The sequence below is a fragment of the Corallococcus sp. AB011P genome (genome assembly GCF_003611605.1).
Taxonomy (GTDB): Bacteria; Myxococcota; Myxococcia; order Myxococcales; family Myxococcaceae; genus Corallococcus; species Corallococcus coralloides.
The window spans coordinates 398,129-859,501 of sequence record NZ_RAVX01000003.1 but is presented as its reverse complement, the minus strand read 5'-3'; the positions used below and the strand labels follow the sequence as shown (position 1 = coordinate 859,501).

The following is a 461,373-nucleotide window of genomic DNA, read 5'->3' as shown; positions in this document are numbered from 1 at the left end:
CAGAGCGAGGAGGAGATCACGAAGGACCGCGCGGACCTGGAGCGGTTCCTCCAGTGGGTGGAGTCGCGCACGCAGGACACCGTGTCCGTGTTCTTCACGCCGTGGGGCGAGGCGCTCATCTGGCCCTGGTATCAGCAGGCACTCGCGCGGCTGACGCACCTGGCCCACGTGGAGCGCGCGGCGGTGCAGACGAACCTGTCTTGCCGGCTGGATTGGCTCACGGACTGCCGCACGGAGAAGCTGGGCATCTGGGCCACGTACCATCCGGAGTGGATGAAGCGTTCGCGCTTCCTCGCGCAGTGCGAGCGGCTGTCGGAGCAAGGCGTGCGGCACAGCGCGGGCATGGTGGGCTTCCGGCGCTTCGCGGACGAGGCGGAGGCCCTGCGCCGCGAGCTGCCCGAGGACACGTACCTGTGGATCAACGCGGTGAAGGATGGCCTGGATGCGTACACGCCCGAGGACGTGGAGCGCTTCACCCGCATCGACCCGCTCTTCCCGGTGAACAACACGCGCCATCCCAGCCGGGGCCGGGCCTGCCGTGGCGGCGAGTCCGTACTGTCGGTGGATGGTGACGGCACCGCGTACCGGTGCCACTTCATCAAGGAGCCGTTGGGCAACCTCTATGCGCCGGACTTCGATGCGGCGTTGAAGCCGCGTCCATGCTCGAAGGACACGTGCGGGTGTCACATCGGCTACGTGCACCTGGAGTACCTGGAGCTGGATCGCGTGTTCGGCTCCGGGCTGCTGGAGCGCGTGCCGGCGACGCGGCTGTGGACGGGCGGGCTTCAGCGCAGCGCTTCGCGGATCTCCCAGTCGTAGACGAACAGCCCGTCGCGCGTGAGGCCGGGGAGCAGGTCCCCGAAGGCGTTCGCCTCCAGCACGCGGTGCCCATGAAAGAAGTCCTCGAACATCAGGTCGATGCCCACGTGGAGGCAGTCGTGCGCGCGGGCCACGGCGCGGCAGCTCTCCATCGCGGCTTCCAGTTCGTGGGGTGGCACCGCCGCGTGGAAGGCGTCCAGGTCCCCCCGGTAGCCGCCCAGATGCAGGTTGGTGATGGGCAGCCGGCTCTGGCGCACGACGGTGAAGACGGGCTCGCCGCGCACCGTAAGGATGCGACAGTCGAACATGTCCCCGCCCAGCCGCGCCTTGGGCCGGGATTCCTCCACCTGTGAGCCCTCGCGCAGGAGGAAGGCCAGCACCGCGTCCACCTCCCGCGCGTCCGTCACCCGGCGCACCTTGAGGGAGTTGAACCAGCCGGTGGCGCCCCGGTGCAGGCTGGTGAGCAACGAGCCTTGTGCCAGGCCAGGCCGGTACACGGCGAGGCACGACGCGGACGAACCGCAGGACAGCTTCACGAACGCCTCGCGGAAGCCCGCCTCGCGAAGGGTATGGCGCAGGGCCTCCGGTGTCGTGCCCGGAGCCACGTCCAGGAACGGCGGAACCGGGATGCCCAGGCCCGCGTACCGGCGCGACGTGGTCCGCTTATCGAACAGGTCCGCGATGGCTCCCGGCGAGGACAGCACGCGCCAGTGGGGACGCTGGGCGAACCGCGTGGCCAGGTCATCCAGCACGCGCAGGAAGCCCAGGTGGTGCTGCCGGGGGCACAGCACGCGGCCGTGTTCATCTGGCAGTGCTTCCAGTTGCTCGGGCGTCACGGTGTCGCAGCCCGCGCCGAGCGCATCCGCGTAGCCGCGCTGGAGGAAGGCGCGCTCCACGGCCGCGTCCTCCCCCGCCGCGTCGATGCGGACGATGCGCTCCGTGTCGGGCAGCTCCAGGAGGACGTCGGGAGCGCGGGCCACCGTCTCCCACGCCACCACGTGCGCGGGAGGGAGCCCGGCGCGAACCAGGGCCTCCTGGAAGAGCGTGACGCGCCGGTTCCCGGGGTTGCCGATGATCAGGAACGGCGGCATGGAGACGGGCTACTCGCCCACGGCGGCGTAGCGCGACTCCTCGTCGTAGGGCTCGCGCTGGTTGCCACTCGCCACGGACTTCGCGACGTTGGCCACGGTCTTCTGCCCCGCCTTCGTCAGGAAGTTCTGGGTGACGTCCAACGTCTTGAGGTGCGCGAAGGCCTTGGCGTTCTGGGCCAGCGTGTCCGCGCCCGCGTCGCTCATGGTGCCCATGGACAGATCCAGCGCTTCAATCTGGGCCAGGATCTTCGACTTGGACAGCGCCGCGCACAGCTCGTCCGTGAACTCCGCGTTGCGCAGCCCCAGCTTGCGCAGGGCCGGCACGCCCTCCGCGTCGAGCAGCGGCTTGAGGTCCTTCACCCCGCCGCTCGCGCCGTAGTTCTCCTGGCCGAACCAGATCTCCAGCGACTCCAGCTTCGGCCACTTCGCCTTCACGATGTCCTTCACCGAGCCCTGGCCGAGTCCTCCAGTCTCCACGGTGAACGAGCGCAGCTCCGGCAGGTCGATCTTCCCGAACCCGATCTCACCGCCGCGCACGCGCAGCTCCTGGAGCCGGGGATAGACCTTGTAGAGCGGCTTGAGGTCGCCCACCTGCGTCCAGGAGATCTCCGTCTCGTCCGGGAACTCGAAGTCGCCAATGAACAGCGAGCGCAGCGGCGGCGCTGGCTTCGCCTTCGCGAGCACCGTCAGCGCTTCGTCGTAGTCGTTCTCGCCGTCGAAGCTGGCCATGCCCAGGGTCAGACGGCTCAGGAACCGAGCGGAGGGATGGGCCAGCAGCTCGGCCAACAGGTCCGCGATGTCCGTCGTGGAGTCGTAGTCCACCTGGCCCAGGCGGGCCTCGCGGATGTAGCCCAGGTGCCACTCGAGCTTGAGGGACTCGTCGGAGATGGCCTCCGTCAGCGATTCGCCCAGGAGCTCGTTGGCGTGGTCCTCGATGAGCTTCGCCACCTTCTTGCGCGTGGCCGCGGGCGCGTTCAGCGCGGAGTGCTGGAGGAGGATCAGCTCAGCGCGCGGGTCTCCCTCACCCTTGAGCCATTCGGCGTAGGCGAGATAGCCCTTCTCGTCGTCGGGGTTCGCGAGGATGGCGGCCTCCAGGTCCGGGTTGACGGCGGACTCGGCGGTGGCCTCTCCGCCGTCGCTGTCCTCGCCTTTGGCGAGCGTGTAGCCCTTGCCTTCCTTTTCGCGGACCTGCGAGTCGTAGGCCTTCTTCGCCTCCGCCTTGGAGTCGAACTCCTCGACCTTCTCCTGGCCGTCGGTGCCGATGCGGCCCCAGCGCTTGGTCAGCGTGGTGCCCTCCAGGGTGATCTCCCAGAACTTGCTGGAGCTGCCTTCCGTGAACTCGTAGCGAGGCATCGCGCGTCCCTTTGGCGAAGAACGCCCGGGACGCTAGAGGAGCCCTCCAGCAACCTCAAGGCTCAGGGGCGCAGCAGCACCAGCTCCACGCGGCGGTTCAGCTCACGTCCGCGAGGAATCAGGTTGGGGGCCTTGGGGCTGCGGTCGCCCAGGCCCACGGCCTCCACGCGGGACGGGGCCACGCCGGCGCGGATCAGCATGTCGGCCACGGCGCGAGCGCGGGCGTCGGAGAGACTCTGGCGCGCGGGCTCGGGGACCTCGCGCGAGTCGGTGTGGCCCTCGATGCGCAGGCGGGCCTTCGGGTCGCGCACGAGCAGGTCCACCGCCAGGTCCAGGCCCGTGAGCGAGGCCTTGGCGGGCACGGGCTTCTTCTCGTCGAAGCTCAGGGGATCGGGCAGCTCGATGCGGCCCTCCTGCACCTTGGCGGCCTTGGCGGCCTTGGGCGCGGGCACCAGCGCGAAGGCGAGCGACGTGTCCGCCCCGGCGGCCAGCTCCACCTGGCGCGTCTGCGCGAGGAAGCCGTCGGCGATGAGGTCCACGGTGTACGCGCCCGCGGACAGGGGCACGTCCTGCGGCTTCTTGCCGGGCACGGTGAGCTTCAGGGGCTCGCCCATGCCACGCACGAAGGCGGTGGCGTTGGTGGGCTTCTTCGACGTCACCTGGAGGCGCAGGCGGCTGGCGGCCACCGGCGGGCGCTCCACGGGCGGCGTCACGGAGACGACGGTCGTCGTGGGCTTCACGCCCGCGTCCAGCGGCGGCGTGGGCTGGGCGACCTTCACCGGGGCGCCGGCATCCACGGGCGCGGGCTTCACGGGCGGCGGCGCGGTGACGACGGCGGGCTCGTCCTTCAGCGGCTGGATCATCTCCGCGGTGACGGCGTGGGTGAGCTTGAGCTTGAGGCGCGGATCCGGCGCGTTGGGCACGACGCTGGGGGACGCCTTCACCACGACGCGCAGGCCGCGCTGGGTCTGGAAGCCGACGGAGGCGGTGATCTTCCAGAGGAAGCCGTTGGTCTCGCTGAACAGGCTCCAGGAGCCGTTGGTGTACGTGACGCGCGAGACGAGGGTGTGCTCGCCGGGTTCGACCTTCAGGTTCGCGAGCCGGTGGACACCGGGCGCGTTGAGCTCCTCCAGCCCCGGGACGGCGAGCGGTTCGCCATCCAGGAGGAAGTCGGTCTCCACGAGCCGGTAGCCGTCCTCGGGCTTGAAGCCCGCGAAGAGCACCTGCACTTCAGAGGGGGATTCGGGGACCATGTCGCGCAGCTGGCGTTCCAGCTCCGCGCGCACCTGTTCCTCGCGCGTCGGCTCCGCCGCGAACGCGCCCGGGGCGAGGAGTCCGGCGAGGACCAGGGACCCGAATTTGAGGAAGGAGGAATCCACGAGGCGCCATGCAGCATGGCACAAGGTGCCCCGGGACGATGCAGGGATACATCCCTGTAGGGCGAGCAGGCGTGCGCGTCCGTCAAGTTTCGGGGATCTGGTTGAAGGCCTGGCGGTGAATCCCGCGTTCCAACCAGTCCTGGCGCAGGGAGGCCGGGATGGATCATCCTGTTCCGTGCATGGATCCGCGGACCGAATCCCCTCCGACGCCTGTCCCCTCCTCTCCCAAGTCGGCGTCCCGCTTTTCACGGCGGGCGTGGGCCTGGAGCGCGGTGGGCGCGGTGGTGACGCTGGGGGTGCTCGCGGGGATGGTGCGGGTGGAGCGCTCCGCGCGAGGCCCGGTGCTCGTCCAGGTGGGAGAGTGGGTGGATGTCCCGGCCCCGGTGGCGGGGCAGGTGATGTCGGTGCACGTGGGGCTGAGCCAGAAGGTCCAGGCAGGTCAGGTGGTGGCTCGGCTGGAGACGGCGTCTGGGGCGGCGGAAGTGGTGGCGCCCCTGGCGGCGATGGTGGGCCGGGTGTCGGTGACGAAGGGGGCGCGGGTGGAGGCGGGGCAGCCGGTGGCGAGCCTGTTGAACCGGGACGCGGTGCTGCCGTCGCTCTACGTGCTGTTCTCGGAGGACTACCGGCCGGAGTTGGCCCCGGGAATGACGTTGGAATTCCAGACGCCGGGCATGCCCCACCCGCTCGAAACGGTCATCGAGCAGGTGGAAGGCCCGGAGGAGTCGCTCCAGTTCACGAAGGCGCAGCAGCGAGACGCGGCGTACCCGGAAGGCGCGGTGCTGGTCCGGGCGCACGTGCCGTCACGCAACTACGAGCGTGACGGCAAGAAGCGCGTCTACCAGGACGGCGAGTCGGGCCGGGCCCAGGTGAAGCTGGGCACGCAGCGGTTGCTCGTCGCATGGTTCCCGGGCTTGCGTGATGCGCTGCCGTGAGGCGGCCGTGTTGTTGTTTCTGGGGCTCGCCGCCGCTGGGTGTGCACGAGGGTTCGTGGCGGGCGCTGCCCCGGTGGAGGATGACCGGTCGATTGTCTTCCCGCAGTTCTTCGAACAGGCACCGATCCAGGCCGGCGCATCCGATCAGCCCGTCGTGCTGGATGGAGCCGTGCTCTGCGCCCTGACCCTGGCGGCGGATGACTATCTGCCTCCGGACCGGGCTGAAATGCCGTGCACCGAACGGCGCACGTCTCATGTCTTCAGGGGCATCCAGAGTGAAGACATCGTCTTCGTGCGTATCGATCTGGACCCGTCTGCATGCGGAGGAATCCAGCCGGGACTCGACGCTGGAGGCCGGTACGCCATCAGCCGTGATGGTCGCATCCTTCGCCGGATCCTGGATGGGATGGAGCCGTACATCCCTTTCGCGGACGGCGGTGTCATGGAGAAGGCCGCCCCCGGTGTTTCGCCGTCCTTCGACCCTGCGCATCCGCGTCCCCTGCCCTTCCTGAACTCCTCCCGCGATGCCGGATCCCTGCTCGACGCAGGCGCGGCCGAGGCGCAGGTGCCCTGACGCGACGACACTCGGCGGAAACCTCCTCCCCCGCAGGAGGTATTGCGTGGAGCGTTCTGGGCGCCGCAGCATGGCCGCGTCGATTCCACCCGAAAGGCTCCCCATGCCGCTGCCGCTCATTCCTGTCGCGATTGGACTCGCAGGCCTCCTCGGATATGGGGCGAAGAAGGGCTACGACGGCGTCGACGCCATGCGCGAGGCCGAGGCCATTGGAGAGGCCGCGGAGGCGAAGCACCGGAAGTGGATTGGCTTGTTCGATGATGCTCGGAGCGGGCTTCAGGGGCGCGTCGACTCCCTGGAGGCGCAGCGATCCCAGGTTGTCGCCACCACCTTCCGACGCCTCTTCGACTTTCTTGAGCAGATGGAGCAGCAGGCCCGCCTCGCGGCCCTGGAAAGTCTGGGCTCGCTGGGGGTGAATCGCGAGGAACTGCGCCAGTTCACCATGCAGTACGTCGAGGCAGGCGGCGCTGTCTCCGGTGTCGTCGCGGCGGCGATGACCGGAGCAGGAGCGAGCGCCGTGACGACGGGGCTCGTCACCAGCTTCGCCACCGCCGGGACCGGCGTGGCCGTGTCAGGGCTTTCGGGGGCCGCGGCGAACAGCGCGCTCCTGGCCTGGCTGGGGGGCGGCTCTCTCGCGGCGGGAGGTTTCGGCATGGCGGGAGGCGCGGTGGTCCTCGGGGGCATCGCGGTGGCGCCCGCCGTGGCGGTCGCGGGCTTCGTCATCGCGAGGGAGGGAGAGAAGGCGAAGACGAAGGCGGAGGCATATTCCAGGAAGGTGCGGCGAAAGGTGGCCCGGATCAAGGCAGCCATCGCCCTGCTTGGCCGCGCGGAGCGTCGCATCGACGAATTGGGCACCGTCCTTGGGCATCTCGATGAGCGAGCGAAGGTGGCCGTCGAGGCACTCTGGGCACTCGCGGGTCGATTCGATACAGGCAACGATGAGCACCTGGCCCGTTTCGCCATCGCCATGCAGCTGGCCAAAGCGGAAAGCGAGCTGATGCGGGTGCCCCTGTTCACCGAAGGCGGCGAGCTCAATACGCAAGTCGAGACGTTGCTTGAGCAGGCACGTCGGCTGGCGCTCCCGGAGGCGGCATGACCTCGATGAAGTTGGCGGCTGCGAGCAATGGGTCGGCAGCGGGTATCGGCGACGTCCTGCAGGGCATCCGCACCATCGCCGAATGCGTGAGGGACATCGCGAAGGAGCGCACCGAACAGACCCGGCTGCGCGAGAGCGCTCGGATGGAGGTGGAGCAAATCCACGCCATGCGTGACGTGCTCTTGCACCACCTCGACCGCAGCTTCGACGAGCGCAAGGAGAACTTCCGGCAGCTCTTCGAACGGCTCGACGGCGCCATTCAGGGCAACAACGTGCAGCTGGCTTCGGCGGTGCTGGAGTCCGTGGTGAAGCTCGCGGACTCCTCGCCCTTCAAGGCCCTGCAGGACGTGGCGGCGACACGCGCGGCCCTGGGGCAGAAGGGTCAGGAGTGGCAGTTCTAGTCAGGCCCCCTGACGCGACAGCCGGCGCTCCAGACGCTCCAGGCGGAGCTGGTGGTCCTCGGGCAGCTCCACGGGGGCGGCGAGCCTGGCGTGGTACAGGGCCCGGGGCAGGTCCTTGAGGGAGTGCTCGTAGAGCTTCGTCAGGGACAGGTGCAGCACCGCGCCCTGCCCGGGCTTCGCGAATGTGAGCGCCCGTTGCAGGTGCGCCACCGCCGTCTCGCAGTCTCCCGAGCGGCGGCAGAGGCGCGAGGCCAGCACCAGCGCTTCGATTCCCACCGGGCCTCCGCTCTCCGCCGCGGCCTTCGCGAACGTCAGCGCCCGCGCCGCGTCCCCTGCCCTCTCCGCCACCTGCGCGAAGCCCAGCAGATCCCGGGGGTCCTGCTGCTCCGTGCCTTCCGACTGGAAGCGGCGCACCAGATCGCCCATCAGCGCCGCCAGCAGCAGCAGGTCCTTCTGGTTGTGCTCCAGCACCGGCACCAGCTCCGAACCGTCCGTGCCGCGCAGGAAGCGGAAGTACAGCTCCGGGATCAGTGAACCGTCCACGTCCCCGACCCGGTGATGCCCCAGCACCTTCGACTCCAGGTGCACCAGCCGCGCGCCCTCGCCGCGGTGCTTGAACACGCGCCGCGCGCAGTGCAGCAGGTCCAGGTGCGGCAGCTCCTTTGGCACCGGCACCCGGTTGAGCACGAAGCGCGTGCGGAGCAGCGGCCAGTCGAAGCTCTTGCCGTTGTACGTGACGAGACAGGACGACGACGCCATGCGCTCGGCCAGCAGGCGAAGCATGGGCGCCTCTTCTCCCATGCGCCGCAGGAAGAGCTGCTGCACGCGCATCGAGCGGCCCTCGAACCAGCCCAGGCCCACCAGGAACGGCACCGTGCCCGTACCGCCCGCGAGCCCCGTCGTCTCCGTGTCCAGCATCAGCATCCGCGTGAAGTCCACCGACTCCAGCTCCGGATGCAGCGCCAGCCCCGCCACCAGCCGCGCCTCCACGTCGAGCGCCGCCGCCACCGGCGCCGTGCCGTGACGGTGGTCCGGCGCATACACCTGATCGGCTACGTGCACCGTGCCATGCGGCGTCGACCGGGCCTCCACAGGCAGCGCCCGAGGCTCGGGGACCGGCGCCACCGCCTTCCGAGCGGACGCCGTGCCCTGACGCTCCGCCCAGAACGACAACATCTGGCGCAGCTCTTCCACCCGTGGATCCGAAGCGCCATCCGCCGCGCCGCCGCGCTTCGCAGCGAACCGCCGCCGCGCCTCCTCGCGCAGGTCCACGAGGCCGTCCGCCCGTGTGGCCTCCTGGGAGGGAACGTCCTGAGGAGGAGGCACATCGAGGGCAGGTTCCCCCTCCCCGTCCATGGACATGCGCTTGCGCAGCGCCTGGACCAGCACCTCCGCGATGGTGGTCGTCCCCGCCTCTTCCACCGGCGGAATCCGCGCCACCTCCGCGTCCTGCGCGCGCGCCTCCACCGCCGGTGTCTCCACCACGGCGTTCACGGGCGCCCGGGCCTGACTGCCGGGGCCCGCGTTGGTGAGTCGGGACAGCTTGCGCTTCAGGTCCATGCCGCGCCCGTGCTCCTCACTGCACCCCGGCGACGCCGAGCGCCGCCAGCAGGTCCAACGCCAGCCGCTTGCGCGGATGCGACCCCGACTGCGCGCTCCCCGGCTGCCCACCCGCCGCGGGCCCGATGCACGCCGGACACCCGTCCTCGCATGGGCATGACTCCAGCAGCTTGCGCCCTCGCAGGAGCAGCTCCTCGCGCTGATCGTACAGCCGCGCCGCCAGCCCCACGCCACCGGGCACGTTGTCGTAGAGGAACAGCGTCGGATCGAAGCCCACGCCCCCCTCCTTGCGCGGCGGACCGTCCGGCTCGTCCTTGCTGCCCAGCGTGCGGCCCAGGTCGCGCGGGTCGCTCATCAACCCCACGCACGCCACCGTGCGCAGCGCGGAGCCCAGGCCTCGCAGCGCGTCGATGACCGCGGGCCGGGGCGCGTCCATGCTCCGCACCACCGCCTCCGGCACCGTCAGCCACAGCGCCGACGTGTGCATCTGCATCTCCGGCAGCCGCACGTCGCCGTAGCCCACGTTCTCGTGCGTGTGGAACTTGATCTTCTTGTAGCCGACCACCTTCTCGATGACGGACACCTCGCCCAGCCCCGCGTGCAGCGCGGGCCCCAGCGGCGCGCCCTGGTCCTCCTGGATGACGCTGACGCGCACGTTCGTCATCGCGTCCGTGAAGTAGTCCGGCGCCACCTTGCGCACGAACGCCTTGTGGTTCTCCAGGTCCAGCATCTCCACCTGATACTGCTCGGAGTCGTGCTGGTAGATGGCCTGCTCGTGCAGCTGCGTGTGCGCCGAGCGGAAGTCCATCTCCGCCAGCGTCTTGTCCGTGCCGCGCTCGATGACCACCACGTTGTCCCAGCCCACGCTGCGCAATGACACGTGGTGCGCCGGATATGCGTCCGACGACCAGTGGAACATCCGCCGCCCGCCCTCCGGCGCCTGCGACGGGTGCACCACCTGGTGCTGCGTGAGGAAGTCCAGCGCCTCCGTGGTGTTCTCCACCGGCACGTCGCCGAACGCGTCCCCTTCCTCGAAGGGCAGCTCGAACGCCGCGCACTTCAGGTGCTGGACCAATATCTCCACGTTGTCCGGATCAATCCGCGCATGCTCCACCGGTGCTCCCGTGAGCGCGCGTGGATCCGCCGCGAAGTACTGATCCAACGGCGCGCTGGACGTCACCAGCAGCGCCAGACTCCCCATGCCGCGCCGGCCCGCTCGGCCGAAGCGCTGCGCCAGCGCCGCCACGGAGCCCGGGTAGCCCGCGCAAACCACCGCGTCCAGCGACCCGATGTCGATGCCCAACTCCAGCGCGTTGGTGGCCACCACGCAGCGCACCTCGCCCGCGCGCATCGCGGCCTCCGTCGCGCGGCGGGTGCCCGGCAGGTAGCCGCCCCGGTAGCCCTGGATGAGCGACGGATCCAGCTTCTCCTCCACGAACCGGTCGCGCAGGTACTTGAGCATCACCTCCACGTTGTTGCGCGACTGGCCGAACAGCAGCGTGGACACGCCCGCGCGCACCAGGTCCGAGGTGAGCCGCACCGCGCTCTTGAGATAGCTGGCGCGGATGCCCAGTTCCGCGTTCACCACCGGCGGGTTGTAGACCAGCACCCGGCGCTCGCCGGACGGCGCCCCGCTCTCCGACACGAGCGCCACCTCGCGCCCCAGCATCCGCTCCGCGTGCGCCTTCGGGTTGCCGATGGTCGCCGACGCCAGGATGAACGTGGGCGATGCCCCATGGAACCGCGCCACCCGCTGCAACCGCCGCAGCACGTTCGCCAGGTGCGAACCGAAGACGCCCCGGTACGTGTGCAGCTCGTCGATGACGACGTAGCGCAGGTTCGAGAACAGCCGCGCCCAGTTCGCGTGGTGCGGAAGGATGCCCGTGTGCAGCATGTCCGGGTTGGTGAGCACCACACCCGCGCGCTCCCGGGCCGCCCGGCGCGCGTCCCCCGGCGTGTCACCGTCGAAGGTGATGGCGCCGTGGCCCAGGCCCGCCTCGCGCATGAACGCGCGCAGCGATTCCTCCTGGTCGCGAGACAGGGCCTTGGTGGGGAACAGGTAGAGCGCCCGCGCTTCCGGCTCGCGCGCGAAGCGATCCAACAGCGGCAGGTTGTAACAAAGGCTCTTTCCGGACGCGGTGGGCGTGGCGATGACCAGGCTCTCCCCGTCGCGGGCCCGCTCGAAGGCCTCCGCCTGATGGGAGAAGAGCTGCTCCACACCCCGGCGCTTGAGCGCGTCCCGGACCTGGGGGGACAGCCCCTCCGGCAGCGGCGCGAACACGCCAGCGCGGGCCGGCGTCACGGCGTCGTGGACGATGTTCGGCCAGACCTGCCGGTCCGTCCGCCATCCCTGGAGGACTGCATCCAGCCCGCGAGCCCCCGACCACGGCGTGCGGCGCGGGCCGGAGAAGGCCTCGGTTTCCTTCTCGGGCTTCATAGGGCCGGCCACTGTACAGACGTGTACCCGGAAGGACAACGCGCGTCAGGACCCACCACGGCGGTCTTTTGGGGGCCCATCACCCACATTCCCACCCGACAGTAGCCGGCCCGATTCCCTGCTGGACAGGCGGCTCCGGCGGACCTCGACGGGCCTCCGGCGCGGACCCTAGTGTCCCGCGCCCGTGGCGCTCGCGATCTTCCTCTTCACTTACATCTTCATCGCCGGGGCGAGGCTGCCCTTCATCAAGCTGGACCGTCCCGGAGGTGCCCTGCTGGGCGCCACGCTGATGGTCGTCGCCGGGGCCGTCACGCCCGCGGAGGTCTTCGGTCACAGCGCGGACCGGGGCCAGCAGGCCATCGACATGGACACGCTCGTCCTCTTGCTGGGGATGATGCTGCTGGCCGTGTACCTGGCGCAGGCGAACTTCTTCCGCGCCGCCGGGGCCAAGGCCCTCAAGGTCGCGCACACGCCGCGGCTGCTCCTGGTGGCCGTGACGTTCGTGAGCGCGTTCCTGTCCGCGTTCCTCGTCAACGACACCGTGTGTCTGTTCCTCACGCCGCTGGTGCTGGTGGTGGTGGAGGACGCGCGCCTGCCGCCCGTGCCGTACCTGCTCGCGGTGTGCATGGGCAGCAACAGCGGCTCCGTGGCCACCTTCACCGGCAACCCGCAGAACATGCTGATCCAGGGCGCGTCCGGCCTGGGCTACGCGCGGTTCGCCGCGTACATGGCCCTGCCCGCGGTGCTCTCCACGCTCATCGTCGCCGTGGCGCTGCTCTACCTCTTCCGCAAGGAGCTGCCGTCCGCGCGCTTCGAAACGCACCCGCCCCCGCTGGAGGTGGATCGCCGGCTGCTCGTGCTGGGGCTGGGAGGCCTGCTGGGCGTGGTGGTGGCGTTCTTCGCCGGGCTGCCCATGAGCTGGAGCGCGCTCGCGGGCGGCGTGCTGGTGATGACCCTGTCCGGGCACGAGCCGCGCGAGGCCCTGGAGCGCGTGGACTGGGTGCTGCTGCTCTTCTTCGCCAGCCTCTTCGTCGTCGTGCACGGGGTGCACAAGGCGGGCTGGGCGGAGGAGATCCGCCACATGTTCTCCCCGCTGATGGCCGGGCCTCCGTGGCGCGAGACGCTGGGCTTCGCGGGCCTGACGCTGGTGGCGTCCAACCTCTTCAGCAACGTGCCCTTCGTGATGCTGGCGCGCGCGTGGGTGCCGTCCATGCAGGAGCCGGAGCTGGCGTGGCACGTGCTCGCGCTGGGCTCCACGCTTGCGGGCAACCTCACGCTGGTGGGCAGCGTGGCGAACCTCATCGTCTTCGAGGCCGCGCGCGGCAAGGTCCGCATGGGCTTCATGGACTACCTGCGCGTGGGCGTGCCCGTGACGCTGATCAGCTTCGCCGTGGGCCTGGGTGTGCTCCTGGCGGAGCACGCCCTCTTCTAGGCGTCCGGATCCGGCAGCTCGCCCGGAGGCAGCTGGTGCTCGGGCGGAGTGGGCGCGGGGGTGACGGCGGAGGGCACGGTGTCCGGCGCGTTGCTGCCCGAGGGAGCCGCGCCCTTGCGGTTCGTGGGCGTCAGGTCCTTCACGAACATGTCCGCCACCTTGTCCAACAGGTCCGTCATGGCCAGGCGGAACAGCTCCGGATCCTTGCCGACCTTGAACGGATCCAGGTGCTGCGCGCCCTGCTCCACCGCGTCCAGGTCGAACGGCCGGCGCCACAGCTCCGAGCGCCCGTCCAGCCGGAACATGCGCCCGTAACCCTTGAGGTAGGCCCCGGCGTGCCCGTCATCGCTGCGCATGCCGTAGTCCTGGATGACGAACTCCACGATGGTGTCCGCGCCCAGCGGGGCCATCAAGTCGTAGTCCGGCGCGTTGGCGGGCACCTCCTCCACCAGGAAGCTCTCCAGCGCGGAGGCCACCCGGGCGGGGTCCACCGCGTTCGTCCAGGGGGCCTCTTCCGGCAGGCGCGACAGGGTGGTGACGCGCAGGCGCTCGGAGAGCTCGAAGCGCGTCACCGCCTGCTGCAGCTTCACGGTGAGCCGGCGGTCCGCCTCCTTGGGCTCCAGCTTCTTGAGCTTGTCGGAGTACGCGCTGTCCTCCTGGAACACCTTGCTCTTGGGCCCCGCGCCGTCCTCGATGCGGGAGATGAAGGCGGGCCGCTGGACCCGGTCCAGGTCCGCGCCGGACAGGCGCTGGGAGGCGCAACCGGAGGTGAAGGCGACGAGGACTGCCGCGAATAGGACGCTTCGGCTTCGCACCATGGGGCCCAGGCTATCCCATCCCCGCCCCCCTGGCCTGTTTGTGACCCCCCGAAGGCCTGGGGAGTGTCCGGCGCTGATATGATGCCCGGCCGTGAATCCTCCCCCTTCTGTTCCTCCCGGCCCGGGCCCCAATCGCAAGCGGCGGTTGGGCGAGATCCTGATGGACGCCGGACTGCTCACCGAAACCCAGCTGCGTACGGCGCTCGCCGAGCAGCGCAAGTGGGGCGGCCGGCTGGGCCTCACCCTGGTGCAGATGGGCGTCGTGGACGAAAGCTCCATGGTGCACGCCCTGTCGCGGCAGCTGGCCATCCCCACGGTGAACCTGGACACGCACGTCCCCGTGCCGAACGCCCTCCAGGCGCTGCGCGTGGACATCGCCGAGCGCTACACCGTCTTCCCCATCGCCTACGAGCCCGGCACCAAGATGCTCACCGTGGCCACGTCGGATCCCACCAACGTGGAGTCCCTGCAGGAGCTGGCCTTCCACTCCGGCCAGAAGCTCCAGGTGGTGGTGGCGACGGCGTCCTCCATCGAGCGCGCCATCCGGCACCACTACCACGGCGAGGTCACCTCCACGGCCGCCACGCCGCTGAGCTTCGGCATGGAGGAGGCCACGTTCGAGCTGGCCCCGCCCCAGCAGGCCGAACCCGCCGCGCCGCCGCGAACCCCCACGCCGCCGCCGGTGGTGCGCGACATGGAGCTGGCGTCGAAGGTGGAGGCGCTCACGCAGCAGGTGTCGGACCTGGAGCGCATGGTGGCGCAGCAGGCGCGCGTGATGCGCGCGATGATGGACGCGCTGGAGGCCCGGGGCGCGCTGACCCGCGAAGAGGTCCAGGCGAAGGCCCGGTGAACACGGCATGGCGCTCCCCTTCTCCGAAAAGCTGAAGCTGGAGCTGACCGTCACGGCGGGCGAGCAGGCCTTCGCCATTCCGGGCGGCCAGGTGCGGGACTTCTCGCTGCGGATGACGCCCACCGGCTTCCGCTGCGAGCTGACGTTCTGGACCGCGCTGGAGAAGGCGGACGCGGCGCTGTTCACCGCGTTCAGCAAGCCGGACCTGGTGCGGGTGCGGCTGGCGCTGTCCGGCGTCTTCGACCCGCCGCCCGCGCCGCTCGTGGTGCAGGGCATCGTCACGGAGAAGCGCGTCGGCGGCACCGCGCACGGCAAGAAGGACAGCGTGGCGGTGGCCTTCCGCCAGTACACGGTGACCTTCGAGGACCCCGCGCGCGTCCTCTGGAAGCAGCACCGCCCGGTGGAGCTGCACACGGCGAAGAAGCTGTCGGAGCTGCTGGACGCGCACAAGCCCGGCGGCCTGCTGCTCACCTACGACTGGGACGCGCTGGAGGCGAAGCAGGCCCTGGTGTGCCTGGGCATCGGGGATGATCACGCGGCCGCGAGCTTCTACGACTTCGTCCTCTGGTACGTGGACACGCGCGGCGGCGTGCTCACGTATGACAGCCCCAAGGACACGTACACCTTCTCCGCGAAGAAGCCGGCCACGGGCGCCGTCACCGGGCTCAGCCGCAAGCACGTGTCGCGCGTGGACGTGGAGATGCCGCCCGTCATCCGGCACAGCGCGCGGGTGCTCAACGCCTTCGGGGCCGGGGCGACCACGGTGGCGCTGGAGCAGTCCCAGTCGGTGGCGGGCATCCAGCACGACATGCTGGTGCGCACGCCGATCGCGACGGAGGCGGAGCAGCGTCAGTCGCTGGAGAAGGGGCGCCTGCGCGTGCGCAAGCGGCGGCTGCGGCTGACGTTCCTGGACATGCCGCCCATCGCGCTGCACCCGGGGGCGTTGATCAAGCTGGACGGCGGGCGCTGGAGCCCGGACCTCACGGGCCTGGGGGAAGACCATCGCGTCGCGGAGTTGGCCTTCGACGGCGTGGGGCTCCAGGCCGGTCCGCACGACGGGCAGCAGGAGACGATGCAGGGCTTCACGGTCTCCCTGTCCGTGCTGCTGGAGCAGAAGTCGGATCCGGTGCCGGAGCTGCCCGCGTACCGGCCGCCCCGCTACCCCATCTACGTCGAGGGTAAGATGCACAGCCCCGGCGGCGAGGCCTCGGACCGCATCTACCTGCAGGTGGATGATCAGAAGACGTCCGTGACGAACTACCGGGTGGCGATTCCCCTGTGGAACAAGACGGTGAGCGTGCCGGCCGAGCCCGGTGAGTTCCCGGGGACGTTCTACTTCCCACCGTACAAGAACGAGCGGGTGCTGGTGGCGCTGCACTTCGACCACGCGGCGCTGCACCGCTTCCTGGACTGGGGCGAAGGCGTGCGCATGCCCCAGGACAGCCAGGGCGATCAGATCCTCTTTGGCAAGAACGGCGCGAACCAGACGGCGCTCACGCACGACTTCAAGGACAACAAGCCGGTGTGGAACCTGGGGCGGGTGAACTCCAACGACACGGAGATCATCCGCATGTCGGAAGGGCACCTCCTCATCCAGACGAAGGAGAACCCCGGCGGCGCCACCACCACGCCCACGTACGACGTGACGCCGCAGGTGGAGACGGCGAAGGGCGACCTCACCGCGGGCGTGGACGGCGCGGTGAGCAACGCGACGGCGGCGTACAAGGAGTCCTCGGCGGCGGTGAACGCCAAGCTGAACGCGGCGACGGAGGAGACGGGCGCGGCCCTCTCCGCCGCGGAGGCCCAGGTGAAGGGCAAGGCCGCTGAATCCCGCGCCAAACTCACCGGCGCGCTCAACGGCGTGGATGGCCAGGCGGGTGCGCTCTCCGGCGCCGCCGCTGAAGCCAAGGCCGCGCTCGCGGGGCTGAAATGAACGAACTGCGCGCCACCGTGGCGAAGCACAAGTCGGCCGTGGAGGGCTTCGGCTCCGGCATCACGCCGCGCCTCGCCACCGCGAAGGGCGAGGTGGAGACCCTGGCCCAGGGCGTCGTGGAGCAGGTCGCCGCGCTCCGTCCCTCCATCAGCGCGTCGCTGGGGGCGCTGCTCACGCAGGTGACCGCGACGAACGTGACGCTGGCGGACCCCTCCCCTCGCTTCGACGCGCTGGCCTCGGAGGTCGAAGGCCACCAGCAGTCGCTGACCGCCTCCAGCACCACGGCGCGCACGAAGGCGGAGTCGCTGGGCCAGGAGGCGACGGCGAAGAGCCAGGGGCTGGAGGCACAGGCGAAGTCGTCCGCGGAGTCGTCGCAGGGACAGCTCACCGCGCTCCAGCAACAGGTGGCCCAGAAGTGTGACGCGGACAAGAAGTCCTTCGACGCGAAGCTGGCGAAGCGCAAGGGCTCCAAGCAGGAGACGGAGGCCCGCCGCGCGCAGGGCTACGCGCTGATTGATCAAACACGCTCGCAGCTCACGCAGGACCTCACGGGCGTGGGGTCGACCCTCACTGCGGCGCTGGCGGCGGTGCTGGTGCGGCTGACCACCTCGCGCGACGCGGCGACGGGCCGGAGCACCCAGCTCACCTCCACGCTGGACGGCGCGGTGAAGAACCCCGTGAGCGCGCTGAAGACGCTGCACCAGGAGATCGTCAGCGCGGGCACGACGGCGAAGGACACCCACCAGCAGCAACAGTCCGCGCTGGAGGGCCAGCGCAAGACGCTAGTGGATCAGCTGATGGCCGCGGCGGCGGCGTCGGCCGCCATCGTGGATCCGCTGGACACCCAGGTGGCCCCGTCTCTGACGGCGGGCAAGGCGCAGGCGGACGGGGCGCTGGACACGCTGGGCAAGACGATTGGCGGACAGGTGGCCAGCGTCACGGCGCAGCTCACGGCGGTGGAGAAGCTCATCGACCAGGTGCAGAAGCAGGTGGAGACCGCCATCACCACGGTGAGCGGCACCATCGACGGCGTGGTGCAGGGCGCGCTCACGGCGGTGGAGACCCTCAAGGCGCCGCTGAAGGCCACGCTGGAGGCGGCCTTCACCACGCTGGATACCCTGGTCGCGACCATCAGCGCCCTCAAGCAACAGGTGATGGCGCTGTTCGAAGCGCTGCCGCAGATGCTGGAGCAGCTCCAGACCCTCTTCCAGCAGATCGTCGGCTCGCTGGAGTCGCTGCTGGAGCGCGCCATGGGCCTCCTGGACGCCATCCCTGCCGCGGACCTGCCCAAGCCGCTGGTGAGCCCCGCGGTGCAGGGCATCAGCCAGGTGGTGGGGCAGATCACCACGCAGCTGGGCACCCTCTCCTCGCAGGTGGGCACGCAGCTCCAGGCGGTGCAGAAGACCATCGTCTCTCAGGTGGAGACGGTGCAGACCCAGGCCCAGACGCAGATAGACACGGCCACGACGCAGGCCGTGACGCAGATGGGCACGCTCACCCAGTCCGTCCTCCAGGGCATCGAGCAGGCCACCGCGCAGGTGGGCCAGATCGTCGCCGCGGCCGTCACGCAGATTGGCACCGTGAAGGACCAGGGCGTGCAGCAGATCGAGGCCATGAAACAGCAAGTGGCCGCCCGGGTGACGCCGCTGGACACGCAGGTGCCCCAGCGCCTGGAGGCCCTGGACGCCCAGGTGGGCTCCGGCATCGACGCGGCGGTGCAGGCCATGCAGACGGCGAGGGACTCAGCGGAGGGCCAGGTGACGTCCGCCAAGGGCCGGCTGGACTCGCAGCTGGGCGGCACGAAGACGTCCGTGGCGGCCGGGCTGGCGTCGCTGGAGCAGGCCCGCGCGAGCGCGGACACGTCGCTCGCCTCCCAGGCGGACTCGGCGCTCGCGGCCTTCAAGCAGCGCGCGGAGGGCCTGAAGACAGGGGCCCAGACGCAGGTGGACTCCGTCTCCACCCAGGCCACGGGACAGAAGCCGCAGCTCCTCTCCCCTCTCGACGCGATTGGCACCCAGCTCCAGGGGGGCGCCTTCGCGAAGCCGGTGACCGCGGCGAACGGCCGGGTGACGTCCGCGCTCAACGCGCTGGGGCCGAAGCTGGACGCGCTCGCGTCCTGAGCCCTCCGCCGCCGCTCCTACTTGGGAGAGGCCAGGGACATCTTGGGCTCGGGCACCTTGGGCGCTTCCGGGGCCTTGGGCGCTTCGGGCGCGGCCGGCGTGGACTCCTGCGCGGGCACGCCCTTCGGCAGGTCCGTGCGGATGCGGCTCTCCTGGAGCTCGATGTCCACCGTCTTGGGCACCGGCACGTCCAGCAGCGCCTGCCACGCGCCGTTGGGCGTGGTGAAGAGGAAGCTCACTGCCACCGCCTGCTCCGGAGGCAGGGGGATCTTCACCTGCTTCGTGCGGCTCGGGTAGATGACCACCGTCTGGAGCACGGAGTCGTCCGGGCTGATGACCTTGGCCGCGACGTCCGCGTAGCCCTCCGTCATCGCCGTCTTCGACACCGTGCGGATGAGCATGTACAGCGGCCGGCCCTGGTTGGTGCCCGCGGGCGCATTGACGTTCACCGTCAGGCTGGGCGCCGCGCAGCTGCCCACCACCACCGCCGTCACCAGCCCCGCCGCCAGCCTCACGCTCCTGTCCTTCATGGCACCACCCCACGGAATGGCGCCCAAGGCTCGCCGCGCAACCCGAAGCTGATCTCCAGCACCTTCTCGTTCGCCGCCAGCCCGCGGCCCGGCAGCACCCACACCACGTTGGACTGGTCCGTCAGCGTCGCGGACTCCAGCAGGCGGAAGCAGTTCCACGACGACTCGGACATCTCCATGGAGCGGTAGCGCTTCCCGTCCCGCTGCGGCGAGCGCAGCTCCACGCCGATGGACGACGGCTGCGGGCTCCACCAGCTCAGGGGGAACTCACCCCACGCCGGCCGCTGGTTGAAGCCGAACGACGCCGCCCCGCCGCACTTCAGGTACGACAGCGTCACGAAGCTGTCCGGCGTGGGCGCCGTCGGCAGCGGCAGCGGACGCACCTGCATGGGGATGGGCCGGGGCTTGCCCTCGTCGTCCCACAGGAGCTTCGACAGGCGGCCCAGCTGGCCCAGCGCGGAGAGCATGCGCGGCGGCAGCAGCAGCCGGGACTTCAGCGGATAGCGCACCGACCAGTCCGTCCCGCGCTCCTCCACCACCGGCGCCAGCACCTGCGTGACGAAGCCCCAGAAGGCCCCGTCCTTGCGGCGCAGGACCTCCAGCTCCACCGGATCCACTTCCTGCGACGCGCTGGGATTGAACGGATAGCGCTTCACCAGCGGGTCCAGCGTGCGGCGGGCCTGGTAGGTCCACTGCTCCGCGATGACGCGCTCCAGCTCCGCGCGGCCCCGGTTGCGCACGATGATGAAGGGCTGGCGGAACGGCTGCCGGAACTCGCCCACCAGGCCGTGCTGATCCAGCCACGCGTCCACCCGGCGCAGGTACGAGTCCTCCTCCTCCAGCAGCATGCTCAGCGCCACGCGCCCCACGGGCGACAGCATCTCCGCCAGCTGCGAGCCCGCCGAGGACGCCGTCGCGCCAGCGGCCCCGGGCGCCGCGGGAGTGTTGGGGGCGGCGGGCTTCGCGGCAGCGGGCTTCACGCCGGACAGCTCCTGCTGCAGCTGCGACACCAGCGTGGTGTAGGCCGCCAGCTCCACGATCGCGCCGCTCTTGTCCGGCGTCATCAGCTGCACGATCGGCTTGAAGGGCGCCACCGCGTCGCGCATGGGCGCGTAGTACTCGCTCTCCAGCGGGCCCACGCCGGCGCGGGTGGCCACGTCGCGCAGCATCGCCTCCAGCGGCGACGACGGCTGCAGCAGCACGGACAGGTCGCTGGACAGCGAGCCTCGCGGCGTGGTGCGGAAGCGGTAGCCCCGGAACGTCGCGTAGAGGTCCTGGCCGTATCGCTTCGCGAACGTCTGCACCTTGCCCTGCACGAAGGTGGCGCGCTCCACGGCCTCCTCGCGCGACAGGCTGGACTTGGCGAGCCGCTCCGTGAACTCGTCCACCAGCGGGCTCAGCTGCGCGTCGAAGGCGGCCTTGCCCAGCACCTTGCCCACCACCGGAGCCGTCCCGCTGGTGAACTCCGTGTCGTCGTCCCCCACCCCTTCGGTGGCGACCTCCGACGTCATCTCCCCCGTGCGCGGGTTGAGCGCGTTGCCGTCGAACGGCGTACGGCCCGTCTCCTTCAGCGAGCGCAGCACCTTGTCCAGGAGCTGCCGCGACACGTCCATGGGGCGGAACTCGAAGTCGCGCCGGAGGACCTCCACCTGGTAGCGCGCGTCACCATCGCTGGGGGCGAAGAGGCCGTCCGCGCGGGTGAGCAGCTCCGCGGGCGTCATGCGGGCGGCGGCGCGCAGGGCGGCGTCCGTCTCGTCCTCCATGCGCAGGATGGCCTCCAGCGTCTGGCGGTTCTGGCGCAGCCAGTCCAGCGAGTCCAACAGGCTGCCCACGCCCTTCAGCTGGCTGGCGTCCGGCTCCGCGTCCGACGCGTTGATGAGGTCCATCACCTTGCGGGCGGAGCTGTACGGCGCGCTCTCCACCAGCGAGGCGCGCAGGCGCTCACGGTCGTCCGCCAGCGCGCGCCACCGGGCCAGGTCCAGCTCCTTCGCGGCCAGCGTCTCCTGCAACTGCATGAAGTGGTCGCGCCACGGGCCCAGCAGCCCGTCCATGGTCAGCCAGCCGTAGGGCCAGCGCGTCCAGGGGACGTTCTCGTCGAAGGGCTTGTCGCTGGCGATGACGTAGTTGGCGATCATCGGCTCCGCCAGGCCCATCGCCTCCAGCCAGTTATGCTCCTGGTCGGTGCTGGCCAGGCTCAACCCGAAGGCCTCGGCCGTCCACCCCAGTTGCTTCTTGTGCGCCCCGTGCACGCTGCGCAGCACGAACTGGCCCAGGTCCTCGTTGCGCGAGGCGTAGAGCACGCCCAGCGTGTAGAGCACCTGCTCCGGACGGCACAGCGTCTCCATGTGGCAGCTGTCATCCACCGAGGGCGCCGGGACGAGCGGCGTGGCGCGCGTGCCGCGGCTGGCGAAGGCGGGCGCGGGCTGGCAGCCGGGAATCTGGCCAGAGCAGCGCCGGCACTGGTCCTGGCACTTCTCCAGCATCGGCTTCAGGTAGGACATCCGGATGCTGCGCGCGAGCCGCGCCCGCAGCTCCTCCCACTCGTCGGTGAAGCTGTGGGTCAGGGGCGGCCAGAAGCGCGTGGCGCCCCAGAGGTCCTCCATCGCCTTCACCGCGTCGCCCGTCTGGGACTCCACCACGGAGCCGGACACGCTCTGGTTGCGCTGCTCCAGCCGCTGCACCGTCACCTGGAACGCGTCCAGCTTGTCCTGCGCGCGCAACAGCAGCCGGTAGAAGTGCGCGTACGCCAGCAGCACCGGCAGGCACCCCACCGCGAGGATGGCCGCGCACCGGCGCAGGTGCGTCCAGCGGTAGTCCCGGACGAGCAGCTCCGCGGGTTGATCCGCCTGCACCGCCAGCGCGCCCGTGGGCTGGGCATCCGCCCCTCCCGAGGACAGGAACACGCGCTGGAGCTTCAGCGGGTACGCCAGCGAGCCGCCCTCCAGCAGCGTGGACACGAAGCGTCCCAGCGCCGCGAATGCCTCGCCGCCGCGCGAGTAGAAGGACGCCAGCCGCTCGAACGCGTCCGGCGACAGGGAGGTGAGCCCCAGCGACAGGTACTTCTCCATGGGCTGGAGCGCTTCGCCCAGCTCCCCTTCCCTGCCGGGCGGCGGCACCGCCAGCTCCAGCGGCACGCCGTTCTTCCGGAGCAGCTGCGCGAAGTCCGCGTAGCCGTCCAGCGTGTCCATGTGCGTGAGGACCAGCCGCGTCTCCACGGGCGCCTGGCACACCTCCGACAAGAGATTGACCTTGCCGCGCAGCAGCTGGGTGACGCGCTTCACCTCGTCCGGAGACGTCTCCAGCAGCCAGTCGACCTTCAGGACGATGACGGCCCGGCCCACGTGCCGGCGCCCGAAGGTGGCCTTCCACAGCCGGCGCAGCGCGCGCCGCGCGTGGCGCGAGTCGTCCTCCAGCACGGGCGCGGCCAGCTCCTGCACCACGACCTCCGGCCCCAGGAACACCTTGAGGAGCGGGTCGTCCGTGTAGCTGGGCATGAACTGGCGCTGCTGCCGCTCCCAGTCCACCTCCGCTTCGATGAGGTCCGACTTGCCGCTGCCCGCCGGGCCCAGCACCACCAGCGTGGGGAAGTCCCGCACGGACGCGCGGAAGCGCCACGGCAGCTTCGCCAGGAACTGCTTGCGGATGGCCAGCAGCTGCCCCGACCCGAGCGGCTTCTGCTCGCCCGCGAGCGCAGGTCCGCGCTGCTGCCGCTTGCGCCACCAGAGCGTCACGCCCGCTCCAATGGCCGCGAGCACCACCACGATGCCCAGCACGAGCACCCAGTGGGCCTTCAAGGCCGCCAGCATGGACTGAAGCGCGCCCACGTCAGCCGCCGCTCCTTCCGCCCGGCTTCACGGCCAGCTGGAGCGCTTCCAACACGTCCTCCGCCTCCTCCAGCGTGGACGTCAGCTTCGCGCGCAGCTTCTCCTGCTCCTGCGGCGACGGCAGCATCCCGTCCCCGGGCGGATCCAGCACCACCAGGCCCTCACGCACGGAGTCCAGCAGCGGCTGCACGCCCTCCTTCAGCGACCCCAGCTCCGCGCCCACCTGCTGTTCCAGCGCGTCCAGCAGCGCGAGCGTCTTGGGCGGAGCCTTGGGGGTCGGCGCGGGAGGCCGGCTGTCGTGTGTCGGGAAGGGCCTCAATTGGAGACCCACCACAGGAGGATGGGCAGCCCCAGCACGATGGCCGCCGTCACGGCGTAGTAGTGCACCGGGAAGTCGTAGACGGTGGGCACCGCCGCGGGCACCACCGGCGCGAGCGGCGCCATGGCCGCCGGCTGCGGGATGCGCTGCGAGATGCGGTCCTTGAGTTCGCGGATGCGCTCCGGCTGCCCTACGAGGCGGCCCGTGAAGCCCGCGGCCAGGCAGAAGCGGATCATCTCGAAGACGATGGAGGGCGTATCGTTGCGACGCAACTTCTCTTCCACGAACTCGTAGAAGAGGTCTCCGCCTGCATCAACCTGAAACAGGTTCTGCTGCAGGAGCGGCCAGAGATGTTGCTCCGCGTCCGACAGCCGCCGCAGCACCCACTCATCCAGGAAGAAGACGAAGGGGCGGATCAGATCCTCCACTTCATCCGGGCGCATGTCCGCGCCGAACGCGGCGCGCAGGCGCTCCAGCTCCACCATCAGCGCCTGCTCCAGGTGGCCCAGTGCCTCCGGCCCCACCCTGCCCTGCGGCCGGCGCGCACCCGGGGCGGGCTCGGCGGGCAGGGCCCGGTCGAGGAGCTGGCGCACGCGACGCTGCGTGGCCAGGAGTGCGTTCCAATGCTCCAGTTTCATGAGAGTGTTTGACTATGTTGGAAGCTGTAGCGGCCCCAAACCCGCCACCGAGGCCTTGAGATCAACAGTCGCCTCGTTGTTCCAAGCATCAAGCAGGTCCCTCAACTGCTCAAGAAAGCAGATGACGACAGGCTCGAAGCTTTGGTCGAAGGGCTCCATCACGGCTTCATACGCGTGGCGGATCCCCGAACCCTTGAGCGCGCTGTCGGGCACAACACTGAACTTCAACTCCTTGAGCCATGGAAGGACGCGGCGGAACGGGCTCTCCGCGGGGGTCCCCAGGTGACCCAGCAGGGCGACCACCTCGTCGCGGCCCAGCGTGGGCTTGGCCTTCCACGCGAGGAATTGGGTCAACGCCTCGACATCATCCCGTAGCACGCTGTCGCGGTGGGGCTGGAGGCTGCCCACCGTCTGCCATTTCAAGCCTTCGATGTGACGGCCCGGCACGGACACCTCCACCCTGCCCGCCGCCTGCGCGGAGAACTGCGGCTGGTGCCACAGCGCCTCCAACACAATCTTTCGCGGCGCGGTGAAGGCCTCCGGCATGCGCACGATGAGGCTCTGCCGCGAGGCGAGCTTCTCGTCGAAGGTCTCGTCCACCTCGTAGCTGGGGCCCTTGCCGGGCAGGAAGGCGGGCCGCAGCGGGGCCAGGCCTGCCTTGGTCATCTCGAAGACGCCCGTCACCGAGTGCAGCGTGAACTCGCGCCCCGCGCTCATGCTGATGATGGGGTGCTCCGCGCGCGTGCCGTCCGCCACCACCACCTGCGCGGGCTCCGCCTTGAGGTTCACCACCGGCACGGTGAAGAGCTGGAAGAAGTCCGGGTGCAGCGAGCGGCCGATGTTCCAGTCCTTGTCCAGGTCCAGGCAGATGCAGAACCGCATCCAGGAGCTGCCGCGCGGCGGCGGCACCTTCACGTGCACGAAGAGCTGCTGCTCCGGGAACTGGAAGAACGCGCGCAGGCGCTGGAACGGGTGCGCGTAGAGGCCGCTGTCGTCCGGCGCGGGCGGGTCGCGGTTGAAGGACACCTCGCAGGGGCTGCCCACGGAGTGCTCATCCGCCTCTTCGTCGTAGACGACGCTCACCTGCTTCACGTGCTTGCGCAGCGCATGGAACACCGCCAGCGACGAGCGGTAGTCGTCCAGGTGCCGCACGTGCAGGCTGAGCACGTCGATGGCGTCCTTGCGCGCGAAGCGGGACTCGAAGCGCAGGATGAGCCGGTGGCCGCTTCTCACCTGCGGCACCACGTCCGTGCCCTTGAGGAAGATGGGCAGCACGCGCAGGTCGCGCTGGAGCCGGAAGGAGCCGGACACCCCTTCCGCGGGCGTCAGGCGCAGCTCCGTGCCCCGGGTGAGCAGCACCGGCTCCACCATCTTCTCCGTGGGCACGGCCTGCGCCATGGCGGCGGCGGGCACGGGCTCCAGGAGGAAGTCGAAGAAGCCCGCGAACAGCCGGCGCCAGGTGGAGCGCAGGTTGTGCAGCGTGGCGTGCCGCGTCTGCACGGAGAAGAACGCCATCGCCTCGATGAGGCGGCGCACGTCCGGGTCCTCGCGATCCAACGGGGCCGCCGGGTGCCGCTCCTGGAAGCGCTGACGGAAGCGCTCCAGCCCGTCCAGCTCCGACAGGAAGTCCAGGTAGATCTTCTCTGAGAAGTCCTTCACCGCCCGCTCTCCCGCCGTACGTCTGTTGTTGCCATGTGTGAGTCAGCCGTCTTCAGCCCAGCTTCACCAGGGTGCCGCCCACGCTGGTGATGGAGCCCTTCAGGTTCGCCATGCCGGAGCTCTCCAAATCGAGCTTGCCGGTGCCGGACACCTTGGTCATCGCGCCGGACATCTCCGCCTGCGACTTGCCGGCGAGCTTCAGCGTCACGCCGTCCACCTTCGCTTCGCCGCCGGACGTGACCATCTCCGCGCCCATGTTGCCCTTCATGGCCAGCTTGGACGTGGCCTCGATGTTCACGTTCGCGCTGGAGGACAGCTTCGCGTCGCTGGTGGCCGTCTGCGTGAGCTTCGCGCTCGTCTTGAGCGTCATGTCCTTGGTGCTCTCCACCGTGAGCGTGTCCTGGCTGGTCCACTTGGAGACGCCCTTGGACTTCATCGTGATGGTGTCGGTGTCGAAGGTCAGGTCCTTCACCGTCACCACGATGCTGTCCTGCTTCTGCACGATGGTGCTCGTCTCCTGCTGGCCCTTCACCGTGATGGTGATGCTGGTGCCGTCCATCACGATGGTCTGGGTGATCTGATCATCCCCGTTGTCGACCTGGACGGTGATGCCCCCCTTCTTGTCCAGTTCGATCTTGCAGACCAGCGTCCCTGCCGCTCCCGGTCCTGAAGCTCCCATCGTCCCTCCCGCCTCAGGCGGACTCTTCCTTCACCAGGATGAGCAGGTTGCCTTCCTTGAGTTCGACCTTCTCCGTGTCGCTCTCGTTCGTGCGCTGCAGGCGCCACAGCGGCTTGTTGTCCTCGTAGAAGTGCCTCATGGACGTGCCGCTCGTCGTGGTCTTTCCGACGAGCAGGTGCACGCCCTGCCCGTCCGAGGGCAGCCGTGCGCCCGCCCGCCAGTCCAGGTTGCGCTTGAGCCACGCGCGCAGGAAGTCCAGCGCCACCAGCACCCGGGCGCCCTTGTAGGCCGGGAAGTAGAAGTGCCCCGGCTGCAGGTTCGCGTTGAAGGGCACCTGGACGATTTGATTGGCGAAGAGCGGCAGCTTCACCTTGTAGCTGTCCAGCGACGTGGCCTCGTCCGTGTACGCCTGCCAGGTCTCGTCCTTCTTCTCGCCCACCTCGCTGACGATGAGCCCCTCCACGAAGCGCGGGTACACCGGCGCGGTGAAGGGCGGCAGGTCCACGTGCGCTTCGGCCTTCTTCTCCAGCCGCGTGGTGAACGAGATGAGGAAGCGGCTCTCCGGCTTCGGCCGCCGCACGGGCTCGTCGCCTCCGGGGCCGGACGCGTCCCCGCCCGCGGGAATCTCTCCCTCCTCCACGGGCAGCGGCTCCGCGCGCAGGCTCATCCGGCGCACCCGGAAGTCCTGCGTGGCCGGCACGCCCGCCGCCGTCCACCCGGCGGTGTCCGGCAGCTTCACCAGCGCGCCCGGGGCGAAGGCCACCGCCGGGAAGCGGTTCCAGTCCAGCTCCACCTCCAGGCCGCGCACCTTGAGGCGCGCCGTCTCCAGCGTCACGCGGGCCTGCACGTCGTCCGCGATGTCCGTGCGCAACAGCACGTCCTGGCGGACGCCGGTGACGGCCTGGGCGTTGGTGATGGCCTGGTTCTTGGGGCTCTCCGCGGCGGCATTCAGGATGGCCACGTCGTGGCGCGCCACCTCCGGGAACACCACCGACACGCGGTCCACGTCCGCCGCGCGCAGGGTGATGGGCGTCCCGCTGGTGTCCTTCGCCGCGCGCAGCTGGTAGCCCTGCGCCGTGTAGTCGTACGCCAGCACGCCGTTGCGCGTGTGCACGAACCAGACGACGAAGTCGTAGAAGCTGGCGCCGGACTCCGGGGCCAGGCCCAGGAAGATGAGCGGCAGCGTCTTGTCCAGCTGCGCGGCCCAGTCATTGGCCAGGGCAATCTTGTCGCCCTTGTGCGCGTCCAGCACGTCCTGGAGCGTCTTCTGCGTGTAGAGCACGCAGGGGTAGTGCTGCGTCCACAACAGCCGCGCGGGGTCCACGAAGCGCACGGTGTAGTGCCGGTAGGTGATGCCCGCGCCCTTGGCCTGGGCGACGGCCTCCTCCGTGAGCGACTTCTCCTGCACCAGCCCCTTCACCTTCAGCGACGTGAAGGTGGGCTTCGTCGCCGTGTCGGAGTGCAGGGCCTTCAGCTCCAGCGCCACCTCCGCCAGGTCCGGCTTGAGGAAGTCCGCCAGCAGCTTGTCCTGCTTCTGTCCGCCGTGCCCCGTCTCGTCGAGCACGCGGAACTCCACCCTCCCCTCGTGCCCCCAGCCGTGCAGGTCCAGCTCGAAGGCGAGCACGTCAGACGAAGGGATGGCGTGCGCCGTCCCGCCAATGGTGAGCGTCAGGCCCAGGTCCAGGCGGTCGGCGAAGGCCATCAGGTGTCCTCCGCCTGCACGCGCACCCGGCCGGTGGTGGAGTGGAACATCAGCGACAGGTGGCAGGGCTGTCCGTTGAAGGTGCCCTTGCAGTCGAAGTAGAGCCACAGCGCGCTGTCGCGGCCCCGCAGCTTCACTTCGGGCTCCACCAGCCGCGGCTCGTGCCGCGTCACTTCCTGCTGGATTTCGGCGGTGAGCGCCTCCACCAGCTCGCGCGTGCCCAGCTTCTCCGTGTACCCGCCCAGCCCGAAGTCATGCATGAAGAAGCCGTAGCCCTTCTTCGTGTTGAGCACGGCTTCGATGTTGTGCATCACGTGCTCCAGGCTGTCGCGCGAGTCGGAGCGCTCCCTGCGGGTCGCGAACTTGTCCAGGAACGGTGCGCGCGCCATGGCGTCTAGCTCCTCCGCCAGAACAGCGAGGTCTGGGCGCCCCGGAGCGCGGGCGTCACGTAGAAGGCCAGGCCGTCCTCGCGCAGCGCGTGCTGCCACTCCTCGCCGTTGCTCAACAGGTACCAGTCGATCTCCGGCCCCAAGGCATGCGGGAACGACGGATACGGCACGTGCTTGAAGGGCACGCCCTTCAAGGCCTGGCGGCGCACCAGCGGCAGCCGGGACGGGCTGGCCAGCTTCACGCCGTCCAGCGGCGTGCGCTCCCCGGGCTGGGTGCGCTGCACCAGCAGGTAGGCCTCGCTGGCGGAGCGGATCTCCGGAGGCAGCGGCGTCATCTGGAACTGCCCTTCCTTCGCCTGGAAGGCCTTGTGCGTGGAGCGCGTGGCCTCCGGCTGGAAGCTGCGCTGGAGCAGGCGGATCCACCCGCCCAGGGACTCGTTGAGCCCCTCGTGCTGGTACACCGGCATCTGGTCGTCCGGGAGCATCTCCAGGTAGCAGCACGCCTCGAAGTACAACCGGCGAAGCGCGTCGAACAGGTGGTACGGGTGCACGTACACCTGACGGAACATGTCCCGGCGCAGCGCGATGAGCCGCTGCACTTCAAAGAGCGCCCGGCGCGCGTTGGTGAGCCGGTCCGTGCGCAGGTATGTGTCCGAGATGTTGGTGAGCAGCTGCTGGCGCACCTGATCCAACAGGTCATCCAGCGTGGAGAGCAGCTTCTCCAGGAAGGGGTTGGGCCCCACGAGCAAGAGCGGCGGCACCCAGTCCGGGGACGTGTGCCACGCGCCGTCCTCGTCCTGCGACACGGCGGCCAGCCCCAGGGAGCCAATGGTCCCGTCCAGCACCGGCTCCGTGGACAGCTGCAGCTTGTGCAGCACGCGCTGGAGCACCGGCGGATCATCCGCGTACAGGCGGATGCCCTCCGCGCTGACGGTCTCCTTCAGCACGTGCAGGTAGATGATGAACTCCGTCTTGCCCACGGCTTCCAGCGACAGGGGCGAGATGACGGAATTGCCAGGGACGTCCAGCAGGTCCCCGGACTTGGTGACGACGGTGAGCGCGGAGATGGACAGGCTGCCGCTCTGCAGGAGCGACTCGTTCCAGGCCAGGTTCGCGACGCCGTAGGAAGGCAGGCCGGACAGCGTGGAGTGGAGGCGGATCTCCGCGTCCAGCGCGTCCTCCTGCGCGACGAAATGCTCCGGAAGAAGCGTCTGGCCTACGTGCCAGCGGACCCGTGCGAGCTTGTACCGCTGCATGCGCCTTGTGTTCCTTCCACCCGCCTGACCCGGCCGGGAGCGAATCCTGCTCCCGGCCCGGTTTAGACCCGGACCGCGGCCGATGCTACTTGGCGGCCGCTTCGGTGATGCCCCACTTCTTCGCGATCTTCTTCGCGGAGGAGGTGGCCAGGTTCAGCGACTGCTCGCTCGCCTGGGGCTTGATGCCGATCTGGAACGTGAAGTTCTTGGGCGACTGCACTTCACGCGACTCGTTGTCCGCGACGGACATGTTCAGGTCGTCGCCGTTCTTCTCGAGCAGGCCCTTCATCTCCGCGTCGAGGAAGTTGGACTTGAAGTACTTCTTCCCGATGGGGTCGTACTCGTAGATGACGTACTTGAAGTTGACTTCAATGTTGCTGAAGTTGCCCAGCAGCATCTCCGCGATCTTCTGCTTGTTCGCCACCGACACCTGGCCGGAGAAGTACATGGCGTCCGTCACGCCCGTCTCCCACAGGTAGTGGTTGAGCACCGCGACGACCTTGTCCGCGATGGCCGCGTCCGGATTCTCAGGATCCTTGATGGTCTCCTGGTCCGCCGCCAGCGCCTCGCCGCCAATGGTGATGGCGGTGATGTAGCCCACGGGGCTCTGCTTGTCCTTCTTGAAGTTGAAACCCTGATACACGTCCAGGTTGCGCGAAAACTGGGGCATCGTTCACTCCAGGGTAAGCGGGGCAGGCTCTCACCTGCCCCAAGTGGGATGCGGCTTAACCGAGCCGCGACTCGAGCATCAGCTCCACGTTGAGGCCTTCGAACTGGATGTGCGGGAGCACGGCCAGCTTGCAGTCGTACCAGCCGATCTCACCGGGGCGCGGGAAGACGACCACGCTGCTCGCCTTGAACGGGAAGCGGCGCACGGTGAGGTCGTCCGGGTTGGCCACGGTCGTGACGTAGTTGGACAGCCACGAGTCCAGCTGCCGCTGGATGTAGGGCGCGTCCGCCGTGTTACCGATGTTGTCACGCATGATGCACTTCACGTAGTGCGCCAGACGCGTGATGGAGAACGTGTAGGCCAGGTTGGTGACCAGCTGCGAGTTCTCCGAGTCCTTGGGGTCCTTGAACGTCTTGGCGACCTTGGCGGACTGGGTGCTGAAGAACGTCGCGTCGCTGGAACCCTTCCGGTACACGAGCGGGATGAAGCCGGAGCGCGCGAACTCGTACTCGCGGTAGTCCGGGATGGCGATCTCCACCGGGGCCTTGATCTCCTCCTGGCCGCGCAGGGAGAAGGTGTCCACGGGCAGGCCGGAGATGAGGCCACCGCCCTTGGGGCCGCGGATGGACTGGCACCAGCCGCTGATCTCGAACGCCTTCACCATGTTGCGCGCGAGCAGGATGGCGGAGTTGCCCCAGAGGTACTTGTCGGAGTCGCCGCGCGCCGTCTCGGTGAAGTTGAGGACGTCGCAGGGGTTCTTGTCCGGGTGCCAGGGCAGGCGCAGCACGTAGCGCGGGAAGGTCAGGCCCACGTACGCGGCCTCCTCCGTGTCGCGGAACGCGTTCCAGCGGCCGAACCGCGGGTGGGCGAGCACGCCCTCCAGGTTCTTGATGGCCTCCATCTCCTCGATGGTCTCGCAGCCGAAGAACTTGTGGTTCACGGCGGAGATGAACGGCGCGTGCGCGGCGTTGGAGACCTTGGCCATGCGCTGCAGCCAGGTGAGGTCCGCGGGCGACGAGGAGAAGTCGTACAGGCCCACGATGGCGCCGAAGGGACGGCCGCCGTACTGGTCGTACTCCTGGATGTAGACCTTGTCGAACAGCGCTCCGGCGAAGATGTTGCTGGAGTTGTTCTCGAAGTCCTCCGCCAGCTCATCCTTGGCGACGTCCAGGATGTCGATGGCGATGTTGGCCTTGAAGTTGGTGTGGTCGACCAGGTCCTCCAGGCCGCGCCACGTGGACTCCAGCTTCTGGAAGGTGTCGTTGTGGAGGATCTCGTTCATCTGCGCGTCGATCATGCGATCGATGCGGCTGATGACGTCCAGCACCTGGCCCTTGTCGAAGCGGGCGGTGTTGTCCGGGCCCTCCACGGGGGCCACGTTCTGCAGCAGCGCGGCGACGCTGGAGAGGAAGCGGCTCTCCAGGGTGACCTGCTGCTCGTCGCCGGCGGGCGCGAAGTTGGTGGTGATCATCGGCGCCGATTCCTGGGGCGGATCGAGCCGGACGCTGGTGAACAGGCGCTTCAGGTAGGTGGTCTCAGCCATGGCGGAGTCCTTTTAGAAGTCGAAGGGTTGGGAAGTCGGATCAGGAAGCAGCCGGGGGCTTGGCACCCGCGGCGACGGTGGCGGCGACCGCGGCCGTGGCGGCGGCAGCCCCCCCGGCGGGCTTGCCAGCGGCTGCGGCGGCACCGGCGGCGGCGGCGGGCGCGTCCGTCTTCGCCGCGGTCTCTCCGGCGGGCAGGCGCATGGTCTCGTAGCCCTTCAGCTCGTTGAGCAGCTCCTTGAGCGCGTCCGGCTTGGAGAACAGCTCGTAGAGTTCGCGGCGCAGGTCCTTGCGGTTGTCGATGTTCGACTGCATCTCCACGAGGAGCGTCTTCAGCAGCAGCAGCGCCTTGAGCTTCGGCACGTGCTTGACGATCTCATCCGGGTGGAAGGACTTCATCCGGTCGATGGGGAGCGTGACGTTCAGCTCCTCCTCCACGTCCGGATTGATCCGGTTGGCGACCTGGAAGTTGGCGGACATCTTCATGTCCTTCATCAACTCGTCCAGGTTGCGGCCGTCCACGGAGCGCAGCTTGCGCGTCTCCAGGTCCGTCTTGCGGTCCTCGGAGGTCCCCAGCGAGTAGTCGCCCATGACCAGGAGGCGCAACGGCAGGTTCACCGTCTCCTGCTCGCCGTTGATGGTGGTGCGGTACGTGAGGGTGATGCGGGATTTGGGAAGCTGGTCCTGAATGGCCACGGTGACTCCCTGACATTCGCAGCGCGTTTGATTCCCCCCGTCCTACTGGAGCCGCCCCGGGAGTACGCCCTGCCGAGTGAACATTTACAGCCTAGGCGCGATCAGGAATTCCCGTCAACCAGCCGACATGACAGGTCTAGCGGGGTTCTGATGATCGCAGTTGAGCGGTGTCCCCCGTGAACAGGAGGACCTCCTGGGTCTGTTCCGGACCGCCTACCAGCGGTTCGTAACCCAGATGACTTCCGTCGATGAGCCGGGCGTAGCTGCTCTGATCACGCAGGCACAGGATGACGGCGAGCGCGAGCGGGGTCTCCGCGAGGCTCGGGAGGATGCGGGCGTTGAGGCGCCGGCGGGCCTCCACGGCCCAGGGGGTGCCGGTGCCGGAGTGAGGCTCGTTGAGGAACAACCGCACCTCCACGCCGCCCGTGGGAACGGTGGCGAAGCCGCCCACCGCGCTGCCGTCTCCGAGCGCGGCGGCGCCCAGGCGGATGCCCTTGGCTTCGATGCGCTGGCGGCGCGTCTCGCGGCGCACCACCACCTCCGCCTCCGGGAAGACCTTGGCGAACAGCCAGTGCAGGCTGCTGGGACACGCGAGGCGAAGCAGGCGCAGCCGGTGCGCGGTGGAGTGCTCCCAGCCGGGCAGCAGGGATTCGTCGCGGTCCGGGAACTGGCCCGCGAAGCGGGTCCGCAGCAACAGGTGGTCGAAGTAACCCAGGAAGTCAGCCATCGTGTCCTGCTCCAGGCGGTCCATGGCCTGGAAGAGGAAGGATGGCAGCGGCGTCTGGAGACTGAGCAGGCCCAGGTTGACGGTGATGACCACGCGTCTGCGCGGGTGGCGGGTGAATTCGATGGCATGCACCAGGTGGGGTTGGTGCACGGTGCTGCGGTGGCTGCGGAACTCCACCTCCGCCTCGCCGTAGCCCTCCTTGGCGAGCAGGTCCAGGAGGGCCGGCACGTCGAAGCTGCGGATGCGCTCGCTGATGCGCTCCTCGACGGTGAGCTTGCGGTTCGGCTGTTCGCGCTCCAGTGCCATGGGGGCTATTCGTCGTATTCCGAGCCGCCGCCGCGCGGCTGGCGCTGCTGGGCGACGAGGAACGCGTCCAGGTCCACGCGGTAGAGCTGATCCATGGCGCGGAAGGACAGCGTCTCCGTGTTGTGCAGCATGGGCTCAATGGCTTCCGCGTGCTGTGCCAGGCCATTGAAGAAGCCGGAGAAGAGCTGCGGCAGGTACACGCGCGGGTCGAAGCGCTCCACGGTGGCGAGCACGTCCACGGCGATGACGCTCGCCTTGGAGTAGTCCTCTCGCTCCACCAGCGCTTCAAAGGCAGACAGCTTGCGGACCAGCTGCGCGAGCGCGGGCGACATGGGCACGCTGGGGCCGGCGTCCTGTTCCTCCTGGCGGGCGGCCTTCTTGCGGCGCGCGGGGCGGACCTCCTCTTCCTCCTCCCCTTCGTCGTCCTCTTCCTCCTCGTCGTCCGGAGCGGCGGCGAGCTCCGGCTCGGGGGCCGCGGCGGGCCCGGGCTCCTCCGGCGGGGGCAGGAAGGGCACGGCCTGGGCGTGGGAGCGCAGCGCGCCGAGCAGCGTGCGCATGGCGTCCATGCACGCGCTCTTCTGCAGGATGGCGAGGGCGGCGATGAGCGGGTCGCCCAGGGCCAGGGCCTCTTCGATGGGCTCGCGGTTGCCGGGCGCGCTCCACGTCTGCCATTGCGCGTCCTTGAGGCGCGAATGGTGTTCCAGGTGCTTGCCCATCATCTTCAGCAGCCAGCGCAGGCCGGTGTCCGCGAAGACGAGCTTCTTCTCCAGCGGGCCGAAGAAGTCCCAGTTCTCCGTCAGCGTGCGCTTGAGGGAGCGGAACAGGACGGGCAGCGCCTTCATGCCCTCCGCGAAGAAGTGGCCGAAGAGGTACGGCCCCACCACGCGCACGTCGCGCACGCCCTGGCGCAAGAGCCCCGCGGCGGCGTGGGCCGCGTCCGCGTACTCGCTCTTGGCGACGAAGCCGGTGATGGCCTCCAGGCGCGGATCCGGGCCCTCGGACTCGTCGAGCGGTACGGGGGCGGTGGTGAACTCCACGTCGAGCAGCGTGAAGTCCACGGGCTCCAACGCCTGTGCGGGGCTACCCATCGATGGCCACCATCTGTCCGGGGGAGACGACCTGGATGACGCCGCCGTAGCTGCACATGCACTTGGAGTTGCTCTCCAGCGCCGGCATGTTGCCGATGAGCACCTTGGGGCACCCGGGCATCCAGGGGGCCGCGGTGGCGGGGATGCAGGGCATGGGGGTGAGGACGCCGAAGGCCGCCGCGGTCGCCGCCGCCACCATGGGGTTGGCCAAGGACTGGCACATGCCGAAGGGCAGCACGTTCAGGAACGGCTTGTTGTCCATGATGTTCGCCGCGGGTGTGGTGGCCATGATCCGGTTCACGGGCAGCACCATCAGCGACGAGGGCGCCATCCCGAAGCTGCATTGGAGCATCGCTCCCATCACGACCTGAGCACCCATGTGCCGCTCCTTTTTCAGCGCCCTGGCGACGGGTCATCTTCGCCCGAAGCGCCAGCGCTTTCCAGCAGTCGTTCCCGCAGGGCGGTGAGGGCCTGGAACATCGGGTCCTTCGCCTTCTTGTGTAGCGCCCCGGTGAAGAACTGCGAGGCGCACCACGCGTCGTCGACCGCGCCCTTCACCCGGTGGGGAAAGAGCGGGAAGAACTCGATGCGGTCGGGCAGGAAATCCCCGCCGAGCAGCATTTCGATGCGCCGGTGGATCTCCTGCTCGCCGGACGAGGGAGCAGGCGTGGCCCCCGTGAAGGCCAGGAGGATGAAGCGGGAGTGGCTGGCGAGGCCGCCGGTGGACACCGGCACCACGCTGGTGCCCACGAGGAACGGCAGGCCCTCCAGCGCGGCGGTGACCTCCTTCGCGGAGTACGTGCGGCCGTCGTGCCGGAAGCCCAGCGTGCCCGCGTAGTGGTAGCGCTGGCGGATCCGCGCGAGCAGGACGTGGCCCGGCGGGTACTCCTTGTCCGGCAGGAGCGTGAAGACGCCCACGTCCGTGGGAGCGCCCTGCCCGCTCGCGTTCGGATCCTTCAGCGTCCACGCGCGGCCCGGGACGGGGAAGACGTCCGTGTGCACGTCCGTGGTCGCCTCGCTCACGCCGCGCGACGACGCCAGCACCGCGCCGCCGGCGGACGCGTCGATGAGGACGTTGGAGGACGGCACGGCCTGGAGGCCGCACTGCTTCACCCACGCGCGCCACGCCTGGGCGTCGAAGGGCTCCTCCGGATTGCGGAACCAGTGCTGCACGTTGCGCAGGTTGGCGCGGTGGCGCAGGAGCAGGTCGCGCAGCTTCGGCGTGACGCCCAGCGCGCGCAGCGGGTGCTCCAGGAGCGGGGCCGGGTTGAGCGCCAGGTCCGCCATCTCCAGGTGCAGGTAGGTGGCGCCGCGCAGGAGCGTGGCGAAGAGGAGCGCCGGCAGGTGCTGGAGCACCGGGAAGTCCGGCGCCGCGAGGATGTCCCCTGGCGACAGGCCGAAGGTGAGCATCCCGTCGCCAATGGCGCCCTTCCACGCGTTCTCCGCGGTGAGGGGCACGGGCGTGTGCGGCGGATCCACCAGCGGCGAGAAGAGCAGCCCCACCACGTCCGACGGCTTGTACGTGTGGGACGTGAAGCCCGGCGCTCCCCTCCCCTGGCTCTTGAGCAGCAGCTGCTCGTGGCCCTTGAGGAGCGGGAGCTGGTGGGGCTCCGCGGCGATGAAGTCCGGCGTCAGGGACTCCAGCCGGGTGGCCATGGCGCGCGGGCCCATGGGCGGCAGGAGCGTGAAGCAGCAGCCCAGCTTCAGCGTGGCCAGGAGCGACACGAGCATCTCCTGCCCCACGCCGTGCACCAGGCACACCTCGGCGCCCGGCTCCACGCCCTGATCCGCCCATTCGCTGGCGCGGCGCGAGGCCAGGTCGTGCAGCGTGCGGTAGCCCAGGGCCTGCCAGCCCTGGATGCGCTGGTGCGTGCGGAACGCGGGGCGCTCCAGCGCGACGTGGCGCACGATGAGATCATGGAAGAAGTCGTACTGCTGGCCCGGGCGGCTCTTGGGCGGCGGGACGCCCCGGCCCGCGTGGGCCTCCGCGAGCGCCACGGCGAACCCTTCCGGATCCTCCCAGCTCTCCTGCCACCACTTGGGGGCCCCGGACTCCGGAGCGAAGCCGGCTTCCTGCTGCCGGAGGATGTCCTTCACGTCGAAAGGCATGGGTGTCTAGCGGGAGGGAAAGTCGAAGCCGACCTTCACCATGAAGCGGACCTTGGAGCGCACGTTGCTGTCCGGGGCGTAGTCGATGGGGGTCGCCCCTCGCTTCGCGGGCGTCTGCTGCTTCGCGCGTTCGATGGACGTGGGCTCGACGGCGCGCACCAGCGGGTGGCGGGCCAGGAGCGGCGGCACGTGCATGTCCACGTCCCGGCCGAAGAGCCACGCGCCACAGCGCCAGAGGACGTCGTGGCGCCGGGTGAGCAGCGTCCAGAAGCGGTCCCGCGTCTCCGTGGCCTCGAAGAGCAGCGGCGAGCTGTCGTCCTCGCGGGCCTCTCCCGGGGCCGCGAGCAGGGCGCGCAGCTGCTGCGCGACGCGCTCCACCTCGTTCACGTCCTCGGGGGAGACGGGGGAGCGGCCGGCGAGCTTCTCCTCGTGCCTGCGGAACAGCGCCACGAGTCCCAGGCAGTCCCCCACCACGTCGCGGTGGCCCTCACCGTGGGCGGCCGTCACGTCCGCGGCGGTGAGGAAGGAAGCCTCCGCGAGCGCCTCCGCGGTCTTGAGCAGCTTGCGGCGCAGCTGCTGGGCGCGGTCGAAGAGGGCTCCGAAGGAGCTGGCCCGCATGTCGCGCTGGACACGCAGCGCGGCCCACGCCAGGCCCTGGGCGAGCAGCGGCAGTTCGCGCAGCTCCTCCACGTTCACGCCCGGGAGCGCGGCGACCTCCGCCTCACGGGCCAGGACGCTCTCCACCCCGCGCTTCGTGTTGTGGAAGGCGAGCGCGATGTTGGAGCGGCACTCCTCCACGGAGCCTTCGAGGGCACGCGCGGGGGCCAGGAACACGTCGTAGCCGAGCTCGGAGCCAAGGGCTTCCAACTCGGCGATGTCGTCGGGCCCCAATCCCGCTGTCGCGTGCTGGCCTCCAGCCATGCCGGCCAGGATAGCGGGCGCTTCCGGGCGTCACAACCTGGCGCCCTGCCCGGCTGCGTCAGGTGACTCGCGGGGTGGGATGCGGGCCGGGGGACCCGCGAGGCCACGTCAGACGAGGATGAGGTCTTCTTCCTCGTCGTCCGGCGCGGTCCCTGCCTGGCTGTCCAGCACGTGCTGCGTGCGGCGCAGGCGTTCGTCGCTCAGGTCCGAGACGAGCATCAGGACCTGCGGGTGGCTGGAGATGAGCGAGTCGAAGTCCTCGCGCGGCAGGCGCAGCAGCGTGGTGTGGCGCGTGGCCTCCACGGTGGCGGTGGCCGGCGTCTTCTGCAGGAGGGAGATCTCTCCGAACAGGTCGCCTTCCTTCAGGGTCGTCAGCCGCTGCCCGCTCTTGTGGACCTCCACCTCGCCGGAGAGGACGACGTAGAGGCCGTCCGTGGCGTCGCCTTCGCGGATGATGACGTCACCGCGCTCCACGTCGCGGGCCCGGAAGCGCTCCACGAGGTTGCGGCGATCCTTGCGGTTGAAGGGGCGGAACAGCGCGGAGCTGTTCATCACGTTCGCGAGGAGCCGCTCGCGGCAGAACTTCTTGAGGGCCTTCGCCACGGGCGGATGGCTGAGCGAGAGCGTGGCGAGCACGGCGGCGGAGATTTCGAGCACCTGCGTGTCGTCGGACACGGACTCCACGGAGGCGGCGCGCGGGGCTCCGGACAGGAGCGCCATCTCACCGAAGAAGGCGCCGACCACCAGCGTGGCCAGGTCCTGGCGGCGGCCGTCCTCTTCACGGAAGACGCGCACGCTGCCTTCGCAGATGACGTAGAAGGCGTCGCCGTGCGTGCCCTGCGCGAGGATGCGCTCGCCGGGGCCGAAGCGCCGCAGCGGGCAGCGTTCGAAGAGCTGGATGAACGCGTCGCGCGGCAGGTCGGAGAAGAGCGGGATGGACGGCAGCGCGTCCCAGGTGCCGGGGCCGGCCTCCTCGGTCAGCTCGTAGACGGGCTCCTCCTCCAGCGCTTGTTCTGACAGTCCCCGCTGGGCCGCGAGCTCCACCGCGTGCAGCAGCGAGTCCGCTTCGATCTCCAGCTCCGTGAAGCTGGAGACACGCAGGGACGCGCGCCAGGGCTCCGGGGCTCCGGCGGTGGTGGGCACCACGGCGGCTCCGGCGGCGACCGTGGCCGTGGGCCTGGAGGGCGTGTCCACGCGGCGGGGGCGCAGTCCCGGGGGCGCGGCCTGAGAGGGAGACTTCGGCTCGGTGGGGGCCGGCGCGGTGTCGGGGCCCGTGATGGGCGGCGCGAGCGCCTGCCAGCGTCCGCTGGGCGTCCGGATCTGGGGAAGCTCGGGCATGGGAGATGGGGACGGCGGTGCGACCCGGACGGACTGGCCCGTCGGTGCGGGGACGGCGGATGGCGGCGCGGCGGCCCCGGTCGCCGTTGGCGCCTTGGGCTCGTCCTGCGTGGGCTCGAGCTCGACCTCGACGGAGAGGACCACCTCGGTGCCGTCCGCGACGGGCGCGGGCGCGCTCGACAGGGCCAGCTCGGGCGGGAGCGCATCCGACAGGTCCACCGGTGCTCCGCCGGCCTCCAGCGGCTCGGGCCTGGGGCTGGCGGCTTCGGGCGGGACCTCCCGTTGGGTGATGAGCTTCTCGGAAGTCGATGGGGGCGCTGCGTCCTTCGGCTTCGCCCTGGACGTGGCCGGCGTGCCCCTTCGCGCGTACAGGTCCGCGAGCATCTGCTGCACGCCCTGGTGGGACGGATCCAGCTCGAGGATCAGCTTGCTCGCGGCGATGGCGCGCGGGAGGAAGCCCTCCTTCGCGAAGCCCTCCGCCGCGGCCTGGTACGCGGAGACGGCGCGGTCACGCTGACCGGCCTTGGACCACGCATCCCCCATGCGCAGGCGGCTCTGGTGGTCCTTCGGCTCCGCCTGGCAGTAGTCCTCGTACAGCTCGGCGGCCTTGGCGAAGCGGCCCTTGCCGAAGGCCTCCGTCGCCTTGTCCTTGAGCGCGCGTGACTCCATTCACTGCGCCCCGCCGGCCGCCGTGCCTTCCTTCGCCAGCGAGGCGCCCGCCGCGACTCGGACCTCGCGGAAGTAGTCGGCCTTCAGCGCGTCCAGCGGCTCGGCCTCCGCGCCGGTGTTCATCTTGCGCAGCGCCGTGGCCGCCGCGGCGCGGATCTCCGGCAGGTCGTGGTACAGGTCCCGCCCCACCACCTCCGCGGACTTCGCGTCGCCCATGGCCCCCAGCGCCAGCAGCACGTCGCGGCGGGCCACGCTGTTGGAGTCGTCCAGCGCCTTGAGCAGCGTGGGCACCGCGTCCTTCGCGCCCATCCGCCCCAGGAGCTGCGCCGCGAGCGCCGCCTCCGCCCCACCCTCCTTCACCACGCCCTGCAACGCCTCCGACGCGGACGCGGGCGGCGGCCCCACGCGTGACAGCGCATCCAGGACCACCAGCTTCTCGCTGCCCATCTTCGGCAGCGACGCGATCAGCGCGAGCTGCCCGGCCTCGCCCTGCTCCGCCAGCGCCAGCGCCAGCGTCTTCTGCAGCTCGCGGTCGGGCTCCAGCAGCGCCGCGCGGGTCACCTCGAGGCCCTCGGGGCCCACGGACGCGAGCCCCACCAGCGCCGCCGCGCGCAGCACCGGGCTCACGTCGTCCGCGTAGCCCTTGAGGATCTCCAGCGCTCCGGGCGCCTTGAGCGCCCCCAGCGCGGTGAGCAGCGTGGCCAGCGGCTGCAGCTTCGCGGGCTCCACGTCGTCGCTCAGCTCCGAGGGGACTCGCGGCGGCACCACCACGCGCCCGGCCTCCTTGGCGCGGGCCGCGTTGAGCGCCTGGAGCCGCTCGAAGAGCTGCGCGTGCTTGGCGGACCGTGGGTCTTCCTTCCCCTTGGCCACTTCCGGACGCGGGGCCGACGGATCCAGATCCGCGGCGTACTTCCGCGGCAGCACCTGCGGGATCCAGTCCGCGCGCAGCGCCGTGAGCCCGGCGACCTCCTGCTCGTAGAGCTTCTGGATGACGGGCACCACGGAGGCGTCGCCCACGTGCGTCACCGCCTCCACCGCGAGCGTGCGCAGCCCGGCGTCCGGCTGGTTGAGCCACGGCGTCACCTTGGGCAGCAGCGCCTGTGCCGCCGGGCCCAGGCCCGTCACCGCCTGGAGCCCTGACGCCGCGGAGGCCGGGCGCGACAGCCGGTCCGCGATGGGGTCCGCCGGGCAGCCGCCTCGCGAACGCATGGCGCGGGCGGCGTCCACGGCCTCGTCCCGGGCGCCGTCGAGCGCGATGGCGCACAGCGCGGCGTCCGTCGTGGGCGTGCGCGGGAAGGTCAGGATGGCGTCGGTGGCCAGCGGGCTCACCGCGCTCTTCTCCACCGCCACGGCCTGGAGCTTCGTCGCGGCCGTCGGGTCCTGCAGCTTCATCAGCGCGCCGATGGCGGACTCGCGAAGCTCCGGGAAGCTCTCGTCGAGGAGCAGCGCGATGGGGGCCACAGCGCGCGTGTCGCCCGCGTCGCCCAGCCCGCGCACGGCGGCGGCGGCGAGGATGACCTGGCTGTCGCGCACCATGGGCAGCAGCCGGTTCACCGCCTCCGAGCGGCCGCTCTTGCCCAGCTCTTCGGCGGCGCCCACGCGTTCCGGGAGCGCGCCTTCGGTGAGGGCCAGGAGGTTGCGCTCCCAGAGGCCCTTGGATTCGGCGGCGACGACGGTGGCCATGGCGCCGGGGACGTTGGCGCTCTTGAGGGCCTGGACGATGACCCGGCGCGTGGCGCGGCCCCGCCGTCCGTACTGGAGCGTGAGGTACGCCTTGGCCTTGTCGTTCTTCACCTTGGCGAGCGCCAGGGCGGCCTGGCCCTGCACGGCCTCGTCGGGATCCTCCAGGAGCTCTCCGAGCAGATCCACGACGCGAGGGTCCTGGCTCTCCCCGAGCGCGCTGGCGGCCTCGCCCCGGACGAAGGCGGAGAGGTCCTTGGCGGCGCGGGTGAAGAGGACCAGGTCGTCCGCGTTGTTCTGCTCGGCCAGCTTCCTCACGGCGGCGGCGCGGACTTCGGGACGGGGGTCCTGGATCTCCGCGAGGAGCTGATCCCGGTTGCCGTTGCACCCGACGAGCAGGGTCAGGGCGAGGAAGAGGGGTCGCACGCGGATTCGCATCGTTCTCCCGGAGCGGCGGACGCTGGAGGTAGGCGGCGGTTATATCAACGCCCTCCCGGGCCGCCCACCGACGGAGCGACCCAGGAGGAGGGGTGGTTCAGCGGGAGCGGCCACCACGAGGGGGCGGACGGCCTGCCCCTCCCCGAGGCGCCTTGCTGCTCCAGCTCGGCTCGGAGGCGCGCGTCTTGCGCTCCTTGAAGTCCTGGTAGCCGCCGCCGCGCTCGCCCGAGGGGGCCTTCTTCACGCCCGCGCGGACGATGCGCTCGCCGGAGCCGCTGGACGAGGACTCACCGCCGCCGCCGCGAGACCGGCTGCCGGAGTCTTCACCCCGGGGCGTCCTCTCACGACGCTCGGGACGGCCCGCGGACTCACCGCGCGGCTTCCATTCACGGCGCTCCGGACGGTCACCACCCGCGCCCGCGGGCTTGCCGAAGCGAGCACCACCGCGAGGAGCACCGCCTTCTGCACCGAAGCGGCCGGCGGGCTTGCCGAAGCGGGCGCCGCCACGAGGGCCCCCACCCTCTCCGCCACCGAACCGACTGCCACCGCGAGGCGCACCGCCCTCGGAACGACCGGCACCGGCGGGCTTGCCGAAGCGGCCACCGCCGCGAGGCGCACTGCCCTCTTCACGACCGAAACGGCCGCCACCGGCCGGCTTGGAGAAGCGGCCGCGAGGAGCGCCGCCCTCGTCTCCGAAGGAGCGACCCCTCGGGGCACGCTCGTCACCGCCACGGCCCGCACCGGCGGGCTTGCCGAAGCTGCGACCGCGAGGCGCACCGCCCTCGTCACCGAAGCGGCCGGCGGGCTTGCCGAAGCTGCGGCCACGAGGAGCACCGCCCTCGTCACCGAAGCGGCCCGCCGGCTTGCCGAAGCTGCGACCACGAGGAGCACCGCCCTCGTCACCGAAGCGGCCCGCCGGCTTGCCGAAGCTGCGACCGCGAGGAGCACCGCCCTCGTCTCCGAAGCGACCCGCCGGCTTGCCGAAGCTGCGACCGCGAGGAGCACCGCCCTCGTCACCGAAGCGGCCCGCCGGCTTGCCGAAGCTGCGACCGCGAGGGGCACCGCCCTCGTCTCCGAAGCGACCCGCCGGCTTGCCGAAGCTGCGGCCACGAGGAGCACCGCCCTCGTCACCGCCACGACCCGCACCGGCCGGCTTGCCGAACCGACCGCCACCGCGAGGCGCGCCGCCTTCGGCACTGAAGCGACCCGCGGGCTTGCCGAAGCTGCGGCCACGAGGAGCACTGCCCTCTTCGCCGCCGAAACGGCCAGCACCACGCGAAGCACCGCCCTCGGAACGACCCGCACCGGCGGGCTTGCCGAAGCTGCGACCACGAGGGGCACCACCCTCGTCACCACCACGGCCCGCCGGCTTGCCGAAGCTGCGACCACGAGGGGCACCACCCTCGTCACCACCACGGCCCGCCGGCTTGCCGAACCGGCTACCACCGCGCGACGCACCACCCTCGGAACGACCCGCACCGGCCGGCTTGCCGAACCGCGCGGCGCCACGGGGGGCACTCTCACCCTCGGGCTTGCTGAAACGGCCCGCGCCTCGCGCGGCCTTGCCGTAGGTGGCTCCCTCGGCGGCGTCCGACTCCGTCTCGTCACCGTCGTCGTCGAACGTCGGCACGTCATCCAGAGCCGCGTCGTCGTCCGCGTCCAGCGTCGCCCCGCGCTTCGCGAACTTCGGCGGACGCGTGCCTCCGTCCTGCACGCCCTTCCACTCCTTGCGCTCCGGACGCGCCTCGCGAGTCTTCGGCCCCGTCGGAGCCTTCTTCGCCGCGCGCTCCGTCTTGCGCGGCGCCGCCGGCGCGTCATCGTCCATCGACAGCTCGATGTCGTCGTCATCCGCCCCGCCGAAGCCCGGCGCAGAACGCCCGTGACGGCGCGGCGGCAGCTTCAGGTCCGAGGACGCCGGCTGCGCACGGCCTTCCGCCACCTCCGTGAGCTGCAGCACTTCCGCGACCTTCAGCGGCCGCAGCTCGCCGGGGCGCAGCCCCTCCACGCCCACGCCCGCGTAGTTCGGACGGAACAGGCGCACCACCGGGTGCCCCACCGCCGCGCACAGGCGCTTGATGAGGTGCGGACGGCCTTCCGCCACGACGATCTTCAGCCAGGTGTTGCGCTCGGCCTTCTCGAAGACATCCACGGACACGGGCGTGGCCATGCCGTCTTCCAGCCGCACACCACCGCGCAGCTTCTCCAGCGTGGGCATGTCCGGCGAGCCCTTCACCTTCGCCAGGTACGTGCGCGGCACCTGGAAGCTCGGGTGCGTGAGCTTGTGCGCCAGCGCGCCGTCATCCGTGAAGAGCAGCGCCCCTTCGGCGTCGTAGTCCAGACGTCCCACGGGGAACAGGCGGCGGCCCGTCTCCTCCACGTAGCTGGCCACCGTGGGCCGGCCCTGCGGATCCGACAGCGTCGTCACGACGCCCACGGGCTTGTACAGCAGGTAGTAGGACGACTCTTCCGGCGGCGTGACGAGCTTCCCATCGACGGTCACCAGGTCCACTCCGGGCTCCACCCGGCTGCCCAGCTCCGTCACCGTCTCGTTGTTCACTCCGACGCGACCGGAGGTGATGAGTTCTTCCGCGTGCCGGCGCGAAGCAACTCCCGCGCGAGCCAGGTACTTCTGCAAACGTTCCGCCGCCATTCCGTGCCTTCTTCCAGTTGTTGCCGCCCATCACTCGGGCTTGGGCCCCTCGCTATCACCCTTCTCGGGCGAAGGGGGGCTTTCCAGGATGCTGGAGCTGACCTTCTGGCTCCGCTCCGCGGCCGCCATGGCCTCCTCCAGCTCCTCCAAAGCGGCCTCGCTGGCCGCCTCGTTCTTCTCCATCCGCTTCGTGAACCCCGGGTCCGACAGCGCCGCCACCGTCCCCGACGCCACGGGTACCGGTGGCGCCGCCTCCTTCTCCACGATTTCCCGGTGCTCCTGGGTCAACTCATGGAATTCCCGGAGCGTGGGCAGCGCGGAGAGGTCCTTCAGCGCGAAGAACTCCAGGAACTCGCGCGTGGTTCCATAAAGAATGGGGCGGCCGACTTCTTCCCGCTTGCCCAGGATTTTCACCAGCTTGCGGTCCATCAGCGCCTTGAGCACCGCGCCGCAGTCCACGCCGCGGATGTCCTCCAGCTCCGGCCGGGTGACGGGCTGCCGGTACGCGATGATGGCCAGCGTCTCCACCGCCGCGCGGGTGAGCCGCTGCGGCTTCACCCGGAGGTAGCGCCGGACGTACTCCGCGGAGTGGGGGTCCGTGCGGAACTGCCACCCGCCCGCCACCTCGTAGAGGACGACGCCGCTGATGCCCTCGCGGTGGATGCCGGAGAGCTGATCCATCGCCTGGAGGATGGGATCCCTGGGGATGCCGGTGGCCTGGTAGAGCTCGTCCACGGACAGGGGGCGCTCGGCGACGAAGAGCACGCTCTCCAGCACCGTGCGGATGCGGTCCGGGGAGAGGTTGCGGCTCTTGGCGACCAGCTTCTCGAAGGAGGACTGGAGGTCCGGGACGTTCTCGTTGTCGTCCGAGTCCTCTTCGATGGCGGCCGCCTCCACCCCGTCCAGCTCCGCGTCGTCCGGGCCAGGGCCGGTGACGGCGGCGATCTCCTCCTCGGAGAACTGTCCGGGGCCGCCGGGCGTGCCGGGGGCGGGCGTCTCGTCACCGTCGTCGGGACCGTTACCGGTAGTCACTCTCGTCGACCTCCGTGGGGACGAGCTTCTCCAGCGCGTCCCCGTTGGGCGTCACCTGGATGGGGCCCAGGGGCTCCTCCTGGAAGACCTTGATGAGGCGGCGCTTCACCATCTCCAGCATGGCGATGAAGGTGATGACCACCTCCTGGCGCGTGGCCGCCTCCGTGAACAGCGCCTCGAACACCACCTGCCCGTCCTTCTTCACGCGCTCCGCCAACCGGAGGATGGCCTCGGACAGGCTGACGCGCTCCAGCACCACCTCGTGCTGCACCTTGGGCGTCAGCCGCTCGAGCACCCGGTCGAGCGCCTCCACCAGCTTCAGGACGCTGATCTCCTGGAGCCCCACCTCGTCCTCGGGGATGGGGATCGCCTCCACGGGCACCTTCCGGGCGAACACGTCCCGGTCCAGGATGTCCTGCTTGGCCAGGTGCTCCGCGGCGTCCTTGTACTTCTGGTACTCCAACAGCCGGCGCACCAGCTCCGCGCGAGGGTCCTGCGCCTCCTCCACCGCCGCGAGCGCGTCCGCCCCTTCCGGCACCTGGGCCGCGTCCTGCCGGGGCAGGAGCATGCGGCTCTTCAAGTGGGCGAGCGTGGAGGCCATCACCAGGAACTCCCCGGCGATGTCCAGGTTCAGCTCCCGCATCCGCTCCAGGTATTCGAGGTACTTGCCGGTGATCAGCGCCAGCGGGATGTCGAAGATGTCAACCCGGTGCTCCTTGATGAGATGGAGCAGCAGGTCCAGGGGACCCTCGAAGTTGGGCAGCGCCACCCGGAAGGCGTCTCCGGGCGTGCGCGGCAATCCCTCCCCGTCGGGGTCCGGCGGGAGGTCGTCGGGCGGTGGGGGCTTGCGACCTTCGCTCACCGGCCGGCGTCCTTCTGGGGGGATGGGAACTTCGTCATGCGTAAGGGTCCGAAATTCCGGCCTTTACGCGCGCCGGGGGGACAGACCTCCTTAGCAATGCCTCCCAGGGGGGTCAAACATTTGAACAGGAACGGGCGTTCAGGGGATTCCCACGGCCTTGCGGACCTGCTCCATCAAGCGGGTGGCTTCGGCCCGGGCGCGGTCGGCGCCGTCCGCGAGGATGCGCTCCAACTCCCCGGGGTCGTTGAGCAGCTCCTGCCGGCGCTGGCGGGCGGGGCCGAAGGTGACGTGGAAGGCGTCCAGGAGCTTCTTCTTGAAGTCGCCGTAGCCCTTGCCGCCGGCCTTCCAGGACGCGTCCACGTCGGAGAACTCGCCGGGCGGGAGCATCAGCTTGAGCAGGTCATACAGCGGCGCGTCCACGGTGGGCTTGGGCGCGTCCACGGGCGTGGAGTCCGTCTTGATGGACATGATGCGCTTCTTGATGTCCTTCTCCTCGCCGAACAGCTCCAGCGTGTTGCCGTAGGACTTGGACATCTTCTGTCCGTCGATGCCGGGCACGGTGGCGGCGTTCTCCTGCACGAAGGCGGAGGGAAGCTTGAGGATGCCGGGCGCGTGGCCCCGCTCCTTCCCTTCCGGATCCGCCGGGTCGTAGCCGGGGACGTACGTCGTGTTGAACTTCACGGCCCAGTCGCGCGCGAACTCGATGTGCTGGATCTGATCCTTGCCCACGGGCACCTGGTCCGCGCTGAAGAGCAGGATGTCCGCGGCCATGAGGACGGGGTACGCGTAGAGGCCGAAGTCCGCGCTGATGCCCTTGGCGACCTTGTCCTTGTAGCTGGTGGCCCGCTCCAGGTGCGCCATGGGCACCACGGTGCCGAGGATCCAGTTGAGCTCCAGGACCTCCTTCACGTCGCTCTGGCGGAAGAGGACGGCCCGCTTCGGATCCAGGCCCAGCGACAGGTACGTGAGCGCCGCGTCGCGCGTCAGCTCCAGCGCGAGCTTCGGATCCCGGATGGTGGTGAGCGCGTGGTAGTTGGCGATGAAGTAGTAGGCCTCGCCCTGATCCTGGAGCTGCACGAACTGCCGCATCGCCCCGTAATAGTTGCCGATGTGCAGCTTTCCGGACGACTGGACGCCTGAGAGAATCCGCATCGCGATTCGCGCTCCCAATGACGGGTGGAGGACACGGCTCGTTCGCACACCCGCCGTCACGCTGCAACCTTCCGTTGGGACAGGTGGGCCCTTCCAATGCCTGACACTCGCGCGCCCGGCTTCCGTGGAACATTTCGCCCGGGCAGGAAAAGTCCAACAGTTTCAGGGGGTTGAGACGTCTCAAGTCTCCCAGGTACCCTGGCGGCCGGCGCAGCACATCGGACCGCCTTGGAGGGCGCCCACGGATGGAAGCGTTCACAGGAAACCTGGCCAGCTACCGGCTCCAGTTGGTGTTGCCCCCGCTGTTCGCGACGCCTGGGGTGGAGGGGACGCTGCGGGTGGAGCGGGGCGCGGTGCGCCGGGAGTTCTACCTGCGGGACGGGCACCTGGTGGGGGTGGCCTCCACGGATCCGAGGGAGCACCTGGCGCAGGTGCTGGTGAACCTGCGCATCCTGGACGCGCCCCGGGCGGCGGCGGCGTTCGAGGCGGCGGAAGGGGCGAACCTGCCCTACGGCACGTTCCTGGTGCAGCGCTGCTTCGTGGAGCTGTCGCAGCTGACGGAGGCCATGGAGCACAAGGCGCGCGAGGCGCTGTTCGACTGCTACGCCTGGGAGTCAGGCGAGGTGGAGTTCACGCCGGGGCTGCCCCTGTCCGGGCGGGCGGTGGGGTTGCGGCTGCCGTTGAGCACGCTGCACCGGGACGCGGTGGCGCGGGTGCTGGAGTGGGCGCAGTTCCGGGAGATCTTCCCGCGCCTGGACACCACGTTCCGGGTGTTCCGTGAGTTCGCGGTGGAGACGTTCTCCGAGGAGGAGGACGTGCTCCTGGACCTGGCGGCCGGAGGCGCGACGCTGGGCGAGCTGCTGGCGAGCGCGAGGGAGGCCCCGCTGTTCGCGGCGCGCTGGGTGTTGCACCTGTACCGGCGGGGAGCGCTGGCGCCGCACCGGTCGACGGGCCCCAAGGTGGGCGAGTCCACGGAGTTCACGGAGCTGCTGACGCTGGTGCGCGCGTTCCTGTCGTCGCGGAAGTACGACCTGGCGGTGGCGTTGGCGGCGCAGGTGTTGGAGCGGGGGCCGGTGCCGGAGGCGCACGCGCTGTACCGCGAGGCGGAGGTGGGGCTGACGCTGGCGTTGAGTGACGCGCTGTTCGCGTTGGACGGGAGGCTGGTGTTCGAGCCCATCCCCCGCCCTTCCCCGCCGGATCTGACGGCGGACGACCTGTATCTCTATTCGAAGCTGAGGGGCAGCCGGAGCATCCGTCAGGCGCTGCGCACGGCGGCCATGGGAGAGCTGGCCGCGTCACGTTCCGTGGAGCGACTGAGGGCCGCGGGGCTGATCCGCGTGGCCCCGTTGGCGCCCGGTGCGCCGGAGCCTGGGCCCAGGCGGACGACGACGGAGCCCTATGGTTTGAATCTGGGGGACCTGGGCGGAAACTGAGGTTGAAGGGTACAACCCACGCGACGCCGATGAGGCTCGGATGGCTGTGCTACGGTGCGCGCCCTCCTGAGGAGCCGGATGCGCATCGACAGACTCGAGCTGCAAAATTTCCGCGGGTTCGAGCGCTTCGCGATCGACCTCGACCCGAACTTCACGCTCCTGCTCGGTCGTAACGGAGCTGGCAAGACAGCAGTCCTGGAGGCCCTCGCAGTCGCCGTTGGCGAATGGTTCACGGGGCTGAAACAGGTGGCCGGCCAGACACGCTACTTGAAGGACGAAGACGTCCGGCAGGTGGGTCATATCTCCGAGGGCGTGCCCTCGATTGAAACGGTCTACCCGGTCAAGGTGACGGCGCAGGGTGAGGTCGTTGAAGGGCAGTCGGTCACGTGGACACGGCACATCCTCGCGCTGGGGAAGCGCGCGCGATCGGTTGGCGGGACCCCGGTCAGCGGGCGTGCGGAAAGCCTGGAAGAGGCTGTCGTCCTGGGGGAAGAGGTCGACCTCCCGGTCATCTGTTTCTACGGTACGGCCCGGTTGTCGCTGAAGAAGCGTGATCGTGAAGACGCTTCAGTGACGTCACGCCTGCACGGCTACTACGCGAGCCTGGATCCGGCCTCGTCGACCTGGCAATTCGAGGCGTGGATGCAATGGCGAGAGCAGGTGCGCATTGAGCGCCTTGCCACGTCGATCAAATTGGGAGTGGAGAGTCCCTCGCTTGTGGAGGAGCCTCAGCTCGAGGCGGTTCAACGTGCCGCCGCTACATGCCTGCCAGGAGCGAAGCGGCTGTACTTCAGCCTGAACACCAAGTCCGTGCTGGTCGATCTGGAGGACGGTCGCACCCTGCCCTTTAACCTTCTATCGGACGGATACCGAAACCTCGTCGCACTCGCCGCGGACCTTGCCTGGCGATGCGTACAGCTCAACCCTCACCACGGGGCTCATGCGCCTCAGCTCGCGCGAGGCATCGTGCTCATCGACGAAATCGACCTGCACCTGCACCCAAACTGGCAGCGGCGCGTCATCGGCGATCTTCGAAAGACCTTTCCAGGCGTGCAATTCGTGGCGACAACGCACTCGCCACAGGTGCTATCGACGGCCAATGACGCATGGGTCCGACTGCTTGTCCCCAGGGAGCCGGAGCCCAGGCGCGTCTCGCATGTAAAAGGGAAGGACACGAACGCACTGCTCGAGGACATTTTCGGCGAACCATCGCGTCCACCAGACATGCAGAAGGAGCTTGATCGTCTCGCCCAGTTCATCGATGAGGCGCAGTTGGGGGAGGCGCGCAAACTCCTGCTCGCGCTGCGGGAGAAGCTCGGCGCGGATGATTCAGACATCGTGCGTGCCGAGTGGGCGGTTCGCGATCTTGAGGACGACCAGCGTGCTGACGATCACGAAGGCCGCTGAGCCGGCCTGCCTCAAGGAGAGTCGGACCCAGTACGAGGCGGTTCACGGTGCGGTGAGCGACGACGCCTGGGAGTCGCCTCCCGGCTCATGCAAGCAGGCGATGCGTGAGGCGGCGTGGCTTGAGCAGGGTGGATTATGTGCGTATTGCATGTCGCCGCTCTCAGGGACGTCCCGTGCGAACTCCGCACATCCTGAGGCGGGTGGCATGAAGCTCGAGCACTTCGAGGCACAGCATGCCGCAGGCCAGCGCACGCTGGATTGGGACAACCTCCTGGGGGTGTGTCCAGGCGTTGTCGTCGGACGCTCAGCCGGCGAAAGCGGAACCAACGAGGCGGGGACTGCGCACTGCGACACGCACCGGGGACACCTTCCGCCCGAGAGGCAGTTTCTTTCATACAGCCCGGCCAAGGCACCACCGGATGTCAGCGCGCTCTACCGCTACGATAAGCTCCAGGGAGACATCCAAAGCGACGATGCCGGCGCAACACAGGACATCGAGCGATTGAACCTCAACCTCGCGCGGCTCAAGCGCAACCGGCGAGCCGTGCTCGATGCGATCCGCAGACAGCTCCAAAAGGACGCCAGCACCGCACGGCTTCTCCAGCTTCGCCAGCACTATGCAGAGAAGGACAAGGACGGCCGTTTGCGCCCCTACGCGGGCGTGGGCCTCTGGTACATCGGGCGCAAGCTTCGGCAGCGATGACTTCATCGCTGCTCGTGATGCCCGTGCCTCAGGGCAAGAGCCGAGCGCCAGTCACGTTGCAGGGGCCTGCGGTTTCCTGAACCGCAGGCCATGGGTACGCGTCATGAGAGATCCCAGCGAAGGAGCGCGGATGACCCCAGCGGCCCGTGAGCGGATCACCCTCGTGGAGGTGCTCGAACGGACAGCGCCCTTCCCTGTCGGCCGCGAGAGCCGCCGGGGTGCACGTGCCGCCCCTGGTGGCGCGAGGAACCCGGGCGCAGATGGAAGCCGCGCCCACGCGAGCGCTGACGAAGCTTCCCGCGATGCTGGGCTTGCCCCCGCTGGCCGGCACCAGGCGGAAGGGCTCGTCATCAAGGGTGAGCAGCCCGTGGCACCGGGGCAGCGCGTCGTCTTCAAGTAGAAGATCGAGGAGTTCAACGAGGCCCGCTTCGACGAGAGCACGGCCTGGGATGCCCACCAGCGGCTGTCCTTCACCGAGCTCCAGGACTGGTCCTCACTTCTGGTGAACCCCGCGCGGATTGCCAGCGCCATCTCGAAGGTCGGGCGCGATGATGCCGAGGCCGTGCTCCGGCTCGCGGTCCTCCGGCGCGCACTGGATCAGTACGGAGAGCGCTTCTTCGTGGAGCTCCAGCGCCAGGAGCCCGTTCCCCGCGCGGTCGGAACCTGATCAAGGGAACTCGAGCGTACCCTCGCGCCAGGCCTTGAGGACGTACTCCGCACGGAACCCAAGGAGTCCGGGACGCTTCGCGAGCCAGAGCAACGTCGGTTCGCCAAGCTCGGGAGCGAACTCCAGGACATGGAAAGCTGCGTGCATCCGGAGGGTTTCGTTCTCGCTCTTGAGCAGGGGGGTGAGCTGGGACGTCGCACCACGGCTCCGCAGCTCCTGATAGGCCCCTACGATCTTGTCGTGGGCGCGATTGGCGGACCGCGAGTCTGCAGCATCCAAGGACTGGCCATACACGACCGATCCTTCCGCGTACCACTGGACGAGTTCCTCAATGCTGGCCTTCTGGAACTTACGGGTACTCACGAAACGGCTCCGTAGCGCAGACTGAGCGCCGGAATGCGCGCTTACGGGAACTTGAGAGTGCCCTCGCGCCAGGCCTTGAGGGCGTAATGCGCAGCAATCCCATTGAACCCCGGTCGTTTCGCGATCCAGAGCAGTACCGGCTCACCGAGCTCGGGAGCGAACTCCAGAGCATGGGCCGCGACGTGGGTTCGGACGGTTTCGTTCTCGCTCTTGAGCAGGGGAATGAGATGGGACGTCGCACTACGGCTCCGAAGCTCCCGGTATGCCCCTGAGATCTTGTCGGCGGCGCGATTGGCGGAGCGCGAGTCAGCGGCATTCAGAGATTGTTCGTATGCGACCGAGCTCTCCGCGTACCACTGGACGAGTTCTTCGATGCTAGCCTTCTGGAACTTACGGGCACTCAAGGAATGGCTCCAAATCGCTTGAGAGTCATCATGCCGAAGTCCTTCTGGGCTTGAAATGACTGAGCGCTCAACCATTGCCGCACAGTCTGCGAGCCCGTAAGGGCGGGGGCCTTCGATGAATAGTACCTGCTGATCCGCTGGTGGATGGCTTCGTCGATCGCGATCACGTTCTCAGTGTTGTGCAGGGACTGGGGACCGAAGCGCCGCACGTTGCCGTCCGTCTGCTCGACGATGTGGTGCCACTGCTTCCCCGGCCCCGCGGGTCCTCGGGCCCGCTTGAGGGCACTGAAGGAGTTCCAGGAACGCGCCCCGCCTGGCGTGGTGCTGGCCGGAGGCTTCGCCGCCATGGCGACCGCCGTGGACGGCAATGAGAGCGTGATGACTCCGCCCGAGACGGACACCGCCCTCACCTGATCGAGGCCCGCGATGTGGATGCCCGCGCGCGAAGCCACCGCCGCGCCTCCCGGGAAGTTCGGCAGCGTCGCGAGCCGGGCCGCCAGCAACGATGCGCCTCCGGTCAGGCCATGGCTCACCGCGACGGTGGTCGCGAGGACCAGGACTCGCGCGATGGATGGACCGACCCGAGCGGCGAAGCGCTGGCCGGACGCATCCAGCTCCTTCCAGGTGGTGGCCTGGTCCGTCGCGAGCTTCAGATCCTGGCTTGCGTCAATCAGCTCCAGGAACGTCTCCGCGCCCAGGTAGATCAGGAGCAGCGCGGAGATGACCGCGGCGGCCTTGGTGAAGGCAGGTTCGGGATTCGCGGCCAGAGCCGCCCAGGTCACGAGTCCGGTCGCGATGACCGAGTAGAAGAGCTGCGGCGCCAGGGTCTCCTCCACGGCCCTGGAGATGCTCTCCTTGAGCGGGTCGAGGGACAGGGCGAGCGCCACGCCGAACTTGTCCCAGTCGCTCAGCCCCATTACGTCTTCGAGCAGCGAGATGCAGTCGCCCCGCCGGAGTCCCGGCTCGCAGAAGCCTCCAAAGGCACGGTCCGTATCACTCGTGGAATAGGAGGCGCGCACCCAGTCGCCTGGACGCGAAGCCCGGAGGCGCAGCGGTGTGACCAGAACCAGCTCCGTCAGCGCCTCCTCAAATGCACCCTCCCCCACCGTCACCGCCCGGACGGCAGATGGCGGGCTGTACTCGATGGGAGCACCGTCGCCGGTATCCAGCCGCACCCTGCCCCTTGGGGCGGCACACGCACTGAGCAACGCGAGGAGCAGGACAGCGAGCTGGACTCGAAAGGCCATGGCCCCCTCCGGGTCCACTCCCTAGCGTGTGGCTTGACCTCAAGGGAAGCCCGGTGGGTATTCGAAGAATGGAGCACAGGGATGGACCCAGCAGCCCGTGAGCGGATCACCCTCGTGGAGGTGCTCGAACGGACAGCGCCCTTCCCTGTCTTCACCGCCACCCTTCAGGCCGCGGTTCAACGCCTGGAGACCGAAGGCGTGAGCAGCCTGCTCAGCATCCAGTTCCACGCCCGGCCCGACGACACGGAGGTCGGCGCGGTCATCACGTTCGCGGACTCGCGCCAGGTCATGGAGCACATCCGGCGCATCTCCAGCTGGCCGGAGTTCAAGGCGCTCCTCGGTGTCGCGAAGCCCGTGGACGTGCGCGTCTACGGGCGGCTTGGCGAGGAGGCGCATGCCTGGCTCCGGACGATGAACGTCGTGAGCAAGGTCTTCGAAAGCCCGGTCGCGGGCTTCGTGCGCTGATGCGGCTTCAGCGCGCGTCAGGCATCTTCTTGTCGGACACCAGCACCCAGACCGATTCCGTCTTGTCGCTGTAGAACAGCGTGATGGCCACGTGGCGCGCGCCGTGCGCGAAGCGGAAGACGAAGCCGAACGTCTGGTAGAGCTTCTTCGCCCGCACACCCTCCTGGAACAGGCCGAAGAACTGCCGCACGCGGGTGCACGGCGCGACGTCGTAGAAGAAGTTCTTGCCGATCTGCTCGCGCGCCTGGATGCGCGCCAGCGAGGCCTCGGTCCGGTTGAACTTGAGGATCCGGCCCTGTCCGTCGAGCTGGATCATTCCCAACGGCAGATGATCCAGCTCCGTCTCCGACATGCCGTCGACGCGCTGGATGAGCGCGTCGATCGACTCCAGCGAGGTGGCTTGCAGGGGAAAGGGTTCGCCAGTGGGGGGAGTGTGCGGGGCCGGGCTCATGCGCGAACCGTAGAAGGCGTCCGCACCGGCACGTCCGTGCGATGCCGGTGTCCAACGTTTGATCGTTGGGTGGTGTGCTTCCGCGCCCGTGCACTCCTCCGCTATCGGACGGAAGCCCTCGCCCGCCTCAGCTCGCGGTGCGGGTCGCCACGTCCACCCTCCCGAGCCACGCGCTCAAGCGCCCGCGCCGCTCCACCTCCGCGCCCTGCCAGGGCGTGAGCGGCGTCCGCAGGCTCTGCAGCTGCGCGAACAGGGCCAGGTCCGCCACGCTCAGCGCCCCGGACAACCAGAAGCCCTGCTCCGGCGCCCGCGCATCCAGCTGGTCCAACAACGCCCCGAACCGTCGCCAGCAGGCCTCCGCGCCCGCGCGCCAGACATCCCGCGCCACCAGCCGCTCCACCTGCTTGCGCCGGATCAGCGTCGGAACCACCGCGCGCACCGGCGCCGGCATGAAGTGGAAGAACGCGGCGCGCGTCCGGGGCCAGTTGCGGTCATCCGCCCAGCGAGAGGCGACCAGGAAGCCGTTGAGGGACGTGTCCGCCAGCTCCTCCCAGAGCAGCGCCTCCGGTGACGCGTCGATGCGGCCCGGCGCCAGCTGCTGGATGCGCGCGAGGATGGCCGTGGAGTCCGGCACCGCCTCCTTCCCCACCAGCAACACCGGCACCTGGCCGGTGGGGTTGTGCGCGCGGTGCGAGGCCGGGTTGTCCTCGCAGCCCCGCGCGTAGGGCAGCCCCGCGTACTTCAGGGCACGGTGGGCCTTGAGGCAGAAGGGAGAGTAGCTCTCGATGCCCGGCAGGCCGGTGTCGGCCAGCTCCAGCAGGGTCAGGGGTGGCAAGGCGTTCGTGTTCATGACGCCACCCTGGACCCGCCTCGTGACAGCCGTCTGTCAGGATAGTGACGGCGCGGCTCAGCTGTCCCAGTGGATGTCCAGCCACTTCAACGTGGGGATCTCCACCTGGAACGGGGTGAGCATCAGCTTGCGGTAGTCCATCACCACCTGGGTCATCTTCTTCTCCAGGAACCTCCGGACCTCTGCATTCTTTTCGAAGTAGTCGTCGATCCGCTTCAGGGCGTCCTGGATGCCCCGAATCTCCGTGCCGGTGTAGCCGTTGGTGAACTCGTCCCGCGTCCGCACGAGCATGAGGAAGGTGGTGAGCTCATCCGCGACGACCGGGGGGATGAACTCGTAGTGCATGGCGATGAAGGCGGCGATCTCGTTCTTCGTTCCGCCCAGGAAGTTCGCGTTCGTCGGATCCAGCGAGGCGCCACTCAGGCTGTTGCAGTACGCCCGCATCACGTCCTTGAGCGCCGCCAACTGGCGCACGTCCGCGACGGATTGGATCTGGTAGTTCGTCAGGGGCTTCAGCTTGCTCCCGAGCTCCCCTTGCGGAGGGACGAGCATGAAGGACGCCGCGCCCAGGACGTCGATGCGGCAGCGCTCGGAGAACTTCTTGCGCAGCCCGATGGCCGCCTCCTTCAGCGCCCCCTTCCGCTTCGACAGGCTCCGGAAGAGCCAGCCTTCGTCGTAGATGGCCTCCAGCTTCGAGTCGTCGACCTTGTTGGACTTCACGTCCACGAGCTTGCTGTCGACCAGCAGCTTCGCCACCCCGGACGGGCTGTCGTTCACCTCATTCCCGATGCAGTAGACGTAGACGTGAACGTCGTCGAGGGTGGTCAGGAGCGTCTTCGACTTGTTGCTCTCCACCTTGTAGGCCTTCACCTGCAGGGTCGTGCCCCCGGTGCTTTCGACCTCCGAGTAGCTCACGTTCTTCTGGAAGGTCGACGTGACCCCCTGGTTCAGGAGGGTCCCGTTGTCGGCGAGCTTGGGGGCATGCACGAGCAGGGAGTTGGCGAGGATGTTCACCCCGGAGCGCACCAGCCAGTGCACCTTGTGGCCGTACCGGACGGTCTGCTCGACCGCGTCGATGGCCGCGTTTCCGCCCTGGATGCAGATGGTCTTGCCCGTCGCCCCGCTTGTCGCCAGGTAGCGCATGAGCTGATCCATGTCCATGATCCGCCGGTCCTGCTCCCAGTTCTCGGGGGCCTTGATGCCGTTGGCCTCCGTGGGCTTGAGGTAGCTCCCGTTGCCCGTCATCAGGAGCAGCTCGCGGGCCTTGATGGGCTCATTCACCTTCTCGAACTCCGCTGGCGCGAAGGTGATCTCGAAGTGCTTGTCGTCCTCGCCTCCGGTGTCCTTGAACTCGATCTTCGTCACGTGTCCCCAGAGCCGGGTCAGGCCCAGGTTCATGGCGCGGGCGATCACGTCCAGCCACTCGTCCTTGAAGCTCTCGCGGGTCGTGTAGCCCTGGGACTGCGCGAACAGCTCCTCCTCGCCGACCACGGGGTCGCTCGTGCTGAAGACCTTCTGCCACTCCTCCTTCACCTTGGTCCGGGTCTGGGAGTTCTGGAACGAGGAGAGCGGCCGGGTGCTGATCACCTGGCGGGTGTGATTGACGACGTAGTTGCTGCCGCGTCCCGTTTGCGTGTCGGTCTTGTTGATGTGCCACGGGTTGCTCATGCCGATGAGCACCGTGTTCGCGAACAAGGCGCGCTTGGACGTGAGGTCCAGGAGCGACTTGTCCTCCGGGGCCTTCTTCATGTCGATGTCCTTGTCACCGACGAACATCAGGTGCTCGAGCGCCTTCTTGCGCGACTCCAGGTTCTCGATTTCACCGAGCTGCTTCGTGAGCTGCTCCCGGATGCCCGACGTGAGGTCGGACCCCATGCGCGCATCGAGGTAGTACATGGCACCGCCACCAGCACCGATGATGGCCTTGTCGAAGATGGGCATGGGGTCCTCCCTGAGGTCACGGGCCTACTGGCCGTTGTACTTGAGGTCGCGCGGGTTGACGGGCTGCGTGCCGCGGAGCAGGTCGACGGCCTCGAAGGCCTTCATGCCGCTGTTGCCCTGCGTCGCCGCCTGCCACGCGGGCAGCGATTTGAAGGCGAACACCATGTCGAAGTCCATGGGCACCGTCCCGGGATCCAGCGGCACGTTGCCCGGGTTGTCCTGGAACCACTTCATCCAGGCCGCGGACCCGGGCTGCTCGAGCACCAGGGCGTCGCCCACGACCGTCGGCGGCATCGTGGTGGTGGGCAGCAGGAACGTCTTCATGGGCCATTCCGCCACGCTGTGGCAGCTCATGCACGACGAGGCCTGCACGGCCGGCACGATCTGCCCGTTGATGGAGGCCGGCGCCACCACCGCGCCGTCGTTCGGGCCGGACAGGCGGCCGCCCCACCCCAGCGTCGCCGTGGAGTACGCCGGCGCCGCGGGGTTGATGACCGTCTCCTGCAGCGGCGTGCCCGGGTTCAGCGTGGAGTTGACGTTGGGATCATCCCCCCACATCGCGCCCAGGGGGATCATCTTGTCCCACGGGCTGCCCGGCACTCGCATGTCGTAGACGAGCGTGGAGAACACCCAGCCCGTCTTGGGCGACGTCTTGCTGTCCTTGACGATGATGTCGAACTGCATGATCGACGCGTTCATCGTCACCGGCTTCGCGTTCGACGGACCGTTGGGCGGCGGCACGTAGACGGGCCACAGCGACGCGCCCTGCATCACCGGCCAGTCCTTCGCCAGCGCGCTGGTCAACGCCACCTTGATGACGATGGACCCTTCCGGGAACTGCGCGGACGTGTTGGTGAGCGTGGGCGTCATCGCCGTCTTGCCCCACACCTGCCCCAGCGCGTACGCCGCCACCTTGTCGTAGTAGGTCAGCACGTACGTCGTCATGTCGACCTTGAGGCCGGACGCGGCGAAGGTGGCCGCGGGGAACTCGGAGCCCACGTACGTGCCGTGGATGCTCTCGCGGATGGAGGCGAGCCACGGCTCGTTGTACCAACCCTCCTTCGCCGCATCCCACCGGGGATAGTTGTAGAGCAGCGTCTGCATGGACGGCGCGATGTAGGCCTTCAGCGCGTTGACGTACGCGAGCGCGTTCGCCTTGGAGATGGGCTGCCCCTTGAGCGCGGCGATCCACGGCGGATTGGCCGGCGGCGCCACGGGCGTCTGCGGATAGTCGTGGCTCAGGCTGAACATCGGGCCCTGGTACTGCCAGGACGGCGGGATGTTGCCGTTGCTGTCCGCGAAGGGGTTCGCGTTCACGGAGTTGCGCTCGTACGCCTCGCGGGCCGCGGCGAACGGCGTGCGGACCTTGCCGGGCTCGGCGGGCGCGGTGGCGGAGACCGGCACCACGTTGGCGGTGGGGGCCTTCTTGGGCGGAGACTTCGCTTCCGCCGCGTCGGCCTCCGGCACCTTGCAGCCGGAGAGGGACAGCGCCACGCAGCCGGTAAGGCCCAGGACGCCTGACTTCAGGGATTGGCGAGAACGCTTCATGGACGAGCAGACCTTCGTGGGCCACACCGCGCCCGAGTGGGGTGGAACGCGACGACCGTGAGACAGGGCGGCGGACGCCATGTCCGCCGCCGCCGTCCTGCACTGCACGCGGCGATCCACTTCCCTGGAATGCGTCGTTTCCTCTGCGAACCGGCTTCGGCGGCCCGCGCCCGCGCCCGGAGCGCGTCTTCACCGCAAGCGATTGCGTTCGCGCGCGACGCACGCCCCGCTCCCCGCCCCCCGGTCCAGGGTCCCCCTCACCCCGTGAGGGATGACGGCTCGACTCCTGGCGTCACGGCGCGGGCGGACGCTTGCGCGCGGAGGGCTTGGGCTTGAACGCGTCGCTGCGCGGGTGGAACTCGTCGTACACCTTGCGAAGGCGGGCGCCGTTGACGTGCGTGTAGATCTGCGTCGTCGCCAGGTCCGCGTGGCCCAGCATCTGCTGCACCGCGCGCAGGTCCGCGCCGCGCTCCACCAGGTGCGTGGCGAACGAGTGGCGCAGCTTGTGCGGCGACAGCGGCTTCAGGATGCCGGCCTTCAGCGCGTAGCGCTTGAGCAGCTTCCAGAAGCCCTGCCGCGTGAAGCCTCCGCCGCGCGGCGTGACAAACAGCGCGTCCGCCTGGCGCTTGCCCAGCAGCTCCGGCCGCGACTGGGACAGGTACTCCTGCACCTTCTCAATCGCCACGCGCCCCAGCGGGACGATGCGCTCCTTGGAGCCCTTGCCCTTGGTGACGAGGTAGCCGGCCGTGAGCTGCACATTGTTGAGCTCCAGCGTGCACAGCTCCGTCACGCGCAGGCCGGTGGCGTAGAGCACCTCCAGCATGGCCTTGTCGCGCAGGCCCGTGACGGTGCGCTCGTCGGGCGCGGCGAGCAGCTGCTCCACCTCCTCCAGCGTGAGGAACACGGGCAGCTTGCGGGGCGACTTGGGCGTGTCCACGTCCTCCGTGGGGTCCTTGTCCGCCATCCGCTCCGCGACGAGGAAGCGGTGGAAGACGCGCAGCGCGGCCAGGTGGCGCGCCTGGCTGCGGCGCCCCAGGCCCCGCTTGCCCAGCGTCACCAGGTGCGCGAGCACGTCCTCCTGTTTGACGCGCGCCACGTCCTCCTTGCCGCGCGAGCGCAGGTCCTCGAAGTACACGGTGAGGTCCGCCGCGTAGGCGTCCACCGTCTTGCCGGACAGGCCCCGCTCCGCGCGGATGAAGGCGATGAACGCGTCGAGCAGTCCTTCCATGGTCCCCGGAGGCTACCGGACGTGCTCCCGAGGGCAACTCCCTGACGGCCCCACCCGTCACGACGTTGCCTTCACCCCGGGAAGCGGTCCACCCTGCCGCTTCCCACACTCAAGGAGTGACGAAGATGCGTGCACAGGCATGGATGTGGATGGCGGTCCTCACGCTGGGCGGCGTGGGCACGACGTCCCTGGCGCAGACGCCCGCGCCCACGGCGACGGCGCAGAAGACCCGGACGGGCAAGGTGAAGAGCGTCAGCCCGTCCAGCATCCAGTTGGAGGGCACCACCGCGGACGCCCCGCCGCTCACCTACGTGGTGGACACGACGAAGCCCCAGCTCACGCAGACCCTCCAGGGCATCCGGGCCGGGGACTCCGTGAAGCTGACCTACGCCCCCAACGACGTGGGCGCGAAGGTCGTCACGGACGTGCAGAAGCAGTAGCGCCTGGCGGCGGCCCCAGGCACCTTCAGGCCTGGGGTTCCGCCGAGGCCTCCTGGGCGTGCGCGCGCTCCAGCGCCTCCACCACCCAGGGCCAGCCCACCAGGATGTTTCCCGGCGAGCGCAGGCACGCGTCCGCCACCGCCAGCACCTCCGCCGGCCGCGAGCGCACCGCCAGCGCCAGGTGACGGCTCAGGAACGGGTGTGGCAGGTAGCTCAGGTTGTGATGCCGCACCGGCACCCAGCGCAGCGTGGGCTTCCCCGTGAAGCGCTCCACCGCGTACGCCACCGCCTGCGCCAGCACCTCCAGCGCGTAGAACGGCAGCCGGAACGCGCACGTCAGGAAGGCCACCAGCGCGCTCGCCGCCACCGCGCCCGCGAAGGACACCGTCGAGGCGCTGCTCCACACCAGCATGGGCACCAGGCTCGTGGCGATGGCCGCCACCTGCACGTTGCGCACGGACGGCCCGCGCCCGCTGGCCAGGCCGCCAATGCTCCCCGCGGACAGGCCGGACACGATGCCCAGGCACAGGCCCACCGTCATGGCCGCTCCGCCGCCGTGCTCCGGACCGAAGGCGCCGCCCGCCGTGGCGTGCAGCCCCGCCAGCATGGACACGCTCGCCAGCGAGCCCAGCAGCACTCCCGACGCGAGCCCCGACACCAGCGCCACCACCAGCCCCACCGCGCTGCACAGCGCCGCGGAGACCAGGTACACGCCCCGCATCGGCACGCCCATCAGCCGCAGCCCCAGCCCCGCGAGCACCGTGAGGGTGGGCGACAAGACGACGAGCAGCAGCAGCATCCGCGCCACGAAGGCCCCGGCGGCGCGGCCTCCTTCGGCCTGCTCGCGCCACAGCTGCCCGATGCGGCCCGCGGGCGAGCGGATGCCCGCCTCGCGCAGCCGGTAATGCAAATCAATGGGTCGGAACACCAACAGGCCCAGCAGCGCGAGCGCGCCCGGCACCCGCTCCGGTGAGTCGACGACAGGCGTTGCTGGTAGGTCCCCCTCGGCCAAGGCTTCCCCCTCTAGAAAGGATTTCAGGACTCCAGACTACCCTTGCCTTGCCTCAGGATTTCAAGCGTATCGCCTATCAGTGAAACCACCGTGGACGGCTCGTTCAAGGTGACGCCTCCGTCAAGAATCAAATCCAGCCCGTGCCCCAGCGCCGTCTTGATATCCCGTGCGTCGGAAAGAACCGTACCGTCGGTATGGGTCGCCGACGTGGTGATGAGCGGGCGGCCGAGCGCTTTCGCCAGCTCGCGGGGCAAGGCGGCGTCCGGCACGCGCAGGCCCACCTGCTTCTGCTTCGTCATCATCACCTCCGGCACCAGGCGCGTGGCCTCCAGGATGAAGGTGAAGGCCCCCGGCGTGAGCCCCTTCATGGCGCGGTAGGCGAAGTTGCTCACGTGCGCGTAGCGGGCCACGTCCGACAGGTCCGGGCACAGCAGAGACAGGGGCTTCTTCTTGTCGCGGCCCTTGAGCTGGTACAGCCGCTCAATGGCTTTCTTGGCGTTCAAATCACAGCCGAGCCCGTAGTACGTGTCCGTGGGGTAGGCGATGAGGCCGCCCTTCTCCAGCACCTCCACCGCGCGTGCGACATGGCGGGGCGAGGGGTGATCCACGTCCACCTCGAGGATGGGAGCGGCGGCGGCGGGCATGACGGGAGGCTCCTGGGAGAGGCCACCCCCGGGGTGAGGGGGTGTGCCCCCACTATGCGCCGCCGCCCGCCTCCTCCGCACGGATTTCGCCACTGCCCAGGAGCGCACGCCGGGTGAGGACGGGCCCCACCAGTTCGTGCGCGGTGATCATCGCGACGATGAGCACCTCCACCTGCGGCCCGAAGGTGGGGAAGGTGCGCGACACGAGCGCCGCCAGGCCGAACGTCACGCCCGCCTGGGAGATGAGCCCCATCCACAGGTAGCGCTTGAGGCGAGGGTCGTCCGCGGGCGCGAACCTGCGGCACGCGCCCCAGATGGCCAGGCCGCGCAGCGCGACGAGCAGCAGCGCCGCCGGCCCCACGGTCACCAGCGCGTCCAGCTTCAGCCCCGCCCCCGCCGCGGCGAAGAAGAGCGCGAACACCGGCAGGCCTGCCTGGTTGATGGCCTGATGGATGCGCCGGCCCTCGCGCTCGTCCAGGTTCGCGATGAGCGCCCCGGCCGCCAGCGATACCAGGAGCGGCGACAGGTGCAGCCGCGCCCCGCCCTCCGCCGCCGCGAACGACAGGCCCACGAGGAACAGCGGCAGCTCCCGGTTGACGCCCCGCATGTACAGGAGCATCGCCAACGCCAGCAGGCACCCCACCGCCACGGAGCCGAACAGCTCCCACCCCACCCCGCCCACCAGCGCGGTCACGTCCAACCCATTGCCGAACGTCGCGCGGGTGATGCCCGCCGCCAGGCCGAAGGCCACCATCACGAACAGGTCCCCGATGATGACCAGCGCCATCAGGAACTCCGTGAAGGGGCCGCGCGCGGACGTCTCCTGCACGATGGCGATGGTCACCGTGGGGGAGAACGACACCACCACCGTGGACAGGAGCGCGCTCACCGCCAGCGCCTGTGGCACCGTCATGGGGGCCAGGAACGGCAGCAGGGGCTTGAGCGCGAACGTGGCGCCGAAGCACACCGCGAACGTCACCCCGCACACCGCCGCGCAGAGCAGCGCCACGCGCGCGCCCACCCGGCGGATGAGCCCCAGGTGCAGCTCCGTGCCCGCGACGAGCGCGATGAGGCTCACCGCCAGCCCCTTCACCAGCTCCAGCCCCTTCACGCCCGCGTTGGGGATGAATCCCAGCGCGTACGGCCCCACCGCCACGCCCACCAGCAGGTAGCCGGTGAGGCGCGGCAGGCCCATGCCCTTGGCCACCTTGCCCGCGAACAGGCCGCACAACAGCAGCGCGCCCGCCGCCAGCAGCACCGGCGTGCCCGCGTCCGCGCGCACCACCTGCGCCTGGGTGATGGCCGCCAGCAGCCCCATGAGCAGCAGCAACCGGAAGATGGACCCCTTCACGCCGCCACCCCCGCGTCACCGGCCGAGGGCGTGTCCCGCGAGGACGTGGCCCTGGGCTCCGCGGACAGCACGTGCCGGAAGGCCCCGTGCGCGAGCATCTCGTTGACGACCGCGCCCACCGCCACCACGTCCAGCACCCGCTGCGACAGCGAGCCGGGCACCAGCAGCACGTACTCGGCCACCAGGCACAGCGCCAGGCCGCCCTGGGAGATGAGCGCGTAGCCGAAGCGCGGCGGCAGATCCAACACGCCCGCCGTGAGCCGCTGCGCGAACCGCCCCCCCAGCACCTTGCCCAGGAAGCGCAGCCCCACGAACGCGGGCAGCAGCGCCCAGGCGGACACGTCGCGCGCGTGGATGTGGCTGCCCACCAGGAACACCAGCACCAGGTACGTGGGCCGCTCCACACGCGAAAGCGCCCGCGCCACCCGCTCCGCCGTGCGCCCGCCCATCAGCGCCAGCGTCGCGCCGCAGGCCACGCCCGCGAGCAGCGACGACAGCCGCAGGTACGCCGCCGCGCCGCCCACCAGCGCCACCATGCCCAGCGTCACGGTGGTCTGCTCCGCCAGGTCCTCCAGCGAATACGTGAGGAACGCCAGCAGCGCCCCGCACGCCACGCCCAGCAGCAGCGTCAGGCTCAGAAGGCCCAGCCCTTCCGCCGCGTTGCCGGTGACGCCCAGCACCAGGCCCAGCGCGAGCACGCACAGGCCCACCGCGTCGTCCATCATCGTGAGCAGCGCCACGCCCAGGCCCCGCGCGCGCTCCATCCGTCCGTTGCGGTAGCCCAGCACCGCGAAGTGGCCGGAGGACAGGCTCGCGGCGGCGCCCAGGAGCGCCGCCGCGCCCACCGCCACCATGGGCCTCAGGCCCATGGACAACAGCAGTGGGACGGACAGGGGCAGCGCGACGAAGAGGAACGCCGTGCCCGCGTGCGCGAGCGCCGCCGCGTACACGGGCCGGGGCAACAGCCGCAGCAGGCGCGGCTCCAGGTTGAGCCCCAGGAGCACGCCCCCCGTCCCCAGCCCCATCGCCACCAGCGGGCTCAGCGATTCCAGGTTGCGCGCGGTGAGCACGCCCAGGAGGGACGGGCCCAGCAGGGCCCCGAAGATGAGGAACAACAGGCCGCTGGCCGCCAGCTGCGCCAGCGCCGGGAAGCGGCCCGGAGCCAGGAGCGACCGGCTGGACGCGAGCAGCGACAACGCCGCGACGATGAGGAAGACGAGCAGCGCTTGCACGCAACGTGCTTACACCCGTGCGCCCCCGCGCGTCATCCACGCCGATGCGTGGGCGCCGCCAGGACAGGCAGGGCCACCAGCCGACCCATGGGAGGGTCGTCCGCGTCCATCTCCAGCTGCACGCGCTGGATGATGCGGTCCAGCTCCTCCTGCGGGAGGGCGGGCAGCACGCTCACCAGGACGATGCGGTCCTCGTCCGCGCCCAGCGCGAGGCTGCGCAGCCCGGCGAATACCGGGACCTCCGCGGACAGGGCCGCGGCGGCGCTGCGCGCCCGGATGACCAGCGGTTCCGGGATGCCAAACTCCCGGAGCCGGCGGATCGCCCGCTCGGTCGTCTCCACTTGTTCGAGGAACGTGATGAGCAGGTACACGCGGCCGTCATACCGGAAGACCGCGCTTCCTGTCCCCCGTTACTCGTTGCCGCCCGGCTGCGCGGGCTCTTCCGGCGGCTTCGCCGGAGCGGAGGTGCCCTCGGACGCGGGGGCGTTCCCGGCCTGGCCCTCCATGGCGGCGCGGGCGGCGCGCTTGCCCTCTTCAATCAGCTTCTTGACCTTCTGCCCGCCCTTGCGGCCGATCTCCTCATAGAAGTTCGGGCCGCGGGTGGCCTTGACGCGGTCGCCGCCCTTCTTGCCGATCTCCTCGTAGAACTTCGCGCCGCGCTCGGCCTTCACGGTCTCGCCGCCCTTGCGGCCGATCTCCTCGTAGAAGGAGCGTCCGCGCTCGGCCTTCACCGTCGCTCCGCCCTTGCGGCCGATGGTCTCGTAGAACTCGCGACCGCGCTCGTTGCGGACCGTCTCGCCGCCCTTACGCCCGGCCTCAGCCACCGTCATGCTGCCCTTGTTGTCCTTGTCCGACATGTCCGTGTCTCCTCTCGTGACTGCCCAACCCCGTCCGCGCCTTGGTGTCCCTTGCCTGAAACCTTGGGACGGAAGCGCCCCGATGCAAGCAAGCTCCGTACACCGCCAGCCGTTCTCTCCTGACATTGCATGCATAATCCCCAAGGATTTCGCGCGCTTGTCAGGCCTGCTGGGCATCCGGTCGGGACGGGTGATTGCCCGGCAGGACGCTCTCTTTGTTCACAACACTTCAGCCCACGTTGCCGATTCCCTGCTTGGATCCCACCTTGTGCGCAACGCCTGACACATGTGTCCGCGGGCGGTAGGGGAGGTTTCTTTGGCGAGTGTCAGGAACGGACTGAAGACCTGGTTGCGAATCCTCGCGCCCATGGTCGTCTCCATTGGCGGTCTGGTGATGCTCCGGCTGTTGGGGCCGGACTTCATCGACCAGCGCACCATCCGGGAGCTGCTGCTGCCCCTGGGCGACTACGCACCCCTGGCCTACGTGGCCTTCCTGGCCGTGCGGCCCCTGACGCTGCTGCCCGGTCAGGTGCTCACCGCGGTGGGCGGGATGATGTTCGGAACCCTCGCCGCGACCCTCTATTCACTAACAGGCAGCTTCCTGTCCGCCACCCTGCTCTACTTCGTTGCTCGCAAGCTGGGCACGCGGCCCATGCAGCGGCTGTGCGGCAGCAAGTACCCGGCCATCGCCAAGGCGGCGCGGCGGCACGACTTCCAGTTCACGTTCCTGGCGTGCCTCAACCCGTTGTGCCCCACGGACATCATGCTGATCGCCGGAGCGGCGAGCGGCGCGCGCTTCTGGCCCTCCGTGCTGGGCGTGGTGCTGGGCACCATCCCGGGCACCTTCCTCACCGCGCAGTTCGGCAGCGGACTGGCGCAGGGCCGCACGGTGATGACCGCCGTGTCCGCTGTGGGCATGGTGGTGTCGCTGGTGCTGGGCGTCATCTTCGGCCGCCGGTTCTACAAGGAGGTCAACGAGGCGTCGGTGGAAGTGCCCGCGCCCGAAGCCGAGCCCGCGCGCTCGCTGCCCGCCGCGAAGGAAGCGCTCACCACGCCGTGACGGCGCGTGTCTCCTCCACCAGGTGCTGGAGGAGCGCGCGGACGCGGGGCACGGACTGGCGCCCCGGCAGGCATAGCGCGTGGACCGGAGGCCCTTCAGCGGCGTACTCCGCCACGTCGTGAAGCGCTGAGAGCCATGACGCGGGGGGACGCAACTTCGCGGGTCAGCTGCGGATAACCTCCCCAGACCCACTGCCCCCGGTGGTTGGAGGTTCTCATGAGCACGATCGACCGCACCCGTTCCCTCGCCGTGCCGTCCTCCACTTCGAAGACGGCCGCGGAGCCGCTCGCGAAGAAGCCGGTGGCGCATCAGCCCGCGTTCCAGAAGTCCTCGTTCGAGCAGTCGCCGGCGCAGAAGAACAGTCTGTTGGGCGGCCTCATCGACGCGGCGGTGGGCGGCATCAAGGACATCCCCCGCTTCGTGGAGATGGGCGCGAACGTCTTCAATGCCACCACGGTGAAGGAGATCACCAGCCTCTTTGGCGGCGCGAAGCCGGACCGCGCGCAGGACGGCATGTTCGTGGGCGCGGGCGGCAAGGTGCTCCCGGCGACGACGAAGCTGGGCGACGTGCCGGGCATCACGCCGAAGAACAACCCGAACCCGGACAAGACCATCCTCTACGTCAACGGCATCATGACGCCGACGGCGGGTCAGGTGAACGAGATGCAGGCGCTGGCGGACAGCTCCGGCGCGAAGGTGGTGGGCATCCACAACGCGACCGAAGGCCTGGTGAAGGACCTGGGCCAGTGCGTGACGGACAAGCTGGACAAGGGCAAGAACCCCGCCGTGGACACGCTGGCGGACACGCTCTACTCGGAGCTGAAGGCCGGCCGCGACGTGCACCTCGTAGGCTACAGCCAGGGTGGGCTCATCACGGCGCGCGCGCTGAACGACGTGGCGAAGCGGCTGCGCGTGGAGGACGGGCTGTCCCCGGCGCAGGTGGAGGCGAAGCTGAGCCACCTGCAGGTGGAGACCTTCGGCGCCGCGTCCACGAAGTACCCGGACGGCCCGCAGTACGTGCACTACGTCAACAACGCGGACCCCGTGCCCACGCTCACCGGCCTGGGCGGCGACGTGGATCCGCTGGCCTTCCTGAAGGACGCGGGCAAGGGCGCGGTGGTGCACCGCTTCACCGACGGCAACCTGAACCCCCTCAGCAACCACATGCTGGACACGCTGTACCTGAAGCACCGCGTGGACTTCGACCAGGCCCGGCAGAACTCGTTCTAGTTCCAGGGCCCCAGGCGCCGGGGCGCGGCTAGGATGCCGCGCCCATGAAGCCCTTCCCTGTCGCAACCGCCCTCACCATCGCCGGCTCGGACAGCGGCGGTGGCGCGGGCATCCAGGCCGACCTCCGCACCTTCTCCTTCCACCGCGTGCACGGCACCAGCGCCGTGACGGCCATCACCGCGCAGAACACGCGAGGCGTCACGCGCGTGGACCTGCTCCCGCCCGAGTCCGTCACCGCGCAGGTGGACGCCGTCGCGTCGGACATGCGCGTGGACGCGGTCAAGGTGGGCATGCTGGCCCAGCGCCCGCTCATCGAGGCCGTGGCGGATCAACTGGCCCGCGTGTCGCTGGGCCCCATCGTGGTGGACCCCGTGATGGTGTCCCGCGCGGGCTCGCAGCTCATCGACAATGAAGCGGTGGAGGCGCTGCGCGCGCGCATGCTGCCCCTGGCGGCCATCCTCACGCCCAACCGCCATGAAGCGAAGCTGCTCGCGGGCATGGACATCCAGACGCTGGACGACATGCGCGAGGCAGCCCGGCGCATCCACGCCCTGGGCTCCCGAGTGGTGCTGGTGAAGGGCGGCGGCATGCCGGGCGCGCTGCGCGGCACGGACGTGTGGTTCGACGGGACGCGCATGGAGACGCTGTCCGTGGCGCCCGTGGACACGCCGAACACGCACGGCACCGGCTGCACGCTGTCCGCCGCGATCGCCGCGAGGCTCGCGCTGGGAGCGCCTCCGCTGGAGGCCGTGCGGCTGGCGAAGGAGTACGTCACCTCCGCCCTGCGCTACCCGCTCGCCGTGGGCCACGGGAACGGCCCGATCGGCCACTTCTTCCCGCTGACTCATGAACAAAACACAGACATTAAATGCAATTGATTGCACAAAATGACAGACACAGCAGAAATGAAACATGTATTCAATTGATACATGTTTCATCGGGTGGGTCGCGACCCACTGAAGGCATGATCATGTGGGCATGGCGATCCTGATCGGGCAGGTGAATGTAGGCCCCAGCGGGGATTGTCCGCCGACAAACGGCGCATCCCTCCCACCTGATCATTGTTTCATGTAGGCATGGCCGATCAGAACCCCAGGACTGCTCGACCGTTCAGGCCAGGGCGCACTGAAAATGGCTAAAAGTCTGTTCAGTGCCCGTTCAGGCGTACGACTGGGTCCGAGAAAAACCACGGAAAGACTGTTCAGTGCTTCGTGGCGTCGGAATCGAGCCCGCCGATGCCCGGCAGCCGCTGCGCGAGCAACCCGAGCAGCTCCTGGGTGGACAGGCGGGCCGCGGCGTCCTTGCCCTCCAGCACGCCGGCCACCAGGGCCCGCTTCTGCTCATGGAGCGAAAGCATCTGCTCCTCGATCGTCCCACGCGCCACCAGCCGGTAGACCGTGACGGGGCGCTGCTGGCCGATGCGGTGGGCGCGATCGGAGGCCTGATCCTCCACGGCGGGGTTCCACCAGGGGTCCAGGTGGATGACGCTGGTGGCGGCCGTCAGGTTGAGGCCGAAGCCGCCCGCCTTGAGTGAAATCAGGAACAGGGGTGCGTCGCCCTCCTGGAAGGCACGCACGCGGTCCGCCCGGGCGCTGGCGGGGGTCGAGCCGTCCAGGTACTCGTAGGCGATGCCCTGGGCGTCCAGCACCTCGCGGACCAGCGCCAGGTGGGACGTGAACTGGCTGAACACCAGTGCACGGTGGCCCTCCTCTCGCAGCTCCTGGATGAGCTCCAGGAAGCGCTCCAGCTTGGAGGACTCCAGCTTGGACGCCTCGTCGTACAGGCGCGGGTGTGACGCGAGCAGCCGCAGCCGCGTCAGCGCCGCCAGCACCTCGATGCGCCGCTCCTGGTCCTTCATCTTCGCCTTGCGCGTCTCCAGATCGGACAGGGCCGCCAGGCGCGCGTCCTCGTAGAGCGTCCACTCCGGCGGGGACAGGACGACGGGCACGTGCACGTCCGTGCGTGGCGGCAGCTGCGCCTCCACCTGGCCCTTGGTGCGGCGCAGGAGGAAGGGCTGGAGCACCCGGGCCAGCGCGGGCGCGGCCGTCGGGTCCACCTGCTTTTCAATCGGCGCGGCGAAGCGGTTGCGGAACGCCTCCAGGCTGCCCAAGAGCCCCGGGAAGACGACGGCGAAGAGGGCCCACAGCTCGCCCAGGTGGTTCTCCAGCGGCGTGCCGGACAGCGCGAACTTGAAGTCGCTCTGGAGCGCTCGCGCCGCCCGGAAGCGCTGCGTGGCCGCGTTCTTCAGTTGCTGGGCCTCGTCGAAGACGATGGTGGAGAAGCGCAGCGCGGCCAGCCGCTCGATGTCGCGCACGAGCAGGCCGTAGCTGAGCACCAGCACGTCACGAGGCCCCAGCCGCTCCAGCGTGCCGCCCCGGTCCTCCGCGTCGGAGAAGATCGTCACCTTCAGCGACGGCGCGAAGCGCTTGGCTTCGTCCCGCCAGTTGAAGGCCACCGACGTGGGGGCCAGCACCAGCGCGGGCCCCTGCTTCGCGCGCTCCAGCAGCACGGCCAGGGCCTGCACCGTCTTGCCCAGGCCCATGTCGTCCGCGAGCACCCCACCCGCGTTCCACGACGCCAGCCGCGTGAGCCAGCGGAAGCCTTCGAGCTGGTAGTCGCGCAGCTCCGTCTTGAGCGCCGCGGGCACCCGGGGCTTCAGCTCCTTCGCCGCGAAGATGCGCTCGACCAGCGACGTCCAGGACGCATCCGCGTCGATGAGCGCGCCCGCGGTGCCCAGCCCCGCCAGGGCCTCCGCCGCGGACGGGCCCACCTCCAGCCCGTGCTTCGACAGGTACGCGTGATCCGCCAGCTTCTCCAACTGCTCGCGCAGCGCCGCTTCGATCTCCACCCACGTGCGCGCGTCCACCTGGACGAAGCGCTCCTTGCGCCGGGCCGCGTCCAGGAGCCGCGCCAACTCCACCCGCTCGCCCTCCACGGCCAGGCCGCCCAGCACGCCGAACCACTCGCGCTTGCGCTCCAGGACGACCTTCAGGTCCCCCGCGCCCCGCTTGGGCACGAGCCGCATGGACGCGCCCACCCACTCCAGCTCCGGCCGGGGCTCCATCTCCGCGCACGCGGCCAGCACCGCCAGCCCGCCCTGCGCGCTATGGAAGAGGAAGCAGAACGGCAGCTCCTGCGGCTCCGCCGTCTGCAAGGGCAGCCGGGCCTGGAGCGCCGCGCCCGCCGTCAGCTCGCGCCCGAAGTCACGCACCGCGTGGAAGGACCGCGTGTCGCGCCGCACGTGCACGTCGCGAGGCCCCTCGCCGGGCAGGTACGCGGGGCCGTCCGGCAGCGCGCGCAGCCGCAGCTCCAGCCTCACCGCGCCCCCGGGCTGTCCTTCCAGCCGGAGCACCGGGAGCTGCCGCGGCGCGATGGATTCCCCCATCACGCTGCGGGGCATGGCCACCGGCAGGCGTACGGAGAGCTTCGACAGGTGCTCCAGCAGCGGCCCGTGGCTCTCCGGAGGAAACGCGTTGCCGTGCCGCTGGAGCACCGTGGCCATGGCGCGCACCTCCGGGCTCACGTCCAGCACCGTGAGCACGTGCGCGCCTTCGTCCCAGAGGAACACCGCGTCCTCGGGCTTCGCCTTGCGCACGCGCTCCAGCAGCGGCGCGGGCAGCACGGTGCCGTCCACGCCCGCGTTCACCAGCACGGTGCCGCCCCGGTCCTCGGCGACCAGGCCCACCTTCTCGCGCTCGATGCGCACGGGGATGTCCTGCGTGCCCTCCAGCGACAGGCGCGGATGATCAATCAGCTCGAACAGGAGCGCGCGAGACGCGGGGGCCGTGCTGTCGGAGAGCAGCGCGGTGATGCGCGAGTCCGAGGGGCTGAGCTGCGAGCCGTACTCCTGCAACAGCTTGCGCCGGCCGACCTTCGCCCCCGTCGTGCGCTGGCCCTTCTTCGTGCGCCGGTGCACGTAGGGCGCGACCTCCACTCCGTACCCTTCGATGACGTCCAGCCGCCAGGAGATCTCCACGCCCCCGCCGCCGCCCGGGCTCTCCTCCACCGCCCGCTCCAGCGCGCGCAGCGTGCGGGCCCACGCGGGCCGCACCAGCTCCTCCAGCGTCTCGCCGAAGTCCTCCGTCCAGCGCTGCCGCAGCCACAGGAGCGCCGTGTCCACCGCCGCCAGCTGGTGCACGCAGAACGTGGCGCCGCACGAACAGTCCACCGTCACGCCGGACGGACTGAACGTCAGCCGCGCCTCCGCGAGGATGAAGCCCGAGCCCGGCGGGGACACGGGCAGCTCGGAGATGCGCGTCTCCTTGAGGCGGAAGCCCGGCAGGTCCGGCTCCTCCACCAGCGCCTCCAGCGACAGCGCGCGCTCCGGACGCGGCGCGATGCTCGAAGGCACCCGAGCGCGCCACGCAAGCAGCATCCCGTGAACCGTGTGCGTGCGCTTGTCGGCCGGGGGCACGAGCCGCTCCGCGACGGAGGCCCGAGCCTCGATGGCGCCCTGCCGCTCGTCCTCCACGTAGCGCCAGGCGAGCTTCGGCAGCAGGTCCCGCATGCGCGGCGTGGGCAGCATCTCCGCCGTCCAGCGGTCGAGCGTGTCCTGGGCCAGCACCTCCACCAGCCTGCGGCGGGAGATCACCGCGCGCACCTGCGGCAGGTAAGCGGCCTCCACGCGAGGCGTGAGCAGCGCCAGGCTCAGGCGCGACAGGTGCTCCAGGCCCTCCGCCCGCAGCCACGCGCGCAGGTCCGCCTCCGTCTGGAACGGGGGCGCGTGGGGATCCTGCGCGGGCTTGGGGCTGGACGGAGGGGACTGCTCGGCCATGGGGACTGACGACGATGAACGCGTCAGTCTACCTTGGCCATGCGGCGGCGATCACCGAGGAACTCTTCCACTCCCAGCACGATGTTCTTCGCCACCTCGTCCTGGTAGCGCTCGGACGCCAGGCGCTTCTCCTCCTCCGAGTGAGACAGAAAGGACGTCTCCACCAGGATGGCGGGCATCTTCGCGCCCAGGAGCACGTAGAACAGCGCCTCCTTGTGGCCCAGGTCCTTGATGCCGTCGTACTGGCCAGACAGGCCCGTCACCAGGTTGTGCTGCACGGCGTTCGCCAGCCGGCTCGACTCCTCCGTGTTCGCCTTGGTGGCCAGGTCCGCCAGGATGAACTGGAGGTCGCTGATGCCCTTCTCGGAGGAAGCGTTCTCGCGAGCGGCCAGGCGGATGGAGTAGCGGTCCGCGGACGTGTTGAGCGTGTACGTCTCGATGCCGCGCAGCTTGTGCGTCGCCGCCGAGTTGCAGTGCACCGAGATGAACAGGTCGCCGTGCGCCTCGTTGGCCAGCTTCGCGCGGTCCTCCAGGCGGATGAAGGTGTCGTCGTCGCGGGTGAGCACGACCTCCAGGCCCTTCTCCCGCAGGCCGTCCGCGACCTTCTTGGAGATGGCCAGCGCCACGTCCTTCTCCTTCGTCCCCGCCTTGCCGATGGCGCCGGAGTCATGGCCGCCGTGGCCCGCGTCGATGACCACGCGACGCACCTTCAGCCCCAGCTGCTCCGCCAGCGTCAGCTCCGCGTGGCGCGACTGCTTCGCCACGGCCTTGAGCCGCGCCTGAGCCACCTGCGCATCCACCGGCGCCGTCACCGGGCGCGGAGGCTCCGGAGCGGGAGACACCGGCACGGTGCGAGTCGTCTTCGAGGAGGCCACGGCCTCCGGAGCGGCAGGCTTCGACGCCACCGGGGCGGTGTCCACCACCGGAGCCGGCGCCTTCGACGCCACGGCCGGAACCTCCACGCGGGCCTCCGGCTTCGAGGGCTGCGACGTCCCGTGCGAGGACGCCACCGCCTCCGGAGCCTTCGCGTCGGCGACGGTGGGCGCGTCCACGATGTTCGCCGCGGAGCCCTTCGAGGAGGTCTCGGAGCCCGAGGCCGGGACGTTCGGATCCAGGCGCGGCAGCACCGGCGACGGCTCGCGAGCGAGCTTGGAGATCGCGTCCACCAGCGGCGAGCTGGGGTTCGCGGCGGCGACGGCGGTGTCCGGCGTGGACTTCACCACCGGGGGCAGCGGCTTCACCGTGGGCTTCGCGGGCGGCGTCTTGCTGGGCGGAGGCAGCGAGGCCAGCAGCGACTTCAGCTCCTTGGCCTGGTCGCCCTTGGGGTTGGTGGCCAGCGATTCGTTGAGGATCTTCCGGGCCGCATCCGGCTTGTCCAGGCGGTTGACGTGGATGCGCGCCAGCGCCAGCGCCGCGTCATCCGCGAGCCGGTGCTTCGGGTGCGCCTCCACCAGCTTCGAGTAGTCCGAGATGGCCGACTGCAGGTCCTCGTCCACGAAGGAGATGCGGCTCAGCTCCTGGAGCAGGTCGCCCGCGGTGAAGAGGGCATCGGGGGCGCGCTCGCTCTTGGGGAAGCGCGTGGCCACGGCCTCGAAGCGGTGCACCACGTTGAGCCAGTGGTGGCGCAGCTTGCGGCGGGACGCGTCGTCCTTCAGCGCGTAGTAGGCGCGGCGGGCCTGCTGATACGCCTCCTCCGCCTCGTTGCGCTTGCCGGCTCCGACGGCGCTCGGGGCCGTGAGGAGCAGCATGGGCAGCACGAAGTGGGAGAAGCGTACGCGCATGGAAGCCTCCGGACGTTGCAGCTACAGGCGTGTGTCACACGGCCACCGGGGGCCAGCAACTTTTCAACCCCACCTGTCCGTCCGTCAGCGCACCCAGCCCAGCGTCCGCGCCAGCTCCTCGTCGATGACGCGGCACCACCCAGGCTCGGAAGGCACCACGGCGGCCAGCACCTTGCCGCCATTGCGCACCGGGGCCCGCTGGGGTCGGCAGCGAGCCCGCACGGCGTGTTTCACGTCCTGGCGGAAGAAGTGCGCGGGGAACACGGCCTCGCCCTTCCCTTCCGGCAGGTAGCCGTCGTCCGGGGTGAGCCACACCAGCGCGCCCAGGCGCAGGGGCACCACCTCCCGGCGCCACAGCCGCCGCACCTCCCACGCGAAGCCGCCCAGGGCCACCAGCGCCCCCAGGCCCAGGCCCCACGGCAGCAAGCCCACCCGGGCCGCCCGGGCCCGAGCATGAGTCGCCTCGCGAGGCCGTCCCGGCTGGGAGGGGTCCACCAGCAGCTGCACCCGGGCGCCGTGGCCCAGGCCCGCCGCGTGGTCCGCGGCGGTGCGCACGCCCGACACGGAGTGATCCTCGCCCGCGAACGTGTAGAGGACGTCCAGCGTGCCCTCCGCGTCTTCGTGCTGGCTTGGAGGGGGCGCGTGGCTCGCGCCCACCACCGCGTCCACCAGCTCCGCGCTGGACGTGAAGCGCTGCTCTTCGACGAAGTAGCGGCCGGCGTAGCTGGCACCCAGCCCCAGCACGGTGATGATCACCAGGCCCAGCACCACCCCGCGCACCAACCGCGCCACCGCCCCAGGCACCTGGGCGAGTTTGACGCTGCGGGGGGCATGGGGGATGGCGAGCTGCATGGCGGGCGCGAAGCCTACTTCACGACCGCGGCCCGCGCTTCATTCCCGCCCGGCTTCAAGTCAGTCCCGGTGCCGTTCCGCCTCCCGGAAGAACTGCGTGAGCGAATAGTCCAGCAGCGCCTCGCAAGACTGCATGTACCGGCGGGCACGGAGGAAGGGAAGCCAGACGCGCTTGCCGACGCGCACTTGCGACTCCTCCAGCTTTTGCCGTGGCACCCATGTCCCGCCCAGCCGACGTACCAGCGTACGGCCCAAGTAGGCCCCCAGGGCCGGCGCGGTGTGACTGTCGATGAGGTCTCGCAGGTACCGCGTCGGGAAGCTCTCCTTCCAGAAGTAGAAGTCGAGGTCGGTGAGCGACTCAGGCGTCTCCTCGAAGATGCTGGGCACCTTGGTGTGCAGCACCGCCACGAGTCCTTCGGACAGGTCGTCGTAGTCGCTGAGGACACGCTCCGGATTCTCGACGTCCGATGGGAGTGCGGATGGGAGCCACTCCTCCGGCTCGGGCGGCTGGAAGGCGTTGAGCTCAGCAATCTTCTGTTGCCGCTCGCTTTGGGCGAATTCGTACGGCAGCCGGGAGAGGAGCGGCGCCAGGTCGGGGTGGAATCGCGGTTCCACCAGAGCGAGCGCGGCACTGCGCTCGCGCAGGGTCCGCAGCACCGTGTCGAAGTCGAGCTCCGGCCGCAGGTGCACATGGGCACGTGCCTGGGCGACGCGCGACTCTTCACTGGCGAAGTCGGCGGGGGTGGGCCGCAGCACCAAGAGGACGGAGCCATTGGGGAGCTCCTCCACGAGGTGCGCGGGAGTCGTGAGTACCCGCTCGCGGCCTACCGTCTCCACCAGCCTGGAGCCGAAGACATTGAGCCAGGAAAGTTCATAGACCTTATCGAATCCATCCCTCCAAACAGTCTCATCGTCCCGGCCAAAGCTGGGAGAACCTGACAGTTGGTTATCGGCGGAGCTGTGAGCAAACGCGTGTGAAGGCGGGTAGCGCAACGCCCACGCGCGAAACATCTCCATAAGTCGCTCGCACGGCGCCCTCCCAGCAAACAACGGGAGTGAATCAATGTGAATCAAGGCAGAAAGCTCAGGTGAGAGCGGAGGGAGAGAAAGGCTCAATGACATGTCCAACGCAGGTTCTTGCGTTCGACAAAGTCCGAGGAACGTAACCCTCTCCACGCGCCTTTCCCTGAGGGCCTTCCAGACGGAATCCCTGGAGTACCTGCGGACACGCTTCCCGCTCACAACATCGGGCATCCACTCGCCCGCATATTCCTCCAGGCTTTCGAAGAACGGTCCCAGCTCATCCTCAACTGGAGCCGCGCTGTCAAAAGTCCCTTCAAAGGACAGCACGAGATGGTCCGCCGATTTTGACTCCCACGGGTTCAGATGCCTCATTGAAACACGATCTCCACTTCCTGAACCGCACGCCGTGTGGCACGCAAAGCCTGATTCAGGTCCAGTGCGTTCCTGGGTTTCAGTCTTCCACCCTCATAGATCAAGCGAACCTTCTGAACCCGCACATTCATCTGCATGCCAGGGCGTCGGATGTTCAGCATCTCGCCGTAGTACCTCAAGGCTGTGCTCGCGTCCTCGACCATTTGAGCCCTGAGCGCGTCAGCTATTGACTGCGAAAGGTCTCGGCTCTTGAAGCTGAAGGTCTCCACGCGAAGAGAAGAGCCGGGAGCAGGCTGTTCCTCGATGACGAGGACGTCCGCGAAGCGCAGGTCCGACTTCATCACTCCCACGTGCGTCTCGATGCGAGGTCGGTCGAAGCCCCCGAGCCATCGACGCTGGGCCCGTGGAAGGGCCGCATCCTCCTCCAGGAGGGCAACCATGGCTTTCTCGAAGGCCAGGCCCCGCGCGTAGTGGGCGAACATCTCCTGGTAGCCCGCCCATTTCAGGGGACCCTTGACGTCCGCACCGCTCTGAATCTCCTGGAGCCGCCGCTCTCGGTAGGAGACGTAGTCGCGCCAGAGGCCCGCGCCCCTCTCGACTCCCACCGGAGGTGCATCCAGTTCGGGCGCCAGTCCCTTCAGCACCTCCACGTCCTTGGGAAGGCGTGGGCCCGAGGCCTCCAGTTCGGCCTGGAGCAGCTTGGCCTTCGCCGCCTCCAGAGCGGACGCTCCTGCGTCCTGCGCCAGCAATGCGGAGCCGCGGGCACTCTTCCCGGCCACGCCCTTCGTTTCCGCAGCGCGGGCGGAATCGCGACGGGCCTCCGCCAACACCACGTGCGCCTTCGCCGGATTGCCGCGCGCCTCGTGCAGCGCCAGCAGCCCCGCCTCGCCCCACTCGGCGGCGACCCGCGCGCCCTCTCGGCTCGCCTGGATGTATCGCAGCAGATCGCGAGCGGCGTTGACGCCCAGTTGCGCCTCCAGGCGATCGAGCAGCGCCTTCATTCGCTCGAAGTCCAGCGCGGGCATCTGGAGCCGCCTCAACCCTCCGCGAGCCTCCACAAGGGCCCTGGCGCCCTTGCCTCCTGCGTACAGCGCCACCGCCAGTGCTGCCGGTGCGAGCTCCCGGCTGGCCTGCTCGTACTTGCCCTGCGCCAGCGAGTACGCCCCGTGCCCCGTCCCCGCCACCAGGTGGTAGAAGCCCAGCGGCACGCCAAACGTCAGGTGATCGAAGGCCCCAGCCGAGACGCTTCCGGCCGAGTAGTGCCGCGCCATCAAGGCCTTCTGCACTTCGTCGAGGGCGACTTGATAGGGCGATGGCATCTGCCCCCGCATCGCCATCAGGTCCGTGTACCGGGCCTCACCACTCACGGAAGAGCTGGAGAGCATGTCCCGGCCCGCTCGCCCCAGCCCGCGCAGCACATCTGGGGCCTGCTCTCCTCGTTCCGGGAAGCCCTCCAGCGCCAGCCCCCGCCGCTTCAGCTCCTCGCGGACGGCGGCCATGCTCCCCAGCGTCTCCCCCAACTGCTTGTCGCGCGCCAGCAGCCGCACCACCTCGCGTAACTCATCATCGAACGCCGAGTGGAGGACGAAGAGGGCGAGGACCTCTGCGTACGGCACGCCATGCTTCTCGGTGGCGGCGACGAGGAACGCAGCGCGCTTACGGCCGAGGATCTCCGATGCCCGCGCATCGAGAGGCCCCAGGGCGCCCAGCCGGACGGCGTCCCAGGCCTCCAGCGACTCCACCAGCGAGGCCATGTCCACTCCGCGCTGCATGGCCACGAACTCGGCTGGAGACGCACACACCAGGAAGGGCGCCAGCACTTCCTGGCTGGAGTCCAGGTGAGGCCAACCGGAAGGCACGGCCTTGCCACCGCAGGCGAACGCGATACCGCTCACCTCACCCGAGCCGCGCGCCCCCGGCCTTTCGGCGGCTTCCGTCAAGGGGCCGCGTCGAAAGCCCAGGGGCGCCACCACGTACTCCCCAGTCGGGGAACCGGGCTCCTCATGCGGGTATACACCCGCCGCCGTGCTGTTCGCCGCCTGGGCGACCGCGGACAAGGGACTGAAAGCCAGGGTCGTTGCATGGCGCGACTTCGCGGGGACCGACGCGCAGCCCGAAGCGAGGAGGGCCACCAACAGCATGATGCAGGGTCCGCCATGCAGCCGCCGCTCAGCGCACATGGTCCACCCCCAGCCCCACGGCCGCGAACGCGCCCGGCCGCAGCGTCCCCTCTGGCGTGCGAAACAGCAACGTGCCGCCCTGCCCCACCGCGTACAGCGCCCCATTCAGGATGCGCCACCGCGCCTCGCTCGACGCGAGGTAGCGGGCTCCAGGCTGACCCATTCCCATCGCCACGCCGCCTGCCGCCACGGTGAGGTTCCGATGGAACACCTGTGCCTCCAGGCGCCCATCCACGTCCACGCGGCCCCAGTTGAAGAACTCCGCCCCCACCGTCAGGCGGAAGTGGCGCTTCCCCAGCGCGCCCAGGCCCGCCGCGTCCCAGCTGAGAATCACCTCGCCGTGGGCCGAGGCCCCGTCCGGGAAGGGGGCATCCGCTTGTGGCAGGGCGGACGGTCCCGCCACCTGGAAGCGCGCCAGCTCGTAGTCCGGACCGAAGGAGCCCTGGCGGAAGCCTCCCCGCTGCAGGCGCCCTTCCAGACGCGCCCGCAGGTCCAACGTCGAGGACACGGACTCCACCCCCAGGCCCGCCACCGCGCCCCAGGCACCTCCTTCGCCGGGACGCCCACCCCAGCCCCCCATCGCCTGCAGCTCGAAGCCGCCCTCGGGGTTTCTGCGCCGCACGAGAATGGCCGTCCCATCCAGGTGGGCCAGCGTCATCGGCGCCGAAGGCCCTCCAGCCTTCCCCCAGTCATGCACCGCGGACAGCGACAGCAGGTACTGCAAGGGATTGTGCGGGCGGCCGAAGAGCAGGTGCTGCGCATCCAGGACGACTTCCGCGCCCATCAGCCGCGCACCGAGCACGTCCGAGGCGAAAGCCTCCACATATACGGGCGCCATCAGGCCCGTCACCACCGCCCCGGCGGGGTGATAGTTGGGATTGCCCCGGTTGTTGTATCGACGCACCAGGTGCCCGGACAGCAGGGTGTATGACTCCAGGGCGCCCATCCACAGCGAGTTCGGTGCATCCCCTCCCACCGTGAGGATGCGCACCACCTGGCCCCAGTCGGACAGCGTGTCCCAGTCCTCCCTCCGAACGAGGCCGGCCCCTTTCCCACCACCCCACATCCGCAGTCGCACCGGGGCGCCCAGGCCGAGGTGAAGCACTCCGGGCCTGGCCACCACCCACTTCGGCACCACCTGCAGAAATCCTTCATCCCTCCCCGCTGTACTCCGGGGAAGCAACGTCCACGTCGTGGTCTCCAAGCTCAGGAGGTTCGCCCAGCGCGAGCTCGAGTCGGGCGGGGTCGGTAGCGGAGGCTCCTCCTTGGGCTGCGCGCCTGCATCCTTGATGGAAGGCTCAAGCGGAACGACCCCATCCGGATCGGTGGTGACGGAGTCCTCCACTGCTTCGTAGGTCCGGAGGTCGGAAACCTCCTCCGCCCAGCCCGCTCCGGGTAACAGCAGCAGCACGACGGCCCAGCTCCGACGCACGAACATCGACGCCTCCCGAGAAGGCCCCAGCAGGGGCCGCAAGGACAGAGGTTCCCCGTTCGGTCCGACAGGGCGTCGGGCCACGGGCGAAGGCTCCTGGAGGTGGAAGGCGCCAAGGAGTTTCAAACCAGGGGTTGACTCCTGACCCCTAACGGCCCCTTGCGTCCCTTGTCGTCAGCCCGTTGCTGGCGCGAGCCCTCAGGGGAACGTCATGTTGCCGAGCGTGATGCTCCGAGGCCCATCTGCTTCCCAGAGCTTGAGCGAGAAGGGACCTTGGACAGCGGCGGCCGGAGCCTCGGCCTCAACCACGACGCGCCCACTGGTTCCCGGGAGTATTGGCGTCACTTGCCAGACTTGAAGAATCTTCAAGTCCTCGCCCGTCCTGCCTTTGAGCGTCGCCCCTTCGGCCCTCCACGGCAAAACTCCAGCCTTTACCGCAATCAAGACATCCACTGCCACCAGCATTCTGGAGCGGTAACCGTTGACGAAGGATGTCTCCAGTCCATTGGCCGCCGTTTTCGCGACAGCCTTGGTCAGGACCTGGCCCGCGACTCCATGAGGATCCAATCCCCCGTTGAAGAGGAGCCCCGTCAATCCCCCCGGTGTCTGATGCGCAGACGTCATTCGCGCCAGGTCTTCCTTGCAACGGAAGGCCTCCGCGCGCGCATCCCGGATCTCTTGCTGATACGTCTCGATCGTCCGCGGTTTCCGGTAGACTTCGACAGTGGCCTCCGCCTTCGCCGGATGTGCTTTCAGCAGGAACACCGCTGTCCCTGGCGCCGCACCGTCCCGAAATCGCACCACCAGCTTGAACCGTTCGCCTGGGGTGATGTTGGCCGAGGGCACAAGCCGGATGGTGGCCTGCCCCACGTCCACCAGGGAAAAGCGTTCTCGATTTTCCAGATCGAGACCCTCCCGCTGCAACTCAGAGTCAAAGAGAAGCATCGTGGAAAGGCCCGGGCTGACCACCACTTCACTGACGCTCCCAGCGCCCTCTGGGGTCAATTCGATGCGCCGTGAACCTGGGACTGTCGATGAAACATCCACCTGCGCAATCGCGGCATCCCCAGCGAGAAGCAGTCCCAGGAGAACGACAAATGATGGAGATGGCACCCGACAGTCGCTCCGTTGGAGGTGCTACTCGAACTCACTCACAGCCTTCAAATAAGCTGTCGTCCAGATCCGGGCCCGGGAGGGAGAGTCATCGCCGGCTTCTCGCGCCATGCCTCGCGGTCCCTCTTCGGCATAAGCCTCAAGGCATACAGGGAAACTGTCGCCCTGTGGCGTCGTCGCCCAGGTGAGCCGGGCATAGACGCGGTCACGCACGATGCTCCGCCCTGACAAGACGCTATTGTCTGGCAGCCCTTCCCAGTCAGTAACGAGGTGTACTTCAACGGGCCCCTCTCCGATTGAAACGATCCGAGGGCTTCCCCTGACGAAGAGCGCCGGATGTTTGTCCCCAAGGACCATTCCCCGTTTCTCCATGGCCTTCACCGCGCCCACCGGACACGGCTCTGGCGGCGGAGGCTGGCGCACCTGCGTCCCAGGGCATGCGAGCGCCGTGCAGGCCGCCGCCGTGCTCACCGCACGGGCCATGACGCCCAGCCTCTTCTTCGTGGGCTTCGAGGGGAGCTGAAGGGACTGCGTGTCTTTCGGCGGCGTCGTCACGGTGGCTGAATCCTCCTGGAGCGTCGCGGGGAGCGCGACGGCCGCGGCGGTGGCCTCCGGCCCGGTGGGAGCTGCGGCGCGGTCAGCTTGAGGCGACTCGCCGGAGGTCGCTACTTCCTGACGAATGGCGACAGGCCCCGAGCCGCGCCACGTCCTGGGTCCCCACACGGCCCCCGACAGGACGAGCACCACGGCGAGCGCCACCCAGGCGCGGAGGGCCCCGCGATTCGTGGGCGCCACCGCCACGGCCGGCTCGGGAGGCAGCGCCTCTACCGCGGCTACAGCCCCTTTCAGAGGAAGGCGAAGGCCTCGGCGAGGACGGTGCTGGGGGTGGTTCCGCCACTGCTCGAAGCTGTCGGGGCTCTCCCCCTCCGTTGTCGCGGAGTCCTCGGCATAGGCGTCGCAGAGCGGCACGTCCCACGTCGCGTCCGCGCCACGCAGCGCCTCCTCCAGGGACTCACAGAGCCTCCGGGCGCTCGGCGTACGGGCCTCGGGTGTCTTCTCCAGGAGCCGCAGGCACACGTCGCCCAGCGCCCGGGGCACGCGCACGTTCTCCTCGTGCGGCGGCGTGGGCGCGCTGGAGAGAATCGCCTCCGTCAAGCTGGCGGCATCCTCCCCATCGAAGGGGAAGCGCGCCAGCAGCAACCGGTAGGCGACGAGCCCCAGCGCCCACAAGTCGTCCGCCGGTCCCGCCGTGTACCGGGCGTCCGGCGCCTCGCGATGGGCACGCAGGAAGCGCCACGCCTCCGGCGCGCGGTAGTCCACCGTCCCGGGCGGGAGGATGTCCGCCGTCAAGTCACGCGCGCCCACGTAGTCGCCAATGCCGAAGTCCACCAGCTTGGCCACGCCATCCGAGGCGCGCACCATGACGTTGGCCTCCTTCACGTCCCGGTGCACCACCCCGTCCGCATGGGCGGCGGCGAGCGCCCGAGCCACGCCCAGCAGCACGCGCGCCGCCTGCCGCGCCGTGGGGTTCTCCGCGTCGGACCATTCGTCCAGCCTGCGCCCGTCCACGTACTCCATGACGATGACGGCGAACTGAGGCTGGGCCACCGGCCAGTAGCCGTGGCCCAGGATTCCCACCACGTTGGCGTGCCGCAGCCGGGTGAGGATGGAGACTTCGCGCTCCGCCCGCTCGCCCACGCGCGGCAGGTGCAGCAGCTTCAGGGCAAAGCGCTGGCCCTCGCAGTGCGCAAGGTACACCGTGCCAAAGCCGCCCTGCCCCAGTTGGCGCTCCACCGTGTAGCCCAGCACCTGGGCTCCCGGAGTCAGCACGGAGGGAGGTGGCCCCTGAATCATGGCTCCCCTCCCTCGGACTCCCAGCCTATTCGCATGCGGCGGCCTCCCGGCGGGGCGCGCACCCTACCCAAGGCATGAGAAGCCCAACGCGTTGGGACGCATCCCGCTGGCGACTCGTGGAGTCCACTGAAGCGCTTCCAACCTCCCGCATTCATTCCTACGCGCCCTGGGCTACGCCTGGCCACCCTCACCCAACTCCACCTCGTCGCGAAGGCCGCTGCCCTCCGCCAGCACCTGGGCCCACTCCGCCGCGGCCTCCTGCCGGCCATAGCCCGGGTGTCGCCTCGCCAGGGCGACTCGCATGGCATCCCGCATGTCCGCCGCCGTGGCAAAACGCTCGTCGGGGTTGGCGCGCAGCGCGACATGCAGCATCGCCTTCACGTCCGGGGACAGGAAGGCCACGGCCTCCTCGACATCCTCCGGGCCGAAGCGGGCCAGCAGCCCCTGCATCTGCGCCAGTGGCAGCGAGAGAATGAGCTCCGTGAAGAGATACGCCAGGTGACGGGGCGGTCGCGGCACGTCTTCCACGTCAAAGAGATGCTTGCCCGTGAAGAGCTCCACCAGCAGCACGCCCAGACTGAAGACGTCGGAGCGCTGCGAAAGCGGCGCTCGCGCCAGGTACTCCGGCGAGGCGTAGGCCACGTCTCCGCGGACGAGGTTGGCGGGGGATTCCCGGCGCCCCACCACCAGCGAGTACGCCGCGCCGAAGTTCGTCAGCTTCACCTCGCCCTGCGTCCCCACGTAGACGTGCCGGGGGTTGACGTCGCGGTGGATGACGCCCAGCGACTGGCCGCCCGCGTCCGTCAGCGTGTGCGCGTGGTGCAGCGCCTCCGCGATCTCCCCGCCGACATAGAGGGCGAGGGCTTCGGAGACGGGCCGGCCGCGCGCCACGCCCGCGCTCACCAGCGTCTCCAGTGAGGGGCCGTCCACGGACTCCATGACGACATGCAGCGCGTCCTGGTGCACCTTGCGGTGGAAGACCTGGGCGATGGCCGGGTGGCGCAACCGGAACGCCAGTTGAATCTCCTCTCCCAGGCGCGTGCGCTGACTGTACGTGGAGGGGTTCGCCAGCCGCCGTACGAAGCAGAAGCCGGGCAGCGCGGGGACCCGCCCCGAGAAGCGCCGGGCCAGCATCAGCGACTCGCCCGTCTCCATCAGCACCAATTCGCGGACAGCCTCGTAGCGGATGCCGTCGATGGTGAAGAGGTGCAGAGGCCTGTCAGGCGTCGGCGGAAGCTGCCTGCGACGCGGGGAGGCCTCCGTGCGCGCCAGGTCGTCGGTTGTCGATTCGGGCATGACTCCTCGGGAGGCGGGAGAAAGGCGCGGTGACGCCTTCCAAGGAGTTTGAGCGTGTGGACTTTTAAAGTCCACACTCAAGGACTCAAAAAGTTCAAAACCGGGGCAAGGCCATGACGAAGCCAATGCGCATCCTCCATCGTGGAGACAGCCCCCTCGCTCCCATCCTGGTTCCTTGCTCGAACGAGGACGGGAGCGATTGCGTGGGGGCGCCCTGCCCTTCAGGACAGGGCCGCGGCCTTACGGCAGGTACGTCACCTCCAACGTGGGATGCTTCGACGCGTCCGCGGACTCACGCGAGTAGTAGCTCGTGAGGTAGTGCGGGCTGGAGAGCCGGAAGGAGACGCGCCGGTCGGTGGCGTCCGAGGCGGCCTGGAGCACGGGGATGAAGTTCGTATCCTCCGTGACGCCCACCTGGTCGAAGTACGGGTTGATGGTGGGGTACCAGAGCCACCACCAACCCAGGGGGGAACCGGTGGCCGCGGGCTGGTTGTTGTACGTGATGCTGTACTCACCCCAGTTGTTGTCCGGCACCAGGTACGTGTAGACGTTGCCATCGCCACCGGGCGAAACGCCCCAGAACGCCGTGGCGGACAGCTTCACGGACTGGATGATCGCCCCCGCGGGGATGCTGGCTAGGTTGAAGCGCAGGAAGATCTTCTTGTCGAAGCCGTAGTTGATGACCAGCTCCTGCGCGCTACCGTAGTTCCAGTCGGACTCCCCCCAATAATCGTGGTTGACGTAGGCATCCGCCTCCGGCTCCAGCACCGTGGTGACGGGTCCCAGCTCATAGGTGAGCGTCAGCGCCGGACGCTGGGCCGCGTTGCTGTACTCACGCGACCGGTAACGCGTCTTGTATCCCGGCGAGTGCAGCCGGAAGCTCACCAACTTGTCGCCGGCCAGTTCGCCCTGCACGACGGGGATGAGCGCGGCATTGGAATTGACGCCCCGCTTGTCCTCCGGCGTGAAGTCGTACCAGAGGAACCACTCGCCCACCGGACTCGTGGCGGGAGTGGGCCGGTTGTTCCAGGTGATGCCCATCTCCTGCCATGAGTCATCCGCGACGAAGGACGTGTACACATTGCCGTCCCCTCCGTACGCGTAGCCGTCGTAGGCCAGCGCGCTGAGGCTGGCGGCCGTGATGACCGCGTTCGCGGGCAGGCCGCTCAGGTCGAAGCGCAGGTAGGCCTCGGCGAACCCCCGGTTCACGACGAACGTCCCGTGGTTCCCGAAGTTCGCGTCGGGCCCGTCGGGCGAGACGTAGGAGTCCGCGACGGGCGTGAGCGTCACCGTCGTGGAGGCCAGCGCCAGCGACGGGGCCGACAGCGCGGCCACCGCCAGCAGGGTTGTTACAGAGGATGAAGACGGAAGTCTGAAGCGACTCATCATGTCTGCCTTTTTCCGTGAGGAGAGCAGTCATTGCTCTCAAGCTCACGGACCGGGCAGACAGAGAGTGTATTCAGCCCAACGTCTGCTTCAGCTTCGCCAGCAGGTTGAGCGCGTCCAGCGGCGTCATCCGGTCGATGGATGCAGTCCGAAGTGACTCCAGCACCTCCGCGTGCGCGGGAGGCACGGGCGGCGCGGCCACGGCGGCCGGAGCCGCCCCCCCGAACAACCCCAGCTGCCCCGCGCTCACAGGCGCCACGCGCTTCGTGGAGCGCACCGCCACGCGGGGACGGCCCGCGTCGTCCAGCTCGCCGGACTCCAGGTTCTGGAGCAGCTCGCGGGCGCGCGACACCACCTCCGGCGGCAGGCCCGCGAGCTTCGCGACCTCGATGCCGTAGGAGCGGCTGGCTCCGCCAGGAATCAGCTTGCGCAGGAAGATGACCTTGCCGCCCTGCTCCTTCACGGCGATGCACAGGTTCTTCACCCGGGGCCGCTCGCGCGCCAGGTCCACCAGCTCGTGGTAGTGCGTGGCGAAGAGCGAGCGCGCGCCCACCTTGTCGTGGATGTGCTCCGCCACCGCCCACGCGATGGACAAGCCGTCGAACGTGGACGTGCCACGGCCAATCTCATCCAGGATGACCAGGCTCTTGTTCGTGGCGTGATGGAGGATGTGGCTGGTCTCCGTCATCTCCACCATGAACGTGGACTGCCCGCGCGCCAGGTTGTCCGCCGCGCCCACGCGCGTGAAGATGCGATCACACAGGCCGATGCGCGCCGCCTTCGCCGGCACGAACGAGCCCGCCTGCGCCATCAGCGCCGTCAGCGCCACCTGCCGCATCACCGTGCTCTTGCCCGCCATGTTCGGGCCGGTGATGACCAACAGCTGCGCGTCCTCCGGATCCAACCGCACGTCGTTGGGGACGAAGGACTCGCCCGAGCCCAGCATCCGCTCCACCACCGGGTGCCGGCCGCCGGTGATCGTCAGCCCTTCCCCTGAGTCCACCTGGGGCCGCGTGTAGCCGTACTCCGCCGCGCACCGCGCGAAGGACACCAGCGCGTCCGCCGTGGCTACCGCCTCCGCCGCGGAGCGGATGCGCGGCGCCGCGGCGATGACCTTCGTGCGCAGCTCCTCGAACAGCTGGAGCTCCAGCACCACGCGGCGCTCCTCCGCGGTGAGGACCTTCTCCTCGTACTCCTTCAGCTCCTCGGTGACGAAGCGCTCCGAGCCCACCGTGGTCTGCTTGCGGATGTAGTCCTTGGGCACCGCGTGGAGGTTCGCCTTCGTCACCTCCAGGTAGTAACCAAACACCTTGTTGTAGCGGATCTTCAGCGAGGAGATGCCCGTGCGGTCCTTCTCCCGCTGCTCCAGCTTGAGCAGGTAGTCCTTGCCGGTGGTGGACAGCGCCACCAGGTCATCCAGCTCCGCGTGGTAGCCCGGCCGGATGAAGCCGCCCTCGCGGATGATCACCGGCGGCTCGTCGGTCACCGCGCGCATCAGCAGGTCCGCCAGCTCCGGCAGCGCGCCCAGCGGCCCGGACAGCGACTTCAAGAGCGCCGCGTCACACCGCGCGAGCGCCGCGCCCAGCTTCGGCAGCTGCGTCAGCGACAGCCCCAGCGCGCGCAAATCGCGTGCGTTGCCCGCGCCCAGCGACAGCCGGCCGCACAGCCGCTCCAGGTCGCCCACCTCCTTGAGCGTGGCCACCAGCTCCTCGCGCCACACGCTCTTGCCGGACAGCTCCTCCACCGCGTCCAGCCGCGCTTCAATCTCCGGCAGCGAGCACAGCGGCGCGGACAGCCAGCGCGCCAATTTGCGTGCGCCCAGGCCCGTGGCCGTCCTGTCCAACACGCCCAGCAGCGACCCCTTGCGGCCGCCGTCGCGCAGGCTCTTGAGCACCTCCAGGTTGCCCCGCGAGGACTCGTCCATCACCAGGCAGCCCGCGCGCTCCTGGCGCGACAGCCGGTCCACGTGCGCCGCGGGCGTCTTCTGCGTGTCCTTGAGGTAGCGCAGCGCGGCCCCGGCCGCCCCGGTGGCCAGCGGCGAGCCGTCCAGTCCGAACGCGGACAGCGACTGCACGTTGAAGTGCGAGCGCAGGAACGCGGAGGCCCGGGTGTGCTCGAAGGCCGCGCCCTCGCTTTCCGCCACGGCCGGCACGCGCGACAGCCGCTGGCACACCTGCACCACCTCCGGCGCGTCCCGCATGCCCTGCGGCACCAGCAGCTCGCGCGGCTCCACGCGCGACAGGCCCTCCACCAGCTCCGACAGCCCTTGAGCCTCGAAGGTGTAGAACTCGCCGGTGGACGCCTCCAGCAGCGCCGCGCCGAAGCCCGCTTCACCCCAGCACACGGCCGCGAGGAAGTTGCTGGCCTGCGGCTCCAGCACCTCGTCGTCCAGCACCATGCCGGGCGTGATGACCCGGGTGACCTCCCGCTGCACGATGCCCGGCCCCGCGCCCGGCTCCGTCACCTGCTCGCAGATGGCGACCTTGAGCCCGTGCTCCACCAGCTTCGCGATGTACCGGCGCGAGGAGTGGTACGGCACCCCGCACATGGGGATCTTGTCCGCGCCCTTGGCCCGGGCCGTGAGGGTGATCTGGAGCAGCTCCGAGGCCTTCACCGCGTCCTCGAAGAACATCTCGTAGAAGTCACCCAGCCGGAAGAAGAGCACCGTGTCCGGATGGAGCGCCTTCACCTCCAGGTACTGGCGCATCATCGGGGTCAGGGAAGCGATCTCCCGCGCACCCGCGGGGGCCTCACCCGTTCCGACTTCCGGAGTCGTGTCCACGTCGGGCAGCACCACGTCCGCCGCCTTGCCTGTCTTCGTCTGCTGCGTCACCGCCATCCCCGACCTTCTCTCACGACCTTACCCCCGGATCAACGAACGGACGCCCCTACCTGGTGCGTATGCCTACCACCGGCGTCCGACATTTCGACGGGCCCGTTTCCGAAAACGGTTTGCTGGCCCTCCCCCCCCCGGCAGGCTGCCCGGCGACATGCCGACCCAGCCCACCCGCCAGCCCCGACCCGCCGTCCCCGCCCTGTTCCAGGTGGCGCTCGCTCCCGTGCAGGCCTTCTTCCGGTTGGAGGCCAGCAGCGGCATCCTCCTGGCCCTCTGCGCGGTGGTCGCGCTCGTCTGGGCCAACTCCCCCTGGAGCGCCACCTACGCCGCCGTGTTCGACGCGCCCCTGCGCCTGGAGATCGCCGGCCACGGCGGCCCGTTCACCTTCCGCGAGCTCATCAACGACGGCCTGATGACGCTCTTCTTCTTCCTCGTGGGGATGGAGATCAAACGCGAGCTGTCCGCGGGCGAGCTGCGCACCTTCTCCCGCGCGGTGCTGCCGCTCATCGCCGCGCTGGGCGGCATGGTGGTGCCCGCCGCGCTCTACCTCGCCTTCACCCACGGCACGCCCGCGCAAGGGGGATGGGCCATTCCCATGGCCACCGACATCGCGTTCGCCATCGGCTGTCTCACGCTGGTGAAGGCGCGCGTGGGCCACGGGCTGGTGGTGTTCCTCACCGCGCTCGCCATCTTCGACGACATCGGCGGCATCCTCGTCATCGCGCTCTTCTACGGCACGGGCCTGCACGTGGAATGGCTCGCCGTGGGCGCGGGGCTGGTCGCGGTGCTCTGGGGGCTCAACCGCTTCTATGTGCGCAACGGCCTGGCCTACGCCGTCGTGGGCGCGGCGCTCTGGTACGCCATGCACCACGGCGGCATCCACGCGACGCTGTCCGGCGTGATCCTGGGCCTCTGCATCCCCGCGCTCCCCAGCCGCCCGGGCCGCGAGGTGCTGGAGGAGCTGGCGGCATACGTCCAGGGGCTGGTGTCCCGCCCGGACGACGAGGCCGCGCGCGGCGCGCAGCTGCTCCACATCGAAGAGTCGCTGGAGGACATCGAGCCGCCGCTCAACCGCTTCGTGCACCTGTGGCACGGCTACGTGGCGTACGGAATCGTGCCCCTGTTCGCGCTGGCCAACTCCGGCGTGGACGTGTCCGGCATGTCGCCCGCGGATCTGCTCAAGCCCCTGCCGCTGGGCATCATCGTGGGCCTCTTCGTGGGCAAGCAGGTGGGCATCTTCCTGTTCACCCTCGCGGCGGTGCGGGCGGGCGTGTCCCCGCTGCCCGCGGGCAGTGGCCTCGCCCAGTTGCACGGGGTGTCGGTGGTGGCCGGCATCGGCTTCACGGTGGCCCTCTTCGTGGGCGGGCTGGCCTTCGCCAATCAGCCGTCCCTGCTGGCGGAGGCCAAGCTGGGCATCCTGACAGGCTCACTCCTCTCCGCCGTCGTAGGCTACGTCCTCTTGCGCTACGTGGCCCGTCCGCCCCAGGCTGCCCTCCAGGCCTCGCCATGAACCTCCAGGACCTCAACCGCATCCGGCAGATTGCCCTCATCGCCGCCCGCCACGGCTTCGGCGAGGTGACCGAGCGCGCGGGCGTCTGGCGCCTGCTCGGCGGCCGCAAGGAGAAGGTGGAGGTCTCCGACGAGGCCCGCCGCGAGTCCACCGCGCGCCGCTTCCGCCTCTTCCTCGCGGAGCTGGGCCCCACGTTCATCAAGCTGGGCCAGGTGCTCTCCACCCGCGCGGACCTGCTGCCCGCGGAGTTCGTGGAGGAGCTGGCCACGCTCCAGGACAACGTGGAGGCCATCCCCCTGGAGCAGGTCCACGCGCAGATCCGCGGCGCCCTGGGCAAGGACGTGCAGGAGCTGTTCGCCCAGGTGGATCCGGAGCCGCTCGCCGCCGCGTCCATCGCCCAGGTGCACCGCGCGGTGACGCTGGACGGCGAGGAGGTCGTCATCAAGGTGCAGCGCCCCGGAATCGCCCAGCGCATCGACGCGGACCTGGGCGTGCTGCGCTCGCTGGCGCGCCTGCTGGAGGCCGTGGTGGAGGAGACGGGCATCTACTCGCCCTCCGGCATCGTGGACGAGTTCGACCGGGCCATCCACGAGGAGCTGGACTTCATCAACGAGGCCACCAACATCCGCGCGTTCCTGGAGAACCACAAGGACCGCCCGTACCTCAAGATTCCGCGCGTGCACGCGGCGCTCTCCAGCCGCACCGTGCTCACCATGGAGTTCATCCGCGGGGAGAAGATCAACCCCGCCGCCCTGCCAGAGGCGGACCGCAAGCAGATCGCCCAGCACATCCTGGAGGCCAGCTTCCGCCAGCTCTTCGACGACGGCCTGTTCCACGGCGACCCGCACCCCGGCAACGTGCTGCTCATGGAGGGCAACCGGCTGGCGCTGCTGGACTTCGGCGTGGTGGGCCGGCTCACCCGCCCCATGCAGGAGACGCTGGTGATGCTGTGCCTGGCGGTGGCGCTCAAGGACAGCGACTCCGTGGCGCGCATCCTCTACCGCGTGGGCGTGCCGGACGCGCGCGCCAACCTGATGGGCTTCCGCAACGACATCGACTCCATCCTGGGCCAGCACCTGCCCACCACGCTGGGCCAGGTGGACGCGCGCACGCTCCTGCGCGACCTGTTGGACCTGGCCGTGAAGTACCGCATCCGCATCCCCAAGGAGTACGCGCTGCTGTCGCGCGCCTCCATCTCCACCGAAGGCATGCTGCGCGGGCTCTACCCGGAGCTGAACATCCTGGAGGTCGCGCTGCCGTACGCGAAGGAGCTGATGGCGGGCCGCTATGATCCCTCGCAGCTCCAGGGCGGCCTGATGCGCACGCTCCTGCGCTTCCAGTCCATGGCGCAGGACCTGCCCACGCAGCTGTCGCAGATTTTGTTGGACCTGGAGACGGGCAAGTTCAGCGTCACGGTGCGCGCGGAGCAGTTCGACAAGCTCAACGAGAACCTGCGCAGCGTGGCCGTCATCGCCTTCCTGGGCCTGTGCGCGTGCGGCTTCATCGTGGGCGCGTTCATCGCCTTCGCGCCCCGGCCGCCCATGTACGGGAACGTGCCGGTGCTGGGCATCGTCGGCATCGCGCTGGCGGCGGCCCTCTTCGGCGCGGTGCTCACCTGGTACCTGTTCGGCGGCCGGTTCGGGAAGGTCAGCGTGACCCGCTTCCTCAAGAAGCGCAGGTAGCCGGGGACCTCACCGGCGCTCGGCACGGGGCGGGTGCGACAATGGCCCACCTGGGGAGGAGCAGGCGGGCGCGGGGAGCGCGTGTCACGCGAGCGCGAACGGATCCGTTGAGGGGTGCACAGTCAGGCGTGGCCCGGGTAGTCTGCGGGGCTTGTCGTTCTCCCCTCTTGCCCCCGTGCTCGACTTGTCCGCGAACCCAACCGCCGCCCGTCGTCCGTACCGCGCCCCGCTGGCCACGCTGTTCGCGGCCGCGCTCCTCGCCACCACCGCCGGCTGTGCAGGCGGGCTCGATGACCCCGATCGCTTCACCGGGGGCACCAGCTCCTGCGCCCCCGGCACCACTGGCGCGAGCGTCATCCAGGCGCAGTGCTTGTCGTGTCACTCCACGGACTCCAACGGGTCCGCGGGTGGCGGCCTGGACCTGCAGGCGTCCGGCCTCCCCGGGCGGCTCTACACCACCAACTCGGCGTGCAATACCCAGCCGCTGGCGGACAGCGCCAACCCGTCCCAGTCCTTCTTCCTGAAGAAGCTCACGGCGTCGCCGGGCTGCGGCGCGCGGATGCCGCTGGGCTCGTCGCTGAACGCCGCGGACACCGCGTGCGTCACCGATTGGCTGGTCGCCGGAAAGCCGGGCTCCCCGTGATGACGCGCACCCGATACGCCTCCGCCGCGGCCTTCCTGGGCGCGGCCCTGCTGCTCGCCCCCGCCGCGTACGCCGCGCCGAAGAAGGCGTCCGCGAAGACGGCGCAGTCCGCGAAGAAGAAGAAGGCCCAGCCCGCGGAGGCGCGCCGCGTGGCGGTGCTCGCCTCCGGTCCGCACGCGGACGCCGCGCGCGACGCGCTGGAGGCGGAGCTGGCCCGCCGTCCGGCCCGCTACGAAATCGTCCCCGAGTCCGCGGTGCGCGCCGCCGCTTCGCGCATGGGCCGGGATCCGACGCAGCCCGCCGGCGCCGCCGCCGTGGCGAGCGAGCTGGGCCTGAGCGCGGTGCTGGTGGCGGACACGTCCACCGTGGGCAAGAAGCACCAGGTGCGCGTCACCGTGCGCAACGGCAAGGACGGCAAGGCGCTGGCCTCGCCCGCCGCCGCGAAGCCCGCCACGCCGAAGCTGGTGCCCGTGGCGGTGAAGCGCCAGTGGACGGCGCTGGAGCGCGGCCTGCAGAAGTCCAGCGCGCCGGAGGCCGCCCCGGTGGCGCCTCCGCAGCCGCCCACGCCGGTGGAGCCGGAGCCGGCGGTGAAGCCCGCGGCGCCCATCGCGGAGACGCCCGCGCCCGCGAAGACGCCCGCCGCGGAGCCCATCCGCAAGCCGGTGGCCGCGGCTCCCAAGGAGAAGAAGGCGCCGGAGACGACAGAGGACTCCGTCTCCACGGAGCAGGAGCGGGCCTCCGCGCCCATCGTGGAGGGCGCGCTGGGTGTGAAGCTGTTGGGCCGGTCGCTGCGCTACAAGGACGACGTGTTCGGCGTGTTGCGGCCGTACACGCTGGGCCCGGACGTGGGCGGCTTCGCGCTGCCGGGCGCGCCCCAGGTGGCGGGTGACGTGACGGTGTATCCGCTCGCGGCCTTCCAGAAGGGCGCGCTGGCGCGGCTGGGCATCACGGGCGCCGTTGATCAGTCCTTCGGGCTGAAGTCCACGGGCTCCACGGGCGCGGTCTCCTACCCCACCACGGCGCGTGAGTGGCAGGCGGGCCTGCGCTACGTCATTCCCTTCGGCGAGGCGCAGCGCCACGGCTTCGAGATCACCGGCACGTACGGGATGAACACGTTCCGCATCGACGCGGTGGATGGCGAGCGGCCGTTGGACCTGCCCAACGTGGAGTACAAGACGGCGGGCCTGGGGCTGGGCGTGCGGGCGGCGCTGTCGGAGAAGTTCGACTTCAACTTCCGGCTCGGCTACCAGCACCCGCTGGACTCCGGCGAGCTGTCCTCGGACGCGTGGTTCCCGCGCATGTCCGCGGGCGCCGTCACGGGCAGCGCGACGCTGGCGTACCGGCTCAACCGCATCCTGGACGTGAGGGTGAAGGCGGACCTGCGCCGCTACTTCTTCAAGTTCAACCCGGAGCCGGGCGACCCGTACGTCGCCGGTGGCGCCGTGGATCAGTACCCCGGCCTGTCGTTCCAGTTGGGCTTCCGCTACTAGCCGTCGCAAAACACCACCGGTCCGTGACCAACCCGGACCGGTGGCTCCGTATGCCTTGGTGAATGCTCAAGGCCCCCGTTCTTCCCGTCCTCCTGATGCACGCGGCCCCGGCCGCTACGGCGGAGCTCTTCTCCGTCGACCTGCGCTCCAGCGCGTGACGTGCTTCGCCCTGAACGAAGCGTCGTCCAGCCCGGGCAAGCGGTGCGTCGCGGCCCCCCCCATCCACCACCCTCAAGGCCTGTCGGCCTGACGCCAGGCTTTGTCAATCCACGCCACCTGAAACACCTCAATCCCAGAACTGGAAAGAAGATGTTCCGAACTCTCTATGCATCATTGCTGTTGGCGCTGGTCTCACTGCCATCCGTGGGAGCGGCCCAGCCGTACACGTCGTCAACCCTGGCCCAGCCGGACGCATATGCATACACAGGGATCATGGGTTCACCTGGCGCGACCATGCACGCCGGACAGCTGCATGTTTTTTACGGAATGAACGAAATCTTCCGGGATTCGTGGAGCGGCGAATACTCATCCAGAGCTCACACGTACTTCACCGTCACCGGAAGCGGGGGGACATCAACGTCCAGCATTGGGAGTTACAGGCAGTCCTGGACTGCGCTGGATGAAGGCAACGCAGTGAGCCAGTTCTTCATTCGAAACACCGGCCTCGTGGGATTCAACTATGACGTATTGTCCCGCTACCGGAAGGTGGATGGTTCGCAGAATTGGGTCCTCTCGACGATCGACGGCGGCATCGAGGGCGATGTTGTCAGTGGCGGTGCCTTGACCCACATGTCCAATGCAATCAAGGCCGTCATGTACGCCGGCCAACCCCATGTTTTCTATGTTGGGCGCTCCTGCGGGTGTATGCGCCATGCCTGGTGGGATCCCAGCGCCAATCGCTGGAACTACGAAATCCTGGATGGCGAAGGTGGAGCGGATGGCCGGATCTCCACTGAGCTTGCGACTGACTTCTCCGCCATTGATGCGGTTGTCGCTGGAAATCAAATCCATCTGGTCTACATCGACTCAACAAACAGCAAGGTAAGGCACGCCTTCTATACCGGCGCAGGGTGGCTGTTCGAAACCATTCCCAGCTCGCGTCAGTACGGCCAGTCCGTCTCCGTAACGATGTATGGCGGAGATCCCCTCATCGTCGCTGACGACACGACGCTTCACGACCTTGTATCCATCCGCCCCAATAGCATCGGAGGGTGGATCGAGACTGTCTTGGATGGGGATGGCGCGTGGCACGGGCTCTATTTGGAGAACAAGGCAACCGACAGCGCCGTGGGTCGGGCACGAGCCATGACCTATGGTGGCAAGCTCCACGTCTTCTACATCAGCGTCGGCAAGGCGAAACACATGGAGACAGACTTCAGCACCTTCCGCTATCTGGAACTCCCGTCTTCAGTCACAGGTGGGGCGTCCGCGACCTTGCCCGTGCCCTACGTGGATGCCGCGGGCAAGCTCAACTCCGTCTATGCGAACGGCCCACTCCTGTTCAATGTGCGGTTGGACTAGAGCCAGAGGCGGATGGAGGCGATGAGGGCCATCGCCAGGGAGTTGGCGGCGCGCTTCTCGTAGCGTGTCGCCACGCGCCGGCTCTGCTTCAAGCGATTGAAGAAACACTCCACGCGGCAGCGCTTGCAGTAGGCCGCGTGGCGGAAGGCGCGGAGGGTCTGAGCGAGTGGGGGCGAGGTGTCCACGAAGACGAAGGGCGCGAACACGAAGGCCCGCGCCATCGCGGACGCGGCGCCCCCCAAGCGCTGACGGCCTTCAGCCGCGCTCCGGGGCGTGGCGGCGCAGCCAGTCCCTCACCGTGGGCCAGAGCGTGGTGGAGTGGTGCTCGAGGAAGAAGCCCAGGTGGCAGATGCCCTGGCCGAGACTGTCCGCGGGGGAGAACTGCCGGCGCTCCACGGTGCAGCCGGTGAGGTGCTCGCAGACCAGGTCGATGGCTTCGGGTGGCCCCCAGGGATCGTCGTCCAGGCCGATGGCCAGCACCGGCATGCGCAGCCGGCGGAAGCGGGCCGCGGCGTCCACGCTGGGATCGTCGAAGTAGAAGCGGGGCAGCGACGCCCAGCGGCTCCACTCCAGCGACGCCTGGGCGGGTACGTCCTCCCCCAGCCCCAGCCGCGCATAGGGCATGTAGCCCAGGAACCGTGCGCACAGCGGCCCGATGAACTTGAGGTACAGCGCGACCAGCATCCGCTCCCGAATGGACGGGATGAACCGCAGGCTCCCGGCCTGGGACGCCACCATCACCGCCGCGGTGAGCTGCTGGCTGCTCGCGCTCAGTCCAATGGCGTGGCCGCCGAAGCTGTGTCCCACGGCCAGCACCGGCAGCCCCGGGTATTGCTCCGCCGCCCAGCGGGTCACCGCGTCCACGTCCTGGTCGGCCCAGGTGAGGAACCCGGCACGCGTCCGCTTCGCCACACCCGACGGGTGCACGCCCCGGTAGTTGTAGGTCACCACCGCGAAGCCGTCGTCCGTCAGCCGCGCGGCGAACGCGAAATACATGCTCGCGGGTATGGCCGTGGCGGGATGCACCAGCACCACACCCCGGACAGGACCCTCCGGGCTGTGCAGCGTGGCATGCAACTCGAAGCCATCGGCGCAGGAGATGCGATGCGGAGTCGAGCGTGCCATGGCCTCCGTGAGCGGCTTCGCAAGAGAACCTATCGGCTAGCATGTGAATCCAGGCCGGGCAAGACCGCGCCCCGCGGCCGGTGCGGAAGGGCCGCGCGGGTGACACACTGCCCTCCCCTTCCAGGAGACAGCCCATGTCCCAGCGTCGAGCGTCGTGCGTCTGCGGTCAGCTCCGCGTGGAGTTGAAGGGAGACCCCATCCGGGTCTCCATGTGTCACTGCTTCGCCTGTCAGCAGCGCACCGGCAGCGTGTACGGCGTGCAGGCCCGCTTCCGGCGCGAAGACATCACCGCCATCGAGGGCCGCTCCCAGACGTTCATCCGCAAGGGCGACGAGAGCGGCATCCCCACCACCTTCCACTTCTGTCCGGAGTGCGGCTCGACGGTCTACTACGTGAGCTCGCAGCAGCCGGAGCTCATGGCGATCGCCGTGGGAGCCTTCTCGGATCCGTCCTTCCCGGCCCCCGTCTTCTCCGTCTACGAAGAGCGGAGCCACGCCTGGGCCGTGCCTCGGGGCATCCCCATGGAGCACATGGACTGAGCGCCGTTCACTTCACCGGAGGCCGTGCCTCCAGCAGGCCCCGCACGAACGCCGCGACGGGGCCAGCCAGCTCCGAGAGCCGGTCGACGCGGTCCTCCTCCACGGCCTCCAGGATGAGCTCGTTGATGCCGCCCACGAGCGCCATGGCGATCGCCGGGGACAGCGACTCCCCGGTGCCAGCCGCGTCGAACTCCCGCCGCATCAGCTCCGCGAAGCTGCGCATCACCTGGCGGCGCAGCTCGAAGCCCTTCGGGCCGATATGTAATATCTCCACGAGGAGCGTCCGCACGAGCCCCGGCCGGCTCTGGAGGCTGGAGAGGTACACGGCCGCGCCGATGCTGGCCCGCATCTCCCCCGGAGGCGCGTGCTGGATGGCCGCCTGGATCTCCGCCAACAGCCGGGCGCTCTGCGCCGCGTAGAGCGCCAGCAGGCATGCGTCCTTGTCCTCGAAGTGCTCGTAGAACGTGCGCTTCGACACGCGCGCGTGCCGCACGATGTCCGCGATGGTCAGCCGGGCGTAGCCCACCTCGATGATGGCCTGCGCCAGGCCCGCGACGAGCCGCTCCCGGGGGGCTTCGCCTGAGGGGTCGGACGGGGACATCATGCGGCTCCCGGGGCTGGTACTTGACGGTACCAGACGTCACTGCTACCTCTGTTCAACAGACGCATAGGCTGGGTACCTTCCTGTACCACGAGGAGTCGCGTGATGCCCCTGTCCTCCGCCGAGCCGTCCTCGCACGTCGATGTGTTGATCATCGGCGCGGGCCTGTCGGGCATCGGCGCCGCGTACCACCTGCAGACGCGCTGCCCCACCCTGAGCTACGCCATCCTGGAGGGGCGCGGGGCCATGGGCGGCACGTGGGATTTGTTCCGCTACCCGGGCATCCGCTCGGACTCGGACATGTACACGCTGGGCTACCGGTTCCGGCCGTGGCTGGGGGGCAAGGCCATCGCGGATGGGCCCTCCATCAAGGCGTACATCGAAGAGACGGCGGCGGAGTACGGCATCGACCAGCGGATCCGCTACCACCACCGCGTGACGCGCGCCGAGTGGTCCTCCGTGGACGCGCGCTGGACCGTGGACGTGGAGGTGGGCCCCGACCGCGCGCCCGTCCGCATGACGTGCGGCTTCCTCTACGCCTGCACCGGCTACTACGACTACGCGAGCGGCTACACGCCCACGTGGCCCGGCACCGAGCGCTTCCAGGGCCGCGTCGTGCACCCGCAGCAGTGGCCCGATGACCTGGACTACGGCGGCAAGCGCGTGGTCGTCATCGGCAGTGGCGCGACGGCGGTGACGCTGGTCCCCGCGATGGCCGACCGCGCCGCGCACGTCACGATGTTGCAGCGCTCGCCCACGTACATCGCGGATCAACCGGCCGAGGACGGCGTCGCCCGGGCGTTGAGGTACGTCCTCCCCCGGCGCGCGGCCTACGCGGTCGCGCGCTGGAAGAACGTCCTGCGCGGCATGCTCCTCTACGGCCTCGCGCGCAGCCGGCCGGGACTGTTCAAGTGGCTCTTGCGCCTGGGCGTGCGGCGCGCGCTCGGCAAGACGTATGACGTCGATACGCACTTCGCGCCCCGCTACAACCCCTGGGACGAGCGGCTGTGCGTCGCCCCCGACGGCGACCTCTTCCACGCCATCCGCGAGGGGCGCGCCTCCATGGTGACGGACCACATCGAGTCCTTCACCGAGACGGGCCTCCAGCTGCGCTCGGGCGCGCACGTGGACGCGGACATCATCGTCACCGCCACGGGGCTGAACGTGAAGATCCTCAGCGGCCTGTCGCTGTCCGTGGACGGCGAGCCCGTCCAGCTGGCACGGACGCTCGCGTACAAGGGAATGATGTTCAGCGACGTGCCCAACCTCGTCGCGGCCTTCGGGTACACCAACGCGTCGTGGACCCTGAAGTGCGACCTGGTGGCCGAGTACACCTGCCGCCTGCTCAACCACATGAAGCAGCACGGCTACACACAATGCGTGCCCCGCGTGACGGGCCCGTCCATGACGCCGGAGCCCGTGCTCGACTTCCGCTCCGGCTACGTGCAGCGCGCGCTGGAGTCCCTGCCCCGCCAGGGCACGCGCGCCCCGTGGCGCCTGTACCAGAACTACGTCCGCGACCTGGTGATGATGCGCTACGGCCGCGTGGACGACGAAGCCATGGAGTTCAAGCGCTCCGGGAGCGCCGCCTCGGGACAGGCGCTGCTTCCGGAGGTGAGCACCCATTCCAACGCGGAGGTGGTCCGTGGCTGAGCGCATGCGGCTTCAAGGCAGGACGGCGGTCGTCACGGGCGCGGCGAGCGGCATCGGCCGCGCCATCGCGGTCTGCCTGGCGCGCAAGGGCTGCAACCTCGCGCTCGCGGACGTGAACGAGGCGGGGCTCGCGGAGACGGAAGAACTCGCGCGAGCACCGGACCTGCGCATCAGCCGCCACCGGCTGGACGTGTCCGACAAGGAGGCCGTGGAAGCCTTCCCGGCGAAGGTGACGGCGGAGCATCCCGGGGTCGACCTGCTCTTCAACAACGCGGGTGTCGCGCTCGGAGGTTCGTTCGAGCAGGTGAGCGGCGACGACTTCGAGTGGCTGTTCGGCATCAATTTCTGGGGCGTGGTGCGCCTGAGCCGCGCCTTCCTGCCCCTGCTGCGCCAGAGCGACGACGCGCGGCTGGTGAACCTCTCCAGCGTCTTTGGCCTGGTGGCCCCGCCGGGACAGGTGGCCTACGCGGCGAGCAAGTTCGCCGTCCGCGGTTTCTCCGAGGGCCTGCGCCACGAGCTGGAGGGCACCACCGTGGGCGTCACCGTGGTGCACCCGGGCGGCGTCGCGACGTCCATCGCCGCGAGCGCCCGGGTCCCCTCCGGAGCGACGGCCGAGGAGGTCACCCGCCGGCGCAAGTCGTTCCAGAAGATGCTGCGGCTGCCGGCGGAGGCCGCGGGCGACATCATCGTGCGAGGGGTCGAAGCGCGCGAGCAGCGCATCCTCGTGGGCAAGGACGCCGTGGCGCTGGCGATGCTCGCCCGCGTCTTCCCCGTGTCGTACTGGAAGCTGCTCGCCTCGCGCCTGCGGGCCTGAAACCTGTCCGACTGTCAGACAGGTCTGCGGAACAGGTCGCCCAGGTCGGCGGGCAGCTGCGACGTCACGGCGGCGACCTCTTCCTCGGGGATGCGGTCGCGCACGGCGGTGAACACCGCGGTGACGACGCGGAAGGCCTGGTCGGGCTTGATGTTCAGGTGGTCCGCCACGTCGGTGATGAGCTCATCACGGCCAATGCGCTTGGCGCGTGAAGGTCCCCGGTGCACCGAGCAGGCCCCCAGGATGGCGCCGATCCCGCCGGGCAGCGCGCGGTAGAGCTTCACGTCCTCGCCATCCGACAGCCGCCGGGCGAGCGAGCAGAACACCGCGCTCGCCGCCTCCCGGGCCTCCAGGCCCTGGCTGTGCATGACGGCGTCCCCCTGGATTTCGTCCAGGAAGGGCTGGAGATCGAGCGACTCGTCGCGCCCCTTGACGGGCACGGCGTGGGTGTCGGGAGGAACAGGCGTGGCCATGGCAGCGTCTCCGAAGGTTCAGGGCCCCCAAGGCGGGGCCGTGTTCCGAAGACGCTGCGCATGTGCCAGGGCGCGGGCATCGTCCACCAGCGCCAGGGGCGCGCGGGCAGTCAGGCCGCCGCTGAGACAGTTCCTCAGCGGGGCCGGGTGACGAGCTCCTTCCGTCCAATGGGACTGATGCCCCGCGCCAGCAGCTTCCGGGCCGCGAGCACGGACACGCAGTCATCCGTGCTGTGGATGTCGCCATAGAACGTCAGCAGCGTGGCGGGCTCCACCACGCGCATGTCGCCCACCTGGACGGACGGCACGTTCCGGACGAACACGTCCAGGATGACCTTCGCGCCCTCCAGGTACTTCGCGTACCGGTAGAAGTTCGTGGACGTCGCATCAAACCGCGTCCAGATGCGCGCGAAGCCCCGGGCGGTCAGCACCTGGATCAGCTCCGCGAAGCGCTCCGGCGCGACGAAGAGGTCCACGTCCTTGTGGTCGTGATCGATCTTCAGCTCTTCGTGCGGCGGGGCCATGAAATGCCAGGCCCAGCCGCCGGAGAGCGTGACGAGCGGGGCCAGGGCCCGCAGCTCCACCTCCGAGATGCGAAGGCGTTCCGCGTTCCAGGTCTCCTGTGCCCGCTGTGGATTGCGTGGGTCTCCCATGGCGTCCTCCCGAGTGGCGCGGAAGGACGCGATGTCTCCAGGAACCTGACCAGCACCCTACCCGTGCGGCACCGGCCGGGGCTCCTCGTGGGCGGCGGGCGAGTCGTCCCCGCCCTTCCCCTTGCTGAACCGGTTGCCCAACCGCGTCTTGATGCGGTCCGCGACGACGTAGAACGCGGGCACCACGAGCAGGCTGAGCACGGTGGACACGGACAGGCCGCCCAGCACCGCGATGGACATGGGGGCGCGCGTCTCGCTGCCCGCGCCCAGCGCCAGCGCCGCAGGCACCGCGGACATCATCGTCGCGGTGGACGTCATCAGGATGGGCCGCAGGCGCACCGGGCCCGCGCGCAGCATGGCCTGCATCGCGTCCGCGCCCAGCTCGCGCTGCTGGAGCGCGTAGTCCACCAGGATGATGGAGTTCTTCTTCACGATGCCCATCAAGAGCAGCAGGCCGATCATGCTGAAGATGTTCAGCGTGTTCCCCGTGATGAGCAGCGCGAACGACGCGCCCGCCACCGACAGGGGCAGGATCGTGAGCACCGTCACCGGGTGCAGGAACGAATTGAACTGCGCGCCCAGCACCATGTACGCGACGGCGATGCCCATGAAGAGCGCGAAGATGAGGCTGCTCATCGAGTCGCGGAACGCCACGCTCGCGCCGCCCGCCACCACGCGGATGCCGCCGGGCAGATCCTTGCCCAGGGACTCCACCGTGGCCAGCGCCTCCTCCTGATTCGACCCCGGCGCCACGTTGGCGAAGAGGCTGATGGCGCGCTCACGGTCGCGCCGGGTGATGGCCTGCAACGCGGGCAGCTCCTCCTGCGTCACCAGCGACGACAGCGGCACCAGCGCGTTGTTCGACGTCCGGACCTTCAGCAGCGACAGGTCCTCTGGCCGCGAGCGCTGGCTCGCCAACAGCCGCATGCGCACGTCGATGCGCCGCCCGCCGCTGCTGTACTTGCCCACGCGCACGCCGCCCACCAGCGCGTTCACCGTGGACGCCACCACCTGGATGGGCACGCCCAGGTCCGCCGCGCGAGCGCGGTCCGGGGTGATGCGCAGCTCCGGCTGGCCCAGCTGGTAGTCCGTGTCCAGGTCCACCACCTTGCCGGACGACTGGAGCTGCTCGCGCAGGGACTGGCTCGCCTCCACCAGCTTGTCCCAGTCCGACCCACGCACGCTGAACTCCACCGGGAAGCCGCGCTGCGCGGTGAAGCCCGCCTGGGACAGGTCCTGCACCACCGCGCGCAGGCCCGGGTAGCTGTTCAGCTCCTTGCGCAGCACCTGCGCGAACTCCGCCTGCGACATGCGCTGATCCGTCGGCACCAGCGTCAGGTTCATGTTGCCGGAGTTCACGGCGGACCCGCTGCCGCCGCCGCCCACCACCACGAACACGCGCGTCACCTCCGGACGGCTGGCGACGAACTCCTCCGCGCGTTTGAAGAGGCGGTTGGTCTCCTGCAGGCTGCTGCCCACCGCCGTCTGCAGGCGCACGGACATGCGGCCCTGGTCCTGCGACGGCACGAACTCGCCCGGCAGCGCCTTGAACGCGAACGCGCTCAGGAACAGCATGGCCACCGCCACCAGCAGCACGCGCCAGGGCCGCACCAGCCCCCAGCCCAGCGCCCGCGCGTACAGCGCCTCCAGCTTGGAGAAGGCCTTGTCCACCACCACGCCTATGCGGCTGCGGTGCTCGCGCGACGTCTTGAGCAGCTGCGCGCAGCGCGCGGGCGCCAGGGTGATGGCCTCCACGTAGGACAGGAGCACCGCCACGCACAGCGTGACGCCGAACTGGAGGAAGAACCGGCCGATGATGCCCTTCATGAAGACGACGGGCAGGAAGATGGCCACCACCGCCAGCGTCGCCGCCAGGGCCGCGAAGGTGATCTCCGCCGTGCCTTCACGCGCGGCGCGCACCCGGTCCTTCCCCTCCTCCGCGTGCCGGAAGATGTTCTCCAGCACCATGATGGCGTCATCCACCACGATGCCCACGGCCAGGGCCAATCCCAGCAACGTGAAGGTGTTGAGCGTGAAGCCCAGGAAGTAGATGACCGCCACCGTCCCCAACAGCGACATGGGAATGGCGAGCACGACGTTGAGCGTGCTGGAGAGCGACCCCAGGAACACCCAGCACACGAACGCGGTGAGGATGCACGCGAGCAACAGCTCGAATTCAATCTCGTGCACGCTCTCCTCGATGAACTGCGTCGAGTCGAAGTTGATGCTCGCGCTCATGCCCTCCGGCAGCTCCTTCTGGAGCTGCGCCAGCTGTTCGCGCACCGCCTGGGCCACCGCCACCGCGTTCGCGCCGCGCTGCTTCTTGATGCCCATGGCCTGGGCGGGCTCGCCGTTCACGCGCGCCAGGCGGCGCTCGTCCTCGAAGCCGTCCTCCACGATGGCCACGTCGTGCAGGTACACCGTGCGCCCGTTCTCCTCGCGCACCGCCACGTTCGCCAGGGTCTCCAGGTCCAGCGCCTCGCCCATGAAGCGCACGTTGACTTCGCGCCCTTGCGTCTCGATGCGGCCGGCGGGCAACTCCACGTGCTCGCGCTGGAGCGCGGCGATGACGTCCGTCACGGTGAGCGCGTGCGCGTCCAGCTTCTGCGCGTCCACCCAGATGCGCACGTTGCGCTCCAGGAGGCCGCCCAGGATGACCTCGCCCACGCCGGGCACCGTCTGCAGGCGCTCCTTCACGCGGTAGCGCGCGAAGTCGCTCACCACCTGCTGGGAGAAGGGCCCGGCCACGCCCAGCCACATGATGGGCTGGTCCTCCGGGTTGGACTTGGAGACGACGGGCGGATCGATGTCCAGCGGCAGCCGGCGCTGGGCCTGGCTCACCTTGGTCTGCACGTCCTGCAGCGCCAGGTCCACGTTGCGCGACAGGTCCAGCTCCACCGTGATGTTGGCGCTGCCCTGGCGCGCGGAGGACGTGATGCTCTTGACGCCCTCCACCTGCGTCACGGCCTCCTCGATGAACTCGACGACGTCCGACTCCACCGCCTCAGGGTTGGCGCCCTCCCACGACACGGAGATGTTGATGGTGGGGAAGTCGACGTCCGGGAACTGGCTGATACCGATGCGCTGGGCCGCCACCAGTCCGAAGATGATGGTCGCCGCCATGATCATCCAGGCGAACACCGGCTTCTTGATGCAGACGTCGGTGATGCTCATGGCCGGCCCTCAGCGCCCGCGTTCGGTTTGGTGTCGCCGCGGGCCTCTGCCGGGGGCTGCTCACCGCCCACCTTCGGCTTCGGGCGCTCCTGCTCCACGCGCACGGCCACGCCGTCGCGCAGGGCCTCCGCACCGCGCACCACCAGCGTCTCACCGGGCTTGAGGCCTTCCTTCACCTCCACCCGGCCGTCCGGCGTGCGCAGGCCCAGCTCCAGGATGCGCTCGCGCGCCTTGTTGTCCGTCACCACGAACGCCAGGAAGCCGCGCTCGCTGGGGCGGATGGCCGTCTGCGGAATCACCGGGCTGTCCCCGCGCGACTCCACCGGCACGCTCACCGTGGCGAAGGCGCCCGGGCGCAGCTTCTGCGCGGCCTCGCCCGTCACCTCCGCGGTCACCGCCACCATGCGGCTCTGCGCGTCCGCGCTCGCGGACACGTAGGTGATCTTCGCCTCGTACGCCCCGCCATCCGAGCGCACCGTGAAGCGCGCGGGCATCCCCGGGGTGATCCGCGTCACGTCCGCCGCGGGCACGTTGAAGCGCAGGAGCAGCGGCTCGCGGCGAAGCAGCGTGGCCAGCACCACGCCCGGCTGCACGTACTGGCCCGTCTGCACGGTGCGCGTCTGGAGGATGCCGTCCATGGGCGCGCGCACGTAGGCGTCGCGCTGGTTGAGCTGCGCCTGATCCAACGCCGCCTTCGCGGCCGCCACGTCCGCCTGGGCGGTGGCGGCGCGGGCCTGGTACGTCTCCAGCTGTTCTGCGGGCAGGAGGCCCGGGCTCTGCGCGTTGACCTCCGCGCGGCGCTGGGCGCCGGCCTTGGCCTCCACCAGCGCGGCCTGGGCCTTCTGCAGCGCGGCCTCCGCGGCGCGCACGGCGATGGCGTAGCGCGCGGGTTCGATCTCCGCGAGCGTGTCGCCCTTCTTCACCGTCTGGCCTTCCGCGAAGGACACCTTCTCCAGGGCGCCCGGGACGCGCGCGGTGATCTGCACGCTCTCGAAGGCCTCCACCGCGCCCACGGCGCTGACCGCGTACTCCACGTCGCGCGCCTCCACGGGCGCGACCTCCACGGGGAACTGGGTGGGGCCCCGGCCCGCGCCCTTGCCGCCTTGCGCGGGCGCGTCCTTCTTGCAGCCAGGGGCCAGGGCCAGCACGGCCAGCGACAGGGCCAGCACTCCAGTGCGTTGCATTGCCTTCACGGTTCCTTCCCCAGTGGATTCAGTCCGACAGCGGCCCGCAGGCCCAACAGCGCCACGCCCAGCCCATAGCGGTTCTGGGCGAGCGCCACCTCCGCCTCGAAGAGGCTGAGCGACGCGTCCGCCAGGGTGAGCGCGGTGGACAGGCCCTGGCGGTAGAGGATGCCTGTTTCCGCGGCGTTCTTCCGCGCCGCCTTCGCCGCCTGCTCGCTCTGCGCGAGCGCGGCCCGCGCCGTCTCCAGATTCACCCTCGCCTGCTCGATGTCCACCGGCACGCGGCGCGTCGCGGCCTGGGTGTTCAGCTCCGCGACGTTGGCGATGGCCACGCGCTCGTCGCGCTCCGCGTAGCGGGTGCCGCCGTCGAAGAGCGTCCAGGTGAGGTCCAGGGCGAGGAAGCCATCACCGACGTTGCCGTTGAGGCCCGCCTCGTTGGTGAGGCGGTACTGCGCGCTCGCGCCCAGGGACGGCAGCAGTCGCGCCAGGGGCTCCTTCGCGCTCTCCCGTAGCGAGCGCACGCGCAGGCGCGCGGAGAGGATGTCCGGCCGCCGGTCCGTGGCCCCCTGCGTGAGCAAATCCAAAGGCGGCGTGGGCCGCACTGCGTCCGCGAGCAGCGGCTCCGGCGGCGTGAGCTCCCCCTGCACGGGCTCCACGAGCAGGTAGCCCAGCTCCAGGCGGCTCGTCTCCGCGGTGCCCAGGGCGGCGGCGAGATTGGATTCAGCGGTGGCCAGCTCCAGCTCCGCGCGGGTGACGTCGTTGGTGCTGGCGAGCCCGGAGCTGGCGCGGGCCTGCGCGTCCGCCAGGCTCTGCTTCGCGTAGGCCAGGCGCTGCTCGGCGGCCTGGTACACCTGCTGGTTGGCCAGGGTGACGAGGAAGGCGTTGGCGGCGCTGAAGGCCACCTGGCGGCGCGTCTCCACGGCGTCCAGCTTGGAGGCTTCACTCTCCAGCTTCGCGGCCTTGTAGAGCGGGAAGCCGCGCGCGTCGAAGAGGGCGACCCGGCCGGAGAAGACCGCGCCCAGGGCGTTGTACTTCTGGAGCACGACGGTCTGTCCGCCGACCTCGCGCGTGGACTCACGCAGGCGCCGCGTGTAGGTGCCAGCGGCCGTAATGGTGGGCAGGAAGAAGGCGCGGGCGCGGGCGACGCGGGCCTGGGCGGCCTCGGCCGTCTGCCCCGCGGCGAGCACGGCCTCGTTCTTCTGCGAGGCGAGCTCCACGGCGCGCTCCAGCGTCAGCGGCGCGGCACCGGCGTCCGGCTTCGGCGGCTTGGGGAAGGCGCTGGCGGGAGCCTCGGTGGCGGGCGCCGGAGGCGTCTGGGCGGAGGCGTCCGGGGCCAGCGCGCAGAGGCAGGCACCCAGGGGCGCGGCGAAGAGGGCACGGCGGACGGTGGGCATAAGGCGTGCGGTGGAACGGGCCAATGTTGAAAGGTCAGCGGCCCCTATACACGGAAGCCGTCATCTGGGGGGTGATGAGCGGAGCGTGTCTGGACGATGCCTCGCGCAGCGGACTAAGGGTCGGGGAAGAAGGCTCTCGGGTTGAATTGCCGACGGGTGGCGACATCGCCCTACTCCGGGTGTGGGCGCGCCCCAGAATGCGTGCCCCATGCGTTTATTCCTGGTTGCTGTGCTCGCGAGCACCCTCGCGGGGTGCCCCAAGGGCGATGAGCTCAAGTCCGCCGCGCTGAGCGTGAAGCTTCATTACGAAGGATTTCGGCCGGGGTGCGTGACGCTGACGGTCACGGATCAGGAAGAGGTTTCCCGGCAGGTCACGACGAACGTGAACGTGTCCGCCGGTGCGCCTCCGGGCACGCTGTCCGTGGCGGTGTTCCGGCAGGCCGGCTGGAGCAACGACGTGAAGCTCCTGGCCCAGGCGCACGAGCAGTCCTGCGAGGGCGCCCGGGTGGCGACCGCGGAGGCCACCGCGAGCCTCGCGAAGGACGGCATCACGCCGGTGGAATTGTCACTGGGCGCGATGGACGCGGACGGCGACGGCTTCGTGCGCAGGGAGGACCAGGGCACGGACTGCGACGACCGCGATGCGGACCGCAAGGGCCCCACGCCCTGGTACGACGACGCGGACGGCGACAACTACGGCAACCGCCTGTTGCCCCCACGGGTGACGGCCTGCGAGGGCCCCGCGTTGACCGCGTCCCGGACCGGGGACTGCGACGATCGCGACGCGAGCGTCCACCCTGATCAGGCGGAGTTCCGCTGCGACGGCCGGGACGACAACTGCGATGACGTGAAGGACGAGTCGTTCGACGTGGGCGGGAACTGCTTCAACGACTCCCAGTGCCCCGGCGCGAACGTCTGCGGCAATGGAGGCGTCGTCTGCAACAGCACCGTCACGCCCACGGCTTACTACGTGGACGAGGACGGCGACGGAAAGGCGGGCGCGGAGGCGGGCCGGACGTGCGGACCGATTCCCGCGGGCACGAGCACGGTGTCCACCGACTGTGACGAAAGCACCGTCTATGTGGCGAACGGGCTTCCGGAGGTCTGCGACCGGCTGGACAACAACTGCGCGGGCGGCGTGGACGAGGGCGCCACCTGCGCCACGCTCACCTGGCGTGAGAACCAGCAGGTCGATGGGGATGTCCCCTGGAACGCCATCACCCTGCATGGGACCCAGGGGGCCTGGTTCGCGAGCAAGAACAAGCTTGCCTACGCCACCTCCACCACCCTGACGTCCTTCAAGTGTGGTGGGGATTGGAAGGCGGCGTGGACCAGCAGCACCGGGCGGGTGTTCCTGGCGGGCGCGAATGGAGAGCTCACCACCCGCACGCCAGCAGACCCGACCGGCACCGATTGCGTGCCCGTGGTCGCAGCCGGAAACACCAGCATGCTCAATGGGATTGTCGGGCTGGAACAGCCAGGCAGCGAGCCCGTCCTCTACGCCGTGGCGAGCAACGGAAACATCGTGCGTTGGCGCAGGCCGGATGCGCCCACGGTCGTGACCCAGGTCCCGGCCAACCTGCGAGCCATTGATGGCCTGGGGACACCTGACACGCTCATGGCCGTGGGCTTTGTCACCGTTGGAAGCCAGTCGACGATCCGGGTCTTCCGCTCCAATTCAGATGGAAGCGCCTGGCAGGAGGATTCGTTCAACCCTCCCATCGCGGGCTCTCTGCGCGGAGTGGACGTCGTGAACAGCCGCCTTGCATTCGTGGCGGGAGATGATGGGCTGGTGCTCCAGGGATATCGCGGGGCGTGGAGCCCCTTGCCCCAGGCCAGCTACCTGGGAACCCGACTCAACGCCCTGGACGTTCAGGGCCTGGCGCAGGGCAAGGTCTACGTGGCCGCCGGGCAGGGAGGCGTCTTCTTCTTCGATGGAAGCACCTGGCTCTCCGCCCACCCAGGCACGAACGCGCTCCGGTCCCTGGATTCGACATCCCCCACGAACATCGGAGTCGTGGGCGACCATGGAACCGTCATCTACTGGCGGCCCTGAAGAGGAGCCATCTCCCGCTGCCATGGACCTGCGCGCCGAAGCCCTGACCCTCCGCTATGGCACCCGGACCGTGCTGGAGCCCACGGACTGCCACGTCCCGCCCGGCACGCAGGCGCTGGTGCTGGGGCGTTCGGGCTCGGGCAAGACGACGCTCCTGAAGGCCTTCGCGGGCCTCCTGCGCCCCTCCTCCGGACGGGTGACCTGGGACGGTCAGGACGTCGCCGGGCTCTCGGCGCCGGAGCGGCGCGCACAGCAGGCGTCGTTCGGCTTCGTGTTCCAGACGGACGCGCTCTTCGACTCGCTGACGGTGCGGCAGAACGTGATGCAGCCGCTGCTGCGCCGTCGAGTGCCGGAAGCGGAGGCCCGCGAGCGGACGGACGCGGTGCTGCGCTCGGTGGGGCTGGCGGACGCGGCGGACACGCTGCCGGAGCGGCTGTCCGGCGGCATGAAGAAGCGCGCGGGGCTCGCGAGGGCCATCGCGGCGAGGCCGGCGGTGCTGCTGGCGGATGATCCGTTCGCGGGCCTGGATCCCGGCACGGCGCGTCAGGTGGCCAGGGTGCTCCTGGAGGTCGCGGGCCAGGGAACGCTGCTGGTGGCGGCGCCGGAAGCGCCGGTGGATCTTCCCCTGCCCCGCTGGTTGTACCTGCGAAGCGGCAGACTGGTGCACGATGGGGCCCCGGCGCCGCAGCTCGAAAGCGCGCCGGACGAGGCCCTCGCATGACTCCGCGGTCCCAGCACCCGTGAGCACCACCGCCCTGGCCTGGCTGGGACGCTCGGCGATGCAGGCGGTGGGCGGCGTGGGAGCGCTGGCCCTGGTCGCGGGCCGCACGGCCTGGGGCCTGCGCAGGTTGGAGCGGCGCGAACTGGCGCGAGGGCTGGTGCAGTTCGGCTACGGGTCGCTGCCCCTGGCGCTGGCGACGGCGGCGCTGGCGGGCGTCATCGTGGTGGTGCAGGCGGCGCTCTACATCCAGCGCTTCGGAGCGAGGGCCTTCCTGGGATGGGCCGCGGGCTACGGAGTGCTGTGGGAGTTCGGCCCGCTGCTGCTGGGGCTGATCATGTCGGCGCGGATCGGCGCGAGGAACGCGGCGGAGCTGGCCACGCTGAAGGTGGGCGGACAGATTGAAGGCCTGCGAGGCATTGGCCTGGATCCGTTCGCGCTGCTGGTGGCGCCCCGGGTGGTGGCGATGGAGCTGAGCATGCTCGGGCTGAGCACGTTCACGTTCCTGGTGTCCATCCTCTGCGAGGCGGTGGCGGCGAAGCTCACGCTGGACCTGCCGGTGCGGGTGTTCTTCGGGACGTTCGCGCAGATGCTGAGCCCGTCCGACCTCCTGGGGGGCGTGGTGAAGACGGGAGCGTTCGGGCTGGCCATCTCGCTGGTGTCCACGGCGGTGGGGCTCAGGGCCAAGGGAGGCGCCCGCGCCGTGGGAGAGGCCGCGGCGAGCGCGGTGGTGCTGGGCTGCGCGGCCATCTTCCTGTTGGACTTCCTGCTGACGTCGCTGCTGTCGAAGGTGCTCGCATGAAGCGCGTGCTGCTCTTCTTCGGGGCGCCGGGAGTGATGCTGGCGCGCACGGTGCGGGCGGGCGCGCGGGAGGGAATCCCGTGGCGTGAAACCCTGGCGCAGGTGCACGAACTGGGCGGGCGCAGCGTGTTGCTGGTGATGTCCGGCATGGCCTTCTTCGGCGCGGTGCTGGTGATGATCGCCAACGCGCAGGCGAAGAAGCTGATCGGCAACGTGGCGGTGCTGGGCCCGGCCTACTTCGAGATGCTGGTGCGCGAGCTGGGCCCCGCGGTGTCGGCGCTGCTGACGGCGTCGCGAGCGGGCGCGAGCCACTCCGCGGAGCTGGCCACGATGAGCGTGAACGAGCAGGTGGAGGCGCTGGAGATGTCCGCGGGGGATCCCTACGCGGACCTCGTGGCGCCCCGGGTGGTGGCGGGGTTGGTCGGTGTGCCGCTCCTGAGCGTGCTGGGGACCCTCGCGGCGACGGCGTCGGCGGTGCTGGTGGCGAGCGTGGCGTTGAACATCGACGGCCGGGCGTTCATGGACGCGAGGTACGTGGATGGGTGGGACGTGCTGGTCGGAGGGCTGAAGGTCGTGGCCTGCGGGCTGTACATCCCGCTCGCGGCGGCGGTGGCGGGGTTGAACGCCCGGGGCGGCGCGGAGGCGGTGGGCGAGGCCACGACGGAAGGCGTCGTGGCGGCCAGTCTGGGATGTCTGTTGATTGACCTGACGGTGTCGCTTGCGTTCCAGTTCGTGCGCCTGTGAATGACACCGGTCCGGACACGCTGCTCTTCGAGGACGTGGCGATCGCCTTCGAGCAGGGCCGCCGCGTCCTGGACGGCCTGAGCGCGCAGGTCTCCACGAGGGAGCTGACGTTCATCGCGGGAGCGAGCGGCTCCGGCAAGAGCGTGCTGTGCCGGCTGGCGGTGGGCCTGCTGAAGCCCCAGGCCGGCAAGGTGACGCTGTTCGGGGAGCGGGTGGACACGCAGCCGGAGAGGACGCTGGTGACGCTCCGTCGCCGGGCGCCGTATCTGGTGCAGGGCCCCGCGCTGCTGGACTGGAGGACGCTGAGGGAGAACGTGCGCCTCGCGGATCCGAGCGCCCCGGAGGAAGCCGTGGAGACGGCGCTGGAGAAGGTGGGCTTGAAGGAATGGGCGGACCGGCTGCCGCCGGAGCTGGGGCCCGGGGCGAAGAAGCGGGCGGCCATCGCGAGGGCCCTGGTGCTCAAGCCGCGCTACCTGCTGTTGGACGAGCCGACGACGGGCTTGGACCGGAGGGCGGCGATGCAGGTGGAGGCGGTGTTGGCGTCGTTGAAGGAGCAGGGCCTGGGGGCGCTGGTGGTGTCGCACGACTACCGGCAGTTGAGAGGCATCGCGGACCGGGTGCTGGTGGTGGCGAAGGGGCGCAGCGCGTACCTGGGGAGCCCGGAGGGCTTCCTGGAGTCCCCTGCCCCGGAGCTGCGGACGCTGACAGCGCCGTTCATGGAGGGCGCGACGGATGGATGAGCAACGGCTGGAGTTGAAGGTCGGAGCGCTGGTGCTCGCGACGCTGGTGGGAGTGCTGGTGTTGCTCTGGTTGATGGGAGAGCTGACGCTGGGCCGGGGCGCGAAGCTGGAAGTGGACTTCGCGCACACGGGCAACGTGGTGCAGGGAGCCCCGGTGAAGCTGGGAGGCGTCCAGGTGGGCAAGGTGGACACCATCCATCTCCTGGCGGACCGAAGGGACGCGAAGGGCCTCCCCCTCCCCGTCCGCATGGACCTGTCCGTGGAGCCCGCGGCAAGGGGCGCGCTACGCAAGGACGCCAGGGTGACGGTGGGAACGGTGGGCCTGCTGGGTGAGCCCTATCTGGAGTTGAACCCAGGCAACGCGGACGCGCCGCTGCCGGAGAAAGCAGCGCTCCGAGGCGTGGATGCGCCGCGCCTGGACCTGCTGTCGGAGCAGCTGTCCAAGTTCGTGACGCTGTTGTCGGACATGCTGGAGAAGGACCCGGAGGCCGTGACGGGCCTGGCCGCCAACGTGTCGCGATTGGCGAGGACGTTGGACGAGGTCCTGACGGAGAACAAAGGCGACGTGAAGGTCCTGGCCACGGAGCTGTCGGCGGCGTCGAAGGATCTGAGGCAGCTCGCACAACTGGCCAAGGAGTCCATGCAGCCCGGAGGCAAGGGAGCGCGCCTCCTGGACGACGCCTCCGCGGTAGCGGCCCTGATGCGAAAGGATCTCCCCGGCCTGACGAAGTCCGCCGGAACGACCCTGGATGGCCTGGCGGCGGTGACCGGCCCACTGACGCCCGAGGACGGCCAGCAGGTGAAGCTGGCCCTCCAGCGCTTCACAGCGGCGGCGGGCCAGCTGGAGCAGATCGCCACCAAGGCGGACCGGATCCTCGGACAGCTCGACTCAGGTCAGGGAACCGGTGGCGCACTGCTCAAGGACCCGGCCCTCTACGACGAGCTGAAGACCCTGGTCACGGACCTGCGCAAGCACCCGTGGAAGATCCTCTGGAAGGACTGAGCTGCCTCTACTTTGGGTCCAGCCCCCAGGTTCCCTCCGCCCAACGCTTCAAAGCCTCGGAGGCAGCGAACGCAACGAGATCCTGCCCTTGAGCAGCCTCGTTGAGAACAGTCGTGGCTTCATCCGTTCGATGGCGGAGGAGGAAGGCCGCCGCCTTGACCCGGACATCCATGCGCGGATGAATGAACAGGGCCGCGAGCGCATCCCGGCCCGCGTTCCCGTGTGCACACAGCTTGTCGAACGTCTCGTTCACTTTCTTGGCGTGCTTGTTCGCAGTCTTCGCATCCCCCTGCCGGATCGCATCATTCTGGGCCGCCGCATGCAGGGCGAACGCCTCCACGAGCTTCTCCATTTTCACTTCCAGACTCCCCAGATTCGCTTCTGGATCTTCTCGATGGCCTGCAGGCCGAAATCGCGCTGAGCCCCAAGGGACTGCGTGCTCAACCACTGTCTCACCGTCAGGCTCCGCGAGCCGGTGATTTCTTGCTGAATCGATGAATAGAATCCACTCAGCCTTTTGTGCAGTCCTTGTTCCAGCTGAATAACGTTCTCGGTGTTGTGGATGGCCTCGGCCCCGAACCGATCGACGTTACCCGGTGTTTGCTCGACGATGTGGTGCCACTGCTTTCCCTCTTCCGCCGAGCCCAGGGCTCGTTTGAGGCCGCTGAACGACCCCCAGGACCGGGGACCGCCGGGAGTGCTGTTCGATCTGGCTCCATTCCGGGCCACCATCGCAACCGCCGTCGCGGGAAGTGAGACGACGATGGTGTCGCCCGTGAGAGCCACCGCGCTCACTTGCCCTACGTTGGCCAGTTCGATTCCGACTCGGGTTGCACCCAGCACAGATGCCTCGGGGTAGCCGGGCATTCGCGCTAGCCGTGATGCCAGCGACGCCGCGCCACCGGACATCCCCTGACTCACCACGACCGTCACCGCGAGAACGAAAACACGTGCGACCTCGGGCCCGACACGATTCGCGAAGTGCTGCCCCGCCTGATCCAATTCGCCGACGGAGGTCGCCCTCTCCGTTGCCCTCTTCAGTTCCCGACTTGCCTCCAGCACCGTCAGGAAGGTCTCCACGCCCAGATAGACCAGGAAGATTGCGGAAACGATCGCGGCTGCCTTGGTGAAGACAGGCTCTGGATTGGCCGCGAGCACCGCCCAGGTAACGAGCCCTGTCGCGATGACGGTGTAGAAGAGCTGCGGCGCCAAGGTATCTTCCACTGCCTTGGCGATGCTCGACTTCAACGGGCCAAGCGAAAGACCCAACGCGACGCCCAGCCTATCCGTCCCACTCAAGGCTGAAACGTCGGTGAGGACCGAGAGACAGCCTTCGCGTTCCTGGCTCGAACGACAGATGCCTCCGAAGCTCCTGCGCATCAGACTTCGCCAGCTAGCGTCAGGCGTGCTGGCCGGATAGGCGGCCCGAACTAACCAGGGTTGCCGCTCTGAGCGAAGCGAGAGCGGGAGTTCAAGGACCAAAGCGGAGAGCGCATCTTCGAATGCGCCCGCATCCACTACCACCGGCCGCGCGGAGGCGCGCGGCACGTAATCCATGGCTCGTCCCTGCCCTAAGTCAAGGCGGAGCCCAGGTTGGCTCGCACACGCGCCGAGCAGCGCAAGGACAAGGACGGATACCACCAACCGGCTCGTCATGAATGCCCTCGCACTTCCATGGCCTCGCAGCCTTTCCAACCCCTCTCCCGCCCATGCCCGTGCATCAGTGCGCAGCGGGGCGTTCCTGGTGGGAATGCCTCCGTGATGATCTGAAGGACTTGCCCCGTGGCTTCGACCGGGTGACGAGCTGCTCCGGACCCTCTCCTGCTGCGAAGGGTCCGGAGCACCCGCCCGGCCGCGCTTGCGCGGACTCCGGCGTCCCCTACCGCCGACTCTGGTCGGAATCGAGGTAGTCCCACGGGAAGGCGTCGGACGGCGTGGCCGCCCGCAGGTAGCTCATGGGATGTGCCGGATTGTATTTGTAGGTCTTCTCCATGTCGCGCTCGAACGCGAACATCTGGTGGGCCGTGTACAGGTTGTGCTGGCGGTTCAATGCGTGGATCCGGGTGTTCTGGGGCGCGGTGACACGGGCGGGCAGCGGCAGCAGCCGGGTCCCCTCGTCAACAAAGGACGGCTTGATCCTCACCGTGACCGGCGGGTCCATATCGGCAAGCAACTGCTCCAGCTCATCGTTCACCGCTTCGTACGTCGCATGGGTGCTCGAGGCGATCTGCCGGTGGTCCTGATGGCTGACCACATCGGCGATGTAGCAGTCGCGAAGCTCCTGGAGCGTCCAGTTACCGCTCCGGGCGTGGAGAATCGTCTCGCGGTTGCTAATCCCATGCAGCGCCCACTCATGGGAGATGATCAAGAGGATGCCGCCCGGGTGCGTGGTGGCCTGTCCCCTCATCGCGATATGGACGCGGATCCGCACGTCGCGAGACAGGTCGAACCCGGCGAGGTCCCGGGTGAGCTGGTGAAGCGGAATCCAGGATCCGCCCGGCGTCGTCGTGTCGGCAGGGTCCCGCACCTCGATGATGCACTGACCATCGATGCCGCGCGTGGCGGTCGGAGTGACCTCGATGATCAACGGGACGTAGTCGGCGGCGCCTCGGTTGGCGAAGGGCTCGATGACGGACTGACGGAAGACGCTGGAGCTTTCGAGGATCTGCGTCAGCCGCGGGTAGGCCGCCGTGATCTGCGAGTAGCCCTCGATGAACGGCCACTCCGTCGGGGGCTGCTGCTCCTGCTCGTCCGGGACCGTCGGGGTGGAGGTCGCGGAGCTGGCGCTCCGGGTGCCCGAGCGGTTGCGAACCGCGACCTTGGACGGCTGCACGTCCACCTCCATGCCAGGCGAACCACGGACCGCGTCAATGGTCTCCCTCAGGTCCAGCTGATCCAGCGGCGTCGCCTTCGAGCTCGAAGCCTGGGAATCGCCGCCGAGCTGCGCGTTGAGCAACCGCTCCTTCCACTCCTGGTTCTTCGCCGGGGCTCTGGCGACAGGGAAGGCCTTGTCGATCTGCTCGTTCAGGACAGCGGAGTTGCGGCTGCTCTGGGCCGACAGCGCGAGCTTCGTGGCCATCTCTCCGAAGGCCCGCGCGGTCTCCTGGTTGGAGGTCATCGCCGCCAGGGCGTTCTGCTGGTTCTGGTCCAGGCCCGTCAGGTTGGCGAACGGGCTCACCTGGGTGAGCGCGGTCAGCAGCGAGCCCACCCCCGAGGGATCCGGCGCGGCCGGTGCGTTCTGGATGTTGACGATGGGCTGCGGGAGCGCGGTGGGCGTGGTGCTCTGCGGCGCCTGGTAGCGGCTGTCCGTGCTCACCGGGTTGATGGCGGTGGGCTCGTCCGAGGGCGACTGCTCCCATCTCCAGAAGCGCGTGTCATCGATGCGCTCGCACGCGTTGCAGGCGCCGCGCACGGCCTCCGCGAAGACTCCGGGCGTGGGCACGCTCAGGCGGAAGACCGCGCCCTGCCCTCCTTCGCGCTCTGCCTCCGTCTGGTAGTGCTCCAGCAGCGAGGCATGGGCCATGGCCCCACTGCCGCTCTGGTCCGGGGTGCCCATCTCGTAGGTGGGGTCCAGGTTGAGGCCACGGGCCACCGGGAACACGAGCGAGTTGCCCGCGACCCCCAGCAGCCGGTTCTCCACCAGTGAGGCCAGGGAGCGGCCCAGCACTCCGCGTTGCGCATAGATGGAGTTGAACTCGTCCTGCGCCAGATGGATGCGGTCCAGCATCATGTACCGGCGGTGCGGCGTGATGCCGTGGCACCAGATGGCGTGGTGGTAGTACTCCAGGTTCTCCTGGTTGAGGTGATCCCGGAGCTGCTGGGCCAGCCGCTGGTCCTCCTGCCAGGGGTTGCGCTGCTCCTCGGGCTTCATGGGCGTGGGCAGGTAGATCTGATCCGCGAAGCCGATGTCGTTGCGGATGGCCTGGTTGTTCACCAGCGTCCCGCTGAAGTGGGGCGTGCGGTAGCGCAGCGTGCCCCGGTCAACGACGGCGAAGCTGCCCGACAGGCTCAGGCTGGGAGAGTTCAGCCGCAGTCCGACAATCTGGCTGCGCTTGAGGTCCGCGGGGGTGCCGGTGAAGGGCTGCTGGGCCACCCCTGCCTTGAGCGCCTTGATGTCCGTGGTCCGCGTGGAGCGCACGGAGACGGTCAACAGCCGGCCCGGGGCGTAGTCGGTGAGCAGGGTGCAGTCCAGCCGCAGGTCCTTCACCGTCGTTCCGTCCGCGAGGATGGCCTCGAAGCGAAGCTGCTCGACGAAGTTGCGGGCGAGCGCGGGGGCGTGCTGCGTCTGGAAGGTGCGCTCGCGCTCCTCGATGGCGAGCTTGACGAACAGGTTGCTGATGCCCCGGATGTCCAGCCCCAGGAAGACATGGCTCAGGGTGGCCCAGGCGCCCGCGTCAATCGACCCATCCGCTTGATCCGCCGGCCGGCTCAGCGTCAGGCGGAGCTGGAGCTCACCGGAGAACTCCTCGATGGACTCCTCGCTGTAGGGCAGGAAGGTCACCGCGCCGGAGGGCTCCACGCGGCGGGGGAAGTCCGTGCCCTGGTAGTTCCGCGCGATGCGATCCAGCGCGTCGAAGCCCCGGCGCAGCTCCTGCCCCCGGGTCGTCTCCGGGGAGTAGAGCAGGTGCTCGGACAGGCACTCCCGCCAGCGGAGGATCTTCGCGTCCGTGAAGAGGCTCATCATCAAGGGGACGAAGAGGCACTCCTGGACGTCCACCACCTGCTGCTCGATGACGAAGTGCCGGAGGATCTCGAAGTACTGGATGGTCAACGCGTGGCAGTGGTTGTGGTTGGCCACCACCTCGGTCTGCACGGAGAGCGACTCACCCTGCTTCGCGCTGGTGACGACCGTGGAGCGCTGGCTGCGCACGGACGACGTCGCCTGCATGGTGGCGTCCCGCAGCCGGTTGTGGAGGCTGGACGTCATGTCGCGGGTGTTGTCCTGCCACGCGGAGGACGTCCCCGAGCCGCCGGAGAGGCTGAAGCCGGTGGACAGCCCCACGGCCACGCCGTTCTTGCTGCCGCTGCCAGCGCCCCCCAGGCCGAAGGAGAAGCCGCGCGTCTTGGCCGAGCTGCCCCCCCGCATGGACTCCTGGACGGTCCCACTGAGGATTTCGTCGATGTCGCGGTCTCTCGACAGGTTGTGGGTCAGCCCCTCTTCGGCCACCGTGGCCTCATCGCGCGAGGCCCCGTCCTCCCGGTTCCAGTCGTAGATGACGAGCTGCTTCTTCTGCCCGGGGGCCAGCGGCAGGGAGTAGAGCAGGTCCCCCATCGAGTAGCCGTCCGCCTTGAAGGTCTGCTTGAAGTGGAGCACGTGGCCGTGCGCCAGCGACACGGCTTGATACAGCTCATAGTCGCTGGCGTCGTCGTCCCAGCGCAGGGGGTTCTTGCTCCCCAGCGTCTGCCGCAAGGTGCGGTGGAGATGACGGGCGTAGCCGGCCGGGTCGGAGGTGTCGCCATTCCACTCCCAGGCGGGGGCTTCGCGGATGGGGACGAGCTGGCCGCGCGGGTCCGTGGTGCGGACGATGGCGTAGTGGCTGAACTCCTCCAGCGACCGGTTGGGGACCGTGAAGTTGACGCAGGAGCCGCCGATATCCTGCGAGTAGCTGGACTCGTTGGCGACGAGCTCCTCCGTGCCCGGCAGGCGCGGGGTCGGGTCATTGCAGGCGCAGTCGTCTTCACCGCTGGCGGCCTCGGTCGTGCTCCCTGTCGCGACGACCAGCAGCGTGAACGCGGGGAACGTCCCATCCGCGTTGAGCACGATGGGGAGCTCCTCGTCGGGACGGGAGGAGACCACCGCGTTGGCCCCGAGGAACGGCTCGTTGGGGACCACCACGGAGAAGTTGCCGCTGCTGTGCGTGGTGACCGCGGCGAGGGACACCTTGAGCGGGGGGCTCGTCCCGTCTCCTCGCAGTGCCTGGAAGAGGATCTGCTGCCGCGTCAGCGCCCTGCCCGTGGGGTCCACCAGGCGCCCCTTGAGGACACGGGTGGTGGGCGCGCTGGAGCCTGGCACGAGGACGTTGGGCGAGAACGGCTCCACCTGCACCTTCACCACCGCCATCTTCGCGGCCTGGCTCACGGTGAGGTGCGTTGGAGAGACGAGCCGGGTGGGCAGGCCGTTGGGGGTGCGCACCACGAAGGTGAGAGGGCTGCTGGAGATGCGGTCGGTGATGGCGAGCGTCAACTGGAAGGCGCCCGTCGGCCCGAGCAGGAAATCCTGGTGGATGGGGGTGACTTCGCTGTCTCCAGCGATGGTGTCCGGACAGGAGATCTCCAGGGTGTACCCCGAGACGGAGCCAGCGGAGCTCTCCACCGCGCCCAGGACGGAGATGAACTCCACCACCTCCACTTTCGGCGCTGTCGCGGTAGGAGTGAGGGGCGACAGAGGGGCCTTCTGCTCAAGCCGGGAAGCGGTCGCGGTCTCCATCGTCGTGACCGACGTGCGCGGGGCCACCTTCACCGCGGGAGCGAGCGCCGGCAGCTGGAGGATGACCAGCCGGTCCGCCGCGGCGGGCTTGCTCTCCGCGACCAGCACCGCGTCCAGCGCGGCCTTGTCAGCGAAGGTGTGCTCCACGACGGAAGTCCCCGAGCGGAGGACATAGAGCGAAAGGGGAAAGGGAAGCGCGGAGGAGGTGATCTTCTGGAGGAAGAACGCACCCTGCGGGCTCGTGAACTCCGCGGTGAAGAGGGGCGCGTTGGGCGACTGGCCCAGCAGCACCGTGCATGCTGCCAGGCTGCCAGGCTCCGAGGTTTCTAGCTGTCCGTAGAGTTTCATGGGTCTCGCGAATTATTTCCGGCAAGACCGCAAGAAACACGACATTTGTGCTCATAATACATTTCTCAGGATTTGAGACATGTCTCAGGGGTCGAGACATGTCTCAAGTGGGCGCGTCCTGAGGCATTCACATCCGTGCAGGTCAAAGCTCGGTCGGGACCGGCACTTCGTTCGCGGGCGCCGGCGCGGGCTCCGGAGCAGCAGCAGGCGCCGGAGCGGGGAGCTCATCCTGGGCCACGGGCGAGTTCAGGACCCACGAATAGCTGTAGCCCGCCTTGAGCAGCCGGTACGTCGCGCGCTTTCCGCAGCCCGCGACTCCCAACGTGACGGGATCCAGCTTGGATGACTGGAGTTCCGCCTTCCCGCAGCCCATGTCGAACTCCGCGCGGAGCCTCACGTCCGGGATCCAGGAGCACTGCCCCATGATGCAGCGCAGCTCATAGACGCCCTCGGTGTTGCAGCCGATCATCTGGTACTGATTCTCACCCAGGTACTGCGGCGTCAGCTCCTCGTTGCACTTGAGATCCTTGGCGGCGATCTTCTCCAGGTTCGCATAGCGCTTGGAGTTGATGGACGGCCCCATCTGGGAGAAGTCCACCTTGGAGTTGCTCCGGTGGCCCCCGCAGCCCGCCACCAGGAACGCCACGCCCACGCCAACAACCGACAGTCGAATCAGGTTCATGGGCGCCCATCTACCCCAGGGCCTCACGCGCTTTCCAGCCCTCCCCTCCCCAAACACAAGGAGCCGCCCCACCGCACAGGCAGGACGGCTCCCAGGTCAGCGACTGCGCGTCACTGCATCGACAGGGACCAGGTGTAGTTGCCGTTCGAGCCCAGCCCGACCAGCGTCGTCTTGCACGTGGCGGTGGTGCTGCCCTTGGACGTGGCGCTTCCCGCGGGCGTCCAGTACCCGGACGTCCCCAGGATCGGGTTGGGCGGGGTCCAGATGCTGCTCATGTTGAAGCGACAGATCTTGCTGCCGCTCGTGTACTCGAAGACGACGGCGGAGTTGGTGCCGCAGTCCGTCTGGTGCACCCCCGAGATCGAGTTGGCCGCCACCGAGCTCAGGGCCGGGATGACCGCGGCACAGCCGTTGAAATACGAGTTGGTGATCGCGCTGGTCGTGATCTTGTTCTGCACCGTGAACGTCAGCGTCGCCGCGTGCGCGGAACCCATGCCCAGCGCCGACACCGCGAACGCAGCCACCACCGTCAAGCTTTTCATGGACAGCCCCCAAGGAAGGGGAATCGCTTCCCCAGAATCAGTTAAACGATTCCCGGGAGCCTTGTCCAGACAGCCAGCCTTTGAAATGCATGAAACGGATTGCGAGGAAAATTCTCGCCGGACTCGCCTTCCCCCTCCTGAGTCAGGCCTGAATCGTCTGCCGCCAATCGTGGTCACGCCCGACTCACGAACCTCCACTCAATGACAGACATCCGCCATGCCGCGTCAGGGCTGGGGCGCCTCCGCGCTCCCGGGCAGCAGGTCCGACAGCAGCATCTGTTCCTCACTGGGCGACAGGTCGAAGTGGCGGGCTGCCTCCGTGATGATCTGGAACAAGGGCGTATCCGGTTCCTCGGTCCTCCGCACCGCGATCCTGCGGGCTGCGCTGCGCAGGGCCTCTCCCCTGGGACGAAGACTTTCACGCATGACGACACCTCATTGGAGAGATTCGGATGCGCTTGCGCCAATGCAAGGGCGATGACGGGAAGTGGGAGCAGGCGCTTCCCGTCAGCCCCCGCCCACGGGAAGCGGGCGGCTCGCAGGGCGGCGCGTTCCTTCCTCCGGATTCGCGAGCGCTCCAGCTTTGGGGTCGGACTCCACTCCGAGGAACGAGGAATCAGACATGGCAGCGCAAGACATCCCCGGCACCGGGCAGCAGGCAGGAAGCCCCACGCACCGCAGCACGGACATCCCGCTCGACGAGCGCCGCCGCATGCGCCACGAGTCCCGCACGTCGCAGACCTACAAGGCCTTCCTCAAGTACCTGCGCGACGTGGGGCACTTCCAGGACGAGCAGGCTGCCCAGCAAGCCGCCTTCTCCGTGCTGTGCGTGCTGGAGCAGCGCCTCTTCGGCGAGGAGGACAACGACCTGGAGGCCCAGCTGCCCCACAAGCTGCGGGAGCTCCTGGTGCGGTGCGACCGCCACGAAGCCGGGCCGCCGCCCCATAAGTTCGGCCGGGCGGAGATGCTGGCGATGGTCGCCACGGACCTGGGCGTGGACGACGAGAACGCGGAGCCCATCGTCCGCGCGGTCTTCAGCGCCATCCAGGCGCAGATCTCCGAGGGGGAGAGCGACGACATCTCGGGTGAGCTGCCGACGGACCTCCGCGACCTGTGGGCGCACCCCACCTGATGGGCACACCACGTTGACGCCAGGTCATGAATCGCTATGAGCTGGTGGCAGGACCGGGGGCGAGGTCACCTTCGCCGCCCGGAGCAGGATCGGCACCCTCCAGAACTTCAAGTACCCCGTCGCTGAGCACCTCCCCCGGAGCGAGCCCGACGTCATCCCCAAAGACCTCGAAGCTGTGACGCACCGTCATGAAACGCGGGGCGGGTCCCCTGGTGACAGGTGTCACCAGCGCTGATGATCCGCATCACCAGTTTCGAGCCACCCGGGCACCTCCAGAAACAGGCGCTTCAGAGGGAAGCCGGCCTTCGCTGACCTCGCCGGAGGACTGGCACGCGCCGTGCTCTAGGGATTGGTCATCACGGACCGGACGCAGCACTCCGGTCCCTCTTCCAAATCCCTCCGCCTCCCCTCCTTCGCCGCCCCCGAGGTCTCCCATGCGCGTCTCCAACCGCCCCGTGTCCACGCCCGCCTCGAACACCTCCGCCGCTGCCGGCCCGTCTGCGGCCACCGAGAAGAAGCCCGGCTTCCTCGACAAGAACCAGCCGGACACGAAGTTCAGCCAGCAGTGGGGCCAGGACATCTTCATGGACCCGCGCAAGGGCGATAAGGCCCAGGCCAGCGCGGACAGGAAGGACGGGCGCCGGGTCACGCAGGGCAACTCCGGCCCCGGCCAGGTGGCGGGCAACGAGAGCGGCAAGTACGTGTCGTGGCAGAAGGACGCGGCGGAGTTCAAAACCGGCACGGGCTTCACGAAGGACGGCACCGGCGCGCAGTTCGAGGCGAGCGCCGCCGAGGTCCAGGGGGATGCGTCCTACCGCGTGATGCCGTGGGAGATTGGCGGCCGCGCGGGCGCCGAGGCCAACATCGCCAGCCTTCGCGGTGACGCCGGCTTCGGCAAGGACCTGAAGGACATCGGGCTCGACAAGGTGGAGGGCAAGGTCTACGGCGGCGTGCACGGCGAGGCGCTGGTGGGCGCCAACGCGGACGCGAAGGCCAAGATCGACCTGAACCCCAAGAACGGCGACATGGGCGCCGAGGTCGGCGCGGGCGCGCTGGTGGGCGCCGAGGCGAGCGCCACGGCCCGCGGCGAGTTCGGCCCCGTGCAGGGCTCCGTGACGGGCAGCGCCATCGCTGGCGTGGGCGCCGCGGTGGACGCGAAGGTGGCCTTCGAGGACGGCAAGCTCACCATCGGCGGCAAGGCCAAGGCGGCGCTCGGCGTGGGCGTGGGTGTCGGCACCTCGTACACCATCGACTTCAACAAGCTGAAGGGCACGGTCGACAACCTCACCAACGGCAAGGCCAGCGAGGCCGTCAAGAACGTCACGGACAAGGTTGGCGACACGGCCAAGAACGTCACCGACAAGGTCGCTGACAAGGCCAAGGACGTCACGGACAAGGTCGCCGACGGCGCGAAGGACCTGGGCAAGGGCATCAAGGACCTGTTCAAGTTCTGATGCGCCTTCAGGCCGCGGAGACCACCGTGCCCTGCGCAAGGGCACACAGCGTCTCCGCGCCATCCTTCACGGCGAAGATTTCGCACTGACACACAGCCTGCCGCTTGCCGGCGGCCTTCGCATGGGCCCGCGCGATGAGCAGCGAGCCCACTGCGGGCTTCAGGTAGTTGATCTTGTACTCGGAGGTCAGCGCGTTGCCGCCCAGCGCCAGGCCTCCGGCGAACGTGATGGCATTGTCCGCCAGGTAGCTGAGCACACCCCCGTGGACGAAGCCGTGCTGCTGCTTCAGGTGGTCCACGATGGGAAGCCGCAGCTCCGCGGTCCCAGGCCCGGAGCTGGCGAGCTGCGCGCCGATGAACTGGCTGAAGGGCTGCGACGCGAACACCTGACGCGCGAAATCCTGAAGGTCTTCCACTGCGGCTCCTGTGGTTGTGTTGGCAAGTTGCGGGAGCATGCCGCGCGAGGGGACCTTCACCAAGAACCGTCAATGACACGCGGCGACTTGCCAATTCCTGCTCGCCCGGAATAGGACTGTCCTTGTCTTACAGACCAAACAGGGGAGAAGCATGCACCCGTCACGACTCAAGCGGGCAATTCCTGGCATCGCGTTGTTGATGGGCCTCGCCACGGGCACGGCCCTGGCGATGGTCCCCTCCTCCACCGCGAAGGACACGGACGCAAGCGCGGCCCCCCGGGCGAGGATCTGTTCCTTGAGCTGCAAGGATTGCAACTCGCCCGATACTGCGTGCGGCCCTGGGGAAGGAATCTGCGGGCCCTATCTCTGCCTGTAGAGGCGTGCCCCTATCCCTCCGCCGGGGCCGGTGCATTCACCGGTTCCGGCGGCTCCACCGGGGGCCTGACGATGAGCTGCTCCAGCGTGGGGCGCTTCGGCTTCTCGAACGGGGCCAGCTTCACCGGCTTCCCCGTGCGCGCCGACTCCTGCAACGCGACGATGACGCGCACGTCCGCCAGGCCTTCGATGCCATTGGGCTCCGGATCCCGGTCCTCCAGCACGCACTTCGAGAAGTAGACGAGCTCCGGCGCGAACTGGTCGCTGTTCTTGAACGTCCGCGTCTCCGTCTCCCCTCCCACCGTGAGCTCGTGCTGGATGTCCGTGCCGTAGCCGAAGCCGTGTTTCACCAGCAGGTCCCCTGCCGTGCCCACCAGCCGGTAGCTCGACACCGCGGAGGCCTCGTGGCTGATGGCGAACTGCGCCACCCTCCCGTTCGGGAACCGCATCAGCGCGAACGCCGACGCGTCCACGCCATGGAAGCGTCCGTTCCTGCCGCCGCCCGTGAACGCGAACACCTCGCGCGGCTCGTCGCGGAAGAGGTAGCGCGCGGCGTTGATGGGGTACGGCCCCTCGTCCAGCAGCGCTCCACCGCCCACGTCCACGCGCGTCCGGATGTCCCCTTCGCGCACCTGCTGCGTCAGCATCCCCGTGAACACCAGCGGATCCCCCAGCCGCCCTGAGCGCACCAGCTCGATGGCGCGGAGGTTCGCCTCCTCGAAGTGCAGCCGGTACGCGACCATCAGCTTCACGTCGTTCTCGTTCGTGGCGCGGATCATCGCCTCGCAGTCCTCCACCGACGTCGCCATCGGCTTCTCGCAGAGGACGTGCACTCCGACGCGGGCCGCACGCTCCGTGAAGGCCCGGTGCATCGTGTTGGGCAACACGATGTAGACCGCGTCCGCCTTCGAGTCGCGCAACACCTGCTCGAGGTTCTCGTAGCCCCCCACGTGCTCCACGCCGTACTTCTCCTGGAGCGCGACCCGCTTCGCCTTGTCGGAGGAGATGATGGCCACCAGCTCGGAATTCTCCTCCGCGTGCTGGAACGCCGGCAGGATGGCCACCTGCGTGAGGTTGCCCGCCCCCACCACCGCGTACCGCACCCGCCTGGATGTCCCCTGCGCCATGATGCACCTCTCCCGTGGTGTGGCTTTACGCTGGTGACGCGCCGGGCCAGCCCGCAAGCCGCGCCCGTCCCTCCGGTGCAGGGGCCGCATGATGGGCAGGCAGCCAGGCGGACAGGCTTTCGCGCGGAGCCCATCCGGCCTATGCCGTCCCCAGAGGACCCCCATGCCCTTCATGAAGATGCTCGCCCGCCTTGGCATTGGCAGCGCGCGCGTGGACACCCGCCTGGAACACGACACCGTGCGCGCGGGCGGCGACCTGCGCGGACTCGTCCATGTCCAGGGCGGCCACGCGCCCCAGCGCATCGACCGCATCGACCTGCACCTGATGGCGCAGTACCTCCAGCGCGACAACGACCGCCTCAGCGCGCTCAACGCCGTCGTGCGCACCTGGCGCGTCTCCAACCCCTTCACCCTCCAGCCCCGCGAGGAGCGCGAGCTCCCCTTCTCCCTGCGCATCCCCGCCCACGTGCCCATCACCGAACGCGGCACGCCTGTGTGGATCAAGACGGCGCTCGACATCGACAACGCCCTCAACCCCGAGGACAGCGACCGCATCCACGTCCTGCCCCACCCGTCCCTCCAGACGGTCATCGAAGCCGTGCGACAGCTGGGCTTCCAGTGGCGCAACTCCTACTGCGAGGCCGGCTCGCCCCTCGGTCGCGACGAGCCCTTCGTGCAGGAGCTGGAGTTCCACGCCGGCCCGGACTGGAGCGGCCCGCCTCGCTCGCTCGCCCTCCTGCCGTTCCCCCGGGAGGACGCGCTGGAGCTGGTCCTCGACCTGGACCGCGGCCCCCGGGGCCTCACGTCCCTCCTGGAGGGCACGTCCATGGACGGCGGCCGGCGGCGGCGGCTCGTACTGTCCTCTACGGACCTGTCCTTGGGGACAGGGGCCGTCGCCGCGCTGTTGACGCCGCACCTGCGCGGCGGGACGTGAAAAGCCGGAAGGCCCGGTCCTTCGTACAGGCCTGGACGTACCCGACGTCCCAACTCCTCCCCCCGGGCGCGGAAGTGGTACAAGCCGCCGTGTGAAAGCTCCCCCGCCTCCCGCTGCCCCTGAAACCCCCTCCTTCGACGCCCTCGGGCTCAAGCCCGACCTCGTTGAGGCGCTGACGTCGCTCGGCTACGAAGAGCCCACCCCCATCCAGGCCGCCGCGCTCCCGCCGCTGCTGGCCCAGAAGGACCTGCTGGGTATTGCCGCCACGGGCACCGGCAAGACGGCCGCGTTCTCGCTTCCGCTCCTCCAGCACCTGAAGCCCGGCGCCGCCGCGCCGCACAGCACCTCCGCACTGGTGCTCGTGCCCACGCGCGAGCTGGCCATGCAGGTGTCCGAGGCCATCCACCGCTACGGCCAGAAGCTGGGCGTCAGCGTGCTCCCGCTCTACGGCGGCCAGGAGATCGGCCGGCAGCTGCGCGTGCTCAAGCGCGGCGTGGACGTCATCGTCGCCACGCCGGGCCGCGCGCTGGATCACCTGCGCCGCAAGACGCTGAAGCTGGACCAGGTGCAGACCGTGGTCCTGGACGAAGCGGACGAGATGCTCGACATGGGCTTCGCGGACGACCTGGAGGCCATCCTCTCCGAGACGCCCGAGAAGCGGCAGACGGCGCTGTTCTCCGCCACCCTGCCCCCGCGCATCGCCAGCATCGCGGAGCGCCACCTGCACGAGCCGGTGCGCGTGCGCATCGAGAAGGAGAAGCTGGAGGCCGGGGAGATGCCGCGCGTCCGGCAGACGGCCTACATCGTGCCGCGCGCGTTCAAGATCGCCACGCTGGGCCGCGTGCTGGACCTGGAGTCCCCCACCGCCGCCATCGTGTTCTGCCGCACGCGCACGGAGGTGGATGAGCTCACCACGTCCCTCAACGGCCGGGGCTGGCGCGCGCACGCGCTGCACGGCGGCATGAGCCAGGAGCAGCGCGACCGCGTCATCAAGCAGTTCAAGTCGCAGGCGGCGGACCTGCTCATCGCCACGGACGTCGCGGCGCGCGGCCTGGACATCCCCCGGCTGACGCACGTGGTGAACTTCGACGTGCCCAACGCGCCGGAGGCCTACGTGCACCGCATCGGCCGCACGGGCCGCGCCGGCCGCGAGGGCGTGGCCATCACCCTGCTGGAGCCCCGCGAGCACCGGCTGCTGCGCAACATCGAGCGGCTCACCGGCCAGCGCATCGAGGTCACCGCGGTCCCCACCGTGTCGGACCTGCGCGCACGCCGGCTGGAGATGATCCGCTCGTCGCTGCGCGAGGCGCTCGTGGGCGGGGAGCTGGACGCGTTCCGCGGCATCGCGGAGGACCTGTCCGGCGAGTTCAGCGTCATGGACGTGGCCGCCGCCGCCATCAAGCTGCTCCAGGAGAAGGAGGACGAGGGCAAGGACTCCTCCGATCAGGACATTCCCCAGGTGTCGGCGCCGGCGGAGCGGAAGGTCCCGCGCACGGAGCGCTCCGGGCCTCCGGGCCGGTTCGCGGACCGCGACGCCGAGCGCCCGTCGCGAGGCCCCCGCACCGCCGACCGGGGCGAGCGCGCCGAGCGCGGCGAACGGTCCGAGCGGGCCCCCGCGCGTCCCCCGCGCGCGCCGGAGTGGAACGTCACGCGCCTGTTCATCGGCGCGGGCCGCACCGCGGGCATGCGGCCGGCGGACCTGGTGGGCGCCATCGCGGGCGAGGCGGGGCTCGACTCCTCGCGCATCGGCGCGATCCACATCGCGGACATGTACTCCATCGTGGAGGTGCCGGAGCCGGAGGCCGCGCGCATCATCTCCGCGCTGAAGGGCTCCACGCTGCGCGGCCGCAAGGTCACCGTGCGCCGCGACACCCGCGACTGACGTCCCTTCCGCGTCACCGGCCTCCCGTCACGGGCGGGCCGGTGACGCACGCATCAGAACGCGTCCGGGTCCAAGTCCCCCGCGCGCCCCAGCAGCAGCGGCGACGCGAGCCGGCTCTCCGGGTGCATGCGCAAGAGCGTGTGGATGACGCCGCCCAGCCCCGCCATCAGCCCGGGTGAGAAGGCGTCACGGGCAAGCCCCGCCACCGGGCCACGCGCCTCCAGGCCAGAGATCAGCTCCGCGTCCAGCGTCTCCCGGTCCGGCCCGAGCGGCTCCGAGGACAGCCGCCGCGCCGTCTCCAGCAGCTCCCACAGTCCCAGGTCGCCATGGCACAGGGTGTGGGTCCAGCCGAAGCCCTCGCGCACGGCCGCGGCCCGGGCCCGCTGGAACAGGTCCCCGTAGCGGGGCATCCCCGTGCGCGCGAAGAGGTCCGCCGCCGCCAGTCCGATGCCCGTGCTCCCGTGGCACCAGGTCGTCAGTTGATCCGTGGCGTCCGGGCGGCGCAGGTCCGTCCAGTTGCCCACGTCCCGCCGGTAGAGCCCGTCCACGAAGTCGAAGGCTCGCTCAGAGAGGCTTCGCCACCGCCGCCGGTCCGCCGCCGTCCCCGCCGCGCTCAGGCCCAGCCGCGCCAGCGCCCAGGCGATGCCCGCCGTGCCGTGCGCGAAGCCGCCGATGGGCTCCGGGAACATCGACGTGGACCACCGCGCGTCCCCCGCCACGCTCCGCGCCGTGTCCTCCAGCCGCCGCCCCGCGTGCGCCGCGAGGTCCAGCCACTTCGGTTCGCCCGTCTGGTCCACCAGGTTGAGCAGCGGGACGATGACGCCCGCCACGCCGCCGAGCACCTCCAGCAGTCCGTCGGCCTCCAGCACCTGGGGCGTCAGCACCGCCGCGCGCTCGCGGGCCCTGTCCAGCGCGCCAGGGACGGTGCCCAGGTCGTGCAGCGTGGACCAGATCCACACCTGTGACGCGAGCCCGGAGAAGCCCCCCGGCGACTTCACCGGCACGCGGTCCTCCGTGGCGCGCAGCACCGCGAGCGTGCCGTCCAGCAGCTCCGGCAGTCCCTCCACCGCGTCCGCTCGGCCGTGGTGGACCTCGCGCAGGTACTGGGCCAGCACCACCGCGACGCCGCCCTGTCCGCTGTAGTGCTCGGCGGAGAGCGGCCGCACCGCCCAGCCGTATTCGGCGAGCACCGGGCTGATCCACGTCACCGTCCCGTCCGGTCCCCGCACGGCCGCGTCGCGCACGCGGCGGACCAGCGTGGACAGCTGGGCCCGGCGCCGCGCATCCAGGCGCTCCTTGCGCGCGGACGTGACCGGCGCGGGGACGCGTGGTGGCAGGGCCTTCTCGTTGAGATAGGCGCTGATCAACGTGCTCTGGATGGTCATCTCCTCCAGCGACTCATCCACGGAACGCCACGCCTCCACCGTGGCGTCGATCACGCTCCGGGTCACGGGCAGCGTGAACACGGGGATGTCCCCCACGCACAGGTCCGCGAGCTCCTCCTCGATGACGGGCGCCGAGGACGGCGCACCGGGGGAGACCTCGGCGTTGCGGCGCATCACGTCGTGCGCCTTCGCGCGGGCCTTGGGCGCGTCGTGCAGCGACGCCGGGTGCCAGAGCATGCGCAGCAGCTCCGAATAGGTCTGCGTGGGCCGCAGGATGCGCCGGACCACCGCGCCCATGAATGGCTCCAGCTGCGGGCGCAGCGCTCCGTCCGCGTCCAGCGCCTTCATCCGCGACGTGAGCTCGCGGAAGCCGCCGACGACCTGATCCCAATGCCGCGCGAGCACGGGCTCCGGGCTGGGATGGTTCCTCGACGGCGGACGCTCCACCCACGTCATGCCCAGGCGGGCCGCGTCCGAGCCGCCGCCCACGATGGTGGGCACCTGGATGCGCGGCTGCTGGCCCGGAAGGGAACCCGCCGCGGAGATGTCCAGTCCGCCCAGGCCCGGGCCTCCGCTGCGCACGGGCAGCAGGCCGGTCCTCAGCACGGTGCCCCGGATGGCCTTCGCCGCCAGGTCCACCGCCAGCCCGCGCTCCGCCGGGGGCACGGGCGGATCCGGGGTGAAGAGGCTCTCCACGTCCACCACCACGGGCACGGGCCCGTGCGCGATGAGGTTCTCCGAGTGCAGATCCGTGCCGCCCAGCAGGCGCATCACCGCGAGCCAGTGGCCCAGGTTCCGGTAGAAGCGCGCGAGTTCGGTCTCGCCCTCGCAGAAGCGGTGCTCCACGAACTCCGCCCAGCCGTAGCCCGCGCGCACCAGCACGGACGGCACGCGGATGCGCGTGGCGGCGTCGTCCGGCGCGAGCAGCCTCGACAGCAGCCCCTCCAGCGCGCGGTCCACGCGCATGCACCGGGGCTTGTAGAGCACCTGCCCCTCCTCCAGCTCCAGCAGCGCGACCGTCTGGCCGCCCCGGTGGGCGTCGCCCTCGCCCAGCCGCAGCCGCTTCAGCGCGCCGCGAGGCTGGCCTGGCAACGCGGACAGCGCGTCCCGGTCCGCGACGAACCGCTCCGCGAGCCGCGACACCGCCTGGACCTGGAGCCGGCCCACGGTGGCCAGCCGCTCGAGGAGCGGCGGATAGCGCTCGCGCAGGTGCGCGTGGAAGCCGGAGGTGCACGCCCGGTCGAGGAACTGGTTCCACCGGCCCTCGGTGTCCGTGGCGTCCAGCCACCCTTCCAACCCCGCAGCGTGAAGCTCCAGGAGCAACACCCGGTTGAGCTTGAGCTGGGCGCTGAAGCCCACGGCCTGCCGGGCCGCCGTCTCCACGACCTCGCGCTCGCGGGCGGAGAGGTCCGCCATCCGCGCCAGCCGCTCCGACAGCGTCTCCAGCTGCGGCGCCAGCAGGACGCTCACGGGGCGCGCGAGCCACCCGGCGGGCGGGACTTCGGTGGCGGTCGACGCTTGCTCGTGCACCATGGGTGGGCTCCCTGGGGGTGGGGACCGGATGAGGGGATTCGCGCAAAGGGCCCTCCGGCACCGGGACGCGGCGCCGGAGGGGGCTTCAAACGGACGGACGGGGGCCGTCCGCCGGAATCAACAACAGTGGACGTCGATGGACGCGGTGCAGCTGCTGCAGCCCGTGTCCGCCACCAGGTTGGACTCGGTGAGCGCCTGTTCGGTGCGCTCACCTCCAACGAAGAGCGGTCCCGCCGGGTTGGTCATGCCGTGGGACTCCTCATTGCCGGCCAGCCAGCCCTCCACCACATCCTGGAACTCGGGCTTCTTCGTCATGAGTGTTCTCCCTCGCGTCCGGACGGTCATGGCGAGGGGTGCCATGTGCGCCGGACGCGGATCGAACGTGAACACAGACACGCCCCGCAATGCCAGACGCAGCAGGCCAAAGTCAGACATCGCACAATGACTTGCGCCCGCACGCCACAAGTCCAGCACGGCTCGAACGGCACGTAAGGGATTGCCACCACGAAACGGCTGGCCCCCTGCCCAAGGGGACGAGGAGACCGTGGACCAGGTGACAGGTCGGCCTCTGGGTCGCAGCGCGAGCCCGCCACGCAACACCCGCCGCCGCGAACGCCGGGGGCCTGACAGCCGGGCCCCTGTCCGCTCTTTCCAGGTCAGCAGGGACGCCTAGGATGGCGGGGAGGAGGTGAACGTGGAGCGCCCCATCGCCAGCCCGGAGGATCCGCTGGTCTTCAACGGCATCGACGGTGTCACCGGGGAGTACCTGGTGCCGCCCATCGCGTTGCCCGCGGCCGCGGAGGCGGCGGAGCCTCGGGGCGAGGCCGCGTACTTCGAGGCGTGGAGGAAGTGGCTCGAGTTCCTCCCCATGCGTCTGAGCTTCGGCCTGCCGCCCGACGCTCCGCCGGAGGACTACACGAAGGCCGGCTGGGGCGTGGTGTTCCCCGCGTCCGCAACCGAGGAGCTCCGCAAGAGCCTGGAGCCGCTCCTCGCCCACCGGCGCGGGCGCGTGGAAGAAGCGGACCGGTGCCACGTCCTCACCTACCAGCCCGGTGAGACGGCGCATCAGCTCCTGGAGCGGCACGGAGCGCCCATCGGCGACGTGGACCCGAGCATCGTTCCCTATTACCTCCTGCTCGTGGGTGGGCCGGACGCCATCCCGTTCGACGTGCAGCACTCCCTCTCCCTTTCATATGCCGTGGGCCGGCTCTCCTTCGACACGCCCGCGGAGTACGCGCGCTACGCGGACAGCGTGGTGGCGTATGAGACGGGCGCCTCCGTGCCCAATCACCGGCAGGTGAGCTGGTGGGGACCCAAGCACCCCGGGGACCGCTCCACGGAGCTCAGCGCGGACAGCCTCGTTGCGCCGCTGTCCCGCGGTGCGCCGCTGGATCAGCCTCCCCAGCTGGCGAAGACGGTCGCCGCGAAGGCCCGCTATGCCAGCCGCGACGCCATCGAGGACGACGCGACCCGCGAATGGTTGCTGGCCGCGCTCCACGGCCGGGACGTGCGCCCGGCGGTGCTCTTCACCGCGTCCCATGGCGTGGGCTTCAAGGCGAATGACCCGCTCCAGCTCACGAAACAGGGCGCCCTGTTGAGCCAGGATTGGGCCGGCTTTGGCGCGATGGCCCCGGCCCACTACGTGGCGGCGTCGGACATCCAGGACGACGCCCGGCTCCATGGACTGGTGGCGTTCTTCTTCGCCTGCTTCGGCATGGGCACGCCCGCGCACGACGAGTTCCCGCTCCATGCCTCACGCAGCGGCGACGCGCTCGCGAGCGCCCCCTTCATCGCGGCCCTGCCACGGCGGCTCCTGGCGCATCCCAACGGCGGCGCGCTGGCGGTGATCGGCCACGTGGAGCGGGCCTGGGGCTTCTCCATCAAGCCCCTGCAGATGACCCAGACGACGATTCACCCGTTCCGCAACACGCTCTGGAAGATCATGGCGGGCATGCCGGTGGGTCACGCGCTGCGCGACTTCCGCGACCGGTTCTCCGCCGCCAACAACATCCTGCTGACGCACCTGGATGCCAACACGTCCAACGGCAAGCTCCAGCCGCGCGAGCTGCTGCACCGGTGGATCGAACGCAACGACGCTCGCAACTACGTGGTGCTCGGCGATCCCGCCGTGAGCATCCGGCACAACGACCTGCAGGCGCTTCCCTGAAAGGAGCATCGACCCATGCGAACGCTCATTCTCAGCGATCTCCACCTCGGCAACGGTGGCCCCTACGACATCTTCGCGGGCGCCGCCGAGCTGCCCGCCCTCTTCGACTCCTTCACCCGCACGCCCACCCACGTCGTCCTCAACGGGGACAGCTTCGACTTCCTGCTCAACGACGACCCGCTGGCGGTGGATCCCCAGCGGACGCTGGAGCAGGCCCGCGCACTGGTGACGTCCGCGCCGACGGCGCCCGCGTTGAAGGCGCTCGGGCGGGTGCTGGCCGCGGGGGGCCGGGCGACGATGGTGGTGGGCAACCACGACCTGGAGCTGGCGCTGCCGGACGTCCAGGAGGTGATCCGCTCCGCGCTGGGCCAGCCCAGGGAGGTCGCCTCGCGGCTGGAGTTCCGGGACGGCACCGCGCCCCTGCAACTGGAGGTCGGCGGTTCGCGCGTGCTGGTGACGCACGGTGAGCACACCGACGTGGCGAACCGCATCGACTACGCCTCGCTGCTGTCTTCGGAGCGGGCGAACCGCTTCCGCTATCCGCCGGGCTCGGTGCTGGTGAAGACGCTGCTCAACCCGCTCAAGCACCAGCACCGCATGCGGTACATGGACCTGCTCAAGCCGGACTTCGAGGGCGCGGTGATGGTGGCGCTCGGCGTGAAGCCGGACGCGCTCAAGGTCCTGTTCAACGCGGGGACGCTCACGCTCATCCGGCGCCTGCTGGAGAACCGGGGCCTCGCGCCGGCCTTCGCGCTCGAGCCGATGGACGCGGTGGGCGCGTCGGACGCGGACGCGCACCTGGCGCGCAGCCTGGCGCGGGTGGACCTGAAGGACGACGAGGTGGACGCCCTGCTGTCGGTGCTCGACCCGGAGAAGCTCAACGCCTTCGACAATCCGGAGGCCCTGGGCCGTGCCCGGCTGAAGCTGGCCAAGGCGGGGTTCGCGTTCTACGCACGCCTGCACCGCGCGGTCGCCGGCAGGACCGGCACGGACTACTTCGCCCTGGAGCCCGGCAAGGACGAGCTCGCGGAGACCGCTCGGCTGGGCAAGAAGTACAACCCGCAGGCGGTGGTGATGGGCCACACGCACGCGGCCCGCTGGCACGAGGGCAATGGCCCCCTCTACGCCAACACCGGCACGTGGATCTCCCTCCTGCGGCTCCCCGCCCCGGAGGCCTCCGACGAGGAATGGGGCGAGTACCTCGCGGAGCTCCAGGGCAATCCGTCGCTGGACCCGGTGAAGCAGAGGCACGCGAGGCTGGAGCAGCGCTTCACCTTCGTGGAGGTGGAGCCGCACGCCTCGGCGCGGGGCGCGACGCTGCGGCTGTCGCAGTGGACGGATCAGGGCCCGAAGACGCTGCGCAGCGCGGACCTTCCGGCCGGGAGCTGAGGTCCGCGCTCAGCGGGAGAGCTGGGGACGGTCCGCCACGGCGGACAGCACGCCGTGGAGCAGGGCCAGCACCACCGCCACCCCAAGCATGTACGGAGCGATGAACTGAAGGCCCCATCGCTCCGCGATGATACCCGCGAGGCTGGGCAGCGCCGCCACGCCCGTCGTCGCCGCGCTGACCTGGAAGCCCACCGCGTGCGCGGAGACATCCAGCCCCACGCGGCGCGGCGTCTCCGACATCAGGGCCGGGAAGATGGGCGCCAGAGCGAGTCCCAGCAACGCGAGCCCCAGCGCGGGCGGCACGGCGGGAATCGCGAACAGTGCCGCGCCCACCACCGCCAGCACCGTGCTTCCGTGCAGCATCCGCACCGGCCGGAGGTGTTCGACGACGAAGCCTGACAGCACGCGCCCCACCAGCAGGCTGCCCCAGTAGATGCTCACGCAGGTGCCCGCCGCGGCGGTGTGCAGGCCCCGGCCTTCGGTGAGCACGGTGAAGCTCCACTGTCCCGCCGTCACCTCCACGCCCGTGTAGAAGAAGAACGTGAAGATCTGCAGCCACACGCGGGGCCGGCGCACGGCCTCCATCGCGGACGAGGTGATCACCTCCGCGCGAGGCTCCTCGCCCGGCGCTCCCACCGGCGCGTCCCACAGCCGGCGCATCAACAGGAACGTCAGCGCCAGCGTCCCCAGCACCACGGCGAGGACCGCATAGCCGGTCCTCCAACCCGCACCCCGAGCCAGCAGCGCGGTCATCAACACCGGCCCCATCGCGGCGCCCACGCTGTAGGCCGCATGCAGCCAGGCCATGTGCTTGGGGCCGAAGTTCTGGGCCGCGTAGTTGTTGAGCGCGGAGTCGATGGCGCCCGAACCGAAGCCGATGAAGCAGGCCGCGGCCAGGAACAGCACGAACAGCGGCACCGTCGCGTAGCCCGTGAGCCCCAGCGCCACCGAGCCGGTGCTCAACGCCAGCAGCAGCCCCAGGTTCAGCGCCCGCATCAGCCGGCCCGCGAGCAACCCGGAGGTGAAATAGGCGACCGCCGCCGTTCCGAGGATCGCGCCCATCGCCGCCTGCGACAGACCGAAGGTGTCGCGCAGCGACGGCCACGCGACCCCGAGCACCGCGTCCGGCAATCCCAGGCTGACGAAGGCCAGGTAGGCAAGCGTAAGAAGCGCGGGACGCGGACGGGGCACGGGCGAGGAGACACTCACGCGGAGCACCCTAGATCGCGCTCAAGCATCGAGTGGGGACATCCGGGTCACATGCGCCCTCCGAGCCTTGACCTGCTACATCCAGCCCCACCTCGCTCCTCACAATTGCCATCACAAACAGCTCCAACCCAGCCACACGCAACAACAAACAAACCCACAGAATCGTAAAAATCAACAAAACTAAAGCATAACCTCCACAAAATGACGCAACACCTGAGCGCTCACATACGCACCATATCGCTGAAACCTGTCATCCTTCTCTCCGTCAGCAAAATCAACAACAGCCTTAACGGAAAACGGAGCCGGCCTTGGCGAAATGGCCTCACTGGCAGCAGAAAACACTCCATAGGTTTCCATCTCGACCCCCAAAAGCTCTCTATGCTGAGATACCACCCCCTCAATCGTCCCCTTATCCGCCAACACAGCTGCCCCCGAAGCGAGCGGCCCGACCCGCAGGCTCAATACATGCTCAGGACGCTCTGCAGGCCACGACTCTCGAATCCGACCAAGTAGCGAATGATTATCCGCCAAACGTCGGAACTTATGTCGAAGAGAGGTATCCAAGGCAATCTGATGCGGCGCAGCCAAGAAGGAATTCTTCCCATCTCGCAACACCCACTTCCCGCTCCCATAATCCCATGATGGATCCGAAACAATCACATCCCCCGCCTTCACCCTATTGCGTACGCCCGCAGCGATACCCGCCATCGCAATGAATTTAGGGCGAAAGGAAGCAATCATTTTTGTCGAAAGCACCGCAGAAGCAGACATTCCCATTCGCGGCGCAGCGGCAGCATGAACCACAAACTCACTCTCGTCCTTCTCGAACTTACCCTGATAGTAAATCGTATCATCCCCTGGAACGCGAATTTGCTTCCATCCCCATGGGATCTTCAGAACACTCTCAAGCTCAGGCGATTCTAGTGCACACACAACTGCCAAGTGCGACAAGAACGCAGGAACCTCTGCCCCGCGACCAGCCTCAGCAGCAAGGACATGCCGAACTCGGGACTGAAGTCGCCTGATCCACTCCCCCGAGCCGCCGTCGAACTTGATCAACACCAACAAGCGCCTGGAAAAACGCTCCACCCCAGCCGCAAACAATTCCTCATGCGAAGTGAGCCCAATAATATGCTCTGGAACAAAGTACTGTTCCCGCTCCAGCAATTCCTCAAGCAGAACCAGCCCGGCATCTTGCTGAACATCCAAATCAACACGCAACGGAAGAGCAATATCAAGAATCAAAACATCAAAACGCTCCTCACGAAGCGCCACCTTGGCCGACTGCACATCAACAGCATGAACAAGATCTTTGAGCGAAAAACCATCAACCGCAACCAGAGCTGCCGATATCTGACGAAGCTTCGCAGTGTCATCTTCCACAACAAGCACCTTCATAGCACCCCCAAAGGCAGGTCAATCCTCACCCTACAACAAGAGTCTCTGCTGACACAGTTCGAATCATGGCAAGCAGCGCCTCTCTCCAACCAGTAAGTGCGACGTTATAATAGACCACTCCTTGATAAATATCAGGATGCTCCAGCCTCAATTGCGAATCCAATTCAGACAGATCAGTAACGTTCTTCCCTTCGCCAAACCTGTCAAACTGAGTCACAACAATGACCGGCGTCTTAATCCCTCTTCGATCCATCTGCTGGAGAATTTCGCGTCCTCCATATGCCTGGGGGCGCCCTCCATCATCATCAGGGCCGATATCAAACGACGGCATAGTCATATCAAGAATGACAAAATCAAATCTATCAACAACGAGAGACCGCAAGCCGCTATTCAGCGACTTGGATATGAATAATGACACATTTGGAACGACCGCCTCAATAAGCGCCGCCAACTGGCCGCGCTTATTCTCATCATCCTCAATCAATAACACGTTAACCATTGTCGCGAGCACCATGGGCCAGCATCTGAACGGGAATAGAGAAGCTCACAAAGAACACCCGGTCTTCTCGAAATCCAAAATCAAGAACCGGCGGCAATTGCAGGTCGTGAGTCAGAATCTTCCTGATCTTAAGAAGCCCCGTCCCTCCTTCTCGGCTAACTGCAGCCAAGTTGGAGGACTCCCTCATGGAAGTGCGTATGTCTTCCACTCGAGTTCTTAACGGTGCAGCCATAGCTGCCGCCCCGATGGGGCTCTCCACCAAACAATGAATCTTCTCATCACCATATGTAATCTGAATATTCGCCTCGTGAGGACTAGAGGTTGCAGAATGCTTCACGATATTGTCAAAAACAATAAAAAACAAATCAACGAACGCTGGAAGCAGTATGCCCTGCAGCAATCGCCGCCGCTCCGTCCCGTTCAGCGAAATGCGCGCATTTACAACACGAGTCGCAGTCCGCACGCTCTCCACGCTGACGCGTACAGCATCCTCTATTGAAAATGGATCCTGCGCTGTTGCAGCGGATACTCGAAACCATTCGACAACACGATCAAATGCAACCTGGACTCCAGTGCGAGCGGCACTTATTGCATTGCTAAAGTCATTAAATGCTCTTGGATCGAGTTCGCCACGTATTTGCGAAATCTCTGACTGCAACTCCGCAAGCAAGTCGTTCACCTTGGATTTTGCAATTCGCTCAATAGCTTCCCGGACAACTTTCAAGCTATGCTCTAGGCGCCTGCCAAACATTGCAAAAATCGCATTCACAAGCTCAACAAAGCCAACGTTAAGTCCAACCAACTGGGCAAGCCCGACCGCATCGGTCTCATAGAACACAAAGTTAAACAAACCCTTGTCTTCGGGGACTCGCCTAACCCTTATCCACTCATTCAACATCATTCGAACAATCTCATCAAAGTCGCGCGAGAACCTTCCAAGTCGGGCTTCAATATGTTCGCGGACTCCCTTGGTCGAACCAGAGAACTTTGCAGCCCAAGCCTCATTGGGTCGGTATTCTCCGCTTGCCTCATCCCAGGGAGTAATCAGCTTTTGTGCTTCGACTGGGCTTCTCAGGTGGCCCGACAGCGTCCCATGGCGTATCCGCACACTCAAATAACCATCGAGGCCATGGGCCGAGCTCGACACATATTCATCCCTAAGACGGGCGACAATCGAGCCCAATATATCCATAGCCTCATTGGACGGCAGAGACAGTCGCGCTTGCCCTTCAGCATCAACCAACTTAACCTTATCTTTCGACTCGGCCAAAGCAGCCGCCGTGGTGAGTCGTGCAGTTCCGACGCCATGTTTCAAAAAGGCAGCATACCTATTAAAATCCTCACGAAGCCGCGTTTCTGCAGTCCGAACAACTCCAGCCAAATCTACGTATATCTTGCGCTGTTCAACATCGCGAAGGCGGCGCCTAACCATGAGACCACCAAGGAGTTCGCGAATCTCCGCCTGTAGTTCATCGGCCTGGCTCGACTTCATGTCCAGCAAAAGTCGACAGACGGCAATTCTCTCCTCTGTGACCTCCCTAGAGCCCTTGAAGACAATGGACTTTCCCATCACAGACTCAATGCAGACATTTGCAAGGAAGTACTCAATCTGGTCGTAGTCAAACCTATCCAAAAAGCCCGACAACTCCGACGGACGGGCCACGCCATGGGCGGTCAAGAAATCCTCATACGCAAAAACAATATACTTCTTGAGATCTCGCGAAACAAACTCGTAATACATGTCATACACAATCGCAAGCGCAAGCCTCGATCGCAGCCTCTGCCTTACGCCTCCATTAATTGCCTCGGCAGCATCTCGAAGAGGAAGCATATCATACATCGTGTAATCGTATGCGAATGTCGCACCCATCAACTCTATGCATTCATCGATCCTGCCGAGCCGCAACAGCACGCCGCATTGGATTCTAAGCCTATACCTGTCATACATCCTGTCCGTACTGCTGGGCTCGCCAATACCAGCAGATGCCGCCAGCGCATCGACAAATCTCGAGGCCAACAAATGATGCTCCGCACGAAGCAGTGCGAACTGCTCCTGACAGAATCCGTCAGCCAAAGCAGCAGGTATCGTCCCTCCAGATAGCGCCTCCGCATAAATACGGAGTTCATCACCGTCAGGCCTATCGAGATACCTCTGTAGAAACGCATGACGCAGTCCAGAATCCATTCCAGGCAGAGCCGCCCCTGGCTCGCTGACCCCAAACGCCAATGCATACTGAGCGGCGTGCATCAGTCGTGCGCCTGGCTCTGGGGACCGCTCTCGCCCCACAAACTCTGCGATTGCGTTAGCCCAAGCATGCCCATGAAAGTTCAGAGACCATCTCAATAAGCTATTGGTCGCCTCCTCCACATCCTCCGTGCGCGAAAGAATCAATTTCAACTTCTCGACTATTTTCCGCCAGAGCGGTCCATCCTGCGAGTTATCCCCCTCGCCAGCGTCTTGTCCTGTAGGGCCTTCAGACGCGCTCGCCTGAGCAGCCAAAACCAATAGCGCAGGATTGCTGGGGTCATTCCGCAATCCGTCCATTGAGATGCGAAGCGACTCCACATAATTGCCACGAAGAAGAAGCCTATGGGCCTCATCCACCGCGACGTTACCTTCATCGGAGCCGGCCGAGTCACCGAATATGGCCTTCCGGATCGTCAGAAGTCGCGCGTCATCAACGCACGCCGCCAGCATTTGAATGGCGCTTTTACACGCAGGCCCCAACGCCTCGTGTCCAGAATTGACGGAGGCAGTTATCGTTGCAACAAGCGCCTCATACCCGTCAATAATAGTCCCTGATTGCTCATTTCTGAGAATATGCGCAACATCAGTCAGCTCCAGACGCCCCTCAGGAGCAATATGATACGTCAGATACACACCCAATTCCTGCGGGAAATGCTTAGCCAGCATTTTCCTCTGCCTTCTCATAAAGCCTATCGGCGTTACCGTCTCCTCGTTTCCCTGACTGACTTGGTATGCGACAAAGGAGGCCACGCCCTCGCGTGGAGATCCCTTTATGACCTGCTTCACGTATTCCTTCTGTTTTTCAAGCCCGCCCATGAGCTGAAACAAGGCCACTCTGTTCTTAATCAACCAGATGGATTGCCCAAGACTTCGCTCAATTTCACTGAGTACCCGGGCTGCCTCCGCGTATTCCCCACAAAGAACGTATTTCTGATAGACTAGCGACTTGCCCGCAAAAATAGACAAAGCCTTGGCATGGGCATGACAGTATGCCGCCATCCAAGCAATTTCGCGCGCAGGATGAAGCACATCCAGCCCGGGATGCGTCTTTAGTTCGGAGAGGGCAGTCGGAAATGGGGTGTGGAAAACCCCCTTAGACACAGTGGGATTGGCTATCAACCACGCGGCCAGTCCTCTGTATAGCTTATCGTCTACTGTCCTGCGGAGGCGATTAAAGACAAGCAAAGCATTCTTCGAGCCCCTGAGAGCATTCTTTGCGTCGGCAAGGGGATCGCCACTGGCTTCACGCTTATGGTTTTTGCTTGAAGTCATTTGTCATTAGCCTCTGCTGTTCTCGCGTGATGCCATGGCACGATGAGTTAGAAACAAATGCTGCTGGCACGTTCTGCCGATTGGCCCTCATGCATCTTAGACTACACTGTCAGTCGGCGTTGTGCTGGACGCGTCGCATTGGCTCTACACATCTTAGCCCCAGTAACTGGGCGTAGAATCTGACGGCTTGCGTTGAGTCCGTGCGGCCTCAGAAGATGGACAGGCCGGTCAGCGTCGTGAACCGGTCCAGCGCCTCCACGCCCGCCACCGAGTTGCCCCGCGCATCCAACCCGGGGCTCCACACGCACAGGCCGCAGCGGTTGGGGATGACCGCGATGATGCCGCCGCCCACGCCGCTCTTGCCCGGCAAGCCCACGCGGTAGGCGAACTCTCCCGCCGCGTCGTACGTGCCGCAGGTGAGCATCACCGCGTTGACCTGCTTGGCCTGGCTGCGCGTGAGCAACCTTGATCCATCCGCGCGCTGACCATGCCGGGCGAGGAAGCCACAGGCCCGGGCCAGGTCCGCGCAGCTCATCGCCAGCGAGCACTGCCAGAAGTAGTGCTCCAGCACCTCCGGGACGGCGCTCTCCATGTTGCCGTAGCTCGCCATGAAGTGGGCCAGCGCGCTGTTGCGGTGGCCGTGTTCCGCCTCCGACGCCGCGATGACCGGATCGAAGTCCACGGACGGATTGCCGCTCTCCGCTCGGAGGAAGTCCCGCAGCGTGCCGCGCGCATCCCCGGTGAGCCGCTGCAACCGGTCCGTGATGACCAGCGCTCCCGCGTTGATGAACGGGTTGCGCGGGATGCCCTGCTCGTACTCCAGCTGCACCAGCGAGTTGAACGGGTTGCCCGACGGCTCCTTGCCCACGCGCTTCCACAGCGCATCCCCGTCCCGCGCCAGCGCGAGCGCCAGCGTGAACACCTTGGAGATGCTCTGGATGGAGAACGGCTCGCGCCAGTCCCCCACGCCATACACGTCCCCCTCCACCGTCGCGAGCGCCATGCCGAAACGGCGCGGGTCCACCGCCGCCAGCGCCGGGATGTACGTCGCCACGCGGCCCTGCCCCACCACCGGCCGCACCGCATCCCAGACCTCCGACAACACCGCCTGGTAGTCCATGTCCCGCCATCCTCGTCCGGAAAGGACGGGGACGCTTTCAGAATTTCCGCGCCGCGGTGTCTGCTGGGCATGCGCCTGTTCTCGACCACGTTCCTGGCCCTCTCCCTCCTGGGCTCCGTCCCCACCGCGTGCTGCAGCAATCCCAGCCCGTCCACCAACGCCTGCCAGACCCCGGAGGAAACGCCGACGGACCCGGGCACGGTCCACGTGACCCAGATCGGCGCCGGGGAGTTCAGGGCCGCGGACCAGACCTGGCCCTATCAGCTGCTCAAGCTGGAGGTGCCCGGCCGCGCCGCGACCTATGCGCAGTGGTTCCCGCCCCGGAAGCCGGGCGTGTCCCCCACGGTCGTGCTCACCAAGCCCTATGACGGCATCGCCTGGACCGGTGAGGCCGTGGACGCGAAGTGGGCCGCGCGCGGCGCCGGCATCCACCCGGACGACAGTGAGCCGCACTACGGGCCGGGCTCATCACCCATCGCGTTCACGCCCACCACTCCGGAGATCATCGCGGGCGAGGCCTTCATCCACCTGCTCCATGACTTCGGCGTGCTCGCCGTCTTCGGCCGCTTCTACGCAGGCGGAGACCTCCAGAATGACCGCGACGACATGAACGCGGGCATGCGCTTCCTGGCCCAGGCCCCCAACGTGGACACCCGCCGCATCGGCATCTTCGGCGGATCCTGGGGCGGCTACGAGGCGCTCTACGCCGCGGCGGACGCCCCCTCCACCGTGGTGCCCGCCGTGGGCGTTGCCCTGTGCCCGCTGTCCGACTTCGCCGCGGAGGTGGACTACGTGAGCCGGTGGGTGCCCGCGCGCGTGAGCGACCCGGCCATGCGCTCGCGCTACCAGCAGTTCTTCGAGCCCTACTTCCGCCGCATCTACGCCACCACCGGCGGCGACCCCGTCACCCCCGGCACGGACTACACGCGCTGGACCGCCGCCCACCTGGCCAGCACCGTCCAGACGCCGTTCCTCATCCTCCACGACGACTGGGACACGCTCATCCCCGTGGAGCACACGCGCGCGCTCGTCGCCCAGGCCCCGCAGCGCTTCACGCCCATGTACTTCCAGAACCTCCCGGCCGTGGACTGGAACACCCTGCCGCCGGACCACGGGCCGTTGCTCAGCGCGCACGGCAGCGTCGTCATCACACTGAGTCTGGGGCACCTGCTCGTGACGCTGGGCGCGGCGGAGCACCCCCTCTACGTCCCTCACGCACAGGGCACCGTGCGCACGTGGCTGCAGGGCGTGCGCGCCGCCCAGGAGCAGGGCCGCGACGTGAGCGACGTGGTGCCCCGCCTGCAGGAACTCACCGACCCGCGCGTGCTGATGTTCGAGCCCACGCTGGGAGCGCTCCAGCCGGGCGCCGCCTTCATCGCCCAGGAGCTCAACGCCGTCTGGGGTACGAGATTCACCGACGCCAACGTGCGCTCGGCGATTGGTCCCGGCCTGCCCAAGCCCTGAGCCAGCGTATGGTCGTCTCCATTGGCATCGGAAAACGTCGGAACGCCCATTACATGGGCATGCTCGCGGTAGCGCTCGCATTCGTGGGTGTGGGCTGTGGTGGCGGCGCCCATGCGCGGGCGAGCGACACCCAGCCTGGTGGCACCGCGGTGTATTTGGCCCAGGCGCAGTGCGGCCCCCAGGACTCCACCGTCAGCTGCTGTGTGAAGACGCACCCAGGCAACCCTGTTCGCTGTGGGGCCACGGAGTTGGAGGCCGAGGACATCCTCCTGTTCGCCCGGGCCGCCGAGGAGCTCTCCCGAGACCTTCCGGAGTGGAAGCGCGCCTGCCTGGAGACGTACGTGCAATGCCAGGAGGACCACTGGTCAGGCTCCTGCTACGACTGCTTCCGGTACTGCGAGGGGCAACAGGGCGACTGGCCCCGCGACAAGTGCCGGAAGAGGAAGGGTGGTCGCTGAGCATGTCCGAGGACCTCGACTGGGACCCCGTGCGGGAACTGGCTTCGCGCGTGGAAGCGGGAGAAGCGCTGGTGCTCACTCCAGAGGTGCGCGACCTGCTGCTGCGCACGGCCCGGCAGGTGGCCATCCCCGAGTCCGACGCGCAGTCTGCCTTCCAGGACGTGGCCACCGCGACCGCGCTGCTGCGCGAGGCACGCGGTCGAATTCGCGAAGGCTCCATTCGGCTGAACATCACGGAGATGCGGGCGCGGGACCTTGTACGAGCGGGTGACAAGGCCGGAGCACGGAAGCTGCTGGAAGACCTGCTCGCCGTGGAGGCAGTGCCACTCTATCGCGAGCAGATAGAACTGGCCCTGGAGGACCTGGACTGAGAAGCGCACACCCGCCTGCCCCCCATGGCACCGGAAAAACACCGGCATGTCGATCCACGCCCGGGCCATTCGTCGCCAATTTGGACGGGCAAATGGACTGCCCGGAAGGGATGGATGCGACCATGGAGCTGACGGTGACGGAGTTCGTGACGCTGGATGGCGTGGTTCAGGCTCCGGGAGGCCCGGGGGAGGACACGAGCGGCGGCTTCGCCCATGGCGGCTGGGTGCAGCCTCATTCCAGCGCGGAGCTCGGCGCGCACGTTGTCGACATCTTCAGTCGAGCGGACGCGTTCCTGCTCGGGCGCGGGACGTACGAAATCTTCGCCAACTACTGGCCGCGCGTGACGACGCCGGACGCCCCCATCGCCCGGTCGCTCAACACGCTGCCCAAGTACGTGGCGTCCACCACGCTGCGCCGCGTGGAGTGGGCGAACTCGACGCTGTTGGAGGGGGACACGGTGGAGGCGGTGCGCCGCCTCAAGGCCTCGCCCGGCCGCGAGCTGCAGGTGCATGGAAGCTGCGGCCTGCTGCAGACCCTGCTGGAGCATGACCTGGTGGACATGCTGCATCTGCACGTCATCCCCGTGACGATTGGCAGCGGCCGGCGCCTCTTCGGAGCGGGAACGCAGCCCCGCACGCTGCAACTCGCCGCGTCCCAAATCACGCCCAAGGGAGTGGCGCTGCTCACCTACCGGCGCGTCGGGCCCCTGCGGGTCGGCACCATCGGACAAGCGGATTGATGCGTCAGCGCAGGCCCGCGAGCTTCGCCAGCTCGCGGGCCATGGCGCGCAGCTCCTCCGCGCCCGCCGCGTTCGGGCTCACGTCGAACACCACCTCGTAGCCCAGGCCCGCTTGGTTGATGGCCTCCGAGCGCGGGACGCGGGCCTTCAGCACTGGCACCGTCACGTCCTTCAGCGCCTCCTCCATCGCGACGTTGGTCGCTGGCGTGCGCCGGTCCCACAGGTTCACCGCGGCCACCAGCTGGCCGCCCTGCTCGCGCACGTCTCGCCACGCGGTCTCAATCTCACCCAGGCCCTGCAGCGCGAACGCCCCCGTGGGCACCGGCGCCACCACCACGTCCGCGAAGCACAGCACGGCCTCCGTGAACGCGCCGATGCTCGGCGGCGTGTCCACGATGATGACGTCCGGCGTCCACGACAGCGTCTTCAGCGCGCGCGGAATCGCCTGCAGCCGGTGGCCCCAGCCGAACAACTCGCGCTCCAGCGCCGCCATGCGCGGAGCCCCCGGCGCGATGAACAACCCCTGCCGCTTCGGCGACGCCACCACGATTTCATCCAACTTGTGCTTCGGCCGCGGCCCGAAGGCGTCCGCCACGCACGGGCCTTCCCGCGACTCCAGGCCCAGCACCAGCGACGCATGCGCCTGCGGCTCCAGATCCAACAGCAGCACCCGGTGGCCCGCGTCCGCCAGCGCCGCCGCCACGTGCGAACACAGGGTCGTCTTCCCCACGCCACCCTTGATGGTGCAGAACGCAATCGTCGGCATGACCTCGGGGTCTACCAGGAATCCCCCACGGCGCGGGGCCGCTCCGGATTGGACCGACCGCCCCATCCGGAGCGCTCCAGAATGGAGCAGCCTGCCCTGCCCTACCCATGCCACTCCAATGATTCCAGCCCCTTGGCGCTGGCACCGGACGTGCTCTGTCCCCTCCACGTCAGGGCGCCCCCAGCGGGTGTCGGAGCATCAGGAGACTCACCATGGAAATCCGCTTCTTTGGCGTTCGGGGCAGCATCGCGGTGTCGGGCTCGCGCATCGGTGGCAACACCGCGTGCGTGGAGGTGACGAGCCAGGGCGAGCGGCTGATCCTCGACGCGGGCACGGGCATCCGGGCGCTGGGCGAAGTCATGATGCGCGAGGGCGCGCCGCAGAAGGCGACGATGTTCTTCTCGCACCTGCACTGGGATCACGTGCAGGGCTTCCCCTTCTTCACGCCCGCGTACCTGCCCACCACGTCGCTGACGATGTACGGCCCCGGCGCGAACGGTGCCCAGGCGCTGGAGTCCACGCTGTCGCAGCAGATGCGCCCGCCGCAGTTCCCGGTGCCGCTGTCCACCATGCGCTCGAAGATGACCTTCGGCGCCGCGCTGCACGGCCGCACCGTGGAGGTGGGCCCCTTCAAGGTGACGCCCATCGACGTGCCGCACCCGGACGGCTGCATGGCCTACCGCGTGGAAGCGGACGGCCACTCCTTCGTGTACGCCACGGACGTGGAGCTGCCGGAGCGCCTCACGCCGGACGTGGCCCGCCACTTCGAGGGCGCGGACGCGCTGTGCCTGGACGCGCAGTACACGCCCGACGAGTACGAGGGCAAGAAGGGCATGTCCAAGAAGGGCTGGGGCCACTCGACGATGATGGACGCGGCCAAGGTGGCCAAGGACCTGCACGCCGGGCGCCTCTTCCTCTTCCACCACGACCCGTCCCACGCGGACGAGCTGCTGGAGGACATGGCCCAGGAGGCGCGCGGCCTGTTCCCCTTCACCGAGCCCGCGCGTGAAGGCCAGCGCATGCTCCTGGGCCGCGCGGCGGGCGCATGAGCGCCGCGAGCCCGGAGCCGTGCGATAGACTGTCTCCAGCGCCCTTCTCACTTCCGCCGCTGCCCGCCGCCATGCCCTCGTCCCCGCCGGATGTGTCCCAGGTCCTGCTCCCCCTTGGCGGCCTCGTCGGGCGCGAGGTGGACCTGGACGCCTTCCTCCAGACGCTCGTGGACCGCATCGCCATCACGCTCCAGGCGGACCGGGGCACGCTGTGGCTGTTGGACCCCGTGCGCCGCGAACTCTTCAGCCGCGCGGCGCACCTGCCGGAGGTCGCGCAGATCCGCGTGAAGCTGGGCCAGGGCGTGGCGGGCTACGTGGCGGAGGCCGGCGAGCCCGTGCACGTGCCGGATCCGCGCGGCGAGCGCCGCTTCTTCGCGGACATCGACCGGATGACGGGCTACCGCACCATCAGCCTGGCCGCGGTGCCGCTGCGCGACGCGGCGGGCGCCGTGTACGGCGTGCTCCAGGTGCTCAACCGCCTGGGTGGTGGCCCCTTCACGGAGGACGACACCCGGAGGCTCACCGACATCGCGGCGCAGGTGAGCACCGCGCTCCAGAGCACCAGCCTCTACCAGGAGCTCCAGCGCGCGAAGGATCAGCCGCAGGCCCCGGTGGGCTACTTCTTCAACCGCATCATCGGAGAAGCCCCGCCGCTCAAGGCCCTCTACCGACTGGTGCAGAAGGCCGCGCCCACGGACGCCACCGTGCTGCTGCGCGGGGAGAGCGGCTGCGGCAAGGAGCTCTTCGCGCGCGCCATCCACGTCAACGGCCCCCGGCGCGACAAGCCCTTCGTGAAGGTGGACTGCGCGGCCCTGCCCGCCGCCCTCATCGAGAACGAGCTCTTCGGCCACGAGAAGGGCGCCTTCACCGGCGCCGACCACCGCGTGCCCGGTAAGTTCGAGGCGGCCGACGGAGGCACCGTCTTCATCGACGAGCTGGGCGAATTGCCCCAGGCCGTGCAGGGCAAGCTCCTGCGAGTGCTGCAGGACCGCGAGTTCGAACGCGTGGGCGGCACGCAGGCCGTCAAGGTGGACGTGCGCATCGTCGCGGCCACCCACCGCGACCTGCCGCGCATGGTGGCGGAGGGCAGGTTCCGCGAGGACCTCTACTACCGCATCAAGGTCGTGGAGCTGCTCCTGCCCCCGCTGCGTGAGCGCGGCGCGGAGGACATCGAGCGGCTCGCCCGCCACTTCGTCGCCACCGCCGCGAAGCGCCACCGCCTGCCCGTGCCCCGCCTCGGCGCCACCGCGCTCGCGAGGCTCAAGCGCTACCGCTGGCCCGGCAACGTGCGCGAGCTGGAGAACTGCATCGAAAGCGCCGTGGTGCTGTCCGAGGGCGAAATCCTGGAGGAGCACCTGCCCCTGCCCTCCCTGGACCGGGCGCCCTCGCCCACCGAGCCAGGCGCGTTCACCGAGCCTGGCGCGCCGCGAGCGTCCGCCGCCGCGCCGGACGCACCGCTGCTCCTTCCACTGGCGGAGGTGGAGCGGCGCCACATCCTGCGCGTGCTGGAGGCCGTGAAGGGCAACCGCACCGCGGCGGCGCGCACGCTGGAGATCGGCCGTAACACGCTCGCCCGCAAGCTCAAGGAGTACGGCCTGGCGGACGAGGGCTGAGCGTCGAATCACACTCGGGACCCGAGCCCCGCCCCCCAGCAGGCGGCCATCGGGGCGGCTGCCTGTCCGGGGGTGCCTTTCGGCGGACACCGGGGGCACCTCTCAACGGGGCCGTGGTGCGTACCGCGAGGGCCGGACACGTGCCCGTCCCAGGGGGAAGGAGCACGTCATGGCGGATGTCCTCGATGCCCAGTCAAGCGGGCCCCCGGCGCATCGGGAGGCGCGGACCGGCAGGATCATTGGCATCTCCGTGGTGGCCGCCCTGGGCGGATTCCTCTTCGGCTTCGACACCGCCGTCATCAACGGCACGGTCGCCGCCCTGAAGGCCGAGTTCGCCGCGAGCAGCCTGGGCCTGGGGCTGGCGGTGTCCTCCGCGCTCATCGGCTCGGCGGCGGGCGCCTTCGCGGCGGGGCCCTTCGCGGACCGCTACGGCCGCCGGCGCACGATGATGCTCGCGGCGGCGCTGTTCATCATCAGCGCCATCGGATCGGGGTTCGCGTTCTCCCTCTGGGACCTGAGCTTCTGGCGGCTGGTGGGCGGCCTGGGCGTGGGCTTCGCCAGCGTCGTGGCGCCCACATACATCGCGGAGATCGCCCCGGCGTACCTGCGCGGCCGCCTGGCGTCCCTGCAACAGCTGGCCATCGTGACCGGCATCTTCGTGGCCCTGCTGGGGGACTTCGCCATCGCGCTCTACGCGGGCTCCGCCTCCAACCCCACCTGGCTGGGCTTCACCGCGTGGCGGTGGATGTTCTTCAGCGGCCTGCCACCCGCGCTCTTCTACGGCATCGGCGCCGTCTTCATCTCGGAGTCCCCGCGCTTTCTCGTGGCCATGGGGCGCGAGCAGGAGGCGCTGAGCGTGCTGCGCGACATCGAGGGGGACGCCGCGCCCTCCAAGGTCGTGGAGATCCGCCGCTCGCTGCGCACGAACTACACGCCGCACCTGGCGGACCTGAAGGGCGGCCGCTTCGGGTTCCTGCCCATCGTGTGGATCGGCATCGTGCTCGCGATGCTCCAGCAGTTCGTGGGCATCAACGTCATCTTCTACTACTCCAGCGTCCTCTGGCAGGCGGTGGGCTTCTCCGAGCACAACTCGCTGGCCATCACCGTCATCACCAGCGTCACCAACATCCTCACCACGCTGGTGGCCATCGCGTTCGTGGACCGGGTGGGAAGAAAGCCCCTGCTGATCATCGGCTCCGTGGGCATGGCGCTCACGCTGGGCCTGCTGGCGTATCTCTTCGGCACCGCGCCGTTGGACGCCGCGGGCAAGCCCGTGCTGCAGGGCGCGGCCGGCACCACCGCGCTCATCGCCGCGAACCTCTACGTCGTCTTCTTCGGCTTCTCGTGGGGCCCCGTCGTCTGGGTGCTGTTGGGCGAGATGTTCCCCAACCGCATCCGCGCGCTCGCGCTCTCCGTCGCGGCCATGGCGCAGTGGCTGGCCAACTTCCTGGTGTCCGCCACGTTCCCGTCGCTGCAGGCCGTTGGACTCGGCTGGGCGTACGGCCTGTATGCCGCGGCCGCCGTGTTCTCCCTCTTCTTCGCCGCCAGGTTCATCCGCGAGACGAAGGGTCGGGAGCTGGAACAGATGTAGCCCCGTGAGACAGGGCAATACGCGGAAGCTTGTACACCCGTACGGGCTTTCTGCATTTTTACGCACCGGCTGGGTGAGAAAACACCTGTTCCATTTGACACCTGGGGTCACCGGCTTTCAGCATCACCTTCATGCTGAAACATTCCCCCCCGTTCCCCCGACTCGCGAGCGTTCTGCTCGCTTCCCTCCTCCTCACACTGACAGCCTGTCCCGGCGACGAAGGCTCTGACAACGACGGCGGCACGAATCTCACGGACGGCGGCTCCACCGATGGTGGCGACACGCTGCCCGACGGCGGTTCGTATGACCCGGGCCCCCAGATCTGCGGCGACGGCAAGGTCCAGAAGGGCGAAGCCTGTGACGACGCCAACACCGTGAGCGGCGACGGCTGCACGTTCGACTGCAAGGAGGTGGAGGTCGGCTTCGAGTGTCCCCAGTGGGGCCGGCCCTGCGGCATCGCGACGGCGTGTGGCAACGGCATCGTGGAGGAAGGCGAGAAGTGCGACGACCGCAACAAGGAATCCAACGACGGCTGCAAGGCGGACTGCTCCGAGGTGGAGACCGGCTGGTCCTGCCCCTTCCAGGGCCAGCGCTGCCGCGCGTCCGAGTGCGGTGACAAGATCATCGCCGGCGAGGAGGAGTGCGAGGACGGCAACAGCGCCGACGGCGACGGCTGCAGCAAGACCTGCCGCCTGGAGCCGGGCTACAAGTGCGATGCCATCGACCAGCCGTGCACGAGGACGACCTGCGGCGACGGCAAGAAGGAAGGCACCGAGCAGTGCGACGACGGCAACCACGACATGGGCGACGGCTGCTCGCCGCTGTGCGTGCTGGAGCCCCGGTGCGTGAACGGCACCTGCGAGGCCCGCTGCGGCGACGGCGTCATCCTCCCCGGTGACACCACCGAGCAGTGCGACGACGGCAACACCCGCTCCAACGACGGCTGCTCGTCCGACTGCAAGCTGGAGGCGGGCTTCGCCTGCTTCAACGTCAAGGGCACCCTGCCGAACGAGGTGGAGATCCCGGTCGTCTACCGCGACTTCCGTGGCAAGGGGCAGCCCGTCGGTGGCAACTACCCCGCCACCATCCACCCGGACTTCGACGACGCGAACGGTGCGGAGCAGGGCATCGTCGGCGCGAAGTTCGCCGCCCTCGGCGCGGACGGCAAGCCCGTCTACGCGAAGGAAGGCGTGGCCTCCGGCACCACCCACGGCAAGACGGCGTTCGACCAGTGGTACCGCGACACGCCCAACATCAACGTCACCGAGGTCAGCACGCTGAAGCTCGCCAAGCAGCCGAACGACTCCTACGTGTTCGACGACCAGACCTTCTTCCCGCTCGACGACAGCGGCTGGGTGGGCCTGGGCAAGGAGAACAAGCTCAACGACAACAACGGCATCAAGCGCAACTTCAGCTTCACCAGCGAGACGCGCTACTGGTTCGAGTTCAAGGGCAACGAGGTGCTGACGTTCCTGGGTGACGACGACGTCTGGGTGTTCATCAACCGCAAGCTCGCCCTGGACCTGGGCGGCGTGCACGGCGCCACCTCCGGCACGGTGTCCCTGGCGGACGCGGCCACCGTGTCCGGCCTGGGCCTGGTGAAGGGCAAGATCTACGAGGTCGTCGTGTTCCAGGCGGAGCGCCACACGTCCCAGTCCTCGTACAGGCTGACCCTGAACAACTTCGAGACCCAGCGCACCGAGTGCAAGTCCACCTGCGGCAACGGTACGGTCGATCAGGGCGAGACGTGCGACAACGGCAACGCCAACGGCCCGGGCTACGGCAAGTGCAGCCTCACCTGCATCTGGAACGCCCGCTGCGGCGACGGCATCACCCAGTACAACTTCGGCGAGACGTGCGACGACGGCAACACCAACGACCGCGACGCCTGCCCGAACAACTGCGTGATCGATCCGGGGTAGTCGTCCCGCCGTCCCCGGCTCCGGCGCCCACCCGGGCCGGAGCCCCCCGCCCGGGCCTCACAGGGTCCGGGCGAGCATGAACACGGCGGCCAGGGACAGCGCCCCGGCCGCCGCGAAGTGCCTCCAGGCCCGGCGGGACAACACCCCGCCGGTGCCCGTGGCGCCCTCCCCCAGCACCATCAGCGCCGGACGCCCACCGCGCCCGCGCAGCTCGTAGGTGCCGTCGCGGGACCCGCGCTGAAGCTCCCCCACCACCAGGCACGCCTCCCCGGGGACGCCCACGCGCTCCCAGGACAGCGCCTGCGTGGGCGCCTCCAGCAGCTCCGCCCGGGTGAGCGCGGGCGGCGCCAGGCACCGCCGCACCTCCACCGGCGCCAACAGCGCGGACGGCGCGAAACCCACCGTCGCTCGTGTGCGCTCGCCCTTCAGGATCAGCACCGGCGAGTACGCGCGCTCCCGCGACAGGAGCGGCCCCTTGCGGCCGTGCGTCCCCACCGCGTGCACCGCCGCGTCGTAGAAGGCGCACGGCACGCCGCCCGGCGACGTCAGCGCCTCCACGGAATCCAGCTGGCCCCGGTACACGCCGAAACCCGGGGACCGCCCCGCGCGCAGGGCCTCCACCGCCTCATCAAGTGACATGGGCGCGGCGCCTCGCAGCGCATCCGCCCGCAGGCGCACCCGGGCACCCCGGGCGGACACGCCCGCGGCCAGCACCAGCAGCACGCCGCCCAGCGCCTTCACCAGCACGTCCGGCGACACGGGCACCAGCGGCGTCCCGCGAATCCACGGGACGAAGAGCACCAGCCCCAGGGCCAGCGCCCCGAAGCCCGCGAGCATCCAGCGAGGCCGCGCCCCCGTGGGCGTCCGCCCCAGGGTGAAGGTCGCCCAGAGCAGCAGGGCCAGTCCCACGCCACAGAGCGGCAGCAGGAGCACGCGCCCCAGGTCCAGGTCCACGGCCATGCCCCACCCCCGCCCGCGTGCCGGACGGCCCCGCGGTGGCGGAGCCCGGCGGGAGCAAGATGGGAACGGGCGGACGGGGCGGCAAGCCCCATCCCCTGCTGGATGCAGCGGCGACTACTCGGGGGCGACGCGGCGCACGGGGCGCTCCTGCAGCGGCCCCACGACCTTCAGGTCATCGAAGGTGCACTCGAGGTTGCGGCAGCCCAGGGCCAGCTTGCCCACGCGGCCCTCGAAGCCCGGCAGCACCTTGGAGGCGAAGAGCTTCTTGTTGAGGTAGGCGTCCACCCGCACGCCGCTCTTCTGCCGCTTGAGCTGGAGCTTCACCAGGAAGGGGCCCTGCTTGGGCACCGGCATCTCGTCCTGGACCAGGTTCTTGGTGTCCTCCGCGCTGTTGCCCACCACCTCATGCCCGTCTTCCGGGGAGAAGTAGCGCCACGACAGGCGCATGCCCGCGTCGGGGATGGCGAAGACGGACACCTGCACGTCGCGGATGCGGAACGCCAGCTCGCCGAAGTGCTGCCCGTCCTCCTCCACCGACCACTTCTTCCCCAGCGGGTTCACGTCCATCAGCACTTCGGCCGTGAAGTCGTCGCTCGTGAAGTAGCGGTGCGCCAGGTACGCGCGCGGCACCAGCTTGCCGTCCGCCTCCCTGCCGGCCTGCACGACGCGCAGCTCGCCCTGGTCCATCGTCCACGTGCCGCTATGGACGTTGATCTCCTCCTCGCCCTGCTCGAAGCCCAGCTCCAGGGTGGCGCTGGCCGAGCCGGCCGCGGGCGGCGTGAGCCTCAGGCCGGAGAACACTTCCCCTTCCGTGTTGGCCGGGAAGTGCATGACCGGAGGGACCGGATCCGAGATGACCGGAGTGCCGGTCAGGCTCCCGAAGCCCACGAAGGCGCGCACCGCGAAGCCCAGCACGGCCAGGCCGCCCACCACGGACAGGCCGGTGCGCACCCGGCCCCAGCCCGCGTGGAGCGCCTCCAGCACGGCGGCCTCGGGGGCCGTGATGGCCTTCATCGAGGCCACGTGCGAGGGCTGCGCGCGCGCCAGCGCCGACGCGGGCGCCACCACGTGCGGCGACGACGAGGCCGACACCAACCCCTCCAGCGCCTCGCACACCTCCGTGGCGGTGGCGTAGCGGGCCTCGCGGTCCGTCTCCAGCAGGCGCTCCACCACCGGATCCAGGCGGGGGTCCAGGCCGCGCACGCGCTCGGACGGCAGCTTGAAGCGGCCCACGGGCAGCTCGCCCGTGAGCGCCTCGTACATCATCACGCCCAGGGAGAAGAGGTCCGCGCGGCCATCCACGTTCTTCGCGTCCCGGCGCTGCTCCGGGGCCATGTAGTTGAGCGTGCCCATGGCCACCGCGGTCGCGGTGAGGTGCTTCTCCGAGTCCGGCTCGCGGATGCCCGCCAGGCCGAAGTCCGCCACCTTCGCGTGCAGCCGTCCATCCAACAGGATGTTCTCCGGCTTGAGGTCGCGGTGGATGATGTTCTTCGCGTGCGCGCACTCCACGGCGCGCGCCACCTGGAGCAGCACCTTCAGCGACTGCGCGGGCGAGAGCGGCTCCCTGCCGCTCAGCGCGTGGCGCAGCGACTGGCCCTCCACGTACTCCATGACGAAGTAGTAGTGCTCGCCCTCCACGCCCCGGTCGATGATCTGCACGATGTTCGGGTGGCTCAGGGCCGCGAGCGCGGTCGCCTCCTTGTCGAAGCGCGACACGAACTCCTCGTCCTTCGCCAGCCGGGGCGGAAGCACCTTCACCGCCACCGTGCGGCCCAGGGACCGCTGGCGCGCGAGCCACACCTCGCCCATGCCGCCGCGCCCCAGTATCTCCAGGAGCTCCAGGCCCGGCAGCTGGGGCTTCGCGCCCGTCAGCATCGTCTCCGCGTTCTCGATGTCGCGGAGGCCCGTGTTCAAGGGCGCGCGCGGGGCCTTCACCCCCAGCGACTCCGGGCGCACCAGCGTGGCTCCGATCAGCTCCGGAGCCGACGGGTCCGCCGCGGGCAATGCCACTCCAGCTGAAGGCGCGTCGCGGCCCTCGGCGGAGGCAGGCACCACCCCCGCGGGAACCTCGCCTTCGTCCGCCCTGCCCACGCCATCCGGTCGCGGGATGTTCATCTCGTTGCCCCCTGGGACGGAGCCGGCCCTCATCTCCTGTCCCACCGAGTCCGTCCTGCCCGCTCCAACCCCCGGAGCAGCGGAAGGTGACGTCGATTCTGGCGGATCATCCGCCGTGCGCGGCGTGAACGTCACCGCGATGCCTGCTTCGTCCTGGGCCTTGTCGGCCGGACGGATGCCCGACGGCTCGGCCGGGCGGTGGATGCCGGACACGTCCGCGCGCCGCACCTCGAACCGGATGCCGCAGCGGCACGTCACCTTCTGGCCGCTCACGTACACCCGGGTGTCGTGCACCGTGCCGCAGTTGGGGCACGACTGGGTCGTCGTCATGGACGAGGAGCGCACCGTCAGCGCACCTTGCGGGAGGTGGAAGTGGTCAGCTCCGCGCCGTGGACGCGGAAGGTCTGCACGCCCTTCTCCTTGCCCTTCACCTGCAGCACCGGCAGCTCCTCCACGTCGAAGCCCGGCCCGGACTTGCGCACCGTGGCCTCCGACGCCAGCACCTCGCCGCTCTTCGCGATGCCGCACAGCCGCGACGCGGTGTTCACGGTGTCGCCAATGGCGGTGAACTCGTGCCGCTCCGCGCTGCCCATGTAGCCCACGACCGCCTGGCCGGTGTTCACGCCGATGCCCACTTCAATGGGCTTCTTGCCGTCCAGCACGCGCTGCCGGTTGAGCTCCGTGACGGCGTCCTGCATCTCCAGCGCGGCGCGCAGGGCCCGGGCCGGATCATCCGGGTGCGACGACGGCGGACCCCACACCGCCATCACGCAGTCCCCGATGAACTTGTCCAGGTTGCCCTCGTAGCGGAACACCACGTCCGCCATGGCGGTGAAGAAGCTGTTGAGCATCGACACCACCTCCTGCGGCGAGTCGCTCTCCGCCAGGGTGGTGAAGCCACGGATGTCCGCGAACAGGCAGCTCACCTCCGCGAGCCGGCTCTGGCGCAGGTCCTCCGTGCCGCCGTTGATCACCGCGTCCGCCACCGCCTTGGACAGGAAGCGAGACAGCTCCGCGCGCGTCACCGCCTCGTTGCGGATCTGCTCCGCCAGGGCCGCGTTCTCCAGCGCGATGCCCGCCTGCGCGGCGATGCCGGAGAGGATGGTCAGGTCCTTCTCCGAGAAGGCGTTGATCTGCTGGCGGCTGTCCAGGAACAGCACCGCCATGATGTCGCCGTTGACGAGCAGCGGCACCGCCATGGCGGAGCGGATGCCCTGCGCCACGATGCTCTCCGCGGCGGAGAAGCGCTCGTCGATGATGGCGTCCGCCGTGAGCACCGCCTTGCCCGTCTCCACCACGCGCTTGAGCACGGTGTCCGACAGCATGACGTTCACCTGCTTGCCCTGCCGGTGGTGCACCGCGGCCGGGATGAACTCCCCCTGCGGGCCCACCTTCAGGATGACGCCGTGGTCGGCCGCGAGCAGCTCGAAGGCCACCTTGAGAATCTGTTCGAACAGGTCGTCCTGGGTGCCCTTGAGGCTCACCTGCCGGTGGAACTCGTGGACGATGCGCAGCTTCTCGTAGTCCCGGCGCAGCGCGGCGGTGTCCGTCACCTGGTCGGCCGGACGGAAGTTCTGCGGCACCTGGTCCATCTGCGCCAGGAAGGCCGGCATGGAGACGGCGTTGGCCACCACCGTCACGCCCGGCAGCGTGGGCGGGTTGGCTCCGCCGGGCGCGGCCTCGCCGCTGTGGAAGATGAGCCGCGAGGAGCCCAGGGCGATCTCATCCCCGTCCTTCAGGCGCATCTCGCCTGTCACCCGGCGGCCGTTGACGAAGGTGCCGTTGGACGAGTTGAGGTCGCGCAGCACGAAGTCGCGCCCCACCTTCTCGATGGTGGCGTGCTCCTTGGAGACCTCGCGGTCCACCAGCCGCAGCGTGTTGGAAGGATGGCGGCCGAGCGACGTGGTGGGGCCCAGGGGAAACTCCCCCAGCGTCCCGTCCGCGAACCGCCCCGTCAGGTGCGGCCCGCGCGGGTGCGACCCGGACCTGGGCGGGAATGGGGCGGGTGCCTGGTTCACGCGCGAATCCTCACCGGCCCGGACACTACCAGAGCCTTCCGCCCCAAAGGAACGCTCGCGAAGCGCCCCCGGTTCCAGGCCGCCAACGCCCTGCACGGCCGGTCAGTCCCGTCCCCCGCCGGGTGGCTCATAGGGACGGCGGGGCCACCGTCCCCGGGGCGGCGGGGTCCACGGAGGCGGCCGGGCGGCGCTCGGGGGCTCGGAACCCCAGGCCAATGGACGGCAGGAAGGTCATCCCACCCAGGTCCCGCTTCTGCCCGAAGACGACGGGGTTGCAGAAGACGTAGCCCCCGGTGAGCTCCGCGTAGAAGTGCACGTACTTGTAGCCCACCGCGAAGCCCACCGTGGAGCCCACGAAGTGGCTGTTCACCGTGGACGGCAGGCTCGCGTCGAAGCCCGTCACCGGCTTGCCCTGCTGGGAGAAGTCCACCAGCTGGGCGTCCAGCCGGGTGTGGCTGAAGACGTACTTGGGGGCGCCGTAGAGCTTGAACACGTCGCCGTACTCGGCGCTCAGGTACAGCGGCACCTCCACGTCGGTCCGGCTGAAGTCCCCCAATTGGACGACCTCCAGGACGTCCATCACCGCCCCGGAGAACAGGTACTTGGACACCCCCAGCCCCAGCGCCAGGTCATACGAGCGGCGCGGCCCCGGGCCGCCGTGGGCCAGGCGCACCTTGCCGTCGAAGCGCAGCGCGTTGCCGTTGTAGCGCCCGCCCACGTCGAACCCGTCCAGGAGCCCCACCCGCACCATCAGCTCCGGGTTCACCCCCGGAGGGGCCACCACCAGGGCCAGGCCCGCCGTCAGCAGGCGCTGCTGGTCCTCTTCCGTGAGGGTGTAGGGCCGGTCCTCCTCGATGGCCCGCTTCGCCGCGCGCCCCTGGTCGATGCCCACGTCCACCACCGACGCCAGCGTCCCCACCGGGACGAACACACCCATGCTGCCCGTCACCTGGACCTGCCCGGGCGAGAGCGTCTTCGCCGTCTGCATGGTGGACAACGGGGTCGCGCACCCCACGGCGAGGCCGGCGAGCCCCAAAAGGATCAGGGCGGGAAGGTTTCTCATGGGGTTGCAGGTTAAGCCCATTTCCGGCGCGAACGCTTCAATCCGCGCGCCCACGTGGTAAGGGGGCATCGTGCGAATCAAGCAAAAACCCGAGGACTTCTCCGTGAAGGAGTCCTACCGCTTCGACGAGGTCGAAAGCGGCAAGCATCGCGTCTACCTGATGGACAAGCAGAAGCTGTCCACCTTTGACGCGGTGAACCGAATCCGTGACGCGTTCGGCCTGAAGCCCGGCGCCATCAGCTACTGCGGCCTGAAGGACAAGCAGGGCCGCACCGAGCAGATCATCGCCGTGGATGGCGCGGACGTGGACATGCAGGAGCCCGACCTGCGCCTGAAGTTCCTGGGCCGGACGGACAAGCCGCTGTCCGCGAGGAACATCACCTCCAACCGCTTCTCCGTCACCGTGCGTGCCCTCACGCGCGACTCGCTGGCGCCCTTGAACCTGGCCGCCGCGGAGGTGAACCGGCTGGGCGTGGTGAACTACTTCGACAGCCAGCGCTTCGGCGCGCTCAAGCACGGCCAGGGCTTCATCGCCAAGGACCTCATCCGGGGCGACTTCGAGGCCGCGCTGCACAACTACTTCGCCCGCCCCTCGGACCTGGACCGCACCGAGGACGCCAAGGTGAAGGGCTTCTGGCGCGACAACTGGGGCAAGTGGGACGCGCGCGTGCCCTTCGAGGGCGCGAAGAAGTACCACCGCATCCTGCGCAGCCTGCGTGAGCACCCGGGCGACTGGCTCCGCGCGTTCCTGCAGATCGACTCGGACTACCGGGCGATGATCCTCTTCGAGTACCAGAGCTTCCTCTGGAACGAGGGCGTCCGGCGCTACCTCCAGCTGATGCTGCCGCGCGAAGCCATGTTCCCCATGCGCTACCAGGCCGGCACGCTCCTGCACTTCCGGGACGCGACGCCGGACGTGCTGCACACGCTGCGCGAGAAGACCTTCCCGCTCGTGGGGCCGGACTCCACCTTCCAGGATCCGAAGGTGGCGGAGGCCATGACCTGGGTGCTGGGCAAGGAGAAGCTCAAGCTCCCCGACCTGCGCATCAAGGGCGCGGAGCGGATGCTCTACTTCAAGGAGGAGCAGCGCCCGCTGGTGATGTTCCCGCACAAGCTCGTCGTGGGCCGCACGCAGAACGACGACGTGAACCGCGGAGACATCAAGGTCAACGTGGCCTTCACGCTGCCCCCGGGCGCGTACGCCACGCTGGTCATCAAGCGCCTGTTCCACTTCGAGTACACGGAGGACTCGAAGGAGGACATCCGCACCTCGCAGCGCCCGCGGCTCGTCACCACCGAGCGCGAAGAGGCCCGGGTGGAAGAGGCCCGGAGCGTCGCGCGTGCCTCGGAAGGACCTTCACGCCACCGCACCCTGGCGGACCGGGCCACCCCCCGCACCGCGCGTCCGGCCACGACCGAGCGTCCGGCCACGTCCGAGCGCCCCGCCCGCCCGGGCACCTCCCGTCGCGACGACCGGGCCGCACCGCCCGCGAAGGACGCCCGTCCCCCCAGCCGCATCGGCCGGCCGGCCCGCGCCCCCCGCGAGGAGCTGCCGGACCTGGATGAGGTCAGGGCCGCCCCCTCGCCTGCTCCCGAGCCGGAGATTCCGTTGGGCTTCCGGGCGAAGCAGAAGCAGCGCAAGCAGGTGAAGGCCGAGAGCCGGGCGGAAAAGGCCGAAAAGCAGCGCCTGGCCGCCGCCAAGTCCGCGAAAAAACAGAAGCGGAAGTGATGATCGAGGGCGGCGCAATGGCCTTTGGCCGCGCCCGTAGTCCAGGGTGTGAACGCTCTTGCCCTCGACTCGCTCCCCATGGCCATCGGAATGCTGATGGCTGAGGACGCCGCCCCGCTCCCCTGGAAGGCGGACGTGCAGGCCGCCCGCAAGGGGGACCCGTCCGCTTTCGAAGCGCTCGTTCGCAGTGTGCAGCGCCCGGTGTACGGCCTGGCGCTGCGCCTCTTGCAGAGCGACGCGGAGGCCGCCGAGGTCGCGCAGGAGGCCCTCCTTCGCGCGTACCAGAACCTCCACCGGTACGACGACTCGCGCCCGTTCGATCTCTGGGTGCTCGCCATCACGCGCAACCTCTGCCTGGACCTGCTCCGCCGCCGCACCAAGGTGCGCACGGAGGAGCTGGAGCCCATGAAGGAGATGCTCCCCAGCAACGAGGTCTCCCAGGAGGACGGGGCCATCGCGCGCGAGGAGCGGCAGTCACTGGAGGCCGCCATGGAGACGCTCTCCGTGGACGACCGTGAAGTGCTGGCCCTCTATTACGTCCAGAAGCGCACCACGAAGGAGATCGCGCAGATCATGGGCTGCGCGCCCGGGACCATCATGGCCCGCCTGTTCCGCGCCCGTGAAAAGCTTCGCAAGAAGATGACACCCGCCGAGGAGGAGACGCGATGAGCCCCACCCCCTGCCCCGATCTGGAGGTCCTCTTCGCGGAGCTGGAGGCCGGTGAGGGTCCCGCCCTGGATCACGCCGCGGAGTGCGAAGCGTGCGCGGCCCTGATGGAGGACCACCGCCTGCTGGAGAACGACTTGTTCCGGCTGGCGGATCCGCTACCGCCCCCGTCGCTGGTCGTGAACGTGATGGCCCGCGTCGCGGAGAGCCCCGTGCCCCAGCGCCGTGAGGTCTGGACGGGCCTGGCCATCCTGCTCACGTCCCTGGGCGTGGGCCTGGGCTTCCTGTTCACCAACGACAGGGCGCTCGGCCGCATGGGCACCGCGTTCGCGGCCAGCGTGCGTGACAGCCGCGCGTTCGTGGAAGGCCTGTTCAGCGGTGCGCACGCCCTGTGGAGCACCGCGGGGCTGGCGGTGGCCTGCATCGTCGCCTTCGTCGTGTTCACGTCGCTGTTCGGCCTGAAGCGCCTGGCCGGATCCCCTCCTCCGTCCCTCTCCGAAGCCTGAGCGTGACCATGAAGATCCTCCCCCGCCTGTTGCTTCCGACCCTCCTCCTCGGCGCTCCCCTGGCGCTCGCGGAAGGCGCCCCGGCCCCCGCCGCTGCCGCCACCGCTCCGGCCCGCACCATCGATGTGAGCTTCCGCGGTTCGCTGCGTGACGCGCTCAAGACCATCGCGGAGAAGGGCGGCCTGAACCTGGTCGTCACCGGCGACCTGGACACCCCCGCCGAAGTGCGGCTGCGCGGCATCAGCGCCGAGCAGGCCCTGCGCACCGTGGCCCGCGCCTATTCGCTCCACCTGGAGCAGGACGGCTCCATCTTCACGCTCCGCCCGCTCACCGCGAAGGAGAAGGAGTCCGGCGCGAGCACGGCCGCCACCCCGCCCGCGCCCGTCGCCCCGCCCGTCATCGCCGCCACTCCGCCCGCGCCGCCGGCCCCTCCCGAGCCGCCCGCCATGGACGCGAACGCGACGCCCGAGGAGCGCGCCCTGGCCCGCGAAGAGGCGGAGCGGGCGCGCGAGGAGGCCCGCGAAGAGGCGAGGCGCGCCCGCGATGAGGCCAAGCAGGCCGCGAAGGAAGAGGCCGAGGCCGCCAAGCAGCGCATCCGCGAGGAGATCCGCAGCTTCCGCGACAGCTTCAAGCACAAGAAGGGCAAGCGCGGCGCCCGGGACGTGGTGGCGCGCGGACAGAACCTGGAGGTGAAGGAGGGCGAGTCCGTGGAGAGCGCCGTCGTGTACGGCGGCAACCTCATCGTGAAGGGCACCGTGGAGGACGACGCGGTCACCTTCGGCGGCAACCTGGAGATCCAGGGGCACGTGGAGGGAGACGCGCACGCCTTCGGCGGCAACGTCATCCTGGGGCCCAACGCGCAGGTGGAGGGCGACGTGTCCGCCTTCGGTGGACAGGTGCAGAAGGCGGACGGCGCCATCGTGGAGGGCAGCCTGGAGTCCTTCGGCGGCGCGGGCCTGGGCCGCATGGTGGCGGGTGAAATCAAGCGCGGCATGCAGGACGGGCAGAACCACGACGCGTCGGTGGACCACGACGACGATGACGACCACGACCGCGGCGGGGGACTGGCGTCCTTCATCCTCCAGTTCGCGCTCCTCTTCGGCCTGGGCTTCCTGGGGCAGATGTTCTTCCCGGCGCGCATGAAGGAACTGGGCGATGAGATCCGCGCCAACCCCGCCCGCAACTTCTGGGTGGGCCTGGTCGGCATGGCGGCCCTCATCCCGCTGACCATCGTCCTGTGCATCACGCTCATCGGCATCCCGGTGGCGTTCGCCCTCCTGGTCGCCTCCATGCTGGGCACGGCGCTGAGCTACGCGGCCATCGCCAGCGAGGTGGGCACGCGGCTTCCGGTACTGCGCGGCCGCAAGACGCAGGCGGTGGTGCTCGCCCTGGGCCTGGGCCTCATCCTCCTGGTGAGCCACATCCCGGTGCTGGGTGTGTTCCTCAACCTCGTCCTCATCCCGCTGGCCTTCGGCGCGGTCATCCGCACCCGGTTCGGCTACCGCGGCCGGGGCATGCCGGAGCCCATCTTCCCCCGGAGCGAGAACCCGGTTTGACGCACCCGGCCTCACGGCCCCCGGATTGCCACACCGCATCATGAAGCCCCGCTCCCAAGCGCACCGGGAGTGGGGCTTTTTCCTTCTCCAACAAGTGCCACGCTCGCGCGCCATCACCTGCGCTGTCGTGACCGGGTGTTGACGGTGGGCGGGCGGCCGTTGACGGGCTTTGACCGGCTCCGTCGGGTGCGCCATTTTGCGCGGCACCCATGCGACGCCTCCCAGACGCAACCCCGCGCGGCAGGGCCATCACCGTGGACCTCGAGGGCGAGAGCATCCCCGCCATCGAAGGTGAGCCGGTGGCGTGCTCCCTCATCGCCGCGGGCGAGAACGTCCTCTCCCGCTCCGTGAAGTACCACCGCCCACGCGGGCCGTACTGCTTCGCCGCGGCCTGCTCGCACTGCCTCATGCGCGTGGACGGGCTGCCCAACGTCTACACCTGCCGCACCCCCGCGAAGGAGGGCATGCGGCTGGAGCGGCAGAACGCGTACCCGTCCGCGAAGGTGGACATCTTCGAGACCATCGACTGGTTCTTCCCCAAGCGCCTGGATCACCACGAGATGTTCGCGGGCGTGCCGGTGGCGGAGGACGTGATGGCGCGCGTGGCCCGGCAGCTGGCCGGCCTGGGCCTCTTGCCCCGGGAGGCGGGCCCGGCGCCCCTGCCCCCTCGCACCTTCCACACCCCCGTCGCGGTGGTGGGCGGCGGCGCGGCGGGCCTGGAGGCGGCGCGGGTGCTCGCCGGACAGGGCGTGCCCTTCCTGCTCTTCGAGCGCGACGCGAACCTGGGCGGACGGCTGGCCCACGGCGCCCCGGAGGACAACGCGCCCTTCGTGCCGGAGGCCACCGCGTTCCCGCAGGGCAGCGTGGTGAAGAACGCCACCGTCATCGGCCTGTATGACGACGAGCACGGCCGCTACCTGGCGGTGGCGTCGAGGGAGGCGGCGAACCTGCGGCTGCTCAAGGTCTACGCGAAGCGCTTCCTGCTCACGGTGGGCGGCCATCCCCCCACCCTCCCCTTCGAGAACAACGACCTGCCCGGCGTCATCGCGGGCCGCGCGGCGAGCCTGCTTTTGCGCAAGCACGACGTGGCGCCCCAGGTGGCGACGCTGGTGGGCCACGGCCCGGAGCTGCACGCGCTGGCGCAGCTGTTCACCCAGCGCGGCGTGGAGGTGGTGGCGGTGGTGGACCTGAAGGGCCCGCTGCCCGCGAACGCGCACCCGAAGGCCGTCGTCGGTGACGGGCTCAAGGCCCACGGCCTGCGCGGCGTGACGGCCCTGAGCTTCACGCCCCAGGGCGGGCGCAAGCAGAAGGTGTCGTGCGACGCGGTGGTGGTGTCCGTGCCGGTGACGCCGGGCTTCGAGCTGGCGCGCCAGGGCGGCGCGAAGGTGGAGTTCGACGCGGACGCGGGCCACTTCCGGGTCGAGGCGGACGCGGACGGGCGCACGCAGGCGGCGGACGTGTTCGTCGCGGGCGACGTGGCGAAGGTCGGCACGGCGAAGGACGCCGCGGCCATGGGCGCACGCGCGGCGCAGGCGCTGATGGGAGGGCTGTCATGAGCAAGGCGCTCGTCTGCACCTGCGAGGACGTCACCGTCACGGACGTGGAGCACGCCATCGAGCGCGGCTACCACGACGTGGAGTCGGTGAAGCGCTACACGGGCTTCGGCACCGGCATCTGCCAGGGCAAGAGCTGCCACGCCGCGGTGGCCGCGCTGCTCAAGCAGAAGGCCCCGTCGCTCAAGCCAGAGGCCGTGGTGCCCTTCACGCCGCGCCCGCCGCTGTACCCCACGGAGCTGCGCGTGCTCGCCAGCGCCCCCGTGGACGAGTCCGTCCCGCCCGTGGGCGGCGTGCCCCAGGAGCTGGAGCACTTCCCGTCCGCGCTGCGCCCGGAAGGGCCGGTGCCCCAGAAGGCGAAGGTGGTCATCATCGGCGGCGGCATCATGGGCCTGTCGCTGGCGTACAACCTGGCCCTGCGCGGGGAGACGGACGTCGTCGTGCTGGAGCGCGGCTACCTGTGCGCGGGCGCGTCCGGCCGCAACGGCGGCGGCGTGCGCATGCAGTGGGGCACCCCGGCGCTGATTGAACTGGCCAAGCGCTCCATCGACCTGATGAAGGGCTTCGCGCGCGACCTGGGCGTCAACGTGTGGCTGCGCCAGGGTGGCTATCTCTTCCTGGCCAAGCGCAAGGACACCGCGTACCGGCTGGATCGCAACGCCGCCCTGCACAACAAGTACGGCGTGCCCACGCGCATCATCACCGCGGACGAGGCGCGCCAGATCGTCCCGGACCTCACGATGAAGGACTGCGTGACGGCGGCCTACAACCCGGAGGACGGCGTCATCTTCCCCTGGGCCTTCCTGTGGGGCTACGCGCAGGGCTGCGTGAAGCGCGGCGTGAAGGTGGAGACGTACACCAACGTCACCGGCTTCGAGACGAGCAACGGCCAGGTGCGCAAGGTGAAGACGGACCGGGGCGACATCGCCTGCGACACCGTGGTGCTCGCCTCCGGCGCGTGGAGCCCCGCGGTCGCGAAGCTGGCGGACGTGAAGCTGCCCAACGAGCCGCACCGCCACGAGATCCTCAGCACCGAACCGCTCAAGCCCTTCCTGTCGCCGCTGGTGTCGGTGCTCGACACCGGCCTGTACTTCAGCCAGTCCATGCGCGGTGAAATCGTGGGCGGCATGGGCGACCCGAAGGAGCCCGCCGGCCCCAACATGGGCAGCACCCTGCGCTTCGTGGCGCGCTTCGCCCAGGCCCTCACGGAGCAGCTGCCGCACGTGGGCCAGGTGAAGGTGCTGCGCCAGTGGGGTGGCCTCTACGACGTCACCCCGGACAACAACCCCATCCTCGGACGCACCCCCGGCCTGGACAACCTGCTGCAGCTGTCCGGCTTCGTGGGCCACGGCTTCATGATGGCCCCCGCCGTCGCGGAGCGGATGGCCCAATGGATGACCTCCGGCGACTCCGACGAGCTCTTCACCCGCTTCAACCTCCGCCGCTTCGAGGAAGGCACCCTCGAGCGCGAGGACATGATCATCGGCTGAAGAATTCCGCCCTCCCCGCCCCTGTCTCCGCCTGGGACAGGGGCGCTCCCCGCATGTCCGCAAAAGCGGCACTCCCGGAAAATCACGCAAGTTGCCGGGATGGCTGGGGATTCGCCGCGGAACGTGACGTTTCTTTACAAACGCAACCGGATTGCACGGAGCATCCACGCACCACTGTCACGGGTGCGTGACGCCGGGTCCCCTCTGGCGGGCGCGCTGGCACGGGGCGTGCCTAGGCCCCCCGCGCCGCGCAATGCCGCGCGGGGGGAGATTCAGTGATGACCGCGAAGAAGCTCGTGGGTGCGATGCTGGTGATGGGCCTGACGGCGTGTGGTTCCGTGGAGCCCATGGACGTGCCGGACGCGGAGCCGCTCGCGTCGCAGGAGTCCAACGTCATCGTGGGCACGCTGAACTGGGTGAGCGCCACGTCCCTCACGGGCACGCAGCGCACGAAGTCCCTGGCGGTGGGCTACCTCTCCATCCCGGCGGTGGGCAGCCGCTGCACGGCGTGGCTGGTGTCCAACGACGTGGTCATCACCAACAACCACTGCGTGGGCAGCGCGTCGGAGGCGGTGGGCGCGCGCGTGTCGTTCAACTACGAGGACGGCGTCGCGTCCGCTTCGCGCGTCTGGTACCCGTGCGCCACGTTCATCAAGACGTGGAGCGGTGACGACATGACGGCGCTGCGCTGCTCGGCCGTCAACGGCCAGCTGCCCGGCCAGGTGTACGGCTTCCTCACCGTCGCCAGCACCAACGCGGCGACGAACGCCACCGTGTACGTCGTGAACCAGAACTGCGACTACTACACGACATCGTCCTGCACGCCGACGAAGAAGTCCTCGCCGGGCAAGGTGCTCAACGGCAACTACAGCACCACGGACATCTCCTACGACGCGGACACGCTGGGCGGCTCGTCCGGCTCGCCCGTCATCTCCACGTCCACGAACCAGGTGGTGGCGCTGCACCACATCGGCGTCGGCGGCAACTCGCAGGGCCGCGGCACGGCCAACACCGGCGTGAAGGCCACGCGCGTGAAGGCGCGTCTGGCCGAAATCGGCCTGTAGTCGCCCAGCGTCTACGTCGCGGACGAAGGCTCCCCTCTGGCCAGCAGCACCGGCTGGGGGGGCGCATCCGTTCCGGTGGGCCCGGTCGGCTTCAGGAGCAGCGTCCGCTTGAGGCCGCCCAGCGCCAGCCGCCCCAGGCCCCGCTTGAAGGAGCGCGGCAGGAAGCGCAACAGCCGCATCACCCAGCGGTGCCCCAGGCCGGGGTACACCAGCGCCTCGCCCCGCTCGAAGCCCGCCAGGGCCTCGCGGGCGCACTGGCGCAGGGACAGCTCGAAGAACGGCGTCACCTCTCCGTCCAGGTGGGGCCCCAGCGCCAGCGGGCCGGGGGCCACGAAGGTGACGGGGATGCCCGCGTCCTTCAACTCCAGGCGCAGGGACTCACTGAAGCCGTCCAGGAAGCGCTGCGTGGCGGAGAACGTCACCGCGCCCGGGAGGAACAGGCGCGCCGCGCCCGAGCCCACCGTGAGGATGCCGCCCCGCCCGCGCTCCAGCATGGGGCCCAGCAGGCGGTGGGTGATCATGGCCGGGGCCAGCACATTCGCCTGCACCAGCTCCTCGATGCGCTTCCAGCGCTCCTCCGCGTACAGGCCGCTGGAGGCGTAATCCGCGTTGTTGATGAGCACGTCCACGCGGACGTAGTGGCGCTCCAGGTGATCGAACAGGGCGTCCACGGCGCATGGATCATCCAGCCGGCACGCGCGGATCATCACCCCCAGGGTGGGATTCCGGACGAGCAGCTCCTGCCGCAGGCTCCCCAGGTCATCCACGTCGCGCGCGACGAGCACCAGGGTCCTGACCCGGGGGGAGAGCAGCCGGGCGAGCTCGCGGCCGATGCCGCCAGCTGCGCCGATGATGAGCACGGTACCGTTGTCGATGGGAGGGCGCATATGGGGGCAGGACCTCGGACACGAAGGTGCCCATGCGCGGGTGACCCTGCGTGCCCGCCCCGCTGCTCGGCTCCTCCTGCACGCCCCCTTGCCCTGGCGGCGGGCAGGCGTTAAGCGTTCATTGCTCCCGCTGGAGGAGGACACCCATGGCTGGCCCTTCACGCATCCTCGTGCCGGTGGACCTGAAGGACGGTTCCCGGTCCGTCGTGGACTACGCGCTGCAACTCGCCCGCCCCTTCGGCGCGACGGTGGACATCCTGCACGCCTGGGAGCCGCCGCAGTACGTGGCGCCGGACCTGCTGGTGGCCTCGCCCGGATGGGACGCCACGTCGCTGGAGGCGATGGCGCGCGACACCGCGGGCAAGGAGCTGGAGGCGCTCTTGCGCAAGGTGGACGGCACCGCGCCCGTGGCGCTGTCCCACCGCGTGGTGATTGGCGAGGCGGGCAACGTGGTGCTGGAGGAGGCCGAGCGCGGGAAGTACGACCTCATCGTGATGGGCACACACCAGCGCAAGGGGCTCACCCGCATGCTTCTGGGCAGCGTGGCGCAGAAGGTGGTGGGCCGCGCCGCGTGCCCGGTGCTCACCCTGCACGTCAGCCCGGAGTAGAGCGGCTACCGGCTCCGGTGTCCGAGGCTAGGGCTCCGCCCACTGGCGCAGGAGGTTGTGGTACACGCCCGTGAGCATCACCAGCGCGGGGCTCTTGGGCACCTCGCGGGTGAGCTGCATGATGGACGTGTCCATGTCGAAGAGCAGCGAGCGCTGCCCCGCGTCGCGGATCATGCTCTGGATCCAGAAGAACGACGCCAGCCGCACGCCGCGCGTCACCGGCGTGACGTGGTGCAGGCTGGTGGACGGGTAGACGATGAGGTCCCCCGCGGGCAGCTTCGCCGAGTGGTTGCCGTAGGTGTCCTCCACCACCAGCTCACCGCCGTCGTAGCTGTCCGGCTCGGAGAGGAAGAGCGTGGCGGACACGTCCGTGCGGATGCGCTGGTTCGTGCCCAGGATGGGCCGGATGGCGTTGTCCACGTGCGAGCCGAAGTCCATGCCGGACTCGTAGCGGTTGAACAGCGGCGGGAAGACGCGCTGGGGCAGCACGGCGGAGATGAACAGCGGGCTCTTCTCCAGGCCGGCCAGCACCAGGTCCCCCAGCTCCCGGGCGGCGGGGCTGCCTTCGGGCAGCTGGAGGTTCTTCTTCACCTGCATGGACTGCTTGCCGGCGGTGGTCCGGCCATCCTCCCACGCCGCCTTGTCGAAGACGGCGCGGCAGTGGGCCACCTGCTCGGGCGTGAGGACCTGCGGGATGTGCACCATCATGATGAACGTCCTCCTACGCCCGGCGGGAAATGCGCGCGACTAGAACCGCACGTGCGCGGAGAGCAGCGCGGAAACGCCGTCCGCCGGCACGGCCTGACCGCCGTAGTACGAGTCGTAGTAGAGCTTGTCGGTCAGGTTGTAGACGTTGAGCTGCAGGTCGACCTTCTTGATGGAGTACGACGCGAACGCGTCGAAGCGCCAGAAGTTGGGCACCTTGGTGAGCAGCACCGTCGCGTTGGCCGGGTTGTTCACCGTCGCCACGTCCTGGTAGGTGGCGCCGCCGCCCACGGACAGGTTGTCCAGGATGGCGTACGTGGTCCACAGCGAGAAGCTGCGCTTGGGCGTGTTCACCAGGCGCTGGTCCACCAGGAACTCATTGGTGTGCTCCTGGATGCTCGCGTCCAGGAACGTGTAGTTGGCGAACACGTTCCAGCGGCGCACCGGCGAACCCGCGACGCCGAGCGCGTAGCCCTGCACCCGCTGCTTGCCCTCCAGCACCGTGGGCGGGCCGTCCGGATCCGAGTTCGGCACGCGCGCGTTCAGCTTGTTGGTGCGGAACAGGGCGGCGTTGACGCTCAGGCGCTCCGCGATGAGGTCCGCCTTGGCGCCGATCTCGAAGGTCTCGTTCTTCTCCGGATCCAGCGTGACGGTGTCGTTGGCCAGCGTGGCCAGCTCCGCGCTCGGGTTCTGGGACGTGCCGTACATGCCGTAGACGCTGGTGTTCTCCGCCGGGTGGAGCACCAGGCCCACGCGCCAGTTGAACAGGCTGTTCTCCTGCTCGAAGGCGGCCACGTCACCGTTCGCGGCCTTGGTCTCGTAGTCGCTGTGCAGGTTGTCCAGGCGCAGGGTGCCCAGGACCTCCACGTACTTGCCGATCTGGATCTGATCCGACGCGTACGCGCCCAGGTTCCACTGGCGGCTGTAGTTGGTGGCGCCCGGGACGCGGTTCACGCCGGACAGGTCCGGGCTGTTGTCCGGATCGAACAGGTCCGCCGGCAGGTTGCCGGTCGCCGTGGTGAGGTTGATGCGGCCCAGCTCACGCTGCTCGCGGGACACGTCCAGGCCGAAGTTGGCGGTGTGCTTGAGGAAGCCCGTGTTGAACACGCCGCGCACGTCCAGCTGGTCCGCGAAGTAGGTGTTGTCCGTGGACGTCTCGAAGCGCTGGCGGCCGATGGTGGTGGGGTCCGTGGCCGGCGTCAGGCCGCGCGGCGCGGTGGGCCGGGCGAAGCGGTCCACGCCGCCGTAGCGCAGCGTGTTCGTCAGGCGGAACGTGTTGCCCAGGTCCGCCAGCAGGCGCGCCGAGCCGATGTGGACATTGACGAGCTCCGTGTCGCTGTCCTTCACGCCGTAGAAGTTCTCACGGGGCACGTCCAGGGTGACGCCCACGGGGTAGCCGTTGAAGTACGGCTGGCCGTAGTCCGGCACGCTGTCCTCGTGCTGGTAGAAGTAGTCCACTTCCAGGGCGACCTTCTCCGCCAACTGGAAGCGCGCGGACGGCGCGATGCCCACGCGGTTCTCCTTCACGACGTCACGGCCGGCGACGCCCGCCAGCTGCCCCACGGCGCTCACGCGGAACTGGACGCTGTCGGAGAGCTCCTGGTTGACGTCCGCCTCGATGCGGCCAATCGGCGCCGTACCGCCGGACAGGCGCAGGTCCGTGAAGGACCCCTTGCGCGCCTTCTTCGTCACCAGGTTGATGGCGCCGCCCGTGGAGCCGCGGCCGAACAGCACCGACGACGGGCCGAAGTAGACCTCCACGCCCTCCAGGTTGAACGTGTCGCGGGTGAACCAGCCCAGGTCGCGCACGCCGTCGCGCAGCGTGTCCGTCTGGGCGGAGAAGCCGCGCAGCGAGAAGGAGTCACCCTGGCGGCCGCCCTCGCCCGCCGTCACCGTGATGCCGGACACGTTGCGCAGGGCATCGCGCAGCGTCGTCGCCTGCTGCTCCTCCATCACGCGCTCGGGGACCACCGTGATGGTCTGCGGCGTGTCCACCAGCGGCCGCGGCAGGCGGGCCAGGCTGGGCTCGGTGACGTTGTACTTCTGCGTCTCACCTTCCACGGACACTTCCGGAAGGACGTACGCGTCGTCCTCGCCGGCCTGCGCCGCCGGCGCGCCAATGGGCGCGGACTCCGGGGTGCGCTCAGGGGCCGGAGCGTCCTGGTCCACGGGGGCGGTCTCCGCCGGCCGGGACTCCTGCACCGGCGCCGACGTCTCGCCCGTCACCGGCGTCTCCTGCGCCACCGCGCCGCCCGCCGCCAGGGCGGAGGCAAGGCCTACGGCAGCGGGCCCCCAGGGCCAGAGCGCGCCGCGCACGCCTCCAGGGTTGCCATTCGATGAGCGGATACCAGTACGACCGGGCTTGGCTGTGGACACGAATCCCCTCGGGATAGGAAGCGCTGTCTAAATGAGAATGATTCTCATATGCAGGACCCTGATTCTCGTTACAAGAAATTTCTTCCCGTCGACACTGTGAGGAGCGAAGGCAGGCGATCGTTACAGCACTGCTTTGCATCAGACGGCCGAATGCCACAGGCCACAGAGTGAAAACGATGAGGCCCGGATCCGCTCTCGCGGTCCGGGCCTCGGGACTGCATGGGTTTGCTGAGTCGCGACTTCAGGCGGCGTTCTTGTTCGACTCCGCGGGCGGTGCCACCGGGGCCTCGGATGCCACGGGCTGCGTCTTGCGGCGCGGGACGAAGCGGCGCCAGGAGAGCGCATAGCCGGTGTAGACGAGGAACACGGCGCCAAAGGACGCGAGCGCCGCGATGAGCTGGCCCACCCACCCCAGCGCCTCGCCGGTGTGCAGGAAGCGCAGCCACGTGCGCAGCTTCCGGCCGCTGTTGAAGTCCGCGTACGTCTCCGTCTTCAGAGGCTGGGCCGTGAACGGATCCAGCGACACCGTGTTGGTGGCGAAGAGCGGCCAGCGCTCCTGCTCGCGGACGGTGAAGGCGCTGGCCTGCGGGCCCTTGGGACCACCGCGGCCTTCCGCACGGCCTTCGCCGCGAGCGCCACCCTCACCGCGCGCACCACCTTCGGCCCGGGGGCCTCCTTCGCCACGCGGAGCGCCCTCACCGCGCGGGGCGCCTTCGGGACGGCCGCCGGGGGCGCCAGCGCCTTGGGGCGTGGCCAGGCGCAGGGTGATGGTCTCCCAGGCGTTGGACTGCTTCATCACCGCCGCGAACTGCGCGTCCAGCGGCTGGGGCTGCGTCCCCGGCGCGGGCGTGGGCACGGCCGCGGGCGCCGAGGCGATGGGCCCCTGCGCCGCGGGCGGCTCGTTGCCGGTGAGCGTGAAGACCAGGTTCGATGCCCACTTATAGGAGATGACCGCGCCGGACGCGGTCAGCACCACCAGCACGGGCAGCGACCAGAAGCCGATGACGTTGTGCCAGTTGAAGTCGCGCGCCTTGCCCTTGAGCCCGCGGCGGAACCACAGGACGGGCCGCATGGAGCGCAGCGTCCACTTGCGCGGCCACCACAGGAACAGGCCGGTGATGCCCAGGAAGAGGAACGCCAGGTTGGCCACGCCGGTGATGGCCTTGCCCACGGCGCGGTTGTCGCCGGACGCCGCGAGCCAGCGGTGCAGCTCCTCCATCGTGTGGAAGAACGAACGCCAGCCCTGCGCGCCCGGCTCGCGCACTTCACCGGTGTAGGGGTGGACGTAGACAGCGGCGCCGCGGCCCAGGGCCACCGTCACCATGCTGTCCGCTTCCGGGGACACCGTCACGCCGGAGGGAGGCACGGCGGGCTTCGCCTCCTTCACCTTCGCGATCATCTCCTCCAGCGTCAGGCGGGGAGTCCCCTCCGCGGGAGGCGCCGCGTGGCGGGCGTCACGGTCCGCCCAGTCGATGATCTGCGACTCGAACGCGATCGCCGCGCCCGTGAACGACATGACCCCGACCACGAGCCCCACGATGAGGCCGCAAACCAGGTGGATCCAGAAGAGAATCGAGCGGAGCTTGGGATTCATGAAGGCTTCTACGGGACTGCGAAGGAACTACCTCAGGGCGAACTTCACCGGGATCACGACCTTCACGCGCACCGGCGCGCCGCCGTGTCCCAGGGCCGGCGAGAAGCGCCAGCCCGCCACGGACTCGAGCGCGGCCTCGTCCAGGCCCGGCACCGAGCGGTGGATGCGGGGCGAGCCCGGCTCCACCGCGCCATCCGTGCCAATGATCACCATCACCATCACCACGCCGGTGATTCCGTCCTCGCGGGCGCGGCGCGGATACTCCGGCTTGCCGGACAGCAGCACCGGCAGCTTCATCACCTCGCGCGGCGTATAGATGGGCGGCGCGGTGCCCTGCCCTCCGACCTTGCCGCCCACGACTCCGCCCACCACGCCCCCGACGACGCCTCCCACCGCGCCGTCCGGCACGCCCGGCCCCGCGGGCGCCTGCGACGCGACCACCTCCGTCGCGACCGGCGTCTCCACCTGCTCCACCACCGGCGCCGTCTCCTTCACCGGCTCCGGAACCTTCGCGGGCACCACCAGCTCCCGGTGCTTGGGGCGCGGCTTCTGCACCACCGGCTTCACGGGCTCCGGGGTCGCCTGCTTCAGCGCGCCACCGCCCAGCGGCGGCGGAGGCGGCGCGTAGGCCATCAGCACCAGCTCCGGCTCCGGCTTCTTGACCTGCGGCGGCGGCGGGTTCGACACCACCAACAACCCCACCGCCACCGCGAGCACGTGCGCCGCGGTCGCGGTCAGCAGGGCCCCGCTCCAGCGACCCCATCCCGCCTCCGCCGTCGCGGTCGCGGACTGGAAGAGCCCCGCCGGACCCCGCACTGCATCCGCACGGGCGGTCACAGCTTGCGGCAGCGCAGGGGCAGCACCCAATCCGTCGTCGAAGTTGAGAATGGTTCGCATTTTCGGTTGCCGGAAGGGGATACCCCCTAGCGGGTGGCAACGTCAATCTGGAGCGATGCTGAAATCATCCCGGCGCACCATCACGTGACAGTTTCGTCGCCAAGGGCGCGATTTTCCGAGGTGCGTGAGAACCCGGCTGCGTATAAAGGCCTTCCGCTGACTCGTTTTTGTCGTCGCCCGACTGTCGCATCGGGTACGACACGCTTAACCCCCCCATCCATGACGCCGGCCCCTCCCCACACCGGGCGTGAAGCCCTCCGTGAGCTCAGGTTCGCCCTGGCGGCGGTCGTGTGCGCGGCGGTGCTGGCCGGGCTGCTGGGGATGGTGGGGCTTTCGTCAGCGCCCTCCACCGGAGCCCAATGGGGAGCCCGCCAGGAGGCCGCGGCGTCCCGGACGCATGCTGTGTCGCGCACGCCATCCACCCCGAAGCTGGGGTGGGAGGAAGCGGGGCTGCTGCATGGCTCGCACGTGGCCGCGCCTCGGACGGGCTTACGCGATCAGGTGGATGGCGGGGGTGCCGGCCTCCGTCCCCTGACGCCCTTCGCGCCCCGGCCGGACACGCTGCGCGCGATCCTCGCGCGCCATGACGCGCGGATGCTGGCGCGGGCCGAGGGCCTGCTTGCCCGGGCGCTGCCCTCCCGGCTCACGCCGCTGGCGGACCGTCCCCGGACGGTGAACTGCCCGGCACAGGGTCCGCCCCTCCCAGGCTGAGCGGTTCTTTTCCGTCCTTCTGCTTCCGTTCGAAGGCCCGCGCCCGTTTCCAACCCGGTGTGACCCCTGGGACCAGGCGGGCAGGCCCTTCCCACGACACAACCCTTCCAGCACGCGGTGCTCCCTTCACGGCCGCGCGAGACCTTCTTCCATGTCTCCATCCCCTTCCCCCGATCCCACCTCCACCCCTTCGCAGCAGGCCCAGCAGGGCGGCTCCACCCACGATCAGTGGCAGGGCGCGCGCCTGTTGTGGAGCGGACTGCTGTGCCTGGCCATCATCGTCGGGGCCATTGCCCTCGAGCGATGCAGCTGAGTCCGCCCTAACTTCCTGTCGTTCCGGCCCCGCGCAGCGCGGGCGGGGCCGGTCATCGCGAGCCCATCACCTCCAGAGGCGCCCCCATGCACGACGCCCACGCGTTCCTCCAAGCCCTCGCCACCGTCCTTTGTGTCGCGGCGGTCACCACGGTCCTCTTTCAGCGCCTGCGCCAGCCGGTGGTGCTGGGCTACATCCTCGCGGGCTTCATCATAGGACCGCACGTCCCCATCCCCCTGGTGGCGGACCCGGGCATCGTGCAGACGCTGTCGGAGATGGGCGTCATCCTGCTGATGTTCTCCCTGGGGCTGGAGTTCAGCCTGCGCCGGCTGTTCCAGGTGGGGCCCACCGCGGGGCTCACCGCCTTCATCCAGTGCAGTGTGATGGTGTGGCTGGGCTTCATCATCGGCCGTGCCTTCGGCTGGACGATGCTGGAGAGCCTGTTCACCGGCTGCTGCATCGCCATCTCCAGCACCACCATCATCGCCAAGGCCTTCGACGAGCAGAACATCCGGGGCGCGCTGCGCGGCATCGTGGTGGGCATCCTCATCGTGGAGGACCTCATCGGCATCCTGCTGATGGCCATGCTCACCGCGGTGTCCAGCGGCACCGGCCTGTCCGCCGGGGACCTGGCGTACACGGTGGGCCGGCTGGCCGCGTTCCTCGTGGGGCTGGTCGGCATTGGCCTGTTCGTCGTGCCCCGGTTGATGCGCTACATCACGAAGCTCCAGCGGCCGGAGACGACGCTCGTCACCAGCGTGGGCATCTGCTTCGCGGGCGCGCTCCTGGCGCAGACGTTCGGCTACTCGGTGGCGCTGGGCGCGTTCCTCGCGGGCTCGCTGGTGGCGGAGTCCGGCGAGGGCAAGGAGATCGAGCACCTGGTGCAGCCGGTGCGCGACCTGTTCGGCGCGGTGTTCTTCGTGTCGGTGGGCATGCTGATTGATCCGGCGCTCATCCGCGAGCACTGGCTGGCCATCGCGGTGCTCACCGGCGTGGTCATCCTGGGGAAGATCCTCAGCGTGTCGCTGGGTGCGTTCTTCACGGGCAACGGCACGCGCACGTCCGTGCAGGCGGGCCTGAGCCTGTCCCAGATTGGCGAGTTCTCCTTCATCATCGCGGGGCTGGGCCTGTCCCTGAAGGCCACGGGCACGTTCCTCTACCCGGTGGCGGTGGCCGTGTCCGCCATCACCACGCTGACCACGCCGTGGCTCATCCGCGCGTCCGACCCCATCGCCAACTGGGTGGACCGCAAGCTGCCGGCGCCGCTACAGACGTTCGCGTCGCTGTACGGCAGCTGGGTGGAGAACCTGCGCACGTCGCCGCGCCAGAAGACGGTGGGCGCGCGCGTGCGGCGCATGGGGCTGTTGATGCTGCTGGACGCGGCGTTCATCACCATCATCGTCATCGGCACGTCCGTGCTGCTGCCCCAGGTGACGGAGTTCATCGACGAGCGTATGGGCTGGGGCAAAACGATGACGCCGTGGATCGTCATCGGCCTGGCCACGGCGCTGGCCCTGCCCTTCTGCGTGGGCATCGTGCGGATGGGGCGGCGGCTGGGCGTGGTGCTGGCGGAGGGCGCGCTGCCGGCGGCCGCCAACGGCAAGGTGGACCTGGCGGCGGCGCCCCGGCGGGTGCTGGTGGTCGCGCTCCAACTGGCCAGCGTCTTCATGGTGGGCGTGCCGGTGCTGGCCATCACCCAGCCGTTCATCCCCGGCGTGCCGGGCGCGGTGCTGCTGCTGGTGTCCCTGGGTGTGATGGGCTTCGCCTTCTGGAAGAGCGCCACGAACCTGCAGGGGCATATGCGCGCGGGCGCGCAGGTCATCGTGGAGGCGCTCGCGGCCCAGTCCCACGCCAAGGGCGACGAGGACGAGCCTTCACAGGACGTGCTGCACGGCGTGCGTCAGATGCTGCCCGGCATCGGCGAACCGGAGTCGGTGGCGCTCGGCGAGTCCAGCGCGGCGGTGGGCCGGACCCTGGCGGAGCTCAACCTGCGCGGCATGACGGGGGCCACGGTGCTGGCCATCCGGCGGGGCGAAGCGGGCGTGCTGGTGCCCACCGCGCAGGAGGTGCTGCGCGCGGGTGACATCCTCGCGCTCGCGGGGACGCACGAGGCCATCGACGCGGCGAAGGGCGTGCTCGGCTGACGCGGGGCACCGGATGCAATGGGGGACGCGGCCGTCCGTAGCAAGGGCATGCCGCTCCCCTTCCGCGTTCCGGAGGTCCCCGCCATGCGCCGCCCGCTCCTTCCCACCCTGTTGCTCGCCTGTTCGCTGGCCGTGCCCGCCCTGGCGGCGGAACCGGCGAAGAAGCCGGCCAAGGCTCCCGCCAAGACCATCTGCGTCAACGTCAAGGACGGGAGCAAGGCGGTCCAGGGCACGAACCTGGTCATCGAGCCCGGGGAGAAGGTCAAGGACGCGGTCGCCGTGGATGGCGACGTCATCGTGAAGAAGGGCGCGGTCGTGGACAACGACGTGGCCGCCATCCGGGGGCGCGTCATCCTGGAGCCCGGCGCGAAGGTGAAGGGCGACGTGGTGTCCATTGGCGGCGAGGTGCGGGTGACCGCGGGCGCGCACGTCGACGGGAGCGCGACGGCGCTGGGCGGCAAGCTCGTGGTGGACAAGAAGGAGGACGTCGGCGGCGAGCAGAACTCCTTGTCCCTGGTCTTCAACGGCGACGACCTGGTGAAGGAGTTCGTCGGCAAGGCGCTCGACGAGGATGCGGGCAAGTGCCACATCCTCGATGACGACGAGGACGACGACGGCGACAAGGACGTCTGAGCCGTCCTCCTTTGTGTCAGGCGGCCCCCGTCACTTCCATTCTGGCGGGGGCTTGCGCGTGGCGCGGCGGCGCGAGCGGGGTTGCAGGTGCACCTCGTCCCCGCGGCAGACGCGCACGCGCAGGAAGCGCTGGAGCTGATCCAGGGCCAGGTCGTGGTCCTTGTCGCTCTCCGCGCAGCAGCAGTCGCTGAGCACGGTGATCTTGTACTCGTGCATGTGCGCGTCGTGGGCGCTGAAGAAGACGCACAGGTTGGTGGCGATGCCCGCGAGCAGCAGCTTCTTCGTGCCCAGGTGCTCCAGCAGGGGCACCAGCGACGTGGCGAAGAAGGCCGAGTGCTTGGGCTTGAGGATGAAGTAGTCGTCCGGCCGGGGCTTGAGCGCGCGAGCGACCCGCTGGCCCCGGCTGTCCTTCCGGGTGCAGTGCTTGTAGACGTCCGTGAAGCTGCTGCGCCACAGGTCGAAGTTGTCGTTGACGTAGATGACCGGGACGCCTGCCTTGCGCATCCGCTCCGCGAAGGGGCCCAGGCGCTCCACCATGCGCAGCGCCCAGGGCAGGACGTTCTCCCCGCCGGGGAACTCCAGGTCGTTGATGACGTCGATGATGAGCAGCGCGGTGTCATGCCGCCGCTCGTGCGGCGTGCGCGTCTGCTTCCGGACCGCCTGGCGCGGCTTCGCCACGTCCACCTCCCCGTGGCTGAACGCTAATCATCCTCCCGCCGGGGGGTGGAGTCCCCGCGAGGGAGGATGTTCGCTGGCAGCCAACGTCCCCCAGGTGCTGCGTGCGGCGGGCTACCGCCGGGCGCGGCGGGGCCTCCACACGACTCCCGCGAGCAGCCACCAGGCCAGGACGCCCGGAAGCGCGGTGGCGCCGGCACTGCACCCGCCGGATTCATCCTCCATGTGCACGAGCACCGCGCCGCCGTCCTTCGCGGGGCCCTCGGGCACTTGGGTTCCCGCGTCCAAGGCTGAACCGGCATCCACCAGGGTTCCCGCGTCCGCCACGGCCTCTGCATCCTCGAAAGCCCCTGCATCCTCCACGGCTCCCGCATCCTCGGTAGCCCCAGCGTCCACTCCAGCATCGCCTTCCACGCCGCCGTCACTGCCGGGCTCCTCAAGCACCTCGTCCTCCTCCGTACGAGCCTGGACGGTGACCACGGGGAAGTCCTGCGACGGCGTGAACGTGAAGGTCGCATGCTCGACGTCCGCATCCGCGTCCTGCGCCGCGCCCAGCGTCACGAACTGAGGCACGCTCCAGTTCTCGGTAGTGAAGCGGAGCGAGGCGCCCTCCATCACGGACAGGTCACCCTCGCCCCCCTGCGCTGCCACCTTGACCCAGACGTCCACCAGGGGTGGCATTGCCAGGGACACCATGACCGTCTGGGTTTCGCCCTCCGGAATGACGAACTCCGAGGGCGACACGACCAGGGCCTGACCTTCTGGTGTTGGGGTGACCCGCAGAATCACCCCATAACCCAGCACATACAACGCCCCGTCCGGTCCCTCACTCACGTCGACGTAGCCGGCCCCCGTCTCGTGATTGATGATCAGGTCCTCCGCGGCCACGGAGCCGTCCGCCGCGAACCGGACCCGATGAAGCATCCCGCGGTAGTCCGTGAACAGGTAATTGCCGGAGTAGCTCGAGGGGAATCGTGTCCCCCCATAGAACATGCCCCCCATGACGAAATCGCCCTCGATCCATCGCTCGAGCTGGCCGCCGCCGCTCACCGCATCCGGCACTGGCTGGTCCACGGAGAACGACTGCGGGGAGGGATGCCCCGTGACATAGAAGTTCCCGTTGAAGCTGGGATCCTCCACGTCTCGGATCATGACCCGCGTCCCCTTGTGGTACCAGGAGGAGTCAAAATAGTCGTTCAGGAGCGTGAAGGTCGCGACGCCGTTCTGCCGCACCGCACCTGTCGGCGTGAGCGGATTGACATCGTAGTAGCGCAGGTATGAATACACGGGCGCCAGGTAGCCTGCGGGCCGGTTGTAGTCATAGTCGGGCCACCCCCCATGGTCGCCCGGCCCCACACTGAAGACCTGAAGGTTTTCCGGACTCGAGGCATTGGCCCACAGGCGGCCAGTTCCTGGCTGGAAAACCAGCCCGAAGAGATTGCAGAAGCCCCGCGCCCAGATGCTGTCCACGTTCGGGCCCGCACCGTCGTAGAAGGGATTGTCCGTGGGCACGGTGCCATCCGGACGCACACGGTGGATCTTGCCCGCCGCATTCGTCAGAACGTCTGCTTCACGGTAGCCGTGGAGACTCCCCACCCCGAAGTACAGCATGCCATCCGGACCGAAGGTCATCCCGCCGCCGTCGTAGTCGAGCTCTCCTGCCGGGAGCCCATCCACGATGACGGTGCGATTCACGCCGACGCCACCGACGTCGGTATACCGGAAGATCTGCAACTGGTAGCCCGGCATCGCCGCGAAGAAATAGACGTAATGGTTGCTCGCGAAGTCCGGATCGAAGGCCATGCCCAGGAGGCCTTCCTGGGCATTACGATTGAATGATTCGGAAATGAATGGGGTCGGCTGCACGACGCCGTTCACCACGACACGGACCTTCCCAGACAACGTCGTCACGAACAGGCGGCCAGACCCGTCCGGAACCCATCCCATCCGGGAGGCGTCCTCGCTGGTCGTGCCGAAGTCCACCCAGTTCGCGATCTCAAGGTCACGAGCTGTCTCGACGGGTTGGGAATAGACGGGGAAGGCTGTCAGCAATGCCAAGGGAAGCCAAGGGGCAATGGATCGCATATCAAGCACGCTAGCGTGCCCTCCCGTCTGACCGTCAGTCTTTTCCCTCCAGTTCCGCTTCAGCTCCGCCGGGCGCGGCGGGGCCTCCACACGACTCCCGCGAGCAGCCACCACGCCAGGACGCCTGGAAGCGCGGTGGCGCCGGCACTGCACCCGCCGGATTCATCCTCCTGGGGGCCCGTCACCGTGCCGCCGTCCTTCGCGGAGCCCGCGTCCACCCCGGTCCCCGCGTCCGCACGGGTCCCTGCGTCCACCTGGGTACCGGCGTCCACTCCGGTGCCCGCGTCCGCGCGGGTCCCTGCGTCCACCTGGGTGCCGGCGTCCACCCCGGTGCCTGCGTCCGCACGGGTCCCGGCGTCCACCTGGGTGCCGGCGTCCACTCCGGTCCCGGCGTCCACACCCGCGTCGCCTGCCACGCCGCCGTCGCCGGGCCCCTGCGGCAGGTCGTCGTCCACCGTGCGGGCCTGGACGGTCACCACGGGGATGTCCTGGGTCGGCGTGAACGTGAGGGACGCGTGTTCGACCTGCGCATCCGCGTCCTGCGCCGCGCGCACCGTCACGAACTGAGGAACGCTCCAGTTCTCTCGCGTGAACCGAAGCGAGCCACCCTCCACCAAGATCAGGTCACCCTCGCCCCCTTGCAGCACCACCTTGACCCAGACGTCCACCAGCGGAGGCATCGCCAGGGACACCGTGACCGTCTGGGTTCCGTCCTCCGGGACGACGAGGTTCAAGGGAGACACGCTCAGGGCCTGGGTTCCCGGCACCGGGGTGACCCGATGGACCCCCCCGTGGTGGCTGAGGACATACAGCGCCCCGTCCGGCCCCTCGTTCACGTCAACGAAGCCGCCGCCCGTCTCATGATTCATGATGATGTGTTCCCTGGCCACGGAGCCATCCGCCGCGAACTGCATCCGGTGAAGCATCCCGCGGTAGTCCGTGAACAGGTAATTGCCGGAGTAGCTCTGGGGGAAGCGCGTCCCCTTGTAGAACATGCCTCCCATCGCGAACTCGCCCTCCGGCCATCGCTTGAGATAGCCGCCGCTACTCACCGCGTCCGGCTCCGGCTGGTCCACGGTGAACGACTGCGAGGAGGGATGACCCTTGATGTAGAACTCGCCGTTGAAGCTGGGATTCGCGACATCGAAGATCGAGACCCGCGTTCCCTTGCGATACCAGGATGAATTGTAATAGCCGCCGACCAGCGTGTAGGTCGCGACGCCGTTCTGCCGCACCGCGCCTGTCGCCGTGAACGTGGCTTCATCGTTGACACCGGGCAGGTATGAGTACACCGGCGCCAGGTATCCCGCGGGCTGGTTGTTCTCATAGTCGGGCCAACCCCCATGGTTTCCCGCGCTGACGCTGAAGATTTGATTGGCCCCCGGGCCTGAGACATTGGCCCACAAGCGCCCGGTTCCCGGCTGGAAGACCAGCCCGTAGAGGTTGTGGAAGCCCCGGGCCCAGATGCTGTCCACGTTGGGGCCCGCCCCGTCGTGGAAGGGATTGTCGGTGGGCACGGTGCCATCCGGGCGCACGCGGTGGATCTTTCCCGCCGCGTTCGTCAGGACGTCCGCGCTCCGGATGCCCTGGAGCGTCCCCACCCCGAAGTACAGCATTCCATCCGGACCGAAGGTGAGCCCTCCGCCGTCATAGTCGAGCACTCCCGCCGGGAGCCCGCCCACGATGACGGTGCGATTCACGCCGACGCCGCCGGAGTCGGTGTACCGGAAGATCTGCAACGTGAAGCCCGGCATCGCCGCGAAGAAATAGACGTAGCGGTTGCTCGCGAAGTTCGGATCGAAGGTCATGCCCAGGAGGCCTTGCTGCTCGTGCCCCTGGGTGAAGGACTCGGAGATGAAGGGGGTCGGCTGCACGACGCCGTTCTTCACGACGAGGACTTTTCCAGACATCGTCGCCACGAACAGGCGGCCAGAGCCATCCGGAACCCAGCCCATCCGGGTCGCGTCGCTGGCCGTTGCGAAGGTCACCCAGCCTTCCTGGACCTCGAGGTCACGAGCCGTCTCGACGGGTTGGGCATGGACGCGGGCGGCGGTCAGCAATGCCAGGGCAAGCCAGGGGGCGATGGGGCGCATGCCGCGCAAGCTACCATCAATTCCGGACATCCCGAGCCGCGCCAGGCCTGGGCTTCACGCCCCAGATGCCCACCTTGCCGTCATCCATGCCCCAGCACACGAAGCGCCCGTCGGGCGAGAAGTTCGCGGTGCTGCCCTGCATGTCATCCAGGTCCGAGTAGGCGAAGACGCGCTGGCCGGCATGGACGTCGATGACCACGAACGCGCTCGTGTCCGCGCTGGCGGCCAGCAGGGAGCCCTCGGGGCTGAACTCGACCTGCATCGCACCGGAGGCAGGGCCCGCGATGCTCCGAACGGTTTCCAGTCCGGGGAGGCCCAGGAACAGCAACTTGCCACCGGAGTTGGCAGCGACCAGCCCTTCTCCAGACGGAGTGAACGCCACGTTCCAGGTCAGCTGGGCATCGAGCGTGCGGGCCCCCACGACCTTGCCGGTCCTCGCATCCCAGAGGCGAACGGAAGCGCGTGTCGCGGCACCGGCCTGCTCCTCTGCGGCACCCACGGCCGCGAACCGGCCATCCGCCGACAGCGCGCAGCCATAGAGGAACGCGGGGTCCTCCAGCCGCCACACGAGCCAGCCGCGCTCCAGGTCCCAGAGCAGGACCCGGCCCTGGCCGGACGTGAGCAGCAGGCGCGTTCCGTCCGACGACAGGCACGCGCTGGCGACGGACCCGCCGGTCTCCACCGAGGACAACAGCGTGCCGTCCGTGACGGACCAGGTCTGGAGGGTGCCGCGCGCGGTCACGGACAGGATGCGCTGGGAGCCAGGGAGGAACCACGCGGCCACGCAGCGGGAAACGGAGAGCGTGAAGAGCGGAGTCGCCGCTTCCGAGTGCAGGTCCCACCAGCGCAACGGCGTCCCACCCTGCTTCTGGACGGACAGCAGGAAGCGCGACGACGCATCCCACGCCAGCCACTGCCACCGCGAGTACTGCGACAGCTCCGGCTCCCCCAGCGTCCGCAGCAGGGACAGATGCTTCGCGGTGTCAGGGGTCAGCGTCAGGGAAGGCGTGAGCATGGTGCGAATCCGAAATGGCGCATAGCCGCTCAAGAGTGAGCCTTGAAGCAGTTTCGAACGAAGAGGCCGCGATGACCCGCTCCGCACGCTGCGTCATGGTGGGCTGCGCGCTGGGGGGCTTGAGCCGGGCCGAACGGGCGGCCTAAGACGCGGCCTCCCCGTCCAGGGGACCCTTTTCGAGGAACTTCATGTTCAAGAAGATTGCCATTGGCGTTGTCGCCGTGCTCGCGCTGCTCGCCGGCTTCATCACCACCCGCCCCGATACCTACACCGTCACGCGCACCGCCACGGTGCCGGGTGCACCCGACGTCGCGTTCGGTCTGGTCAATGACTTCCACCAGTGGAACCAGTGGTCTCCCTGGGACAACCTCGACCCGAACATGAAGAAGACCTTCGGCGGCGCGGAGTCGGGCGTTGGCGCCACCTATGGGTGGGTGGGCAACAACGACGTGGGCGAGGGCCGCATGACCATCCTGGAGGCCACCGCCGACGCGTCCGTCCGCATCAAGCTGGAGTTCATCAAGCCCTTCGAAGACAGCAGCATCACCACCTTCTCGTTCAAGCCCGCCAACGACGGCACCACCGTCACCTGGACCATGGCCGGCGAGCACACCTTCGTGAGCAAGGCGATGTGCCTGTTCATGGACATGGATCAGATGATCGGCAAGGACTTCGAGAAGGGCCTCGCCAGCATGAAGACCGCCGCCCAGACCGAAGCCACCAAGCGCGCCGAGGCCGAAGCCGCTCGCAAGGTCGCCGAGGCCAAGGCCGCCGAGGAAGCCGCCGCAGCCGCGCCCGCCGTCGCCGCGCCCACCCCGTAGTCCACGGCTCCACCTCGTGGCTCCTGGCCCCTCGCGCCTTCCCGGCACGAGGGGCTTTCTCGTTCTCACAACCTCCAGGCTTGAGGCGCGGGCTCCCGAACCTGCCCCAGGCTCCTGCGGTTGACCAATCGATTGCGTGGATCCACCGCGACCTGGCGGACCGCCCAATCCACTCCCGTCACCGTGAGCCGGGCCGTCGCGGACTCCGGCTCCAGGCCGTAGGAGACGGTGACCCTCCGCCGCGCTTCCGGCGCATCGCCCTGGAGATCCAGCTCCACCTCGCAGGGGTACACCTTTCCCGTCACCGTCCGCTGCGTCACGGTCAACGTGAGCGCGTCCTCCTGGCTCCACTCCACCTGGAAGTACGGCCAGTCCGGCTCCCCTTCCCCGTCCACCCAGGTGTCGAAGTAGCGCTGGAGGCTCTTGCCCGAAGTGGCTTCGAGCGCCCGGCGTAGGTCCTCGATGCTCCGGACTCCCGGCTCCGCCAGGAACGTCTGGAGCCCCGCCAGCACCTGGGGCCGTCCCAACAGGGACTCCAATTGCACCAGGAGGATCATTGGGCCCGTGCCGTAGATGTCATTGATGAAGGACAGGAAGGGCGGCGCGGGCGTGTCTCGTGGACGCAGGTGATAGGACGCGGTCCGGGCCAGCCGGTCCCAGTACGCCAGCGTCACGGCGGCATCGTCACCTCGGTGCTCGTCTTCAAAGACATACGTGAGATACTCCGCTACCGCCTCTTTCCACGGGTAGTCCTCCGCGCTCGCCAGCGTCGTCCGGTCTCCGGCCCACTGGTGCACGACTTCATGCATCAACGTGTGCAACGTCACGTTGGCGTAGACCCCGCCAATCCCTGGCAGGTCGTCGCGCAGCACGATGTTGGCCGGGTGCTCCATGCCCAGCCAGTCCGTGCGCCCGCTGGCCACCCGCAGCTCGGGGCCATAGGGCAGCGGGCCGAAGCGCGCCGTCATCCACTCCAGGAACTCCGCCACCGCGCCCGCGTCGATCGCCGGCCCGAGCAGTCCCCCTGGCGGCTCATACAGATCCACGCGCCCCGCGTTCGTGTCCACCAGCCGCGTGCGCTCCCACGCCGGATGCGACGCGACCATGAAGGCGGAGTACGTGGGGGCCCGCGTCCCCAGCAGCTCGCAGCGAGTATGTGTTTCATCCCGCCGCGACAGGCTCCCCGGACACAGCACCACCTCACCGGACGCATGCGTGATGTCGAAGGTGAAGTGCGCCAGCCGCCCGGGCGCAGTGTCACACGGACCGAAGAGGTCGCAGGACTCCAGCCATCCCAGCAGATACGTGAAGGGACGGCCCTGCGCATCCAACCGCCGTGAGAACCCCACCTGCGTGTAAGGCACCGTGGCCTCCGGAACACGCAACCGGCTGTCGAGCCACAAGGGCCCCTCCACCGGAGCCACGCCACAGACCTCCAGCCGACCGTCCGCCATGCGGAAGCTTTCGGGAGGCACACCGCCCCACCGCGCGTCCATCACCTCCGCGCGAGCCGGAAACGACACGCAGCCCCGCGCGCCCGCCTCCACGTCCAGCCACAACCGGGACGATGCCTCCCCTGTCGTGAGGTCGAACGCGAAGTCGTAGCGCTCCACCCTGGACGCCAGCGGCGCCCCACCCGCGTCCGGCGGTTCCAAGGGCGGATCGCCGGACTCGCAGCCCATCACGCCCAGGACCAAGCACGGCAGCGCGAAGCGTCTGAGCCAGGGCAGGAGCACGACACGGATACGGACCAGGGCGCTCCCCCGGGTCGTCCTGAAAAGAAAGAGGGGCGGCCCGTAACTCAGGCCACCCCTCCCTCACCTCAAGCGCTCACCCTACTTCGTGAACGTGATGGGCCCCGAGGACAGCGTGGTGTTGTTCGCGCCATCCACCGCGCGCACGCGCCACGTGTGTGAGCCCGTGGACAGACCGTTCAGCGTCGTCTGCTCCGTGCCCACGCCGTACACCTCGAACTCCCACAGCGAGTAGCCGTACGCCGTCGCACGCTGCACGCCGCGCATGCGCACGAAGCGGCCCACGCCGGCCACCGTCCAGTCGTCGATGCCGCCGTCTCCGGTGTCCACCGTCCGCAGCGCCGTCCAGGTCGTGTTGTCCAGCGACGCCTCCAGCACGTAGCGCCGGCCGTACGCGGCCTCCCAGTTCAGCACGATGCGCTTGAGCGAGTAGATGGCCCCCAGATCGATGGTGATGGACTCCGTGTCACCCGTGGTCGCCGTGCCCACGCTGGACCAGCGCGTCGCCAGGCTTCCGTCCACCGCGTCGTTCGCGCTGCCGAACTCCACGGACGTGGCGTAGGCATTCTTGCCCCGCGCCAGGTTCGTGCCCGCCGGCACCGGCGTGCTGCGCAGGATGGAGGGCCCGCGGTCCGCGCCGTCCACGATGAGGACGTACTCCGCCACGCCCGCGCCCATGTCCGTCGTCTGCTCCCAGATGAAGCGCGTGGACGTGCCCGGCACCGACTGCCCGGCCGACGGCGACAGCGCCGCGAAGGCCGCGGGCGGCGTCGTGTCGTTCAGCGTGAAGGTGAACGTCGCGGACTGAGTGACGCCGTTCGCCCAGTTGAACGCCTTCACGAACCAGGTGTGCGTCCCGTTCGCCAGCTTCAACCCATCCAGCGCCGCCGACGGTGTCTTGGTGATGGCCACCGGCATCGCGCCGCCATCCAGGTACACCTCGTAGCGCTGGATGCCCGTCTGCGGATCGCTGCTCGCCGCCCAGGTGAACGCCGGACGCGTGCCGGTGATCACCATGTTGTTCGACGGCGTCAGCAGGTTGAACGCCACGGGCGGCGTCGCGTCCGTCAGGCCGAAGCCCTGGATGCCCGCGCCGTACTGGTACAGCGGGTTGCCGTACGTGGGCGGCACCGGCTGGCCCGTCGCGATCTTCTGGCGGATGGCCGCGCGCTCCGCGTCCGTCGCGCCCAGGTCGAACGGCAGGTCCCACTTCTCCAGCTGGTTGTTCTCCACGTCCGTGCCGATCTGGCTCATGGAGCGCGGCAGCTGCCACGGCGTCTTGCCCCGAGGCAGCACGTCACCGAACAGCACGTCCGCCACCGCGTAGCCGCCCATGTCGCCGGGGCGGTACGCCAGCATCAGCGCGTTGGACAGGGGCACCACGTTCGTCAGCACGTAGGGACGCGGGCTGATCAACACCACCGTCGTGGGGATGCCCCGCGACTTGAAGCTGTTGATGATGCCGTACTGGTCGCCCCACTTCGCGTCGTGGGCAGGGCCAATCGGGTCACCCGGCAGGTACGGCTTCTCCTTGTCCCACTCCGTGCCGTGCGTGAAGTAGCTCTCACCCACCACCACGATGGCCGCGTCCGGCGTCACGCCCGCGGGGGCGTTGTCCTTGTAGACCGTGAGCCCTGAGGCCTCCGCGCGCGCCTTCACCGCCGCGTAGATGGTCGGGTCGCCGAACTCGGTGCCGTGGAAGTCCGAACGCCAGGTCACCATGCAGGACATGTCGTCCGCGCGCGGACCCGCGATGACCAGCCTGCCGCCCGCCGGCAGGCGGATGGGCAGCGCGCCGTCGTTCTTGAGCAGCGTCATGGCCTCCTGCGCCGCGCGGCGCACCGCCGCCTTGCTGTCCGCGGTGTGCCACTGGGACGTGCCGGCCGGGCCCTGCTTGTACGGGTCCTCGAAGATGCCCAGGCGGAACTTCAGGTCCAGGATGCGGCGCACGGAGTCGTTGATGCGCGCGACCGGAACCTCGTTCTCGAAGTTGGCCATGGCCTGCGGCGTCGCGCCACCCATCACGTCCGAGCCCGCCGTGGCGGAGCGCACCCACGAACCCGACGGCAGCCAGTCCGAGCAGATGACGCCGTCGTACTTCAACTGGTTGCGCAGGTAGTTGAGGATGCCCGGGTTGTCACCCGCGCCGTAGCCCTCCGGCCCCAGCAGCCAGCTGCCCGCGTAGCCCGGCATGATGCCGCTGGTGCCCGCCTCGATGGCCGCGTGCCACGGACGCATGTGGTAGTGGATGGTGGTGCCGTCGTAGGTGATGCCCGCCTCACCGCCAGCGCCCTGCCCCGGCCAGTGCTTCGTCGTCACCCAGATGGAGCTCGAGTTCACCTCCGGACCGCCCTGGAGGCCCGCGATGAGCGCGCGGGTGATGCCCGCCGCCAGGTCCGCGTCCTCGCCGTTGCCCTCCTGGGTGCGCGGATACAGGACCTTGGTGTTCACCTCCGCCAGCGGCGACAGCGTGCCTCGGCTGCCAATGGCCAGCTGCTCGCGGCGCTGGATGTCACCCATCTCAAAGATGGTGTCCAGGTCGCGCGTGGCAGCCAGCGCCGGCTGAGTGGGCCAGCTCGTCTTGTAGCCGTGGATGGTGTCACCCGCGTCGATGTGCGGGATACCCAGGCGCGTGGCCGCGGACGCCTTCTGGAACATGGGGATGTCCGTGGGCGACAGCGGGCCCATCTGGAAGCCGGCTTCCGGGTACGTCTTGGCGTCGTAGAACATCTGCAGCGCCTTCTCGCGCAGCGTCATGCGGCCCAGCAGGTCGTTCACGCGTACGGAGACGGGGTTGTGCCAGTCCTCGTACGGCTCAATCGTCCCGTTCTTGTTCAGGTCGCGCACGCCGTTGATGAGGTTGACGCCGTCCGCCTGCGTCTCCACCACCGGCAGGTACACGCTGAAGTTGCCGATGTCCGAGCGCGACGTGGTGCCACCCGACAGCGTGGCCACGACGTACCACTTGTACGTCCAGCGGTCCGGCAGGTCCTCCGTGAAGGTGAAGGACGTGCCCGTCTGCGACGCCACCTGCGTGTACCTGTCCAGCAGGTTGCCCGCCGCCATCCAGTCGTAGTCGTTGCGGGTGAGGTTGACGTAGAGCTTGTAGTTCGTCGCGCCCGTCACGGTGGCCCACGACAGCGTGGGACGGCGGGTCGCGGTGATCATCGCGTTGTTGGCCGGCGCGGCCAGCCGGAACGCCCCGGCCACCGGCAGCGGCGCGGGCGCCACGTACGGGTCCGGGATGATGGTGGGGTCGCGAGGGTCCGTGGGGCCATTGCCCGTGGAGAAGATTTCGACGTTCCAATCCGCGCCCTGCACCGCCAGCGCCGTGACGGACTGCGCGCGCTGCTGCACGCCGTTGTAGTCCACCACCGCCAGCCGGATGTCCGTGTTGGGCTGCGTGGGAGAGAACTGGTTCTTCGACAGCGTCACCGTCGTGTTGGGCGGGAACGTGAGCTGGTAGGTGAAGGGCCCGGGCGGGTTGCGCACGGACGGCGTGGTGTTGCCCTCCTCCGGCACCGGCGTCACCGACAGCGGCGCGGGCGACACGTTGATCTTCGCGTACGCCAGCTCCGGGAAGTTCAGCTTGATGGTCTGGTTCGTGGTCTGCGTGGGCGGCGGCGTCGTGCCCCCGTTCTGGTAGACCTCGAAGGACCACAGCGAATAGCCATAGCCCGTGCCGCGCTCCGTGCCGCGCATGCGGATGTAGCGGTACGTGCCGGAGACCGGAATCTCCCGGCGGCCGATGGCGCCGTTGGTCACCGTGTTGAGCGTGGTCCAGCTGGCGTCGTTGTTGGATCCGTCAATCGTGTACGTCTTGCCGTACGCGCCCTCCCAGTCCAGCACCACCTTGCCCACCACCTGGGACGAACCCAGGTCCACGCGGATCCACTGCGGATCCACGCCCTGCGCGGAGGCCCAGCGCGTGTTGACGTCGCCGTCGAACGCGAAGCCCGGCTGGAGCCCCGCCGCATCCGCCTCCACGCTGGACGCGGTGGCCGGACGATTGCGCGCCAGGTCCGTGTTGGTGGGAGGCGGCGTGCCGCCCGTCTCATAGACAGCGAACTCCCACAGCGAATAGCCATACGCGGGCAGCGCGCGGGTGACGCCCTGCATGCGGACGTAGCGGCCCGTGGTGCCGGACGGCAGGGACAGGTCGTCCGTCGCGCCATCGCCGGTGTTCACCGTCAGCGCGTCGGTGAAGGTGGTGTTGTTGGTGGAGACCTGGATCTTGTAGACCGTGGCGTAGGCCGCCTCCCAGGTGAGCACCACGCGCGAGATGGTGCGCGTCTGGCCCAGGTCCACGGTGATCCATTCATTCGCCGTGAAGCCGCTGGCCCAGCGGGTGCCACCGTCGCCGTCCACCGCGTACTGGCCCAGGAATGGAGCCTCCGCGGACGAGGTATAGGTGGTCTTGTTCAGCGCGACGTTCGTCTGCGCCAGGGCGTCGGACGCGCCCAGGAACGACACCAGCGTGAGCACCGCCGCGAAGGCTTGTAATAACCAGACACGCGGTGCTTCGCGAAGACATGGGCTTGCGCCCCTGCTTGACAATTGCGGCAAGGATTCAGACATTGGGGGATGACTCCTTGGGTAGGAACAGCGACCGCATCCCTGCCCTGACGACACCGCACGCGGGGGCGTGACGGCGGCGTCAAGACAAGGCTCGGGCGTTCCGGCTGTCACACGGAGACAGCCGGCCCGCCCTTCCTGGCACTGCGTTCCTGCCTAGTCCGCGGTGAAGTACAGGTTGTCGAGCAGGAGTGACTGACCGGTCGTTCCACCTTCGGCCGCGAAGGTGAACGGCGACGACACGTCATTGAGCTTCAGGCCCGCCGCGACGAAGTCCGCCACGGGGATGGCCAGGTGGTGCCACTCACCGTCGTTCGCCCAGCCGTATTGGGTGACGGCGAGCGGAGCGCCCTTCTCGGCGGTGCCCGTGCCGCTGGTCATGCCGATCTTCACGTTGGCGAAGGCTGCGTCGGACGACTTCATGCTGACGTGGAGCGTCTTCCAGGCATCGAAGTTGTGCGTCTGCTTCCAGTGCACGCCGAAGCCCATCCACGGCTTGCCGTTCTGGACGATGCGGTCCGCGGACTTGCCTTCGACGTGGTCCGGGTCGGACTCCACGTAGACGGTGTTCTCGTAGAGGTAGAAGTTGGAGTCGATGTTATCGAGGATGATCTCCTGCGAGCGGCCCGTCTCGTAGAAGATGCCCACCATCAGGCGGGCCTTGCCGGCCTCGTAGGGGAACGGCCCCGGCAGCAGGTCCGCGGGCTGCGTCCCGCCGTCGGGGTTCTGGGTGCCCGGCAGCTCCTGGCCGGAGTAGTCCGCCGGGCCCGGATCCGGGCGGCAGGCGGCGAGCAGCAGCAACAGTCCCCACACTGGCTTCTTCATGGCTTCACCGCCCGGTCCGCACCACTGGAGGTCTTCACCATCACCCAGCCGCCCGCCACGGTGCCGCCCAGCTCGACGACGCCCTTGTACGCGGGCGTCACCAGGTCGTAGGCCACCGTGCCGGACGCGTCGTACGTCACCGCATCAGGGAAGTAGTCGAGCACGGACTGGTAGGCCTTCACCGCCATCTCGCGCGTCTGCGCCAGGCTGCCCTGGTCCGCCCGGCCCCGCTGGTAGATGGCCGCCAGGTTGAGGGCCACGTAGTACTGCGCTTCGCCATACGGCCCGTTCGCGAGCACCGTGGCCCAAGCGTAGTAGCCCGCCACCGGGTCCCCGCCGGACTGGATCTGCCACTTCGTCTCCGTGCCCACCCCCGCCATCGCGAAGGGGTTGTTCGGGTCATCCAGCACGGAGGTGTTCGGGTAGATGCCCATGGCCGGGTCGGTGACCGTGAAGGTCATCCCGTCCAGGGGCTTGCCGTAGATGATGGTCGGGTCGTCGTAGCAGCCGGACAGCGCGGCCACGGCGGCCAGCAGGAAACCAGTCCTCATGATGCGTGTTCCCTCAGAGAGAAAGGATGGCATACGCGCCCACCTCGTACTCGCGACCGTTCAGGCCCTCGGTGATGCCCCGATCGTTGAGGCCTTCCGAGTACTCGTTCAGCATTCGCACCAGTCCGCGCAGACCGAAGCGCGTGGTCACCGCGCCCAGCACCGGCTTCTTCAAGCCGTAGGACAGGTCCCCGCCCACCTGCACCGGGTAGGTGAGGTTGAAGACGCGGTGGTAGTCGTACGGGCCCCAGTCGTTGAAGCGCAGCTGGGCCGCGAACAGCAACGTGTCGAAGAGCGCGGAGCCGTCCAGGCCGAAGCGGTGGATCTGCCGGCTGTCCTCACCGGAGGACTGCTGGCTGCCCACGTAGGCCGTGCCGTACAGGCGCAGACGCTGCGTGGGGTTGCCCACCAGGCGCAGGGACGTCTCCCACTCATCGCGGGCCACCGGCGCGCTGCCGAAGGCGATGGTGCTGCCGTCCGCGAGGATGGCGATGCCCGCGTCGCGCGACGTCGGCTGGTGCCGGTAGACGATGTCCAGGCCCGCGGCGAACGGCGCGTCCTCGCGCATGTCGCGGTCCCACGACCAGAACCAGGTGCCCGGCGTCGGGTCGAAGGTGATGAGCAGCTCGCCGCCCAGCGTCTCGCGGTTGTCCAGCACGCTGAAGGAGTCCACCAGCACGCTGCGCGGCCGCACGCCCGAGTAGTACATGCCGGTGCCCGGGTCGTACGCGTCCGGGATGGTGGGATTCGGCCCGATGAGGGGCCGCTGGTACAGGATGTTGGGCGACACCTGGATGGAGCCGAACTGCACCGCCGCGCCCAGCTGGCCCGCGTAGTGGTTGCCGCGGCCGCTCTCGCGCAGGCTCCAGCCGGTGATGATGTTGCCCTGCTCCGGTCCACTGTCCGCGACCAGGCCGCGGAAGGAGGACTGCACCAGCCAGCGCACCGCCCCCATGTCGTAGGTGAGCCGCGCCTTGGCGCCCAGCGTGTCCAGGAACTGCACCTTGTCTTGGAGCACGTCGTAGCCGCTGTTGAGGTAGCTGGGGCCGCCTTCCGGAGCGGCGCGCGTATAGGTGAACGTCTCGCCAATGCGCTGGGGCGCGGAGAGCAGGCCGCCCACGTCCAGCACCAGCTTGCCGGTGGCGTACTGGAAGTTGAGCGCCGTCCTGCGCGCGATGCGCTCGCGCACCACGGAGGCCGTGGAGGACGACGAGCCCTGCGCCAGGTCCTCCTGGTGCACCAGCGTCACGTTCACCGGGCCCACGTTGTTGCGGTACTTCGCCACCACGGAGGGGTTGGCGCCCCAGTACAGCTCCGGCCCGACGGCGACCTTCAGCCCGTCCATGGCCTTCTTGCCGCTGAACACCACGCCGAAGGGCGCGTTGCCGTGGTAGATGTCCAGGTTCGGCCCGTAGTTCGCCTCGCGGTAGAGGTTGAAGAAGTCACCCTCCTCGCCCCAGTGGTAGTGACCGGTGCGGTAGTAGCCTTCCAGCGCGAAGTCGGAGCGGTCGAACTTGAACTCCGCCTGATACAGCGCGAAGCGATCCAACGGGGACTGCTCGCGCGCCGGAGCGCCGGGGCCCACGGGGATGTCACCCGCGGTCGGCGTGGCGGGCGTGCCGCGGTTCTCGTAGAACAGGTTGTTGAGCCGGTTCTGCGCCACGTTGCCCACGACGTTGAACGACGCGCGGCCGTAGACGCCGCTGGCCGGCTGCATCGCCAGGTCGAAGAAGATGGATTCGGTGTGGTCCGCGGAGTTCTGGTTGGGCCGCACCGTCGCGATGCTTCCGCGCGACAACGAGCTGTCCAGCAGCAGCCGCAGGTTGGACACCCGCACCGCGCTGAGCTCCTCCGTGCGCGCCAGCGCCACCGACGAGGTGTAGCCGCTGGTGAGCGCGGTCGGCCGGATGCCGGAGAAGTAGTCTCGGATGACGTCCGGGTTGGTGGTCTGCGCGTACGGGTCCAGGCGGAACACGGCCTGGAGCACGTAGTAGGCCGTGCGCGGCTGGATGCCGCTGATGCCGTTGGAGTCCGGCGGGCCCAGGGCCGCGATGCCGAACCACTCCTCGTTCATGTTGTTCTGGCCGGGGACGAAGTCGGCCGCGTAGCCGCCGTTGGGCCACGTCGCGGTGGTGTCGTGGATGGACAGGTTGGATTCCTGGCCGTGCTTCCACCAGCCGTCCACCCACTGGAACACGAAGCCGCCAATGGCCGTGCCGGACATGCCCTGGCCGTAGCCCTCCAGGTAGATCTGCTCCCACTGCGTGCGCAGGTACTCCGCCTGCGCCACGTGGTCCTCGCGGCCCGCCTTCGCGTCGTAGGCGTCCGCGCCGAACTCGCTGAAGAACACCGGCTTGTTGAGCTTGGCCTTCACCTCCGCGAACATGTCGCGCGCGGTGGGGCCGCGGTAGACGTTCGTGCCCAGCACATCCAGGTCCTGGCAGTGCTTGGCGATGAGGTCGATGTACTGGAGGTCGCCGTTGGCGATGGATACGGGGTGGTTCGTGTCCCGCTTCTTCACCGTGCGGGCCGCCTCGCCGTAGAGCGTGTAGAGCGACTCCGCGCGCGCGGCGTCCTCCTGGCCCGGCAGGGCTTCGATCTCGAACGAGGTCCAGTGCAGGCCGTAGTTGTTCTCGTTGCCCAGAAGCCACATGAGCACGCCGGGAACGTCCCGGTAGATCTCCACCTTCTCGGCCAACGCGCCGAGGATGGCCTTGCGGTGCTCCGGGTTCGAATAGTCGATGTTGACGACCATGACCCCGTTCACCGGGTGGCCATAGCGTCCCATCAGCGGGTTGAGCAGCGTGTAGATGCCGTAGTTCCGGTAGATGTACTCGACCCAGACGGGCGGGATGTCGTCGAACTGGCGGATGGCGTTGAAGCCCGCGTCGCGGAGCATCCCCATCTCTTTCGCCAGCACCTGCTTGATGAAGTCCTCCGGCTGCGTCCAGAGCGAGTACCGGTAGTTCTCACCGATGGGCGTGTAGCCCCAGTTCACGCCATGGACGGGGAAGTCCCTCCCGTCCACCTGGAGCTTGAAGCCACGCTCGTCGTGGATGACCCGCGTCACCGTCGTGCGCTTCGCGTCCGAAGGCGCGGCGGCCTGCGGTGCCGGAGCCGCGATGGGGGCGTCCGCGGGCGCGACCGGAGCCGCGGGGGCCTGCGGCTCGGGCGGCACCTGCCCCGGCACGGGCGCGGCGGCGTCCACGGGGCCAGCGGAGGGAGGCTGCGCGGCGGGCGGGGACTGGAGGGGCGAGCCCGCTCCGGACACCTGGGCCCAGGCCTGGGTGCCGCCGCACAACGCCAGACACGTCGTCAGGAAGAGCCTTTTCAAGCGGCCTGCTCCACGTCCAGGCCGTTCTGGGCCACGACGTCGCGATAGAGATGGGCGCTGTCCTTCGGGATGCGCTGCTGGGTGGCGTAGTCCACCCACACCAGGCCGAAGCGCTTGGTGTACCCGTAGGCCCACTCGAAGTTGTCCAGCAGCGACCACGCGAAGTAACCGGCCAGCTTCACGCCCTGCGCGATGGCGTCACCGCACGCCGCCAGGTGCCCGCGCAGGTACTCCACGCGCTGCACGTCGTGCACGCGGCCGTCCGCGCTGGGGGCGGTGGAGTACGCGCAGCCGTTCTCCGTGATGTAGAGGGGGCCCGGCTTGTATTCCGTTTCCAGGTGCACCAGCAGGCGCGTGAGGGAGGCCGGGCAGACCTCCCAGTCCATGTCCGTCTTGTCCGGGCGCACGAACACGGTGCGCGGCGCGTTCTGCTCTTCCGGGATGCGGTTGCTGCGCAGGACGGCGCGCGAATAGAAGTTCACGCCCAGGAAGTCGGTGGGCGCGGCGATGGTCTCCAGGTCGCCGGGCTGGATGAAGTCCAGGTGCGGGGACGCGATGCGGCCCGCCTTCACGTGGTCTTCAATCACGTCCTGCGGGTAGCCCCGGCCGTAGAGCGGATCGAGGAACCAGCGGTTGAAGCCGCCGTCGAAGTCGCGCGTCGCGTCCGCGTCCTCCGGGCTGGGCGACGCGGGCTCGCCCGGCGTGAGGTTGAGGGTGATGCCCACCTCCGCGCCCTTCACGTTGGCGCGCAGTACCTTCACCGCGTTGCCGTGCGACACGAGCAGCGTGTGCGCCGCGGCCAGCATCTTCGACCAGTCCTTGTGGCCCGGGGCGTGCTCGCCGTTGCCGTAGCCCAGGTAGCTGATGCACCAGGGCTCGTTGTGGGTGATCCACCGATTCACGCGGTCGCCCAGGGCGCGGCTGATGACGTCCGCGTACTCCACGAAGGCGTCACCGGTGGCGCGCGCGGGCCAGCCGCCCTGGTCCTCCAGCACCTGCGGCAGGTCCCAGTGGTAGAGCGTGACGAAGGGCTCGATGCCCGCGCCCAGCAGCGAGTCGACGAGGCGCGAGTAGAAGTCCACGCCCGCCGCGTTCACCCGGCCGCGGCCCTCCGGGAGGATGCGCGGCCACGCGATGGAGAAGCGGTAGGACTTCAGCCCCATCCAGCGCATCAGTTCGATGTCCTCCGGCCAGCGGCGGTAGTGCTCACAGGCCACCGAGCCGTCGGACTTGTCTTGGATCTTCCCCGGGGTGGCGGCGAAGCGGTCCCAGATGGACTCGCCCCGGCCGTCCACGCGGGTGGCGCCCTCGATCTGATACGCGGAGGTGGCCACTCCCCAGAGGAAGTCAGGAGGAAACTGACGCATCGGCGGTAACTCCTTTCGGAACTTCAAGGTGGCAGCGGACGAGGTGATTCGCGGCCGGCAGGACGTCGGGAGGCGTGAGGGTGGAGCAGCGCGGCTCGGACACCGGGCAGCGCGGAGCGAAGGGACAGCCCACGAGCGGCGGCGGCTGCGTGGTGGGGCGCACCGGCAGCGCGGCCTGGAGGAAGTCGTCTCCATCCGGCACCGCGGACAGCAGCAGCTTCGTGTACGGGTGGCGCGGCTGGCGCAGCACCTCGTCCGCCCTGCCCGCCTCCACCACCGTGCCCGCGTAGAGCACGAGGATGCGGTCGGCCAGGTGGCGCGCGCTCGCCAGGTCGTGGGTGATGAACAGGATGCCGATGCCGCGCTCCTGCGTGAGGCCGCGAAGCAGTTGGAGCACGCCCTTGCGCGTGGACACGTCCAGCATGGACGTGGGCTCGTCCGCGATGATGACCTGCGGCTCCACCGCCAGGGCGCGCGCCACCGCCACGCGCTGGCGCTGGCCGCCGGACAGCTCATGCGGGTAGCGCTTCGCGAAGGCCTCCGCGGGCGTCAGGCCCACGGACTCCAGCAGCGACAGCACCCGCGTGCGAAGGCCCGACTTCGGCACCCGGCCGTGGCGCACGAGCGGCCGCTCCAGGTGGTACGCCACCGTGTGCACGGGGTTGAGGGACGCGAACGGATCCTGGAACACCATCTGCACCCGGCCGCGGTAGTCCAGCGACGCCTGCGCGCTGCCGTCCGCCAGCACGTCGCGCCCCGCGAGCCGCAGCTGGCCCGCGTCCGGCATGTCCAGCCGGGCCAGGAGCCGCGCCAGCGTGGACTTGCCGCTGCCGGACTCGCCCACCAGCGCGACGATCTCCCCCGGCTGGAGGGAGAAGGACACGCCCTTGAGGATGGGCTTGCGCTCGCGGGAGAAGAAGCCGCCCGCCAGGTAGCTGCGGGTGAGGCCTTCCGCCTCCAGGAGGGGCGCGCTCATCGGTGACCTCCGGGGATGGCGGCGACGCGCGTGGACGGCCGGGACACGGACAGCTCCTGCGCCTGCTGGACCGGCGGCGGCGCGGCGTCCTTCGCGGACAGGTGCGGGAACGAGGACAGCAACAGCTGCGTGTACGGGTGGCGGGCCCCGGCGCGCAGGTTGGCGGACGTGTCCACCTCCACCAGCTTGCCGCCCTGGAGCACACCCACGCGATCCGACAGCGCGAGCAGCAGCGGCAGGTCATGCGTGATGAAGAGCATGGCGAAGCCCAGCCGCTGCTTGAGCTCCACCATGCGCTGGAGCAGCTCCTTCTGCACCACGACGTCCAGCGCCGTGGTGGGCTCGTCCATGATGATCAGCCGGGGCTCCAGGGCCAGCGCCAGCGCGATGCCCACGCGCTGCCGCATGCCGCCGGAGAGCTGGTGCGGCCACGCCGTCACCAGGTCCGGTGACAGGCCCACCATGCCCAACAGCTCCCGCGCGCGGGCGTAGGACGTGGCGCGTGACACGCGGCCGTGCGCCGCGAGTGTGTCGTGGAACTGCTCACCCAGCGTGAGCACCGGGTTGAGCGCGCTCATGGCGCTCTGGAACACCATGGACACCTGGCGCCAGCGGAACGCGCGCAGGGCCGGGCCCTCCAGCGCGGTGACGTCCATGCCGTTGAAGAGGATGCGCCCCTGCGCGACGCGCGCGGAGGCAGGCAGGAGGCCCAGCAGCGCGGAGCCGATGGTGGACTTGCCGCTGCCGGACTCACCCGCCAGGCCGAACACCTCGCCCGGCGCCACGTCGAACGACACCGAGTCCACCACGCGGGAAGCACCCTTCTCCGTCGCGTAGTCGATGCACAGGTCCTGAACGCGCAGGAGCACGCCCGGCACCGGCCGCTCCAGGTGCGCACGGGCGGGAGTGCTCGCGGGCAGCGCCGCCGGTTTGTGCACGCGCAGCGCGGGGTTGGTCATCTCGTCGATGGCGGAGCTGACCAGCGTGAGCGCGAAGCCCACGAGCGCGATGCACAGGCCCGTGGGGACGAAGATCCACCAGGAGCGCGTGAGCAGCGCCGCGTCGTTGCCGGCCCAGTAGAGATTGGTGCCCCACGTCACCACGCTCACGTCGCCCAGGCCCAGGAACTCCAGGCCCACCTGCGCGCCCACGGCATAGAGCGTGTTTCCAATGAAGGATGAGCCCAGCAGCGACGCCATGTTGGGCAACAGCTCCCGCGACACGATGCGCGAGTGGCTCTCCCCCGTCACCACCGCCGCTGACACGAAGTCGCGCCCGCGCAGGGCCAGCGACTCCGCGCGGAACACACGCGCGTTCCAGGCCCAGCCCGCCACGGTCAGCACCGCCACCATGCGCAGCGGGCCGGACGGCAGGTACGCGCCCAGCACGATGGCCAGCGGCATGCCGGGAATCACCAGGAACACGTTGGTGGTGAGCGACAGCACGTCATCCACGCGGCGGCCCAGGTAGCCCGAGGTGACGCCCACCAGCGCGCCCACCAGCGTGACGAGCGCGCCCACCGCGAAGCCCACCGCCAGCGTCTGGCGCGCGCCCACCACCGTCTGCGCGAGCACGTCCTGTCCCTGGCCGGTGGTGCCGAACCAGTGCGCCGCGTTGGGCGGCTGGTGCGGCCGGCCCACGAGCTCCGTGGGGTCCATCACGAAGAAGGGCCCCACCACCGCGAGCAGCAGGAAGAACAGGAGCAGGCTGCCGCCCACCGCCGCCTTCCGGTGGCGGGAGAGCCTTCGCGGGAAGTCACGCATGGGCGCGGGTCCTCGGATCCAACCAGAGGCAGATGAGGTCCACGGCGAAGTTCGCCGCGAGCACCGCCAGGGTGATGACCAGGAAGAGCCCCTGCATCAGCGGGTAGTCCTGGTTGCGCACGGCGAGGATGAGCAGGTAGCCCGTGCCCGGATAGGAGAAGACGATCTCCGTCAGCAGCGAACCGGACAGCACGAAGCCCACCGCCATGCCGAAGCTGGTGACGTTGGGCAAAAGCGCGTTGCGAGCCGCGTAGCGCAGCATCACCTGCCGGGGCGGCAGGCCGCGCGCGTGAGCCAACCGGATGGAGTCCGTGCCCAGCGTGGCCACCATCGTGTTGCGCATGCCCAGCATCCACCCGCCCAGCGTGGCCACCACGATGGAGGACGCGGGCAGCACCGCGTGGCGGGCCACGTCCGCGGCGAACGCGAACGACAGCCCGGGCTCCATGTCGTGCCCGTACGCGTGGCGCAGCGGGAACCACCCCAGCACGAAGCCAAAGAGGTACAGCGCCAGCATGGCCAGCCAGAAGTACGGAAAGGCCCCCAGGAACGCGAGCGCCGGAGCCAGCCCCGAGTCCAGCCACCCGCCCCGGTTCCACGCGGCGAGCACGCCCAGGAAGGACCCCACCACGAAGCTGATGATGACGGCCACGCCAGCCAGGGCCACCGTCCACATCAGGCCCGTGCCAATCACTTCCGTCACCCGCGCGGGGAAGTAGGCGTAGGACATGCCCAGGTCGCCCTGCACCAGGTGCTTCAGGTAGGTGAAGTACTGGGCGTAGAGCGGCGCGTCCGTGAAGCCGAAGGCGGCCCTCAGCGCGCCCATGGCCTCCGGCGCCACCTTGCCTTCGAAGCGCGCGAACATGGCCGCGGCGGGGTCGCCGGGGGCCAGGCGCGGAATCACGAAGTTGAGCGTGAGCGAGGCCCACGCGGCGATGAGGTAGAAGCCCATTCGCCGGAGGATGTAGCGGCCCATGGTCAGCGCTCCCTCGGGGACAGCTGCGTCAGCACCAGCAGGCTGTCGGGCTCCGCGTGCGGTGCGAGCCGCGCGTAGGGGTTCTGCTCGGTGGGGAAGCCCGTGAAGCGCGAGGAGTTGGACTCGCCCCAGGACGGGTTGGGGAACAGCGGGATGGCGGGCGCGGTGGCGGAGAAGCGCTGCTGCACCTGGGACATCAGCGCGTGCTGCTCCTCCGGCGTGCCGGCGCGCTCGAAGCGCACGAGCAGCTCATCCGCCTGCGCGTCGCCCATGCGGTGCCAGTTGGCGGCGGCCACCTCGCCCACCGGCCGCACCGTGCGCGGCGACAGGAGCCACTTGTAGAAGTTGTATGGCGTGGGCCCGTCCAGCGACCAGGAGATGGCCAGCTGGAACTCGCCCTTCTGCAGGCGCGTGAACCAGGTGCCGAACTCGTACGTCTTGAGCGTCACGCCGATGCCCAGCTTGCGCAGGTCGCGGCTCACCACCTGCCCCGCCCGCACCCAGTCCGACCACCCGCTCACGACCTCCAGGTCCAGCGCGAAGGGCTGCCCGTCCTTCAGGCGCCGCATGCCGTCCGCGCCGCGAGTGAGGCCCGCCTCGTCCAGGAGCTTGTTCGCCGCGGCCAGGTCGTAGTGCGTCCACGCGTCCTTGGCGACCTCCGCGTCCCTCCAGCCGGTGTACGCGTCGTTGAGGGCGGTGGCGTCCGCGGGGCGGGTGTAGCCGTACATGGCCACCTCCACCAACCGGTCGCGGTCCAGCGCCATGCTCAACGCCTTGCGCACACGCACGTCATCCAGCGGCGGGCGCGTGGTGTTGGGGTAGAGGAAGACGGTGCTGCCATAGAGCGGGAACCAGCGCGCGTGGTGCGCGGGGTCTCGCGACACGAAGGTGCGGTCCACCGCCGGAACGAAGTTGCCCGCCCAGTCCACCTCCCCCTCCACGAGCGCCATGTTGGCCTGGTCGTTGGTGGGGAACGCGAGGAAGCGCAGCGCGGACACCGCGGGCTTGCCGGGCTGCCAGTAGTGCGGGTTGCGGCCCAGCTCGTAGACCTGGTTGCGGAACAGCGTCACCTGGGTGAAGGGTCCGGTCGCCACCGGCTCCGGGTTGGTGAACGTCACCGGGTCCGCGACGTCCTTCCAGACGTGCTGGGGCACGATGATCTGATGCGCCAGGTCGCTGAAGCCCGGCAGGTACACGCGTGAGAAGGCGAAGGCGACGGTGCCCTTCCCTTCCGCCTTCACGTCCGTGAGGAAGCGCCACACGCCGCCCGCGTCCAGCGCCGGGTGCTGCTTGAGCAGGCCGAAGGTGAAGACGACGTCGTCCGCGCTGAAGGGCTTGCCGTCGGACCAGAGGACGCCATCGCGCACGTTGAAGCGCAGCGTGAGCTGATCCTCCGACCAGGCGTGGCCGGTGGCGAGCCAGGGCACCCACTTGCCCTGCGCGGAGCTGAAGATCTCCATGCACTCGTACACGCCCGCCCGGGTGGGCCAGCGCGCACCGGCGCCCGCGAACAGCGGGTTGAAGTTGCGCACCCACGCGCTCTGCTGCTCCACGGAGACGAAGAGCACTCCCGGCGGCCGGGGGCGCGGCTCGGACGAGCACGCCACCAGCAGCGCCAGCGGCAGGAGCGCGCGGGCGAACCTCACTGCGCGGCCCTTTCGTAGACGCGCACGTAGTCCACCTTCATCGTCTGCGGGAACACCGTCTTGGAGTCCGGCGGCCCCACGAACGAGCCGCCCACCGCGATGTTCAGGATGATGAAGTGCGGATGGTCGTAGACCCACTTCCGCCCGGCGGGCAGGCTCTTCGGCGTCACCTCGAAGAAGACGGTGTCGTCGACGATGAAGCGCAGCAGCTCCGGCTCCCACTCCACCGCGTAGATGTGGAAGTCATCGGCGAGCGGCGGCCCGGAGACGGCGTGCTGGCGGCCGATGTTCGAGCCACCGGAGTAGCCCGGCCCGTGCACCGCGCTGCTCACGACGGAGGGGATCTGCCCCTTGTGCTCCATGATGTCGATCTCGCCGCAGGCCGGCCAACCGACGGAGTCCACGTCCGCGCCCAGCAGCCAGAACGCAGGCCAGATGCCCCGGCCCGTGGGCAGCTTGATGCGCGCCTCGACGCGGCCGTAGGCCTTGCTGTAGCGGTTCTTCGTCGTCAGGCGCGCGGACGTGTAGTCGTTGTTGCCGTAGCGCTCACGGCGCGCGACGATCGCCAGGTGGCCCTCGCCGTCCAGCGACGCGTTCTCCGCGCGCGCGGTGTTGTATTCGTACTGGCCGTTGCCCCACCCGTCCCCGCCCACGTCCGGGACCCAGCGCTCCTTCGCGGGCAGCGAGCCCGCTGGTCCGTCGAACTCGTCCTGCCAGACGACTTCCCACCCCGTGCCCGGCTGCTCCGTGACGGGCTTGGGTTGCTCGTTTTGCTTATTATCCAGACCTGCTGCCGGATCACACGAAGCCATCCCCAGGCCCGAGAGGGCCAGGGCGAGGACAAGACGGCGCGAAGTCATGCACTTCTCCCGACGTTCTGCGTGGGAAAGAGGGTGCGGTCGCGCAGCGCCGCCTGGAGCACCAGGGTGGCCGCGCCCACGGCGATGGCCCGCTCTCCCAGCACCGACGTGACGATGCGCGTCTCCGCCATGGAGACGGACAGGGCGCGCTGCCGCACGGACGCGCGCAAGGGGTCGAGCAGCATCTCGCCCACGGAGGAGATCTCCCCGCCCAGCACGACGATGGCGGGGTTGAGCAGGTTGAGCAGGCCGCCCACGGCGATGCCCAGGTAGGCGCCCATGCCGTCGATGATCTGCTTCGCGGCGGCGTCGCCCGTGCGGGCGCCCTCCACCAGGTCGCGCACGGTGGGGCCCTTGCGGCCGCGGGTGCCCATGAGCTCGCGCGCGCGTTCGGTGAGCGCCGTGGAGCCGATGAGGGTGACGAGGCAGCCCCGGAGGCCGCAGACGCAGAGCGGCCCGTTGGAGTCCACCGGGATGTGGCCGATTTCACCGGCCGTTCCGCCGGCGCCCCGGTACACGTCGCCGTGGATGATGTGACCGGCGCCGATACCGGTGGCCAGCTTGATGTACGTGAGGTCCTCGCCGCCGGAGCCGGCGCCCCAGAAGCACTCCGACAGCGCGCCGAGGTTCGCGTCGTTGTCCACGAACACCGGCATGTCGAAGGTGGTCTCGAACCACTCCTTCACGTCCACGTGCTTCCACGCGGGGAGGATGAGGGGGGACATCTTGCCGGGGGCCGCCGGGTGCACGGGGCTGGGCACGGCCACCCCCATGCCGACCACGGAGCGGCGCGGGACGCGCTCGGCGTCCAGGCACTCCTGGATCAGCTCCTTCGCCTTCTGCAGCGACCCTTCCGGATCGCCGCGCACCGCGTGGCTCGCCTTGCTCTGCGTGCGCACGCGGCCGCGGAGGTCCGTGAGGACGACGGTGACGTGGGAGGCGCCCAGTTCGACACCCACCAGGCTGAACGCTTCGTCGCAGAAGCCGATGAGGGTGGGACGGCGGCCCCCGCGGGAGACCCCGGCGCCAATGCTGCGCACCAGGCCCGCCTGCTCCAGGTCCGCGACGATGGCGGAGACGGTCGACGGACTGAGCTCCGTGCGCCGGGCGATCTCCGCCCGGGAGATCTGACGCTCGCGCCAGATCATGTTGAGCAGCAGGCCGCTGTTCTGCGCACGCATGCCCGCCGCATCGACCGTCAACACCGCCGTTCCCGCTTTCATCGTCCGCTCACGTTCCTGTTTTGGCGCACCGGGCGCTCAGGTTGGGGGCTACTTCCACTGGATGTCGTCGATGAAGAGGACGAGCGGCTTGACGTCCAGCCCGCCCGCCGACCAACCGAAGCCCCCGCCGACCGTGCTGTAGCGGATCTTGCTGATGTCCAGCGTGTATTGCTTGGGCTCGGTGGTCAGCGTGACCTCGATCTTCTTCGTCCACCCGTCCTTGCCTTCGTAACCCGTGAAGAAGTTCACGATCTCGCCGCCGCTCTCGCTCCAAGCGTAGAAGGTCACGGCGTTCGCGCCATCCGGCACCTGGAAGCCCGGGCGCGGGTCATCCTCCCAAGCGCCCTCCGGGAACTGCCAGAAGACGCCGGCCCACGCGTCCGCCTTCTGGGTGGCCGTGAACTTGTGGCAAGCGCCCAGGCCCGCGCCCGGGCGGGGCGTATGGCAGATGGGCTCGTCCACCAGACCGCCCTGCTCGCCTCCTCCAGAACCCATGTAGCCGCTGGCCGCCCAGGTGCCGTCCACCGCCAGGGGCAGCGTCGTCTGGGTGCCCGCGTCCACGCCGGCGTCCGTCTCCGTGCCCGCGTCGGTGTTGGTGCCGGCGTCCGTCTCCGTGCCCGCGTCGGTGTTGGTGCCCGCGTCGGTGTTGGTACCGGCGTCCGTATTGGTGCCCGAGTCCGGCTTGGTGGTGCCGCCGTCGTTCTGGGTGCCAGGCTTGGGGTCGTCCTCAGGGTCACAGGCGCCAACGAGCCCCGCCGTCGCGAAAACTCCAACGGCCGCCAATGTCCACGCGAAACGCTTGGTGCGAAGCATGAATCCCCTCCGGGTTGTCTTGCTGGGATGACTTCGTTCTTACGGCGAAGAAATCAAAACCTGCTGGAATCCGTCGCCCGCATGCTGCGTCGCGTCACCAGAACGGCCACACGCCAGAGGAGAAACCGCCGTCTCCCGCCGCCGGGGCCCCTGCCACCTGGAGCCGCCCTGCGTCCCCGCCCACCGCGAACATGCGAGTTCGTTCGATTAACGAAGAAATACCAGCCCCCTTTACCCATTTGCAAGCAGCCGAGAACACGCTCCGTGCGGTCAATCTATTGACGCAGCGCACCGTGGTTTCAGGAATGTGTTGGTTTGGATGGGAGCGCGGGCAGACACGGCCCTGCCCCGGTCAGGGGCGAGCCACGCGTCACTTCCTGCGATGCCTGAAGAACTTCAGTGCGTCAGCGGCGGCGGACCGATCATGCGCCGGACCATGGCGAGCAGCTGCTCGATGTCGAAGGGCTTGGGCAGGAAGCCCGCGCACGGCAGGTGCTGCCAGAAGTCCGGCGGGCTGGCGCTCATCATCACCACCGGAACGTCACGCAGGGCCGGATCCTTCTGCATGGACTCCAGCACCCCGGGCCCGTTGAGCACCGGCATCATGTAGTCGAGCAGAATCATCGACGGGCGCTCCTGGCGCATCCGCTCCAGGGCCTCGCGGCCGTTGAGCGCGATGGCCGTGCGGTAGCCTTCGTCGGACAGGAGGTCTCGGACGGCCTCCACGATGCCGAACTCGTCGTCGACGATGAGGACGGGCCCCATGGTCAAGTGCCTCGGCGCTTGCGGACGTTGCGGCGCGGCTTCGGCGAGGTCGCCCTGGCGGAGGATTTGGTGCCCGCGCGCGGCTTGCGGCGCGGCTTCGGCAACGGGGTCGGCTCCGGAGTCCGCGTGCGCGCGAGCCCCGTCATCAACATCTGCCCTTCCGCGAAGGGCTGGCCGACCTTGAGTCCCTTGCCCGTGATCTCCAGCTCGCGCAGGGCGGGATCGTAGGCGCTGTTGCGCACCTTGAGCGCCGCGATGAAGCGGCGCAGCCCGGAGTGCAGCTCCACCATGCGCAGGAACAGGATGTTCTCCGCCACCATGGAGATGCCCTCGAGCGGGAACTTCACCTCCGGCCCGAAGGCGGAGGTGGCCTCCGCGGTGTAGAGGAGCGTCACCTCGCGCACCCGGCACTCGTTGACGAGCGCCGCCAGGAAGCGCGCCACCCGCGACTTACGGGTGGAGGCGCGGCGGAGCGCCTCGTAGCCGTCCAGGAAGATGCGGCGCACCCGGCCGCTGCGGACGATGGTCAAGAGCTCCGTGCCCAGCTTGTCGAGGATGTTCTCCGTGGGCGGCCGGAAGCTCACCTCCAGGTCCCCGCGCTCCATCAGGGGCTGCAGGTGCAGGCCCACGCCCGCCGCCTGCGCGAGCATCCGCTCCGGCGCGTCGTAGAAGGCGAAGTAGTGGCCGCGCTCCCCCTGGCGGGCGCCTTCCGCCAGGAAGCACAGGCCCAGCAGTGTCTTGCCGCTGCCCGGAGGCCCCAGGAGGATGGTGGTGGAGCCCGCGGGCACCCCGCCCTTGAGCATCGCGTCCAGGCCGGTCACGCCGAAGGCGTCGCGCTCGCGCTTCCCGGCGCCGGGCACCAGGTTGCCGTCCACCATCGACTCCAGGCGGGGGTAGACGGTGAGCCCGTCGCCGGTGATCTCGAAGCCGTGCTGCCCCAGCTTGTACGCGCTGCCCCGGAACTTGCGCACGCGCAGCTCGCGCAGGGTTCGCACGCCGAAGGTCCGCTGCTGGAGCATCAGCAGGCCATCCACCATGGTGTGCTCCGCGCGCAGGCCCTTGTCGCCTCCGGTGGTGAGCACGACCGTGGTGCAGCCGATGAGGCCCGTCACGACCTGGAGGCCGTGGATGAACTTCTTGAGCGCCTGCCGCGACGGCGCCAGCTCCTCCGCCGCCAGCAGTCCGTCCAGCACGAGCAGCGAGGCCTTGTGCGCCTTGATCTCCTTGCGCACCAGCTCCGCGAGCGCGTCCAGCCCGCCCTGCTCCAGGATGGTGAAGGCGCTCAGGTAGCTGATCTTCCCCGGCACGCAGGCCGGGTCGAAGAACGACAGCGTCTGAAGGTTGCTCACCAGCTCCGTGTGCGACTCGGCCAGGAGCGTGAGGTAGAGGACCTGGTGACCCTGGGCCGCCTGATGGAAGCAGAGCTGGTTGGCGAGGATGGTCTTGCCCGCGCCCGGCAGACCCAGGACCATGTACATGCGGCCCTTGCGCAGGCCGCCGCATAGCACGGTGTCCAGACCGGGGATGCCCGTGGACATCCGCTGTTCTTCACGTCCACCGCCCGGCGTCATCACACGCTTCCTTCCTGGGCGCCATGCGACCAGCGGGAGCGCGAGGAACGGCCCCGGGTGGTCTCCATAGTCCAGCCCCCGCGTGAAGGCTCAACAATCTGGGATGCGTACGTTCCTGGACAAAACACGCATGCCCCGGCCCGCCGGCCGCTCAGCGGGCAGCGTTGGCGTCCGCCGCCGGCACGGGGGCCGAGCCCCCCGTCAGCGGCTTGAGCGACGCGCGCAGGGCCTCAATCTGGGCGCGCGCCTGGTTCTTGAGCGACTCCACGTCGTCCATCGTCATCCCCTTGGTGGAGATGGGCGTGCCCACCGTCACCAGTCCGCGCGACGTGGCGAAGCGCCACGAGTGCTTGGGCAGCGCGAGCCGCGTGCCGCTCACCGCCAGGGGCAGCACGTCCGCCTGCATCTCGATGGCGAGCCGGAAGGCGCCGTCCTTGAAGGGCAGCAGCTCATCCGTCTTGGAGCGCGTGCCCTCCGGGAAGATCATCACCGGCATCCCCTTGAGCATCCACTCCTTGCAGCGCGCCATGGCGCCAGTGGCCGAGTCGCGGTCGCCGCGCTCCACCGGGATGTCCCCGGCGATGCCCATCATCCAGCCCACCACGGGCACCTTGAAGAGGCTCTTCTTGCCCAGCCACTTCATCTCCCACGGCAGGTGGGAGATGAGGAACGGATCCGCGTTGGACTCGTGGTTGCTCACCACCACGGTGTTGGCCGCCACGTGATCCGGCACCTGGCCGTGCATGCCGAAGCGCCAGTAGGGCGTGAGCTTCGCGGCGGTGACACCCACCAGGCGGAAGCAGCGGCCCACCACGTAGCGGCGCTTGTCGAACAGGAACGTGAGGATGAACAGGAAGAGCTGGACGAAGAAGCCCACCAGGGCGACGAGGCCCACCTCGACCCAGGTCCAGATGGAGAGCAGTGCGTTCATGAGAGGTGTCCCTTGGGGATGAGGAGGGTTCAGGTGAGGACCGCGGGGTCCAGGTCCACGCTCACCGGGCAGTGATCCGACCCGTGAACGTCCGAGTGCACGGAGGCCTTCTTCACGAAGGCGAGCGCCGCGGGGGTGGCGAGCACGTAGTCGATGCGCCAGCCGATGTTCTTCTCGCGCACGCCGGCGCGCTGGCTCCACCAGGAGTAGTGGCCGCCCGCGGCGTTGAAGTGGCGGAAGGTGTCCACCCAGCCCGCACGGATCCACCGGTCGAACTCCTCGCGCTCCTCCGGGCGGAAGCCGCTGGTCTCGCGGTTCTCGCGCGGGCGCGCCAGGTCGATGTCCTGGTGGGCGGTGTTGAAGTCCCCCATCACCAGCACGCGCTGGTTGTCGCGCAGCGGCTTCTCCAGGCGCGCGAAGAGGCGGCGGTAGAAGTCCAGCTTGAAGGGGATGCGGGAGAGGTCGCGGTCCTTCCCGTTGCCGTTGGGGAAGTAGCCGTTGACCACGGTGAGCTTGCCGAAGCGGGCGAACTGGAGGCGGCCCTCCGCGTCCATCTCCGGCGCGTCCAGGCTGGTGGTGAGGTCGTCCGGTTCGTGGCGGCTGAAGAGGCCCACGCCGCTGTAGCCGGGGCGCTCCGCGGCCACGAAGTGGGTCTTCCAACGGCGGGGGGCGCGGACCTCCGCGGGGAGCTGCTCCACGCGGGCGCGCACCTCCTGCAGCCCCACGATGTCCGCCCGGGCCTTGGACAGCCACGGGAGGAAGCCCTTGCGGTGGATGGAGCGCAGACCGTTGACGTTCCAGGAGACGACTCGCACGCCCCCGCTTATGGCGAAAGCGCGCGGGTATTTCCAGCCCCCACCGTTCCTGGACGGACGGTGGGGGCCGGTCACTGCTCAGTGCGTCAAGGCACTTCCAGGGCGCTCGACTTGTTCTGCGGGCCGCGCGTGGTGCGGATGATGAAGTTCGCGCTGTTCACGTCCGTGTCGTAGCTGTTGCCCTTCGTCGCGTCCGCGCCGGTGCCCTCCATGGTCGCGGCGGACGAGCCGGCGTTGGCCTTGCGCTCGTAGCTTCCGTTGGTCGCGACGGTCCCCGTGACAGGGCTATTGCCTTCCGCGGAGTCCGCGGTGGTGCCGTAGCCCACCGTGTCCACCGCGAGGGCGTCCACCTTCGCGGTGGAGATGCCAGCCTTGCCCAGGCGGATGTGGCCCGCCGCGGCGCCCATCGGGATGGTGGTTCCAGCGGAGGCGTCACCCGCGACGGTGCTGCCACCGGAGTAGGAGCCCCCCGTCACCAGGTAGAAGCCGTGCGCCGCGATGGTCGCCCCCGCGGGGAACGTGAAGGCGGCAGTGTTGTAGTTCGGGGCGGCCGGCCCCTTGTACTGGAGCTTCCAGCCGGCGAGGGCCACGCTCTCGTTCGTCGGGTTGTAGAGTTCGATGAACTCGTCGTTCGCGCCACCGGTGCCGGCAACGGCGAACTCGCTGATCACGACATGGTTCGTCGTGGGGGCGGCGGTGACCTTCGCCTGGGCGGACACGGACTGGCCGTTGAGCGTGGCCACGATGGTGCCCGTCGAACCGGACGCGCCCGCGGTGAAGGCGAACTTCGCGGAGATCTCGTTGGCCGGCACCGTCGCGGTGGCCGGCACGGTGCCCACGTTGCCCGTCGTGGACAGCGCCACGACCGTGGCCTCGGCGGCCGGGATGTCCAGCGTCACGGTGACGTTGGCCGTCTGACCGGAGGACAGGGACACCGTCTCCGGCGACAGGTACGCCAGCGAGGCCGCTTCCGTCGCACCCAGCACGCGCACCGTGGCGGTGCGCGAATCACCACCCAGCGTGGCCGTCAGCGTCGCCTTGGCGGAGCCCGCCGCGTCGTCCGCCGTCACGATGACCGCCGCGGACCGCGAGCCCGCGGGCACCGTCACCTGGCCGTTGTTGGCCACGACCACCGAGGGGCTGGACGAGGCGACCTGGACCACGACGTCCGTGGTGGCCTCGGCGCTCAGCGTCACCGACAGCGGCTCCGGAATCGTCTCACCCGTGGTGCCCGAGCGCGCGAAGGCCGCGGCCGGCTCCAGCGCGCTGAGCGTCGTCGTGGTGCCCGCGTCGGTGCCCGCGTCCGTCTCGGTGCCCGCGTCCGTAGCCGGGCCCGCGTCGATGGCGCCGCCGTCCGTCTCGGTGCCGGCGTCCGTCTCGGTGCCCGCGTCCGTCTCGGTGCCCGCGTCCGTCTCGGTGCCCGCGTCCGTCTCCGTGCCGGCGTCCGTCTCCGTGCCCGCGTCCGTCTCGGTGCCCGCGTCGACCGTGCCGGAGCCGCCGTCCGTCTCGGTGCCCGCGTCCGTCTCGGTGCCCGCGTCGGTGGTCGTGCCGGCGTCGGTCTCAGTGCCGGCGTCGGTCTCCGTGCCCGCGTCCGTCTCAGTGCCGGCGTCCGTCTCCGTGCCCGCATCCTGCTCAGTGCCGGCGTCGGTCTCCGTGCCGGCGTCCGTGTTGGTGCCCGCGTCGGTCGTGGGCTTAGTCACCTGACAGCTGTTGTTGCAACGGTCGCCTTCGACGCGGTTGCCGTCGTCGCACGCCTCGCCACTCTCGATGATGCCGTTGCCGCAGACAGGGTTCTTGTCGTCATCACCACCGCACGCCGACAACACCAACAGCACCGCTGACAATGGGACCAGCAGGTGCCGGGAAGACCAGGACATGGAGACTCCGTGTTGAGTACTGAGCCTCCTCACAAACCACAAAATTACAGGCCGACGCAAACCCCTCCCGGTGACTTCTGGCTCACGGCCATGGAACCCTCCGGGTCACCGGTTTCTCAAGACCTGACAGTGCGGGTGGGTCGTCCGGACCGGCCCTGCTTCAGCCAGGAGTCCCGGGGGTTTGCGGGGAGGCTGAACCCCCCAATCCATGCGCATCCAGGAAGCCCCGCACGGACTGGGCGATCTCCGTCCCAGCCTCCAGGAGGCCCGCGTGGCCGGCGTCATCCACCTGGAGCCAGTGGGCCTGGGGCAGCGCGCGGTGCAGCCGCTGCACTTCCGACAGGGGCACGAGGACGTCATCGCTCGCGGCGATGATCAGCACGGGCACCCGGATGGATGGGAGGACGTCCCAGGCGTGGCCCTCCGTGAGGCCTCGCAGCGTGCGCCAATAGGCCTGCGCGCTCATGTGGTAGAGCGCGTCCAGGAACTCGGCGATGTCCTCGCGCGGAGCCCGGGGCCGCAGCGCCCCCACGGCCCTCGCCAGCGGATCCGCCAGCGGGGTGGCGAGGAAGGCCTTCACCGCGGGCGCTACCACCGGCACCCAGGGCGTTCCGGCGGCCAGCATCCCCTTCGCGGCGGACAACACGAAGCGGGATCCCCAGCGCGGATCCGCTGAACCCGGCACGCCCGGGGTCCCCGCGATGAGCGTCATGGACGGCACCAGCTCCGGCCGGCGGCGGTACAGCTCCAGCAGGATGCGCACGCCCATGGAGAAGGCGATGTGGTGCGGGGGCCGGCCGTCGCCGCGCGCCATGGCCGCCTCGGTGACACGCTCCAGGTCGTCCACGTGCACCTTCACGCGGTAGTCGTTGTCGCGCGATTCCTCGCTCATGCCGTGGCCGCGGTAGTCCCAGTGCACCACGCGGTGGTCCTGCTCCAGGTCGGCGACGATGTGGCGCCAGAAGTTCTCCGACGTGCCGATGCCGTTGGTCAGCAGCACCGTGGGGCGGTCCGCGAGCGCGGCGTCGCGGTCCTCCTCCGGCTTGCCCGAGCTGTGGGTGTGGACCGCCACCCGGGTGCCATCCGGGGCGGAGACGAGGTGCGTGGCGCGACGGTAGGGCATCCCCGCCCACCATGCGGCCGGGCAGGCGCGGGTGCAAGGGCCGACAGCCCGTCCCCCCGAGGGCGCCCTCCCCCATCCGCACAGGCCGGGCTGGACGCGCCCGGGCCTCCAGGCAATGGTGCGCGCGATGCTCAGCGTGGAGGCGGAAGGGTTGGACGTGGCGGCCGTGCTCGCCCACTACGAGGCGCACGGCTTCGCGCGCCTGGGCCGTGTGCTGGACGACGCGGGCGTGGAGGCGCTGCGCGAGCGGGCGGACGACCTGATGCTCGGCCGCGTGGTGTATCCGGGGATGTTCTTCCAGCCGGACGCCACCACCGGCCGCTACGAGGACGCGCCCCTGGGGCTGGGCTGGCAGGGCCCGTCCCTGGACTACCGCAAGCTGGAGAAGCTGGAGAAGGATCCGCGCTTCCTCGAGTGGATGGAGAACCCGCTGTTCGAGCGGATCACCCGCGCGCGCATCCCCGGCGACATCGTCCTGTACCGCGCCATCCTCTTCCACAAGGGCCCCGCGGGAGGCAGCAACCTGCCCTTCCACCAGGACGGCGGAAAGCTGTGGGGCCTCACGCGCGAACCGGACCTCCAAATCTGGACCGCGCTGGACGACGCGCCGGAGGGAGGCGGCTGTCTGGAGGTGATCCCCGGCAGCCACCGCGCGGGCCTGGTGACGGCGCTGGGCGGCGTGATTCCCCCGGACCGCGTGGAGGCGGCGGACGCGGAAGCCCATGTCGTGCCCCTGCCGGTGCAGGCCGGGGAGGCCCTGCTCGTGCACAACCACGTCTGGCACCGCTCCGGGCGCGGCCGGCCCGGACAGCGGCGGCGCGCGTTCTCCGCCTGCTACATGAGCGCGGACACCACCTGCGTGCGCAAGAAGAAGGCCCCGCGCGTGTTCCCTCCGGTGTTCCGTCACCCGGTGCGCGGCGGCTGAAAGGCCCTATCATCCGGGGCGTGTCCGGACACCCTGGAGTCCTCGTCGCCGAGCAGCCCCACTACCTGCCGTGGGTGGACTTCTACGAGCAGGTGGCCCGCGCCGGCACGCTGGTGGTGCTGGACGACGTGCAGTGGCTGAGGCGTGGCTGGCAGCGCCGCACGCGCGTCGCCCTGCCCCACGGCGTGCCCACGCCGCCCCCGTCCGAACCGGGCTTCCAGTGGCTGTCCATCCCGCTGGAGGATCCACACCGCGACACGCGGATCCGCGACCTGGCGGTGGACTCGAGCCAGCCCTGGGCGCGCAAACACTTGCAGGCGCTGGTGACGCTCTACGGAGGCAGGCCCCACTTCCGCGCGCAGGTGTTGCCGCTCGTGGAGCCCTTCTACGACGCCGCCGCGCGCGAGTCCGGCCCGGGGTCGCTGTTGCGCGTGCTCCTGTCCAGCATGGCGCTGTTCCATGCACCGCTGGGCCTGGAGCCGAACCTGGTGCTCTCCTCCACGCTGGAGCGCCGGGGCGAGGACAAGACGCAGCGGCTGGTGGAGTACTGCCTCCAGACGGGCGCGCACACGTACTACTCGGGGACGGGCTCCACGGTGTACCTGAAGCCGGAGCGCTTCCGCGCGGTGGACGTGCGCCTCTTGTGGCAGCGCTTCCGCCACCCGGACTACGCGCAGGGGCGCGAGGGGCGCTTCGTGACGGGGCTGTCCATCGTGGACGTGCTGGCCAACGTGCCCGTGGAGACGGTGCGCACGTGGCTCCAGCCGTCGCCGTGGGGGCCGTTCGCGGGGGACGGCCCCCAGCCGCTTCAGCGGGCGGACGCGGCGGTGGGCGCGGAGTCCGCCGGCTTGTCGAAGCGCACGAAGTAGCTGCGCACGGCGGAGTCCAGCAGCGCGGGATCCAGGCGCGGCGTCTGGCCCTGGTAGTTCGCCATGTCGATGACCTGATCCAACAGGTCGCGAGGCTGGCACGCGGCGAAGGGCCGGTGATTCGGGCGGTAGTGCTCGTCGATGAGGTAGTCCACGGCGCGCGCGTCGTAGGGCACGCCGCGCTTCTTGCACATCACCTGGAAGATCTCGTGGAACTGCTCCTCGTCCGGGCGCTGCACCTCCAGCTTGTAGCGGACGCGGCGCAGGAAGGCGTCATCCACCAGGGCGCTGGGGTCCAGGTTGGTGGAGAAGGCGGCGAACACGTCGAAGGGCACCTGGATCTTCTTGCCGGTGTGGAGCGTGAGGATGTCCACGTCGCTCTCCAGCGGGACGATCCACCGGTTGAGCAGATCCTTGGGGGACACCTTCTGCCGGCCGAAGTCGTCGATGAGGAGCATCCCGTTGGACGCCTTCATCTGGAACGGGGCCTCGTAGTACTTCACCTCCGGCGTGTAGACGAGGTCGAGCATCTCCAGCGTGAGCTCACCGCCCACCACCACGAGCGGACGGCGGCAGCGCACCCAGCGGCGGTCATACGACGGCATGCCGGGTTCGTCCTCCACCGCGCGGTGGATGTTCGCGTCGAACATCTTCACGACGAAGTCGTCGATGAGCAGCGCGTGCGGGACGAAGATGTCCCCCTCGTAGCAATTGACCATGCCCTGGCAGATGGCCGTCTTGCCGTTGCCCGGGGGGCCATAGAAGAAGATGGCGCGCCCGGAGTTCATCGCCGGACCGATGCCGTCGAAGATGTAGTCGCGGATGATCAGGTCGCCGAACTTGTCCTGCATGCGATGGCGGGTGATGCGGTTGCCGCGCACGGTCTGCTGCTTCACGGCCGCGACCCATTCGTTGAACGGCACGGGCGCCGGACCGTTGTAGCGGTTGCGGTCCAATATCTGCCGCAGCACGTCCGTCACGAAGGTCGTGAGCTGGTAGATCATCGTGGAGCGGCCCACGCCGGATCCGCCACCGCCGCGGATGTCGATGTACTTCTGGCGGCGCAGTCCCTCGATGACCTCGTCCACCAGCGTGGTGGGCAGTTGCAGGCGTGTGGCCACATCCATGCCGCGCATCTCGCCCGCGAAGAAGATGGCCTTGAGGACCAGCTCCTCCACGAAGGTCGCGTTGAGGCCGGCCTCCTGGAGCGTCTTCGGCTGCGCGGGCCAGAAGCGGTTCGTCACCGGCGCATCCGACGCTTCACCGCGCCGGAAGCCGCGCCGCTCCGGCCCCACGTAGCCCTGCGGCGGCGCCGCGACGGGAGCGCGGCGTTCGGGGCCACCCGGGGCAGCGCCACGGCGGTCCGCCTCCGGGGGACCCCGGCGATCCGCCTCCGGACCGCGGCGCTCCATGCCAGGGGCCGCGCGACGTTCGGGCTCCTGCGCGAGTGGAGGCGGGCCGGGGGGCGCGGTGCGCCGCTCGGTCTGCACGTCGAGCATCTCCTCGCTGAAGGGTGGCGGCGCGCCCGGTGGGGCCACGCCCGCGGACTGCGCGGGCGGCACGCGGGGGCGCGGCATCGGATCAAAGATGACGGACGGCAGCGGCGCGGGCTGCGCAGGCCGGGAGCGGGTGGGCTCCGGACGCGGCTCTCCGCCCAGGGGCGCGCCGGCCGGGGCGGGCGCGCGCGGACGGGGCGGCGCGGACAGGACGGGATTCGCCGTCGCGGCGGGCGTCTCCAGCGGGGTGACGCTGCGATTCTCATCCTGCTCGGCGTCGAGGGAAGACGGACCTGGGCCAGGAGGGGGCCTGCGTAGGAAGTCGGTCATCACTGCTCCGGCGGGAGGGGGAGGTCACTGTACCCCACCGTCGTGTCAGCGGTGTTAACTTCAGCCCATGAGCTTCTTCCAGGCGCCCCCCGGTCTTGGCAACCAGTACGACGACGACGCGTTCCTGCAGGGCTACCTCGCCCGTACCCTTCCGGAAGACATGTTTCGCTCGCTCCAGGATGACTTCCGCGAGCTGGGGGAGCTGGGAGGCAAGTACTTCTACGAGTTCCAGCTGCGCGACCGGCTGAACGAGCCCGTGCTCACGCAGTGGAGCCCGTGGGGTCAGCGGATTGATCACATCGAGGTGTCACCGCTGTGGAAGGAGGCGGAGGCGCTGACCGCGAAGAAGGGCCTGGTCGCGGTGGCCTACGAGCAGAAGAGCGGCGCGCTCAGCCGCGTGCACCAGTTCGCGCTGAACTACCTGGTGCAGCCGTCGCTGGACGTCTACTCGTGCCCGCTGGCGATGACGGACGGCGCGGCGCGGTCGCTGCTGTCGCTGGGCAACCAGGCGCTCATCGACCACGCCCTGCCCCACCTGACGTCGCGGGATCCGGCGACGTTCTGGACGTCGGGCCAGTGGATGACGGAGCGCACGGGTGGCTCGGACGTGGGGCTGACGCTGACGGAGGCGCGGCAGTCTCCGGAGGGCTGGCGGCTGCACGGCACGAAGTGGTTCACGTCCGCGACGACGGCGCAGATGGCGCTGACGCTGGCGCGGCCCACGGGCAATGGCCCCGGCGGCAAGGGGCTGGCGCTCTTCTTCGTGGAGACGCGGGACGCGCAGGGCCGGCTCAACGGCATCCAGATCAACCGGCTGAAGGACAAGCTGGGCACGCGCAAGGTGCCCACGGCGGAGCTGACGCTGGACGGGACGCTGGCGGTGCCGGTGGCGGGGCTGACGGACGGCATCCGCAACATGGCGATGATGCTGAACGTGACGCGCACCTGGAACGCGATGGGCGCCACGTGGAGCATGCGCCGCGCGATGGCGCTGGCGCACGACTACGCGAAGCGCCGGGTGCAGTTCGGCGCGCCGCTGTCGGAGAAGCCGCTGCACATGGACACGCTGGCGGGGCTGGAGGCGGAGTTCCAGGCGGGCTTCCTGCTGGCGTTCCGCGGGGTGGAGCTGCTGGGCAAGCTGGAGACGCGTACGGCAACGGAGCAGGAGCTGCTGTTGCAGCGGCTGGTGACGCCGCTGGCGAAGCTGACGACGGGCCGGCAGGTGGTGCACATCACGTCGGAGGTGACGGAGTCCTTCGGCGGCGCGGGCTACGTGGAGGACACGGGCCTGCCGCGCATCCAGGCGGACGCGCAGGTGCTGTCCATCTGGGAGGGCACGACGAACGTGCTGTCGTTGGATTCGCTGCGCGCGCTGGCGAAGGAAGGCACGCTGGAGGCGTTCTTCCACGAGGTGGAGGGCCGTCTGTCGAAGGTGACGGACGCGGGCCTGCGGCCGTGCGTGAAGACGGCGCACGACGCGCTGGAGCACGCGCGGGCCTGGGTGTCCGGCGCGATGGCGAACCCCACCACGATGGAGGCCGGGGCGCGGCGATTCTCCCTGACGCTGGGGCGCACGCTGGAGCTGGCGCTGCTCAGCGAGCACGCGCAGTGGTGCCTGGAGCACGGGCACGGCCCGCGCAGCCGGGCGGCGGCGCGGCGGTTCCGGCAGAACGGCGTGGACCTCATCCAGGATGAAATCGACCTGGATGATTCGCGGCTGCTGAGCTGAGCATCGCGACAGGTGCATGCGGCGGGCGCGCCCATTAAGAAGCGGGCGCCATGTCCGTCCTGAGCCCCGAGCAGTGCCAGCGCTTCGCCACCGATGGGTATCTCGTCCTGCCGTCCTTCGTGGAGGGCGGGACGTGTGAGCGGATGCGGGCCGTCATCCAGGAGCAGCTGGTCTCCGGTGACGGCCCGGTGGAGTACGAGGCCGACGTGGCCTATCCGGGCTCACCGGCGAGCATCGATGCCGAGGGCGGACGGACCGTGCGGCGGTTGTTGAAGGCGCATGGGCGCTCCCCCCTGTTCGCGGCGTGGTTCGACGACGCGCGGATGCTGGATGCGCTGGGGCAGCTGCTGGACGGACCGGTGGTGCAGGCTCGGGCTCACCACAACTGCGTGATGACGAAGCAGCCGCGCTTCTCGTCGGACACGGGGTGGCACCAGGACGTGAGGTATTGGGCCTTCACGCGGCCGGAGCTCATCTCCACGTGGTTGGCATTGGGCGCGGAGACGCCGGAGAACGGCGGCCTGAAGGTGCTGCCCGGGACGCACCGGATGCAGTTCGCGCCGGAGCGCTACGACGCGAAGCTGTTCCTGCGGCCGGAGCTGTCGGAGAACGCTGCGCTCATCGAAAGCGCGCGATACGTGCGGCTGTCCCCCGGGGACGTGCTGCTCTTCCACGCGCGGCTGTTCCACGCGGCGAGCCGGAACCATACGGCGGACACGAAGTACTCCGTGGTGGCCACGTACCGGCGGACGGACAACCCTGCCATTCCGGGGTCGCGCTCGGAACTCGCGGGCTGACGTCTGGCTTTTGATAGATGTTTGAAATAAGAGGCCGGCAATGCCAACACCCTTGCCGGTTCTTTTCCTCGCCTTCCGCCAGTCCATGGGGAAGGCGTTGCTTTGCACCCTGCCCCTGGTCCTCGCGGCCGGGTGCATGTCCCAAACGGACTCCACGTCCACTGGCGGCACCGACAGCCGCGTCGTGACCGCCATGGAGGAGCCGGAGATCCCCAACGAGCCGGGCAACCCGGGCGGCACCACCAACAATCCCGATGAATTGCCGGGCGTGATGTGCGCCCGGGTCTACAACACGGTGGGGACCCTGCAGCGCTCGTTCTGCGCGACCGGGAACCAGGGGCAGACCTGCCGTGGCGCGAACGTGACCTGCCAGGATGACAACACCGGTCCCGGCTCCGTCGCGGGTCTCCGGGGCATCTGGTACCAGAAGGCCATCGACTGGGCGAAGCAGTCTGGCCACAAGCAGGTCGTGCTCGATCCGGGCGTCATCACCATCACGGAGCAGACCAAGCTCCTGGGGATGAACTACCCCGTCGGCAACGGCGGCGTGGGAATCCATGTCCCCAGTGGCATCCACCTGGAGGGCTCGCAGCTCTACACGACGGCCCCCACCGTCATCAACGTCGGGGACGCCGTGAAGCTCGAGGCCCTGGTCCTGGTGGATGACAACCCCAACCTTCCCGCGGCCCAACAGCTGGCGGACGTCAGCGTTTCGTACCTCACCCTGTCGGGCACGACGCAGGCCGGGTACAGCCGGGCCCAGGACTGCCAGCCGCGGGGCCACACCCTCAACTCCATCCTCGAGCTGGATGGGAACGAGCCCACCGCGGCGACGCTGCCCACGAACTTCCTCACGGCGCACCGGTTGGTGACCGTGGGCGTGCGCGTCCAGCCCTCCAGCAACACCACGGGCGCTCCCGTCGACCTGCACCACCTGAAGATCGCCCACGTGGGCGGGGCCATCTCGTTTGGCTTCAACACCGTCTACATCAAGGAGGACCCTCAATGTCAGACGGTGCCCGGGCTGAAGCTCACCCTGACGCCGAAGACGGCGTCCACGTGCCCCGCTGGCACCTTCGAGAAGAAGATGCTCCTCAGCCGCAACGCGGCGTACTGCCGTCCGCAGACCTGCAACGCGGACGGCACCACCCCGCCTCCCCCCACGGGCTGCCCTGCTCCGGACGTGTTCGACCCGGAGGTGGATGGCAAGCTGCCAGGCGGCAGCGCGCGGTCCGAGGACACCTATTGCGTGAGCGTGGCGCCGACGACGGAGTGGGGCACGCCGAGCTATTGCGCGGTCCATCCGTACGAGTTCCTGGGCAATCCCAACGCTCGCTCCCAGGTCCACCACAACTCCATCTGCGACGTGAAGGTGGCCGTCAACGTGGTGGGCGGTCACACGGACGTCTTCAAGAACGTCGCGGTTCGCACCCCCACCTCGGAGGAGAACTTCTTCGGGATGAGCACGGACGGACACCTGCCCTATTCGCAGTCCACGAGCTACACGGAGAACTTCGTGTCGGGCTTCAAGCTGGGCTTCCTGACGGACGGGAGCCAGTACACCCACGCGGATGACTGCACCTTCCAGCGGCTGACGGGCTACCACCCCGCGGAGATCCAGAGCTTCCAGCACGTGCTGGACCTGCGGCAGCACATGTTCGACGCGGCGCAGCCCTACTTCGCCCAGACGGAGCCGCTGCGCGGCTTCATCGACCACGTCTACGTCCGGGACAATCGCTTCTACAAGAACGAGCTGGGCATGACGCTGTACCGGGTCAACTGGGGCTTCGTGGGGTTCAACATCTTTGATTCCCAGGGTTCACCGGCTCCGGGGAACATGGGCGTGGTGACGTCCAACACCCTCAACAGCTGGATCTACGGGAACCAGCTGCGCAACTTCCGCCACGCCATCGACATCTCGGGGACGCCCGGACAGCAGTCCACGCTGGGCTCCTGCTACAACGGCATCCACACGTACTGCAGCGACTATGGCTGCCCGGTGTGGGGCTCCTACCCCAACACCTTCTCGGGGAGCGGCACGGAGACCCCCGGCGGCCCGGCCTGCAACGTCGCCTACAACCGGGGCTACTGCGCGGACCCCGCGTCCATCCCCTCCCCGACGTTCCCCACTGGGGTGGATGTGCAGTGCTTCGCGTACTGAAGCCCTGACGTCACACGACACGGGCGCTCCCGGGTTCGTCCCGGGAGCGCCCATGGTCCTTTTCAAGGCGCGTACTGATAGCGCTCGATGATCCGGCCCTCGGGCGAGACGGCGTAGAGCTCGAACCAGTCGAGCTCGAAGTTGCCACCGGGTCCGATTCCCTCACAGTGGTCGACGCGCCGATTCACCCGGACGAGGTAGACGCCCTTCCCCTTGCCGACGACGACCTCCAGGGCTCGCGCCGTGAAGATGCATTCATTCCGGCGCGCCTTGGGAAAACGGCTCACGACATCCTGAAGAGCCGCATGGGACGCCAGGACGGCAGGTCCATCCAGCGTCGCCATGGGCTCTACGTCTTCTGGCCACTCAAAGGCGGACGTCCCTGCGTCCAATGCAGCGGCGGGACGAGGCAGCGAAGGGCTCCCCGCATCCGGCTTCGCGCTCTTCTGGGACGGTGAAGGTGTTCCCGCATCCGAGAGCAGTGCGGCCACCACCACCAGCATGGAACGAAGCATCACGGGAGCGCTCCAGCTGAGGTGTAGAGCCGAGCCCGGTCCGCTACCAGATCAGGTCGGGAGTACATTTCGGCATCACTCCACTGCGACGGAGAATGTTGGAGGAGGCAGGATGGCATGTCGCCTGGAAGGTCCATCCTGTTTCGCGGCCCGTCCAGCGGAACACCGCCCCAGACTGGTTCCATTTGTAGAAACGAGGCTCACTCCGAGGCCCTGTGGCAAGCCAGCCCCAGGCAGGAATGGGCTCTCCGCGAGAGTCGCGGGCAAGGCGACCACTGGGGGTGGCTGCATACGCGACCAGCACCCAGCCTTCCTCTCCCGCCTTCAATCGAGGCCAACTCTCAAGATCCTGGCTGCTCGCCCCTGCGCCGCACGGATGGTTGTGCGCATAGCCGAAGACAGGCAGGTCATCGCCAAAGTCCGCGTCATCCACGCCACCAAACGGCGGCCAGCAGGTTTTCGATGCGCCTGAAGTACTGCGCACGGGCCAGGAGACGCGCCAGTCCCTGGGCGTTCGATAGAGCGCGACGCAGTACTCGGTGGCATCCGCCCGAGGACGACCCGTCGACGCGTCGCAGGCATCCGCTGCCCCCGGAAGCCTCATGAGCGAGGACAAGGTGCTCAGCACCAGGTCATCGGGAACGTGCGCCACGTCCTCGATGACCGACGGCACGTCTGGCCATGGCCCCGGAGCAATGGAGAGGAAGGAGTTTGTCCTCCCTCCTGCGCAGCTCCTCACTCAGGTAATAGCGTTTGGCTCCCGAGCAGGAGAACAACGTCCAGACAAAGACGCCGAGAGCGATTTGAGTCGTGCCGCGTCTGGATGAAGGAAGACGCGGCATCAGGCCGGCAGGAGCTACTTCGCGGCCTGCGCGAGGGCGTCTTCCACGTAGCGGATGCCCTTGGCGGTGATGGCCTTGCCCTTCTTGGTGTCCTGGGCGTAGCCGGCGTGCAGGCGCAGCGCCTTGGCCGCGTTCGGCGCGGCGTAGGTCACGCCCAGCCCGCTCCAGAAGCGCGACGTCGTTCCGGACGTCACCTCCACGTCCAGCGACTTCGCCAGGTAGAGCGGGATCAGCGAGCGCAGGAGTTGATCCTTCTCCTTGCCCGCGGAGACCAGGTCCTTCTGGCGCGTGTGGCCGCGCAGCGCGGTCTCCAGCACCGACACCGCGTCCTCGCTCGCGGCTCCGGACGAGGCCGCCTTCTTCGCGGCCGGGGCCTTCTTCGCCGCGCTCTTCTTCTTCGCGGGCGCCGCCTTCTTCGCGGCAGGAGCCTTCTTCGCGGCAGGAGCCTTCTTCGCCGCGCTCTTCTTGCTCGCGGCCTTCTTCGCCTTGGGCGCCGTCTTGCGGCGGGCGGCGGGCGCCAATTCCATGCGGCCCTCGAAGGGGACCCCCACCACCGTCGCGTCCACCTGGCGCTCCGGCATCGCGTTGCGCAGGGACTGAATCACCTCATGCACGGACGCGCGCGGGGCCTCGGAGTGCACCGGGCGGGAGACGCGGGTCGGCGCGGGCTCGCTCACAGGCGGCTTGCCCTGCGCGTAGTACCGCACCCAATCGCTCGCCTCCTCCACCACTTCAGACAGGCCCACGCGATCGAGCAGCGATCCCAACCACCGAAGACTGTTGCGCACTGAGTACCCTCCCGTTCTGATCCACGCTACTACACTCCAGACAGAAGCAACCTATATCGCTAGCAATACGGGTTGTTCCATGCCCCCGTGGGTCTTCTTTCCCCCTCACCCACGGATCACGGGAACAGACGTGCAGATGTAGCGCGGTGTTCCTACGTCTCACTGCCTCACGGACACCACGCTGCGCGTCTTCACGTTCGTCACCTTCCCCGAGCGCTCCAGCATCCCCTCCCCCACGAGGAACAGCGCGCCGTGGATCTCCTGCCTGCAGCGCGCATACACCTCCGAAGGCACCACCAGGTTGGCGATCCCCGTCTCGTCCTCCAGCGAGATGAAGCAGATCCCCTTCGCAGTGGGCGGCATCTGCCGGCAGATCATCATCCCTCCCACCTTCACCGGCCTCCCCGCCGACACCCGCTTCAACCCCTCCGCCGTCACCGCCCCCATCCGCTTCAACGTGGGCCGGAGCAGCTCCAGGGGGTGCTTCTCCAGCGACAGACCCACCGTGTCGTAATCCGCCACCACCCGCTCCTGGACGCCCATGGGCGGCAATTGCACCGCGGTGCCATCCATGGGCATGCCGAAGAACAGGTCGTCCGCGTCCAGCGGCCCCAGCGCCTGGATCTCCCATAGCGCCTGCCTCCGCGCCCCGCACAGCGACGCCAGCGCCCCCGACAACGCCAGCCTCGTCAATTCATGCCGGGGAATGCGCGCCCGCCGCGCCAGGTCTCCCACGCTCGTGTAGTCCCCCCGCCTCGCGGTCTCCACCGCCCGGCCCGAGGACTCGCCCAGCCCCCGTACCATCCTCAACCCCAGCCGCACCGCCCCGTCCTCCAACGTGCAGTCCCAGCTCGAACGGCGCACGTCCACCGGCCGCACCTCCACGCCATGCCGCTGCACGTCCGCCACCAGCGTGTGCGGCGCGTAGAACCCCATGGGCTGTGAGTTGAGCAGCGCCGCCGTGAAGGCCGCCGGGTAGTGGCACTTCAGCCAGCTGGATGCATAGGCAATCAACGCGAAGCTCGCGGAGTGGCTCTCCGGGAACCCGTAGTGCGCGAACCCCCGGAAGTGGTCGAACCATTCCTCCGCCTGCCTTCGTGTGTAGCCCTTCGCCTCGCAGCCCTCCACGAAGCGGCCCCGGTACGGGAGGATGCGCGCCTCCGCCTGCTTGTGGCTCAAGGCCCGCCGCAGGCCGTCCGCCTCTCCCGCGCTGAAGCCCGCCGCCACCATCGCGAGCCGCATCGCCTGCTCCTGGAAGAGCGGCACGCCCAGCGTCTTCTGGAGGATGCCGCGCACCTCGTCGCTCGGGTACGTCACCGCCTCCTGGCCGTGCCGCCGGCGCAGATACGGGTGCACCATGTTGCCCACGATGGGCCCCGGCCGGATGAGGGCGATCTGCACCACCAGGTCGTAGAACTCCCGGGGCTGGAGCCGGGGCAGCATGTTCATCTGCGCGCGGCTCTCGATCTGGAACACGCCCACCGTGTCCGCATTGCACAGCATGTCGTAGACCTTCGGGTCCTCCGGCGGCACCGTGGCCAGGGACAGCTCGCGGCCGTAGTGCTTGTGGATCAGGGCGAAGCAGCGCGACAGCGCCGTCAACATGCCCAGCGCCAGCAGGTCCACCTTCAGGAGCCCCACCGCGTTGATGTCGTCCTTCTCCCACTGGATGACCGTGCGGCCCGGCATCGCCGCGTTCTCCACCGGCACCAGGTCCACCAGTGGCTCGCGCGTCATCACGAAGCCGCCCACGTGGATGGACAGGTGCCGGGGCACGCCCTCCAACTCCTTCGCCACCGACAGCGTCCGCAGCACCCGCCCGTCCGTCGGCGACAGGCCCGCTTCCTGGAGCACGTCCGGCGTCACCTGGAAGCCGTGCGACGACGCGACCCGCGACAGCCGGTCCACCTGATCCAACGACAGCCCCAGCGCCTTGCCCGCCTCGCGCAGCGCGAGCCGCCCCCGGTAGCAGATGACTTCGCACACCATGCCGGCGTGGCGACGGCCGTGCTTCTCGTAGACGTACTGGAGCACCTCCTCGCGTCGCTCGTGCTCGAAGTCCACGTCGATGTCCGGCGGCTCCTTGCGCTCCATGCTGAGGAAGCGCTCGAACAAGAGCCCCATCCGCACCGGATCAATGGCGGTAATCCCCAGCGCGTAGCAGACCGCCGAGTTCGCCGCGCTGCCCCGCCCCTGGCACAGGATGCCCCGCCCCCGCGCGAACATCACGATGTCCCACAGCGACAGGAAGTAACCCGCGAAGTCCAGCGCCGCGATGAGCCGCAGCTCGTGGTCGATCTGCTTCGTCACCGCGGGCGGCACGCCTCCCGGATAGCGCGTGCGCAGGCCCGCCTCCGTGAGCACCCGCAGGTGTTCATCCGCAGTGCGGCCTTGCGGCAGGTCCTCCTCCGGGAAGCGGTAGTGCAGCGCGTCCAGGGACGCCTCGCAGCGCGACGCCAGCTCCACCGTGCGCGCCAGCGCCTCCGGCCGGTCCGCGAACAGCCGCGCCATGTCCCCGGGGGACTTCAACGTCCGCTCCGCGTTCGGGAACAGCCGCGTGCCCGCCTGATCCACCGTCACCCCGTGGCGGATGGACGTGAGCACGTCCTGGAGCACCTGCCGGTCGCGGTGGTGCGTGTGCACGTCGTTGTGGACCACCAGGGGCACGCCCAGCGCGCGGGCCAGGGCGTCCGCTCGCGCCTCCCGGGCCGCGTCCCCCGCGGACAGGGAGCGGCTCAGGCCAACGTGGAAGCTCCCGGGAAACGCCTCCGCCAGCGGAGCCACCGCCTCCAGCGGCGCGGGGCCCGGGAGCAGCGCGAGCAGCCCCGACGCGTGCTCCGCCACCTTGCGCCAGGGCACGCCCGCCTCCCCCTTGGGGTGCGTCATCCGGCCGTGGGACACCAGCCGGCACAGGTTCGAGTACCCGGTCGCGTCCCTCGCGTACACCACCACCGGAGGGCCGTCCTCCAGCGTCAGCTCCGCGCCCAGGAGCAGCTTCACGCCGTGCTCCTTCGCCGCGAGGTGCGCCTTCACCACGCCGTAGAGCCCGTCCCGATCCGTCAGCGCCAGAGCGGACAGCCCCAGCCGGGCCGCGGTGGCCACCAGCTCCTCCGGATGGGAGGCGCCGTGCAGGAAGGAGAAGTGGGACCGGCACACCAGCTCGGCGTAGCTCACGCCTGATCAAGATACTGAGCGGGCGTTCAGGCGCTAGATTGGATCTCCGTTTCGCGAGCGGGCGACTTCATGGGTTGTGCCAGATGCGCGGAGTGAAGACAGGCCCCCATCCCGGCCTTGAGCTGTCATCAGAAGGTCGCCGCGTCATTGCCTTCAGCAATGGCGCATATTTCCATCCTTTCCGCTCTTGGACTGTTTTTGCGCCCAGCCACAACCAGAACAGCGATTGGCTTTCGTATGAATTCCTGCTGGACGCCGTTCAACCCATGCAGCCAGGAGTTCCACCATGAAACTCATCAAGACCCTTCTCGTCGGCGCCGTTGGTTCCTTCCTCCTCCCGCTGACCGCGAGCGCCGCCCCCCCGGACTGCTCCGAGCAGTGCCAGCCCACCAGCTCCTGCAGCCTGCTCTGTTACAATGGCCGAAACACCACGTGCGGCGCTTACGGCATCTGCAGCGACCTGATGATCGCCCCGTCCGAGCCGCAGGCGTCCGCGCAGCAGCCCGCGCCCGTCCAGGCTGACGACGCGGAAGCTGTCTGCCGGGCCCCCGCCGACCAGGCCCAGGGCTGATAGCCATTGCGGTCCCTGCTCCTGGTTCGGTGTCCCCACCGGATCCAGGAGCGGGGTTTGATTTGTCATTGGGCTCCGGGCAAACAACCGGGTCTGCCGCGAGCCCGAGGCCCGGGGCTAGTTCACCGCCGCCATCGCCTCTTCCTGGAGCGAGGTGCGCTCCACCTCCTCCAGGAAGTCTCCCAGCGCGACATTGACCGCCTGGGGCTGCTCCAGGATGCACATGTGCCCGCCGCAGCGCAGCCGCTTGAGCCGCGCGCCCCGGATGCGCTGGTGCAGCCGCTCCGCCACCTCCGGCACCGTCACCGCGTCCTCCTCCCCCACCAGCACCAGCGTCGGCGTCTGGATGCGGTGCAGCTCCCCCTCCACGCTGCGGCGGTGGATGGCGCCCTGCATGGCACGCCACACCGCGCGCGGGTTCGCCACCAGCTGCCGGCGCAACAACGCCCGCTCCGCGGCCCGCTCCGGGTCCCTCATGAATGTGCGCCCGAAGTAGAGCGACATGATCCGGTCCACCACCGGCCTCAGGCCCAGCCAGTGCGTGAGCGTCGTCAGCACCCGGTAGCGCGCCAACGTCAGCGGCAGCTCCGCCGCGGCGGACGAGTCCAGGAGCGCCAGCGAGCGCAGGAGCTCCGGGTGCCTCGCGGCCAGCCGCAGGCCCACGAAGCCCCCCATGGACTGGCCCACGAAGTGGCACGGCGCCAGCCCCAGCGCCTGGATGACCGCCACCGCGTCCTCGTACACGGTGCGCAGGTCGATGACCGAGTCGCCAGGCGGGGGCTCGCTCTGCCCCTGGCCCCGGTGGTCGTACACGATGCAGCGGTAGTGGCCCCTCAGGGCCTCCACCTGCCGGTGGAACAGACGGGAGTCCCAGAGCAGCCCGTGGCTGAAAAGCACCGGCTCCCCGCTTCCCCCAGTGTCCTCGTAGTACAGTCGTGCACCACGGATGGACAGGTATGGCATCTGCTTTTCTCCCGGCTTGGACCCCCTTAGGCCCTTGCCCGGAACCCACCCTCCGTTTTGATTGATTCCGGATGCTCGGCTGCCCGGTTTGACAGGGGGCCGAAGCCGCTGCCAAACAAGGACCCCATGGACACCACCGCCTGGCAGCTCTGGTTGATCGCCGCCATCGTCCTGGGCGCGCTGGAGATCAAGCTCTCCGGCTTCGTGACGCTCTGGCTCGCCGTGGGCTCGCTGATGGCCTCCTTGATGGCCGGGGCGGGCCTGGGCCTCAACAGCCAGCTCTTCGTCTTCACCCTGGTGTCCGCCGTCCTCTTCGGTGCGTCCCGCACCATCTTCAAGAACGTTTTCATGCGGGACGCCGTGCACTTGAAGACGGGCGTGGAGGCGATGCTGGGGCAGGAGGCCGTGGTGATGGAGGCGCTGGCGGACGGACACGGGGGCACCGTGCGCATCAACGGCGAGCTGTGGATGGCGCGCTCCCTGTCCGGGCCCCTGCCCGAGGGCGAGCGCGTCACCGTGGAGCAGATCGAAGGCCTCAAGTTGTGGGTGCGACGCCCGTCGGCGTCCAACGAAGTCGCGCTGCAACCGGCGCAACAGAAGAAGGAGAACGTAGGATGGGACTGACGATTGTTCTGCTGTTCCTGGCCGCCGCCGTCGTGTTCGGGATCGTCACCGGTGTGCGCATCGTTCCCCAGGCCAAGGTGATGGTCGTGGAGCGGCTGGGGAAGTTCCACCGCGTGGCCTCCAGCGGCCTCAACATCCTCATCCCCTTCATGGACAGCCCGCGCGCCATGGAGATGCGCGCCGGCAACCGCTTCACGCGCAACACCCTGGTCGATCTGCGCGAGCAGGTCATGGGCTTCGAGACCGTCCAGGTCATCACCCATGACAACGTCAACATGGAGGTGGGCTCGGTCATCTACTACCAGATCGTCGATCCCGGCCGGGCGCTCTACCAGGTGGAGAACCTGGCGCTCGCCATCGAGCAGCTCACCATGACGAACCTGCGCAACGTCATGGGCGGCCTTACGCTGGACCAGACGTTGACGAGCCGCGAGACGGTCAACACCAAGCTGCGCATGGTGCTGGACGAGGCCACGGAGAAGTGGGGCGTGAAGGTGACGCGCGTGGAGCTGCGCGAGATTGAACCGCCCCAGGCCATCAAGTCCGCCATGGCCAAGCAGATGACCGCCGAGCGCGAGCGCCGCGCGGAGGTCACCAAGGCCGAGGGTGACAAGGCCGCCGCCATCCTCCAGGCCGAAGGCGAGAAGATCTCCCGCATCCTGCGCGCGGAGGCGGAGCGCGACGCGGAGATCGCCCGCGCGGAGGGCCACAAGCGCGCCGTGATGCTGGAGGCCGAAGGCAAGGCCGAGGCCACCCGCCTCACCTTCGAGGCCATCCACACCGGCCGGGCCACGCCGGAGGTGCTCGCGCTGCGCTACCTGGAGACGCTCCAGGAGCTGGGCAAGGGCGACAACAAGATGTTCGTCCCCTACGAGGCCACCGCCGCGCTGGGCTCCATCGCCACGCTGAAGGAGGTGTTCGCCAAGGATGACGCTCCCGCGGAAGCGCCCCGTCTGCCCGCGGCCCGCCCGCCGTCCGCCGCCGCGATGAGCGCCCAGGCCCTGGCCCGGAACGCCGCCGCGAGCGCCACCATCCCGGCCACCCGCCGGGTGCAGCCGCCCCCGTCGGACGAGTAGGTACTCCCCTTTCGGGGAATCGTTGTCAGGGCACCGGCGTTTCCCCGTCGGTGCCCCGTGTCACGGCACCGCCCGGCCTTGTCATCCGCCCGGGCCGTGCCGCATGCTGCACACCTGAAGCACCCGCTGTCGGCTGTCCACGTGGGGAGATGTCAGAGGTCTTCCCCTGAACGAGGTTCGCAGACCCTTGAAGCTGTTCGCCTGAAACCCCGGTCCCTGGCTGTACCCCGCCGCCGCGCGTCCTGACGGACGTGTGCGCTGGCTTCCGGTTTCAGGAGTCGCTTCAACATGCCCTCGTCCTCCTCCGTGCGCGCGCACCGCGTCTGCTTTTCGTTCACTGATGTCATCCCCGTCCTCACCGACGTGGAGTTCCACCTCGCCCCGGGCTGGACGGGCCTCGTCGGCCCCAACGGCGCCGGCAAGTCCACCCTGCTGCGCCTGTTGTCCGGGGAGCTGACGCCCACGTCCGGACAGCTCCAGTTCGAGCCGGACTCTCCTCTCGTGTGCCTGTGTCCGCAGGGCGTGGAGGAGCTCACGCCCGACATCACCGCCTTCGCGGACGCCTGGGACGCGCTGGCGCGCAGGCTCCAGGGCCAGCTGGGCCTGGACGTCACCGCGCTGGAGCGCTGGCCCACGTTGTCCCCGGGAGAGCGCAAGCGCTGGCAGGTGGGCGCGGCGCTCGCCCGCGAGCCGGACGTGCTGCTGTTGGATGAACCCACCAACCACCTGGACGCGGAGGCGCGAGCGTGGCTGGTGGCGGCGCTGCGCCGCTTCCGGGGCGTGGGCGTCGTCGTGTCCCATGACCGCGAGCTCCTGGAGACGCTCACCCAGGCCACGCTGCGCGTGCACGGCGGCGAGGCGCACCTTTACCCGGGCGCCTACTCCGCCGCGAAGGGCCACTGGGAAGCGGAGCGCGAGGCGGAGGTCGCCGCCCACCAGCAGTCCAAGGCGGAGCGGGACCGGGCCGCGCAGCTCTTGGACACCGCCAGGCGCGAGCACCAGGGCGCCACCCTGTCACGCAGCACCGGGCGGCGGATGCGCAACAAGTACGACAGCGACGCGCGCGGCCTGGGGCCCTCCACGCTGGCGAGCTGGGCCGAGTCCCGCCTGGGCCACCAGGTCACCGTGAAGCGCCGCGAACTGGAGCGCGCCGAGGCCGCGGTGGGCACCTTCACCGTGGACAAGACGGTGGGCCGCTCCGTGTTCGTGGACTACGTGCGCTCGCCCAACCCGTGGATCTTCACCTTCGACACACCGGGACTGAAGGCCGGCGACGTGGAGGTGCTGGGCCCCACGCGCCTGGACGTGGACCGCGAAGCGCGCATCCGCATCGAGGGCCCCAACGGCGCCGGCAAGACGACTCTCCTGAAGGCCCTGCTGAAGCAGTCGCGCGTGCCTCGCGAGAAGCTCCTGTACCTGCCCCAGGACCTGGGCGCGGAGGAGACGCGCGCCCTGATCGACGCGGTGCGAGAGCTGCCCCCGGAGGAGCGCGGCCGGGTGATGTCCCTGGTGGCCGCGCTGGGGGTGGATCCGCACCGGCTGCTCGCGTCCGAACAGCCGTCGCCCGGCGAGGCGCGCAAGCTGGCCATCGCGCGCGGCCTGGGCCAGCACGCCTGGGCCCTGGTGCTGGACGAGCCCACCAACCACCTGGACCTGCCGTCCATCGAACGGCTGGAGGCGGCGCTGCACGACTACCCGGGCGCGCTGTTGCTCGTCACCCACGACGCGCCCTTCGCCCGCTCCTGCACCCGCACGCGGTGGCTCGTGGCGAACGGACGTGTGGTGGTGGAGTGAAGACAGACTCTGTCTGGAAGAGGGCCACGCCCATCGGCCAGGCGCAGTAAAGGGATTTCTCCGAGAGGGATTCCCTGTCGATTGAGATGGAATTCGCCGGCCGGAGGGCCTCCACGCCTCCGGCCGACGATTGTCTTTTACGGCGCGAATCTTCGTGGATGGTTTGAATTTCATCGGCTTCGCGCCGTTGAGGGAATCCTTTGGATGTCCCCGCGACGTTGAACCGGGCCCGGCGGCCAGCGCGCGAGGGGACGTTGAATCCTCACATCCATCAGGAGAAGCACATGTCACGGCTCATGCCGGCATGGAAGCACGCGTGTCTGCTCGTCGCGGGCACGCTCGTCGTCACCGGCTGCGGAAGTGAAAGCGCGTCGTCCGGCGCGGCTGTCATCCGGAGTCAGGGCTCCGCCCTTCAGCAGGGCGCGGATCTGCTCATCACCGAACTGCGCGCGCCCGACGCCGCCCGCCCGGGAGAGTCCTTCACCGTCACCGCGAAGGTCTGCAACACGGGCACGCAGCCCGCGTCCCCCCAGCAGGGACCCAACCTGCTGCAGGTGTACCTGTCCACCACGCCCACGCAACAGGCGCCCGCGCCTGGCGCACCTCCCTCGCCACAACAGATGACCGTGGGCGAGCTGGACGTGGGGATGGTGCCCCCCCAGCAGTGCGTCACGCACACCCTCACCGCGCACGCGATGCCCCCCATGGGAGGAGCGCTTCCCGGCGCCTTCTACCTGGGCGCCAGCATCGACCCGTGGCAGTCCGTGACGGAGCTGGATGAGACGAACAACGGCTTCGTCCGCGGCGTGATGGGCGTGGGTCAGGCGCCGGACCTCGTGGTCACCGAGGTGAAGGCGCCGCCCGACGTGCGGCTGAACGCGTCCTTCGTCGCGGACGTGCGCGTCTGCAACGTGGGCACGGCGCCCTCGTCACCGACGGAAGCGGCGGTCGTCATCTCCACGCAGGCCACCCTGGACGCGCCAGCCTCCGGCCCCATCCCGCCAACGCAGGCGCGCGTGGGACAGGCGCTGGTGCCGTCGCTCGACGCGGGCCGCTGCGTGCGGGTCCGCACCCAGGCGTCCGCGCAGCGTCCTCCCGACGCCATCTCGTCCACACAGCCGCTGTACGTGGGCGCCATCGTGGATCCTTCCACGTCCGTCCCGGAGCTGCGGGAGGACAACAACACGCGCGTCGCGGGACGGCTGGGCGTGGGTGACGGCCCCGACCTGGTCGTCACCGACGTGACGGGCCCCACCACCTTCCAGCCGGGCCCCATGGGTCCCCTGTCCGTGACGGTGTGCAACGTGGGCTTCGACCGGGCGCCGGAGGTGCGCGCGGACGTGCTCCTGTCCACGCTGCCCACCCTGCCGCCGACGGGGCACACCCCCGACCCGGCGACCGCGCTCACCGCCGCCTACTTCGATGCACCGGGGCTCGACGCCGGACGGTGCGTCACGCTGTCCGCGCAGGGCTACGGGATCGCGCCCACCTCCTGGCAGCCGAACACGCCGCTGTACCTGGGCGCGCGCGTGGAGGAGCCGCGCTTCGTCCCCGAGCTGCGGGTGGACAACAACAACACCTTCGTGAAGGGACTGGTGGGGTTCGGCAACGGCCCGGACCTGGTGGTCCGGTCGCTGAAGGCGGCGGCCAACGTCGCACCGGGGACGCACTTCCCCGTCGAGGCGACGGTCTGCAACGTGGGCACGGCGGACCTGGGCAGCCCCGCCCGGCTGCAGCTGGCCCTCTCCTCGCAGAGCGCGGTGGTCTTCCCGGCGCCCCCCGAGCCGTTCGACTCGCGGACCCAGGTCCCCGTGGGGAGCGCGGACGTGCCGGTCCTCCCCGCTGGCCAGTGCAAGACGCTGACGGTGGATGCCATGGCCAACCCGCCCCAGGACGCACGGCCGCGCCAGCCCCTGTTTCTGGGCGCGGTCATTGACTCGAACCGGACCCAGACGGAGCTGCGGGAGGACAACAACGTCCTCACCCAGGGCCTCGTGGGCACGGGGCCGGAAGCGGACCTCGTCATCACGGACGTGAAGGCGCCCGCGAACCTGCGCGACGGCCAGTCCTTCACGGCGAGCTACACCGTCTGCAACGTGGGCCTCAGCCCCGCGTCCTCCGCTGGTGTGGCGCTGTACCTCTCCGTGGACGCGGCGCCGCTCGCGGTGGACCCCGCGGATCCCATGCGTCCCATCCCCGGGTACATGTTCCAGGGCCGGTCCATCCTCAACACGGCGCTGACGCCGGGGCAGTGCACCACGCAGAGCGGAACGTTCCATGCCCTGCGCCCCATGGAGCTGGGGCCCCTGCCCCTGTCCTCCACGCTGAACCTGAGCGCGGTGGTGGATGGCGCGCCGGATCAGCGCACGGACAACAACGGCTTCGCCGTGGGTCCCGTGGGCGTGGGCAACGGGCCGGACCTCGTCGTCACCGAGCTCCAGGGTCCCGCCAGCGCGCGGCCCAACGCGCCGTTCACCAGCAGCGTGCGCGTCTGCAACGTGGGCACGCAGCCGTCGCCCGGGACGTCGCAGGTGGCCGTCTACCTGGGCACGGGTACCACCCTGCCGGCGCCCATGGCGCAGCCGTCGCTCGACGCCACCGTGGCGCTCGTGGGCACGGTGAGCGTGCCGTCGCTCGGTGAAGGGGCCTGCGTCACGCAGAGCCTCACCGGACCGGCGACGCTACCGGCGCAGGCCACACCGCTGCGGCCGCTGTACCTGGGCGCCGTCGTCGACCCGGGGGCGTCCCTGACTGAGCTGCGCGAGGACAACAACACGTTCGTCGCGGGCCTGATGGGCGTGGGCGATGCGCCGGACCTGGTGGTCACCGGGCTGACGTTCCCGGACACCGTCGCGCCGATGGATCCGTTCACCGCCACCGCGCGCCTCTGCAACACGGGCACGGAAGCTTCGAGCATCGTCCCGATGATGTTCGTGGTGTCCACGGAGGCGAACGTGACGCTGCCCGCGCCGGGCACGCCGTTCCCCTCGCTGAGCCAGTACATGGCGGGCATGGCGAACGCTCCGTCGATCCCCGCCGGCCAGTGCCAGGACGCGCCGGTGACGCTGCACGCGGACCGGCCGTGGAATGCGCCCGTGGACGCGCCGCTGTACCTGAGCGCGGTCGTGGATCCGTTCCAGGGCCAGCTGGACCTGCGCCGGGACAACAACGTGTCCCCGGGGCGGCGGATTGGCGTGGGCACCGGACCGGACCTGATCATCACGTCGCTGACGGGACCCATCAACACGCTGCCCGGTCCGGTCGACCTGGGCGTCACCGTCTGCAACCTGGGCTCCCAGGCCGTGTCCGGCCCCCGGGTGACCCTGCACCTGCTGACGAAGCCCTCGCTGTCGCAGCCGTCCCCGAACGCGCCCGTCCCGCCCGAGGATTTCATGGGTGAGGCCACCCTTCCGCCCGTGGCGGCGCGCGCCTGCGTCACGTCGACGGTGAGCGCGTTCGCCCCTGGAGCCGGGTTCCCGGGCACGCAGACGTTCTTCCTGGGCGCCAGCGTGGACCGCATGCAGCAGGTGCCGGAGGTGCGTGAGGACAACAACACGTTCGTCGGTTCGCGCATCGGCGTGGGGTTCGCCCCGGACATCGTCATCACCGCCATGGGTGGGCCGGCCCAGGTCCAGCCGTGGGCGCCGATGCAGGTGCCCGTCACCGTCTGCAACCAGGGCACGACGCCCGCGCCGCCCCACGCGGTGGACCTGCTGCTCTCCACGGTGGCCACGCTGCCGGCGTCCGCCGTCCAGGGTGAGCCCGTCGAGTCGCCCACCCTGTCGCGGCTGGGCTCGGTGCAGGTCCCCCCGCTGGCCGCCGGTGAGTGCGTCTCGGTGGAGGGCTCCGTCAACGCCGTCCCGCCGCAGGCGGCCCAGCCGGGCGCGGCCCTCTACCTGGGGGCCTCCGCGAAGCTGTACGACCCCGAGCTGCGCAAGGACAACAACGGCTTCGTGCGCGGCACCCTCGTGGTGAGCAACACGCCGTAGCCGCACTTCACGGGAAGTGCAACACGCAGGCGTCGGCTGGGGTCTTCAAGAACCCCGGCCGGCGTTTGTCTTTTCCAGGCCACGCTTCCGACGCGATGGGTTTGAAGCGCATTGGCTTTTCGTATGTCAGGGCATCCATTTAGTGTCCGCGTGGCGTCGCGCCCGGCCCGGCGACTGGCGCCTCGTTGATTTCACACACCCCCAAGGAGAACACATGCAACGGCTCTCGCCGTCATGGAGACACGCGTGCCTGCTCGTCGCTGGCACGCTCGTCATGACCGGCTGCGGAAGTGAAGGCGCTTCGTCCGAAACGAAGGCCGCCCGCGGTCAAACCCATTCACTGGACCACGGCTCGGACCTGGTCATCACCGAGCTTCGCGCCCCCGACAGCGTTCGCGACGGGTCTGCCTTCACCGCCACCGTGAAGGTCTGCAACCAGGGCTCCGCGGCCGCGTATCCCCAGGGCAGCGGCGACACGTTCCTGCAACTGTACCTGTCCACGACCCCCACCCAGCAGGTGCCCGACCCCAATGGTCCGCCTCCGCCCCAGCAGGTCACCGTGGGCGAGGTGGGCGTGGGTCCGCTGGAGCCCCACCAGTGCGTCACGCGCACCGTGAACGCCTACGCGCTGCCCCCCATGGAAGGAACGACTCCCGGCGCCTTCTACCTGGGCGCCAGCATCGACACCTGGCAGCAGGTGCAGGAGCTGGATGAGACCAACAATGGTTTCGTCCGCGGTCTGATCGGCGTGGGCTACGGGGAGGACCTCGTGGTCTCCGAGGTGAGTGCGCCCGCGAGCGTCCAGCCGGGAGCGCCCTTCCTCGCCGACGTGCGCGTCTGCAACGTGGGCACGGATTCCGCCTCCTCCTCCGAGGTGAAGGTCTACATCTCCACGGTGGACACCCTGAGCCTCCCCACGCCGGGCACGCCGACGGATACCCAGGAGCAGGTGGGCTCCTTCATCGCGCCGCCGCTAAAGGCGGGCCAATGCCACACGGTCCGGACGCAGGCGTTCGCCCAGGTTCCCCCGGCGGCCACCCAGCCCGAGCAGCCGCTGTACGTGGGCGCCATCATCGACCCGGAGCAGCAGCGCACCGAGCTGCGCGAGGACAACAACACGCGCGTCGCGGGCCGGATTGCCCTGGGGTTCCAGGCCGACCTGGTGGTCACCGACGTGACGGGGCCCGCCAACATCGAGCCGGGGCAGCCGGTCTCTGGCTCCGTGACGGTGTGCAACGTGGGCACGGACCAGGCCTCGGATGTGCGCGTGGACGTGCTGCTGTCCACGGAGGCCTCGCTGTCCGCCTCTCAGGATCCCAGCTCCCAGACGGAGTCCTTCGTCGGCCAGGCGCAGGCGCCAGGGCTGGATGCCGGCCGGTGCATCACGCTGCCGGTGTTCGGGGGCTCGTCCCTGCCTTTCGCCTACCAGCCCGGGTCGCCGCTGTACCTGGGTGCGCGCGTGGACGGAATGCAGTCCGTCCAGGAGCTGCGGGATGACAACAACACCTTCACGAAGGGCACCGTGGGTGTGGGCTATGGCCCCGACCTGGTGATCCGGTCGCTGAAGGGGCCCGCCAACCTCCCGGAGTACTCTTCGTTCCCCGTCGAGGCGCAGGTCTGCAACGTGGGCACGGGCGACATGACGGGCTACGCCTCCCTGGAGCTGTACCTCTCCACGGAGGACGCGGTGGTGCTCTCGCCGCAGTCCGGGCCCTTCCCCACGCCGAATCAGGCCCAGGTGGGCGTGACGGATGTGTCCTTCCTCTCCGCCGGTCAATGCCGGACGGTGACGGTGAATGCCTACCGCAACCTGCCCTGGGAGGCGCAGCCGGGTCAGCCCCTGTACCTGGGCGCGGCCATCGACGCGTTCAGCAACGTCCAGGAGCTGAAGGAGGACAACAACACGTTCACCCAGGGGCTGGTGGGCACGGGGCCGGAAGCGGACCTCGTCGTCACCGACGTGAAGGCCCCCGCGAACGTCGATGAAGGCCGGTCCTTCACCGCGACCTACACGGTCTGCAACCAGGGCAACGCCCCCGCGTCCTCCTACGGGGTGTCGCTGTTCCTCTCCACGGAGACGACGCCGCCCGTGTCGCGGCCGTATCCGGCCCCGCCCGTGTTCGCGGAGCCCACGCGGGCCTACGCCTTCCTGGGCCGCGCCCAGCCCTACGGGACGCTGGAGCCCGGGCAGTGCACGACCCAGCGCTCCACGTTCCACGCCGAGCGTCCGGTGGACGCGATGCCCTCGCCGTTCGAGCGGCCCCTGAACCTGAGCGCGGTCGTGGACATGCAGGGGTTCGAGCCGCGCGTGGACAACAACGGCTTCGCCGCGGGCATCCTGGGCCTGGGCTACGGGCCGGACCTCGTCATCACCGAGCTCCAGGGGCCCGCCAGCGTGCGGCCCGGGAACACCTTCACCAGCACCGTGAAGGTCTGCAACGTGGGCACGGCGCAGCTGAACAGCTCCTCGCACGTGGCGGTCTACGTGAGCGCGGAGGACACCCTGCCGGCGCCGAACCCCCTGCCCTTCCCGTCCATGCCGATGGGGGGCGGCCAGAGGCTCGTGGGTGACGCGTCCCTGCCGTCGCTGAACGCGGGCGCCTGCACCACGCGGCAGATCTCCGGCCCTGCGGACTCGCCGCCCAACGCGGTTCCGTTCCGTCCGCTGTACCTGGGGGCCGTCGTCAATCCGGGCGCGATGACGCAGGAGATGCGCTGGGACAATAACACCCGCGTGGCGGGCGCCCTGAGCGTGGGCAACGGGCCGGACCTGGTGGTCACCGCGCTGGAGGCCCCCCCCACCGTCGCGCCGTGGGAGCCGTTCGCCGCCACCGCGCGCGTCTGCAACGTGGGAACCGATCCCTCCAGCTCCACCGAGGTGGCGCTCGTCGTGTCCACGGAAGAGACCTGGACCCTGCCTGCGCCGGGCCAGCCGTCGCCGTTCCCCAACCCGAATCAGACCGTCGCGGGGTTCCTGAACGTCGCGCCGCTCGAGGCCGGGCAGTGCGTGAGCGCCATGGGGATGGTGTCCGCCGACCAGCCCTATGGGACCTCGCCGGAGCAGCCCGTGTACCTGAGCGCCGCCGTGGATCCGTTCCAGAACCGGGCGGAGCTGCGCGAGGACAACAATGTCTTCTCGCGAGGGCGCATCGGCATGGGGTACGCGCCGGACCTGGTCATCACCGCGGTGACGACGCCCCCCAGCATCCAGGCGTCCTTCACCGCCACCGTCACCGTCTGCAACCAGGGCCCCCAGGCCACGTCGTTCGGCCAGCCGGTGAGGGTGACGCTGCACCTGCTGACCCATCCCGAGCTGTCCCTGCCGGCGCAGTACGGGCCCCCGCCGCCTCCCGGGGAAATCCTGGGAGATGTCTTCCTCTCCTCCCACCTGGGAGCGCACACCTGCATCACCACGCCGGTGCTGGGAAACCTCTACGGGGGCACGGGGCCGGAGCAGAGCACGTACTACGTGGGGGCCATGGTGGACCGGAACTGGAACGTCCAGGAGGTGCGCAAGGACAACAACACCTTCGTCGGGCCGCGCGTCGCCGTGGGCAGCGGCCCGGACCTGGTCATCACCGCGATGGGCGGTCCGGCGAACCTCGTGCCCTATGGACAGGCGCAGGCCCCCGTCACCGTCTGCAACCAGGGCACGCAGCCCTCCTACCCCCAGATGGTGGAGTTCTTCCTCTCCACGGAGTCCACCCCGCCGGACCTGAGCTTCGCCGCGGAATTCCCTGTGCCGGGCTCCGGCGTGTCCCTGGCGGGAACGGTGGAAATTCCGTCCCTGCCCGCGAACGCGTGCATCACGCAGGAAGGAACCCTCCAAGCCAATACGCCCTCCGCGGAGCCGGGAGCGCCCCTCTTCGTGGGGGCGTTGATGCGCGCCTGGGTTCCCAACGACGAGCTGCGCACGGACAACAACGCCTTCGTGCGGGGCCGCATCGGCGTGGGGTACGCGCCGGACCTGGTCGTCACGGAAGTCACCGCGCCGTTCGCAGTGCGTGGGGGAGAGATGTTCACCACCCTCGTGACGGTCTGCAACCAGGGCACGCAGCCCGCGGCGTGGAACACCGCGGTGCAGCTCTACCTCTCCACCCAGCCCACCCTGGCGTTCATGGACGAGATGCCGTCCTCCTCCACCCAGGTGACCCTGGGCCAGACGGAAGTGGGCGATCTGGAGGCGGGGCAGTGCACGACGCGCCAGCTCCTCACCTCCGCGTACTCGCTGCCCGGCAACCAGAACTCCGGGCTGTTCTACCTGGGCGTGCTGGTGGACCCGTGGCGGTCGGCGACGGAGCTGCGCGAGGACAACAACGCCTTCGTCGAGAACTTCCTCGCGGTGCTGCCGTAGCCACACTCCGCGGTACGTAGGACGCGCGGGCGTCGGCCGGGGTCTTCATGAGCCCCGGGCGGCGCCCGCCGCCGTTTCACGCAGGCATCAGCGGGAGGTCGCGCTCCACTCGCGGTACCACGCCACCAGCCGAGCCACGCCCGCGTCCACGGACACGCGCGGCCGGAAGCCCGTCTCCGCCTCCAGCCGCGAGGTGTCCGCCCACGTGGAGACCATCTCCGCGGGCGCCGAGGGCACGGACGTCACGCGGGCCTTCGTGCCCCAGTGCCGCTCCAGGAGGCCCACGAAGTCCCCCAGCGCCACCGGCTCGCCATGGCCCACGTTGAGCAGCCGGTGCGGCGGGCTCCCCGCCGGCGGTCGGTCCAACACGCGCAGCACGGCCTCCGCCACGTCGTCCACGAAGGTGAAGTCGCGCCGCATCCGCCCGTCGCCGTGCAGCCGCAGGGGCTCACCCTTCGCCAGCGCGCGCAGGAAGAGCAGCGGCGCCATGTCCGGACGTCCCCACGGCCCATACACCGTGAAGAAGCGCAGGCCGCTCGTGGGCAGCCGGTGCAGGTGGCTGTACGCGTGCGCCATCAGCTCGTTGGCGCGCTTGGTGGCGCCGTAGAGGTTGAGCGGTTGATCCACGGGCGCGTCCTCGCGGAACGGAGCGGGCGTGGCCGCGCCGTACACGGAGCTGGAGGACGCATAGACGAGGTGCTGGACGCGCGCCTCGCGGCAGGCCTCCAGCACGCGCACGAAGCCCGTCACGTTGGTGTCCGCGTACGCCGGGGCCTCCGCGTCCGGGGCCCGCACGCCCACACGCGCGGCCAGGTGCACCACGCCCTCCGGACGCGAGGCCGTGAACGCTTCGCCCAGCCGGGCCGCGTCGGTGATGTCCCCGGAGAGGAAGGTGAAGCCGCGCACCCCGGACAGCCGCTGGAGGCGCGAGCGCCGCAGCGCCACGTCCCCAGGGGCCGCGTCCAGCGCGTCCAGGCCCACCACCGTGTCGCCCCGGGAGAGGAGCCGCTCGCAGACGTGGGCGCCGATGAAGCCCGCCGCGCCCGTCACCAGGACCCGCATGCCCCCCTCTTCCCGCGCGAAAGGAGGACGGCCATCACGGCACCGCCGGCATCGCGTCGATGACGGCCCGGCGCAGGAACGAGTTCCAGTCCGTGGCGGACTGGTAGGCGCTCACGATGGGCTGCGAACGGAACGTGTCCGTCCAGAGGACCTGGCCGTTGGGGTCCACCATGCCCAGCCGCAGCACCACGTCCACCCGGTTCAGCACCGTCGCGCCGGACACGTCCAGCCAGTCCAGGATGACCACCACCGCGGCCTCGGCCTTGTTCTGCTGGATGAAGGACGCCACCTCGTCCGTGAGCGGCACCGGGGCCTGGGACTGGCGCGTGGCCACGACCTCGAAGCCGCGCGAGAGGAGCTCCGATTCCGCCTGGCGGGCCAGCACCGTGCGCGGGTTGCTCTCCCCGATGATGTCCTGGCGGAACGAGCCCGTGGGCAGCACGTCCACGCGCGAGCCCGACACCACCACCACCTTGCGGATGGCTCCCTCCGGACGCACCTGCCGGGCGGCGCAGGCCGGAAGGACGAGAGACACGAGGAGCAGCGGGAGGAGTCGTGCGGGGCTCATGCCGTCACGCTAGGCCACAAGCGGCGGGGCCTCCACCCCGACCGCACCCGCCCGCCCCTCAATCGAACAACCCCTGCAGGTAGAAGTCCCCGTCCCGCCCGTCCCGGTACACCCAGGCGGGCCCCAGCCCCTCGAAGTGCACGCGGTAGTAGTCCCGCTGGTACGGGGTGTCCGTCCACCATTCGCCACCCAGTCGCTCCGGCCCCGCCATCGCCGTCACCCGGTGCCGCCGCCCCGCGAGCCGCGCCGCCACCATCTCCCCGGACGCCGTCACCTCCGCGTCCAGCCGGGCCGGCTGGGCCAGGAGCCGCGACGGCCGCTCCCGGGCGGCCCCCGTCTCGCGCCAGACGGTGACGGGCGCTGCTGGCTCCGGCGCCGGAGCCAGCGGTCCGGACGGGGACAGCAGGCCGCGCCGCGTCTCCGGGGGATGGAAGGCCCGGGGCGTATGCGCGGACTCCGGCCGGTGCACGGCCTCCAGGGACGCGGCGAACAGCGCCCCCTCACCCAGCGTCGTCGCCAGCCGCGACAGCACACTCTCCAGGGCCGCGTCCCCCTCCGGCGCGTCCCCCAGCGCCAGCTGCTGGCCCAGGTCCTCGTCGTGCGCGTCCACCCGCACGGCGACCTCCGCCACCGGCCGCTCCAGCCGCAATTCCCCCAGCCGGTGCCGCGCCAGGTCCAACAGCAGCTTCGCTTGCGCCGTGGGCCGCGCCAGCAGGAGCGGCACCTGGGCCTCGCCGGTGGGGTCCAGGCGCAGCACGAAGGTGAGCCGCACCGCCGCCCGCTGCCGCCCGGAAAGCCGCGCGCCCATCCGGTCCAGCAGCGTCTTGAGCGCGAACTGCACGGGTTCGAAGGTGTCCGCGGGCGCGTCCAGCACCACCCGGTCCTCCAGCGCCTCCTCCAGCGGCTCCGGAGTGAAGGGCGTGTCGTCCACGCCCCGGCACCGCGCATGGGCCCGGGCCGCGCCCACGCCTCCGCGCGCCGTCACCGCCCCGGCCGGCAGCGCCGCCACCTCGCCCAACGTGGACAACCCCAGGACGGAGAAGGCCTTCGCCGCCGAGTCCTCCAGCGCGCCCAGCGGCAGGGGCGCCAGCGCTCGCGCGCCCTGCCCCTCCGGCACCACCACCACCCGCTGGGAGCCATACCGCGCCAGCACCCGCGAGGTGAACGCCTCCGACGCCACCGTCACGTGCGCCCGGTAGCCCTGCTCACCGCAGACCTCCAGCACACGCGCGCCCAGCTCCCTTTCGCCGCCCACCAGGTGCGCCGCGCTCGCGTCGAACCACAGCCCGTCCGGCGCGTCGCGCTGGAAGCCAGGACACAGGCCGAGCAGCGACTCCCCCAGCGCGGCCAGCGCCTGGGCCTCGTCCTTCAACCGGTACGGGAAGTTCCTCAGCTCGGGCTCCAGCGCGGTGGCCGCGGTCAGCGTCATCCCCGGCCGCACGCCGGCCTTCAGCGCGCGCGTGGAGGCGAAGGCCACCCGGCGCTGGCCGCGCACCTCCTCCACCAGCACCAGCGGCTGGCCCGCGAGCGCGGGCGACTCAATGACCTTGCGCTGCACCGGGAAGCGCGTGACGTGCAGGTAGCCCCTCCGCATGGCCCACCCTCTTTCCTGTCAGCGGCCGTCCGGGGACAGCGCGCTCCCCAGCGAAGGCATGGGCGCGTCCCGGCCGGGGCGCTGGCCCAGGATGCCCATGCCATTGCGCACGCGATCGGCGGGGTCCCGGTAGAAGCCCGGCCCCGAGTCCCCCGGCTCCGCCGCGTCCGCGTCCAAGAGCCGCGCCCCGGCATCCAGCCCCACCTCCGGGTAGAGCTCCCGCCAGGGGCTCACGACGCGTGTCCCCACGCCCCCGCCCCGGCTGCGCTCCAACTCCACGGACCAGCCCTGGACGCCCCGGGCCTCCAGCCGCAGCCGCGCGAGCCCGTCCGCGGGCGCCTCCGGCGACGTCAGCAGCAGCACCAGCGTCCCGCCCCGCGACGCCGCGTCCGCGAGCTTGCGCGCCTCCGTCAGGGCCAGCCGCTCCGGACGCCCCGGGGCGCCCACGCCGAGCGTCAGATCCACCACCACCGCCGTGAAGGCACCGCTGCGCGCCAGTTGCACGGCGGCCCACACCCGCTGCGCGAAGGCCTGGGGCCGCACGACGAGCAGCCGCTCCAGGTCCACGCCCAGCGCCGCCGCCGCGGGGGGATAGAGCTCCTTCGGACCATCCACCCACGCGCACAGGCGCAGCTCCCGGTGCGCGGACGCCACCGCGCGCAACGCCAGGCTGGTGCGCCCCGACGCCGCCTCGCCGCACAGCTCCACCGAGTGCCCCAACGGCAGGCCCCCTTGAGGCAGCAGCGCGTCCACCGCGTCCACGCCCGTGCGCAGCACCGACAGCGCGCTACGGGGCGCCGCCTGCAACTGGCGGATCCGTTCGCGCAGCTCCTCCACCACCGCCAACCCCGACCGTTCGACCGCCGCGCCCATGTGGCCTCCTCGCCTCGCGCACCGCGCGCGCATGGGGCCAGTATCCGAAGCCATCTGACACCCGAACAGGCGGCATTCCGGGTGCGTCGGACCTGTTGCGTCGGGTGCTCCGCTCGACGGAACGGGGCGGATCCGCGCGCATTCTTTTTTTGGCACCGGACATGACAGGTCACGTGCGGGCCCACGAAAAAGGGCCCCGCGTCCTTCGCGGGGCCCTCCGGGTGAGGCCTGGCGGATCAGCTCCGGACTACCCGGCGCACAGCACCTTCACCTCCACCTTCGTGTCGCCCACGCGCCTGAGGCACGGGCCCAGGAAGAAGATGCGCGCGGAGCGGTCGCCGCTGGGGGGCTCGTAGCGGAAGTCGCCGTTGGCCGCCGTGCACGTCTTCACGGAGCCGTCCGCGCGCGTGACGTACACCACCGCGAGCCGCGGATCCGGCAGGTTCACCACGGCCACGCTCTGCGCCACCGTGGCCATGTCCGCGATGTCCAGCAGCGTCTGCCGGTAGCTCGGCTTGCAGATGGAATCCAGGTTCGACCGGGTCTCGTCGAACGCCTTCGCCATGTCGCTCTGCCGGTAGCCGGGCCCGTAGGACGTCGGGCAGTCGACGTTGCGTACGTTTGTCGTGCCGCCCGTCGTGTCCACGGTCAGCTCCGCGCGCTTGTCCGTCACCGCCACCGGCCCGATGGTCGCCCACAGCACCTCGCGCGACGCGCCCTGGCTGTCACGCAGGCCCTGGAAGTCCTGGTAGTACTCCGACACCGGCGTCAGCTTGTCCCCCTGCTCCGTGCACGAGTCCACGGCCCGGTCCTGCCCCAGCGCCACCGGGGGCGGCCGCTGCTTGGAGCTGCAGTCCTCCTCGTCGGACACCACCACCACGAGCAGGCGCGAGTCGTCCCGCAGGAAGCCCCCGTTGCCCCCTTCCTCCAGGGGCTTGCTGGCCAGGGGCGAGGCGACCGCCAGCCGCACCGCCTCGAAGGGCGCTTCCTGACCGCTGCCGGAGATTCCCTGGTCCACCAACCGCTGGAACTTGGGCAGCAGCAGCGGATCCGACCCCTCGATGAAGCGCTCGGCGGTGGGCTGGTTCGCCTCGTCCTTCACCGGCTGCAGCCGGCCCTCCTGATCCGGGAAGGAGCGGATCACGTCCGCCCCGTCCGGGAAGATCTGGCGCTGGTACACGGAGGTGGTGATGACCCCCACGCGGAAGTCCTGGGACACGCCGTTGCCCTCCTTCAGCGCGGCCAGGAAGGCGGGCAACTCCGTGGCGATTCCCTGCTGCTCCTCGCTCATGGATCCGGAGTTGTCGATGACGAAGAGGATGTCCGTCTTCTGGGGGGCGACCACTGGAGGGGTCGCCTCGCAGGCATCCGGAACCGTGGAGCCATCGTCATCCACGGGGGAGTGGCATCCGAGCGCCAGGAGCGCGGACAGCGACATCAGGTGGGCGCAGGTATGGAGCTTCACATCGTCCTCCAGTGCGGGGACGCGCGCTCGCGCACCGCATCAGGCGTGAGAGGGGGCGAGCATGCCCCACCCCTTCGCCGGACGCGAGACTTCTGGGCCGTTACATAGAGGAGAGTCGTACAGCCGACGAGGCACGGAAATAACGCACATCGCGTTTGCCATGTCCCTTTTGGTTGTTACGTTGGTTCATCCGCCGCAGAAAACAACCGGATGGTTCACCGGCCCGGCCGCTTGCTGACCGGGTTCAAGCAAGGAAGAGGCCGAACTCCCATGTCTGACGAGAAGAAGAAGGGCACCGCGGCCAGCGCCATGCCCACCGCGATGGCCCCTCCGGGGCTCATCAACAAGGAAGACATTCCGCAGGTGCTGCCCATCCTGCCGCTGCGCAACAGTGTCTTCTTCCCCGGCGGTGTGCTGCCCCTGGCCGTCGGCCGCCAGAAGACGATCGCGCTGATCAAGGACGCCGTCCGTGACGACCAGGTCATCGGCGTCGTGACGCAGCGCCGCGCCGAGGAAGAGGATCCGGGCGCGTCCGACCTGTACACGATGGGCACCGTCGCCCGCATCGTGAAGCTCTTGAAGATGGGCGAGGACAACTACTCGCTCGTGGTCCAGGGCCTCGCGCGCTTCCGCGTGATGGAGCTGGTCCAGGAAGCGCCCTACCTCAAGGCCCGCGTCGACGCGGTGGAGGACAAGACCTCCAGCGAGAACGTCGAAGTGGAGGCCCTGGGCATCAACCTGAAGAAGCTGGCGCGCGAGGTCATCGAGCTGATGCCCGAGCTGCCCGCCGCCGCCACGGAGCTGGTGGAGAGCATCACGCATCCGGGCCACCTGGCGGACCTCATCGCCGCCAACGTGGACGTGCCCATCGAGGAGAAGCAGGCCGTGCTGGAGACGGTCGACCTCAAGGCGCGCATGAAGCTCGTCCTGGAGCTGCTCAACCGCAAGCGCGAGATCCTCAAGCTCTCCAACAAGATCGACTCCGCCGTGAAGGGCGAGATGTCGAAGACCCAGCGCGAGTACTACCTGCGCCAGCAGCTCAAGGCGATCAAGGAAGAGCTCGGCGAGATGGGCGAAGAGGAAGAGGAGCTGGACGAGCTCCAGGAGCGCCTGAAGAAGGCCGCCCTGCCCCCTGAGGTGGAGAAGGTCGCCCAGAAGGAGCTCAACCGCCTGAAGACGATCCCGGCGGCCTCCAGCGAGTACACCGTCGCGCGCACCTACCTGGATTGGATCGCGGACCTGCCGTGGTCGAAGATCAGCGAGGACAACCTCGACATCGAGAACGCGCGCCAGCAGCTGGACAAGGATCACTTCGGCATCAAGAAGGTGAAGAAGCGCATCCTGGAGTACCTGGCCGTCCGCAAGCTGAAGAACGACATGCGCGGGCCCATCCTGTGCCTCGTCGGTCCCCCGGGCGTCGGCAAGACGTCGCTGGGCCAGAGCGTGGCCAAGGCCACGGGCCGCAAGTTCGTGCGCCTGTCCCTGGGCGGCGTGCGTGACGAGGCCGAGATCCGTGGCCACCGCCGCACGTACGTGGGCGCGCTGCCGGGCCGCTTCATCCAGAGCATGAAGAAGGCCGGGACGAAGAACCCGGTCATGATGCTGGACGAAATCGACAAGCTGGGCGCGGACTTCCGCGGCGACCCGAGCGCGGCGCTGCTGGAGGTGCTGGACCCGGAGCAGAACAGCACGTTCAGCGACCACTACCTGGACGTGGCGTTCGACCTGTCGAAGGTCATGTTCGTCGCCACGGCGAACCAGCTGGATCCCATCCCCGGGCCGCTCCGGGACCGCATGGAGATCATCGAGCTGACGGGCTACACGTTCGAGGAGAAGCAGGCCATCGCCCGCATCCACCTCGTGCCGAAGCAGCTCAAGGAGCACGGCCTCAACGGGGACCACATCGAGGTGCAGGACGAGGCGTTGCTCATCCTGACCACGTCGTACACCCGCGAGGCGGGCGTGCGTAACCTGGAGCGCCGCATCGCGGACATCTGCCGCGCGGTGGCGGTGGAAGTGGCCGGTGGCAAGCTGGAGAAGCAGACCATCGGCGCGGAGCGCGTGAAGGAGATCCTCGGGCCCGAGATGTTCTACTCGGAGGTCGCGGAGCGCACGGAGGTTCCCGGTGTGGCGACGGGCCTCGCGTGGACCGCGGCGGGCGGCGACCTGCTCTTCATCGAAGCGACCAAGATGGCGGGCAAGGGCGGCATGACCCTGACCGGCCAGCTGGGCGACGTGATGAAGGAGTCCGCCACGGCGGCGCTGAGCTACCTGCGCAGCAAGGCGGAGGCGCTGGGCATCCCGTCCAACTTCCTGGAGAAGACGGACCTGCACCTGCACTTCCCCGCGGGCTCCATCCCCAAGGATGGTCCTTCGGCCGGCGTCACCATCCTGACCGCGCTCACCAGCCTGCTGACGGGCATCCGGGTGCGGCACGACACGGCGATGACGGGCGAGGCCACGCTGCGTGGCCTGGTGCTGCCGGTGGGCGGCATCAAGGAGAAGGTCCTGGCGGCGCACCGCGCGGGCATCAAGCGCGTCATCCTGCCGGAGCGTTGCCGCAAGGACCTGATCGACGTGCCGGATCAGGCGAAGAACGAGCTGGAGTTCATCTTCGCCACGAAGATGGACGAGGTCCTCAACGCCGCGCTGGAGACGTCTCCGTTCAAGGAGGGCGCCGCGATCACGGCGCCCACCACGGACACGCCCCCGGCGGAAGTCCGGGCGTAAGTCCCTGACGTGAAGCAGTGACGCGGGCAGGTTCCCTTCATCGGGGACCTGCCCGTCGTCTTTTCGGGGCTGCCCTGCCCTGCTTTCGCATCAGTGCGGGTGCAGGACGAGCGGCAGCGTGGCGGGCCCACGCACCACCAGCGTGCGGTGCCACGTCATGGGCTCCGGGCCGGCCTGCAGGTGGCGGAAGGCGTCCAGCAGGGCCTCCAGGGCCAGGCGGCCCTCCATGCGCGCCAGCTGCGCGCCCAGGCAGAAGTGGACGCCGTGGCCGAAGGGCAGGTTCTGCGGGCCGGGGCGGGATAGGTTGAAGCGGTCGCCGTCCGGGAAGTGCGCCTCGTCGTGCGCGGCGGAGCCCAGGAGCACCAGCACCGGGGCGCCCTTGGGCAGGCTCACCCCGCCCAGCTCCACCGCCTCCGTGGTGAGGCGCGGCGCGGCCTGGGCGGGCGGTTCGTAGCGCAGCACCTCGTCGATGAAGGCGGGGATGCGCGAACGGTCCGAGCGCAGCTGGGCCCAGATCTCCGGGTGTTCCCTCAGCACGACGAGCGACGCGCCCAGCAGGTGCACCACTGTCTCGATGCCGCCCACCAGCAGGAGCGCCATGAAGGCGATGAGCTCGTCCTTCGACAGGGCCTCGCCATCCACGCGGGCCTGTTGCAGCTCGCTGACCAGGTCCGTGCCGGGCGCGCGGGCGCGGGCGTCCAGCACCTCGCCGAAGTACTGGCGCAGCTCCGCCACCGCGTCGCGGGCCTTCTGCTTGCGGTCCTCTTCGTCCGGCCGGACGGTGGTGACGCCACCCGTGATCAGGTCCGCCCACTGCTTCAGGCGCGTGGCGCGCGAGGGGTCCAGGCCCAGCAGCTCGCTGATGACGGCGGCCGGGATGCGCAGCGCGTACGGAGGCATCAGGTCCACGGGCACGCCGCGGGGCAGCTCCGCCACCGCCTGCCGGCAGATGTCCCTCACGCGGGGCTCCAGCCGGGCCATGGCGGCGCCGCCGAACGCCTTCTGCACCAGCACCCGCAGGCGGCCGTGCTGGGGCGGGTCCATGGTGAGCATGGACTCGGAGAAGGGATTGCCGCCCAGCCAGGGCGGGTTGGTGGCCACGCGGAAGCCCTGCGAGGAGAAGCGCTGGGGGTCCTTGAGGACGCGCAGCACGTCCTCATGGCGCGACACGGCCCACATGCCACCGGGCTCCACCTGACACACGGGGGCCTCGCGGCGCATGCGGGCGTAGGTGGGATAGGGGTTGGCCTTCACTTCCGGCGACAGGAGGTTGAAGCGCTCGCTCATGCTGGGCATACGCAAGCAGCGAACCTCTCTGGCACCACACACGAAGGAGCGGACCCATGAAGTACGCCAACCTGGGACACACCGGCCTGCGGGTCTCCCGCATCTGCCTGGGCTGCATGAGCTACGGCACCCCGAAGTGGCGCCCGTGGGTGCTGGACGAAGAGGCGGCGCAGCCCTTCTTCCGCCGCGCGGTGGAGCTGGGCGTCACCTTCTTCGACACCGCGAACATGTACTCGGACGGGGTCAGTGAAGAGGTGACGGGCCGCGCGCTGCGCAAGTACGCGAAGCTGGATGAAGTGGTGCTGGCCACGAAGGTCTACTTCCCCACGGGCAGCGGCCAGAACGAGCGCGGCCTGTCGCGCAAGGCCATCACGCAAGCGTGCGAGGCGAGCCTCAAGCGGCTGGGCGTGGAGACCATCGACCTCTATCAAATCCACCGGATGGACCCGAACACGCCCATCGAGGAGACGCTGGCCGCGTTGGATCAGCTCGTGCGCCAGGGGAAGGTGCGCTACCTGGGAGCGAGCTCCGCGTACGCGTGGCAGTTCATGCGCGCGCTCAGCGCGTCCGAGCGCAACGGCTGGGCGCGCTTCGTGTCCATGCAGAACCACTACAACCTGGTCTACCGCGAGGAGGAGCGGGAGATGCTGCCCCTCTGCGAGGCGGAGGGCGTGGGCGTCATCCCGTGGTCGCCGCTGGCGCGAGGGCTGCTCGCGGGTTCGCGCAAGTCGCTGGACGACAAGGAGGCCACGACGCGCGCGGGCTCCGACACGCTGTCGCCCATCCTCTACAACCAGCCCGGGGACTGGGACGTGGTGGAGGCGGTGAAGCAGGTGGCGGAGGCGCGCAAGGCCCCGCCCGCGCAGGTGGCCCTGGCGTGGCTGTTGTCCAAGCCCGTCGTCACCGCGCCCATCATCGGCGCGACGAAGCCCGAGCACCTGGAGGACGCGGTGAAGGCCGTGAGCCTCAAGCTCGCGCCGGAAGAGGTGAAGGCGCTGGAGGCCCCCTACAAGCCGCACGCGGTGCGCGGCCTGTAGGCGGTGCCAGGGGTGGACGCGCCTCAGCGCTCCTTCACGAGCGCGTCCACCTTCTTCTCCAGCGGCTTCACGTCCTCGAAGAACGAGTCCATGGAGTGCGCCGGGGCCAGGCGCAGCACCGGCGGCAGGAGCGAGCGGGGAAACTCCAGCTCCTCGCTGAAGGGCTCGTTGCCCAGGAGATCCGACGCGTTCGTGAGGACCATCACGCCCACCGACGCGATGACGAGCCCGCGAACCACCCGCTTGCCGCTCCAGCGCGTCACGTAGCGCAGGTGCCAGTAGAGCCCCCACCCCACCAGTCCCAGCACGGCCAGCATGCGTCCGAAAGCCAGCCACGAGCCCAGCGAGAAGCTGAAGCTCACGAGCGCGAACAGGGGCGGTAGAAGCGCGAAGCCCAGCAGCACCAGGGCGGCGATGGTGGTGTGCACGCGGAAGTGGAAGCGCTTGCGCGCGATGCGGCTCGCCAGCGACCAGCCCCCGGCCCACAGGAGCGCCAGTCCCAGGGGCACCACCGCGGACATCAGCAGGTCGCCCCAGTCCGTCTTCCGGAACTGGGTCACCCGCTCGGAGATGAAGGACGTCACGACCAGCGCCTGCAACGTGAGCGCGAAGGCCCGGGGGCGCTCGAGCAGGCGCTCGCTGGGGGCTTCGGGGGCTTCGTTGACGACCGTGTCCTCCACCACGAAGGAGCGGGGCCGGAAGCGCAGCACCGTGTCCCCCACGGACACACGCGCGTCCGGAGTGATGACCAGCTCCTTCAGCGCCGCCCACGGCTCCACGCTGAAGGTGCCGTTGACGCTGCCCACGTCATGCAGCACCACCGCGCCGTCCTCGCGCCGCTCCAGGCGCAGGTGTTCGGCGGAGACCTTCGGGTCGTCCAGGATGATGTCGTTGGCATAGCCGCGCCCCACCGTCACCGGCAGCATGTCCAGCCGGTGGCGGGACTGGACGGCGTCCCCTTCCAGCACCTCCAAGAAGATCACTTCGCCCACGACAGACCCTCCAGGTAGCGGCGCGCCAGCTTGCGAGCGTTCTCCGCGGAGAAGCCGCCCAACGTGAGGCTGGTGTCCACGCCGCGCGTGGATGCGTTCAGCGTGGCCGCGCGCAGCACCAGGTCGTAGAGGCCCGGGAAGCGGCGGTAGGCCCGCAGGCAGATGGCGGCGCGCACCGTGAGGCCGTTCACGTCCACGAACTCCGACTTGCAGCGGAAGTTGGTGACGTCCTCGCGCGTGGCGGCCACCGCGTCCGGGTCCTGGGAGAAGAGCGTGCTGTAGAGCGCGGAGAAGCGCATCGCGCCCAGCTTCTGGCTTTCGACGTGCTGGTGCAGGTAGGCCACCACGCCCGTGCGGTGGCTGGAGGACAGGAAGATGTCCTCCTCGGAGGAGCACTGGTAGCTCGTCACCGTGTAGGGCGTCTCCGGATCATGCGGCGTGTCGCCCCAGCACTTGAGGAAGGGGCTCCAGCGGCCGGGGACGCGGTACTCGCCCAGCGACTGCTTCGGCAGGTCCGTGGCCATCAGCCGGTCGGTGATGCGCTGCTGGTTGGCCAGCAGCTGATCCTTCACGGACGTCATCAGCGCGGCCGGATCCGGAGGCGCTTCCTGCTCCAGCGCCCGGTCGAGCAGCGCCCGTGCACGGGCCACCGGCACCAGGAAGCCCACCTGGTTGCCCATGGTGGCCACGTTGACGCCCACGACGCCGCCTTCTCCGCTGAGCGTGGGCCCGCCGCTCATGCCGGGGTTGATGGCGCCGGTGAAGTGCACGCGCTCGTAGAGGGCGTCGCGCACCAGGCCGTTATAGGTGCCCTCCACGATGGTGGTGCCCAGGTCGCGCGGGTTGCCCATGGCGAACAGGCGCGTGCCCTGCGGCGGTTCGTGCTCCTCCAGCGTGAAGTAGTCACTGATGGGGGCGTCCACCTGGATGACGGCCAGGTCGCTCGCCACGTCCACCGCGAGCAGACGCACCGGCACCGTCGCGTCGCCGCGGTCCAGCTCCGCGGTGTAGTCCTCCGGGTGGAGCACCAGGTCGGAGACGACGTGGTAGTTCGTGAGGGCGTGGCCCTTCGCGCTCACGAAGAACGCGGAGCCAATGGAGGACTTCGTCCCGGAGCGGCGCTCGATGATGCGCACCTGCGAGACGCGGCCCTGGATGCGGCGGAACAGCTCGTGCGTGGCCGGAGTCAGCGACGCCACCGGCAGGGACGGCACCACCGCGTCCGCGACGCCAGCGTCCGGCGCCGGAAGGACCGGCGGGGCTGGGGACGCCGAAGGCTCCGGAGGAGCCGCGGGCCCCTGCGCGAGCACGGCGACAAGGAGAAGGGAGAACATGGGCGGTGGCACCGTATCCCACCGCGAGCCCCACCGGGGGACGCCTTGGCCCTCCTGTCAGGCCACACTACGGAGTGGCCGGCCCCTCCCCCTGCCGGCGACGGCGCCAGGCCGCGTACGACACCAGCAGGGCCCCGGCCAGGGTGCCCGCCAAAGCTCCTGCAAGCCGCCGGGAGACGACGCCCGCCACCGGGGCCTCCATGCGGAAGGTCTCCAGCGAGGCGCGCACCCCGGGGGCCAGGGCGTCCCAGCGGGCGGCGGGCGCGCTGACCGTCACCACTGCGTGGCGGCCTTCGGAGGCCAGCCCCGTCACCAGCACCGTGCGCACCTGCCCTGCTTCACGGAGCGTCCCCAGCACCTCCACCCGAGGCACGGGCCCGCCCACGCGGTCCACCCGCTCCGGCGTCAGCGCCACGCCCAGCTCCCGTTGGAAGTGCTGGACCACGGCGGTGGAGAAGGAATCGCGCTCGGATGGACTGGCGGAGAAGTCCCCGTCCACCACGGCGATGAGGAACGTGGCCGCGTCCGGGCCCTCTCCGTCCGCCAGCGCCGCGGACAGGCCGCGCGTGCGCACGCCGTCCTCCGACACCGCGCCCACCTGCGAACCGGTGTAGCGCTCCCAGCGCGTCATCCGGAACGTGTCCGGAGGCCGGAAGCTGTAGCCGTCCCGCCGCAGCTCCGTGCCGAGCGCACCGGACAGCGACAACCACACACCGGTGAGGACGGGCAGGAGCACGGGCCCCGAGGATAACCCCGAAGCCCGCGCCACGCCCGCTCCCCTGCCCCGCCGCTACCCGATCTTCTTCTTCAGATCGTCCACCGGCGTCGTGTGCGTGACGATGCGGGACTGGAGCTCCCGCGCCACGTTGGTGATCAGCGGCTTGCGCATCATCGTCATGTGCGTGCCCGGCATGTCCACGACCTCCACGCCGCCGGTGACGAACTCCTCCCAGCCGGTGTGCTCACGCGTGTCCGGACGCTGGCTGGCGCGCAGCAGCACGAGCTTCCCGTCGAGCGGCTTCGCGTCGTACTGCGTGAAGGCGCGCGAGGTGGACTCGAACACCCGGTACAGGTTGCGCACGCGCTCCACGCCCACGTCGGCGATCTGCGTGTCACCCTGGCTGCCCACTTCGTAGAAGTAGTTCACGCGCTCCGCCTGCGTCATCTGCGAGATGCGCTCGCGCAGCTCCAGGGGGTCGCGGCCCGTGGTGGCCGCCAGCATCATGGTGAGCTCGGAGGTGAGCATGTCCTCCAGGACCTGCTCCGGCGTCTTGTCCGGCACCATGTGCTGCACGGTGTACGCGTCGATGCTCGCCAGCAGCGCCACCTCTTCGCCCACGGCGCGCAGCTGCCGCGCCATCTCGAAGGCGATGATGCCGCCCAGCGACCAGCCCGCCAGGTGGTAGGGCCCGTGCGGCTGCACCTCGCGCACGGACGCCAGGTACAGCGCGGCCATCTCCGCCACGGTGCCCAGGGGCTCCTCGCCCTCGGTGCCCCGCGCCTGCAGGCCGTAGCACGGCTGATCCGCGTCCAGCTCACGCGCCAGGTCCACGTAGCAGAGGACGCCGCCGCCCGCCGGGTGGATGGCGAACAGCGGAGGCTTCGTGCCCTCCGGCTTCAGCGCCACCAGCGGCGACCAGGCGCGTGACTCGGCCTCCAACAGCGCGGCCAGCTGCTCCACCGTCGACGCCTGGAACAGCGACGCCAGGGGCAGGTTCTTGCCGGTGAGCTGCTGGATGCGGCCCATGAGCTGCACCGCCAGCATGGAGTGGCCGCCCAGGTCGAAGAAGTCGTCGCGGATGCCAATGGGCGACATCCCGAGCGTCTCCTCCCAGACGCGGACCAGTTGCAGCTGAAGCGGCGTGCGCGCCACCACCAGCGTGGAGCCTTCCGCGCGCGTGGTGTCCGGCGCGGGCAGCGCGCGGCGGTCCACCTTGCCGTTGGACGTGAGCGGCAGCGACTCCAGCGTCATGAAGGCGGACGGCACCATGTACTCCGGCAGCGTGCGCCGCAGCTGTTCGCGCAGCTCCGGGACTCCCGCCACGCTCTGGCCCGGCGCGCCCACCAGGTACGCCACCAGGCGCTTGTCGCCCGGCACGTCCTCGCGCACCAGCACCACGGCCTCGCGCACGCTCGGGTGCGAGAGCAGGCCCGCTTCGATTTCGCCCAGCTCGATGCGGAAGCCGCGCACCTTCACCTGGAAGTCCGCACGGCCCAGGTACTCCAGCGTGCCGTCGGGACGCCACCGCGCCAGGTCGCCGGAGCGGTAGAGCCGCGCCCCGGGCCGAGTGCTGAACGGATCCGGGATGAAGCGCTGCGCGGTCAGCTCCGGCCGGCCCAGGTAGCCGCGGCTCAGGCCGTCGCCGCCCACGTACATCTCACCCGTGACGCCCGGAGGCACCGGCTGTCCGTGCGCATCCAGCACGTACACCTGGAGGTCCGGGATCGCCACGCCGACCTCGCTGCCGCGCCCGCCCTCCGCGTCCGCCGCCTTGAGTGCGCGGTAGGTCACGTGAACGGTCGTCTCGGTGATGCCGTACATGTTGACGAGCACCGGCGCGTTGTCCGCGTGCCGCGCGTACCACGGACGCAGGCTGCCGAACTCCAGCGCCTCGCCGCCGAACACGACCGTGCGCAGGGACAGGCCCTCGTGGTCGCCCGTGCGCTCCTCGTGTTGGATGAGCTGACGGAAGGCGGACGGCGTCTGGTTGAGCACCGTGACGCCCTCGCGCTTGAGCAGCGCGTGGAAGTCCGCGGGCGTGCGGCTGACCTCGTAGGGCACCACCACCAGCTTGCCGCCGTACAGCAGCGCGCCCCACATCTCCCAGACGGAGAAGTCGAAGGCGTACGAGTGGAACAGCGTCCACACGTCCTTCGCGCCGAAGTCGAACCAGTGCTTCGTGCCGTCGAAGAGGCGCACCACCTGGGCGTGCTCAATCTGCGCGCCCTTGGGCCGGCCCGTGGAGCCAGACGTGTAGATGACGTACGCCAGGTGATGCGGAGCCACGCCGCTGTCCGGCGTGGTGGTGGGCGCGGAGGCCCACGCGGCGGCATCCGAGTCCAGGCACAGGCGCTTCGCCGCGCCCGACGGCACCACGTCCAGCAGGTGCTGCTGGGTGAGCACCACCGGCACGCGCGCGTCCTCCACCATGAACTCCAGGCGATCCCGCGGGTACGCCGGATCCATGGGCAGGTACGCGCCGCCAGCCTTGAGGATGGCCAACAGGCCCACCATCAGCTCCAGCGAGCGCTCCACCGCGAGGCCTACCAGTACCTCCGGCCCCACGCCCAGCGTGCGCAGGTGGTGCGCCAGCTGGTTCGCCCGCGTGTCCAGCTCGCGGTACGTGAGGCGCTGTTCGGCGTAGGTGACCGCGATGGCATCCGGGGTGCGCGCAGCCTGGCGCTCGAACAGCGTGTGCAGGCACGCGTCCACCGGGAAGCGGAAGGACGTGTTCCAGTCCGTCACCACCTGCGTGCGGTCCTCCTCCGTGAGCAGCGGCAGTTGGTGCAGCCGCGCGTCCGGGTTCGCCCCGATGCCCGCCAGCAACACGCCCAGGTGCCGGGCGAGCCGCTCGGCGGTGCTCGCGTCGAACAGGTCGGTGTTGAACTCGAGCCCGCCTTCGATGCCGTTCGCCGTCTCCGTGAGGCCCAGCGACAGGTCGAACTTCGCGGTGCGGTGCTCCACCTCCACGCCTTCCAGTGCCAGGTCGGTCAGGTTGAACGACCCCTCTGGCGCGTTCTGCAGCGTCATGGACACCTGGAACAGCGGCGTGCGGCTGGTGTCGCGCGTGGGCGCCAGCTCCTCCACCAGCTTCTCGAACGGGACCTCCTGGTGCGCGTACGCGCCCAGCGTCGTCTCCCGCACGCGGCCCAGCAGCTCGCGGAACGTGGGGTCGCCGTCCAGCTTCGTGCGTAGCACCAGCGTGTTGACGAAGAAGCCGATGAGGCCCTCCGTCTCCGCGCGCTGGCGGCCCGCGATGGGCGTGCCCACGCTGATGTCATCCTGTCCGGAGTAGCGAGACAGCAGCGTCTGCCACGCGGCCAGCAGGACCATGAAGGGCGTGGTGCCCTCCTTCAGCGCCAGGGCCCTGAGCGTCTCCGTCAGCTCCCGGCTGACCTTCACCGGGACGCTGGAGCCGTGCGACGTCTGCACCGCCGGACGCGGACGGTCCGTGGGCAGCTCCATCGCGGAGGGAGCACCGGACAGCTGCTGCTTCCAGTAGCCGAGCTGCTTCTCCAGCACCTCGCCCTGGAGCCAGCCGCGCTGCCAGCCCGCGTAGTCCGCGTACTGCACCGGCAGCTCCGGCAGGGACGGCGTGCCGCCGGAGGCGAAGGCCTCGTAGGACGCGGCCATCTCGCGCACCAGCACGCCCATGGACCAACCGTCGGAGACGATGTGGTGCATGACGAGCAGGAGGATGTGCTCCTCCTCGTCCAGCTTGAGCAGCTTCACGCGCAACAGCGGGCCGGTGGCCAGCTGGAACGGGTGCACCGCCTCCTCGTCCGCGAGCCGGCGGGCCTCGTCATGGCGCTCCGGCTCCGCGATGTCGGAGAGGTCCACCACCGGGAGCGGCAGCGACACCGCCGGGTGGATGACCTGCGTGGCCTGTCCGTTGTCCAGGTGGAACGACGTGCGCAGCGATTCGTGCCGGCGCACCAACTCCGTGAAGCTCTGCTCCAGCGCCATCACGTCCAGCGAGCCCTTCAGGCGAAGGACCATGGGCACGTTGTAGGCCGGGCTGGACGCATCCAGCTGGTGCAGGAACCACAGGCGCTGCTGGGCGAACGACAGCGGCAGGCGGCCTTCGCGAGGCAGCGGCACGATGGCGGGCGCCTGGGTGCCCGCGCCGGCCTGGAGCGCCTGGTCGATGAGGACGGACAGCTTCTGCACCGTGGGCGCGTTGAAGACGTCCCGCAGCTGCAGGTCGATCCGGAAGATGCTCCGGACGCGCGACAGCACCTGCGTGGCCAGCAGCGAGTGTCCACCCAGCTCGAAGAAGTCGTCTGTCGAGCCCACGCGGTCCACGTTCAGCAGCTCGCTCCACGCACCGGCGAGCAGCTGCTCCGTGGGAGTGCGCGGCGCGATGAACGCGTCGTCCTGCGCGCGTTCGTCGCTGGGGACGGGCAGCGCCTTGCGGTCCACCTTGCCGTTGGAGGTCACCGGCAGCGCCTCCATCACGACGAAGGCGGACGGCACCATGTACTCCGGCAGCGTGCGCTCCAGGTGCTCGCGCAGGCCCTTGCGGTCCAGGGACTCCACGTCACCCGCGACGTAGGCGACCAGTCGCTTGTCACCGGCCACGTCCTCGCGGACGACGACGACGGACTCGCGGACACCGTAGGCGCCCATGAGGGCGGATTCGATCTCCCCCAGCTCGATGCGGTAGCCGCGCACCTTCACCTGGTGGTCGACGCGGCCCATGTACTCCAGCGTGCCGTCGGCGCGCCAACGGGCCAGGTCGCCGGAGCGGTACAGCCGCGCTCCGCCGTCGGTGCTGAACGCATCCGGGACGAACTTCTCCGCCGTGAGCTCCGGGCGGCCCAGGTAGCCGCGGCCCACCTGCACGCCGCCGATGTACAGCTCACCCGGCACGCCCACCGGCACGGGTTGCAGCTGCGCATCCAGCACGTACATCCGCGTGTTGGGCAGCGGCTTGCCGATGCGCACCGCGCCGGAGGCGGAATCCTCCGGGGCCACGACGTGCACCGAGCATCCCACCACCGTCTCCGTGGGGCCGTACTCGTTGATGAGCCGCGTGGCCGGCGCGTGCTTGCGCCAGAACGCCAGCTCTTCCGAGAAGAGCGCTTCGCCGCCGATGACGAAGGCGCCCGTGCGCCCCGCCGCCGCGTCCGCGCCCAGCAGGTCCGACAACAGCCGCAGGTGGCTGGGCGTCAGCTTCACCAGGCTGAAGCCCGTGCCCTCACGCAGCACGTCCGCCAGGCCTTCCACGCCTCGCGTCTCCGACACCATCACCACGCCCCGGCCCGCGACCAGCGGCGCCAGCATGCTGGTGACGGTCAGGTCGAACGCGAGCGACGAGTGCACCGGTGCACCCGCGCCCGTATCCAGCCCGTACGCGGACAAGCACCACGTCAGGTAGTTGGACACGCCGCGGTGTTCGATGGCCACGCCCTTGGGCTTGCCCGTGGAGCCGGACGTGTAGATGACGTACGCCAGGTTGCCGGCCGTCACCGCCGTCACGGGCGCGTCCTCGCGCTCGCGGGAGATGCTCCGCTTCCAGTCGCCATCCAGGCTGATGAGCTGCTGGGTGGTGACGGGCAGCTCGTCCGCCAGCGAGTCCTGCGTCAGCACCACCGGCACCTGCGTGTCCTCCAGCATGAAGGACAGGCGGTCCAGCGGGTACTTCGGGTCGAGCGGCACGTAGGCGCCGCCGGCCTTGAGCACGCCCATCACGGCGATGACCATCTCCAGCGAGCGCTCCAGGCACAGGGCGACCTTCACCTCCGGCCCCACGCCCAGCCGGCGCAGGTGGTGCGCCAGTTGGTTCGCCTTCGCGTCCAGCTGCCGGTACGTGAGCTGCTCACCCTCGAAGGTCGCGGCGATCGCGTCCGGGGTGCGCGCCACCTGCGCCTCGAAGCGCTGGTGGATGCAGGCGTCGCGCGGGAAGTCGGCCCGCGTGTCGTTCCACGTCGTCAGGAGCTGCGTCCGCTCGCCCTCGGTGAGCAGCGGCAGGCGCTGCACGGGCACGTCCGGCTGGGACGCCACGCCCTCCAGGAGGACGCGGAGGTGCTCCAGCATCCGCTCGGCGGTGCCGGCGTCGAACAGGTCGGAGTTGTACTCCATGGCTCCGCGCAGCTCGCCGTCCACCTCCGACAAGGTCATGTTCAGGTCGAACTGCGCGGTGCGGTGCTCCAGCGGCACGGCGCGCAGCGTGAGGCCCTTGACCTCCAGCTCCGGCACCGGCGCGTTCTGGAACGACAGCAGCACCTGGAACAGCGGCGTGCGGCTGGTGTCGCGCGTGGGCGCCAGCTCCTCCACCAGCTTCTCGAACGGCACTTCCTGGTGCGCGTACGCGCCCAGCGTCGTCTCCTTCACCTGGGCCAGCAGCGCGCGGAAGGACGGGTTGCCCTCCAGCTTCGTGCGCAGCACCAGCGTGTTGACGAAGAAGCCGATGAGGCCTTCCGTCTCCGTGCGGCCACGGCCCGCGATGGGCGTGCCCACGCTCACGTCGTCCTGACCGGAGTAGCGCGCGAGCAGCACCTGCCACGCGGCCAGCAGCACCATGAAGGGCGTGGCGCCCTCCTTCAGCGCCAGGGCCTTGAGCGTGTCCGTCACCGGCTTGCCCACGCGCAGGTTCACGCTGGCGCCCCGGTACGTCTGCACCGCCGGACGAGGACGGTCCGTAGGCAGCTCCAGCGCGGCGGGCGCGCCGGTCAGCTGCTGCTTCCAGTACGCCATCTGCTGGGCCAGCACGTCACCCTGCAGCCAGCCGCGCTGCCAGCCCGCGTAGTCCGCGTACTGCACCGGCAGCTCCGGCAGGGACGGCGCGCGGCCGGACGCGAAGGCCTCGTAGAGGGCCGCCATCTCCCGCACCAGCACGCCCATGGACCAGCCGTCGGAGACGATGTGGTGCATCGTCGCGAGCAGCACGTGCCGCTGGGCCTCCAGCTTGAGCAGCTTCACGCGAAGCAGCGGGCCGTTCGCCAGATGGAACGGACGCTGCGCCTCTTCGTTGGCCCGACGCTGGGCCTCGGCCTCGCGGACATCCTCGGGCTGACCGGACAGGTCCACCACTGGGATCGACAGCGTCGCCGCAGGCTGGATGACCTGAGCGGGCTGGCCGTCGCGCATGGGGAACGTGGTGCGCAGCGATTCGTGGCGGCGCACCAGCTCCGTGAAGGCGCGCTCCAGCGCGGACACGTCCAGCGCGCCCTCCAGCCGCACCGGCAGCGGGAGGTTGTAGAAGGCGCTGTCCGGCTCCAGCTGGTTGAGGAACCACAGGCGCTGCTGCGCGAACGACAGCGGCATCCGCTCCGCGCGCGGTAGTGCCACGAGCGGCGGCGCCCTCACGCCCCTGCCCTGCGCGACGAGCGCGTCCACGCGCCGGGCCAGGTCCGTCACCGTGGGCGCCTCGAAGAGCGTCCGCAGCGGCAGCTCCACATCGAAGGCCTCGCGGATGCGCGACGCCAACCGCGTGGCCATGAGCGAGTGGCCGCCCATCTCGAAGAAGTGGTCCTCCACGCCCACGCGCTCCACGCTCAACAGCTGCGCGAAGAGGGCCGCGAGCAGCTCCTCCGTCGGCGTACGCGCGGCCACGAAGGTGCGCGTGCGCGACACCTCGCCCGTCGGCGCGGGCAGGGCCTTGCGGTCGATCTTGCCCGCGGGCGTCAGAGGCAGGGCCTCCAGCACCACGAAGGCGGAGGGCACCATGTACTCCGGCACCTCTGTCTTCAGGTGGCGGCGCAGCTCCACCGCGTCCAGCGTGCCCGCGGCCTGGGGCACGACGTAGGCCACCAGGCGCTTGTCGCCCGGCGCGTCCTCGCGCACCACCACCGCCGCCTCACGCACCTCCGCGTGGTGCAGCAGCACGGACTCGACTTCACCCAGCTCGATGCGGAAGCCGCGCACCTTCACCTGGGAGTCGATGCGGCCCAGGTACTCGAGCTCGGCCAGGGACGTCCACCGCACGCGGTCACCCGTGCGGTACAGCCGCGCGCCGGGATCCTGGCTGAACGGGTTCGGGATGAACCGCTCCGCCGTCAGGTCCGGCCGGCCCTGGTAGCCACGCGCCAGACCCACGCCCGCCACGTACAGCTCGCCCGGGACGCCCGGCGGCTGGGGCCGGAGCGCGTCATCCAGCACGTACACCTGCACGTTCGCCCACGGCTTGCCGATGGTGAGCCGCTCCGGGTTCGCGCCGTTCTCGGTCAGCGTCGCGCAGACCGTGGCCTCCGTGGGGCCGTAGGCGTTGATCATCAAGCGCCCTTCGCCCCACTTGCGCGCCAGCTCCACGCTCAGCGCCTCGCCGGCGGAGATGACGGTGCGCAGGCCCTCCAGCCCCTCCGTGCCCAGCTGCGCGAGCACCGACGGCGTCAGGGTGACGGCGGTGATGCGCTGCTGCTGGAGCAGCGTGCGCAGCGGTTCATCCGGCAGCAGCCGGTCGCGCGGCGCGAGCACCAGCGTGGCCCCGGCGACGAGCGTGCCGAACACCTCGCACACGCTGGCGTCGAAGCTGGACGCCGCGTACTGCAGCACGCGGCTGCCCGGCGCGTAGCGGTGCGCGCGGCCCGCCTGGATGGCCGTGTTCACCAGACCCTGGTGCTGGAGCAGCGTGCCCTTGGGACGGCCCGTGGAGCCAGACGTGTAGATGACGTACGCCAGGTTGGCGGAGGTCATGTTCACGGACGGCGCCGTGGTGGGCAGTGCCTTGAGGACGTCCCGCACGTCATCCAGGTGCAGCCCGACACGGTCTTCCGCGTGCAGGCCCGGCATGGGCTCGCCGCGCGTCACGAGCACCGTGGCGCCGCTGTCCTCCAGCATGTAGTCGAGCCGGTCGATGGGGTACGCCGGGTCGAGCGGCACGAACGCGCCGCCGGCCTTGAGCACGCCCAGCATGCCGACCACCAGGTCCAGCGAGCGGTCCAGGCAGAGCGCCACACGCACTTCCGGCGCGACGCCCAGGGTGCGCAGGTGGTGCGCCAACTGGTTCGCCTTCGCGTCCAACTGCGCGAACGTGAGCGACGTGTCCTCGTAGACGAGCGCCGCTGCGTCCGGCGTGGCGCGGGCATGCGCCTCGATGAACGACTGGATGCACGCCTCGCGAGGGAAGTCCACGCGGGTGTCGTTCCACACCACCAGCTCCTGCCGCGCCTCGTCCTCCGTCATCAGGGGCAGCGCCATCACGCGCTGATCCATGTCCACGGCGATGCCCTCCAGCATCATCACGAAGTGCTGCATCAGCCGTTCGGCGGTGGCGCGGGAGTACAGGTCGGAGTTGTACGCGAGCCGGCCCAGGAAGCCCTCGGACGCGTCAGCCAGCGACAGGGACATGTCGAACTTCGCCGTGCGCGCTTCCGCCTCGAACGTCTTCAGCGTGAGGCCGGCCACGGACACCTGACCGGACAGCTCCTCCGCCTGGAGCACGAACATGGCCTGGAAGAGCGGCGAGCGGCTGGTGTCGCGCACCGGGTGCAGCTCCTCCACCAGCTTCTCGAACGGGACCTCCTGGTGGACGTGCGCGGACAGCACCGTGTCACGCACCTGGGTCAGCACGTCGCGGAAGGACGGGTTGCCCTCCAGCTTCGCGCGCAGCACCAGCGTGTTGACGAAGAAGCCGATGATGCCCTCCGTCGACGAGTGCCCGCGGCCCGCGGCCGGAGAGCCCACGCTGATGTCATCCTGGCCCGCGTGACGCGCCAGGAGCACCTGCCACGCCGCCAGCAGGAACATGAACGGCGTCACGCCCTTCTCGCGGCACAGCGCCTTGATCCGCTGCGACAGCGTCTGCGGCACCTTCACCGCCACGCCGCCGCCCGAGTACGTCATCACCGCCGGACGCGGGAAGTCCGTGGGCAGCTCCAGCGCGGAGGGCGCGCCGGACAGCTGCTGCCGCCAGTACTCCACGTGCTTGCCCATCACGTCGCTGCGCAGCCAGTCGCGCTGCCAGCCCGCGTAGTCCGCGTACTGCACCGGCAGCTCCGGCAGCGGCGACGGCTTGTCCTCACGGAAGGCCGCGTAGATGGCGGCGATCTCCCGGACGAGCAGGCTCATGGACCAGCCGTCCGTGATGATGTGGTGCAGCGACAGGAGCAGCACGTGCTCCGTCGGCGACATGCGCAGGATGAGGGCGCGCATGAGCGGCCCCGTGGCCAGCTTGAAGCCGCGGTTGGTCTCCGCGTCGGCCAGGCGCTTCGCCTCGGCCTCGCGCTCCGCGTCGGGCAGGCTGCTCAGGTCCACGACGTTGAGCGACGCAGGCGCGGGCGCGTGGATGCGCTGCACGGGCTGGTCGCCTTCCGCGTGGAAGGTGGTGCGCAGCGATTCATGCCGGCGCACCAGCTCCGTGAAGGTCCGCTCCAGCACGCCCAGGTCCAGCTCGCCCTCCAGACGGACGGGCAGCACGATGTTGTAGAACGCGCTGTCCGGCTCCATCTGGTCCAGGAACCACAACCGCTGCTGGGCAAGCCCCAGCGGCAGCGAGCCCTCGCGCGGCAGCGGCACGATGGGCGGCGCCTGGAGTCCCTGCTCCGAACGCACGGACTGATCCACGCGCTGGGCCAGGTCCGCGATGGTGGGCGCCTCGAAGAGCGCGCGCAGCGGCAGCTCCACGCCGAACGCCTCGCGGATGCGCGAAGCGACCTGCGTGGCCAGCAGCGAGTGCCCGCCCAGGTCGAAGAAGTTGTCGCGCACCCCTACCCGCTTCACGTCCAGGATCTCCGTCCAGACCGTGGCGAGCATCTCCTCCGTCGGCGTGCGCGGCGCGGCGAACTCCGCCTCGCTGCGCTCCGTGCGGGCGTCGGACGGCGCGGGCAGCGCCTTGCGGTCCACCTTGCCCGCGGGCGTCATCGGCAGCGCCTCCAGCACCACGAAGGCGGACGGCACCATGTACTCCGGCACCTCGCCCTTCAGGTGGCGGCGCAGCTCCGCCACGTCCAGCTCGGTGTCCTCCTGCGCGACGACGTAGGCCACCAGGCGCTTGTCGCCCGGCACGTCCTCGCGCACCACCACCGCCGCCTCACGGATGTCCGTGTGGTGCAGCAGCACGGATTCGACTTCGCCCAGTTCGATGCGGAAGCCGCGCACCTTCACCTGGAAGTCGATGCGGCCCAGGTACTCCAGCTCGCCCGTCGCCAGCCACCGCACGCGGTCACCCGTGCGGTACAGCCGCGCGCCCGCGTCAGTGCTGAACGGATGCGGCACGAACTTCTCCGCCGTCAGGTCCGGCCGGCCCTGGTAGCCACGCGCCAGCGCCACGCCGCCGATGTAGAGCTCACCGCCCACACCCACCGGCACCGGACGCTGTGCCGCGTCCAGCACGTACACCTGCGCGTTCGCCCACGGCTTGCCGATGGTGATCCGCTCGGGGTTCACGCCGCCCTCGGTCAGCGTCGCGCAGACCGTGGCCTCCGTGGGGCCGTAGGCGTTGATCATGAGGCGCCCCGCGCCCCACTTGCGCGCCAGCTCCACGCTCAGCGCTTCACCGGCGGACACCACGCTGCGCAGGCCCTCCAGCCCTTCCGTGCTCAGCTGCGCGAGCACCGACGGCGTCAGCGTAGCGGTGGTGATGCCCTGCTCCTTCAGCAGCGTGCGCAGCGGCTCGTCCGGCATCAGCCGGTCGCGCGGCGCGAGCACCAGCGTGGCGCCCGCGGCCAGGGTGCTGAAGATCTCCCAGACGCTGGCATCGAAGCTGGACGCCGCGTACTGCAACACGCGGCTGCCCGGCCCCACCCGCTTCGCCGCGGCGGCACGCAGGGCCGTGTTCACCAGGCCCTCGTGCTGGAGCAGCGTGCCCTTGGGACGGCCCGTGGAGCCGGACGTGTAGATGACGTACGCCAGGTTGTGGGCGGACGTGCCCGAGCGCGGCGCCTCTTCCGGCATCCGCTCGATGGCGTCCACGTCCATGTCCAACTGGATGGTCAGGCGGCCGTCGGTGGGCAGCGAGTCCATCAGCGACTCCTGCGTCACCAGCACCGGCGCGCCCGAGTCCGCCAGCATGTAGTCGAGCCGCTCCACCGGGTACGACGGATCCAACGGGATGAACGCGCCGCCGGCCTTGAGGATGCCGAGCATGCCCACCACGAGATCCAGCGAGCGCTCCAGGCAGAGCGCCACGCGAACCTCACGTCCGACGTACCGGCGGCGCAGGTGGTGCGCCAGCTGGTTCGCCTTCACATCCAGCTCCGCGTACGTGAGCGACTGGTCCTCGTACACGAGGGCCACCGCATCCGGCGTGGCCTCCGCGTGCGCTTCGATGAGCGAGTGGATGGTCGCCTCGCGCGGCAGCTCCGCGCGCACGCTGTTCCAGCCCACCAGCACCTGGTGCCGCTCCTCGGCGGACAGCAGGGGCAGCTCACCCACGGCCGACTCGGGCTTCGCGACGATGCCCGCCAGCAGCACGTGCAGGCGCGCCATCATCCGCTCCGCGGTCGCGCGGGCGAACAGGTCGGAGTTGAACTCCAGGCGGCCCACGAAGCCGTCCGCCGCGTCCAGCATGGACAGGGCCAGGTCGAACTTCGCGGTGCGCGCTTCCGCCTCGTAGGCGCTCAGGGTGAGGCCCGGCACGGACAGCTTCGCCGCCAACTCCTGGTGCAGCACGAACCACACCTGGAAGAGCGGCGAGCGGCTGGTGTCACGCACCGGCTGCAGCTCCTCCACCAGCTTCTCGAAGGGCACTTCCTGGTGCGCGTGCGCGCCCAGCACCGACTCCCGCACCCGCGCGAGCACCTGGCGGAACGAGGGGTCCCCTTCCAGCCGCGTGCGCAGCACGAGCGTGTTGATGAAGAAGCCGATGAGGCCTTCGGTCTCCATGCGGCCACGGCCGGCCACGGGCGAACCCACCGTGACGTCGTCCTGGCCCGCGTGGCGCGCCAGCAGCACCTGCCACGCGGTGAGCAGCAGCATGTACGGCGTGACGCCTTCCTTCAGCGCCAGGGCGCGCAGGGCATCCGACAGCTCGCGCGGCAGCGTGAAGGGCAGCGTCTCACCGCGGTAGGTCTGCACCGCCGGGCGCGGGAAGTCCGTGGGCAGCTCCAGCGCGGAGGGCGCGCCGGTCAGCTGCTGCTTCCAGTAGCCGACCTGCTTCTTCAGCACGTCGCCCTGGAGCCAGCCGCGCTGCCAGCCCGAGTAGTCCGCGTACTGCACCGGCAGCTCCGGCAGCGGCGACGGCTTGCCCTGGCGGAAGGCCTCGTAGAGCGCGGCCACTTCGCGCACGAGCACGCCGCGCGACCAGCCGTCGGACACGATGTGGTGCACCGTGAGCAGCAGCATGTGGCGCACGTCCGAGATGCGCACCAGCGTGGCGCGCAGCAGCGGGCCCGTGGCCAGGTTGAACGGCCTGGCCGCGTCCTCGTCCGCCAGACGCTGCGCCTTCGCCTCGCGCTCGGCTTCCGGCAGGTGCGTGAGGTCCACGAGCGGCAGCGGCATGGAGGCCGCCGGGTGGACGACCTGCACCGGGTTGCCACCCTCCGCGCGGAAGGTGGTGCGCAGCACTTCGTGACGGCGCACCAGCTCCGTGAAGGCCTGCTCCAGCGGGGCCACTTCCAGCGCGCCGTCCAGCATCACCGGCGCGGCGATGTTGTAGAACGCGCTGTCCGGCTCCAGCTGATCCAGGAACCACAGGCGCTGCTGCGCGAACGACAGCGGCAGCGTGTGCTCGCGAGACAGCGGCACGATGGCCGGCGCCTCCAGGCCGAAGCCCTGGCGGACAGCCTCGTCCACGCGGGCGGAGAGCGTCTCCACCGTGGTCGCTTCGAAGAGCGCGCGCAGGGGCAGCTCCACGCGGAACGCGCTCCGGATGCGGGAGATCATCTGCGTCGCCAGCAGCGAGTGGCCGCCGAGCACGAAGAAGTCGTCCTTCGCACCCACGCGCTCCACGCCCAGGAGCTTCGACCACAGGCCCGCGATCAGCTCCTCGGTGGGAGTGCGCGGGGCCACGTGGGCGCGGCCGGCTTCGGCCTCCTGCTCCGGCGCGGGCAGCGCGCGGCGGTCCACCTTGCCGTTGGACGTGAGCGGCAGCGCGTCCAGCATGACGAAGGCCGACGGCACCATGTAGTCCGGCAGCCGCGACTTCAGGCCCTGGCGCAGCGCCCCGGCCTCCAGCGTGTGGCCGGGCACCGCGACGACGTAGGCCACCAGGCGCTTGTCGCCGGGCACGTCCTCGCGTGCCAGCACGACGACTTCCGCCACGCCGGGCAGGCCGCTCATCGCGGCTTCAATCTCCGGCAGCTCGATGCGGAAGCCGCGCACCTTCACCTGGAAGTCGACGCGGCCCAGGAACTCCAGCGCGCCGTCCGGCAGGTAGCGCACGCGGTCGCCCGTGCGGTACACGCGCGCGCCGGGCTCCGCGTGGAACGGATCCGCCAGGAAGCGCTCCATCGTGAGGCCCGGCTGTCCCAGGTAGCCGCGGGCCACGCCCGCGCCGCCGATGAACAGCTCGCCGGGCACACCCACGGGAACGGGCTGCAGCGCAGCGTCCAGCACGTACATGCGCGCGTTGGGCAGCGGCCGGCCCAGCGGCACGGAGGCCGTGGCCGACAGCTGCGTGCCCCGCTCCACCTTCCACGTCAGCGTACCGACCGTGGTCTCGGTGGGGCCGTAGTGGTTGAAGACTTCAAGCCCGGGCACGAGCGCATGCACGCGCGCCACGAGCGCCGGATCGGACGCTTCACCGCCCAGCACCAGCCGCTTGCGAGGCAGGACGCGCTCGGGCGACGGCGACGACAGCAGCGCCGTCAGGTGCGAGGGGACGATCTTCAAGCAGTCCACCGCGTGGCGCTCGAAGTAGTCGCCCAGCGCGGCCGGATCAGAGGCGCGGTCGCGGGAGATGAGGTGCAGCGTGCCGCCGCCGCTCAGCGTCGGGAAGACGGCGGTGTGGCCCAGGTCCGCGGCCAGCGTGGACACCGACGCGAAGCTCGCCGCCGGGGGCAGCTCCAGGCGCAGCGACACGCCCTCCACGTAGTGGTTGAGCTGACGGTGCTCGATGGCCACGCCCTTGGGCCGGCCCGTGGAGCCGGACGTGAAGATGACGTAGGCCAGCGAGCCCGCGTCACCCAGGCGCTTCGGGTCGTCCTCACGCTCGCGCGAGAGCAACCCAGCGTCGGAGTCCAGGCACACGTGTCCCCTGGAGGCGTCCGCCACGTGCGCGGCGAGCGAGGCCTGGGTGACCACGAGCGAAGCCGCCGCGTCCTCCAGCACCGTGCGCAGGCGCTCCGGCGGATGCGACGGATCCAGCGGCACGTACGCGCCGCCGGCCTTGAGGATGCCCATCATGCCGACGATGGCATCTGGGGTGCGCTCGGTGAGCAGGCCCACGCGCGCATCCGGGCCCACGCCGCGCGCGCGCAGCCAGTGCGCGAGCTGGTTGGCCCTGCGGTTCAGCTCCCCGTAGGTGAGCTGGCCGTCGTCGCAGACCACCGCCACGGCGTCCGGCGTGCGGGCCGCGTGGACGGCGAAGCGCTCATGGACGCAGGTGTCGCCCGCGGGCTGCGTGCCCGTGGCGTTCCACTCCACCAGCAGCTTCTGTCGCTCCGCGTCCGGCAGCAGCCGCGCGTGCTCGTGACGCGCGTGCGGGTTGGCGGCCATCGCTTCGAGGGCGCGGAAGTAGTAGCCCGCCAGCGCCTCCGTCTGGTCCGCGTCGCGCTGCGTGCCGTTGGTGCGCAGCACGAGCATCAGCGCGCCGGTGTCCGGGCGCTGGAGGAACAGCGTGCTCAGCGGAAGCTCCATCCACGCGGTGGATGGAGTCTCCTCCAGCAGGCGCACGCCTTCGAGCTGCGACAGGCCTCCGGCCACGTGGAAGTGGACGAAGTTGAAGATGGTCTCGAACAGCCGCTGGCCACCCAGCTGCTGCTGCAACCGGCCCATGGGGTAGCGGCGGTGCGGCCAGATGTCGCCGTCCGCCTTCGACACCTGGCGCACCAGGTCCAGCCACGAGCCGTCAGCCAGCGTCACCGGGAACGGGATGCTGTTGAGGAACAGGCCCACCATGCGCTCGCTGTCGGCCGTCTCCGGACGGCCGTTGGAGACCACGCCCGTCACCACCGAGCGCTGTCCCTCCATCAGCGCGCGCACGCGCAGGTGCGCCGCCAGCAGCACGGTCTTCAGCGGCACGTTGGCGGCCTGCGCCACGCGCTGCAGTCCTTCCTGGAGCGCGGCGGGCACGTCCACCTGCCGCATGCTCAGCACCGGCTCCTGGCCCGCGGGCAGCGGCGCGCGAGGAGCAGGACGGTCCACTTCCGCCAGGCGCGACTTCCAGAACCGTTCGCCCTCGCCGGAGGTGAGCGACTGGTGCTCCAGCGCGACGAACTGACGGTAGGTGACGGCCAGCGGCGCCGCCTCCGGGGCCGGCGTGCCGCGCAGCAGGTTCACGTAGCCGCGGAACAGCTCCGACAGCAGCGTCGCGAGGCTCCAACCATCCAGGATGGCGTGGTGGAAGATGAGCGAGAACTGGAGCGTCTTCTCCGTGCGCCGGTAGATCGCGAAGCGCAGCAGCGGCGCGCGGCTCCAGTCGAACGGGCGGCAGCGGTCCTCTTCCACGAGCTTGCGCAGGAGCGCGTCCTGCTCCGCGGCGGGCACGTGGCGCACGTCGTGGAGCTCCAGCGGCACCTGGACCTCGCGGTGCACGAACTGCAACGGCTGCTCGTAACCGGTGAGGTCGAACGACGTGCGCAGGATGGCGTGGCGGCGGGCCAGCTCGGCCAGCAGCTGGCGCATCTTCGCCTCATCGAGCGCCATCTCCAGGTGGTAGCTGGTGGCGTCGTGGTACATGCCGGACGCTTGGTCCAGCTCGCTCTGGAAGAGCATGCCGGCCTGGAGCACGGCCACCGGGTACGCATCCTCCACGTCCGAAGGCAGCCGCGCGCGGTCCGCGTCGGACAGCAGGCTGAAGGGCTCCGAGCCCGGGACGGCCTGCGCCGCGGCCTTCGACGGGGCCGCGTGCACCAGGTTCCCCAGCGCGCGGATGGTGGGCTGACGCAGCAGCTCCACCATGGGCAGATCCAGCCCGCGCTCACGCAGCTTCGCGATGAGCTGGATGCTGCGGATGGAGTCACCGCCCAGGTCGTAGAAGCTGTCGTCGATACCGACGCGCTCCACACCCAGCACCTCCGCCCAGACCTCGCACAGCGCGGTCTCCTCCATGGTGCGAGGAGCGGCGTACGCGGTGGACATCTGCGGACGCTCGCTGCCGGGCACGGGCAGCGCGCGGCGGTCCACCTTGCCGTTGGGCGTGAGCGGCAGCGCGTCCAGTGCCATCAGCGCCGTAGGCACCATGTACGCGGGCAGCTTGTCGTGCAGGAACGCACGCATCGTGTCCACGCCCAGGGGCTCCGCGCCCTCCTCCGTGACGACGTAGGCGACCAGGGCCTTCTCGCCCGCGACCTCCTGCACGGCGACGGTGACGTCGAGCACGGACGCGTGTCCGCGCAGCGCCGTCTCAATCTCGCCCGGCTCGATGCGGAAGCCGCGCACCTTCACCTGCTGGTCGATGCGGCCCAGGAACTCCAGCGAGCCGTCCGCGCGGAATCGAACCTGGTCGCCGGTGCGGTACAGCCGCGCGCCCGGCACGGAGCTGAACGGATCCGGGATGAACTTCTCGGCCGTCAGCTCCGGCTGGTTCAGGTAGCCGTGCGCCAGGCCGTCGCCGCCCGCGAACAGCTCGCCGGGGGCACCCAGGGGCACGGGCTGCAGGGACGCGTTGAGGACGTGCACGCGCGTGCCGTTGATGGGACGGCCGATGGGCACGGAGATGCCCAGCGCGCTCGCGTCCTCCACCGGGTAGCACGCGGTGAACGTCGTGTTCTCCGTGGGGCCGTAGCCGTTGATGACGCGGCAGCCCGGCAGTTGCTCCATCACGCGCAGCACGTGCGCGGGAGAGAGCACGTCACCACCGGCCAGCAGCTGGCGCACGGGACGCAGGCCGTCCAGGTTGCCGTCCACCATCTGGTGGAACAGACCGGCGGTAAGCCACAGGGTGCTCACACCCTCGCGGGTGATGACCTGGCCCAGCTCGTCCAGGGTGGGCGCGCGCGGCGGGAACACGGCGAGCTTCGCGCCGTTGAGCATCGCGCCCCACAGCTCGAAGGTGGACGCGTCGAACGCGAGCGGCGCCAGCTGGAGGAAGACCTCCTTCGACGACAGGTTCACCCACTCCGGGCCGCACACCAGGCGCACGACGGCGCGGTGGGGCACGGACACGCCCTTGGGGCGGCCCGTGGAGCCGGAGGTGTAGAGGACGTACAGCTCGTCCTCGCCGCTCGGCGCGGTGTCGAGGTTCGCGTCCGAACGCTTCGCGAGCGCGGCCGCGTCGTCATCCAGGCAGATCACCTGGAGCCACTGCGCGGGCAGCTCGTCCGCGATCGCGGAGACACTGACAAGCGCGGACAGGCCCGCGTCCTCGATGAGCATCGAGAGGCGCTCGGTGGGGAAGCTGGGGTCGAGCGGCACGTACGCGCCGCCCGCCTTGGCGATGCCCAGCACCGCCACGACGAGGTCGAGCGAACGCTCCAGGGACACACCCACGCGCTTGCCGGGCCTGACGCCCAGGGCGCGCAGGTGGTGCGCGAGCTGGTTGGCGCGCGCGTTGAGCTGGCCGGCGGTGAGCGTCCCGCCCTCGAAGCTGACAGCGACCGCGTCCGGGGCGCGGGCGGCCTGCGCCTCGAAGACGCGCGACACGGGCTGGCCGTGCGGGTACGTGCGCGGGCGGTCGTTCCACGCCGCGAGCGTGTTGCGCTCATCCGGCGTGAGCAGCGGCAGCGTACCGATGCGGAGCTCGGGGTCGTCCACGACGGCGCGCAGCAGCGACTCGAAGTGGGCGAACAGGCGCTCCACCGACGCGCGGTCGAGCACGTCCGTGTTGTGCTCCACCGTGACGGTGAGCCCGCCCTGCCACGGGAAGACGACGACGAGCAGGTCCCACTTCGCGGTCCCGTTCGTCTCCGCGTCCAGGAGGCTCAGCTCCAGGCCCGGGAGCTGGAGCGGCGGCAGCGGCGCGTTCTCCAGCACGAACTTCACGTTGAAGAGCTGACCACCCGGCTCGCGCGGCGGCTTGAGCGCCTGAACCAGCGTGCCGAAGGGCAGGTCCTGGTGCTCGTAGGCGTCCAGGGTCCCCTTGCGCACGCGGTCCAGCAGAGCGCGGAAGGACAAGTCGCCCGACACCTGCGTGCGCAGGACGAGCTGGTTGGTGAAGAAGCCGACCAGGGACTCCAGCTCCTCGCGGGCGCGGTTCGCGATGTCCGTGCCCACGACGATGTCGTCCTGGCCGGTGCGGCGGTGCAGGAGCGCGTCGAACGCGGCGAGCAGCACCATGAACAGCGTGGCGCCCTCCCCTCGTCCCAGCGCCTCGATGCGGGACGTGAGGTCCGGGGACAGGTGGAAGCGGCGGCTGTCACCGTGGAAGCGGTCGCCCGCGGGGCGCGGCGCGTCCGTGCGCAGCGCGATGCGAGGCGCTCCGGCGAGCTGCTTCTTCCACCAGGAGATCTGCTGCTCCAGCACGTCACCGCTCAGCCACTGGCGGTGCCAGAGGGTGTAGTCCGCGTACTGCACGGGCAGCGCGGGCAGCGGCGAGGGCTCGCCGCGCGAGAACGCGGTGTAGAGCGCCTGGAGCTCGTTCATGAACACGCCCACGGCCCAGCCATCCACCACGATGTGGTGCATGGCGAGGCACAGCACGTGCTCGCGCGCGCTCAGCTTCAGGAGCTGGGCGCGCAGGAGCGGGCCCTGCACCAGGTCGAAGGGCCGAGCGGCCTCCGCGTTCAGGTGCTTCCGGGCCTCGGCCTCCGCCTTGTCGGCGGGCAGCGAGGACAGGTCCACCACGGGCAGCACGAACGGCTTCGCCGGCAAGATGACCTGCACGGGAGAACCGGACGCATCCTGGTGGAAGACGGTGCGCAGCGCCTCGTGGCGCCGGACGATCTCCTCCAGGCCGCGGCGGAGCACGTCGACGTCCAGGTCGCCGTTCAAGCGGGCCGCGCTGGGCACGTTGTAGATGGGCGTGCCCGGCGTGAGCTGCTCGAAGAGCCAGAGGCGCTCCTGGTCGAACGACAGCGGCAGCGAGCCCTCACGCGACGCGGGCTTGAGCGGCGGTGTCTTGAACTTCCGCTCGGCGCCGGTGGCCTCGTCCACGCGAGCGGCCAGGGCGGCCACCGTCGGGGACTCGAAGAGCGCACGCAGGGGCAGCTCCACCTGGAACTCGCCACGCAGGCGCGACACCAACTGGGTGGCCATCAGCGAGTGGCCGCCCAGCTCGAAGAACGAATCCTCCGCGCCCACGCGCTCCACGGTGAGCACGCGCGCGAAGAGGGCCGCCACGCGCGTTTCCGTCGGCGTGCGCGGGGCCACGTAGGCATCCGGACGCGTGAGCGCGCCCGTGGGGGCCGGCAGGGCCTTGCGGTCCACCTTGCCGGCGGGCGTCATCGGCAGTGCGTCCAGCACCATGAACGCCGACGGCACCATGTACTCCGGCACGCCGTCCTTCAGGTGCTTGCGCAGCGAGGCCGCGTCCACCGTCCGCCCCGGCTGCGGCACGACGTAGCCGACGAGCCGCTTGTCGCCCGGCACGTCCTCGCGCACCACGACCGCCGCCTCGCGCACGTCCGCGTGGCGCAGCAGCACGGCCTCGATTTCGCCCAGCTCGATGCGGAAGCCACGCACCTTCACCTGGTGGTCGATGCGGCCCAGGTATTCGATCTCACCCTCGGCCAGCCAGCGCACGCGGTCGCCGGTGCGGTACAGCCGCGCGCCGGGCTCCTGGCTGAACGGGTTGGGGACGAACTTCTCCGCCGTCATGTCCGGCCGGCCTTGGTAGCCGCGCGCCAGGCCTTCGCCCGCGACGTACAGCTCGCCCGCGACACCCACGGGCACCGGGTGGTGCAGGGCATCCAGCACGTACACCTGCACGTTCGCCAGCGGCTTGCCGATGGTCAGGCGCTCCGCCCGGACGCCGCCGTGCGTGAGGGTCGCGCAGACCGTGGTCTCGGTGGGGCCGTACGCGTTGATCAGCGTCCTCCCCTGCCCCCACTTGCGAGCCATCTCCACGCTCAGCGCCTCACCGGCGGAGACGATGGTGGACAGGCCCTCCAGCCCATCCGTGCTCAACTGCGCGAGCACCGACGGCGTCAGCGTCACGGTGGTGATGCGCTGCGACTTCAGCAGCGTGCGCAGCGGCTCATCCGGCAGCAGCCGGTCGCGAGGCGCGAGCACCAGCGTGGCCCCGGACACGAGCGTGCTGAACACCTCCCACACGCTGGCGTCGAAGCTGGACGCCGCGTACTGCAACGCGCGGCGGCCCGTGCCCAGACCCTTCGCCGCGGCGGCCTGCCGGGCGGTGTTGTTGAGGCCGCGATGCGGCAGCAGCGTGCCCTTGGGGCGCCCCGTGGAGCCGGACGTGTAGATGACGTACGCCAGGGTGTCGGCGTTGGCGCTGGAAGCCGGAGCGGTCTCCGGAAGCGTCCGGAGGTGCGCCGCCTCCACGTCCATGCGCACCACGCGCAGGCCGTCGGAGGGCAGCTGCTGGCTCAGCGACTCCTGCGTCACCAGCACGGGCGCGCCGCTGTCCTCCAGCATGAAGGACAGGCGCTCACGCGGGTAGGACGGATCCAACGGCACGAAGGCGCCACCGGCCTTCTGGATGCCGAGCATCGCCACCGCGAGCTCCAGCGAACGCTCCACGCAGAGCGCCACACGCACCTCGGGCCCGACGCCCAGCGTGCGCAGGTGGTGCGCCAGCTGGTTCGCCCGCGCGTCCAACTGCGCGTACGTCAGCGAGGCATCCTCGAACACCAGCGCCTGCGAGTCCGGCGCGCGACGCACCTGGGCCTCGAAGAGCGCCGGGAACGTCACGTCGCCAGCGACGTCGCCGCGCGTGTCGTTCCACGCCACCAGCACCTGGTGACGCTCCTGCGGGCCCATCAGCGCGAGCTGGGACAGCTTCGCCATGGGCCGCACCGCCACGGACTCCAGCAGCACCCGCAGGTGCTCCGTCATCCGCCGCGCCGTCGCCGCAGCGAACAGGTCCGTGTTGTACTCGAGCGTTCCTTCCAGTCCGCCCGCCGTCTCCGTCAGCGACAGCGTCAGGTCGAATTTCGCCGACTTCGACTCCACTTCGTACGGAGACAGCTCCACGCCCGACAGCTTCAGGTGCGGCAGCACGTCCTGCTGCAACGCGAACATCACCTGGAACAGCGGCGCGTGGCTGAGGCTGCGCTGCGGCTGGAGTTCTTCCACCAGCTTCTCGAACGGCACGTCCTGGTGCGCGTACGCGCCCAGCGTCGTCTCGCGCACCTGCTTGAGGACCTGCTGGAAGCTCGGGTTGCCCGAAAGCTTCGTGCGCAGCACCAGCGTGTTGACGAAGAAGCCGATGAGGCCCTCCGTCTCCGCCTGCGTCCGGCCCGCGATGGGCGAACCCACCGAGATGTCGTCCTGCCCGCTGTAGCGCGACAGCAGCACCTGGAACGCGGCCAGGAGCAGCTGGTACGGCGTGACGCCTTCCTGCTTCGCCAGCGCGTTCAGTGTGCGGCTCAGGTCAGCGCCCAGCTTCACCGGCACCGTCGCGCCGCGGTACGTCTGCACCGCGGGGCGCGCGAAGTCCGTCGGCAGCTCCAGCACCGCCGGTGCTCCGGCCAGCTGCTGCTTCCAGTAGCCGACCTGCTTCTCCAGCACCCCGCCCAGCAGCCACTCCCGCTGCCACTGCGCGAAGTCCGCGTACTGCACCGCCAGCTCTGGCAGCGGCGACTTCTGGTTGAGGACCTGGGCCTCGTAGAGCGCGGCGACCTCGCGCACGAGCACGCCCATGGACCAGCCGTCGGAGACGATGTGGTGCATCGTCACCAGCAGCACGTGCTTCGCTTCACCCAGCTTAAGCAGCTTCGCGCGGAAGAGCGGGCCCGTGCCCAGATCGAACGGGCGAGCGGCTTCTTCCTCCGCCAGCCGCCGCGCTTCCGTGTCCTGTGCTCCGGAGACGTCCACGACCGGCAGCTCGAAGGCCTTCGCCGGGTGGATGACCTGCACCGCCTGACCGTTCTCATCACGGAAGGTCGTGCGCAGCGACTCATGCCGGCGGACGATCTCTTCCAGGGCCCGCCGCATGGCTTCCACATGCAGCGCGCCGTCCAGCTTCACACCGCCCGCCACGTTGTAGAAGGCGCTGCCCTGCTCCAGCTGGTCCAGGAACCACAGACGCTGCTGAGCGAACGACAGCGGCTCCGTGGCGCTCCGGGGCCGAGGCGTGATCGCCGGGGCCTTGGACGCATCACGTCCTGACACGGCCGTATCCACGAACGCCGCGAGCGAAGCCACCGTGCTCAGCTCGAAGAGCGAACGCAGCGGGACCTCGGCGCCGAAGGCCGTGCGCAGCCGGGAAACCAGCTGCATCGCCAGCAGCGAGTGTCCGCCCAGCTCGAAGAACGAGTCCTCCGCGCCCACGCGCTCCACGCGCAGCAACTGCGCGAAGATCGTGGCCACCTGCTCTTCCGTCGCCGTGCGCGGAGCCACGTACTGGCCCTGCGCCGTCTGGGCCTCCGGCACCGGCAGCGACTTGCGGTCCACCTTCCCGTTCGGATTCAGAGGCAGTGCGCTCAACACCACGAACGCCGACGGCACCATGTACTCCGGCAGCCGCGCCTTCAGCCCCTTGCGCAGCTCCGCCACGTCCAGAGACGCACCCGCCACGTACGCCACCAGGCGCCTGTCGCCGGGCACGTCCTCGCGCACCATCACCACGGACTCGCGCACGCCGGGCTGCGTGGACAGCACCGACTCCACTTCGCCCAGTTCGATGCGGAAGCCACGCACCTTCACCTGGAAGTCGATGCGGCCCAGGTACTCCAGCTCGCCATTCGGCAACCAGCGGATGCGGTCGCCCGTGCGGTACATCCGCGCGCCGGGCTCCTGGCTGAAGGGATTGGGGACGTACCTCTCCGCCGTCAGAGCAGGCTTCGCCAGGTAGCCTCGCGAGAGGCCCGCACCCGCGATGTACAACTCGCCCGGCACGCCCTGCGGCACCGGACGCAGCCATGCATCCAGCACATACCCCCGCGAGCCCGTCAGGAGACGGCCCACCGTCGGCTCCCGCGTCGCGCCTTTCTCCACACGCAAGTACGTCGAGTACGTCGTGTCTTCCGTCGGGCCGTAGAAGTTGTAGACGGCCTCCACGTTCTTCAGCCCGTACACCGCCTGCGCCAGCCGGTTCAGCAACGGCTCACCGGCGAGGTTCACCGTGCGCACCGTCTCCGGCACGCCCTGGCTGCGCAGCAGCTCCGCCATCGCGGAGGGCACCGTGTTCACCAGCGTCACCCGGCTCGCGTCCTTCATCGTCGGGAGCGCCAGTGCGTTCTCCGCGACGATGACGGAACCACCGATGCTCAGCGGCGCGAAGACTTCAAACACCGAGATGTCGAAGTTCAGCGACGTCGACGCCAACATGCCCGACAGCTGCTGCGGCGTGAAGAACGTCGTCGCCCAGTGCAGGAAGGCCACCACGCTGCGCTGCTCGATGGCCACGCCCTTCGGACGGCCCGTAGAACCCGACGTGTACAGCACGTACGCCAGGTTCCTCACGCCCGTGCGCGGATCGACGCGCGAAGCAGGGTTCTTGGAGATGCTCTCCCAATCCGTATCCAGGAACACGTTGCGCGCCGAGTGCTTGGGCAGCACGCCCAGCAACTTCTGCTGCGTCAGCACCACCGTCGCCTGCGCGTCCTCCAACATCCAGCCCAGACGATCCTGCGGGTACGCCGGATCCAACGGCACGTAGGCGCCACCCGCCTTCAGCACGCCCAGCAGCGCCACCACCATCCGTGCGGAGCGCTCCAGGCTCACACCCACCAGCATGTCCGGGCCCACGCCCATGCCACGCAGGTGATGCGCCAGCTGGTTCGACTGCGCCTCCAGCTGCGCGTACGTCAGCACCTCTCCGTCGAAGTAGACGGCCGCTGCATCCGGCGTGCGCGCAACCTGCGCCTCGAAGAGCGCCTGCATCGTCCCGGTCACCGGGGCCGGCAGGTCCGTCCCCGACACGTCCAGTAGCAGCGTCTGCTTCTCCTGCGCGCCCATCAGCGACAGGTCGAACACCTTCGCCATGGGCCGCACCGCCACGGACTCCAGCAGCACGCGCAGGTGCTCCGTCATCCGCCGCGCCGTCGCCGCCGTGAACAGGTCCGAGTTGTACTCGAGCGTCCCTTCCAGTCCGCCCGCGGTCTCCGTGAGGAAGAGCGTCAGGTCGAACTTCGCCGTCTTCGCGTCCACCTCGTACGGCGACAGCTCCATGCCCGACAGCTTCAGGTGCGGCAGCACGTCCTGCTGCAGCGCGAACATCACCTGGAACAACGGCGCATGGCTCAGGCTGCGCTGCGGCTGGAGTTCTTCCACCAGCTTCTCGAACGGCACGTCCTGGTGCGCGTACGCACCCAGCGTCGTCTCACGCACCTGCTTGAGGAGCTGCTGGAAGCTCGGGTTGCCCGAGAGCTTCGTGCGCAGCACCAGCGTGTTGACGAAGAAGCCGATGAGCCCTTCCGTCTCCGCCTGCGTGCGGCCCGCGATGGGCGAGCCCACCGAGATGTCGTCCTGGCCCGTGTACCGCGCCAGCAGCACCTGGAACGCCGCCAGCAGCAGCTGGTACGGCGTGACGCCTTCCTGCTTCGCCAGCGCGTTCAGCGAACGGCTCAGGTCAGCGCCCAGCTTCACCGGCACCGTCGCGCCGCGGTACGTCTGCACCGCGGGACGCGCGAAGTCCGTCTGCAGCTCCAACATCGCCGGAGCCCCGGCCAGCTGCTGCTTCCAGTAGCCGACCTGCTTCTCCAGCGCCCCGCCCAGCAGCCAGTCCCGCTGCCACTGCGCGAAGTCCGAGTACTGCACGGCCAGCTCCGGCAGCGGCATGGCGCGGCCCTGCGAATGCGCCTCGTAGAGCGAGGCCATCTCGCGCACGAGCACGCCCATGGACCAGCCGTCGGAGACGATGTGGTGCATCGTCACCAGCAGCACGTGCTTCGCCTCACCCAGCTTCAGCAACTGAGCGCGGAAGAGCGGGCCCGTGCCCAGATCGAACGGGCGCACGGCCTCTTCGTTGACGCGACGCTGGGTCTCCGTCTCGCGGGCCGCTTCGGCCACGGTCGACAGGTCCACCACGGGCAGGTCCATCCGGCCCGCGGCGTGGATGATCTGCACCGCCTCGCCGTTCTCCTCACGGAACGTCGTGCGCAGCGACTCGTGCCGCGCGACGATCTCCTGGAGCGTCAGCCGCAGGGCCTCCACATTCAGTGCGCCCTCCAGGCGCACCGCGCCCGGCACGTTGTAGAGCGCACTGCCCTGCTCCAGCCGGTCCAGGAACCACAGGCGCTGCTGCGCGAACGACAGCGGCAACGCGCCCTCGCGCGACACCCGCTTCAGCGGCGGCAGGTTCGCGCCTTCCGCCTGCTGCTTCTTCCCGTCGACGAACGACGCGAGCGAAGCCACCGTGCTCAGCTCGAAGAGCGAACGCAGGGGGACCTCGACGCCGAAGGCCGTGCGCAGCCGGGAGACCAACTGCATCGCCAGCAGCGAGTGTCCGCCCAGCTCGAAGAACGAATCCTCCGCGCCCACGCGCTCCACACGTAGCAACTGCGCGAAGAGCGTCGCCACCTGCTCCTCCGTCGCCGTGCGCGGTGCCACGTACTGGCTCTGAGACTGGGCCTCCGGCACCGGCAGCGCCTTGCGGTCCACCTTCCCGTTCGGCGTCAGCGGCAGCGCGTTCAGCACCACGAACGCCGACGGCACCATGTACTCAGGCAGCCGCGACTTCAGGCCCTTGCGCAGCTCCGCCGTGTCGAGAGAGTCACCCGCCACGTACGCCACCAGGCGCTTGTCGCCGGGCACGTCCTCGCGCACCACCACCACGGACTCGCGCACTCCTGGCTGAGACGCCAGCGCCGACTCCACTTCACCCAGCTCGATGCGGAAGCCGCGCACCTTCACCTGGAAGTCGATGCGGCCCAGGTACTCCAGTTCGCCCGTCGCCAGCCACCGCACGCGGTCACCCGTGCGGTACATCCGCGCGCCCGGCTGCGCCGAGAACGGGTTCGGCACGAAGCGCTCCGCCGTCAGTGACGGCTTCGCCAGGTAGCCACGCGCGAGGCCCGCGCCCGCGATGTACAGCTCGCCCGGCACGCCCTGCGGCACCGGACGCAGCCATGCATCCAGCACGTATGCACGCGAGCCCGTCAGCGGACGGCCAATCGTCGGCTCTCGCGCGCCGTCCTTCTCCACTCGCGAGTACGTCGAGTACGTCGTGTCTTCCGTCGGGCCGTAGAGGTTGTAGACGCCTTCGACGTTCTTCAGCCCGTACAGCGCCTGCGCCAGCCGGTTCAGCAGCGGCTCACCGGCGAGGTTCACCGTGCGCACCGACTCCGGCACGCCCTGGCTGCGCACCAACTCCGCCATCGCGGAGGGTACCGTGTTCACCAGCGTCACGCGGCCCGCGTCCTTCAGCGTCGGCAACGCCAGCGCGTTCTCCGCGACGATGACGGCACCACCGCTGACCAGCGGCGCGAAGACTTCAAACACGGACAGGTCGAAGTTCAGCGACGTCGCCGCCAGCACGCCCGCCAGTTGCTGCTTCGTGAACGCCGCCGTCGCCCAGTGCAGGAACGCCACCACGCTGCGCTGCTCGATGGCCACGCCCTTCGGACGGCCCGTGGAGCCCGACGTGTACAGCACGTACGCCAGGTTCCCCACGCCCGTGCTCGTCGCGACAGGCGTGGTCGGCTGCCGCGCGATCACGGCCCAGTCCGTGTCCACGCAGACGGCCTTCGCGGAGTGCTCCGGCAGCACGTCCAGCAGCTTCTGCTGCGTCAGTAGCACCGGCGCCTGCGCGTCCTCCAGCATCCAGCCCAGGCGCTCACGCGGGTACGCAGGATCCAGCGGCACGTACGCGCCGCCCGCCTTCAGCACACCCAGCAGCGCCACCACCATGCGCGCCGAACGCTCCAGGCTCACGCCCACCAGCGTGTCCGGGCCCACGCCCATGCCACGCAGGTGGTGCGCCAGCTGGTTCGCCTGCGCGTCCAGCTGCGCGTACGTCAGCACCTGCCCATCGAAGTGGACGGCCGCCGCATCCGGCGTACGCACCGCCTGCGCCTCGAAGAACGCCTGCATCGTCCCGCTCACCTGGGCCGACAGGTCCGTCCCCGACACGTCCTTCAGCAGCGTCTGCTTCTCCTGCGCTCCCATCAGCGACAGGTCGGACAGCTTCGCGCCCGGATCCGTGAGCAGCGACTCCAGCAGCACCCGCAGGTGCTCCATCATCCGGCGCGCTGTCTCCGCAGCGAACAGGTCCGTGTTGTACTCGAGCGTCCCATCCAGCCCGCCCGCCGTCTCCGTCAGGTAGAGCGTGAGGTCGAACTTCGCCGTCTTCGACTCCACCTCGTACGGCGACAGCTCCACGCCCGGCAGACGGAAGTGCGGCAGCACGTCCTGCTGCAACACGAACATCACCTGGAACAGCGGCGCGTGGCTGAGGCTGCGCTGCGGCTGGAGTTCCTCCACCAGCTTCTCGAACGGCACGTCCTGGTGCGCGTACGCACCCAGCGTCGTCTCCTTCACCTGGGCCAGCAGCGCGCGGAAGGACGGGTTGCCCTCCAGCTTCGTGCGCAGCACCAGCGTGTTGACGAAGAAGCCGATGAGGCCCTCCGTCTCCGCACGCGAGCGGCCCGTGATGGGCGAACCGACCGAGATGTCGTCCTGCCCCGAGTAGCGCCCCAGCAGCACCTGGAACGCGGCCAGGAGCAGCATGTACGGCGTGACGCCTTCCTTCTTCGCCAGCGCGCCCAGCGCCTTGCTCAGCTCCGCGCCCAGCTTCACCGGCACCGTCGCGCCCCGGTACGTCTGCGCCGCCGGACGCGCGAAGTCCGTCGGCAGCTCCAGCACGGCGGGCGCTCCGGACAGCCGCTGCTTCCAGTAGCCGACCTGCTTCTCCAGCACGCCGCCCAGCAGCCACTCCCGCTGCCACTGCGCGAAGTCCGCGTACTGCACGCGCAGCTGCGGCAGCGGAGAACCCCGTCCGCCACGGAACGCGTCGTAGAGCGCGGCGACCTCACGCACGAGCACGCCCATGGACCAACCGTCGGAGACGATGTGGTGCATCGTCACCAGCAGCACGTGCTTCGCTTCACCCAGCTTGAGCAACCGCGCGCGCACCAGCGGACCCGCGCCCAGGTCGAACGGGCGCACGGCCTCTTCATCCACGCAGCGCCGCGCCTCCGCCTCGCGCGACGCCTCCGGGAAGCCCGTCAGGTCCACCACCGGCAGCTCGAAGGCCTTCGCCGGGTGGATGAGCTGCACCGCCTCGCCGTTCTCCTCGCGGAACGTCGTGCGCAGCGACTCGTGCCGGCGGACGATCTCCTCCAGGCTCCGCCGCAGCGATTCGGCGTCCAGCGCGCCGTCCAGCCGCACCGCGCCCGGGATGATGTAGAGCGCGCTGCCCTGCTCCAGCCGGTCCAGGAACCACAGGCGCTGCTGCGCGAACGACAGCGGCTGCGTGGCCCCTCGCGGCCGGGGCGCGAGCACCGCCGCCTTCGGCTCCTGCTTCGAAGCCGTGATGCGCTTCGCCAGCTCCACCAGGCTCGGCCCCTGGAGCAGCAGCTCCATGGGCAGCGCGATCCCCAGCCCCTTCTCCACCGCGTGCGCCAGCTCCACCGCGCTCAGCGAATCCAGGCCGTAGCGCGTGATGGGCTCACGCACGTCCACAGTCTTCGCCGGCATCTTCAGCTGCTCCGCCACGCGATCCACCAGCCACGTCAGCGTGGCCCGCGCGGCCTCCGGCACGTCCTCACGGACCGGCGCCGCGGCAGGCTCACTGGACGCGGCGGCGTCCGTCTCCTCCGCCTCCTCGAACCCCGGCTCGCGCCACACCAGCACCGTGCGCAGCTCGTCCGCGAGGAACTGCGCCTTGCACGCGTGCCGCTGGATCTTCCCGCTGGAGGTCTTCGGGATGCTGCCGGGCTCGATCAGCGCCACGGCGTGCACCTGCACCTCGTGGCGCTCGGCGACGCGCTGGCGGATCTCCTTCACCGCCGCCTCCGCCATGTCCACCTGCTTGCGCAGGTTGCCCGCCTTGCGCAGGTCGATCTCCTGCACCACCACCAGGCGCTCCTCGCCCGCCACCTCCAGCGACACCGCCGCGACGCTGCCGGCGCGCAGCGCGGGGTGGCTCTCCTCCACCGTCTGCTCGATGTCCTGCGGGTAGTGGTTGCGGCCGCGGATGATGATCAGGTCCTTGGCCCGGCCGGTGACGTACAGCTCGCCGTCCCGCATGAAGCCCAGGTCCCCCGTGCGCAGGAACGGGCCTTCGTCCGTGCCCTTCACGCGCGCCTGGAACGCCTCCGCCGTCGCCTCCGGCTTGTTCCAGTAACCCAGCGCCACGCTGGGGCCGCGCACCCAGATCTCTCCCACGCCGCCGGGCGCGCACGCCTCGCGCGTCTGGGGATCCACGATGACCACGGGGTGTCCCGGCCGCTCATCGCCGCAGCCCACCAGGACACGCGCCTCCGGCTTCGCCTCGTCCACCAGCACCGCCCGGCGCTGCTCCAACGCCGGAGCATCCAGCGCGCAGCGCACCGGCGGCGCCTCCACGCGCCCGCCCGACACCAGCAGCGTCGCCTCCGCCAGGCCGTAGCACGGGAAGAAGAACTCACGCTTGAAGCCGTGCGGCCCGAAGGCCTGCTCGAAGCGGTCCAGCGTCGCCGGACGGATGGGCTCCGCGCCGGTGAACGCCACCTTCCACGAGCTCAGGTCCAACGACTGCCGCTCCTCCGCCGGGATGCGCCGCACGCACAGGTCGAACGCGAAGTTCGGCCCGCCGCTGATGGTGGCCTTGTAGCGGGTGACGGCCTCCAGCCACACGCGCGGGTTCTTGAGCATCGTCAGCGGCGACATCAGCGCCGCGTGGAACGTCGCGTACAGCGGCGTGAGGATGCCGCCGATGAGCCCCATGTCGTGGTACGGCGGCAGCCAGATGACGGCCGAACTGCTGGGGCCCAGCTCGAACGCGTCCGTGATCAGCGCCAGGTTGTGCGCCAGGTTGCCGTGGCTCAGCATCACGCCCTTGGGCGAGCCCGTGGACCCCGACGTGTACTGGAGGAACGCCAGCGTCGACGCGTCCACCGCCGGCGGCGTCCACTCCGCTTCCCCACCCGCCGGGATCTCGTCCGTCCCCACCCAGTGCAGCGAGCGCAGATCCGGAGCCTGCTCGAAGACGAACTCCGTCATGGACAGGATGCCGGACGTGGTGAGCACCACCGTCGCGTTCGCGTCCTGGATGATCGCCCGCAGGCGCGGCAGCGTCCGCTCCAGCCGCATCGGATCCGGCGGATACGCCGGCACCGCGATGAGCCCCGCGTAGAGGCACCCGAAGAACCCCGCCACGTACTCCAGGCCGGGCGGATACAGCAGCATCACGCGCTCGCCCGGCTTCGCCACCTTGCGCAGCGCCACCGCGATCCGCCGCGCCCTTGCGTCCAGTCCCGCGTAGCTCAGCGTTCCGTCTTCCTGACCCGCGTCATCCAGGAAGGTGTACAGCGGTTGTTCGGACCGCGACTCGGCCCGGCTCCGCAAGATTTCGACGAGGGTGGAATTCGAGGGCGTCAGCTCAGGGGAACGCGGCAAGGAAGAACCCATGTGGAAGGCCGGAGAACACCGCAAAGGCTTCAGTGGGCCGACTTCCTGTGCGACGCACACTCACGATGTGAGTGACACAGGCACCCTTGCAATGTGTCCGGGGGAGCAGAACTGGATACGAGAATACCACTACGGCTGGGTTCTACCGAACTTGAACAAATTGCTCGAATCGCTCACATTCGCTCGTCAGCCCTGCTTCCTGGTCTTCTGCACTCACCCCGCCCTTCCTTGACTCCGCGAGTTCCCTTCCCGGAACCGCCGTGAATCGAGTCCGGGTGCGGGTGCCTCCTCGCGATCGCCCACCATGACTGCTCCTCTGTATCGCCTCGCGGATGCCACTCTCGTCGAACCGCTCGTCCAGGACTTCCAGGCCTGGTGGATGACGGTGGCGCCCATGCCCGCGAGCCTGCATCTGCAGGCCTACCTGCTGCCGCTGCTGAAGGCCTACCTGCAGACGCCGGACTTCCACGCGAAGGCGGCGAAGGATCCGGAGCTGAGCGGCAGCTCCTTCGTGGGCATCGCGCCGGAGCGCGCGGAAGAGGTGCGGGCGCTCATGCAGCGGATGACCACCGCGCAGGAGGACAACATCAAGCTGGCGGAGGCGTTCGACGAGTTCCAGACGCAGCTGCTGGCGGAGGCCAAGGGCCAGTCCCTGGAGCCGCTGTACGCGCGGCTGCCGGAGCCGCTCAAGGGCGTGGTGGAGCTGGTGTACGACTACGTGAACCGCCCGTCGATGCGCGTGCACGAAGGCCTGCTGTACCGCGGCCGCCACCACAAGACGGAGCTCCAGTCGATGCGGCTCCGCCGCCTGAAGGCGGACGCGGAGCGCGACTCGCTGCTCACCACGCCGCGCCTGATGGAGGCGGGGCAGCTGGACTGGAAGGTGCCGTTCCACGACGAGCGCCTGGACAAGCTGTTCAGCCTGGACGTGGAGCCCAAGCCGCTGGAGTGGATCCGCGACCTGCTGGGCGACGCCGTGAAGTCCGACGCGGACCTGATGCCCCTGCTCACGGAGGCGCCGCAGACCCTTCCCGAGACCTGGAACGGGCCGGGGGTGCGCATCCGCTACGTGGGCCACGCGTGCGTGCTGGTGGAGTGGAAGGGCACGTCCATCCTCATCGACGCGGTGGTGCCGGTGCGGCCGGAGAAGATGGGCCCGCTGGCGCGCATGTCCTTCGCGGACCTGCCCCGCCGCATCGACTACGTGGTCATCACCCACAGCCACCCGGATCACCTGGACATCGAAACGCTGCTGCGCCTGCGCCACCGCATCGGCACGCTGATGGTGCCGCGCTCGAGCGGCGCCCTGGCGGGTGACTACTCGCCCCGGCTGTTGGGCAAGGCGCTCGGCTTCAAGAACGTGCTGGAGCCCTACTTCTACGAATCCCTGCCCATCCCGGACGGGGAGATCATCGCCGCGCCGTTCATGGGCGAGCACGGCGACGTGGCCCACGCCAAGACGGCGTGGATCATCCGCACCGGCGAGGAGCGCCTGTTCTTCGCCGCCGACTCCATGTGCGTGGACGAGACGACGTACCGCGACCTGCGCGGCACGGTGGGCGATCTGCACACGGTCTTCATGAACACGGAGATCGTCGGCGCGCCGCACACGTGGATGCTGGAGGGCTTCTTCCCCAAGAAGCGCGACCGCAAGCTGGAGAAGAACCGCCGCTGCCGCGGCAGCAACTCCACCGAAGGCCTGCGCCTGCTGGAGCTCGTGGGCGCGAAGCGGATCTTCAACTACGCCATGGGCCTGGAGCCCTGGATGGAGCACATCATCGGGCCCGCCGCCACGCCGGAGACGCCCCGCATGAAGGAGTCTGATCTGCTGCTCTCCACCGCCCGCGAGCGCGGCCTCCAGGCCGAACGACTCGAGGGCGCGCGAGAGGTCCACCTCAAGGGCTGAAGGCGCACGCGGGTGCAGGGCGGATTGTCCGCCCTCCCCTCGTACGTAGGGCTCGACGGCATGAGCCCAACCGGTATGCTCCGGAACATGAGGAATCCCCGGAAAGAAACCCTCACGTTCATCGCGGTGTCGCTCGCGGTGAGCTGGACGATGGCGGTGCTGTTCATCACGGGCGGCGAGAAGTCCGTGTGGCTGATGCGCTGGATGATGTGCGTGCCCGGCATCGTGGGCCTCGCGTGCTCCTGGTTCTTCCGTCGCGAGCCGCCCTCCGCGGTGGGCTTCTCCTTCCCCGGCTGGAAGTGGTGGTTCCTGGGGCTGGCGCTGCCGCTGGCGTACGGCGCCGTCATCGCGCCGCTGGCCTACGCGATCCGGTTCGCCACGGGGGACGCGTCCTTCATCACGTACCAGCCGGAGCTGCTCAAGGGTCCGTTCGGGGTCACGGGCGTGGCGACGGTGCCGGTGATGATCCTCCTGTTCTGGGCGCTGACGGTGACGTGGTGGCTGGCCGCCGCGTCCGTGCGCTGGCGCTGGGTGGAGAAGCTGGGCGCGAAGCTGCCCGAGCGCTGGCGATGGCTGCGCTACGGCCTGGCCGCACTGGTGTGGGGGCCCGTCGTGGGCTTCGGCGTCCCCAGTGAGCTGGGTGAGGAGGTGGGCTGGCGCGGGACGCTGGTGCGCTGGTGGATGCACCGGCCGGCGCTGGCCGCGGCCATCACCATGCCGGTGTGGGCCGCGTTCCACCTGCCCCTCATCTTCTCCTCCACGCAGCGCGGGCACGTGGGGCAGAACGTGACGTTCCTCGTGTCCATCGCCGTGGCCGCGGTGGTGTTCGCGCAGCTCTACATGGCGTCGCGCTCCATCTGGCCGCCCGCCCTCTTCCACATCAGCTGGAACATCATCAACCCGCTGCTCTTCGGCAGCGTCTACAACGGCCGGCCGGGGCTCTTCGGCGGTCAGGTCTGGGTCTTCAACGGCGAGGGCGTCTTCGGGCTCGTGCTCCACGGACTGGTGGCCGTGTGGCTCTTCCGCCACTGGAAGCGGAGCGCCCGGAGCACGGAAAGCGCGGTATTGCCGGAGTCCTCCGCGACGCCCGCCTGAGAGGCCTTGCGGCCCGCCGAGCGCAGGCTTTTCCGCATGTGACATCCCGGGTGGGCAACAGTTACTCTCCCGCGCGAGATGACCCCTGCCGTCCGGGCCGACATGGAAGCACGTGCCGACCGCGCCCTGCGCCGGGGCGAGCTGGCGGAGGCGTTCGAGCTCTTCGAGCACCTCCTCGCCGCCTTTCCGCGCGAGGAGGCCCTGGCCGCCAGGCTGGCCCAGCTGCGCGACAGCCTCCAGCCGGAGGAGCTGCAGCACCTGAAGAACCGCGTGCGCGAACCCCAGCGCCTCCCGCTGGGCCCTCCCTCCCCCATGCAGGAGGGCGAGCGGCTCTTCACGTTGGGTGACTACGTGGGCGCCGCCGCCGCGTACCGCCGGGCCCTTCAGGAGCGCCCCGGCAACGAGCTGGTGCTGGAGCGGCTGGAAGAGCTGTACCGGATGGCCCGCGAGATGCCCGTGCAGTCCCCCACGGACCGGGCCCTTCCCGCGCAGAAGGAGGATCGCCTCCAGGCCCTCCTGGACCGGCTGGCCTCCCGGCGTCGCCTCAAGCGCGACTGAGGGGTCGCCCCCGCGTCCCTCCAAGCGCGGATCCGACGCAACCGCTGATTCGTGCGTTGCACCCCCCTGGGGTGGCACCTACAATCCGCACCGACGTTGCTGTCATAGTGTCGCCCGTTCCCACTGACACCCGCGTCCGACTTTCATCTTTCCTATGGCTCGACCTCTTCGACTCGGCGTCCTCACCGGCGGTGGTGATTGTCCGGGACTCAATGCGCTCATCCGTGGCCTCGTCCGTCGAGGCGTGCACGAGTTCGGCCACTCGTTCGTCGGCATCGAGAACGGCTACATGGGCCTGGTGGAGCCGGAGCTCGTCCGCCCGCTCGGTGTGGAGGACACGCGCGGCATCCTGCCCAAGGGCGGCACCATCCTCGGCACGTCCAACAAGGCGAACCCGTTCGCCTACCCGGTGCGTGAGGGCTCGGGCTGGGGGGGGCGGGACGTGTCGGATCAGGTCCTGCGCCGCTGCGAGGAATTGCGGCTGGACGGCCTGGTCGCCATTGGTGGGGACGGCACGCTGTCCATCGCGCACCAGCTGGCGGAGAAGGGGCTGAAGGTCGTCGGGTGTCCGAAGACCATCGACAACGACTTGTCCGGCACGGACCAGACGTTCGGGTTCGACACCGCGCGGCTCATCGTCACGGAGGCGCTGGACCGGCTGCACTCCACCGCGGAGGCGCATGACCGCGTGATGGTGGTGGAGATCATGGGCCGCCACGCGGGCTTCCTCACGCTGGAGAGCGGCATCGCCGGCGGCGCGGACCTCATCCTCATCCCGGAGATTCCGTACCGCGTGGAGTCCATGCTGGAGACGCTGAAGCGGCGGGCCACGCGGCGGCGCAGCTTCTCCATCATCGCGATCTCGGAGGGCGCGTATCCGGAGGGCGGCGCGCTGTCCGTGCTGGCGGAGGCCGCGGACATCCCGGGTCGGGGCGTGGTGCGGCTGGGCGGCTCCGGCAAGGTGTGCGCGGATCTGCTGGCGAGCCACATCGAGGCGGAGATCCGCGTGACGGTGCTGGGCCACCTGCAGCGCGGCGGCAGCCCGAGCGCGGCGGACCGGGTGCTGGCCACGCGCTACGGGTGCAAGGTGCTGGACCTGGTGCGGGACGGACAGTGGGGGCACATGGTGGCGCTCAGGAACAACGAGGTCATCCCCGTGCCGCTGAGTGAGTCTCGCAAGGAGCGACGCGTGGACGTCCAGGGGGACCTGGTGCGGTTCGCGCGGAGCATGGGCATCGGGTTCGGGGACTGAGGGGAGAGCGCGCACCGCACGCCATGACGCTCGTCGGCCGCCATATCGGTCGCTATCGCATCCTGGAGGAGCTGGGCTCCGGGGGCATGAGCGTCGTGTACAAGGGCCTGGACACGGCCCTGGACCGCGAGGTCGCGGTGAAGGTGCTGCACCCGCACCTGGCCGGCAAGGACGAGTCGCGGCGGCGCCTGGCGCGCGAGGCCCGCGCGGTGGCGAAGCTGCACCACCCCAACATCCTGGAGGTGTTCGACTTCTCCTCGGCGGAGGCGCACGACGCCTTCATCGTCACGGAGTACATCCGGGGCCGGACGCTCAAGACGTACCTGGACGAAGGCCCGCTGGAGCCGCCGGAGCTGGCGGCGATGATCATCCACGAGCTGGCGGCGGCGCTGGCGCACGCGCACGAAGCGGGCGTCATCCACCGCGACCTGAAGCCGGAGAACGTCATGGTGCGCGAGGACGGGGTCCTCAAGCTCATGGACTTCGGCATCGCGCGGCTCCTGGACATCGAGGACCGGATGACGGTGACGGGCGCCCTGGTGGGCTCTCCCGCGCACATGTCGCCGGAGATCATCGAGGGCCTGGAGGCCGGGCCGGAGGCGGACGTCTTCAGCCTGGGGATCATGTTCTACGCGCTGATGACGGGCCGTCTGCCCTTCACCGCGTCGAACACCACGGCGACGCTCAAGCGCATCCTGGATGGGGCGTATGAGGACCCGCGCCGCCGCGTGCCCGCGCTTTCGGATGAGCTGGCGGAGATCTGCGCGACGTGCCTCCAGCGCGACCCGGCGCGGCGCTACCCCAACGCGGGGAAGCTGCGCGACGCGCTGGCGGATGCGCTCGCGGGGCTGGGCTTCTCCCGCGTGGGCGAGGAGCTGATTTCGTTCTTCGCGGATCCGCCGTCGTACCAGCGGCTCGCGCGCCAGCGCATCGTCGCGGCGCTGCTGGAGCGCGGGGAGCGGCAGCTCGCGGAGAAGCGGACACCGCGCGCGCTGGCGTGCCTCAACCACGTGCTCGCGCTGGACGCGACGAATGAACGGGCGCTGGGGTTGCTCAAGGGCATCCAGCGTCAGCAGCGGCGGCGCACGTGGCGCAGGCGCGGCCTCCGCGTGGGCATCGCGGCGGGCGTGGCGCTCGCGTTGGGGCTGGGCGGCTGGCAGGTGCACCGGATGAACGCGAGCGCGCCCGAGACGCCGAAGGTGCAAACGGTGGATCCGCGCGCCGAGGGCTCGAAGGCGCCGGGTTCCCAGCCCACGGCTGGCGGCTCGCAGGGCACGGGTGGCACGACGGGCACGCAAGGCGCGGGCGCGGTCCACGGCGCGCAGGGCACGGGTGGCACGACAGGTTCGCCTGACGGCACGGGCACCCCTCAGGGCCCGCAGGCCACGGGCTTGCGTCCCAATGGCGCGCAGGGCACGGGCACGCCCGGCCGAGACGCGCTCCTGCCTCCCACCGACTCCAACCCTCGCGTCCCCTCCCCTCCGGATCGCGCGCCCTCGCGCCCCGCGGTGGTCGCCAGCCTCGACCCGCAGGACGACTCCAAGTCCACGCGCAACGGCAAGATCCCCGTGTCCATCCTCGTGCGCCCCTACGGCTCCATCCGCGTGGACGGCGGCCCCGCCGGCGCGCAGCAGCTCGCGCAGCACGACGTGCACCTGTCCCCGGGCGAGCACACCGTCACCGTCTCCTGCGGCTACTGCGAGGACGCCACGGAGACCATCGACGTGAAGCCGGACCGCGAGAACGTCTTCCGCCTGCGCGCCCTGCTGAAGGCCTCGCAGCTGTCCATGGACTACCAGCCGCCGGACGCCACCGTGCGCGTGGGCGACGTGGAGCGCACCGCGAACGACAGCCTCCAGCACCCCTTCGACATCCGCTCCCCTCGCGGCCCCGCCAGCTTCCAGCACCGCGTGGAGGTGGAGATTTCCTCCCCCGGCTACAAGACGGAGAAGCGCGTCGTCCTGCTGGAGCCCGGCAAGCCCACCACCCTGCGCGGGAGCCTGGCGCCCGAATGAGCCGCGGCCCGCTGCTTCTCGTGTTCCTCCTGCTGGCCGCCCTGCTCGGCCCCGCGTCCGCGCGCGCCCAGACGCCCATGGGCGCGGATCCGGAGGTCGCCGCGCTGCGCTCGTCGTTCGAATACGGCAAGTACGCGGAGGTGCTGGAGCGCGCCGGCCAGCGCATCGACCGGGGCGACCTGCCGGAAGAGGACCTGGTGGAGCTGCACAAGCTCGCGGGCCTGTCCGCCTTCAACCTCAACAAGACGGACGAAGCCGAACGCCACCTGCGCGCCGTGCTCCGGCTGGATCCCGACTTCAGCCTGGACCCCTTCGTCGTCCCGCCCCCGGCCGTCGCCTACTTCGAGGACCTCAAGAACCAGATGTCCGGCGAGCGCGAGTTCCTCCGCCAGGAGCAGCGCCTGCGCCTGGAGCGCGAGAAGACCGAACAGGAGCGCCGGGAGCAGGAGCGCGTCGCCCTGGAGACGCAGCGCCGCCGCGCGGAGGAGCTGGCCCGCCAGGTCACCGTGCGCACCGTGGAGAAGCACAACTTCCTGGTCAACTTCGTCCCCTTCGGCGCCGGCCAGTTCCAGCAGGGCCGCAACGGCATGGGCATCGCCTTCGCCGCCACGGAGGGCGTGCTGGCCATCACCAGCATCATCGCGTTCTTCGCGTACGACTCGCTCTTCGAGGAGCGGCTCATCAACCTGGACAACGTGCTGGACGAGGACGGCCGCGCGTCCATTCCGGTGCGCTACATCCCCACGGACCGCGCCCGGCAGGCGGACACCTGGCAGCTGCTCAAGCTCGCGTCCGCCACCGGCTTCTACACCGTCTACACCCTGGGCGTGGTGGACGCCGTCTACCACCACGAGGACCAGGTGGTGACCAGTACCACCGTCGAGTCCCGCCCCGAACCAAAGCCCTCTCCCTCCGTCTCCCAGGCCGCGCCGCCGCGCGTGCGGCTGTACTCCACCAAGGGTGGGCTGGGCGCCGGCTTCACCCTCACGTTCTAGCCCCAAGAACCCAAAGTCCGCCCATGGCCAGCCTCACCGTCCGCACCCCCGATGGAAAGGTCCGCACGGTCTCCCTGCTCAAGCGCATCACCAGCCTGGGGCGGGGATCCGACAACGACGTGCCGCTGGAGGACGCCAACGTCCCCGCCAACGCCCTGCACGTCACCTTCGACGGCACCCGCTACGAAGTGGGCAGCCTGGGCGCCACCTTCCACGTCAACGGCAAGCGCCGCGACAACCACGCGCTCTCCACCGGAGACGTGGTCAAGGTCGGCGGCACCGAGCTGACCTTCTCCCGCGAGGACGCCCCCCGCGAGCCCGTGCGCCGCGAGGTGCCCGAGCGCGAGGTGTCCCTGCCCTCCGCCGCCACGGCCTCGTCGGACTCGCACACGGCGGAGCTGCCCGGCGTGGTGGGCCGCGAGCTGGTGCTGCTCAAGCGGCTCACCGCGTTCAGTGAGCGGCTCTTCGGCAGCTACGACGTGGACCGCATCCTGGAGAGCCTGCTGGACGAGGCCATCGAGGTCACCCGCGCCGACAAGGGCTTCCTCATCCTGATGGAGAGCGGCGAGCCTCGCGTGAAGGCCGCGCGCAACGTGGCCCGGGAGAACATCGAGGACGCGGTGGAGAAGCTGTCCGACTCCATCATCGCCAAGGTGGTGAAGGACCAGAAGGCCATCATCGTCGCGGACGCGCTGGACGCGCCGGAGTTCAAGGCCAGCGAGTCCGTGGTGAACCTCAAGGTCCACTCCGTCATGTGCGTGCCGGTGATGCACAAGGGCGACCTGTTCGGCGTGCTCTACGTGGGCAACGACCGGCTGGTGAACCGCTTCGAGCCCAAGAGCATGGACATGCTCACCGTGTTCGCGGCGCAGGCGTCGCTGCTCCTGCAGAACGCGCTGCTCGTGAACGACCTGAAGCTCGACAACACGGAGCTGCGCCGCAAGCTGGAGGACCAGCGCTACGGCGACATCGTGGGCGCGTGCCAGGGCATGCGGGACGTGTACAAGCGCATCGACAAGATCGCGCCCACGGACATCTCCGTGCTGATTACGGGCGAGACGGGCACGGGCAAGGAGCTCATCGCCCGGGAGATCCACCGCCGCTCGCCGCGCACCAAGGGCCCGTTCATCACGGTGAACTGCGGCGCCATCCCGGAGAACCTGCTGGAGAGCGAGCTGTTCGGCCACGCCAAGGGCGCCTTCACCGGCGCGGTGGCCACGCGGCCCGGCAAGTTCCAGGCGGCCATCGGCGGCACGCTCTTCCTGGACGAAATCGGCGAGATGCCGCTCCAGCTCCAGGTGAAGCTGCTTCGCGCGCTCCAGGACAAGATCGTCTACAAGGTCGGCGAGAACCGCGGCGAACCGGTGGACATCCGCGTGGTGGCCGCGACGAACAAGATCCTCGAAGAAGAGGTGAAGCGGAACGCGTTCCGCGAGGACCTCTACTACCGGCTCAACGTCGTCACCGTGAAGCTGCCGCCCCTGCGCGAGCGCGGCGAGGACGTCATCGTCCTGGGCCGCTTCTTCCTCCAGAAGTACGCGCGCGAGTTCAACTCCAAGGCGCGCGGCTTCACGCCCGCCGCCGCCGTGTCCATGAAGAAGTACGGCTGGCCGGGCAACATCCGCGAGCTGGAGAACCGCCTGAAGAAGGCGGTGGTGCTGGCGGACAAGCCGCTCTTGGGCGCGGACGACCTGGACCTCAAGCCGGAGAACCTGGAGCCCATCATGCCGCTGCTCCAGGCCAAGGAAGAGTTCCAGAAGCGTTACATCAACGAGGTCCTGGCCCGGAACAACGGCAACCGCACCAAGACGGCCAAGGACCTGGGCGTGGACCCCCGCACCATCTTCCGCCACCTGGAGAAGCTGGAGGCGGAGAAGACGGGCGGTCCGCTTCCTCCCGAGGAGAACGAGGAACTGCTATAGCGTTCCCCCAAGCCACGCCATGCACCGTCACGCGACGCGACAGTCCCGGGGCATCCTCCAGCCGCTGGTGACGGCCCTGGGGCTCGCGGCGCTCGCGACGGGCTCCGGGTGCCTCATCCCGCAGGAAGTGGCGCTGCTGGAGAGCTTGCCCCAGTTCAGGAACCGGCCGCCGCGCATCCTGGAGGAGCAGGTGGAGCCCTCCGAGCGCATCCTGCGCGCCTTCGGCGTGGGCAGCTGCATCCAGGACTTCAACGTGGTGGTGGAGGACCTGGACGTCGACGACCGCATCACCGTGGAGTGGTACGTGGACTACAACCCGTCCAACCCCACGGGCTACTACCGGCAGATCGTCCTCGCCAACACCGGCCAGCCGCGCCGTGACGACCGCGGCACGCTGCGCATGGACCTGCGCTCGGCCAACAACCCGCTGGCCCCGCCGGGCATCCACCTGGTGGAGGCGTTCGTCACCGACCGGCACCTCACCAACCGCCAGCCGGATCCGCCGGACGAGGTCATCCTCGCGGACGGCGGCGTGGTGAAGAACCCGGGCTTCGTCACCTCGTACTCGTGGGTGGTGAACACGGTGGCGGGGGACTGCCAGTGAGGCGCGCGCTCCGGGCCCTGGCGCTGGCGCTCGGGCTGACCGGGGCCGGGTGCGGCTTCCTGGAGGACGAGCCTCCCCCGGAGCAGCTCGTGTGCCGCTCCGACGCGGAGTGCGCCGCCGGCCAGGTGTGCTTCGTGGACGGCTGCGGCAACCCCGGCGGCGACATCGTCGTGGAGGTGCAGCCCCATCCCAAGGCGGGCCTGCTCGCGCAGGACTTCCCGGTGGACCGGCTGCGGGCGGAGCAGAACCTGGAGCTCTTCAGCCCCGTGCGCCTGATGGGCACCGTCACGCGCGGCACCACCGCCACGGCGGACGGCGGCACGGCCTCCATGCCCTACCGCGCCCCCATCCACCTGCTGGCCACGGGCGACAGCCGCCTCATCCCCGGCGTGGCGCGGCGCTATGAGACGACGCTCACCCCGGACGACGGCGCGTGGGTGCTGCCCGTGGGCAGTGGCAGGTACACCGTGACGCTCACGCCGGTGGACCCGGCCCTGCCACCGCTGTCGCGCGACGCCTTCGTGGATCCCTCGTCGGGCGGCATGGTGGCCTTCGACCTGCCCACCGGCTCGCGCGTGGTGACGCTGACGGGGACGCTGGTGCTCCAGGGTTCGAAGCAGGTGGACGCGGACATGGAGGTGCAGGTGCTGGATGAGTCGCTGCGCCCGCTGTCCCAACGCGCCCGCGTGACCCGCGGCACGGGCGCGTTCCAGCTGGTACTGAGCGCGGAGGACGCCGCGCGCGCCACGGTCCTCCTGCGCGCGACCCCCGTGAACGCCGGGGACCTGGTGCCCTGGAAGACCTTCGTGGTGGAGCCGTCCGCCGCCCTCCCCGCTCCGCTGGAGCTGGGAGACCCCGGCGCGGCCGTGAAGGTGGAGGGCCGCGTGCTGGAGATGGACGGCCAGACGCCCATGGCCGGCGCGCGCGTGTCGCTCCAGGGCCGCGTGGCCGGCGGAGGCACCTTCAAGGGCGTGCCGGTGCTGACGGACGCGCAGGGGCGCTACCAGCTCACGTCCCTGCCCGGCGTCACGGAGTCCCCGCTCACGCTGGTCATCGTCCCGCCGCCCAGCTCGCTCTCGCGCCTGACGCCCCAGCAGGTGACGGTGGCGGCGGTGGACACGGTGCTGCCGGACGTGACGTGCCCGGAGCGCATGACGGTGGTGGGCAGCGTGAAGAACCCGGAGGGCACCGGCCCCGCGTCGGGCGTGCGCGTCGTGGCGGAGCCGGTGGGGGCCCTGGAAGGCTATCCGCAGCCGCCCCTGGGCTTCGAGTCGCCCCTCACCACCAGCAGCGACGGCAACTTCTCGCTGGCCCTGGATCCGGGCGAGTACCGGCTGGACTTCCTGCCCGGGGAGAACCTGCCGCGCGTCAGCCGCTTCGTCACCGTGCCTGCCGGCACCGCCGGGTCAGACGTGATGACCCTGGCCGCCTTCACGCTGTCACGAGGCCGTTCCTTGAGCGGCCGCATCACCCTGCCCCCGGACCCGGCGCTGGCCCCGGACGGCATCGCGGCGAACGCTTCCGTGCGCTTCTTCCGCGTGGTGACGGTGGGGGGACGGCCGGAGTCCATCCTGCTGGCGCAGACGGTGTCCGACAGCACGGGGCGCTACTCCACCGTGCTGCCCACGCGCTGAAGCCGCGACTACCGGCCGCTGTCCTTGCGGCGCGCGGTGTCGAAGGCGGCGTGCAGCGCGTCCACCGCGCCGCCCACCTCGCCCGCGTACTGCACCGCGTGGATGGTGTAGAGGTCCTGCACCCGCGTGAGGTGGCGGTACACCGAGCGCAGCTCCACGCGCGACGGATCTCTCGACTCCAGGGCGCACTCGGACTCGGACTTGCGCACGCGCGTCAGCCAGTCCGTGCGGAAGCGCATCCACTCCTGGTCGACCTTGCGGGCGGGGAGGACGTGCACGAGCTTCTCGCGCTCGGCCTCCAGGTCCTTCCAGTGCGCGTCCGCGGCGTCCAGACATTCGCGCACGGTGAGCGGTGGCATCACGGCCGGGGGCCTCGCGGGCGTCATCGCCGCGACGGAGTGCCCCACGTTCCAGATCATCCACAGCGAGACCAGCGTGGCCAGCGTGATGTGGACCGCGTACGCGGCGCCACGGTAGCGGCGGAAGCGGGGGTCTTTCTGCGAGTCGGGAGCGGACACGGGGCCCAGGTCTTACGACCCTGGACCCCGGGTGGCAATGCTTCCCTTGCACACCGTCCGGAAGGCGAACCCTCCCCGGACGGCGGCGGTGTGGGGACTACTGGCCCGCGGCGGGGGCGGCCACGGCCGGAGCGGCCTGGGGCGCGGCGGCCGGAGCGGCGGCGGGCACCGCGGCGGCGTCACCACCGGCGGCGGCGCGCTTGGCGGAGTTCAGCCGGCCGCGGAACTGCGACAGGTACTGGGTGGCCGGGTACGTGGCCAGCGCGTCGCGCACCGTGTCCGCCGCCTTATCGAACGAGCCCGTCTCCTGGTACGACTGGGCCAGCAGCAGCATGGCGTAGTCACGCGTCTTGGACTTCCTGTCGCCTTCCACGAAGCGGGCCAGCAGCGGCACGGCCTTGTCGTGCTGACGCAGCTGGTTGTAGGCGGTGCCCAGGAAGAAGGACGCGTCCAGCGCATCCGACTCCTGCGGGTTCATGGCCAGGAAGCGCGACAGGTTCTCCACCACGGCGGGCATCTCGTTCTTGCGGAAGGCGATCTTCCCGCGCTCCAGGGCGGCGTCGCCCGTCTCGCGGCGCAGGATGGCGGCGCGGTCGTTCAGCGCCTGGCGCTCCAGCGAGGACAGCTTCTGCGTGTCCAGCTTCACCAGCGCGTCGATGCCCTTGAGGCGCTCGTCACCCGGCAGCGTGGTCATCATCTTGTAGACTTCGTTCGCGGCGCGCTGGGCCGTCAGGTGCGAGGTCGTGTCCGCGCGCTGCTTCTCCAGCTGCGCGGAGAGGTCCGCCACCTGCTTCTCCAGCCGCTCGCGCTCGTTGGTGTTGCTGGAGCTGCGCGCGCCGTTCACCAGCACCGCGCCACCGACCGCCAGAATCGCGAAGAGCGCGTAGGCCACCGCCGAGGAGAGCCACTGCCGCTTCTGGAAGTCCTCGTGACGCTTGCCGACCGCCTTCACCTCCGCGTGGAGGTTCTTCAGCAGGTTGTCCGTCTTGATGACGAGGTTGCGCGACTCGATGACCTCGCGGCGGAGCTCGGAGAGTTCCTTCTCAAGGTCGGTCTTCGGCTGTTCAGAGGGGGGCATGGACATCTTCCTGGGACCGGAAATGACTTCGGCCGACTCACGCATGCTAGGGGACTCTCCGGGATGAGGGGCGGGTTCTTTTTCCGCTCCCAAACAGGGCCCTTGGTGCCCACCATTCCCCGAAAGCCCCTGCTCCGCGCGCGCTCGCCTGCTTTCGTGTTGGAACTTTCCCAGGCCTCTAGAACGAGGCCATGGGACGGGACGGATTCGGCGGGAACGTATACGTCACACCGAGCGCGAACCAATTGCCTCCGTGGCTGAAACTGAAGGGCCCCTTGAACGCGTCGGTGTTCGGGGACTCCACGGGACCGCGAAGGAGCATGAAGCGGTACTCAGCGGTGATACCCCACTCCGCGGACAGGCGAAGCGTGGCGCCGAGCGAGCCCACCCAGGCCTGGGAGACCCGCTCCTGGATGGACGAGCCCTCGCGCGTCGAGGAGATGACCGCGGGCCCCGTGAGCACGCCCGCAGAGGGAATCAGCCCCTGCGGCCCGATGTCGAGCACGCCCTGGAAGCGCACGCCGAGCAGCGCGCCGTACGACACGGTGCTGACCTTGCGGGACACGGTGGTTCCGTCGGGCCCGGGCTCGGACAGGCGCAGGGTCTGCGCGGTGCCGAACAGGTCGATGCCCACCTCCACCAGGTCCGACATCGCGTACGCGAACGTGGCCACGCCCAGGGGCCCACCCGAGGACTCCGGCGCGCGCTCCAGGCCGTTGCCTGGCCCCTTGGCGCCATACCAGGCGTCGTAGAGCGTGCCGTTGGAGGTGAGCCGGTAGCCGGCCTGCACGGTGATGCGGCCCACGCCGTCCAGGTTGGTGGGAGCCCGCCCCGCGCTCCAATCGCCTTCTTCCTGGGCGAGGGCGGGCGCGGCGGCGAGGGCGAAGACGAGCGGCAGACGGCGGAGCATCAAGGCGCGGTTCCCGGGGCTTTCTGCCGGCACGGGCGCTCGCGGCCCGGTGCTACAGGCGTGTCGCACACCGTATCCGGGTACCTTGCCGCGTCAACTTTCCGGTCCGTCACCCGCCGTGTCGATTTCGCGCCCTGCTATTCGTCGCCATTTTGAACCCGACGTCCAAGGAGAACTCCCCATGCGCTTCATGATGATCGTCAAGGCCACCCCCGAGAGTGAGACCGGTCGCCTCCCGTCTTCGGAGGAGCTGGGCGAGATGGGCAAGTACAACGAGGAGCTGGTGAAGGCCGGCATCCTGCTCGCGGGTGAAGGGCTGCACCCCAGCTCCAAGGGGGCGCGCGTGACGTTCTCCGCCAAGGGCCCCACGGTGACGGATGGCCCCTTCGCTGAGACGAAGGAGCTGGTCGCCGGCTTCTGGATCATCGAGGTGAAGTCGCGCGAGGAGGCCATCGCCTGGGCGCGCCGCATCCCCTTCCGGGACGGGGAGGTGGAGATCCGCCAGGTCGCCTCCGCGGAGGACTTCGCGCCCAGCGACCCCACGGGCGAGCATCGCGCGAAGGAAGAAGCGCTGCGCGCGCAGGTCGAGGCGAAGGCCAAGGCCTGAGCCGTCAGCGAGCGCGCCGCTCCAGCTCCAGCAGCGGCATCTCCAGCACCACCACCGTGCCGTGCGTGCACGGGGGGGTGAAGTCCGCGCGGTCCAGTTCGCCCAGCAGCGCGCGCAGCTGCGCGTCGGTGAGCGGCGAAGAAGACGCGCGGCGCGCGGCGTGACAGGCCATCACGCGCACGGCCTCCGCCAGGCTCGTCACGTCCAGTGGAGCGCTGCGCGGTGGCAGCGCGCGTGACAGGGCCTCCAGGAGCGCGCGAGGGTCCACGCCCTCCAGGCCCGCCGGCACCGACTTGAGCGCGAGCGCCGTGCCGCCAAAGGGCTCCACGTCCACGCCCAGCTTGAGCAGCGCCTCGCGGCCGTCCACCAGCGCCTTCACCGCCGCCAGCGACAGGTCCACCGTGGTGCCGAACAGCGACGGCGGCGGCGCCTTCGTGTCGTCCTCCAGCCGCCGCAGGTACGCGGTGAGGCGCGCGCGCTCCAGCGCGGCGTGCGGATCCAGCACCACCAGCGTGCCGCCGGGGCCTTCACACACGTGGAAGCGGCTGCCCAACAGGCCCATGGGGCGCAGCGCCGCGAAGTAGCCCGGAGGCGGAGCCTCGTTGAGCTGCGGCTGCGCCTCGCCGAACCCGAGCGTGCGGCCCGGCACCTGGGGGCCCTGGAACGGACCGGGGAACGCGCTGCCCTGCGCTCCACCGTTCGGCGTGAAGTAGGACGGCGTCAGCGGGCGCGCGGGCGTCGAGCCTCCCGGTGCGTCCATCGCGGTGGGCAGCGGCGCGCCCCAGGTGGCCTCCTGCGCGCGGGTGAGGAAGCGCTCCACTGCGTGCGCGTAGTGCGCGGCGTCCCGGGGCTGCGGGTTGGCGGCCTGCTCCTCCGGCGAGCCCAGCCACGGGGCCGCGCGCAGCACGCGTGAGAGGGCGGCGCTGATCGCGTCCTGCACGCCGCGGGCGTCCGCGAAGCGCACCTCCATCTTCTGCGGGTGCACGTTGACGTCCACCGCGGCGGGCTCCACGTCGATGTGCAGCACCACCACCGGCTGGCGGCCCGCGGGCAGGAAGTCCTGGAACGCGCGCTGCACGGTGCTGATGAGGCCGCGGTCGCGGATGTAGCGGCGGTTGACGAAGGTGTAGAGGCCGCGCGCGTTGGGCAGCGTGTACTCCGGCGACGCGAGGTAGCCCGTGACGACCACGCCCAGCCGGCGCTCCTCCACCGGGAACAGGTGCGGGAAGGACGCGGGGCCCAGGGCCGCGGCGATGCGCTCGCGCGGATCATGTTCGGCGGCGGGGCTGGAGAAGAGCTCGTTGCCCTCGTGCGAGGCGAAGAAGCCGACCTCCGGGTGCGCGAGCGCCAGGCGCACCACGGCCTCCTCGCAGTGCTTGAGCTCGGTGGCGCCCTGGCGCATGAACTTGCGGCGCGCGGGCACGTTGAAGAACAGGTCCTCGATGGTGATGACCGTGCCCACGCGGGGCGGCGCGTCCTCCACCGTGGGTGGGCCTCCGCCCTCCACTGACACCTTCGTGCCCTCGTGCGCGTCCGGCTCCGCGGTGTGCAGCGTGAAGCGGGACACGGAGGCGATGGCGGGGATGGCCTCGCCCCGGAACCCCATGGAGTCGATGTGGAAGAGGTCGTCCAGTTCGCGCAGCTTGCTGGTGGCGTGGCGCTCCAGGCAGAGCGTGGCGTCCTCGCGGCTCATGCCGTGGCCGTCGTCGGAGATGGTGATGCGGCCCACACCGCCGGCCTCCAGCTCCACGCGCACGGTGCGGGCGCCAGCGTCGAGCGAGTTCTCGCACAGCTCCTTCACCACGGAGGCGGGGCGCTCCACCACCTCGCCGGCGGCGATCTTGTTGATGAGCACGTCGCTCAGGCGCGCGATTCGGGACATGGCGATCAGCCACCCTCCGCCACCTGGATGACGTTGTCCAGAACATCACGGGCGCACTCGGCTGACATTCCCGGACGGCTGGGCTAACACCCGCCCCTGCGAATGGAAGTGATCCGAGCAGGCAAGGGCCCGATGCGCATCGCGGTGACAGGCGCCAATGGCGACTACGGCAGGCTGCTCCTGCCCAGGCTGGAAGCGGACCCCGGCGTGGAGAGCATCCTCGTGCTGGACACGAAGGAGCCCCAGGGGATGAGCAAGGTGGAGTTCCACCGCGTGGACCTCACCCGCTACGACGCGGAGGGAGAATTGACGGACGCGCTCACCGAGCGCCCCGTGGACGCCCTCTTCCACCTGGCGTTCCTCTTCGGGCCCATCCTCAACGGCCCGCTGGCGCACGAGCTGGAAGTCATTGGCACCATGAACGTGCTGACGGCGGTGGGCCGCGCCCGGCTGCCCCGGCTGGTGGTGCCGTCGCTGACGGTGACGTACGGGGCACGGGGCAACAACCCGGCGCTCCTGCGCGAAGGCTCGCCGCTGTTCGGCTGTCCGCACAGCCGGTTCGTGAACGACAAGGTGGAGGTGGAGGGACAGGTGCGGGCCTTCCGCGAGCGCAACCCGGACACCCGCACGCTGGTGTTGCGCTTCGCTCCCCTGCTCGGCCCGAGCCTGGACAATCCGGCGACGCGGTTGCTGTCGCACGCGGTGGTGCCCACGCTTCTGGGATTCGACCCGCTCTGGCAGGCGATCCACGAGGAGGACGCGGGCCGGGCGCTGCACCTGGCCCTGCGGGCGGAAGCCGCGGGAGAGTTCAACGTCGTGGGGCGCGGGGTGTTGCCCCTGTCGGGGCTCATCCGCCAGGCGGGCGCGCAACCGCTCCCCTTGCCGGGGCCGTTGTTTCGTGGAGCACTTCGCGCGCTCGGGGTGGTGGGAGCGGGCACGTTGCCGGTGGCCCTGCTCGACTACATGCATTACTCCTGGGTCGCGGACGGGGAGCGCGCCGAGTCCGCGCTGGGGTTCGTGCCCCTCCACCATGTCAGGGACGCCGCCTCGGCGCTCAGAAGGAGCCAGTCATGACCAAGGGTGTCCTCGGGAATGATCCCTTCCAGCGGGGCGCCGCGCCTCGCACGGGCGAGGTGAAGGACAACGCGGCCGACCCGAAGGCCGCGAAGAAGTCCGCGGCGCCGAAGTCCGCGAAGGGCGCGAAGTCAGCGGGCAAGGCGAAGAGCGCCAAGGGTGGCGCGTCGAAGGCCGGCGCCCAGGCGAAGGCACCGAAGGGCGGCAAGGCCGCGGAGGCGAAGCAGGCCGCCGCGACGCCGAAGACACCCGCGGCCAAGGTCCACATGTTCGAGGCCCGCCCGGACGGACGCGGGAGCGCGCGGCACGAGCAGGACGCGCGCGACGGGGAGCACGCCTCGGAAGCGGAGCACGGGCGTCCGGCCGCGAAGACTGGCGCCCAGGATGCCGCGCACGCATCGGGCCAGCATCCCGCCGGCGAGGACGTCTCGCCCCTGCGCGAGCCCTCCGTGCCGGGCCCCGCCGCCGAGCCCCCGCCGTCGCGGCCCCAGGTGCTCGCGGACGAGGCGCGAGGCTCGCGCCCGAGGGAGCGCACGGTGGACCGCGCCCTGACGGAAGCCCTCGCCTCGGACGCGGCGGAGGCCGCCGCGAAGACGGCCGTGGATGAGCTGTTCGAGGGGCAAGAGGGCCCCGACCGCGACATCGAGCGCGTCCTCGCGACGGAGCTCGTGGCAGAGGTGGCCGAGTCCGCCGTGCGGCAGGTGCTGGAAGATGGCAATGGCGACGGCGCCGAGCGCGAGGTCGCCACCGCCGTCGCGACCCAGGTGGCCGAGGCCACCGCGGGCGTCGCCGTGGACGAGGTGCTGGACCGCCGCGCCAACGGCCCCGAGGAGCGCGCCCTCCCCTCCGCCGAGGATCGCGATGCGCGGGACCTGGACGAGGACGGCGCGGAGGCCTGGCCCGGCGACGCCTGGCTCCGCGACCCGAAGGACGTGCCTCCTCCCGAGGACACCGGGGACACCTGGACCGCTGACGCCTGGCGCCGCGACCCGGAGGGCATGGCCGCGCCGGAGGACCCCGACGAGGACGACGACCTGCTCACCGGCGTCGAGCGCGTCGAGGAGAACGGCGTGCACATCTCCGTCTCCATCATCGAGGGCGCCGCCCCCACGGACGTGGAGCCGGAGGTGGAGCTGCCCGACGAGACGCACGACGAGCTGCCCCCCAGCCGCCGGCCCCTGTCGCTCGTGGGCGACCCCGGCGAGGCGCCCCTCCAGGAGGAAGCGGAGCGGGATGCGCAGGGCTTCGACAGTCCGGAGGAGCCGGCCCCGCAGTCCGGCTTCGCGGGCCGCGCCGCGGGCATGTTCTCCCTGGCGAAGGAGATCGCCGGCCAGGCGCTCGCGAGCGAAGGCCTGGGCCGCGCCGTGGGCGCCATGCACGGCCTGATGGAGGCCGTGCGCACCAGCCTGGGCACCGGCGGCGGCAGCCGGCTGGATGACTACGGCAAGGACGCGGGCCTGGTGGAGAGCCTCCAGCCCGTCCTCGACTTCCTCTACGAGCAGTACTGGCGCGTCTCCGTGGAGGGCGTGGATCAGGTGCCGCTCGGCGCCTCCATCCTCGTCGCGAACCACTCCGGCGCCCTGCCCTACGACGGCCTCGTGATGGCGCAGGCGCTCCTGCGGGAGCGCCCGGATCTGCCCGAGGCCCGCTGGCTGGTGGAGGATCAGGTCTTCCACGCGCCCATGCTCGGCACCCTCTTCAACCGCCTGGGCGCCGTGCGCGCCTCGCCGGAGAACGCGCTGCGGCTGCTCGACGAGCACCGGCCGCTCGTCGTCTTCCCGGAGGGCTACCAGGGCGCGAGCAAGCCGTTCGCGGAGCGCTACCGCCTCAAGCGCTTCGGCCGCGGCGGCTTCGTGAAGCTGGCCCTGCGCACCGGCGCGCCCATCGTCCCGGTGGCCATCGTCGGCGCGGAGGAGACGTCCCCGCTGCTGGGCCGCCTCCCCGGTGGCTTCCTCGGGTTCCCGTCGCTGCCGCTCACCGCGCCCGGCCCGCTGCCCGCCAAGTGGACCATCCGCTTCGGCGAGCCCATCACCATGGAGGGCCTGCCTCCGGAGGCCGCGGACGACCTGGGCGAGGTGCAGCGGCTCACCGAGCGCACCCGCGAGTCCATCCAGGGCATGCTCCAGGCCCTGCTGCGCGAGCGCCGCTCCGTGTTCACGGGGTGAAGGCCGAAGGCAAGACACCCGGGGGCGTCAGCCGCAGATGCGGTTGCGCCCCTGGCTCTTCGCCGTGAAGAGGTGCTCGTCCGCCGCGCGCACCACCTCCGCGGGCTCGCGGTGGTGCGGCTCCAGCGTGGCCACGCCCATCGACAGCGTGACGGGGATGACCTGCTTGTCGAACTCGAAGCGCTGCCGCTCCACCAGCTTGCGCACCTTCTCCGCGAGCTGACGGGCGCCGGCCAGGTTGATCTCCGGCAGGAGCAGCGCGAACTCCTCACCGCCGTAGCGGGCGAAGACGTCCTCGCGCCGGATGCGCGTGCGCACCGTGGACGCCAGCTGCTTGAGCACCGAGTCCCCGGCCAGGTGCCCGTACGTGTCGTTCACGTCCTTGAAGTGATCCAGGTCGAACATCACCAGCGACAGCACGCGCTCGTAGCGGCGGCTGCGGGAGACCTCGCGGTCCAGCTGCTCGTCGAAGTAGCGGCGGTTGTAGATCTGCGTGAGGCCGTCCATGGTGGTCAGCCGGTAGATCTCGTCGTGGTACGCCGCCTCGATGTTGCCGCCCGCGATGAACTTGAAGATGGTGCGGCCAATCTTCACCAGGTCGCCGTTCTGCAGCGACCGCGCCGACGACGCGACGTCGTCGTTGACGAACGTGCCGTTGGTGGACCCCAGGTCCTCGATGCGCACGCCCTTGGTGGTGTTGGTGATGCGCGCGTGGTTGCGGCTCACCGCTTCCTGATCAATCTGGATGTCCGCCTTGGACGACCGGCCGATCAGCGTCTCCTCACGCGCCAGGTCGTACTTGCGCCCCAGGTCCAGGCCGTAGATGACCACCAGCGCCGCGTCCAGGTTGACGGGGCGCTCGGAGATCTTCGAGATGACGGTGACGACCGTCTCCTTCTGGCCCATGGAGCGAAACGTATCACCGCGCAATTCGCGAAAGCGAATTCACGGCCGGAACGGGTGCCCCGCCAGGTCGTAGACGCACTGACACCCCAGCACGTCAGGGCACCCGCACCGTGCGGGCGGCGCTGACCGCGGGCCGCAGCGGCAGCCCGAGCCCGTCCACCAGCGACGCCACCAGTGTGAGCTCCGCCCCGGAGCAGGCGGTGGGCAGGGAGAGCTCCACCTCGCCCGAGCCCGTGGCCACGTCGCCGCGCACCACCGAGAGGTCGCAGCCCGGGCCGCCATCACGAACGGTGAGCAGCACCCCACCCTCGTCGCCGTTGGCGGCGTCCGTCCCCACCTGGAAGCCGTCCACCCGCACGCGCACGGTGGCGGCGCGAGCCAGCGACGCACCCTCGGCGGGCGACAGCCATGTCACCTGGGGCCGGCCGTAGTTCAGCGTGGACGCGGCGCGCACCGACTCGGCGAGCCGCTCGGGCGCCATGCCCCCGGACTCCGCGAGCGCGGAGAGGTTCATCGAACGGCCGTCGGACATGGCCCCGGTCAACGCCTCCACCGACAGCGACGCGCGCGAGCCCTCCGTGTCGCCCTGGAAGGTGCGGTCCTCCAGGCCCGAGGGAGGCACGGGCAGGCGCACGCCGGTGACGGAGCGGCGGCCGTCCACCCAGACCGTCCAGCGCCGGCCGGCCGCGTTGGTGAAGGTCGCGCGCACGAGCGTCGCGCCCGGGAGGGAGGCGTCCATGCGCCACTCGCGCGGCAGCAGGCCGTGCCACGGCGACGCGTCCGGGTTGTAGCGGGCGCCCACCGGGATGCCGAGGAACATGTCCCCGAGCATCACCGGCTGAATGCCCTCTGGATCGAAGCGGGGCGCGTCCAGCGCCGTCATCACCGCGCTGGTGGCCAGGCCCACGGGCTCCTCGCCGCCCAGCGCTCCGGACGACGCGACCGCGACCAGCCGGTACGGCTGTCCCTCCAGGCCGTGATGGGCCGGCGCCATGCGCACGCGCACGAGGCCCGGCGAGGACAACAGGGGCTGCGTGTCCGTGTTCGGATCCACCGGGTTGGCGTTGACGGCGGCGCCCAGGCCCAGCGGCACCGTGCCCTGGCCAGGCGCGGTCACCGAGCCCACCACCAGCGCGCGACACAGGTAGCTGTCGCGGAAGCGCGGGAGCGGCGGGACGCGCACCACGAACGGGAAGGCCAGCGGCACCTGCTGGAAGTCCAGCGACGTGAGCGGCCCGGCAGGGGGAGTCATCCCCTCGATCGGCGCATACAGGGGGAAGCGCACGTCGCGCTGGACGGCGGAGGAGAACCGCCCCGACTGCGGCAGCGCGCGCGCCAGGAGCAGCAGCGGATCCGCGCTGGGATCCATCATCCCCGCCGGAAGCTCGCCGGACGGCACCTGCGCGGTGAGGGCCCAGGCGGTGCGCGTGCCACAGGTCCCCGCGCGCGTGGCCGTCTCCGGATCCGTTCCGTCCGCGAGCGCCGTGTCGCACACCCCGGAGATGCCCGGCACCTCCACGGACTCCAGCGGAAGGACGCCCAGCCCGTTCACCCAGACGTTGGCGGGCATCTGGAACGGGCGCATCACCCCTCTGAGCGAAAGCTCCACGTTCCGGTCGGGCCCCTGCACCTGGGCGGGGGCCGCTTCGGACAGGAGGCCCGGCACGGACAGCCCCGCCATCCCCAGGGCCAACGCGCCGCCCGTCCCCACGGGCGCGAGGTGGGTGAACCGGGCGCTCACTCCGCCCACGCGGTCCGCCGGGTTGCGGCGCAGCGGCAATCGCAGGTCCCGCGAGCCGCTCATGTCGTAGTTCGCCACGGTGAGGTAGCCGAAGTCCGGATGGAAGACGGACACCGTCGAATCGCTCCGGGCCGCCAGCACGGCCACGCCCAGCGCGTCCGTGGGCTCGCGCGCCGTCACGCCACCCAGCGCGTCCGCCACCACCACCGAGGCCCCCTCGACGGGGTATCCCGAGAGCGCGTCCGTCACCACCACCCGCACCTGCTCCGAGGCCGTGTGCGGGGGCAGCACGGTGACACGCGCACGGCACGCGACACTGCCCACCCGGGCCTCCACCGCCTCCTCCTCCGCGCCCGCCGTCTCCAGCGTGAACGTGGCCCCGGAGCCGGTGCCTCCGCCCTTCACGCGCGCCGACACGGCGGACCAGGTGAGCCCGTTCCGCGGGACGAAGGGCTGGCCCGCGGCATCGGACACCCAGGCCTCGAAGCGCAGGGGGGTGCCCACGGGCGCGATGATGCGCTCGGGCACCACGCGGCAGGCCGCGGCGCTGGACGACGGCGGGGGCGGCCCACAGGCGCCGTCGCGGCACAGCTCCCCGTCCTCGCAGTCACCGTCTCCGGTGCAGAGGGCGGGGACGCAGCGGCTGGCGTCACAGCGGCAGCCCAGCGCCTGCGACTCACAGGCGGCGATGGTGTTGAGCTCCCCGCGGCGCTTCACCGAACAGTCGAGGTCCGTCCGGCACGCGGGCTCACAGCGCGACAGGGCGGTGTTGCAGAAGAACAGCGCTGGATCCGCGCAGTCCTGATCCACCGTGCAGAAAGCGTCCGCCCTGCCCCCATGGATGAACGGCGCATCCATGTCGGACATCGCGCAGCCCATGGCGCACGCCAGCAGGCATGCGAGCACGAGGCCGGGGGACCGGACCGGATGGGGGATGGAACGCATGGGAACTCCGAGGGGGACCGGCCTTGCCCCGACCTTACAGGGGGAAGGACCGCGACGCGACCGGCGATGGCACCGGAACCGCCTTCGCTGGACACCCCGCACCGGGGCGGAACCGGGGCCCCGGGAAAATCGGACGGGCGGGCAGGCAAGTGTCGGTTGGCTTCCGTCGCCAGGAGTTCCAGAATCGCCCGACGATGGCGCGTGGTGAACCGAAGACCTTGGAGAGCCTGCTGCCCCGGGTGCTGGCGCGACTGGCGGGAGAGTCAGGCCGCGCGTCGTCGCTGATGCCGCTCTGGACCGCCGCGGTGGGAGAGAACATCGCGCGCCACAGCCGGCCGCACCAGTTGGAGGGAAGCACGCTGATCATCACCGTGGAGAGCGCCGAGTGGGCCCAGGTCCTCTCCCGCCAGGCCGACTCCCTGCTCGAGCGGATCAACGAGAAGCTGGGCGCTGGCACCGTGAAGGCGCTCGTCTTCCAACTGGAGTCGCGATGAAGCGCGCGCTCCTGGGCTTGCTGCTCGCGGGTGCCTCCGTCCTTCCCGCGTCCGCCGCGCCGCCGTCCCCGGCGGTGGCCTCCGTGTCCGTCCCCGCCCCGGAGGGCCATGCGCCCCCGCCCCCCGTCCCTCAGGAGACGCCCCAGGCCCAGGAGGCCCGGGCCCGGCTGCACGTGCTGCGCGAGTTCGAACGCGTGGGCCGCCGCGCCCCCACGAGCGACAAGGCGCTGGAGGCCGCGGCCCGGAGGCTCGCGCGCGAGGCGCTGAGCGAGTTCACCACCGGCGCCCCGGATCTGCTCACGTTGACGGAGGCGGTCAGCGACTCGGGCGCCGCGGATCCTTCCCCGAAGGTGCTGGTCATCCGCGCCTGGGTGCACGCGCACGCCATCGAGACGTTCCTCGCCCGCACGGACTTCAACGACGAGCGTGTGAGCCACTTCGGCGTGGGCGTGGCCTTCCTGGGCGAGCGCGCCGCGCTGGTGCTGCTCGTCGCGGACCGAAAAGCGGAGGTGCTCCCCTTCCCCCGGGTCATCGCCAAGGCCGGGACGGAGAAGCGCGTGTGCGGACGGCTCGTGCCGCCGCTGCTCAGCCCGCAGGTCTTCGTCACCCGGCCGGATGGGGAGGTGGAGGCCGTGGCCCTGAGCCGCGCACCCTCCGGCACCAATGGCTTCTGCGCCCTGGTGGGCTTCAACACTCCCGGCAGCTACACCGTGGAGGTGGTGGGCCAGGCGAACGTGGGGCCGGAGGTGGCGTCGCTGTTCCTGGTGCAGGTGGGAGCCCGTGCCGCGCGCGGCGGACAGGAGTCCCAGCGCGAACCCACCACGCTGGCCGAGGCCCGCACCGCCATCTACGAGCGCATCAACACCCTGCGCCGCGCGCACCAGCTGCCGGAGCTCACGCCAAATCCCACGCTGGAGGACGTGTCGCTGCGCTACAGCACGCGCATGGCGACGGAGGGCTTCTTCGCGCACATCGCGCCGGACGGCTCCACGCTCACCCGCCGCCTCCCGGAGGGCACGCGCTACGTGCGCGCCGGAGAGAACCTGGGGCTGGCGGCGGGCCCGCTCGCGGCGCACTTCGGCATCGAGCACAGCCCCGGCCACCGCAAGAACCTGATGGACCCCGCGTTCCGCTTCATGGGCGTGGGCGTCGTCTTCCATAAAGTGGACGGCCGCGACCAGGCGGTCGTCACGGAGGTGTTCACCGCGGCCCCCCCCGGCGCGACGCTTCCGTCGGACCCGGTGTCGGACGTCTACGACGCCCTGTCCCGGCACCGCGCCACGCTCAAGCTGCCGCCCCTGGCGCGCAGCGAGGCGCTGGAGCGGCTGGCGCGCGACCACGCCCGCCGCGCGCTGGCGCAGGACGAGCCCACCGCCGGAGACGGAGACCCGTCCCCGCTGCACGAGCGCGTGTTCTCCGCGCTGCCGGACGCGGGCACCGCTTCGGTGGATTTCTTCGTCGTGGGAGACCCGAGCGCCGTACCGGAGTCACGCAGCCTGGCCACCGCCACCTACACCCGGGTAGGCGTGGGGCTGGTGCGGGGCAACTCCAAGCGCTTCGGCCAGGGCCAGTACTGGGTGGCCGTCATCTACGCCGCGGTCCCCTGAAGCGGAGGCTTCCGGGAGGAACGCCGACGCGGACGCCGGTCACGACCGGGCTTCGGGCGTGACCGGGTGCAAGCTCGCGCGGGCCCGGTGGAACGGGCCCCATGTCAGACGTCCCGGTTAGACAGGACGGCGCTGCGTGGCGTACGCCTCCAGCCCCATCTGCGGAGGAGCGAGGTTGGCGTACATCGGGCACTTCATGCACGTGAACGACTGCCAGCCGCGACGGACGGCCTCATCGAGGCAGTTGTCGTAGTGGTTGCAGTTCAGGTTCCGATGCGTCTCGACGCCTGCCCGCTTCGGGCCGGCTTCGGGATTGATGGTCTGCGGCAGATCGGATGGACACGGCTTCATGGAGCCTCCCCTATGAGCTGTTTCCCCCCCCGAGGTCTGTGAACGAGCAGGTGCTACCGACGACAGGTCTTCCTGCGACGACAGGTCTTCCTGACACGACGGCGGTCCGGAGTAGCGCTCAACAGCGGCGCAACGTAAGGATTCCCTCCGGATAGCGCAACGGGCCGACAACCCCGCGGGACCAGCCCGTGGGCGCGGGATCTAGGACTTGTCGGGCCGACTGTCAAACCGACCCCCGCCCACCTGGTGGGGAATGTCGACTGCAAACCTCTCGTTCCGAAGCCGCAAGGCCGCGAAGTGAAAGGAAGAATCCCATGAGTTGGACCGGCTGGGTGGCGGGTTGGGTGACGGGGGTGGCGCTGGGGCAGTCCCCGGCGACGCTGGAGGCCGTCCGCCTGCACCGGTCCGACGCGGCGGCGCTCGCCCGGGCGGAGCTCGCCGCGTGCGAGCAGGCGAAGTGCCCGGACGCGGGCCGCCTGGGCCTGCTCGCCGGGACCCTGGTACTTTCGGACGGGGACGCCGTTCAGGCGCGGGACCTGCTCACCCGCCACGCGCCCCCCGCGCCCCTTGAGGCCTTCCACGCCTTCTACCTGGGCCAGGCGCGCTTCTACGCGGGCGACCCCAACGGCGCGGCGAAGGACTTCGAGCGGGCCCTGGAGAAGGCCTCCCCCGCCCTGGCCGTGCGCGCCCGCGCCCGCCTGGGTGAGTCCCTCCTGGACGCACACCGGCCCAAGGACGCGGCCCCGGTGCTGGAGTCCGCGGCGGCGGCGCAGCCCACCCCGGAGCTGCTCTTCCAGCGCGCCCAGACGCGCGCGGCCACCGGCAACGCGGCGGGCCTGCGGGCGGACCTGAAGACGGTGGCGCTGCGCTTCCCCACCCACCCCTACGCGAACGAGGCGCTGGAGCAGCTGGCCGCGCTGAAGCCCGCGGTGAAGCTCACCCTGCCCGAACACCTCCAGCGCGCCCGGGGCCTCCTCTCCGACGGCGCGGCGGCGCGGGCCGAGGACGAACTCCTGACGGCGGAGAAGCAGGGGCTGGTGAAGGGCGCGCCCGCCCAGGCGCAGGTGGCGCTCCTGCGCGCGCAGGTGCTCTTCGCGCGGGGCAAGCGCGAGGAGGCGGAGAAGGCGCTCGCGGTGGCGCGCAAGGGGCCGCCGGCCATCGCCGCGGAGGCCGCGCTGGTGGTGGCGCGCCGGGCGCTGCGCTCGGACGACAACGAGAAGGCGCGCAAGCTGATGGCGGCGCTGGACAAGGCCTATCCCTCCCAAGCGGCTGGTGAGGAAGGCGCGTTCTTCGCCGCGTGGTTGGACTTGCAGGGCGGCCGCTTCGAGGACGCGGCGAAGTCCTTCGCGGACTACGAGAAGCGCTACAAGGGCTCGCGCCGCCGCGACGAGGCGATGTGGTTCCGCGCCCTCTCGCACATCCGGCTGGAGCAGTACGCGAAGGCGCGCCAGGCGCTGGACGACCTGGTGACGGCCTATCCGAAGACGAGCATGGCGCCGCAGGCGCGCTACTGGCAGGCGCGCACGGAGGAGCTGGGCGGCGGCAAGCCGGCGACTTTGGGGCCCGCCTATGAGGCCGTCATCAGCGCGGCGCCCGCGTCGTTCTACGCGCTGCTCGCCACGGAGCGGCTGCGCGAGCTGGGACGCACGCCGCCCGCGGCCTTCCCGCAGCCTCCGAAGCAGCTCACCCTCCCCCGCCCGCCGGAGCTGGAGCTGGCGGTGGCACTGACGCGAGCGGGCCTCTTCCGCGACGCGGCGGACGAGGTGCAGTCGCGCGTGTCAGGCCTGCGCGGCGCGGACCAGGCGCTGCCGTTCGCGCACGCGCTCTTGCAGCTGGGCGAGTTCGGCCACGCGCACGTCGTGGCGGCGCGCCACCTGTGGGGCCGGGCCTTCGGGGCGAAGGCACCGGACGCGCTGGCCGCGTTCTACCCGCGCGCGTTCGCCCAGGCGGTGGAGACGGAGGCCACGCGGCAGGCGCTGGATCCGTTCCTCGTGTGGGCCATCATGCGGCGGGAGAGCGCCTTCCGCCCGGAGGTCATGAGCGCTGCGGACGCGCGCGGCCTCATGCAGATCATCCCGCCCACGGCGACGGAGATCGCCCAGAAGATGGCGGAGCCCGCGCCCGCGCCCGCGGACCTGTTCGCCCCGGAGCGCAACATCCGCTACGGCGCGTGGTACCTGGCGCAGCTGATGAAGCGCTTCGCGCACCCGGCGCTCGCGGCGGCGGCCTACAACGCGGGCCCCAAGGCGGCGGTGCGCTGGACGCAGGAGCGCGGCAGCCTGCCCCTGGACCTGTTCGTGGAGTCCATCCCGTACCGGGAGACGCGCGGCTACGTGAAGCAGGTGATGGCGGACCTGTACCTCTACCACCGCTTCTACGAGAAGGACGGCACGCAGGCCCGCCTGACCATGACGGTGCCCGCCCCCAACACGGACGGCGTCAGCTTCTGACGGAAGGCCCGAAGCTCGGGCGACGACTTCAGGCGCCGCGCGAGGCCCGGCGGCGCTCGACTTCGTGCTCCAGCGACTGGACCACCTCCGACAGCGGCATGCTGCTGGAGTCCACGTGCACCGCGTCCTCCGCGGGCCGCAGGGGAGCGACTTCACGGCCGGAGTCCGCGGCGTCGCGGCGCGTCTGGTCCTGGAGGACGCCCTCCAGGCTGCTGTCCACGCCCTTCTGGAACAGCTCCTCGAAGCGGCGGCGCGCGCGCACCTCCGGGTTCGCCTGGAGGAAGAACTTCACGTCCGCGTCCGGGAACACCACCGTGCCGATGTCCCGGCCCTCCAGGATGGCGCCCGACGCCGCCTCCAGCGCCAGCCGCCGCTGGAGCGCGAGCAGCCCCGCGCGCACCACCGGCCGCCCGGACACCTGCGACGCCCCCATGGAGATGGGCGGCGTGCGGATCTCCGACGACACGTCCTCGCCACCCAGGAAGACGTGGTTCTCCTCGCCCACCACCTGGAAGTGGATGCGCACGCGCCCGAGCAATTCACCCAGCTTCGCGTCGTCGTCGAAGGCGATGCCCTCGCGCGAGGCCATCAGCGCCACGCAGCGGTAGATGGCGCCGGTGTCCACCAGCGCGAAGCCCAGCCGCCGCGCGAGCAGCTTGGACACGGAGGACTTGCCCGCTCCGGCCGGTCCGTCGATGGCGACGATGAACGGACGCGTGCTCATGACAGGACCTCCTTCAGCGCGGCCACGCAGCGCGCGTTCTCCTGGGGCGTGCCCACGGAGATGCGCAGGCAGTTCGGGTGGCCGTTGCCCGCCATGGGCCGCACGATGACGCCCCGGCGCAAGAGCTGCTCGTACACCTCGGCCCCCGGACGGTGGCAGTCCACGAAGACGAAGTTCGCGTGGCTGTCCGTCAGCGTGAGCCCCAGCTTCAGCAGCTCTTCTCCGTAGAAGCGCAGGCCCGCGCGGTTGTTCTCACGCGTGCGCTGCACGTGCTCCGGGTCCTCCAGCGCGGCCATGCCCGCTGCCTGCGCCACCGTCGTCAGGTTGAACGGCATGCGCGTGCGGTGCACGTAGCCCGCGAGCTTCGCGTCCATCACCGCGCTGCCCAGGCGGATGCCGGCCAGTCCGTGGATCTTGCTGAAGGTGCGCAGCCCCACCAGGTTCGGGTGCGCGTGGAACAGCTCCACTGCGCTCGCGTAGTCGGGCCAGTGCACGAACTCCGCATAGGCCTCGTCGTGGACGACGAGCACGTCCTTCGGCACCGCCGCGAGGAACGTCTCCAGGTCCTTGCGCCCGAAGGTGGTGCCCGTGGGGTTGTCCGGGTTGGCCAGGAACACCATGCGCGTGCGCGGCGTGACGGCGCGGGCCATGGCCTCCAGGTCGTAGCGGAAGCCCTCGCGCATGGGCACCTCCACGAACGCACGGCCGTGCGCCTGCGCGGAGATGCGGTACGCGGGGAACGAGCCCTTGCACAGGAGGATCTCCTCCTCGGGCGTCGTGAACGTGCGCATCAACAGCTCGATGAGCTCGTTGGAGCCGCTGCCCAGCACCACTTCCTCCGGCTTCACGCCCAGGTGCGCGGCGAGCTTGCGCACCAGGTGGAAGCTGGTGGCGTCCGGATACAGGTGCACCTGCGCGGCGGCGTTGCGCATGGCCTCCACCGCGCGGGGCGACGGGCCCAGCGGGTTCTCGTTGGAGGCCAGCTTGATGACGCCTTTGAGGCCGTACTCCCGCTCGGTCTCCTCGATGGGCTTGCCCGGAACGTAGGCCTTGAGCGTCTCGACGTAGGGAGGAACGAGCGGTCGCATGGGAGAGGAGCCTCTATTTGCCGGTGAACACGCCGAAGGCGCGGAACTTGTTGTAGCGGTCGCGCACCAGCGCGTCCGGATCCAGCTCCGCCATCTGGCCCAGGTGCTTGCGCAGCGTCTTGCCCAGCGACTCCGCCGCCTTGGCCGGATCGCGGTGCGCGCCGCCCGGAGGCTCCGGGACGACCTCGTCGATGATCTTCATCTCCAGCAGATCCGGCGCGGTGGGGCGCATCGCGTCCGCGGCCTTGTCCGCCTTGCTGGCGTCACGGAAGAGGATGGACGCGCAGCCCTCCGGGGTGATGACGGAGTAGACGCTGTTCTGGAGCATCAGCACGCGGTTGCCCACGCCGATGGCCAGCGCGCCGCCGGAGCCGCCCTCGCCAATCACCGTGGAGATGATGGGCACGCGCAGCCGGCTCATCACCTCCAGGTTCACGGCGATGGCCTCCGCTTGGCCGCGCTCCTCCGCGCCGATGCCCGGGTACGCGCCCGGCGTGTCCACGAAGGTGAGGATGGGCTTCTCCATCCGCTCGGCCAGCTCCATCAGCCGGCGCGCCTTGCGGTAGCCCTCCGGGCGCGGCATGCCGAAGTTGCGGGCCATGTTCTCGCGCGTGTTGCGGCCCTTCTGGTGGCCGATGAGCATCACCGTCTTGCCGTCGAAGCGCGCGAAGCCGCCGACGATGGACGGATCCTCGCCGAAGTGCCGGTCGCCGCACATCTCGAAGAAGTCCGTGAACAGGTGCTGGACGTAGTCCAGGAAGTACGGACGCGAGCTGTGGCGCGACAGCTGCACCATCTGCCAGCGGGACAGGTCGCTGAAGATCTCCGTCTGGAGCTTCTTCGCCTTCTTCTCCAGCTTGGAGATTTCGGAGGAGAAGTCCACGGTGCCGCTGGTGGAGAGGGCCTTCAGCTCCTCGATCTTCTTCTCCAGCTCGATGAGCGGGCGCTCGAAGTCGAGCGCGTAGCCAATGCCGGTTGCCATGGCGCCGAACTAGCACCAGGGTTCAGGCCAATCAACGCGCAAGCGATTACGCACCCCCTGGAATGTCCGGGGAGTCCGCCCGTCTGGAGCCACATGGTCCTCGCCCTCTCCCTGCTGGCCCTGACGCTGTCCGCCGCTCCGGCGGCGCCCTCTTCCGGCCGGGCCCTCAACACGCAGGGGTTCCGGCTGTACCAGTCCGGCCACTATCCAGCGGCCCTGGAGAAGTTCCAGGCGGCCGCCCGGGCCACCCCGGACTACGCGCTGGCCCACTACAACGCCGCCGCCACCCTGGGTGTCCTGCGCAAGCAGGGCAAGGTGTGCGAGTACAGCGCCCACCGCGACGTCATCGTGGAGAAGCTGGCCACCGCCGTGCGCCTGGACGCGCGCCGCCTCCAGCGGGCGAAGGAGGACCGGGATCTGGACGTCATCCGGGACACACTCGGCTGGCAGAAGCTGCTGGGCCGCACGCCCGAAAAGGAGGCCGACGTGCCGGCCCTCCTGCGGGCGGTGTCCTGGTACGGCCCCGGCGTGGGCGTCTACGGCACCACCCGTGCCCTGAAGTTCCAGGACGGGGGCCGCGTGGAGCTCTGGAAGAAGGACGTGGACGACTCCGGCACGCCCCGCGAGTCCCGGACCCCGGGCACGTACACCGTCCGGGGCCGCACGGTGGAGGTGAAGCTCCCCAACGCCGCGCCCGTCACCGGCACCCTCAGCGAGGCGGGCGCCCTCACCTTCCCGGAGCCCCTGGGCGGCTTCACCGACAGCCCGTCGGAGTGCGACGCCTGAGGTGAGGCGCCGTGAAGTGACGCCCCGTGCACGCCTACCCGCGTCCACGGGACACCGCCCTGGCGCGCCTGCCTGCCGGTGCCCACCTTCTCCCGGTAGCCGAGGGGGGAAGCCGTGCACCGACTCAACGCCAGACACTGGGGGCTGGTCGCCATCGTCGCGGTCGCGCCCGTCGTCCTTGCCTTCGTGCTGGGAGCCTCGGCGCCCCAGCTGCTGGAGCCGGTGCTCGGCACGCCGGTGGGAGGGCTGAGCTGGGGACTGGCCACGGTGCTGGGGCTCGTGGGCGGCGCCCTCTTCGCGCGCATCCTCGCGGCCCTGCAGCGCCCGCGCATCCAGGCGTCGCCCGTGCTGCGCATGTTGGGCACGGTGGGCGGCGCCAGCGTGGTGGTGACCCTGTGCATCGTGCCGGCGGTGGCGCTGATGCTCCTGGGTCCGGGCTGGGTGCTCCAGCAGCACCTGAAGGTGCCGGCGGCCCCGACGGCGCGCTCACTCGAGGCGACCGCCGTGGACCTGCTGGGCCAGGTGCGCCGGGCGGATCCCCACCGGCTGCCCCTGTCCCTACTGCTGCCGGGCCCCCACTAAGGAGCCCGGCGCGGCGGAAGACTCAGGCCGCCTTGATCTTCGCCGGCGGCGCGGACAGCGCGTACCAGGCGGTGCGGAACGCCTTCAGCTCGCGCAGCCCCGCGGGGTGACGGCCCAGCGCGGGCGCCATCGTCACGGGCAGGCCAATCTTCTTCTCCATGGCCTTGGCCGCGTTCAGCTCCAGCTTGCGGCGGTTCTCGCACTTCTCGCAGGTGGACTTGGGGCCCACGCGGTTGACGAGCACCCGCTCCACCTGGAGCTTCTTCTCCTTGAGGTACTCCACCAGCCGCTCCGTGCGGGACGACGCCAGGTCCTCGCCGCGCGTGACGACCACGAAGCGCGACTCGCTGGGGGACGCCAGCGCGTCCTCGAAGCGCTTCACGTGCTTGAGCATCGCCGCCAGGTCATCCGCCAGCTCGCCCAGGCCCTTGGCCCGGTGCTTGTTGAGGATGCCGTGCAGCGCGCCCAGCCACGTCTTCGCCGTGTCCGCCAGCTCCACCACGCGCACGTTCATCACCTGAGGTGACGAGTCCACCACGATGCGCTTGAAGCGCTCCTGCACCAGCGCATCCGTCAGCACGGACATGGCCGCCAGCTCGTCGATGCCCGGGGGCGCGCACTCCAGCAGGTTGCGCAGGTAGAGCAGGTCCGCCGGCACGTCGTTGCCCGCCTTGGGCGCGCCCTCGAAGGCCTTCTCCGCCTTCTCCTTCAGGCGCTTGCGCAGGGCGTTGAACCAACCCGCCATGTCCAGCTCGCGCGCGTACAGGCCCTTGGTGCCCTTCACCTGGGTTTCGGTGTCGGTGAGCCGGCTCTGCAGCACGTCCGACAGCGAGTGCGCGGGATCCGTGGAGATGAGGAGCACCGGCCCCTCCTTCTCCGTCAGCGTCACGGCCGCGGCGGCCGCGCAGGAGGACTTGCCCACCCCGCCCTGCCCCACGAAGAAGATGAGCCGCGTGGGCGGCAGCGGAGGCGCCGCGATGGGGGGCATGGACGGGGCGCGCACCAGCGCCGGAGGCCCTTCGGCCGCGCTGAACTCCAGCGCCTTGGTCTCCTTGCCCGCCGCCCACTCCTTGGCGAACTCCTTCAGCCCGTCCAGCCCCCGGGGCGCCACCTCGCGGCGGCCCAGCAGGTTCACGGGCACGGTCTTGTCCAGCGCCTGGTACTTGCGCACGTGCGGCGCCTGCAGGCCGCGGCGGCCCTGGCACGCCTGACAGCCCTCGTGGTCCTCCACCTGGTTGACCACCACCTCCGTCACCGGCAGCCCGCGCTCGCGCAGCTGGGTGAAGTACATGCGCGTCTGCGCTTCGGGCACCGGCTCCGCCAGCGCCACCAGGTGGAACGCCGTGCGCGCCGGATCCTTCAGCAGCGCGAGCAGCTTCTCCGCCTTCTGGCCCACCTGCTCCAGGAAGCCGCCCGAGCCCTCCGCCGCCGCGGCGGCAGCGGCCGCCTTCTTGCCCTTGCCACTGGGGGCCGGGGCGGCGCGGTCCTGGCCCGCCTTCACGAAGCCCAGGAACTTGCGCAGCTGCGCAGGCATGTCGAACAGGCGCAGCGTGTGGCTGGTGGGCGCCGTGTCCACCACGATGCGATCGTAGTCACCGGACTCCAGCAACTCCACCACGTGGAAGAGGGCCACCAGCTCCTCCAGCCCAGGCACCGCCTGCTGGTAGAGCTTGCCCATCTCCTCGTCCGACAGGTGCGTGCCCTTCACCGCCGCCTTCGCCAGCGCCGGCAGGTACTCCGCCAGGAACGGCTTGAGCAGCGCGGGCGGGTTCAGCTCCGCGCCGAAGAGGCCGCCCTCGCCCTTGCCCGCCTGGAGCTTGGTGGGCTTCGCCGGCAGCTTCTTCTTCACGAGGTCCGACAGGGACTGGACCGGATCCAACGAGACGACCAGCACCCGGTGCTTGGGCACTTCTTCGGAGAGCCTCACCGCGTACGCTGCCGCGAGCGTGGTCTTGCCAACCCCGCCCTTGCCACCGAAGAAGTGAAGTACTCTCGCGTCGCTCATTGCGTTGTGGCCTTCCTTGTGCCCCCCCGGCGGCACCCCAGATGACTCACGTCGGACGACCGCACCATGGGGGGCGGACGTGGCCCGAAATGAAACGTCCCGGCCGGGCCCTCACCAACGGGTGGGAGAGGTCCGGAGGATCCCCCGTCCAGGGGGGAAAAGTCAAGAATTGACAGGGGTTTTCGAGACCTCCCCCGCCCTTTTAAACCGGCTTGGGGAGGCCCCGTGCGCGCTCTCCAGGAGCCCTGCCAAGGGCCCGGAATCCGGGCCTTCTTGCCTACCCGTCAGGTCAGCGGCGAGCGGCCTCGGGCCCCAGAGGGGGCGCGGATCAGCGGGTCAGGAAGCTGCTGGCGCTCATGGGGCCGTCGTTGCCCTGTCCCCCCAGGGGGCTGCCACCACCCGGGGTGCCCTGGGCCCGGTTCTCCGCCGCGTAGCGGTTGAGCTTGTTGTAGAGCGTCTTCTCGCTCACCCCCAGCACCTCCGCCGTGCGGGCCTTATTGTTCCCGTTCCGCTGGAGGCTGCCCAGGATGTACTCGCGCTCCACGGCGTCCAGGCTCAGGCCGAACGGCAGCTTGAACGTGTGGCGCTCCGGGCTCTTGCCGGCCATGTCGGGCGGCAGGTGCTCGCGGGTGATCAGCTCCCCGTCGCAGAGGATGACGGCGCGCTCCACGGCGTTGCGCAGCTCGCGGATGTTGCCCGGCCAGTCGTAGTTCTTGAGCACCTCCATCGCTTCCGGGTGCACGCCGGACACGCGCTTGGCCGAGTCCCCGCGGAACTTGTCCACGAAGTGCTGGACCAGGATGGGCACGTCGTCCCGGCGCTCGCGCAGGGGCGGCAGGTGCAGCTGGAACACGTTGAGGCGGAAGTAGAGGTCCTCGCGGAAGCGCTGGTTCTTGATCTCCTGCTTCAGGTCGCGGTTCGTGGCGGACAGCACGCGCACGTCCACTTCGATCTCCACCTTGCCACCCAGGCGGCGCAGGCGGCCCTCCTCCAGCACGCGCAGCAGCTTGGCCTGCAGGTCGATGGGGATCTCACCCAGTTCGTCCAGGAAGAGCGTGCCGCCGTGGGCCATCTCGAACACGCCCGGGCGGCGCTGATCCGCGCCGGTGAAGGCGCCGCGCTCGTGGCCGAAGAGCTCGGACTCAATCAGCGTCGCGGGGATGGACGCGCAGTTGATGGCGATGAAGGGCTTGTCGCGGCGCAGGGACAGGTTGTGCACCGTGCGGGCGACCACTTCCTTGCCCGTGCCGGACTCGCCGCTGATGGAGACGCTGGCCTTGGAGGGGGCCACCTTCTCCATCATCTCGATGACCTTTCGCATCCCGGTGGAGCCGGCGATGAGGTCCGTGGAGCCCAGCTGCTTGAGGCGGCGCCGGAGCGTCTGCACCTCGCGCATGGTCTCCTTCTTCTCCAGCGCGCGGTCGATGCAGACCTTGAGCCGCGCGGTGTCCAGCGGCTTCACGATGAAGTCGTAGGCCCCCTCGCGGATGGACTCCACGGCGGTGTCGATGGTGCCGCGGCCGGTGAGGAACACCACCGGGCAGTCCGGCAGCTCCTCGCGCAGGTTGCGCAGCAGCCACAGACCGTCCGTCTCCGGCATGGCGAGGTCCGAAAGGACGACGTCGGGCCGGAACTCACCGGCCTTGCGGAGGGCGTCATGCCCGTCGAACGCGGTCTCGACCTTGTGACCCCAGGCGGACAGCATCTCCGCCAGGGCCTCGCAGGTCTCACGTTCGTCATCCACGGCCAGGATTCGTGCGCTGCCCAAGGTGAAAACCTCCACTGCGATGAAGCGTGATGAAACCGGATGGAAGACCGACCGCGCCGTCAGCGGGAGAACCTCAGGCGCGCGGGAACACGAGGCGGCACGTCCCCGCCTCCACGAAGAACTCGATGCCCAACTGGGCCGCGCGGAGCGTCAGCGCGGCCACGGTGTCCGTCGCCCGCTCGGGCGCCGAGGAGCCGTCCAGCACCTCCAGCACCGCGCTCGCGCCCTCCGCGCGGACCGAGACGACCACGGTGGAGCCAGAGTCCGCGCGCTGGAAGGCGCGCATCAGCACCTGCACCAGGAAGAACCCCAGTTCGGTGGTGTCCTCCATGCGGGCCTGCACGTCCGGCTCGATGTCGCGCTGGACCTGGAGGCGGCGCCGGCGGCTTTCATGGCCCAGCACGTCCAGGGCCTTGCCGGTGGCGTCCGACAGCGGCGCGTCCCCGGAGGGGCCCGCTCCGCGAAACACGATGAAGTCCGAGAAGAGCTTGAGCAGGCCGTCCACGCGGGCGATCTGCTCGCGCATCGCCTTGAGGTTCTTCTCCTGGGTGGCCGGCACCTGGCCGGACTCGCCCTTGAGCTTCTCGGAGAGCACCTCGAGATGGATGGCGAGCGCGTTGAGCGGGTTGCGCACGTCGTGCAGCAGGCTGTCCATCAAGGGCGGAACCGCGTCGTAGCGGGCCGCGCCCACCACCGGGTCCGACACATCCTGGACAGAAGGCACACTGCTAGCCATGAGAGATGAGTTAACCACCTGGAACTCCTAGGAATTTCCGTCGCCCCACCCCCGCCGCCGCCCTACCGAGGCCAGGATTTAGGGAGCACCCCTGGGATCGTCAACCCTGGGTCGGTAATTCTTGCCGGAGTTCTAAAATTCCCGTGTCGGAACAGCCACTTAGGAGCACTCACAAGTGTCATTCAACGAACGGGAACCCCATCCCGGGCGATCAGCGCGTCCAGGGGTTGTCCACCCCCGGACAGCGCGTCCGCCCTCAGGTCCCGGTGGCGGGCGAGGGAGGCTGCGCGGCGGCGCCCACGCCCACGAGCTGGAGGCCCAGCCGGGCCGCGTACTCGAAGATGCGAGGGTCCCGGTAGAACTCGCCAAAGACGATGCGGGTGCAGCCGCTGTTGGCGATCAGCTTGAAGCACGGCCAGCAGGGGCTGGCGGTCGTGTAGATGGTCGCCCCGTCGATTCCGACGCCGTTCTTGGCGGCCTGGATGATGGCGTTGGCCTCCGCGTGCACGGTGGCCACGCAGTGGCCGTTCTCCATCATGTGGCCCACTTCATCGCAGTGGGGCAGGCCGCGGATGGCGCCGTTGTAGCCGGTGGACAGGATGGTCTTGTCCCGCACCAGCACCGCGCCCACGTGCTTGCGGTCGCAGGTGGCGCGCGTGGCCACCTGCTGGGCGATGTCCATGAAGTACTGATCCCAATTGCCCCGAGCGGACATGCGCGTGACCCCTCCAGCGAATGAGCCCGCAGCTCTAACGCTGGATCAGGCCCGAACCAATTTCTCGGTCCGGGGCTGTTGGATCAGCGACTCGCCGTCTTCTGCGGCCCCGCACCCTCCGCGTCCGCGGAGCGCTCCAGCAGCCGGCCGAAGCCCTTCGCCTGGAGGAAGCCGCGCACCTTGGCGCTGGGCGCGGCGAACGTCTCGCCGGGCATGGGCACGTCGAAGCTGAAGTTCTGGGAGGCGACCTCGAAGTCCACCTTCGCGGTGCGGTAGCCCTCCACGATGGCCAACAGCCGCCCCGTCTCCAGGCTGAAGATTCCGCCGCCGGAGGCCCCGTAACCGATGGGCGCGTCCGTCTTCAGCATGCGCGGGTGCTTCGTCTCCTTGTCCCACTCCACCTGGGACACCATGCCGCCGGAGATGGACAGCGCGCGGCCGTACGGGGATGCCGCCACCACCACGTCCTCGCCCGGCTCCGGTTCGTCATCCGCGGCCAGCTCCGCCACGGGCCACGCCACGCCCGTCACGCGCAGCAGCGCCAGGTCCACGTCCGGCACCTGGCCCGTGGCCACCACCTCCGCCAGGTACTCGTGCGTCTCCGCGCGCCGGTCCAACACGACCTTGAGCACGGGGTCCTTCAGGTCCCCCTGCTCCACCGCGTGAGCGTTGGTGAGCACGTAGCTGACGGGCCCGGCCTCACCGGCCTCCGTGCCGATGACGACGCCCGACGCCGAGCGGCGCACCTGGCCGCCCTCCGTCGTCACCAGCCGCACGTTGAGCGGGAGGATGCGCCGCACCATCGCCTTGCGCGTGGGCTGCGGCGTGGGCTCGGGCCGGGACAGCGCCCGCTCCACCCGGAGCGGAGCCTGCGTGTGCGTCGCGACCGGAGTGTCCGCGGAGGACTGCGACGGGGCACTGGCGCACGACACGAGGGCCCACAGGAGGGGGGTGCCCAACAGCAACCGGTTCATCAACTCTCCAGGCGCAAGGATGAGGAGGGACGAAAGACGACGACACACGCGCAACTCGGTGCGAAGCCGCATCATCCCGAGCCCCGGCCCGGATTGAAAAGCAGGCGGGCAGGCATCGGCTTACCGGATGCCTGCCCGCCCCCACCCGTCAGGTGTAGCGCTGACGCATCAGGAACAGGATGGCGTCCTTCGCGCAGAACTCGCAGTAGCCGTAGCGCTCCGCCATCGTCTTCAGCGTGTCCTGCACCTGCGACTGCTCGCGCGCGGAGAGCTGGTTGCGGTCCTCGGAGAGGTACTTGAGGACGTTCTCCTTGTTCTTGCGCAGCACGCGCTTGCGCTCCTCGAAGTAGTGGTCGCGCAGGCGCTTGAACATGTCCGGGAAGATGCGCGGGTAGTCCATGGCGCCGTCCGGGTTGTCCAGCCGGTGCGCGCCAATGCTTGCAATCAACCCGCGGCGGAAGTCCGGAGGGGCCTCGCCCTGGGGCATCACGATGGCCTCCACCTCCGCCATGCGCGCCTCGTCCGGCTTCTCCGATTCGCCCGTCACGCGGTTGCGCATCTTCTCCCCGCGCACCCAGTGGCTGACGCTCTGGATGTAGCGCTCCACCAGCTCGCGGTACTGGCCTTCCGACACCAGGCCCATGGAGTCGCGCACCTCCGAGTCCACGCGGTCCAGGTACTCGCCCTCCACCACGCGCACGAAGGTTTCGTGGTCGTGGTAGCCGTCCATCACCTCCTGGAGGAGGAACTCGTAGACGCTCTTGTCCTTGCAGAGCGCGTGCAGTTCTTCCAGCACCGCCAGCGCGTGGAGGCACTTGTAGTCGGGGTTCTGCGCGGCGTTGAAGAGGGCCGTCTTGATTTCACGCGCGCTCGCGCCGGAGCGCCCCTCGTAGTTGGGGTACGCCTCGGACTCCTCGTACATCTCCTCGCGCAGCTTGAGCAGCTCCTTGGTGTTCGCGGAGGACAGCCGCGCGGGCACTCCCGCCTCCTGGTACAGGTGCAGCTTCTCCACCGGGGCCACCTGATCCACCAGCGGCTTCACGTTGGCCGGGTAGCGGTCCGGGATGGGCTTCTTCAGGCGCGTGAGCACCGCCCACATCGCGGCCACCTCCGTGGCGTGCGGCGCCACGTGCTTGCCCACGGACGTCGCGGTGATCTGCGCGTCATAGATTTCCTGCTCGACCTTGTAGCGGCGCAGGTACGGCACGCGCACCAGCTCGATGCGGCCCTTGAACGACGCGAAGTCCGGCAGCTCCTTGAAGGCCCCCAGGTGCTTCTCGTTGGAGGACGCGATGAGCACCTCGTCCAACTGGAGCACGAAGGGCTCCAGGGGCACCTCGCCCGTCTCACTGAAGCCCAGCAGGTACTTGAAGGCCTCCAGCGGGCGCTTGAGCAGGTCCGCGTACTCGATGAGGCCCCGGTTGGCGTGCACCAGCGGGCCGTGCGGTTCGAAGAGCACCGTGCTGTGCAGCGCGGCCGGCATGTTGAGCTGGGTGCGGTCCGCGGAGATCTGCTGCGCGGCGGCGTCCACGCTCATCTGCGGCTCCACCGTCACCGTGCCCACCTGGTAGCGGCGCGACACGTAGAAGCGCTCCACCTGCACGTGGCGCAGGACCTTGAGGTAGTCCCCGCCGTAGGCGTTGAGCAATGCCGTATAGATGCGGCGGCACTTGGCGCACAGCTCGCCTTCGCGCACGTAGTCGGACAACAGGAAGTCCCCCGTCGCCCCGTCGCCGTTGCCCAGGCCCTTCTTCTTGAGCGCCCCTTCCAGCAGGCCCTTGCGCTCCGTCGGGGGCACCGCGAACAACGGATGGTCGCGCAGCTCACAGGGCATGCGCAGGTCCAGGGACTCCGCGTCCAGGTGGGCGTACGTGGTGAGCTCGCCCTCCGCGGACTTCGCGCCCGCGCGCTCGCCGAAGCCGATGGAGCCCTTGATCAGCTTCTCCGACGGGAACACCCACGCGATGCGGTAGAGGGCCCCCTGCGGCTGGCGGGAGTAGTCCTCCATGCCCTGCTTCAGCGCGTTGACCAGGCTGGACTTCGCGCTGCCGTTGGGGCCGTGCAGCATGATGAGTTTGTTGATGCGGCCGGCGCGCACGAAGTTGCCCAGGATGCGGTAGAGGGCGTTCTGCACCTCCTCCTGCCCGGCGACGCGGCCGTCGTGTTCGGCGGACGGGACGTCGAAGACCTTGAAGCGCCGGATGGTGCCGGTGGGGTGCGGCACGGCTTCCGTGCCGTAGTGGTCCATCACGTCGCGCAGGTACTGCGCCGCGTTGCGCGACTGCCCCTTCGGGTCCGTGAAGAAGAGCGACAGGTACTCCTCGAAGGACAGGATGGACCGGTTCTTGACGAAGTCGGCGCTGACCTGTGCGCCCACCTCCTGCAGATAGCCCTTCGCTTCCACGGCGGCTCCCCTCTGTGGATGGGTGGTCTCTCGGATGTAGCCACGGCGCTTCGCCGTCGCATGTGAACCCCCGGGGCTGACCTTCGTTCCCGGCCCTTGGGATGTAAAGCGACCCGCCCTGCCCTCGCGGGCGGTGTGTTCGGGGTCGCGCGCTTGGACGCCGGCCGTGTCCCACCCGGCCAGGCGGGCGGCCCGGGGGTGGCAGGTTCAGGCGCGCTGGAAGTTTGAGGGCGTCCGTCGGATGACGGATGGTTCGCGATTCGCGCACCCGGGACGGGTGAGATACGGTCCCGGGAAGCCACACCCCATCCAGCCGCAACGCCTCACCCGGAGCCCACACGCGATGCACAAGGAGCCCATCATCGGCATCGACCTCGGCACGACGAACTCGTGCGCGGCGATCGTCGAGGACAGCGGGAACGTCAAGCTCATCCCCTACAAGGGCGGCGAGTACACCATCCCCTCCATCTTCGCCATCGACGACAAGGGCAACGAGCTCATCGGCTTCGAGGCGAAGCGCCAGTGGCAGCTCAACCCGCGCAACACCGTCTACGGCTCCAAGCGCCTGGTCGGGGTCAACTTCAGCAGTGAAGTCGTCGGCACGATGAAGAAGGCCGTGGCGTACAACATGCGCGCCGGCACCAAGAACGACGTCACCCTGGACGTCGGCAAGAAGGAATTCACGCTCCAGGAGGTCAGCGCCAAGATCCTGGGGAAGATCCGCGACGTCGCCTCCAACTACCTGAAGACGCCCATCAAGCGCGCGGTGGTGACGGTGCCCGCGTACTTCAACGACCGGCAGCGCCAGTCGGTGAAGGACGCCGGCAAGCTCATCGACCTGGAGGTGGTGCGCATCATCAACGAGCCCACCGCGGCGGCGCTCGCCTACGGCGTGGGCAAGACGCTGAAGCAGAAGGTCGTCATCTACGACCTGGGCGGCGGCACCTTCGACGTCTCCATCATCGAAATCCGCGACCGCGTCTTCGAGGTGAAGGCCACCGGCGGCGACGTGTTCCTGGGCGGCATCGACTTCGACAACGCCATCATCCACCACGTCCTCAAGGACTTCGCGGCCAAGACGGGCATCGACCTGGCCACGGACCCGGTGGCCATGCAGCGCATCAAGGACCTGGCCGAGCGCACGAAGATCGACCTGTCCGCGCGCGAGGAAGTGCCCTTCAACATCCCCTTCATCACGATGACGGCGCAGGGCCAGCCGCTGAACATCGAGATGAAGTTCACGCGCAAGATGCTGGAGCAGCTGACGAACCAGCTGGTGGACCGCACCCTGCAGATGGTGGCGCGCGTGTTGGTGGACTCGGGCCTGTCCACCAAGGACATCGACGAAGTGATGCTGGTGGGCGGCCAGACGCGCATGCCCGTCGTGCAGGACCGGCTCACCAAGTTCTTCGGCAAGCCGCCCAGCAAGGGCGTGCACCCGGACGAGGCGGTGGCCATTGGCGCGGCGCTCTACGCGCACTCGCTGGAGGACAACACCAACCTGCGCATCCAGCTGTTGGACGTGATTCCCATGGCCATTGGCCTGGAGCGCGGCGACGGCGGCTTCCACGTCGTCTTCCCGCGCAACGCGTCCATCCCCAACGCCAAGCAGCTGCTGGCCACGACGAGCATCGACAACCAGACCGAGCTCGCCATGCGCATCTACCAGGGCGACCACGACACGGTGGCGCGCAACGACTTGCTGGGCGAGTTCACCTTCTCCGGGATCATGCCCGCCAAGGCCGGCACGGTGAACGTGGAGATCATCTTCGACGTGAGCGTGGAGGGCATCCTCACCATGCGCGCGAAGGACCCCGCCACCGGCCGCGAGATGAAGACCACGGTGCGCGTCACGCAGAACTGAAGCACCTGGCGCCAGAAACACCACGGCGCCCCTGCCTGCGTGGAGGCGAGGGGCGCCGGGTGGGTACAACGACCGCCGAGGGAAACCTCAGGCGGTCTTCTTTTCCTTCTCCATGACGATCTGCGGGGGCTCGTGCTTGGTGATCACCTGTTCGGTGATCTTGCACTCCTTGACGCCCTCGCGGAACGGCACGTCGTACATGATCTCCAGCATGGCGTCCTCCATGATGGCGCGCAGGCCACGCGCTCCGGAGTGACGGCGCATCGCTTCGCGAGCGATGGCGCGCAGCGCTTCCTTGGTGAAGGTGAGCTTCACCTTCTCGATCTCGAACATCTTCTGGTACTGCTTCACCAGGGCGTTCTTCGGGATCGTGAGGATGGTGACGAGGTCATCCTCCTTCAGGTCGTTGAGCGTCGCGATCATCGGCAGACGGCCGATGAACTCCGGAATCATTCCGAACTTCATCAGGTCTTCCGGCTCGGTCATCGCCAGCAGCTCACCCACGCTGCGCTCTTCCTTGTGGGTGATCTTCGCGCCGAAGCCCAGGCCCTTCTCACCCACGCGGCGCTTGATGACGCCGTCGATGCCGTGGAAGGCACCGCCGCAGATGAAGAGGATGTTCGTCGTGTCGACCTGGACGTACTCCTGCTGGTTGTACTTCTTGCCGCCGCGCGGCGTGACGTTGGCGCGGGTGCCTTCGATGATCTTCAGCAGGGCCTGCTGCACGCCCTCGCCGCCCACGTCGCGGGTGGCGCTGGGCATGTCACCCTTGCGCGCGATCTTGTCGATCTCGTCGATGTAGACGATGCCGCGCGCGGCCTTCTCCACGTCGTAGTCGGCGTTGTGGAGGAGGTTCTGGATGATGTTCTCGACGTCCTCACCCACGTAGCCGGCCTCGGTGAGGCTGGTGGCGTCCGCGATGGTGAAGGGGACGTTGAGGAAGCGCGCCAGGGACTGCGCGAGCAGCGTCTTGCCGGAGCCCGTGGGTCCGATGAGCAGGATGTTGCTCTTCTGCAGCTCCACGTCCTCGCCGCCAGGGGCCTTCACCCCGGGGCGCGGCCGGGCGGCCGGCTTCTTCTGATAGATGCGCTTGTAGTGGTTGTACACCGCGACCGAGAGGACCTTCTTCGCCTGGTCCTGGCCGATGACGTAGTCGTCGAGGAACGCCTTGATCTCCAGCGGCGTGGGCAGGCTGACCTGCGGCTTGCCTTCCTCGCGTTCGTTCTCGTCCGCGATGATGTCGTTACACAGCTTGATGCACTCGTCGCAGATGTAGACCGTGGGTCCGGCAATGAGCTTCCGGACCTCGCGCTGCGACTTGCCGCAGAACGAGCAGGACAGGTTGACGTGGTGCTCCTTCTTCACTGCCGCCTCCGAGTTCGCCGGTCCCGGTTCGGGACCTTCTCCGCCGACCACCGCACTCCAACACCCGCGAAGCCGCCCACGTCTTTACGACGGCTCCAGGCCCACATGCTACAGGCCCTGAACCCACTATAGGGCCCTCCCCTTCGGGCAGGAAGCCCGGTGGAAGCGCCCTTTCCTGGGAGCGTTCAGCCCAGGTCAACGGGTCGGTCTTGGATAACAGCGACTCAGGCGTCCGTCACGCTCGACGCGAGTTCTTCGACATCGTCCGCCAGGGAGGCCGCCCGCTCGGCGACGGCGTTGGGGACTCGACGGCTTCCCGCCAGCTCGGAGGCGAGCTTTCGCGCCAGCTGCGCCAGTTTCCGCACCTGGAGGCTCTCCGGGGGCGGCTCGGGCGGGGGCCGGGGGAAGCGCTCGGCGAACTCCTTCTTGAGCTCCGTGGGGGACTTCTCCGGGCTCCAGATGCTGTCGCGCAGCGACTTGTATTCCGTGGGGGACAGCTGGCCCCGCTCCTCGGCGTCGGCCAGGACTTCCACCACCTCGAAGGCGGGGGCCTTCTCCGGGAACTCGTGCTGCTGGAGCTCCTCCGGGGCCTCGTGCTTGGCCAGGAAGCTGAATGAGCGCGTGAGCTTGAGCGCCGTCTGCTTCTTGATGTGGAGCTCCTTGAGGCAGTAGGCCTCGAAGGAGGCGTGGCCCCACTCCTCGTACTTCGCTTCGTCCCGGACCTGGACGAGCAGCTTGCCCAGCTCCGCCCAGGTGGACTTGAAGCGCTTGGCGGCGAGCAGGACGGTGTGGCGGAACGTCCCCGGGGGGACGCTCATGGCCTTCTTGGCGATTTCGACTTCGGCGACAGAGGCGGACATGCCTGTTGTATCGGGCACGTCCGCGGGGTGGGCAAGAAAGTCGCCCTACCCTCGCTTGCCGATGTTGAACGAAAGCCCCACGGTCGCGCGCTCGCCGTCGTAGGCCTTGAAGGGCCACTTCTTCAGCTCCGCGAACAAGCACTCGAAGAGTGGGCCCTGCTTGAACTGGGGGTTGTCCACCCAGAGCTTGTTCACGCGCCCGTCGTTCCCGATGACGAACTCCATGGGGATCTTCGCGGCCAGACCAGGCGTGCGCTCGGCCTCTTCCTTGAAGCAGCGGAAGAGCTTGGACTGGTTGCCCGCGACGACGCGGTTGATGGCGCCCTGGTCGAACTGCTGGGCCATCTCCAGGCCGTCCGGATCCGTGGAGACGCTGCCCGTGCGGGGCGGCGGCCGGTTGCCCGCGACGGCGGCGGTGGCCACCGCGCCACTTCCGGCTGTCTTGCCGGTGGCGTTGCCCTGCCCCGCGGGGCGATCCGGGCGGCGCGGATCATTGGTCGGATAGGCGAAGAGGTCCTCGTCGTCCCCGCGCGCCTGGGCCAGGCGGATGGTGGGCGGGTCCATGGTGATGCCGTCGCCCTCCTCCGTCGCGCCGAACAGGCCGTACACGGCGGCGTTGCGCGCCAGGTACCAGCCGGTGACGCCCAACAGGAGCGCCACGCCCGCGGCGACGCCGGCCAGCACCTTCACCCGCTTCTGGTTGCGGGCCTGTTCGACGAGCATCGTCTGGGCGACGCGGCCCTGCGCCTCGAAGCGCGCGATGTGCACCTGGAAGGCGGCGGTGTCCCGGAGGTTGCGGAACTCCCGCTCACCGGCCGGGGCCACCGGGCTGTCGGGGGTCAACTCCCCCGTGTAGAGCTTCTCCACCACCTGGGACGCGGTGATGGGCCCCAGCACCAGGTCGCCCTGTCGGAAAAGCCACTGCCCATCACTGTCGATCGCGAGTTCTTGAGCGGCCAGCATTCGCGCGGGAGTATCGTGTTTCTCCCGTCGACACCGCAACGCCGTGGCCAGGTCCTCTCTCAGACGAATTCCCGCCGTACTGTGGACTTGGTATCGCGGTGGAAACTTCCGCGGCTTCCAGCGCCAGGTGGAAGGCCCCACGGTCCAGGACGCGCTCGAAAACGCCCTGGAGCAGGCAGGCTCACCGGCCACGGTGATGCCGTCCGGGCGCACCGACCGGGGCGTGCACGCGCGGATGCAGGTCATCAGCCTGCGCCTCAATGAGGACGTGCCCCTGGAGTCGCTGCCCGCACGGCTGTCGCCGCACCTTTCCCCGGACGTGGGGCTGTGCATCGCGAAGCGGCCGCCGGGCGCCTTCCATGCGCAGTGGAGCGCGAGCGGCAAGGAGTACCGCTACCACCTGACGCTGGGTGCTCCGCCTCCGGAAACCTGGAGGCCGTACGCGCTGGACGTGGCGGCGGACGAAACGCTCAAAGCAGGCCACCGGGTGACGCCGGAGAAGCTGGAGGCACTGCTCGCCCGCGCCGTGGGCACGCGGGACTTCACCGCGTTCCATGAGCGCTCCAGTCCCCAGAAGCCGCGCACGCTTGAGTCCGCCACCCTGCGGGAGCTGGGCGGAGGGCTCTTCGAGGCGCGGCTGACGGGAGACGGCTTCGCGCGCTACCAGGTGCGGTACCTGGTGGGCAGCGCGCTGAAGGTGGCCGCGGGGCTCCTGTCCGAGGAGCAGTGGCACGCGGCGCTGGAGTCGGGGACCGCCCTGGCCGGCTTCAAGGCCCCGGCGCATGGGCTGGTGTTGTGGGAGGTCCGCTATCCTTCCGCGGTGGACCCTTTCGGGCCCGGCGAGCGCCTCCACCCGCCCGGTCTGCCCGACGCGCCACCCTTCACGGGAGCGCCGCCGGGCTGACGTGGCGCTTCAGTCCACGAAGCGCGCTTCGTACTTCGCCAGCAGATCCGAGATGGCCTCCCGGAGGTACTCGCTCTGACGGATGCGCGTGGAGCGCGACAGCTCCTTCAGGGCATCCAACTTCTCGCGGTTGAGACGAAACACGACCGAGGTGAGGCGGGGATTCATGTCCAAGTGCGCAACCTCCGACAGATGCACACACCCTCTCACAATGTCGGACAACCTCAAGAAAACAACCTACGAGGCTGAACCCACCGGGATGATCCACTGCAACCCGGTGAAGAGCTCGGTGTCCGCGCGCAGTCCGGAGCCGAACCCGAACGTGAAGCCGAGCCCGCCGTACAGCGCGAAATGATCCGAGAGGGTGTGTCTGGCGCCGAACCCTATGCGAGGCCCCAGCCACGGCCCAGAAATCGGACGCACGGAAACGCCCAGGTCGAAGAAGGTCCGCCACGACTCGGATCCGAAGACGCTGCGGTAGCCGGTGATCAGCGCCAGCTCCTCCCCCGGGCGGCCGGTGCTGCCGCGCGCGAGGAGGAACACCTCGTCCCCCTCGTAGCCCACGGTGATCGCGGCCCCCAGGTCCAGGTGCCCGGCGAGCCCGGACACGGCGGAGTCCCCGCTGATCCGTTCGGAGTACGTGGCCCCGGGCCCCACCGTGAGGATCAGCGAGCGCCGGCGGGCGTAGGGCCCATCATCCAGGTACTCCACGGCGGCGGCGGGGGTGGCCAGCGCCAGGCCCAGCGCGATCAGGAAACCCGAGGGGAGGCCCTTCACCCCACCACCGGGAGCTTGAAGCCCTCGGTGTGCCCCTGCCCTGCCCCGGCCGCGGGGGCGATGCCGGCGGCCTCGTTGAGGCGGCCGGAGCGGAAGGGCTCCAGATCCAGGGCCACGAACTTGAAGCCCAGGGACTTGAAGGCGCCGTTGATCCGCTCGCGGATGCCGGCCTCGAAGAAGCGCGGGTACTCCTCGCTGGCCAGCTCGATGCGCGCCACGTCCTGGTGGTAGCGCACGCGGAACTGCTTGAAGGCCAGCGCGCGCAGCTCCGACTCCGCGGCGGCGATCTGCAGGAGCCGGTCACGCGTCACGGAGGTGCCATAGGGGATGCGCGACGCCAGGCACGCCATCTGCGGCTTGTCCCAGGTGGGCAGCCCCAGCTTGCGGCTCCACGCGCGGATCTCATCCTTGGTGAGCCCGGCCTGCGCCAGGGGGGACACCACCCGGTGCTCCTTCGCGGCCTTGTGGCCGGGCCGGTGATCCTTGAAGTCGTCCGCGTTGAAGCCGTCCATCACCACGGACAGCCCCAGCTCCGCGCGCTTCGCCTCGCAGAGGTCGTACAGCTCCGTCTTGCAGAAGTAGCAGCGGTTGGTGGGGTTGGCGGCGTAGCTGGGGTTCGCCAGCTCGTTGCTGGAGACGACGACGTGCCGGGCGCCCAGGCGGTCCGCCAGCTCGCGGGCCTCGCGCTCCTCCTCTGGTGCGACGGAGGCGGACAGCGCGGTGAGCGCCAGGGCGCGCTCGCCCAGCACCTCCGCCGCGATGGCGAGGACGAAGGTGGAGTCGACGCCGCCGGAGAACGCCACCAGCGCGCTGCCGTGGGCTCGCAGGGCGTCGCGCATCGCCTCCAGCTTGGGGCGGGACGCTTCACAGAGGGCTTCAATCCGCTCGGGGCTCAGCATGGGGGACTCCTAAAACGGAAGGGCCCCGGATTGCACGCGCATCGCGCGGGCAACCTGGAGCCCTTCGACAATCTGAACGGCGGTGGGGACTACCGGGCCTTGCCCTTGGCGGCCTTCTTCTTCGCGGCCGGGGCCGGCTTGCCCACGCGGGCGGCGCGGGTGGCCGGACGCGCCTTGGCGCCCTTGGAACCCTTGTCCGCCTTGGGGGCCTTGGCGGCCTTCACGGCGGCGACACGGACCGGTGGGTCCTCTTCGTCGCGGCGGGCCTTCTTCGACGGCAGCGGGTTGGCCTTCATCTTCTTGCCGGTGATGGTCTTCAGCTCGTCCGTGGACATCAGACCCAGGTCCAGCAGGGCCTGGAAGATCTTCGTCCCGCCGTCCTCCACCGACTCCGAGTCGGAGTAGATGGTCACCTCGGGAGAGGTGGGCGGCTCGTACGGCTCCGTGATGCCGATGAAGTTGGGGATCTCCCCGTTGAGCGCCTTCTTGTACTTGCCGGTGGTGTCGCGCTCGATGAGCTTCTCCGTGGGGCAGTCCACGTAGACCTCCACGTACTTGCCCACCGAGCGGCGCACCTCCTCGCGGCTCGACTTGTAGGGGCTCACGCAGGGGACGAGCACCGCGACGCCGTTGCGGGCCATGAGGCCGGCGACGAAGCCCAGGCGGCGCACGACCATGTTGCGCTCGTCCTTGGTGTCGCCGATGCCAGCCCACAGGTCGTTCTGGAGTTCGCCCTCGTCGAGGACCTCCACGTTACGTCCGACCTGGCGGAGCCGGGCCGCGATGTAGGCGGCCGTCGTGGTCTTCCCAGTTCCGGACATGCCGGTGAGCCAGAGGGTGAATCCGTTGTTGGTGGCCATAAGGGTTCTAACTCCCTGCGTCCGGAGCGCTTCTTGCACGCGGCGTGGGACGCGGCAGATCCAATAGACCGCCGCTTTATAGACGAAAACCCAGTGACTTGACAATTCGGACCCACCTTTCCGTAGGTGGGGTCGGCTGCAGGGCAAGTTCCCGCCCTTACACGGGTTTTTCAAACCTGAAATCCGCCAATGCAAGCGGAACAGTCTGAAAATCCCCTGCACTCCAAACAGACCGGGAGGCGGAGGCGGCACGGCCTCCGCGTATGGCGACCACGACGTAGGACACCTGGGGCAGCAGTGGGATTCCCGAGGGAGCGGCCTGGCGGCGGTCTTCCGCGGAGAACACCGCGGGCGCGTCCACGTGCGAGTGGAAGACGCAGGCCACCGCCTCCTGTCGCGCGTCCGCGTCCAGGCACACCTGGAGCCACGCCTCTGGCGCGAAGGCGTAGGCGACGTGTGGCGTGGGAGAGGCGTTGGGCAGGGGGATGACCCGCCAGGAGTCACCCTCCCCCGCCCCGCTCCGGAGGATCACGCCGCAGCCTTCCTGGGGCCATGCACCTTCCAGGTGGCGGATCATCCGGGCGAGGACTTCCGGCGGGGCGTGCTGGCTCAGGGCTTCGCTTCCGCCGCCGCGCAGCGCGAGCACCGGCGGAGCTCCAGGTCCGTCATCGCTCCCGGAGCGCTCAACCACCGGCCGCCCAGCGACGGGCCCAGACCCAGCCGCAGCCGCTGGAACACGAGCGCGCCCAGGGCGCCCAGGGCGACGCCCATGGCTCCGTCCGGCGGCGTGCCCAGGTGGCGCACCGTCTCGCCGAAGCACCAGACGCACCCGTCCGCGCCCCGGAACACCACCGCGCCGCGCGCGCCGTCGCCGCCCAGCGCGACCCAGGGGGCCTCTCCGCTCCAGGCCGCCGGAAGCTCCGCGAGCAGCCCGCCGCCGGGCGTGCCCACCGCGTCCGGGTTCACCTCCGGCACCACGCGCGCCAGCACCTCCGCCACGGGCTGGCCCACGTCGTGCGCGGACGCGAGAAACCCCGGTGACCAGGGCCCCATGGTCAGCGAGCCCACGCCCGTCACCGGGGTGCCGCCGCCCGCCAGGTACGCCGTGGCCGTGAGGCCGGACGCGCCCAGCCCGTCCACGCGCGCGCCGCCCGCCAGCAGGGCCTCCTGCCCGCGTCCGCCCACGTCCCTCAGGAGGATCTGCCGGGAGTAGCGGAGAATCTGATCCTCGCGCAGCGCCATGACGGCCCCTTCAGCCCCCCGCCATGGCGGGGATGAGGGTGATCCGGTCCGCGTCCTTCACGGGTGTGTCCAGGGCCTTGAGCGCGCGCACGTCCTCGTCGTTGAGGAAGACGTTCACGTACCGGCGCACGGCGCCCTTGTCGTCGAAGAGGCGCGCGCCCATGCCGGGATAGCGCGCGTCCAGGTCGCGCAGCACGTCGCCCACGGTGGCGCCGGTGGCCTGGACCTCGGACTTGTTGCCCGTCAGCGTCCTCATGGGTGTCGGAATGCGAATCGTGGCCATTGGCTCATGTCCCCCGCTTGCGGATGATCAACCGGTGCGTGCCGTCCCCGCGTGGCTCCAGGGACACCACGTCGTGGCCCTCGTCCTTGGCGCTGCGGGGCACGTTCTTCAGGGGCTCGTCGCCCTTGAGCAGCACCTCCAGCAGCGTGTCCGGGGGCAGCGACTCCAGCTTCAGCTTGGTGCGCACGTAGGTCATCGGACACACCTCGCGGGTGATGTCCAACGTCGCCGTCACGTCGGGCATGCGGTGTCCTCCTGGGACGAAGGGAACGGGGGCAGCGTCTGGATGGCGCACCCCGGGCAGTCGGGCGCGCGCGTCACCTTCACGGTGCGCCCCTCCAGCGTCTCGCCGTCGAGCACGTGCAGCGTGGCCTGACCGCGAGGGCCCGTGGCCGCGCCCGCCAGCAGTTCTAGCGCCAGCAGCGCCTGCACCGCGCCGATGAGCCCCGCCATCGCGCCCAGCACGCCCGCCTGCGCGCAGGTGGGCACCGCGTCCGGAGGCGGCACGTCCTCATAGAGGCAGCGCAGGCACGGGCCGCCGGGGTCGATTCGCAGGGCCTGGCCGTGCATGCGCAGCACGCCGCCGTACACGAGCGGCACGCCGGTGAGCACCGCCACGTCCGACAGGAAGAACTTGGTCGCGACGCCGTCGGTGGCGTCCACCACCAGGTCGTGCTCGCGGAAGAGCGCTTCGGCGTTGCCCGCGTCCAGCCGCTCCGGCAGGGCCTCCACGCTCAAGCCGGGGAAGGCGCGCAGGAGGCCGGCGGCGGCGGACTCCGCCTTGAAGCGGCCCACGTCCTGGGTGCGGTGCCAGAGCTGCCGGGGCAGGTTCGTCACGTCCACCCGGTCCGGATCCACCAACGTCAGGTGGCCCACACCGCCCTGCGCCAACGCGAGCGACGCCGGACAGCCCAGGCCGCCTGCTCCCACCACCAGCACCCGCGCGCGCTCGATGCGGGTGGCGTGGGGGATGCGCGCGTGATGGTCGGTATCCGGGGAACCGTGCATGGGGCTGGTGCTCCGCGAGGAACGAACGAATATGGTGCGGCGACTCCACGTCCTGACTTCAGGACGCTCCCGAAGCCTTCCCTACCCGCCGCCGTCACAAGCGGCCCTCACCTGCCAGGACATATGAAAAACCTGACCGGCGCGCTCGTGTTTTCCACCCTGCTGTCCCTGGCTGTCGGCTGCCACAAGAACACCGGAGAGAGCCCTGACGCGGCCACGCAGACCGGCACCGTCAAGGAGGAGCTCCAGTCGGGCCACGAGGCCGCTCCCCCGGAGGCCACCGCCGAGGCCGGCACGAAGGACGCGAGCGCCGTGACCTACGACTCGGGCGCCACCGACCGCCTGGCCCTGGAGGCCTGCGTGGACGGCTGGCTCAAGGCCCACAACCTGGACAAGTACGGCAGCCAGAAGGGCACCATGTACGCGGGCGGCTCGCCCCTGTTCGACGAGCGCACGGGGCAGAGCACCGACCGCCTGGACTTCGTCCTCGCCCGCCAGCCCGAGGCCAAGAAGGCGTGCGTGGACGAAGGCGCCGCCAAGTAGCGCGTTTCCCCCTTCCGCACCCGCCAGGACGCTCTCCTGGCGGCTTGCCGGGAATTCCGCTCCCCGGGAAGGTCCCGTAAGCTGCCGCTCGAATGGACAGCGACCCCCGACCCGGCGACGACCACCCGGCCCATGACCTGAAGGCCCGCGTCCGCGCCGTGCTGGAGCGCCGCAACCTCACGGACAACGTGTCCGCGGAGCAGGCGGCGGCCTCCTGGGAGCAGGACCGCTTCGTCGCCCGGGCCCGCGCGCTGTTCTACGCGCGGATGATGTTCCTCACGTTGGGCCTGCTCATCCTCGCGGTGCCCGCGTGGAGCGGCTACTTCGGCTTCAACGGGCCCATCTCCTTCCTGGGCTACTTCGCGATGCTCCTCTACAGCGTCGCGAACCTGCTCGTCATCGACCACCCGAAGGCGGGCCGGTGGGTGACGTACCTGTCGCTGTGCTTCGACCTGCTGATCACCGTGGTGCTCATCGCCCGGCCGCAGGTGGGCGGCGGCCTTCAAAGCCCGCTGCTGGCGACGCAGCTGCTCTTCACCACGCTCTTCGCCATCCTCTTCCCCAAGCCGCTGGCCATCCTGCCGCCGCTTTTGGCGCTGCCCATCACCACGCGCCTGGACCTGCTGCTCAACCGCTCCGTGACGGCGGTGGAGCTGCTCACGCTGCTCTGGTACCTGGGGCTCAACTTCATCATCGTCTACGTGCTCGTGTACCTGAACGAGCGCGAGGCCACCGCGCACCGCGAGGTGGTGTCCCTGCAGGGCGACCTGAAGGAGCTGGCGGTGGTGGAGGAGCGCAACCGGCTGGCGCGTGAGATTCACGACGGCCTGGGCGCGTCCCTGTCCTCGATGATTATCCAGGCGGAGTACATCCTGAACCTCGCGCGCGAGGACGGGCTGCGCACGGAGATCCGCGAGATGAAGGCCACCGCGGAGGAGTCGATTGAGGAGCTGCGCCGCAACCTGCGGATGATGCGCGACGACTTCGAGCTGGCGCAGGGCCTGGAGGACTACGTCAAGACGTTCCGCGACCGCACCGGGCAGGCCATCCGCTTCGAGCGCACGGGCCTGACGCGCAAGCTGCCCCCGGACGCGCAGCTGGCGCTGTTCCGCATCCTCCAGGAGTGTCTGTCCAACGCCGCGAAGCACGCCGAGGCGAAGGAGGTCCAGGTGCGCCTGGACTTCAGCGCGGAGGGCGTGCACCTGGTGGTCCGCGACAACGGCAAGGGCTTTGACCCGGGCCGCACGCCGCGCGGACACTACGGCCTGCTCAACATGCGTGAGCGGGCCATGAAGCTCGGGGGTTCCATCGTGGTGGACTCGGCGCCCGGCGCCGGGGCCCAGGTGGCCTTCTCCCTTCCCTGTCTTTCCGCCTGACACGCACCGGAGCCCGCACCGTGGACCCGACCTCCAATGCCGCCGCCCTCCCCATCCGCGTGTTCGTCGTGGAGGACCAGACCAAGATATTGAAGAACCAGCTGCGCCTCTTCGAAGGCCACCCGGACATCGACATCGTGGGCACCGCGCTGTCAGGCGAGGCCGCGTTGGTGGAGGTGGAGCGCGAGCAGCCGGACGTGCTGCTGCTGGACCTGGGGCTGCCGCGCATGAGCGGCATCGACGTCACCCGCGAGGTGAAGGCGCGCTTCCCGAAGGTGGAGATCCTGATCTTCACCATCTTCGACGAGGAGGACAAAGTCCTCGAAGCCGTGAAGGCGGGCGCGTCCGGCTACCTGCTCAAGGGCGCCACGGTGGACAAGATTGTCGAGGCCATCAAGGAGGTGCGCGCGGGCGGCACGGTCATCCAGCCGAACCTGGCGCGCCGGCTGTTGCGCCACTTCCGCGTGGAGCCGGACACCGCGCCCGTGCCCACGGAGCCGCTGGCCGTGGCGCCGTCCGCCGCGGAGCCCGCTGCTCCGGCGTCCGCGCAGGAGCCGCTGCTCAAGCCGCTGTCGGATCGCGAGCGGGAGATCCTCCAGCTCATCGCCAAGGGCGTGTCCAACAGCGAGGCGGCCCGGCTGCTGTCGCTCTCCAAGGCGACCATCCGCACGCACCTGGAGCACATCTACCGGAAACTCGAAGTGACGAACCGGGTGGAGGCCGTCACCGAGGGCATCCGCAAGGGCCTCATCTCCGTCTAGTTGCGGGCCCTCATGGGTCGGGCCGCTTCTTTTCACGGACGACGCGGTGCGTGGCCTCTATGGTGGGGAGTCTTCGTTCCCCACTGACAGGAGCCCCACCATGGACGTCCGCGCCGCCGTCGCCTTCGAGGCCGGCAAGCCCCTGAGCATCGAAACCGTGCACCTGGAAGGCCCCAAGGCGGGCGAGGTGCTGATCGAGCTGAAGGCCACCGGCCTGTGCCACACCGACGAGTTCACCCGCTCCGGCGCGGACCCGGAAGGTCTGTTCCCCGCCATCTTCGGCCACGAGGGCGCGGGCATCGTCGTGGACGTGGGCCCCGGCGTCACCAGCGTGAAGAAGGGCGACCACGTCATCCCGCTCTACACGCCGGAGTGCCGCGGCTGTAAGTCGTGCCTGTCCCAGAAGACGAACCTGTGCACGGCCATCCGCGCCACGCAGGGCAAGGGCCTGATGCCGGACGGCACCAGCCGCTTCCGCCTGGGCAAGCAGGCCATCCACCACTACATGGGCTGCTCCACGTTCGCGAACTTCACGGTGCTGCCGGAGATCGCCGTGGCGAAGATCCGCGAGGACGCCCCCTTCGACAAGGTCTGCTACATCGGCTGCGGCGTCACCACGGGCGTGGGCGCGGTCGTCTACACCGCGAAGGTGGAGGCCGGCGCGAAGGTCGTCGTCTTCGGCCTGGGCGGCATCGGCCTGAACGTCGTGCAGGCCGCGCGCATGGTGGGCGCGGACATGATCGTCGGCGTGGACCTGAACCCCGCTCGCAAGGAGATCGCGGAGAAGTTCGGGATGACGCACTTCGTGAACCCGAAGGAAGTGGAAGGCGACCTCGTCCCCTACCTGGTGAACCTCACCGGCGGCGGCGCGGACTACAGCTTCGAGTGCATCGGCAACGTGAAGACGATGCGCCAGGCACTGGAGTGCTGCCACCGCGGCTGGGGTGAGAGCATCATCATCGGCGTGGCGGGCGCGGGGCAGGAGATCAGCACCCGCCCGTTCCAGCTCGTCACCGGCCGCGTGTGGAAGGGCAGCGCGTTCGGCGGCGCCCGTGGCCGCACGGACGTGCCGAAGATCGTGGACTGGTACATGGACGGGAAGATCCAGGTCGACCCGCTGATCACCCACACGCTGAAGCTGGAGGAGATCAACCACGGCTTCGACCTGATGCACGAGGGCAAGTCCATCCGCAGCGTGGTGAAGTACGGATGAGCGCCGTGACTCCCACGCTCGTCAGCGAGCACGCGTGCTTCGGAGGGACCCAGTCCTTCTGGAAGCACCCGTCCGAGGCCTGCGGCGGGGAGATGCGCTTCAGCGTCTTCACCCCACCCCAGGCGAAGCACGGCAAGGTGCCCGTGCTGTACTACCTGGCGGGCCTCACCTGCACGGAGGAGACCTTCGTCACCAAGGGCGGCGCGCAGCGCGTGGCGGCGGAGCTGGGGCTGATGCTCGTGGCGCCGGACACCAGTCCTCGCGGCGCGGGCATCCCGGGCGAGGACGCGGACTGGGACTTCGGCACCGGCGCGGGCTTCTACCTGGACGCCACCCAGGAGCCGTGGAAGGCGCGCTACCGCATGGGCACGTACATCACGCAGGAGCTGCCCGGCATCATCGGTGCGCACTTCCCCGCGCGCATGGACCGCGAGGGCATCTTCGGGCACTCGATGGGCGGGCACGGCGCGCTGGTGACGGCGCTCCGGAACCCGGGCCGGTACAAGTCCGTGTCCGCGTTCGCTCCCATTGGCGCTCCCATCCGCAGCCCCTGGGGCAAGAAGGCCTTTGGCGGCTACCTGGGGCCGGATGAGGCGACGTGGCGCGAGTACGACGCCACGGAGCTCTTGAAGGCCGGCCGGCGCGTGCCGGCGCTGCTCGTGGACCAGGGGACGAAGGACAAGTTCCTGCCGGACCAGCTGCACCCGCACTTCCTCAAGGAAGCCTGCGAGGCGGCGGGCCAGCCCCTCACCCTGCGCATGCAGGAGGGGTACGACCACGGCTACTACTTCGTCTCCACGTTCATGGAAGACCACCTGCGCCACCACGGCGCGGCGCTGAACGCGGGCTGAAAACAGCCCCTGGCGCGCCCCGGGCTTACACGGCCCGGGGTGCCCTCCCCCTCAATCCCCCTTCCCTCTCCGGCCCGGACGTGGGAGGCGTGGGGCATGACTGCTTCCTTCAAGTCCCTGGGCCTGTCCCCCGAAACGCTGGGCGCCGTGAAGCGTGCCCGCTTCGGTACCCCCACGCCCATCCAGGCGCAGGCCATCCCGCCCGCGTTGTCCGGCCGCGACGTCATCGGCTGCGCGGCCACCGGTACCGGCAAGACGGCCGCCTACCTGCTCCCCATGATCGAGCGCTTCGCGGGCGAGAAGGGCACGCGCGGCCTCATCCTCACCCCCACGCGCGAGCTGGCGCAGCAGGTGGAGGAGCAGGCCCGCTTCTTCGGTGAGCCCCTGGGCGTCATGCCCGTCCTCATCGTCGGCGGCGAGGACATGAACGCGCAGGTGGATGCGCTGAATTCACGTCCCACCCTCATCGTGGCCACACCGGGCCGGCTCGTGGACCTGCTGGGCGTGAAGGCCGTGAACCTGTCGCGCATCCAGACCCTGGTGCTGGATGAAGCGGACCGGATGCTCGACATGGGCTTCCTGCCGCAGATCAACCAGATCCTCCACGCGCTGCCCCGCGAGCGCCAGACGATGCTGTTCTCCGCCACCCTGGGCGCGGACGTGACGCGCTTCGGACAGCGCGCCCTGCACAGGCCCGTGCGCGTGGAGGTGACGCCCAGCGGCACGCCCGCGCCTCGCGCCGAACAGCACCTCTACATCGTGAAGCCCGAGGAGAAGTGGCCCCTGCTCCTCACGCTGCTCTCACAGGACCAGGCCAGCGCGCTCGTGTTCGTGCGCACCCAGCAGCGCGCGGACAAGATGAAGGAATTGCTCGCCGCCGCGGGCCACAAGTCCGCCGCCCTGCACGCGGGCCGCACGCAGGCCCAGCGGCGTCAGGCATTGGAGGGCTTCCGCCGCGGGCAGTACCGCTGCCTCGTGGCCACCGACCTGGCGGCGCGCGGCCTGGACGTGGATGACATTGGCCACGTCATCAGCCTGGACGTGCCGCACGGACCGGAGGACTACGTGCACCGCATCGGCCGCACCGCTCGCGCGGCGGCCAGTGGCCGGGCGTCGTTGTTCGCGCTGGAGGTGGAGCGGCGCACGCTCCAGGACATCGAGCGCATCATCCGCCAGGAGCTTCCCCGCACGGAGGTTCCCCGGAGGGATCCCATCTTCAAGCGGGAGATGGAGGCGTTCGCGGCGAAGCAGCGCGACCCGGGGCCGCCCCAGGCCGACCATGGGCGCTCCAAGCGGCCCGAAGGCGCGGCGCCCGGGCGGCATGCCCGGACGCACGGCAAGGGCCGGCCGAAGGGCCCCAGCGGTCAGTGATCGTGGTCGTCGTCAGGGCCGTGCGCGTGGCCGTGCTCGAGTTCCTCGGGCGTGGCGGCGCGCACTTCCTTGATGCTGACCTCGAAGTGCAGCTCCTTGCCGGCGAACGGGTGGTTGAAGTCCACCAGCACCGTGTCCTTGCGCACTTCCTTGACCAGGAAGTCGACCTCGTCGCCCTCCGGATCCGTGGCGCTCAGGATGCCGCCGGCCTTGATCTCCAGGTCCTCGGGGAACTCCGTGCGGGGAACTTCCTCGACGCCTTCCGGATCATAGTCGCCGTAGCCGTCCGCCGCGGAGACGACCGTCTTCAGCGACTCGCCCGCGGACTTGCCCTCCAGCGCCTTCTCCAGGCCGGGGACGATCTCCTCGTAGCCGTGCAGGTAGACGAGCGGCTCGCCCGCCTCGCTCTCGTCCACGATCTTCCCGTCGCCGAGGTGCAGCTTGTAGTCAATGGCGACAACACTGTCCTTGCCGATTTTCATGGGGCCCTCATAGCGCATTCAGTCATGTCGCGGTGGAAGGATGATGATCACCGTTACGGCGTGCACAGGGACGTCCTACCAGCGCATGTGCAGCTCGAAGCGCCCGTGCCCGTCATCGGACTCCAGGACAGCGCTGGGGTTGGCGGCTCCGGCCTGGCGCAGGGCCTCCTCGCAGCACCCCGCCGCGGCCTCCGCCGGGAAGGGATAGCCCTGGAAGGTCACCCGCCAGTCCTTCGGGCCCAGCTCCGTGGAGGTGATCTCCACCGGCTCCATCACGGAGCGGAAGCTCAGCGCCACCCGCTTCATCGCGCGGTCCGGGCCCGCGACCTTCAGGGCCACGTTCACCACCTTGCCCACCAGCGTCTCGAAGTAGCCACGCACCAGGTCCCGGCCCATCTGCCGCAGGGCCTCCTCGCGCGGCCGGCCCGCGTACGCGGCCTGCAGCACCAGGTTCTGGCAGCGCAGGAACACCGACGCCGGATAGCTGGCCCTGGGCCGGTCCGGGTCATAGCCAGCCGCCGCCATTCGCTCGCGCAATCCGCTGTCCAACCGCACGCAGCGCAGCAGCGACTCGAACAGCGTGGACTGGATGACGACCTCGGCCGGGGACATGGACGCTCGAATTGGGGAAACGCGTTGAAACCGGTAAGGCGCGCGACACTACCCTTTCGGGTCCTGGAAGCGAGCCCTCCGGCGATGTCACGTCCAACGCTTGTCGTTTCAAGGCTTTGGAGCATCCAGGGAGGCAATCGACCGCCCTTGGAAACGATTTCCGGGCAGGGCCGTCCGTGAGCCAGGCGATGGAAGGCGTCACGGACGAAGTGCTCATGGACCAGTTCCGCCAGGGAGACGAGCCGGCGTTCGAGGCGCTGTTCGCCCGGCATGCCGGGCGTGTGCACGGCTTCCTCGCCCGCATGGTGAGGGACGGGCCGCTGGCGGAGGACCTCATGCAGACGACCTTCCTGTCCGTCATCCGAGCCCGGGGCCGCTACGAGCCCGGCACCCGCTTCACCCCCTGGCTGCTCACCATCGCGGCGAACGCGGCCCGGGACGCGCTGCGGCATCAGCAGCACGTGGACGCGCACGCGCACGCGCCGCAGGACGGGCCCACGTCGGTGCCCGCGCCGGACGGAGACCCGGCCATGCGCCGGCGCATCGAGGACGCACTCCAGCAACTGCCCGTGGAGCAGCGCGAGGCGGTGGTGCTGAGCAAGATGGAGGGCTGGTCCTTCGAGGAGATCGCCGAGATGCGAGGCATCCGCGCGGGCGCGGCCCGGCTCCGGGCGCACCGGGGCTACGAGAAGCTGCGTGAGCTGCTGGGTGGACTGGAGGACGTGTCATGAGCCCTCCGACCGACCCATGGCGGTCCACCCCGCCCCGCCTGGACCCGAAGGCGATGGAGCGAGCGCTGGCGGCATCACGCGCGGAGCTGGCCCTGAAGCGGCCGGTGCGAGGGTGGCGTTCGCAGGCGGTGGGGCTGTTCGCGGCGTCCGCGGGCCTGGCGCTCGCGGTGATGGGCGTGCTCCTGGCGCTGGGGCGCACCACGGGCTCGATGCTGCTGGGCCGAGCGCCCATGCTGGTGATGCTGCTGTCCACGGGCGCGGTGTGCTCCTGGGGGGCGCTGTCTCCGCGCGGGCGCAGGCTGCGCTGGGTGGGCGTGGGCATGGCGCTGATGAGCTCCGCGCTGCTGGTGCTGACGCGCGCCACCCCGCGGGGCCCTTCCACCCTCCCCGAGTGGGTGTGCACGTTGAGCCACGTGGCGCTGGCGCTGGTGCCCCTGGTGGTGGCGCTGGTGGCGTTGCGGTCAGCGGTGTTCGACCCGCTGCGCGCGGCGGTGGCGGGGCTGGCGGTGGGGACGGTGGGCGCGGTCGTGGGCGAGCTGGCGTGTGAGCAGGGCCCCGGCCACGTGGCCATCTATCACCTGGGGGCATGGGCGCTGTTGACGCTCGCGACCTGGGCGCTGTCGAAACGACTCAAACCCCGGACCTACGCACCATGAAGCACGACCCCTCGCTCATCTTGACGGAAGACGTGGACGGCGCGCCGGTGCGCATGGGCGCGGCGGTGATGATCGTCCGCACCGAAGCGGAGGACTCCGTGTCGGAGCGCTTCCTGGGCCGCGTGGGCGTCGTCGTGGCGCTGGTGTTCGACGATCCGGCCATGCAGTACCCAGGCGACCCGCTCATCCAGGTGCGCGTGGCCGGTCTGGGCGAGGACTTGTTCTTCGCCCGGGAGATCGTCGAGGTGCCCCAGGGTCACTTCGTCGCGTTCGGGTCGTCCAGCTCCGGGTAGTGCCGGAAGATGCCCAATGTCCACAGCTCTGCATACAGTGGACTCCACTCACACTGCCCGCGCTGCCAAATTATGAACCGTGCTTCCGGAGGTTTTGACACGGGGCTGCTTCTTGCCAGGATGCCCCTCGTGAACAAGCTCCGATTGAAGACGGGCCTTCTGATCGTCCTCGAAGGCATTGATGGCGCTGGCAAGACAACCCAGGCCGCGCAGCTCCATGACCGCCTTAGTGAGGCGGGATGGGATGTTGTTCGCACAAAAGAACCGACGGACGGGCGTTGGGGGAAAATGCTACGTGCGTCAGCCCAAACTGGACGACTTTCGCCCGAAGAAGAACTGAAATATTTCATCGAGGACCGGCGCGAACACGTAGACACTCTAATCAATCCAGCGCTCGCCGCAGGAAAGATTGTGATTGTTGATCGATATTATTTTTCCACAGCAGCTTACCAAGGAGCTCGCGGACTCGACCCAGAAGCGATCCTCCAGCAAAATGAGACATTTGCCCCGCCGCCGCATCTTCTAATCCTGCTTGAGGTAGATCCTTCCATCGGCGTACGGCGAATCCGCCAACGAGGAGATAAAGAGAATCTGTTTGAAGCAGAATCCAGCCTAAGAGCAGTAGCAGAGGTCTTCAAAAAGATTGAGCGCCCCTATCTTCTACGCGTAGACGGCCACCTCTCAGCAGCCGACATTACTCACGGCCTTTTGGAACTACTTCATGCTGGCCCGCTTTCCACACAACCAAGCCTCGGCCAATCCGACCAGCCAACCACTGGAAATGTCTGGCTTGCCCTATGGAAAGCAAGCCAGTCCACCACAGAAAAGAAATCACATCTACGAGACAAAGCGCCTACAAATCCACGCCGCGGTAATGCCGATCGAAAGCGTGTCCGATCAGGTGGTGGCGCGAAATGACTCGAATGGTTGAGCCAGTCAACTGTTCAATCAGCCTGTAGTTGTAGTCATCGAACTTAAGCTCAAGCTTCAGGTCGTTCCTCACAAGCTGGCCAACAATCCGCGCGCATGACTCAACAGAACGAACAACGAGAATGCCATTGAGCACTCCTGTGCTCAGAATTACCTGCAGCGCCAGTGGATGAACTTCTCGAAAAATCCTGGCGCGCTTCTCGAAGTTGACTGTTGTAGCAACAAGAATGCGGATGAAATCTGCTCGCAACTCATCAGGAAGAGGGGTTCTCTCGCCCTTCTTCACGACGCTATCGAGCCAACTACGATAGACTCCGCGCAACTCTTCGTCTTGTATGCGCGACGCTTCGCCGTAGAGATCAAAGTCAGCCCAGTGGCGCTTTGCAACATCACTCAAGTCGCCTCCGGCTGCGTTTCCCAGACGAATCTCTAGCACCCTCGAGAATAGAGCCTGAGTATCAAGCGTCTCATCCGGATCTCGCTCATCCTCAGCCCCCTCTTTCGACACAACCTCCTGCAAGCCCTGGCGCGAACCAAGCCACAACGTCTCACTATCCACGCCCAATTCGGTCGCCAGCAATTTGGGGACAAAAACAACCACTGGCTTCCCCTGCCCCAACGCAACGGATGCTTCCGAGTCTTTTCCGAAAGTATCTTCCTTCTGGGCCATATAGACCGTAATTGAGGCACGTCGAAGCATCAAAGCCTCGACCAAGCCTTTCGCTACCCGATCTTCGATCCACGACTGAGTTGGATTGAAATAGCGCAACTTCAGCGGGCGAACCTCCTCATGCCTGAACAAGGACTTCACAAAACTATTCACAGACACAAAATCCGCATCTGTGCGCATTGAGGTGGCCACATAGACATCCAGATGATCGGCCGCAAGGTACTTCGCCAAGTTGCGCTGCGCTGTTCTTTGCGTCGCTTCAATCCGAGCAAGGTCTCCCTGCTCTTTTGGTGCTAGCGCCTCCGCCTCTCGCTCCAACTGATCGGCGTCAGGCGCAAACAATGGCGACAACAGCCCGTGCGGCAATTTACTGCCGAACGAACGAAGTAGTGAATCATATTTTCGCCGCTTTTTCTCGCCAACGCTGCCAACCGCAGCTTTCCCGTTAGCACGAATATCCGCCGCCAAGTCTTTCAGGAACTTCGAAACGGCCTGCCGATCATTCGCCTCCTGCTTCACCCGACCGACTGAAATATATCCAAGGTCAGGCAACCGCTCGTCCTCGATAGGCGAAATCTCATCCCACTCCGTCCGCTCCCGATAAACATCATCAGAATACGGCTGAAGCGGCCGCAAGACCAACTCCAATCTCTCATCCGAGTTCATCACTTCGAACGCGGCATCAAACGTACTAAACAGTCGAATCGCATCAGACTGGAACGAGCGCACTGCTTCCTCAAACGCTCGAGGAGATCCCAGGCTCTTGGGTCCGAGGTATCGCTTAAAAAATGCGTGCGACAATTTCCGCACGCCATAATAAGCCAGTACGGAATTCAACCGATCATAAGCCTGAGCTTCGGTAGCAAGCACATCAAACAACAAGCCAATCTGCTCTTCCGCCGAGTCAACAACAGTGCCATCGTGACCGTCTAGCGAAACAGCGCGGCCTACCAATTCGGAAACCACCCGCTCAAAATACAATCTCTGCTGGACATCTGGGCTTCCGAGTGGTTCCCAGTACTTTTTGGGAAGCTGCAGGAATGTACAGGTTGCCGCCAACACTTCTGCCGGTGGAACTCTCAGTCCCTGCTCAAGGTGCGCAATGGCAGATCGATTAGTGCTGGGATTTACACTTTTCGCCAACTCTTCCTGCGAAAGCCCCCTAGCTTCACGAGCAGACTTGAACAAGTCCGACAGAAGCTCAAGCGATGCACTCATAAACCTTGTATACCCCCAGCAAGCTGTGATGTAGCCAAGATGCGATTGTGTCTTCCCCATGATACTCAAAGGAAAGATTTAGCGCACCTAGCCGCAAGCAATCTGGCCATATGAGTCAGACGCGACCCGCCTCTGATTGCTCGCTATCGTCCAGCTCCGGGTAGTGCCGGAAAATGCCCTGCTTGTTGAAGAGCTGCGCGAGAGAGGACTTCTTGTACGCGGCGATGCGGGGGCGCTCCGCGATGCGCTGGCGGAGGGCCATCACGCCAGGGACCTCCGAGGCGATGCGGCGCATGGCATTGGGAAAGGCATACTGCAGGCCTTCCACCAGCTGGTACAGCGCCAGCTCCGGATAGGAGAAGTCGCGACCCAGGAGGAACTTCCCGCCCCCCTGCGTGTTGGCCTCAAGCACGCGCTCGAAGTAGCCCAGGAACTTCGGGATGCGCTGGGTGCGGAAGTCCTCGGCGCGCTGCTTCGCGGCGTCCTTCTGCTCGTCGTAGTACTTCATCACGGCGAGCGGGTGGTGCGAGTCATGTGCCTCCGCCACGGCATCCGCGACGGTGAGCTGGAATTGGCGGGCGTGGAGACGCGAGCCTTCGTCCGCGGGCACCAGACCGAAGTGTTCACCCAGGTACGAGCAGATGTTGGGCGCCTGGGAGAAGACGACGTCGCCCACCTTGAGCACGGGCGGCGCGTACGCGGGCACGGGGCCTTTGCCGATCATGGCGGAGACGGCCTTGGCGCCGCCGCCCTGGGCTTCGGGCAGGAGGCCTACGTCCACCCAGTCCGCGCCCGCTTCCTCCAGCACCAGCCGCACGAACTCGCCCCGGCCGGGAATGCCGGGCCAGTAGTACAGCTCGAACTTCGCGTCGCTCATCGCCGTCACCTCGCGTGATGGGAACCGGCGCGCATCCTGTGCTCGCGGGATGCGCCTTCCGGAACCCCATCCGCGAGGAGGGTTCACTCCCCCACGGTCGCGCGGTCAGTGCGTTCCGCTGGTGAACTTCAGTCCGATGATGGCGACGATCATCAGTCCCAGGAAGAACAGGCGCGAGGGCGTGGCGGGCTCATGAAAGAGAACCATGCCCGCGATGGCGGCACCGGCCGCGCCGATGCCCACCCAGACCGCGTAGGCCGTGCCGATGGGCAGATGCTTCACCGCGAGGCCCAGGAGGCCCATGCTCGCGATGATGGCCCCCACCGTGAGCACGCTGGGCAGCGGCCGGGTGAAGCCCTGCGTGTACTTGAGGCCCAGCGTCCAGCAGACTTCGAGCAGGCCGGCGATGATTAGGAGGATCCACGACGACGACATGACGCACGACTCCCGTTAAGGCGTCGTCTTGTCGTGACCGGGTACGGCGCACCTCGTCCGGGCTCGGAAGCCCCACCCTGGGGCCTCCGCACGCGACGCGGAAGCTAACCGGGAAGGAAGGCTTCCGCCACCCACTTGGGGCGGTGGCTCAGGCTTCTTCGTCGGGGACCGGTCTGACACCCGGCAGGAGGCGTGCCCCGCGCCGCGACACAGCCTTCAGGCGGGTGGACGCATCGGCGCCGCACTGTAGGGTCCGCGCACCATGACTCCGTCGAAGGCCCCTCGGTGGCGCCACTTCGCCCCCATCCTCACGGCATTGAGCCTGGGATGCGCCACCATCGCCATGGACACCGAGACGGACTGCATCCAGCGACACCCCGGTCTGCCGGAGGCATGCGGCCTCACCGCCGCTGAAGCCTCCGCCATCCTGGCCGCGGGCGTCGGCGCCACAAGCACGCACAGCAACTCCGACGCGGATGTGAACGATTACGTTGACGACCCGCGCCTACCCGCGTGGAAGAACAGGTGCATGCGAAACTGGAACGCCTGCGCGGACGGCCTGTTCTCCGGTCCTTGCACCGACTGTTTGCGACGGTGCGAAGGCCAACACGTATGGCCCTTCAATCCATGCCGCCCCGCGAAGCCGAAGCGATGAGGACCGAATGAACCCACCCGACTGGAGTCCGCTCCTCGACCTTGCACGGCATGTCCTTCGCGAGAATGCACCGCTGACCCTGAGTGATGACGTGCGCGCGCTCCTGCTTCAGACCGCCGCCGAAGTGGCCGTTTCCGACGCCGCATCAGCGCTCCAGACGGACGCCGGAGCCCTTGCGCTCCTGCGCGAGTGCGCCCGTCGCATCACCGACGGGTCCAATCGCCTGACAGACGCACTGCACCGGATGTGGAAGCTCCAGCGTCAGGGAGATTGGGACGGCGCGCGACAGGAAATGCGCGATGTGCTCGCCGTCGAGGTCGTACCCTTCTACCGCGACCTTGCGACGGAGCAGCTTGACGGCATGAACGAGGACCCGTGACGACCATGGAGCCGCGCCCGGCGGTCCTACTCCGATCCGTCATCGCCGGATCCCGCGAACGAAGCTCATGGAACGCCATTGAACTTCGTTCGCGGACCGGACTGAAGGGAATCAGAGGCTGTGGCTCAAGAGCCACGCGTAGACGTCATGGCCCGCCGAGCCGTCGTACGTGCGGCCCCAGGAGTCGTGCCCCACGCCGGGATAGAGCGTGAGCAGCAGCACCGCCGCCAGCTTGGCGTAGTGCTGCGCCGCGTACGCCCACGTCTGGAACGATCCCGCCGAGATGCCCGTCAGGTAGATGCGCTTCGGATCCACCCGGTAGTGCACCTTCGCGAACTCGATGATGGCGTCGATCTCCGGCACCTGGATGAACGCGTTGTGCCGCTGCGGCGCGTTCTGGAAGGGAGGCTTCACTCCAACAAGACAAACGAGGCACGAACCTGCTAAGCTTGGAAAACTAGGAATAGCAACAAAGTCGTAAATTTTCAGTGGAGGCTTTTCCAATGCAGTCCAAGCATTTCGCCGTCGTCGCTGGCGTGTCGCTGTTCGCCCTGGGGCTGAGCGCGCAGGCGGCGGAGATCTTCCGCAACACCGGAACACTCACGGGCTGGAACTCGCTCAACGTGGAGCACAACGGTTCGCTGAAGGAAGTGACCAACGTCGTCTACGAGGGCTCCACCGCCATCAAGGCCACGCAGGTCTACGACCCGAACTACACCGAGCGCTACCACTCGGAGGTCGTGAAGCACAACGTGTACCGCCGGGGCGACACGGGCTTCTATGGCTTCATGTTCCGGCTGCAGCAGGACTGGCAGTTCCAGCCTCAGTCCTTCAACATCGCCCAGTTCATCGCGAACTTCTCCGACACGGGCTGCGATGGCCACATGCCCACCACCATGGTGTGGCTGTCCGGCAACCAGCTCACGACCCGCGTGAAGTACGGCACCGTCTGCGACCAGAAGACCACCACCTTCCGCAACCTGGCCACCGTCACCGCCGGCGAGTGGCACAAGGTCGTCATGCAGGTGAAGTGGGCCAGCGACAACACCGGCTTCATCAAGCTGTGGTTCGACGGCGTGAAGGTCCTGGAGCAGTTCAACCTGGCCACCACCGTCGCGGATGACCGCTACCTCCAGTTCCGCGTCGGCCTCTACGCCAATGGCTGGCACGACAGCGGGTACATGCAGGGCACCCAAGGCACCCGCAGCATCTGGATTGACGAAATCGCCGCCGGCACGACGTTCGCCGACGCCGACCCTGCGCAGTGGTAGTCCCGGTGGGCGCGGCGAGGTCCTCCCCCCGCCGCGCCGCCAACCTCACGGCAGCTGTGACTGGAACGCGCCCCAGCGCTTGTGCACCCACTGCCGGATGTACTCGACCTCCTCCGCGTGGGTCTTGAAGTCCTGCCTCAGGTGCCAGTCCGGGAAGTTGCCGTACCCCGTGTCGTACTCCTCGTTCCCCGTGGGCGGCTTCGCGAAGTTCCGGTACTCCGCTGCCCACCGCGCCTCGTCGCGCTGCGCATTGGGCCCCAGCTCCTGCACGTAGCCGTCGATCATCGCCTGCACCGCGGCTTCGCTCACCTCGTTCTTCAAGGCCTGCCGGTAGCGCTCACGCATGGGCCCCGCGATGGTGGGCTCCGCCAGCATCCGCTTGAAGAGCAGGTTCTCCGACGCGTAGGTGGGCCGCGCCGTGGCGCTGGTGCGCGTGGTGTCGTAGTTCTGCCCGAAGCTCGCGTCCAGGTCCCACGGGATGTAGCGCCACGGGCCGCCGGCCTTCGGATCGTAAGCGTGATAGGCGTTCTTCGCCTGCGAGTCATTGCCCTGGATGAGCGTATTGAAGATCCACCAGTCCTCGTAGTCGCGCGCCTTCAGCTTCGTGCCGAACTCCTGGCGGAAGCCGTCCGCGCTGGAGTCCGCCACCCACGCGACGAAGGCGTGCAGCGTGTCGAAGGCGTGAGGCTGCTTGTCGTCCGGCGTGCCTTCGGCCTTCTCGAAGCCGACGTGGAGGTGCTCCTTCGTCTGCCCGCTGCGCGTCAGGCGGGAGAAGTTGGCGTCCGCGGTGTCGGCCTTGAAGAGGTCCGAGTCGTCGTCGATGCCGTTCCACTCCATCAGCCGCTTGTCCGCGTGGTCCGCCGCCGTGTAGAGCCCGCGGTACTTGTTGTTCGCGTACACCACCACGCTGAAGGTGCGGATGCGCACGGCGTTCGGGGACAGCCGGTGCCACAAGTCGAACGCCAGCCGCGAGCGCAGGTAGGAGTTATCATTGAACGTGGTGATGAGCACCACGCGCTTGCGGTCCTTGAAGCCGTCGCCGAAGACGGGCTCGGAGAACAGGTCGTCCTCCGCGAACTTGAACGTCATGCTGCGCTTGGGGAACACGCTGGACGTGGCCCCGCGGAACTTCGCCTCGATGGTGTAGCGGTGGCCCCGGTACACGACCTCCGCGGGCCGGTAGCCGCCGGACGTCAGGCCATCCTTCCCGTAGAACAGGTGCACCACGGGCAGCCCGTACTCCTCCGTGTAGGCCACGGGGTCGACGATGTCGGCCTTGCCTGGCGCGTTGTCGTTGTTGGCCACGCCCACCTTGAGCGTGCCCGTCTCGCCGGTGGTGCGCTCCTCCAGCGTGAGCATCCACACCGCGCCCTGGTTGAGCGCGGGTGTCCAGCGCAGCGTGGCGGTGGCCTCGTCGAACGTGGCGCCCGCGGGCAGGTTCTTCACCCCGAAGCGCAGCCCGGCCTCCTTGAGGCCCGTCGAGCACGTCACCTGCGCGGTGAAGGACTCGCCCTCCAGCACCCAGCGCGTGTCACCCGCGGTGGGCGCGCAGGCCCGCGGCGCCGTGCCCGCGTCCGGCGTCCCGGTGCCCGCGTCGGACTGCGAATCCGTTCCCGCGTCGGAGGAAGGCTGCGTGCCTCCATCCACCGTGCCCTCGTCGGACTGCGGGTGGGTGCCCGCGTCGGAGGCCGTGCCGGAGGGAATGCCGGTCGTGGGCGCCGAGGTGTCACCGCCGCCGCACGCCACCAGGGCGAAGCACGCCAGCCCCGCCAGTCCCCGCGTCCACCATCGCCTTGCTCGCACCGAGAATCATCCCCCTTGGGTCACGGCCCGCAGCAGACCGTGGAGGCAAGGGGTAGTCATCGTGCCGGAGTGCCGACACCCGCGCGTCAGGGCGATGTCGCACGCCCGACAGCGTCAACGTCAGTACGTCACGATCAGGCCAGCGTGCAGGCTGGAGTACGTCTCCTCGGCCGCTCCTCCGTTGTTCCAACCGGTGAGCGTACCGGGCCCGGAGAAACTGTCCTTGAAGTGCTCCAGGTGCCAGGCCACCTCGTAGCCGAACGGTCCCCAGATGTCCCCGGACACGCCCAGCTCCGCGCTCCAGCCGAAGCTGGACACGGACGTGCCGTAGTCGCGGACCTCCAGCGCCCGCCGGCCCCCGTCCGCGTCCGGCGAGTGCCCCGGCTTGGGCGACAGCAGGAGCCCGCCCGACGCGTCCAGCCGCACCGAGCTGAACAGCGGCACGGACAGGTCCACCGCCACGGACGGGAACACACGGTGCGTGCCGGTCAGCGGGTTGTCCGTGGACTGCTCCACGTCGAACGCGCGCGTCTGGATGCCGGCGCGCGCGCCCACGTAACCCTGCTGCGGCCGCGTCGTGCCGAAGCGGAAGTAGTAGCGGTACATCGCCTGCGCGGTGAAGGCCGTGTCCGTGGCGGACACCTCGCGCACCGGCGTCTGGCCGCCGTCCCCGGTGAGCGTCACGTCGGAACTGGAAAAACCCCGCTGAGCCCCCAGCTTGAACCCCAGCCCGCGCAGCACCGACGTGGTGTCGCGCGCCAGGGGCAGCACCTCCACCTCCAGCGCCAGCCCCAGGTACGGATACGACGACGTGAAGTCAGAGGTGTCCCCGAGCTGATCCTCCTCCGGCAGCCTGTCGTACGCGCCGCAGCTGTCCACACCGGGCCGCGCGCAGTAGCGCCGCCACGTCGCTGTCAGTGACAGGTTGAGCCGCACCCAGGTGGGCGCGCCCACCTCCAGCGCCGGCTCCGCCTTCGCCCTGCCCGACGGCCCGTTGCCCAGCCGCAGCGACAGCCACGCCGGGGACTCCCGGGTGCCATGGAAGGCCGGCGGCGTCAGGACATCGGAGGCCGCCGCGGCCGGAGCCGACAGGGCTCCGACGAGGGCCAGGGTCCGCGGCAGTCCCGAGAGGACCCTCGCGCTTCGGGTGGTCGTCATGCTCCGGGCAGGTTCACCCAGCGCCGGGGCGAAGTCCAGGCTCGGGGCTCAGGCGTTCATCACGTGACCCACGCTGGCCGCGGAGGACACTGGCGCGGGCTGCGGGGTGAGCGAAGGCGAGGAATCCTGGGACACCACGGGAGCGGGCTGGGCCTCCTGCGCACGCCCCAGGAAGTCGCGCCGGTAGATGCGCACCATGGCCATGAAGATGGACGCGATGAGCGGCCCCACCAGCAGGCCCATCATCCCGAACACCGCCAGTCCGCCGAACATGGACAGGAAGACGAGCAGCGGGTGCAGCGCCATGCGCGAGCCGCACAGCCGGGGGCGGATGACGTTGTCGATGCTGCCCACCAGGAACGTGCCCCACGCGAGCAGGAACACGCCCTCGCTCACCCGGTTCGCCGCGATGAGCACCACGCCGATGGGCCCCCACACGAGCGCGGTGCCACCCACGGGCACCAGCGCCACCAGCACCATGGCCGCGCCCCACACCCCGGCGTGCGGCACGCCCGCGATGAGCAGGCCCACGAAGCCCACCGCGCCCTGCACCAGCGCGGTGACGGTGTTGCCGTAGATGATGGCGTACGCGACGTCCGTGAACTCGTGGGAGAAGGCGTCGAAGTAGCGGCGCTCCAGGGGGATGAGCCGGGCCACCTCGTTCACCAGACGACGGCCGTCCAGGAAGAAGTAGTACATGGCGACCGTCATCAGGAACATGTTGACGAGCAGCTCCGTGCCGGCGCCCACCACGTCCGCGAGCAGCCCCGCGCCGCCCGACACCGCCGTCATCAGCAGGCGCTCCGTCTCCGAGCTCTCCGGATCGAAGTGCACGTAGCGGTCAAGGCCCCGGGGCAGGCTGTTGAGGAAGTGGTGGCGCAGGTCCACCTGATCCAACAGGTCCTGCGCCTGGCCCACGAACTGGAGCACCTCCCGGGCCACCATCCAGCCCACCAGCGCCAGCGGGGCCAGGATGAGCAGGAACACCGCGAGGGTGGACAGTCCGGCCGCCAGGGACTTGCGGCCCTGGAGCCGCCGGTCCAAGGAGTCCTGGATGGGCATGAACAGGACGACCAGGAAGCCGCCCAGCAGCACCGGCATCAGGAACGGCAGCAAGATGCGTGAAAAGAGAATCAGCGCGAGCGCGAACAGCCCCGCGAAGATGAAATTGGACCACCGCTTCGAATCGCCCGCCGTCACCGCCCCACCCCGTCCCCCAGAACGACTGCACGCAACGTAGGAATGGTTATTCCCACCAGGAAGTCCGCTCCTCCCTTCACCAAGAGGCCATCCATGACTTCTGGACGTTTCGTTCCCCTGGCAGCCGTCGCCACCGCGGTGGTGTCCAGCACCTTCCTGATGCTCGGTCCCGCTGGCTGCGACGAGAGCCAGAGCGTGGCCTGCTCCGACGACTGCCCCGCGGTGGAGGGCACGTATCCCCTGACGTTCCTGGGGGACGCGGGCCTGCCCAGCGAGTGCGTGAACCTGAACGTCCAGCCCCTGACGGACGGCGAGCTGCTGGCCATCCAGCGCACCGAGGGCGGCGTGCTCACGGGCACCCTGAACGGGGTGGCGCTGACGGGTCAGGTGTACGCGACGGGCGCACTGATCCTGACCGGCATGCCGCTGCCCAGCAACGACGGTGGGGTGAGCACCTTCCTCAGCATCACCGCGACCCACACCGGCGGACCCGAGGACGGCGGCATGGGCAGCAGCCTGTCCGGGAACTTCACCAGCCAGTTCTCGCGCATCCAGGGGACCAGCGCCCTCAGATGCAACCTGGCGCGCCCCTTCACGGCGACCCGGCAGTGAAGCCAGGGCCGCCGGGAGCGGCGCCAGGGAAGACGAACTACTTCTTCTTGCCTTCGGCGGCGGCGGCCTTGGCGGCTTCCTTCTGCTTCTTGATCCGCTTCTTCCAGTGCTGACGGATCTTCATCTGCACTCGGCGGTGCTTGCTCTTGCTGTTGGCCATGTGGGTGGCTCCTGGTCTCCGGAATGGAGCAAAGGGGGGCTTACCTATCAGAAGCCTACGGGCTCCCGGAAGAGGAACCCTCGGGGTCCCCCGGGTCGGGGGCCTGGGCTGCCTCCGGCGAGGGCCCGGGCCCCCCGTCCGGCGGGGGCTCGTTGGGGGCCGGACGGGTCGGGAAGGGAATGCCCTCCGCGCTGCGGACCCGGGTGGGCTGGGCGGCGCCCAGGGTCACGTCCCCCTCCCGGTCCTCGTCGGTGGGGCGCTCCTTGGAGGCCGGCACGCTCGTCTGGTGGGGGCGCTTCTTCACCGAGGCGAAGATGGGGCGGCAGGCGTCCACGAAGCGACGGACCTCGTCCAGGGGCAGCGCGGGCGAGTAGTTGTCGTTCACCCCCGTCATGGGCTCCGCCATGCACATGGCGTTGAGGATGGCCTCCTCCGTGGCCTCCATCACGGCCTCGTAGAGGGGGTCCAGACGCTGATCCAGGAGGATCTTCATCTTGTAGACCATCTTCTGGGTGCGCCTGGGGATGATGTTCGCGGTGGAGAAGCCCACCACGATTTCACCGGAGCCGTGCGCCGCGTAGCTGCCCACCCGGCCAATGCCCAGGCCCACGCGCTTGCAGAGGCGGTTGATCTGATGGCTGAGCAGCGGCGCGTCCGTGGCGACCACCGCGATGATGGAGCCGTAGGACTTGCCTCGGTGGGGGGTGTTCTTGAACTTCTCCACCAGCACTTCGCCCACGGGCAGGCCGCCCACGCGCAGGTTGTGCATCTTCCCGAAGTTGGACATGACGAGCACACCCAGCGTGTAGCCGCCCAGCACCTCCGGCAGCTTGCGCGACGACGTGCCGATGCCGCCCTTGAAGTCGCACGTCACCATGCCGGTGCCGCCGCCGACGTTGCCCTCCTGCACCGGGCCGGACTTCGCGTTGTTGATGGCGGCGAAGACGTGCTCCTGGCGCACGTGGCGGCCGGAGACGTCGTTGAGCCACGAGTCGTCGCACTCGCCCACCACGGGGATGATGACGTCGTGCTCGTCACCGATGCCCGGGTAGCGCTGGACGAGGTAGTTGGCCACGCCGTCGGACACGGCGCCCACGGCCATGGTGTTGGTGAGGAGGATGGGCGTTTCGATGAGGCCCCACTCCATGAGCTGCGTCATGCCGGAGACCTCGCCCGCGCCGTTGAGCACGAAGCCGCCCCCGCTCATGCGTTCCATGAAGATGTTGCCCAGGTTGGGCAGGATGGCCGTGACGCCCGTGCGCACCGGACCGTAGCCGGGCCGTAACGGCCCCGAGCCTTCGATGATGGTGGTGTGGCCCACCAGCACGCCTTCGACGTCGGTGATGGCGTTGTACTTCCCCGGCTTGAAGCGCCCCAGCGGAAGCCCCAGCTCCCGCGCCCGGACCCTTGGCCCATTCTCTTCCGGTATCCGCACCATGGCGCCGACCGTACCCGACAATCTCCGACGGTCAACCCTGCTTTCCCTACCAACTGTCGCGAAGGTTCAGCCGCGTGCGGGCGGCCTCAGCCCCTCGACGAGCAGCCGCGTCTGCACGCGGGCGAGCCCCTCCGCGGCCTCCTCGCCCTGCGGGGACTCACCGAGCTGCCGGTCCACGAACAGCGAGGCGAGCCCGTGCACGAGCGACCACGCGGTGAGCGTGAGGGGCCGCGACTCACCGGGGCGCAGGAGGCCCGCGGCCTGTCCGGCCTCGATGCTGCTCACCAGCAGCGTGAAGGCGCCATGCTCTCCTTCCGGCTCCGGGGGCGGTGACATGGGCCGGGTGAAGTGCGGGCCGAACATCACCCGGAAGTGCGGCGGGTGGCGCACCGCGAACAGCACGTAGGCCTCACCCGCCGCGTACAGCCGCTCCAGAGGGCCGGTGTGCGGGGCCATGCGCTCACGCATCTCGCGCGCCATGGCGCGGAAGCCCTCGTGCGCCACCGCCTCCAGCAGCGCTTCCTTGTCCGCGAAGTGCCGGTATGGCGCCGCGTGGGTGACGCCCGCCCGCCGGGCCACCTCGCGCAGGGACAGCGCGCCGAAGCCCTCCTCGGCGATGAGCGCCACCGCCGCGTCCACCAGCGCCTGGCGCAGGTCTCCGTGGTGGTAGCGGCCCTTGTCCTCGGGTGCCTCCGCCGCCTGCTTCCGCTTGCCCTTCGTCGCCACCGTCCGTGCCTCCTCACGCGCCCACTGTCGCCTGCGCGACTTGACCATCCACCGCGCGAAGTTACCAGCGTCAACATCCATGTTGACGGCGGCAACATGCGATGTTTACAGTGTCTACAAGATGGACGGCGCGGAGTTCTCTCGCGCCCTACGTTGCACTGGAAAGGGAGCCGTCATGACGACCGCGATGAAGCAGACGATGTCCTCCTCCGCGCCGGGCTGGCTGCGGGCGTTCCGCACGCTCCCCCGCCAGCACGGCTTCGAACCGCTTCGCGTGGAGGGCCAGGTGCCGGAGGGGCTGCGGGGCTCGCTGTACCGGGTGGGGCCGTGGACGTTCGACGTGCATGGCCGGCCGTACCAGCACTGGTTCGACGGGGACGGCGGGATGCTGGGCGTGCGCTTCGGGGCGGACGGGGTGACGGGGGCGTCGCGGCTGCTGGACACGCCCACCATGGTGGCGGAGCGCAAGGCGTCCTCACAGCGCTACGGCGCGTACGGCACGCCCACGCCGCTGCTCCACAAGCTGCGCGACGTGCGCAAGAACTCCGCGAACACGTCGGTGATGGCGTGGAACGGCAAGCTGTACGCCCTCTTCGAGGGAAGCGTGCCGGTGGAGGTGTCCCCGGAGGACCTGTCCACGCTGGGCGAGACGGATTTCGATGGCACGGTGGTGGAGACGTTCTCCGCGCACCCGCACCGCGTGCCGTCACGCAAGGCGTCCTACAACTTCGGCATCCGCTACGGCCGGGAGACGCTGGCGGACCTCTACGCGCTGCCGGACGGCGGCAAGGCCCAGCGGCTGGGCACGGTGAAGCTGCCGGGCGCGACGATGGTGCACGACTTCATCGCCACGGACCGCTACCTCGTCTTCTTCCTGTCACCGCTGCGCTTGAACCTCTTCCGCGCGCTGCTGCGGGTGGGTTCGTACTCGGAGAACCTGAGGTGGCGGCCGGAGGCGGGCGCGGACGTGCTGGTGGTGCCCATCGACGACGTGGCGCACCCGGTGCGCATCACCACGGACGCCTTCTACCTGTGGCACTTCGGCAACGCGTACGAAGAGGGCGACACGCTGGTGGTGGACTACGTGCGCTACCCCGACTTCACGACGAACCAGTGGCTGGGTGAGCTGGTGCGAGGCACCACGTCCCTGGACGCGAAGGGCATGCTGCACCGGGCGGTGGTGGACCTGAAGGCACGCACCTTCCGCACCGAACAGCGCGCGGACATCAGCTGCGAGTTCCCCCGCGTGGCCCCCGGCGTCGTGGGCCGCTCGCACGAGACGCTCTACCTGGGCGTGCACCTCAGCGATGAAGCCCGGCGCGGCCTCTTCGACGGCGTGGCGCGCGTGGACATGACCACGGGGCGCATGACGAAGGTCTCCCTGGGCGAGGGCACCTACCCCTCCGAGCCCGTGTTCGTCCCCCGCCCCGGCGGAAGCGCCGAGGACGACGGCTGGGTGCTGACGCAGGTGTTCGACGCGAAGACGGACACGTCCCACGTCGCCGTGCTGGACGCGCGCCACCTGGAGGACGGACCCGTGGCGCGCTGCCACTTCGATCACGCCCTGCCGCCCACGTTCCACGGCGGCTTCGCGCCCGCGAAGTGACACTGAATCCAGCTTTCTCCGCTTTTCGTACCATTTCAGCTTAAATGGTTGGAAGCGGAGAAACGGAGGCAGGTCATGAAACGGCTGTTGGCGGTGGCAGGACTGGTGGTGCTTGCGCTCACCGGGTGTCAGCCCGAGGCGCAGACGGATCCGAACCTGGCGGAGCAGGCCCAGGGCGCGACGAACGTGCCCGGGCTCTACGCCGTCTTCAACCAGCCGGACAACACGGGCACGCGGGACTACCGCATCAAGGACGAGCTTGCCCGGCTCATCCAGAACAGCCCCAAGGGCTCATACATCCGCATCGCCATGTTCCTGTGGACGACGGACCACCTGAACGCGGACATCAAGGCGGCGCTGTGCCGGGGCGTCATCGTGCGGCTGGTGGTGGACGAGCAGAATGGCGGCGCCGCTTCGGAGTTCGCCTCCGGCGGCGTCATCCATGACTTGAGCAGCTACGTGCCCCCGGCGGCGACGTGCCCGGACGGCTTGAGGCTGGAGCTCACGCGGTGCAACGGCACGGGCGCGGGCAGTGCGTGCATCGCGGGCTTCGACCGCGAGGGCACCATCATGCACGACAAGATCTTCACCTTCTCCACCACCACGGATCCGCAGGGCAACCGCATCCAGCGCGTGGTGGTGCAGGGCTCCTGGAACAACACCTACTCCCAGAACAACTACTGGAACGACATGGTCGTCAGCTACGAGGACTGGGACTGGTACGACTATTGGGTCGGCTACCACAACGACCTGCGCGGCGGCTCGAAGACGACGGACTACTACAACCCCACCACGGGCCAGGGTTACTACAACTCCCCCAACGCGCCGTGGACCGCCTACTTCTTCCCGCGCGAGGGCAATGACAACGAGCTGTCCAGCGACACCGTGACGAACAACTTCACGGACTACATCAAGACCTTCGTCTCCGGCTGCACGCTGGACGTGAACCAGAACCACATCAACGACAGCCGCGTCATCGTGGCCACGGAGCTGGTGCGCATTGGCAAGCTGGGCTGCCGGGTGCGCGTGCTCTACACGGACATGGACGCGGGCATCAAAACGAAGCTCACCGGCGCGAAGAACATCACCCTGCGCCAGCTCTACGACGTCTCCGCCAACAACGTGAAGACGAGCGACGGCACGCCACGCGAGGTGCTCACGCACAGCAAGCACTTCGTCTACTCGGGGAACTTCAACGGGACGGTGCGCAAGATGGTGCTGACGGGCTCGCACAACCTGTCCAAGAACTCGCTGCGCTACAACGACGAGAACCTGGTGAAGTACTACTCGGACGCGCTGTGGCAGGCGTACCACGACAACTTCGAGAAGGGCTGGGCCCAGGCCCTCAACGACGGCTGAAATGAAACGGGGACGGCGCCTTTCGGGCACCGTCCCCTTCCCTGCCCCGCTTCAGCGGACGCTCAGGACTTGAGCTCCGGACGCGGCGGAGGCGTCGGCTCCTGCGGTGAGGCCGAGGCCGAGGCGGTCGCGGTGGCCCGCGCGTTCTGCTCCTCAATCCGCTGCACGACCTTGTTGAGCGGCGGCGCGTGGGCACCGGCCGGGTGCTCCGTCTGGGCCCGGCGTGCCTCGCGCTCCTTGTAGCGGCGGATCGCGGGCGCCATGATCTCACCAATCAGCGTCCGGTAGTCCATGCCGGCACCCGCCGCGATGAGCACCAGGTCGCTCCAGCCGGGCGTGAGGCCGGGCAGCGGGTTGCACTCGATGAAGTAGATGCGCCCCTTGTCATCCATGCGGAAGTCGATGCGCGCCACGTCGCGGCACCCCAGCGCCATGAACGAGTTGCGCGCCGCCGTGCGCAGCTTCTCCAGCAGCGCGGGTTCGATCTTCGCGGGCGCGTCGTAGCGGATGCGGTCCGTCCAATCCAGCTTGTGCTGGAAGCTGTAGACCGGGTTCTTCTCCGCCTTGTCCAGGAAGACGATCTCCATGGGCGGCAGCACGCGCGGGCGACGCTCGCCCAGCAGTCCCACCGTGAACTCGCGGCCGCCGATGTACTCTTCAATCAGCGCGGGCTGCTGGTACTTGCCGGCGATCTCCTTCACCACGTCGCGCAGCTCCGCTTCGGAGTAGCAGACGCTCTTGGTGACGACGCCCTTGGAGCTGCCCTCCGCCACCGGCTTCACGATGAGCGGGAAGGAGGTGAACTCCTTGTTGAGGCGCTCCTTGCCCGTGACCATCAGCTGGAAGTTGGGCGTGAGGATGCCCGCCTGACGGACGATCTTCTTCGCCAGCGCCTTGTCCAGCGCGAGCGACAGCGTCGCCGGATCCGAGCCCGTGTACGGGATGTCCAGGAGCTCCAGCATCGCCGGCACCTGGCTCTCGCGGTTGCGGCCCTTGAAGCCCTCCGCGATGTTGAAGACGATGTCCAACGGCGTGCTGGAGAGCACCGTGGGCAGCTCCGCCGTGGCCTCCAGGTCGATGACCTCGTGGCCCCAGGAGGCAATCGCCTCACGGATGGCCTGGAGGGTGTTGGGCGAGTCGTACTCCGCCTCGCTGTCCTCCTGCACCGTCTCCGCCGTGGCGCTGGGCTTCACGCGCTTCACGTTGAAGCTGAAGCCCACGCGCAGCGGCCCGGACTTGCGCGCGGGCCTGCCCTGGCGGCTCTTGTTATCGCGGATCTTGTGACGCTTGCCCGCGCTCTGGATGATGGAGTTGATGACCCCGTCCAGGTGCAGCCCTTCCAGCTCCGCCGCGGCGTAGATGCCCGCGCCTGGCTCCAGGCTGGGCAGCGCGTTGATCTCCAGGAAGTACGGCACGCCCGCGTCGGACACGCGGAAGTCCAGCCGGCCCAGGTCGCGGCAGTCCAGCACCTGGAGGATCTTCTGCGCCATGGTGCGGACGTCCTCGGACATCTTCGCCGGGATGTTCGCGGGCGCGCGCACGGACACGGACTTCTCCCGGCGCGTCTTCAGCTCGTAGTCGTAGATGGCGTACTTGCGGCCCTGGGACGCCTCCGGGTCGATGACGTACTCCACCGGCGCGAGCACGCCGTCGTAGTCGTTGTCCACCGCGGCCAGGAACGGCACCGTGAGGTCGCGCCCGCTGATGTACTCCTCCACCAGCACGCCCGCCGGGTACTTCTCCAGCGCCTTCGCCACCTTCTCGCGCACCTGCTCCAGCGTCTCCGCGACGGAGTCCTGGGTGATGCCCTTGGAGGAGCCCTCGAAGTTGGGCTTCACGATGACGGGGAAGCGCAGGTTCTCCGGCTGCAGCTCGCTGAGCTTCTCCACGTACTGCCAGCCCGGCGTGCGGATGCCGTGCTTGGAGAGGATGAGCTTGGTGAGCTGCTTGTCCAACGTGAGCGCCAGCGCGTACGCGTCCGAGCCCGTGTACGCGAAGCCCAGCTCGTCGAAGAGCGCCGGGTAGAAGGCCTCACGGAAGCGGCCGCGGCGGCCCTCCGCCGTGTTGAAGATGAGGTCCGGGCTGTACGCCTCCAGGCGGGCGACGGTGCGCGACGCGGGGCCGCTCACCTCGAAGCGCTCCAGGCGGTGGCCCAGCCGCTCGATGGCTCCCGCCAGCGTGTTCACCGTCTCCTGCGTGTCGAACTCCGCCTCTTCTTCCGAGTCCGAAAGCCGCAGGTTGTAGGTCAGCGCGATGCGCATGGCTTACCCCGTCTCCCTTTCCTGAACGCCTTGCCGCGGCGCACTTTCGCCGCGGACATCAACCGTCCGGGAGCGCGCGTGGCGCCCACCGGCGTGCGGGCTGCAACCGTCGCGCCCGCGACAACCTTCCCGTCCACCACCTGCGTCTGCGCCCAGGTGTCCCCCAGCCGCAGGCCCAGCGGGTCGCGCAGCACGCGCCACGCCTCCACGCCGCCAATCACCACGAAGCCCGCCAGGGCGGCCACCACGCCATGCGGCGCGGGCATCATCCCCAGCAGCACCACCAGCGCGAGCGGCGCGTTGCGAAGCGTGCTGTCACGGTGCCGCGCGGCCGATCGCGTGGGCAGGTGCATCACCTTCACGCCGCAAATGCGCTTGCCCACGCTCTGCCCCTGGAGCATCCCGTCCGCGAGCAGCAGGAACAGCAGCGCCACCACCGCGCCCGCCGCGCCGCACACCACGTACAGGCCCCAGGCCACCGCGCAGTCGATGATCCGAGCGCCCAGCCGCAGGAGCAGCGACGCCTTCGGGTACGGTGAATCCGGCCCCGCGTCCTCCTGCACCAGCCGCAGCACGCGGCCCGCGCTCCGGCCTTCCGCCATGAGACTGCGTTCGGGGGAGGTGCTCACTCCTCGGGCTCCAGCGTGAGCCCTTCTTCCGTGGGCTCCGGCTCGTCCAGCCCCGCCAGCTTCGCCAGCCGCTCGTGCGCGGACAGCGGGTGGACGAAGGGCACCACTGTCTGCGCGTGCTCCCCGGCCGCTTCCGCCGCGAGCCGGGCCGTGGGGCTGCCCGTTTCAGACATGCGCAGGAGCTTCTGCCGCGCGTCGTCCTCGTCGTGCCGCGCGGCCTCGCCCTCGCGGGTGAAGAAGATGAAGGCCATGGCCGGGCGCTTGGAGGACTCGCGCATCGCGAACTGCACGCCGTCCAGGTTCCAGCCCTTGGCCGTCCACTCGTTCAAGGTGCGCTCCAGCGCTCCCTCGTCCACCGTGGACAGCTCCACCACTTTGTACTGCAACGGCCCCGGCTCACGGATGACGGGAGCGCGGCCCTTCCCGGGGCGCTGGCCCGATCTGGAGCGCGGCGACTGGCTCTTACGGGCCTTGGACGTCGCGCCACGTCTGGGCGGAGGCTTCTCGGTTCTGCGTCCGGGCCGCTTCTTCTGGGTGGGCATCGTTGTGGGGAGCATTTGGGCGCAAGCGGCGGAAGCGATCAAGCCTTCCGCCGAACACGCGCGCCCGGGTGTCGCCTACAGGAGCTTGGCCGCTTCCAGGGCGTGGTAGGTGATGACCAGGTCGGCGCCCGCGCGCTTGATGGATGTGAGGACCTCCAACATCACGCGCTCGTAGTCCACCCAGCCGTTCTGCCCGGCGGCCTTGAGCATCGCGTACTCGCCGGAGACGTTGTACGCGGCGAGCGGCAGGTCGAAGTTCTCCCGCAGCGCGCGGATGACGTCCAGGTACGACAGCGCCGGCTTCACCATGATGAAGTCCGCGCCTTCGTCCACGTCCAGCGCCGTCTCGCGGATGGCCTCGCGCACGTTGCCGGGGTCCATCTGGTAGCCGCGGCGGTCGCCGAACTGCGGCGTGCTCTGCGCGGCTTCACGGAACGGGCCGTAGAAGCCGGAGGCGTACTTCGCCGAGTACGCCATGATGGGTGTGTCCTGGTGCTTCACCTCATCCAGCGCCTTGCGGATGGCGCCGATGCGGCCGTCCATCATGTCCGACGGCGCGATGATGTCCGCGCCCGCCTGCGCGCAGGTGACGGCCATCTGGGCCAGCAAGGGCAGCGTGGCGTCGTTGGCCACGTGGTTGCCGTCCAGCACGCCGCAGTGGCCGTGGTCGGTGTACTCGCACAGGCACACGTCCGCGATGACCTGGAGGTCCGGCTCCGCGGCCTTGATCTCCCGGATGGCGCGCTGGACGATGCCGTCCGTCGCGTACGCCTGGGTGCCGCGCGCGTCCTTGTGGTCCGGGATGCCGAAGAGGATGACGGACGGCACGCCCAGCGACTTCGCGAGCTTCGCCTCCTTCACCGCGTGCTCCAGTGAGAAGTTGAAGACGCCCGGCATGGAGGAGATGGGACGGCGCACGTCCCGGCCCTCCACGACGAACAGCGGATAGATGAAGTCCGTGGGCGAGAGGCGCGTCTCTCTCACCATGTCACGGAGCGCCGCCGAGCGGCGCAGCCTGCGGGGACGGTGGACGGGGTGGGCCATGGGTCGCCGGTATAAACCGCCGGGCCCCGCGCTTCACCCCTTCCGCGTCCTGAATCCGCCTGCTCAGCCGGCGACGGGGCGCCAGGTCAGCTGCTGGCGGCGGGAATCGCGAGCCATGCGGTCGGCCCGCCGCCCGGCCAGGTCCGCCTCGTACAGCGCCCGGGCGTAGCGCACCCGGGCCGCCTCGGTCCCGGTGTTCAGCTCCCGCTCGGCGGCCTCCAGCTCACGGCGCGCGTCCTGAAGCTGCTGCTCGGTCCCGTTTGCCCACGTCATGCCCATCTCTCCAGTGTGGTGTGTCCGCGAGGGTTGGCGTTCATCTCCCGCGGGTCGCTGACAGGCATTGCAGGGTCTGGACCAGGGGTACCGTTGGAACCCCCAGGAGTGCAACGCCCGGGAAAGACGAGGTGTCGCGTCGCGCCACACGCGCTCCGGGTGCGCAAGGCTTTTCCCAGCGGCGCGAACGAGGGAACGCGGAGGGAAACCCGCATGCAGGGCCGCCCGTCCCTCCCCTTGGATCCATGCGGGTGCAATCATCGCCCCGCCGGGTCGTCTACAGTCGTAACCGTGACGACTCCTCCTCCCGCCCTCGAAGTGCAGGGCCTGCGAAAAACGTATCGCCGAGCGTTCGGACGTGGCGGCCATGAAGCCCTCCGGGGCATGGACCTCCACGTCCCGGCGGGCAGCGCGTTCGGGCTGATTGGCCCCAACGGCGCCGGCAAGACGACCTTCATCAAGAGCGTGCTCGGCATCGTGCGGCCCACCGCGGGCACGGTACGCGTGCTGGGCGGGTCGCCGGAGGATCCCGCCATCCGCGCGCGCATCGGCTACCTGCCGGAGCGGCTGCACCTGCCCGGCACGTGGAAGTCGCCCGCGTTCCTGGCCACCGTGGCGCGGCTCAAGGGATTGAAGCCGGATGCGAATGCGCACGCGCGGCTCCTGGAGCGCGTGGGACTTTCGGACGCAATGGACCGGCGCATCGGCGGCTACTCCAAGGGCATGCGGCAGCGGCTGGGGCTGGCGGCGGCGCTGTTGGGAGACCCGGCGCTGCTCGTGCTGGATGAGCCCACGGACGGCATCGACCCCATGGGCCGGCTGGAGGTGCGCCGCATCCTCCAGGAGGAGGTCCAGAAGGGCGTGACGCTGTTCCTCAACTCGCACCTGCTGGCGGAGACGGAGCGCGTGTGCGACCGCGTGGCAATCCTCGCGGACGGGCGCGTGCTGCGCGAAGGGCGGCTGGAGGAGCTGACGAAGGCCGGGGCCCGCTGGCGCGTGCGCTTCGCGCCCGGCGCGGACCGGGCTGCGCTGGAGGCGGCGGGCTTCATGGCCGTGGCGGATCCAGCGCGGGGTGGAAGGACTGGCGCGGCGGTCGCCGGTGACGCGCGGGCGGACGTAGCGTCCGCGAGCGGTGGGCGGGAGGACGGTGTGTATTCGGTGGACGCGGCGGACGTGGCGGTGCTCAACGCGGCGCTGGACCGGGCGCGGGCCTCGGGTGCGATGCTGATGGAGCTCAAGCGCGAGGGCGCGGACCTGGAGGCGGTGCTCGTGGGCGCCGTGGGCGGGCCGGGGGTGGCGGCATGAAGAGCCCTGTCTTCGTCATCGCCGGCTACGTGCTGCGCGAGGCGGCGTCGCGCAAGTTCATCATGGCCTTCATGGTGGGGCTCACGCTGGTGCTGGCCACCGTGGCGCTCAGCCTCAAGCTGGAGGTCGTGGACGGAGCGCTCGCGGCGACGCGCCTGTTCGGCGAGGTGATGCGCTCCAACATCATGTCCGTGGACGTGGCGCTCCGGCCCATGTACCGCGCGGCGGCGTACCTGGTGTTCTACGGCGGCATCCTCTTCGGCATCGTCGCGTGCTCGGACTTCGCGCCGGGGCTCCTGTCGCCCGGCCGCATCGAGCACCTGCTCGCCCTCCCCTTGCAGCGCTGGCACCTGTTGGCCGGCACGTTCCTGGGGGTGATGACGCTGGCCCTGGGCGGTACGGTGTACGCCGCGGGCGGGCTGACGCTCATATTCGGGGTGAAGACGGGGTACTGGACGGTGGGGCCGCTCATCGCCGGGGGCTTGGCGTGCGTGGGGTTCGCGGCGGTGTACGCGGTGATGCTCACCACGGCGACGCTGGTGCGCAGCGCGGCGCTGTGCTCGGCGGCGGGCTTCGTGCTGCTGGTGGGCGGCATCCTCGCGGGCTTCCGCGCGGACGTGTCGCGCTACCTGGAGTCGGGCTTCGGGCGCACGGCGTTCGACGCGGTGACGCTGGTGCTGCCCCGGCTGTCCGCGCTGGCGTCGCGCGCGGCGGACCTGGCCAGCTCCACGCCGCTGGAGAAGGGTTCTCTGGGCATGCTGCTGGGCGGCGTGCTGGTGTTCGGATTGGGGGCCCTCTCCGTGGGCTTCTGGCACTTCGAAGGAAAGGACTGCTGAACCATGGATTCGCGCGGGCGCAGGAGGGTGTGGCTGGTGGGGGCGCTGCTGTTGTTCGCCGGAGGCGCGGTCCTGATGTTCACGGGCCAGGGCGACAAGCCGGCCGCGGAAGCTCCGGACGTGGACTTCCCCCGGCGCATGCGGGGCACGGACCTGGAGCGCGCGGAGAAGCGGCGCACGTGGGTGATGCCCGCGGTGGTGGACGCGGGCGTGGCCGCGCCGGCGAAGCCGAGGGATCCGCTGCTCGCGGCGCTGCCCCGCGGACCGGGCCGCACGGCGGTGGTCATCGAGGCGAACGCGCTCCGCTACTCGCCCGTGGGCGAGCTGCTCATGGACTGCCTCTTGCGCGACGGCGGCAAGAACCTGGAGCAGTTCAAGGCGCTGAGCGGCGTGGATCCGCTCCAGGACCTGGACCGGCTGGTCGTCACCGACGAGGGCGTCATCCTCTCCGGCGACTTCAGCAAGGCGAAGTACCAGGAGCTGCTGGGCGAGCGCGTGTCCTCTGACTACGGCTCAGGCGCGCGCGTGTACGAGCCGGGGGACACGACCTTCGCCCTGTCTGACGGCGGCACGCAGCGCGGGCGCATGGACACCTCGGTGGGCACCTGGAACAACCAGATGCTGGTGTTCGGCAAGTCGCCGGACTCCGTGAAGACGGTGCTCGACCGCATGGACGGGCGCGGCCAGGAGGAAGGGCCGCCGCTGCTGGATGAGAACAGCACCTACGGTGAAATGTACGGCGTGCTGGCGGTGGAGACCCTGGCGAAGCTGCTGGGGCCGGACCAGGCGGAGCTCGCGAAGCGGCTGACGGACGTGGCCCAGAACGTGGAGCTGCACCTGGACACCAGCGGCGACGTGGCCATGGTGGCCAACGTGACGGGCCTGGACGCGGAGAAGATGGCGGACCTGGGCAAGTCCCTGGGCGGCGCGCTGTCCATGGCGCGCATGAAGGCGCAGGCGGACGGCAAGGACGACCTGGCGCAGCTCCTGGACTTCGCGAAGGTCCGGCCGGACGGCTCGTCCTTCAAGCTGGAGCTGGCCGTGCCGCTGGCCACCCTCCAGGAGCAGCTCTCCTGGTGCCGCCAGGAGCGCCAGGCCGCTGAGAGCGCGAAGCCGGCGCCGTAGCGCTCAGGGCGCCGGGCGCACGCTCTTCGCCTTCGCCTGGGGACGCTGCGGGCGCCAACCCAGGACGACGCGGCCATACGGAGCGGGCCCCATGTCCAGCCCGCGGACGTTCAGGCTGTCGCGCTGGCGGTCCAGCAGCGCGTAGTCGTTGATCAGCGACAGGCCCACCGATGAGCTCAGCCACAGGTCACGGCCCAGGTGGACGTTCACGGTGGGCCCCACGCGGACCTGGGTCTCGCGCAGGTAGCTGGCGTTCAGCGCCCGGAGCTCTGGATCGAACCGGGTTCGGAGCACCTGCATGTCCAGCGCCCCCACCAGCCCCAGCTCCACCGTGTCGCCCAGCTTGCGCAGCAGCGTGAGCCGGGGCAGGCCCACCTCCAGGACGTACGGGCCCCGGTTGTAGGTGAGGCTCAGCATGGGCACCACCGGCAGCATGTCGAACGGCCACAGCGCGACCACTCCGAAGGTCACCCCGAGCCCCGGCGTGTCCTCGAACTGGTAGCTGGCCATCGCGAAGGCCACCCACGACGTGTCCAGCGCCAGGTCGAAGGAGGACCGGAAGTCCGTGCGGGTGCTGCCCATCACGCCGCCGACCACCAGCCAGCGCGGTGCCACGGGCCTGACGACCGTGAGCCCCAACTGGATGCGGTGGAACTGCCGATCCACAGCGTCATCGCCCACGGTGGGCACATCCGCGCCCATCCACCGCGTCTCATACCCCACCGACGGCAGCAGGTACGTGCGCCCCAGGACGAGCGGCGGCAGCGGCACGCGCAGTTCCAGGGTCCGCCGCTCCTTGATGCGGGCGCCTCCCGCTTCCAGCGAGCCGCCACCCGAGAGGCCGTAGCTCAGATAGAGCCGGTCCGCCTGCGTCTGGGCCAGCACGCGGGGACCCATGAGCAGCACCAGCGCCACGACCCAGCCGCTCAAGCCAGCTGCCATCCGGGCCCGGATTCGCCATTGCACGGCGCGACGGAAGTCCACGCGCATCACACCCTGCCTTCACGAGACGGGGCGGCCGGTCCCCAGCCCCGAAGCCGGGAAGTCTACCCTGCCCCGCCATACTCAGGGTGATACGAAAGACGTGTGGGTGTGTCAGCCCACCATGGCGTTGACCTCTTCCGTGAAGGCCGCTTCCTCGTCCGCGTGGACCACGAGCGGCGGCAGCACGGTGAGGTCCGCCCGGCCGCCCTTCACCGCGTGGAGCAGCACCAGCTTCGCGGGCCGGTCCGCGCGCGGATGCACCATGCGCACCGTGCGCGGCTCCAGTTGCAGCGTGCGCAGCACGGACACCAGCTCGCTGAAGCGGGACGCCGGATACACCATGCACATCGCGCCTCGGGGCACGAGCAGGTACGCAGCGGCGCGCACCACGTCCGGCAGCTCACAGGCAATCTCATGCCGCGCGAGCGCCTTCTCCCGGGACAGGTTGCTCTGACCCGCGGTGCGCGCTCGGTACGGCGGATTGCACAGCACGTGGCCGAAGCTGCTCGCGGGGAACGTCTCCGCCACGTGCCGCAGGTCGCCCTGCACCAGCGTCACCGCGCCCTCGCAGCGGTTCAGGTACACGTTGCGCTCGGCCAGGAAGAACAGTCCCGGCTGCAGCTCCAGCGCGGTGATGTCCGTTCGCCCAAACCGGCGGGCCAGCACCAGCGGGATGATGCCGCACCCGGTCCCCAGGTCGAGCAGCCGCCCCCGGTGCGCCCCCGCCTCGAACACCGCGAAGTGCGCCAGCAGCACGGGGTCCAACGTGAAGCGGTAGCCCAGCCGGCGCTGGAGCACCTGCACCACGCCGCCGCAGATGGCGTCGAGCGTCTCCCCCGGCCCGGGCTCCAACCGCAGCCGCACCCGATGGGGCCAGTCCTGCGTGGTGCCGGTCAGCGCACGCACGCGGGGCCGTCAGGCTTCGGGATCCAGGAAGAGCAACCCCGCGGGCACACGCGGCTCCACGCGCAGGGTGCGCGGCGGCAGCGTGGCCTGGGCCTCCATCACCGCCCTCACCTCCCACACCGGCGGAGGGTTGAGCGCGAAGCCCGCCTGGAACGTGCCGGCCTCCACGCCCGCCACCAGCGACTCCAGGCCGTGCACCGGGAACACCTGCGGATGCCCGGACGCCTCCGGCTCCTGGATGCCCAGCACCGTGCGCAGCACCAGCGCGTTGAGCAGCGCCAGGTCCAGGCTGCGCAGCGTGGGGTTTCGAGGCGCGCCCTTCAGGTGCGCCAGGTCCAGCCCCTGACGGAAGCGCAGGATGCGGCCCCGCCCTCCCGGCAGCACCAGCAGCACGGCGTGCTGTCCGGGCACCAGCGTGGCCAGCCGCTCGCGCGCGGCGGAGAGCCCCTGCGGCGTGGTGAGCGGCGCGTCCAGCTCCGTCACACGCGCGTACGCGGCCACCAGGGTGAGGAAGGTGTCTTCCTTGAACGTCTCCACGCCCTTCAGGGCACGGTGGATGGGGCACAGCTCCAGGCCCGGCTCGGACAGCGGCACCACCGCGGCCAATGTCTGGCCCTGCTCGCTCAGGGCCGCCAGGGGCCGCATGGGGGCCTCGTCCAGCACCGCCTGCAGGCGCTTGGACACTGGGGACGGTTCGATGCGCAGGAGCGACACCGGGCTGCCGTCGTACTGCCCCTTCCAGACGGAGATGCCGCGCTCGGCCGCTTCCGCCAACAGGGCGCGGAGGGCGCCGTGGTCATCCGCCACCAGCGTGACGGCGGGCTCCACCTCCCACGCGCGAGGCCGGTACGGGTCCTGCTCCAGCGACGGCACCGCGTCCGGCGTCAGCGCGCACAGCAGGTAGCGCACGGGAGGGCCGGAGAAGCGACCCGCCGAGCCGTGCAACTCCACCACGTAGAGGGCGGGACGTGCGTCCTTCAACAGCCCGCCCGAGTCGCGCAGCCGGCGCAGCTCGGCGCTCGGGTTCGCGGCCTCCAGCAGGGGCCGCACGTGCGTGGGCAGCGGGGCCGCGTTTCCGCGAGGAGGACCGTCCCCGGGCTCCAGCGAGGAGTCCAGCGACGTCAGGAGGGCCGAGAACGGGAGGACGCGCGCCATACCGGGGAAAGGTGATGCCGCCCCTTCCCCCGCGCCATGACGCCTGCTCGCCCGTCCACCAGGCCGTCTACCACCAGACGTTCTTGTAGGGCCGGTCCTTGGCGCTGCGCAGCGCGGACCGGTCCACGCTCTCCTCCCACAGCAGGCTCACGGTGGTAATGGCGCCCGCGGAGCCCAGGAAGGACAGCACGTAGGGGGTGGACTGGTTGAAGCCGCCCAGCACCAGGCCGGAGATGAGCAACACCGCCGCGCCCACGCCGCCGCCGAAGAGGTCGGCGCGGAGGATCTGCGACGCCGTGGGGTTGTAGCGCATGGTCGCCAGGGCCAGCACGCCCGCGCCCACTCCCGGGGAGATGAGCAGCATGTCCTTCCACGTCTTGCCGGAGATGGACGTGCCGGAGAAGTGCACGATGGCGAGGAACAGCGCGCTGTACGCCGCCGCCCAGCCCGCGCCGGACGCCACCAGCAGGCCGTCCGAGAGCGGCAGCTGCCCGCCGCCGATGCCCGCCGTCAGCCACGCGCCCAGCTCCGCGCCCAGGAACGCGGACCAGGTGAGCACGCCCGGGTCCTGGGTGATGAGGTCCATGAAGCCCGCGAGGAACATGCCGCCAATGCCCGAGTTGAGGATGGTGAAGTTCGCCATGGGCGTGTCCACCCAGTTGTTGAACTGCCACCACGCGGAAGCGCCGAAGCCCAGGCCCGCGCCAATGAGGGTGCCCGCGAGCATCGACTCGCGCGAGCTGCGGTCGAAGTTGAACTCCTTGTTGAACGCCTGCGTGAAGAAGCCACCCAGCGCGCCCAGGGCCGTGTGGTGCAGCACGAAGCGCGCGCTGCCGGGACCGGACAGGAACGGCCCCCGGCGGCGCTGGCCGTCCAGGAACACGCCGTTGTCCTCCGGCGGCGGGCGGAGCCGCGAGGCGGCGGTCGCGGTCTCGTCGCGAATGGACTCCGGGCGCACCTCCCGCGTGCCTTCCGTCAACGGCGCCTGAGGCTCGGTGCGCAGGCGGTCTGGATCCGTCGGCGCGAGGGGCGCGTCGCTCGCGCGGGGAGGCCCTTCGTCCGGGTTCGCCTGCGTGGGCGGCGGATACGCGTCGATATTCGACGGACCCGCGGGAGGCATCTGCCCGGCGGCGTCGCTGGACGGCCTCACGGGCCGCGGTTCTTCCGCCTGTGGCTCGGCCTGCGAGGACGGCGCCGGGTACATGCCCGGCGCGGGCGGAGGCGGCGGCTGAGGCGCCGGATAGACGCCCGTACCACCCGCCTGCGCGAGTGCGAGGCCCGGCAACATCAGCGCGATCGCGAGGACGGTGACAGGGAGGTTCCAGGTTCGACGGTGTGACACGCGAGGGGCTCCTTGGGTCCGGCCGTCCGGCAGAAAACCACAACCGGTGCGCGCGTGTTGGTTTTCCGCCGCGTGTCGAAGATTCTCGCGCGCCCATGCCTGAAGGCATCTCGTGGTCCGAACTCGGCGTCGACTCCGCCCGCGTGCAGGCGGTGAACGAGGCCCCCTTCCCCCCTGGTCAGCGCGACTTCGTCCTCTACTGGTGCATGGTGAACCATCGGTGGGAGGAGAACCACGCGCTGGACGCCGCCATCGCGCTGGGCAACCACCTGGGCCTGCCCGTCGTCGTCTACCAGGCCATCCGCCCGGACTACCCCTACGCTTCGGAGCGGCTCCACGCGTGGGCCCTGGAGGGCATGGCGGACATGGCGAAGGGCTGCGCCGCGCGCGGCCTGCCGTACTGGCTGGAGCTGCCGCGCACGAAGAAGGAACACAAGCCGAGGCTCGCGAGCCTGGGCCGGCGCGCGGCGGCCGTCGTGTCGGACCTGTTCCCCACGTACATCATCCCCGGCCACCTGCGCGGCGCGGCGAAGGCGCTGCGGGTGCCGCTCATCGCCGTGGACGCCTCCTGCGTGGTGCCCATGCAGCGCATCCCCGCGGCCCAGGTGGGCGCGTACGCGCTGCGCCCCAAGCTGCGCAAGCTGTGGCCGGAGTACCTGGAGCGCACGCTGCCCAGGCGCAAGCCCCGCGTGTCGGGCGCGAAGCTCCAGCCGGACTTCGAGCTGTCCGACGCCGTGCAGGCCCGCGCCGCGCTGGACACGTTCGCGCTGGATCATTCCGTGAAGCCCCTCTCCGAGCGCGGCGGACGCAAGGCGGGCCTCAAGGCCCTGGACGCGTTCCTCGACGAGCGGCTGGAGGGCTACGACACGGGCCGGAATGATCCGGGCCTGGGCCAGCAGTCCAACCTGTCGCCCTACTTCCACTGGGGCAACCTCTTCCCCGGCGAGGCGGCGCGCGCGGCCATCGCGGCGAAGGGCAAGGACCACCCCGCAGTGCAGTCCTTCGTGGAGGAGCTGCTCGTGCGCCGCGAGCTGGGCTTCAACTACTGCTTCCACACGCCCGGCCCGAAGCAGCTGAGCACGGACTCCCTGCCCGGCTGGGCGCGCGAAACGCTCTCACGCCACCGGCAGGATCCGCGCCCGCACCTCTACTCGTTCGAAGAGCTGGATCAGGGCCGCACCCAGGACCCGCTCTGGAACGCGTCCCAACGCGAGCTGCGGGAGCGCGGACGGATCCACAACTACCTGCGCATGCTCTGGGGGAAGAAAATCCTCGAATGGAGCCCCACGCCGGAGGAGGCGCTGGCCCGCATCGCGCGGCTCAACGACACCTACGCGGTGGACGGGCGCGACCCGGCGAGCGTCTCCAACTTCATGTGGGTCCTGGGGCTGCACGACCGGCCCTTCCAGGAGCGCGCGGTGATTGGGAAGGTCCGGCCCATGAGCTCGCTGCGCACCGCGGAGAAGTTCGACCTGGACCCGTACCTGGAGCGCTGGGGCGCCCCGCCCGAACAACCCGGGCCCCCCGCGACCGTGAAGAAGTCCCGCCGTAAGACAGCCAGGTAGGCCGCCGGTGGACATCCCCCTGAAGACGGCGGTTCACTTTCCGGCCCGGGGTCACTAAACCGGACGGACGCACCCGCTTTCGCGGAATGAATCAGGAGTCAGCCATGGGCACGATGAAGTTCGAGATCCCCCACAATCTTCCCAAGGACGAGGTCAAGAAGCGCGTCGAGCAGCTCCTGCAGTACTGGGGCAGCAAGTACGGCGTGAAGTCCGACTGGCAGGGCGAGGAGGGCGCGAAGCTCGCCGGCAAGGTGATGGGCATCAACCTGGACGCCAGCTTCGTCATCACGGACAAGGCCGTGTCCGGCGAGGGCACCGACCCCGGCATGCTGCTGCGCAACCAGGCCAAGACGTACATCCAGAAGAAGTTCGGCGCGGTGCTGGATCCGTCCAAGAGCCTGGATCAGGTGAAGGGCAACCTGGACTGACGCGGACCGCCGTGCGCCGGGCTGTGTGATTCAGCCCGGCTGCTCCTCCAGCGCGGCCAGCGCATAGCGGGCCGCGCGGGAGATGGCCTCCGCGGAGTCGAGCATCTCCGGGTAGTGCCCCGCCAGCGGGCGCTGCGGGTACTTCAGCTGCGCGACGGCGTTGCGGTAGCTGCGCCGGGCCGCCTCGAAGTCCTGCGTGCGCTCCTGCACCTGGGCCAGCAGGTAGTGGCCAATGGCCAGCGTGGGCTCCAGGAACAGGGCCTTGGCCAGCTCGGAGCGCGCCTCGGCCAGGCTCCCCGCCTGCATCGCCGCCACCCCACCGAAGACGCGCGCCTCCACGCACAGCGGCTCGCGCTGGAGCGCCTGACCGAAGGTGTCGCGCGCCTCGTCGATGCGGCCGGTGAGTGAGTACAGGTTGCCCAGCGTCAGGAGCGCGTCCAGGTCGGAGGGCTCGTCCACCAGCAGGCGCTTCACGCCGTCGATGGCGCCAGCGAAGTCGCCCTGCCCCATCTTCCGCACGGCCATGTTCAAGCGCTCCGCGGGCGGCAGCAGCTGCGGCCACGAACCGCTGGGGCGCGCGGGCATCGCTTCCGTCAGGGGCCGGGAGGCGGGCGGATCCACGGGCACCGCCGCGAAGGAGCCGGTCGTCGCGGTCCGCCGCGGAGGCTCCGCGGGACGGGGCGGATCCAGCTTGATGGCGGGGAACTCCCCGCTGCGGCGTCCCAGCGCGCCCAACGCGGGTATCTCCAGGGTGGGCCGGCGCACGGGCGCGTCCGGAGCCCTGGCGCTCGCCGCGTCGGCCAGGCCCGCCGTGCGCAGCCTCGCCGCGGTCTCCGCGTTGGTCTGCATCCGCTGGCGCAGCTCCACCGCGAAGGACTCCGGGCTGCCCGGCCGGGGCTCCGTCGCCATGGGCGCCAGGGGCGGCGGCGGACGGGGGCGCTCGCCCAGGGGGCGCCGGTACACGAACGCGCCGTCCACTTCGATCATCTCGAAGCGGTCATAGACCTTGAACAGGCTCTCCGAGTACCCCAGGAAGAGCAGCCCGCCCGGACGCAGCGCCGCGAGGAAGCGGTCCATCAGCCCGCGGATGGTGGGCAGGTCGAAGTAGATGATGACGTTGCGGCAGAGGATGAGATCCAACGACGCGGGCGCCACCTTGTCGAACACCGGCGCGGCCAGGTTCTGGCCATCGAAGCGGATGTACTCGCGCAGGATGGGCGACGCCTCGTAGCCGTCCTCCACGGGCCGGAAGAAGCGCTTGAGCCGCTCCGGTCCAATGGCCATCGCGCGACGCGTGGTGAAGCGCCCCTGCCGCGCGGCCTCCACCGCGGCCAGGTTCAGGTCGGTGGCCCACAGGTCCACCTCCACCGCGAGCGCGCCCAGCTCCGCCATCACCAGCGCCAGGCTGTAGGGCTCTTCACCGGTGGCGCAGCCGGCGGACCAGATGGACACCTTGCGCATCTCGCGCCGGGCCCGCGCGAGCAGCTCCGGCAGCACGCTCTGCTCCAGCGCGCGGAACTGCTTCGCGTCGCGGAAGAACTCCGTGTGCCCCACCGTCACCAGCGGCAGCAGCGCGCGCAGCTCCTCCTCGCCGCTCGCGCTCATCAGCTTCTGCAGGTACTTCTCCGGGTCGCTCAGCCCCAGCACGGGCATGCGCGTGGACAGGGCGAGCCGCAGGCTGTGGTAGCCATCCAGGGTGATCTTCAGCCCCGCGCGTTCCAGGAGGAGCGCGGACAACTGCTGGAGCACCTTGTTGCCCACGTTCAGCACGCGTCCACCCACTGCACGAGTGTCGGCGCGATGACGCCCAGAGGCAGCACCTGCTGCGCCGCGCCCAGGAGCACGGCCTCGCGAGGCATGCCGTAGACGACGCATGTGGCCTCGTCCTGCGCGATGGTGCGCCCGCCCCGCTCGCGAATCTCCTTCAAGCCCCTGGCGCCGTCGCGGCCCATGCCCGTCAGGATGACGCCGATGCACCGGCGGCCGAAGGACTCCCCGGCCGAAGTGAGCAGCATGTCACACGAGGGGCGGAAGCCCCGCAGGGCAGGTCCTGTATCCAGTTCCAGACGGCCGTCCGGCTTCACCAGCAGATGTCCTCCCGAAGGGGCGATGTACACCGTGCCCGGCTCCATCCACGCGTCATGCGTCGCCTCGACGACGCGCAGCGCCGTCTCCGTGGACAGCCAGTGCGCCAGGCCTTCCGTGAAGCCCTGGCTGATGTGTTGACAGTAGGCGATGGGCGCGGGGAAGCCCCGCGGAATCATCCGCAGCACCGTCGCGACGGCCTTCGGCCCGCCCAGCGAGGCAGCCAGCGCGACCAGGGGGAACGGCGCGGTGGGCCCCTCCTGCACCGGCTGTTTGGCCTTGGACGAGGAAGGCGGCGAGCGCACCCCCTTCACCTGCGCCAGCATCACCAGCTTGCGGTTCACCGCGTGCCAGAAGTCCGGCCCCGGAGTCATGGGCCGGTCCATCACGTCCAGCGCGCCCAGGGCCAGCGCCTGGAACGCCTGCTGACCGGTGAGCACGCCCGGGTGCAGCGCGAGGATGGGCGTGGGGCGCTGGGCCATGATGCGCTCGATGGCGCTCAGCGCCTCCGAGGACACCAGGTCCACCAGCAGCACGTCCGGGAAGTGGCGACGCACCACCGCCTCCGCGCCCACGAAGTCCGCCTCTGGCGGGCCCACGGCGACCAGGGACTCTCCCTCGAAGAGCCCGCGCACCAGCGCGCGCAGGCCCCGCCCCACCAGGAGTACCCGGAACGCCAGTCCCATCACCGCCGTGCCGCCGCCCACGAGAGGCTCCTCAGGTCAGCCTATCGATGGACTGCGCCAGGATCTCCACCCCCAGCTCGCCCTTCACCAGGTACGCATCCGCGCCCGCATCCAGGCCGCGCCGCTTGTCCTCCGGCGACGCGAGCGACGACAGGATGATGACCGGGATGCGCGCCACGGCGGGCGTGCCCTTCAGCCGCCGCGTGAGGGAGAAGCCGTCCAGCTTCGGCATCTGCACGTCGGTGAGGATGAGGTCGTACGTGTTCGTCTGCACCTTCACGTACGCCTCCTCGCCGTCCTGGGCCTCCTCCACGGAGTGGCCCAGCGCCTTGACGAGCGCGCCTTCCGTCGCACGCGCGATGGGAGAGTCGTCCACCAGCAGCACGCGCAGCCGGCGGCTGGCGGGCGCCTGGGTGACGGGGCGGGCCATGCGGCGCACCTCCGTCATGATGTCTGGCACGTGCAGGAGCACCGCGATGCGCCCGTCCTCCAGCGCCGCCGTGCCCGCGATGAACGGCGCGCCCTTGAGGAACTCGCCGCCGCAGGGCTTCACCGCCACCTCGCGCTCGTCCACGAAGCCGTCCACCACCAGCGCGGCGTAGTCGTCGCCGTGGCGCACCACCACCGCGGGGGGCTTGTCGAAGCGGTTGCCGCCGTTGAGGCCCAACAGCGGCCCCAGCGCCACGAGCGCCGTGGGCTTGCCCCGGTGCCGCACCGCCAGCGTGCCGAACACCTCCATGCGGTCATCCGGCTTGATGCGCATGACGGCCACCACGTCCGCGGCGGGCATGCCGTAGACGTCGTCGCCCAGGCGCACCAGCAGCACCTTCATGAGGGCCAGCGACTGAGGCAGGCGCAGCGTGATGGTGGTGCCACGGCCCTGGCGGCTCTGCACGCCCACGGACCCGCCCAGCGTCTCCACCTTGCGCTTCACCACGTCCATGCCCACGCCGCGGCCGGACAGCTCACTGACCTGTTCGCGCGTGGAGAAGCCGGGGCGGAAGATGAGCTCGATGGCCTCGCGCTCCGACAGCGCGGCGGCCTGCACCGGCGACAGCAGGCGCTTGTTGATGGCCACCTGCTTGAGCCGCTCGGTGTCCATGCCGCGGCCGTCGTCCTCCACCTCGATGTGGAGCATGTCGCCGTCCACGCGCACGCGGATGCGGATGCGGCCCGTGTCGGGCTTGCCCATCTGCTGGCGGAAGTCCGCGGACTCCAGGCCGTGGTCCACCGCGTTGCGAAGCAGGTGCACCAGCGCGTCGCGCACGTCGGCCAGCATGGACCGGTCCACGCCGATGTCGGCGTTCTCGATGACCAGGTCCACTTCCTTGTTCTGCGTCTTCGCGATGTCGCGCACCGCGCGAGGGAACGCGTCGAACACGGTGGACAGAGGCACCAGGCGCGCCTCGGCCACGTGGTCCGCCAGCTGGGCCAGGTTGCCGTGCAGCGTGTTGATGCCGTCCCCGTTGCGGCGCACGAAGCGGAACGCGTCGTCGCGCAGCATGTGCAGGTCCGCCTCCGCGCGCTCCAGCTCCGTGCGGATGGCGTCCGGGACGTCCACGTCCTCGGAGATGCGCAGGAAGCGGTCGCCCAGGCGGCTGAAGCGCTCGAAGAGCTGCGCCGTCTCCGTGCTGCGAAGCCGGCCGCGCGCGCTCTCCACCAGCAGGTCGCCGGCGAGCAGGCCCAGCGAGTCCAGCACCTCCACGTTCACGCGGATGCTGCGGTCCGCGATGGAGTTGCTCTTGGCGGCGCTCGGAGCCTCCTCCTCCTTCGAGGCCGGAGCGGGCGCGGCCACGGCGACAGGGTCCGCCACACGGGGCGTGGCCTGCGCGGGCGCCGGGGCAGGCACGGGGGCCTGCGCCACGGCGGCGGGAGGCGCCACCGGAACCACTGGCGCCTGCACCGCGGGCTTGGGCGGAGGCTGCGCGGCGGGCTTGCGCACCGGGCCCAGCGCGGGCACGGGGTGGCCGGACACGTCCGACAGCGCCTTCACCATCTCCTCGGTGGCGGACGAGCCGGTGTGGGCCGCGTCCAGGTCCTCCAGGAGGTCCGACAGCACGTCGCAGGCACGGAGCATGACGTCCGTGGCCGTCTCGGTGGCCGTCTTGCCTTCGCGCTCGGCGCGCAGGACGTCCTCGGCGGCGTGCGCGAGCTGCCCGATGGCGGCCAGGCCCAACATGCGGGCCTCGCCCTTCATCGTGTGCAGTTCGCGCGCGACGTCGTCCGCGGCCTGCTCCGCGGTCTCCTTCTCCAGGTCGATGACTCCCAGTTGGATCTTCTGGAGTCGGTCGGCCGTGACCTCCTGGAACTTCTTCAGGAGGGATTTCTTGAGGGCCTCGGTGTCCATGGGTCGCGGGCGTCAGGGCGCTTGGGGCGCCCTTCGACCCATTTCTCCCCTCAGGAGAACGACTAGTCGGCCTTGAACCGCTTGATGAGCTCCGCGAGCCGGCTCGCGAGCTGGGTGAGCTCGGCGGCGGCCCCGGTGGCCTGCTTCGACGCCTGCGTCGTCTGGCGCGTCACATCCTCGATCTCCGCCATGGACGCAACCACCTGCTCGGTGGCCGTGCGCTGCTGCTGGGTCGCCAGGTTGATGACCCGGGCCGCGTCGCTCGTCTCCTGCACGCCGGCGAGGATGCCCTCCACCGCCTGCGCCGCCACCGCGCCCAGCTTCTCGCCGGACTCCGTGGCGTGCTTGGACGCGTCCGCGGCGCCCGCGGCGGCCTGCGTGGCCTCGCGGATCTCGGTGATCAGGTTCTTGATCTCCTTGGTGGACTCCAGGACGTTCTCCGCCAGCCGGCGCATCTCCGCCGCGACGATGGAGAAGCCCTTGCCCGCCTCACCCGCGCGGCTGCCTTCCAGCGCCGCGTTGAGCGCCAGCAGGTCGGAGCGGTCCGCGATCTCGTCAATCACCTCCACCACCGTGCCAATGCGCTCCACGCGCTTGGACAGCTTGGAGATGGAGTCCGCCACCGCGACGCCGTCGCTGCGGATCTGCTGCATGGCCTGGATGAACTCGCCAATGGCGCCACGGCCCGCGCGGGCCGCGCCCAGCGTCTCCTCCGCCACGCGCGCCACGCTGCCCGCGTTCTCCGCGATCTGCGCGGAGGCGTGCTTCAGCTCCTCCATGGTCGCGGTCGTCTCGTGGATGGCCGCGGCCTGCTCGGTGGAGGACGTCTCGTGCTGCGTGGACGCCGCCAGCACCTGGTTGGCGGAGGACGACAGCCGCAGCGCGGCCTCGTTGATCTCCCGCACGAAGATGCGCAGCGTCTCAATGACCTTGCCAAAGCCCTCCAGCAGGGGCCCGAGCTGGGGGTCTTCGGTGGACGTGTTCCAGCGCGACAGGTCGCCTTCACGCACCAGGATGATGAGCGAGTCGAGCGCCTGATCGATCTCCTGCGCCGCCACCTGCTTGCGGTGCTCCGCGGAGGAGAACTGCTCCAGCACCTGGTTGAGCAGGTGGCCAAAGCCAGTGGTGTCCGCCTGCACGCGGTCCGGCGGCACGCGCGCGTTCAGGTTGCCGGCCAGCACCGACATCAACGTGTCGGTGAAGGGCTTGAACGGATCCGTCACCGTGTTGGCGATGACGGACTCCGCGCCGGCCTTCACGCCCGGGGACTTCCTCGCGCCGCGAGACTTCGCGGGCTTCTCGTTGGGGCTCTCCAGGGACATGTGTGTCAGTGCCTTCCTTGCGTCTTCAAGGTTTCCGCCAAATCAATGAGCAACACGGGGCGGCCCGCCTCTTCATCCAGGCAGATGCCCACCGCATATGAAGCCGCCGCGGCGGCGGCCGGCATGCGGCGCAGCCCGGCGAGCGGGATGGTGCGTACCCCGTTGACGGCGTCCACCTTCAGGTGGCCCTCGCCCTCGGGGGTGTCGAACACGAGCGCGCGGTGGCCCTTGTGGGGCAGGCCCAGGTCGCGCACGGTCAGGTCGTCCGGGAGCGCCCGGTCGATGCGCAGCACGGACGACGCGTCCGTGCCGTACTCCGAATCACCAATCTGGAAGAAGAGGACGTCCACCTCTCCCAGGGCCCGGTCCTTATCCGCGTCCAGCCCGGGGGATTCCTCATCCAGCAGGACGTTGCCGCTCATCGCACCACCGCGCGCTGACGGGCCGTCTGCAGGAGCTTGGAGAAGTTGAGCAGGTTGAGGCCATCCGACGGACCTGACCCCTGCACCACGCCCAGGAGGTGCTCCGCGGCCTGATCACCGCCCAGGGGCGGCGGCAGGATGTCCGCCACGGGGATGCGGCGCAGGCCGAGCACGATGTCCGCCACCACGCCGGAGACGTAGTTGCCGCTGACGCCCACGAAGATGCGGGTGCGCGGACCGATGCGCGCCTCGCCCTTGCTGAGGAAGCGCAGCAGGTCCACCACGGGCAGCACCTGGCCGCGGTGGCCGGTGACGCCCAGGATGAAGGACGGCGTGCGCGGCAGTGGCGTGAGCAGCCCGGCGCGCAGCACCTCGAGCACGTTCTCACTGGGAACGCCAAAGCGCAGCTCGCCCACGCGGAAGCAGAAGAATTCCAGCTCCGGCCGGGCCTGGGCGGCCACCGTGCGGTCTGGCGCCATGCGCAAGGCGCGTTGGAGGGGGGAGGAGTTCGGGGTCAAGGCAGCGAAGTATCCGAGACCAGGATAAAGAGGGTCAAGGGTCCATCGTCCGGTGCCGGACCGGCCGCCTGCCCTCCGTTTCGATGGTCCATCGTGACCCAAAGGTGTAGGGTTGTGCGCTGGAAGCCCCTGAGGAGGACGATGTCCCGCGTACTGGTCATTGACGACAGCCCGATGCTTCTGGAGCTTACCGTCCGGGCCCTGACGGCCGCCGGCTATGAGGCCAGTGGCGCACAGGACCTGGCCGCGCTCGACCAGAAGCTCACCGAGGGCCCGTTCGCGCTCATCCTCATGGACGTGAACATGCCGGAGATGTTCGGCGACGACGTCGTCGAGTACCTCCGCAAGCAGAAGGGCGTCACCGCCAAGCTCGTCCTCTACTCGGACATCTCCGAGCAGGAGCTGGAAGCGAAGGTGAAGAACTCCGGCGCGGACAGCTACATCCTCAAGAGCGGAGGCCTGGAGGGCGTCCTGGGAGGCGTCATGGGACTCATCGGCGCCCCGGCGCTGAACATCCCCGTCCCCCCCCCCGCCCCGGCCACCGCCCCCGCCGCACCAGCCCCGACGGCGGCTCCGGCCGCACCCGCCACGGGTTCCGGCGGACTCCCCAAGGCCCCGATGGCCGCCGGGGGGCGCAAGCCGCGCATCCTCATCGTGGACGACAGTGAGATGACCGCGCGGATCATCGAAGCGGACCTGGTGTCCAAGGGCTTCGAGGTCCACGTCGCGGACACCGCGGACAAGGCCACGAAGATCATCCTGAAGAAGCAGACGCGCCCGGACCTGGTGCTGCTGGACGTGCGCATGCCCAACGTGAACGGCGAACAGTTCTGCCGCTTCATCAAGAGCAACAGCCTCTTCAAGGGCATCAAGGTGCTGCTGTGCTCCGGTGAGAACGTCGAGGAGCTCCAGCGCATCTGCCGCGAGGCCGGCGCCGACGGCTACATCCCCAAGGACGCCGTGATGGGCAGCCTCGTCGCCAAGGAGCTGATGCCCCCTGGCGCCGAGTAGTCGCCGCGCGCTTCAGGGCTTCGCCGCCGCCTCGGGCGTCACGGACGCATCGGGCGCCGCGGTCTCCTGGGCCGGGCAGCTCGTCTTGGCGGCCCGCTCCTGCAACTGCTCCTGGACCTCCGCAGACTTCGCCTCGGAGGGCTTCGCGTTCTCCACGAAGCGCTGGTACGCGGCCAGCGCCTCGCAGGGCTTGCCCAGCGCGTCGTAGGTCTTCACCAGCGAGTTGAGGATGGGACGCTGGCCGGGCTGCAGATCGAAGGCCTTCTGCAATTCCGCCGCGGTCTCCTCGGTACGCCCCAGCGCCTCCAGCGAGAGTCCGCGCCACACGTGGTAGCTCGCGTTGTCCGGCTGCGCGGCCACCAGCGCGGTGGCGGCCTTCAGCGCCAGCTCCTTCTCCCCGGTGCGCGCGTTGGCCGTGTACGCCAGCTGGAGCAGGACGATGTTGGGGCCGCACTTCTCACCGAACGTGTCCGTCACGCGGGTGAGGCCCTTCATGTCACCGGTGTCCAGCAGCAGCTGCGCCAGCTGCTGCGCCTTCGCCTTGTCGCACGGCGTCTCCGCCAGCTCCTCACGCAGCTTGCGCACGAGCGGCTTCTTCAGGCCGTGGTCGAACTCCGGCTCCTCGGGCGCCTTGCTGCACGCACCGAGGACGGCGCCGGAGGAGAGACAGAAGACGGCGAGGCGTAACGCGGAACGGAAGGAGGAAGCGGACATGCCGTCCTGCGTAGCCCTTCCCTCCCGGACGGTCAAACCTCCGGTGCGCTCGCGGCGTTCTCCCGTTCATCCAGGCCGCGCGCGAAGTTGCCGATGATGAGCCCCGGCCGCGCCGCCTTCAGCCGCTGGAGCAGCGTGCGGATGCCCACCGGCTCGCCGCCCGCGCCCACGCCGCGCGCGACCTCCAGGTACTGGAGCGGATCAATGCACAAGGAGCGCGTCTGGACCTGATCCACGCGGTACTTGCGCACCAGGTTCTCCAGCGCCCGCACTTCACCCTCGCGGTCGGTGACGCCGGGGAACAGGAGCAGGTTGAGCGCCAGGTACGCGCCCCGCTCGCGCGCCAGCGCGATGGACGCCTCCACGTCCTCCCAGCCGTACTTCACCGGCTTGTAGTAGGCCTCGTAGAGGCCCTTGGACGCGGAGTTGAGCGACACGCGCACGGCGTCCAGCCCCGCGTCCAGCAGGGCCTCGAGCCCGTGCGTGAGGCTGGCGTTGGTGTTGATGTTGATGGAGCCCTTGTCCGTCTTCGCGCGCATCAGGCGGATGGACTCCGCGATGAACTTCCAGCGCGTGAGCGGCTCGCCCTCGCAGCCCTGGCCGAAGCTCACCATGGTGCGGCCCGGCGCGTGCTCCAGGTGGTACAGGCCGATGGCCGCCATCTCCTCCGCGGAGGGGCCGTCATCCATGCGCTCGTGCGAGGCAGGAGGGCCGTCCGCGGGCTGATCCGAGATGCAGCCCACGCAGCGCGCGTTGCACATCACCGACGCGGGGATGGCGCCCTCGTCGCGCGCGTAGAAGATGTTCTGCGACGTGAAGCACCGGTACAAAAGCGCGCACGTCTTCAGCTGCTTGAGCACGCGGCTGTCCGGGAAGCGCTTCATGTGCGCCGTCACCAGGCCCTTCAGCTCCGGCGTGGAGTACGCCTCCGGCTCCCAGTGCGAACGCCGGTCCGTGTGGATGGCCCACGCGAGCGGCCCCTTCTCTCCCCACGCCGCCGCCGTGTACGCCCACTGCGGCAGCACTGGCCCGCTGCCCTTCACCTCTCCGGGGAGGAACGTGCGCGTGTAGCCGGGAGGCAGCAGCGCGCCTACGGCGTTGGGCACGAAGGTCTTGCCGCCCACCTTCATCTCGCGCACCAGCTCCAGCTCACCGGAGTCCGGGTTGAGTCCCACGGGCAGGCGGCCAGGCAGGTGCACCAGGCGCCCGGCCGCTGGCAGGGCGATGGGCTTGTCCTGCGGGGGCACCAGCTCCTCGCCGCTGCGCAGGGTGGCGATGAGGTAGGGATGCTCCATGACCCGGCCCTTGGGGTCGGCGAAGAGCAGTTTCGGCGAGTGCGTCATGCGCTGTTAACTAACACGGGTGGGCCGCCCTGCGTCCAACGCCTCGCGTCATGTGGATGGATGAATGAGGCCCATCACAGCCGACCCCGTGGCTCGCCCGTGCGCGCCTTGAAAGCGCTCATGCCCTGGTCTATGGGTCCGCCACGTTTTCCAGGCAGTCCCCCATTCGTCGGAGGCAGTCGTGATCGTCGGAGTCCCCAAGGAGATCAAAACCCGCGAGTACCGTGTCGGCATGGTGCCTGCGGGCGTGCGCGCACTCACCATCGCGGGGCACACGGTGCTGGTCGAGACGAACGCTGGCGTCGGCTCCGGCATCCCGGATTCGGAGTACCAGCGCGTCGGCGCGCAGATCATCTCCAGCGCGGATGAGGTGTGGAAGCGCGCGGAGATGATCGTGAAGGTGAAGGAGCCCATCGCGCCGGAGTACGAGCGCATGCAGCCCGGGCAGATTGTCTACACGTACTTCCACCTGGCCGGCGTGGATCCGGAGCTCACCAAGACGCTGATCAAGAAGAAGGTGACCGCGGTCGCCTACGAGACGCTCCAGCTGGACGACGGCAGCCTCCCGCTGCTCAAGCCCATGTCCGAGGTGGCCGGCAAGATGGCCATCCAGGTGGGCGCCGCGTGCCTGGAGAAGGCCCACGGTGGCAAGGGCATCCTGCTGGGCGGCGTGCCCGGCGTGCGCCGCGGCCGCGTGGCCGTCATCGGCGGTGGCGTGGTGGGCCTGTGCGCCGCCAAGGTCGCCGTCGGCATGGGCGCGGAAGTGACCATCCTGGACGTGAACCTGGAGCGCCTCACCTACCTGGACGACGTGTTCCTCGGCCGCGCGCAGACGCTGGCATCGGACACGGAGTCCATCGCGCGCACCGTGCGCGAGTCGGACCTCGTCATCGGCGGAGTGCTCATCCCCGGTGGCAAGGCCCCGAAGCTGGTGTCGCGTGAGCTCATCGGCGAGATGGAGCCCGGCTCCGTCGTCGTCGACGTGGCGGTGGACCAGGGCGGCTGCATCGAGACCTGCAAGCCCACCACGCACGACAACCCCACCTTCACCGTGAGCGACGTCGTCCACTACTGCGTGGCGAACATGCCCGGCGCGGTGCCCCAGACGTCCACCTTCGCGCTCACCAACACCACCCGCCCCTACTCGCGGAAGATCGCGGACCTGGGCCTGGTGGAGGCCGTCAAGTCCGACCGCGCCCTCCAGCGCGCCATCAACACCTACAACGGCCACATCACCTACGAGGCCGTCGCCAAGGACATGGGGTACGACTACGTGCCCCTGATGGACGCACTCGGCGGCAAGAAGTGACGTAGCGGCTGCCTGCTCCACAGCCGGCCAGCCCTGTGCTGGCCGGTTGCCTGGAGGGGACGGTTGTACGGGTGTCCTGTCCGGTTCCCACCCTGTGGAATAAATGATCCCGCCGAACGTCTCCGCACTCCAGAAGCGGGCATGCGGGCGGCGCGGCAGGGGAAAGCGTTGTTGACCCGTCTGTTCCGGTGCATAGATTGACCGTTAGGCAGGCGACGCATTCCCCAATCATTTCGGGCCCCTGGAAGGCGGGAGCATGATGCTGGACTTCAGGCAACCCAACCGGACGAAGCAGGAATTCGAAGAGCTGGCGCTGGCGCACCTGGACCCGCTGTATTCAGCGGCGCTCCGGTTGACCAAGAACGAGCGCGACGCCGAGGACCTGGTGCAGGACACCTGCATGCGGGCCTACCGCTTCTTCGACAAGTTCGAGCGCGGGACCAACATCAAGGCCTGGCTCTTCAAGATCCTCACGAACACCTTCATCAACCGCTACCGCCGCAAGGTGAAGGAGCGCACGGTGGTGGAGGGCGTGGAGCGCGAGGCGGTGCATGAGCGCTTCGTGAGCCGGGACGCGACGGACTTCGCGGCCAACCCGGAGCAGTACTTCTTCGACCGGCTCCTGTCGGACGACGTGCTGCGCGCCATCGACTCGCTGCCCATCGACTTCCGGCTGGTGGTCATCCTCGCGGACCTCCAGGAGTTCTCCTACAAGGAGATCGCGGAGATTCTCGAGTGCCCCGTGGGCACCGTGATGAGCCGCCTCTTCCGCGGCCGCAAGCTGCTGCAGAAGACGCTGCGCGAGTACGCGGAAGGTCAGGGCGTATTCCGGCATGACGGGGAGCCGGTTCAGGCGGCCCCGGCGGATCTGGAAGAGTTCCGGCGCCGGAAGAAGGCAGGCTAGAAAGAGGTTGGAGGGGCGTTGCTTCCCTCCGCCCACCTCATCGAGCGCCCATGACCTGCCAGGAACTCGAGCGGTTGCTGTATCCGTACCTCGACGGTGAATTCCAGCCCGAGGAACGCCACGACGTGGAGTCGCATCTCGAAGGCTGCTCCGCGTGTGTCGCGCGGGTGGACGAAGAGATGCAGCTTCGTCAGACGCTTCGCCGCGCGGCGAAGCACTCCATCTCCGCCCAGGGCACGCGCGCGCCGGCGTCGCTGCGCGCGGGCATCCAATCCGGTCTGCACCGCGAGCACCGCCGCGCGCAGGTGAGCCAGTGGCTGCGCGCCGGGGCCATGGCCCTGGTGGTGGTGACGGTGAGCGGCGGCTGGATGATGTATCAGTCCGGCAAGGCGCAGAAGGCCACCATCCTGGAGGCCGTGCAGCGCCACACGCGCCAGCGGCCCCTGGAGTTCGTCGCGGGCACGCCGGAGCAGATCGAAGCGTGGTTCAACGACAAGGTGGAGCACCGCATCACCCTGCCCCGCCTGCAGCAGGCGCGGCCCGTGGGCGCGCGCTTCTCCACGCTCAACGGCCAGGAAGTCGTCTACGTCAGCTACGAGACGCAGCCCCGCCTCACCAACGAGCCCAAGCGCAACATCGGCGTGTTCGTCTATCCGGCGACAGGGCAGCGGGTGATCAAGGACGAGGGCCCCACGGTGGAGAACGTCGCCGTGGACTCGAGCCAGGCGTACAACGTCGTGACGTGGCGTGATCAGGACGTCACCTACGAGCTGGTGACGGATCTGGACGACGCCGCCATCCTGCAGATGCTGCGGGATCAGGAGCACCGCTCGAACGGGCTCGTGCGCCCCGCGCAGGTGAAGCCCGCGGTGAGCGTGCAGCCCGTCTCGCTACAGCCCTGAAGCCCTCGGAAAGCGGGGGCTCGGGTGGTCGGCTGCTCAACTGAATACCGGGCGTTGCGCCCGGTGTGAAGATTGACGGTCCCACACATGGCCGATAGCCTCGACGGCGTCTTCACTCTCGCGCGCCGCCGCTGCTGTCTCTCGCGGTGATACACCGCGCGCCGCACCCCCAGGATGGCCGTCCCTTCATGTCCAAGCGAATCCTGATCGTCGAAAGCGACGCCACCCTCGCCACCACGCTGCAGCAGGCACTGGAGTCGCGAGGCTTCTCCGCGCAGACGACGGGCGACGGCAAGGGCAGCGTGGAGCTGATCCGCCGTGAGCGTCCGGATCTCGTGGTGCTCGCGGTGGACCTGTCCGCGGGACAGAACGGCTATCTCATCTGCGGCAAGCTGAAGAAGGACGACGAGCTGAAGACGGTGCCCATCGTCATCATCGGCAGCCCGGACGGCTTCGCGGCGCACAGCAAGCTGAAGGCGCGCGCGGATGAGTACGTGGCGAAGCCGGTGGACACGGACGTGCTCATCGACCGCGTGGGGGGCGTGATCGGCTTCCCGGAGCTGCCCGCGAGCGACGAGGTGGTGGACGAGAGCCTCACGCTGGACTCGCTGGGCGAGGAGCCCGCGACGGACTTCGGCGAGGAGATCGCCGTCGACACGGGCGAGGAGCCCGCGGTGGCCGGGGAAGACCTGGACATGCTCGACGACGCCTTCAGCGACATGTCCGAGCCCGTGACGGGCACGCCCGAGGAGCCCGTCGTCGCGCCGCCGGAGGAGATGGAGTCCCCGTCCGGCCTGGAGGAGATCTCCGCGCTCGACTCGCTGGGCCCGGACAACGACGACTCGCTGGACATGCTGGGCAGCCTGGACGAGCCGGAGGAGAAGACCGTCGTCGGCTTCATGCCGCCGGTGGATCCGGAGCCCGTCGCAGCCCCCACTCCGCCGCCCGCGCGCGCCGCCCCCACGCCCCTGCGCGCGGTGCCGCCGCCCGCCGCTGCCCGTCCCGTCGCCGCTCCGGTGACGCCGGCCGCCGCCCCGGGCCCGTCCGTCGCGGACCTGGCGGAGCTGCGCAACCTGCGAGCGAAGGTGGCGGAGCTGCAGAGCGCGCTGGAGGACTCGCAAGGCCAGACGGCGCAGGCCGAGGAGCGCGTGCAGTCGCTGGAGTCCGAGCTCCAGGCGAAGGCCACGGAGCTGGAGGCGTCCCGCTCCACCACCGGCAAGAACGACAAGGACACCTTCGCGCTGCGTGACACCGTCAACAAGCGCGACAAGGAGATCCTGCGTCTCAAGTCGGAGCTGAACCAGAAGGACCAGGAGATCATCGAGCTGAAGGATCAGCACCTGGAGCTGGAGCAGAAGGCCTCCACCTCCGAGGAGGAGCTGAACCGCCGCGACGCGCAGATCAAGACGCTCACCACGCGCACCGAGCAGCTCACCTCGGAGCGCAAGCGCGTGGATCAGCAGCTGGCCACCGCGAAGGAGGAGGCGCGCGGCGCCACCGCGAAGCTGGGCGCGCTCCAGACGGAGCTGGATCAGCACCAGGCCCAGGCCCAGGCGTTCCAGGGCGAGGCGGACAGCCTGCGCGCCCAGGTGGCCCAGCAGGACGCGGACCTCCAGGCGGTGCGCGAGGAGGCCGAAGGGCTGCGCTCGCAGGTGGAGGCGGCGCAAGGCGAGCTGGAAGGCCTGCGCGGCCAGCTGGAGCAGGCCCAGGCGGACCTCTCCAACCAGAGCGCCCAGGCGGCCACGGAAGCGGACGGCCTGCGCGCGCGCATCACCGAGCTGGAGCAGGCGGCGGTGCGCAACGAGGAGCGCGTGACGAAGCTCTACGCGCGCATCAAGGGCGACGAGAAGCTGCGCGAGAAGACGAAGAAGGCGCTGGCCATCGCGCAGCAGCTGCTGGACGAGCCGGGCACCGCCGTGGGCGACGACGCCGACGAGGAAGCCGCGGCCTGAAGCACCGCGGTACCGCCTGACGAATCGGGGGAAGGCGCGGGCTGTGTGCCGCCCTCCCCCGCTCCAGGGCCTGAAGCTACTTGCCGCCGGGCGCCTGCTTGGGGGCCGTCTTCTTCTCGTGCAGCTTCTTGGCGAAGGACTGCACGGCGGCGGGCACGTTCTTGTCGCGCGACAGGTCCTTCAGCTCCGTGTCGCGCAGCGTGTTGAGGAACTTCATGGTGACGGTGAGCGGCACCTTGGGGTTCTTCACCAGCGCGAGCTTCACCTTCTGCATCTTCGTCCACTCGCGGTTGTTGTAGATGACGCGCAGCACGTCGTCGTTGATGGCGCGGTTCGCGGCGCACGCGAGCACCTCGCCATCCGTGATGCGGGGGCTGCGGATGACGGCCACGCAGACGAGCTTGTTGGTGTCGCGGATGAGGGCGGAGCGGGCCTCCTTGTTGCCCAGCGTGCCCAGCTTGATCTTCTCCGCGATGGACATCTTCATGATGCGCTGCGAGAGCGTCAGGCGCTTGCCCTCCTCCATGGGGGCGGCGTCCTCGGCCTGGGCTTCCGTGCCCAGCTCCTGGAGCACCTCCTCCGCGGTGGGGCCCGGATCCGGCGGCGCGGCGGCGGCCTGCGGGCCGTAGATGCGCACGCGTGCGGCCTGCATCGCGGGCACGTCCGCCAGCACCAGACCGCTGCGGACCGCGAAGTCGCAGACGCTGTCCACCAGCGACACCGGGACGCCGGGGTTGGCGCACAGGCCGCGGATGATTCCCTCGTTGCGCAGCAGGCGCAGCTGGTTCTGGGAGATGATCTCCGCCACCTTCGGGCTGCACGTGCCGGCCACGCTGGCCACGGCGTCGTCCGGCGTCTCCGAGTTGAGGACGAGCATCTCCGCGTAGGCTTCCTTGTCCTTGAGCAGGCCCAGGAAGTAGCCCAGCACGGAGGGCTGCACGCCCTCGTCGCGCAGCGCGGAGCCGAGGATGCGGTCCGGCAGGCCCGAGGACGTCTTGGCGGCCGTCTCACGCACGTTCGCGTCCGGGTCGAACGTGAGCATGTAGAGGGCGCCCAGCATGTCCGCCGGATTGAGCGGCACCAGGGACTTGGCCGCCATCATCCGCAGGGGCACGGGGGCGTTGGGGTCCACGTGCTTGCGCAGGTTGGGCGGCAGGAACTCCGCGTTGAAGGGGCAGCCCGGGGGCGGGGCCGGAATGCTGGGGTCGGCGGCGGTGCTCATGTCGCGTGATTCCTTCCGTAGATGATGCGCAGCCCCTCCAGGGTGAGGAACTCATCCACCTCCTGGATGGCCTTCGATTCACTGGCCACCAGCGGGGCCAGGCCCCCGGTGGCCACCACTTTCGCGGAGAAGCCCATCTCCGCCTCCATCCGCGCGCACATGCCGTCCACCAGGCTCACGTAGCCGTGGACCAGGCCGGACTGCATGGAGTGCACGGTGTTGCGGCCCACCACATGGGGCGGCCGCGCGAACTCGACACGGGGGAGCTTGGAGGCGTTCTGGAACAGGGCCTCCATGGAGATGTTGACGCCGGGGCAGATGGCGCCGCCCAGGTACTCGCCCTTGGGCGTCACCGCGTCCAGCGTCGTCGCGGTGCCGAAGTCCACGACGATGAGGCCGCGGTGGTGCTTCTCGTAGGCGGCCACCGCGTTGACGATGCGGTCCGCGCCCACCTCGCGAGGGTTGTCGTAGAGGATGGGCATGCCCGTCTTCACGCCCGGGCCCACGAACATGGGGCGCGTCTTGAAGTAGCGCTCGCTCATCTTCTCCAGGATGAACTGGAGCGGCGGCACCACGCTGGACACCGCCACGGCCTTCACCTGGTTCGCGTCGACGCCGCTCCAGGCGAAGAGCTGGCGCACGAGGATGCCGTACTCGTCCGCGCTCCGGCGCGCGCTCGTCTCCAGGCGCCAGTGGTCCAGGAGCCGCCGGCCCTCGTACACGCCCAGGACGGTGTTGGTGTTGCCGACGTCGATGGCCAGGAGCATCAGGGGCGCACTCTAGCGCTGGGGACGCAGCTGCTCCACGTCCCCCGCCAGCACGCGCTCCACACGGCCATCCGCCATGCGCACCATCAGGGCGCCCGTGGGGTCGATGTCCTCCGCGAACCCCTCCCAGTCCCCCCGGTCCGTCCGCACCCGGACCTGGACACCCAGGGTGCTGGAGAGCGCCTTCCAGCGCGGGCGCACCGCGTCGAAGCCGGTGGCCAGGTACGTGTCCAGCCAGGTCTCCAGCCGGGTCCACAGGGCCGCGGTGAAGGGCGCGCGCACCGCGGGCCGCCCCAGCGCCAGCGCGAGTGACGTGGCCGTGGCGCGCAGCTCGTCGGGGAAGTGCTCCTCGCCTGAGTTGAGGTTCACCCCCACGCCCACGATGACGAAGTGCACGCGCTCCGGTTCGGCGGACAGCTCCGTGAGGATGCCGGCCACCTTCTTGCCGGCGATCTGCACGTCGTTGGGCCACTTGATGGCGGCGTCCGCGCCCACGTCGCGCAGCGTCTCCGCCAGGGCCACGGCGGCCACCAGCGTGAGCTCCGGCGCGCGCTGCGGGGGCAGCTCCGGGCGCAGGATGGCGGAGAAGTACAGGTTGAGGTTCGGCGGCGACACCCAGGCGCGGCCCCGGCGCCCCTTCCCCGCCGTCTGCTGCTCGGCCACCACCACCGTGCCGTGGGCGGCGCCGTCCTGGGCCAGCCGGAAGGCCGCCGCGTTGGTGGAGCCGATGGTGTCGTGGTGGTGCAGCACGCGGCCCACCGCGCGCGTGGCGAGCAGCGGGTGGACCTCCAGCGCGGAGAGCCGGTCCGGCCGGCCCACCAGCCGGTAGCCCTTCGCGGGCACTGCTTCAATGCGGTAGCCCTTCAGCCGCAGGGCCTCCACGTGCTTCCACACCGCCGTGCGCGACAGGCCCAGCCGGTTGGACAGCGCCTCACCGGAGATGAAGCCCTCCCCGCCCTCGGCGAGGAAGTTCAGGATGCGCGCGTCCTGCGTGAGCTCGCTCGTCGTCTCCACGCTTCAGTTGGGAGCGGGCACGGCGCCATCCGCCTTGTAGGAGATGAGCTCCAGCTCCGTCTGCGGCACGCGCTTGCCCTCGTGCTCCGTGGCCACGTCCACGCGGACCAGGCCCACGCCCGCGGCGAAGGTCATCGTGTTGACGAGCGTGGTCTGCGCATCCACCTTGTTGCGGCCCTCGACGCTCACGCAGTTGGGGAACGACCCCGCGGGCACCTTGCAGGCGAAGCCCACCTGCACCAGTTGGTAGCGCTCCGTGGAGGACACGGACACGACGTTGTTCCAGCCGCGCCCGGCCTCCAGCGGGCCGCGCAGCAGGTAGCGCTTGGGGTCACGCAGGCCGAAGGCGTCCACCTTGAGCTGGCCGCCCTGGTTGTCCATGAAGAAGCCGTCCTCCTGCTCCTTGACGATCTCCACCGTGACGGGTTTGTCGTCGCGCCCGTCAATCCGGTACGTCCACGCGTTGCCCACGGCCAGCGGGTAGTACTGGGCAATGGACTCGGGCGAGGGACGCGTGTCCGATTCGACGCGCTTCGCGCAGCCGGAACCGACGAGTGAAGAGGCCAGGAGGGCCAGGCCCCCCACCATCGACAGCGATTGCTTCATCATGCGCTAGGGGTCCGCGTGGCCCTGGCCACGCGCCTCCGCGGTTGCGTGGTTGCGTGATGCGTAGAGCGTGTCCAGCGCCTGCTGCGCGGCGGCCTGGACCGACGGCGTGTCGTGGCCCTGGGCCACCGTGTACAGGTACGCCTCCGCCTCCGGGCCGCCAATCTCGCCCACCGCGAAGACGATCTCCTGCAGGAAGCCCGAGTCCCGGCCGCGCGCCAGGTCGATGAGCGCCGGCACCGCGCTCCGGGCCTTCATCTCCGCCAGCGCGCCGATGGTGCGGCGCACCTGCTCCGTGTCGTTGGTGTCCTTGAGGCGCTCAATCAGGAGCGGCGCGGCGGCCGGGTGCTTGCGCTCGGCCAGCGTGCGCAGGGAGAACTCACGGATGCGCGAGTCGGACGCCTGGAGGTCCGCCACCAGCGCCTCGTCCGTGCGGTCCAACGCGGCGAGCTGGAGCACCGCGGACTCCGTCACCTGCCGCAGCACGTTCTCCAGCGCGCTGCGCATCGCGGCCCGCCGCCCTTCCGCCGAGTCCACCTCCACCGCCGCCTCACCCAGGCCCACGACCTCGTAGCGCTGGGGCATGTTGCCGCCAAAGCGCTCCAGGGACAGGTTGGCGCCCACCTCCGCGAAGCTGTGCGGGTTGCCGTCCTTCAGCACCTCGCGGGTGAAGGGCACCTCCAGCGACAGCCTCCAGGGGCGGGGCTTCTTGGGGGACTCGTCGGCCACCAGCTCGAAGCGGCCGGAGGACTCCAGCGCGTCGTCGAACAAGTCCCGCACGCCTTCCGGGCCGAAGCCCAGGAGGGCGTTGTCCCGCAGGGTGGTCCCGGAGAGCTCCACCGGCGCCACCGGATGGCGCGGGGCCTGCGAGCGGCAGGCCCCGAACAACAGCACGCAGGAGGTTAGCAGCAGGGCCGGCTTCATGGCCCCCACAGGCTAACACTCCCGCGTCCACCGCACCCGATTCCGTGCGGGGGATCAGCCTTCCTTGTTGCCCTCGGCCGAACCGTCCGTCCCAGGGGACACCGGCGCCTCGTGCACCTCGCGGACTTCCTCGGGCTGCGAGGACGCCTCGGCGGGGGTCTCTTCAGGCGGCAGCGCCTGCGCGGCGACCGGGGTCACCGCGTCGGACGCGTCGTGGGCGGCTTCGGCCCGGGCCCGCGCGGCTTCGTCGGACTCCGGCGAAGCCTGCACCGCTTCGCCCGCCTGCCAGGCGTTGCCCACGGCGGGCGGCGTGGCGGCGGCCTCTCCGTTCGCGGGGCTGGCCTCCGTCGTCACGGGCAGGTCCTCACCCGCGAGCGCGACCGTCTCACCGGTGACGCTGCCACCCGGAGACGGCGCGGTGATGCCACCGGAGGACTCCGCGCCCTCACCGGCGGCGATCTCTGCCACCGGGGTGGCACCGGCCTGATCCGCGCTGGCGGCCTCACCGGCGGGAGCGCCGGCTTCACCCGCGGGCGTGCCCTCCGCTCCGCGCGTGCCACGGCCGCGACGGCCCCGGCGACGGCGGCGGCGGCGCTTGCGATCGGAGGCGCTGCCCTCGGCGGCACCGGCCTCGGCGCCCTCCTTGGCTCCACCCACGAAGGCGCTGGCGGCCTCCAGGTCCTCGTCCTCACCCTCGTCGTCGCCCTCCTCGGACTCGTCCTCCTCCGACGCGGGCGTGAACCCGGCGGCGGCCGGCGGCGCGGGGGCCACCGGCGAGTCCTTGGCCTCGGAGCCCTCGGCGCCGGACCTGGCGGCGTCGCGCGCCTCGGCCCGTTCGCGCTGACGGTCGCGGCGGCGCTCGGAACGCTCGCCCCGCTCGGGACGCTCCGCGCGCTCCGGCTTTTCGGTGGTGGTCGTGGTGGCGACCTCGACTTCGCCACCGCCCTCCTCGCGGGCCTGCTTCTCGCTCTTGCGCTCCTCGCGGCGGCGCTGGGCCTCCTCGGCGTCCAGCTTCGCGGCCTCGAAGAAGCGCTCGTCGATGTCGTACAGCTCCACCTGGGTGACGCTGACGGCCGTCTTCGCCTCCAGGAACTTCTCACCCAGGGCGTCGCCGCACCACAGCATCACCAGCGAGCCAGTGGCCTGCGCCTCGGAGCGCGCGTCGCCGCGCACCTCGCCCGCGCTCACCAGCAGGCCCACCTGCGCCGAGTAGTGGCCCAGGTCGCGCCGCAGCTCCTGCACCGTCTTGCGGTCGATGCCCGGCATGCCCTTGAGCATGCGGACCGCGTAGCGCAGCTCCACGCTGCCCTCGCGCTTGCGCGCGGTGAGCAGGGGGCCTTCCTTGGAGCGCTTGGCGACCTTCAGCTCGCGGAAGCCCAGCCCGTGCATCATCTTCACCACGGACTTCTCGAAGGTGCCCACGTCCGCGTCGCCCAGGCGCTTGCGCAGCCCGCGCGCCACCGCCCGGCGCGCGTCCTTGAGGGCCGTGCGCGCGGTGGTGATGAGGGCCTCGTCCACCAGGGGCTCCCCGGCGGCGGCGGGCTTGCCCAGCACCGGGCGGCCCCCCTCCAGCGGGATGCCCAGGGCCTGCGCGAAGGCGGCCTGGAGCTCCAGGGGCGGCGCCTCGCTCGGCGCGCCCGCGCGCTCCAGGGACACCTCGCCGGTCTCCTGGTTGAAGGCGTACTGGGGCCGGCGGCCCGCGTCGATGCGGCGCTGGTTGTCCTCCAGCAGGGCGGTGAGCACCGCCTCCACCGTGGTCTCCTCCGCGCACAGCTCCTTGCCCTTGGCGCGCTCGATGAGCTGATCCGTGCGCAGCGCGACTTCCGCCTCGCTGAGGATCTCGAACACGACCTCCGGCAGCGGCGGGAAGCGCTTGCGGCGTCCACCCCGCTCCTCGTCGCCCTCGTCACGGCGGCGCTTGCGCTCCGTGCCACGGCCCGACGCGCGGACGTTGTCCGTGCGGGGCTCCGGGTGACGCTCCACCGGCCGCAGCGGAGGCAACTCCTCCTCCGGATGCGGCTCCATCACGCCCGTCTGTGCAAGTGCCTCGACGTCCTCGGAGAGCGACCAGTCCGTCAAAGCGAAGGTATCCTTCGCCGTGACAATCACCTTGCGATCCCGCGTCCGTCGCGCCATGGCGGCCAGTCGCGACAGCATCGTCACTTCCGGCGTCTTACCAATGTGGGACAGCAGGCTCAGCTGGATGGACTTCTCCGTGATCTCAAGGAAATGCAGGGGGCGACCTTCGCTCTCCAGTACACGGAGCGCGGCCTCGTAAAATGTCATCGAGTATTCCCCAAGAATTCCGAACGGTTACAAAAATGTAGGTCCGTATGGGCGGCGGATGCTAGCCACCGCTAAACTGGCTTGTCAACGAACGTCAATGACCCGTCTTCGCATCGGACACCATTGGAAGCGCGAACCGTCAGCCTCCCCGCTCGATTCCATCGCGCTGGAACTGGACGGCGTGAACCTGCTGTCCGGGGCGGTGGAGGAGCCCCTGGCGGAGGTCGTCCCCGCTCTGGTGGAGGCGGTGGCGGCCCTGCACGCGGGGAAGCGGCGGCTGGCGCAGGTGTCGCTGACGGAGGCGCACCTTGAGTTGGTGTTGCGGCGGGTCGGGCCGGACATCGAGCTGTCGGTGGCGAGCCTCGCCCGGCCCGCCCACTTGTTGCGCCCGCCCATCCGGGTGGACGCCGAGGAGCTGACGAAGGCCACCCGCCAGAGCGGTCAGCGCTTCCTCCAGGACGTGACGAAGCTCGCGCCCAAGGCCCTGTCCGCCACGGCCGCCCGGAAGCTGGGCGAGGCGCTCCAGGGCCTGGGCAAGGCCGCCCCGCATGCGGAAGAAAAACCCGTTCCCCCCACCCCGCTGCGGGTGGAACCCGTCTCCGTGCCGGGGTTCGGCTTCGAGCTGAAGGACATCTCCCCCGCCTCGCGCGAGGCGCCGTCGAAGGGCACCTCCGGGGCGCTGGCGCCGCTTCTGGGGGCGGGCGAGGTGTGGCTGGCGCTGCCGGGACGGCCGCAGGCGTGGCGTGCGCCGGGGCCGCCGTTCCTCACGGTGCTGGAGCTGTCCCGGCAGGCGGTGGAGCTGGCGCGGGCCGTGGAGCTGGGCGAGGCCCGCTTCGAGTTCGAGCCCGCGGGCGTACGCCCCCGCTTGGCGCTGGACCTGCCCGGACGGCGGGCGAAGCTGGGGCCCACCGACACGTGGTTCGAGCTGGAGCCCAAGGCGCTGCTGTCCGCCCTCTTCCAGCTTGGGGAGGCGCTGGGGCTGGCGTTCGCGGAGGCGCACCGGGTCCAGGTCTCCAACCCGTACCTCGCGGAGCTGGCGGAGCGCTGCCGCGAGGGGCTGTCGCACCTGCGAGGCGCGCACAAGCCGCCCGAGGCGGAAGGCGAAGCGCGCGAGCGCAAGAGTCCCCCGGCGCGCGGAGAGTCCCGTCCGCTGAAGGTGCCCGGGAAGCTGCGGCGCCTGCGCTTCGAGAAGCTCTGGGAGCAGCGCGGCCTGGAGGAGCCGGAGGAGGCGCGGCTGCTGCTGGGCCGGCACGGGCCGGTGTACTGCGCGCCGGGGCTGGCGGGCGCGTTCTCACGCAAGGACGGCGCGCTGCTGTGGCGGCGGGCCGCGTCGCTGGGCGTGGCGGCGTCCGCGGATGGCCACGCGGTGGCGGCGGACGACACCCGCGTGTACGGATTCACCGGCCGGGGCTCGGGCGCACGGTGGCTGCATGACCATGACGGCATCCCGCTGGGGCCGCTGCTGCTGCGCCAGGACGGGCTGCTGCTGACGCTGTCGGAGGACCGTACGGCGGTGGCCTTCGCGGAGGCCACGGGCCGCGAGGTGTGGCGCCTGGCCCCGCCGCGCACGCAGCGCGGGTGGATGGCCACGCAGGGCCACCGGGCGCTCCTGGCCACGGACTCGGGCTACCTGTACGGCCTGGACCTGGAGGACGGTCAGGTGCGCTACCGGCTGCGCTCGCCCCTGCCCTTCCATGGGCCTCCGGTGGCGTGGGGCCGGCGCTTCCTGGCGCTGATGGGGCGCGGCTCGCATCACGCGCTGCTGCTGGCGGACGCGCACACCGGCGAGGCGCAGTGGACGTTCGAGCCGGACCTCATCCTGCCCTCCACGCCGCTGCCGGTGGGCCAGCGGGTGCTCCTGGCCGGGATGCGCGACCAGGACGGGTTCCTGGTGTGCCTGGACGCGCGCGGACGCAAGGTCTGGGAGCGCGCGCTGCACCTGGGGCCCGGGCCCTATGCGCTGGCGCCGCTGCCACGCGCGGTGGTGGTGACAAGCGCGTCCGGGGCCGCCGCCCGCGTAGCGCTGAACGGACAGGTGGACTGGCGGGTGGGGGCGGCCGGTGAGCCGTTGATCACCGCGCTGCCGGCGCGCACCGCCCGCGACGTGACGCTCATCGCGGGGGAGGTGGTGCGCGCGGTGGATCCTCGCGGCGGTCAGGTGCTCGCGGAGGTGCGCGCGGGGGTGGGGCTCGTCGCGCTCCAGGCCGACGTGCGCCTCAACCTGTACTTCCTGGACGACGCCGGCACGCTGTCCGCGTACCGGCTGGGGTCGCACTTCGCCGTGGTGAAGTGAGGCCCTACTCGCCCTTCTTGGCGGAGGCCTTGGCCGGGTCGATCTCCTCCTCCGGCCGTTCCTCCTGCGTGGCGCCTTCCCACGTCTCGTTGGCGCCCAGCTTCCACTCGGACGGCACGTCCAGCTTCCACGCGTAGGTGGCGTTGGCGTTGCCACCGGACGCCGCGTGCGACGCGACGTTGATGGTCATCTCCAGCTTCGCCACCTCCGCGGGCAGCAGGTCCAGGTCGTAGTGGCCCAGCAGCATCTGCGGGGGGAACCCGGCGATGAGGCGCTCCGGGTAATCGATCTTCATGGACGGGTCGCCGCCGCGCATCTCGCCCAGCAGCTTGCCCTTCGCGTCGGTGAGCTTCCACACCGTGTCGAACGCGGCGCTGGTGACCATCTTCTTCACCTTGCCCTCGTCCTTCTCCACGCGCTGCGCGCCCCAGAGCACCAGCTGCAGGCGGATCTGCGGCTTGCCCATCACCATCACCACGTCGTTGGACACAATGTCCAGGCGCATGCCCTTGTCCGTGGCGCTCAACACCGGCCTGTAACGGCCCTCGTGCAGGGCGTCGAACTGCTTGCGCGCGTACTCGTAGAAGGCCTTGCGATCCGTCGCGCGGTTGTCCTTCTTCTCTCCGCCCGACTCCGCGCGCTGTTCCAGCTCCGCCAGGTAGCTGTCGAACTTCTTGTTTCCCCCGAAACGGTCCAGGTGCGCGTCGACGTCGTCGAAGTACGCCTTGAAGAAGGACTTCAGTTCGTCCTTGTAGGACGCCTCATCCGGGTTGGTGCGCATCCAGCCCACGCGCTCCAGGTAGACGGCCTGGATGCGGCGGAAGTCCGCGTCCCGCTCCGCCTCGGTTGCCCGCGCGGAGGTGGTGCGGTGACTCGCCACCGCGGCGACGATCACCAGGGCGATGACAACGATGATTCCGAAGTAGCGCTTCAAGCGACAGGCTCCTGTGCGTACGGGCAGGCAATGATATGAGCCCCATCATCGTGCCCCAGGCCGAGGGAATCCAACTGTTCACCGTGCCCCTTCCGCTGGAGGAAGGGGACCTGCTGGGAAGCCCCCAGATTGCCTGGCAGGCCTATGGGAAACCGTCGGATGGCAAAGCGGTGGTGGTGCTGCACGACCTGTCCCATTCCCATCGGGCCTTGAGCACGGAAGTGAACGGTGCGTACCAACCTTCGGGCTGGGGGCGGGAGCTGATCGGCCCGGGCAAGGCGCTGGCTCCGGACGTGACGCCGGTCATCGTGCCCAACCTCCTGGGCAGCCCGTTCGGCTCCACGTCGCCGCTGACGCCGGATCCGCACAGCGGGAGGCCGTGGGGCACGTCCCTGCCGCCGCTCACCGTGCTGGACATGGCGCGCGGCGTGTCCGCGCTGCTGCGGGCCCTGGGGCTCACACGCGTGCGGGCGGTGGTGGGCATTGGCCTGGGCGGGCTGGTGGCGCTGCGGCTGGCGGCGCTGTTCCCGGAGCTGGCGGACGGCGTGGTGGTGCTGGGCGCGGCGCGGGCGCTGCCGGAGGGGCTGCGCGAGAAAATGGGCCTCACGTCGCAGGTGCTGCGCATGGCGCCCGACAACGAGGACACCCCGCCCCTGCGCGAGCGCGCCCCGAACCGGACGCTGGCGCGGCTGCGCCTGGACTACCTCAAGCTGCTCTACGGACGCGACCACCTGGGCAGCGCGTATCCGGACAGCGCGGCGGCGCAGGCGGCGCTGGAGGCGGAGGCCGCGTCGTTCGCGGACACGTTCGATCCGGTCGCGTGGTCGATGCTCTGCTCCGCGTACGCGGGCTGCGACCTGACGGAGACGTTCCCGAAGATCCGCGCGCGGGTGCTGCTGCTCGCGGGCGCGACGGACGCGCTGGCGCCGGCGGGCCGCGTGCGGGACACCTACCACCAGCTGACGGCGGCGGGGGTGCAGGCGCGGTTCGTGGAGCTGCAGGGGCCGGGCGACCACGGCACCCTGCTGTCGGACGCGCACCGGCTGAAGGGGCCGGTGCAGGACTTCCTGCGCGGCTAGCTAGCGCTGCGACTGGTGCTGCGAGGCGAGCCGCGCCCGGAGCGCGCCCACCAGCATCCCGATGGCGATGTCGTTGTTGCCGCCGTGCGGGATGATGATGTCCGCGTGGTGCTTGGACGGCTCCACGAAGCCCATGTGCATGGGGCGCACGTGGCGCAGGTACTGGCCCACCACGTGGTCGAAGTCGCGGCCGCGGTCCTTGATGTCGCGGGTGAGGCGGCGAAGGATGCGCAGGTCGTCGTCCGCGTCGACGTAGATCTTCACGTCCATCTCGTCGCGCACTTCCTTCATGTGCAGCACGAGGATGCCCTCGATGAGGACGATGTCCCCGGGGTCCACGCGTTGCGTGTGCGGCTGACGGCCGGACGTGACGAAGTCGTAGACGGGCTTCTGGATGGCCTGGCCCTGCTTGAGCGCACGCAGGTGACTGACCAGCAGCTCCGTGTCGAACGCGTCGGGGTGGTCGAAGTTCACCTCCCGCCGCTCTTCGAGGGACATGTCCTTCAGGTCCCGGTAGTACGAATCCTGATCAATGAAGGCGACCCGGCAGTCGGCGAGAGCCTCACGCACCTTGCGGGCCACCGTGGTCTTGCCGGACGCGGTGCCGCCCGCGATGCCAACGACGAGGGGTGACGACATGCGGCGGGCAGTACCCCACCAGACAGGTGGGCGCAAGGATCCGTTGACCGGCCGACATGTGGCGCTGCTTATGCCCGCCGCAAGAGCCCGCGTGCTTGCCCTTCAGCGAGCAGCCATCCAGGCAGGGCCTCCACCGGAAGCGGGCCATCCGCGAGCCCCTGGAGCCCCGAGGCCACCTCCGGGGGCAGCGTCAGGACCTCGAAGCCCGTCCCCTTGCGGCGGATGGCGAAGCGCCACGGGCCCGGACCCGGCCGGGCCGCCACCTGCGCCAGGGCCTCCAGGCCGGACACCTCCAGCGCCCCGCAGGCCCACGCACGGCCGGTGAGATGCCGCCGCAACGCCCGCGCGGCGAACACCAGCTCCGTCAGGTCGGCGGGAAAGGCGCCCAGGCGGACGTCCTCGGCCAGCGCCACCTGGCCCGGGGCCGGAGCCGGAGGCGCCTGGAGGAAGGCGTGCGGCAGCATCATCTCCAGCGACAGCGCGGCGGCCACCCCGTCCGACGGCGCGGCCATCACGCGCTTGCGCGCCCAGGACGCGAACGCGTGGGACAGGGACTTGCCCAGCCCGTCGAAGAGGCCGCGGTACTCGCGCGAGCGGGTGAAGGACTCCAGCCCCTCCGGCGTCGCCGCGAGCAACAGGCGCGTGAGGGGCCAGTCCTTGTCCAGTTGCTCCGCCACCACCGCCAGCCGGAAGTCCCGGTCCGCGCGCGTGCCCTCGGGGTCCTCGTCCTCCGTGGCCGGGGTGACGCCGTGGCCCGCGTCGAACAGCGCCCACGGGCGGCTGTCCCCGCTCAGCGCGGGCACGGGCTCGCGCGACGCGGGGATTTGAATGGGAGCGCGGGACTCCTTCGGGACGAGCGCGCGCAGCCGCCGCAGCGACGCGAGCGCCACCTCCGGCGGATGGCCGTCGCCCTCGAAGGTGACGGCGCGCAGGCGCGGACAGCGCGGGAGCACCTCCGCCAGCAGCTCGAACAGCTCCTCGCGCACGGGCTGCGTGTGGTCATCCACGTAGAAGCTCCGCCCTCCCCTGCGCGTCACCACGCCGCCCGCGATGTGGATCTCCACGACCTGCTCCAACGGGAAGCCATCCAACCCCGTGCGCAGGGGCAGACCCGCGGACAACTGGTGGCTGAAGAGGTGGCCCAGGTCCAGGAGCAGCGGCAGGCCCGTGCGCGCGTGCAGCTTCGCCATGAAGTCCAGCGCGTGCAGTCCGCCGCGCGTGGCGAGCACGGCGGGGTTCTCAATCACCAGCGGGACGCTCAAGCCCGCCTGGATGTGGAGCGCGTGCGCCGCGCTGTCCCGAACGCCCGCGTCGTTGAACGGCGGCGTGACGTAGAGGTAGCCCGGGAAGGGCTGGCCGCCCGCGTGCCACCAGCCCACGTCATTGCCCACCCACGGGCTGCCCACCGCGCGCGCGTGCGCGTCCAGCTCCGCGAGCGCCGACGCGGGCTCCAGCTCCGGGCCCCACAGGTTCAGGTGCACGGGATGGAAGAGGACGGGCACGTCCGAGCGGCGGCGCCACATCTCCGGGAAGAGCGTGGCCTGGGCCCTCGCCTCCTCCAGCGCGATGGGCGCGCTGTACTCCACGAAGTCGAAGAGACCGGGCGAGGCGTCGAGCAGCCGGTACGGATGCGGCACGTCCGATGCGCTCAGGTTGCTGCTCAGCCCCAGCCCCATCCAGGGCAGTGACCACGAATCCGATGCAGGGCGCGTCATGGGCACACCCTAACCAGCCCGGCTCCGGGTGGCGCTAGCCTTGTGTGGCCGGCCGATCCAGGCGCACGTCCTGGACCGTCAGCACCCGGCCGTCCGCGGCGCGCACCTCCAGCGGCTTCACCGGCTGCCCGTGCGCCTTGTCGAGCACTCGCGTCCGGGGCTCTCCCGCTTCGAAGCAGTGCTCCTGGCCCCACTGGCCCAGCGCGACCAGGATGGGAAAGAGGCTCCGCCCCTTCTCCGTCAGCACGTACTCCTGCCAGGCGCTGCCGTCCGAGGCCGGCTGCGTTTCAAGGATGCCGTGGTCCACCAGGTGCTTCAGGCGCTGGGCCAGGATGTTCTTCGCCACGCCCAGGCTCTTCTGGAACTCGCCGAAGCGGCGCAGGCCGTACTGCGCATCCCGCACGATGAGCAGCGACCACCAGTCCCCGATGACGTCCAGGGACCGGGCCACCGGGCACGCCGCCCCTTCCATGCTCGTCCGCTTCACCACCGCCTCCTTCCAGCAGGCCGTTCCACAACTGGTTGCATAACGAAACCGGGCCTTTTATTCATCCGGCAATTGGTTTCATCATGAAACCACTCAAACCGGAGGCAGTCGGATGCGGCTCAAGGGAAAGACGGCGCTGATCACGGGCGGAAACAGTGGCATCGGGCTGGCGACGGCGCGGCTGTTCGTGGCGGAGGGGGCGCGGGTGGCCATCACCGGGCGCAACCGGGAGACGCTGGACGCGGCTGTGAAGGAGCTGGGCGCGAACGTGCTGGCGGTGCAGGCGGACGCCACGGATCCGGCCGCGCTGGAGCGCGCGGTGGCGGCGACGGTGGAGCGCTTTGGCGGGCTGGACATCGTGTTCGCCAATGCGGGCATCGCGGGACAGACGTTCGTGGGAAAGACGTCACATGACACGTTCACGTCCGTGCTCCAGACCAACGTCACCGGCGTGTTCTTCACGGTGCAGGCCGCGGCGGCGCATCTGAAACCGGGCGCGTCGGTCATCCTCACCAGCTCGGTGCACAGCGAGCTGGGCATGCCGGGGTACTCCGCCTATGCCGCGAGCAAGGGCGCGCTGAAGGCGATGGGCAGCGTGCTGGCGGCGGAGCTCGCGCCCAGGGGCATCCGCGTCAACGTCGTGTCCCCTGGCGCGACGAACACGCCCATCTGGGAGAAGAACGCGCCCACGCCGGAGGCCTTCGCGAAGATGGAGCGCGGCATGTCCGCCACCATCCCCATGGGGCGCATGGGCAAGCCGGAGGAGATCGCGAAGACGGTGCTCTTCCTCGCATCCGACGACGCGTCCTACGTGAGCGGGCAGGATCTGTTCGTTGACGGTGGCGTCAACGGCGCGGCGCTGGGGGCGCCCTTGTTCCGAGGCCCCCAGGCGATTTGATGCCGCCAGTCCCCTCTTTCCGGAGCTGCTTCCGATGACCTCCTCCCTCAAGCCCACCGCGGTCGTCGTGGGCGTCGGCGCTGAACAGGGCCTGGGCGCGGCCTTGTGCCGGAAGTTCGCCTCGGAAGGCCACCACGTGCTCGTCGCGGGGCGCACGCGGGAGAAGTTGGATCGCGTGGTCGCGGGGCTCACGGCCTCCGGTGGCAGTGGCGAGGCGGTGGTCTCGGACGCGACGCGGGAGGCGGACGTCGCGCGGCTGTTCGACCGGGCCCTGGCTCCGGGAGCGGGCTTCGCCCCCGTGGACCTGGTCGTGTTCAACGCCGGCAACAACCGGCAGGTGCCCTTCCGCGACCTGGACGCCGCGACGTTCGAAGACTTCTGGCGGGTGGGCTGCTTCGGCGGGTTCCTCGTGGGACGCGAGGCGGCCCGGCGGCTGGTGCCCCTGGGCCGGGGCACCGTCATCTTCACCGGCGCATCCGCCAGCCTTCGAGGCCGCGCGGGCTTCGTGCACTTCGCCGCCGCGAAGGCGGGCCTGCGGATGATCTCCCAGGGCATGGCGCGCGAGTTCGGTCCGCAGGGCCTGCACGTGGCCCACGTGCTCATCGACGGCGGCATCGACGGTGAACGCCTGCACACGCTCGCCCCGGAGCGGGTGAAGGCACTGGGCGAGGACGGGCTGCTCCACATCGACGCCATCGCGGAGACGTACTGGCAACTGCACCGGCAGCACCGTTCCGCGTGGACCCAGGAAGTGGATCTGCGGCCGTTCAAGGAGTCGTTCTAGGGCCTCAGCTTTCTGAAGACGCCTCAGGTTTCCGAGCACTTGGACACACCCGCGGGACGGTGGCTCCCAGAGGGAGCACGGCGATGGCATCGCTGTTGCTCTGCTCGCGGGACACCTCGTCCCACGGGAGCAGGCGTCCATGAAAACGAACCGGTTGCGACATCTCTTCTCTCGCGCGCTGCGGGCCTCGCTCGCGACACCCCTGGTGCTGGCCGGCTGTGGCACCGGCGGCACGGACCTGCGGGGCTACTCGGGCATCGAGTGCACGCCGTATGGTGAGCCCGCCATCGATGACCTGAGCATCCAACCCGCGGCGGACTCCGTCGATCTGCGCCTCATCTCGGACTACGGCCGCGGGGGCTACGAGACCCGAGCCTCCACCGGCGAGGCGTGCGCGACCGCCACCAACCCGTCCGCGTGTCAGGCATACCTGGCCGAGGCGACCTCCAGCGACGGCTTCACCGGCAACTGCATCCAGATCTGCTCGAGGTACTTCCTGGCGACGACGCGTGGCGATGAGGTGAAGATTTGGGCGTCGCTGCAAGAGCTCCAGGAGTTGCTGGGCACGGTGGACACCGCGCAGGAGGCGGCGCTCCTCACCTTCGCCGCGGGTTACCGGCTCAGCTGCGACACGCTGGAGCAGGGAGCGGTGAAGCGGAGTCCGGGCGGAGGCTTCAACGTCGTGGCCACGAAGGGCGACGCATGCGGCGAGGGCTCGAACCTGATGCAGTACGTGGTCAAGGTGTCCGCCAACGGCGAGCTCTCCGAGGTGGAGGATCACGTGCTGCAGAAGGGCTCTGGCCCATGCTCCGTGGGCCGCCGGCCCGTGGGGCTGGAGGGCACGGTCGCGGGTGATTGCGAGGACGCGCTGGGGCACCACTTCGCGCAGATCGCGCACCTGGAGGCCGCGTCCATCCACGCGTTCCTGAGGCTGCGCGATGAGCTGGCCCTGCATGGCGCGGAGGCAGCCCTCCAGGACGCGGCGCTCGCGAGCGCCGTGGATGAAGTCATGCACACGGAGATAACGGGACGGCTCGCGCGCCGCTACGGGGCCACGCCTCCGCCGCCCGCCGTCGCGGCCGTGCCCCTGCGCCCGTTGAACGAGGTGGCGTTGGACAACGCCGTGGAGGGCTGCGTGCGCGAGACGTTCGGCGCGCTGGTGGCCCATCACCAGGCACTGCATGCGCGCGACGCCGAGGTGCGCGAGGCCATGGTCCGCATCGCCGAGGACGAGACGCGGCACGCGGGCCTGTCGTGGGACATCGACCGGTGGGCGCGATCGCGCCTGTCCGCGCCGGAGTTGGCAGCGCTGCGCGAGGCCCAGGAGCGCGCGGTGGCACTGCTGCGCGCGGAGGTCGCGGTGCCTATTGATTCAGCGCTCGTCACGGAAGCGGGCCTACCCACGCCCGAGGCCGCGCTGGCGATGCTCGACACGCTGGAGCAGGAACTCTGGGCCTGATCAGGTCGTCGGCTTGTTCCGGGTCGCGGCCTCGCGCGCGGCCTGGAGCGTGTCGTCCACCGCGGACTCCACCGCGTCGCTGACCAGCTCCGGCGCGGAGGTGCGCCAACGCTCCAGCGACGCCTCATGCATCGCCTCCGGATCCTGGAGCTTCGCGTCCGTCTCCGGAGCCACCTCCGCGATGCAGTCCGGGCACACGCCTTCGAGCGCGCGCGACCACACCTCCAGGTGCGTGGTGATGAGCACACCCTCCATGGCCAGGGCCTCGCGCAGCCCCCTTTGACCCGCGCCGCGCATCTGCGCGCCGTGCACGCGGTCCAGCATCGTGCGCATCCAGGAGGCCACCGCCTCCGGCTTCGGACAGGTCTGCCTGCCACAGACCCGGCAGGTCGTCTGCCAGGACTGCCCTTCCATTGGAGTCATCGCGACCCACTCCTCGCACCCGGGTTGCGCCCTCGCTTTAGCAGGGCCCCTCCTCTCACGCACGTAGACGTGAGCCTCTCCTAATGCGGAGAATCCGACTTCCTGGAGCTGTCTGGAGACCCCTCATGTCCCGAGCCGAGATCGACGAATCGCATGCGCAGTTCCGTGGAGCCTGGAGGCTCATGACGCTGGGCCTGCCTCGTGGCGAGGTCGTGGAGCGTGCGGACGTGTTCATCACCGCGGGCCATGTCACGTGGTCGCTGATGAACATGTCGTTCCTCAACAGGCCGGCGGAGACGGAGGCGGAGCTGATGCGCGCGGTGGACTCGGCCGCGAGCTACTTCGCGCAGGGGCCGCACGGGTGGGCCTTCACGCTGACGCCGGAGTGGCTGGCGCCGGGGCTGAGGGAGCAGGCGGACGCGCTGCTCGCCACGCGGGGGCTCAAGCCGGGGATGGCCACGTCAGGCATGGTGGCGGACCGGCTGCTGGAGCCGGTGCGGCCCCTGCCGCCGCTCGACCTCCGGCCGGTGCGCGACACCTGGGGCTACAACGCCGTCGCGGACGTGAACGCCGCCAGCTACGACACGCCCCAGGCGCTGGGACGTGAAGCCCTGGCCGCCCCCGGCATCTTCGGCCCCGAGAGCCGGGCCTTCGTCGGCTGCCACGACGGCGCGCCGTCGACGAGCACGGTGGCCCTGCGCGTGGACGGCATCGTCTACATCGCGCTCGTGGCGACGCTCGCGGAGCACCGCCGCAAGAGCGCCGCGGAGACGGTGCTCCGGCGCGCCCTGGAGGAGGCGAAGCACGCGTGGGGGCTGGAACGGACGGTGCTGCATGCCACGGAGGCCGGCGCGCCCGTCTACCGCCGCATGGGCTACCGGGACGTGGCGCCGTTCGTCTCGTACTTCGCGCCTCCCAAGGGAGCATGAATTCCGGGAGTTGGGAGCTGACCCCGCGCGTCAACCGCGCGCGAATGCGGCCCAAGGGTCATCCACTCAACGCAGCATGAATCCCACCGCGGGGACCGGGGTTTGGACCCGAGCCCCCGCTGTCTAGCTTGGTCGGCCAGCCCCCCAACCCTGGACCCCCACCTTGGCGATTCCCTTTCGCACCGACGTGCGCCGCGCCACCACCGCGCTCCTCGGCGCGCTCCTCTTCCTGGCTTCCGCCTCCGCCCGGGCGCAGACCGCGCCCACGCCGCTGGAGGACAACCGCGCCATCACGCTGGGCTACATCGGCATCGCGTATGAGCTGGGCGGCATCATCGACCCCACGCTGCAACCCGGTGGCACCAGCAGCGCGCGTCCCAACTGGTTCACCTTCGCGCCGCACGCGTCCCAGGCCGGCGGCAAGGGCATGTACGGCGCGGCGCTCGCGCGGCACTTCATCAACACCGCGCGGCTTCAGCCGTCGGCGTCGCTGACGGGCGCGCTGGACCGGCTGGGGCTGAGCGGCGTGGTGCGCCTGCGGCTCCAGGATTTGTCCCTCCAGCTCATCTCACAGGGCCTGACGGTGGACGCGGCCGCGGCGCTCAGCGTGATGACGAGCGCGCTCAACGTCGGTGCGCTCGGGGACGTGCGCACCCTGCTGGCCACCGCGTCGCGCATGGGCGCGCTGTACTGGAGCGCTCCGGGCGCGACTCCGCTCGACAAGGTGGAGGCCATCGTCATCACGCTGGAGCGCACGCTCCACGAAGGCAACCTCGCCATCTACAACGACATCGGCGGTTCGGCGCGCCTGTACCTGGACTGGCGCGCCGCCGCCACCGGGCCCATCACGCCCGCGCGCGTGCTCACCGAGTTCACCCTGGTGGACGCCAACAACGCGGAGGCGCAGCAGGCGTATGCCTATGCCGTCGCGCACGCGGAGGACTCGCCGCGCCCCACCCGCATGGATTTGCTCTTCCCCGGCATGCACTGGAAGAGCCTGCTCATCGCCGCGTTCGCGCTCTACGAGGACGCCCGGCTCGCACCCACGCCCGCGCGCCGTGACGCGCTCGTCGCCATGGGCACCAACTTCGTCGCGTGGCGCGAACAGCGCGACCAGGCCCAGCCCGTCTTCACTCCCGCGGGTTCGCCCACCGACGAGGTGTCTCGCGCGGCCGTGCTCCAGATACTGACGCCCTTGCTGATGACGGACTTCGGCACCGTGCGCTGGACCTACGCGGACTATGCGTACGCCCAGCCGGACCGCGACGGAAACCCGCTCACCTCCCCTCCGTCCGAGTACAGCTGGGCGGACTTCTGGGACCGGTGGAACGGAATCCTCTTCGCGTTCGACAAGGCCTACGCGCGGCCCACGGAACTGTGGGTCATGCCTGAACCCCTCACGGATCCGCTGGGCTGACAGACGGCCCGGACGCCCCGTGCGCTCGCTTGACGGGCGCGGGGGCCGTGCGGGAGCGTGCAAACCCGATGAGTCCCCTCCCCGGTGGTCCATTCGAACCTGTCCGCCACGCGTCCAAGGACGATGCGTCCTCACCGGTCACGGCTGCCGCGCGTACGCCGCGAGACGCGAATCAGCCCCCTGTTCCGGCCGACGAGGCCAGCATGTCCCCACAGACCCGCTTGCAGGTCCTGCGGGAGATGATGGCCGAGGCGTTCCTGGCGCTCGACGCGCAGGGAACCATCCATGAGCTCAACCACCGCGCCGCGTCGCTGCTGGGTCTGCCCTATGGCACCTGCCAGGGAATGACGCCGTGGGCGGCGCAGCCGATGCTCGCCGGCACGACGTTGCACGAGCGGCTCTTGGACGCGCTCACCACGCGCGAGCCCGCGCGGTTCCTGTCGGAGCTGCCGTCCGGCGTCTGGCTGGAGCTGTCCGTGCGGCCGGTGGGCGGCGAGATGTGGGTGCTGGCCACGGACATCACCCGCCGTCAGCGCGCGGAGACGGAGGTCGCGCGCACCGAGGAGCGCTTCCGCCAACTGGGCGAGCGGTTCCAGGTGGCGCTGGAGTCCGCGCAGATGGCGGTCTGGGAGACGAACCTCGTCACCGGGCAGGTGTTCCGCTCGGAGGGGCATGACCGGCTCTACGGCTACCCGCAGCCGTTGGCGGAGTGGACGCACGAGCGTTTCCTGGCGTCGTTGCACCCGGATGACCGGCCGGCGGTGGAAGCGCAGGTGTCGGCCATCTTCCACAACGACGTGCTGTCGTATTCCTCCACCTTCCGCACGCACTGGCCGGACAACACGTGGCACTGGCTGATCAGCCGGTCGCGAGTCATCCGCGACGCGAACGGCAAGGTGATGGTGGTGCGCGGGGCCATCCTGGACATCACCGCGCTGAAGGAGACGGAGGAGGCGTTGCAGGAGGCGGTGCGCACGCGCGACGACTTCCTGTCGGTGGCGAGCCACGAGCTGCGCACGCCGCTCACGTCACTGCGTCTTCAAGTAGACCTGCTGCGGCGCATGGCCGAGTCGAAGGGCCACGAGCCCTTGGGCTCCGAGAAGGTCACGGTGCGGCTGGACGCGGCGGACCGGCAGCTCAAGCGGCTGACCTCGCTGTTGGACAACCTGCTGGACGTGAGCCGCATCCGCACGGGCAAGATGGACGTCGATCTGGCGAGCGAAGACCTGGCGCCGGTGGTGCAGGACCTGGTGGCGCGCTTCGGGGACGAGGCGAAGCAGGCCGGGGTGGAGCTGGACGCGCGCGTGGAGGGCCCCGCGCCGTGCCGGTTCGACCGGCTCAAGATGGAGCAGGTGGTGAGCAACCTCCTCTCCAATGCGCTGAGATACGGCCAGGGCACGCCGGTGCACGTGGCGTTGCGCCGTCAGGACGGACAGCTGCGGCTGACCGTGCGGGACGGCGGCCCGGGAGTCCCCGTCGCCGAGCGAGAGCGCATCTTCCAGCGCTTCGCCCAGGCGCAGGGCTCCGCGCGCACGGGAGGCCTGGGACTGGGGCTCTACATCGTGCAGCAGATTCTGGAAGCGCACGGCGGACGCGTCTGGGTGGAGGACGCGCCCGGCGGTGGCGCCGCGTTCGTGGTGACGCTGCCGGTGGAAGGCGCGTAGGCGGGCTTCAGGGCACGAGCGGCGTTCCCCCGCTGTCAGCGGGAAAGCCGAGGCGGAGGGACTTCGCCTCGCCCTGCTTCACGTCCACGGGCACGCGCAGGACCGACGGTCCGAACCAGCCGTCGACGGCGAAGAAGGTGTAGCGGCCGGGTGGCAGGTGGCTGAAGTCGAAGTCCACGCGCCAGTGGTAAGGCCCCGGCACATCTGGATCCTCCGGCGGCCATTTCCTCGCGGCGGGATCGCTGGTGAATGCGGAGCGCTGGAGGATCCGCAGGGCTCCGTACGTCTTCGGCATGTCCACATGGCCGGGAACGAGGAAGGTCTCCAGCCGTTCACGTGGCTCCGGGAAGTGCACCTGGAGCGCGCCTCCTCCGTTCCTCGGGACGAAGTCCCTGCGTTCGCGCTCGTGTGGCGAGAGCGAGACGGGCTGGGGTGAGAAGACCAGCGGCGCGGGCCGGGGCCATTGGGCATCCCGGAGCGGCTCGTCCGAAACGTGCACGAAGCACTCGCGGTCCCCTGGAACGCGCAGCACGTAGTGGCCGGCGTCATCCGTCGTGGTGCGGGTGTCGAGCCCGGCCTCGCAGCGCGCCCGGACCGTCACGCCCGCGAGCGGAACGCGCGCCCCATCCGTCACGAACCCCTGGAGCACCCCGTCCGCGGTCAGCCGCAGCTCCACCTGGTCCTCGTGAGCGCCGACTTCGTACAAGGCCGTTCCGCCCTGCTCCTCGTTCACGCTGAGGAACAGGGGGCGATGGGGCAGGTGTTCGACGTGGAAGCGGCCCGCCCTGTCCGCTTCATGCTTGAAGCCGTGCTCGTCGCGCGGGCCCTCCAGGTCGGCGGGGTCCACCCAGTCGACGCGGGCATTGGGAACCCCTGTCTGCCCATCTTCGTGGAGCACCCGGCCCACGAGGGTGTGTCCGGGATCGAGCGTGATGTCCGGGAGCGTCCGCTCCTCGTGCGCGCGAGCTTCGACTCGCAGGCGGAATGGGGCCATGCCCTGCGCTCCGATGAACAGGGCGGAGGGACGCGAGGCGTCCGGGATCCAGGCGAAGCGGCCTTCGCGATGGGCCACCGGATATCCCTGGAGGGAGAACTCCTTCAGGGGCTGCCCATCCGGTTGGAGGACTCGGCCTTTCAGCACGCCAGGAGACTGGAACACCACGGGCCCGCCATTGGGGCCGGAAGGATCTTGTTCCGCGACGCCCACCTTCTGGTGGAGCCCATCCATGGACACGAGCTCGAGCTTGTGGGGGCGAGCCAGGGGATGGCTCAACTCGAAGTATCCGTCCGGACCGGTCCTCGTCCTGCACCTACCCATGAGGCCCCTGCCTTCCGGAGACTCGAGCGCCGTGGCCCGCAGCTGCATGCCGGCCAGGGGTTTCCCATCGGGAGTCACCGCCCTGCCCGTCCATGGACCCGCACTGGCGATGCCTTCGAAGCTCACCGTGACTTCCGCCTTCTGCCCAGGAAGGACGTCAACGTCCACGGTGCGCTCCCACTCGCACCCGGCGGCACGAGCGAAGGCCCTCACGCGGTAGCGCTGCGTCTCGAGTCGCAGGAAGACCCTTCCCTCGGGCGTTTGCTCGGACTCGTGCGAGAGGACCAACCGCCGGTCGACGGGCGTCACGAAGCCAGAAGCGTTGGGGACCCCGCGTCCTTCTGGGTCGATCACCCGCACGAGCAATGACGAGTACCGCCCCATCACGACGGTGAGTTCGGGCTGGGGGGTGACGACCTTCAACCGGCGCCAGCTCCAATCCGCCTTGCTGGCATAGAGCAGGCCTTCGCCAGCGGCCACGCCCTGGAAGGTGAACCGGCCCTGCGTGTCACTGGAGGTCTGCACGAGCGGGGTGGCGACGGAGGAAGAGACAAACCGGAGCCAGACGCTGTTGAGAGGATTTCCCTCCGCATCCATCACGCGTCCGGAGAGGGGCACCGTGCGCACCAGGGACAGCTCCATCCGCGGCTTCGATTCCGGCGCGATCCGGATGTCCGTGCGGAAGGCCGTCACGAAGCCGCGTGCCTGGACCTCCGCGGCATACCGGCCCGGCTTCAGCGCAACGCGTCCGGTCCCCTGCGCGTCCGTCGTGCCGGTCAGCGCGCTGTCTTGCGGCAAGTCCGCGCGCCAGACGTTCACCTGCGCGCCGGATACAGGTTGTCCTTTCGGGTCCACGACCCGGAACATCCAGTTCCCTTCATTCGCCGGTCCGGACGGTTCCAACTCCGGACGCGTGCCCGCGCAAGCGAGCACCACGGCAACGAGCCCCACCCCGCTCCATCGCATGGCGTGAAGCATACGCGATGGGTTCGCGTCAGCGCATGTACGGCCTTCCGCCTCCGCGAGCGGGACGCGCGGACTGGATGACGTGCACGCCGGTCCCGGTCAGCTCCACGGGGATTCGCAGGATCGCGTCCACTCCATCCATCTGATCCCGGATGAAGACCGTGTAGTGCCCCAGGGGAAGATGACTGAAGCGGAAGTCCGCCCCCAACAGGAAGTGGGGAACGAAGGACTCGCTCCCGTTCTCCGACTCCCATGTGTTCGGCATCGGGTCGGATCCGAAACCCGCCCGCATCAGGGCATCCAGCGCCTCGGGCGAGCGAGGCCATGCAACGTCTCCCGGAAGCACGAACGCGGTGACGAACTCGCGAGACGCCTCGACGCTCACCTCCAGCGACGCGGGCCCCCGACGGGGCTCGAGATCCAACGACTGCCGTGAGCCGGACGGAACACGAAGCCGCGTCGAGGAGAAGAACACCGGAGGCGGCTGGGGCGGCCGAGGCGGCCGGATGTTCAGGGGGCTCCCTTCGGGATGCACGAAGCACTCGCGGTCTGCCGGGATGTTCATGGCGTAGTAGCCCGGCCCGTCGCTTCTGGCGCTCATCTTGAACCCACCTTCGCAGCGGACCTCCAGGTTCACCCCCGCCAGCGGAACCTGCCCGCCATCCGTCACGAATCCGTGCAGCTCCGCGTTGGGAACGAGCCGCAACCGCACCGCCGTCTCAGCGGGTTCGAGCGCACGGAGCACGGTCCCGTGTTCCTTCGAAGCGACGCGCAGGAACTGGCGCCGGCCTGGCACCTGCTTGAGTTCGAAGCGGCCCTCGGCGTCGGTCATCGCCCACTGCGAGCGATAGGGTCCATGGCCGTCCAGGTCGAACTCCTCCACGAGCTCGACCTCCTGATGGGGCACGCCCGTGCGGCCGTTCCTCGCGAAGACACGGCCCTGGACGGTGCGGCCCTCCTCGAGGACGACGTCCGGGACCTGGAGCACTTCTCCTTCCCGCCCTTGCGCGCGCACGAGAGCGGGGGCGAATCCCCACACGTCGATGACCCACTGATAGGTGTGGGTCAAGTCCACGTATCGCACGTACTCGCCCCGCGGATTGTTCGGGGAGAGTCCGTTGACTTCGAAGAAGCCCACGGGCTGTCCATCCGGGCGTACGACACGGCCCTTCAGACTTCCAATGAAACTGCGGAACACCACCGCTTCGCCCGTTCCCGTGGGAAACGGACCTCTCGCCTCCCAGCCCCGGGCCCCTTTAGGGGCATCCATTGTCAGGACGCGCGGAGCCTTGAAGACGTGCGGAATGGCGAAGGAGCCGTCCTGCCCCACGACGCCCTCGCACCTGCCGCTCAAGCCCAGGTCGTGCGGCTCTTCCCCCGGCACCCATGCAACCACTGTCCCGTGGTCAAGCGCCTTGCCGTTGGCATCCACGGCCCGCCCTCGCCAGGGTCCAGCGTCATGAAGGCCTTCGAAGCTCACCGTCGCTTCCGCCTGCTGGCCTGGAAGGACCTGGACCTCGATGCCGCGAGTCCACTCACAGCCGGGCACGGGGGCGTACCTGCCGGAGATGAGGTAGCGCCCTGCGGGAAGCTGCTGGAAGACGGTGGCATCTTGCGCCTCCTCCGGGAACAGCTTGTCTGGGTCCATGTCATCCATGGACGAGATGGAGAAAGGCCCTCCAGGCAATGGCTTTCCATCGGGCCCGTGCACCTGAACGCGCAGCGAGCCGAGCCCACCCATCACCACCGCCAGCTCCGGCGCGGGCGCCACGAACTCCAACCGCGTCGGACTCCATTTGTACTTCGTCGCCTGAAGCATCACGCTTCCAGCGGGAACACCGTCGAAGCGGAAGCGCCCTTCCGCATCGCTCTCGGTCTCCGGCGCGGACTTGGTTTCGTTGGAGCGGCTGAGTCGAAGCGTGGCCAACGCGATGGGCTTCCCTCCCGCATCCACCACGCGCCCGGCGATTGACGTCGCGCGCTCCAGCGTCACGTCCAGACGCGCCTCTCCGGTGACGGGGACCCGTGCGTCCGTACGGGTCACGCTCACGAAGCCCGCCGCCTCCGCCTGGAGGACATACCAGCCCGGCATCACCTGGAGCCGGGCCGTCCCCGTCGCATCCGTGGTGCCCGACTTGATGACCAGGCTCCCTCGATCCGCGCCGCGTGCCACCAGCGCCACACCGGGCACGGGTTGCCCGGCCGGATCCACCGTGCGGACGGTGAACGCCACCTCCTCCACGGGCCACCGGGTCTTCGTTTGCACCGGACGCGGCGCTTCCGCGCACGCGAGCACCACGGCCAAGAGCCCCACCCAGCTCCATCGCATGCCCCGCAGGTTAGCAGGACTCGTCGTGGAGGCGGCGCCGGCCTCACTCCACGAGCAGCATCCCTCCACGCTCCAGGGGGAAGCCGAGCGGAAGGGACGTCGTCTCCTCGCGGGTCAGGTCCACCGGCACGAGCAGGACCGCGAACGCGGTGTCCTGGGGTTCGACGACGAAGAGCGTGTAGCGCTTCCTTGGCAGATGGCTGAAGGCGAAGTTCTTCTGCAGGAATTGATATCCAGGCAGGTCCGGATCATTCGAGCGCCAGGAGAACGCGGGCGGGTCGTAGCTGAAGGCGGACCGCTGAAGCGCCTTCAGCTCCGCGAAGTTCTTCGGCATGCGCGCATCGCCGGGGACAAGGAACGGCTCCAGTCGTTCGCGTGGCTCGGGGAAGCCGATCCGAAGCGAGGCGCCAGCGCTTCGGGGCACGAAGTCCCTGCGCTCGCGCTCGCGCGGTGAGAGCGAGACAGCCTGGGGCGCGAAGACAAGCGGCGGCGGCCTGGGCCAGGGCGCATCCCGGAGGTCCGCCTCTGAGACGTGCACGAAGCACTCCCGGTCCGCAGGAACGCGGAGCACGTAGTGGCCCGCTTCGTCGGTCTCGGTACGGGCATCGAGTCCAGCCTCGCAACGCACCTCCACCTTCACGCCCGCGAGCGGAACACGCGCGCCATCCGTCACGAAGCCTTCGAGCGCTCCGTCGGGTTTCAGCGTGAGGTCCACCCGGTCCTCGCGGGGCCCAAGTTCATACAGGAGGGTTCCGGCCTTCTTGTCATTCACCCGAAGGTATTGCCGCCGCCGGGGCACATGGTCGAACTTGAAGCGGCCGGCCATGTCGGCGGGAAGCTCATAGGGAGAGGGCGAACGCCGGATGTCCACATCGGCGGGGTCCACCAGCTCGACTCCCGCCTCGGGCACGGGTGTGCGGCCATCCTCCTCGAACACCTGGCCCACCACGGGGTGCCCGGCATCGAGCGTGATGTCCGGGACCGTCCGCACCTCGTGTGCGCGGCCTTCGACACGCACGCGCGTCGGGGCCAGGTTCGGAGCACTGGCGATCAGCGAATAGGCGCGAGATGCATCCAACCGCCGGAAGAAGCGGCCTTCAGGGTTGGCATTGGAGGTCCAGTCGACGTCGAACCGGGGCAGCGGCTTCCCGTCAGGGCCGAGGACGCGTCCCACCAGCGCTCCAGGCGAGTGGAACACCAAGGGTCCATCCTTCATGTCGGAAGGCGCTTGCTCCGCCTCGCCCACCTGCTCGCGAGAGTCCCGTGTTCGGATCTTGAGCGTGTAGGGCCATGCGAGCGACTGCATCCACTCGAAGCGCCCGTCGGGTCCGGTGGTGGTCTCGCAAAAGCCTCCGGTGCGCATGCCCGCTGGAGACGGGGTCGACGTCGCAAACAGCGACAGGCCCGCCAGCGGCTGCCCATCGGGGGTCACCGCGCGGCCCGTCCAGGGGCTCGTGATGGCGACGCCCTCGAAGCTCACGGTGACTTCAGCGTGCTTTCCGGGAAGGACGTCGACGTCCACGCTGCGCCCCCACCAGCAGCCGGGAGCCGGATTGTAGTGACCTGTCACGCTGTAGCGCTGCGCCGGGAGTTGTTGGTGGAGCAGTCCGTCAGGCGTTCGCTTGATTTCGTATGCCACGCCCAACCGACCCTCCAGTGGGGTGACGTAGCTCCTGGCCTTCGGGAGCGGGTGGCCTTCGGGGTCCACCACCCGCACGAGCAATGACGACAGCCGCCCCATCACGACGGTGAGCTCGGGCTGGGGCGTGAGAGTCTTCAACCGCTGCGGGCTCCACTCCCACTTGTCGACGTAGAGCAGGCCCTCGCCAGCGGCCGCGCCCTCGAAGTGGAACTGGCCCTGCGCATCACTGGTGGCTTCCACGAAGGGAGCGGCGACGTTGGAGGAAGCGAACCGGAGCCGGACGTCCGGCACGGGTTTCCCCTCCACATCCACCACACGCCCGGAGAGTGGCGCAGAGCGTGTCAGGGACACGTCGAGCGCCAGCTTTGATTCCGGCGCGAGCCGGATGTCCGTGCGGAATGCCGTCACGAAGCCACGCGCCTGGACCTCCGCGGCATACCAACCCGGCTTCAGGAGAAGGTGGCCTGTGCCCTGTGCGTCCGTCGTGCCCGACCGTACGTTGTATGTTGGCGGATGATCCGCGCGCCAGACGCTCACCCGCGCACCGGACACGGGGTGCCCGTCCGGATCCACGACCCGGAACATCCACGCCACATCCTCCGCCGGTCCAGGCGTTTCCACCACCGGACGCGGAGTGCCCGCGCACGCGAGCACCACGGCCAAGAGCCCCACCCAGCTCCATCGCATGGCCCGCAGGTTAGCAGGCGCGCATGAACGCCAGACAGTCCCTCAGCCGAAGCGTTCGCGGAAGGTGCTCAGGTTCGGCCCCTTCCCTCCGCGCTCGTACACCGCGAACACCACGCGGCTGAACGCACCCGCCATCGTGGACAGCCCTCGCGCGAAGGCCTCCGCCGCGTCGTGCGGGTTGTTGCGGAACGCGCCGCAGCCCCAGGCGCCCAGGATGATCGTGCGGTGCCCATGGTGCGCCGCCACCTGCAATACCTTGAGCGCTCGCGCGAACAGCACCTCGCGCACCTTCTGCGCGACCTCCGGATCCTTTGCCGGCAGCTCCCTCGCGTTGGGCGCGGGAGCCGTGAGCAGCGACACGGAGAACGGCCGCTCCAGCAGGTCGTAGTGCTCGTTGCGGAAGAACGGCACGTCCGGCGAATAGATGAAGTGATCCGTGTACAGCGGCGAGCGCAGCTTGCGGTTCACGTCGTAGTACTCCGGCCACTTCAACAGGCACGGGTACAGCGCAGAGCACCGCGCCAGGTCCTCCTCCTGCGCCTTCGCGCCCGTGAGGAAGCCGCCACCCGGGTTCACCGCCGACGCGAAGTTGAGCGCCAGCACCCGCGCTTCGCCCTCCTGCTCCACCAGCCGGCGCGCGGCGTCGCCCGTCTTCTCCGGCGTCACCTCGATGGTGAAGCCCGGCACCGGAGCGGGCCGCGTGAGGTGTTCGAAGTCACCGGGGCGCACCAGCACGGTGCCCTCGACCGCGCGCGACACCGCGTCGCGAATGGACACCTCCCGCCCGGACAGCGGCACGTACGTGCCCTGCTCCAGGATGTGAAGGGTCTCGTCCGCGACGCGGTTCAGCGACATGGCGTCACTCGCAGCCGATGCGCTCGGGCGCCACCACGAGGTCGTCGATCCACGTCTCCGACTCGGAGTCGCCCTTCGGGTGCACGAAGCCGTAGCCCACCGCGAAGTTGGTGAACGGCCGGATGCCCACGTCCTCGAAGTCGTACGCCAGCTCCCCATCCGCCCACGCCTGCGCGTGGCCTGTCTTGGCCGTGGCGCTGTCGCGCTCCACGCCCCACTCGATGCAGGTCCACCTGTTGGGTGACACCTTGACGACCACGGGGTCCTGGTTCTGGTAGTTCCAGCCCGTCCCGATCCCCGTCCAGTTGTCCAACGCGAAGCCGCCGTTCGGCAGGGCCTGGAGCTCGATGCCGCCGAAGTCGGTCTCCTTCGGCGAGTAGAGGATGAAGTACGTCCCCATCACGCCCGCCGGCGAGGCCCGGTTCAGGTACACGTACGCACGCGTGTAGAGCTTCGTGCCGAATGCCGGGATGTCCCTGCGCAGGTGCGCGATGGCCTGCTCATCCTTGTTCGGGTCGAAGGGCTCCTCGTTGTGGCCTGCTTCCGTCACCACGTGCACCGCTCCCTTGCCGGAGCGGGTGCGCGAACCGTCGACGGTGATGGTGGCGTTGTGCTTCTCGTCCGGCTGCTTCCAACCGGTCTCCCCGTTTTCGAAGTCCTCGCAGATGTACGCGGAGGCCGGGCACTTGCCATTGCCCGAGCTGGTGCCGCCGTCGGTGTTCGTGCCCGCGTCCGTGCCCGCGTCCGGGGTGTTGTCCGTCTTGCCGTCGTCGCCGCAAGCCGACAGCGCGCCCACCGCGAGGGAAGCCATCATCAACGCCAGTGCCGAAGTCGAACGCATGAGTCCTTCCAGGAAGAGGCGTCGCGCCCTCGCGCTCCTGCCGCGGGGACGGGACGTGTCTCCGTCCTAACACGGCCCCCCGTCCTCCTTGGAATGGGGCCCGGCAGACCCCGGCGGCAACGGCAAGCGGGCAGGCGGTGACGACCGGCCCCGTGGGGCCATGCGGATGTCGTCCGTGGAGGGATGCGCGCGCGGCGCGATCACAAGTGCTCACTAGCGGCGCACCACCCTGCCCGGCAGGTGCGCGTTGCCGTTCCGGCCCGTACTGCTTTCCATGTGAAGCGCCAGCGGCACGGGCGTCACCCTCACGGGCGACAGGAGGGTGGGAGCGGGTGGGGGTTCCTGGCATCGGGGAGAGCGGGAGATGGGAGAGGCCTTCCGAAGACTCACGGTCGTCGCGCCCCCGGCCGACGAAGGCGCCTCCGTATGTGCTCCGCCGCCCGCCCGGCACCTGCCGCCCACCGGTTCGGTGGCGCTCGTCTTCACCGACATCCAGGGGTCCACGCGGCTGTGGGAGCGCTGCGGCCAGGCCATGCGCGACGCGCTGGAGCTGCATGACGGCGTGCTGCGCGCGCTGCTGCTGGGCACCGACGGCTACGAGGTGAAGTCGCAGGGCGATGCCTTCATGGTCGCGTTCGCGTCGCCGGTGGAGGCGGCGCACTGGTGCCTGCGCGCGCAGGAAGCGCTGCTGCACGCGAGCTGGCCGGAGGCCCTGCTCGAAGAGCCGGACGCGGCGGAGGAGCACGCGCCGGAGGGGCTGTCGCACCGGGGGCTGCGCGTACGCATGGGCGTGCACGTGGGCGAGCCCGACTGCCGCCTGGATCCGGCCACGCAGCGGCTGGACTACCTGGGGCCTCCGGTGAACATCGCGGCGCGGGTCGCGGACGCGGGACACGGCGGCCAGGTGCTGTTGAGCGGCGCGGCATGGGCCCGCATCCAGCCGGAGCTGGCGGCGCTGGGGATGCCCATCGCACGCTCGCTGGGGTCCTTCCGCCTGCGCGGCGTGAGCGACAGCGTGGCGCTGGTGGAGCTGCTGCCCGCGTCGCTCGCGCACCGCCGCTTCGGCCCCCTGCGCGCCCCGCGCGAGCGGCCCGGCAACGTGCCCACGCTGCGGCAGGACCTGGTGGGGCGCGCGGAGGAGCTGGATACGCTCCGGCAATGGGTGACGGAGGGCGCGCGGCTGATCAGCATCCTGGGCCCGGGAGGCATGGGCAAGACGCGGCTGGCCACGCACTTCGGCGCGCTGGAGTCGGACGCGGGCGCCTGGGAAGGCGGCGTCTGGCGGTGCGACCTGGAGGAGGCGCTGACGGAGGGCGACCTCTGCCACGCGGTGGGCCGGGCCCTGGGCGTGCCGCTCACCGCTGACGGCGACGGCAGCATGCCCGCGGAGCGGCTGGGGCACGCGCTCGCGGGATGTGGCGACGTGCTCGTCATCCTGGACAACGTGGAGCAGGTGGTGCGGCACGTGCCCGCGACGCTGGGGCGCTGGCGGGTGCTGGCGCCGCGCGCCCGCTTCCTCGTCACCACGCGAGAAGCCCTCCGCCTGCCCGGGGAGCGCGTGCTGGACCTGGCCCCGCTGCGCCTGCCGGATCCGTACGAAACGCGCTGGGACGTCATCCTGCGCTCGGACGCGGTGCGCCTGTTCGTGCAGCGCGCCCGGGAGACGCGCGGCGACTTCGTCCTGACGGACGCGGACACCCCGAGTGTCGCGGACATCGTGCGGCAGCTGGACGGCATCGCGCTGGCCATCGAGCTGGCCGCGGCGCGCGTGAGCGTGCTGGGCGTGGAGCAGTTGCGCGAGCGGCTGTCGAAGCGCTTCGACCTGCTGCGAGTGGGCCGGCGGGACGCGCCCGCGCGACAGGCGACGCTGCGGGGGGCCATCGACTGGTCGTGGAACCTGCTGGAGCCAGCCGAGCGCGCCGCGCTGGCGCAGTGCTCGGTGTTCCGGGGCGGCTTCACGCTGGAGGCCGCGGAGGCCGTGCTGGCGCTGCCGGAGGGCTCGCCGGACGTGCTGGAGGTGGTGCACTCGCTGCGCTCCCAATCGCTCCTGTGCGCGCGCGAGGTGGGGGCGCCCGGCGGCTTCCTGCGCCTGGGGTTGTACGAGAGCATCCGAGAGTACGCGGGGCTGCGGCTGCGCGAGATGGGAGACGAGGCGACGTGCGAGGCCCGGCACGCGGACACGTACCTCCAGGTCGCGGGACGGCTGCGGGAGCGCGTGCAGAAGACGGGCGGCGCGACGGCGCTGCGGCGGCTGGCCCTGGAGCGAGAGAACCTGCTGGCCGCGTGCGACAACGCGATGGCCATCCGCCCCGCGACCGCCGAGTCCCTGGGCCGTGCGCTGGAGACGCTGGTGGCGCTGGAGCCGGATGCACGCACGCGTGGCCCGGTGGGGCTGCTCGTGGGGCGGCTGGAGCGGGTGCTGGAGGCGTCGGCCCACGTCGCCGTGGCGCCGCTGAAGCGCGCGGAGGCGCTCGCGGTGCTGGGCCGCGCGTACATGGACGCGGGACAGGCGGAGTATGCGCGCCAGGCCCTGGAGGAGGCGCGCGGCGTCTTCCACACGCTGGGCGAGACGGCGTCGGAGAAGCGCGTGCTCGTGGACCTGTCCATCGTCGCCCGCCACGCCGGGGACGGGGCCGCCGCGTGGACGCTGATGCGCGACGCGCAGGCGCTGCCCTCCGGAAGCGACCGCTGGCTGGAGGCCTACGCGGTGGGCAACCTGGGCCTCGTGGAGCAGGTGCGCCACGGGCCGGAGGCGGCCATCCCGCACCTGCGCGAGTCGCTGGCGCTGTTCCGCGAAGTGGGTGATGTGACGTTCGAGGTGGGCTTCCTCACCAACTGCGCGGTCGCCATCGGCGAGGCGGGCGACGGCGGCGAAGCCGTGATGCTCCTGGGCGAGGCGCTGGGCCGCGCGATGAGCGTGGAGGACCGCGCGGGTCAGGCGCTCGCGAGCATCAACCTGGGCTGCTACCTGATGGACGCGGGCGGCATCGCGGAGGCCTGCGAACACCTGGAGTCCGCGGTGCGCCTGTCGCGGCTCCTGGGACAACGGCTGCTGGAAGGCACGGCGCTGGGTGAACTGGGCCGCGCCTCGCTCGCCCGGGGTGACTGGACGCAGGCGCGCGCGGCGCTGACGGAGGCGGTCACCATCCTGGGCCGCGCGTCCCGCTGGCAGGCCCTGCGGTTCATCGCGCACCGGGCCGCGCTGGACGCCGCGTGCGGAGAGCTACGCGCCGCGCGCGAGGGCTTCGCCAGCCTGGACGGCGCCCTCGAGCTGCGCGAGGACCCTGCCCTCTTCCAGCTCGTGGATCTGCTCCGCGCCGCGCTCGACCTGGCCGAAGCCGACGCCGCGCCCGCGCGAAGCGCCCAAGGCAACGACGCCAGGGCCGCCGCCCGCCGCCGCATCGAAGCGGCCCGGAACGCCCCGCGCGAAACCGCGTCGTCCGACATCCGCTGCGCGCTCCGCTTCCTGGAGGCCCGCTCTGGCATCACCGGCACGCACCTGGATGCGTGAAGGCGCTCCGGCTCACGGGGCCGGAGCCGGCTCCGGCGCTGGCTTCGCGAAGCGGCGGAAGAAGCTGTCGTCGTTCCAGTACGGCCGGCCGGGGGCGTCCGACACCGCGTTCGTCAGCGCGGTCAGGAAGGTGATGAAGCGCGCGGCGCCCTCGTGGTCCACGGGCTGCTGCGTCAGGTCATCCGACGGCGCGTGGTAGCGCTCGGCCAGCCACTGCTTGAACACCTTCTGCTCCTCCGAATCCGGCGTGTAGCCGAACTTGAAGAACAGCGCGGGCACGCCTTCACGGATGAACGAGTACTGATCGCTGCGCACGAACAGGTTGCGGTCCGGCTCCGGATCCGGGAGCACCTGCACGTCCAGCTTCGCCGCCACCTCCGCCAGCGGCACCGCGAGCGAGGACTCGTCCTTGCCGTGCGCCACCACGGAGGTGAACGGCCAGTGGGGCATGAACATGTCCAGGTTGAAGTCCGCCACGATGGAGCTGATGGGCACCGGCGGCCGGGACGCGAAGTACTTCGACCCCAAGAGCCCCTTCTCCTCCCCCGTCACCAGCGCGAACACCACCGAGCGCTTCGGCTTCTCCGGCTGATCATGCAGCCGCCGCGCGACCTCCAGCACCGCCGCCACGCCGGACGCGTTGTCCATGGCGCCGTTGTAGATGCGGTCCCCCTTCACCGGCTCCCCCACCCCCACGTGGTCCAGGTGCGCGCTGAGCACCACGTACTCCTTCGCGAGCACCGGATCCGCGCCCGGCATCACGCCCACCACGTTCATGGACTTGAGCGGCTTCACGTCGAAGGCCAGCTTCGCCTTCATGCGCAGCGGCAGGTCGAACTTCGGCAGCGGCTTGTCCGCGTTGGCCAGCGCCACCAGTTCCTCGTAGGTGTGCGGCGCGCCCTCCAGCCACTTCTGCGACTGCGCCACGTTCGCCACCACCGCGACCTTCAACCCGCGAGACTCGTTGAGCGACGGATCCGCGAACACCACCGTGGGGCTCTTGCTGGAGCCCACCATGCGCTCCCACGGCAGCTCCAGCAGCTTCGGGTTCTGGAGGTACACGACGCCCACGGCCCCCGCCGCCTTGAGCACCTTCAGCCGCTCCTCCCACGAGGAGAAGTGCGACTTCACCGGCCCGGGGACGTTCCCCGGCCCGCCCTGGAGCAGCACCACCACCTTGCCCTTCAGGTCCAGGCCCGCGTAGTCGTCGTGGCCCAGCTCCGGGATGGACAGGCCGTAGCCCACGAACACCAGCGGCGCTTCCACGGTGCCGTTGTCGCCCTGCCGCGAGGACAGCACGACGTCCTCGCCCTGCACCAGCGGCAGTGTCTTGCCGTCCTTCACCAGCGCGACGCTGGACTTCGACTCGATGAGGCGCCGCGACTGCAGCGCCATGGGCTGCAGGAAGCCCGTCTTCAGCATCGGCTTCACGCCCAGCGCGGCCAGCTCCTTGGACACGTAGCCGGCGGCCGTCGCGTAGCCCTTGCTGCCCGTGTCGCGCCCCTCCATCGCGTCACTGGCCAGCACCTCCACGTGTTTCCACCAGCGGTCTTCGCCAACCTGGGGCTTGGATGCGGGAGCCTCCGCGGCGAAGACCCCGGAGGAGACGAACAGCGCGAGCGTGGCGGCGGACGAGACCCGTTTCATGCCCCGGAGCATCCAGGGCGAGGCGGGAGCATGCAACCGGGATCAGGCCTGCACGCCCAACCGCCGGCCGCGCAGCTCCGACAGGGTGCGCGCGTCCAGCAGCACCGCGGACTTCTCCTGCGGGGACAGGGGCTCCACCCCGCCCGCCAGCAGCTTGCGCCGGGCGGAGGCCAGCGCCGCGGGGACGCTCGCCGCCGGGTGGGACTCCAGCAGCGCCAGGTGCAGCGCGTGCGCGCGAGGGTCGGAGAGCACGTGATCCAACGCGTCGTCCACCGGCTCCATCCCCTCCTCCGCCAGCTCCTGCGCGCGCACCAGCACGGTGGGCGGCTCGGCCTCCTCGGGAATGAGGAGCAGGCCCTTCCGCTGCAGCCACAGGCCCAGCGACGCGCGGGAGGTGAAGACGGAGATGGCCGGGGCGAGCCACAGCCCCACGATGACCGGCGACAGCCACGCCAGCATCCCGGGCGCCACCGCGACCGTCAGCGCCGCGAGCACCACGCCAATCACCATGTGCCACTTGTGCCGGCGCAGCGCCTCCGACCACGGCAGGTCCGTGTCCTCGCGCTGCTGGCTGGACCAGTTCACCTTGTAGCCAAACAGCGTCCCGAACACGAAGTGCGACTGGAAGAGCATCATCACCGGCGCCATCAGCGTGGACACCACGCCCTCCAGCATCACGCTCAGCACCAGCTTGAAGCGGCCGCCCATCCGCGTGGCCTCCTCGCGGTTCGCGAGCAGCAGGCCCAGGCCCATCAGCCGGGGGATCCACAGGAGCGCCAGCGACAGCGCCATCAGCCGCAGCGCGCCCACCGTGTCGAACGCGTCTCCGCCCGGCAGCGTGGACTGGAAGTCCAGCAGCGTCGCGGGCGCGAAGAACCACTCGTGCAGCGCGGCGAACAGGCCCGCCACCAGGAAGATGAGCCACAGGGGCGACGCCACGTAGGACATCACGCCCATGAGGAAGTGCATCCGGCTCATCGGGTGCAGGCCACCCGCCATCACCAGCCCCAGGTGCTGGAGGTTGCCCTGGCACCAGCGGCGGTCGCGCTGCGCGTACGCGAGCAGGTCCGGCGGCGGCTGCTCGTAGCTGCCGCCCAGCTCCGGCACCAGCCACACCGTGTAGCCGGCGCGCCGCATCAGCGCGGCCTCCACGAAGTCGTGGCTGAGGATGTGGCCGCCGAACGGCTGCTGGCCCGGCAGCACCGGCAGGCCGCAGTGCTCGATGAAGGGCGCCATGCGCAGGATGGCGTTGTGGCCCCAGTAGTTGGAGTCCCCCAGCTGCCACGCCGCCGCGCCCGCGGCCACGATGGGGCCATAGACGCGCCCGGCGAACTGCTGCAGCCGCGCGAACAGCGTGGAGCGCCCCACGTTCTGCGGCGGCACCTGGAGGATGCCCGCGCCCGGGTTCAGCTCCATCAGCCGCGCCATCCGCACCACGCTGTCGCCCGCCATCAGGCTGTCGGCGTCCAGCACCAGGAGGAAGTCGTAGCGGCGGCCCCAGCGCTCACAGAACTCCGCCAGGTTGCCCGCCTTCTTGGCCGTGTTGTCGGAGCGGCGGCGGTAGAAGATGCGCCCCTGCCCGCCCACCCGGCGGCACAGCTCCGACCACGCCAGCTCCTCCGCCACCCACGACTCCGCCCGCGTGGAGTCACTCAGCACGTAGAAGTCGAACGCGTCCAGCTGCCCCGTCGCGGCGATGGACTCATACGTCGCCTGCACGTGCGCGAACACGGCGGCCGGGTCCTCGTTGTAGACGGGCATCACCACCGCGGTGCGCCGCGTGAGCGGACGGGCCGCCTCCTCCTCGGTGGGCCAGCGCAGCCCCGGCACCCGCTGGTTCGCCACCAGCTGGATGAAGCCGGCAACGCCGCTCCAGAACGACAGGGCGATCCACGCGAAGCACACCGCGAACAGCCCCAGCACGAACAGCTCCGGCACCGTGGTGCCGTGGGCCGCGAGCAGCCGGTGCATCTCCACGCAGGCGAACCCCGTGGACAGGGCCGCAAGGCCCAGCACCATCACGCGGCGGGGCCGCGCCAGGGCCGGAGTGTAGGGTTGGGCGTTCATGCGGACTCCGGGCTCCCGTGCGGCTTCGCTGTGTGTGAGGTGCGCGCCTAGCGCGACGGCGACACGCCCGCCTGGCCGGCGGCCGGACGCAGCCAGCGGCGCAGCGTGTCCATGAAGGGATTGAGCACGAGCACCTGCTCGCGCATCTGGCAGGGCACCTCCGCCGGGGCGGACATGGGCACTGCTTCACACACCGCGCGGCGCCACGCCTCCGGCAGCGAGGACGGAGCGCGCATCAGCACGTCCGCGCCCCAGCGCGCGCCGCCCACCAGCACGAACGCGGCCCGGCCGCGCACCATCAGCGACGGCCCCACGTGCGCGGGCCCCAGCACCTCCGCCAGCCAGCCCTCCACCCGCCACCGCGCGAGCGCCAGCGCGGCCTCCGGCGACAGGGACAGCTCACGCGTGCCCAGGACCCAGCCCGCCAGCTTCTCCAGCTCGTTGCGGCCGGTGAAGCCGAAGTCCTGGAAGAAGCTCACCAGCGCGGCGCGGGTGTCCGCGCGGGCTTCCTGGGGCATCGCCGGAGCGAAGGAGATGAACGGGTGCGTGGTCACGGAATCCACAGGTAGCTCCAGGTCTCGGTGAGGGTCTCGGAACCGCGTTTCAGGAAGCAGCGCAGCTCGACGGGGCCTTCTCCGTCGGGCATGAGCTCGAAGGCCGCCCGGAAGCCACCCGTGACGGCGTGGACCTCGGCGCGCGGGTGCAGCACCTGGCCGCGGGAAGCGGTGACGACCGCCTCCACGGGACCGGTGCCTTCCGTGCTGGCCTTCGTGAAATCGAGGACGAAGCGGCGCGCCCCCGGCTTGCTGCCCGCCGCGACACGCGTCGCCGCGACGGTGGAACCTCCGGCCTTCGCGCCCTCGGGGGAGAAGCCCCAGGACAGCCGGTAGGAGAAGCGAAGGTGTGCACCCGCCTGCACCGGTGCATCCGGCACCCAGAAGGCCACGATGTTGTCGTGGATCTCCTCGCGGGTGGGCAGCTCCACGAGCCGCACGGAGCCCGCGCCCCAGTCACCCACCGGCTCCACCCAGGCGCCCGGACGACGCTCGGAGTGCGCCTCCAGATCCTCATAGCTGCTGAACGCCTGGTCGCGCTGCAACAGGCCGAAGCCCGACAGCCCGTCCGTGTGGAAGCTGCTCACCTGGATCTGCTTCGGGTTCTTCAGGGGGCGCCACAGCTTCTCGCCGTTCTTCATCCACACGGAGATGCCGTCGGAGTCGTGCACCTCCGGGCGGAAGTCGTCGAAGTCGCCCCGGTCGTTCTCTCCAAAGAGGAACATGCTGGTGAGCGGCGCCACGCCCAGCTGGCGCACCGCCTTGCGCGCGAACACCGTGGAGTCCACGTCCATCACGGTCCGCTCACCCGGGCGGATGGCGAAGCGGTACGCGCCCGTGACGCTGGGGCTGTCCATCAGCGCGTGCACCACCACCGTGTCCGAGCCCTTCGCCGGCGTCTCCAGCCAGAACTCGCGGAACGTGGGGAACTCCTCGCCCCCCGGCTGCGCCGTGTCGATGGCGAGCCCGCGCGCGGACAGGCCGTACAGGTTGCCCTTGCCCAGCGCGCGGAAGTAGCTGGCGCCCAGGAAGACCACCAGCTCGTCGTAGTAGTCCTTCGTGTTGAGCGGCGCGTTGAGGCGGAAGCCCGCGAAGCCGTTCACCTTGCCCTTGGGCGGATTTCCCACCAGGGGGCCGTAGGTGAACTGCTCCGTGGAGAACGGGACCGGGCGCGCCTTGCCGCCCTCCACCACGTTCACGCCCACCGGACGGGTGTAATAAAAGCCGGGGTGGAAGAACTGCGCCCGGAAGGGCAGCCCCTCTTCACGCCACAGCGACGCCGAGTCGCGGAAGCGGATGTCCCGGTACTGATCGTAGGTGAGCTTCTCGAAGGACGGCGGCACGCCGATGGGCGGCTCCTGGTACGGCTTCGCGGCCAGCGCGCGGGCCTTCTCCTCCACCGTCTGGGCGGAGAATCCGGAGGCCTTCGCCGTCCCCGCCTTCGGCTGCTGGGCACACGCCAGCGCCGCCACGCACAGCCCGAACCCCCAGGCCAGCCCCACCGTCTGTCGCTGCCACCGCTTCAAGTCCCGCTCCTCACCAGGGTCCACCGCCCGCGCCAGTACGGCGCGACGCGGCAAAGGCTAGCAACGGTCATGCCAGTCGGCAGGTGCTGGGGAATTTCCCAATCATTCCAAGGACCTGCCCAAAGTGGGCCTCCGGCAGTTCCTTGCTACTCCAATGATTCCGGCGGCTTGAGAGGGGGCCGAGAGAGGGGGCTGGCGGTGCCTGGATTGGGGGGTTGTGGACGATGGGGACAGGCGGCCAACAGCCCTGTCCGAAATCTCCACAGCGGCCGGGGGCAGGCGGGCGGGGAGGATTTCCCGGGACATTGCCTCCCGTTGCAGGCAGTGTGGCCGGACCCTGGGCGGCACCGGGAATCGTTCCGGAGGCTCAGGGGTTCCAAGTCGTTCGCAGGTGCCTCGGGCCGTTGATTGGCCTGACCGCGTACCGCCAGGCGCCCCCGCAATACCGCGAGAGGGTGCGCTGCGCGGTCGGTCCCCCGCCTGAGGGGGAGTGCGCCGACCCATCTCATACGGAATTTCATGACTTTCGACGAACTGCAGTTGACCGATTCACTCCTCAAGGCCGTCAAGGCGGAGGGCTACACCACGCCGACGCCCATCCAGGCGAAGGCGATTCCCCATGCCCTGGCGGGCAAGGACGTGCTGGGCGTGGCCCAGACGGGCACGGGCAAGACGGCGGCGTTCGCGCTGCCCATCCTCCAGCGTCTGTCGGCGAAGGCGCCCGCGGGCGGCGCGCGTCCGGTGCGCTGCCTGGTGCTGACGCCCACGCGTGAGCTGGCCAGCCAGGTGAGTGACAGCTTCGTCACCTACGGCAAGAACCTGCCCCTGCGCCACGCGGTGGTGTTCGGCGGCGTGGGCCAGAATCCGCAGGTCCAGGCGCTGCGCCAGGGCGTGGACATCCTGGTGGCGACGCCGGGACGCCTGCTGGATCTCATCGACCAGGGGTTCGTGACCCTGCGCGCGCTGGAAGTGTTCGTGCTGGACGAGGCGGACCGCATGCTGGACATGGGGTTCATCCACGACGTGCGGCGGGTCATCAAGGTGCTGCCGCAGGTGCGCCAGACGCTGTTCTTCAGCGCGACGCTGCCGCCGGACATCATGGACCTGGCGCGCAACATCCTGAAGGATCCGGTGCGTGTGGAGGTGTCGCCCGCGTCCAGCACGGCGGATACCGTGAGCCAGCAGGTGTACTTCGTGGAGCGCGAGGAGAAGCGCGCGCTGCTCACGCACCTGCTCCAGGACGCGAAGGTGATTCCGCGTGCGCTGGTGTTCACGCGCACGAAGCACGGCGCCAACCGAGTGGCCAAGCAGCTGACGGCGGCCGGCGTGCGCGCGGACGCCATCCACGGCAACAAGAGCCAGAACGCCCGTGAGCGCGCGCTGGACGAGTTCCGCGCCGGCACCCTGCGGGTGCTGGTGGCCACGGACATCGCGGCGCGAGGCATCGACATCGACGGGCTGTCGCACGTGTTCAACTACGACCTGCCCAACGTGCCGGAGCAGTACGTGCACCGCATCGGCCGCACGGGCCGCGCGGGCGCCAGCGGCCAGGCCGTGTCCTTCTGCGACTCCGAGGAGCGCGCGTACCTGCGCGACATCGAGCGCACCATCCGCCGCAGCGTGCCGGTGGTGGCGGACGCCGCGTTCCGCTCGCACCTGCCGCCTCCCCTGCCCGGTGACGTGGAGGAAAGCCGTCCTCCGATGAACCGGGGTGGCCGGGGCCAGTCGCGCGGTGGTGGCGGCGGTGGCGGGGGTCAGCGCCGGGGTGGCGGGCAGCGCCGCGACGGTGGCGGCGGGGGTCAGGGCCGTGCGAATGGTGGCCAGTCGCGTCAGGCCAGCGGTGGCGGGAATGCCCAGGCGCCGCGCGGTGGTGGCCAGGGCCGCTCGCAGCAGGCCCGTCCGGCGGTGGCTTCGCCTGCCGCGGGGCCGAGCTCGCCTCCGCCCCGGCGCACGATGTCCAAGTGGGGCTGAGCCCTCGTCCCGGGTAGGGCGCGGCGGTGAGCGCCGCGCTGCTTCCGGGTAGGCAGGGATGGAGTTCATGACGCCCGGGTCCTCTCACGAGGGTCCGGGCGTTCGACTGTCCGGGGTATGGCGGCGGGGGGTTGGGCGCGTTCCCTGCCGGAGGGGGCGTGGTAGCGTGGCGCCGTGTTTCACGGTGGTGCTTCGCACCCCTTTGTCATCAGGACACGCCCTCTTCATGACGCGCTCGGCTGACGGTGAGCTGCACATCGATTCGGTCCTCCGGAATACCTACAAAGTCGTCTCCGTGTTGGGTCGGGGCGGCATGGGTTCGGTGTTCCTGGCCCAGCACCTGCGGCTTCCGGGCAAGCAGGTCGCGGTGAAGGTGCTGCGGGTAGGCGAGCACGTGGGGCCGGACCTCCACGTGCGCTTCCGGCGCGAGGCGGAGATCGCCTCGCGGCTGGGGCACCCGAACATCGTGGAGGTGCTGGACTTCGACACGCTGGAGGACGGCAGTCCGTTCCTGGTGCTGGAGTACCTGCGCGGCGAGAGCCTCGCGGACCGGCTGCGGCGCGGGCGGCTGTCGTTGGAGGAGGTGTTCTCCTTCACGCGGCAGATGGGGTCCGCGCTGCAGACGGCGCACCGCGCGGGCGTCGTGCACCGCGACCTGAAGCCCGCGAACATCTTCCTGGTGCCCACGGACTCCGGCGGCGTGGTGGGCGAGCGGGTGAAGCTGCTCGACTTCGGCATCTCGAAGGTCATGTCGTCGGAGACGCTGCAGACGCAGGAGGCGGTGCTCATCGGCACGCCGCAGTACATGTCGCCGGAGCAGGCGCAGGGGCAGAACAGCCGCATCGACGCGCGGACGGACCTGTTCGCGCTGGGCGGCATCGTGTTCGAGATGATCTCCGGGATGACGCCCTTCGGTGGCGGGTCGCTCGTGCAGATCATCTACCGCGTGGTGCATGAGCCGCCGGTGTCGCTGGCCACGCTGATGCCGGACCTGCCGCCAAACGTCGCGCGGGCGGTGGCGCGGGCGTTGGAGAAGAACCCGGATCACCGCCATCAGGACGTCGCGTCGTTCATCGCGGAGCTCACGGGCACGCAGCTCCAGTCGCTTCCGGAGACCGCGGAGCAGATCGAGGCCCGCACCTTCGGGCGCACGAAGCGACCCTCCGGTGTCGCCCTCCCCTCCGTGGCTCCGAGCGACGATGACGGGACGGGCGCCACGATGGCGCCGTCGAACAAGGGGCTTGGGACGGGCCGCTTTGGCGCGGATGCGTTGGCGGCGTCGGATGACATCGGCTTCGACGCGACGATGGCGCCGCGAGCCAGCGGCACGGTCCCGTTCGGGCAGCAGCCGCAGGTGGCGGGCGGCACGATGGGCTTCGGCGCCACGCAGATGCCCGGGAGCGGCATGGGGAGCTCGGGCGTGGCCCTGCCGGCGCCCGGTGTCCTCGCGCAGTCGCCGGCCAGCTACAGCGGACAGCAGGCCGCCCAGGGTTACGGCACGGGTCAGCACGTCGCTCCGGGCAGCATGGGCGGCCAGCAGGCCGCGCCCGGCAGCATGGGCGGTCAGCAGGTCGTCCCGGGAAGCTACGGTGGCCAGCAGATGGTTCCGGGCAGCTTCGCGGGAGCCGTAGGTCCCCAGGGCCAGCCGCTCGCCCCGGTGAGCGTGTCGGGTCAGCCGGGAATGCCAGGGCCGATGACGATGCCCGCCGCGGTCCCGCCAAAGTCACGCGTGCTTCCCATCGCGGGCGCCGCAGCACTGATCCTCGGTGCCGTGGGACTCGGCTGGTGGCTGCGGCCCGGGCCTCCGCCCATGGGCCCGCCGCCCGTCATGCACGCGGGCCAGGATCACGCGCCCCCGCCACGCGCAGGGCCGCCTCCCGAAGGCCCGCCGCCTGTCATGCACGCGGGCCCGAATCACGTGCCTCCGCCGCCCGTGGGCCCGCCACCCCAGCCTCCACCGCCTGTCGTGGCGCAGAACGATCCACCCCCGCCTGCTCCCACGGAGAATCCTCAGCCCAGGCCTAAGGGCCCCGGCAACACGAAGGAGCCGCAGGGACCGGACTTTGATCCGCCCAACGAATCCTCGCGTACGGCCCTCGCGGAAGCACGCGCGGCGATCCTCGCGGACGATCTGACGACGGCGCTCAGCAGGGCCCGTCGGAGCTACAGCGACGGGCACAACCTCGCCGCCAGCCTGCTGATCACCGAGATCTTCTGCAGGAAGAAGGATCTGGGCGGAGCCCGCGCGCAGTGGGAGCAGCTTCCGGCCAAGCTACGGAAGAAGGCCGAAGCAACGTGCTTGCCGTACGATGTCGACTTGAAGCCTTGAGCAGACACCGCCCGTCCGCATGACCACGGACGGGTGAGGGGGAGACACCAACATGAAATGCATCGTCGCCGTGGCCGTGCTGGCCACCGTTCTAGGCACCCTGCCCGCCCGGGCCGCGCCGCCCGCTCCCGTGGAAGCCGGCAAGGTGTTCGTCGGCCCGCAGGGAGAACTGGTCGCCGTCGTTCCCCTCGCGCCCCGTGAGCAGAAGAAGTTCCTCCTGCGCATCCAGGGCACGGGCTCCGTGCTGGACAACCTGGTCCTCCCCTACACCCTGAAGGACTGGAGCAGCCCCAGCACGCTGCGCCACAACTACACGACCCAGTGGCACGGCAAGGACTACTCGCCGCTCATCGTCGTGGGCAAGAACACGGAGCTGCACTTCCCCGGCGGCCCCGGCAACGGTATCGCCGTCCAGTACGACGAGGCGCGCTCCCAGAAGCTCAAGCCGGAGGAGGTCTACGCCCAGCACCAGCAGCAGACCCAGAGCGGTCAGCTCGCGAAGCTGATGGCCTTCGACCGCAAGGCGGAGGAAACCCTCCACGACACCACCTACGCCGAAGCGCTCCAGGAGCTGAACACCACCTGCGGCACCTCCGTGGCGGGCGCCATCGACTGGACCACCGTCACCGAGCCCTTCCTCAAGGCCCAGAAGATCGCCCGCTACTGCGTCTTCCCCCTCACCGCGCTGAAGTCCCTGTGCGAAGTCTCCGAGGAGGCCCGCGGCACCGTGAAGGCCCGCCTGAAGAAGATGGACTGCCGCTTCGGCGCCACGCTGGAGCCCGCGCTGCAAGGCGACCGCTTCGTGTGGACCACCACTCCGGAGGCGAGCCAGCAGGAGAAGGCCGCCACCCGCTACTTCAAGAAGCACCTCTAGGCCCGCGCACCATGCTCTTCCAACGCATCCTTCCCGTGGCCGTGCTCCTCTCCGCCAGTCCCGCCGCCGCCATCGATCCGCCGTGGGGCAAGGCGGAGAACCTGGGCCAGCGCATGCACCTGGAGGCCACCGCCGTCTGCACCGACGGAAAAGGCCACTACGTTGTCTCCGTGCCGCGCGAGGACACGGACGGGCTGGAGGACCAGCTCTATTACGGCGACGGCAAGTCCCTGGTCGTGGTGCCTCGTGCCCGCTCCCGGAACCTGTCCGCCACCACCTTCCAGGATCCGCGCTTCTTCAACCCCAACGGCACCGCCGACTACGACGGCGTGGATCTGCGCGTGCACTCGCAGCTGAACGTGGACACGAAGGAGCGCACCTGCTCCCTGCGCTGCGGCGAGCGCAAGGTGACGCTGGAGATGCTCCCTGGCGCGCAGGCGCGGGAGCTGCTGCGCAAGGCCACCTACGTGCCCAACCCGCAGAAGTTCGCGCCCCACGCGCTCCTGCGCGACTCGGAGGGCACGTACTACTACGTGGACAAGGGCTTCACGCCCGCGGAGTCCCGCAACTTCCGCGTGTTCATCGGCCCTCGCGGCGACCTGAAGCCCCAGAAGATGACCAACGTGGTCGCGGACTCCGAGGGCGAGATCTTCACGACCAAGAAGGGCCAGCTGCGGCTCGTCATCGACCGCGCGCAGAAGCCCATCTGGATCGAGAAGGCGCGCAAGGAGGTGGAGCTGCGCAACGTCCCCGTGGAGCAGAACCTGCCCCTCATCTACAACGAGCTGGGCGTCTACACGGGCATCCGGCTGGGTACGCCCTGCGACGACCAGTAGCGGGCGGTCCCGCTAGACGCGCACCAGCAACGCCATCTGGTGCGCGCCAATGCCCAGGCCGACCATCACCAGGTACTTCGTGCGCAGCTCGCGGCGGAAGCGGGCCAGCGTCACCGGCATGGACGCGTGCACCATGTTCCCGTACTCCTCGAAGGTGTCCAGGTACTCGCGCGGACGGATCTCCTGCGCCCAGTGGTCCATCAGCTTGCGCGTGGCCTGGTGGGAGATGAGCGTCACGTCCTCGCGCGCCACGCCGTGCTTCGTGAGCAGCCTCTCCACCAGCCGGGGCGGCCCGTTCATCCCCGACTGCAGGAACGCCTTCACGCCCGCCGCGGGGGCGATGCCATAGGTTGGGTACGCGAGGCCGGACTCCGGCCGCGAGCCCATCATCATCGCGCCGTATTCGTCGCTGAAGGTGTCCGCGCCCCAGTCCACCAGCGTGAGCCCTTCACCCGCGCCCACCACCACCGCGCCCGCCCCGTCACCAATGCCAATGGCGTGGCCCTGCGTGTAGTCCACGTTGCGGGTCCACGCGGAGCCCACCGCCACCAACGCGTGCCGGAGCGTGCCCGCGCGCAGGGCCTCCCAGGCCAGCACCACGCCCATCAGGAAGTTGGCGAAGTCCGCGTTCACCGGCACCACCAGCGCGCCCTGTGACAGGCCCAGCTCCCGGTGCACCGCGTACAGCTCGTTCGGCGCGATGAACTCCGACACCGACACGTAGCCGTACAGCCGCTCCACGTCCGCGGCCGTCAGCCCCGCGTCCTGGAGCGCGGCGGCGCCCGCCTTCGCGGTGAGCGCGGCCAGGGACTCGCCCGGGCCCAGCACCCGGCGCTCGCGGTTGCCGTAGAAGAGCGCGTGCTCCCCGCCGCTTCCGGCGGCGCGGCGCAGGGGCTCGAACAGCGGGTCGTCGTTGCCGCGAACCTGCTCCGGGACAGCGGCGCCGACTCCCAGGAGCGCGAAGGTCGCGGCGGTCATGGAGGCTACTTCGCGTCCGACGCCACCGCGGCGAAGCGGTCGCCGTACGGCGGAACCTCGCGGTAGTCGATGTGGGCGACGATGACCTGCGGCTGGCCGGTCTCGTCCGCGCGGCGCAGCACTTCCGGCAGCAGCGCGTCCAACTGGCCGGGGCCGTTCACCGTGTAGGCGCGCGCGCCCAGCGACTCGGAGAAGGCCTTCAGATCCGGGTTGCCCAGGCCGTAGAAGTCATCCTCCAGCGGCTGCGTGCGGTCCTGCACGTGCTCGCCGTGGTTCACCATGCCCAGGAAGTTGTCGTTGAGGACGATGGTCACCGTGCCCACGCGGTAGCGCGACGCGGTGATCATCTCCGTGCCGTTCATCAGGAACGCGCCGTCGCCGACGATGGCCACCGCCGCGCGGTCCGGCCGGCCCACCTTGCCGCCGATGACGGCGCCGCAGGACCAGCCCATGGACGACAGGCCGCACGGGTAGAAGATGCGCGCGGGGGGCGTGATGTGCAGCAGGTGCGACGTCCAACCCGTGCAGTTGCCCATGTCGATGTACAGGTCCATGTCCGGGCTCAGGTGCTTGTCGAGCTCCGCCATCAGGTCCTGCGGCTTCACCGAGTCCCGGTCCTGCGGGGTGCGGATGACGGGCGCGGGCTCCGTCAGCGCCATCACCTGCGCCCAGCGCTCCTGCACGCGCGCGCCGCTGGACGGGCCAATCATCTGCCCCAGCTCCGCCAGGCCCGTCATCACCGAACCCACGTCCGCCACGATGGGCAGCCGCACCGGCAGGAACTGACCGATGTTGGAGGCGTTCACGTCCACCTGGATGACGTGGTGGATGGCCTGGAAGTAGCGGTGGAAGCTGCGGGAGGCCCACTCACCCAGGCGGCTGCCCAGCACGAGCATCACGTCCACGCCGTCGCGCAGGTACGCCTCGGCGCGCTTGCTGCCGGCCAGGCCCAGCACGCCCAGCGACAGCGCCTCGCGCTCGGAGAACAGCCCCTTGCCGCGCATGCTGGTGGCCACCGGGATGCCGTGCTGGGTGACGAACGCGGTGAACGTCTCGGCGTGCTCCGCCATCGCCTCGCGGGCGCCAGCGCCCAGGAAGATGAGCGGGCGGCGCGCGGTGCGCAGCAGCGTGAAGGCGGCGCGCAGGTCCTCGAAGGGCGCGGTCGCCGGACGCGCGCGGAAGGCGCCGCGCGTGGTGGGAACGGAGGCGCGGTGGATGGGCTGGCGCGCGATGTTGGCCGGCACGCTCAGGTGCGCGGCGCCGCCGGGCAGGCCCTGCGCGGTGCGCAGCGAACGCGCCAACAGCCGCTGGAAGCTCTGCGCGTCCGGAACGATCGTGGAGCTGGCGCACGCCTGGCGGAACATCTCCACCGTGTTCACGCCGTGGGTGCTGCTGCTCTCCTGGATGGCCATCAGGCCCACGCGGTCCGTGGCGATGTTGCCGCTGATGGCCAGCAGGGGCACGCCGTCCAGGTGCGCGGAGGCCACGCCCGTCAGCGCGTTGGTGGCACCCGGGCCCGCCGTCACCATGCACACGCCCAGCTTGCCGGTGGCGCGCGCGTAGCCGTCCGCCATGAACGCCGCGCCACCCTCGTGCGACGCGATGATGAAGCGCATGGAGGCGTGCTTGCGCAGCGCCTGCTGGAACGGGGCGATGTTGCCGCCAGGGACGCCGAACACCGCGTCCACCTCCTCCGCCTCCAGGTGCGCGATCACGCAGTCGGCGACCGAGATGTCCTCCACCGTCTTGAAGCCCCGCGCATTCACGTCCCCGTACATCGGGATCGGATCGCCGTGACGCGCCTCCATCACGTTCGTCTTCCCCGGGGTCGGCGTCTCGTGCCGGAGTGCCTCGACGGGCACCTCGTTCCGCAGGGTGTTCGACGTGACCGCCTGGAGCTCAGCGAGCGAGGAGTTGGACATTGAAGGACGTCTCCAAGGCCCCGGAACCCGTGAGGTTCGACGCAGCTACCGCGTCGACTCGCTGCCACCGAGTCCGGGGGGACCTCGATGCGTGTGACAGTATTGCGGGGATGCTGGAAAACTGCATCCCCTTAATAGCGGAGAAGCGAGCGAGTGTGAAGTAAAAATAGTGGAAAGTTCGCCTGACGCTGGATTCTCACACTCCGACACGAGTACCACGTTTACCCGGGGACGTCTCCATCTTCACGGGGAGGACGTGGCTCGCGCGCGTACGCAGGTGCAGCAGGAGTGGATCCACTCACGTGCCGACTGGAGTAGGCTCGTGGGCGCGCTGCCATCCAGCCGGAGTTGCACGGGAATGGCGCGTGCACCACAAAATCAACGTGGGGGTTTCATGGCTGAGAATCTGAGGACGGAGTACGGCTTCCGGCTCAATGCGCCGGGCTACATCACCCCCGCCGAGGCCAAGGTCTGGTTCGAGGACCTTCGCGCCAAGGTGGCGATCAAGCGTGGGCGGCCCTTCGGACTGATGGTGGACATCCGCGGCCAGAAGGCGAACCCGCCGGAGACCCAGGAGATCATCAAGCAGGCCATGGGCTGGCTCCGGCAGAACGGCATGGTGCGCTCGGCGGTGGTGCTCGACAGCACCGTGGCCCGCCTGATGATGGTGCGCATGGCCAAGCAGAGCGGCGTGTACGAGTGGGAGCGCTACATCGACGCGTCCAAGGACTCCGATTGGGAGCACAAGGCGATCGACTGGATCACGAACGCCATGGAGCCCTCGAAGGAAGAGGACGCGGCGGCCTGACGTCCTTCCCCGGGTGATGGCGGTGGAAGCCTCCTTCCGGTAGAGGCCCACCGCCTCCCCAGCCCGTTCGCGGGCACGGTCCCCCCTCTACCTGCCAGGTCCTGTCCGTGATTCCCGGGTCCCCGCGGACGCCAGGCTGGTTCAGGGCGGTCCTGTTCCTCCTCGCCGGATTCCTGGGGCTGCGCTGCGCCGCTCCGTCACAGTCGCGTGACAACGCGCGTGCGAGCACCTCCCTGTCAGTGGTTTCCTCCCCTGCCCCTACGGCGAAGGTGCTGCGGGTGCGTGTGTACGCGGACGTGGACCACCGTGCGCGGGGGCTCCATTGGGAGCGGGGCGTCGCCGGATGGCTCCAGCGCGCGAGCGAGTCGGTGCGCGGCCCCCTGGGCATCACGTTCGAGCTGGAGTCCGCGCGGGCATGGGAGCGGCGCGGCTCGGACGGTCCGCTGGAGCCGGTGCTGGACGCGTTGGAGGAAGTGGACGCGGGCGAGGACGTGGACCTCGTCGTGGGCCTGGTGGCGGCGCCGGCGACGTTCAGCGGCGCGCAGCACGAGCTGGGCTTCGCGCGCGTGCTGGGGCGGCACTGCGTACTGCGCGGCCTGGGCGGAGCGCTGCCGGTGGAGGCGCGGCAGCGGCTGGAGGTGGCGGTCCTGCTGCACGAGTGGGCCCATACCCTGGGCGCGCCGCACGTGCGCGACGGACGCGGATGGATGTCGCCGAAGTACGACACGGGCCAGACGGGGTTCGATGCGCGGACACTCGCGCTGCTGGGCGCGGGGCTGAGGCACCTGCCCGGGGCGCGCGTGGAGCTGGAGGCGCAGAAGGCCTGGGCCCGGGAGCTGCGCGTGGCGGTGGAGGCCATGGCGGGCCCGGCCTGGGAAGGGCCCGAGCGGGACTTCCTCCTCGAATGGACGGAGCGGGTGCGCGCCTCCAGTGTCGTGCTGGGGCCGGAGGGCACGCCCCGTTCGCTGACACCGCTGGAGCGGCAGCGGCTGGCGGAGGTCATCGCCCTGGAGAAGGCGGGCCAGCCGGAGGTGGCCGCGGAGGCCCTGGAGCCGCTGGCCGTGCGGCATCCCCAGAACGAACGCGTGCAGTTGCTGGCGTGCTACCTCGCCGTGCACCTCACTCCGGGACTGGACGCCACGCGTGAGCGCTGCGAGCGGGCCATCACGCGCTTTCCCCGCGAGCCCTCGCTGCGCATGAACGTCGCGCTGCTCCACCTGCACGCGGGCCGCTTCGACGAGGCCCGGGACAGCCTGGTGGCGGCGAGGACGAACCTGGAGGCCCGCGCGGACGTGGAGCCCGGCCAGTGGGCGGACCTTGCGGGCCTCTTCCTCCGCGCCCACTGCGTGACGTGGGCGGAGGAGACCGCGGCCCGGGCACAGGGGCTGGCGGCTTCCGCGGCCGTGCTGGAACAGGCGTCCCGTCTCCGCAGACAGGTGGCGCTGCCGGCCCGGTCCGAGGCGAGCACCGCTGCCGTCGATCCCGCGCGGGAGGGAGCCCTGGTGCGCGCGGTGTCCGATGTCGAGGCGCTGCTGCATGCCGGCTCCTCGGGGCCCGCGCGTGAGCGCATCGCCGCGCTGGCTCGGGCGTATCCGGCGAGCCCCTCCGTCACGCTGCTGCAATGCGAGCTGCACCTGCTCCAGGGGCGCCTGGGCTCCGCGCGCACCGCCTGTGAGCGGGTGCTCGCGTTCCGGGAGGATGCGGTGCAGGCGCACCTGCTGCTCGGCGTGCTGGCGACGAACACCCGTGCGCATGCGCGTGCGCGCAAGCACCTGGAGCGGGTCATCGCCCTGGAGCCTTCGCGCACGGAGGCGTGGCACCTGCTCGCGCGCGAGTACCGGGGCACCCGCCAGCTGAAGACGCTCCAGGCGCGCTACCGCGAGCAGTTCGCGCGCGACCTGCCGTGAGGCCTACGTCGCGACGGACGCGCGCCAGGCGTCCTCGAGCAGCGCGAGCAGGATGATGTCGTTGAACCCGCCCCCGTTCCCGTCGGCCTGGTAGCCGCGCATCACGCCTTCCTGCTGGAAGCCCGTGCGCGTCAGCGCCTTGTACGACGCGCTGTTACGAACGTTCACCATGCCCTCGATGCGGTGCAGGTTCAGGTGCTCGAAGCCGAAGCGGATCAGCGCGGGCAGGACGCCCGTCATCACGCCCTGCCCCCACAGGGAGCGCGCCACCATGTAGCCCACCTCCGCGCGGCGGTCCTTCTGGCTCCAGTTGAAGAGGGTCAGGTAGCCCAGGGGCGTCGGCTCCTCTTCCTTCGACAACACCCAACGGATGCCCTTGCCCAGGCGCATCGCCTCCAGGTCGCCGGTCAGCTTCTGGTGCAGCGTCTCCCGCAGCACGGGCACCGTGAAGTTCAGGCTCCGCGCCACCTCCGGATGCGAGTACAGCGCGATGACGCCGTCCATGTCCTCGGGAGTGAAGACGCGCATCCGGAACGGCGCGGGAACGACGGGCAGCGGCAGCGTGACGTAGGACATGGACATCCGGTGCAGGCCCCCTGCGGTAGGGACGGGAGCACCCTACCGGGTGAGCGCCATCACCGCCATGGCACTGGCGTGTTCACTCTTCCATCAGCAGCCGGCGCCGCTCGCGCAGCACGTCGCGGAGCGGATCCCACTCGCCCCGCGCCCACGGCAGCACCTCGTCCACCATCGCCCGGTGGAGGAAGGCCAGCGCCTCGTCGGACGTGCGCTTCCAGGTGAGGGTGGAGTCTCTCCACCCCTCGTCCATGGTCATGCAGGCTCCGCTCCTCAGCGCCCGGTACGCGGCGAAGGCGCACGTCGCCAGCAGGTGCTCCGGTTCCCTGGGCGTGAGGCCGGTAAAGCCCACGGCCCGCTTTTCGGCGTCCGCCACCATCAGCGTCGCGTAATGGAGGCACCACGCCGCGTTGAACAACTCCGACGCCAGGAGCTGGCTGGGGACGAACAAGCCGATCTCCATCGCCTTGCGCTGGTGCGCCTCATCCGGCGCGAGGACCCACTCCTCCAGCGCGAGGAGGGCCGACTGGGCGCCGTCGTTCTCCGGCCCATGCCTGTCCCAGACACGCGCCGCGACGCGCGCCACCGCCACGCACAGCCGGACCTCCTCTTCCTGGCTCAGCGGCCCCAGCGAATCCACCCAGGCCTGTAGCCGGGCGGAGTCCGGATGCTCCGCGGTCACCGGCAGCGGCCCCGGCCCCGCGAGCGCCAGGGCCAGTCGCGGCGAGCCCTGTCCCAGGGTCCGGGACTCCACGGGCAACGGGGCACTCCGGACGATGGCGTCCGCCACCGACTCGGCGTGCACGCACATTCTCCAGGCGAAGGGATCCCCATGTCCCCGCTTCACGGCATGCGTCACCACGCGCCGCAGCAGGCCCACCACCGGCCGGGCCTGCGCCCCCATCCCCGCGAGCAGATGGAGCGCGAAGAGCCCCAGCCGCGCCCCGTCCCGGTCAGTCGGAAGAAGGCCCACCAGTCCCCGCGCCGTCTTGTCCAGCAGGGGCACCGCACGCGAAGGAGACAGCCAGGACAACACCTGGAGGGCGACGACGCGGCTCTCGTCGTCCAGCACCACCTGCTCCTCCAGCGCCAGAAGGACCTCCTCGGAGGGCGGGGTGCACCGGCCCAGCAGGCGCAGCGCGGAGCGGCGGACGTAGGGACTCTCGTCCGACAGCCTCTTCAGGGCTTCATGCAGCACGTCGTCCGGGACGGGGCCGTCCAGCGTCGCCAGCGCGTCCAGCGCCGTCGCTCGCGCCTGCCACTGCGTCTTGTCCTGGCAGGCCTCCAGCAACAGCCGCACCGCGAGCCGGGTGGGCCGGGGACGCAGGTACACCAGGGCCCGCATCGCCTGCCGCTGGACCCGAGCGCTCCGCCGGGACAGGAGCCCCAACACGGCAGGCACCGCGCACGGGGGCGGTGGGCTCGGCGCCATCAACGCCTCGAGCACGTTCAAGCGGATGTTCGCGTCCGCGGACTCCTTCTCCGCCAGTCGGGGCGTCGCCAGCACCTCCAGCAGCGCGGGCACCGCACCCAGGCCGATGGCCCGCAGCGCTTCGTGCGCGTCGTACGTATCTCCCCTCCGCAAGCTCCCCTGCGCCACCAGCTCCGCCACCCACTCGCGGGGCGTGCGGTCCACGTGCCGGAAGCCCGAGCGAACGAGCAGCGCGTCCAGCCTGCGCAGCGAAGCGAGGTCGTCTCCGGAGGCCCGCCGCCGGGCTTCCGCCAATGCGTCACCCATTCCGGATCCCTACTCCGCGCGCATCGCCTCCACCGGATCCAGCCGCGCCGCGCGCGACGCCGGGTAGATGCCGAAGAGCAGCCCCACGCCGCAGCTCATCCCCAGCGACAGCGCCACGGCCCACGCGGGCACGCTCATGGGGAACAGCAGCACCCACTTGCCCAGGAAGACGAACCCGAAGCCCAGCCCCAGTCCCAGCACCCCGCCCACGAGCGACAGCATCACCGCCTCCGTGGCGAACTGGCCCAGGATGCGGCGGCGGCGCGCGCCCAACGCCTTGCGGATGCCAATCTCCCGCGTCCGCTCCGTCACCGACATCAGCATGATGTTCAGGATGCCGATGCCGCCCACCACCAGCGACAGCAGGCACACACCCACGCCCGCGAGCGCGATGACCTGGGACAGCTCGTTGAAGGACGCCGTCATGGACTCGTTGGTGTGCACCTCGAAGTCGTTCGCCTCCTGCGGCGTCAGACCCCGGCGGCGGCGCATCAGGTTCACCACTTCATCCTGCGCCTTCTGGAAGGACTCCCCGTCGCGCGCCTGGATGTCGATCTCCACCGAGCGGTTCTTGCCGTAGAACTGCTGGAAGGCGCGCATGGGCACGATGGCCTGGTTGTCCTGGCTGGCCATCCCCATGACGCTGCCGCGCTTCTGCAGCACGCCAATCACCTGGAACGGCCGGCCCTGCAGCCGCACCTCGGAGCCCACCGGATTCATGCCCGGGAAGAGCGTGTCCGCCAGGTCCACGCCAATGACCATCACCGGGCGGCCGTCCAGCGTCTCCGTCTCGTTGAAGAAGCGGCCGGTCGACACGACGACGCCGCTCGTCTCCAGGTACGTGGGCTCCGTGCCCAGGACGCTCACCGAAGGCGGCGTCTCCCGGAACGCCGTGGTCAGCTTCTTGCCCCACTCCTGGGCCGTGGGCGTGGCCGCGCCCACGGAGGGACAGGACTCCACGATGGCGCGCACGTCGTCGCCGAGCAGGTCCTTGCGCTTGGCGTACTTCGCCCAGTTGATGCGGCCGAAGCCGGTGGGCCACTTCGTCACCTCGAAGGTGTGCGCGCCCAGGCTGCCCAGGTTCTTGTTCACCTGTTCGCGCAGGCCCTCGATGAGGGCCATCATCGTGATGACGGTGGCCACGCCGATGACGATGCCCACCAGCGTCAGGAGCGAGCGCAGCGGGTTGCCCAGGAAGGTGCCGAGCGCCAGCCGCAGGTTGTCCAGGAAGGCCCTCATCGCCCTATTCGTAGCGGAGCGCTTCCACCGGGTCCAGCCGGGCCGCCCGCGCGGCCGGCCAGATGCCGAACAGCAGGCCCACCAGCGCCGCGAACGCCACCCCGCCCACCACCGTGCCCGGGCGCACGTCCGCCGCCAGCGGCGTCACCAGTGACACGATCTTCGCCGTGCCCAACCCCACCGTCGTCCCCAACAGGCCCCCCACCGCGGACACGCTGGAGGCCTCCATCAGGAACTGGAGCACGATGGTGCGCTGGCGCGCGCCCAGCGCCCGGCGGACCCCAATCTCCCGCGTCCGCTCACGCACCGACACCAGCATGATGTTCATGATGCCGATGCCGCCCACCAACAGCGTGATCAGCCCCACGCCCGTGGCCACCGCGTAGAGCGCGCCGGTGAGCTGCTCGTAGGTCGCCGCGAGCGAGTCCGTCCGGTTGACGTTGAAGTCGTCCGGCTGGCCCGGCGGCGTCGCGCGCACGCGCCGCATGATGCCCACCAGCTGGTCCTCCACCTTCGCCATCTGACCCGCGTCCGCCACGGCGATGGCGATCTGCATGGGCCGCCCCTTGCCGAAGTTGGAGTTGAAGGTCTTGAACGGCATGAACACGGACATGTCCATGTTCTCCGCCACGACCTTCCCCTTGCGCCCCAGCGTGCCCACCACCTGGAAGGGCCGCCCGTCGATGCGAACGGTCTGCCCCAGCGGGCTGATGCTGGGAAAGAGCGAGGCGGCCACGTCCGCGCCCAGCACCGTCACCGCCCGGTTCACCTCTTCGTCCGCGCGGGTGAGGAACCGTCCGGTCACCACCTCGTAGTTGCCAATGGCCAGGTAGTCGCTCCACACGCCGTTGATGCGCACGTTGGAGACCTGGAGCGCGCCGTGCGCCACGTCAGACGTGCGCATCACCGTCGGGGAGATGGCGGTGATGAAGTCCGCCTGGGCGCGCAGCTGCGCCACCTGCTCCAGCGTGAAGTTCTTCCGGTTGCGGTAGAGCCACCAGTTCCCCTTGACCATCCAGGGGTACTTGGAAATGAAGACCGTGTTCGCGCCCAGCGTGGCCAGCTGCTTCTCGAACGACGCGTTGAGCCCCTGGATGATGCCGACGATGGCCAGGAGCGTCGCCACGCCAATGCCGATGCCCAGGGTCGTGAGCACCGTGCGCATCCGGTTCGCCCGGAGGGAGAACACCGCGATGCGGGCTCCCTCCAGCACGTCCACTCGGAAGCCCTTCCGGAACGTCACGCGGTGCCCGCCTGGGGCGCCACCGCGTGTCCGCCCATCGCCACCTCCGGCCCCGGCCCGTCCGCGACGATCTCCCCGTCGCTCAGCCGGATGGCCCGGGGGCAGCGCGCGGCCAGCTTGGGCTCGTGCGTGACGAGCACCAGCGTGTGCCCCGCGCGGTGCAGCTGCTCGAAGAGCTTGACGATCTCCTCGCCGGTGGCCGAGTCCAGGTTGCCCGTGGGCTCGTCCGCCAGGAGCATGGACGGCTCCGACACCAGCGCCCGCGCGATGGCCACGCGCTGGCGCTGACCGCCCGACAGCTCATTGGGCCGGTGGTGCATGCGGTGCGTGAGCTGCACCTTGTCCAGCGCCGCCTTCGCCCGCTCGCGCCGCTCCTTCGCGCCCATGCCCCGGTACACCAGCGGCAGCTCCACGTTGGCGAGCGCCGTCTCCCGGGGGAGCAGCTGGAACGTCTGGAAGATGAAGCCGATCTCCACGTTGCGGATGACGGCCAGGTCGTCGTCGTCCATGCGCGACACGTCCTTGCCGTTGAGCATGTAGCGGCCGCTCGTGGGCGTATCCAGGCAGCCCAGCACGTTCATGAGCGTGCTCTTGCCGGAGCCGGACTGGCCGATGATGGCCACCCACTCCCCCCGCTGGATGCCAAAGGACACGCCGCGCAGCGCGCGCACCTCTTCACCGCCCACGAAGAAGGCCCGCGTGAGCCCCTCCACCTGGATGAGGGGGCCCGCGTCCGGTGCAGGGGCCGACGTCACGACTTGCCCTTCGCCGCGGCCTTCTCCGGCTCGCGCACCGCGTCCCCGTTGGACAGCTCCTTGGACAGCGTGCGGTAGGGGCCCTCCACCACGCGGTCCCCGACCTGCAGGCCCTCCAGCACCTCCAGCTCCGTGTCGGAGGCGATGCCGGTGCGCACGCGGCGCACCTGCGCCTTGTTGTCGTTGTCCACCACGAACACGACCTTGGCCAGGGACTCCGTGCGGCGCTTGGCGGTGAGCGACGTGCCCTCCACCGGCGCCTGGTAATCCGGCAGCGAGCGCTCCGCGCGCACCGTGACGGCCTGGATGGGCACCAGCACCGCGTCGTTGTGCGTCTCCGCGCTGATGCGCGCCTCGGCGCTCATGCCGGGGAGCACGCCCGGCGGGCGCGCGTCCAGGGCGACGGTGATGGGGAAGCTCGTCACCTCGGCCTCCGTGCCGGGGTTCTTGATGGTCGCCTTCTGGGCGATCTCCACCACCGTGCCGGTGAAGGACTGGCCCTCCAGCGCGTCCAGCGTCACCTCCGCGGGCTGGCCGTACTTCAGGTGGACGACCTCGTGCTCACCCACCTCGAACTTCACCTCCATCTGGTTGAGCGCGGCGATGGTCATCACCACGTCCTCGGAGAAGTCGGAGCCGCGCACGCGCTCGCCCACTTCACGCGTCAGCTCAATCACGTTGCCGTCGATGGGGGACAGCAGCGTGGTGCGCGCCAGGTCCGTGGAGGCCTGCTCCAGCACGGCGCTGCTCTGGGCCACGCGCTGCTTGGCGGCCGCGAGGCGCGCCGCGGCGGTGTCCACCACCGCCTGGGACTGCTCCACCTCCGCGGCGGACGCGAGCCCCTTCTCCGCGAGCCCCTTCACGCGGGCCAGCTCCGCGCGCTGGCGCACGGTGTCCACCTCCGACACCTGGACCTCGGAGCGGGCCGCGTCGCGGGACGCGGTGGCCTGCTTCACGGCCGCCTCGTAGTAGCGCTTGTCGATCTGCCCCAGCACCTGCCCCTTGGTGATGGGGTCGCCGTCCTTCACCTTGAGGGCGACCAGGTCGCCGGAGAGGTTGGAGGAGATCTTCACGGTGGTGGCCGCCTGCACCTTGCCCGCGCCGGTGATGGTGCGGGTGATGGTGCCCTTGCGGGCCTTGGCCATCTGGACTTCCTGCGTCGGGGGGGGCCGGTCCCGCAGGCCGCCCACGGTGATGGCCACCGCTCCAAGCAACAGCGCGCCGGCGATTGCCGCCTTCCACCACGTCATTGTGAGTCTCCCGGGTTCAGCGTGCCCATGGCCCGGAACAGGGCATAGCGGGCGATTTCGACATCGATGCGGCTCTGGAGCAACACCAGCTCCGCCTGGGTCAACTTGAGCTGCGCGTCTCGCACGTCCAGCGTGGAGCCGGCGCCCGCGCGGAAGCGCTCCTCCGCCAGTGCCAGGCCCTGCTGGGCGACCGAGAGGTTGTCCGTCGCGAGCTTCGCGGAGGCAATCTGTCCTTCCAACACCTGGTGGGAGCGACGCACCTCCGCCTCCAGCTCCCGCGCCGTCTGCGCGAACGTCAGCTCCGCCTTGCGGATGTTGACCTGGGCGCGCGCGGACTGGGCGTCCGTGTTGAAGCCGTTGAACAGGTCCCACGTCAGCGTGACGGCGCCGTTGAAGACGTTGCCGTAGCCGGGCTCGCTGAAGAACGGGCCCAGGTCCTGGCTGGTGTGCGAGTAGCGCGCGGACAGGCCCACGCGGGGGATGTAGTCGCCCTGGACGATGGCCCGCTGGAGCTCCGCCACGCGCACGCGCTGCTGGAGCGCCTTGAGCAGGGCGCGGTGCTCGCGGGCCTGCTTGATGGCGTCATCCAGGGTGGGCGCCGGCGCGGGCTCCTGCTGGAACAGGCCGGGGTCCACCGCCTGGAGCAGCTCGGTGCCGGGGCGCGCCAGCCACACGGCCAGCTGCACCTGGTCCGCCACCAGCTGGTTCTGGCGCTGCACGACGTTGATGCGGTCGTTGCCCAGGTTGACCTGGGCGGCGATCTCCTCGGACTTGCCCACGCGACCCGCGGTGAAGAGGGCGCGCGCGCGCTCCAGCTGCACCTCGCTGCGCTGCGCGGTGGCGTTGAGCACGCCCAGCGAGGCCTGCGACAGGAAGAGGTTGAAGAAGCGGCGGATGGCCTCCAGCTCGGAGGTGTCCGACTCTTCAATGGACTGGTTGCGCGTGGCGTCCACGTTGACGCCCGCCTGCTCCAGCTGCTTCCAGAGGCCGCGGTTGTAGATGACCTGCGACATGCCCAGGGACGCGAAGTAGCTGTCCGCCGTGTTGGAGGTACTCACCACTTCGCGCGTGACGGTCTCCGTGTCGCTGATGGGGACGGAGAAGACCTGACGGCGGCGGCCCAGGTAGTCCAGGCTGGGGCCCAGGTTGAGCTGCACCTGCGGCAGGAGGCCGGAGCGCGCCACGCGCTGGTCCTCCTGGGCCACGGCGACATCCAGCGCGGCCTGGAGCGCCTGGGTGTTCTTGCGGCCCAGCTGGCGCGTCTCCTCCAGCGTGATGGGCGTGGCGGTGAGCAGCGTCGCGACAACGAGGAAGGCGCTCACTGCGCACCTCCCGACGGAAGGCCAATGAAGAAGACGCCCACGTACATGAGGTACATCACCCCGATGAGCACCAGCGAGCGCCCCAGGCGCATGCCGGTGGCGGTGGAGAAGCCCACTCCCAGCAGGCCCACGCTCCACAGGTTGAAGAAATCCACGCCCTTGAGCACGCGCTGCATCTTCGGCGACAGGCCGTCCAGCAGGGCCAGGCTGGAGGGCACGAGCCGCTCCGCGCGCAGGTCGGTGAGCGAGTGCTGGTAGCCCGCGCACACCGCGTAGATGAGGTGGTACAGCGCGATGGGCAGCAGCGCCACCGCGGCGGCGGTCATCAGCTGCCCGAAGGCCGCGGGCTTGTTGAAGAGCCAGGCCGCGACCCAGAGGATGCACGCGAGCAACAGCACCATCAGGGGCATCACGATGAGGCCCTTGGCGATGCCGCCCACCAGCGCCTTGCGCGACGCCGTTTGAATCTGCTCGGCGATGTCGGACTCGGACATGCTGGACGCGGTCGAGTCCGTGGGCAGGGTGCTCACGATGGAGGCGGTCGCGTCCCAGCGCAGCGCGTAGGTGGTGCCGGAGATGGCGACGCAGAAGGCGAGGATGAGGAGGGGCCACAGCCAACGCCGGGCCTCGACGGCGGTGCGCGTACCCCCAAGAGGGTCCACGAAGACGCGCGCCGGTTGAACAAGGGAGGTCATAGGGATGGGGTCTCAGGGCGGATTACGCAGCCCTCCCGGAGTGATTGCCCGGTCCCTTGAATTGAGTCGGGAAACGGGCGGGCAGCCAAACGAAATCCGGCCGCGCCCCAAGGTTTACCCTGCCTTGCATCCATCCTGTAGCGGTCTGTAGCCTAAATTTTGCGGCGGGGCGGCGGACGGTGTATTCCGCTCGGCTGTACGCTTGCCGGAGCATGAATGGTCGACAGCACGGATCTCGCCCAGGTTCTCCATGAGGCGCATGACATCGCCCGCAGCGTCGCCCAGAAGCCCACGTCGGCCCACGTGTTGCTGGCGCTCTTCACGGTGGAGAACCGTGCCCAGCTCCTCCTGAAGGAGAAGGGCGTGGACGAGGACGCGCTGCTCCAGCTCATCACGGAGGCCCCGGCGGAGACGGGCCACGTGGTGCAGGAGCTGACCGCGCGCGCCCGGGAGCTGGCTACCACCACAGGAGAAGGAGAGGCGCACTGCCTCCACCTGCTCATCGCCATCATCCGGAAGCGCTGCGCCGCGAGCGACCTGCTGGGCCGCACGGGCCTGGACCTCATCTCCCTGTCCAACACCGCCCTCGCCTACTGCACTAACGGCCGTGGGCCGCCGCGCCGCCTCCAGCCGGGCTATGGCCAGGCGGTGGCCACGCGCGCGCCGGTGAGCCGTCCGGTGGGCGCGCCGCCGTCTCCCCTCCCCTCCTCCACGTTCGCGCTGAGCGTGCCGCGCCCGGCGCCGGCTCCGGTGATGACGCCCCCGGTGACGACCCCGCCGCCGGCCGCGCGCGCGACGCCCGCGCTGTCGCCGCGAGACCTCATCGACGTGGACGAGGACGACGTGACGCAGGATGCCGTCGCGGAAGCCCCTCCTCCGCCCATGCCGCGCATGGCGCCGCCCGCGCCCGCGGCCCCGGTCGCCCGCGCGACGCCGCCCGCCCCGCCTCCCGCGCCCGCGGTCAAGCCGTCCGCGCCTCCGCCGTCCCAGGCCAAGGGGCAGCCGCTGACGCTGGACGCCAAGGCGTTCCCGATGCTCACGTCGCTGGGCCGCAACCTGAGCCAGGCCGCCCGCGAGGGGAAGCTGGACCCGGTGGTGGGCCGCGCGCGCGAGGTCGAGGAGGTCATCGACATCCTGGGCAAGCGCCGCACCAACAACCCGTGCCTGCTGGGCGAGCCCGGCGTGGGCAAGACGGCGGTGGTGGAGGGCGTGGCGCAGCGCCTGATGGGCCTGCGCGGCACGCTGGCGGAGAAGATCCTCGTCGAGCTGGACATGGCCACGCTGGTGGCGGGCACGCAGCTGCGCGGCTCGTTCTCCGAGAAGCTCAACGCGCTGAAGGAAGAGGTGCGGCGGGCCGAGGGGCGCGTGGTGGTCTTCATCGACGAAATCCACACGCTGGTGGGCGCGGGCTCCACGGGCGAGGGCCCGCAGGACGCGGCCAACGAGCTGAAGACGGCGATGGCTCGCGGCGAGTTCCCCTGCATCGGGGCGACGACGCACGACGAGTACCGCAAGTTCATCGCGGCGGACCCGGCGCTGGAGCGGCGCTTCACGCCGGTGGTGGTGAACGAGCCGTCCGTGCCGGAGACGGTGCAGATCCTCCAGGGCATCATCGGGCGCTACGAGGAGCACCACGCGCTGCGCTACCTGCCGGAGGCGCTGGAGGCGGCCGCGTCGCTGGCGAGCCGCTACGTGACGGACCGGTTCATGCCGGACAAGGCCATCAGCGTGGTGGACCTGGCGGGCAGCCGCTGCCACCGCGAGGGCAAGCACCGGGTGGACGCGGCGGACGTGGCGCGCGTGGTGGCGAAGCTGGCGGGCGTGCCGGAAGAGCGGCTCCTGATGAACGACTCCGCGCGGCTGCTCCGGCTGGAGAACGACCTGGCGGAGCGCGTGATTGGCCACGGCGACGCGGTGGTGCGCATCTCGCGGGTCATCCGCCGCAACTACGCGGGCTTCGCGTCGCGCCGTCCCATGGGCAGCTTCCTCTTCCTGGGCCCCACGGGCGTGGGCAAGACGGAGATGGCGCGGGCGCTGGCGGAGGTGCTGTTCGGCAACCGGGACTCGCTGGTGCGCCTGGACATGAGCGAGATGTCCGAGTCCCACGGCGTGTCGCGCCTCATCGGTTCGCCCGCGGGCTACGTGGGCTTCGGTGAGGGCGGGCAGCTCACGGAGCCAGTGCGCCGCCGGCCGTCGTCGGTGGTCGTGCTGGACGAGATCGAGAAGGCGCACCGCGAGGTGCAGATGCTGCTGCTCCAGGTGCTGGAGGAGGGGCGGCTGACGGACGGCAAGGGCCGGCACATCGACTTCTCGAACACGGTCATCGTGATGACCACGAACCTGGGCGCGGAGGCGTTCAGCCGCACGGGCCGCGCGGTGGGCTTTGGCGCGGCGGACGCGGCCGAGGGCAAGGCGCTGGACATGGCGTCGGACACGGCGCGCAAGGCGCTGCCGCCGGAGCTGTGGAACCGCATCGATGAGCGGCTGCCGTTCCGCCCGCTGGCGGAGCAGGAGGTGGCGAAGATCGCCACGCTCATCCTGGCGGAGAGCAGCAAGCGGCTCGCGACGGAGCGTGGCATCGTCTACACGGCGGGCACGGACGTGGTGGGGCACCTGCTCAAGTCCGGCGGCTTCGACCCGATGCTGGGCGCGCGGCCGATGCGCCAGGTGGTGCAGCGGCTGGTGGAAGGCCCCCTGGCGGAGCGCATCCTCTCCGGCGAGTTCGGCGCGGGCGACCGCGTGCGCGTGGCCGTGCAGGCCGGCCAGCTCCAGTTCGCCCGGGACGCCGCCTGACGGTGGCGCGGCGAGGCCGGAGCAGCACCGTTCGCTCCGAGCCCGAGAATCCGGCGCGGCGAGGCCGGAGCAGCACCGTTCGCTCCGAGCCCGAGAATCCGGCGCGGCCTCGCACGGCGGGCTCGCGAAGCCGGCCGGCTCGCGATGCTTCGGCGCGTGCCCCGTTGGCTCGCGATGGCTCCGCTGCCCCGCTGGGCCGTCCCGCGCAGGGCGCGAAGAAGCCCGTGACGGTGAAGGCGCACCGCGTCCCGGTGGTCATCGTCGGCGCGGGCCGGCTGGGAGGCGCGCTCGCGTTGGCGCTGCAGGCGAAGCGCTGGCCCGTGCGCGTGTATTCGCGCGACGCCGCGGGCCGGGAGCGCACCCAGGCCCTGGGCCTGAAGCCCGCGACCCCAGCGGACCTGAAGAAGGCTCGCGTCTGCGTGCTGTGCGTTCCGGACGCGGCGGTGCCCTCGGTGTCCGAGGCCCTCTCCCGCGAGCTGCCACGCACGGTGTCGCTGGTGCACACCGCGGGCGCCCTGCCCCTCTCCGCGCTGGGCACGCAGCGGGGCCGCGCGGTGGGTTCCTTCCATCCACTCTGCGCCGTGTCCTCCGCGAGGGACTCGCTCGCGGGCCACACCGCCGCCATCAGCACGCGCTCCCCTGCCCTGCGCGCAGTGCTCCAGCGCATGGCGGAGGACGTGGGCTTCGCGATGTTCGACGTTCCAGAGGCGCACCGCGCGGCCTACCACGCGGGCGCGGTGCTGAGCGCCGGTGGACTGGTGGCCCTGGCGGACGCGGCGGTGGGCGCACTGGGCGCGGCGGGCATCGATCCCGATGCGGCCTTGAAGGCCCTGCTGCCGCTGATGCGCTCGGCGCTGCGAGGCATCGAGGCGCGCGGCCTCTCGGGTGGACTCACCGGTCCCATCGTCCGGGGGGACGCGGGCGTCGTCGCGGCGCACCTCTCGGCGCTGCCTCCAGACATCGCACCGCTCTACGCGCAGCTCTCGCGGCGGGCCCTGCGGCTGGCCTCGGAGCGGCTCCGTCCGGAGCCCCGTGCCGCGCTGGAAGCCCTGCTCGCGAGGAAGTGACGGCGCGCGTCCCGGTCGCCCCGGACGCGCGCCCTTCCCACCGGACTAGGTGAGGATGATGCGCGGGCTCTGCAGCGCGCGGCGCACGATGGCCAGCGCCTGCTCGGAGGCGGCCTCGGCCTCCGTGAGGCGGCGCAGGCAGACGTCGCCGCCCACCGACACGGAGCGCTTCAGGTCCGCCAGCAGCGTCAGCGCCGCCTGCATCATCTCCTTGCTCTGCGGGGACTCCGCGGCCGGCTTGCCCGCCGCCTGGGACACGTGCGCCGTGAAGCGCTGCACCGCGTCCATGGTCGCGTTCGGGTCGTACTTCTCCAGCATCGGCTTCAGCCGGTCCGGGTTGATCCGGATGAGGCGCAGCGCGCCGACCTTCTGGAAGGCCGGGTGCACCAGGCCGATCTCCGACATCTCGAACGCGCCCAGCAGGCCCTCGTCCGGCGCGCGGTGCGAGTGCGGCACCACGTCCACGAAGAGCGCCAGCGGATCCGCGCCCTGCTTGAACGCCTCCAGCTCGTCGTCATCCAGCGGCGGGAAGCTCGCGGGCGCGCCGATGAACAGCAGCGGCAGCACCACGTCGTGCCAGAACTCCTCCGGCGCGGAGCCCGTGCCGCCCACCGTCGCCACCAGGTGCGTCAGCAGCTCCGCGAGCCGCGGGGCGCGCTCGGCCTGCTCCGCCAGCGTCTTGCCCTGCTCCATGCGCTGCAGCGACGTGACGATCTGCCCCTCGAACTGCTGGCGGGCCTCCGGCGGCAGCGGCGGCTGGGTGCGGCCCAGCGCGTCACGCACGTCGCGCGCCAGCGCGTCCGTCTTCGCCTCCAGCGCCTGCTTCGCCTTGGCCGGGTCCACCACGATGAACTGGAGGAAGCCGGGGTCGAACAGGCGCTGGTACTCCTGGGGACCCAGCCGCTGGGGCTGACCGCCGCCCAGGGCCTGCGCCGGGTTGGTGCCGAAGCGCGCCTGCCCCAGCGAGCGGCGGATGTCGGCGGCCAGGTCGTCCAGCCGCGTCAACTTGCCCTGCACCAGCGCGTCCATCACCGCCCCGAACGGGGACAGCATGATGATGGCCTCCGGGAAGCCCAGCGAGGCGCCTTCCGGCGAGTCCCGGTTGGGGAACCAGAACGCCTGGTGCTCGGAGATGAGGCGCAGCGCGAAGCCGCCCGCCAGGCCCAGCGCAGCGCCCTGGTGGTTCGGGTTGTTCGGGTCGAACCGGCCGCCCAGCAACTGGATGACCGACGTCTCCACGTCCGCCCACGGAGCCTTCGTCAGGTCGACCGGCGCGCCGCTGGCCTTCTCCAACGCGGCGGAAAGCTGGAGCTGCGCATTGTGGACGTGCTGCGGAACAGGGAGCCCCTGGGGCTCGGCGGGTTCGGTCATGGGAAGGTTCCTGTGAGGAATGCGACGCGTTCCCTTACCGTGAAAAACGCGTTCCTGACTACGAATTGTCATCGGTAGGATGCGTCGCCATGTCAGCTTCTCGCGGGCCTGCCCGCCAGCCCGCCATCCTCGCTTGTCTCCTGTTACTGACATCGGGGTGTGCTTTCGTCGCACCCCGTTTTCCGCAAAACGTCCAGGCGTCGTTCGCCCGGGACGACATGCACAAGCTGACGACGCGGTCGATGGAGCTGTACTACCCGGCGCATCTGCGCGCGACGGCGCTGCGGATGGCCGCCCGGATGGAAGGCTGCGTGGAGCAGCTGCGCGGCGACGCGTGGAGCAAGGTCGAGCGCAAGCGGGTGCTCGTCTACCTGACGAGCGCGGACTTCAACAACGCGTACGTCCAGTCGGAGTTCGCCAGCACGCCGCAGCAGATGGTGCTGCCGCAGCACATGACGCTGGAGCAGTTCAACCTGCTGGGTCTGGGTGAGACGGACATCGGCGACGTGGCCTGTCACGAGTCCGTCCACTACGTGCAGATGCAGCAGGTGGGCGGGCTGTGGAACGTCCTGAACAAGGTCACGGGCGGCCTCTTCCAGCCCAACATCTTCACCGAGTCCTGGTTCCTGGAGGGCCTGGCCACCTACTACGAGGGCCGGCTGGGCAAGGACACGGGACGTCCCTACAGCCCGGTGTGGCGCGGCTGGTGGGAGGGCGCGGTGGTCGCCAAGAAGGGCGAGCTCAACGCGGGCTACCTCTCCCCTGAGAACCGCGCGCTGGATCCGTTCGGCGGCAACTACCTGAGCGGTATGAACTTCGTGGAGTACCTGGCGAAGACCTATGGCGAGAAGCGCCTGTGGAAGCTGGTGGAGGAACAGGGCAACTCGCTGTTCCCGCCCATCGCGGTGACGCTGCGGTTCAAGCGGGTGTACGGCAAGGACATTGGGTCGCTGTTCAGCGAGTTCGAGCAGAGCCTCCAGAAGAACCTCCAGGTGCGCGAGCGCCCCGCCACGCAGCAGGTGCTCGTGCGGGAGGCGGGCTACTTCTCGCGGCTCGTCGCGAACCCGGCCGACGGCAGCACGGCGCTGGTGAGCGTGGGCCGTGAAGCCATCACCCACCTCACCGTGCGCGAGCGCGACGGCCGCGAGCGCTTCAGCCGCGCGCTGGTGCAGCTGTTGCCGGGGCGCCGGTGGGTGGTGGCCAGCCCGTCGCTGGTCAGCGGCATGACGTTCAGCCGGGACGGCCAGTGGCTGTACCTGGTCAGCGCGGACATCGACGCGGTGGGCAGCTACACGGGGAAGCTGTGGCGGGTGGACGCGCGCACGGGCGACGTGGTGCGGCTGTGGGACGACCTGGTGGGCATGGGCGGCGACGTGACGGCGGATGGCCGGTCCTACGTGTTCGTTGAGGTGAACGGCGATGCGGCCAACCTCGTGCGGTTGGATCTGGAGAGCGGCCAGCGTGAGCGGCTGACGGACTTCAAGGCGCATACGGCGCTGGGCACGCCCGTGACCTCACCAGGCGGTGGACGGTACGTGTTCCCCATGAACGGCGCGGAAGGCTGGGACCTGGTGCTGCGCGAGCCGGACGGTTCGCTGCGCTGGCTCACGCGGGATGGGCTGTTCAACTACTCGCCCCGGTGGCTGGACGACGATCACCTCGTCTTCCTGCGCGAGCACGAAGGCCGGCTCCAGGCGCACGTGATGACGGTGTCCACCCGGCGCATCGCCCGCGTCACCGACGCGCCAGTCCTGGTGATGGACGCGGCGCCCGTGGGCGGGGACGCCGTGGCCTTCCTCAACCGCGACGGCATCAACTTCACCGTGGACCGCGCGCCCCTCACGGAGGCCCTGGCCGAGCTGCGCGCGACGCCCGAGCCGCCGTCCACGAGCGTGGCGACCGCACCGGCACCCGAGACAGCGACCACCCACACCGAGCCCCGGGGCACGGACGCGCAGGACGGCTTCGTCGCCTTCCCAGGCCAGCCCGCGCCCCCGACGGATGCCCCCACGCAGGCCGCTTCCGACGTCCCCGCGACCGCCGTGGCACCGCCGCCCCTGCCGGTGGATCCCGCCCATGACGTGGACGCGCCCGTGACGCCTCCGGCCGTCGTCGGCCACGCGGTGGACGTGCTGACGGACGAGCCCTATTCGCCGCTCGAAGGCTTCTTCATCCCGAACTACCGCGTCCCCTACTTCTACACGGTCCCCAACGACGTCGACGGAAACGACCCGTACTTCGCGGGTGGCATCTCCATCGCGGGCCAGGACCGGTTGGGCTTCAACGCCTACGCGCTCACGCTGACGTACGACATGAAGGAGAAGCAGCCCGGCGTGTCGTTCGCGTACGGTAACGCGCTGCTGTCGCCCTTCTACATCCAGGTCTCCGCGTCACGCCTGCGCGAGAACGAGCGCACGGACCTGCAGGCCACCGCGTTCGCGTCGCGCACGTTCTGGACGACCCCCGTGAGCTTCGGCGTGCTCGCGCTCGACCGCCGCTTCGACGCCACGGATCGCCGGCCGGCCATCACCACGCGCCTCATTGGACCGGAGGTCGCCGCGTCGTACTTCGCCGGAGAGGGCACGTCCTACGGCGGCACGCAGCGCGGCCTGGGCCTGTCCGTGAGCGGCGGCGTCTTCCCGAAGGCCTTCGCGCGTGAGTCCACCGTGGGAGACCTGCGCCTGGGCGTGGACGGCTATCTGGGCGGCCTGCCCTTCACCGGCAAGGACAACCTCCAGCTCTCCGTCGCGGGCCGCTTCCTGCCCGGCGCGCCTGACGGCCTGCTGGAGGTCGGCGGCATCCTCCCGGGCCAGGCCTTCTTCATCAACCGCGACAGCACCACCGACGGCGGCCTGCCGCTCCAGCTCCAGCCGGGCCTCGCCTTCAGCGAGTACCTGCGCGGCTACGAGGACCACACCTTCCGCGCGCGCAACGTGCTGCTCGCCAACGCGCGCTACCGCTACCGCTTCATCATCGACTACGGCTGGGCGTCCACGCTGTGGGTGCTGCCGTCCC

At 69.7% G+C, this 461,373-nt stretch carries 346 protein-coding genes and 1 riboswitch (2 of these 347 only partly in view); of the genes, 134 read left to right on the top strand and 212 right to left on the bottom strand.

Annotation, left to right across the window (positions count from 1 at the left end; all coding sequences use genetic code 11):
- Positions 1–819, top strand: the 3' portion of a protein-coding gene (locus tag D7X30_RS13115) for an STM4011 family radical SAM protein (protein WP_120563217.1). Its footprint begins 81 nt before the window's first position; only the last 819 of its 900 coding nucleotides appear in the window; its start codon lies beyond the left edge, outside the window; its stop codon occupies positions 817–819.
- On the opposite strand, the gene D7X30_RS13110 is transcribed toward D7X30_RS13115, so the two are convergent.
- From D7X30_RS13110 to D7X30_RS13100, 3 genes are all read right to left on the bottom strand, one after another.
- Positions 786–1,910 carry an STM4014 family protein gene (locus tag D7X30_RS13110; protein ID WP_120563216.1) on the bottom strand — a complete coding sequence of 375 codons (1,125 nt, stop codon included), beginning with the start codon at positions 1,908–1,910 and terminating at the stop codon, positions 786–788. The genes D7X30_RS13115 and D7X30_RS13110 overlap by 34 nt on opposite strands.
- Before the next feature lie 9 nt (positions 1,911–1,919).
- Entirely contained in the window at positions 1,920–3,263 is a 1,344-nt protein-coding gene (locus tag D7X30_RS13105) for a WGR domain-containing protein (RefSeq protein WP_120563215.1), read from the bottom strand.
- 62 nt (positions 3,264–3,325) lie between these two features.
- Positions 3,326–4,642: an OmpA family protein gene (locus D7X30_RS13100; protein WP_199724260.1), complete on the bottom strand. Its 1,317-nt coding sequence runs from the start codon at positions 4,640–4,642 to the stop codon at positions 3,326–3,328.
- Between the two features lie 179 nt (positions 4,643–4,821).
- Here D7X30_RS13100 and D7X30_RS13095 point away from each other — a divergent pair, with 179 nt between their 5' ends.
- The 4 genes from D7X30_RS13095 (at position 4,822) to D7X30_RS13080 (ending at position 7,645) form a co-directional block, all read left to right on the top strand.
- Positions 4,822–5,574 (top strand): acetyl-CoA carboxylase biotin carboxyl carrier protein subunit, encoded by a 753-nt coding sequence (locus D7X30_RS13095; RefSeq protein ID WP_158619253.1) that lies wholly within the window; start codon positions 4,822–4,824, stop codon positions 5,572–5,574.
- A 7-nt stretch (positions 5,575–5,581) separates the two neighbouring features.
- Positions 5,582–6,148: a hypothetical protein gene (locus D7X30_RS13090; RefSeq protein WP_120563212.1), complete on the top strand. Its 567-nt coding sequence runs from the start codon at positions 5,582–5,584 to the stop codon at positions 6,146–6,148.
- Between the two features lie 103 nt (positions 6,149–6,251).
- A complete protein-coding gene (locus D7X30_RS13085) occupies positions 6,252–7,244 on the top strand; it encodes a hypothetical protein (RefSeq protein WP_147443182.1) in 993 nt (330 codons plus the stop codon).
- Positions 7,241–7,645 (top strand): hypothetical protein, encoded by a 405-nt coding sequence (locus tag D7X30_RS13080; protein WP_120563210.1) that lies wholly within the window; start codon positions 7,241–7,243, stop codon positions 7,643–7,645. Before D7X30_RS13085 ends, D7X30_RS13080 begins: the two co-directional genes overlap by 4 nt.
- On the opposite strand, the gene D7X30_RS13075 is transcribed toward D7X30_RS13080, so the two are convergent.
- Together D7X30_RS13075 and D7X30_RS13070 are read right to left on the bottom strand one after the other, a co-directional pair.
- Positions 7,646–9,205 carry a ribonuclease H-like domain-containing protein gene (locus D7X30_RS13075; protein WP_120563209.1) on the bottom strand — a complete coding sequence of 520 codons (1,560 nt, stop codon included), beginning with the start codon at positions 9,203–9,205 and terminating at the stop codon, positions 7,646–7,648. It lies immediately after the preceding gene.
- 16 nt (positions 9,206–9,221) lie between these two features.
- Positions 9,222–11,642 carry a DEAD/DEAH box helicase gene (locus D7X30_RS13070; RefSeq protein ID WP_199724259.1) on the bottom strand — a complete coding sequence of 807 codons (2,421 nt, stop codon included), beginning with the start codon at positions 11,640–11,642 and terminating at the stop codon, positions 9,222–9,224.
- Positions 11,643–11,826: 184 nt separating this feature from the next.
- Here D7X30_RS13070 and D7X30_RS13065 point away from each other — a divergent pair, with 184 nt between their 5' ends.
- Entirely contained in the window at positions 11,827–13,074 is a 1,248-nt protein-coding gene (locus tag D7X30_RS13065) for an SLC13 family permease (RefSeq protein WP_120563208.1), read from the top strand.
- Here the strand turns inward: D7X30_RS13065 and D7X30_RS13060 are convergent.
- Positions 13,071–13,892, bottom strand: a complete 822-nt coding sequence (locus D7X30_RS13060; RefSeq protein ID WP_199724258.1) for a hypothetical protein — start codon at positions 13,890–13,892, stop codon at positions 13,071–13,073. The two genes, D7X30_RS13065 and D7X30_RS13060, sit on opposite strands and share 4 nt — an antisense overlap.
- Positions 13,893–13,983: 91 nt before the next feature.
- Here D7X30_RS13060 and D7X30_RS13055 point away from each other — a divergent pair, with 91 nt between their 5' ends.
- Genes D7X30_RS13055 through D7X30_RS13045 form a run of 3 tightly spaced genes read left to right on the top strand, consistent with a single transcriptional unit; the run spans position 13,984 to position 18,795 of the window.
- Entirely contained in the window at positions 13,984–14,742 is a 759-nt protein-coding gene (locus D7X30_RS13055; protein WP_233591536.1) for a general secretion pathway protein GspE, read from the top strand.
- 7 nt (positions 14,743–14,749) lie between these two features.
- Entirely contained in the window at positions 14,750–16,675 is a 1,926-nt protein-coding gene (locus tag D7X30_RS13050; protein WP_120563207.1) for a hypothetical protein, read from the top strand.
- A complete protein-coding gene (locus D7X30_RS13045; protein WP_120563206.1) occupies positions 16,672–18,795 on the top strand; it encodes a hypothetical protein in 2,124 nt (707 codons plus the stop codon). Before D7X30_RS13050 ends, D7X30_RS13045 begins: the two co-directional genes overlap by 4 nt.
- A 17-nt stretch (positions 18,796–18,812) precedes the next feature.
- Here the strand turns inward: D7X30_RS13045 and D7X30_RS13040 are convergent, their stop codons facing one another.
- The 23 genes from D7X30_RS13040 to trpS all read right to left on the bottom strand — a co-directional run bounded on the left by D7X30_RS13040 (position 18,813) and on the right by trpS (position 47,670).
- Positions 18,813–19,325 carry a hypothetical protein gene (locus D7X30_RS13040; protein WP_120563298.1) on the bottom strand — a complete coding sequence of 171 codons (513 nt, stop codon included), beginning with the start codon at positions 19,323–19,325 and terminating at the stop codon, positions 18,813–18,815.
- Positions 19,322–23,149: a type VI secretion IcmF C-terminal domain-containing protein gene (locus tag D7X30_RS13035; protein WP_120563205.1), complete on the bottom strand. Its 3,828-nt coding sequence runs from the start codon at positions 23,147–23,149 to the stop codon at positions 19,322–19,324. Before D7X30_RS13035 ends, D7X30_RS13040 begins: the two co-directional genes overlap by 4 nt.
- A 1-nt stretch (position 23,150) precedes the next feature.
- Positions 23,151–23,468 carry a hypothetical protein gene (locus D7X30_RS13030; RefSeq protein WP_233591535.1) on the bottom strand — a complete coding sequence of 106 codons (318 nt, stop codon included), beginning with the start codon at positions 23,466–23,468 and terminating at the stop codon, positions 23,151–23,153.
- Positions 23,465–24,106 carry a DotU family type IV/VI secretion system protein gene (locus tag D7X30_RS13025; RefSeq protein ID WP_120563204.1) on the bottom strand — a complete coding sequence of 214 codons (642 nt, stop codon included), beginning with the start codon at positions 24,104–24,106 and terminating at the stop codon, positions 23,465–23,467. The genes D7X30_RS13030 and D7X30_RS13025 overlap by 4 nt, the downstream gene beginning before the upstream one ends.
- A gap of 12 nt (positions 24,107–24,118) precedes the next feature.
- On the bottom strand, positions 24,119–25,765 hold the full coding sequence (locus D7X30_RS13020) for a type VI secretion system baseplate subunit TssF (RefSeq protein ID WP_120563203.1): 1,647 nt from the start codon (positions 25,763–25,765) through the stop codon (positions 24,119–24,121).
- Positions 25,766–25,817: 52 nt separating this feature from the next.
- The gene (locus D7X30_RS13015; protein WP_014396958.1) at positions 25,818–26,444 is read right to left on the bottom strand and encodes a hypothetical protein; all 627 of its coding nucleotides are present in this window, start codon (positions 26,442–26,444) and stop codon (positions 25,818–25,820) included.
- A gap of 13 nt (positions 26,445–26,457) precedes the next feature.
- Positions 26,458–28,146 carry a hypothetical protein gene (locus D7X30_RS13010; RefSeq protein WP_120563202.1) on the bottom strand — a complete coding sequence of 563 codons (1,689 nt, stop codon included), beginning with the start codon at positions 28,144–28,146 and terminating at the stop codon, positions 26,458–26,460.
- Entirely contained in the window at positions 28,146–28,535 is a 390-nt protein-coding gene (locus D7X30_RS13005; RefSeq protein ID WP_120563201.1) for a GPW/gp25 family protein, read from the bottom strand. The genes D7X30_RS13010 and D7X30_RS13005 overlap by 1 nt, the downstream gene beginning before the upstream one ends.
- 5 nt (positions 28,536–28,540) lie before the next feature.
- Positions 28,541–29,791, bottom strand: a complete 1,251-nt coding sequence (tssK, locus tag D7X30_RS13000; protein WP_120563200.1) for a type VI secretion system baseplate subunit TssK — start codon at positions 29,789–29,791, stop codon at positions 28,541–28,543.
- An 85-nt stretch (positions 29,792–29,876) separates the two neighbouring features.
- Entirely contained in the window at positions 29,877–30,461 is a 585-nt protein-coding gene (locus tag D7X30_RS12995; protein ID WP_120563199.1) for a hypothetical protein, read from the bottom strand.
- A gap of 55 nt (positions 30,462–30,516) precedes the next feature.
- The gene (gene tssC, locus D7X30_RS12990; RefSeq protein WP_120563198.1) at positions 30,517–32,004 is read right to left on the bottom strand and encodes a type VI secretion system contractile sheath large subunit; all 1,488 of its coding nucleotides are present in this window, start codon (positions 32,002–32,004) and stop codon (positions 30,517–30,519) included.
- Between the two features lie 40 nt (positions 32,005–32,044).
- Positions 32,045–32,698 carry a type VI secretion system contractile sheath small subunit gene (gene tssB, locus D7X30_RS12985; protein WP_120563197.1) on the bottom strand — a complete coding sequence of 218 codons (654 nt, stop codon included), beginning with the start codon at positions 32,696–32,698 and terminating at the stop codon, positions 32,045–32,047.
- A 136-nt stretch (positions 32,699–32,834) separates the two neighbouring features.
- Positions 32,835–33,731 carry a hypothetical protein gene (locus D7X30_RS12980; protein WP_120563196.1) on the bottom strand — a complete coding sequence of 299 codons (897 nt, stop codon included), beginning with the start codon at positions 33,729–33,731 and terminating at the stop codon, positions 32,835–32,837.
- Positions 33,732–33,736: 5 nt separating this feature from the next.
- Positions 33,737–34,819 carry a type VI secretion system protein IglI family protein gene (locus D7X30_RS12975; protein WP_120563195.1) on the bottom strand — a complete coding sequence of 361 codons (1,083 nt, stop codon included), beginning with the start codon at positions 34,817–34,819 and terminating at the stop codon, positions 33,737–33,739.
- Positions 34,812–35,198: a DUF4280 domain-containing protein gene (locus tag D7X30_RS12970; protein WP_120563194.1), complete on the bottom strand. Its 387-nt coding sequence runs from the start codon at positions 35,196–35,198 to the stop codon at positions 34,812–34,814. The genes D7X30_RS12975 and D7X30_RS12970 overlap by 8 nt, the downstream gene beginning before the upstream one ends.
- Positions 35,199–35,212: 14 nt before the next feature.
- A complete protein-coding gene (locus D7X30_RS12965) occupies positions 35,213–36,928 on the bottom strand; it encodes an AMP-binding protein (protein WP_120563193.1) in 1,716 nt (571 codons plus the stop codon).
- 6 nt (positions 36,929–36,934) lie between these two features.
- Positions 36,935–37,849: a hypothetical protein gene (locus tag D7X30_RS12960; RefSeq protein WP_147443181.1), complete on the bottom strand. Its 915-nt coding sequence runs from the start codon at positions 37,847–37,849 to the stop codon at positions 36,935–36,937.
- Between the two features lie 108 nt (positions 37,850–37,957).
- On the bottom strand, positions 37,958–39,856 hold the full coding sequence (locus tag D7X30_RS12955) for a cyclic nucleotide-binding domain-containing protein (RefSeq protein ID WP_120563191.1): 1,899 nt from the start codon (positions 39,854–39,856) through the stop codon (positions 37,958–37,960).
- Positions 39,857–41,974, bottom strand: coding sequence for a HEAT repeat domain-containing protein (locus D7X30_RS12950; RefSeq protein WP_120563190.1), 2,118 nt, complete (start codon positions 41,972–41,974; stop codon positions 39,857–39,859). It lies immediately after the preceding gene.
- Between the two features lie 97 nt (positions 41,975–42,071).
- On the bottom strand, positions 42,072–44,624 hold the full coding sequence (locus tag D7X30_RS12945) for a pseudouridine synthase (RefSeq protein ID WP_120563189.1): 2,553 nt from the start codon (positions 44,622–44,624) through the stop codon (positions 42,072–42,074).
- Between the two features lie 30 nt (positions 44,625–44,654).
- Positions 44,655–45,656 (bottom strand): SMC-Scp complex subunit ScpB, encoded by a 1,002-nt coding sequence (gene scpB / locus D7X30_RS12940; RefSeq protein ID WP_120563188.1) that lies wholly within the window; start codon positions 45,654–45,656, stop codon positions 44,655–44,657.
- Entirely contained in the window at positions 45,643–46,455 is an 813-nt protein-coding gene (locus D7X30_RS12935) for a ScpA family protein (RefSeq protein ID WP_370038178.1), read from the bottom strand. Before D7X30_RS12935 ends, scpB begins: the two co-directional genes overlap by 14 nt.
- Before the next feature lie 201 nt (positions 46,456–46,656).
- Positions 46,657–47,670 (bottom strand): tryptophan--tRNA ligase, encoded by a 1,014-nt coding sequence (trpS, locus tag D7X30_RS12930; RefSeq protein WP_120563186.1) that lies wholly within the window; start codon positions 47,668–47,670, stop codon positions 46,657–46,659.
- Positions 47,671–47,915: 245 nt separating this feature from the next.
- Between trpS and D7X30_RS12925 the strand changes: the two genes are divergently transcribed.
- The 4 genes from D7X30_RS12925 (at position 47,916) to D7X30_RS42295 (ending at position 51,880) form a co-directional block, all read left to right on the top strand.
- Entirely contained in the window at positions 47,916–49,103 is a 1,188-nt protein-coding gene (locus tag D7X30_RS12925; protein ID WP_120563185.1) for a DUF4388 domain-containing protein, read from the top strand.
- A 78-nt stretch (positions 49,104–49,181) separates the two neighbouring features.
- Complete coding sequence (locus D7X30_RS12920; RefSeq protein ID WP_147443180.1) at positions 49,182–50,510, top strand: AAA family ATPase; 1,329 nt, start codon at positions 49,182–49,184, stop codon at positions 50,508–50,510.
- Between the two features lie 205 nt (positions 50,511–50,715).
- The gene (locus tag D7X30_RS12915) at positions 50,716–51,213 is read left to right on the top strand and encodes a hypothetical protein (protein ID WP_147443179.1); all 498 of its coding nucleotides are present in this window, start codon (positions 50,716–50,718) and stop codon (positions 51,211–51,213) included.
- Positions 51,214–51,715: 502 nt separating this feature from the next.
- Positions 51,716–51,880, top strand: coding sequence for a hypothetical protein (locus D7X30_RS42295; RefSeq protein WP_199724257.1), 165 nt, complete (start codon positions 51,716–51,718; stop codon positions 51,878–51,880).
- Here D7X30_RS42295 and D7X30_RS12905 read toward each other — a convergent pair whose 3' ends face one another.
- Genes D7X30_RS12905 through D7X30_RS12895 form a run of 3 tightly spaced genes read right to left on the bottom strand, consistent with a single transcriptional unit; the run spans position 51,881 to position 53,894 of the window.
- A complete protein-coding gene (locus D7X30_RS12905; protein WP_120563182.1) occupies positions 51,881–52,243 on the bottom strand; it encodes a DUF2019 domain-containing protein in 363 nt (120 codons plus the stop codon).
- 41 nt (positions 52,244–52,284) lie between these two features.
- Positions 52,285–52,647, bottom strand: a complete 363-nt coding sequence (locus D7X30_RS12900) for a DUF2019 domain-containing protein (protein ID WP_120563181.1) — start codon at positions 52,645–52,647, stop codon at positions 52,285–52,287.
- On the bottom strand, positions 52,644–53,894 hold the full coding sequence (locus tag D7X30_RS12895) for a hypothetical protein (protein WP_120563296.1): 1,251 nt from the start codon (positions 53,892–53,894) through the stop codon (positions 52,644–52,646). Before D7X30_RS12895 ends, D7X30_RS12900 begins: the two co-directional genes overlap by 4 nt.
- 81 nt (positions 53,895–53,975) lie before the next feature.
- On the opposite strand from D7X30_RS12895, the gene D7X30_RS12890 reads away from it, so the two are divergent.
- Positions 53,976–54,359, top strand: a complete 384-nt coding sequence (locus D7X30_RS12890) for a hypothetical protein (RefSeq protein ID WP_120563180.1) — start codon at positions 53,976–53,978, stop codon at positions 54,357–54,359.
- Positions 54,360–54,366: 7 nt separating this feature from the next.
- Here the strand turns inward: D7X30_RS12890 and D7X30_RS12885 are convergent, their stop codons facing one another.
- The 5 genes from D7X30_RS12885 to xerD all read right to left on the bottom strand — a co-directional run bounded on the left by D7X30_RS12885 (position 54,367) and on the right by xerD (position 60,377).
- Entirely contained in the window at positions 54,367–54,810 is a 444-nt protein-coding gene (locus D7X30_RS12885) for a PAS domain-containing protein (RefSeq protein ID WP_120563179.1), read from the bottom strand.
- A gap of 127 nt (positions 54,811–54,937) precedes the next feature.
- Complete coding sequence (locus D7X30_RS12880) at positions 54,938–55,660, bottom strand: glutathione S-transferase family protein (protein ID WP_120563178.1); 723 nt, start codon at positions 55,658–55,660, stop codon at positions 54,938–54,940.
- A 57-nt stretch (positions 55,661–55,717) separates the two neighbouring features.
- Positions 55,718–57,601: a hypothetical protein gene (locus D7X30_RS12875; protein ID WP_120563177.1), complete on the bottom strand. Its 1,884-nt coding sequence runs from the start codon at positions 57,599–57,601 to the stop codon at positions 55,718–55,720.
- Between the two features lie 24 nt (positions 57,602–57,625).
- On the bottom strand, positions 57,626–59,149 hold the full coding sequence (locus tag D7X30_RS12870) for a hypothetical protein (protein WP_147443178.1): 1,524 nt from the start codon (positions 59,147–59,149) through the stop codon (positions 57,626–57,628).
- A gap of 292 nt (positions 59,150–59,441) precedes the next feature.
- Positions 59,442–60,377, bottom strand: coding sequence for a site-specific tyrosine recombinase XerD (gene xerD, locus D7X30_RS12865; protein WP_120563175.1), 936 nt, complete (start codon positions 60,375–60,377; stop codon positions 59,442–59,444).
- 125 nt (positions 60,378–60,502) lie between these two features.
- On the opposite strand from xerD, the gene D7X30_RS12860 reads away from it, so the two are divergent.
- Positions 60,503–60,817 (top strand): hypothetical protein, encoded by a 315-nt coding sequence (locus D7X30_RS12860; protein ID WP_147443177.1) that lies wholly within the window; start codon positions 60,503–60,505, stop codon positions 60,815–60,817.
- Between the two features lie 25 nt (positions 60,818–60,842).
- Here D7X30_RS12860 and D7X30_RS12855 read toward each other — a convergent pair whose 3' ends face one another.
- The 6 genes from D7X30_RS12855 to D7X30_RS12830 are packed head-to-tail and all read right to left on the bottom strand — an operon-like array spanning position 60,843 to position 65,913.
- On the bottom strand, positions 60,843–61,829 hold the full coding sequence (locus D7X30_RS12855) for a hypothetical protein (RefSeq protein ID WP_120563173.1): 987 nt from the start codon (positions 61,827–61,829) through the stop codon (positions 60,843–60,845).
- Between the two features lie 23 nt (positions 61,830–61,852).
- Entirely contained in the window at positions 61,853–62,473 is a 621-nt protein-coding gene (locus tag D7X30_RS12850) for an L-threonylcarbamoyladenylate synthase (RefSeq protein WP_120563172.1), read from the bottom strand.
- 52 nt (positions 62,474–62,525) lie between these two features.
- The gene (locus tag D7X30_RS12845) at positions 62,526–63,791 is read right to left on the bottom strand and encodes a cation:proton antiporter (protein ID WP_370051382.1); all 1,266 of its coding nucleotides are present in this window, start codon (positions 63,789–63,791) and stop codon (positions 62,526–62,528) included.
- Between the two features lie 29 nt (positions 63,792–63,820).
- Entirely contained in the window at positions 63,821–65,056 is a 1,236-nt protein-coding gene (locus tag D7X30_RS12840; RefSeq protein WP_120563170.1) for a sodium:proton exchanger, read from the bottom strand.
- Positions 65,057–65,088: 32 nt separating this feature from the next.
- Positions 65,089–65,427 (bottom strand): hypothetical protein, encoded by a 339-nt coding sequence (locus tag D7X30_RS12835; RefSeq protein WP_120563169.1) that lies wholly within the window; start codon positions 65,425–65,427, stop codon positions 65,089–65,091.
- A 39-nt stretch (positions 65,428–65,466) separates the two neighbouring features.
- Complete coding sequence (locus tag D7X30_RS12830) at positions 65,467–65,913, bottom strand: general stress protein (RefSeq protein ID WP_120563168.1); 447 nt, start codon at positions 65,911–65,913, stop codon at positions 65,467–65,469.
- A gap of 349 nt (positions 65,914–66,262) precedes the next feature.
- Between D7X30_RS12830 and D7X30_RS12825 the strand changes: the two genes are divergently transcribed.
- From D7X30_RS12825 to thiD, 3 genes are all read left to right on the top strand, one after another.
- Positions 66,263–66,973, top strand: a complete 711-nt coding sequence (locus D7X30_RS12825) for a TVP38/TMEM64 family protein (protein WP_370051379.1) — start codon at positions 66,263–66,265, stop codon at positions 66,971–66,973.
- Between the two features lie 216 nt (positions 66,974–67,189).
- Complete coding sequence (locus tag D7X30_RS12815; RefSeq protein ID WP_120563166.1) at positions 67,190–68,203, top strand: hypothetical protein; 1,014 nt, start codon at positions 67,190–67,192, stop codon at positions 68,201–68,203.
- 44 nt (positions 68,204–68,247) lie between these two features.
- On the top strand, positions 68,248–69,081 hold the full coding sequence (gene thiD / locus D7X30_RS12810) for a bifunctional hydroxymethylpyrimidine kinase/phosphomethylpyrimidine kinase (RefSeq protein WP_120563165.1): 834 nt from the start codon (positions 68,248–68,250) through the stop codon (positions 69,079–69,081).
- A gap of 323 nt (positions 69,082–69,404) precedes the next feature.
- Here thiD and D7X30_RS12805 read toward each other — a convergent pair whose 3' ends face one another.
- From D7X30_RS12805 to mutS, 11 genes are all read right to left on the bottom strand, one after another.
- The gene (locus D7X30_RS12805; protein WP_120563164.1) at positions 69,405–72,977 is read right to left on the bottom strand and encodes a DEAD/DEAH box helicase; all 3,573 of its coding nucleotides are present in this window, start codon (positions 72,975–72,977) and stop codon (positions 69,405–69,407) included.
- 23 nt (positions 72,978–73,000) lie between these two features.
- Complete coding sequence (locus D7X30_RS12800; protein ID WP_120563163.1) at positions 73,001–74,758, bottom strand: N-acetylmuramoyl-L-alanine amidase; 1,758 nt, start codon at positions 74,756–74,758, stop codon at positions 73,001–73,003.
- Between the two features lie 84 nt (positions 74,759–74,842).
- Entirely contained in the window at positions 74,843–75,610 is a 768-nt protein-coding gene (locus D7X30_RS12795; RefSeq protein ID WP_120563162.1) for a DUF3592 domain-containing protein, read from the bottom strand.
- A 60-nt stretch (positions 75,611–75,670) separates the two neighbouring features.
- The gene (locus D7X30_RS12790) at positions 75,671–77,005 is read right to left on the bottom strand and encodes a hypothetical protein (protein WP_120563161.1); all 1,335 of its coding nucleotides are present in this window, start codon (positions 77,003–77,005) and stop codon (positions 75,671–75,673) included.
- Entirely contained in the window at positions 77,002–79,185 is a 2,184-nt protein-coding gene (locus D7X30_RS12785) for a hypothetical protein (protein ID WP_120563160.1), read from the bottom strand. Before D7X30_RS12785 ends, D7X30_RS12790 begins: the two co-directional genes overlap by 4 nt.
- On the bottom strand, positions 79,175–80,623 hold the full coding sequence (locus D7X30_RS12780) for a hypothetical protein (protein WP_120563159.1): 1,449 nt from the start codon (positions 80,621–80,623) through the stop codon (positions 79,175–79,177). Before D7X30_RS12780 ends, D7X30_RS12785 begins: the two co-directional genes overlap by 11 nt.
- 192 nt (positions 80,624–80,815) lie before the next feature.
- Complete coding sequence (locus tag D7X30_RS12775; RefSeq protein WP_120563158.1) at positions 80,816–81,730, bottom strand: DUF2381 family protein; 915 nt, start codon at positions 81,728–81,730, stop codon at positions 80,816–80,818.
- Between the two features lie 24 nt (positions 81,731–81,754).
- Positions 81,755–83,584, bottom strand: a complete 1,830-nt coding sequence (locus D7X30_RS12770; protein WP_120563157.1) for a serine/threonine-protein kinase — start codon at positions 83,582–83,584, stop codon at positions 81,755–81,757.
- Between the two features lie 171 nt (positions 83,585–83,755).
- Positions 83,756–84,880, bottom strand: coding sequence for a serine/threonine-protein kinase (locus D7X30_RS12765; protein ID WP_120563156.1), 1,125 nt, complete (start codon positions 84,878–84,880; stop codon positions 83,756–83,758).
- A 240-nt stretch (positions 84,881–85,120) separates the two neighbouring features.
- Positions 85,121–86,269, bottom strand: a complete 1,149-nt coding sequence (locus D7X30_RS12760) for a DNRLRE domain-containing protein (protein WP_120563155.1) — start codon at positions 86,267–86,269, stop codon at positions 85,121–85,123.
- A gap of 70 nt (positions 86,270–86,339) precedes the next feature.
- Positions 86,340–88,976, bottom strand: coding sequence for a DNA mismatch repair protein MutS (mutS, locus tag D7X30_RS12755; protein WP_199724268.1), 2,637 nt, complete (start codon positions 88,974–88,976; stop codon positions 86,340–86,342).
- A 280-nt stretch (positions 88,977–89,256) separates the two neighbouring features.
- On the opposite strand from mutS, the gene nhaA reads away from it, so the two are divergent.
- The 5 genes from nhaA (at position 89,257) to D7X30_RS12730 (ending at position 95,948) form a co-directional block, all read left to right on the top strand.
- On the top strand, positions 89,257–90,612 hold the full coding sequence (gene nhaA, locus D7X30_RS12750) for a Na+/H+ antiporter NhaA (protein ID WP_120563153.1): 1,356 nt from the start codon (positions 89,257–89,259) through the stop codon (positions 90,610–90,612).
- Positions 90,609–92,294 carry an AarF/ABC1/UbiB kinase family protein gene (locus D7X30_RS12745; protein WP_120563152.1) on the top strand — a complete coding sequence of 562 codons (1,686 nt, stop codon included), beginning with the start codon at positions 90,609–90,611 and terminating at the stop codon, positions 92,292–92,294. Before nhaA ends, D7X30_RS12745 begins: the two co-directional genes overlap by 4 nt.
- A gap of 151 nt (positions 92,295–92,445) precedes the next feature.
- A complete protein-coding gene (locus D7X30_RS12740) occupies positions 92,446–92,937 on the top strand; it encodes a hypothetical protein (protein WP_147443176.1) in 492 nt (163 codons plus the stop codon).
- Complete coding sequence (locus D7X30_RS12735) at positions 92,937–94,427, top strand: TonB-dependent receptor (protein ID WP_120563150.1); 1,491 nt, start codon at positions 92,937–92,939, stop codon at positions 94,425–94,427. The genes D7X30_RS12740 and D7X30_RS12735 overlap by 1 nt, the downstream gene beginning before the upstream one ends.
- Before the next feature lie 309 nt (positions 94,428–94,736).
- Positions 94,737–95,948, top strand: coding sequence for a hypothetical protein (locus D7X30_RS12730; protein WP_147443175.1), 1,212 nt, complete (start codon positions 94,737–94,739; stop codon positions 95,946–95,948).
- On the opposite strand, the gene D7X30_RS42290 is transcribed toward D7X30_RS12730, so the two are convergent.
- Together D7X30_RS42290 and D7X30_RS12720 are read right to left on the bottom strand one after the other, a co-directional pair.
- Positions 95,945–96,169, bottom strand: coding sequence for a transposase (locus tag D7X30_RS42290; protein WP_199724256.1), 225 nt, complete (start codon positions 96,167–96,169; stop codon positions 95,945–95,947). The two genes, D7X30_RS12730 and D7X30_RS42290, sit on opposite strands and share 4 nt — an antisense overlap.
- A 34-nt stretch (positions 96,170–96,203) precedes the next feature.
- Positions 96,204–97,073 (bottom strand): alpha/beta fold hydrolase, encoded by an 870-nt coding sequence (locus tag D7X30_RS12720; RefSeq protein WP_120563148.1) that lies wholly within the window; start codon positions 97,071–97,073, stop codon positions 96,204–96,206.
- 134 nt (positions 97,074–97,207) lie between these two features.
- Here D7X30_RS12720 and D7X30_RS12715 point away from each other — a divergent pair, with 134 nt between their 5' ends.
- Complete coding sequence (locus D7X30_RS12715) at positions 97,208–97,612, top strand: GFA family protein (RefSeq protein ID WP_120563147.1); 405 nt, start codon at positions 97,208–97,210, stop codon at positions 97,610–97,612.
- 7 nt (positions 97,613–97,619) lie between these two features.
- Here the strand turns inward: D7X30_RS12715 and D7X30_RS12710 are convergent, their stop codons facing one another.
- Positions 97,620–98,216 carry a TetR/AcrR family transcriptional regulator gene (locus D7X30_RS12710; RefSeq protein WP_120563146.1) on the bottom strand — a complete coding sequence of 199 codons (597 nt, stop codon included), beginning with the start codon at positions 98,214–98,216 and terminating at the stop codon, positions 97,620–97,622.
- Between the two features lie 102 nt (positions 98,217–98,318).
- On the opposite strand from D7X30_RS12710, the gene D7X30_RS12705 reads away from it, so the two are divergent.
- A complete protein-coding gene (locus D7X30_RS12705) occupies positions 98,319–99,866 on the top strand; it encodes an NAD(P)/FAD-dependent oxidoreductase (RefSeq protein WP_120563145.1) in 1,548 nt (515 codons plus the stop codon).
- Positions 99,859–100,680 carry an SDR family oxidoreductase gene (locus D7X30_RS12700; RefSeq protein ID WP_199724255.1) on the top strand — a complete coding sequence of 274 codons (822 nt, stop codon included), beginning with the start codon at positions 99,859–99,861 and terminating at the stop codon, positions 100,678–100,680. Before D7X30_RS12705 ends, D7X30_RS12700 begins: the two co-directional genes overlap by 8 nt.
- Positions 100,681–100,694: 14 nt before the next feature.
- On the opposite strand, the gene D7X30_RS12695 is transcribed toward D7X30_RS12700, so the two are convergent.
- From D7X30_RS12695 to D7X30_RS12675, 5 genes are all read right to left on the bottom strand, one after another.
- Entirely contained in the window at positions 100,695–101,153 is a 459-nt protein-coding gene (locus D7X30_RS12695; protein WP_120563144.1) for a DUF2267 domain-containing protein, read from the bottom strand.
- Between the two features lie 134 nt (positions 101,154–101,287).
- Positions 101,288–101,806, bottom strand: coding sequence for a hypothetical protein (locus D7X30_RS12690; protein WP_120563143.1), 519 nt, complete (start codon positions 101,804–101,806; stop codon positions 101,288–101,290).
- Between the two features lie 57 nt (positions 101,807–101,863).
- Positions 101,864–104,980 (bottom strand): efflux RND transporter permease subunit, encoded by a 3,117-nt coding sequence (locus D7X30_RS12685; RefSeq protein ID WP_120563142.1) that lies wholly within the window; start codon positions 104,978–104,980, stop codon positions 101,864–101,866.
- The gene (locus D7X30_RS12680) at positions 104,977–106,164 is read right to left on the bottom strand and encodes an efflux RND transporter periplasmic adaptor subunit (protein WP_120563141.1); all 1,188 of its coding nucleotides are present in this window, start codon (positions 106,162–106,164) and stop codon (positions 104,977–104,979) included. The genes D7X30_RS12685 and D7X30_RS12680 overlap by 4 nt, the downstream gene beginning before the upstream one ends.
- Positions 106,165–106,169: 5 nt before the next feature.
- The gene (locus D7X30_RS12675) at positions 106,170–107,558 is read right to left on the bottom strand and encodes a TolC family protein (protein ID WP_120563140.1); all 1,389 of its coding nucleotides are present in this window, start codon (positions 107,556–107,558) and stop codon (positions 106,170–106,172) included.
- A gap of 208 nt (positions 107,559–107,766) precedes the next feature.
- Between D7X30_RS12675 and D7X30_RS12670 the strand changes: the two genes are divergently transcribed.
- Genes D7X30_RS12670 through D7X30_RS12645 form a run of 6 tightly spaced genes read left to right on the top strand, consistent with a single transcriptional unit; the run spans position 107,767 to position 113,620 of the window.
- A complete protein-coding gene (locus tag D7X30_RS12670; protein ID WP_147443174.1) occupies positions 107,767–109,614 on the top strand; it encodes a putative metal-binding motif-containing protein in 1,848 nt (615 codons plus the stop codon).
- Between the two features lie 22 nt (positions 109,615–109,636).
- Positions 109,637–110,335, top strand: coding sequence for an ABC transporter ATP-binding protein (locus D7X30_RS12665; protein WP_120563138.1), 699 nt, complete (start codon positions 109,637–109,639; stop codon positions 110,333–110,335).
- 19 nt (positions 110,336–110,354) lie between these two features.
- Complete coding sequence (locus D7X30_RS12660) at positions 110,355–111,134, top strand: ABC transporter permease (RefSeq protein ID WP_233591534.1); 780 nt, start codon at positions 110,355–110,357, stop codon at positions 111,132–111,134.
- The gene (locus tag D7X30_RS12655) at positions 111,131–111,877 is read left to right on the top strand and encodes an ABC transporter permease (RefSeq protein ID WP_120563137.1); all 747 of its coding nucleotides are present in this window, start codon (positions 111,131–111,133) and stop codon (positions 111,875–111,877) included. Before D7X30_RS12660 ends, D7X30_RS12655 begins: the two co-directional genes overlap by 4 nt.
- Positions 111,874–112,617: an ATP-binding cassette domain-containing protein gene (locus D7X30_RS43595; protein WP_120563136.1), complete on the top strand. Its 744-nt coding sequence runs from the start codon at positions 111,874–111,876 to the stop codon at positions 112,615–112,617. Before D7X30_RS12655 ends, D7X30_RS43595 begins: the two co-directional genes overlap by 4 nt.
- Positions 112,610–113,620 (top strand): MlaD family protein, encoded by a 1,011-nt coding sequence (locus tag D7X30_RS12645; RefSeq protein WP_120563135.1) that lies wholly within the window; start codon positions 112,610–112,612, stop codon positions 113,618–113,620. Before D7X30_RS43595 ends, D7X30_RS12645 begins: the two co-directional genes overlap by 8 nt.
- A 7-nt stretch (positions 113,621–113,627) precedes the next feature.
- Here D7X30_RS12645 and D7X30_RS12640 read toward each other — a convergent pair whose 3' ends face one another.
- The 5 genes from D7X30_RS12640 to D7X30_RS12620 form a co-directional block, all read right to left on the bottom strand.
- Positions 113,628–113,972 carry a DUF2019 domain-containing protein gene (locus tag D7X30_RS12640; protein ID WP_120563134.1) on the bottom strand — a complete coding sequence of 115 codons (345 nt, stop codon included), beginning with the start codon at positions 113,970–113,972 and terminating at the stop codon, positions 113,628–113,630.
- Between the two features lie 2 nt (positions 113,973–113,974).
- Positions 113,975–115,177, bottom strand: coding sequence for a hypothetical protein (locus D7X30_RS12635; protein WP_370051378.1), 1,203 nt, complete (start codon positions 115,175–115,177; stop codon positions 113,975–113,977).
- A 322-nt stretch (positions 115,178–115,499) separates the two neighbouring features.
- Positions 115,500–120,395, bottom strand: a complete 4,896-nt coding sequence (locus D7X30_RS12630) for a hypothetical protein (RefSeq protein ID WP_120563132.1) — start codon at positions 120,393–120,395, stop codon at positions 115,500–115,502.
- A 142-nt stretch (positions 120,396–120,537) separates the two neighbouring features.
- Positions 120,538–121,077 carry a hypothetical protein gene (locus D7X30_RS12625; RefSeq protein WP_120563131.1) on the bottom strand — a complete coding sequence of 180 codons (540 nt, stop codon included), beginning with the start codon at positions 121,075–121,077 and terminating at the stop codon, positions 120,538–120,540.
- Between the two features lie 110 nt (positions 121,078–121,187).
- Positions 121,188–121,619, bottom strand: a complete 432-nt coding sequence (locus D7X30_RS12620; protein ID WP_120563130.1) for a hypothetical protein — start codon at positions 121,617–121,619, stop codon at positions 121,188–121,190.
- A 622-nt stretch (positions 121,620–122,241) separates the two neighbouring features.
- On the opposite strand from D7X30_RS12620, the gene D7X30_RS12615 reads away from it, so the two are divergent.
- Both D7X30_RS12615 and D7X30_RS42285 read left to right on the top strand, forming a co-directional pair.
- Positions 122,242–122,751, top strand: a complete 510-nt coding sequence (locus D7X30_RS12615) for a DUF2267 domain-containing protein (protein WP_120563129.1) — start codon at positions 122,242–122,244, stop codon at positions 122,749–122,751.
- A 434-nt stretch (positions 122,752–123,185) separates the two neighbouring features.
- A complete protein-coding gene (locus tag D7X30_RS42285; protein ID WP_199724254.1) occupies positions 123,186–124,205 on the top strand; it encodes a hypothetical protein in 1,020 nt (339 codons plus the stop codon).
- A 7-nt stretch (positions 124,206–124,212) separates the two neighbouring features.
- Here D7X30_RS42285 and D7X30_RS12605 read toward each other — a convergent pair whose 3' ends face one another.
- Together D7X30_RS12605 and D7X30_RS12595 are read right to left on the bottom strand one after the other, a co-directional pair.
- Positions 124,213–124,620, bottom strand: a complete 408-nt coding sequence (locus D7X30_RS12605) for a PaaI family thioesterase (RefSeq protein WP_199724253.1) — start codon at positions 124,618–124,620, stop codon at positions 124,213–124,215.
- A 386-nt stretch (positions 124,621–125,006) separates the two neighbouring features.
- Positions 125,007–126,122: a Gfo/Idh/MocA family protein gene (locus tag D7X30_RS12595; RefSeq protein WP_120563127.1), complete on the bottom strand. Its 1,116-nt coding sequence runs from the start codon at positions 126,120–126,122 to the stop codon at positions 125,007–125,009.
- Between the two features lie 163 nt (positions 126,123–126,285).
- On the opposite strand from D7X30_RS12595, the gene D7X30_RS12590 reads away from it, so the two are divergent.
- Both D7X30_RS12590 and D7X30_RS12585 read left to right on the top strand, forming a co-directional pair.
- The gene (locus D7X30_RS12590; RefSeq protein WP_158619252.1) at positions 126,286–127,056 is read left to right on the top strand and encodes a sporulation protein; all 771 of its coding nucleotides are present in this window, start codon (positions 126,286–126,288) and stop codon (positions 127,054–127,056) included.
- A 91-nt stretch (positions 127,057–127,147) separates the two neighbouring features.
- Positions 127,148–128,938 carry a DEAD/DEAH box helicase gene (locus tag D7X30_RS12585; RefSeq protein ID WP_120563125.1) on the top strand — a complete coding sequence of 597 codons (1,791 nt, stop codon included), beginning with the start codon at positions 127,148–127,150 and terminating at the stop codon, positions 128,936–128,938.
- A gap of 53 nt (positions 128,939–128,991) precedes the next feature.
- On the opposite strand, the gene D7X30_RS12580 is transcribed toward D7X30_RS12585, so the two are convergent.
- Positions 128,992–131,856, bottom strand: a complete 2,865-nt coding sequence (locus tag D7X30_RS12580) for a type 2 lanthipeptide synthetase LanM family protein (RefSeq protein ID WP_120563124.1) — start codon at positions 131,854–131,856, stop codon at positions 128,992–128,994.
- Positions 131,857–131,973: 117 nt separating this feature from the next.
- On the bottom strand, positions 131,974–132,171 hold the full coding sequence (locus D7X30_RS12575; protein ID WP_120563123.1) for a DUF6229 family protein: 198 nt from the start codon (positions 132,169–132,171) through the stop codon (positions 131,974–131,976).
- 379 nt (positions 132,172–132,550) lie between these two features.
- Between D7X30_RS12575 and D7X30_RS12570 the strand changes: the two genes are divergently transcribed.
- Together D7X30_RS12570 and D7X30_RS12565 are read left to right on the top strand one after the other, a co-directional pair.
- A complete protein-coding gene (locus D7X30_RS12570) occupies positions 132,551–134,023 on the top strand; it encodes a hypothetical protein (RefSeq protein ID WP_147443173.1) in 1,473 nt (490 codons plus the stop codon).
- A 15-nt stretch (positions 134,024–134,038) separates the two neighbouring features.
- Positions 134,039–135,412 (top strand): metallophosphoesterase, encoded by a 1,374-nt coding sequence (locus D7X30_RS12565; RefSeq protein ID WP_120563121.1) that lies wholly within the window; start codon positions 134,039–134,041, stop codon positions 135,410–135,412.
- 9 nt (positions 135,413–135,421) lie between these two features.
- Here D7X30_RS12565 and D7X30_RS12560 read toward each other — a convergent pair whose 3' ends face one another.
- The 5 genes from D7X30_RS12560 to D7X30_RS12545 all read right to left on the bottom strand — a co-directional run bounded on the left by D7X30_RS12560 (position 135,422) and on the right by D7X30_RS12545 (position 143,158).
- Positions 135,422–136,621, bottom strand: coding sequence for a sugar MFS transporter (locus tag D7X30_RS12560; RefSeq protein WP_120563291.1), 1,200 nt, complete (start codon positions 136,619–136,621; stop codon positions 135,422–135,424).
- Between the two features lie 180 nt (positions 136,622–136,801).
- A complete protein-coding gene (locus D7X30_RS12555) occupies positions 136,802–138,019 on the bottom strand; it encodes a response regulator (RefSeq protein ID WP_120563120.1) in 1,218 nt (405 codons plus the stop codon).
- Positions 138,020–138,044: 25 nt separating this feature from the next.
- Positions 138,045–138,533: a response regulator gene (locus D7X30_RS12550; RefSeq protein WP_120563119.1), complete on the bottom strand. Its 489-nt coding sequence runs from the start codon at positions 138,531–138,533 to the stop codon at positions 138,045–138,047.
- Positions 138,511–142,038: a hypothetical protein gene (locus D7X30_RS41635; protein WP_147443172.1), complete on the bottom strand. Its 3,528-nt coding sequence runs from the start codon at positions 142,036–142,038 to the stop codon at positions 138,511–138,513. Before D7X30_RS41635 ends, D7X30_RS12550 begins: the two co-directional genes overlap by 23 nt.
- Positions 142,039–142,246: 208 nt before the next feature.
- Entirely contained in the window at positions 142,247–143,158 is a 912-nt protein-coding gene (locus tag D7X30_RS12545) for a glutaminase (protein WP_120563118.1), read from the bottom strand.
- Positions 143,159–143,227: 69 nt separating this feature from the next.
- Between D7X30_RS12545 and D7X30_RS12540 the strand changes: the two genes are divergently transcribed.
- From D7X30_RS12540 to D7X30_RS12525, 4 genes are all read left to right on the top strand, one after another.
- On the top strand, positions 143,228–144,622 hold the full coding sequence (locus tag D7X30_RS12540) for a S9 family peptidase (protein WP_120563117.1): 1,395 nt from the start codon (positions 143,228–143,230) through the stop codon (positions 144,620–144,622).
- Between the two features lie 53 nt (positions 144,623–144,675).
- The gene (locus D7X30_RS42810; protein ID WP_120563116.1) at positions 144,676–145,080 is read left to right on the top strand and encodes a hypothetical protein; all 405 of its coding nucleotides are present in this window, start codon (positions 144,676–144,678) and stop codon (positions 145,078–145,080) included.
- A 2-nt stretch (positions 145,081–145,082) separates the two neighbouring features.
- The gene (locus D7X30_RS12530) at positions 145,083–145,451 is read left to right on the top strand and encodes a DUSAM domain-containing protein (protein WP_120563115.1); all 369 of its coding nucleotides are present in this window, start codon (positions 145,083–145,085) and stop codon (positions 145,449–145,451) included.
- Between the two features lie 110 nt (positions 145,452–145,561).
- The gene (locus D7X30_RS12525) at positions 145,562–146,191 is read left to right on the top strand and encodes a dihydrofolate reductase family protein (RefSeq protein ID WP_233591532.1); all 630 of its coding nucleotides are present in this window, start codon (positions 145,562–145,564) and stop codon (positions 146,189–146,191) included.
- Positions 146,192–146,195: 4 nt separating this feature from the next.
- Here the strand turns inward: D7X30_RS12525 and D7X30_RS12520 are convergent, their stop codons facing one another.
- Entirely contained in the window at positions 146,196–146,957 is a 762-nt protein-coding gene (locus tag D7X30_RS12520) for a ParA family protein (protein ID WP_120563114.1), read from the bottom strand.
- Positions 146,958–147,169: 212 nt separating this feature from the next.
- On the opposite strand from D7X30_RS12520, the gene D7X30_RS12515 reads away from it, so the two are divergent.
- The 4 genes from D7X30_RS12515 (at position 147,170) to D7X30_RS12500 (ending at position 153,132) form a co-directional block, all read left to right on the top strand.
- Positions 147,170–148,006, top strand: coding sequence for an MBL fold metallo-hydrolase (locus tag D7X30_RS12515; RefSeq protein WP_120563113.1), 837 nt, complete (start codon positions 147,170–147,172; stop codon positions 148,004–148,006).
- Positions 148,007–148,077: 71 nt separating this feature from the next.
- Positions 148,078–149,619 (top strand): sigma 54-interacting transcriptional regulator, encoded by a 1,542-nt coding sequence (locus D7X30_RS12510; RefSeq protein WP_233591531.1) that lies wholly within the window; start codon positions 148,078–148,080, stop codon positions 149,617–149,619.
- Between the two features lie 169 nt (positions 149,620–149,788).
- Positions 149,789–151,210: a sugar porter family MFS transporter gene (locus D7X30_RS12505; RefSeq protein ID WP_120563111.1), complete on the top strand. Its 1,422-nt coding sequence runs from the start codon at positions 149,789–149,791 to the stop codon at positions 151,208–151,210.
- Between the two features lie 131 nt (positions 151,211–151,341).
- On the top strand, positions 151,342–153,132 hold the full coding sequence (locus tag D7X30_RS12500; protein ID WP_120563110.1) for a DUF4215 domain-containing protein: 1,791 nt from the start codon (positions 151,342–151,344) through the stop codon (positions 153,130–153,132).
- A 57-nt stretch (positions 153,133–153,189) separates the two neighbouring features.
- On the opposite strand, the gene D7X30_RS12495 is transcribed toward D7X30_RS12500, so the two are convergent.
- The 4 genes from D7X30_RS12495 to D7X30_RS12480 form a co-directional block, all read right to left on the bottom strand.
- Positions 153,190–154,092: a hypothetical protein gene (locus D7X30_RS12495; RefSeq protein ID WP_120563109.1), complete on the bottom strand. Its 903-nt coding sequence runs from the start codon at positions 154,090–154,092 to the stop codon at positions 153,190–153,192.
- A gap of 114 nt (positions 154,093–154,206) precedes the next feature.
- Complete coding sequence (locus tag D7X30_RS12490) at positions 154,207–156,537, bottom strand: serine/threonine-protein kinase (RefSeq protein WP_120563289.1); 2,331 nt, start codon at positions 156,535–156,537, stop codon at positions 154,207–154,209.
- Between the two features lie 17 nt (positions 156,538–156,554).
- Positions 156,555–158,225 carry an adenylate/guanylate cyclase domain-containing protein gene (locus tag D7X30_RS12485; protein WP_120563108.1) on the bottom strand — a complete coding sequence of 557 codons (1,671 nt, stop codon included), beginning with the start codon at positions 158,223–158,225 and terminating at the stop codon, positions 156,555–156,557.
- A gap of 127 nt (positions 158,226–158,352) precedes the next feature.
- Positions 158,353–159,288 carry a hypothetical protein gene (locus D7X30_RS12480; RefSeq protein WP_120563288.1) on the bottom strand — a complete coding sequence of 312 codons (936 nt, stop codon included), beginning with the start codon at positions 159,286–159,288 and terminating at the stop codon, positions 158,353–158,355.
- 70 nt (positions 159,289–159,358) lie between these two features.
- Between D7X30_RS12480 and truD the strand changes: the two genes are divergently transcribed.
- From truD to D7X30_RS12445, 7 genes are all read left to right on the top strand, one after another.
- Positions 159,359–161,017 carry a tRNA pseudouridine(13) synthase TruD gene (gene truD / locus D7X30_RS12475; RefSeq protein ID WP_120563107.1) on the top strand — a complete coding sequence of 553 codons (1,659 nt, stop codon included), beginning with the start codon at positions 159,359–159,361 and terminating at the stop codon, positions 161,015–161,017.
- Positions 161,018–161,107: 90 nt separating this feature from the next.
- The gene (locus tag D7X30_RS12470) at positions 161,108–161,686 is read left to right on the top strand and encodes an RNA polymerase sigma factor (RefSeq protein ID WP_370051381.1); all 579 of its coding nucleotides are present in this window, start codon (positions 161,108–161,110) and stop codon (positions 161,684–161,686) included.
- Entirely contained in the window at positions 161,683–162,189 is a 507-nt protein-coding gene (locus tag D7X30_RS12465; RefSeq protein WP_120563105.1) for a hypothetical protein, read from the top strand. Before D7X30_RS12470 ends, D7X30_RS12465 begins: the two co-directional genes overlap by 4 nt.
- 8 nt (positions 162,190–162,197) lie before the next feature.
- Positions 162,198–163,745 (top strand): polymer-forming cytoskeletal protein, encoded by a 1,548-nt coding sequence (locus tag D7X30_RS12460; protein WP_120563287.1) that lies wholly within the window; start codon positions 162,198–162,200, stop codon positions 163,743–163,745.
- A 209-nt stretch (positions 163,746–163,954) separates the two neighbouring features.
- The gene (locus tag D7X30_RS12455; protein ID WP_120563104.1) at positions 163,955–165,301 is read left to right on the top strand and encodes a 2Fe-2S iron-sulfur cluster-binding protein; all 1,347 of its coding nucleotides are present in this window, start codon (positions 163,955–163,957) and stop codon (positions 165,299–165,301) included.
- On the top strand, positions 165,298–166,788 hold the full coding sequence (locus D7X30_RS12450; RefSeq protein ID WP_120563103.1) for an FAD-dependent oxidoreductase: 1,491 nt from the start codon (positions 165,298–165,300) through the stop codon (positions 166,786–166,788). Before D7X30_RS12455 ends, D7X30_RS12450 begins: the two co-directional genes overlap by 4 nt.
- A gap of 278 nt (positions 166,789–167,066) precedes the next feature.
- Entirely contained in the window at positions 167,067–167,852 is a 786-nt protein-coding gene (locus D7X30_RS12445; RefSeq protein WP_120563102.1) for a serine protease, read from the top strand.
- A gap of 11 nt (positions 167,853–167,863) precedes the next feature.
- Here D7X30_RS12445 and D7X30_RS12440 read toward each other — a convergent pair whose 3' ends face one another.
- Positions 167,864–168,739 carry an SDR family oxidoreductase gene (locus D7X30_RS12440; RefSeq protein WP_120563101.1) on the bottom strand — a complete coding sequence of 292 codons (876 nt, stop codon included), beginning with the start codon at positions 168,737–168,739 and terminating at the stop codon, positions 167,864–167,866.
- A 146-nt stretch (positions 168,740–168,885) separates the two neighbouring features.
- Here D7X30_RS12440 and D7X30_RS12435 point away from each other — a divergent pair, with 146 nt between their 5' ends.
- Positions 168,886–169,347, top strand: coding sequence for a universal stress protein (locus D7X30_RS12435; protein WP_120563100.1), 462 nt, complete (start codon positions 168,886–168,888; stop codon positions 169,345–169,347).
- Positions 169,348–169,374: 27 nt separating this feature from the next.
- Here the strand turns inward: D7X30_RS12435 and D7X30_RS12430 are convergent, their stop codons facing one another.
- The 4 genes from D7X30_RS12430 to D7X30_RS12415 all read right to left on the bottom strand — a co-directional run bounded on the left by D7X30_RS12430 (position 169,375) and on the right by D7X30_RS12415 (position 174,919).
- A complete protein-coding gene (locus D7X30_RS12430) occupies positions 169,375–170,055 on the bottom strand; it encodes a Fe2+-dependent dioxygenase (protein ID WP_120563099.1) in 681 nt (226 codons plus the stop codon).
- A 39-nt stretch (positions 170,056–170,094) separates the two neighbouring features.
- Complete coding sequence (locus D7X30_RS12425) at positions 170,095–172,368, bottom strand: TonB-dependent siderophore receptor (protein WP_233591529.1); 2,274 nt, start codon at positions 172,366–172,368, stop codon at positions 170,095–170,097.
- A gap of 301 nt (positions 172,369–172,669) precedes the next feature.
- Positions 172,670–174,022, bottom strand: coding sequence for a PepSY domain-containing protein (locus D7X30_RS12420; RefSeq protein ID WP_120563097.1), 1,353 nt, complete (start codon positions 174,020–174,022; stop codon positions 172,670–172,672).
- A 27-nt stretch (positions 174,023–174,049) separates the two neighbouring features.
- On the bottom strand, positions 174,050–174,919 hold the full coding sequence (locus D7X30_RS12415) for an energy transducer TonB (protein ID WP_120563096.1): 870 nt from the start codon (positions 174,917–174,919) through the stop codon (positions 174,050–174,052).
- Positions 174,920–175,138: 219 nt separating this feature from the next.
- On the opposite strand from D7X30_RS12415, the gene D7X30_RS12410 reads away from it, so the two are divergent.
- From D7X30_RS12410 to D7X30_RS12400, 4 genes are all read left to right on the top strand, one after another.
- Positions 175,139–175,630 carry a hypothetical protein gene (locus D7X30_RS12410; RefSeq protein WP_120563095.1) on the top strand — a complete coding sequence of 164 codons (492 nt, stop codon included), beginning with the start codon at positions 175,139–175,141 and terminating at the stop codon, positions 175,628–175,630.
- Positions 175,631–175,781: 151 nt separating this feature from the next.
- On the top strand, positions 175,782–175,943 hold the full coding sequence (locus tag D7X30_RS41940) for a hypothetical protein (RefSeq protein ID WP_158619251.1): 162 nt from the start codon (positions 175,782–175,784) through the stop codon (positions 175,941–175,943).
- Positions 175,944–176,029: 86 nt separating this feature from the next.
- A complete protein-coding gene (locus D7X30_RS12405) occupies positions 176,030–178,087 on the top strand; it encodes a cation:proton antiporter (RefSeq protein WP_120563094.1) in 2,058 nt (685 codons plus the stop codon).
- Between the two features lie 84 nt (positions 178,088–178,171).
- Positions 178,172–178,720, top strand: coding sequence for a hypothetical protein (locus tag D7X30_RS12400; RefSeq protein ID WP_120563286.1), 549 nt, complete (start codon positions 178,172–178,174; stop codon positions 178,718–178,720).
- 30 nt (positions 178,721–178,750) lie between these two features.
- Here D7X30_RS12400 and D7X30_RS12395 read toward each other — a convergent pair whose 3' ends face one another.
- The 4 genes from D7X30_RS12395 to D7X30_RS12380 all read right to left on the bottom strand — a co-directional run bounded on the left by D7X30_RS12395 (position 178,751) and on the right by D7X30_RS12380 (position 184,588).
- Complete coding sequence (locus tag D7X30_RS12395; RefSeq protein WP_171425713.1) at positions 178,751–179,398, bottom strand: cysteine hydrolase family protein; 648 nt, start codon at positions 179,396–179,398, stop codon at positions 178,751–178,753.
- 111 nt (positions 179,399–179,509) lie between these two features.
- A complete protein-coding gene (locus D7X30_RS12390; protein ID WP_233591544.1) occupies positions 179,510–181,480 on the bottom strand; it encodes a sorbosone dehydrogenase family protein in 1,971 nt (656 codons plus the stop codon).
- A gap of 59 nt (positions 181,481–181,539) precedes the next feature.
- Entirely contained in the window at positions 181,540–183,468 is a 1,929-nt protein-coding gene (locus D7X30_RS12385; protein WP_158619250.1) for a sorbosone dehydrogenase family protein, read from the bottom strand.
- A 121-nt stretch (positions 183,469–183,589) separates the two neighbouring features.
- Positions 183,590–184,588, bottom strand: coding sequence for a WD40 repeat domain-containing protein (locus tag D7X30_RS12380; RefSeq protein ID WP_120563091.1), 999 nt, complete (start codon positions 184,586–184,588; stop codon positions 183,590–183,592).
- 188 nt (positions 184,589–184,776) lie between these two features.
- On the opposite strand from D7X30_RS12380, the gene D7X30_RS12375 reads away from it, so the two are divergent.
- Entirely contained in the window at positions 184,777–185,409 is a 633-nt protein-coding gene (locus D7X30_RS12375; protein ID WP_120563090.1) for an SRPBCC family protein, read from the top strand.
- A 65-nt stretch (positions 185,410–185,474) separates the two neighbouring features.
- On the opposite strand, the gene D7X30_RS12370 is transcribed toward D7X30_RS12375, so the two are convergent.
- The 19 genes from D7X30_RS12370 to D7X30_RS12280 form a co-directional block, all read right to left on the bottom strand.
- Positions 185,475–187,064, bottom strand: coding sequence for a M1 family aminopeptidase (locus D7X30_RS12370; RefSeq protein WP_233591528.1), 1,590 nt, complete (start codon positions 187,062–187,064; stop codon positions 185,475–185,477).
- A 180-nt stretch (positions 187,065–187,244) separates the two neighbouring features.
- Positions 187,245–191,741, bottom strand: coding sequence for a discoidin domain-containing protein (locus D7X30_RS12365; protein ID WP_120563088.1), 4,497 nt, complete (start codon positions 191,739–191,741; stop codon positions 187,245–187,247).
- Positions 191,742–191,894: 153 nt separating this feature from the next.
- Positions 191,895–192,563: a putative glycoside hydrolase gene (locus tag D7X30_RS12360; RefSeq protein WP_120563087.1), complete on the bottom strand. Its 669-nt coding sequence runs from the start codon at positions 192,561–192,563 to the stop codon at positions 191,895–191,897.
- Entirely contained in the window at positions 192,560–193,114 is a 555-nt protein-coding gene (locus D7X30_RS12355) for a hypothetical protein (protein ID WP_199724251.1), read from the bottom strand. The genes D7X30_RS12360 and D7X30_RS12355 overlap by 4 nt, the downstream gene beginning before the upstream one ends.
- A gap of 13 nt (positions 193,115–193,127) precedes the next feature.
- Entirely contained in the window at positions 193,128–196,448 is a 3,321-nt protein-coding gene (locus D7X30_RS12350; RefSeq protein WP_120563085.1) for a glycoside hydrolase family 2 TIM barrel-domain containing protein, read from the bottom strand.
- Positions 196,445–197,815, bottom strand: a complete 1,371-nt coding sequence (locus D7X30_RS12345; protein ID WP_120563084.1) for a GH1 family beta-glucosidase — start codon at positions 197,813–197,815, stop codon at positions 196,445–196,447. The genes D7X30_RS12350 and D7X30_RS12345 overlap by 4 nt, the downstream gene beginning before the upstream one ends.
- A complete protein-coding gene (locus D7X30_RS12340; RefSeq protein ID WP_120563083.1) occupies positions 197,796–198,791 on the bottom strand; it encodes an ABC transporter ATP-binding protein in 996 nt (331 codons plus the stop codon). The genes D7X30_RS12345 and D7X30_RS12340 overlap by 20 nt, the downstream gene beginning before the upstream one ends.
- Positions 198,788–200,554, bottom strand: coding sequence for a dipeptide/oligopeptide/nickel ABC transporter permease/ATP-binding protein (locus D7X30_RS12335; RefSeq protein ID WP_120563082.1), 1,767 nt, complete (start codon positions 200,552–200,554; stop codon positions 198,788–198,790). Before D7X30_RS12335 ends, D7X30_RS12340 begins: the two co-directional genes overlap by 4 nt.
- Entirely contained in the window at positions 200,547–201,530 is a 984-nt protein-coding gene (locus tag D7X30_RS12330; protein WP_120563081.1) for an ABC transporter permease, read from the bottom strand. Before D7X30_RS12330 ends, D7X30_RS12335 begins: the two co-directional genes overlap by 8 nt.
- 2 nt (positions 201,531–201,532) lie before the next feature.
- A complete protein-coding gene (locus tag D7X30_RS12325) occupies positions 201,533–203,176 on the bottom strand; it encodes an ABC transporter substrate-binding protein (protein ID WP_120563080.1) in 1,644 nt (547 codons plus the stop codon).
- Complete coding sequence (locus D7X30_RS12320; protein ID WP_120563079.1) at positions 203,173–204,036, bottom strand: family 16 glycosylhydrolase; 864 nt, start codon at positions 204,034–204,036, stop codon at positions 203,173–203,175. Before D7X30_RS12320 ends, D7X30_RS12325 begins: the two co-directional genes overlap by 4 nt.
- Positions 204,033–205,259 (bottom strand): ROK family transcriptional regulator, encoded by a 1,227-nt coding sequence (locus D7X30_RS12315; protein ID WP_120563078.1) that lies wholly within the window; start codon positions 205,257–205,259, stop codon positions 204,033–204,035. The genes D7X30_RS12320 and D7X30_RS12315 overlap by 4 nt, the downstream gene beginning before the upstream one ends.
- A 48-nt stretch (positions 205,260–205,307) precedes the next feature.
- Positions 205,308–206,072, bottom strand: a complete 765-nt coding sequence (locus D7X30_RS12310) for a hypothetical protein (RefSeq protein ID WP_120563077.1) — start codon at positions 206,070–206,072, stop codon at positions 205,308–205,310.
- Positions 206,073–206,468: 396 nt separating this feature from the next.
- Positions 206,469–206,837, bottom strand: a complete 369-nt coding sequence (locus D7X30_RS12305) for a response regulator (RefSeq protein WP_120563076.1) — start codon at positions 206,835–206,837, stop codon at positions 206,469–206,471.
- Between the two features lie 2 nt (positions 206,838–206,839).
- A complete protein-coding gene (locus D7X30_RS12300) occupies positions 206,840–208,408 on the bottom strand; it encodes an ATPase domain-containing protein (RefSeq protein ID WP_120563075.1) in 1,569 nt (522 codons plus the stop codon).
- 151 nt (positions 208,409–208,559) lie between these two features.
- The gene (locus D7X30_RS12295; RefSeq protein WP_120563074.1) at positions 208,560–209,339 is read right to left on the bottom strand and encodes a 1-acyl-sn-glycerol-3-phosphate acyltransferase; all 780 of its coding nucleotides are present in this window, start codon (positions 209,337–209,339) and stop codon (positions 208,560–208,562) included.
- A 29-nt stretch (positions 209,340–209,368) separates the two neighbouring features.
- Complete coding sequence (locus D7X30_RS12290) at positions 209,369–210,154, bottom strand: exodeoxyribonuclease III (protein ID WP_120563073.1); 786 nt, start codon at positions 210,152–210,154, stop codon at positions 209,369–209,371.
- Positions 210,155–210,240: 86 nt separating this feature from the next.
- Entirely contained in the window at positions 210,241–212,031 is a 1,791-nt protein-coding gene (locus D7X30_RS12285; protein ID WP_120563072.1) for a lamin tail domain-containing protein, read from the bottom strand.
- 160 nt (positions 212,032–212,191) lie between these two features.
- Positions 212,192–213,154, bottom strand: a complete 963-nt coding sequence (locus D7X30_RS12280) for an alpha/beta fold hydrolase (protein ID WP_120563071.1) — start codon at positions 213,152–213,154, stop codon at positions 212,192–212,194.
- A gap of 127 nt (positions 213,155–213,281) precedes the next feature.
- Between D7X30_RS12280 and D7X30_RS12275 the strand changes: the two genes are divergently transcribed.
- A complete protein-coding gene (locus tag D7X30_RS12275; protein WP_120563284.1) occupies positions 213,282–214,079 on the top strand; it encodes a phytanoyl-CoA dioxygenase family protein in 798 nt (265 codons plus the stop codon).
- Between the two features lie 20 nt (positions 214,080–214,099).
- Positions 214,100–214,948: a WbqC family protein gene (locus D7X30_RS12270; protein WP_120563070.1), complete on the top strand. Its 849-nt coding sequence runs from the start codon at positions 214,100–214,102 to the stop codon at positions 214,946–214,948.
- Here the strand turns inward: D7X30_RS12270 and D7X30_RS12265 are convergent.
- Entirely contained in the window at positions 214,888–216,774 is a 1,887-nt protein-coding gene (locus D7X30_RS12265) for an ATPase (protein WP_120563069.1), read from the bottom strand. The two genes, D7X30_RS12270 and D7X30_RS12265, sit on opposite strands and share 61 nt — an antisense overlap.
- A 67-nt stretch (positions 216,775–216,841) precedes the next feature.
- Here D7X30_RS12265 and D7X30_RS12260 point away from each other — a divergent pair, with 67 nt between their 5' ends.
- The 3 genes from D7X30_RS12260 to D7X30_RS12250 all read left to right on the top strand — a co-directional run bounded on the left by D7X30_RS12260 (position 216,842) and on the right by D7X30_RS12250 (position 221,461).
- The gene (locus D7X30_RS12260) at positions 216,842–218,503 is read left to right on the top strand and encodes an acyl-CoA dehydrogenase family protein (RefSeq protein ID WP_120563068.1); all 1,662 of its coding nucleotides are present in this window, start codon (positions 216,842–216,844) and stop codon (positions 218,501–218,503) included.
- Positions 218,504–218,553: 50 nt separating this feature from the next.
- A complete protein-coding gene (locus D7X30_RS12255; protein WP_120563067.1) occupies positions 218,554–219,300 on the top strand; it encodes a phytanoyl-CoA dioxygenase family protein in 747 nt (248 codons plus the stop codon).
- Between the two features lie 136 nt (positions 219,301–219,436).
- The gene (locus tag D7X30_RS12250; protein WP_147443170.1) at positions 219,437–221,461 is read left to right on the top strand and encodes a hypothetical protein; all 2,025 of its coding nucleotides are present in this window, start codon (positions 219,437–219,439) and stop codon (positions 221,459–221,461) included.
- Between the two features lie 62 nt (positions 221,462–221,523).
- On the opposite strand, the gene D7X30_RS12245 is transcribed toward D7X30_RS12250, so the two are convergent.
- The 3 genes from D7X30_RS12245 to D7X30_RS12230 form a co-directional block, all read right to left on the bottom strand.
- Positions 221,524–221,805: a hypothetical protein gene (locus D7X30_RS12245; protein ID WP_120563065.1), complete on the bottom strand. Its 282-nt coding sequence runs from the start codon at positions 221,803–221,805 to the stop codon at positions 221,524–221,526.
- Positions 221,806–222,832: 1,027 nt separating this feature from the next.
- Positions 222,833–223,606, bottom strand: coding sequence for a hypothetical protein (locus tag D7X30_RS12235; protein WP_233591527.1), 774 nt, complete (start codon positions 223,604–223,606; stop codon positions 222,833–222,835).
- A 159-nt stretch (positions 223,607–223,765) separates the two neighbouring features.
- Entirely contained in the window at positions 223,766–226,780 is a 3,015-nt protein-coding gene (locus D7X30_RS12230; protein WP_120563064.1) for an error-prone DNA polymerase, read from the bottom strand.
- A gap of 286 nt (positions 226,781–227,066) precedes the next feature.
- On the opposite strand from D7X30_RS12230, the gene D7X30_RS12225 reads away from it, so the two are divergent.
- Positions 227,067–227,351 carry a hypothetical protein gene (locus tag D7X30_RS12225; RefSeq protein ID WP_120563063.1) on the top strand — a complete coding sequence of 95 codons (285 nt, stop codon included), beginning with the start codon at positions 227,067–227,069 and terminating at the stop codon, positions 227,349–227,351.
- Between the two features lie 117 nt (positions 227,352–227,468).
- Here the strand turns inward: D7X30_RS12225 and D7X30_RS12220 are convergent, their stop codons facing one another.
- Positions 227,469–228,314, bottom strand: a complete 846-nt coding sequence (locus D7X30_RS12220) for an alpha/beta fold hydrolase (RefSeq protein ID WP_120563062.1) — start codon at positions 228,312–228,314, stop codon at positions 227,469–227,471.
- A gap of 126 nt (positions 228,315–228,440) precedes the next feature.
- On the opposite strand from D7X30_RS12220, the gene D7X30_RS12215 reads away from it, so the two are divergent.
- The 5 genes from D7X30_RS12215 (at position 228,441) to D7X30_RS12195 (ending at position 240,151) form a co-directional block, all read left to right on the top strand.
- The gene (locus tag D7X30_RS12215) at positions 228,441–228,938 is read left to right on the top strand and encodes an NfeD family protein (protein WP_120563061.1); all 498 of its coding nucleotides are present in this window, start codon (positions 228,441–228,443) and stop codon (positions 228,936–228,938) included.
- The gene (locus D7X30_RS12210; RefSeq protein ID WP_120563060.1) at positions 228,929–230,014 is read left to right on the top strand and encodes an SPFH domain-containing protein; all 1,086 of its coding nucleotides are present in this window, start codon (positions 228,929–228,931) and stop codon (positions 230,012–230,014) included. Before D7X30_RS12215 ends, D7X30_RS12210 begins: the two co-directional genes overlap by 10 nt.
- Positions 230,015–230,302: 288 nt before the next feature.
- Positions 230,303–231,808, top strand: a complete 1,506-nt coding sequence (locus D7X30_RS12205; protein WP_120563059.1) for an ATP-binding cassette domain-containing protein — start codon at positions 230,303–230,305, stop codon at positions 231,806–231,808.
- A gap of 284 nt (positions 231,809–232,092) precedes the next feature.
- Positions 232,093–235,797 carry a CARDB domain-containing protein gene (locus D7X30_RS12200; protein ID WP_120563058.1) on the top strand — a complete coding sequence of 1,235 codons (3,705 nt, stop codon included), beginning with the start codon at positions 232,093–232,095 and terminating at the stop codon, positions 235,795–235,797.
- A gap of 214 nt (positions 235,798–236,011) precedes the next feature.
- Positions 236,012–240,151: a CARDB domain-containing protein gene (locus D7X30_RS12195; protein ID WP_120563057.1), complete on the top strand. Its 4,140-nt coding sequence runs from the start codon at positions 236,012–236,014 to the stop codon at positions 240,149–240,151.
- 87 nt (positions 240,152–240,238) lie between these two features.
- On the opposite strand, the gene D7X30_RS12190 is transcribed toward D7X30_RS12195, so the two are convergent.
- The 5 genes from D7X30_RS12190 to D7X30_RS12170 form a co-directional block, all read right to left on the bottom strand.
- Entirely contained in the window at positions 240,239–241,213 is a 975-nt protein-coding gene (locus D7X30_RS12190) for an NAD-dependent epimerase/dehydratase family protein (protein ID WP_120563056.1), read from the bottom strand.
- Between the two features lie 34 nt (positions 241,214–241,247).
- Positions 241,248–241,781: a hypothetical protein gene (locus D7X30_RS12185; RefSeq protein ID WP_120563055.1), complete on the bottom strand. Its 534-nt coding sequence runs from the start codon at positions 241,779–241,781 to the stop codon at positions 241,248–241,250.
- Positions 241,782–241,839: 58 nt separating this feature from the next.
- Positions 241,840–243,375 (bottom strand): DNA polymerase Y family protein, encoded by a 1,536-nt coding sequence (locus D7X30_RS12180; protein ID WP_120563054.1) that lies wholly within the window; start codon positions 243,373–243,375, stop codon positions 241,840–241,842.
- A gap of 18 nt (positions 243,376–243,393) precedes the next feature.
- The gene (locus tag D7X30_RS12175; protein ID WP_120563053.1) at positions 243,394–244,248 is read right to left on the bottom strand and encodes an ImuA family protein; all 855 of its coding nucleotides are present in this window, start codon (positions 244,246–244,248) and stop codon (positions 243,394–243,396) included.
- Between the two features lie 247 nt (positions 244,249–244,495).
- Positions 244,496–245,713 carry a VWA domain-containing protein gene (locus tag D7X30_RS12170; protein WP_120563052.1) on the bottom strand — a complete coding sequence of 406 codons (1,218 nt, stop codon included), beginning with the start codon at positions 245,711–245,713 and terminating at the stop codon, positions 244,496–244,498.
- 270 nt (positions 245,714–245,983) lie between these two features.
- On the opposite strand from D7X30_RS12170, the gene lon reads away from it, so the two are divergent.
- Positions 245,984–248,443, top strand: a complete 2,460-nt coding sequence (gene lon, locus D7X30_RS12165) for an endopeptidase La (RefSeq protein ID WP_120563051.1) — start codon at positions 245,984–245,986, stop codon at positions 248,441–248,443.
- Positions 248,444–248,533: 90 nt separating this feature from the next.
- Here the strand turns inward: lon and D7X30_RS12160 are convergent, their stop codons facing one another.
- Positions 248,534–249,739 (bottom strand): cytochrome P450, encoded by a 1,206-nt coding sequence (locus D7X30_RS12160; protein ID WP_304984691.1) that lies wholly within the window; start codon positions 249,737–249,739, stop codon positions 248,534–248,536.
- Positions 249,740–249,786: 47 nt separating this feature from the next.
- Here D7X30_RS12160 and D7X30_RS12155 point away from each other — a divergent pair, with 47 nt between their 5' ends.
- The gene (locus D7X30_RS12155; protein WP_120563050.1) at positions 249,787–250,767 is read left to right on the top strand and encodes an aldo/keto reductase; all 981 of its coding nucleotides are present in this window, start codon (positions 249,787–249,789) and stop codon (positions 250,765–250,767) included.
- 23 nt (positions 250,768–250,790) lie between these two features.
- On the opposite strand, the gene D7X30_RS12150 is transcribed toward D7X30_RS12155, so the two are convergent.
- From D7X30_RS12150 to D7X30_RS12135, 4 genes are all read right to left on the bottom strand, one after another.
- Complete coding sequence (locus tag D7X30_RS12150) at positions 250,791–251,759, bottom strand: FHA domain-containing protein (protein WP_120563049.1); 969 nt, start codon at positions 251,757–251,759, stop codon at positions 250,791–250,793.
- The gene (locus D7X30_RS12145) at positions 251,747–253,093 is read right to left on the bottom strand and encodes a serine protease (protein WP_120563048.1); all 1,347 of its coding nucleotides are present in this window, start codon (positions 253,091–253,093) and stop codon (positions 251,747–251,749) included. Before D7X30_RS12145 ends, D7X30_RS12150 begins: the two co-directional genes overlap by 13 nt.
- 67 nt (positions 253,094–253,160) lie before the next feature.
- A complete protein-coding gene (locus tag D7X30_RS12140) occupies positions 253,161–253,829 on the bottom strand; it encodes a hypothetical protein (RefSeq protein WP_120563047.1) in 669 nt (222 codons plus the stop codon).
- Positions 253,830–253,883: 54 nt separating this feature from the next.
- Positions 253,884–285,395 (bottom strand): non-ribosomal peptide synthetase, encoded by a 31,512-nt coding sequence (locus tag D7X30_RS12135; protein WP_158619249.1) that lies wholly within the window; start codon positions 285,393–285,395, stop codon positions 253,884–253,886.
- A gap of 316 nt (positions 285,396–285,711) precedes the next feature.
- Between D7X30_RS12135 and D7X30_RS12130 the strand changes: the two genes are divergently transcribed.
- The 9 genes from D7X30_RS12130 to D7X30_RS12090 all read left to right on the top strand — a co-directional run bounded on the left by D7X30_RS12130 (position 285,712) and on the right by D7X30_RS12090 (position 297,388).
- Positions 285,712–287,313 carry an MBL fold metallo-hydrolase gene (locus D7X30_RS12130; protein WP_120563045.1) on the top strand — a complete coding sequence of 534 codons (1,602 nt, stop codon included), beginning with the start codon at positions 285,712–285,714 and terminating at the stop codon, positions 287,311–287,313.
- Positions 287,314–287,400: 87 nt separating this feature from the next.
- Entirely contained in the window at positions 287,401–288,408 is a 1,008-nt protein-coding gene (locus D7X30_RS12125) for a CPBP family intramembrane glutamic endopeptidase (RefSeq protein ID WP_158619248.1), read from the top strand.
- A gap of 78 nt (positions 288,409–288,486) precedes the next feature.
- On the top strand, positions 288,487–288,966 hold the full coding sequence (locus D7X30_RS12120) for a hypothetical protein (RefSeq protein ID WP_120563043.1): 480 nt from the start codon (positions 288,487–288,489) through the stop codon (positions 288,964–288,966).
- A 154-nt stretch (positions 288,967–289,120) separates the two neighbouring features.
- Positions 289,121–290,218, top strand: coding sequence for a 6-phosphofructokinase (locus D7X30_RS12115; protein WP_120563042.1), 1,098 nt, complete (start codon positions 289,121–289,123; stop codon positions 290,216–290,218).
- Positions 290,219–290,241: 23 nt separating this feature from the next.
- The gene (locus tag D7X30_RS12110; RefSeq protein WP_120563041.1) at positions 290,242–292,233 is read left to right on the top strand and encodes a serine/threonine-protein kinase; all 1,992 of its coding nucleotides are present in this window, start codon (positions 290,242–290,244) and stop codon (positions 292,231–292,233) included.
- Complete coding sequence (locus tag D7X30_RS12105; RefSeq protein WP_120563040.1) at positions 292,230–293,228, top strand: tetratricopeptide repeat protein; 999 nt, start codon at positions 292,230–292,232, stop codon at positions 293,226–293,228. Before D7X30_RS12110 ends, D7X30_RS12105 begins: the two co-directional genes overlap by 4 nt.
- A 23-nt stretch (positions 293,229–293,251) precedes the next feature.
- Positions 293,252–295,150 (top strand): sigma 54-interacting transcriptional regulator, encoded by a 1,899-nt coding sequence (locus D7X30_RS12100; protein WP_120563039.1) that lies wholly within the window; start codon positions 293,252–293,254, stop codon positions 295,148–295,150.
- 19 nt (positions 295,151–295,169) lie between these two features.
- A complete protein-coding gene (locus D7X30_RS12095; RefSeq protein ID WP_120563038.1) occupies positions 295,170–295,754 on the top strand; it encodes a hypothetical protein in 585 nt (194 codons plus the stop codon).
- A complete protein-coding gene (locus D7X30_RS12090; protein ID WP_233591526.1) occupies positions 295,751–297,388 on the top strand; it encodes a carboxypeptidase regulatory-like domain-containing protein in 1,638 nt (545 codons plus the stop codon). The genes D7X30_RS12095 and D7X30_RS12090 overlap by 4 nt, the downstream gene beginning before the upstream one ends.
- Positions 297,389–297,396: 8 nt before the next feature.
- Here the strand turns inward: D7X30_RS12090 and D7X30_RS12085 are convergent, their stop codons facing one another.
- The 3 genes from D7X30_RS12085 to D7X30_RS12075 all read right to left on the bottom strand — a co-directional run bounded on the left by D7X30_RS12085 (position 297,397) and on the right by D7X30_RS12075 (position 299,894).
- The gene (locus D7X30_RS12085; protein WP_199724250.1) at positions 297,397–297,906 is read right to left on the bottom strand and encodes a hypothetical protein; all 510 of its coding nucleotides are present in this window, start codon (positions 297,904–297,906) and stop codon (positions 297,397–297,399) included.
- Positions 297,907–298,003: 97 nt separating this feature from the next.
- Positions 298,004–299,029 (bottom strand): tetratricopeptide repeat protein, encoded by a 1,026-nt coding sequence (locus tag D7X30_RS12080; RefSeq protein ID WP_120563035.1) that lies wholly within the window; start codon positions 299,027–299,029, stop codon positions 298,004–298,006.
- A gap of 133 nt (positions 299,030–299,162) precedes the next feature.
- Positions 299,163–299,894, bottom strand: coding sequence for a hypothetical protein (locus D7X30_RS12075; protein WP_120563034.1), 732 nt, complete (start codon positions 299,892–299,894; stop codon positions 299,163–299,165).
- A gap of 181 nt (positions 299,895–300,075) precedes the next feature.
- On the opposite strand from D7X30_RS12075, the gene D7X30_RS12070 reads away from it, so the two are divergent.
- A complete protein-coding gene (locus D7X30_RS12070) occupies positions 300,076–300,501 on the top strand; it encodes a YciI family protein (protein ID WP_120563033.1) in 426 nt (141 codons plus the stop codon).
- Between the two features lie 4 nt (positions 300,502–300,505).
- Here D7X30_RS12070 and mutL read toward each other — a convergent pair whose 3' ends face one another.
- On the bottom strand, positions 300,506–302,383 hold the full coding sequence (gene mutL / locus D7X30_RS12065; protein WP_120563032.1) for a DNA mismatch repair endonuclease MutL: 1,878 nt from the start codon (positions 302,381–302,383) through the stop codon (positions 300,506–300,508).
- 102 nt (positions 302,384–302,485) lie between these two features.
- Here mutL and D7X30_RS12060 point away from each other — a divergent pair, with 102 nt between their 5' ends.
- Together D7X30_RS12060 and D7X30_RS12055 are read left to right on the top strand one after the other, a co-directional pair.
- The gene (locus tag D7X30_RS12060) at positions 302,486–303,457 is read left to right on the top strand and encodes an SDR family oxidoreductase (protein WP_120563031.1); all 972 of its coding nucleotides are present in this window, start codon (positions 302,486–302,488) and stop codon (positions 303,455–303,457) included.
- Positions 303,454–305,622 carry a lysophospholipid acyltransferase family protein gene (locus D7X30_RS12055; protein ID WP_120563030.1) on the top strand — a complete coding sequence of 723 codons (2,169 nt, stop codon included), beginning with the start codon at positions 303,454–303,456 and terminating at the stop codon, positions 305,620–305,622. Before D7X30_RS12060 ends, D7X30_RS12055 begins: the two co-directional genes overlap by 4 nt.
- Before the next feature lie 27 nt (positions 305,623–305,649).
- Here D7X30_RS12055 and D7X30_RS12050 read toward each other — a convergent pair whose 3' ends face one another.
- Both D7X30_RS12050 and D7X30_RS12045 read right to left on the bottom strand, forming a co-directional pair.
- Positions 305,650–306,528: a GGDEF domain-containing protein gene (locus D7X30_RS12050; protein ID WP_120563029.1), complete on the bottom strand. Its 879-nt coding sequence runs from the start codon at positions 306,526–306,528 to the stop codon at positions 305,650–305,652.
- Between the two features lie 94 nt (positions 306,529–306,622).
- Positions 306,623–309,214: a carboxypeptidase regulatory-like domain-containing protein gene (locus D7X30_RS12045; RefSeq protein WP_120563028.1), complete on the bottom strand. Its 2,592-nt coding sequence runs from the start codon at positions 309,212–309,214 to the stop codon at positions 306,623–306,625.
- A 194-nt stretch (positions 309,215–309,408) separates the two neighbouring features.
- On the opposite strand from D7X30_RS12045, the gene D7X30_RS12040 reads away from it, so the two are divergent.
- Together D7X30_RS12040 and D7X30_RS12035 are read left to right on the top strand one after the other, a co-directional pair.
- Positions 309,409–309,708, top strand: a complete 300-nt coding sequence (locus D7X30_RS12040; RefSeq protein ID WP_120563027.1) for a DciA family protein — start codon at positions 309,409–309,411, stop codon at positions 309,706–309,708.
- A complete protein-coding gene (locus D7X30_RS12035; RefSeq protein WP_199724249.1) occupies positions 309,705–311,315 on the top strand; it encodes a CAP domain-containing protein in 1,611 nt (536 codons plus the stop codon). Before D7X30_RS12040 ends, D7X30_RS12035 begins: the two co-directional genes overlap by 4 nt.
- Positions 311,316–311,432: 117 nt before the next feature.
- On the opposite strand, the gene D7X30_RS12030 is transcribed toward D7X30_RS12035, so the two are convergent.
- Entirely contained in the window at positions 311,433–311,666 is a 234-nt protein-coding gene (locus D7X30_RS12030) for a hypothetical protein (RefSeq protein WP_014396719.1), read from the bottom strand.
- Positions 311,667–311,980: 314 nt separating this feature from the next.
- On the opposite strand from D7X30_RS12030, the gene D7X30_RS12025 reads away from it, so the two are divergent.
- The gene (locus D7X30_RS12025) at positions 311,981–314,116 is read left to right on the top strand and encodes a transglycosylase SLT domain-containing protein (RefSeq protein WP_120563026.1); all 2,136 of its coding nucleotides are present in this window, start codon (positions 311,981–311,983) and stop codon (positions 314,114–314,116) included.
- A gap of 28 nt (positions 314,117–314,144) precedes the next feature.
- Here D7X30_RS12025 and cmk read toward each other — a convergent pair whose 3' ends face one another.
- From cmk to D7X30_RS12010, 3 genes are read right to left on the bottom strand one after another with little or no spacing between them, the layout of a single operon-like run.
- The gene (gene cmk, locus D7X30_RS12020) at positions 314,145–314,840 is read right to left on the bottom strand and encodes a (d)CMP kinase (protein WP_120563025.1); all 696 of its coding nucleotides are present in this window, start codon (positions 314,838–314,840) and stop codon (positions 314,145–314,147) included.
- On the bottom strand, positions 314,837–315,928 hold the full coding sequence (hisC, locus tag D7X30_RS12015; RefSeq protein ID WP_120563024.1) for a histidinol-phosphate transaminase: 1,092 nt from the start codon (positions 315,926–315,928) through the stop codon (positions 314,837–314,839). The genes cmk and hisC overlap by 4 nt, the downstream gene beginning before the upstream one ends.
- 13 nt (positions 315,929–315,941) lie before the next feature.
- A complete protein-coding gene (locus D7X30_RS12010) occupies positions 315,942–316,910 on the bottom strand; it encodes an acetyl-CoA carboxylase carboxyltransferase subunit alpha (RefSeq protein ID WP_120563023.1) in 969 nt (322 codons plus the stop codon).
- 93 nt (positions 316,911–317,003) lie between these two features.
- On the opposite strand from D7X30_RS12010, the gene D7X30_RS12005 reads away from it, so the two are divergent.
- Complete coding sequence (locus D7X30_RS12005) at positions 317,004–317,696, top strand: hypothetical protein (RefSeq protein WP_120563022.1); 693 nt, start codon at positions 317,004–317,006, stop codon at positions 317,694–317,696.
- A gap of 114 nt (positions 317,697–317,810) precedes the next feature.
- Positions 317,811–318,278, top strand: a complete 468-nt coding sequence (locus D7X30_RS12000) for a hypothetical protein (RefSeq protein WP_120563021.1) — start codon at positions 317,811–317,813, stop codon at positions 318,276–318,278.
- Positions 318,279–318,300: 22 nt separating this feature from the next.
- On the opposite strand, the gene D7X30_RS11995 is transcribed toward D7X30_RS12000, so the two are convergent.
- From D7X30_RS11995 to D7X30_RS11970, 6 genes are all read right to left on the bottom strand, one after another.
- Entirely contained in the window at positions 318,301–320,283 is a 1,983-nt protein-coding gene (locus D7X30_RS11995; RefSeq protein WP_120563020.1) for an ArsA family ATPase, read from the bottom strand.
- 328 nt (positions 320,284–320,611) lie between these two features.
- Positions 320,612–322,051, bottom strand: coding sequence for an enhancer binding protein Nla6 (gene nla6 / locus D7X30_RS11990; protein WP_120563019.1), 1,440 nt, complete (start codon positions 322,049–322,051; stop codon positions 320,612–320,614).
- A 73-nt stretch (positions 322,052–322,124) separates the two neighbouring features.
- Positions 322,125–322,787 carry a HAMP domain-containing histidine kinase gene (locus D7X30_RS11985; protein ID WP_199724248.1) on the bottom strand — a complete coding sequence of 221 codons (663 nt, stop codon included), beginning with the start codon at positions 322,785–322,787 and terminating at the stop codon, positions 322,125–322,127.
- Positions 322,788–323,043: 256 nt separating this feature from the next.
- On the bottom strand, positions 323,044–323,502 hold the full coding sequence (locus D7X30_RS11980) for a cytidine/deoxycytidylate deaminase family protein (RefSeq protein WP_120563017.1): 459 nt from the start codon (positions 323,500–323,502) through the stop codon (positions 323,044–323,046).
- An 83-nt stretch (positions 323,503–323,585) separates the two neighbouring features.
- The gene (locus D7X30_RS11975; protein WP_120563016.1) at positions 323,586–324,476 is read right to left on the bottom strand and encodes a serine protease; all 891 of its coding nucleotides are present in this window, start codon (positions 324,474–324,476) and stop codon (positions 323,586–323,588) included.
- Positions 324,477–324,624: 148 nt separating this feature from the next.
- Complete coding sequence (locus tag D7X30_RS11970; protein WP_120563015.1) at positions 324,625–326,880, bottom strand: PrkA family serine protein kinase; 2,256 nt, start codon at positions 326,878–326,880, stop codon at positions 324,625–324,627.
- Positions 326,881–327,223: 343 nt separating this feature from the next.
- On the opposite strand from D7X30_RS11970, the gene D7X30_RS11965 reads away from it, so the two are divergent.
- Positions 327,224–328,744 carry an Hsp70 family protein gene (locus D7X30_RS11965; RefSeq protein WP_120563014.1) on the top strand — a complete coding sequence of 507 codons (1,521 nt, stop codon included), beginning with the start codon at positions 327,224–327,226 and terminating at the stop codon, positions 328,742–328,744.
- Between the two features lie 87 nt (positions 328,745–328,831).
- On the opposite strand, the gene clpX is transcribed toward D7X30_RS11965, so the two are convergent.
- The 3 genes from clpX to D7X30_RS11950 form a co-directional block, all read right to left on the bottom strand.
- Entirely contained in the window at positions 328,832–330,109 is a 1,278-nt protein-coding gene (gene clpX / locus D7X30_RS11960; RefSeq protein WP_014396705.1) for an ATP-dependent Clp protease ATP-binding subunit ClpX, read from the bottom strand.
- Between the two features lie 224 nt (positions 330,110–330,333).
- The gene (locus tag D7X30_RS11955; protein WP_169826248.1) at positions 330,334–330,987 is read right to left on the bottom strand and encodes a hypothetical protein; all 654 of its coding nucleotides are present in this window, start codon (positions 330,985–330,987) and stop codon (positions 330,334–330,336) included.
- Between the two features lie 27 nt (positions 330,988–331,014).
- The gene (locus D7X30_RS11950) at positions 331,015–331,932 is read right to left on the bottom strand and encodes an AgmX/PglI C-terminal domain-containing protein (protein ID WP_120563012.1); all 918 of its coding nucleotides are present in this window, start codon (positions 331,930–331,932) and stop codon (positions 331,015–331,017) included.
- 43 nt (positions 331,933–331,975) lie between these two features.
- Here D7X30_RS11950 and D7X30_RS11945 point away from each other — a divergent pair, with 43 nt between their 5' ends.
- Positions 331,976–332,836 carry a tRNA pseudouridine(38-40) synthase TruA gene (locus D7X30_RS11945; protein WP_120563011.1) on the top strand — a complete coding sequence of 287 codons (861 nt, stop codon included), beginning with the start codon at positions 331,976–331,978 and terminating at the stop codon, positions 332,834–332,836.
- Positions 332,837–332,845: 9 nt separating this feature from the next.
- On the opposite strand, the gene D7X30_RS11940 is transcribed toward D7X30_RS11945, so the two are convergent.
- From D7X30_RS11940 to D7X30_RS11900, 9 genes are all read right to left on the bottom strand, one after another.
- A complete protein-coding gene (locus D7X30_RS11940; RefSeq protein WP_120563010.1) occupies positions 332,846–333,010 on the bottom strand; it encodes a ribbon-helix-helix domain-containing protein in 165 nt (54 codons plus the stop codon).
- A gap of 63 nt (positions 333,011–333,073) precedes the next feature.
- A complete protein-coding gene (locus tag D7X30_RS11935) occupies positions 333,074–333,613 on the bottom strand; it encodes a hypothetical protein (RefSeq protein WP_233591524.1) in 540 nt (179 codons plus the stop codon).
- On the bottom strand, positions 333,610–334,512 hold the full coding sequence (gene larE, locus D7X30_RS11930; protein ID WP_120563009.1) for an ATP-dependent sacrificial sulfur transferase LarE: 903 nt from the start codon (positions 334,510–334,512) through the stop codon (positions 333,610–333,612). Before larE ends, D7X30_RS11935 begins: the two co-directional genes overlap by 4 nt.
- An 89-nt stretch (positions 334,513–334,601) precedes the next feature.
- Positions 334,602–335,372, bottom strand: coding sequence for an adenylyl-sulfate kinase (gene cysC, locus D7X30_RS11925; RefSeq protein WP_120563008.1), 771 nt, complete (start codon positions 335,370–335,372; stop codon positions 334,602–334,604).
- 157 nt (positions 335,373–335,529) lie between these two features.
- The gene (locus D7X30_RS11920) at positions 335,530–336,018 is read right to left on the bottom strand and encodes a Mov34/MPN/PAD-1 family protein (RefSeq protein WP_120563007.1); all 489 of its coding nucleotides are present in this window, start codon (positions 336,016–336,018) and stop codon (positions 335,530–335,532) included.
- Positions 335,982–336,614: a ThiF family adenylyltransferase gene (locus D7X30_RS11915; RefSeq protein ID WP_120563006.1), complete on the bottom strand. Its 633-nt coding sequence runs from the start codon at positions 336,612–336,614 to the stop codon at positions 335,982–335,984. Before D7X30_RS11915 ends, D7X30_RS11920 begins: the two co-directional genes overlap by 37 nt.
- 10 nt (positions 336,615–336,624) lie before the next feature.
- The gene (locus tag D7X30_RS11910; protein WP_120563005.1) at positions 336,625–336,897 is read right to left on the bottom strand and encodes a ubiquitin-like small modifier protein 1; all 273 of its coding nucleotides are present in this window, start codon (positions 336,895–336,897) and stop codon (positions 336,625–336,627) included.
- A 4-nt stretch (positions 336,898–336,901) separates the two neighbouring features.
- The gene (locus D7X30_RS11905) at positions 336,902–337,141 is read right to left on the bottom strand and encodes a sulfurtransferase TusA family protein (protein ID WP_120563004.1); all 240 of its coding nucleotides are present in this window, start codon (positions 337,139–337,141) and stop codon (positions 336,902–336,904) included.
- Complete coding sequence (locus D7X30_RS11900; protein ID WP_120563003.1) at positions 337,129–337,905, bottom strand: HesA/MoeB/ThiF family protein; 777 nt, start codon at positions 337,903–337,905, stop codon at positions 337,129–337,131. Before D7X30_RS11900 ends, D7X30_RS11905 begins: the two co-directional genes overlap by 13 nt.
- Before the next feature lie 123 nt (positions 337,906–338,028).
- On the opposite strand from D7X30_RS11900, the gene D7X30_RS11895 reads away from it, so the two are divergent.
- The 6 genes from D7X30_RS11895 (at position 338,029) to D7X30_RS11870 (ending at position 344,020) form a co-directional block, all read left to right on the top strand.
- A complete protein-coding gene (locus D7X30_RS11895) occupies positions 338,029–338,448 on the top strand; it encodes a hypothetical protein (RefSeq protein WP_120563002.1) in 420 nt (139 codons plus the stop codon).
- Between the two features lie 92 nt (positions 338,449–338,540).
- Positions 338,541–339,824 carry a sensor histidine kinase gene (locus tag D7X30_RS11890; protein WP_120563001.1) on the top strand — a complete coding sequence of 428 codons (1,284 nt, stop codon included), beginning with the start codon at positions 338,541–338,543 and terminating at the stop codon, positions 339,822–339,824.
- 20 nt (positions 339,825–339,844) lie between these two features.
- A complete protein-coding gene (locus tag D7X30_RS11885; RefSeq protein ID WP_120563000.1) occupies positions 339,845–340,585 on the top strand; it encodes a response regulator transcription factor in 741 nt (246 codons plus the stop codon).
- A gap of 100 nt (positions 340,586–340,685) precedes the next feature.
- Positions 340,686–341,798 (top strand): S-(hydroxymethyl)glutathione dehydrogenase/class III alcohol dehydrogenase, encoded by a 1,113-nt coding sequence (locus D7X30_RS11880; RefSeq protein ID WP_014396689.1) that lies wholly within the window; start codon positions 340,686–340,688, stop codon positions 341,796–341,798.
- Positions 341,795–342,649, top strand: coding sequence for an S-formylglutathione hydrolase (gene fghA / locus D7X30_RS11875; protein WP_120562999.1), 855 nt, complete (start codon positions 341,795–341,797; stop codon positions 342,647–342,649). Before D7X30_RS11880 ends, fghA begins: the two co-directional genes overlap by 4 nt.
- A gap of 96 nt (positions 342,650–342,745) precedes the next feature.
- Complete coding sequence (locus tag D7X30_RS11870; protein ID WP_120562998.1) at positions 342,746–344,020, top strand: DEAD/DEAH box helicase; 1,275 nt, start codon at positions 342,746–342,748, stop codon at positions 344,018–344,020.
- On the opposite strand, the gene D7X30_RS11865 is transcribed toward D7X30_RS11870, so the two are convergent.
- Both D7X30_RS11865 and D7X30_RS11860 read right to left on the bottom strand, forming a co-directional pair.
- Entirely contained in the window at positions 344,014–344,502 is a 489-nt protein-coding gene (locus D7X30_RS11865) for a peptidylprolyl isomerase (RefSeq protein WP_014396686.1), read from the bottom strand. The two genes, D7X30_RS11870 and D7X30_RS11865, sit on opposite strands and share 7 nt — an antisense overlap.
- A gap of 75 nt (positions 344,503–344,577) precedes the next feature.
- Positions 344,578–345,114 (bottom strand): DUF2378 family protein, encoded by a 537-nt coding sequence (locus tag D7X30_RS11860; protein ID WP_120562997.1) that lies wholly within the window; start codon positions 345,112–345,114, stop codon positions 344,578–344,580.
- A 188-nt stretch (positions 345,115–345,302) separates the two neighbouring features.
- Here D7X30_RS11860 and D7X30_RS11855 point away from each other — a divergent pair, with 188 nt between their 5' ends.
- The 4 genes from D7X30_RS11855 to tmk all read left to right on the top strand — a co-directional run bounded on the left by D7X30_RS11855 (position 345,303) and on the right by tmk (position 347,712).
- On the top strand, positions 345,303–345,845 hold the full coding sequence (locus D7X30_RS11855; RefSeq protein ID WP_120562996.1) for an RNA polymerase sigma factor: 543 nt from the start codon (positions 345,303–345,305) through the stop codon (positions 345,843–345,845).
- Positions 345,842–346,501 (top strand): NrsF family protein, encoded by a 660-nt coding sequence (locus D7X30_RS11850; RefSeq protein ID WP_120562995.1) that lies wholly within the window; start codon positions 345,842–345,844, stop codon positions 346,499–346,501. The genes D7X30_RS11855 and D7X30_RS11850 overlap by 4 nt, the downstream gene beginning before the upstream one ends.
- Entirely contained in the window at positions 346,498–346,794 is a 297-nt protein-coding gene (locus D7X30_RS11845; RefSeq protein WP_120562994.1) for a Carotenogenesis protein CarS, read from the top strand. The genes D7X30_RS11850 and D7X30_RS11845 overlap by 4 nt, the downstream gene beginning before the upstream one ends.
- Before the next feature lie 129 nt (positions 346,795–346,923).
- Entirely contained in the window at positions 346,924–347,712 is a 789-nt protein-coding gene (tmk, locus tag D7X30_RS11840) for a dTMP kinase (protein WP_158619247.1), read from the top strand.
- On the opposite strand, the gene D7X30_RS11835 is transcribed toward tmk, so the two are convergent.
- From D7X30_RS11835 to sugE, 3 genes are all read right to left on the bottom strand, one after another.
- Positions 347,648–349,612: a helix-turn-helix domain-containing protein gene (locus tag D7X30_RS11835; RefSeq protein WP_158619246.1), complete on the bottom strand. Its 1,965-nt coding sequence runs from the start codon at positions 349,610–349,612 to the stop codon at positions 347,648–347,650. The genes tmk and D7X30_RS11835 overlap by 65 nt on opposite strands.
- 115 nt (positions 349,613–349,727) lie before the next feature.
- Positions 349,728–350,489 (bottom strand): glutathione S-transferase, encoded by a 762-nt coding sequence (locus D7X30_RS11830; RefSeq protein WP_120562991.1) that lies wholly within the window; start codon positions 350,487–350,489, stop codon positions 349,728–349,730.
- Positions 350,490–350,594: 105 nt separating this feature from the next.
- Positions 350,595–350,924, bottom strand: coding sequence for a quaternary ammonium compound efflux SMR transporter SugE (gene sugE, locus D7X30_RS11825; RefSeq protein WP_120562990.1), 330 nt, complete (start codon positions 350,922–350,924; stop codon positions 350,595–350,597).
- A 17-nt stretch (positions 350,925–350,941) separates the two neighbouring features.
- Positions 350,942–351,013: riboswitch (guanidine-III (ykkC-III) riboswitch) on the bottom strand.
- Positions 351,014–351,586: 573 nt separating this feature from the next.
- Between sugE and D7X30_RS11820 the strand changes: the two genes are divergently transcribed.
- Positions 351,587–351,958, top strand: a complete 372-nt coding sequence (locus tag D7X30_RS11820) for a DUSAM domain-containing protein (RefSeq protein ID WP_120562989.1) — start codon at positions 351,587–351,589, stop codon at positions 351,956–351,958.
- 111 nt (positions 351,959–352,069) lie between these two features.
- On the opposite strand, the gene D7X30_RS11815 is transcribed toward D7X30_RS11820, so the two are convergent.
- Positions 352,070–352,372: a hypothetical protein gene (locus D7X30_RS11815; protein WP_199724247.1), complete on the bottom strand. Its 303-nt coding sequence runs from the start codon at positions 352,370–352,372 to the stop codon at positions 352,070–352,072.
- A gap of 89 nt (positions 352,373–352,461) precedes the next feature.
- Here D7X30_RS11815 and D7X30_RS11810 point away from each other — a divergent pair, with 89 nt between their 5' ends.
- Positions 352,462–353,229, top strand: a complete 768-nt coding sequence (locus tag D7X30_RS11810; protein WP_120562988.1) for a polysaccharide lyase — start codon at positions 352,462–352,464, stop codon at positions 353,227–353,229.
- A gap of 45 nt (positions 353,230–353,274) precedes the next feature.
- Here the strand turns inward: D7X30_RS11810 and D7X30_RS11805 are convergent, their stop codons facing one another.
- The 3 genes from D7X30_RS11805 to D7X30_RS11795 all read right to left on the bottom strand — a co-directional run bounded on the left by D7X30_RS11805 (position 353,275) and on the right by D7X30_RS11795 (position 357,390).
- Positions 353,275–355,032 carry a CotH kinase family protein gene (locus D7X30_RS11805; protein ID WP_120562987.1) on the bottom strand — a complete coding sequence of 586 codons (1,758 nt, stop codon included), beginning with the start codon at positions 355,030–355,032 and terminating at the stop codon, positions 353,275–353,277.
- Positions 355,033–355,152: 120 nt separating this feature from the next.
- A complete protein-coding gene (locus D7X30_RS11800) occupies positions 355,153–356,190 on the bottom strand; it encodes a hypothetical protein (RefSeq protein ID WP_120562986.1) in 1,038 nt (345 codons plus the stop codon).
- A gap of 48 nt (positions 356,191–356,238) precedes the next feature.
- Complete coding sequence (locus D7X30_RS11795; RefSeq protein WP_120562985.1) at positions 356,239–357,390, bottom strand: AI-2E family transporter; 1,152 nt, start codon at positions 357,388–357,390, stop codon at positions 356,239–356,241.
- Positions 357,391–357,483: 93 nt separating this feature from the next.
- Between D7X30_RS11795 and D7X30_RS11790 the strand changes: the two genes are divergently transcribed.
- Positions 357,484–358,002, top strand: coding sequence for a hypothetical protein (locus tag D7X30_RS11790; protein WP_120562984.1), 519 nt, complete (start codon positions 357,484–357,486; stop codon positions 358,000–358,002).
- 37 nt (positions 358,003–358,039) lie between these two features.
- On the opposite strand, the gene D7X30_RS11785 is transcribed toward D7X30_RS11790, so the two are convergent.
- From D7X30_RS11785 to D7X30_RS11775, 3 genes are all read right to left on the bottom strand, one after another.
- A complete protein-coding gene (locus D7X30_RS11785; RefSeq protein WP_014396669.1) occupies positions 358,040–358,162 on the bottom strand; it encodes a hypothetical protein in 123 nt (40 codons plus the stop codon).
- A gap of 55 nt (positions 358,163–358,217) precedes the next feature.
- Positions 358,218–359,600, bottom strand: a complete 1,383-nt coding sequence (locus D7X30_RS11780) for a P1 family peptidase (protein ID WP_120562983.1) — start codon at positions 359,598–359,600, stop codon at positions 358,218–358,220.
- Between the two features lie 66 nt (positions 359,601–359,666).
- Positions 359,667–360,326: a TetR/AcrR family transcriptional regulator gene (locus D7X30_RS11775; RefSeq protein WP_120562982.1), complete on the bottom strand. Its 660-nt coding sequence runs from the start codon at positions 360,324–360,326 to the stop codon at positions 359,667–359,669.
- 175 nt (positions 360,327–360,501) lie between these two features.
- Here D7X30_RS11775 and D7X30_RS11770 point away from each other — a divergent pair, with 175 nt between their 5' ends.
- Together D7X30_RS11770 and D7X30_RS11765 are read left to right on the top strand one after the other, a co-directional pair.
- Positions 360,502–361,932, top strand: coding sequence for a carotenoid oxygenase family protein (locus D7X30_RS11770; protein ID WP_120562981.1), 1,431 nt, complete (start codon positions 360,502–360,504; stop codon positions 361,930–361,932).
- 75 nt (positions 361,933–362,007) lie between these two features.
- Complete coding sequence (locus D7X30_RS11765; RefSeq protein ID WP_120562980.1) at positions 362,008–363,291, top strand: phosphatidylserine/phosphatidylglycerophosphate/cardiolipin synthase family protein; 1,284 nt, start codon at positions 362,008–362,010, stop codon at positions 363,289–363,291.
- A gap of 62 nt (positions 363,292–363,353) precedes the next feature.
- Here D7X30_RS11765 and D7X30_RS11760 read toward each other — a convergent pair whose 3' ends face one another.
- The 5 genes from D7X30_RS11760 to D7X30_RS11740 form a co-directional block, all read right to left on the bottom strand.
- Positions 363,354–365,552 (bottom strand): ATP-grasp domain-containing protein, encoded by a 2,199-nt coding sequence (locus tag D7X30_RS11760; protein WP_120562979.1) that lies wholly within the window; start codon positions 365,550–365,552, stop codon positions 363,354–363,356.
- Complete coding sequence (locus D7X30_RS11755; RefSeq protein WP_120562978.1) at positions 365,537–366,154, bottom strand: RDD family protein; 618 nt, start codon at positions 366,152–366,154, stop codon at positions 365,537–365,539. Before D7X30_RS11755 ends, D7X30_RS11760 begins: the two co-directional genes overlap by 16 nt.
- A 23-nt stretch (positions 366,155–366,177) precedes the next feature.
- Entirely contained in the window at positions 366,178–366,567 is a 390-nt protein-coding gene (locus D7X30_RS11750; protein WP_233591523.1) for a hypothetical protein, read from the bottom strand.
- A 231-nt stretch (positions 366,568–366,798) separates the two neighbouring features.
- Positions 366,799–367,767 carry a porphobilinogen synthase gene (hemB, locus tag D7X30_RS11745; RefSeq protein ID WP_120562977.1) on the bottom strand — a complete coding sequence of 323 codons (969 nt, stop codon included), beginning with the start codon at positions 367,765–367,767 and terminating at the stop codon, positions 366,799–366,801.
- A gap of 63 nt (positions 367,768–367,830) precedes the next feature.
- A complete protein-coding gene (locus tag D7X30_RS11740) occupies positions 367,831–368,040 on the bottom strand; it encodes a hypothetical protein (protein WP_120563278.1) in 210 nt (69 codons plus the stop codon).
- Between the two features lie 384 nt (positions 368,041–368,424).
- Here D7X30_RS11740 and D7X30_RS11735 point away from each other — a divergent pair, with 384 nt between their 5' ends.
- Genes D7X30_RS11735 through D7X30_RS11725 form a run of 3 tightly spaced genes read left to right on the top strand, consistent with a single transcriptional unit; the run spans position 368,425 to position 371,306 of the window.
- Positions 368,425–369,345: an ABC transporter ATP-binding protein gene (locus D7X30_RS11735; RefSeq protein ID WP_233591522.1), complete on the top strand. Its 921-nt coding sequence runs from the start codon at positions 368,425–368,427 to the stop codon at positions 369,343–369,345.
- Entirely contained in the window at positions 369,342–370,181 is an 840-nt protein-coding gene (locus D7X30_RS11730) for a hypothetical protein (protein WP_120562976.1), read from the top strand. Before D7X30_RS11735 ends, D7X30_RS11730 begins: the two co-directional genes overlap by 4 nt.
- Before the next feature lie 3 nt (positions 370,182–370,184).
- Entirely contained in the window at positions 370,185–371,306 is a 1,122-nt protein-coding gene (locus D7X30_RS11725) for a hypothetical protein (protein ID WP_120562975.1), read from the top strand.
- 3 nt (positions 371,307–371,309) lie between these two features.
- On the opposite strand, the gene D7X30_RS11720 is transcribed toward D7X30_RS11725, so the two are convergent.
- The 4 genes from D7X30_RS11720 to D7X30_RS11705 all read right to left on the bottom strand — a co-directional run bounded on the left by D7X30_RS11720 (position 371,310) and on the right by D7X30_RS11705 (position 375,693).
- Complete coding sequence (locus tag D7X30_RS11720) at positions 371,310–372,236, bottom strand: DUF6268 family outer membrane beta-barrel protein (RefSeq protein WP_233591521.1); 927 nt, start codon at positions 372,234–372,236, stop codon at positions 371,310–371,312.
- A gap of 165 nt (positions 372,237–372,401) precedes the next feature.
- Positions 372,402–373,196 (bottom strand): tRNA1(Val) (adenine(37)-N6)-methyltransferase, encoded by a 795-nt coding sequence (locus D7X30_RS11715; RefSeq protein WP_120562973.1) that lies wholly within the window; start codon positions 373,194–373,196, stop codon positions 372,402–372,404.
- 9 nt (positions 373,197–373,205) lie between these two features.
- Entirely contained in the window at positions 373,206–374,351 is a 1,146-nt protein-coding gene (locus tag D7X30_RS11710) for a DUF1015 family protein (RefSeq protein ID WP_120562972.1), read from the bottom strand.
- 67 nt (positions 374,352–374,418) lie between these two features.
- Complete coding sequence (locus tag D7X30_RS11705; RefSeq protein ID WP_199724246.1) at positions 374,419–375,693, bottom strand: hypothetical protein; 1,275 nt, start codon at positions 375,691–375,693, stop codon at positions 374,419–374,421.
- 95 nt (positions 375,694–375,788) lie between these two features.
- On the opposite strand from D7X30_RS11705, the gene D7X30_RS11700 reads away from it, so the two are divergent.
- Positions 375,789–377,258, top strand: coding sequence for a deoxyribodipyrimidine photo-lyase (locus tag D7X30_RS11700; protein WP_120562970.1), 1,470 nt, complete (start codon positions 375,789–375,791; stop codon positions 377,256–377,258).
- A gap of 104 nt (positions 377,259–377,362) precedes the next feature.
- Positions 377,363–377,686 carry a polyhydroxyalkanoic acid system family protein gene (locus D7X30_RS11695; RefSeq protein WP_120562969.1) on the top strand — a complete coding sequence of 108 codons (324 nt, stop codon included), beginning with the start codon at positions 377,363–377,365 and terminating at the stop codon, positions 377,684–377,686.
- A 30-nt stretch (positions 377,687–377,716) separates the two neighbouring features.
- Here D7X30_RS11695 and D7X30_RS11690 read toward each other — a convergent pair whose 3' ends face one another.
- From D7X30_RS11690 to D7X30_RS11665, 6 genes are all read right to left on the bottom strand, one after another.
- Positions 377,717–379,456: a protein-glutamate O-methyltransferase gene (locus D7X30_RS11690; protein ID WP_120562968.1), complete on the bottom strand. Its 1,740-nt coding sequence runs from the start codon at positions 379,454–379,456 to the stop codon at positions 377,717–377,719.
- Entirely contained in the window at positions 379,450–380,451 is a 1,002-nt protein-coding gene (locus D7X30_RS11685) for a chemotaxis protein CheB (RefSeq protein WP_120563276.1), read from the bottom strand. The genes D7X30_RS11690 and D7X30_RS11685 overlap by 7 nt, the downstream gene beginning before the upstream one ends.
- 37 nt (positions 380,452–380,488) lie before the next feature.
- Positions 380,489–382,804: a hybrid sensor histidine kinase/response regulator gene (locus D7X30_RS11680; RefSeq protein ID WP_120562967.1), complete on the bottom strand. Its 2,316-nt coding sequence runs from the start codon at positions 382,802–382,804 to the stop codon at positions 380,489–380,491.
- 62 nt (positions 382,805–382,866) lie between these two features.
- Complete coding sequence (locus tag D7X30_RS11675; protein WP_120562966.1) at positions 382,867–384,126, bottom strand: methyl-accepting chemotaxis protein; 1,260 nt, start codon at positions 384,124–384,126, stop codon at positions 382,867–382,869.
- 5 nt (positions 384,127–384,131) lie between these two features.
- Complete coding sequence (locus tag D7X30_RS11670) at positions 384,132–384,548, bottom strand: Frizzy aggregation protein FrzB (RefSeq protein ID WP_233591520.1); 417 nt, start codon at positions 384,546–384,548, stop codon at positions 384,132–384,134.
- Positions 384,545–385,027, bottom strand: coding sequence for a chemotaxis protein CheW (locus tag D7X30_RS11665; protein WP_120562965.1), 483 nt, complete (start codon positions 385,025–385,027; stop codon positions 384,545–384,547). The genes D7X30_RS11670 and D7X30_RS11665 overlap by 4 nt, the downstream gene beginning before the upstream one ends.
- 180 nt (positions 385,028–385,207) lie before the next feature.
- Here D7X30_RS11665 and D7X30_RS11660 point away from each other — a divergent pair, with 180 nt between their 5' ends.
- Positions 385,208–386,077 carry a response regulator gene (locus D7X30_RS11660; RefSeq protein ID WP_120562964.1) on the top strand — a complete coding sequence of 290 codons (870 nt, stop codon included), beginning with the start codon at positions 385,208–385,210 and terminating at the stop codon, positions 386,075–386,077.
- 12 nt (positions 386,078–386,089) lie between these two features.
- Here D7X30_RS11660 and D7X30_RS11655 read toward each other — a convergent pair whose 3' ends face one another.
- Both D7X30_RS11655 and D7X30_RS11650 read right to left on the bottom strand, forming a co-directional pair.
- Complete coding sequence (locus tag D7X30_RS11655) at positions 386,090–386,791, bottom strand: hypothetical protein (RefSeq protein WP_120562963.1); 702 nt, start codon at positions 386,789–386,791, stop codon at positions 386,090–386,092.
- 32 nt (positions 386,792–386,823) lie between these two features.
- Positions 386,824–388,134 carry a radical SAM protein gene (locus D7X30_RS11650; protein ID WP_120562962.1) on the bottom strand — a complete coding sequence of 437 codons (1,311 nt, stop codon included), beginning with the start codon at positions 388,132–388,134 and terminating at the stop codon, positions 386,824–386,826.
- A 181-nt stretch (positions 388,135–388,315) separates the two neighbouring features.
- Here D7X30_RS11650 and ald point away from each other — a divergent pair, with 181 nt between their 5' ends.
- From ald to D7X30_RS11630, 4 genes are all read left to right on the top strand, one after another.
- The gene (ald, locus tag D7X30_RS11645; protein WP_120562961.1) at positions 388,316–389,443 is read left to right on the top strand and encodes an alanine dehydrogenase; all 1,128 of its coding nucleotides are present in this window, start codon (positions 388,316–388,318) and stop codon (positions 389,441–389,443) included.
- A 259-nt stretch (positions 389,444–389,702) separates the two neighbouring features.
- Positions 389,703–390,347, top strand: a complete 645-nt coding sequence (locus D7X30_RS11640; protein WP_120563274.1) for a sigma-70 family RNA polymerase sigma factor — start codon at positions 389,703–389,705, stop codon at positions 390,345–390,347.
- 50 nt (positions 390,348–390,397) lie between these two features.
- Positions 390,398–391,249, top strand: a complete 852-nt coding sequence (locus D7X30_RS11635; protein ID WP_120562960.1) for an anti-sigma factor — start codon at positions 390,398–390,400, stop codon at positions 391,247–391,249.
- Between the two features lie 188 nt (positions 391,250–391,437).
- Positions 391,438–393,201: a response regulator gene (locus D7X30_RS11630; RefSeq protein ID WP_120562959.1), complete on the top strand. Its 1,764-nt coding sequence runs from the start codon at positions 391,438–391,440 to the stop codon at positions 393,199–393,201.
- Between the two features lie 76 nt (positions 393,202–393,277).
- Here the strand turns inward: D7X30_RS11630 and D7X30_RS11625 are convergent, their stop codons facing one another.
- Genes D7X30_RS11625 through D7X30_RS11600 form a run of 6 tightly spaced genes read right to left on the bottom strand, consistent with a single transcriptional unit; the run spans position 393,278 to position 400,020 of the window.
- Positions 393,278–394,423, bottom strand: a complete 1,146-nt coding sequence (locus D7X30_RS11625; RefSeq protein ID WP_120562958.1) for a hypothetical protein — start codon at positions 394,421–394,423, stop codon at positions 393,278–393,280.
- Positions 394,420–395,190: a type III pantothenate kinase gene (locus D7X30_RS11620; RefSeq protein WP_120562957.1), complete on the bottom strand. Its 771-nt coding sequence runs from the start codon at positions 395,188–395,190 to the stop codon at positions 394,420–394,422. The genes D7X30_RS11625 and D7X30_RS11620 overlap by 4 nt, the downstream gene beginning before the upstream one ends.
- 12 nt (positions 395,191–395,202) lie before the next feature.
- Complete coding sequence (locus D7X30_RS11615) at positions 395,203–396,204, bottom strand: biotin--[acetyl-CoA-carboxylase] ligase (protein WP_120562956.1); 1,002 nt, start codon at positions 396,202–396,204, stop codon at positions 395,203–395,205.
- 3 nt (positions 396,205–396,207) lie between these two features.
- The gene (locus D7X30_RS11610) at positions 396,208–396,813 is read right to left on the bottom strand and encodes a hypothetical protein (protein ID WP_120562955.1); all 606 of its coding nucleotides are present in this window, start codon (positions 396,811–396,813) and stop codon (positions 396,208–396,210) included.
- A 3-nt stretch (positions 396,814–396,816) separates the two neighbouring features.
- Complete coding sequence (locus D7X30_RS11605; protein ID WP_120562954.1) at positions 396,817–397,734, bottom strand: HEAT repeat domain-containing protein; 918 nt, start codon at positions 397,732–397,734, stop codon at positions 396,817–396,819.
- 54 nt (positions 397,735–397,788) lie between these two features.
- The gene (locus tag D7X30_RS11600; protein WP_120562953.1) at positions 397,789–400,020 is read right to left on the bottom strand and encodes a restriction endonuclease; all 2,232 of its coding nucleotides are present in this window, start codon (positions 400,018–400,020) and stop codon (positions 397,789–397,791) included.
- 97 nt (positions 400,021–400,117) lie between these two features.
- Between D7X30_RS11600 and D7X30_RS11595 the strand changes: the two genes are divergently transcribed.
- Positions 400,118–402,313 (top strand): PQQ-binding-like beta-propeller repeat protein, encoded by a 2,196-nt coding sequence (locus D7X30_RS11595; protein WP_120562952.1) that lies wholly within the window; start codon positions 400,118–400,120, stop codon positions 402,311–402,313.
- Between the two features lie 4 nt (positions 402,314–402,317).
- Here the strand turns inward: D7X30_RS11595 and D7X30_RS11590 are convergent, their stop codons facing one another.
- Positions 402,318–403,247 carry a hypothetical protein gene (locus D7X30_RS11590; RefSeq protein ID WP_199724245.1) on the bottom strand — a complete coding sequence of 310 codons (930 nt, stop codon included), beginning with the start codon at positions 403,245–403,247 and terminating at the stop codon, positions 402,318–402,320.
- Between the two features lie 35 nt (positions 403,248–403,282).
- On the opposite strand from D7X30_RS11590, the gene D7X30_RS11585 reads away from it, so the two are divergent.
- Positions 403,283–404,326, top strand: a complete 1,044-nt coding sequence (locus D7X30_RS11585; RefSeq protein ID WP_233591519.1) for an alpha/beta fold hydrolase — start codon at positions 403,283–403,285, stop codon at positions 404,324–404,326.
- On the opposite strand, the gene udk is transcribed toward D7X30_RS11585, so the two are convergent.
- The 3 genes from udk to D7X30_RS11570 all read right to left on the bottom strand — a co-directional run bounded on the left by udk (position 404,327) and on the right by D7X30_RS11570 (position 407,167).
- On the bottom strand, positions 404,327–404,965 hold the full coding sequence (udk, locus tag D7X30_RS11580; RefSeq protein ID WP_120562950.1) for a uridine kinase: 639 nt from the start codon (positions 404,963–404,965) through the stop codon (positions 404,327–404,329).
- A gap of 68 nt (positions 404,966–405,033) precedes the next feature.
- A complete protein-coding gene (locus D7X30_RS11575; protein ID WP_120562949.1) occupies positions 405,034–406,680 on the bottom strand; it encodes a DUF692 family multinuclear iron-containing protein in 1,647 nt (548 codons plus the stop codon).
- Between the two features lie 34 nt (positions 406,681–406,714).
- The gene (locus tag D7X30_RS11570; protein ID WP_199724244.1) at positions 406,715–407,167 is read right to left on the bottom strand and encodes a helix-turn-helix domain-containing protein; all 453 of its coding nucleotides are present in this window, start codon (positions 407,165–407,167) and stop codon (positions 406,715–406,717) included.
- Positions 407,168–407,279: 112 nt separating this feature from the next.
- Between D7X30_RS11570 and D7X30_RS11565 the strand changes: the two genes are divergently transcribed.
- The 3 genes from D7X30_RS11565 (at position 407,280) to D7X30_RS11555 (ending at position 410,308) form a co-directional block, all read left to right on the top strand.
- On the top strand, positions 407,280–408,065 hold the full coding sequence (locus D7X30_RS11565) for an SDR family NAD(P)-dependent oxidoreductase (RefSeq protein ID WP_120562947.1): 786 nt from the start codon (positions 407,280–407,282) through the stop codon (positions 408,063–408,065).
- A 34-nt stretch (positions 408,066–408,099) separates the two neighbouring features.
- Positions 408,100–408,849: an SDR family NAD(P)-dependent oxidoreductase gene (locus tag D7X30_RS11560; RefSeq protein ID WP_120562946.1), complete on the top strand. Its 750-nt coding sequence runs from the start codon at positions 408,100–408,102 to the stop codon at positions 408,847–408,849.
- A gap of 139 nt (positions 408,850–408,988) precedes the next feature.
- Positions 408,989–410,308 carry a ferritin-like domain-containing protein gene (locus D7X30_RS11555; RefSeq protein ID WP_120562945.1) on the top strand — a complete coding sequence of 440 codons (1,320 nt, stop codon included), beginning with the start codon at positions 408,989–408,991 and terminating at the stop codon, positions 410,306–410,308.
- Here the strand turns inward: D7X30_RS11555 and D7X30_RS11550 are convergent, their stop codons facing one another.
- On the bottom strand, positions 410,309–410,731 hold the full coding sequence (locus D7X30_RS11550) for a hypothetical protein (RefSeq protein WP_147443169.1): 423 nt from the start codon (positions 410,729–410,731) through the stop codon (positions 410,309–410,311).
- 125 nt (positions 410,732–410,856) lie between these two features.
- Here D7X30_RS11550 and D7X30_RS11545 point away from each other — a divergent pair, with 125 nt between their 5' ends.
- The 3 genes from D7X30_RS11545 to D7X30_RS11535 all read left to right on the top strand — a co-directional run bounded on the left by D7X30_RS11545 (position 410,857) and on the right by D7X30_RS11535 (position 414,741).
- Complete coding sequence (locus D7X30_RS11545) at positions 410,857–411,660, top strand: GNAT family N-acetyltransferase (protein WP_120562943.1); 804 nt, start codon at positions 410,857–410,859, stop codon at positions 411,658–411,660.
- Between the two features lie 163 nt (positions 411,661–411,823).
- Positions 411,824–413,077, top strand: a complete 1,254-nt coding sequence (locus D7X30_RS11540) for a hypothetical protein (RefSeq protein ID WP_120562942.1) — start codon at positions 411,824–411,826, stop codon at positions 413,075–413,077.
- 203 nt (positions 413,078–413,280) lie between these two features.
- Positions 413,281–414,741 (top strand): ATP-binding protein, encoded by a 1,461-nt coding sequence (locus D7X30_RS11535; protein ID WP_120562941.1) that lies wholly within the window; start codon positions 413,281–413,283, stop codon positions 414,739–414,741.
- Positions 414,742–414,748: 7 nt separating this feature from the next.
- Here the strand turns inward: D7X30_RS11535 and D7X30_RS11530 are convergent, their stop codons facing one another.
- From D7X30_RS11530 to D7X30_RS11510, 5 genes are all read right to left on the bottom strand, one after another.
- Positions 414,749–416,926: a carboxypeptidase-like regulatory domain-containing protein gene (locus D7X30_RS11530; RefSeq protein WP_233591518.1), complete on the bottom strand. Its 2,178-nt coding sequence runs from the start codon at positions 416,924–416,926 to the stop codon at positions 414,749–414,751.
- Positions 416,927–417,053: 127 nt separating this feature from the next.
- Positions 417,054–419,339, bottom strand: coding sequence for a carboxypeptidase-like regulatory domain-containing protein (locus D7X30_RS11525; RefSeq protein WP_233591517.1), 2,286 nt, complete (start codon positions 419,337–419,339; stop codon positions 417,054–417,056).
- A 58-nt stretch (positions 419,340–419,397) separates the two neighbouring features.
- A complete protein-coding gene (locus D7X30_RS11520) occupies positions 419,398–421,668 on the bottom strand; it encodes a carboxypeptidase-like regulatory domain-containing protein (RefSeq protein ID WP_233591516.1) in 2,271 nt (756 codons plus the stop codon).
- A 57-nt stretch (positions 421,669–421,725) separates the two neighbouring features.
- Positions 421,726–422,538 carry a TIGR02452 family protein gene (locus D7X30_RS11515; protein ID WP_120562938.1) on the bottom strand — a complete coding sequence of 271 codons (813 nt, stop codon included), beginning with the start codon at positions 422,536–422,538 and terminating at the stop codon, positions 421,726–421,728.
- 4 nt (positions 422,539–422,542) lie between these two features.
- Entirely contained in the window at positions 422,543–423,379 is an 837-nt protein-coding gene (locus tag D7X30_RS11510; RefSeq protein ID WP_120562937.1) for a hypothetical protein, read from the bottom strand.
- Positions 423,380–423,743: 364 nt separating this feature from the next.
- Between D7X30_RS11510 and D7X30_RS11505 the strand changes: the two genes are divergently transcribed.
- Positions 423,744–426,890, top strand: coding sequence for an adenylate/guanylate cyclase domain-containing protein (locus tag D7X30_RS11505; RefSeq protein WP_120562936.1), 3,147 nt, complete (start codon positions 423,744–423,746; stop codon positions 426,888–426,890).
- 12 nt (positions 426,891–426,902) lie between these two features.
- On the opposite strand, the gene D7X30_RS11500 is transcribed toward D7X30_RS11505, so the two are convergent.
- From D7X30_RS11500 to D7X30_RS11485, 4 genes are read right to left on the bottom strand one after another with little or no spacing between them, the layout of a single operon-like run.
- Positions 426,903–428,537 (bottom strand): M28 family metallopeptidase, encoded by a 1,635-nt coding sequence (locus tag D7X30_RS11500; RefSeq protein ID WP_120562935.1) that lies wholly within the window; start codon positions 428,535–428,537, stop codon positions 426,903–426,905.
- A 42-nt stretch (positions 428,538–428,579) separates the two neighbouring features.
- Entirely contained in the window at positions 428,580–430,604 is a 2,025-nt protein-coding gene (gene mdoH / locus D7X30_RS11495; RefSeq protein WP_120562934.1) for a glucans biosynthesis glucosyltransferase MdoH, read from the bottom strand.
- Between the two features lie 47 nt (positions 430,605–430,651).
- Positions 430,652–431,167 carry a hypothetical protein gene (locus D7X30_RS11490; protein ID WP_120562933.1) on the bottom strand — a complete coding sequence of 172 codons (516 nt, stop codon included), beginning with the start codon at positions 431,165–431,167 and terminating at the stop codon, positions 430,652–430,654.
- A complete protein-coding gene (locus D7X30_RS11485; RefSeq protein ID WP_120562932.1) occupies positions 431,155–432,684 on the bottom strand; it encodes a glucan biosynthesis protein in 1,530 nt (509 codons plus the stop codon). Before D7X30_RS11485 ends, D7X30_RS11490 begins: the two co-directional genes overlap by 13 nt.
- Positions 432,685–433,203: 519 nt before the next feature.
- Here D7X30_RS11485 and D7X30_RS11480 point away from each other — a divergent pair.
- From D7X30_RS11480 to D7X30_RS11465, 4 genes are all read left to right on the top strand, one after another.
- Complete coding sequence (locus tag D7X30_RS11480; RefSeq protein WP_120562931.1) at positions 433,204–434,655, top strand: DEAD/DEAH box helicase; 1,452 nt, start codon at positions 433,204–433,206, stop codon at positions 434,653–434,655.
- A 226-nt stretch (positions 434,656–434,881) separates the two neighbouring features.
- Positions 434,882–436,984, top strand: coding sequence for a serine/threonine-protein kinase (locus D7X30_RS43590; protein WP_120562930.1), 2,103 nt, complete (start codon positions 434,882–434,884; stop codon positions 436,982–436,984).
- Between the two features lie 52 nt (positions 436,985–437,036).
- Positions 437,037–437,858: a hypothetical protein gene (locus D7X30_RS11470; RefSeq protein ID WP_120562929.1), complete on the top strand. Its 822-nt coding sequence runs from the start codon at positions 437,037–437,039 to the stop codon at positions 437,856–437,858.
- An 11-nt stretch (positions 437,859–437,869) separates the two neighbouring features.
- The gene (locus tag D7X30_RS11465; RefSeq protein ID WP_120562928.1) at positions 437,870–438,694 is read left to right on the top strand and encodes a hypothetical protein; all 825 of its coding nucleotides are present in this window, start codon (positions 437,870–437,872) and stop codon (positions 438,692–438,694) included.
- Positions 438,695–438,706: 12 nt separating this feature from the next.
- On the opposite strand, the gene D7X30_RS11460 is transcribed toward D7X30_RS11465, so the two are convergent.
- The gene (locus D7X30_RS11460; RefSeq protein WP_120562927.1) at positions 438,707–439,672 is read right to left on the bottom strand and encodes a 3-oxoacyl-[acyl-carrier-protein] synthase III C-terminal domain-containing protein; all 966 of its coding nucleotides are present in this window, start codon (positions 439,670–439,672) and stop codon (positions 438,707–438,709) included.
- Positions 439,673–439,677: 5 nt separating this feature from the next.
- Positions 439,678–441,594 carry a thiamine pyrophosphate-binding protein gene (locus D7X30_RS11455; protein WP_120562926.1) on the bottom strand — a complete coding sequence of 639 codons (1,917 nt, stop codon included), beginning with the start codon at positions 441,592–441,594 and terminating at the stop codon, positions 439,678–439,680.
- A gap of 394 nt (positions 441,595–441,988) precedes the next feature.
- Here D7X30_RS11455 and D7X30_RS11450 point away from each other — a divergent pair, with 394 nt between their 5' ends.
- Together D7X30_RS11450 and D7X30_RS11445 are read left to right on the top strand one after the other, a co-directional pair.
- Entirely contained in the window at positions 441,989–442,402 is a 414-nt protein-coding gene (locus D7X30_RS11450) for a hypothetical protein (protein WP_120562925.1), read from the top strand.
- A 239-nt stretch (positions 442,403–442,641) separates the two neighbouring features.
- Positions 442,642–444,309: a tetratricopeptide repeat protein gene (locus D7X30_RS11445; RefSeq protein WP_147443168.1), complete on the top strand. Its 1,668-nt coding sequence runs from the start codon at positions 442,642–442,644 to the stop codon at positions 444,307–444,309.
- Positions 444,310–444,312: 3 nt separating this feature from the next.
- On the opposite strand, the gene D7X30_RS11440 is transcribed toward D7X30_RS11445, so the two are convergent.
- From D7X30_RS11440 to D7X30_RS11405, 8 genes are all read right to left on the bottom strand, one after another.
- Entirely contained in the window at positions 444,313–444,891 is a 579-nt protein-coding gene (locus D7X30_RS11440; RefSeq protein ID WP_120562923.1) for a GNAT family N-acetyltransferase, read from the bottom strand.
- A gap of 76 nt (positions 444,892–444,967) precedes the next feature.
- Complete coding sequence (locus D7X30_RS11435; protein ID WP_120562922.1) at positions 444,968–446,623, bottom strand: HEAT repeat domain-containing protein; 1,656 nt, start codon at positions 446,621–446,623, stop codon at positions 444,968–444,970.
- Positions 446,624–446,632: 9 nt separating this feature from the next.
- Positions 446,633–447,862, bottom strand: a complete 1,230-nt coding sequence (locus tag D7X30_RS11430) for an ABC transporter permease (protein ID WP_120562921.1) — start codon at positions 447,860–447,862, stop codon at positions 446,633–446,635.
- 4 nt (positions 447,863–447,866) lie between these two features.
- Positions 447,867–449,027, bottom strand: a complete 1,161-nt coding sequence (locus tag D7X30_RS11425; protein WP_370051380.1) for an ABC transporter permease — start codon at positions 449,025–449,027, stop codon at positions 447,867–447,869.
- Between the two features lie 74 nt (positions 449,028–449,101).
- Positions 449,102–449,860 carry an ABC transporter ATP-binding protein gene (locus D7X30_RS11420; protein WP_120562919.1) on the bottom strand — a complete coding sequence of 253 codons (759 nt, stop codon included), beginning with the start codon at positions 449,858–449,860 and terminating at the stop codon, positions 449,102–449,104.
- Positions 449,857–451,110 (bottom strand): efflux RND transporter periplasmic adaptor subunit, encoded by a 1,254-nt coding sequence (locus D7X30_RS11415; protein ID WP_120562918.1) that lies wholly within the window; start codon positions 451,108–451,110, stop codon positions 449,857–449,859. The genes D7X30_RS11420 and D7X30_RS11415 overlap by 4 nt, the downstream gene beginning before the upstream one ends.
- Entirely contained in the window at positions 451,107–452,432 is a 1,326-nt protein-coding gene (locus D7X30_RS11410) for a TolC family protein (protein WP_120562917.1), read from the bottom strand. The genes D7X30_RS11415 and D7X30_RS11410 overlap by 4 nt, the downstream gene beginning before the upstream one ends.
- Positions 452,429–453,127 carry a YIP1 family protein gene (locus tag D7X30_RS11405; protein ID WP_120562916.1) on the bottom strand — a complete coding sequence of 233 codons (699 nt, stop codon included), beginning with the start codon at positions 453,125–453,127 and terminating at the stop codon, positions 452,429–452,431. The genes D7X30_RS11410 and D7X30_RS11405 overlap by 4 nt, the downstream gene beginning before the upstream one ends.
- A 216-nt stretch (positions 453,128–453,343) precedes the next feature.
- Between D7X30_RS11405 and D7X30_RS11400 the strand changes: the two genes are divergently transcribed.
- Positions 453,344–455,920, top strand: a complete 2,577-nt coding sequence (locus D7X30_RS11400) for an AAA family ATPase (RefSeq protein ID WP_120562915.1) — start codon at positions 453,344–453,346, stop codon at positions 455,918–455,920.
- Positions 455,921–456,150: 230 nt separating this feature from the next.
- Positions 456,151–456,987 carry a Rossmann-like and DUF2520 domain-containing protein gene (locus D7X30_RS11395; RefSeq protein WP_120563271.1) on the top strand — a complete coding sequence of 279 codons (837 nt, stop codon included), beginning with the start codon at positions 456,151–456,153 and terminating at the stop codon, positions 456,985–456,987.
- Between the two features lie 45 nt (positions 456,988–457,032).
- Here the strand turns inward: D7X30_RS11395 and D7X30_RS11390 are convergent, their stop codons facing one another.
- Entirely contained in the window at positions 457,033–458,358 is a 1,326-nt protein-coding gene (locus D7X30_RS11390; RefSeq protein WP_120562914.1) for a hypothetical protein, read from the bottom strand.
- Between the two features lie 89 nt (positions 458,359–458,447).
- Here D7X30_RS11390 and D7X30_RS11385 point away from each other — a divergent pair, with 89 nt between their 5' ends.
- Positions 458,448–461,373, top strand: the 5' portion of a protein-coding gene (locus D7X30_RS11385) for a hypothetical protein (protein WP_120562913.1). Its footprint extends 200 nt past the window's final position; only the first 2,926 of its 3,126 coding nucleotides appear in the window; it begins with the start codon at positions 458,448–458,450; its stop codon lies off the right edge, out of view.

What these genes read in the sequence shown, in the direction of transcription:
- D7X30_RS13110 (WP_120563216.1), bottom strand. Translation starts at nt 1,910, where the DNA reads ATGCCGCCGTTCCTGATCATCGGCAACCCCGGGAACCGGCGCGTCACG.
- D7X30_RS13105 (WP_120563215.1), bottom strand. Translation starts at nt 3,263, where the DNA reads ATGCCTCGCTACGAGTTCACGGAAGGCAGCTCCAGCAAGTTCTGGGAG.
- D7X30_RS13095 (WP_158619253.1), top strand. Translation starts at nt 4,822, where the DNA reads ATGGATCCGCGGACCGAATCCCCTCCGACGCCTGTCCCCTCCTCTCCC.
- D7X30_RS13085 (WP_147443182.1), top strand. Translation starts at nt 6,252, where the DNA reads ATGCCGCTGCCGCTCATTCCTGTCGCGATTGGACTCGCAGGCCTCCTC.
- D7X30_RS13080 (WP_120563210.1), top strand. Translation starts at nt 7,241, where the DNA reads ATGACCTCGATGAAGTTGGCGGCTGCGAGCAATGGGTCGGCAGCGGGT.
- D7X30_RS13075 (WP_120563209.1), bottom strand. Translation starts at nt 9,205, where the DNA reads ATGGACCTGAAGCGCAAGCTGTCCCGACTCACCAACGCGGGCCCCGGC.
- D7X30_RS13070 (WP_199724259.1), bottom strand. Translation starts at nt 11,642, where the DNA reads ATGAAGCCCGAGAAGGAAACCGAGGCCTTCTCCGGCCCGCGCCGCACG.
- D7X30_RS13060 (WP_199724258.1), bottom strand. Translation starts at nt 13,892, where the DNA reads ATGGTGCGAAGCCGAAGCGTCCTATTCGCGGCAGTCCTCGTCGCCTTC.
- D7X30_RS13050 (WP_120563207.1), top strand. Translation starts at nt 14,750, where the DNA reads ATGGCGCTCCCCTTCTCCGAAAAGCTGAAGCTGGAGCTGACCGTCACG.
- D7X30_RS13045 (WP_120563206.1), top strand. Translation starts at nt 16,672, where the DNA reads ATGAACGAACTGCGCGCCACCGTGGCGAAGCACAAGTCGGCCGTGGAG.
- D7X30_RS13040 (WP_120563298.1), bottom strand. Translation starts at nt 19,325, where the DNA reads ATGAAGGACAGGAGCGTGAGGCTGGCGGCGGGGCTGGTGACGGCGGTG.
- D7X30_RS13025 (WP_120563204.1), bottom strand. Translation starts at nt 24,106, where the DNA reads ATGAAACTGGAGCATTGGAACGCACTCCTGGCCACGCAGCGTCGCGTG.
- D7X30_RS13015 (WP_014396958.1), bottom strand. Translation starts at nt 26,444, where the DNA reads ATGGGAGCTTCAGGACCGGGAGCGGCAGGGACGCTGGTCTGCAAGATC.
- D7X30_RS13010 (WP_120563202.1), bottom strand. Translation starts at nt 28,146, where the DNA reads ATGGCCTTCGCCGACCGCCTGGACCTGGGCCTGACGCTCACCATTGGC.
- D7X30_RS13005 (WP_120563201.1), bottom strand. Translation starts at nt 28,535, where the DNA reads ATGGCGCGCGCACCGTTCCTGGACAAGTTCGCGACCCGCAGGGAGCGC.
- tssK (WP_120563200.1), bottom strand. Translation starts at nt 29,791, where the DNA reads ATGCAGCGGTACAAGCTCGCACGGGTCCGCTGGCACGTAGGCCAGACG.
- D7X30_RS12995 (WP_120563199.1), bottom strand. Translation starts at nt 30,461, where the DNA reads ATGCCCCAGTTTTCGCGCAACCTGGACGTGTATCAGGGTTTCAACTTC.
- tssC (WP_120563198.1), bottom strand. Translation starts at nt 32,004, where the DNA reads ATGGCTGAGACCACCTACCTGAAGCGCCTGTTCACCAGCGTCCGGCTC.
- D7X30_RS12980 (WP_120563196.1), bottom strand. Translation starts at nt 33,731, where the DNA reads ATGGCACTGGAGCGCGAACAGCCGAACCGCAAGCTCACCGTCGAGGAG.
- D7X30_RS12975 (WP_120563195.1), bottom strand. Translation starts at nt 34,819, where the DNA reads ATGGGTAGCCCCGCACAGGCGTTGGAGCCCGTGGACTTCACGCTGCTC.
- D7X30_RS12970 (WP_120563194.1), bottom strand. Translation starts at nt 35,198, where the DNA reads ATGGGTGCTCAGGTCGTGATGGGAGCGATGCTCCAATGCAGCTTCGGG.
- D7X30_RS12965 (WP_120563193.1), bottom strand. Translation starts at nt 36,928, where the DNA reads ATGCCTTTCGACGTGAAGGACATCCTCCGGCAGCAGGAAGCCGGCTTC.
- D7X30_RS12960 (WP_147443181.1), bottom strand. Translation starts at nt 37,849, where the DNA reads ATGGCTGGAGGCCAGCACGCGACAGCGGGATTGGGGCCCGACGACATC.
- D7X30_RS12955 (WP_120563191.1), bottom strand. Translation starts at nt 39,856, where the DNA reads ATGGAGTCACGCGCGCTCAAGGACAAGGCGACGGAGGCCTTCGGCAAG.
- D7X30_RS12950 (WP_120563190.1), bottom strand. Translation starts at nt 41,974, where the DNA reads ATGCGAATCCGCGTGCGACCCCTCTTCCTCGCCCTGACCCTGCTCGTC.
- D7X30_RS12945 (WP_120563189.1), bottom strand. Translation starts at nt 44,624, where the DNA reads ATGGCGGCGGAACGTTTGCAGAAGTACCTGGCTCGCGCGGGAGTTGCT.
- trpS (WP_120563186.1), bottom strand. Translation starts at nt 47,670, where the DNA reads ATGCGGATTCTCTCAGGCGTCCAGTCGTCCGGAAAGCTGCACATCGGC.
- D7X30_RS12925 (WP_120563185.1), top strand. Translation starts at nt 47,916, where the DNA reads ATGGAAGCGTTCACAGGAAACCTGGCCAGCTACCGGCTCCAGTTGGTG.
- D7X30_RS12920 (WP_147443180.1), top strand. Translation starts at nt 49,182, where the DNA reads ATGCGCATCGACAGACTCGAGCTGCAAAATTTCCGCGGGTTCGAGCGC.
- D7X30_RS12915 (WP_147443179.1), top strand. Translation starts at nt 50,716, where the DNA reads ATGAAGCTCGAGCACTTCGAGGCACAGCATGCCGCAGGCCAGCGCACG.
- D7X30_RS12895 (WP_120563296.1), bottom strand. Translation starts at nt 53,894, where the DNA reads ATGGCCTTTCGAGTCCAGCTCGCTGTCCTGCTCCTCGCGTTGCTCAGT.
- D7X30_RS12890 (WP_120563180.1), top strand. Translation starts at nt 53,976, where the DNA reads ATGGACCCAGCAGCCCGTGAGCGGATCACCCTCGTGGAGGTGCTCGAA.
- D7X30_RS12885 (WP_120563179.1), bottom strand. Translation starts at nt 54,810, where the DNA reads ATGAGCCCGGCCCCGCACACTCCCCCCACTGGCGAACCCTTTCCCCTG.
- D7X30_RS12880 (WP_120563178.1), bottom strand. Translation starts at nt 55,660, where the DNA reads ATGAACACGAACGCCTTGCCACCCCTGACCCTGCTGGAGCTGGCCGAC.
- D7X30_RS12875 (WP_120563177.1), bottom strand. Translation starts at nt 57,601, where the DNA reads ATGCCCATCTTCGACAAGGCCATCATCGGTGCTGGTGGCGGTGCCATG.
- D7X30_RS12870 (WP_147443178.1), bottom strand. Translation starts at nt 59,149, where the DNA reads ATGAAGCGTTCTCGCCAATCCCTGAAGTCAGGCGTCCTGGGCCTTACC.
- xerD (WP_120563175.1), bottom strand. Translation starts at nt 60,377, where the DNA reads ATGGAAGGACTGCTCGACGCGTTCATCGCCTTCATCCGCGCGGAGCGG.
- D7X30_RS12860 (WP_147443177.1), top strand. Translation starts at nt 60,503, where the DNA reads ATGCGTGCACAGGCATGGATGTGGATGGCGGTCCTCACGCTGGGCGGC.
- D7X30_RS12850 (WP_120563172.1), bottom strand. Translation starts at nt 62,473, where the DNA reads ATGCCCGCCGCCGCCGCTCCCATCCTCGAGGTGGACGTGGATCACCCC.
- D7X30_RS12845 (WP_370051382.1), bottom strand. Translation starts at nt 63,791, where the DNA reads ATGGGGCTGCTGGCGGCCATCACCCAGGCGCAGGTGGTGCGCGCGGAC.
- D7X30_RS12830 (WP_120563168.1), bottom strand. Translation starts at nt 65,913, where the DNA reads ATGTCGGACAAGGACAACAAGGGCAGCATGACGGTGGCTGAGGCCGGG.
- D7X30_RS12815 (WP_120563166.1), top strand. Translation starts at nt 67,190, where the DNA reads ATGAGCACGATCGACCGCACCCGTTCCCTCGCCGTGCCGTCCTCCACT.
- thiD (WP_120563165.1), top strand. Translation starts at nt 68,248, where the DNA reads ATGAAGCCCTTCCCTGTCGCAACCGCCCTCACCATCGCCGGCTCGGAC.
- D7X30_RS12805 (WP_120563164.1), bottom strand. Translation starts at nt 72,977, where the DNA reads ATGGCCGAGCAGTCCCCTCCGTCCAGCCCCAAGCCCGCGCAGGATCCC.
- D7X30_RS12800 (WP_120563163.1), bottom strand. Translation starts at nt 74,758, where the DNA reads ATGCGCGTACGCTTCTCCCACTTCGTGCTGCCCATGCTGCTCCTCACG.
- D7X30_RS12795 (WP_120563162.1), bottom strand. Translation starts at nt 75,610, where the DNA reads ATGCAGCTCGCCATCCCCCATGCCCCCCGCAGCGTCAAACTCGCCCAG.
- D7X30_RS12790 (WP_120563161.1), bottom strand. Translation starts at nt 77,005, where the DNA reads ATGAGGCATCTGAACCCGTGGGAGTCAAAATCGGCGGACCATCTCGTG.
- D7X30_RS12785 (WP_120563160.1), bottom strand. Translation starts at nt 79,185, where the DNA reads ATGTGCGCTGAGCGGCGGCTGCATGGCGGACCCTGCATCATGCTGTTG.
- D7X30_RS12780 (WP_120563159.1), bottom strand. Translation starts at nt 80,623, where the DNA reads ATGTTCGTGCGTCGGAGCTGGGCCGTCGTGCTGCTGCTGTTACCCGGA.
- D7X30_RS12770 (WP_120563157.1), bottom strand. Translation starts at nt 83,584, where the DNA reads ATGATTCAGGGGCCACCTCCCTCCGTGCTGACTCCGGGAGCCCAGGTG.
- D7X30_RS12765 (WP_120563156.1), bottom strand. Translation starts at nt 84,880, where the DNA reads ATGCCCGAATCGACAACCGACGACCTGGCGCGCACGGAGGCCTCCCCG.
- D7X30_RS12760 (WP_120563155.1), bottom strand. Translation starts at nt 86,269, where the DNA reads ATGATGAGTCGCTTCAGACTTCCGTCTTCATCCTCTGTAACAACCCTG.
- mutS (WP_199724268.1), bottom strand. Translation starts at nt 88,976, where the DNA reads ATGATGCGCCAGTACCTGGAGGTGAAGGCGCTCCATCCGGACACGGTG.
- nhaA (WP_120563153.1), top strand. Translation starts at nt 89,257, where the DNA reads ATGCCGACCCAGCCCACCCGCCAGCCCCGACCCGCCGTCCCCGCCCTG.
- D7X30_RS12745 (WP_120563152.1), top strand. Translation starts at nt 90,609, where the DNA reads ATGAACCTCCAGGACCTCAACCGCATCCGGCAGATTGCCCTCATCGCC.
- D7X30_RS12735 (WP_120563150.1), top strand. Translation starts at nt 92,937, where the DNA reads ATGACGCGCACCCGATACGCCTCCGCCGCGGCCTTCCTGGGCGCGGCC.
- D7X30_RS12730 (WP_147443175.1), top strand. Translation starts at nt 94,737, where the DNA reads ATGTTCCGAACTCTCTATGCATCATTGCTGTTGGCGCTGGTCTCACTG.
- D7X30_RS42290 (WP_199724256.1), bottom strand. Translation starts at nt 96,169, where the DNA reads ATGGCGCGGGCCTTCGTGTTCGCGCCCTTCGTCTTCGTGGACACCTCG.
- D7X30_RS12720 (WP_120563148.1), bottom strand. Translation starts at nt 97,073, where the DNA reads ATGGCACGCTCGACTCCGCATCGCATCTCCTGCGCCGATGGCTTCGAG.
- D7X30_RS12715 (WP_120563147.1), top strand. Translation starts at nt 97,208, where the DNA reads ATGTCCCAGCGTCGAGCGTCGTGCGTCTGCGGTCAGCTCCGCGTGGAG.
- D7X30_RS12710 (WP_120563146.1), bottom strand. Translation starts at nt 98,216, where the DNA reads ATGATGTCCCCGTCCGACCCCTCAGGCGAAGCCCCCCGGGAGCGGCTC.
- D7X30_RS12705 (WP_120563145.1), top strand. Translation starts at nt 98,319, where the DNA reads ATGCCCCTGTCCTCCGCCGAGCCGTCCTCGCACGTCGATGTGTTGATC.
- D7X30_RS12695 (WP_120563144.1), bottom strand. Translation starts at nt 101,153, where the DNA reads ATGGCCACGCCTGTTCCTCCCGACACCCACGCCGTGCCCGTCAAGGGG.
- D7X30_RS12690 (WP_120563143.1), bottom strand. Translation starts at nt 101,806, where the DNA reads ATGGGAGACCCACGCAATCCACAGCGGGCACAGGAGACCTGGAACGCG.
- D7X30_RS12685 (WP_120563142.1), bottom strand. Translation starts at nt 104,980, where the DNA reads ATGAGCATCACCGACGTCTGCATCAAGAAGCCGGTGTTCGCCTGGATG.
- D7X30_RS12680 (WP_120563141.1), bottom strand. Translation starts at nt 106,164, where the DNA reads ATGCAACGCACTGGAGTGCTGGCCCTGTCGCTGGCCGTGCTGGCCCTG.
- D7X30_RS12675 (WP_120563140.1), bottom strand. Translation starts at nt 107,558, where the DNA reads ATGCCCACCGTCCGCCGTGCCCTCTTCGCCGCGCCCCTGGGTGCCTGC.
- D7X30_RS12670 (WP_147443174.1), top strand. Translation starts at nt 107,767, where the DNA reads ATGCGTTTATTCCTGGTTGCTGTGCTCGCGAGCACCCTCGCGGGGTGC.
- D7X30_RS12665 (WP_120563138.1), top strand. Translation starts at nt 109,637, where the DNA reads ATGGACCTGCGCGCCGAAGCCCTGACCCTCCGCTATGGCACCCGGACC.
- D7X30_RS12655 (WP_120563137.1), top strand. Translation starts at nt 111,131, where the DNA reads ATGAAGCGCGTGCTGCTCTTCTTCGGGGCGCCGGGAGTGATGCTGGCG.
- D7X30_RS12645 (WP_120563135.1), top strand. Translation starts at nt 112,610, where the DNA reads ATGGATGAGCAACGGCTGGAGTTGAAGGTCGGAGCGCTGGTGCTCGCG.
- D7X30_RS12640 (WP_120563134.1), bottom strand. Translation starts at nt 113,972, where the DNA reads ATGGAGAAGCTCGTGGAGGCGTTCGCCCTGCATGCGGCGGCCCAGAAT.
- D7X30_RS12635 (WP_370051378.1), bottom strand. Translation starts at nt 115,177, where the DNA reads ATGGATTACGTGCCGCGCGCCTCCGCGCGGCCGGTGGTAGTGGATGCG.
- D7X30_RS12630 (WP_120563132.1), bottom strand. Translation starts at nt 120,395, where the DNA reads ATGAAACTCTACGGACAGCTAGAAACCTCGGAGCCTGGCAGCCTGGCA.
- D7X30_RS12625 (WP_120563131.1), bottom strand. Translation starts at nt 121,077, where the DNA reads ATGAACCTGATTCGACTGTCGGTTGTTGGCGTGGGCGTGGCGTTCCTG.
- D7X30_RS12620 (WP_120563130.1), bottom strand. Translation starts at nt 121,619, where the DNA reads ATGAAAAGCTTGACGGTGGTGGCTGCGTTCGCGGTGTCGGCGCTGGGC.
- D7X30_RS12615 (WP_120563129.1), top strand. Translation starts at nt 122,242, where the DNA reads ATGGCAGCGCAAGACATCCCCGGCACCGGGCAGCAGGCAGGAAGCCCC.
- D7X30_RS42285 (WP_199724254.1), top strand. Translation starts at nt 123,186, where the DNA reads ATGCGCGTCTCCAACCGCCCCGTGTCCACGCCCGCCTCGAACACCTCC.
- D7X30_RS12595 (WP_120563127.1), bottom strand. Translation starts at nt 126,122, where the DNA reads ATGGCGCAGGGGACATCCAGGCGGGTGCGGTACGCGGTGGTGGGGGCG.
- D7X30_RS12590 (WP_158619252.1), top strand. Translation starts at nt 126,286, where the DNA reads ATGCCCTTCATGAAGATGCTCGCCCGCCTTGGCATTGGCAGCGCGCGC.
- D7X30_RS12580 (WP_120563124.1), bottom strand. Translation starts at nt 131,856, where the DNA reads ATGGTGCACGAGCAAGCGTCGACCGCCACCGAAGTCCCGCCCGCCGGG.
- D7X30_RS12575 (WP_120563123.1), bottom strand. Translation starts at nt 132,171, where the DNA reads ATGACGAAGAAGCCCGAGTTCCAGGATGTGGTGGAGGGCTGGCTGGCC.
- D7X30_RS12565 (WP_120563121.1), top strand. Translation starts at nt 134,039, where the DNA reads ATGCGAACGCTCATTCTCAGCGATCTCCACCTCGGCAACGGTGGCCCC.
- D7X30_RS12555 (WP_120563120.1), bottom strand. Translation starts at nt 138,019, where the DNA reads ATGAAGGTGCTTGTTGTGGAAGATGACACTGCGAAGCTTCGTCAGATA.
- D7X30_RS12550 (WP_120563119.1), bottom strand. Translation starts at nt 138,533, where the DNA reads ATGGTGCTCGCGACAATGGTTAACGTGTTATTGATTGAGGATGATGAG.
- D7X30_RS41635 (WP_147443172.1), bottom strand. Translation starts at nt 142,038, where the DNA reads ATGACTTCAAGCAAAAACCATAAGCGTGAAGCCAGTGGCGATCCCCTT.
- D7X30_RS12545 (WP_120563118.1), bottom strand. Translation starts at nt 143,158, where the DNA reads ATGGACTACCAGGCGGTGTTGTCGGAGGTCTGGGATGCGGTGCGGCCG.
- D7X30_RS12540 (WP_120563117.1), top strand. Translation starts at nt 143,228, where the DNA reads ATGCGCCTGTTCTCGACCACGTTCCTGGCCCTCTCCCTCCTGGGCTCC.
- D7X30_RS42810 (WP_120563116.1), top strand. Translation starts at nt 144,676, where the DNA reads ATGGGCATGCTCGCGGTAGCGCTCGCATTCGTGGGTGTGGGCTGTGGT.
- D7X30_RS12530 (WP_120563115.1), top strand. Translation starts at nt 145,083, where the DNA reads ATGTCCGAGGACCTCGACTGGGACCCCGTGCGGGAACTGGCTTCGCGC.
- D7X30_RS12525 (WP_233591532.1), top strand. Translation starts at nt 145,562, where the DNA reads ATGGATGCGACCATGGAGCTGACGGTGACGGAGTTCGTGACGCTGGAT.
- D7X30_RS12520 (WP_120563114.1), bottom strand. Translation starts at nt 146,957, where the DNA reads ATGCCGACGATTGCGTTCTGCACCATCAAGGGTGGCGTGGGGAAGACG.
- D7X30_RS12515 (WP_120563113.1), top strand. Translation starts at nt 147,170, where the DNA reads ATGGAAATCCGCTTCTTTGGCGTTCGGGGCAGCATCGCGGTGTCGGGC.
- D7X30_RS12510 (WP_233591531.1), top strand. Translation starts at nt 148,078, where the DNA reads ATGCCCTCGTCCCCGCCGGATGTGTCCCAGGTCCTGCTCCCCCTTGGC.
- D7X30_RS12505 (WP_120563111.1), top strand. Translation starts at nt 149,789, where the DNA reads ATGGCGGATGTCCTCGATGCCCAGTCAAGCGGGCCCCCGGCGCATCGG.
- D7X30_RS12500 (WP_120563110.1), top strand. Translation starts at nt 151,342, where the DNA reads ATGCTGAAACATTCCCCCCCGTTCCCCCGACTCGCGAGCGTTCTGCTC.
- D7X30_RS12495 (WP_120563109.1), bottom strand. Translation starts at nt 154,092, where the DNA reads ATGGCCGTGGACCTGGACCTGGGGCGCGTGCTCCTGCTGCCGCTCTGT.
- D7X30_RS12490 (WP_120563289.1), bottom strand. Translation starts at nt 156,537, where the DNA reads ATGACGACGACCCAGTCGTGCCCCAACTGCGGCACGGTGCACGACACC.
- D7X30_RS12480 (WP_120563288.1), bottom strand. Translation starts at nt 159,288, where the DNA reads ATGAGAAACCTTCCCGCCCTGATCCTTTTGGGGCTCGCCGGCCTCGCC.
- D7X30_RS12470 (WP_370051381.1), top strand. Translation starts at nt 161,108, where the DNA reads ATGCTGATGGCTGAGGACGCCGCCCCGCTCCCCTGGAAGGCGGACGTG.
- D7X30_RS12465 (WP_120563105.1), top strand. Translation starts at nt 161,683, where the DNA reads ATGAGCCCCACCCCCTGCCCCGATCTGGAGGTCCTCTTCGCGGAGCTG.
- D7X30_RS12460 (WP_120563287.1), top strand. Translation starts at nt 162,198, where the DNA reads ATGAAGATCCTCCCCCGCCTGTTGCTTCCGACCCTCCTCCTCGGCGCT.
- D7X30_RS12455 (WP_120563104.1), top strand. Translation starts at nt 163,955, where the DNA reads ATGCGACGCCTCCCAGACGCAACCCCGCGCGGCAGGGCCATCACCGTG.
- D7X30_RS12450 (WP_120563103.1), top strand. Translation starts at nt 165,298, where the DNA reads ATGAGCAAGGCGCTCGTCTGCACCTGCGAGGACGTCACCGTCACGGAC.
- D7X30_RS12445 (WP_120563102.1), top strand. Translation starts at nt 167,067, where the DNA reads ATGACCGCGAAGAAGCTCGTGGGTGCGATGCTGGTGATGGGCCTGACG.
- D7X30_RS12440 (WP_120563101.1), bottom strand. Translation starts at nt 168,739, where the DNA reads ATGCGCCCTCCCATCGACAACGGTACCGTGCTCATCATCGGCGCAGCT.
- D7X30_RS12435 (WP_120563100.1), top strand. Translation starts at nt 168,886, where the DNA reads ATGGCTGGCCCTTCACGCATCCTCGTGCCGGTGGACCTGAAGGACGGT.
- D7X30_RS12430 (WP_120563099.1), bottom strand. Translation starts at nt 170,055, where the DNA reads ATGATGGTGCACATCCCGCAGGTCCTCACGCCCGAGCAGGTGGCCCAC.
- D7X30_RS12420 (WP_120563097.1), bottom strand. Translation starts at nt 174,022, where the DNA reads ATGAATCCCAAGCTCCGCTCGATTCTCTTCTGGATCCACCTGGTTTGC.
- D7X30_RS12415 (WP_120563096.1), bottom strand. Translation starts at nt 174,919, where the DNA reads ATGCGAACCATTCTCAACTTCGACGACGGATTGGGTGCTGCCCCTGCG.
- D7X30_RS12410 (WP_120563095.1), top strand. Translation starts at nt 175,139, where the DNA reads ATGACGCCGGCCCCTCCCCACACCGGGCGTGAAGCCCTCCGTGAGCTC.
- D7X30_RS41940 (WP_158619251.1), top strand. Translation starts at nt 175,782, where the DNA reads ATGTCTCCATCCCCTTCCCCCGATCCCACCTCCACCCCTTCGCAGCAG.
- D7X30_RS12405 (WP_120563094.1), top strand. Translation starts at nt 176,030, where the DNA reads ATGCACGACGCCCACGCGTTCCTCCAAGCCCTCGCCACCGTCCTTTGT.
- D7X30_RS12400 (WP_120563286.1), top strand. Translation starts at nt 178,172, where the DNA reads ATGCGCCGCCCGCTCCTTCCCACCCTGTTGCTCGCCTGTTCGCTGGCC.
- D7X30_RS12390 (WP_233591544.1), bottom strand. Translation starts at nt 181,480, where the DNA reads ATGCGATCCATTGCCCCTTGGCTTCCCTTGGCATTGCTGACAGCCTTC.
- D7X30_RS12380 (WP_120563091.1), bottom strand. Translation starts at nt 184,588, where the DNA reads ATGCTCACGCCTTCCCTGACGCTGACCCCTGACACCGCGAAGCATCTG.
- D7X30_RS12375 (WP_120563090.1), top strand. Translation starts at nt 184,777, where the DNA reads ATGTTCAAGAAGATTGCCATTGGCGTTGTCGCCGTGCTCGCGCTGCTC.
- D7X30_RS12365 (WP_120563088.1), bottom strand. Translation starts at nt 191,741, where the DNA reads ATGTCTGAATCCTTGCCGCAATTGTCAAGCAGGGGCGCAAGCCCATGT.
- D7X30_RS12360 (WP_120563087.1), bottom strand. Translation starts at nt 192,563, where the DNA reads ATGAAGAAGCCAGTGTGGGGACTGTTGCTGCTGCTCGCCGCCTGCCGC.
- D7X30_RS12355 (WP_199724251.1), bottom strand. Translation starts at nt 193,114, where the DNA reads ATGAGGACTGGTTTCCTGCTGGCCGCCGTGGCCGCGCTGTCCGGCTGC.
- D7X30_RS12345 (WP_120563084.1), bottom strand. Translation starts at nt 197,815, where the DNA reads ATGCGTCAGTTTCCTCCTGACTTCCTCTGGGGAGTGGCCACCTCCGCG.
- D7X30_RS12340 (WP_120563083.1), bottom strand. Translation starts at nt 198,791, where the DNA reads ATGAGCGCGCCCCTCCTGGAGGCGGAAGGCCTCACCCGCAGCTACCTG.
- D7X30_RS12335 (WP_120563082.1), bottom strand. Translation starts at nt 200,554, where the DNA reads ATGCGTGACTTCCCGCGAAGGCTCTCCCGCCACCGGAAGGCGGCGGTG.
- D7X30_RS12330 (WP_120563081.1), bottom strand. Translation starts at nt 201,530, where the DNA reads ATGGGCCGCTACATCCTCCGGCGAATGGGCTTCTACCTCATCGCCGCG.
- D7X30_RS12320 (WP_120563079.1), bottom strand. Translation starts at nt 204,036, where the DNA reads ATGACTTCGCGCCGTCTTGTCCTCGCCCTGGCCCTCTCGGGCCTGGGG.
- D7X30_RS12315 (WP_120563078.1), bottom strand. Translation starts at nt 205,259, where the DNA reads ATGAAAGCGGGAACGGCGGTGTTGACGGTCGATGCGGCGGGCATGCGT.
- D7X30_RS12310 (WP_120563077.1), bottom strand. Translation starts at nt 206,072, where the DNA reads ATGCTTCGCACCAAGCGTTTCGCGTGGACATTGGCGGCCGTTGGAGTT.
- D7X30_RS12305 (WP_120563076.1), bottom strand. Translation starts at nt 206,837, where the DNA reads ATGGGGCCCGTCCTCATCGTCGACGACGAGTTCGGCATCGTGGAGGCC.
- D7X30_RS12300 (WP_120563075.1), bottom strand. Translation starts at nt 208,408, where the DNA reads ATGACGCCGGGCGGTGGACGTGAAGAACAGCGGATGTCCACGGGCATC.
- D7X30_RS12295 (WP_120563074.1), bottom strand. Translation starts at nt 209,339, where the DNA reads ATGAACGCACTGCTCTCCATCTGGACCTGGGTCGAGGTGGGCCTCGTC.
- D7X30_RS12285 (WP_120563072.1), bottom strand. Translation starts at nt 212,031, where the DNA reads ATGTCCTGGTCTTCCCGGCACCTGCTGGTCCCATTGTCAGCGGTGCTG.
- D7X30_RS12280 (WP_120563071.1), bottom strand. Translation starts at nt 213,154, where the DNA reads ATGCCCTACCGTCGCGCCACGCACCTCGTCTCCGCCCCGGATGGCACC.
- D7X30_RS12275 (WP_120563284.1), top strand. Translation starts at nt 213,282, where the DNA reads ATGCTCAGCGTGGAGGCGGAAGGGTTGGACGTGGCGGCCGTGCTCGCC.
- D7X30_RS12265 (WP_120563069.1), bottom strand. Translation starts at nt 216,774, where the DNA reads ATGACCGACTTCCTACGCAGGCCCCCTCCTGGCCCAGGTCCGTCTTCC.
- D7X30_RS12260 (WP_120563068.1), top strand. Translation starts at nt 216,842, where the DNA reads ATGAGCTTCTTCCAGGCGCCCCCCGGTCTTGGCAACCAGTACGACGAC.
- D7X30_RS12255 (WP_120563067.1), top strand. Translation starts at nt 218,554, where the DNA reads ATGTCCGTCCTGAGCCCCGAGCAGTGCCAGCGCTTCGCCACCGATGGG.
- D7X30_RS12250 (WP_147443170.1), top strand. Translation starts at nt 219,437, where the DNA reads ATGTCCCAAACGGACTCCACGTCCACTGGCGGCACCGACAGCCGCGTC.
- D7X30_RS12245 (WP_120563065.1), bottom strand. Translation starts at nt 221,805, where the DNA reads ATGGCGACGCTGGATGGACCTGCCGTCCTGGCGTCCCATGCGGCTCTT.
- D7X30_RS12225 (WP_120563063.1), top strand. Translation starts at nt 227,067, where the DNA reads ATGAAACTCATCAAGACCCTTCTCGTCGGCGCCGTTGGTTCCTTCCTC.
- D7X30_RS12220 (WP_120563062.1), bottom strand. Translation starts at nt 228,314, where the DNA reads ATGCCATACCTGTCCATCCGTGGTGCACGACTGTACTACGAGGACACT.
- D7X30_RS12215 (WP_120563061.1), top strand. Translation starts at nt 228,441, where the DNA reads ATGGACACCACCGCCTGGCAGCTCTGGTTGATCGCCGCCATCGTCCTG.
- D7X30_RS12210 (WP_120563060.1), top strand. Translation starts at nt 228,929, where the DNA reads ATGGGACTGACGATTGTTCTGCTGTTCCTGGCCGCCGCCGTCGTGTTC.
- D7X30_RS12205 (WP_120563059.1), top strand. Translation starts at nt 230,303, where the DNA reads ATGCCCTCGTCCTCCTCCGTGCGCGCGCACCGCGTCTGCTTTTCGTTC.
- D7X30_RS12200 (WP_120563058.1), top strand. Translation starts at nt 232,093, where the DNA reads ATGTCACGGCTCATGCCGGCATGGAAGCACGCGTGTCTGCTCGTCGCG.
- D7X30_RS12195 (WP_120563057.1), top strand. Translation starts at nt 236,012, where the DNA reads ATGCAACGGCTCTCGCCGTCATGGAGACACGCGTGCCTGCTCGTCGCT.
- D7X30_RS12190 (WP_120563056.1), bottom strand. Translation starts at nt 241,213, where the DNA reads ATGCGGGTCCTGGTGACGGGCGCGGCGGGCTTCATCGGCGCCCACGTC.
- D7X30_RS12185 (WP_120563055.1), bottom strand. Translation starts at nt 241,781, where the DNA reads ATGAGCCCCGCACGACTCCTCCCGCTGCTCCTCGTGTCTCTCGTCCTT.
- D7X30_RS12180 (WP_120563054.1), bottom strand. Translation starts at nt 243,375, where the DNA reads ATGCGGAGGGGCTACCTGCACGTCACGCGCTTCCCGGTGCAGCGCAAG.
- D7X30_RS12175 (WP_120563053.1), bottom strand. Translation starts at nt 244,248, where the DNA reads ATGGGCGCGGCGGTCGAACGGTCGGGGTTGGCGGTGGTGGAGGAGCTG.
- lon (WP_120563051.1), top strand. Translation starts at nt 245,984, where the DNA reads ATGTCTGACGAGAAGAAGAAGGGCACCGCGGCCAGCGCCATGCCCACC.
- D7X30_RS12160 (WP_304984691.1), bottom strand. Translation starts at nt 249,739, where the DNA reads ATGCCCAGCATGAGCGAGCGCTTCAACCTCCTGTCGCCGGAAGTGAAG.
- D7X30_RS12155 (WP_120563050.1), top strand. Translation starts at nt 249,787, where the DNA reads ATGAAGTACGCCAACCTGGGACACACCGGCCTGCGGGTCTCCCGCATC.
- D7X30_RS12145 (WP_120563048.1), bottom strand. Translation starts at nt 253,093, where the DNA reads ATGTTCTCCCTTCTCCTTGTCGCCGTGCTCGCGCAGGGGCCCGCGGCT.
- D7X30_RS12130 (WP_120563045.1), top strand. Translation starts at nt 285,712, where the DNA reads ATGACTGCTCCTCTGTATCGCCTCGCGGATGCCACTCTCGTCGAACCG.
- D7X30_RS12125 (WP_158619248.1), top strand. Translation starts at nt 287,401, where the DNA reads ATGAGGAATCCCCGGAAAGAAACCCTCACGTTCATCGCGGTGTCGCTC.
- D7X30_RS12120 (WP_120563043.1), top strand. Translation starts at nt 288,487, where the DNA reads ATGACCCCTGCCGTCCGGGCCGACATGGAAGCACGTGCCGACCGCGCC.
- D7X30_RS12115 (WP_120563042.1), top strand. Translation starts at nt 289,121, where the DNA reads ATGGCTCGACCTCTTCGACTCGGCGTCCTCACCGGCGGTGGTGATTGT.
- D7X30_RS12110 (WP_120563041.1), top strand. Translation starts at nt 290,242, where the DNA reads ATGACGCTCGTCGGCCGCCATATCGGTCGCTATCGCATCCTGGAGGAG.
- D7X30_RS12105 (WP_120563040.1), top strand. Translation starts at nt 292,230, where the DNA reads ATGAGCCGCGGCCCGCTGCTTCTCGTGTTCCTCCTGCTGGCCGCCCTG.
- D7X30_RS12100 (WP_120563039.1), top strand. Translation starts at nt 293,252, where the DNA reads ATGGCCAGCCTCACCGTCCGCACCCCCGATGGAAAGGTCCGCACGGTC.
- D7X30_RS12095 (WP_120563038.1), top strand. Translation starts at nt 295,170, where the DNA reads ATGCACCGTCACGCGACGCGACAGTCCCGGGGCATCCTCCAGCCGCTG.
- D7X30_RS12080 (WP_120563035.1), bottom strand. Translation starts at nt 299,029, where the DNA reads ATGCGTGAGTCGGCCGAAGTCATTTCCGGTCCCAGGAAGATGTCCATG.
- D7X30_RS12075 (WP_120563034.1), bottom strand. Translation starts at nt 299,894, where the DNA reads ATGCTCCGCCGTCTGCCGCTCGTCTTCGCCCTCGCCGCCGCGCCCGCC.
- D7X30_RS12070 (WP_120563033.1), top strand. Translation starts at nt 300,076, where the DNA reads ATGCGCTTCATGATGATCGTCAAGGCCACCCCCGAGAGTGAGACCGGT.
- mutL (WP_120563032.1), bottom strand. Translation starts at nt 302,383, where the DNA reads ATGTCCCGAATCGCGCGCCTGAGCGACGTGCTCATCAACAAGATCGCC.
- D7X30_RS12060 (WP_120563031.1), top strand. Translation starts at nt 302,486, where the DNA reads ATGGAAGTGATCCGAGCAGGCAAGGGCCCGATGCGCATCGCGGTGACA.
- D7X30_RS12055 (WP_120563030.1), top strand. Translation starts at nt 303,454, where the DNA reads ATGACCAAGGGTGTCCTCGGGAATGATCCCTTCCAGCGGGGCGCCGCG.
- D7X30_RS12050 (WP_120563029.1), bottom strand. Translation starts at nt 306,528, where the DNA reads ATGGGCCAGAAGGAGACGGTCGTCACCGTCATCTCGAAGATCTCCGAG.
- D7X30_RS12045 (WP_120563028.1), bottom strand. Translation starts at nt 309,214, where the DNA reads ATGCGTTCCATCCCCCATCCGGTCCGGTCCCCCGGCCTCGTGCTCGCA.
- D7X30_RS12040 (WP_120563027.1), top strand. Translation starts at nt 309,409, where the DNA reads ATGGCGCGTGGTGAACCGAAGACCTTGGAGAGCCTGCTGCCCCGGGTG.
- D7X30_RS12035 (WP_199724249.1), top strand. Translation starts at nt 309,705, where the DNA reads ATGAAGCGCGCGCTCCTGGGCTTGCTGCTCGCGGGTGCCTCCGTCCTT.
- D7X30_RS12030 (WP_014396719.1), bottom strand. Translation starts at nt 311,666, where the DNA reads ATGAAGCCGTGTCCATCCGATCTGCCGCAGACCATCAATCCCGAAGCC.
- D7X30_RS12025 (WP_120563026.1), top strand. Translation starts at nt 311,981, where the DNA reads ATGAGTTGGACCGGCTGGGTGGCGGGTTGGGTGACGGGGGTGGCGCTG.
- cmk (WP_120563025.1), bottom strand. Translation starts at nt 314,840, where the DNA reads ATGAGCACGCGTCCGTTCATCGTCGCCATCGACGGACCGGCCGGAGCG.
- hisC (WP_120563024.1), bottom strand. Translation starts at nt 315,928, where the DNA reads ATGCGACCGCTCGTTCCTCCCTACGTCGAGACGCTCAAGGCCTACGTT.
- D7X30_RS12010 (WP_120563023.1), bottom strand. Translation starts at nt 316,910, where the DNA reads ATGGCAACCGGCATTGGCTACGCGCTCGACTTCGAGCGCCCGCTCATC.
- D7X30_RS12005 (WP_120563022.1), top strand. Translation starts at nt 317,004, where the DNA reads ATGGTCCTCGCCCTCTCCCTGCTGGCCCTGACGCTGTCCGCCGCTCCG.
- D7X30_RS11995 (WP_120563020.1), bottom strand. Translation starts at nt 320,283, where the DNA reads ATGAGCGACGCGAGAGTACTTCACTTCTTCGGTGGCAAGGGCGGGGTT.
- D7X30_RS11985 (WP_199724248.1), bottom strand. Translation starts at nt 322,787, where the DNA reads ATGGCTAGCAGTGTGCCTTCTGTCCAGGATGTGTCGGACCCGGTGGTG.
- D7X30_RS11980 (WP_120563017.1), bottom strand. Translation starts at nt 323,502, where the DNA reads ATGTCCGCTCGGGGCAATTGGGATCAGTACTTCATGGACATCGCCCAG.
- D7X30_RS11975 (WP_120563016.1), bottom strand. Translation starts at nt 324,476, where the DNA reads ATGAACCGGTTGCTGTTGGGCACCCCCCTCCTGTGGGCCCTCGTGTCG.
- D7X30_RS11965 (WP_120563014.1), top strand. Translation starts at nt 327,224, where the DNA reads ATGCACAAGGAGCCCATCATCGGCATCGACCTCGGCACGACGAACTCG.
- D7X30_RS11950 (WP_120563012.1), bottom strand. Translation starts at nt 331,932, where the DNA reads ATGCTGGCCGCTCAAGAACTCGCGATCGACAGTGATGGGCAGTGGCTT.
- larE (WP_120563009.1), bottom strand. Translation starts at nt 334,512, where the DNA reads ATGCTGAGCCCCGAGCGGATTGAAGCCCTCTGTGAAGCGTCCCGCCCC.
- cysC (WP_120563008.1), bottom strand. Translation starts at nt 335,372, where the DNA reads ATGGCCACCAACAACGGATTCACCCTCTGGCTCACCGGCATGTCCGGA.
- D7X30_RS11915 (WP_120563006.1), bottom strand. Translation starts at nt 336,614, where the DNA reads ATGGCGCTGCGCGAGGATCAGATTCTCCGCTACTCCCGGCAGATCCTC.
- D7X30_RS11910 (WP_120563005.1), bottom strand. Translation starts at nt 336,897, where the DNA reads ATGGCCACGATTCGCATTCCGACACCCATGAGGACGCTGACGGGCAAC.
- D7X30_RS11905 (WP_120563004.1), bottom strand. Translation starts at nt 337,141, where the DNA reads ATGCCCGACGTGACGGCGACGTTGGACATCACCCGCGAGGTGTGTCCG.
- D7X30_RS11900 (WP_120563003.1), bottom strand. Translation starts at nt 337,905, where the DNA reads ATGCACGGTTCCCCGGATACCGACCATCACGCGCGCATCCCCCACGCC.
- D7X30_RS11895 (WP_120563002.1), top strand. Translation starts at nt 338,029, where the DNA reads ATGAAAAACCTGACCGGCGCGCTCGTGTTTTCCACCCTGCTGTCCCTG.
- D7X30_RS11890 (WP_120563001.1), top strand. Translation starts at nt 338,541, where the DNA reads ATGGACAGCGACCCCCGACCCGGCGACGACCACCCGGCCCATGACCTG.
- D7X30_RS11880 (WP_014396689.1), top strand. Translation starts at nt 340,686, where the DNA reads ATGGACGTCCGCGCCGCCGTCGCCTTCGAGGCCGGCAAGCCCCTGAGC.
- fghA (WP_120562999.1), top strand. Translation starts at nt 341,795, where the DNA reads ATGAGCGCCGTGACTCCCACGCTCGTCAGCGAGCACGCGTGCTTCGGA.
- D7X30_RS11870 (WP_120562998.1), top strand. Translation starts at nt 342,746, where the DNA reads ATGACTGCTTCCTTCAAGTCCCTGGGCCTGTCCCCCGAAACGCTGGGC.
- D7X30_RS11865 (WP_014396686.1), bottom strand. Translation starts at nt 344,502, where the DNA reads ATGAAAATCGGCAAGGACAGTGTTGTCGCCATTGACTACAAGCTGCAC.
- D7X30_RS11860 (WP_120562997.1), bottom strand. Translation starts at nt 345,114, where the DNA reads ATGTCCCCGGCCGAGGTCGTCATCCAGTCCACGCTGTTCGAGTCGCTG.
- D7X30_RS11855 (WP_120562996.1), top strand. Translation starts at nt 345,303, where the DNA reads ATGGAAGGCGTCACGGACGAAGTGCTCATGGACCAGTTCCGCCAGGGA.
- D7X30_RS11850 (WP_120562995.1), top strand. Translation starts at nt 345,842, where the DNA reads ATGAGCCCTCCGACCGACCCATGGCGGTCCACCCCGCCCCGCCTGGAC.
- D7X30_RS11845 (WP_120562994.1), top strand. Translation starts at nt 346,498, where the DNA reads ATGAAGCACGACCCCTCGCTCATCTTGACGGAAGACGTGGACGGCGCG.
- D7X30_RS11835 (WP_158619246.1), bottom strand. Translation starts at nt 349,612, where the DNA reads ATGAGTGCATCGCTTGAGCTTCTGTCGGACTTGTTCAAGTCTGCTCGT.
- D7X30_RS11830 (WP_120562991.1), bottom strand. Translation starts at nt 350,489, where the DNA reads ATGAGCGACGCGAAGTTCGAGCTGTACTACTGGCCCGGCATTCCCGGC.
- sugE (WP_120562990.1), bottom strand. Translation starts at nt 350,924, where the DNA reads ATGTCGTCGTCGTGGATCCTCCTAATCATCGCCGGCCTGCTCGAAGTC.
- D7X30_RS11820 (WP_120562989.1), top strand. Translation starts at nt 351,587, where the DNA reads ATGAACCCACCCGACTGGAGTCCGCTCCTCGACCTTGCACGGCATGTC.
- D7X30_RS11810 (WP_120562988.1), top strand. Translation starts at nt 352,462, where the DNA reads ATGCAGTCCAAGCATTTCGCCGTCGTCGCTGGCGTGTCGCTGTTCGCC.
- D7X30_RS11800 (WP_120562986.1), bottom strand. Translation starts at nt 356,190, where the DNA reads ATGACGACCACCCGAAGCGCGAGGGTCCTCTCGGGACTGCCGCGGACC.
- D7X30_RS11790 (WP_120562984.1), top strand. Translation starts at nt 357,484, where the DNA reads ATGACTTCTGGACGTTTCGTTCCCCTGGCAGCCGTCGCCACCGCGGTG.
- D7X30_RS11785 (WP_014396669.1), bottom strand. Translation starts at nt 358,162, where the DNA reads ATGGCCAACAGCAAGAGCAAGCACCGCCGAGTGCAGATGAAGATCCGT.
- D7X30_RS11780 (WP_120562983.1), bottom strand. Translation starts at nt 359,600, where the DNA reads ATGGTGCGGATACCGGAAGAGAATGGGCCAAGGGTCCGGGCGCGGGAG.
- D7X30_RS11770 (WP_120562981.1), top strand. Translation starts at nt 360,502, where the DNA reads ATGACGACCGCGATGAAGCAGACGATGTCCTCCTCCGCGCCGGGCTGG.
- D7X30_RS11765 (WP_120562980.1), top strand. Translation starts at nt 362,008, where the DNA reads ATGAAACGGCTGTTGGCGGTGGCAGGACTGGTGGTGCTTGCGCTCACC.
- D7X30_RS11760 (WP_120562979.1), bottom strand. Translation starts at nt 365,552, where the DNA reads ATGCGCATCGCGCTGACCTACAACCTGCGGCTTTCGGACTCGGAAGAA.
- D7X30_RS11755 (WP_120562978.1), bottom strand. Translation starts at nt 366,154, where the DNA reads ATGGCGGAAGGCCGGAGCGCGGGCCGCGTGCTGCGGCTGGTGCAGGAG.
- hemB (WP_120562977.1), bottom strand. Translation starts at nt 367,767, where the DNA reads ATGGCCCACCCCGTCCACCGTCCCCGCAGGCTGCGCCGCTCGGCGGCG.
- D7X30_RS11740 (WP_120563278.1), bottom strand. Translation starts at nt 368,040, where the DNA reads ATGACGTGGGCAAACGGGACCGAGCAGCAGCTTCAGGACGCGCGCCGT.
- D7X30_RS11735 (WP_233591522.1), top strand. Translation starts at nt 368,425, where the DNA reads ATGGACCTCCACGTCCCGGCGGGCAGCGCGTTCGGGCTGATTGGCCCC.
- D7X30_RS11730 (WP_120562976.1), top strand. Translation starts at nt 369,342, where the DNA reads ATGAAGAGCCCTGTCTTCGTCATCGCCGGCTACGTGCTGCGCGAGGCG.
- D7X30_RS11725 (WP_120562975.1), top strand. Translation starts at nt 370,185, where the DNA reads ATGGATTCGCGCGGGCGCAGGAGGGTGTGGCTGGTGGGGGCGCTGCTG.
- D7X30_RS11710 (WP_120562972.1), bottom strand. Translation starts at nt 374,351, where the DNA reads ATGGCGCGCGTCCTCCCGTTCTCGGCCCTCCTGACGTCGCTGGACTCC.
- D7X30_RS11700 (WP_120562970.1), top strand. Translation starts at nt 375,789, where the DNA reads ATGCCTGAAGGCATCTCGTGGTCCGAACTCGGCGTCGACTCCGCCCGC.
- D7X30_RS11695 (WP_120562969.1), top strand. Translation starts at nt 377,363, where the DNA reads ATGGGCACGATGAAGTTCGAGATCCCCCACAATCTTCCCAAGGACGAG.
- D7X30_RS11680 (WP_120562967.1), bottom strand. Translation starts at nt 382,804, where the DNA reads ATGGACACCGAGGCCCTCAAGAAATCCCTCCTGAAGAAGTTCCAGGAG.
- D7X30_RS11675 (WP_120562966.1), bottom strand. Translation starts at nt 384,126, where the DNA reads ATGTCCCTGGAGAGCCCCAACGAGAAGCCCGCGAAGTCTCGCGGCGCG.
- D7X30_RS11670 (WP_233591520.1), bottom strand. Translation starts at nt 384,548, where the DNA reads ATGAGCGGCAACGTCCTGCTGGATGAGGAATCCCCCGGGCTGGACGCG.
- D7X30_RS11665 (WP_120562965.1), bottom strand. Translation starts at nt 385,027, where the DNA reads ATGGCGCCAGACCGCACGGTGGCCGCCCAGGCCCGGCCGGAGCTGGAA.
- D7X30_RS11660 (WP_120562964.1), top strand. Translation starts at nt 385,208, where the DNA reads ATGTCCCGCGTACTGGTCATTGACGACAGCCCGATGCTTCTGGAGCTT.
- D7X30_RS11655 (WP_120562963.1), bottom strand. Translation starts at nt 386,791, where the DNA reads ATGTCCGCTTCCTCCTTCCGTTCCGCGTTACGCCTCGCCGTCTTCTGT.
- D7X30_RS11650 (WP_120562962.1), bottom strand. Translation starts at nt 388,134, where the DNA reads ATGACGCACTCGCCGAAACTGCTCTTCGCCGACCCCAAGGGCCGGGTC.
- D7X30_RS11640 (WP_120563274.1), top strand. Translation starts at nt 389,703, where the DNA reads ATGCTGGACTTCAGGCAACCCAACCGGACGAAGCAGGAATTCGAAGAG.
- D7X30_RS11635 (WP_120562960.1), top strand. Translation starts at nt 390,398, where the DNA reads ATGACCTGCCAGGAACTCGAGCGGTTGCTGTATCCGTACCTCGACGGT.
- D7X30_RS11630 (WP_120562959.1), top strand. Translation starts at nt 391,438, where the DNA reads ATGTCCAAGCGAATCCTGATCGTCGAAAGCGACGCCACCCTCGCCACC.
- D7X30_RS11625 (WP_120562958.1), bottom strand. Translation starts at nt 394,423, where the DNA reads ATGAGCACCGCCGCCGACCCCAGCATTCCGGCCCCGCCCCCGGGCTGC.
- D7X30_RS11620 (WP_120562957.1), bottom strand. Translation starts at nt 395,190, where the DNA reads ATGCTCCTGGCCATCGACGTCGGCAACACCAACACCGTCCTGGGCGTG.
- D7X30_RS11610 (WP_120562955.1), bottom strand. Translation starts at nt 396,813, where the DNA reads ATGATGAAGCAATCGCTGTCGATGGTGGGGGGCCTGGCCCTCCTGGCC.
- D7X30_RS11605 (WP_120562954.1), bottom strand. Translation starts at nt 397,734, where the DNA reads ATGAAGCCGGCCCTGCTGCTAACCTCCTGCGTGCTGTTGTTCGGGGCC.
- D7X30_RS11600 (WP_120562953.1), bottom strand. Translation starts at nt 400,020, where the DNA reads ATGACATTTTACGAGGCCGCGCTCCGTGTACTGGAGAGCGAAGGTCGC.
- D7X30_RS11595 (WP_120562952.1), top strand. Translation starts at nt 400,118, where the DNA reads ATGACCCGTCTTCGCATCGGACACCATTGGAAGCGCGAACCGTCAGCC.
- D7X30_RS11585 (WP_233591519.1), top strand. Translation starts at nt 403,283, where the DNA reads ATGAGCCCCATCATCGTGCCCCAGGCCGAGGGAATCCAACTGTTCACC.
- udk (WP_120562950.1), bottom strand. Translation starts at nt 404,965, where the DNA reads ATGTCGTCACCCCTCGTCGTTGGCATCGCGGGCGGCACCGCGTCCGGC.
- D7X30_RS11575 (WP_120562949.1), bottom strand. Translation starts at nt 406,680, where the DNA reads ATGACGCGCCCTGCATCGGATTCGTGGTCACTGCCCTGGATGGGGCTG.
- D7X30_RS11565 (WP_120562947.1), top strand. Translation starts at nt 407,280, where the DNA reads ATGCGGCTCAAGGGAAAGACGGCGCTGATCACGGGCGGAAACAGTGGC.
- D7X30_RS11560 (WP_120562946.1), top strand. Translation starts at nt 408,100, where the DNA reads ATGACCTCCTCCCTCAAGCCCACCGCGGTCGTCGTGGGCGTCGGCGCT.
- D7X30_RS11555 (WP_120562945.1), top strand. Translation starts at nt 408,989, where the DNA reads ATGAAAACGAACCGGTTGCGACATCTCTTCTCTCGCGCGCTGCGGGCC.
- D7X30_RS11550 (WP_147443169.1), bottom strand. Translation starts at nt 410,731, where the DNA reads ATGACTCCAATGGAAGGGCAGTCCTGGCAGACGACCTGCCGGGTCTGT.
- D7X30_RS11545 (WP_120562943.1), top strand. Translation starts at nt 410,857, where the DNA reads ATGTCCCGAGCCGAGATCGACGAATCGCATGCGCAGTTCCGTGGAGCC.
- D7X30_RS11535 (WP_120562941.1), top strand. Translation starts at nt 413,281, where the DNA reads ATGTCCCCACAGACCCGCTTGCAGGTCCTGCGGGAGATGATGGCCGAG.
- D7X30_RS11530 (WP_233591518.1), bottom strand. Translation starts at nt 416,926, where the DNA reads ATGTTCCGGGTCGTGGACCCGAAAGGACAACCTGTATCCGGCGCGCAG.
- D7X30_RS11515 (WP_120562938.1), bottom strand. Translation starts at nt 422,538, where the DNA reads ATGTCGCTGAACCGCGTCGCGGACGAGACCCTTCACATCCTGGAGCAG.
- D7X30_RS11510 (WP_120562937.1), bottom strand. Translation starts at nt 423,379, where the DNA reads ATGCGTTCGACTTCGGCACTGGCGTTGATGATGGCTTCCCTCGCGGTG.
- D7X30_RS11505 (WP_120562936.1), top strand. Translation starts at nt 423,744, where the DNA reads ATGGGAGAGGCCTTCCGAAGACTCACGGTCGTCGCGCCCCCGGCCGAC.
- D7X30_RS11500 (WP_120562935.1), bottom strand. Translation starts at nt 428,537, where the DNA reads ATGAAACGGGTCTCGTCCGCCGCCACGCTCGCGCTGTTCGTCTCCTCC.
- mdoH (WP_120562934.1), bottom strand. Translation starts at nt 430,604, where the DNA reads ATGAACGCCCAACCCTACACTCCGGCCCTGGCGCGGCCCCGCCGCGTG.
- D7X30_RS11480 (WP_120562931.1), top strand. Translation starts at nt 433,204, where the DNA reads ATGACTTTCGACGAACTGCAGTTGACCGATTCACTCCTCAAGGCCGTC.
- D7X30_RS43590 (WP_120562930.1), top strand. Translation starts at nt 434,882, where the DNA reads ATGACGCGCTCGGCTGACGGTGAGCTGCACATCGATTCGGTCCTCCGG.
- D7X30_RS11470 (WP_120562929.1), top strand. Translation starts at nt 437,037, where the DNA reads ATGAAATGCATCGTCGCCGTGGCCGTGCTGGCCACCGTTCTAGGCACC.
- D7X30_RS11465 (WP_120562928.1), top strand. Translation starts at nt 437,870, where the DNA reads ATGCTCTTCCAACGCATCCTTCCCGTGGCCGTGCTCCTCTCCGCCAGT.
- D7X30_RS11460 (WP_120562927.1), bottom strand. Translation starts at nt 439,672, where the DNA reads ATGACCGCCGCGACCTTCGCGCTCCTGGGAGTCGGCGCCGCTGTCCCG.
- D7X30_RS11455 (WP_120562926.1), bottom strand. Translation starts at nt 441,594, where the DNA reads ATGTCCAACTCCTCGCTCGCTGAGCTCCAGGCGGTCACGTCGAACACC.
- D7X30_RS11450 (WP_120562925.1), top strand. Translation starts at nt 441,989, where the DNA reads ATGGCTGAGAATCTGAGGACGGAGTACGGCTTCCGGCTCAATGCGCCG.
- D7X30_RS11440 (WP_120562923.1), bottom strand. Translation starts at nt 444,891, where the DNA reads ATGTCCATGTCCTACGTCACGCTGCCGCTGCCCGTCGTTCCCGCGCCG.
- D7X30_RS11435 (WP_120562922.1), bottom strand. Translation starts at nt 446,623, where the DNA reads ATGGGTGACGCATTGGCGGAAGCCCGGCGGCGGGCCTCCGGAGACGAC.
- D7X30_RS11430 (WP_120562921.1), bottom strand. Translation starts at nt 447,862, where the DNA reads ATGAGGGCCTTCCTGGACAACCTGCGGCTGGCGCTCGGCACCTTCCTG.
- D7X30_RS11425 (WP_370051380.1), bottom strand. Translation starts at nt 449,027, where the DNA reads ATGCGCACGGTGCTCACGACCCTGGGCATCGGCATTGGCGTGGCGACG.
- D7X30_RS11415 (WP_120562918.1), bottom strand. Translation starts at nt 451,110, where the DNA reads ATGACGTGGTGGAAGGCGGCAATCGCCGGCGCGCTGTTGCTTGGAGCG.
- D7X30_RS11405 (WP_120562916.1), bottom strand. Translation starts at nt 453,127, where the DNA reads ATGACCTCCCTTGTTCAACCGGCGCGCGTCTTCGTGGACCCTCTTGGG.
- D7X30_RS11400 (WP_120562915.1), top strand. Translation starts at nt 453,344, where the DNA reads ATGGTCGACAGCACGGATCTCGCCCAGGTTCTCCATGAGGCGCATGAC.
- D7X30_RS11390 (WP_120562914.1), bottom strand. Translation starts at nt 458,358, where the DNA reads ATGACCGAACCCGCCGAGCCCCAGGGGCTCCCTGTTCCGCAGCACGTC.